This window comes from Streptomyces sp. NPDC034084, from assembly GCF_055575535.1.
This window is the reverse complement of record NZ_JBVISK010000001.1, coordinates 871,726-1,222,859: the sequence shown is the minus strand read 5'-3', so window position 1 is coordinate 1,222,859 and position 351,134 is coordinate 871,726. Positions and strand designations below refer to the sequence as shown.

Below are 351,134 nucleotides of genomic sequence, written 5' to 3'. Positions count from 1 at the left end.
AGGGCGATTCAGTAGCACGCTCAAGACCCGAAGCGGAGTGATCTAGCCATGGGCAGGTTGAAGCGGAGGTAAGACTTCGTGGAGGACCGAACCCACCAGGGTTGAAAACCTGGGGGATGACCTGTGGTTAGGGGTGAAAGGCCAATCAAACTCCGTGATAGCTGGTTCTCCCCGAAATGCATTTAGGTGCAGCGTCGCGTGTTTCTTGCCGGAGGTAGAGCACTGGATAGGCGATGGGCCCTACCGGGTTACTGACCTTAGCCAAACTCCGAATGCCGGTAAGTGAGAGCGCGGCAGTGAGACTGTGGGGGATAAGCTCCATGGTCGAGAGGGAAACAGCCCAGAGCATCGACTAAGGCCCCTAAGCGTACGCTAAGTGGGAAAGGATGTGGAGTCGCAGAGACAACCAGGAGGTTGGCTTAGAAGCAGCCACCCTTGAAAGAGTGCGTAATAGCTCACTGGTCAAGTGATTCCGCGCCGACAATGTAGCGGGGCTCAAGCGTACCGCCGAAGTCGTGTCATTGCAGCATGTACTCCCAACGGAGGCTGTGATGGGTAGGGGAGCGTCGTGTGCCGGGTGAAGCAGCCGCGGAAGCGAGTTGTGGACGGTTCACGAGTGAGAATGCAGGCATGAGTAGCGATACACACGTGAGAAACGTGTGCGCCGATTGACTAAGGGTTCCTGGGTCAAGCTGATCTGCCCAGGGTAAGTCGGGACCTAAGGCGAGGCCGACAGGCGTAGTCGATGGACAACCGGTTGATATTCCGGTACCCGCTTTGAAACGCCCAGTATCGAGCCCATTAATGCTAAGGCCGTGAAGCCGTTCCGGACCCTTCGGGGAAAGGAAAGTGGTGGAGCCGTCGACCCAAGGTGGTAGTAGGTAAGCGATGGGGTGACGCAGGAAGGTAGTCCAGCCCGGGCGGTGGTTGTCCCGGGGTAAGGGTGTAGGGCGTGTGATAGGCAAATCCGTCACACATATAGCCTGAGACCTGATGCCGAGCCGATTGTGGTGAAGTGGATGATCCTATGCTGTCGAGAAAAGCCTCTAGCGAGTTTCATGGCGGCCCGTACCCTAAACCGACTCAGGTGGTCAGGTAGAGAATACCGAGGCGTTCGGGTGAACTATGGTTAAGGAACTCGGCAAAATGCCCCCGTAACTTCGGGAGAAGGGGGGCCACGCTTGGTGAGGAGTCTTGCACTCTGAGCTGGGGGTGGCCGCAGAGACCAGCGAGAAGCGACTGTTTACTAAAAACACAGGTCCGTGCGAAGCCGTAAGGCGATGTATACGGACTGACGCCTGCCCGGTGCTGGAACGTTAAGGGGACCGGTTAGCTCTGTTTCGACAGGGCGAAGCTGAGAACTTAAGCGCCAGTAAACGGCGGTGGTAACTATAACCATCCTAAGGTAGCGAAATTCCTTGTCGGGTAAGTTCCGACCTGCACGAATGGCGTAACGACTTCTCGACTGTCTCAACCATAGGCCCGGTGAAATTGCACTACGAGTAAAGATGCTCGTTTCGCGCAGCAGGACGGAAAGACCCCGGGACCTTTACTACAGTTTGATATTGGTGTTCGGTTCGGCTTGTGTAGGATAGGTGGGAGACTTTGAAGCCGTGACGCCAGTCATGGTGGAGTCGCCGTTGAAATACCACTCTGGTCGTGCTGGATGTCTAACCTCGGTCCGTGATCCGGATCAGGGACAGTGTCTGATGGGTAGTTTAACTGGGGCGGTTGCCTCCCAAAGGGTAACGGAGGCGCCCAAAGGTTCCCTCAGCCTGGTTGGCAATCAGGTGTTGAGTGTAAGTGCACAAGGGAGCTTGACTGTGAGACCGACGGGTCGAGCAGGGACGAAAGTCGGGACTAGTGATCCGGCGGTGGCTTGTGGAAGCGCCGTCGCTCAACGGATAAAAGGTACCCCGGGGATAACAGGCTGATCTTCCCCAAGAGTCCATATCGACGGGATGGTTTGGCACCTCGATGTCGGCTCGTCGCATCCTGGGGCTGGAGTCGGTCCCAAGGGTTGGGCTGTTCGCCCATTAAAGCGGTACGCGAGCTGGGTTTAGAACGTCGTGAGACAGTTCGGTCCCTATCCGCTGCGCGCGTAGGAATATTGAGAAGGGCTGTCCCTAGTACGAGAGGACCGGGACGGACGAACCTCTGGTGTGCCAGTTGTCCTGCCAAGGGCATGGCTGGTTGGCTACGTTCGGGAGGGATAACCGCTGAAAGCATCTAAGCGGGAAGCCTGCTTCGAGATGAGTATTCCCACCTCCTTGAGAGGGTAAGGCTCCCAGTAGACGACTGGGTTGATAGGCCGGATGTGGAAGCCCAGTAATGGGTGGAGCTGACCGGTACTAATAGGCCGAGGGCTTGTCCTCAGTTGCTCGCGTCCACTGTGTTAGTTCTGAAGCAATGAACTCCCTTTGCCGGTCGAGTTCAACTTCATAGAGTTTCGGTGGTCATAGCGTTAGGGAAACGCCCGGTTACATTCCGAACCCGGAAGCTAAGCCTTTCAGCGCCGATGGTACTGCAGGGGGGACCCTGTGGGAGAGTAGGACACCGCCGAACAATCATTGTGGGAAAGCCCCGCACCTCATGGTGCGGGGCTTTTCTGCGTTCTGAGCCCTTATCCCCTTTTGGCGGGGTCTTGCGCCGGGGCTCAAAGGCGGCCGGCTGCTTTCAGGGCCAGGTAGGCGTCTGCCAGGGCGGGGGCCAAGGTGTCGGGGGTGGCGTCGACGACCGTGACGCCATGGCGCTGGAGTTGATCGGCAGTACGGGCGCGCTGTGCCTGGGCCTGAGTGGCGGCAGCGGCCTCGTAGACGGCTTCGATCGTGCCGCGGGCTGTGGCCATGCGCGTGACATGGGGATCGGCGACCGAGGCGACCAGCACCGTGTGGCGCTGGGCGAGCTGCGGGAGGACCGGGAGGAGGCCCTCCTCGATGGGGGCTGCGTCGAGACTGGTCAGGAGGACGATCAGTGAACGGCGGGGAGCGCGGGCCAGAGCCGTGGCGGCCAGTCCGCGAGCGTCGGTCTCCACCAGTTCGGGTTCCAGCGGCGCGAGGGCGTTGACCACGGCCGGCAGGATGTCACCGGCGGAGCGGCCCTGGACCTGGGCGCGGAGGCGGCGGTCGTAGGCCAGGAGGTCCACGCGGTCGCCGGCGCGGGAGGCGAGTGCGGTGAGGAGGAGAGCCGCGTCCATGGAGGCGTCCAGGCGGGGCACGTCGCCGACGCGGCCCGCGGACGTGCGGCCGGTGTCCAGGACGATCAGGATGTGCCGGTCGCGCTCGGGGCGCCAGGTGCGGACCGCGACGGCCGTCTGGCGGGCAGTGGCCCTCCAGTCGATCGAGCGGGTGTCGTCACCGGGGACGTACTCGCGGAGGCTGTCGAACTCCGTGCCCTCGCCGCGGGTGAGCACGCTGGTGCGGCCGTCGAGCTCGCGGAGCCGGGCCAGGCGCGACGGCAGGTGCTTGCGGCTGGTGAAGGGCGGCAGGACGCGCACGGTCCACGGCACCTCGTGGTGGCCCTGGCGGGCCGCGAGGCCGAGGGGGCCGAACGAGCGGACCGTGAGCCGCTCCGCGTGGCGGTCGCCGCGTCGCGTCGGGCGCAGGCTCGTGGTGAGGCGACGGCGCTCGCCGGCGGGGACGGTCAGGCGGTGGCGGGAGGAGGCCTGTTCGGCGCCCGGGGGCCGACTGCTGGGCGGCCAGGCGTCGCGGAGCTGGGCGCGGAGGCGGCGGCGGGACGGGTTGGTGACGGTGAGCTGGACCTCTGCCCCGTCACCGAGTCGAACGGATGTATCACCACTTCGGGTGAATTGGAGCGTTCGTACTGGCGCTGCCAGGGCGTAGTCGCACAGAATTGCGAGCGAGAGGGGCGCGTTCACCGCGAGCATCCCCGCCCAGCTGGGGGCGAGGATGCCCACGGGGAGCGATCCGAGAGCGGCGAGCAGCGCGGTTCGTCCGGTGAGGGCCATGGGGGCGCCGTTCTCAGCGGGGTACGGGGACGTGGGCGAGGATCGCGTTGATGACGGAGTCGGGGGTGACCCCCTCCATCTCGGCCTCGGGCCGCAGGTGGATGCGATGACGCAGGGTGGGGAGAGCGAGGGCCTTCACATCGTCCGGGGTGACGTAGTCCCGGCCGGTGAGCCAGGCCCAGGCGCGGGCGGTGGAGAGCAGGGCGGTGGCGCCTCGGGGAGAGACCCCGAGCGTGAGTGAGGGGGATTCACGCGTGGCACGACAGATATCGACGACATAGCCGGCGATCTCGGCGGAGACCGAGACCTTGGCGACGGCGGCCCGGGCCGCCTCGAGTTCGGCGGGACCCGCTACGGGGCGGACGCCGGCGGCCTTCAGGTCGCGGGGGTCGAAGCCCTCGGCGTGACGGGTGAGGACACGGATCTCGTCCGCGCGTGAGGGCAGAGGGACCGTCAGCTTGAGCAGGAACCGGTCCAGTTGGGCCTCGGGCAGCGGGTAGGTGCCCTCGTACTCGACGGGGTTCTGGGTCGCGGCGACCAGGAACGGCTCCGGGAGGGGGCGTGGGGTGCCGTCGACCGTGACCTGGCGCTCCTCCATCGCCTCCAGGAGGGAGGACTGGGTCTTCGGGGGCGTGCGGTTGATCTCGTCGGCGAGCAGCAGGTGGGTGAAGACCGGGCCGGGCTGGAAGGAGAACTCGGCGGTGCGGGCGTCGTAGACCAGGGAGCCCGTGACGTCACTCGGCATGAGATCGGGGGTGAACTGGACGCGTTTGGTGTCGAGTTCGAGGGCGGCGGCCAGCGAGCGGACCAGGAGGGTCTTGGCGACGCCGGGGACGCCTTCGAGGAGGACGTGCCCCCGGCAGAGCAGGGCGACGACGAGACCGGTGACGGCGGGGTCCTGGCCGACCACTGCCTTCGCGATCTCGGTGCGCAGGGCCTCCAGGGAGGCGCGGGCGCTGTCCGATTCCGTGGCGGTCTCGGGGGTCGGGGCGCTCATGAGGTGCGTACCTCTCTTTCGAGGGCGTCGAGTTGGTCCGCCAGGCGGATGAGGGTGGCGTCGTCGGCGGGAGCCGGGCCGAAGAGGAGGCCCCTGGGGTCCGCGGTGGTCTCGGGGAGACGGGCGGAGAGTGCGGGGAGGAGGTGGTCGGGAGAGTGGGCGTCCCGTGCGGGGACGCCGAGCAGCGGGGCGAGCCGGGTGCGGGTCGCGGCGCGCAGGACGGAGGCGGCGCGGTCGCGGGCGTTCGCCTTGCGGTAGAGGCGGGCGCGGCCCTCGGTGGCCTCGGAGGCACGGAGGGCGACGGGAAGGCGCTCGGTGACCAGCGGGCCGAGGCGGCGGCCGCGCCAGAGCGCGGCGAGCAGAGCGGCGAGGGCGAGTTGGAGGGCGCCCCACAGCCATCCGGAGGGGATGAGGGCGAGGAAGTTGCCCGTGGTGTCGTCGGCGGGTGCGCCGTCGGAGGCCGAGGCATCGGAGAGGGAGGGGAGGTACCAGACGAGATGGGGCTCGGAGCCGAGGAGTTGCAGGGCCAGGGAGGCGTTGCCCCGCTGGTCGAGGCGGGAGTTGTAGAGGATGTCGGGCGAGCCGAGGAGGACGGTGTCCGTGGTGGCGGTGCCTGTGCCGCTGCTTGTGGTGGGGAGGAGGAGCAGGGTCGGCAGGCCGTCGGAGTGGTAGCAGGCGTCGGCGGCGGTGCCGGGGGAGGTCTCGTAGCGTTCGCCGCCGAGGTCGACGCTGCCGGCGCGGGCGGCGGCCTCCAGGGTGCAGACGGGGGCGCGTTCCTTCACCGGGGTGCTCGGGGCGCTGGTGACGCCTGGGGCCAGAGTGGCGAGGGAGGCGCGGCCGGCGCCGACGAGGACCACGCGGGCGGTGGTGTCCTCCATGGCCGCGCGGAGGGTGGTCTGTTGAGTGACCGTCAGGAGGTCGGGCGTGGTGACCAGGAGGGTGGTGCCGGTGCCGGTGCCCGTGGCTGCGGTCGCCGCCGTGGCCTCCGCCAGGGTGGTGGCGAGGGTGACGGTGACGCCGCGGGCCTTGAGGAGTTCGGCCACGGCGCGGCTGCCCTGGGGGTCCGAGGAGCGTGGGTCGAGGGCGCCGTGGGCGTCGGTGGACCGGACCGTCGCGAGGGCGAGGCCGCCGGTCAGGATCAGGGCGAGGACGAGGACCGCGCCGCGGACGCGGGTCCAGACCTGGCGGGCGGAGGGGGCGGTCGACGTGGTGCCGGTGGCCGGGCGGCTCATGCGTGGGTCCCCGTGGAGGCGGACTCGAGGACCGGGCGGGTCCGCTCCAGGGCGGTGTCCAGCGCCTCGACGCGGCGGTACGCGGGCTCGTCGGCGGTACGGCCGCCGTATGTGACGTCGTCGAAAGTGCGGGCGGCGAGGCGCAGGTCGTCCGCGTGGGAGGGGAGGGAGCGGCCGGCTTCGGCGGCGGCCTCGTCGGCGGTGCGGCCGGGGCGGGGTTCGAGGAGGGTGCGCTCTTCGAGGGCGCGGACGATGGCACGCATCCGTTCCTGGACGGCCTCGTTCCAGCGGCCGGCGGAGGCGTGGCGGGCGGCGGCCGCCCGGTGGTCCCCCGCGGTGCGGGGGCCGTCGGCGAAGAGGGAGTCGCCGGTGGCGCCGGGTGCCCGGTGGGGGGTGCCGAGGCGCCACCAGAGGGCGGCGGCGAGGGCAGCCGCGACCAGGACGATGACGACGAGTCCGAGGACGCCGCCCGGGGTGGCCCTCGAGGCGGCGCCGAACAGGTCGTCGAGCCACTCCCAGAAGCGGTCGAGGCCGCGCTGGAGGAGGCTCGGGTCGTTCTCGTGGTACCTCGGGTCGGACAGCTCCCGCTCCGCCGCCTCGCGGGCGGGGACGCGGGAGATGTCCACCGGTACGTCGCCGTCGGCGTGCAGCCGTGCCAGTGCCCTGGCCGTTCCCCCCGTGACCGTCACCGCATCAGCCCCCGACGGTGCCCGGGGTGGGGCCGTAGCCGGGGAGGCCCGCGGCACGGGCCAGTTCGAGGTCCAGGGCTTCGCGGCGGATGCGCTGGTCCACGTAGAGGAGGACGGTCACGCCGGCCGAGATCGGGTAGGTGATCGCGCTGGTGATCACGCCGCCGATGCCCGTGACGATCAGGAACGGCCAACCGAAGGTGGTGGAGGTCCCGGAGAGCAGGCCGGAGAAGCCCTCGCCGTCGATCGCGATGCCGACGATGGTGAACGGGATCGCGATGATCATGGCGAAGAGGGAGATCAGCAGCTGCGTCAGCAGGGTGATGCCGAAGATCCGCCACCAGGAGCCCTGTACCAGCTTCGCCGAGCGCTTCAGCGACCGGACGACGCCCTGGCGCTCCAGCATCAGGGCGGGGGACGAGAGGTTGAAGCGGATCATCAGCCAGACGACCGCCGTGATGGCGCCGAGGCCTCCGAGGAAGGTCAGGGCCACGCCCGGGGCGCCGCCGATCAGGTAGCCGGGGAGCAGGCCGGCGGTGACGATGGCGACGGCCATGGCCGCGATCAGCAAGGTCAGGCCGAGCAGCTGGAGCAGGCGCGGGCGGGCCTCCTGCCAGGCGGAGCCCAGCGAGACGGGGCGGCCGAGGACGGCACGGCTGATGACGACGGTCAGCAGGGCGGCGCTCACGAGCGAGGCCATCATCGTCACGAGGAGGGCCGGGCTGAGGCCGATCAGGGAGGCCTGGGCCGAGTCGAGGGACTGCTCGAGGCGTTCGGCGGGCGTGGCGTGCGGGTTGACCTGAGGGGCCGTCGGCACGAGGTATCGCTGGGCCAGGATGTTGGCGGCCTGGGAGATCACCGCGATCGTGACGCTGATGGTGAGGACCGTGCGCCAGTAGGTACGGAGGGTCTTCACGGCGCCGTCGAGGATCTCGCCCATGCCCAGCGGGCGCAACGGGATGACTCCGGGCTTCGCGGCCGGAGGCCTGCCCCAGTGGACGTTCGGCGGCGGGGTTCCCCAGTTCTGGGCGGGGCCGGGGGACGGAGACGGCGTCCGGTCGGTCGGCGGGGACCACTGGCCGGCGGGCGGCTGGTCCTTGGACCACTGGGTGGCGGAGCCGTTCGCGTCGGCGGGCGGGGCGGGGGACGCGGGGACCCCCGAGCCGTCCTGGCCGTCGGAGGGGGCGGATCCGGGCGAGGTCCAGCCCGGAGTGTCGTTCACGGTCGTCCACCTCGGAGGATTGGTCGCGGTGCCGGATCGGCGAACCGGCTCGGTCACGGCGGCCGACACCTGACACGGCGGCGGGCCGGGTGCCATCGTGCCACGCGGGGCCCGCCCGTGGGCCGGAGCGGTGATCTCCTTCGTACCTTCGTCCGGACCCCCGCTGTGCGAGCGGCATACGACGGACCGTGCCGATGCCCGATCAGGGCGCGCGAACCGTGCGTCGGCGGGCCGAGTGGGCCGTCTTCCACGGGATCGCGGCGCGAGCTGGGGGAGGGAGGGGACCTGGTGGGCCCGGACTGTGACGGCCCGAGCACTCCGCTTCCGCGAAGTGGCCTGACCCGCCCCATGGGCCGTGGAAGGCCGCGCGGGGTACGGTTCTGCGCGACCAGGGGGACACGGGGGTGACATCCGTGACTGACATCGACACCCATGAACACGGACGGTCATCAGCGGCCGATCTTGGACGTCGCCACAGGTCAGTGAGGTATCTCACCAGTCGCCTTAGGACTGATACGGAAATGGGATGATGTCGATATGAAGGGACGCGTTCTTGTCGTCGACGACGACACCGCACTGGCCGAGATGCTCGGCATCGTGCTGCGGGGTGAAGGGTTCGAGCCGTCGTTCGTCGCGGACGGTGACAAGGCGCTTGCCGCTTTCAGGGAGGCCAAGCCCGATCTGGTGCTGCTGGACCTGATGCTGCCCGGAAGGGACGGTATCGAGGTGTGCCGGCTCATCAGGGCGGAGTCCGGTGTGCCGATCGTGATGCTCACGGCCAAGAGCGACACCGTCGACGTGGTCGTGGGCTTGGAGTCCGGCGCCGACGACTACATCGTGAAGCCGTTCAAGCCGAAGGAGCTCGTCGCCCGTATCCGGGCGCGGCTGCGGAGGTCCGAGGAGCCGGCGCCCGAGCAGCTCACGATCGGTGACCTGGTCATCGACGTGGCCGGGCACTCCGTGAAGCGGGACGGGCAGTCCATCGCGCTGACCCCGCTGGAGTTCGACCTGCTGGTCGCCCTGGCGCGCAAGCCGTGGCAGGTCTTCACCCGTGAGGTCCTGCTCGAGCAGGTCTGGGGCTACCGCCACGCCGCCGACACGCGGCTGGTGAACGTGCACGTCCAGCGGCTGCGCTCGAAGGTCGAGAAGGATCCGGAGCGCCCGGAGATCGTGGTGACCGTCCGTGGTGTCGGCTACAAGGCGGGGCCGAGCTGACGTGAACACGGGCAGTGCTGCTCCGAAGCCCGGGGATCCGGGAGTCCGTACGGGGCGGGCTGCCGGACCGGGGCGGGGGGGCTCGCGATTCGGCCGTCTGCTGAACCACGGACGGCTTCTCCGGGACGGGACGCGGAGCGGGCCGGTCCTGCGGCTCTTCGCGCGCTGGGTCCGCCGACCGCTGCTGCCCGCCGTGCGGCTGTGGCGGCGGAACATCCAGTTGAGGATCGTCGCGGGCACCCTGTTGATGTCCCTCGGAGTGGTGCTGCTGCTCGGCCTCGTCGTCATCGGGCAGGTCCGCAACGGCCTGCTCGACGCCAAGGAGAGGGCAGCCCAGAGCCAGGCCGCCGGGGGGTTCTCCGCCGCCCAGGACCGGGCGGCGACGACCCCCTCGGCGCCCGGACAGCAGGACGGCGGACGGACCGGTGCCTCCGTGAACTGGCGTTCCACGCTGGTCGAGCAGCTCGCCAGCGGTGGCCAGAGCGCCTTCAACGTGGTCGCGCTCTCCCTCGACACCGGAGACACCGCGAGCCGTGGCGCCCGCGCCTCCGGCGAGGTCGACCCGCCCACGAGCATCCCGGCCGATCTGCGGCAATGGGTCGCCCAGGGCACCGGGACCTTCCAGAAGTTCACGCGCATCCACTACACCAGCGGCAAGGCCTCCGAGCCGGGCCTGGTGATCGGCAAGCGGCTCAACGACGCAGACGGCGACCAGTACGAGCTGTACTACCTCTTCCCGCTGACCCAGGAGGAGGACTCCCTCACCCTGGTCAAGGGCACCCTGGCGACCGCCGGGCTCTTCGTCGTCGTCCTGCTCGGGGCCATCGCCTGGCTCATGGTGCGCCAGGTCGTCACGCCCGTACGGATGGCCGCCGGGATCGCCGAACGGCTCTCGGCGGGACGCCTCCAGGAGCGCATGAAGGTCACCGGCGAGGACGACATCGCGCGTCTCGGCGAGGCCTTCAACAAGATGGCCTCCAACCTCCAGCTCAAGATCCAGCAGCTGGAGGAGTTGTCGCGGATGCAGCGGCGCTTCGTCTCCGACGTCTCGCACGAGCTGCGCACCCCGCTGACCACGGTCCGGATGGCCGCCGACGTCATCCACGAGGCCCGCGTCGACTTCGACCCCATCACCGCACGCTCCGCCGAGCTCCTCGGCGACCAGCTCGACCGCTTCGAGTCGCTGCTCTCCGACCTCCTGGAGATCAGCCGCTTCGACGCGGGCGCCGCCGCCCTGGAGGCCGAGCCCATAGACCTGCGCCAGGTCGTCCACCGGGTCATCGGCGGCGCCGAACCCCTCGCCGAGCGCAAGGGCACCCGGATCGTGGTCCTCGGCGATCAGCAGCCCGTCGTGGCCGAGGCGGACGCCCGCCGTGTCGAGCGGGTGCTGCGCAACCTCGTCGTCAACGCCGTCGAGCACGGCGAGGGCCGTGACGTGGTCGTGAAGCTCGCCGCCGCCGGCGGAGCCGTCGCCGTCGCCGTCCGCGACTACGGCGTCGGACTCAAGCCGGGCGAGGCCACCCGGGTCTTCAACCGTTTCTGGCGCGCCGACCCGGCACGCGCGCGTACCACCGGCGGTACGGGCCTCGGCCTGTCGATCGCCGTCGAGGACGCGCGGCTGCACGGCGGCTGGCTCCAGGCCTGGGGCGAGCCGGGGGGCGGTTCGCAGTTCCGGCTCACCCTGCCGCGTACCGCGGACGAGCCGCTGCGGGGCTCCCCGATCCCGCTGGAGCCGGAGGACTCACGGCGCAACCGCGAGCAGGCGGCCGCCGGACGAGACCAGGAGAGTGGCCGGCTCACCTCGGTGCCGGCGCAGCCCGCCGGGGACCGCACGGCACTCGCCGTACCGCCGAGGCTGCCCGCGCCGCCGCGGGCGACCGTCGATCCGACGGCGCTGCCCGGCAGCGGCGCACGGGTCGTGGCGCGCGCGGCGACGGAGGGCGACGGCGGCGGGACGGGTACGACGACGGCCGGCGGGAACGGGCCACTGGAGCGGGAGGACGGGACACGTGGGCGCTGACTCCCGAGCGGAGCAGGCGGGGCGGGGACGGAGTACACGCGCGGTGGTCCTCGCAGCGTGCGGCGGACTCCTGGTGACCGGGTGCGCGACGATGCCCGACAGCGGGGACGTACAGGGGGTCAAGGGCTCCAACACGGGCGACTCGCAGGTGCGGGTCTACGCCGTCGCCCCCCGGGAGAACGCGGACCCGGACGAGATCGTCGACGGCTTCCTCGAAGCCATGACCAGTGACGACCCCGGCTTCGCCACCGCCCGCAAGTACCTCACGAAGAAGGCCGCGCAGAGCTGGAAGCCGGAGCAGAGCATCACCGTGCTCACCACCGCGCCCGACCGCGAGCAGGCCGACCGCAACGCCGACCCCGAGAACCAGGGGCGTGCCTTCCCGCTCTCCGGCCGCAAGATCGCGACCGTGGACGCCCGTCACGCCTACCAGCCGAACAGCCCCGCCGCGTACCTGCAGTCGATCCACGTCGTGCAGCAGCCGTCGGCGAACGGCAAGGGCAAGGAGTGGCGCATCGACAGCCTTCCGCCCGGCCTGGTCCTCGGTGAGGCCGACTTCCTCCGCAACTACCGTTCGGTCAACAAGTACTACTTCGCCTCGGGGGAGGACTGGGTCGTCGCCGACCCCGTCTACATCCGTCAGCGGCAGGACCCCGTCACCCGGATGGACCCGGTCACGCAGACGGTCAAGGCGCTGCTCGAAGGCCCGACGAACTGGCTGAAGCCGGCCGTCGACTCGCAGTTCCCCTCCGGTACGGAGCTCAAGAGCGGCGTCACCACCCTGGCCACGGACGACCAGTCCACGCTGCGGGTGCCGCTCAACCGCAAGGCGGACCGGGCCGGCGGCGAGGCGTGCCGGCGGATGGCGGCGCAGCTGCTGTTCACGCTGCGCGACCTGACCTCCGTCAACGTCGAGCAGGTCGAACTCCTGGGTTCGTCCGGCCAGTCGCTGTGCCGGCTGGGCCGGGGACAGGCGGTCGAGTTCGCGGCGGTGCGGAACACCGACCGCGAGGAGCACCCGTACTTCCTCGACGACCACGGAAAGCTGACGATGCTCCTGGTCGGAGGCAAGCAGGCGGACGCGCCGGTCGAGGTGCCGGGGCCGTTCGGCAAGGGCACGATGCCGCTCCGCTCCGTCGCCGTCGACCGGGGAGAGACCCGCGCCGCCGGGGTCGGGAACACCGGGCGCGAACTGCTCGTCTCCTCCATCAGCGCGGAGCAGGACCCGCTGCCGCCGGTCCTGACCAGCAAGGCGGCCCGGCCGGACGACCGGCTGTCCGCGCCCAGCTGGGACGGCAGGGGTGATCTGTGGGTCGCCGACCGGGACCCCGCCGCGCCCCGGCTGTGGATGATCCCGGGCGGCACCGGGCACCCTGTCGAGGTCCACACGCCGTGGCTTGGCGACGACACCCGTATCGAGTCCCTGCGGGTCTCCGCCGACGGTGTACGGATCGCGCTCGTCGTCACGCGAGGCGAGGACACGACCCTGCAGATCGGCCGGATCGAGCGGCAGACGACGGGCGACGAGCCGGTCGTCTCGGTCGTCGGTCTGCAGTCCGCCGCCCCCCGGATGGAGTCGGTCACGGCCGTCTCCTGGGCGGGGCCGAGCCGGCTCGTCGTGGTCGGCAAGGAGGCGGGCGGCGTGCAGCAGATCCGCTACCTGCAGACCGACGGCTCGACGTCGGCGACCTCGGTGCTCCCCGGTCTGAACGGGGTGACCTCGGTGGCCGCGCCGCACCTGGGCACGGCGCCGGTGGTGGCCGATTCCGTCGACGACGGCATCGTCCGGCTGGCGCCGGGGACGAACTGGCAGCCGGTGGTGAAGAAGGGGTTCTCGCCGGTCTACCCCGGCTAGGACGGGTCCCGCAGGGCTCGGCCGAGCTCCTCACGGGGTCGTACCTGACGTACTTCGGGGGCTTTGGGCGGGGTTTTCCACAGGGGTGGCCGGGAGGCGTTCCGAGGCGCACAGTGGAGCCATGCGGGGGTGGTGGCGCGAGATCGCCGGACTGGTGCTGCCGGTCGCCTGCGGAGGCTGCGGCAGACCGCGGACGGAGTTGTGCCCGGACTGCGCGGAGGCGCTCGCGGGGGCGGCGCCGCGCCGGGTGCGACCCTCGCCCGAGCCGGCCGGGCTGCCCGTGGTCCACGCCGCCGCGCCGTACGCCGACGCCGTGCGGCAGCTGCTCCTCGCCCACAAGGAACGCGGGGCGCTCCCGCTGGCCGGGCCTCTGGGCGGCGCCCTCGCCGGGGCCGTGGAGGCCGCTGCCGGGCCCGAGGACGGACCTGCGGACAGGCCGCTGCTCCTGGTGCCCGTGCCCTCGTCACGGCGTTCCGTACGGGCCCGTGGCCACGATCCGACGCGGCGTATCGCGCTGGCCGCGGCGGCCCGGTTGCGGCGGAACGGGCGGCCGGCGAGGGTCGTGCCCGTGCTGCGGCAGCGGCGGTACGTGGCGGACCAGGCGGGACTCGGGGCGCGCGGACGCCTCGCGAACCTAGCCGGGGCGCTGGAGCTCGTGCCGGGCGGCGCGCGGCTTCTGACGGCGGGGCGGGTGATCCTCGTGGACGATCTGATGACCACGGGGGCCTCGCTCGCGGAGGCGGCGCGCGCCCTCGGAGCCGCACATCGTCCGTTCATTCCTGGAATACCGCACGGATTACCGGCCGATTCCGCGCAGCGCGATTTCGAACAGCGGGCGGCGGCTGTGATCGCATCCTCTCCCGCCTCGTTCGAAATAAACCGGAACTCGCCGGAAACTTGGATCGTTGCAGGTGGTGAGAGGTGAAAGCACCCGTCCGGAGGTATGTCGCGGTACCGGGTGCCGACACCCGTCCGAAGGGGCTATGTTCGGTTGTGAGGAATGGAGAATGCCATCGCCTCACCGCATACATGGTTGCGCTTCAGGACAGGAGTTCAGGGCGAATCGATCTCTTGTCGATGGGGTGGGAATCCTGTCGACCGGGGAAGAAGGAGGTCGAAGTCGCCAAGTCCGAGACTCCGGTGACCTCCGGAGTCTGGTGCAAAGGGAGATGCCCGGCGGCCAAGGAGCCGACCAGGGCGATCCGGGAACGGAGTTCTGCGTGGACATCGTCGTCAAGGGCCGCAAGACCGAGGTGCCCGAGCGGTTCCGCAAGCACGTGGCCGAGAAGCTGAAGCTGGAGAAGATCCAGAAGCTCGACGGCAAGGTGATCAGCCTCGACGTCGAGGTGTCCAAGGAACACAACCCGCGGCAGGCCGACAGGTCCGACCGCGTGGAGATCACCCTCCACTCCCGAGGCCCGGTGATCCGGGCGGAAGCGGCGGCAGGCGACCCGTACGCAGCGCTCGACCTCGCCAGCGACAAGCTCGAGGCACGACTGCGCAAGCAGCATGACAAGCGGTACACCCGCCGCGGAAACGGCAGGCTTTCGGCGGCGGAGGTCGGGGACGTGGTGCCCGGCGTCGCCCAGCTCAACGACGACGGCCAGCTCGTCTCCGACGAGTCCGAGAAGGTGCCCACCACGATGATGGGCTCGATCGAAGTGCAGGGCGAAGGCCCGCTCGTGGTCCGTGAGAAGACCCACCGGGCCGCACCGATGACGCTCGACCAGGCGCTCTACGAGATGGAGCTGGTCGGTCACGACTTCTACCTCTTCGTCGACTCCGACACCAAGCAGCCGAGTGTCGTCTACCGGCGACACGCGTACGACTACGGCGTCATCCACCTGGAGAGCGACCCGCTCGCCGAGGGTGGCGGCGTCGGCGGTGCGCTCGGCGGCTGATCCGCCGCCCCGCCCCCGCCTCCGAACAGGTGTCCCTCTCGGTGCCCCTGGAGCGCAATGTGCGCCCCCAGGGGCACCCCCTGTGCGCCCCCGGGGTCACCCCCGCGCGTCCGCGGATCACCCCGTCGTCGCCCGGGCATGAAATCATGGCGCGCACGCCAACCGGTGCCGATCGTGTACCGGTTGGAGGACCGGAAACGAATTCAGGCCACGGCCTTCAGGGGGAGGAACGATGGCGGACAGCTTCGGGCCGGTGCTCAGCGGGCGCGAGCACGGTGGTGCGGTCCCGGAGGGATCGAACGCGGACGGCGAAGCGTGCCGCAAGGAGCCGATCCGGGTTCTCGTCGTGGACGACCATGCCCTCTTCCGCCGCGGACTCGAGATCGTCCTCGCCCAGGAAGAGGACATCCAGGTCGTCGGCGAGGCCGGTGACGGCGCCGAGGCCGTCGACAAGGCCGCCGATCTGCTGCCCGACATCGTTCTGATGGACGTACGGATGCCCCGGCGCGGCGGCATCGAGGCGTGCACCTCCATCAAGGAGGTGGCCCCCAGCGCGAAGATCATCATGCTGACGATCAGCGACGAGGAGGCCGACCTCTACGAGGCGATCAAGGCCGGGGCCACCGGTTACCTCCTCAAGGAGATCTCCACCGACGAGGTCGCCACCGCGATCCGCGCGGTGGCCGACGGGCAGTCGCAGATCAGCCCGTCGATGGCGTCCAAGCTCCTCACCGAGTTCAAGTCGATGATCCAGCGCACCGACGAGCGCCGGCTCGTCCCCGCGCCCCGGCTGACCGACCGTGAGCTGGAGGTCCTCAAGCTCGTCGCGACCGGGATGAACAACCGGGACATCGCCAAGGAGCTGTTCATCTCGGAGAACACGGTGAAGAACCACGTGCGGAACATCCTGGAGAAGTTGCAGCTGCACTCCCGGATGGAGGCCGTGGTGTACGCGATGCGGGAGAAGATCCTCGAGATCCGATAGCGCCCTGGGCTAACCCAGCGCCGCCACCAAGTGCTGCGTCAGCTCCGGGTGGTTCACCCGCTCCACCGCCACCGTGTCGCAGCCCACCCACTCGGCCGCCTCGCGCAGCGCCCCCGCCACCGCCGGGACGGCCTTGGGGCCGTCGAGCGTCACCTGGCGGGCGACGAGCGTCCGGCCCTCCCGCGCCGGGTCCACCCGGCCGACCAGCCGGCCCCCGGAGAGCACCGGCATCGCGAAGTAGCCGTGGATCCGCTTCTGCTTCGGCACGTACGCCTCCAGGCGGTGCGTGAAGCCGAAGATCCGCTCCGTACGAGCCCGCTCCCAGATCAGCGAGTCGAAGGGCGACAGCAGCGTCGTGCGGTGCCGACCGCGCGGCTCGGTGGCGAGCGCCGCCGGATCCGCCCAGGCGGGCTTTCCCCAGCCCGCGACCGTCACCGGCACCAGACCCGCCGCCTCGACCACCGCGTCGAACTGCTCGCCCTTGATGCGGTGGTAGTCCGTGATGTCCGCGCGCGTGCCCACGCCGAGCGCCTCGCCCGCCTGCCGCACAAGGCGGCGCACGCACTCGGTGTCGTCCAGGTCGTCGTGGAGCAGCGCCTGCGGGATCGCCCGCTCGGCCAGGTCGTACACCCGCTTCCAGCCGCGCCGCTCGGTGACGACCACCTCGCCGTACATCAGCGCCCGTTCCACGGCGATCTTGGCGTCGGACCAGTCCCACCACTCGCCCTTGTTCTTCGCGCCGCCCAGCTCCGTCGCCGTCCGGGGGCCCTCGGCCCGCAGCTGGTCGATCACCTTGTCGTACGCCCCGGCCGACAGCTCGTGCCCCCAGTGCGGGCGGTCGCGGTAGGCGCGCCGCCGGAACGCGAAGTGCGGCCACTCCTCGACGGGCAGGACGCAGGCGGCGTGCGACCAGTACTCGAAGGCGTGCGCGCCCGTCCAGTACGCCTCCTCCACCGTCGGGCGGCCCACGGCGCCCAGCCGTGCGTACGGGATGAGCTCGTGCGAGCGGGCGAGGACCGAGATGGTGTCGAGCTGGACCTGGCCGAGCGACCGCAGGACCCCGCGCACGCCCGCCCTGCGGTCGGGCGCTCCCAGGAAGCCCTGGGCGCGCAGGGCGATCCTGCGGGCTTCGTCGGCGGACAGTTCGGCGGCGGGGCGCGGCGCAGTCGTCATGGACCGCACCCTAGGCCTCGGCACTGACAGTCACACGGCCTCGGCCGGACGCTCGGGGGCCGGGAGGTAGGGCAGGGGGCTCGGCAGGCCGAAGTCGGAGGGGAGCAGGGCGCCGACCCAGGCGTCCCGGAGGGTGCCCTTGTTGGCGAGCCCGGCGCGCTGGACGCCCTCCAGGGCGAAGCCGACCCGCTCGGCCACCGCGCGCGAGCCGGCGTTGCCGACCTCCGCGCGCCAGACCAGGCGGACGCAGCCGAGCGCGGTGAAGGCCCAGTGGGCGAGCGCCCGGACGATCTCCGTCATGTGGCCGGCGCCGCGGTGCTCCTTCGCCAGCCAGTAGCCGATCTCCCAGACGCCCTGGCCGCGACTGCTCAGGGTGGCCGCGGCGAGCAGCGGGCCGCCCTCCACGGGTTCGGCGGCGAAGGCGTACTCGGTGTCCTCGCGCCAGCCGTCCGGGACCAGCCGGTGCACGAAGAGCTCGGCGTCCTCGCGCTTGTACGGGGAGGGGACGACGGTCCAGCGCTGGATGGCGGGGTCCTGGCACACGGCGTACACCGCGTCGACGTCCTCGGGGACGAAGTTCCGCAGGCGCAGCCGGTCGGTGGTGAGGGTGATGGGATCCATGCCGGGATTGTGGTGACCGCGCGGGCCGGAAGCGAACACTTTTCGGATGGGGCGGCACCTTCCGCCCGCCTCGTGCGTTCTCCATACGGGCGGACGTACGGCTCCGGCACTGTGGGCCTCCCTGTGCGAGGGCGGTCTCGCTTACGATGGCCGTTGCGGTGGGGACCACCTGCCGTGCCCGCGCTCGCGTCCATCACAAGACCCAGTGCCAGGCCCGACCGGCAAGGAGACCAGCCTCAGTGTCCGTCTTCAACAAGCTCATGCGTGCAGGCGAAGGCAAGATCCTGCGCAAACTGCACCGCATCGCGGACCAGGTCAACTCCATCGAAGAGGACTTCGTCAACCTCTCCGACGCCGACCTGCGGGCGCTCACCGAGGAGTACAAGCAGCGGTACGCCGACGGCGAGAGCCTCGACGACCTGATGCCCGAGGCCTTCGCGACCGTCCGCGAGGCCGCCAAGCGCGTCCTCGGCCAGCGCCACTACGACGTCCAGCTGATGGGCGGCGCCGCCCTGCACCTGGGCTACGTCGCCGAGATGAAGACCGGTGAGGGCAAGACCCTCGTCGGCACCCTCCCGGCGTACCTCAACGCGCTCTCCGGCAAGGGCGTGCACCTCATCACGGTCAACGACTACCTGGCCGAGCGCGACTCCGAGCTCATGGGCCGGGTGCACAAGTTCCTCGGTCTGACCGTCGGCTGCATCCTGGCCAACATGACGCCGGCGCAGCGCCGCGAGCAGTACAACTGCGACATCACGTACGGCACGAACAACGAGTTCGGCTTCGACTACCTCCGCGACAACATGGCGTGGTCCAAGGACGAGCTGGTCCAGCGCGGCCACAACTTCGCCTGTGTCGACGAGGTCGACTCCATCCTCGTCGACGAGGCCCGTACGCCGCTGATCATCTCCGGCCCGGCCGACCAGGCGACCAAGTGGTACGGCGACTTCGCCAAGCTCGTCACCCGGCTGAGCAAGGGCGAGCCCGGCAACCCGCTCAAGGGCATCGAGGAGACCGGCGACTACGAGGTCGACGAGAAGAAGCGCACCGTCGCCATCCACGAGGCGGGCGTCGCCAAGGTCGAGGACTGGCTGGGCATCGACAACCTCTACGAGTCGGTGAACACCCCGCTCGTCGGTTACCTGAACAACGCCATCAAGGCGAAGGAACTGTTCAAGAAGGACAAGGACTACGTCGTCATGGACGGCGAAGTCATGATCGTCGACGAGCACACCGGCCGTATCCTCGCCGGCCGCCGCTACAACGAGGGCATGCACCAGGCGATCGAGGCGAAGGAGGGGGTGCAGATCAAGGACGAGAACCAGACGCTCGCCACGATCACCCTCCAGAACTTCTTCCGGCTGTACTCGAAGCTCTCGGGCATGACCGGTACGGCCATGACCGAGGCGGCCGAGTTCCACCAGATCTACAAGCTCGGCGTCGTCCCGATCCCCACGAACAGGCCGATGGTCCGCAAGGACCAGTCCGACCTGATCTACCGGACCGAGGTGGCCAAGTTCGCCGCCGTCGTCGACGACATCGCGGAGAAGCACGAGAAGGGCCAGCCGATCCTCGTCGGCACGACCTCCGTCGAGAAGTCCGAGTACCTCTCGCAGCAGCTCTCCAAGCGCGGCATCCCGCACGAGGTGCTCAACGCCAAGCACCACGAGCGCGAGGCCAGCATCGTCGCCCAGGCCGGCCGCCGCGGCGCCGTCACCGTCGCCACCAACATGGCCGGCCGCGGTACGGACATCAAGCTCGGCGGCAACCCGGACGACCTCGCCGAGGCCGAGCTGCGCCAGGCGGGTCTGGACCCGGTCGAGCACGTGGAGGAGTGGGCCGCGGCCCTGCCCGCCGCCCTGGAGCGCGCCGAGAAGGCCGTGAAGGCGGAGTTCGAGGAGGTCAAGGAGCTCGGCGGGCTGTACGTCCTCGGTACCGAGCGCCACGAGTCGCGCCGTATCGACAACCAGCTGCGCGGCCGCTCCGGCCGTCAGGGCGACCCCGGCGAGTCCCGCTTCTACCTCTCCCTCGGCGACGACCTGATGCGCCTGTTCAAGGCGCAGATGGTCGAGCGCGTGATGGCCATGGCCAACGTGCCGGACGACGTGCCGATCGAGAACAAGATGGTCACCCGCGCCATCGCCTCCGCCCAGTCGCAGGTCGAGACCCAGAACTTCGAGACCCGTAAGAACGTCCTGAAGTACGACGAGGTCCTCAACCGGCAGCGCGAGGTCATCTACGGCGAGCGCCGCCGCGTCCTGGAGGGCGAGGACCTGCACGAGCAGATCCGCCACTTCATGGACGACACGATCGACGACTACATCCGCCAGGAGACCGCCGAGGGCTTCGCGGAGGAGTGGGACCTCGACCGTCTGTGGAACGCCTTCAAGCAGCTCTACCCGGTGAAGGTCACCGTGGAGGAGCTGGAGGACGCGGCCGGGGACCGGGCGGGCATCACCGCCGAGTTCATCGCCGAGTCCATCAAGGACGACATCCACGAGCAGTACGACGCGCGGGAGAAGCAGCTCGGCTCGGACATCATGCGTGAGCTTGAGCGGCGCGTGGTCCTCTCCGTCCTCGACCGCAAGTGGCGCGAGCACCTCTACGAGATGGACTACCTCCAGGAGGGCATCGGCCTGCGCGCCATGGCGCAGAAGGACCCGCTGGTCGAGTACCAGCGCGAGGGCTTCGACATGTTCACCGCCATGATGGAGGGCATCAAGGAGGAGTCCGTCGGCTACCTGTTCAACCTGGAGGTCCAGGTCGAGCAGCAGGTCGAGGAGGTCCCGGTGCAGGCGAGCGCGCCCTCGCTCGACAAGGAGGCCGCCGTTCCGGCCGCGGCCGGGCGTCCGGAGATCCGCGCCAAGGGGCTCGACGCCCCGCAGCGGCCGGACCGGCTGCACTTCTCCGCGCCGACCGTGGACGGGGACGGCGGTGTCGTCGAGGGCGACTTCGCCTCCGACGACGCGGACTCCGGCGACGGCCTGACCCGCGCGGAGCGGCGCAAGGCCCAGAAGAACGCGGGCGGCGGGCGTCGCCGCAAGAAGTGACGTCCTGAGGGACGTGAAGGGGTCGGTCGCCCGGTGGCGGCCGGCCCCTTCGTCATGGGCGGGCGGCCACGCCGAGCCCGTCCAGCTCCACGGCGGCGCAACGCCAGCGCTGGTCCTCGCCGCGCTCCAGGCGGAAGGCCATGGCCCGCACGCGGGGGCCGGTGGCGATGGTCGCGAAGGCCTCGACGGCCGAGTGCGGGCAGTGCACCTGGACCGAGCAGCGGCGCAGGACCGGGCGGTGGCCGAGCGAGCGCAGGGGCGTCTCCGGGGCGAGCCGGACGAGCTGCTCGTACGCGTCGCCGACGGTGTGACCGAGCATCCAGTGGACGGGCCGCTCCCCGCTGAGCACGGCGAGCAGGCGCTCGGCGAAGACGGTGTGCGGGGGGAGCGTGCGGGGCGCGGGGCGGACGGTGGTGCCGGAGGCGGTGCGGGGCGGGCCGCCTTGGGCGGGCGTGTGGGGCCGGGTTCCGGCGGCGCCGCGGGGGCGGGCTCCGGCGGCACCACGCGGGCGCGTGCCGGCCGGGCCGCCGGGGGTCGCGCGGGGGCGGGGGGTCGGTGAGGGCGTGGTGGTGAGCGTGGCGTTCATGGCGGGCCCCGTTTCGTTGCGTAACCGAGTGATACCGCTCGGTAACTTCCGTTGGGGCTCTTGTACGGGGGGACCCCGGGGCACCGCAAGAAGTCCGCGACCGCGGGGCAGGCCCGAAACCGGATCACCTATCCGGGTGACGCGGTGGAAAATCGGCTCTCCGGCGCCTCGGCGGGCGGTCTTCCGCGGTGGACGTACGGCGAGTCCGGCCCGCCGCACCGAAGGGGGACTCCGCACGTATCCTGAGGGCCTCTCCGTCTACGAAAGCGGCCTGTTATGCGCGTCTACGTCCCCCTGACCCTCCCCGGTCTCGCACAGGCGCACAAGGCGGGCGAGCTGGGCCCCGGTCCGCTGACCGCCTATGCCGTCACCCCCGCGCTGCGCGAGTGGTACGTCTCCGACGACATCGAGGAGCTGGAGTACGCGGCGCTCAACCGGGCCGCGGCCGCCTCCCTGCGGCTCCTCGCGGGCGACCCCCAGGCGCCCCGGCGCCGGATCGTCGTCGCCGTCGACGTGGCCGACAAGGACGCGACCGTCGACCCCGACCGCGGCCTCGACGCCACTTCCCTCGGCGAGGTCCGCGTCGCCGGAGCCGTGCCGCTGGCCAAGGCGGCGGCCGTGCACGCCGACGCGGACGACGCCGAGGCGGACGTCACGGCGGCGGCGGACGCGCTGGGGGCGGCGGACCAGGGCGACGAGGACGCGCGGTTCGTCGTCGACGGGGCCGAGGACCACGAGCTGCTGTGGTTCGGGGTGCAGGAGATTCCCGGGCTGCTCGGCTGACCCTCCCGGGTCCTCGCCCTCCGGGGCGACGGGTACCGTCCCTGTCCATGGGGAAGCACGGGAAACACCTGGTCTGGGACTGGAACGGCACGCTGCTCGACGACACCCACGCGGTGATCGGCGCGACGAACGCGGCCTTCGCCGAGCTCGGGCTCGCCACGATCACCCTTGAGCGGTACCGCGAGCTGTACACGGTGCCGGTGCCGAAGTTCTACGAGCGGCTCATGGGGCGGCTGCCTACGGACGAGGAGTGGCTCGTCATGGACGGCACCTTCCACCGGCACTACTGGGCGCGCGCCGAGTCGTGCGGGCTCACCACCGGGGCGGCGGAGCTGCTTGCGGCGCGGCAGGAGTCCGGGCTCACCCAGTCGCTGCTGTCCCTCGCGCCGCACACGCATCTCGTGCCCCTCGTGCAGAGGTACGGGATCGCCGAGCGGTTCGTCCGGGTGGACGGGCGCGCCGACGCGTCGACGGCCGGGAAGTCCGGGCACATGGTGCGCCACCTCGCCGCGCTGGGAGTCCCCGCGGAGCGGGTGGTCGTCATCGGCGACGCGGCGGACGACGCGGTGGCGGCGGCGCACGTGGGGGCGAGGGCGGTGCTGTACACCGGGGGGTCGCACAGCCGGGCGTCGCTGTCGCGGGTGGGGGTGCCGGTGGTGGACTCCTTGGAGGAGGCGGTGGCCGTGGCGGAGGAGCTGGTCTAGGGGGCCCGGCCTGAGGCGCATGACCCCCTAGGGGGCGTCTTGCCGATCAGGCCGGGCTCGCGGCGGGATCGACAACACACCCCCTAGGGGGCGTCTTGTCAGCCCTTCGCCCGCAGGACCTTGAGGAATTCACGCATCCACGTGGGGTGGTCCGGCCACGCCCGGGACGAGACCATGAGGCCGTCGACCACGGCCGCGCTGTCCTGGAAGGTCGCCCCCGCCGCCTGCATGTCGAGTTCCAGGGCCGGGTAGGCCGTGACGCGGCGGCCCTCCAGGCCGCCGACCGCCGCCGTCAGGAGCGGGCCGTGGCAGATCTGGGCCACCGGCTTGTCGGCGTCGAAGAACGACTTGAGGATCTTGCGGAGCTCCGGGTCGTTGCGCAGGTACTCCGGCGCCCGGCCGCCCGGGATCACCACCGCCACGTACGCGCCCGGGTCCACCTCCGAGAAGGCCAGGTCGGCGGGCCAGGTGTACCCCGGCTTCTCCGTGTACGTGTCGAAGCCCGGCTCGAAGTCGTGGACCACGAAGCGGAGCGTCTTGCGCGCCGGGGCCGCGATGTCGACCTCGTACCCTTCCTCCAGAAGGCGCTGGTACGGGTACATCACCTCCAGCGACTCCGCCGCGTCACCGGTCACGATCAGGATCTTCGCCATGGCTCTCCCAGATCAACAGAGGGTCGGTCCGCCGTGCTGTGCCCATGCTTGTCTACACGCTGCCCCCGGCGAGGTGCTTTGCCAAGAGGACACGTGTCGCTGTCCATACCGTCGAACTTCGCCCGCTCTTTTGTACGCATACGGCTCATGACGGTTCGGGGGTCAGGAGCGATAGGCTTTTCCCGTGATCAGCGCGATACGCCATGGGGGCAGTGAAGCCCCCGGCTTCCGCCCGGTCCGCGACAGCGGCCGGGCCGACCGTGCGTTCGCCGATCCTCTCCGCCCGGGCGCGCCGCTCTTCGTGGCCGATAACGACCCGGGCATCTCTCATCCGGGCATAACGTCGGGTTCGACCGGAACACCGCGTCGAGGCGTTGTGCCCTTCCTTCCACCGACGTCACGCAACGGCGCGCGACCAGGAGTCAGAGGACATGCAGACCAAGCTGGACGAAGCAAAGGCCGAGCTGCTCGAGAGGGCCGCTCGGGTAGCTGAGCACAGCCCGGTCGGGGGGCGACTTCCGACGGGCCCGGAGGGTGCGGAGGAGCGCCCGGACCGGGACACCGTGCTCGACTACCTCCAGCGCTATTACCTGCACACCGCGCCCGAGGACCTCGCCGACCGCGACCCGGTCGACGTGTTCGGCGCCGCGCTCTCTCACTACCGGCTCGCGGAGAACCGTCCGCAGGGCACCGCGAACGTGCGCGTGCACACCCCGACGGTCGAAGAGAACGGCTGGACCAGCAGCCACTCCGTCGTCGAGGTCGTCACCGACGACATGCCGTTCCTCGTCGACTCGGTCACCAACGAGCTGTCCCGCCAGGGCCGCGGCATCCACGTCGTGATCCACCCGCAGGTCCTCGTCCGCCGTGACGTCGCCGGGAAGCTCATCGAGGTCCTGTCGACCCAGATCCAGGGCGAGCTGCCGCACGACGCGCTCGCCGAATCCTGGATCCACGTCGAGATCGACCGCGAGACCGACCGCGCCGACCTCAAGCAGATCACCAGCGACCTGCTGCGCGTCCTGTCCGACGTCCGCGAGACGGTCGAGGACTGGGAGAAGATGCGCGATGCCGCCCTGCGCATCGCCGACGGTCTCGCCGACGAGCCCACCGCCTCCGACCTGCGGCCGACCGAGGTGGAGGAGGCCCGCGAGCTGCTCCGCTGGCTCGCCGACGACCACTTCACCTTCCTCGGCTACCGCGAGTACGAGCTGGTCAACGGTGACGCGCTGTCCGCCGTCCCCGGCACCGGCCTCGGCATCCTGCGCTCCGACCCGCAGCACGGCGCCGACGACCAGGGCCACCACGCCCACCCCGTCTCGCCGTCCTTCAGCCGGCTGCCCGCCGACGCCCGCGCCAAGGCGCGCGAGCACAAGCTGCTGATCCTGACGAAGGCCAACAGCCGCGCGACCGTGCACCGCCCCTCGTACCTCGACTACGTCGGCGTGAAGAAGTTCGACGCCGACGGCAACGTCGTCGGCGAGCGCCGCTTCCTCGGGCTCTTCTCGTCCGCCGCCTACACCGAGTCCGTCCGCCGGGTCCCCGTCGTCAAGCGCAAGGTCCAGGAGGTCCTCGCGGGCGCCGGCTTCTCGCCGAACAGCCACGACGGCCGCGACCTGCTCCAGATCCTGGAGACCTACCCGCGCGACGAGCTCTTCCAGACCCCGGTCGACCAGCTGCGGTCCATCGTCACCAGCGTCCTGTACCTCCAGGAGCGGCGGCGGCTGCGGCTCTACCTGCGCCAGGACGAGTACGGCCGCTACTACTCGGCCCTCGTCTACCTGCCGCGCGACCGCTACACGACCCGCGTCCGGCTGCGGATCATCGAGATCCTGAAGGAGGAGCTCGACGGCACCAGCGTCGACTTCACCGCCTGGAACACCGAGTCGATCCTCTCCCGGCTGCACTTCGTCGTCCGCGTCAAGCCCGGCACCGAGCTGGCGAAGCTCACCGACGCCGACGTCGACCGCATCGAGGCCCGGCTCGTCGAGGCCGCCCGCTCCTGGTCCGACGGCTTCGGCGAGGCGCTGAACGCCGAGTTCGGCGAGGAGCGCGCCGCCGAGCTGCTCCGCCGCTACGGCTCCGCCTTCTCCGAGGGCTACAAGGCCGACCACTCGCCGCGCGCCGCCGTCGCCGACCTGGTCCGCATGGAGGCCCTCGCCGCCGGCGCCAAGGACTTCGCGCTCTCCCTGTACGAGCCGGTCGTCGCCGGCCCCGGCGAGCGCCGCTTCAAGATCTACAAGACGGGCGACCCGATCTCCCTCTCCGCCGTCCTGCCGGTCCTCAACCGGCTCGGCGTCGAGGTGACCGACGAGCGTCCGTACGAGCTGCGCTGCGCCGACCGCACCCACGCCTGGATCTACGACTTCGGTCTGCGGATGCCGGCCACCTCCGGCGGCGGCGACTACCTCGGCGACGACGCCCGCGAGCGTTTCCAGGAGGCCTTCGCCGCCACCTGGACCGGCGAGGCCGAGAACGACAACTTCAACTCGCTCGTCCTCTCCGCCGGGCTCACCTGGCGCGAGGCGATGGTCCTGCGCGCCTACGCCAAGTACCTGCGCCAGGCCGGGGCGACCTTCAGCCAGGACTACATGGAGGACACCCTCCGCAACAACGTCCACACCACCCGGCTGCTCGTCTCCCTCTTCGAGGCCCGGATGGCGCCCGAGCGCCAGCGCGCCGGCACCGAGCTGATCGACGGCATCCTGGAGGAGCTGGACGGCGCCCTCGACCAGGTCGCGAGCCTGGACGAGGACCGGATCCTGCGGTCCTTCCTCACCGTCATCAAGGCGACGCTGCGGACGAACTTCTTCCAGGCGGCGGCGGACGGCAAGCCCCACTCGTACGTGTCGATGAAGTTCGACCCGCAGGCCATCCCCGACCTGCCCGCCCCGCGCCCGGCCTTCGAGATCTGGGTGTACTCCCCGCGCGTCGAGGGCGTCCACCTGCGCTTCGGCAAGGTCGCCCGAGGCGGTCTGCGCTGGTCCGACCGGCGTGAGGACTTCCGTACGGAGATCCTCGGCCTGGTCAAGGCGCAGATGGTGAAGAACACCGTGATCGTGCCGGTCGGCGCCAAGGGCGGCTTCGTCGCCAAGCAGCTCCCGGACCCGTCCGTGGACCGGGACGCCTGGCTGGCCGAGGGCATCGCCTCGTACAAGACCTTCATCTCGGCGCTCCTCGACATCACCGACAACCTGGTCGCCGGCGAGGTCGTGCCCCCGGTCGACGTGGTCCGCCACGACGAGGACGACACGTACCTCGTGGTCGCCGCCGACAAGGGCACCGCGACCTTCTCCGACATCGCCAACGGGGTCGCGGAGTCGTACGGCTTCTGGCTCGGCGACGCCTTCGCCTCCGGCGGCTCCGCCGGCTACGACCACAAGGGCATGGGCATCACCGCCCGCGGCGCCTGGGAGTCCGTCAAGCGGCACTTCCGCGAGCTGGGCCACGACACCCAGACCGAGGACTTCACCGTCGTCGGCGTCGGCGACATGTCCGGCGACGTCTTCGGCAACGGCATGCTGCTCTCGGAGCACATCAGGCTCGTGGCCGCCTTCGACCACCGGCACATCTTCATCGACCCGAACCCGGACGCGGCCGTCTCGTACGCCGAGCGCCGCCGCCTCTTCGACCTGCCGCGCTCCTCGTGGGCGGACTACGACACCTCGCTGCTCTCGGCGGGCGGCGGCATCCACCCCCGTACCGCCAAGTCCATCCCGGTCAACGCGCACATGCGGGCCGCCCTCGGCATCGAGGACGGCGTCACCAAGATGACCCCGGCCGAGCTGATGAAGGCGATCCTCCAGTCGCCCGTCGACCTGCTGTGGAACGGCGGCATCGGCACGTACGTGAAGTCCTCGGCCGAGTCCAACGCCGACGTCGGCGACAAGGCCAACGACGCCATCCGCGTCGACGGCCAGGACGTCCGCGCGAAGGTCGTCGGCGAGGGCGGCAACCTCGGCGCGACCCAGCTGGGCCGCATCGAGTTCGCCCGCACCGGCGGCCCCGAGGGCCAGGGCGGCAAGGTCAACACCGACGCCATCGACAACAGCGCCGGCGTCGACACCTCCGACCACGAGGTCAACATCAAGATCCTGCTCAACGGACTCGTCGCCGAGGGCGACATGACCGTCAAGCAGCGCAACAAGATCCTTGCCGAGATGACGGACGAGGTCGGCCGGCTCGTGCTGCGCAACAACTACGCGCAGAACACCGCCCTGGCCAACGCCGTCGCCCAGTCGCCGTCCCTGCTCCACGCCCACCAGCGGTTCATGCGCCGCCTGGGCCGCGACGGGGCCCTCGACCGCTCCCTGGAGTTCCTGCCCAACGACCGGCAGATCCGCGAGCTCCTGAACAACGGCCGGGGGCTGAGCCAGCCCGAGCTCGCCGTCCTCCTCGCGTACACCAAGATCACGGTGGCCGACGAGCTGATCGGTACGGACCTGCCGGACGACCCGTACCTGCGCGGGCTGCTCCACGCGTACTTCCCGACGCTGCTGCGCGAGAAGTTCCCCGAGGCCGTCGACAACCACGCGCTGCGCCGCGAGATCATCACGACGGTCCTGGTCAACGACACCGTCAACACCGGTGGCTCGACCTTCCTGCACCGCCTCCGCGAGGAGACCGGCGCGTCGATCGAGGAGATCGTCCGGGCGCAGACCGCCGCCCGCGTCGTCTTCCGGCTCAGCCAGGTCTGGGACGCCGTCGAGGCCCTCGACAACGTGGTGCCTGCCGACGTCCAGACCCGGATGCGGCTGCACTCCCGCCGGCTCGTCGAGCGCGGCACCCGCTGGCTGCTCAACAACCGGCCGCAGCCGCTCCAGCTCACCGAGACCATCGAGTTCTTCGGTGACCGGGTCGAGGAGGTCTGGGCGAAGCTGCCGCAGCTGCTGCGCGGCGCGGACCTGGAGTGGTACCAGTCGATCCTGGAGGAGCTGACCGAGGTCGGCGTGCCGGAGGAGCTCGCCCTGCGGGTCGCCGGCTTCTCCTCCGCCTTCCCGATCCTCGACATCGTCGCGATCGCGGACCGGACCGGCAAGGAGCCGCTGGCGGTCGCCGAGGTCTACTACGACCTGGCCGACCGGCTGCGGATCACCGACCTGATGGACCGGATCATCGAGCTGCCGCGCAGCGACCGGTGGCAGTCGATGGCCCGCGCCTCGATCCGCGAGGACCTCTTCGCGGCGCACGCGGCGCTGACCGCCGACGTCCTGTCGGCCGGCAACGGCACGACGAGCCCCGAGGAGCGGTTCAAGGCCTGGGAGGAGAAGAACGCGGCGCTGCTGGGCCGCGCGCGGACGACCCTGGAGGAGATCCAGAGCTCGGACACCTTCGACCTGGCGAACCTGTCGGTGGCGATGCGGACGATGCGGACGCTGCTCCGCTCGCACAGCTAGTCGCGCAGGCACGATGAGGAAGGGCCCCGCCGGTGTTCCGGTCGGGGCCCTTCCTCATTCCGCGTCGGGTGTCGCCGTGGAGGTCCACAGGCGGCGGGCGGCGAGCAGGGCCGCCGCGAGCAGCAGGCCGTTGCGGAGCACCATGACGCCCAGGCCGAGGGCGGTGCCGCCGACGACGTCGTCGTAGAGGACGGGGTACGCGAGGGAGCTGAGGGCGGCCGCCGGGAGGAGCAGCAGGGCGACCGGGCGCATGACCGTGCGGCGGGAGGTCAGGCAGACGGCGGCGAGGCCGAGCAGCCAGATCATGTACTGGGGGCTGATCACCCTGCTGGTGACGGTGAAGAGCAGGACGGCGGCGAGGGCCGCGTCGAGCGGGGTGGCGGGGGTCCAGCGGCGGGCCTGGAGACGCCAGAGGAGCAGCCAGCTGAACGCGAGCACGGTGAGCAGCAGGGCGAGGTGCCCGAGGGTGGAGACGTACGGGCCGACGTACTCGAAGGCGCCGTAACGGAACTCGACCCCGCCCGGCCAGGCGCCGGTGGCGCGGGCGAGGGCGAGGGCCGTGCCGCCCAGGGACTCGATCTGGATGCCGCGGCTGCCCTGCTGGCGCAGGAAGCCGAGGGAGTCGGAGAAGAAGAGCGCGAGGGTGGCGAGGAGCGCCAGGGCGGTGCCGGCGGCGGCGGTCCAGGCCTCTCGGCTGGTACGGCCCCGGGGCGTGCCGATCAGGGCGAGTGCCGGCCACACCTTGACCATGGCGCCGATGCCGGCGAGCGCACCGCCGAGCCGGTGGGCGGCGGGGGAGCGGGCGCCCAGGGCGAGGAGGGCGAGCACGGCGAGGGCGGTGGTCTGGACGTCGTACCGGGCGAGCGGCAGATGGAGGAGGAGCGGGAGGCCGCCGGCCCAGATCCAGGCGCCGTGGGTGAGGCGGGCGCTGTCGGCGAGGGCGAGGGCGAGCGTGACGAGGGCGTCGGCGAGCAGGGTGAGGGCGACGAAGGCCTGGAAGTAGGTGAGCCAGGGGAGGATGCCCGGCGACATGATCACGAGTCCCGCGCCGGGCGGGTACTGCCAGGTGACGTCGCCGGGCGGGAAGGTGCCGTCGGCGAACTTCCCGTACCAGTGCTGGTAGAGCCCCACCTCGCGGGCCACCCCGCCGATGCCGAGGTCGTCGCGGGCGAGGAGCAGGAGCATGCCGGCGCGGGTGAGGAGCCAGACGGCGGCGAGGGCGAGGGCGGGGCCGCGGCTGACGGTGACGAAGGTGGCGTAGGTGAAGGTGTCCGACGTGAAGGGGGAGCCGGTGAGGGAGGGGAGTTCGCTTCCGGGGCGGGGCGGGGCCCCGTTTCCGGAGGGGGCGGGGGGCTCGTCTCCGGAGCGGGGCGGCGGCTGCGGGGGACCGGGCTGCGGGTGAGGGTGCGTCACCCCACCGCACTTTAGCCCTCAATGTCTCATTTGTACGTTTCCTTCGTTCCCGGCCTAGCCGTGAACTCCTCGTACGCCGCCACCACCTCCTTCGCCGGGCCGTCCATCCGCAGCGTTCCCGCCTCCAGCCACAGGGCCCGCTCGCAGGTCTCCGTGATCGTGGAGTTCGAGTGGCTGACCAGGAAGACCGTCCCCGCCTCCGCCCGCAGTTCGTCGATCCGCCGCCGGCTGCGGCGGCGGAAGCGAGCGTCGCCGGTCGACAGGGCCTCGTCGATCAGGAGCACGTCGTGGCTCTTCGCGGCGGCGATGGAGAAGCGCAGCCGGGCGCCCATCCCGGAGGAGTACGTCCGCATCGGGCGGGAGATCGCGTCGTCCTTCTCGTTGATGCCGGAGAAGTCGACGATCTCGTCGTAGCGCTCCCGGACCTCCGCGCGGCTCATGCCCATCGCGAGGCCGCCCAGGATCACGTTCCGCTCGCCGGTCAGATCGTCCATCAGCGCCGCGTTGACGCCGAGGAGTGAGGGCTGTCCATGGGTGTAGAGCGACCCCCGGTCGACGGGCTGGAGGCCTGCGACGGCCTTCAGCAGGGTCGATTTCCCCGATCCGTTCGAACCGATCAGGCCGATCGCCTCGCCCCGGTACGCGACGAAGCTGACGCCCTTCACGGCGTGGACCCGGCGGCCGTCCGGGGCCGTCCGGCGGTTCAGCATCCGGCCCAGCGCGGCGGTGGCGCCGCCCCGGCCGCCGGGGTGCCCGCCGTGGACGGTGTACGTGATGTGGACGCCGTCGGCCACGACGGTGGGTGTCCTCGGTGATTCAGCCACGGCCGTACGTCTCCTCCGCCTTCCAGAACCACACGAAACCGCCTCCGAAGGCCAGCAGGGCCCAGCCGGCGGCGAGCGCCCACACGTGCGGCGGCAGCTGCGACGCCGTGAAGCTCTCGATCAGCGCGAAGCGCATGAGGTCGATGTAGACCGCCGCCGGGTTGCAATGGAGCGCGAGGACCACGGCCTCCGGGAAGCGCCCGCTGCTCGCCAGGTTCTGGATGGACCACATCGCGCCGGAGGCGTACATCCAGGTGCGGAGGACGAACGGCATCAGCTGGCTGATGTCCGGGGTGCGGGCCGCGAACCGGGCCAGGACGAGGGCCACGCCCGTGTTGAACAGTGCCTGGAGGAACAGTGCCGGGACGGCGAGCAGCCAGCTCCACGCGGGGAACTCGCCGAAGCAGGCCAGGATCACGACCAGCGCGGCGAGCGAGAACAGCAGCTGCTGGAGCTGCTGGACCGCGAGCGAGATCGGCAGACTCGCGCGCGGGAAGTGCAGGGCGCGGACCAGGCCCAGATTGCCGCTGATCGCCCGGGTGCCGGCCAGCGCCGTGTTGGACGTGAACGTCCACACGAAGATGCCGGTCATCAGGAAGGGGACGTAGTCGGGCACGCCGCTCTTCGCGTCCATCAGGACGCCGAAGATCAGGTAGTACACGGCCGCGTTGAGCAGCGGGGTCATCACCTGCCAGACCTGGCCGAGCCGCGCCTGGCTGAACTGGGCGGTGAGGCGGGCGGTCGCGAAGGCGGCGATGAAGTCGCGGCGGGACCAGAGCTGCCGCACATAGGCGGGGAGTGAGGGGCGGGCCCCGCTGACGCTGAGGCCGTGGCGGCGGGCGAGGGCGGCGAGGTCCTCCGCAGGGGCGGCGGGGGCCGCCGCCGGGGCGGCCGGTGCCGGTCGCGCGGCTGTCGCGGCGGGGGTCAGGGTCGTGGTCACGGGCGGGCGCTTTCGACGAGGGGTGCGGGGGCGCGTGATGCCGTCGGCGATGGAACGGGTCCGTATCGTCGCTACGGGGAGGTTAGGGTGCCCGCACGTCGGAACGCAACCGTATCGTCGCAACGGAGTCGGGATGTCGCCGTTGGTTAGGATGCCGTCCATGACCGAACCGACCCCCCGCCGCGCCCCCGCCGGAGCCGCCGTACTCCGCGAGGACGTGACCGAGGCCATCCGCGCCGCCGTCTTCGAGGAGCTCGCGGCCGTCGGCTTCGCCCGGATGTCCATCGAGGGCATCGCGCGCCGCGCGGGCGTCGGCAAGACCGCCGTCTACCGGCGCTGGAAGTCCAAGCTGTCCCTCGTCCTCGACCTCGTCGGCGCCTTCGCCGCCCAGGGCCTGCCGGCCCCGGCCAGCGGCTCCCTGTACGGGGACGTGCGCGCCCTCCTCGAAGTCGCCTCGCACGCCCTGCGCCACCCGGTCGCCTCGCAGGTCATCCCGGACCTGCTCGTCGAGGCCGCCCGGCACCCCGAGATCGCCGAGACCGTCAAGGCCGTGCTGCTCGACGGGCAGCAGGGCGTCATGACCCAGATCGTCCGCGAGGCCGTCGCGCGCGGCGAACTCCCCGAGGGCGCCGACCCCGGCAAGGCCCTCGACCTGGTCGTCGGACCGCTCTACTGGCGCCTTGTCGTCGTCCGTACGCCCCTGCCCCAGGGGTACGTGGACGAGCTCGCGCGCGCGGCGGTCGCGGCGCTCACGGCGTGACCGCCGCGGGCTACTTCACCGCGCCCGCCATCACCCCCGACGCGAACTGCCGCTGGAACGCGAAGAACACCACCAGCGGCACCACCATCGACACGAACGCCCCCGGCGCCAGCACGTCCACGTTGTTGCCGAACTGGCGAACCTGCTGCTGGAGCGCCACCGTGATCGGCGGCGACTGCGAGTCCGCGAAGATCAGCGCGATCAGCATGTCGTTCCACACCCACAGGAACTGGAAGATTCCGAGCGAGGCGATCGCCGGGCCGCCGAGCGGCAGCACCACCCGCGTGAAGAGGCGGATCTCGCCCGCCCCGTCGAGCCGCGCCGCCTCCAGGAGCTCACGCGGGATCTCCGCGAAGAAGTTCCGCAGCAGGAAGATCGCGAACGGCAGACCGAAGGCCGTGTGGAAGAGGACCACGCCGAGCGTCGTCTCGAAGAGCCCCACCGCGCCGAACAGCTTCGACACCGGGACCAGAGCCACCTGCACCGGTACCACGAGCAGCGCGACCACGCCCAGGAACCACCAGTCCCGGCCCGGGAACTCCAGCCATGCGAAGGCGTAACCGGCGAGCGAGCCGATGACGAGGACGAGGAGGGTGGCCGGGACGGTGATCAGGACGGTGGAGAGGAGCGAGCCGGTGATCGTGTCGTTCGCGAGGAGATGGGCGTAGTTCTCGGTGGTCAGCTGGGCCGGGGCCGTGAACACCTGCCACCAGCCGCTCGCAGCGATGTCGGACGGCGAGCGGAGCGAGGAGAGCAGCAGCCCGACCGTCGGCAGCAGCCAGAACAGGGCGGCGAGCAGGAGGAAGACCCGGACGGCGCCGGACGCGGCCCTGCCGGCGAGCCGGCCGGCGAGCCGCGTGGCCGCCCCCGGGGTCTTCCGTGCGGCCGTCCGGGTGGCGGTCTCGGTGGCGAGCGACGTCATCGGCGGGACTCCCTTCGGATGCGGCGGATGTTGACCACCATCACCGGCAGCACGAGAAGGAGCAGGACGACGGCGATGGCCGAGCCCACCCCGAGATCCGCGTCCGTGCCGAAGGACGAGCGGTACAGCTGGAGCGCGAGCACGTTCGCGTCGTCCTGTGCGGACCCCGGCGCGATGACGAAGACCAGGTCGAAGACCTTCAGCACGTTGATCATCAGGGTGACGAGGACGACCACGAGGACCGGCGCGAGGAGCGGCACCGTGATCCGCCGGAACACCTGCCACTCGTTCGCCCCGTCCACCCGCGCCGCCTCGAGCAGTTCACGCGGGACGGCAGCGAGCCCGGCGCCGATCAGCACCATCGCGAACCCGGCCCACATCCACACGTACGCCCCGATCACCGCCGGGGTGACGAGCGAGGGGCCCAGCCACTCCACGCCGTTGTACTGTTCCCGGAAATTGCTCGCGGGGAGACGCAGTACGGCTCCGTCGGCGCGGTCGGCGGGCAGGGTGAAGGTGCCGTCGGCGGCCGCCGTGGCCGTGGCGACCACCTTTCCGTCCCGTACCGCCTCGATCCGCAGCCCCTTGAGGCCCAGCTCCTTCGCATCGACCACGTTCGGCTTCCCGCCGCCGCCCCGGGTGAAGTCCAGCCAGGCCGTCCCGGTGATCCCGCTGGACGCGGGCGCCGGCGCCTGCGCCGGGCGGGCGTCCTGGGGCATCTGCGCCGGAGCCACCCCCACCAGGGGAAGCAGCACGGGCACCCCGGCCCGTACCGGCGCCTTCGTCTCGAACGCCCCGCCCCCAGCCGCCTTCAACGGGTGAGCGGGCAGCGGCCGGGCCCGGGGGAAGACGGAGGACTCGGCGAAGGTGTCGTGGACCCCGACCCAGACGGCGTTGGCGACCCCCCGGTCCGGGTCCTGCTCGTAGACGAGCCGGAAGATGATCCCGGCGGCGAGCATCGAGATCGCCATCGGCATGAAGACGACCAGCTTGAACGCCGTCCCCCACCGCACCCGCTCGGTCAGCACGGCGAAGACCAGGCCGAGCGCGGTGGCGACCGCCGGGGCCACCACCAGCCAGATCAGGTTGTTGCGGACGGCGGTGCGCAGCGACTCGTCGGTGACGAGCGCGAGGTAGTTGTCGAGACCGACGAAGGACGAGTCCGAGCGGTCGAAGAGCGAGCGCCGGACGGAGTACCCGATCGGGTAGACCACGAGCGCGCCGAGGAGGAGCAGGGCGGGCAGCAGGAAACCTGCCGCCACCGCCTTGCTCCGGCGGGGGATCCGCGGCATTCCCGGCACCTCAGCCCTTGGCGGCGGCCCGGTACGCCTTCGCCGCGTCCGCCTCCAGGCGCGCCTGGGTCCCGGCGATGTCCTGCGGGTTCTTCAGGAAGTCCTGGAGCGCCTTCCACTCGCCCTTCCCCGGCGTCCCGCCGAAGGACTGCGGCATCTGGTCCGACATGTCGAAGCGGAAGTCGTCACCCGCGCCGATGAGCGCCTTGGCGATCTCACGCTGGACGTCGTTCGGGTACGCCGCCGGGTCCAGGTTCTTGTTGGGCGAGAGGAAGCCGCCCTCGGCCGCCCAGATCTTCGCCGCGTCCGGGGAGGCGAGGAAGGCGAGCAGCGCCTGCGCGCCCTTGGTGTCCTTCAGGGCCACGGCCGCGTCGCCGGCCGTCACCACGGGGGCGGTGCCGCCGTCGCCGACCTTCGGGAACGGAAAGACCTTCGCGTCCTTCCCGACCTCCGCCTTCGTCTGGGCGATGTTGACGGCGGCGAAGTCGCCCTCGAAGACCATCGCCCCCTTCGGCTGGTCCCCGCCCGTGAAGGTCTGGGTGACCGAGGCCGGGTACTCCGTCTGCAGCGCTCCGGTCGGCCCGCCCGCGATCAGGGCCGGCTTGCCGAAGAGCTCGGCGAGGGTCTTCAGGGCGGCGGTGACGGACGGGTCCGTCCACTTGATCTCGTGCTTCGCCAGCTGGTCGTACTTGGCCGGTCCCGCCTGCGAGAGGTAGACGTTCTCGAACCAGTCGGTGAGGGTCCAGCCGTCCGCGCCGCCGACCGAGACCGGCGTCACGCCCGAGGCGGAGATCGTCTCGGCCGTGGACAGGAACTCCTTCCACGTCTTCGGCTCGGAGGCGCCCGCGCCCTCGAAGACGGCGGTGTTGTACCAGACCAGGGACTTGTTCGCGGCCTTGAAGTACACCCCGTACTGGGTGCCGTCCACCGCGCCGAGCTCCTGCCAGCCGCGCGAGTAGTTCGCCGCCAGCTGCGCCTTGGCTTCCGGGCCGACCGGCTTCAGCCACTTCTGGGCGGCGGCCTGCCGGATCGCGCCCACCTGGGGCAGCATCGCCACGTCCGGCGGGGAACCGCCGGCGATCTTCGTGCCCAGGAAGTTCACGATCGGGTCCTGCGCGGGGACGAAGGTGACGGTCGCCCCGGTGCGCTTCTCGAACTCCTTCAGGACCTTGGTGAAGTTCTCCTGCTCGGGGCCCGTCCAGACGGCGGCGACCTCGATCTTCTCGCCCTTCAGGGAGAGTTCGCGGTCGGGCGCGGGATCCCCCTTGTCCTTGGCGGCCTCGCCGCCGCAGCCCGCCAGGGCGAGTGCGGCCAGCGCCGCGAGCGCCGTGAACGTCACCGCGGCCTTGCGTGGACGAAGAGTTGTACGCATCGCTGCCCCGTCTCCCGTGTGCTTCGCTGTCCCGTGCGTTTCACTGTCCGTCCGACAGGTCTACGCCGGGCCGCGGAGCCCCGCAATACCGCCTTCCGTGTCAAGCGGGCGATCGTGACGCCCTCGTGACGTGCTGTCAGCCGTGCGTGGCCGGGGTGAGCGGGGGCACGGGGGTCGCCTCGACCGAGCGCGCCGCCCGGTCGAGCGCGCTCGCCAGGAGGGCCAGGTCCGTCGGTCCGTTGCCCAGCTCGCGGACCGGGCGGCGGGTGGGCGGGTCGCCCATCCGCTCCCACTCCAGCGGGACGACCGTCGGGCGGAGCGTCGCCGTCCGGGGGATCCGGCCCGTCACGCGGCCCGCCTGGAACGGCGTCACCCGGCCGTCCGGATGCCCGAGGCGGCCCCGCCCGGCCACCGGGACGTCCGGGCCCGCCGCCACCGGGGGCGCGTCGAGCACGATCCGCAACCGTGCGCCGTGCGCCAGCTCGGTGTCGGCGGTACGGTCCGGGCGCGCCGAGGTCGCGACGAGGTGCACCCCGAGCCGCTCCCCGTGCCGCGCGACGGCCTCCAGAGCCCGTACGACGGACCCGGCGGCCGGCCGGCCGGGGGCGCCGAGCGCGGGGGCGACCAGGGCGTCGAAGTCGTCGACGAGGACGACGAGCCGCGGCAACTGCCCGCTCCCCGCCCCTCCCGCGGGACCCTGCTCTCCGGATGCGGGCCGCGGGATCCGCCCATGGACGTCGTCCGTGCCGGGGTACGGGGTGCGGGTGCTCGTCCTGCCGGTTCCGTCGCCGGCGCCCGCGCCGACGCGGAGGGTGGGGTGGTCGGTGAGGTCGTCGGCGCCGGTGCGGAGGGTGCGGCTGCTCGGGCGGTCGTCGAGAGGCCCGGAGTCCCGCCGCGGCAGCCGCCCACTGGGCGTATCGGCCAGGAAGGAGTCCCCGCCGGAGCGCACCCGCGCGCTGGGCCGGCCGTCGAGCGAACCGTCCCCGGCCCGGGGGACGCGCCCGCCGGGACGGTCGGCGAGATCACCGGTACCCGGGTGGGGGGTACGGCCGCTCGGGCGGCCGCCCAGGTCACCCCCGCGCTCGGCGCGCCCGCTCGACCCGGACGTCACGTCGCCCGCGCCCGCGCGCGGGACGCGCCCGGCGCTGGGGAGCGAGCCGATCGTGCCGTCGCCCGTGCGGAGCGTGCGGCTGCTCGGGCGGTCCGGGGCGTCGCCGGTGTCCGGGACCCGGACGGTCGCGCGGGCACCCTGGGGCAGGGATTCCGCCGCGCTGGGGGCCCGCTGGCCGATCAGCCGGTCGGCGGCGGGCGGGCGGCTGCCCCGGCGGTCGGCGAAGTGCCCGTCGCCCAGGAGTTCCGCCCGGCGCTTCAGCTCGGCGCCGAGCGCCTGCGCGAACTCCCGCATCCGTACCGGGTCCGAGGCGACCAGGTGCTCGGTGACGTGCGGCAGCTCCGTACAGACCGCGAGACCTTCGCCGCGCTCGCCGCCCGCGCCGTCCACCAGGAGCAGGCCGAGCCGGTCCGGGCGGCCGCCCGCCGCGAGCGAGGCGGCGATGGAGCGGAGCAGCTCCGTGCGCCCGCTGCCCGCCGGGCCCTCGATCAGCAGGTGCGGGCCCTCCTTGGTGAGGTCGACGGCGAGCGGTCCGCGCGGGCCCGCGCCCAGGACGGCCGTGCCGTCCCCGGCGGAGGCCCAGCGGGCCATCAGGGAGGCGGGGGTGGCGCGGGCGAGCCCGAGCTCGTCGAGGAGGCGGGCCGAAGGGGGCAGGGCGGCGGTCCGGCCGTGCGGGGCCGCCGCCGTCTCCGGGCGCAGCGGGGCGAGGGCCCGGCCGAACCGCTCGGCCCAGGCGACGGAGACCGCGTCGACGACGCCGACGGTGCCGTGGCCCGCGAGCCGTCCGCCGGAGGTGCGGAGCAGCCGCAGGGCCGTCGCCACGTCACCGCTCAGGAGCGCGGCGGCCCCGCACTCGCGGAAGGCGAGGGACGCGGCGCACGCGGCCTCGTAGGTGGCGGCCACCGGCGATTCCGGCGTGGCGGAGGGCGCCTCGGCGAGGCAGAGGAGGTGGATGCCGGCCGCCGCGCCCACGCCCGCGAGGCGCGCGACCGTCTCGCGCAGGGCCGCCGATCCCGGGTCTCCGTCGACGATCACGACCGTCGTCGGCCCGTCGTGGCGGGCCGCCGCGTCGGCGACGGCGGCGCGGTCGGCGCTGGGCCAGCCGGGGCCGAGCGGCCCGTCGTCGAGCCGCCGGGTCAGCTCGGCCGTACGGGCCTGCGCCTGCTCGCGGTCGTACGCCAGGAGCAGCCGGCAGTCCTGGCCGTGGGCCGGCCGGGCGTGCGGGAGCCAGCCGAGCCAGCCCCAGGCGCGGCGCCGCTCCTCCAGGGGGCGGTGCCGGTCGGCGCTGATGAGCACGATCTCCAGGTCGGAGGGGGAGTGCAGGGCGGCGAGCTGGGCCACGACCGAGCGCGCGAGGCCGGTGAGCCGGTCGCCGGGGCCCGCCAGGCCGAGCGAACCGGCCTCGCGCAGTCCGACGGTGACCGGGACGCCGGAGAGGTCGGCGCGGTCCGTGGTGCCGAGCCGGACCACCAGGGACTCGGGGTGGTCCTGGGCCCGCTCCCATAGGCGGGGGCCGGGGCCGAGGGCGGTGAGCAGGACGGTGGCCGGGTCGGGCCAGGTGTCGGCGCCAGGTACGGGACCGGGGGCGCCGCCCCGCGCCACGGTGCCGAGCCCCGGGCCGGCGTGGGTGGCGGGGGAGGCGGGGAGGCCGGCGGCGGGGGCCGGGAGCTCCTCGCGGCCGCCCGCCAGACGCCGGGCCCACGCGCCGAGTCCGCGCTTGCCGCCGCCGCGCGCGGGCGCCGTGGGCGTGTCCTCCCGGCCCCGGGAGCGGTCGGCCCGCGGGGTCCTGCCGTGCGGCTCGCCGCCGTCGGCGCCGTCGTGGTCCGCGTACGCGCCGGGACCGCCGCCGTATCCGTCGCGGGGGTCCCCCCCGTGCGCGTGGCCGCCGTCGTGGACCTCGCCGAACGCGATCCCGCGTGCGCCGCCGTGGGTGGTGTCGTCCGCCGGTTTCACCCGGTCGGTCCGGTCCGGCACGTCCGTCGCATGCGCGACGCGCAGGTGGCCCTCCCCGTCCGGGGCCGTCGCCACCGTCTCCGTACCACCGGGGGCGCCGCCGGGGCCCGTCAGACGGAGGGCGGACTCGCCGAGCCGCAGCAGCGCGCCCGGGCGGAGCGGGACGGGGCGGTCTCCGACGGGGACGCCGTCGAGCGTCGTGCCGTTCGTCGAGCCCCGGTCGGCGACCGTGACCCGGCCGTCCTCGCGGACGGTCACCGTGCAGTGGGAGCGGGAGACGTCCGGGTCGTCGAGCGGCACGTCGGCGTCGGCGGAACGGCCGATTCTGATCGCTCCGCCGTGCAGCAGGTGCACGCCGCCCGCGTCCGGGCCCGCCACCACGTGCAGCCGGGCGAAGGCCGTCTCGTCGGCCCGGTCGTCAGGGCCGGGGACCTGGAGGGAGAGGACCGCGCCGTCGACCAGCGGGGGTTCGCCGAGGACGCAGCGCCGGCCGTCGAGCCGCTCCGCGCCCGCGTAGAGCACGGTCGTGCCCGAGGCGGAGGTGTCGGGGCCGGTGACGGCGGCGGCGAGGTTCGAGGCCACGGCGGCGAGGGCCGTCCCGGCCGGGGCCGTGACGAGCACGTCGCAGGCGCGCCCGGCGCCGTGGCCGGCGTACGGCGCGAGGACGGTCAGCCGGATCTGCATCGCCGTCAGCGGTCCCTTCTGCGCGAACCGGCCCGGCAGGGGGAACCGCCCTGTGTCTCCCCCCACCCGGCACGGGCGCGTCGCCCGGTACAGGTCGGCACGGCGCGGGGGCTCCCGACCCCACCGATGCGACGTGCTGCAGGCATCCTCGCACCTGCCACCGACAACACGCCCGCGGGTCGGTCACAAGTGATCTTGAACGGTCGGCGGTGGGCGAGAAATAGCCTGGTTGGGCATGCCTTCGGCGCATGCGTGGCAACCGTCGCACGTCGTGGAGCGTCTTCTTCCGGACAAGTTCCGTTCGCTCCGGACCCCCGACGAGGCCCGGACGCGGCCCGGGAACCGGCCTGTGGACGACCGGCCTGTGACCCGTTCGGCGGCACTAAAGTGGGTCGGACACCCGGACGGGGTCACAACTCAGGACAGGGACTCCGGTCGACTCGGGACGGGGACCCCGGAAGCTCAGGACAGGGACCCCGGGAACATCCCCGGACCACGATCAGCAGGGAGCGCGTGACGTGCGGCCTATCGGCAGCAAGTACCTGCTCGAGGAGCCGCTCGGCCGCGGCGCCACGGGCACCGTCTGGCGAGCCCGCCAGCGGGAGACGGCGGGCGCCGAGGCGGCCGTGCCCGGCCAGCCCGGCGAGACCGTCGCGATCAAGGTCCTCAAGGAGGAGCTGGCCAACGACGCGGACATCGTGATGCGCTTCCTGCGCGAGCGGTCCGTGCTGCTCCGGCTGACCCACCCGAACATCGTGCGCACCCGCGACCTGGTCGTCGAAGGCGATGTCCTCGCCCTCGTCATGGACCTCGTCGAGGGCCCCGACCTGCACCGGTACATCAGGGAGAGCGGCCCGCTCACCCCGGTCGCCGCCGCCCTCCTCACCGCCCAGATCGCCGACGCGCTCGCCGCCAGCCACGCCGACGGCGTCGTCCACCGCGACCTCAAGCCGGCCAACGTCCTGCTCGCCGAGCAGGGCGGCCAGATGCACCCGATGCTCACCGACTTCGGCATCGCGCGCCTCGCCGACTCCCCGGGCCTGACCCGCACCCACGAATTCGTCGGCACGCCCGCGTACGTGGCGCCCGAGTCCGCCGAGGGCCGCCCGCAGACCTCCGCCGTCGACATCTACGGCGCGGGCATCCTCCTCTACGAGCTGGTCACCGGCCGGCCGCCGTTCGCGGGCGGCACCGCCCTCGAGGTCCTCCACCGCCACCTCAGCGAGGAGCCGCGCCGCCCCTCGACCGTGCCCGGACCGCTGTGGACGGTCATAGAGCGCTGCCTCAGCAAGAACCCGGACCGGCGGCCCAGCGCCGTGAACCTCGCCCGGGGCCTGCGCGCGGTCGCCGCCGGCATCGGCGTGCACGCCACGCCCGCCCAGATCGAGGCGGCGGACGGCGTCGGCGCGCTCCTCGCTCCCGACCCGGCGCCCGCGCCGGTCCCGGGCACCCCCGAGGCCCAGACCCCGGGCGCCGCCGACCCGACCCAGGTGCTGCCCACGGGCGCCGCCGGTGCCGGGACGCCCCCGCAGTACGACCCCGCCGCCGCGACCAGCGTCATGCCGACCAGCGGCCCGATGGGCGGCGCCGACCCGACGGCCGTCATGCCCCCCGTACCGCCGCAGCCGCCCCAGTCCGGTCAGCCCGAGGATCCGCACCCCTGGCAGAGCCAGCTGCGCCAGGTCCGCGACCGCAACGAGCAGACGCAGGTGCAGTACCTCGACCCGAGCGAGGACCCCCTGCGCCGCCGCCCGCAGCGCCGGCCGCAGCAGCCCCCGCAGGACCAGCGCCCCGGCCCGTACGGACAGCAGCAGGACCAGCGCCCCGGCCCGTACGGACAGCAGCAGCAGGGACAGCAGCCGCCCCCGCCGTACCAGCAGCAGCGCCCTGCCCCGCAGCGCCCCGCACCCCAGCCGTACCAGCAGCAGCCGCAGCGGTACGCGCCCCCGCCGCCCCCGCAGCAGCAGTACACGCCGCCGCAGCCGCCGCCCCAGGCCCCGGCGCCGCGCGAGCCGCGCCCGCCGCGTCAGCGCAGCGCCAACCCCGTGCGGATCCCCGGCCTCGGCTGCCTCAAGGGCTGCCTGATCATGATCGTCCTCTTCGTGGTCGCCGGCTGGCTCGTCTGGGAGCTCACCCCGCTCCAGGACTGGGTCGCCCAGGGCAAGGGCTACTGGGAGGCCATCGGCGACGGCATCACGAAGCTGTCCGACTGGTTCTCCTCGCTCGGCGAGTCCACCGGTTCCGGGGGTACTACCGGCGGTACGGGGCAGTAACACTGCCGATTTGTCGACTTCCGAGGGGTGATTTCCCCTCGGAAGTCGAGACCGGCGGCCGGGGACGCGTAGCTTTGTCGAGAACCGCAGCCGCTGAGGGAGCAGTCTTGGCACGGAACATCGGCAGCCGCTACACCGCCCACCAGATCCTCGGGCGGGGCAGCGCCGGAACGGTGTGGCTCGGCGAGGGACCCGAAGGGCCCGTCGCCGTCAAACTGCTGCGCGAGGACCTGGCCTCCGACCAGGAGCTCGTCGGCCGCTTCGTCCAGGAGCGGACCGCGCTGCTCGGCCTCGACCACCCCCGGGTGGTCAAGGTCCGCGACCTCGTCGTCGACGGCAACGACCTCGCCCTCGTCATGGACCTCGTCCGCGGCACCGACCTGCGCACCCGGCTCGACCGGGAGCGACGCCTCGCGCCCGAGGCCGCCGTCGCGATCGTCACCGACGTCGCCGAGGCCCTCGCCGCCGCGCACGCCGCCGGGATCGTCCACCGGGACGTCAAGCCCGAGAACATCCTGCTCGACATGGAGGGGCCCCTCGGCCCCGGCGGGGCCCACCCCGCCCTCCTCACCGACTTCGGCGTCGCCAAACTGATCGACACCCCGGGCCGCACCAAGGCCACCCGGATCATCGGCACCCCCGACTACCTCGCCCCCGAGATCGTCGAGGGGCTCCCGCCGCGCGCCGCCGTCGACATCTACGCCCTCGCGACCGTCCTGTACGAGCTGCTCGCCGGCTTCACCCCGTTCGGCGGCGGCCATCCCGGCGCGGTCCTGCGCCGCCACGTCACCGAGACCGTCGTCCCGCTGCCCGGCATCCCCGAGGAGCTGTGGCAGACGATCGTCCAGTGCCTCGCCAAGGCCCCCGCCTCCCGGCTGCGGGCCTCCGAGCTCGCCACCCGCCTGCGGGACGTCCTGCCGCTGCTCAAGGGCATCCCGCCGCTCGACGTCGACGAGCCGGACGCGGAGCCCGCCCCGGAGCCGTACGAGGAGGACACGTACGCCACGGGTACGGGAACGGGCGAGCCCGGTCCGCGCCGCGCCGCCGTCCCGCTCGTCCCCGGCGCCTCCGCCGACTCCAACCGCGACACCCACACCTCCATGCGCGTCCCGGCCCCCGACGAGCTCTCCGGCGGCCCCCTCGGCACCGCCCGCGCCCCGCGCCCGGCCGGCGCCCGCCGCCCCGGCTCGGCCCGCCACAAGGCGGGCGCGGTCCGCAAGAGACGGATCACCCTGGCCGTCGCGGCGGTCGTGGTCGCGGGCGCGCTCGGCGCCGGCGGCTACCTGGCGGCCTCCGGCGACGGGGACGCCCCGCCGCAGGACTCCACGCAGTCCTCCCAGCCGTAGGTTCGGCTCCTTGCCCGGAGCCGTTACGCTGGACGCGTGGCAGTCGTCGATGTATCCGAAGAGCTGAAGTCCCTCTCCTCGACCATGGGGTCGATCGAGGCCGTCCTGGACCTCGAGAAGCTGAGGGCCGACATCGCCGTGCTCGAAGAGCAGGCCGCGGCCCCGTCCCTGTGGGACGACCCGGAGGCGGCGCAGAAGATCACGAGCAAGCTTTCGCACCTCCAGGCCGAGGTCCGCAAGGCCGAGAACCTGCGCAGCCGGATCGACGACCTCGCGGTGCTCTTCGAGCTCGCCGAGGAGATGGACGACCAGGACACCCTCGCCGAGGCCGAGACGGAGCTCGTCTCCGTCCGCAAGGCCCTCGACGAGATGGAGGTCCGCACCCTCCTCTCCGGCGAGTACGACGAGCGCGAGGCCCTGGTCAACATCCGGGCCGAGGCCGGCGGCGTCGACGCCTCCGACTTCGCCGAGCGGCTCCAGCGGATGTACCTGCGCTGGGCGGAGCGGCACGGCTACGCGACAGAGGTCTACGAGACCTCGTACGCGGAGGAGGCGGGCATCAAGTCCACCACCTTCGTGGTGAAGGCCCCGTACGCCTACGGCACGCTCTCCGTCGAGCAGGGCACCCACCGTCTGGTCCGCATCTCGCCCTTCGACAACCAGGGCCGCCGCCAGACCTCGTTCGCCGGCGTCGAGATCCTGCCGGTCGTCGAGTCCTCCGACCACGTCGAGATCGACGAGTCCGAGCTGCGCATCGACGTCTACCGCGCCTCGGGCCCCGGCGGTCAGGGCGTCAACACGACCGACTCGGCCGTGCGCATCACGCACCTCCCGACCGGCATCGTCGTCTCCTGCCAGAACGAGCGCTCGCAGATCCAGAACAAGGCGAGCGCCATGAACGTCCTCCAGGCCAAGCTCCTGGAGCGCCAGCGCCAGGAGGAGCGCGCCAGGATGGACGCCCTCAAGGACAGCGGCAGCTCCTGGGGCAACCAGATGCGTTCGTACGTGCTCCACCCGTACCAGATGGTCAAGGACCTCCGTACGGAGTTCGAGGTCGGCAACCCGCAGGCCGTCCTGGACGGCGAGATCGACGGCTTCCTGGAGGCGGGCATCCGCTGGCGCAAGCAGCAGGACAAGTAGTCCCTCCGTCGTCACGGCCCCGGGCCCCGCACCTCTCGGTGCGGGGCCCGGGGCCGTCCCCGCACCCTCCCGTGTATTCGCTGCCGCAAGCGGAAGCGAGGCCGTCGGGACGCTTTGTCGACAAGGGAACTGGCCTCGGCGGGCCCGGAGTTCAGGGTTTACGTCACAGTTGCATCGTCGCATGTCGGTCACCTGGTGATCTTTCGGGCATCGCACGCGCAACGACCTTGACGCTTCATCGGAAACTCGGGAGGGTGACGTACTGGCATGCGCTTTTCTGGGACGCGTGTGAACGGGGGCCGGTCCAGTCGTGACGTCGCCTCTGCTGCGCGGGGCCATGAGCGCTGCCCCATGACGAGATGAGCTACTGGGGGTAGCAGCTAAATGACCAACAAGACGCGAGTCCGCCTGGTGCGGGTCGCGGCCAGTGCCGTGATCATCGCCGGTGCGTCCCTGACCGCGGCCGGTGCCGCGCAGGCCGTCGGCGGATTCGGAACCGACTCGAACCCGACCCAGGATGCCGGTATCGGGATCCAGGTCGACGGTGAGGAGAACGGCATCATCGGCGGCGGGATCTCCGGCGGCGCCTCGGCCGACGGTGGTGCCGCCGATGGCGGTGCGGCCGCTGACGGTGGCGCTGCCGCCGATGGTGGCGCTGCCGCCGATGGTGGTGCGGCCGCTGACGGTGGTGCCGCTGCTGACGGTGGTGCGGCTGCTGACGGTGGTGCCGCGGCCGACGGTGGCGCGGCCGCCGATGGCGGTGCGGCTGCTGACGGTGGCGCGGCCGCCGACGGTGGTGCCGCTGCCGACGGCGGCGCGGCTGCTGACGGTGGTGCCGCGGCCGACGGTGGTGCGGCTGCTGACGGTGGTGCCGCTGCCGACGGCGGTGCTGCCGCTGACGGTGGTGCCGCTGCCGATGGTGGCGCCGCGGCCGACGGTGGCGCGGCCGCCGATGGTGGTGCTGCCGCAGACGGTGGCGCGGCTGCCGACGGTGGCGCCGCCGCTGACGGCGGTGCGTCCTCGAACGGCAACTCCAACGGCAACTCCAACGGCAACTCCAACGGCTCCGGCAACGGCGGTTCGTCGTCCAACGGTGGTTCCGCCACCAGTGGCGGCAGCTCGTCCGCCGACGGCGGTTCGGCCTCCACCGACGGCGGCTCCACCACCACCGGTGGCGGCTCGTCCACCGACGGTGGCGCCGGGACCTGCACCGTCGACCTCGACGGCGCCGAGTGCGTGGACACCCCGAACAACACCGACACCGACCAGGCCGGCTCGCAGCCCGTCCAGCAGGGTCAGGCCAAGGAAGAGCTCGCCGAGACCGGTGCGGCCGAGACCTCGTTCCTGATCATCGGTGCCGCCACCATGATCGCCGGCGGCATCGGCTTCCGTATGCTGCCGCGTCTCGTCGGCGGCGGTCGCGCCGCTGTCTGACGCGGTCGCGCGGACGCATGACGAAGGGCCGGGGAGCACGCTCCCCGGCCCTTTCGCATGGTTCCGGCTCGTGGGCGCCCCCGCGCCCCCGTGCTCTCCGTTCAGGCCGCCTGGACCACGGCGAGCAGCGCGATCGCCGCGAGCAGGGCGATCGCCAGGGTCAGCAGCATCGCGGGGGACGGCCCCTGAGGGGTCAGTCGCTCCCGGTTGGCGCGGCAGACAGGGCAGCGGCCCTCGGACACCGGGGCCGCGCAGTTGGCGCACACCAGTCGGTCGTAGGTCATGCGCTCTCCTCCTCCCGCACTGGGGTACTCACCAGGACAACGTCCGGAGGGATCCGGACGTTCCCCCTACCACTGTGCCAGCTCCTCGGCGTTTCGGCGCGCCCCGCCGGATCGCCCGCCGCCCCTCCGGAAGGGCGAAAAGGATAAACGGTGCAAGCCGGGACCGCGACTGCGCGGGCCATCCCCGGTCGCGTAAGGTCACGCTCACCTACTCCCGGCCGACCGTGGTGCATCCGTGATCCGATTCGACAACGTCTCCAAGTCCTATCCGAAGCAGAGCCGCCCCGCTCTCCGGGATGTCTCCCTGGAGATCGAGAAGGGGGAGTTCGTCTTCCTCGTCGGTTCCTCCGGCTCCGGAAAGTCGACTTTCCTGCGACTGCTCCTGCGTGAGGAGCGCGCCAGCCAGGGCCAGGTGCACGTCCTCGGCAAGGACCTGGCCCGGCTCTCCAACTGGAAGGTGCCGCAGATGCGGCGTCAGCTGGGCACCGTCTTCCAGGACTTCCGCCTGCTGCCCAACAAGACCGTCGCCGAGAACGTGGCCTTCGCCCAGGAGGTCATCGGCAAGCCGCGCGGCGAGATCCGCAAGGCCGTGCCGCAGGTGCTCGACCTGGTCGGGCTGGGCGGCAAGGAGGACCGGATGCCGGGCGAGCTGTCCGGTGGTGAGCAGCAGCGCGTCGCCATCGCGCGGGCCTTCGTCAACCGGCCGATGCTGCTGATCGCCGACGAGCCCACCGGCAACCTCGACCCGCAGACCTCCGTCGGCATCATGAAGCTGCTCGACCGGATCAACAGGACAGGGACCACCGTCGTCATGGCGACCCACGACCAGAACATCGTCGACCAGATGCGCAAGCGCGTCATCGAGCTCGAAAAGGGCCGCCTCGTCCGTGACCAGGCGCGCGGCGTCTACGGATACCAGCACTGAGCCTGTAGCGAGTAGGAGAAAGCAGACCCATGCGCGCTCAGTTCGTGCTCTCCGAGATCGGTGTCGGTCTCCGGCGCAATCTCACGATGACCTTCGCCGTCATCGTCTCCGTAGCCCTCTCGCTCGCCCTCTTCGGCGGTGCGCTGCTCATGCGCGAGCAGGTCAGCACGATGAAGGACTACTGGTACGACAAGGTCAACGTCTCCATCTTCCTCTGCAACAAGGCGGACGCGGCCACGGCGGCCAAGTGCTCCAAGGGCGCGGTCACCAGCCAGCAGAAGGAGCAGATCGAGGCCGATCTGAAGGAGATGAACATCGTCGAGTCCGTCCAGCACGAGACGGCCGACCAGGCGTTCAAGCACTACAAGGAGCAGTACGGCGACACCGCCATCGCCTCCGTGGTGACGCCGGACCAGATGCAGGAGTCGTTCCGGGTCAAGCTCAAGGACCCGGAGAAGTACAAGGTCGTCGCCACGGCCTTCGCCGGCCGGGACGGCGTCGAGTCGGTCCAGGACCAGCGGAACATCCTGCAGAACCTCTTCGACCTGATGAACGGCATGAACATCGCCGCTCTCGGCGTCATGGGCCTGATGCTGATCATCGCGCTGATGCTGATCGTCAACACCGTCCGTGTCTCGGCCTTCAGCCGCCGCCGCGAGACCGGCATCATGCGGCTCGTCGGCGCGTCCAGCTTCTACATCCAGATGCCGTTCATCATGGAGGCCGCCTTCGCCGGACTCCTCGGCGGCGCCGTCGCCTGTGTGCTGCTGCTCGTCGGCCGGTACTTCCTGATCGACCACGGCATCGCACTCGCCGAGAAGATGCAGCTGGTCAACTTCATCGGCTGGGACGCCGTCCTCGCCAAGCTGCCGCTGGTGATCGCCATCGGGCTCCTCATGCCCGCCGTGGCCGCCTTCATCGCGCTGCGCAAGTACCTGAAAGTGTGACAAGACACAGGTGCCGGTGGGCGGCGTCGTACGGCCAAAGGCCGTGCGGCGCCGTCGCCTTGTCCTAGAGTGGGCGGCATGCCGGCCGGCACCGACGATCTCTGTATCCGGCCCCGCGGAGTGATCCGTGGGGCCGTTCTGACGTTGGTCTTCACCGGCGTCCTCGCCACCGGCGCCGTCACCGGCTCCCTGCCCCGTCAGGAGTCCGCGGGCGCGCACCGGCCGTCCCCGGCCCGTACGCCGGGCGGTTCGACCGTCGACAGCGCCGCGCTCAGCCGGGCCGCGGCCGCGGCCATCGCGGACGGGAAGTCGGGGAAGAAGGCGGCCGAGGAGTTCGTCAGCCGCAGCGGCGACCGCTGGGGCGCGGTGTACGACAAGAAGGAGTACGCCGAGTTCGAGCAGGCCCTCGACGGCGCCTACACGGGGGTCGGGCTCTCCGCCGGGCGGGCCGGCGCGGGCGGGGTCCGGGTGACGCGGGTGCGCGCCGGGGGTCCCGCCGAGCGGGCCGGGCTGCGGACCGGCGACCGGCTCGTCTCCGTCGACGGTCGCCCGGTCGACGGGCTCTCCGTCTCCGAGGTCGTCTCCCTGCTGCGCGGCGACGGCGTCCCCGGCTCGGCCGTCGCCCTCGGGGTCGAGCGCGGCCGCGCCGCCTGGACGCAGACCCTGCGCAGGGCCCGGCTCGCGACGGACCCGGTGACCGTGCGCCGGCTCGACGACGGGGCCGTGCTGATCCGGGTCGCCGCCTTCACCAAGGGCGCGGGCACGCGCGTGCGTGAGGCGGTACGGGCCGCCCCGGCCGGCGCCGGAGTCCTCCTGGACCTGCGGGGCAACGCGGGCGGCCTGGTCTCGGAGGCCGCCGTCGCCGCCTCCGCCTTCCTCGACGGCGGGCTCGTCGCCACGTACGACGTCGAGGGCGAGCAGCGCGCCGTGTACGCGGAGGGCGGCGGCGACACCGGCAGGCCCCTGGTGGCGCTGATCGACGGGGGCACGATGAGCGCGGCCGAGCTGCTCACCGGCGCCCTCCAGGACCGGGGCCGCGCGGTCACCGTCGGCTCGCGGACCTTCGGCAAGGGTTCGGTCCAGATGCCGAGCGCGCTGCCGGACGGCTCGGTCGCCGAGCTGACCGTCGGCCACTACCGCACCCCCGCCGGGCACGCCGTCGACGGCCGCGGCATCACACCGGACCTGGCGGCGGGGGAGCGGGCCGAGGAACGGGCGAGAACGGTATTGAGTGGCCTCGGAGGGGGCTCGTAGTGCGAAAATGGCCGCACTATGGCAAAGGGACTCGTGAACGTGCAGGGCAAGCCTGCCAAGAAGAACCAGGACAAGGCGCCGGAGCGCAAGCTCATCGCGCAGAACAAGAAGGCGCGGCACGACTACCACATCATCGACACCTATGAGTGCGGTGTGGTGCTCATGGGCACCGAGGTGAAGTCGCTGCGCATGGGCCGGGCCTCGCTGGTCGACGGCTTCGTCCAGATCGACGGCCACGAGGCGTGGCTGCACAACATCCACGTGCCCGAGTACATGCAGGGCAGCTGGACCAACCACCACGCGAAGCGGAAGCGGAAGCTGCTGCTGCACCGTGCCGAGATCGACAAGCTGGAGTCGAAGTCGCAGGAGACGGGTCACACGATCGTGCCCCTCGCGCTGTACTTCCTGAACGGCCGGGTCAAGTGCGAGATCGCGCTCGCCAAGGGCAAGAAGGAGTTCGACAAGCGCCAGACCCTGCGGGAGAAGCAGGACACGCGCGAGACGAACCGGGCGATCGCGGCGGCCCGGCGGAAGCAGCGGGCGGCGCAGAGCGCCTAGCTCCGGGTAATACGCTGGCGACCGCACCCGTCGGTCACGTACGATGGGTCACGCACCCCACCGAGGGTGCGCGCCTTGAAAAAACAACATGGGGATGATCGGTTTCGACAGCGGATGTCGAAGCAGTGGGAAGCGTGTCGAGGAAGCGGCAATGATCTCGTAAACCATATGTCGCAACCAATAATCGCCAACACCAAGAGCGATAACTCCCGCTTCGCCCTCGCTGCCTAATTTTAGGTAACGAACAGAAGCCTCTGTGAGGAGCGTCAGCCCGGGGATGGTCCCGACCCGGATCCTGGCGTCATTTAGGGATCTAAACCTCTCGCCCCGGTCACGGGGGTGAGGGGGAAATCAAACAGTGACTGAGCCCGTTCCGGACTTGTCTGGGTGATCCGGAGGGCTGAGAAACTCGCACCAGACTGCACACGGAGAAGCCCTGATTCTGCACCGTTGGACGCGGGTTCGATTCCCGCCATCTCCACTCATCCCATGTGGGCAGAGGCCCGGTGGTCGTTCGCGACCGCCGGGCCTCTGTCATGCCCGGCGTCCTGTGCCCGTCGTCGTGCACAGGGTCAGGGCCAGGGTCGCCGCTGTCGCCGGGATCAGGAAGCCGAACGAGGCGAACGGCGCGTGGTCGGCGGCCCAGCCGCCCGTGGCCGAGCCGGCCGCGATCCCCGCGAGGAGGGCGGTCACGGCGAGGGTCATGCCCTCGTTGAGCCGGCCCGGGGGCGTCAGGCGCTGGACCAGGCCCATGCCGGTCACCATCGTCGGGGCCGTGGCCACGCCCGCCACGAGGAGGCCGGCGGCCAGGGCGAGCAGGGAGCCCGTCGAGGCGGCGAGCAGGGGCATCGTCATCAGGACGGCCATCGCGGCCAGACAGGTGCGCAGGCGGACCGTGCGCCGGGCGCGGCCGTAGAGCAGGCCCGCCGCGCCGGAGCCCGCGGCCTGGAGGGCGAGGACGGGTCCCGCGACGGGACCGTCCACGTACGCGAGGGTGACCACCTCCATGGAGCCGAAGACCGCTCCCGTCGCGAGGAAGACCGCGAGCAGGGGCGCCATGCCGGGGGCGCGCAGCGGGGAGCCCGCCGCGGTGCGCGGGGCGACCGGCGGCTCGGTGGAGCGCTGGGTGGCGAAGATCAGGACGCCGCCGAGGAAGAGGGCGGCGGCGGTGAGCGTGCCCGCCTCCGGGAAGAGCGCTGAGCACAGGACGGCGGCGAGCACCGGGCCGACCATGAAGCAGAGTTCGTCGGTCGCCTGCTCGAAGGCGTTCGCGGTGTGCAGCGCGGCCGGGTCGTCCCGGAAGAGGTGCGCCCAGCGGGCCCGGGACATGCCGCCCGTGTTCGGGGTGGTGGCGGTGGCCGCGGTCGTGAGGAAGAGCGCCCACGCGGGGGCCCGCTCGTGGACGCAGAGCAGCAGGACGAGGTGGCCCAGGACCGCGTAGGCCGTGGCCGGGACCGCGACCCTGGCCTGGCCGTACCGGTCGACGAGCCGGGCGATCAGCGGGCCGGTGACGGCGCCGACGGCGAGGCCGGTGGCGGTGACCGCGCCGGCCAGGGCGTAGGAGCCGTACGCCGCCGCGATCATGATGACGGCGCTGACGCCGAACATGCCCATGGGCAGCCGGGCGATCAGGTTCCCGGCGGTGAAGGCGCGCGTGCCCGGGTGGGAGAAGAGCCGCAGGTACGGCCCCGGGGGCGGCGTGCGGCGGGTTTCGCGGTAGCGGGGGGCGAGGGCCGGGCCCCCGGGGGTGAAGGCGAGGGCGGGGGCCGGGCCCGGCGGGGTGAGGATGAGGTCCGGTTGGGGCATGTCCCAAGGCTCGGTCGGCGTGCCCCCGCCGGTCCAACACCTACTCGGTGGCGATTCACGCACCTGTGTTGTTGAATGCGGCGGTGGTGACCTCCTCGTACGACATCGACCCCCGCCTGCTTCGCGCCTTCACCGCCGTCGCCGAAGAGCTGCACTTCACCCGCGCCGCCGCCCGCCTCTACCTCGCCCAGCAGGGCCTCAGCCGCGACATCCGGCGCCTGGAAAGGGAGTTGGGCGCCGACCTCTTCGTGCGGACCACCCGGCAGGTCGCCCTCACCCCCGACGGCGAGCGCCTCCTCCCGTACGCCCGACGGGTGCTGGCCGCCCACGACGAGCTCAGCGACGCCTTCCGGGCCGCGCCCCGGCCTCTCCTCGTCGACCTCAACAGCCCCGACCTCGTCCAGGAACGCATCCTCCTCCGGGCCCGTGAACTCGCCCCGGAACACGAGCTGATGGCCCGCTACGAGAGCGGACTCACCGGCGCCGTGCAGTCCATCCTCACCGGCCGGATCGACACCTCCTTCGGCCGGTACGGAGGACTCGACGCCCGGCTCAGGGCGCGACTCGACTCCCAGTTCGTCCGGTACGAGCCGATGGCCGTCGTCCTCCCCGAGGACCATCCGCTCGCCGGCCTGCCCGAGGTGCCGCTCGCCCGGCTCGCCGGGGAGCGGATCTACGCCGGGGCCGGGAACGACCGCACCCCCGAGTGGACCGACCTCGCCGCCCGCCTCTTCGCCGGCCGGAACATCGAGATCGCCCCGCCCGCGCCGCTCGCGATCGGCCACGAGGAGTTCCGCCGGCTCATGGCCAAGCACCGCAACCCGGTCCTCGCGGTCGTCGACTTCCCACCCATGCCGAACTGTGTGATCCGGCCCCTCGTCGACCCCGTCCCCCTGTCACCCGTGAGCCTGGTGTGGCGCAAGGGACTCCGCCACCCGGGCCTGGACGCCCTGCGCCGGGCCGCCGCGGAGCTGGGCGCCCGCGAGGGGTGGCTCACCCGGCCGCCGGGCGCCTGGCTGCCGGAGGGGGAGGCGGGACTCCCCGCGCCGGGGGCGCTCACAGACGGGCCGCGCGCCGGGTGAGAGCAAGGTTCCGCCACCGTCACCTCACGGCACCGCCCTGAAACGCGCCCTTCCTAGCGTCGGTCGCATCAGGGATCCGACGTCGTGGAGGTGCGAGATGGCTGGCCGCTGGATCGAACGCTGGGAACCGGAGGACGAGACCTTCTGGCGGGAGAAGGGAGAGCGGATCGCACGACGGAACCTGCTCTTCTCCGTCTTCTCCGAGCACATCGGCTTCTCCGTCTGGAGCCTCTGGTCGGTCATGGTCCTCTTCATGGGCCCCCAGTACGGGGTCGACCCGGCCGGCAAGTTCTTCCTGATCGGCACCGCCACCTTCGTCGGCGCGCTGATCCGCATCCCGTACACCTTCGTCGTCGCCCGCTTCGGCGGCCGCAACTGGACGGTCTTCAGCGCCCTGCTGCTCCTGCTGCCCACCGGCCTCGCCTTCGCGGTGATGGAGCCCGGCACCTCGTACAGCACCTTCGTCCTCGTCGCGGCGCTCACCGGCGTCGGCGGCGGCAACTTCGCCTCCTCGATGACCAACATCAACGCCTTCTTCCCGCTGCGGAAAAAGGGCTGGGCCCTCGGTCTCAACGCGGGCGGCGGCAACATCGGCGTCCCCGTCGTCCAGCTCGTCGGCCTCCTCGTCATCGGCACCGCCGGAGCGATACACCCCAGGATCGTGCTCGGCGTCTACCTGCCGCTGATCGTCGTCGCCGCCGTCTGCTCCGCGCTGTTCATGGACAACCTCGCCCCCGTGAAGAACGACACCGGAGCGTTCAAGGAGGCCGCCACGGCCCGCCACACCTGGATCATGGCCTTCCTCTACATCGGCACCTTCGGCTCCTTCATCGGCTACAGCTTCGCCTTCGGCCTGGTCCTCCAGACCCAGTTCGGCCGCACCCCCCTCCAGGCCGCCTCGCTCACCTTCATCGGCCCGCTGCTCGGCTCGCTCATCCGGCCCGTCGGCGGCTCCCTCGCCGACCGGTACGGCGGCGCCCGCATCACCCTGGGGACCTTCGCCGCGATGGCCGCCGCGACCTCGGTGGTGATCTACGCCTCCGTCATCGAGTCGCTCGCCGTCTTCCTCGTCGGCTTCACCGGCCTCTTCGTCCTCAGCGGCCTGGGCAACGGCTCCACGTTCAAGATGATCCCGGCGATCTTCCTCGCCCAGGGCCACCGCAAGGGCCTCTCCGGCCAGGCCGCCGAGTCCTACGGACGACGGCTCTCCGGCGCCTCCATGGGCGTCATCGGCGCGGTCGGCGGGATCGGCGGCCTCGGCATCAACCTCGCCTTCCGCCAGTCCTTCCAGACCGCCGGCACCGGCACCGCCGCCTTCGTCGCCTTCCTCGTCTTCTACGCGGCCTGCATGGTCGTCACCTGGGCGGTATACCTTCGGAGCACGGCCACCGTCCCCGAGACCGCCGAGGCGGTCACGGAGGCGGAGCCCCGGTCCGGCTACGCCCGGGTGTGATCCCCGATGCCCGGCGCGGACCGTAACGACCAGGAAATACGCGCGAACCCGGACCGTCACGCGTCCCCGTCAGGCTCTGGACCCATGGACGAGCAAGAACACGGCCCCCTCGCCGGCTTCACGATCGGCGTCACCGCGGCACGACGCGCCGACGAGCTGATCGCGCTGCTGCGGCGGCGCGGCGCGGCCGTCGTCCACGGGCCGGCCCTGCGGATCGTGCCGCTCGCCGACGACACCGAACTCCTCGCCGCCACCAAGGAACTCATCGGCCACGCCCCGGACGTCGTCGTCGCCACCACCGCGATCGGCTTCCGGGGCTGGGTCGAGGCCGCCGAGGGCTGGGGGTGCGGGGAGGAACTCCTCCGCGTCCTGCGGGACGTCGAGCTCCTCGCCCGCGGCCCCAAGGTCAAGGGAGCCGTACGGGCCGCCGGGCTCACCGAGTCCTGGTCGCCCTCCTCGGAGTCCATGGCCGAGGTCCTCGACCGGCTCCTCGCGGAGGGCGTCGAGGGCCGGCGGATCGCACTCCAGCTGCACGGGGAGCCGCTGCCGGGCTTCGTGGAGGCGCTCACGGCGGGCGGCGCGGAAGTCGTCGGCGTCCCCGTCTACCGGTGGATGCCCCCCGAGGACCTCGGGCCGCTCGACCGGCTCCTCGACGCGACGCTCTCCCGCGGGCTCGACGCGGTGACCTTCACCAGCGCTCCGGCCGCCGCCTCGCTGTTCTCCCGCGCGGAGGAGAGGGGGGTACGGGACGAACTCGTCGCCGCGCTCCGGCACGACGTGCTCGCGGTCTGCGTGGGGCCCGTGACGGCCCTCCCGCTCCAGGCGGAGGGCATCGACACGTACCAGCCGGAGCGCTTCCGGCTCGGGCCGCTCGTCCAGCTCCTCTGCAAGGAGCTGCCCGCCCGCTCGCGGGTCCTGCCGGTCGCCGGCCACCGCGTGGAGGTGCGCGGGCACGCGGTCCTCGTCGACGGCGGCCTGCGGCCCGTCCCGCCCGCCGGGATGGCCCTCCTCGGCCTCCTCGCCCGCCGGCCCGGCTGGGTCGTCTCCCGCGCCGACCTCCTGCGGGCGCTGCCGGGCGCGGGGCGCGACGAGCACGCCGTGGAGACGGCGATGGCCCGCCTCCGCTCGGCGCTCGGCGCGCCGAAGCTGATCCAGACGGTGGTGAAGCGGGGGTACCGGCTGGCGCTGGACCCGTCGACGGCCGAGAAGTACGACGGCTAGCGCGCGGGCGGCGCGCCTCCTACGCCCCGGTTGCGGGGCACCGTTCCGCCGGGACGGCGCCCACCCGCGCACCCCGTTGCGGGCGGCCGTCAGCCGGGGCGGTGCCCTCGCCCACCCCCGTTGCGGGCAGTCGTTCCGGCGCCCCTTGTCGGGCCTAGGCTCCCGCGCCCTGACCCGCACCGCGTTCGCGCCGCCGCTCGTGGTGCGGGTCCAGGCGCGGAAGGCGGAGGCGCCGCCATGGGCGCCATCCCGTGGGCGTCCACACGGCGCGGGGCGCTGGGTTCGCGGGGCGAACCGGGGCTCGCCTGACACGGTGGCCCCCGGTGGCGTACGCTCGACGGCTGCCCAGTGCACGTGAGAAGGGGGCCTTAGGTGGCCGCGCAGGAAGCCGTGGACACGGTCAGAGACCGTGAGATCGGTGTCGAGCAGGAACATCTGGATCAGGTCTACCGCCGTCTGGAGGAGAAGATCCACGAAGCGGAGTTCCTGATGAACGACGCCGCCCAGCGGGGCCAGGTCGGCACGCCCGGCGCGCTCGCCGAGCGCGACGCCCAGGTCTTCCGGGCCGGCATCCACCTCAATCGGCTCAACAACGAGTTCGAGGACTTCCTCTTCGGCCGGATCGACCTGTTGTACGGGAAGGACGGGAAGAAGGGTCCCGACGGGGCCTACACGTCCGTCGAGCCCGCCGAGGACGCCGTACGCCCCGACAACACCGCCGAGATCGGCGAGACCCTCCACATCGGGCGGATCGGGGTCCTCGACTCCGACTACGCCCCGCTCGTCATCGACTGGCGCGCGCCCGCCGCCGCGCCGTTCTACCGGTCCACCCCCGTCGACCCCGGCCGGGTCGTGCGCCGCCGCGTCATCCGCTCCAAGGGCCGCCAGGTCCTCGGCGTCGAGGACGACCTCATGCGCCCCGAGCTCCGGGCCACCCTCGACGGGTGCGAGCTGCCCGTCATCGGCGACGGCGCCCTGATGGCCGCCCTCGGCCAGGCCCGCAGCCACACCATGCGGGACATCGTCTCCTCCATCCAGGCGGAGCAGGACCTCGTCATCCGCGCGCCCGCCAACTCCGTGACGTACGTCGAGGGCGGGCCGGGGACCGGGAAGACGGCGGTCGCCCTGCACCGGGCCGCCTACCTGCTCTACCAGGACCGGCGGCGGTACGCGGGCGGCATCCTGATCGTCTCCCCGACCCCGCTGCTCGTCTCGTACACCGAGGGCGTCCTGCCCTCCCTCGGCGAGGAGGGCCAGGTCGCGATCCGCGCCGTCGGCTCGCTGGTCGACGGCGCCGAGGCCACCGCCTACGACGAACCGGCCGTCGCCCGGATCAAGGGCTCCTCCCGGATGCTCCACGTGCTCCGCAAGGCCGCCCGCGGCGCCCTGGAGAGCCCGGACGCCCCGCAGCTGCTCCGTGTCGTCGCCTTCGGGCGGCGGCTCGAACTCGAGGCCGACGAGCTCCGCCGCATCCGGCACAACGTCCTCGGCGGCACCGCCCCCGTCAACCTGCTCCGGCCGCGCGCCCGCCGGCTCCTCCTCGACGCGCTGTACGCCAGGTCCGGCGCCGTCGGCCGGCACAGCGACCCGGAACTCGCCGCCGAGCTCCGCTCCTCCTTCGACGAGGACGTGTCGACCGAGGACTCGTTCCTGTCGTTCCTCGACGCCTGGTGGCCCGAGCTCACCCCCCGTCAGGTCCTCGACGCGATGGCCGACGAGCGGCGGCTCGGCCGCTGGGCCCGCCGGATCCTCAACCAGGGCGAGGTGCGGCGGCTCGCCCGCTCCCTGCGCCGCCGGGAGCTCTCCGTCCACGACGTCGCCCTCCTCGACGAGCTGAGCACCCTGATCGGCGCGCCGGCCCGGCCGCGCAAGAAGCGGGAGTACGACCCGCTGGACCAGCTCACGGGCCTCGAGGAGCTGATGCCCGTACGCGAGGAGACCCAGTGGGAGCGGGCCGAGCGGCTCGCCGCGGAGCGCACGGAGTACGCGCACGTGATCGTCGACGAGGCCCAGGACCTGACGCCCATGCAGTGGCGGATGGTCGGGCGGCGCGGCCGGCACGCCACCTGGACGGTCGTGGGCGACCCGGCGCAGTCCTCCTGGTCGGACCCGGACGAGGCCGCGGAGGCCCGTGACGAGGCGCTCGGCTCCCGGCCGCGGCGTCGCTTCGAGCTCACCGTGAACTACCGGAACCCGGCGGAGATCGCCGAGCTCGCCGCCAAGGTCCTCGCCCTCGCCATGCCCGGCAAGGAATCGCCGCGCGCGGTCCGCTCGACGGGTGTCGAGCCCCGCTTCGTATCGGTCCCGGAGAAGGCCGATCTGGCCGGAACCGTACGTTTGGAGGCCGAGCGGCTGCTCCAGGAGGTGGACGGCACCGTCGGTGTCGTCGTCGCCATGAACCGGCGCGCGGAGGCCGCCCGCTGGCTCGCCGGCCTGGGCGACCGGGTCGTGGCGCTCGGCTCCCTGGAGGCGAAGGGCCTGGAGTACGACGCGACGGTGGTCGTCTCGCCCGCGGAGATCGCGGACGAGTCCCCGGCCGGCCTGCGGGTGCTGTACGTGGCCCTGACCCGGTCCACGCAGGCCCTGACCGTGCTCTCGGGCGTCCGGGACATGCCGGACGAGGCGGGGGTGCCGGACCTGCTGCGGGACTGACCGGGCGGGGCGCGACCGCCGATTTCAGGTCAACCTGTGGCGCTGGAATCACCAGCCAGGGTGGTTTGTTAGCCTTGTCGTGGCACCGGCTCGATCCAAGCCCCCGGGCCCAACCTTCGTCCCTCAGAGGGACCACTTGCCGCGAGGCGAGCATGGCGGGTCGGTGCCACTTAGACGTATGTACGAAGTTGAGGCCTCTGTCACCTCCGGTGACGGGGGCCTCTTCTGTTTGCCCAGAGCTTCTCGTATGGTGGAAACTACTTTCCGAAAACAAAATGACCGCATTACCGGCTACCGGCGGGTAGGTGCGACCATCGGAGGGCGCCGCCAGGCAACCAGCCGGGGCGGCGTAGCAACGAAGCTCAGGGAAAGCAGAGGAACTCGGCCATGGCAACGGCGCCCAGCGTCTCGTATTCGATGACGGTCCGGCTGGAGGTTCCCGCCAGCGGAACCGCGGTCTCCCAGCTCACCACGGCGGTGGAGTCCCACGGCGGATCCGTCACCGGCCTCGACGTGACCGCCTCCGGCCACGAGAAGCTCCGCATCGACGTCACCATCGCCGCGACCTCCACCGCGCACGCCGACGAGATCGTCGAGCAGCTGCGCACCATCGAGGGCGTCGTCCTCGGCAAGGTCTCCGACCGTACGTTCCTGATGCACCTCGGCGGCAAGATCGAGATGGCGTCGAAGCACCCCATCCGCAACCGTGACGACCTCTCCATGATCTACACCCCGGGCGTCGCCCGCGTGTGCATGGCGATCGCCGAGAACCCCGAGGACGCCCGCCGCCTCACCATCAAGCGCAACTCCGTCGCGGTGGTCACCGACGGCTCCGCCGTCCTCGGCCTCGGCAACATCGGCCCGATGGCCGCGCTGCCCGTGATGGAGGGCAAGGCCGCCCTCTTCAAGCGCTTCGCCGGCATCGACGCCTGGCCGATCTGCCTCGACACCCAGGACACCGACGAGATCGTCGCGATCGTCAAGGCGATCGCGCCGGGCTTCGCCGGCATCAACCTGGAGGACATCTCCGCGCCCCGCTGCTTCGAGATCGAGGCCCGGCTGCGCGAGGCCCTCGACATCCCCGTCTTCCACGACGACCAGCACGGCACCGCCATCGTCGTCCTCGCCGCCCTCACCAACGCCCTGCGCGTGGTCGGCAAGGGCATCGGCGACGTACGGGTCGTCATGTCCGGTGCGGGGGCCGCCGGTACGGCCATCCTGAAGCTGCTGATCGCGGCGGGCGTGAAGCACGCCGTCGTCGCCGACATCCACGGCGTCGTGCACGCGGGCCGCGAGGACCTCGTGGACGCCCCGGCCGACTCGCCGCTGCGCTGGATCGCCGACAACACCAACCCCGAGGGCGTCACCGGCACCCTCAAGCAGGCCGTCGTCGGCGCGGACGTGTTCATCGGCGTCTCGGCCCCGAACCTGCTCGGCGCCGAGGACGTCGCCGCCATGGCGGAGGACGCCATCGTGTTCGCGCTCGCGAACCCCGACCCGGAGGTCGACCCGGCCGCCGCCCGCCAGACGGCCGCCGTCGTCGCCACCGGCCGCTCGGACTTCCCGAACCAGATCAACAACGTGCTGGTCTTCCCGGGTGTCTTCCGCGGTCTGCTCGACGCCCAGTCCCGTACGGTCAACACGGAGATGATGCTGGCGGCCGCCTCCGCCCTCGCCGGCGTGGTCTCCGAGGACGAGCTGAACCCGAACTACATCATCCCGTCGGTCTTCAACGACAAGGTCGCCGGCGCGGTCGCCGGAGCGGTCCGGAACGCGGCGAAGGCGGCGGGCGCGGCACCGGCCGGGCGCTGACGGCGCGTCGCGATTCGCGGAGCCGTAAACCCGCCTTTAGGGTGGCTTTTCGGCTCCGTGTTGGTTTCGCGGCGTCGACAGAACGTCACCACCACGGGGCTCGGGCGCTTTTCGTGTGACCCGCGGGGGTGCCGGATTGGCGTTCCCGCCGCTGGTGGGGGCAGGATGCGTGTTTGGGCGCGAGGGTCTGTCATTTGACCCGGGTCCGGGGACTGTCCGAGGGCCCTGGCAGCATCGGCTGCGCTGTACCCAATCGCGCGGCTTCCGCCGCGTGGCACGCCTCACAGGCAAGAAGAACACGGGAGTAACAACATGAACCGCAGTGAGCTGGTGGCCGCCCTGGCCGACCGCGCCGAGGTGACCCGCAAGGACGCCGACGCCGTGCTGGCCGCGCTCGCCGAGACCGTCGGTGAGGTCGTCGCCAAGGGTGACGAGAAGGTCACCATCCCCGGCTTCCTGACCTTCGAGCGCACCCACCGTGCCGCTCGCACCGCTCGTAACCCGCAGACCGGCGACCCGATCGACATCCCGGCCGGCTACAGCGTGAAGGTCTCCGCGGGCTCGAAGCTCAAGGAAGCCGCCAAGGGCAAGTAAGGCAGCCTAGAGGCGCAGAAAGGGCGGCCACCCTGTCAGGGGGTGGCCGCCCTTTCGTTCGCGTCCGTACGGGCCCGTGACGCCGTGCGTGGCGCCCGGGCCCGTGTGTCCTAGACCAGCGCGCTGCCCGGCAGCTCGACCTTGGCACCGAGCTCCACGAGCTTCTCCATGAAGTTCTCGTAGCCGCGGTTGATCAGCTCGATGCCGTGGACCCGGGAGGTGCCCTGGGCCGCGAGCGCCGCGATCAGGTACGAGAAGCCGCCCCGCAGGTCGGGGATGACCAGGTCGGCGCCCTGGAGCTTCGTCGGGCCCGACACGACCGCCGAGTGCAGGAAGTTCCGCTGGCCGAAGCGGCAGTCGGAGCCGCCCAGGCACTCGCGGTACAGCTGGATGTGAGCACCCATCTGGTTGAGCGCGGACGTGAAGCCGAGCCGGGACTCGTACACCGTCTCGTGGACGATGGAGAGGCCCGAGGCCTGCGTCAGGGCCACGACCAGCGGCTGCTGCCAGTCTGTCTGGAAGCCGGGGTGCACGTCCGTCTCCAGGTGGATCGCGTCGAGCGAGCCGCCCGGGTGCCAGAAGCGGATGCCCTCGTCGTCGATCTCGAAGGCGCCGCCGACCTTCCGGTACGTGTTGAGGAAGGTCATCATCGAGCGCTGCTGGGCGCCGCGCACGTAGATGTCGCCCTCGGTCGCCAGCGCCGCCGACGCCCAGGAGGCCGCCTCCAGGCGGTCCGGGAGCGCCCGGTGGGTGTAGCCGTCGAGACGGTCGACACCGGTGATCCGGATGGTCCGGTCGGTGTCCATGGAGATGATCGCACCCATCTTCTGCAGGACGCAGATCAGGTCCTCGATCTCGGGCTCCACGGCCGCGTTCGACAGCTCGGTGACGCCCTCCGCGAGGACCGCCGTGAGCAGCACCTGCTCGGTCGAGCCGACCGAGGGGTACGGAAGGCGGATCTTGCAACCGCGAAGGCGCTGCGGGGCCTCCAGGTACTGCCCGTCCGCACGCTTCTCGATGGTCGCGCCGAACTGGCGCAGCACGTCGAAGTGGAAGTCGATGGGCCGGCCGCCGATGTCGCAGCCGCCCAGGCCCGGGATGAAGGCGTGGCCGAGGCGGTGCAGCAGCGGACCGCAGAAGAGGATCGGGATGCGCGACGAACCGGCGTGGGCGTCGATGTCGGCGACGTTCGCGGACTCGACGTGCGTCGGGTCGAGGACGAGCTCGCCGGGCTCCTCGCCCGGGCGGACCGTCACTCCGTGCAGCTGGAGCAGCCCGCGGACCACGCGGACGTCACGGATGTCGGGCACGTTGCGCAGGCGGCTGGGGCCGCTGCCGAGCAGGGCGGCGACCATCGCCTTGGGCACGAGGTTCTTCGCGCCGCGGACGCGGATCTCGCCCTCCAGCGGGGTTCCGCCGTGGACAAGCAGGACATCGTCTGTGCCGGTCATGAATCTCGCGTTCCGAAAGTGGGGTCCGACGGGTGGCCAGAGAAAAGGGTAAGGGGCCATGAGACCCCGATCGGATGCCTTGGGGGGCCTGTCAGATGTAATGAATTCGGCACAACACCCTCTGTTCCCGTGATCTTGCGGAGCGTTACGGTCCGCTTGACTCCGCGATGCGGCCGGGCGCCGCGGCCCGGTCGTGCGTGAACCACGGTGGTGCCCGCGTTCCCCGCTTCCCGTCCGACAACCCTCCGCGAACGCCGAAGATGCGGGATCATGTGTCGCATGACCGAGGTGTCCTCCCTCACAGGACGGCTGCTGGTGGCCACCCCCGCGCTGGCGGATCCGAACTTCGACCGCGCGGTGGTCCTGCTGCTCGACCACGACGACGAGGGCTCGCTCGGCGTCGTCCTCAACCGGCCCACACCCGTGACCGTCGGCGACATCCTCGCCCCGTGGGCCGGACTCGCCGGGGAACCCGGCGTGGTCTTCCAGGGCGGTCCCGTCTCGCTCGACGCGGCGCTCGGCGTGGCCGTGATCCCCGGCGACGAGGGTCCCCTCGGCTGGCGGCGGGTGTACGGCGCGATCGGCCTGGTCGACCTGGAGGCCCCGCCCGAGCTGCTCGGACCGGCCCTCGGCTCGCTGCGGATCTTCGCGGGGTACGCCGGCTGGGGCCCCGGCCAGCTGGAGACCGAGCTCGGCGACGGCGCGTGGTACGTGGTCGAGTCCGAGCCCGGCGACGTCTCCTCTCCCCGGCCGGAGACGCTCTGGCGGCAGGTGCTGCGACGGCAGCGCGGCGAACTCGCGATGATCGCGACGTATCCCGACGACCCGTCGCTCAACTGAGGCCCCCGCCTTTCAGTACCCTTGGCGGTTATGAGCACTCTCGAGCCCGAGCGCGGGGCAGGAACGGGAACCCTCGTCGAGCCGACGCCGCAGGTGTCCCACGGTGACGGCGACCACGAGCGCTACGCCCATTACGTCCAGAAGGACAAGATCATGGCGAGCGCCCTCGACGGCACCCCCGTCGTGGCGCTGTGCGGAAAGGTCTGGGTACCGGGGCGCGACCCCAAGAAGTACCCGGTCTGTCCGATGTGCAAGGAGATCTACGACTCCATGGGCGCCGGCGGCGGCGACAAGGACAAGGGCGGCAAGGACAAGTAAGCGGTCCTGACGTCGGGGGCGGCCCCCGTCGTGCGTACTTCGGTACGCCCGACGGGGGCCGCTTCGCGCTGCGGGGGCTACGGGGCCCGCCCGCCTCCCGGGGGCCGTTGCGCGGAACGCTTTCGCCGGTCACGGAGTGGTCGAGGTGGTCGAGACCTCTTGCCGCCCCGCCCGGAGCGCGCCTAACCTCACGCGTGTTGTGCAGAACGAAACGCTCATTGCGCAGGATGCAACGCCCGCATCCGGAGGGGATCCGCCATGAAGCTTCCTGCCCTCCCCCGAGCACTCGGCCTCGCCCGAGCAGGGGGACCCCCGTCACCGCCGCCGCACTCCTGCTGGCCGCCCTGACCGCCACCGCCTCCACGCCCGACCTCATCGAGTACGGCAACACCGACACCGCCGGATACGTCAAGGACGGCGGACCCGCCGACATCGCCGCCGAGTTCGGCGCCTGGAACGAGGCCAAGGACACCGACCCCACCGCCCGGCGGTCCGTCACCGTCGGCGGCAAGGTCTACGGCGCCCCCCTCTTCGTCGGCGCCCGCGCCCTCTACTACCGCACCGACGTCTTCCGGGACCTCGGCCTCACCGCCCCCAGGAGCCAGGCCGAACTCGTCTCCACGACCAGGAAGATCCGCAAGGCCAGGCCCGAGCTGTACGGCATCGGTGCTCGTCTTCTTCGTACGCGTACAGCGCCGCCTGGTCTCGGGACCGGGCGGGGCGGTGAAGGACTGATGACGTGATGACCCGTCCCCCGGATGACGCGATGACCCGTCCCCCGGACCTGATTCCGGCGCCGCTCTCGGCCGAGCACCACGCCCCCGGGCACGTCACGCTCGACGAGGGGACGACCCTCGACGCCGGGCCCGGCACCGAGTCCACCGCCCGGTGGTTCCGCGCCGCCCTCGGCGCCGCCACCGGGCTGCCGTTCGCCGACGGCGCCGGACCGCGCGCGATCCGGCTGCGGATCAGCCAGGACGTGGCGCACCCCGAGGGCTATCGCCTCGCGGTCGGCGGCCCGGACGCGGGCGTCCTCATCGAGGGCGGTGGGCCCGCCGGGGTGTTCTGGGGCGCCCAGACCCTCCGTCAGCTCCTCGGTCCCGACGCGTACCGCAGGGCGCCCGTGCGGGGCGGCGGCCGGGAACTCCCGTACGTCACCGTCGAGGACGCCCCCCGCTTCAGCTGGCGCGGTCTCCTGCTCGACGTCGCCCGGCACTTCACGCCCAAGGACGGCGTCCTGCGGTACCTCGACCTGCTCGCCGTCCACAAGCTGAACGTCCTCCACCTCCACCTCACCGACGACCAGGGCTGGCGCGTCGAGATCAAGCGCCACCCCCGGCTCACCGAGGTCGGCTCCTGGCGGGCCCGCACCAAGTGGGGACACCGGGCCTCGCCGTTCTGGACGGAGACCCCGCACGGGGGCTTCTACACCCAGGACGACATCCGCGAGATCGTCGCCTACGCCGCCGAGCGGCACATCACCGTCGTCCCCGAGATCGACCTCCCCGGCCACGCGCAGGCCGCCCTCGCCGCCCACCCCGAACTCGGCAACACCGACGTCGTCGACACCACGGCCCTCACCGTCTGGGACACCTGGGGCGTCAACCCGAACGTCCTCGCCCCGACCGAGGCCGTCCTGCGCTTCTGCGAGGGCGTCTTCGAGGAGGTCCTCGACCTCTTCCCGTCCACCTTCGTCCACGTCGGCGGCGACGAGTGCCCCAAGGACCAGTGGAAGGCCTCACCGGCCGCCCAGGCCCGCATCGAGGAGCTGGGCGTGGGCGACGAGGACGGGCTCCAGTCCTGGTTCGTCCGCCACTTCGACCGCTGGCTCGCCGCCCGAGGCCGCCGCCTCATCGGCTGGGACGAGATCCTGGAGGGCGGCCTCGCCGAAGGGGCGGCCGTCTCGTCCTGGCGGGGGTACGCGGGCGGGATCGCCGCCGCCGAGGCCGGCCACGACGTCGTCATGTGCCCCGAACAGCACGTGTACCTGGACCACCGTCAGGCGCCGGGCGAGGACGAGCCGATGCCCATCGGATACGTCCGCACCCTGGAGGACGTCCACCGCTTCGAGCCCGTCCCGCCGGGTCTCCGGCCCGAGGCCGCCGCCCACATCCTGGGAACCCAGGCCAACGTCTGGACCGAGGTCATGGAGAACCGCTCCCGCGTCGACTACCAGGTCTTCCCGCGGCTCGCCGCCTTCGCCGAGGTCGCCTGGTCCGCGCTGCCCGCCCCCGAGGAGCGCGACACCGACGGCTTCCTGCGGCGCATGGAGACCCACTACCGGCGCCTGGACGCCCTAGGCGTCGACTACCGCCCGCCCGCCGGACCCCGCCCGTGGCAGCGGCGCCCAGGGGTCCCCGGCCGCCCGCTGGAGGGCACACCCCCGAGGGTGTGAGGGGCCCGACGTCCCCCCGTCCCCAAGAGCGGCGAAACGGAAGTTACCGTCACACCCGGGGCGTTCCGGATGCAACAGTCCTTCGCGGACCCTCGCGCCGGACACCTCGGAAGATGTGCCAGAGTTGCCACGTCCGGCCTGTGAGCACGTACGGTACGCCCACACGCAGGCGCGACGGCCAGGCACAGTCGGGGACCACCGGGACACCGGGAAGGGGCAGCGGGTTGACCACGCACGCACCACAGACGGCGCAGTCCGTGACGCTGCCCGCCTCGCTCGACGAGGCCGTGGCGGCGCTCACCGCCATGCCGGCCGCCGTGCCCGTCGCCGGTGGCACCGACCTCATGGCCGCCGTCAACAAGGGCCAGCTCCGCCCCGCCGGACTCGTCGGCCTGGGCCGCATCAACGAGATCCGCGGCTGGCAGTACCAGGACGGGCACGCCCTCCTCGGCGCGGGCCTCACCCACGCCCGGATGGGCCGCCCCGACTTCGCCGCCCTCATCCCGGCCCTCGCCGCCGCCTCCCGCGCGGCCGGGCCGCCCCAGATCCGCAACGCCGGCACCCTCGGCGGCAACATCGTCACCGCCGCGCCCACCGGCGACTCGCTGCCCGTCCTCGCCGCCCTGGAGGCCGACCTCGTCGTCCTCGGGCCGCTCGGCAGCCGCGAGATCCCCGTCTCCCACCTCCTCGCGGGCCGCGACCTGCTCGCCCCCGGCGAGCTCGTCGGCTTCGTCCGCGTCCCGCTGCTCCACGCCCCCCAGGTCTTCGTCAAGGCCACCGGCCGCACCGGCCCGGCCCGCGCCACCGCCTCCGTCGCCGTCGTCCTCGACCCGGCCCGGCGCGGCGTCCGCTGCGCGGTCGGCGCCGTCGCGCCGATGCCGCTGCGGCCCCTGGAGGCCGAGCGCTGGATCGCCTCGCTGGTGGACTGGGACAACGACCGGGGGCTGGCCCCCGAGGCGCTCGCGGCGTTCGGCGAGTACGTCGCGGCCGCCTGCATTCCGGACCCGCCGGGCGACGAACAGCTGCCCCCGGCCGTACTGCACCTGCGGCGCACGGTCGCCGCACTCGCCCGACGGGCGCTGGGGAGGGCACTGGCATGAGCGACGCGCACGAGGACCGTACGGGCGGCTGGGAGCCGATCCCGCAGAGCGAGGGCTACGACGGCGACGCGACCGCCTTCGTCCAGCTGCCGCCCGACTTCATGCTGGACGGCGTGCCCCTGGAGGCGCCCGGCCACGGCTACGTACCGCCGATGATCACCCCGCTCCAGCCGCTCACCCCGCCCCCGGCGACCGACCCGGCGGCGACGGGCACCTGGACGACGCACGTCCCGACGGAGGGGCAGTACTTCGAGGGCGGCGAGCACGGCGGCCCGTTCCGGGGCCCCGAGCACTTCCAGCTGCCGGCGTACGTGGAGAACGCCGTCGAGCACCCGGAGTACGCGGAGCAGGACCCGCACGCGACGGCGGAGTGGCGCTTCGAGGCGGCGGCGCCCCCCGCCACCGAACCGGGCTCCACGGGCCAGTGGCACATTCCGGCCGTACCGGAGGAGGCCCCGGCGCCCGCGTCGTACCCCGAGCCACCGGCGACGCTGCCGGGGGGCGCGCAGGCGCCGTGGGCGTTCCAGGAGGACCGGGCGGAGCCGGCGGCGGAGGCCGTGGAGGAACCGGAGGAGGCTCGCGAGGCCGTGGCGGAGCCGGCCCCGGAACCGGCCCCGGAGCCCGCTGCGGAGATGGCCCCGGAACCGGCTCCCGAGCCGGCGCCGGAACCGGCTCCCGAGCCGGTCCCCGTCGAGGAAGCCGCAGCGGCCCCGGCCGCCGTCCCCGCCCCCGCTCTCGCCACCGACGCCTCGACCGACAGCGACGAGCACCCCCACACCTCGTACACCCTGCGGGTCAACGGGACCGACCGGCCCGTCACCGACTCCTGGATCGGCGAGTCGCTGCTCTACGTCCTGCGTGAGCGCCTCGGCCTCGCCGGGGCCAAGGACGGCTGCTCGCAGGGCGAGTGCGGCGCGTGCAACGTGCAGGTCGACGGCCGGCTCGTCGCCTCCTGCCTGGTGCCCGCGGCGACCGCCGCCGGGAGCGAGGTGCGGACGGTCGAGGGCCTCGCGGTCGACGGCGAGCCCTCCGACGTACAGCGGGCGATGGCCAGGTGCGGCACCGTCCAGTGCGGCTTCTGCATCCCCGGCATGTGCATGACCGTGCACGACCTCCTGGAGGGCAACCACGCCCCCACCGAGCTGGAGACCCGCCAGGCCCTCGCCGGAAACCTCTGCCGCTGCTCCGGCTACCGGGGCGTCCTCGACGCCGTCCGGGACGTCGTGGCCGAACGTGAGGCCGGTGCCGCGGCCACCGCGCCCGAGGCCGCCCACGAGGCCCGGGTCCCGCACCAGATTCCCCACCCGCACGACGGAGGCATGGCGTGAGCAGCGACGCGACGACCGCGGCTCTGGACACCCCCGACCAGGAGCAGGCCACGCGCGGAATCGGCGCCTCGCTCCCGCAGGCCGATTCGCGGGCGAAGACCGAGGGCACCTTCCCGTACGCCTCCGACCTGTGGGCCGAGGGGCTGCTCTGGGCCGCGATCCTGCGCTCGCCGCACCCGCACGCCCGGATCGTGTCGATCGACACGACGGCGGCGGCCGCGATGCCGGGCGTACGGGCCGTGGTGACGGCCGCCGACGTGCCGGGCGCGGCGACGTACGGGCGCCGGGTCGCCGACCGGCCGGTCTTCGCCTCCGACCTGGTCCGGCACCACGGCGAGGCCCTCGCGGCCGTCGCCGCCGACCACCCGGACACGGCCCGGCTGGCCGCGGCCGCGATCGACGTCGAGTACGAGCTGCTCGAACCGGTGACGGACCCGGAGAAGGCGTTCGCGGCCGAGGCGCTGCACCCCGACGGGAACCTGATCCGGCACATCCCGCTGCGGTTCGGGGACCCGGAGGCGACGGGCGAGGTCGTCGTCGAAGGCCTGTACCGGATCGGCCGCCAGGACCCGGCGCCGATCGGCGCCGAGGCCGGCCTCGCCGTGCCGCGCCCCGACGGCGGGGTGGAGATCTACACGGCCTCCACCGACCCGCACACCGACCGCGACCTCGCCGCCGCCTGCTTCGGCCTGCCGTCCGAGCAGGTCAAGCTCGTCGTCACCGGGGTCCCCGGGGCCACCGGCGACCGCGAGGACCCGGGCTTCCAGATCCCGCTGGGCCTGCTCGCGCTGCGTACCGGCTGCCCGGTCAAGCTCACCGCCACGCGCGAGGAGTCCTTCCTCGGCCACGCCCACCGCCACCCCACCCTCCTGCGCTACCGCCACCACGCGGACGCGGAAGGGCGCCTGGTGAAGGTGGAGGCGCAGATCCTGCTCGACGCGGGCGCGTACGCGGACTCGTCGTCGGAGTCGCTCGCGGCGGCCGTGGCCTTCGCCTGCGGCCCGTACGTCGTCCCGCACGCCTTCGTGGAGGGCTGGGCGGTCCGTACGAACAACCCCCCGTCCGGCCATGTGCGGGGCGAGGGCGCGATGCAGGTGTGCGCGGCGTACGAGGCCCAGATGGACAAGCTGGCCGCGAAGCTGGGCCTGGACCCGGCCGAGCTGCGCATGCGGAACGCCATGGCGACCGGCGACATCCTGCCGACGGGCCAGACGGTGACGTGCCCGGCCCCGGTGGCTGAACTCCTCGCCGCCGTACGGGACTTCCCGCTGCCCCCGCTCCCCAAGGACATCCCGGAGGGCGACTGGCTGCTGCCGGGCGGCCCCGAGGGCGCGGGCGAACCGGGCGCGGTGCGGCGGGGCGTGGGCTACGCGCTCGGCATGGTGCACATGCTGGGCGCCGAGGGCACCGACGAGGTGTCGACGGCCACCGTCCGGGTCATGGACGGGGTGGCCACGGTGATCTGCTCGGCGGTGGACACGGGCTCCGGCTTCTCCACCCTCGCCCGCCAGATCGTGCAGGAGACCCTCGGCGTCGACGAGGTTCACGTGGCCCCCGTCGACACCGACCAGCCCCCGGCCGGCCCGGCGGCCCACGGCCGCCACACGTGGGTGTCGGGCGGGGCGGTGGAGCGGGCGGCGAAGATGGTCCGTACGCAGCTTCTCCAGCCGCTGGCCCACAAGTTCGGCATGTCGACGGAGCTGCTCCAGATCACCGACGGCAAGATCACCTCGTACGACGGCGTCCTGTCCACGACGGTGACGGAGGCGCTGGACGGCAAGGAACTCTGGGCCACCGCCCAGTGCCGCCCCCACCCCACCGAGCCCCTGGACGAGTCCGGCCAGGGCGACGCCTTCGTGGGCCTCGCCTTCTGCGCGATCCGCGCGGTCGTGGACGTGGACATCGAACTCGGCGCGGTACGCGTGGTCGAGATGGCCGTCGCCCAGGACGTCGGCCGCGTCCTCAACCCCGCCCAGCTGACCGCCCGCATCGAGGCGGGCGTCACCCAGGGCATCGGCGCGGCCCTCACGGAGAACCTCCGCACGGCCCGCGGCCTGGTCCGCCACCCCGACTTCACGGGCTACGCACTCCCGACATCCCTGGATGCCCCGGACATTCGCATCGTGAAACTCGTCGAGGAACGCGATGTGGTGGCCCCCTTCGGCGCCAAGGCGGCGAGCGCGATCCCGGTCGTCACCTCACCCGCCGCAGTGGCCTCAGCCGTGCGAGCGGCAACGGGCCGCCCGGTCAACCGCCTCCCGATCCGCCCCCAGGCGGCGGTCGCCGTGCCCAATTCGTAACCGTGTGATGTCCGTTGCTTGTGCAACCGGGAGGTGCGGACTGTCGTCGTTCTTGACTACAGTGAACTTCTAGACTTGTGCGGTACACGGCATGGTGGTTCACCGGGGGAGGAACGCGGGCATGCGAGCTGAGATGGTGGGAATGGCGTCCGGGATGCGGACGCAGGCCGTGAAGTACAGCGCGGACTCCATGCAGAAGTTCAAGCAGCGTGTCGACGAGCTCATCGAGGAACTCAACGGCTCCCCCGCGAGCGCCGGCAAGCTGAAGTCGGATCCGGTGTCCCGTGCCCAGTTCGGCGGGGGCGGCGCGGCGTGGGCCGAGGCCCAGGACGCCTACGCGGCGTACAACGAGACCCTTCACCAGCTGGTGGAGCTCTCCGGCCTCCTCAAGGACTGCCTGGAAGGGCTCGGGATCGCGGTCGTCGCCTCCAAGAAGGGCATGGAGGAGATGGACGACGACGTCAAGCGCAAGATGATCGCCATCCACCAGCGGACGTACGAGGCCAAGCAGAAGGCCGACAAGGAAGCGGGCCGCACCGCGCCGGAGAGCGAAGGCAGCGGCGCGGCCGAGGGTGACGGCACCTTCAAGTAAGCGGGTGCGGACGGAATTTCGGGGACACGGGGAAGAGGCGGCACATGAGGCCTGCAGAGGGCGGCGGCAGGGGCGGGGCGACCAACTTCGCCGGCATGGATCACGAGCAGATGGTGGCGTGGCTGGACGAGGCGAGCCACGATCAGGTCAACGAGGCGTCAGGGCGACTGAAGAGCGTCTCGGAGCAGATGGCCACGATCGCCGATGACCTGCGCGCGAGCATGAGGAACATGGACTGGGAGGGCGAGGCCGAGAAGGCCTTCGTCGAGTGGGCCACCGATGTGGCGAACTCGACCACGCGGCTCTCGGAGTACAGCGACCGCGGGTCCAAGCGGATGGCGGACAACGCCACGGCCATCGCCTCGGCGCAGAGCGCCATGCCCCGGAGCGTTCCCAAGGCGGGCGCGAAGGAGAAGCTGGACGCCGACGCCGCTGACGCCCTCAAGGCCAAGCAGCAGGAGACCAAGCTGGCTGCGGCAGCCGAGATGTACCGCCTCTCTGACGCGTACGTGTGGTCGAGCGCCCAGATGAGGGGAGACAAGCCGCCGACGTTCCCGCCGCCGCCGGGGGCGTTCGTGCCTGAGCGTGTCGACGGGGTCGAAGGCAACTCGTACATCGGCTCAACCCATCAGAGCGACAGCCGTTCCACCGGCACGGACACGAGTACTAGCACGGGCACACACACCACGCGCTCGCAGTCGGATACACACTCCACGACCGACACGACCACGCTCCCGCCGACAGGCGACACGACCGGGCCGACGCACGTCACCAAGCCCGAAGTCCGGCCTGACGCACCCGTGGACCTCGGCATCGACAGCGTGGAGACCCTGCCGAAGCCGGACACCACCGGGCCGACGACGCTCACTCCGGGCGGTCCGCCGCCGATCACCAAGCCGGACGGCGGTACGCCTCCGTTCGTGACCACCGGCGTGCCTCCGCTGTCCGTCAAGGGCGGTCCGGGGCCCTTCGGCCCCACCTCGCCCGCCACCGGCGGCACCACCAACCCCCGTGGTCCGGCGACCGGCGGCCTCCGTACCACGCCCGGCATGCCCCGCGACGGCATCAGCGGCGGCCGTGCGATCCCCAGCACCACGGGTCGGCCGCAGACCGGCATCCCGCGCAGCACCGTCATCGGCAACGAGCCCGCCGGGCAGAACCGGACGGGCATGGGCCGCGGCATGGGCGGCGCTCACGGCATGGGTGGCCCCATGGGCGGCGCGGCCGGCCAGAACGGCATCACCGGCGGCCGCCGTCTCGCCGGCGAGAGCGGTGGAGTCGTCGGCGGCAAGGCGCAGCGCGCCGGTGGCGCCGGTGCCGGGAAGCCCTTCACGGCCGGTGGCACCGGTCTCGTGCGGGGCGGCGCCGCCGCGAAGCCGGGCGAGCGCGAGGAGCAGAACGGAGAGCGTCCCGACTACCTCGTCGAGGACGAGGAGACCTGGCAGCAGGGCCGCCGCGTGGCGCCGCCCGTCATCGACTGATCAGCGCGAGGAAGCAGATGCGTACCAGCAGTATTCGTCGGAGCCATGCCCGAGTGGCCGCCTCGGCCGCCTTGGGGATGCTGCTGGTGGGCATCGCTTCCGTTCCCGCCCACGCGGAGAACTTCCGGGACCAGCAATGGCACCTGGACGCCATGGGGGCCGAGGAGATCTGGCAGTTCAGCACCGGTAAGGGCGTTACCGTCGCGGTGATCGACGCCGGTGTAGAGAAGGACAATCCGGACCTCCGGGGCCAGGTGCTCGAGGGCAAGGACTTCGCGCCGGAGGAGTCGGGGGACCAGTTCACCGACTACACCGGCCACGGTACGGGGATGGCAGGCCTGATCGCCGGTACCGGAGCGAGGGACGGCGGGAACGGGGCCTTCGGTCTCGCGCCGGGCGCCAAGATCCTGCCGGTGCGTGTTCCTGGGCTCCAGGCGGGTGACCGCAGCATGGACGTCGGCAACGAGGAGTTCAACCGCGTCGTCCCTCCGGCGATCAAGTACGCGGCTGATTCCGGTGCCAAGGTCATCAACATTTCCCTGGCGGTCACCGAGGGGTCGCAGGCACTCACCGATGCGGTGAAGTACGCGCTCGAAAAGGGCTCCCTTGTCTTCGCCGGCGTAGGGAACAGCGGCGACAAGGGCAATCCTGTCGAGTACCCGGCGGCGACCCCCGGAGTGGTGGGTGTCGGTGCTGTCGACAACAAGGCGCAGCACATCCCGCTGTCTCAGCACGGCGACCAGGTCGACATCGTCGCCCCGGGCAAGGACATGGTGCACGCCTGCGGCGGTGGTACAGGTATGTGCAAGGGAAGTGGTACCAGTGACGCCACCGCTCTCGCCTCCGCCGCCGCCGCGCTGCTCTGGTCGAAGCACCCCGACTGGACCAACAACCAGGTCCTGAGGGTCATGCTCAACACGGTCGCCAAGCCCAAGGGGGGCGAGAAGCGCAGCGACTTCATCGGCTACGGCGCCATCCGGCCGCTCCGTACGCTGAAGACGCCCGGCGACCCCGGCCCGGCCGGTGTCCGGCCGATCGACGACCTCGCCGAGGCGCCGACCGCGACGCCCACGTCCTCCGCCGACCTGCCCTCGGCGGCCCCGGCCCCTTCGGAATCCACCGCCGCCCCCGCGCCCGCCCCGGCCCCCGCCCCCCAGGCATCCGCCGACGACGGCGGCAACACCGGTCTCTGGATCGGCCTCGGGATCGGTGCCGCCGTGCTGATCGGTGCCGCCGTCGCCGTACCCGTACTCCGTTCGCGGCGGGGCTGAGCCCGACCCCCTGCCGTCGGCCGTCCGTAAACTCACTCATGGGGAAGTAGATGTCGTTCGACGACGAGTGGAGCCAAGTCCGCAGCCAGAACGCGGCGATGAGGCTCAACAGTGTGCCCGCCGAGGGTGGCGGTGGCGGTGCCAGCGACTACAAGGTGACGTCCGCCGACCTCAAGGCCATCGGCAACGAGGCCCAGGAGCTGTTCCACTGGTTCGAGCGGGACGCCTTCCACGCCGGCGCCCAGACCGACAGCGCGGCCAAGAGCCTCGACGGCGACGGTTTCCTGACCGGATCGGCGATGTGGACGATGTGGGACACCTGGCGCGGCCAGGCCGAGGCGCTCCTCAGCGCCTGCGCGCACATCCACAACCACCTCGAGGACACCGTGGTCAGCCACGCCAACCACGAGGAGACGCTCATCACGAACTTCTCCATGTCCGAGATCGACAAGCACTTCACATAAGCCGGGGACGGCGACGACGACCGCGCACGGCTGACGAGGGAAACAGATGCTGAAGTTCGACCAGGTCCTCCACGCTCACCTCAGCGGCCTCAAAGAGGCCGTGACCGTCTGGTCGGAGGCGGTGTCCAAGCTGGAGAAGACCAAGGAGAAGGCCGACGGCCTCCAGGGCAAGGCAGACAAGGCCGACTGGAAGGGCGAGAACGCCGGTGTGACCCAGGCCTTCGTCCGGAAGACCGCCAAGGAGTTCGGCGACGCCCTCACCGAGGCGAGCAGCATCCGCAACATCCTCCGGGACGCGGAGAGCGAGTTCCAGGCGGCCAAGACCGAGCTGGAGAAGCTGGTGGCGGAGGCCCCGGGCAAGGGCATCCGCATCGACCAGGACGGTGTCGTCAGCTACATGATCCATCCTGACCGCCGCTCCAAGGACTACGACGGGCCCAAGCCCGAGCAGGCCGACTTCGACGCGATGCGTTCGGCGATCAAGGCCGCGGTCGACCGGGCGAACAACGCCGACGACATCGCCTCCCGCGCCCTGCGCGGTCTCGTCGGCAGCGACAAGATGAACTTCTCCGGCACGAGCTACGACTCCCTCAAGGCCGCCTCGAAGGCGCAGGACGCCGAGGACGCGCACGCCGCCTACGAGCTGTACAAGAAGGGCGACGACGCCACCCCGGCGGAGATCGACAAGCTCAACGCGCTCTTCAAGGCCAACCAGAAGGACCCGTACTTCGCAGAGAAGTTCGCCCTGGAGGTAGGGCCGAAGGGCAGCATGGAGTACTGGGCCGACATGGGCGACCCGAGCGACGGCTCGCGGCTCGGCGTCGACCACCGCGACAAGCTCAAGGAACTGCAGACGAACTGGAGTCTGACGCTCGCCACCGCGACCCATTCCACGAGCCCCGAGATGGAGCAGTGGAAGGCCGACGTCATCAAGGCCGGCAGCGAGCCGATCCAGACGCGCGGCACCAGCCCGTACGGCTTCCAGGTCATGAGCAACCTGATGCGGGTCGGCGACTACGACGACAAGTTCCTGAAGGACTACGGCAACGGACTCGTCATCACCGAGCGGAAGATGACGCACGACGGGCGGCTCCCCGCCGACCGGGCCTGGCACCAGATGACCGGCGGCCCGAGCCACCTGAACTGGATGGGCGGCGACCTCGGCAACGACCCCATGATCGGCTTCATGGAGGGCCTCGGGCACAACCCGAAGGCGTCGACGGACTTCTTCAACGGCGACATCGACCTCACGCCGGAGAACAGCAAGGACAACAAGAAGCTCGACCCGTTCGACTACTTCACCAAGGACCGCGAGTGGCCCGAGGAGCTCAACGACAAGGGTGACCGGACCAAGGAGCCCGGTTACAACGCGCTCGGCCACGCCCTGGAGTCCGCGACCACCGGCCACCCGTACGACGCCGAGGCCGAGGGCCTCAAGGACGTACGGACCAAGGACAACGCGGAGGTCATGCAGAAGGTCGTCGAGCGGTACGGCAGCGACCCGAAGTACATGCACCAGCAGCCGGGCATCGACGACAGCCTCGGCAAGATGGGCGCCGCCTACATCGATGAGCTGAACCGCTCCCTGGAGACGGACAGCGACACGACGATGGAGGAGAAGCGGAACTCCCCCTTCGGCTACAACGACGCCCACGGCAAGTCCCGGTTCGGCGACGACTTCGACACCGGGCTGCTCTGGAACCGCGGCGACGCCGTCAACTTCATGGGCATCGTGTCGCAGAGCGAGACCGGCCACTCCACGCTCTCGGCGGCCGAGTCGCTGTACACGACGAGCGTCCTCGACCAGGTGGGCCCCAAGCCCGGCTCCACCTTCGACGACCGGGACCTCACCGACGCGCGGACCACGCTGCGGGTCGGGTCGGAGGCGCAGGGAATCCTGGACGAGTCCCGTATGGCGCAGATCGACAAGGACTACGAGAAGGACTCCGAGGAGCACAAGAAGGCCGTCGGCAGGACGACCGAATGGGTCAAGTTCGGCGTCGGCGCGGCCGCGGCGGGCGGCATCGCGGTCCTGACCGGCGGAGCCGGTGGCGTACTGGTACCGCTGGCCGCCGAGACGGTGGGCGGTGCGGTGACGACCGTGATCGGCATGGAAGCCGACGACATGGCGGAGAAGTACGAGAAGGACGAGCTGCTGAAGAAGAAGTCGGACGACCTGTCGGACGAGGCGCTGGCCATGGGCAAGGAGAATTCGCTCCGCCCCGGCATCGCCTACGCGAACGCCCCCGGCTGGAGCGAGAAGGACCGCAACTACCTCGACGAGGAACTGGTCAAGTACGTCCGGGACTCGCGCATGCACGCCCGCGACAACTCGCTGCCCGACCCGTACGAGAAGAAGTGACGCCCATGCGGTCTGTACTGACCGGGATCGGAACGGCCCTCGCCGTCGCCGCCCTCCTCACAGGATGCGGCGGCGGGGAAGCCACGCAGGAACCCGAGGGCCTGACGGCCGCCGAGGCCTGCGGTGGCTTCGCCAAGGACCCGGCGGCCACGGCGGCGCTCAAGGCCGTCCTCGGCGGCGAGCGCTTCGAGGACAACCTGTCGAAGCCGGAGAAGGCCCTCGCCCGGCTGCGGGAAGACGCCGCCGCGCCGTGGGCCGACTCGTACCGGCCGCAGCCGGTGACGTACTGCGGCCTCCAGGCTGCCGAGGAGGCGTCGCAGGACGTCAAGATCGAGGTGAGGGCGGTGGGCAAGGGCCCGTACCTGGGTCCGGAGCTCGCCGAGTCCGTGACCTCGTACTCCACTGGGGTCGAGGCCTTCTCCTCGTCCACCCTCGGCAAGCTCTACTTCTCCTGCCGCCTCAAGGCGCCCGGCCATCCGATCGTCGTCGAGACGGCCGTCCGGGGCCCGGCGGACGCCGAGGAAACGGACATGGAACAGCGCACACGTCTGATCACCCTCGCCAACGCGGCGGCCCGGCATGTCGCCGCCGAGTTGGGGTGCGGGGGGACGGGGTTGGTGAAGGGAGTACCGGCGAAGGCGCGGTCGTGAGGCGCGCCTACACCCCGAGCACGGGGAACGCTCCGATCCGGCCGGCCCGGGCGATGAAGACGCGGTTGCCGGCGCTCGCCAGCTGGTAGGTGCCCTGGCGCTTCATCTTGATGGTGAAGAGGCGCGTGTGGGTGGCCTTGTGGACGACCTGGACGTAGCTGTTGTCCGGGGAGTGGAGCCAGACCGTCGCGCCTTCCACGGCCGGCGGGTTGACGGTGCCGGGACCCGTTTCGTCCAGGACCTCGTACCAGTCGGACACCGGGAAGTGGATGTCCCGCATGGTGCTGTACCGGTAGGCGTTGTAGCTGTTGACCGCGAAGACGAGGTCACCGGCGGCGGTGGGCGTGCCCCAGTCGCCGCCCAGGCCGGTCTTCTCCTCCCACAGGAAGTCGCCTCGGTCGAGGCGGCGGGCCGTCAGCTTGGGGCCGCCGAAGTAGGCGACGTTGTTGTCGCCGAGCGCCGGGGCCTGGCCGTCGGTGCCCTGACCCTTGATCTCCCAGTCGGTCTCACCCGTCTCCGTGTACAGGGCGGCGCAGTGGCCGTCCCTGCCGTGGATCACCAGCCGCTTCCTGCCCACGGCCGCCTTCGCGGGGCCGTTCTGGGAGCGCGGGGAGGTCATCGGGCGGGACCAGGTGGTGGCCAGGGTCCAGGCGTCGACGGCGCGCAGCTCGTTGTCTTTCGTCACCAGGTAGACGTGGGTGTCGTCCGCGGCCAGGACGTCGTCGACGTCGGACTGCGTCTGCCAGACGGGGGCGCCGGTGGAGGCGACGAAGGCGTTCAGGACGCCGTTCTTGTCGACACCTACGACGAGCCGGTCGGCGACGGAGACGAAACCGGCGTCCGCGTCGATGTCCTTGGCCCGCCACCGCTCCCTGCCGTTCGTGACGGACAGGGCGAGCAGCCCGCCCGTCTTCGCCTGCACGACCACCACATCGCGTACCGGCAGCGGCAGTTCACCCTCGGCGGCCGTCACGTCGAGCGGCCCCCACAGGGCCTTCGGGGACTCGCCCGGCTTCATGTCGATGTCCGAGACGAACGCGGCCTCGGGGGTCGCCACGGCCGGCGGCACATCCGCCGTCGGGGACTTCGGCTCACCGCGGTTCAGCCACCACGCGCCCGCCCCGCCTCCCGCACCCAGGACGGCCACGCCCACCGCGGCACCGGTGAGGAAGCGGCGCCGGGACGGCCCGGAGGAGGGCACGGCGGTGTCCTCGGGTGCCGCCAGGCGCTTCGTGGCCGTCTCGCGCCGCTTGATGTCCTCGGCCAGCGGGCCCTTGCGCCAGGCGCGGTCGGCTCCCTTCGGCGGGGCGAAGGCCTCCGCGATCCGCGGGGGAGCCGGGCGGAACGCGGGATCCTTCGCCAGACAGGGGCCGATCAGCTCCTGGAGCTCCGGCGGCACCAGGCTCAGGTCCGGCGTCCCGTGCACGACCTCGTACTGGACCGCCGCCACGTGCGCGCCGTCGAAGGCGCGCCGTCCGCTCGCCGCGTACGCGAGGACCGCTCCGAGCGAGAACACGTCCGAGGACGGTCCGACGCGCTGCCCGAGGACCTGCTCGGGGGCCCCGTACCCCGGAGTGACAGGAGTCTGGCCTGTCGTCGTGAGCGTCAGGCCGTGCTCGGGGCGCGCGATGCCGAAGTCGATGATCCGGGGGCCGGTCGAGGTGAGCACGATGTTCGCCGGCTTGAGGTCGCGGTGGACCAGACCCGCCACGTGGATGTCGTGCAGGGTGCGCGCCAGCTGGGCCGCGAGGGCGCGGACCGTCGGCACGTCCATCGGGCCGTACGTACGGACGGCCTCGTCGAGCGTCGGCCCGGCGAGGAACTCGGCCGCGATCCACGGGCGCCCGCCCTCGGTCTGCGCGCCGAGGACCCGCGCCACGCCCTTGCTGGTGACGGCCCGCGCCATGTCGGCCTCGCGGACGAACCGCTGCGCTAGGTGCTGGTCGTGAGCGAGCTCGGGGCGGAGGACCTTGACGGCGGCGGGAGCCCCGTCGGAGTCCCGGCCGACGTACACCTTGCCCATGCCGCCCTCGCCGAGGACGCCGAGGAGCCGGTACGGGCCGAGCCGGAGAGGGTCGCCGGTGGTGAGGGGCTGTGTGGTCACGATGCGTCTTCCGGGTCGGGCGGGGTGAGAAGTGGGGCGAGGAGGGTTCAGGCGAGAGGGATGGCCACGACGGACGTCTTGCCGGCGCCGATGATGCGCGTCCGTTCCTTGTCGACGACGAACCGGCTTGCGTCCGTCGGGAACACCCAGACCGAGCGCCCGGAGTTCGGGTCGATGGCGTTCAGACCGCCCCGTACGGGCGCGTACGCGTACCTCTCGCCGACCACGGGAGCGGCGAAGAAATCGGGTGTCAGCGTGCGGCCCGAGGGCTGCTCCGTCCAGCGCCTGGTGCCGAAGTCGGCCGTGACGGCCAGCAGACCCGGGGTGTCCCTCTTCTCGTGCGCGTATACGAGTCCGTTCGCCACGGTCGGGACGCCGTAGGAGGTGCCGGCCGAGCCGGAACCGTATTCCCAGACGATCTTGCCGTCGGTGAGACGCAGCGCCCGGAGACGGTCCCCGCCGAAGTACGCGTGGCGCTCGTCGATCGCGAGCTGACCGGGGATGTACTTGAAGGATTCCTCCAACGGCAGGCGGCGCTGCCACAGCTGGCGTCCGGTCTGCGCCTCGCGCGCCTGGACCAGGAAGGACTCCAGGTCGCCGCTGTTCTTGCCCAGGATCAGCCGGCCGCCGGCCACCTGGGAGAGCCAGGGACGGACGCCGTCCCATTCGTACGGCTGCCGCCACACTTCCTTGCCCGTGCCCAGGTCGACCGCGATCAGGTGCCAGCCCGTCTCGTTCACGTCCGAGTCGTTGCTGTGCGCGCCCCGCCGCGAGGCGGCGAAGAGCAGCCCGCCGCCGGTGGTGAGGAGTTGTGTGCCCGTGCTGGTGCCGTCGAAGCCCTTCAGCACGATGGTCCGGGCCGCCTCCTTGCCGGTGCGGGGGTCGAGCGTGCGGATCTTCAGGGCGCCCGGCCCTGTGTACGCGCCGTCCGAGACGTAGAAGTGCGTGCCGTCGGTGGTGACCTGGTGCGGCTCCATCACCATCCCGTCCGACCAGAGTTCGGTGCCGTCCTTCGTGTCCCGGACCCGGAAGGCGACCGTCTCGGCGAAGCCGACGACGTCGCCGGCGAGGAGCTGGGTGGTCGTCTCCTCGTTGTCCAACGACTCCCTCCGCCACAGCGCCGCCGGCGCCCCGTCCGAGGCGGTCGTCGCCGGGATGGCGGTCGGTCCGGCAGCGGACGGGGTGTTCACGGTGTCGTCCCGCGAGCCCAGCCACGCCCACACCCCCGCCCCCGCTCCCGCGAGGCCCAGCAAGGAGCCGCCGCCCAGGGTGAGGGCGCGGCGGCGGGAGAGCGGGGTGTGCGGGACCGTCGCCGTCGTCGCGGATTCCGCCGGGGCCGGGAGGCGGTGGGGCGCGTGCAGCCAGACGTCCGTGGCCTGGCGGGCGATGTCGGCGAGGAGCAGCGGCGGCAGGTGGTCCGCGAAGTCGCCGTGGCCGTCGTGCAGATGGTCCATCAGGGTGTGCGTCGTGGGGCGGGACGCCGGGTCCTTCGCCAGGCAGGCCGTCAGGAGGGGGAGTAGTCCCTCCGGTACGCCCGTGAGGTCGGGATCGGCGTAGCGGACGCGGTAGAGGAGGTCGGCCGGGGAGCCCGTGCCGAAGGGGCCGTGGCCCGTGGCGGCGAAGACGAGGACGCCGGCCAGCGCGAACACGTCGCCCGCCGAGGTGTGTTCCTCGCCGCTCGCCTGCTCCGGCGACATGAAGGCGGGTGTGCCCGCCGCCGCGCCCGTACGCGTGAGGTGGTCGTCGCCGGCCGCGCGGGCGATGCCGAAGTCGATGATCTTCGGGCCGTACGCGGTGACGAGGACGTTCGAGGGCTTCAGGTCGCGGTGGACCACGTCCGAGGAGTGCAGCTGGGCGAGGGCCCCGGCGAGCGCGGCGCCGAGGGCGCGGACGGTCGGTTCGGGGAGGGGGCCGCCGAGCGCGACGGCGTCGTCGAGGGGCGGCCCGAGGACGTACTCGGTGGCCAGCCACGGCGTCTCGGCCAACGGGTCGGCGTCGACGACGGCCGCGCCGTGCCGCGCGCCGATGATCCGCGCCGCGTCCGTCTCCAGACGGAAGCGCGCCCGGAAGGCAGGGTCGGCCGCGAGCCGGGCGTGCACGGTCTTGAGGGCGACGGTACGGCCGCCGGGCGTCCGCGCCAGGTAGACCGTGCCCATGCCGCCGGAGCCGAGGCGGGCGAGGAGACGGTACGTGGCGATGGCGGCCGGGTCGTCGTGGGTCAGGGGCGACAGCATGAGGTCAGGTCCGGGAAGAGGTGTCGGTGGGGAGTTCGGCCGCCAGGAGTTCGGACGACTGGCGGGCCAGCGCCGCCACCACCCGACCCGGCAGCCAGCCGGGGGTGAGCAGGGCGCCGGCCGAGTTCAGGACCGTCTGGTGCGGGGTGGGCGGTGCGAGGGCCGTCATCAGGTCGGCGGCGGTCGGGCGGTCCGCCGGGTCGCGGGCCAGGCAGGAGGAGATCACCGGCCGCAGGGCGGGCGGGAGTTCGTCACGTTCCGGCACGGTGTGGCCGGTCGCGGCGTACGCGAGAACCGCGCCGAGCGCGAAGACGTCACCCGGCGGGCGCGGGCGGCCGCCGGAGGCCTGCTCGGGGGCGAGCGCGCCCGGGTCGAGACCCGGCAGACCGGTCCGCCGCTCCCCGTCGGCGCCTGCCGCCCGCACCGCGCCGAAGCAGCTCAACCGGGGCCCGTCGGCGGTGAGCAGGACCGCGGCGGGGGAGACCCCGGCGTGCGTGAGGCCCTGCCCGTGCGCGGCGGCGAGCGCCTCGGCGAGGGCGGCGCCCACGGCCCGTACGGTCGCCTCGGGCAGCGGCCCGCCGCGCACGGCGAGGGCCACGGGGAGGGGGAGCAGGGGGAGGTAGGGGGTCGCGTACCAGGCGGGCTCGCCCGGGGCGGCCAGGTCCGTCACCGGCGCGATCCAGGGGCCGAGGAGGCGACGGGCCGCGTCGGCCTCCGTGGCGAAGCGGGCCGGGTCGGCGCCGGGCAGGGGAGCGTTCAGGACGACCGTGCGCTCCCCGTCCCCCGTACGGGCGACGAATCGGCGGTACGGGACGGCGGGGCCGGTGCGGCCCGGTGGGTCGAGGCGGGTGATCAGCCGGTACGGGCCGGTCCGGCGCGCGGAGTCCTCCCGTGTGCGCGACTGTTCCACGTGTACGTCCCCCCGTCGTTCCGGCGCCCCGTGACGACGGGGGCGGGACGAGCCTACCGAGGCGGGAGTGGCAGGCCTTGCCCGGGGAGAGAGGGGGAGCGGGCCTGGACGCGGGGCGGAAGCCGGTCGACCTGCCGGCAGGTCATCGGCGCGCGGAACGTGGACGCGCTGCGGGACGAACCCGGCAACGGCTCACGCCCGCACGCCCGGTCGCTCACGGGCTTGAAGGGCCGGCTGCTCAGGGAGGCGCGGGTGAGGGACGCCGCCACGGGGACGGTCTCCGGCGGGTCGTTTACCAGGCGGCGGAGCCGATCACCCCGCTCCCGGGCGGGCTGACGGTATGGCCCGTCAGTCCTCCGCCGTCTCGGCCGCCGGCCCCAGCTGGGACAGGAGCAGCAGGGTCGTTCGGGTGATCAGCGCCGCGAGGAGGATCGTCGCGAGGCCGTCGACGTGGAGGTGGGCGATCTTCGGGCCCAGCCAGGAGAGCAGCCACCAGATCAGGGCGTCCTGGACGAAGCCGGCGAGGCCGAAGACCAGGAGGGCGGGGAGCGGAACGCGGCCCGACGGGCCGATGAAGATCACCTGGGTGAGGACCGTCATGACGACGGCCGCCATCAGGACGGCGAGGAGCGCGTCGATCGTCTCCGTACCGCCCAGCGTGATGCCCGGCAGCAGGCCGCAGGCGAGGCCCACGCCTATGAGGACGCCCAGTCTGCGTCTGCCCTGATCGTTCATGGGCGGACTGTGGCACACCGTACGGCGCGCTGTGAAGATCCCGTGAGGGAGCTCTCTCGGAGACCGTGATCGGAATCGAACCGACGTAACTCGCTTTGCAGGCGAGCCCCTCAACCACTCGGGCACACGGTCGTGTTGTGCACGAGTACGACCGTAGGGCGGGGGCCGGGAGGGGCTCAAGGGTTCCGGGGGGTGTGCCATACGACTGCCACACCGCCGCAACAATCGGTTCGCGGTCGTAGGTCCAAGGGCCGAGCGGGACCGGGACTCCTGACAGGAGCCAACCCCGGGGTCACCTCTTACCCTGGGGGGATGAGCGCCCTCGAACCCCGCGACGCCGACGTCGCCCCCACCCCCGGACCCCCTGCCGCACACGGCGACACCAAGGGGTCCGTCCTCGACCCGGACCACCGGGCGCTCAGCATCGGCATGGTCTCCGTCGTCCTGCTCATCGCCTTCGAGGCGACCGCCGTCGGCACCGCCATGCCCGTCGCCGCCCGCGAACTGCAGGGCATCCCGCTCTACGCCTTCGCCTTCTCGGCGTACTTCACCACCAGCCTCTTCGGCATGGTCCTGGCCGGCCAGTGGTCCGACCGGAGCGGCCCGCTGGCGCCCCTCACCACCGGCATCAGCGCCTTCGCCGCCGGGCTGTTCCTCTCCGGGACCGCCGGGGCCATGTGGATGTTCATCCTCGGCCGGGCCGTGCAGGGCCTCGGTGGCGGCCTCGTCATCGTCGCCCTGTACGTCGTCGTGGGCCGGGCCTACGCCGAACACCTCAGGCCCGCGATCATGGCCGCCTTCGCCGCGAGCTGGGTCGTGCCCTCCATCGTCGGCCCTCTCGCCGCCGGGACGGTCACCGAGCAGCTCGGCTGGCGCTGGGTCTTCGTCGGCATCCCCGTCCTCGTCGTCTTCCCGCTGGCCCTCGCCCTTCCCGCGATACGCCGCACCGCCTCGGGCCCCGCCGACCCGGAGGCGCCCCCCGCTTCCTGGGACCGGCGCCGGATCGTGCTGGCCCTCGGCATCTCGGCGGGCGCGGCGCTCCTCCAGTACGCGGGCGAGGAACTGCGGCCCCTCGCCCTCCTGCCCGCCGCGGCCGGTCTCGCGCTGCTCGTGCCCGCGGTCCGGGGCCTGCTGCCGCGCGGCACCTGCCGGGCGGCCCGTGGCCTGCCCTCCGTCGTCCTGCTCCGCGGCATCGCCGCCGGGTCCTTCATCGCCGCCGAGTCCTTCATCCCCCTGATGCTGGTCTCCCAGCGCGGTCTCAGCCCCACCCTGGCCGGCTTCTCCCTCGCCCTCGGCGGCCTCACCTGGGCGCTCGGTTCCTGGATCCAGTCCCGGCCGTGGACGGAGCCGTACCGGGAGCGGCTCGTCGTCGTCGGCATGCTCCTCATCGCCCTCGCGATCGCCGGGGCGCCCAGCGTGCTGATCACGTGGGTACCGGCGTGGACGGTCGCGGTCGTCTGGGCCTTCGGCTGTTTCGGCATGGGCTCGGTGATCTCCTCGACCAGCGTGCTCCTGATGCAGCTCTCGGCCCCCGAGGAGGTCGGCGCCAACTCGGCCGCGCTCCAGATCTCCGACGGCCTCTCCAACGTCCTGCTCCTCGCGGCCGGCGGCGCGGCCTTCGCGGCGCTCGGCGGCGGCGCGGTCGGCCACGCGATGGACAGGGGCACGACCGGCGGCTCCCACCCGGCCGCCTTCGCGGCCGTCTTCCTGCCGGTGGCGGGGGTGGCGGCGGTCGGGGTCTGGGTGGCGACGCGGCTGCACGCGGCCGGGTCGGGGACCGGAGCCGGGGCCTGAAGCTTCGGTGCCATTTCGACCCCATCCGGTGGTACCGCTCCGGTATGGCCTTGAACCTACGTCTCCGCGACGACCAGACCGAGGCGCTCAAGCTGCGCACCGAGCAGGAGGGCACCAGCCTCGCCATGGACGGGATCCAGCTGCGCACCGACATCGACACGGCGGAACGCCTGGTCATCGCCGTCGCGACCGGTGAGACCGACGAGGTGAAGGTGCGCGCAGGGACTGCGTGAGCTGATCGACGACCACGCGAGCTGAGTCACAACCGGATCGCGCCCACCCTGTCGCGTACGACGTCCCGGCCGGGTCGCCGGTAAGGTGGCCCGGTTGTCATATCTGGACTGTCCTTTCGTGACGAACGTCGAACCCGGAGATCGTGACTACCACCGCCACCTCCTCCCATCACCTTTCTCCCGCCTTCCCCGGACGGGCCCCGTGGGGTACCGCCGGCAAGCTGCGCGCCTGGCAGCAGGGCGCGATGGAGAAGTACATCCAGGAGCAGCCCCGTGACTTCCTCGCGGTCGCCACGCCCGGCGCCGGCAAGACCACCTTCGCCCTGACCCTCGCCTCCTGGCTGCTGCACCACCACGTCGTGCAGCAGATCACCGTCGTCGCCCCCACCGAGCACCTCAAGAAGCAGTGGGCGGCCGCGGCGGCGCGGATAGGGATCAAGCTGGACCCCGACTACAGCGCCGGACCGCTGAGCAAGGAGTACGACGGGGTCGCCATCACGTACGCCGGTGTCGGCGTGCGGCCCATGCTCCACCGCAACCGTTCCGAGCAGCGCAAGACCCTCGTCATCCTCGACGAGATCCACCACGCCGGAGACTCCAAGTCCTGGGGTGAGGCCTGCCTGGAGGCCTTCGAGCCCGCCACCCGGCGCCTCGCGCTCACCGGCACCCCCTTCCGGTCGGACACCAACCCGATCCCCTTCGTCACGTACGAGGAGGGGAACGACGGCATCCGGCGGTCCTCGGCCGACTACACCTACGGCTACGGCAACGCCCTCGGCGACGGCGTCGTGCGCCCGGTCATCTTCCTCTCCTACAGCGGCAACATGCGCTGGCGGACGAAGGCCGGAGACGAGATCGCCGCCCGCCTCGGCGAGCCGATGACCAAGGACGCGATCTCGCAGGCCTGGCGCACCGCCCTCGACCCCAAGGGCGACTGGATGCCGAACGTGCTGCGCGCCGCCGACCAGCGGCTGACCGAGGTCCGCAAGTCCATCCCGGACGCCGGCGGCCTCGTCATCGCCTCCGACCAGGACTCGGCCCGCTCGTACGCCAAGCTGATCCGCGAGATCACCGGTACGAAGGCCACCGTCGTCCTCTCCGACGACACCGGCGCCTCGAACCGCATCGACGAGTTCAGCGAGAGCACCGACCGCTGGATGGTCGCCGTCCGCATGGTGTCCGAGGGCGTCGACGTCCCCCGCCTCGCCGTCGGCGTGTACGCGACGACCATCTCGACGCCGCTGTTCTTCGCCCAGGCCGTCGGCCGCTTCGTGCGATCCCGCAGGCGCGGCGAGACCGCGTCCGTGTTCCTTCCGACGATCCCCAGCCTCCTCGGTTTCGCCAACGAGATGGAGGTCGAGCGCGACCACGTCCTCGACAGGCCGAAGAAGGCGGGCGAGGACGAGGACCCGTACGCCGAGTCCGAGAAGGAGATGGCCGAGGCCGAGCGCCAGCAGGACGAGGACACCGGCGAGCAGGACATGCTGCCCTTCGAGGCGCTGGAGTCCGACGCCGTCTTCGACCGCGTGCTCTACAACGCCGCCGAGTTCGGCATGCAGGCCCACCCCGGCAGCGCGGAGGAGCAGGACTACCTCGGCATCCCGGGCCTCCTCGAACCCGACCAGGTCCAGCTGCTCCTCCAGAAGCGCCAGGCCCGGCAGATCGCGCACAGCCGCAAGAAGCCGGACACCGAGGCGGACCTCCTGGAGCTCCCGGCGGAGCGGCGGCCCGTCGTTTCCCACAAGGAGCTGCTCGAACTGCGGAAGCAGCTCAACACGATGGTCGGCGCGTACGTCCACCAGAGCGGCAAGCCCCACGGCGTGATCCACACCGAGCTGCGCCGGGTGTGCGGCGGGCCGCCGAGCGCGGAGGCGACGGCGGGGCAGATCCGGGAACGGATCAAGAAGGTGCAGGAGTGGGCCACGCGGATGCGGTGAGCCCCCGCACGTGAGTGACCGAGGCCCGTACGCCGGTGTGCGTACGGGCCTCGCGCGTACCGCGATCCGGCGTCCCCTACCTGCTCGTTACGGGCATGACAAAGCCGATCTTGTCTGCCGAAGGTCCCGAATCGTCTCTATCCGGTCGCCGGCGCCCGGATTCTGGACGAGGTCTTCCGCTGAGCGGACCGCGCCGCTACTGTCCCGGCTCACAAGCAATCGCCCCGTGGCAGCGCCGCCGCGGAGCGCAGCCGGTGTACCCCTTCCTGCCGGCGGCCTCTGACGTGCGTCGCCGCGGGACCGGCGCCGTAACTCCGTGAGAGCCCGCCGCCACTCACCCCGAAGGAGAGGGCGTCGTGACCGCGGAGACCTCCCAGACGCTCGACCGGGGACTCAGAGTCCTCAAACTGCTCGCCGACACCGACCACGGCCTGACGGTCACCGAGTTGTCCAACAAACTCGGCGTCAACCGGACCGTGGTCTACCGGCTCCTCGCCACGCTCGAGCAGCACGCCCTCGTCCGCCGCGACCTCGGCGGACGCGCCCGCGTCGGCCTCGGCGTGCTGCGGCTCGGGCGTCAGGTCCACCCCCTGGTACGGGAGGCCGCGCTGCCGGCGCTCCGTTCACTCGCCGAGGACATCGGGGCGACCGCCCATCTGACCCTCGTCGACGGGGCGGAGGCGCTCGCGGTCGCGGTCGTCGAACCGACCTGGACCGACTACCACGTCGCCTACCGGGCCGGCTTCCGGCACCCGCTCGACCGGGGCGCTGCCGGCCGGGCGATCCTCGCCGCCCGGCACGGCGGACTGACCGAACCCGGCTTCACCCTCACCCACGGCGAACTGGAGGCCGGCGCGAGCGGCGCGGCCGCCCCGCTGGTCGGCGTCACCGGCGTCGAGGGCAGCGTCGGCGTCGTGATGCTCGCGGACGCGGTACCGGAGCGGGTGGGGCCGCGGGTGGTGGACGCGGCGCGAGAGGTCGCCGACGCGTTGCGCTAGAACGCGCGGCGGGGGTGGCCAGGGCCTGCGCAGTGCCCGCCTGTGGGCTGCGCCCGCACCCCATCGCCTTGCGGGACGCCTGCCCACGACCTGGGGGCGCCGTCGTGGGTTGTGCCCACCCGTTCCGCCCCGGCGGAACGCATGCCCACGACCCCGGTGCGGCGCCCTCGGGGGCCGCCCCCGAAGAGGCCCATTCCCCGACGGAACGCCGGCGGCGGGGTCAAGGGGCCAGGAGGTGGGTCAGCGGCGTCGGCGCGTGGTGGACCGATTTGCCCGTGCGGGTGGTCGTGAGCAGGCCCGCCGCCCGCAGGGCCCGCGCGTGCGCCGACGCCGTCGCGTTGCTGACGCCGAGGCGGCGGGCCAGTTCCGTGGTCGTGAGGGGTTCCGTCAGGGCGCGGAGGAGTTCGGCGCGGGTCCGGCCCAGGACCCCGGCGAGGGCGTCCTCGCCGGGGGAGGGGGCGAGCGGCAGGCCCCCGCCCGCCGGGTACGTGAGGACCACCTCGTGCCCCGGCACGTCCTGGACCAGTGGCCCGCCCCGCCAGTGGAACGTGGGCAGCAGGACCAGGCCCCGCCCCGCCAGGCGGACCTCGCGCGAGGGGCCGGGCCAGGACCAGACGCCGTCACGGAGCCCCGGCGCCAGGGCCGTCAGGGCCGCGCCCAGACCCCGCTCGGCGACCGTCAGCGCGTGCCGCGTCAACTCCGCCCGGTGCAGGTCCTGGACCAGCGGCCACACGGGCGCCAGAACCGTCTCGTACGCCGCCCGCTGCGCCCGTTCCAGCACCCGCCACGCCTCCGGGCTCCCGCCGTGCAGGCCCCGGATCCAGCCCGGCACGGCGCCCTGCCCCGCGTACACCCGCTCCAGCTCCGACCGTACGACCTCCGGCCGCACCGCCCGCATCAGCGCGAGGCCCTCCTGCCGCGTCCCGCCGAGGACGTCGAGGAAGTACGGGGCCACCCCGCCCGGCACCAGGTCGGCGAGCGGCTCGGCCGCGGCCGGCAGGGCACGCAGCACTCTGCCCCGCCAGCGCCCGAAGAGCAGCTCCTCGTGCGGGGCGCCCAGCATCATCAGGGCGGCGTGGAGTTCCGGCACGGGGGACGGCCGGGGCGCGAACCGCACCCGGGTGAGGTCCTCCGCCGTGAAGTGGATGCGCAGCAACCCTCGGCCCTCCCCGCGCCAGCTTTTCGGGTACAGGCTGAAGCATCGTGCTCCGCCCCCGTCCCGCCCCAGGATGCCGTGCATGACACCGCACCCCGCACCCAGCCGCCGCACCGTCGCCAAAGGCGCCCTCCTCGGTGCCGCCGCCGTCCTGTTCGGCCCCTCCGTCGCCCGGGCGGCGGACGGGCCCGCCGCGCTCCGGCTGCCCCCGCCGACCGGCCCCCACCCCGTCGGGATCCGCACCTTCGCCCTGACGGACACCTCCCGCGACGACCCCTGGGTGTCCGGCGCGCGGGAGGTGATGATCAGCGTCCTGTACCCGGCCCGTACCGTCCGCGGCTTCCCGCGCGCCCCGCAGCTCACCCCCGCCGAGGCCGAGGTCTTCGCCGACCTGGCGCCCCTGGCGCGGCCCGGCCTGCCCGCCGCCGGTGTCGAGTGGGGCGCGGTCCTCACCCACGGGCACGTGGGCGCGCCCCCGCTCCCCGGGCGCCGCCCGGTGCTGCTGTACACCCCGGGCGGCGGTGACTCCCGCACCTTCGGCACGACCCTCGCCGAGGACCTCGCGAGCCACGGCCGCGTCGTGGTCCTCGTCGACCATCCCGGCGACGCCGGCCAGGTGGAGCTGCCGAGCGGGCTGCGCTGGACCGTCCTGACCGGGCCCCCGGACCCGGCCACCTTCCGCACCATGATCGACACCAGGGTCGCGGACCTCCGCTTCGTCCTCGACCGGCTCGCCGGCCTGCCCCTCGCCCCTCTCATGGACCCGCGCCGGATCGGCGTGTACGGGCACTCGGCGGGCGGCACCGCCGCCGTCCACGCGCTCGCCGGCGACGACCGGATCGCCGCCGGGATCAACCTGGAGGGGTACCTCGACCTCGACCCGGAGCTGGTGGCGGGCCTCGAACGGCCCCTGCTCATGTTCCGCACGGACGGCTTCGAGGGCTCCGCGCGCATCGAACGCTCCTGGGCGGGGATCCCCGCCCGCCGCGTCCTGCTGCCCGACGCGAACCACTGGATCTTCAGCGACTACGCGCACCTCGTCCCGCAGCTCCAGGTCGCGGGGCTCGTCACCGCCGGGGCCAGGGCCGCACTCGTCGGGGCGGGGGACACGGCGGCGGCGACGGCCGTCGTACGGCACGGGGTGCGGGCCTTCTTCGACCGGCGGCTCCGGGCGCCCGCGCCCCCGGCCTGCCCCCGGCGCGCGCCCCAGTAGATTGGGGGCGTGCTCTCCCGCCTCTCCCGCCCCCGCGCCCTCGCGCTCTGCGCCCTGCCCGTCGCCGCGCTCTTCGCCGTCGTCGGGCTCGCGCCCCTGCCGTACGCGATCGCGCAGCCCGGCTCGACCGCCGACGTGCTCGGCGCGGACAAGGGGCGGGAGGTCATCACCATCACCGGCGCCCCGGTCCGGCCCACCGAGGGGGAGCTGCGGATGACGACGATCATCGCGACCGGGCCGTCCACGGACGTGGACCTCGGGGACGTGGCCGACGCCTGGTTCCGGACCGACCGGGCCGTCCTGCCGCACGACTCCGTCTACCCCTCGGGGAAGTCGGACGCGGAGATCGAGAAGCACAACCTCGGGCAGATGAAGCAGTCGCAGGACGCGGCCACCCTCGCCGCGCTCGGGTACCTGAAGAAGGATCCCGGGAAGGTGAAGGTGACCCTGCACCTCGCCGACATCGGCGGGCCCAGCGCCGGACTGCTCTTCTCCCTCGGCATCGTCGACAAGCTCGACGGCGACGGGGCCGGCGGCGACCTCACCGGCGGCCGGACCGTCGCCGGTACGGGCACGATCGAGCCGGACGGCGCGGTCGGCGCGGTCGGCGGGGTGTCCCTCAAGACGCAGGCCGCCGCCCGCGACGGGGCCACCGTCTTCCTCGTACCGAAGGACGAGTGCTCGGAGGCGCTGGCCGAACAGCCGAAGGGCCTGCGGCTCGTGCCCGTCACCGGGCTCAGCGACGCGGTGGCGTCCCTGCGGGCCCTGGAACAGGGACAGGAGTCGAAGGTCCCGAGCTGCTGAGCCCGCCGCCCCTGCCCCCGGCCGGGGTGCCGCGCGGCGCGTCCATCGCCCGCCAGGACGGGAAGACCAGCGGGCAGAGCGTGGCCAGGAAGTACAGCCCGCCCAGGGCGAGCAGTGTCGTGGTGATGCCCGCCCGCTCCACCAGGAGACCGGCGGCGAGCCCGCCGAGCGGGGTCGTCAGGAGCACACTGGCCGTACTGGCGCTGCCCACCCGGCTGCGCAGCTCGACGGGGACGGTCTCGTAGAAGACCGCGCTCAGGATGGGGTTGAGCACCCCGGCTCCGAGACCGCCGAGCGCCATCACCACGAGCAGCGGCGGGGTGGAGTCGGTGAGGGCGGCCGTCACGTACACGGGGGCGCCGCAGAGGAGGAAGCCGACCGCGAGGACCGGGCGGCGGGGGAAGCGGTGGCCGACCGCCGCGTAGAGCAGGGCGCCGACGAGGGCGCAGCCGCCGAAGACGGAGACGAGCAGGCCGAGCGCCGCCGACCCGCCGAGCTCCTGCCGGGCGTGCACCGGCAGCAGGACCGAACTCCAGCTCTGCGAAAGGCCGTTGGTCACCATCACCATGAGGTTGGCGCCGAGGAGCAGCCGGGTGCGCAGCATGAACGAGTAGCCCTCGCGCAGGTCGGCGCGGTACACGCTCAGGGACAACGGCGGTGCCCCGCGCACCGGTTCGGCGGACGGGATCCCGCGCAGGCCCACGAGGACGAGGAGCGCGGAGACGGCGAACGTGGCGGCGTCGACGTACAGGACGGTGTCGGCGCCGAGGACCGCCACGAGCAGGCCGGCGAGCGCGGCGCCGGTCATCCGGGCGCCGCGCGAGACGGCGTCGTAGAAGCTGGTGGCCCGGGAGAGCGGGGTGCCGGCCCGCTCGGCGAGGTCGGGCGTGAGGACGTTGCGGGCGGTCTCGCCGGGGGCGTGGAAGAGGCCGGTGACGGCCATCAGCGCGCACAGCATCCAGAACCGGAGCACTCCGGCGTGGTTGAGCAGCGGGATGGCGGCGAGTGCGAGGGCGCAGACGAGGTCGGAGGCGATGGAGACCCGGCGGCGGCCGATCCGGTCGATGACGGGGCCGCCGACGACGGCGGAGAGGATGACGGGCAGGGCGGCGCAGAAGGCGACGAGGCCCGCCTTGCCGGGGCTGCCGGTGGTCTCCAGGGCGAACCAGGGGACGGCGATGAGCGTGAGTGAATTGCCGCTGATGGAAATGGCGTTGGCGGCCAGGACCGTGGCCAGTGGTGTGCGGTCGCGCCGCGTCGTCCTCATGTGGTCTTTCCCCGGTGTCCCCGTTCCCCCCTGCGCGGTCATGCGGCCGCGGTGGCCGGGCGGCCGGCCGGCGCGACCAAGCGCAGGCCCAGCTCGACCAGCGTCCAGCCCAGTCGGGCGCGGAGCGCGGGGACGCGGGCGGCGGCGCGGGACGGGGCGAGCGGCAGGGCGGCGGCGGCCTCGCGCCGCAGCTCCGCGGCGGCCGGCGCGTGCAGCTGGAGATGGATGTCGGCATGCATGAGGTGGGGTTCCTTCCGCGGGTGCGGGTGCGGGTGCGGGTGCGGGGTGGTCACGGTGCGGCCGTGCGGGAGAGCCGGGTCAGTCCTCGCGCTGCGGGAACGCGTGGAAGTGGATCCGTACGCGCTCGGCGTCCGGCGCGTCCTTCTCGGCGGCGTCCCGGTACGACTCGATGAGCGCGTGGATCCGCTCGTCGAGCTCACGCAGCTTCTCGGGCGGCAGGCGGAGCGTGAAGTCGCTCATGTCGGAGGCGCCGAGCCAGCTCTCGTGCCAGTCGTGGCGGGTGCCGAGGTAGGTGTTGAGCTCCTGGGTGTGGATGTTCGCGATCTCGTGGGTGTAGACCGCGATGGCGCCCCGCACCTCCGGGTCGGGGTTCTTGTAGAGCGACTCGTCGAAGGTCGTGGACTGCAGGGTCGCCCGCCACCACCGCTCGCGGCCCTTGCCGCGCGTCGGGTCGTCCTCGACGAAGCCGTGGGCGGCGAGCTGGCGCAGGTGGTAGCTGGTCGAACCGCTGGACTCGCCGAGGCGCTCGGCCAGTTGGGAGGCGGTGGCGGAGCCGCTGCGGCGCAGGACGCGGAGCAGCTGGATACGGAGCGGGTGGGCGAGTCCGCGCAGGGAGCGGGGGTCCAGGGCGGGGCTCGGCTGTTCCTCGGCTTCGGGCATGCCTGAAGCGTAGAGTTGCAAAGAAGTAGTTGCAAGGGGTTCTTTGCAAGGTTCTTTTTGCATCAACTCCTTTGCATCACCTGCTTGGTGTCACTTGCTTCGTGTCACCCCTTTGCGTCACGTCGTCCGCACGGACGGCGGATGTCGCTACGGCAGCGGCTCCCCGCTCGCCGCCTGCTCCACCAGCGGGATGATCCGCAATGGCACCGGGTTCTCCATCACGATCGCCGTGGACGCCCGTACGATCCCCTCGAAGGCCACCACCTTGTCGATCACCCGCTGGAGGTCCGCGTTCGAGCGGGCGACCAGCCGGCACAGCATGTCGCCGTGGCCCGTCGTCGTGTGCAGCTCCAGGACCTCCGGCACCGTCGCCAGGTGCCCCCGCACGTCCGCGCCCTGGCCCTGCTTGATCTCCAGGGTCGCGAAGGCCGTCACCGGATAGCCGAGCGCCGCCGGGTCCACCTGCGGGCCGAACCCACGGATCACCCCGCTCGCCTGGAGCCGGTCGAGCCGCGCCTGCACCGTGCCGCGCGCCACCCCGAGGCGCCGGGAGGCCTCCAGGACGCCGATGCGCGGCTCGCGCGCGAGCAGCGCGATCAGCCGGCCGTCCAAATGATCGATCGCCACAGCGGCCTCCCCATGGTCAGGATGTACAAGTCGCACGGCCATACTCGCGGGTCGCTGTACAGCTTGACCAGTGGATCAGCAAACTCTTGCGCACCTTGCCGAACGGCGGGACATTGCTGCCATGGCAGATACCTCGATGACTATCGATCCCAACCCTTCCACCGCGCGTGAGGCCGATCCCTTCCCGGTCAAGGGAATGGACGCGGTCGTCTTCGCCGTCGGCAACGCCAAGCAGGCCGCGCACTACTACTCCACGGCCTTCGGCATGAAGCTGGTCGCCTACTCCGGACCGGAGAACGGCAGCCGCGAGACCGCCAGTTACGTCCTCACCAACGGCTCCGCCCGGTTCGTGTTCACCTCCGTCATCAAGGCCGCGACCGACTGGGGCCGCTTCCTCGCCGAGCACGTCGCCGAGCACGGCGACGGCGTCGTCGACCTGGCGATCGAGGTCCCGGACGCCCGCGCCGCGTACGCCTACGCCGTCGAGCACGGCGCGACCGGCATCACCGAGCCGTATGAGCTGAAGGACGAGCACGGCACCGTCGTCCTCGCCGCCATCGCCACGTACGGCAAGACCCGCCACACCCTCGTCGAGCGCTCCGGCTACGACGGCCCGTACCTGCCGGGCTTCGTCTCCGCGAACCCGATCGTCGAGCCCCCGGCCAAGCGCACCTTCCAGGCCATCGACCACTGCGTCGGCAACGTCGAGCTCGGCAAGATGAACGACTGGGTCGGCTTCTACAACAAGGTCATGGGCTTCACGAACATGAAGGAGTTCGTGGGCGACGACATCGCGACCGAGTACTCGGCGCTCATGTCGAAGGTCGTCGCGGACGGCACCCTCAAGGTGAAGTTCCCGATCAACGAGCCGGCGATCGCGAAGAAGAAGTCGCAGATCGACGAGTACCTGGAGTTCTACGGCGGCGCCGGCGTCCAGCACATCGCGCTCGCCACGAACGACATCGTCGCCTCCGTCCGCGCCATGCGGGCCGCGGGCGTGCAGTTCCTCGACACCCCCGACTCGTACTACGACACGCTCGGCGAGTGGGCGGGCGAGACGCGCGTGCCCGTCGAGATCCTGCGCGAGCTGAAGATCCTCGTCGACCGTGACGAGGACGGCTACCTGCTGCAGATCTTCACGAAGCCGGTCCAGGACCGTCCGACCGTCTTCTTCGAGATGATCGAGCGCCATGGGTCGATGGGCTTCGGCAAGGGCAACTTCAAGGCCCTGTTCGAGGCGATCGAGCGCGAGCAGGAGAAGCGCGGCAACCTGTAACGGCCACGGGAGGGGTCCCGGGGGCACCCCCCCGGGACCCCTCCCGCATGCCGCCGGTGGTGGACCCACACGGGAGCGGGCGCGACCCCGGCTCACGCGGGGGACGGGCCGGGGCGTTTGGTGCCGGTCGCACTCGCCGGCTTCGTGGTCGGCTCGGGGCGGAGCTCCGCCGGGAGTTCGTCCGGGAGTTCGCCCAGGGCCGTCAGCGCCTCCTCCGCCTTCCGGGCGTGCAGCGGGGAGAACGCGGGGTTGATCCGCAGCGCCTCCTCCAGGTGGCGGCGGGCCGGGGCCGTCTGGTCCAGGGCCCGTTCGATCTCACCCCGGTGGTACGTGAAGAGCGCGCTCCGCAGGCCCTCCTCGGTGGCCCGTCTCGCGTACCCCAGCGCCTCCTTCGACGCGCCCGAGCGGTGCAGCGCCCACCCCAGAGCGTCCGCCACCCGCACCGAGCGGTGGCCCCGCGCCCACTCCGCCCGCAGCCGGACGGCCGCCGCGGCCGGGTCGCCGTGGTCCGCCTCGAGCAGGCCGAGAGCCACCTCCGCCCCCGACCACGAGCCCGTCCGCAGCCGTTCGTACAGGGCCCGCGCGTCCCCTTCCCGGCCCAGCGACTCGTACAGCTCGCCCGCCTCAAGGAAGTAGTCCGGCAACGGCAGCCGCGCCAGCGCCGCCCGCCAGTCGCGCACCGCCTCGGCCGTGCGCCCGAGGGCCGCCAGCGCCCGCGCCCGGCCCGCGAGCGACGGCCCGTGGTCCCGTACGAGCCGCAGCGCCGCCCCGTACCGCCCGAGGGCCTCCTCCGGCTCGCCCCGCTCCCACGCCAGGTCCCCGAGCCGCGCGAGCGCCGCCGTCTTCTCCGGGTCCGTCTCCGCGAGCGCCGCCGCGTCGAGGGCCGCCGCGTCGGCGTCCTCGCGCCAGCCCCGGTCGCGGTACGTCTGCGCGGCCCTGGCCCGCACCACCGCGCCCGCGTGGAGCTTTTCCAGGCTCTCCATGGCCTTCTGGGCCGCCGTGTACTCCCCGAGTCCGTTGTACGCGTCCATCAGGACCGGGTACACGGGCCACCGGCGCGGGTCGGCCTTCCGCACCCGCTCGCCCCACTCCCTGGCCGCCCGCCAGTCGCCCCGCGCCCCCGCGAGCGCCCCGAGACCCAGCTGCGCTTCCAGATTGCCGCGCGCGGCGGGCCGTTCGGCCAGCGAGCGGCGCAGCGCCCGCTCGGCGCGCGGATAGTCCCGTACGTCTCCGAGCCGGCTGCCCCGCTCCGTGTACGCCGCGCCCAGCTCCGCCCAGGACGCCTCGTCGTCCGGATGGGCCCCCAGCCACGTCTCCCGGTCCGCGATCAGCGCGGCCAGGTCCGGGAGCGCGGCCTGCGCGCCCGCGTGGGCGGCGCTCACCGCCCGCTCCGCCGGACCGGGCGGGGGCGGCGGCCCCTGGCCGGCGAACTGCGGTACGTACAGCAGCGCCGTCGCCGCGAGCACCGCTCCCACCCCGGCGGCCAGGACCGTCCTCGACACGTTCTCGGTCTTCATGGCGCTCACTGTGCTCCCGTCCCCGCCTGTACGAAGAGCACACGAAGCGCTCCCTCCGGGGAGTTCACACCGATGGCCCCGGGTGCCACGCTGGACGCATGGACGATCTCCAGAAGGACGACCTCACGGCGCGGCTGCGCGCCGGGCTCCCCGCCGAGGCGGTCCTCACCGATCCGGACGTGACCGCCTCCTACGCACGCGACATGGCGAGTTTCTGCGCGGCCGGCACCCCCGCGGCCGTCGTGCTCCCGCGCACGGTCGAACAGGTCCAGCACGTCATGCGCACCGCGACCGAACTCCGCGTCCCCGTCGTCCCGCAGGGCGCCCGCACGGGCCTGTCGGGCGCCGCCAACGCATCCGACGGCTGCGTCGTGCTCTCCCTCGTCAGGATGGACCGCATCCTGGAGATCAACCCGGTCGACCGGATCGCCGTCGTCGAACCGGGCGTCGTCAACGCCGTGCTGTCCCGCGCCGTCGCCGAACACGGCCTCTCCTACCCGCCCGACCCCTCCAGCTGGGAGAGCTGCACCATCGGCGGGAACATCGGCACCGCCTCCGGCGGCCTGTGCTGCGTCAAGTACGGGGTCACCGCCGAGTACGTCCTCGGACTCGACGTCGTCCTCGCCGACGGCCGGCTCCTGCGCACCGGCCGGCGCACCGCCAAGGGCGTCGCCGGCTACGACCTGACCCGGCTCTTCGTCGGCTCGGAGGGCAGTCTCGGCATCGTCGTCGGGGCCGTCCTCGCGCTCAAGCCGCAGCCGCCGGCGCAGCTCGCGCTCGCCGCCGAGTTCCCCTCCGCGGCCGCCGCGTGCGAGGCCGTCTGCGCCGTCATGGAGGGCGGCCACACCCCTTCGCTGCTCGAACTCATGGACCGCACCACCGTCCAGGCGGTCAACAAGCTGGCGCGCATGGGTCTGCCCGACACCACGGAGGCGCTGCTCCTGTGCGCCTTCGACACCCCGGACCCGGCCGCCGACCTGGCCGCCGTCGGGGAACTGTGCACGGCGGCGGGCGCCACCGAGGTCGTCCCGGCCGCGGACACCGCCGAGTCCGAACTCCTCCTCCAGGCACGCCGGCTCTCCCTCACCGCCCTGGAGACCATCAAGTCCGCGACGATGATCGACGACGTGTGCGTGCCCCGGACACGGCTCGCCGAGATGCTCGACGGCACGGCGGCGATCGCGGAGAAGTACCACCTGACCGTCGGCGTCTGCGCGCACGCGGGCGACGGCAACACCCATCCCGTCGTCTGCTTCGACCACACCGACGAGGACGAGTCGCGGCGGGCGCGGGAGTCCTTCGACGAGATCATGGCGCTCGGGCTCGCCCTCGGCGGGACGATCACTGGCGAGCACGGCGTGGGCGTCCTCAAGAAGGAGTGGCTGGCACGGGAGCTGGGGCCGGTCGGCCTGGAGCTCCAGCGCGGGATCAAGGCCGCCTTCGACCCGCTGGGGCTGCTCAACCCCGGAAAACTGTTCTGAGTTCCCGTCCAGGGGTACGGGGTCACAGCTCGCCGTCCTGGGACTCGTCCGACGGCCACGGGTCCCGCAGCCACAGCTCGTCGGCGGCCACGGTGGTCGCGAGGATCTCCGCGAGCCCGTCGTCGATGCCGAGCCGCTCTGACTCGGTGCCCGGCGGCACCGCGAGGAGGGTCCGCTCCAGCCAGGCGGACACTTGCCCGGACGGGGCTTCGAGCAGCGCGTCGCCGTCGGGGGAGGAGAGCGCCATCAGGATGACGCCGCGGCCGTCGACCTTCGTGGGCCAGATGCGGACGTCCCCGTGCCCGCAGGCGCGGAAGACGCCCTCGACGAGGAGTTCGCGCGCGAAGGTCCAGTGGACCGGGTGGTCCGTGCCGATGTGGAAGGTGACGTGGACGGCGTACGGGTCTTCGGTCCGGTAGGCGAGCCGGGCGGGGACGGGGATCGAGCGCTCGGGGGAGAGCACCAGCTTCAGTTCCAGCTCGCGCTCGACGGTGGTGTTGTCGGTGTTCTGCATGCTCGTGCTCCTTCTCGTGGGCGGGCCCCGGACGGGCCTTCACCGGGAGAGAGCGGGGTGGCCGCGGTTCATTACGCGACTTCGGGAAAGTTTTTCCCGGGAAGTCTCCGGGCGGGGATGTGTCGGCCCGAACATCACCGGGAGTGATCGATTCCGGTCCGCGTCCCCCCGAAGGCGGGCTTTCTCGCGGGCTCCTTGTCCCCTCGGGGACGTTCTTCGTTACTGTCCTCCTTGGGCGCGGCACGCCCGGCACGCGGCCGTGCGGATCAAAGGCGTTGTGACTGAACGGAGTCGGGGCAGTGGCTACTCCTCCTGGAGGCGGCGAAGAGGTACCGCAGGCGGGGTACTACCCGGACCCGTCCATTCCCGGGTACATCCGGTACTGGAACGGCGGCGCGTGGGTGCCCGGCACCAGCCGGCCCGCCCCCGCGAACGGCGAGGCGCCGCCCCACCCGCCCGCCTCGGCGATCCCGGCCGGCCCGATCCTGGCCTCCGGCCCGGCCCCGACCCCGGTGGCCGCCCCCACCCCACCGACGACCCCCCACACGGCGACCGCCCCGCCCGACGCGCCCGCGCAGTCCGCCGCGCCCGTACAGGCGGCCGCGCACGTGCCCGCCCAGGCGCAGGCCCCCGCGCCGGCGCCCGTACCCACGGTGGAGGAGACCGGGCCCGTCTTCCTCGACGAGGAGCCGCTCGCGGCGGAGCCCGCGTCCGCCTGGCAGGCGGACTCCTCCCGTCAGGCCGGGTTCGGTGGCGAGCTCGACCGGCAGGTCTCCTGGGGTGCGCCCCGTACACCCGACCCGCGCACCCCGGCGGAGTGGCCGGTCGCGGGCGGGAGCGAGCCGGAGGAGCCGGCGCCCGCCGCGGACCCCCGCGCGACCGGGGGAGCGGCCCGCCTCGGAGGCATGCCCGTCACCCCGATCCCGACGCCCGCCCCGGCCCCCCAGCCCCAGCCCCAGCCGCAGCCCCACCCGCAACCGGCCCCGGCACCCGCGGCGGCAGCCCCGGCACCGGCGCCCGTCCAGACCCCCGCTCCCGCCCCCGTACAGGCGGCGCCGTCCGCCCCCTCCTGGGCCCAGCAGGCCCAGCCGCCCGTCCAGGCCCAGGAGCAGCAGCAGCCCGTCGTCCCCTGGAAGCCGCCCGTCGAGGACGTGTTCCAGAAGGCGGCCCGCGCACAGGCCTCCGCGCGCCCGGCGGGGCTCGGCAGGCGGCTGCTCGCCCGGCTGATCGACAGCGTCGTCCTGGGCGCCCTGGTCGGCGCGGCCTCCATGCCCTTCGTGACCGCCGCCCTCGACCACATCGAGGGCAAGATCGAGGCGGCCCGGCAGTCCGGCACCACCGTCCAGGTCTGGCTGCTCGACTCGACGACCTCCGTCCAGTTCGGCATCGCGCTCGCCTCGCTGTTCGTCATCGGCCTCCTGTACGAGGCGCTGCCCACGGCCAAGTGGGGCCGCACCCTGGGCAAGAAGCTGTGCGGGCTCGAGGTGCGGGACATCGAGGCGCACGAGCCGCCGACGTTCGGCAAGTCGATCCGCCGCTGGCTCGTCTACAGCGTGCTGGGGCTCCTGGTCATCGGCGTGTTCAACGTCCTGTGGTGTCTCTTCGACCGCCCCTGGCGCCAGTGCTGGCACGACAAGGCGGCCGGTACCTTCGTGGCGCGCTGAGCGGTCCTCCGGGGGGCCGCCGTCCCCCGAACGGGCGGTGATTCCTTGCGGGCCCGTTCCGCCCGGGATGCACTGCCCCCATGAGCACCGACCAGCCGCCGCCCGGCCAGCCGCCCGACGACGACCCCTTCAGCAAGAGGTCCCCGGAGCCGCCGCCGGGCGGCCCGCCGCCGGGCGGCCCCCCGCCGGGCGGGCCCCCGCCGGGCGGGCCCCCGCCGGGGAGCCCGTACGACTCCCCGTACGGCTCCCCGTACGACAACGCGCCCCCGCCCCCGTACGGCAGTGGCTACGGCGGCGGGTACGGCGGGACCGATCCGCTCTCCGGGATGCCCCCGCTCGCGGACACCGGGCGCCGGGTCCTCGCGCGGCTCGTCGACTGGGTGATCGTCGCGGTGCCGCTCGCGATCATCGGCATCCCCTTCCACGTCTACCAGCGGGCGACCGACGACGACGACTTCGGGGACGCGTTCAACAGCCTCAACGGCGGCAGCCAGCTCGTCTTCCAGCTCATCACGATCGTCGCGTACGTCGCGTACGACACCGTCCTGACGGCCCGGAACGGCCAGACGCTCGGCAAGAAGCTGATGAAGCTTCGGGTCGCGATGCTCAACGACGGATCGACGCCCCCGATGAGCCAGTCGCTGCTGCGCGCCGTCGTGCTCTGGCTGCCCGCGCTGATCTGCTGCGCCTGCCTGTGGCCGCTGCTGATCCTGATCCTGATCATGGTCGACAAGCCGTACAAGCAGGGCCTGCACGACAAGGCGGCGAAGACGGTCGTCGTCAGCGTCCCCCAGTAGGCACCGTCCCCCAGTAGGCGGGGGGGCAGGGACGAAACGTCACGAACCGATCCGGGTATCGGCCCCCGCGCCCACGCGCTCGGCCGGCACCCGGATCTCTTCGTTCACAGGGGTATTGACGGGCCGCTCGCGTACCGGCATCCTCACCGCCACCAGGGCCCCGAGGAGCAGGCCCGCGGCGCAGGCCACCGCGATGCCCAGGGTCGTCGTCGTACCGGAGACCAGCAGCAGGGCGACGGTCGCGAGGACGACGGTGGCCGAACCGTAGGTGAGCTGTGCGGCGTTCGGACGCTGCATGACGGGTACCACCCCTCCAGGCTTCGGTTCGACTCTACGACGGTGGATGCCCGGGCGGTGTGACGGGTAAGCGTGACCTCACCCACGCCGCCGGTGCACGGGGGGCGCACGGGGGTCACGAAACCGTCAAGCTTCCTTCACTGTGCGCCCGCCGAGTGTTCGATTATCGGAAATCCGCTCCCGCATAGTGCAGTTGACCCGTGCAAGTCAAGATCTGTCTTTTCTCGTCCCACTCCGGTCGAATGTCGTCACTTGTGACGCGCGACCCCGCCGGACGGACACCCCACCTTCGGTCCGTGGGCGCGGGCGCCGGGGAGGACAACTTCAAGTGACCAACAGACGACGGGCGATCAGAGCGTCCGCAGTCGTCGTGGCGCTCGCGGCCACCGCCGCCACCGCCTCGACCTTCACCACCGCCTGGGCCGACAACCACGGAAGCGTGCCGCCGGCCGGCATCCAGACCGTCGACAAGACGACGGTCGACCACGACCTCGAAGGCCCCTACAGCGACCAGCAGGAGCAGCAGCGCAAGGCTGCACTCGAGCGGGTCCTGAACGGTGACGCCAAGATCGAGAACCGCGGCGGCTCCCAGGTCGTCAAGCTCGGCGCCAAGAAGTACGTCGAGCTCGGCCGCGAGAAGACCGACAAGATCTTCACCATCCTCGTCGAGTTCGGCGACCAGGTGGACAACACCACCCTGGTCGACCGCAAGGACGACGACACCCCCGAGCTGAAGCCGAAGTACGGCGGCCAGCCCGGTCCGATGCACAACCGCATAGCCGAGCCGGACCGTGCGAACGACAACTCCACGGCCTGGCAGGCGGACTACAACCAGCAGCACTTCCAGGACCTGTACTTCGGTACCGGCAAGGACGCCAAGGGCAAGCCCAAGCAGTCCCTGAAGACCTTCTACGAGCGGACCTCGTCCGGCCGTTACTCGGTCGACGGCACGGTCTCCGACTGGGTCAAGGTCCCGTACAACGAGGCCCGTTACGGCTCGAACTACTGCGGCCAGACCAACTGCTCCAACGTCTGGGACACCGTCCGCGACGGCCTCGTGGCCTGGGTCGCCGACCAGAAGGCCAAGGGCAAGACCGACGCCCAGATCAAGGCCCAGCTGGCCGAGTACGACCAGTGGGACCGCTACGACTTCGACGGCGACGGCAACTTCAACGAGGCCGACGGCTACATCGACCACTTCCAGCTCGTGCACGCGGGCGAGGACGAGTCGGCCGGCGGCGGCGCAGAGGGCAAGAACGCCCTGTGGGCCCACCGCTGGTACGCCTACGGCACCAACGCGGGCAAGACCGGCCCCGAGAACAACAAGGCCGGCGGCACCCCGATCGGTGACACCGGCATCTGGGTCGGCGACTACACGATGCAGCCGGAGAACGGCGGCCTCGGCGTCTTCGCCCACGAGTACGGCCACGACCTCGGTCTGCCGGACCACTACGACACCGCGGGCGGCGAGAACTCCACCGGGTTCTGGACCCTCATGTCCTCGGGTTCCTGGCTCGGCCAGGGCAAGGACGCCATCGGCGACCTGCCCGGCGACATGACCGCCTGGGACAAGCTCCAGCTCGGCTGGCTGAACTACGCCAAGGTCAACGACTGGCAGCGCTCCACCAAGACCACCCACAAGCTGGGCGTCTCGGAGTACAACACCAAGAACCCGCAGGCGCTCGTCGTCGAGCTGCCGAAGAAGCAGGTCACCACCGACATCGTCGCCCCCGCCGAGGGTACTTCGCAGTGGTGGAGCAACATGGGTGACGACCTCAAGAACACCCTGACCCGCTCCGTCGACCTCACGGGCAAGACGTCCGCCTCCCTGGAGCTCCAGGGCTGGTACGACATCGAGGCCGAGTACGACTACCTCTACACCGAGGTGTCGACCGACGGCGGCGCCAACTGGACGGCCCTGGACGGCACCGCCGACGGCGTGGCCCTCCCGCGCGACGCGGCCGGCGCCCCCGGGCTGACCGGCGTCTCCGACACCCGCAAGAAGCTCGTCTACAACCTGGGCGCGTACGCGGGCAAGAAGTTCGACCTCCGCTTCCGCTACCAGACGGACGGCGGCGCGGGCGGCAAGGGCTTCACGGCCGACGCCATCACGCTGACCGCCGACGGCGCCCCCGTCTTCTCCGACGGCGCCGAGAACGGCGACAACGGCTGGGTCGCCAAGGGCTTCTCGCGGGTCGGCAAGGGCTTCACGAAGGAGTACGAGCAGTACTACATCGCGGAGAACCGCCAGTACGTCTCGTACGACTCCACCCTCAAGGTCGGCCCGTACAACTTCGGGTTCACCGGGGCGAAGGAGAGCTGGGTCGAGCACTACCCGTACCAGAACGGGCTGCTCATCTGGAAGTGGGACCTGTCCCAGAAGGACAACAACACCTCCCAGCACCCGGGCGCCGGTCTGGTCCTCCCGATCGACGCGCACCCGAGCCCGCTGAAGTGGTCCAACGGTGAGCTGATGCGCAACCGCGTCCAGGCGTACGACTCGCCGTTCAGCATCTCCCGCACGGACGGCTTCCAGCTGCACAACAAGGGCGTCGCCACCTGGGTCCCGTCGCAGGCGGGCAACCCGACCTTCGACGACCGCAAGGGCGTCTACTGGTTCGCCGAGACCCCGCGCGCCGGTGTCCAGGTAACTGACACCAACACCAAGATCCAGGTCGTCAAGGAGCCGAAGGATGGCCAGACGATCACGGTTCAGGTCGGTCCCTCGACCAAGTAATCGGTAAAACCGCAGGTCACGTCATGATCGGCCGTCGCCCCCTAGCGGGCGGCGGCCGATCGTGTTTAGGTGCGTCTGACCCAAGTCTTATTGACATCTGATCCACGGGGGAGTGGTTCCGCATGCCCAACGGAGGGTTCTGCAAGCTGCCGGGAGGCAGCGTGGTCGTCGCCATAGGGCTACCCAGCCCGGCCGGCGACGGCGCCACCGTCCGCTTCCTGGTCCACGCGGCCAACCGCGCCCGCGCCCTGACCCGGCTGCGGAACCTGGGGCTCCGCGCGGTCTACCTCCGGGGCAACAGCGAGCCGCCCACCCCCGACGAGGTCACCGCGGTCCTGCACCACCCGGAGGGCCTGCTGTGGAGATCCACACCGGGCGCCGCCCAGGAGCTCTGGCACCCGGTCCGCTCCCTCCCGAGGGAGCCCGCCGCGTAGAGCCGGGGGTGCCCGGCCGGGTCCGGCGCGCGTCGCCGGGCCGGCCCTACGCGACGACCGGCTTGCCCGTCAGCGCCACGCCCGCCGTCCGGAGCTCCTCGAGCGCCCTGTCCGTGGTCTCCTTGGCCACCCCTGCCGTCAGGTCGAGCAGGACGTGGGTCCTGAAGCCCTCCCGCGCCGCGTCCAGGGCCGTCGCCCGGACGCAGTGGTCGGTGGCGATGCCGACCACGTCGACCTCGGTGACGTCCCGCTCGCGCAGCCACTCCGCGAGCGTCCGGCCGTTCTCGTCACGCCCCTCGAAGCCGCTGTACGCCGCCGCGTACGCGCCCTTGTCGAAGACGGCGTCGATCGCACCGCTCGCGACGGCGGGCGCGAAGTTCGGGTGGAAGCCGACGCCCTCCGTGCCGGCCACGCAGTGCACCGGCCAGGAGGACACGTAGTCCGGCGCCTCCCCGGACGGGGCGAAGTGACCGCCCGGGTCGACGTGGTGGTCGCGGGTCGCGACGACGTGCCGGTAGGAGCTGCCCGCCGTCTCGCCCACCAGGTCGGTGATGGCGGCGGCGACGTCCGCGCCGCCCGTCACCGCGAGGCTGCCGCCCTCGCAGAAGTCGTTCTGAACGTCCACAACGATCAATGCGCGGTGCATGGCGGGTGTCCTTAGCGCGTGGGGAGGGAGGATTCGAGCCTAGGGGGTGTCTTGCCGATCAGGCCAGGCTCGCGACGCCTGGCACCGAGCCTCGCCGCGTTGTCGTCGGTCGGCATGACTCCGCCATGCCTCCCTCCTCCGCCTTGCGATCCACGGCACCAGACGCCGCTCCCTGATCCGGCCGGACCGACGAGACACCCCCGGGAGACTTCCCCCTCCGTTCGGGAGGGGGCGTCTCCGAGGACTCCTACATGTACTCGGTCGGCAGCACCGGCTCGCCCCGCGACAGCTGCATCGCCGACATCGGCAGCCCCGCGCGCGCCGCGATGTGCCGCGACCTCGCGGCCTCCAGCGGCTCCCGGGCCACCACGTCGCCGCCCTTCACCAGCTCGACGAGCAACTGGTGCTCGGCCAGCTCCGGCGGGACCGGGCCGGTGCCCACGACCTCGGCCTCGGCGACCCCGGCCGCGTCGGGCCGGCGGGCCGCCCACTTGCGCCCCCCGACCGAGGCCTTGCCGCCCAGCGACTTCTTGGCCACGGGCACCAGCGGCGCCTTCGGGTCGGCCGAGGCGGCGCGGGCGACCAGCTTGTAGACCATGGAGCAGGTCGGGTGGCCGCTGCCGGTGACCAGCTGCGTGCCCACCCCGTACGCGTCGACCGGGGCCGCCGCGAGCGAGGCGATGGCGTACTCGTCGAGGTCCGAGGTGACCACGATCTTCGTGTCCCGGGCGCCCAGCTCGTCCAGCTGCGACCGCACCCGGTGGGCGACGAGCAGCAGGTCGCCGGAGTCGATCCGTACGGCCCCCAGCTCGGGCCCGGCGACCTCCACGGCGGTACGGACCGCCTCGGTCACGTCGTACGTGTCGACGAGCAGGGTCGTGCCGCGCCCCAGGGTCTCCACCTGGGCCCGGAAGGCGTCCCGCTCGCTGTCGTGGAGCAGGGTGAAGGCGTGGGCGGAGGTGCCGACGGTCGGGATGCCGTAGCGGAAGCCGGCCGCGAGGTCCGAGGTCGAGTCGAAGCCACCGACGTACGCGGCGCGGGAGGCGGCGACGGCCGCCAGCTCGTGGGTGCGCCGGGCGCCCATCTCGATCAGGCGCCGGCCGCCGGCCGCGGCCGACATGCGGGAGGCGGCGGCCGCGATGGCCGAGTCGTGGTTCAGGATCGAGAGGACCACGGTCTCCAGCAGCACGCACTCCGCGAAGGAGCCCTCGACGCGGAGGACGGGGGAGCCGGGGAAGTACACCTCGCCCTCGGGGTAGCCCCAGATGTCGCCGGAGAAGCGGTAGCGGGCCAGCCACTCCAGGGTCGGCTCGTCGACGATGCCGTGCTCCCGGAGGAAGCCGAGGACGGCGGGGTCGAACCGGAAGTTCTCGACGGCGTCCAGGACCCGGCCGACGCCCGCGAGGACGCCGTAGCGCCGCCCCTCGGGCAGCCGCCGGGTGAAGACCTCGAAGACGGAGCGACGGTCGGCGGTGCCGGCCCGCAGGGCCGCCTGGAGCATGGTCAGCTCGTACTGATCGGTGAAGAGCGCGGTCGACGGCACGTCCACCGGCAGCCCAAGGTCCGCAGCGTTCATGTCAGCGATGCTAGCGCAGAAATCGTCAAAGTGACGAATAGTGGCCCCGGGCGTGCCTCGCCCGTGCCCCGAGGGCGTGGCCGTCCGTGTGCCGCAAGCGCGCCCGCCCGTGTGCCGCGGGCGTGCCCCCGTCCGTGTGCCCGGGGCGTGCCCCGTTTGCGCGACCGGCCCCCAGGGGTGACAACATGGTGTGAGTGAGCGTCGCGCCTATTGAGATCGAACGTACGGAATCGGCCGAGGAGGTCTCCGCGGTCGTCGAACCCGACGTGCCCTGGGTGACCCTTGTGCACAACGATCCGGTCAACCTGATGAGCTATGTGGAGTACGTCTTCCAGTCGTACTTCGGATACTCCAAGGACAAGGCGCACAAGCTGATGCTCGACGTGCACCACAAGGGCCGCGCGGTGGTCTCCAGCGGCACCCGCGAGGAGATGGAACGCGACGTGCAGGCGATGCACGGCTACGGCCTGTGGGCGACCCTCTCCCAGGACCGCTTCTGATGGCCGGCCAGTTCGAGGCGCTCCCCGGGGGTGGCGCGGCCGTCGCGCTCGACGACGTCGAGATCTCCATCCTCCGCTCCCTCGCCGTCCAGCTCATGGAGCTGATCGGACCGGGCGACGAGCCCGCCGCGGACGCGGACCCGCTGGCCGCGCTCTTCGCCGAGGGGCCGAGCGAGCCGCCGTCCGACCCCGCCCTGCGGCGCCTCTTCCCCGACGCGTACGGGGACGACAGCGAGGAGCTGAGGGCGGCCGCCTCCGACTTCCGCCGCTACACCGAGAACGACCTGCGGGCCCGCAAGCGCGAGGACGCCCTCGTGGTCGTGCGCGCCCTGGACTCCCTCTCCGCCGAGGCGGCCGGGGAGGGCGGCGCGGTCCTGAAGCTCACCGCCGAGGAGTCCCGGGCCTGGCTCGGCGCGCTCAACGACCTGCGGCTGACCATCGGCACCCGCCTGGAGGTCACGGACGACGAGGAGAGCGAGCGGCTGTACCGGCTGCCGGACTCCGACCCGCGCAAGCCGATGGTGATGGCGTACCTCTGGCTGGGAGCGCTCCAGGAGTCGCTCGTCGCGACCCTGATGGCCTGACCGAGAGGCGTGTTCGCTCAGCGGACGCTCAAATCCGGATAACGAATTGGTTATCAGACCGTCCGCCCCGACATCTTGCATGCCCTTTGTCCGTATTTTTTTGTGGCGCGCGCCACATGCGACTCCGTCGATCACTCCTCACCGCGTGATAAATCTTCACGACCACTCGGGCACGCCACCCCTGTTCCCGAGGGCGCTTGGGCCGGCTGACCGCCGGTAGCACTCCATCCACATCCGGGGGGATCAGGATCTGATCCGCGGCAGACGCACTCGCAGTCGCGCGGATCGCATGGAGAAAGGCGCACCACCATGACCTCAGTGCAGGTCGACAAGCAGCACGACGGCAATGAGGCCGAGGACTCCGCCTCGGGCGAGGGTTACCACCGGGCACTCGGCGCCCGCCAGATCCAGATGATCGCGATCGGCGGCGCCATCGGCACCGGGCTCTTCCTCGGCGCGGGCAAGGGCATCTCCATCGCGGGACCGAGCCTGATCCTCGCGTACGCCGTCGCGGGCCTCGTCATCTTCTTCATCATGCGGGCGCTCGGCGAGCTCCTCATGTACCGCCCGGTCTCGGGCTCCTTCTCGGAGTACGCCCGCGAGTTCATCGGGCCGTTCGCGGGCTTCGCGACCGGCTGGACGTACTGGCTCTTCTGGGTCGTCACCGGCATCACCGAGGTCACCGCCGCGGCGACCTACATGACGTACTGGTGGGACATCCCGCAGTGGCTCTCCGCCCTCGTCTTCACCGTGATCCTCTACGGTGCCAACCTGATCTCCGTGAAGCTCTTCGGTGAGCTGGAGTTCTGGTTCTCCATGGTCAAGGTCACCGCCATCGTCGGCATGATCCTGATCTGCGCCGGCATCCTCACCCTCGGCTTCTCCGACGCCGGCGACACCGCGTCCGTGACCCACCTGTGGGACCTCGGCGGCTTCTTCGGCGGCGAGGACGGCATCTTCTCGACGCTGATGACCCTCCAGATGGTCATGTTCGCGTTCCTCGCGGTCGAGCTGGTCGGCGTCACCGCGGGCGAGTCGAAGGACCCCAAGACGGTCCTGCCGAAGGCCATCAACACCGTGCCGTGGCGCATCGCCGTCTTCTACGTCGGCGCGCTGATCATGATCCTGTCGGTCGTCCCGTGGACCGCCTTCAAGCCGGGCGTCAGCCCCTTCGTCGAGGCCTTCGAGCGGATGGGGCTCGGCGTCGGCGCCGCCATCGTCAACTTCGTGGTCCTCACGGCGGCCCTGTCCTCCTGCAACTCGGGCATGTACTCCACCGGCCGCATGCTGCGCGACCTCGCGCTCAACGGCCAGGGCCCGAAGGTCTTCACCAAGCTGACCAGGTCCGGCACCCCGCTGGTCGGCACCACGGTCTCGGCCGCGCTGATGATGGTCGGCGTCTGGATCAACTACCAGTGGCCCGGCGAGGCGTTCAACTACGTCGTCTCCTTCGCCACCATCTCCGGCATGTGGGCCTGGATCGTCATCCTGATCTGCCAGATCCGCTACCGCCTCAAGGCCGACCGCGGCGAGCTGCCCCACTCCTCCTTCAAGGCGCCGGGCGGCATCTGGTTCAGCGTCTTCTCGCTCGCCTTCATCGGCATGGTCGTCGTGACCATGGGCATGGACGCGGACAACCGGGTCGCGCTGTACGGCGCGCCGGTCTGGGGCCTGATCCTCGCCGTGTCCTACCTGGTCCTCAAGGCCCGCAACCCCGAGGGCGCCGCCTTCGTCAAGCGCGTCTGACGCTCTGACCTGGCACGTCTCAGCATCCGGGCCGTTCCGTACCACTTCTCGGTACGGGGCGGCCCGTCTGCTTATCCTGTCGGCATGCTGACCATCACCCGGGCCCTGTACGACCAGATCGTGGAGCACTCCCGAGCGGACCACCCAGACGAGGCCTGCGGTGTCGTCGCGGGCCCGGCCGGCAGCGGCCGCCCCGAGCGGTTCATCCCGATGCTGAACGCCGCCCGCTCGCCCACGTTCTACGAGTTCGACTCCGGCGACCTGCTCAAGCTCTACCGCGACATGGACGACCGGGACGAGGAGCCCGTCATCGTCTACCACTCGCACACCGCGACCGAGGCCTACCCGTCCCGCACGGACATCTCGTACGCGAACGAGCCGCACGCCCACTACGTCCTCGTCTCCACCGCCGACACCGACGGCTCCGGACCCTTCCAGTTCCGCTCCTACACGATCGTCGACGGCGTCGTGACGGAGGAAGAGGTCAAGGTCGTGGAGTCGTACCAGTAGGCCGAGGCTCAACGGCGGGACACTCCCCACGACGGGGACGTGGTCCGGAACCTGGCCAGATAGGCGGAGGGCGTCACCCCGAAATGGCGGGCGAACGCCCTCCGCAGGCTCTCGTCACTCCCGAGCCCGCTCCGCGCCGCCGCCCCCGTCACGCTCGCCCCGCCCTCCAGCAGGATCCGCGCCGCCTCCACCCGTACCCGCTCCACGTACCCCGCCGGCGTCGCCCCGACCTGATCCCGGAACAGCCGCGCCAGATGCCGGGCGCTCACCCCCGCCCGCCGCGCCAGCGCCGGCGCGCTGTGGTCCGCCGCCGGATCCGCCGCCACCGCGTCCAGGAGCGGCCGCACCACCGGGTGCCCCGTCGGGGGAGTCCGCGAAGCCGCCGAGAACTGCGACTGCCCGCCCGGCCGCTGGAGGAACACCACCAGATCCCGCGCCACCGACCGGGCCGCCTCCGGCCCCCGGTCCTCCTCCACGAGCGCCAGACACAGGTCGATCCCGGCCGTCACCCCCGCCGACGACCACACCTCCCCGTCCCGCACATGGATCGCGTCGGCGCTCACCTCGACCGCCGGATACCGGCGGGCCAGCTCCGCCGCGTGCTCCCAGTGGGTCGCCGCACGCCGCCCGGCGAGCAGCCCCGCCGCCGCGAGCGCGAACGCCCCCGTGCAGACCGACGCCACCCGCCCCGAGCGCGCCGCGAGCGCAGCCACCGCCGGAGCGACCGCCACACACCGCTCCACGTCCACCGCCCCGGGGACGACCAGCGTGTCCGCGCCGGGCACCTCCCCGGCCGCGCGGTCCGCGCCGATCCGCAGCCCGCACGAGGTCCGTACGCCCCGCCCGTCCGGCGTGCACACCCGTACCTCGTAACCTGCCCCGGCCGTCGTGAAGACCTCCAGCGGGGCGGAGACATCGAGCAGCCGGACCCCGTCGAAGGCGAACACCCACACCGCGTGCGTCGTCGTCATGTGTCCGATTCTGTGGGATGCCTGTCCACAGGGACATGGCGGGGCGTGGTCCCGGCGGCGAGGCTTGCCCCATGAACCCGATGACGCTCATCCCGGACAGCAGGCTCGCCACCGCCGCCACCGAACTCGTCCGCGATACGGCCGGCGAGCTGATCTACGACCACTCCCGCCGCGTCTACCTCTTCGGCGCCCTCCAGGGCCGCGCCCGGGGCCTCGCCTTCGACCCCGAACTCCTCTACGTCGGCGCCATGTTCCACGACCTCGGCCTCGGCGAGGAGCACCGGACCAGTGGCCGCCGCTTCGAGGTCGACGGGGCCGAGGAGGCCGCCGCCTTCCTCCGCTCCCACGGCGCCGACGAGGACGCCGTCCGCCGCGTCTGGACCGCGATCGCCCTCCACACCACCCCCGGCATCCCCTCCTTCATGGAGCCCGAGGTCGCCCTCGTCACCGCCGGCGTCGAGTACGACGTCCTCGGCATCGGCTACGACGACCCCACCGCCGTCACCCCCGAGGACCGCGCCGCGATCGTCGCCGCCCACCCCCGCCCCGACTTCAAGCGCCGCATCCTCGCCGCCTTCACCGACGGCATCGCGCCCAGGCCGGTCACCGCCTTCGGCAACGTCAAGGCGGACGTTCTGCGCCATTTCGTGCCCGGATTCGTCCCCGGCGACTTCGCGACGACGATCCAGAGCTCCGCCTGGCCGGAGTGAACCACCCCCTCTACCTGCGAGGTCCGCCAGTCGGTCACAAATCATCCATCATGTGAGATCACATTCCGGAACCCGGACCGGGAATCGATACGATGAGCCCATGGTTTCCCACGACGTGAGCGAAGAGACTCCGAGCACCACCCTGCTCGCGGCACGCCTGCACGTCGACCTGTGCCGCCTCGCCAGCGCGATCTGTACCTCCCGCGCTGCGCTCTGAGCGACCGGCGAGCGCCCTCACCGTACGACCCCCTCCGCGCGGGGCCACAGAAGCGCGCCCAACACGCCACTTCCGACAGGAGCCCACGCCATGGCCATCGAGGTCCGCATCCCGACCATCCTCCGCACCTACACCGACGGCGCCAAGGCCGTCGAGGGCAGCGGTGACACCCTCGCGCAGCTCTTCGCCGACCTCGAGACCCGCCACAACGGGATCGAGGCCCGCATCGTCGACGGCGGCAAGCTCCGCCGCTTCGTCAACGTCTACCTGAACGACGAGGACGTCCGCTTCCTCGACGGCATCGACACCAAGCTCACCGACGGCGACAACGTCACGATCCTGCCGGCCGTCGCCGGCGGCATGGTCTGATCCACATGCGCTACGACTCCTCGCTGGCCGCGGTCGGCAACACGCCGCTGGTCCGCCTCCCCCGGCTCTCGCCCTCGGACGACGTCCGCATCTGGGCGAAGCTGGAGGACCGCAACCCCACCGGCTCGGTCAAGGACCGCCCCGCGCTCCACATGATCGAGCAGGCGGAGAAGGACGGCCGCCTCACTCCCGGCTGCACCATCCTGGAGCCGACCAGCGGCAACACCGGCATCTCCCTGGCCATGGCGGCGAAGCTCAAGGGCTACCGCATCGTCTGCGTCATGCCCGAGAACACCAGCGAGGAGCGGCGCCAGCTGCTCGCCATGTGGGGCGCCGAGATCATCTCGTCCCCCGCGGCCGGCGGATCGAACACGGCGGTACGCGTCGCCAAGGAGCTCTCCGCCGAGAACCCGTCCTGGGTGATGCTCTACCAGTACGGCAACCCGGACAACGCGGGCGCCCACTACGCCACCACCGGGCCCGAGATCCTCGCCGACCTCCCCTCGATCACCCACTTCGTCGCCGGCCTCGGCACGACGGGCACGCTCATGGGCGTCGGCCGCTACCTCCGCGAGCACAAGCCCGACGTCAAGATCGTCGCCGCCGAGCCGCGCTACGACGACCTGGTCTACGGCCTGCGCAACCTCGACGAGGGCTTCGTGCCCGAGCTGTACGACGCGTCCGTCCTCACCACCCGCTTCTCCGTCGGCTCCGCCGACGCGGTGACCCGCACCCGTGAACTCCTCCAGCAGGAGGGCATCTTCGCGGGCGTCTCCACCGGCGCCGCCCTGCACGCGGCCATCGGCATGGGCAACAAGGCCGTCAAGGCGGGCGAGAGCGCCGACATCGCCTTCGTCGTCGCCGACGGCGGCTGGAAGTACCTGTCGACGGGCCTCTACACGGCCAAGACGACGGAAGAGGCGATCGAAGCGGTCCAGGGCCAGCTCTGGGCATAGCCCGCCCAGCGGCTTCCGGCCTCCCACTACCGCGCGAGATGGCGGACCCGGTCCCACACGACCGGGTCCGCCTCTCCCGCTCTCCGGCGGAAGTCCGCCACCGGCACCTTCCGCAGCTCGTCCGTCTCCAGGAAGCTCGGCCGCCCCCGCGCGTCGCCCACCGCCCCCGGCGGCAGCGCGATCACCCCCGGCCGCTCGTCGTGGTACTTGCTGGTGATCTTGGCGACGAGCGCGCTGTCCCCCCGTACCGCGAGCACCAGACAGGGCCGGTCCTTCGACCCGGGCCCGTCCTCGAAGGGCACGTCCGCCCACCAGATCTCGGCCGCCCTCGGCGCCCGGCCCGGTCGCGCGGGAGCCTTCCGAGGACCCGCGGGCGGCCCCGTGTGCGGCCGGCGCGACGGCGGCCGGGTCCGGCCCGAGGGCCGGCGCGACCGCTTCCACCTGTCGGCGAGCGCCACCACCAGCGCGATCACCACGACCGCGACCAGCGCGGGCCACCACGACGTGTCCATACCTCAAGACGGTACCGGCGCGCGGTTCGCTTCGCCGTGGCGGCCCCGCATCCATCCGAACCGGTGACAGAGCCCGTGAGTTCGCCCACAACGGGCCACCACGGAGGAGCGGGGGGCCCGGGTGCGCCTTACGCTCGACAGATCGCACAGCCTCCCCCTCCCTCAGCGCGCTTCCCGCACCCGTCCACGGAGGTTCACGCTCCATGAAGCTCACCGTCGTCGGCTGCTCCGGGTCGTTCCCCTCCGCGGATTCGGCCTGTTCGAGCTACCTCGTCGAGGCCGACGGCTTCCGGCTGCTCCTCGACATGGGCAACGGCGCCCTGGGCGAGCTGCAGCGACACATCGGTCTGTACGACCTCGACGCGATCTTCCTCAGCCACCTGCACGCGGACCACTGCATCGACATGTGCGGGTACTTCGTCGCCCGCTACTACCGGCACGAGGGCGGGCGCTGCGACGCGCTCCCCGTGTACGCGCCGGAGGGCGCCGAGCAGCGGCTGACCACGGCGTACGCCGACACGCCCTCGGCCACGTCGATGAGCGAGGTGTTCGACTTCCACACGCTGAAGTCCGGCGGCGCCTTCGAGATCGGCCCGTTCTCCGTCCGTACGGAGAAGGTGTGCCACCCGGTCGAGGCGTACGCCATCCGGATCGAGTACGGCGGCCGTTCGCTCACGTACTCCGGGGACACCGGGGTCTGCGAGGCGCTGCACGACCTCGCCGCCGGCACCGACCTCTTCCTCTGCGAGGCGTCCTTCACCCACGGCAAGGAGGCGGTCCCGGACCTCCACCTCAACGGCCGGGAGGCCGGCGCCCACGCGTCCCGCGCCGGGGTGGGCCGGCTCGTGCTCACCCACATCCCGCCGTGGACGGACGGCGAGCGGAACCTCGCCGACGCGCGCGAGGTGTACACGGGCCCGTCGGAGCTGGCGCGGCCGGGCGCGGTGTACGAGATCTGAGTACGCGGGAGGGGCCCCGGAACCATGCGGTTCCGGGGCCCCTCCGTGACGCGGGTGAGGCTCACACCTTGGTGAGGTCCTCGATCTCCTCCTCGGGCTCGCGGCCCGGGGTGGCGAGGTTGAACTTGACGATCGCGAAGCGGAAGACCACGTAGTAGATCGCCGCGAAGACCAGACCGATCGGGATGATCAGCCAGGGCTTGGAGGCGTACGTCCAGTTCAAGAAGTAGTCCAGCGCGCCGGCGGAGAAGGTGAAGCCGTGGTGCACGCCCAGGGCCGAGGTGATGACCATCGAGGCGGCGGTGAGCACGGCGTGGATCACGTACAGCAGGGGCGCCAGGAACATGAACGCGAACTCGATGGGCTCGGTGATGCCCGTGACGAACGAGGTCAGGGCGAGCGAGAACATCATGCCGCCGACGACCTTGCGGCGCTCGGGGCGGGCGGTGTGGGTGATCGCCAGGGCGACGGCCGGCAGCGCGAACATCATGATCGGGAAGAAGCCGGACATGAACTGACCGGCGGTCGGGTCACCGTGGAAGAAGCGGGCCAGGTCGCCGTGCCAGACGGCACCGGTCGAGTCGGTGAAGGAACCGATCTCCTGCCAGGCGACCGTGTTCACGAACTGGTGCATGCCGACCGGGAGCAGTCCGCGGTTGATGGCGCCGAAGATGCCGGAGCCGGCGGCTCCGAGGCCGGTCATCCAGTTGCCGAAGTCGGTGATCACGTTGCCGACGGGCTCCCAGAGGAGACCGAAGAGGACGCCCATGACGGTGCCGACGAAGGCCATGATGATCGGGACGAGCCGGCGGCCGTTGAAGAAGCCGAGCCAGTCGACCAGCTTCTTGCGGTGGTACCGCTGCCAGATGACGGCGGCCAGGAGGCCCATGATGATGCCGCCGAAGACCTTGGGGTCGTTGTACGTCGCCGCGACGTCGACGCCCTTGTTTGCGGTCGTGTTGACGACCGCCTCGGAGGTCGGGAACGCGGTCAGTACGTTCTTGTAGACCAGGAAGCCGACCAGCGCGGCGAGCGCGGTCGAGCCGTCGGCCTTCTTGGCGAAGCCGATCGCGATGCCGACGCAGAACAGCAGCGGCATGTTGACGAAGACCGCGTCACCCGCCGTGGCGAAGACGGAAGCGACCTTGTCCCAGCCGAGACCCTCGGCGCCGAAGACGTCCGGCTGACCGAGACGGAGCAAGATACCCGCGGCCGGCAGCACGGCGATCGGCAGCTGCAGGCTGCGACCGACCTTCTGCAGGCCCTGGAACAGGCCGGATCCGCGCTTCTTCGCGGGAGCGGCGGCCTGGGCGGTGGCCGTACTCATCAACTTCCTCCAGTAAGGCAAGGCGCCGCCAGAGGACAGTGGAAAGGGGGTGACGGCGGCGTCTCGTGGAACGCGGTGGTCTGGACCGCGTGGTCTACACCAATGAGTGGTGTAGACCAGTTGTAGCACGTGAGACTTAGATAAGGAACCTGCTAATTCTGTGGACTCGGCCATAGCCGGAAATGGACGGCGAAAGGCCCCCGGACCGTCGGGTCCAAGGGCCTTTAGGGGGTCAGCGCCGGGTCACTTCACGTTGTCCCGCTCAATCTCCTCCTCGACCTCCTCCGGCTCACGGCCGGGCGTCGGCAGGTTGAACTTGATGATCGCGAACCTGAAGATCGCGTAGTACACGACCGCGAACGCGAGCCCGATCGGAATGATCAGCCAGGGCTTCGTCGCCAGGTTCCAGTTGATCGCGTAGTCGATCAGACCCGCCGAGAAGCTGAAGCCGTCCTTCACGCCGAGCGCCCAGGTCACCGCCATCGAGACACCGGTCAGCACGGCGTGGATCGCGTACAGCAGCGGCGCGATGAAGAGGAACGAGTACTCGATCGGCTCGGTGATGCCCGTGACGAACGAGGTCAGGCCGACCGACAGCATCAGGCCGCCGACCGCCTTGCGGCGATGGGGCCGCGCGCAGTGGGTGATCGCCAGCGCCGCCGCCGGCAGCGCGAACATCATGATCGGGAAGAAGCCCGTCAGGAACTGGCCGGCGTCCGGGTCGCCGGCGAGGAACATGGGGATGTCACCGTGGACCACCGTCTTGTCCGGCCTGGTGTACGAACCGAACTGGAACCAGATCGGCACGTTCAGGAACTGGTGCAGGCCGATGACGAGCAGCGCGCGGTTCGCGACGCCGAAAATGCCCGAACCCCAGGCGTCGAGCCCCACCAGCCAGTCGCTGAAGCTCTCCAGCGCGTCGCCGATCGGCGGCCAGATCAGCAGGCAGAGCGAGGCGAAGGCGATCGCCACGAACGTCATGATGATCGGCACGAGCCGGCGGCCGTTGAAGAAGCCCAGCCAGTCGACGAGCTTCTTCCGGTGGTACCGCTGCCAGAACCAGGCGGCGAGCAGACCCATGACGATGCCGCCGAAGACCCCGGGGTTCTGGTACGTGTAGGCGGCGTAGACGTCCCCGGGCGCCAGACAGGCGCCCGCGATGTCCTTCGTGCCCGGAGGGCAGTCCTTCGGGAACTGACGCAGGATCGTGTAGTAGACGAGGAAGCCCACCACGGCCGCCAGTGCGGTCGAACCGTCCGCCTTCTTGGCCATGCCGATGGCGACACCGATGCAGAACAGCAGGGGCAGACCGAGATTGCCGTCGAGGAGGGCGCCACCCGCGCCCGCCATCACCGCCGCGACCTTGTCCCAGCCGAGACCCTCCGCGCCGAAGACGTCCGGCTGCCCGAGCCGGTTGATGATGCCGGCGGCCGGGAGCACGGCGATGGGCAGCTGGAGGCTGCGGCCCATCTTCTGCAGGCCCTGGAAGAGCCCGCTCCCCAGCGACTTCTTCGGTTTGGGTGCGGCCGCGGCGCTGTCCGTACTCATCGGCGTCCTCCCTGCCCGGAACAAACCGGGTCCGCATCTCGTTGCACACTGGTGTAGACCAGTTGCGATAGGCTCCGGGAACCCGCTGAGGACAGGCCGCCGGTGATCGTCATCATTCGGCAGAACGGCTGCACTCGCTCGCGAAGTTGGGCCAACCGTGGGTTACCGTGACAAAGCGGACCACAGGTGCGCCCGGGATTCGCGTCCACGCGAACGGAACGGACAGGGAGAAACACATGGCCACCAAGGCTGAGAAGATCATCGCCGGGCTCGGCGGCATCGACAACATCGAAGAGGTCGAAGGCTGCATCACCCGCCTGCGCACCGAGGTCGTGGACGCCGCCCTCGTCGACGAAGCCGCCCTGAAGGCCGCCGGCGCCCACGGCGTCGTCAAGATGGGCACCGCCATCCAGGTCGTCATCGGCACCGACGCCGACCCCATCGCCGCGGAGATCGAAGACCTGATGTGACCCGCTGACCCACGTCGGCCGAATCACATCGACAAGGGCCCGTTCCGGCAGGGGAACGGGCCCTCCGTCATGTCCCGCTAGGCTCCACCCATGTCTCGCATCGACGGCCGTACCCCCGAACAGCTCCGCCCCGTCACCATCGAACGCGGCTGGAGCAAGCACGCCGAGGGCTCCGTCCTCATCTCCTTCGGCGACACCAAGGTCTTCTGCACCGCCTCCGTCACCGAAGGCGTCCCGCGCTGGCGCAAGGGCAGCGGCGAAGGCTGGGTCACCGGTGAGTACTCCATGCTCCCCCGCGCCACCAACACCCGCGGCGACCGCGAATCCGTCCGCGGCAAGATCGGCGGCCGCACCCACGAGATCTCCCGCCTCATCGGCCGCTCCCTGCGCGCCGTCATCGACTACAAGGCCCTCGGCGAGAACACCGTCGTCCTCGACTGCGACGTCCTCCAGGCCGACGGCGGCACCCGCACCGCCGCCATCACCGGCGCCTACGTCGCCCTCGCCGACGCCATCGCCTGGGCCCAGGGCAAGAAGCTCGTCAAGGCCGGCCGCAAGCCCCTCACCGGAACCGTCGCCGCCGTCTCCGTCGGCATCGTCGACGGCGTCCCCCTCCTCGACCTCTGCTACGAGGAGGACGTCCGCGCCGACACCGACATGAACGTCGTCTGCACCGGCGACGGCCGCTTCGTCGAGGTCCAGGGCACCGCCGAGGCCGAGCCCTTCGACCGCAAGGAGCTCAACGCCCTCCTCGACCTCGCCTCCGGCGGCTGCGCCGAACTCGCCGAGATCCAGCGCAAGGCCCTCGAAGGAACCCTCTGACGAGCGGCTGCGTCCTGACGGGCGGGCACCCGGATACGATCCGTGCGCCCGCCCGTCCGCATGTACGTACCTGGGGGAGGACCCGCCTTGAAGCGCCGTCTCGCACTCGCCGTGGCCACGGCCGCCGCACTCACCACCGTCCTGAGCGGCTGCGGAGCCCTCGACACCGCCATGGACTGCGTCAACACCGCCGACGCGATAGCCACCTCCGTGAACAACCTCCAGCAGGCCGTCTCCAACGCCTCCAACGACGTCACGCAGATCGAGGAGTCCCTCGACTCCATCTCCACCGAACTCGGCAACCTCAAGAACACGACCGACAACGCCGACCTGTCCAAGGCCGTCGACGACCTCAACAAGGGCGTCGACTCCGTTCGCACCGCCGTCGACAACGGCGACACCACCCCGGACATCACGCCGATCACGGACGCCGCCGGCGAGGTCGCCAAGGTCTGCACCCCCGGATAATCGGAGCATGACCCGACAGCGCCTGATCCTCGCCACCCGCAACGCGGGCAAGATCACCGAACTCCACGCGATCCTCGCCGACGCGGGCCTCGACCTCGAGCTCGTCGGCGCGGACGCGTACCCCGACATCCCCGACGTCAAGGAGACGGGCGTGACCTTCGCGGAGAACGCCCTCCTGAAGGCCCACGCCCTCGCCCGCGCCACCGGCCTCCCGGCCGTCGCCGACGACTCGGGCCTCTGCGTCGACGTCCTGAACGGCGCCCCCGGCATCTTCTCCGCCCGCTGGGCCGGCACCCACGGCGACGACCGTGCCAACCTGAACCTGCTCCTGGCCCAGCTCTCCGACATCGACGACACCCACCGCGCGGCCCACTTCGCCTGCGCGGCGGCCCTGGCCCTCCCGGACGGCACGGAACGAGTCGTCGAGGGCCGCATGGACGGCACCCTCCGCCACACCCCGGTCGGCACGAACGGCTTCGGCTACGACCCGATCCTCCAGCCGGAGGGCCACGAGGTGACCTGCGCGGAACTGACTCCGTCGGAGAAGAACGCGATCAGCCACCGGGGCAAGGCCTTCAGGGCGCTGGTGCCGGTGGTGAAGGAGCTGCTGGGCTGAGGGGCGTATACGCATGGCCTGCGAATCGATCCTTCGATTCGCAGGCCATTCCTGTGCGGCGGAAGGGATTCGAACCCTCAAGCCCGGTCAGGGGCCACAGATCCTAAGTCTGCTGTGTCAGCCATTGCACCACCGCCGCTCGACTGTCTGCCATCGTAGCGGGCGCCGTCACGACGCCAGGTACGGGTGACGGCATGGCAGTTGGGGCACAGCGGCCGAGTACGGAAAAATGAACGGCCCGCGTCGGACGCACTCCGATGCGGGCCGTTCAGCGAGGCCGAGGGGTCAGAACCGCGGCTCGGGGGCCTGGGCCATCACCATCTCCGCCGCCTCCTCCGGCGTCTCCACCGCCGGGGGCGAACCGTCCAGGGGGCGGCGGGCCGTCTCCTTCATGCAGGCCACCGCGACCACGCCGACCAGGGCCGCGCCCATGGCGTAGTACGCCGGCATCAGGTCGTTCCCCGTCGCGCCGATCAGGGCCGTGATCACCAGCGGGGTCGTACCGCCGAACAGGGACGTCGACAGGTTGTAGCCCACCGACAGGGAGCCGTACCGGACCTGGGTCGGGAAGAGCGCCGGAAGGGCCGCCGACATGGTGCCGAGCAGGCAGACCAGCGACAGGCCGAGCATCAGCATGCCGGCGGTGATCGCCGCCACGCCGCCCTGGCCGATCAGCAGGAACGCCGGGAGCGACAGGAGCAGGAAGCCCAGCATGCCCGTCATCAGGACCGGCTTGCGCCCGAAGTGGTCGCTCAGCCGCCCGACCCGCGTGATGACCAGCATCAGGAGCACCATCACGAGCAGCAGGACGAGCAGGCCGTGCGTCTCGCTGTAGCCGAGCTCGTCGGAGAGGTACGTGGGCATGTACGACAGCAGCATGTAGTCGCAGATGTTGTACGCGCCGACCAGCGCGACGCACAGGATCAGCGCCGGCCACTGCTGCCGGAAGATCTTGCCCAGGTCGCCCTTGGCGGAGGTCTCCACGGCGTCCGCGGCCTCCGAGGGGTGCGCCGTGTCGGACTCCAGCCGCTGGAACGCGGGCGTCTCGTCGAGCCGCATCCGCAGGTAGAGGCCGACCAGCCCCAGCGGCCCCGCCACCAGGAACGGCACCCGCCAGCCCCAGGACTCCATCGTGTCGGCGCCCAGCCACGCGGTCAGCGCCGTGACCAGGCCCGCGGCGCCGACGTAACCGGCGAGGGTGCCGAACTCGAGGAAGCTGCCGAAGTACCCGCGCCGGCGGTCGGGCGCGTACTCGGCGATGAAGGTGGAGGCGCCGCCGTACTCGCCGCCCGTCGAGAAGCCCTGGAGCATCCGGAAGAGGATCAGCAGCACCGGCGCCCAGAAGCCGATGGAGGCGTACGACGGGATGAGGCCGATCGCGAAGGTGCCGAGGGCCATGAGGATCATGGTCAGCGCCAGGACCTTCTTGCGGCCGAGGCGGTCGCCCATGGGGCCGAAGACGGCGCCGCCCAGCGGGCGCACCAGGAAGGCGACGGCGAAGGTCGCGAACGAGGAGAGCAGCTGGACCGTGTCGTTGCCGGCGGGGAAGAAGACGTGGCCCAGGGTGACGGCGAGGTAGGCGTAGATGCCGAAGTCGAACCACTCCATGGCGTTGCCCAGGGAGGCGGCCCGTACGGCCCTCTTGACCGCGGCCTCGTCGGTGACCGTGATGTCCGTACGGCGCAACCGGGGCTGCCGGCGTCGGCTGACGACCCGGAAGAGCAGGGGGTGGCGTTTGCGGGCGCCGGGGTCGGCCGGGGTGAGGTCGGGGGCCGGCATGGCCGTACGTCCTTTCTCAGGGGGCACTCCAGGAAGGACGCCTGCGCGCCGGGCCGGACCGCAAACGGAATCCGGCCGGGAGTGCGACCCATGTCACGCCGTCGAGGGCGGACGAGGGGTCGTTCCCGGCCGGTGATGGTGCCGGTGCCGGCACCCAGGGGTCAGGCGGGCTCAGGCCGCGATCTTGAGGTCCTTGAGGATCTTGGCGACGTGGCCCGTGGCCTTGACGTTGTAGAAGGCGTGCTCGACCTTGCCGTCCTCGTCGACCACGACGGTGGAGCGGATCACGCCCGTCACCACCTTGCCGTACAGCTTCTTCTCGCCGAAGGCGCCGTACGCCTCCAGGGTCTCCTTCGACGGGTCGCCGACCAGCGTGACCTTCAGGTTCTCCTGCTCGCGGAACTTCGCGAGCTTCTCCGGCTTGTCGGGGGAGACGCCGATGACGTCGTAGCCCGCGGCCGCGAGGGCGTCCAGGTTGTCGGTGAAGTCGCAGGCCTGCTTGGTGCAGCCGGGGGTGAGGGCCGCGGGGTAGAAGTAGACGATGACCTTGCGGCCCTTGTGGTCCGCGAGGGAGACCTCGTTGCCGTCCGCGTCGGGAAGGGTGAAGGCGGGGGCGGTGTCGCCGGGCTGCAGTCGCTCGCTCATGGCTGGCTCTCCTCGGGAGTGTTCGCGTACGCCTTCAGAGCCTAATGGGGGCTAATGGGGGTCTGAGGCGACCCATCGGCGGCAGAACTGACAGACTGTCCACAAGGACCGATCAACGACCGGATCACGACTACGGAGGCAGCGCGGTGTCGGAGGCCAGGACCCCTGCACAGATCGAGGCGGACATCGTCCGCCGGCGCGAGCAGCTCGCCGTCACCCTCGACGAGATCGGCATTCGGATGCATCCGAAGACGATCATCGGGGATGCCAGGGCGAAGGTCGCCTCGACGGTCGACCAGACGGCCGGACGGGCGTTCGTCGCCGTCAACCGGGTCGTGTCGGACGTGAAGGCGCGTTTCACGCACGAGGACGGCGCGCCCCGCCTGGAGCGGGTCGTTCCGGTGGCGGTCGTCGCCCTCGCCGTCGTCGGGCTGGTCGTGTCCACCGCCCGGCGGAAGAAGGCGTGACCCCTCCCGGCGGCGGGCGACACGCCGGGGCAGGTAGGTTCGGTCCGTGAGCGAGAACACGCACGACAAGCTGCCCATCCGGATGCTCCACGACCGGGTCCTGGTCCGTACCGACTCCCCGGAGGGGGAGCGGCGGTCCGGCGGCGGCATCCTGATTCCGGCGACGGCCGCCGTAGGCCGTCGCCTCGCCTGGGCCGAGGTGGTCGCGGTCGGCCAGAACGTCCGGACCGTCGAGACCGGCGACCGGGTGCTGTACGACCCCGAGGACCGTGCCGAGGTCGAGGTGCGGGGTGTCGCGTACGTCCTGATGCGGGAGCGCGACCTGCACGCGGTGGCCGCGGACCGTTTCCAGGGGACGTCGGACTCGACCGGGCTGTACCTGTAGGACGGGCGAAGGCCCCGGTGACTCCGGTCACCGGGGCCTTCGCGCGTTCCTTGCTAGCCTGGAACACCCCGACGAGACGCGCCGTACCGGGTTCACGACAAGACGACGCACCCCTGTTGATCCGTCTCGCGGAGGTGTCTCGTCATGGCCTGGGTTCTGCTGATCGTCGCCGGTCTGCTGGAGGTCGGCTGGTCCGTCGGTATGAAGTACACCGACGGCTTCACGCGTCTGTGGCCCAGCGTCCTCACCGGCGCGGGGATCGTCGCCTCCATGGTGCTGCTGTCGCAGGCGGCCAAGACGCTGCCGATCGGTACGGCGTACGGCGTGTGGGTCGGCATCGGGGCGGCCGGTGCGGCGGTGCTCGGCATGGTGGTGCTCGGTGAGCCGGCGACCGCCGCCCGCGTCTTCTTCGTCTGTCTGCTGCTCGTCGCCGTGGTGGGGCTCAAGGCGACGAGCGGTCACTGACCGGGTCTCCGGCGGTACGGGCCGGGCCGGGCGCGGGGGAGGCCCCGGGGCCGGGGGCGGGGTCGCGTGAGGCCGCTCCGGGTCCCGCCTCGCCCGTCTCGTACCAGTCCTCCGGCTCGTCGGGCGCCGTTGGCGTCGGCGGCGGAGGCTCGGCGCCCGGCATCAGCTGGAGGTCGAAGTCCTTCGGCGCCGTCCCCGCCAGTGCCTCCCGGGTGAACCGGGCCCAGATCTCGGCGGGCGGGCCGCCTCCGTTGACGCGCGGCTGGCCGAGCGCCCCGTACAGCGGTTCCTGTGCGCCCGACTCGGGGTCCTGGCCCATGAGCGCGACGACCGTCGCGAGTTCCGGGGTGTAGCCGGCGAACCAGGCGGCCTTGTCGTCCTCCGCCGTGCCCGTCTTGCCCGCGGCCGGGCGCCCCGCCGCCTGCGCGGCCGTGCCCGTGCCCGACTCGACGACGCTCCGCAAAACCGAGGTGGTCGTGTCGGCGGCCTCGCGGCTCACCGCCTGCCGGGGCGCCGCGGCGGGAAGCTCCAGCTGTTCGCCGTTCCTGCTGACGTCCTCGACCAGGGTGTACGTGCCGTGCCGGCCGTGGGCGGCGAGCGTCGCGTACGCCGTGGCCATGTCGAGGACGCTGGCGGTGGCGGTGCCCAGGGCGATGGAGGGGGAGGCGGTGAGGTCGGGGGTGGTGCCGGGCAGGCCGAGGGCGACGGCGGTGCGCCGGACGTGCGCGGGGCCGACGTCGACCGCCATCTGGGCGTACACGGCGTTCACCGACAGGTCGGTGGCGGCGCCGACGGCGATCTCGCCGTAGCTGGCGTCGTCCTCGTTGGCGGGGTCGTAGGGGCTGCCGTTCCACCCTTCGACGGGGCGCCGGTTGGTGCCGTCGTAGAGGGTGTACGGGGTGATGGGCCGGCCCTGCTGGGTCTGGGCGCCGTTCTGGACGGCGGCCGTGAAGACGAAGGGCTTGAAGGTGGAGCCGACCTGGTAGTCGCGGCGGGTGGCGTTGTTGACGTACTGCTGCGTGTAGTCGACGCCGCCGTACATGGCGAGGACCTTGCCGCTCGCCGGGTCGACGGCCGCGGCCCCGACCCGTACGTACCGGTCGGCGGGGGCGCGCGCCGGGTCGAGGTGGGAGACGACGCGGTCCTCGACGGCCTGGACGAGGGCCTCCTGTTTGGCGGGTTCGAGGGTGGTGGTGATGCGGAAGCCGCCGCCGGCGAGGGTCTTCTCGTCGATGATCCCGTGGTCGGTGAGGTAGTCCTCGACGGCCTGGACGAGGTAGCCGCGCTGGCCGGAGAGGGCGGTGGCGGCGCGGGCGGTCTGGGGGGCGGGGAAGCGGGCGGCGGCGCGGGCCGCGGGGCTGAGCCAGCCCTTGGTGACCATGCCGTCGAGGACGTAGTGCCAGCGGGCGAGGGCCTTGGCCCGGTTCTCGGGGTGGGTGGTGACGTCGTAGGCGCTGGGGGCCTTGAGGAGGGAGGCGAGGTAGGCGCCCTCGGCGGTGTCGAGGTTCTGGACGTCCTTGCCGTAGTAGGCGCGGGCGGCGGCCTGGATCCCGTACGCGTTCCGGCCGAAGTAACTGGTGTTCAGGTAGCCCTGGAGGATCTCCTCCTTGCTCTTCTCGCGGCCCAGTTTGATCGCGATGAAGAACTCCTTGGCCTTGCGGCTGAGGGTCTGTTCCTGGCCCAGGTAGTAGTTCTTGACGTACTGCTGGGTGATGGTGGAGCCGGACTGGCGGCCCTTGCCGGTGACGGTGTTCCAGGCGGCGCGGACCATGGCCTTGGGGTCGACGGCGCGGGAGGTGTGGAAGTCGCGCTCCTCGGCGGCGAGGACGGCGCGCCGGACGGGGAGCGGGACCTGGTCGAGGCGGACGTTCTCGCGGTTGACCTCGCCGTCGCGGGCGAGGGGGGTGCCGTCCCGGTAGAGGTAGACGTTGGACTGGGCGACGGCGGCGGCGTTGGCGGGCGGGATCTCCACGAGGAGGTAGCCGGCGGCGAAGGCGCCGGCGAGCAGGAGCGTGGTGAGCAGGAGGAGCCCGAAGAGGGTCCGCAGGACGCGCCGGGGGCGCCGGCGGCGTTCCGCCGGGCCGGGAAGCGGGCCGGGAAGGGTGGGGTCCCGTGGCTCCCAGCCGCTCGGGTGGGGGTCGTCGTCGCTCGTACCGGAGCTCACACCGGAGCTCGTGCCGCTCGTACCGGAGGAAGGGGACATGGCATCACATACTGCACGGAACGCTCCGAAACTCCCTCAAGCGACCCGAAGGTGGCGCGAAAACCGCTCGCGGCGCGCCGGGCGAAGCCACTAGGGTCGTGCGCTTCGCCGCCCACCGTGCAGGGAAGGGACACACATGCTCCGGCTGTACGCGACGGTGGCCGCGGGCGGTTTCCGGCGTTTCGCGACCTACCGCGTGGCCACGGCCGCGGGTGTCTTCACCAACAGTGTCTTCGGCTTCGTCCTCTCCTACACGTACATCGCCCTCTGGGACGAACGGCCGCGGCTCGGCGGCTACTCCATGGACGACGCGCTCGCCTACGTGTGGATCGGACAGGCGCTGATCACCGTCTGCGGCCTCATGGGAGGCGGCTTCGAGGACGAGCTGATCGAGCGGATCAGGACGGGTGACATCGCCGTCGACCTCTACCGCCCCGCCGACCTCCAGGCCTGGTGGTTCTCGGCCAACGCCGGCCGTTCCGCCTTCCAGCTCCTCGGCCGCGGGGTCGTCCCGATGACGGTCGGCGCGTTCGTCTTCCACTTCACCCTGCCGTCGGGGCCGTCCGGGTGGCTCGCGTTCCTGCCGGCGGTGGCGCTGGGCTCGGTGGTGGGCTTCGCGATCTGGTACCTGGTGGCGATGAGCGCGTTCTGGCTGATGGACGGCCAGGGGGTGGTGCAGGTGGCCTGGCTCGGCGGCCTGTTCTTCTCGGGGATGCTGCTCCCGCTGAACGTCTTCCCCGGCGCGCTGGGCGAGTTCGCGCGGCTGCTGCCGTGGGCCTCGCTGCTCCAGGTGCCGGCCGACGTGTACCTGGGGAGGTACGAGGGCTGGGAGCTGGCGGGGGCGTACGGCTTCCAGGGCTGCTGGGCGCTGGTCCTCCTCGGGGCGGGCCGGCTGGCGCAGGCGGCGGCGACGCGGAAGGTGGTGGTGCAGGGTGGCTAGGACCCGTCCGGCGGATCAGGGCCGGAGAGGCCCCCGGCCGTGGGCGGGCGACTTCTGGCGCACGTACCGGATGGTGGCGGCGATGTGGATCCGGTCGACGATGACGTACCGCTCCTCCTTCGCCCTGACGGTCGTCACCAGCTTCTGCGTCACCTTCTTCGACTTCGTGGTGATCCTCCTGATGTTCGGTCAGGTGCGGGGCCTCGGCGGCTTCTCGTTCGCCGAGGTCGCCCTGCTGTACGGGACGGCGGGGACGTCCTTCGGGATCGCCGACCTGACGATGGGTTCGCTCCAGCGGATGGGGAAGCGGGTCAGGGACGGGTCGCTCGACACGTTCCTGATGCGTCCGGCGCCGCTGCTCGCGCAGGTCGCGGCGGACAAGTTCGCGCTGCGGCGGTTCGGGAGGGTCGCGCAGGGCCTGCTCGTCCTGGTCTGGGGGCTGCTGCTGCTCGACGTGGAGTGGACGCCGCTGAAGGTGCTGCTGCTGCCGGTGACGGTGGTGTGCGGTGCGGTGATCTTCGGCGCGGTGATGGTGGTGGGCGCGTCGGCCCTGTTCTGGCTCCAGGACGCGGCGGAGGTCACGAACTCGTTCACGTACGGCGGGAACACCCTCCTCCAGTACCCGCCGACGATCTTCACGCAGGAGCTGGTGCGGGGGGTCGTGTACGTCGTCCCGCTGGCGTTCGTGAGCTGGCTGCCCGCCCTGTACGTGCTGGACCGCCCGGCCCCGGCGGGGGTGCCGGACTGGGCGGCGTTCGCGTCGCCGCCGGTGGCGGCAGTCTGCTGCGGGATCGCGGGGCTCGCGTGGCGCGCCGGGATCCGCTCGTACCGATCGACGGGAAGCTGAACGACCATGCCCTTCATCGAAGTGGAAGCACTGGAGAAGGTCTTCACGATCCGCCGCCGGGCGGGCCTGATCCGCCGGGAGAAGCGGGAGGTCCGGGCGGTCGACGGGATCTCGTTCGGCGTGGAGCGCGGCGAGATGGTCGGCTACATCGGGCCCAACGGCGCCGGGAAGTCGACCACGATCAAGATGCTCACCGGCATCCTCACCCCCAGCGGCGGCCGGCTGCGGGTGGCGGGCATCGACCCCTCGCGCGAGCGCACCCGCCTCGCCCAGCGGATGGGGGTCGTCTTCGGACAGCGCACGACGCTCTGGTGGGACCTGCCGCTGAAGGACTCGTACCGGCTGATGCACCGCATGTACCGCATCCCCGACGCCCGCTACCGGGAGAACCTCGACCGTTGCGTGGAGCTCCTGGACCTGGGGGACCTCCTCGACGTGCCCGTACGGCAGCTCTCGCTGGGCCAGCGGATGCGCGGGGACATCGCGGCGGCGCTGCTGCACGACCCGGAGGTGCTGTACCTGGACGAGCCGACGATCGGCCTGGACGTCGTCTCGAAGGCGAAGGTGCGCGACTTCCTCCGCGAACTGAACGCGGGGCGGGGCACCACGGTCCTCCTCACCACCCACGACCTCACCGACATCGAACAGCTCTGCTCGCGGGTGATGGTCATCGACCACGGACGCCTGATGTACGACGGTGAACTGGCCGGCCTGCACGCGGTCGGCGAGAGCGAACGGCTGCTCGTAGTGGACCTGGAGCGGGAGCTGCCCCCGATCACGGAGGTGCCGGGAGCCCGTTTCGTACGGTCCGAGGGCCCCCGCCAGTGGCTCGCGTTCCCTGCCGCTGCCTCGGCGGCGCCCCTGGTCGCGGCGGTGGCGGCCAGATATCCCCTCCTCGACCTCTCGGTGCGGGAGCCGGACATCGAGGCGGTGATCGCGAAGATGTACGGGGGAACTCGGGACGAGCGCCGGGAGTCCCTGATGTAGGAGGTCGAGTCGATGGTGAGTTTCTCGTACACGGCGGCGGACGAGGAGAAGAGCAGAGGCGTCCGCCGCATGAAGACGCTGGCGACGTCACTGCTGCTCGTCGTGGCCGTGATCTACGCCCTGGCGACATGGGCGCACAACGCGGGCGGGGGCGCCTGGGCGGGCTATGTCGCGGCGGCGGCGGAGGCGGGGATGGTCGGCGCGCTGGCGGACTGGTTCGCGGTGACGGCCCTCTTCCGGCGCCCCCTGGGACTCCCCATCCCGCACACGGCGATCATCCCCACGAAGAAGGACCAGCTGGGCGCGTCGCTGGGCACGTTCGTCGGCGAGAACTTCCTGTCGGAGGATGTCGTACGGGGCAGGCTCCACGCCCTGGGCATCGGCGGCCGGCTGGGCACCTGGCTGGCGGACCCGGCGCACGCGGACCGGGTCACGGCGGAGGCGTCGACGGCCCTGCGCGGCGCGCTCACGGTCCTGCGCGACTCCGACGTGCAGGCGGTCGTGGGCGAGGCGATCACCCGGCGCGCCGAGTCGGCGGAGATCGCCCCGGGCCTGGGCAAGACCCTGGAGAGGGTCGTCGCCGACGGGGCGCACCACCGGGCGGTCGACCTGATCTGCACCCGGGCCCACGACTGGCTGGTCACGCACGGGGCCTCGGTGATGGACGCGGTCCAGGGCGGCGCCCCGGGCTGGACCCCGCGCTTCGTGGACCGCAAGGTCGGCGAGCGCGTCTACCGCGAACTCCTCCGCTTCGTCACGGAGATGCGGGACATGCCGGGACACCCGGCGCGCGGCGCGATCGACCGCTTCCTCACGGACTTCGCGGCCGACCTCCAGGCGGACACGGACACCCGCGCGCGCGTGGAACGCCTGAAGGCGGACCTCCTGGCGCGCCCGGAGATCCAGGACATCATCGCCTCGGCCTGGTCGTCCATCCGGTCCCTGATCATCGCGGCGGCCGAGGACGACCACAGCCAGCTCCGCCTCCGCGCCCGCGCCTCCCTGATCTCCCTGGGCACCCGCCTGGCGACGGACACCCGCCTCCAGGCGAAGGTCGAGGGCTGGGCGGAGGACGCGGCGGCGTACGTGGTCACGACGTACCGCCACGAGATCACGTCCCTGATCACGGACACGGTCGCCGGCTGGGACGCCACCCAGACCTCCCGCAAGATCGAGGCGAACATCGGCCGCGACCTCCAGTTCATCCGCATCAACGGCACGGTGGTGGGCGCGCTGGCGGGCCTCGTGATCTACACGGTGAGCCGGGTGGTGGGAGGCTGACCTTCGCTTCGGGCGGGGTCAGCCCTTCCCACGGGTGACGGCCCAGGAGGCGGCGGCGATCCCCCCGGCGACGGAGAAGACGGCGGGCCAGGCCCCGATCTTCTTGGCGAGCGGGTGGGACCCGGCGAACGCGGCGACGTAGGCGGCGGTCAGCCCGACGGAGGCCTTGGCCCCGCCCTTCTGCTGCCACTCCCGAGCGGCCACCCCACCGGCCACGGCGAGCACGGCACCCCCAAGGGGCCGCTTCCTGGTCCACCGGGCAACGGCATAACCACCGACGAGCCCGGCGGCGGCTACGGCGGGGGAGGGGATGCGGGGCATGACGGGGCCTTCCTGATCGGCGGGTCGTCCTTCGAGCGTACGAGGTGCGGTCGCCGCGCCACCGCGGGGGCCGGGCGGCGGTCAGCGATGAGCGGCCGGCGCGCAGGCAGGGCAGTGTGTCTCGTCGCCGATGGGCCGGAACAGCATGGGCTGAACGTGGTCACCGGCGCATTCCCGAGCCCCTTCGAGCCGTGGCGAAAGCCGGTTGCCGTGGGTGGGTGCGGGCTGGGGCGGCAGGGTGTGGAGCGGTACGTCACGCAGCAGGTACCGGACGAGCCCACCGGGCCGGTGTACGGCCGTCCCGGCTCCGGGCAGGCCGCGCAGGATGTGTTCGTGGACGTCGGCGGAGGTGTGCCCGGCGTCGAGCCAGCGGGCGGCGAGGCGGGCGAGTTCGGGGCGCATGCCGGGCGGGATGTGCCGGAGGGCGGGGGAGAGGACAGGGAGCGCGCCGATGAGTGCGCGGGCCTCTTCCAGCCGAGGGGACTCCTCGACGGCGTCCGCCGGTTCGGGTGTCTCCTCGGCCGCGGGGGGACGGTGGGAGGTGTCTTCCCCAGGGTCTTTCTCTGGATGACCGCCGGTCGACGGGGTCACCGGCTCGCCGACGGCCGGTTTCCGGGGACCCGGTGCGACCTGCGGGGGAGCGACGGGTGTGCGGGCGAGGAGCTTGGCGGCCTGGTCGGCGGTCAACGGGGAGCTGGAGACGAGCTGCTGGGTCACCCACCGGCCACCTTCCACCTGCACCCGCCGCTCATGAACGAACCCCTCCTCCTTGAGCTGCCGCTTGGCCCGGGTGAACGCGCATGCCCCGATCCGGGCACGTTCGGCGGTGCGGGAGAGCGACTCGCGGGCGTCCTGGGGAAGGGAAAGCTGCCAGGTCAGAAGCCGAGCGGCGTCGGAGCTGAGCCGAGGATGCCGAATGATGTCGTGCGAGAACTGGGTGAAGCGGCGCGAGGGCGCGTTAAAGTGCCGGTAGATCACGGTGGACGCCTATTCCACTAGTGGTTCAGGCCCTCGCCGACGGCGCCAACCGTCGACGAGGGCTGTTTTGCGTGAACGTAACGCACACGCCGCGTCCGGATGAGCGCGAAGAGTGAAGACCGCCCGTGTGGGTGACGTTCGGGCGCGTGGAGTCAGCCCATTTGCGACGAGGGCCTGTTCGGGGACGCGTGGGCTGGTCTTGTGGCCGGGGTGGGTGGGGACAGGTTCGGAGCGGGCCGGTGGTGCGCGGGAGTTGAACGGGTCGGCCCGGCGGCGCTTGGCGGCTAACTGTGGTCGTGTGGTGGGGTTTCAGGCCTGCTGGTCGCTGCTGGGGGTTGGGTTTCCCGCAGTGACTCGCCCCGGATGGGCAGTTCGTCCTCTATGGGGCCTTATCTGGGGCCAGTTACCCCGAGTAGAGCCGACTTACCTCACGACACGACCCTCCCCACCCACCGGGAGTGATCAGCGGGGCCTGAATCCCAGCCGACACACGGCCCACAGCCGCCAAACCGACCCGGGCCGCCCCATTCCACAACCGCGCCCCACCGACCCACCCGGAACGGGTCCACCCTCCTCGGCCACAAGCCGAGCCCCCACCCACCGCCCCGCCACCCGCACACTCACCCCGGACACTGCCCGGGTCTGGGCGGGGACCCCGACCCCCGGACCGCCCTCCGAGAGGTCTTTCGCGCCTGGAGCCGCCGGGTCAAGGGTGGGCGAAGCCCATCGCGCAGCGACGCCGAAGGCGCCCTTGACGCGGCGGTGGAAGGCGCGACTCTCAGAAAGAGGGCGGTCCCGCCAGAAGCTCACGAAGCAGGCCCACCCCAAGTAACGGACGGCCAGTCCACCGGGACCAGGAACTCGCCCGACCAGGCTCCGCCGTAAACGAGGAAGGCAACAGTCAACGCGGCCTCACCGGCCATGGATCGTTGACACCCCTGTGGAGCTCCCAGGTGAACGCAGGAGGTGTCAGCCGCGCAGGAAGGAATAGATGGCGGACGCTATCGCCTTGCCGAGGGGAATCGGCACTGCGTTTCCGATCTGCATGGCGATCTCTGTCTTGGAGCCGCACCATCGGAATGTAGGAGGGAATCCCTGGATGCGTGCAGCTTCGTAATGAGTGATGGGGCGGTTCTCTTCGGGGTGTAGGTACCGGCCCTTCTCGGGCTTGAAGAACTCGGTCCTGATCGTCACAGACGGCTCTCCGAGACGAAGGCGACCCATGACATCCCCCGTGCCGGTGTTGTGGTTGTCCCAGCTTTCCGTGGACAGGCTCTTCACCGAGGTTTTCACTCCGGGAGGATTCGATTCCGTGAAGTATTCGATAGATCCGGATTCGTTGACGGTGAACCACCAGCCGCGTAGATCCTTCCGGTTCCCGCCGGGTGGAATCTTGCCGTAGCGCGCGAGTGAAAGAATCTCGGGATTGCGACGAATGTGGAGGTCCCTGGTCTCGAAGGCCCCTGGCACGACGGAGTCCACCTCGGCGATGTGGTCCTTGGTGTCGGGAAGCTCCGTTCCCTTGAGGGGAATCTTCTTCGATTCGTCGAATACGCTGTCGACGGCCTTCCAGGGCCGAATCCCTCCGTCGACTCCGTCGAGTGGCTGGGCAGACGTCTTGGCTGCCTTTTTTGGGGGTCGGAAATGCGTCTGAGAAGGATAGGTCATCGAGTGGTCGCCCTCGATGTCTCGGCGCACACCGATGACGATTGCCCGACGCCTTGCCTGAACCGCTCCGTAGTTCGCGGAGTTGAGAAGGTAGCGCCGGGTCCTGTCCTCCTCGGTGTCGGACGGCTGGTGTCCCGGAGGGTCGACAAGTCGATAGTCGGCGAGTAGCCCCTCTGGTCCCACTTCGTTCAGCAGGTTCTGAAACTCATCCGACTTGAGGAAGCGGTCGACGTTTTCAATGACGAAGACCTTCGGACGCACTTCCGCGACGATGCGAACGTATTCCTCCCAGAGGCGATTGCGCTCGCTCCCCTTCTTCTTGCGATTCAAGGCGGAGAACCCCTGGCACGGGGGTCCCCCGACGATTACCTCCGCGTGAAGGGTCTCCTTGGTCGGCCTCCACTTCTCGATGTCGCCGAAGTAGACGCGGGCCTCAGGAATGCTCTTGTCGGGTCGACCGCTTCCGAAGTTCACCGCGTATGTGGCTGCGGCCGCCTTGTTGTGCTCGACCGCCGCGATGCTGTGGAAGACGGGCCCGTCGCCGACCATCCCGTCCGGCCTGAACTCGTGAAACCCCTGGGTGAAGCCGCCGCAACCGGCGAAGAGATCCAGGACGGTGATGGGCTCGGGAGTGGTGGGGCGGGGCGCGCGCATGGTGCGATCTTAGCTTCGCAGAGCAGCTGCGATGGCAAGTCCGACCGCCGTTGCCAGAGGAGGTGGCATGGCGTGACCGATCTGACGGTACCTGGACGTTTTGCCGCCCGAGAAGCTCCATCCTGTGGGAATCGATTGGATCATCGCGGCCTGCTCGACTGTCAGCTTGGGGTGATCGTCGGCCGGGAAGTCGAGACCGGGCGGTTCGTCGCCGAGGCTGTTTCCGTTCACTCCCAGCGTGGCCCATGCCTTCTTGCTGCCGGTGGGACCTAGGTCGGCACCGCCCCTTCGGTCGGACCCTCCAACCAGGGCCGGCGCGATCCGGTCAGCGTTCTTGATCCACTGTTCTGCACCGGGCCAGCCGCCCGAGGCCATCGAGGGACCGAGCGTGTCACCGACTGTCGGTGGTGCGGTTTCGTGCGCCTTTGGCCATTGGAAACGGGAGAAGTAGGGTTCTCGCAGTGCGATCAGGAAGCCGCTGCTGCGGTTCTGTGGAACACCGAAGTCCGAGGCGTTGAGTACTCGCCAGCTCGGGCGGTAACCAGCGCTTATCAGCTCCTTCTCGATCCAGGCGCGATCCGCCTCAAAGGCGGCACTCTCCACCAGGTCCGGCACGTTCTCGAGTAGCACGGCCTTCGGCTTGATCGAGCATGCCAACTCGATCGCAGCTCGAAGGACCCGCCGCTCTTCCGTGTCTTCAGTGCGTCCTACGGTGGCCGACGACTTCACACGGGGCAAGCCGCCGCTGAGTAGATCGACGCCGACGACATCTGGACGCATACCGGCATGGAACTGCACGACATCCATGCAGACGACGTCCCAGTCGGGGCGGTTGAGGTCGATGGTGAAGCACGCATCGGCCTTGCTGTCGATGAGGAGCACCGGATCGAAGCCCGCCAGCTCAAGCCCCAGTGCCTGGGCCCCTGCTCCGGCGCATATCTCCACTGATCGGAACCGCTTCTCCTCCGCGGCAGTGGAGGCAGGTCGTTGCGCGTCGATGGACTCCTGCGCCACGACACGAAGCTCGTCGTCCAGGGCATCGTCTTCGATACCGTCGAAGAGCACGAAGGGGGCAAGCCGGAGCAGACGCTTGAGGAAGTCACGGAATGTGTCGCGCTCGGTCAGTCCCTGCAGGTCGAGGTCGTTCCAGACGCGGAGAATGGCACGCACCATGTGAGGACTTCCGCCCAGAGCGGCGCGTCGTGCATAGATCTGATCGAAGGCGGCCTCGCCGAGGATCTGGAGAGCCCCGTACGGTTCCGAGGTGTCGGACGAGCGCACCAGTTGCCCACGCCACCAGAGCCGGCCGAACACGTGCCGGGTGAGATCCGTCCCCAGCACGCGGTCTTGCGGAGGACGCGGATAACGCCAGTACGCGACATCGGGGAGGACGGCGATCGCGAGGAAGGCCCAAACGTCTCGGGAGGCGGCCTCCGCGGGCACCAAGCCCATCTCGGCGTGCAGGAGTGCGGCCAACCAGCGATCGAACTCGGCGTTGTGGGCACGGTCGGACGAGTGAGGAAAGCCCGCGCGTTCGGCGAGTTCGATGACAGCCCGGCGCAGCTCTTTGAGCTGCTCTGCCGAGACTCGATCGCCGCCAGTGGCGACGTACACCGCCGACGGATGCGCGTAGGACACCCGCTCGGCGAGTTCGGGGATCGAGAGGTCTCGGTACTCCTCGTAGAGCTGTCTGGCCTGCTGAGGAAGTAGACGCGGATACAGAAGGCTCATCACGACACCTCGAAGATCTTGACGGCGGCCTGAAGGTCCGAGGCGAAGACCGCCGGTGACTGCAGACGGCGCAGCCGGACGTCGGTGATGGACTGCCCTGGGAAGAGCTGGTCGAACAGACTCAGAAGGGTGGCGCCGAGGGAGTCCTCGGCGTAGTCGGACTCCTCTGAGAAGTCCTCATGGGAGAGGGCGTATTCGATCATGATGCGAGCCGCATCCGCGTACACCGCAGAGAGTACGACCTGGTCGACTGGACGCGGCTTGTGGGCGTTCTCGAAGGCTGCGGTGGTGATTTTGTTCTGTTCGTTGACCAGGAGCAGGAGGGAACCCATGGTCGCGTTCTCCAGACCGCCGCTGATCTGCAGGTGCCAGGCCGCAGCGTCCGGAAAGGAGGTGTTGGCGAAGTCGATAACGGCCATGGGGAACTGCGGTGCGTCGCCTTGAAGGCGAACCGATTCCCGTTCGCTCCACAGGACGGAGCCGGCGCGTCGCGGTGATGACGGCCGGCCGTCGCTCCGACGTTCGGCCAGAACCAGAGCTGTGTCGAGGACGAGGAGTCCGCCGAGATCTGCTCCGGGTAGACGGACCTCCAGATCGACGACGCGGACGCCCCCGTCGGTGAGACGCGTTCGTTGTCCCGGGCCGCTCAGATTCGAGCCGCTAGCCGTCCACACGGTGGCGAACATCAGCACGGCTTCGTCAGGAAGGCCGCACTGAGCACGAACGCGATCGAGGTCGACGCGCACGGTCCTCCGGAGAGCGAGGTCCATCCGGTAATCCCAGTGCGGTAGGGCCTCGGGCAGAGGCACCTCGCCGTCGTCGACGACGAGTCGCCACGGTTCGGCAGCGACGACGTCTTCGGACGGACTGCGGTACGGAAGAACACGTCGACTCATGGCGTGCTCACCGCCTCCACTCTGATGCCGATCTCGGTCATCGTGTCCGGCGCAGGTCGTACGACGGCGCGCCAGACGGATTCCCCGCCGTCGATCACACACGTCTCCGACGTGTGCAGGCGCCCGTCGTCGTCCTCCCAGCCCACGAGTGTCGGCATCTGCGCCCCGATGGGTGGATCCGTCTCGCGGCCGCCGACTCCGGGCAGCGCCACGGCTAGATCGACGTGCACCCGCTGCGATACGGGTACGGGGAGGCGGAACTCCTGGACGAGCACCGTCAGGTCGCCCCGATCGTCGTAATAGGGGTCCCCGACATACTGGACTCGCGGTCGCCGGCGGCCCCCGGGGACGCCCATCTCCGTCGCGTCGGTGAAGTCGATACCTTCTCCGGTCACATTCCAGGAGTCGCGAGCGGTCTCCGCATCACGCCCCGATGAGGCACTGCGAGAGTCACCATTGGCCGAGGGTGTGCTCCCCTTCCTCCCCGCGGCTCCCCGCGCCCCGGCGCGTGTGGCCGTGCTTCCAGGTTTGGCATAGGCGGTGGCTCCACCGATGCCCCAGGCGCCGCCGACCAGTCCTGAGAAAAGGGTGCTCGCCGCTCCCAGAGCCACGCTGCGTGCACCAGAGCGAGCGACTCCGCCGAGCGAGATCAGTTGATCGAGTGCCTCGTCGATGCGGCGGAACGTCGTGTGGACGAACGTGCTCTCGGGACGCTCCAGCGATTGTGGATTCCAGGCGTCGTGCGTGGGAGGCTCGGCCTTGGCGTACACCTCGTCCATGGACTCGTCAGCCCGGAAGACCCCCGCGTAGGCATGGTTCTCGCTCGGAGGCTTCGGGCCGGGCCGGTAGGTCACCACCAACTCCGCCGGCCGCATCAGACAGACATGATGAACGAGGGTCTCGATGTTCAGCATGCGTCCCGCGCGGCTCGGCTCAAGGGGCGGCCGAATACGCTTCACCGCCCCGAAGCGACCGAGATGGCGCTTGGGCCTGAGGCATTCCAAACTGCGGCCGTCGGGGCCGCTCAACGACTCGTAGGCGGAGACGAACATGTCGAGGGGCGAGGTCTCCCGCGGATCTGGCACCGGGTGGTCGACTCCGTCGCAAGTGACGGAGAACCGCATGGCTGGGTTGCCGCCCTCGGCGCAGATCATCTTCGGCCAGAGATGCCAGGCGATGGACTCGGCCAGATAGTCCGCGGCCTCGGAGGGCTCCAGCTCGTCCAGGCTCGGGTCGATGACGACAACGGTCGTGCCGGTCTCATCGGCGGCGAACGGTCGCAGCCCGAGGCGACGTGCCACCGCGTCCGCCTGCGTTCCCATCAGCGGCTCGATTACGTCGCCGGACGCGTCACCCCACCAGTGTCGCCCCGTGAATCGACGGCTTGCTCCGTTCTGAACGGCCACATGACTCTTCCAGAGCGTGCAGCCGATGAGTCGTGTCTCGAGTTCGCCCTGTGGAGTGCGGCACCGCGTGTGTACGAGAATCGTCCCCGGCTTTGAGAGCAGGTAGAAGATGCCCTTGCCGAAGCCGTAGGTCCCGCCGCCCAGCGCCGTGTCGCGGGGCTCTCCGATGTTGCGGATGAAGGAGACGAAATCTCGATCGCTCCCTACGGCGTCGTTGGCGCGGGTCGGGCCGCCCAGCCCGCGGGTCCCACGATCCGACACGGACAGAAGCCGCACCGGTCCGTGCCTGATCGTGTCGCGCAGCGGGAATTCGTCAGCGTTCGCCGGCGCGCCCGCGAGGAGAAGCTCACGCCATGTGCCCATGTGGGCGGGGCCGACGGTGGACACGTCGATGCGGTAGTCGACGGGATCCGTGGATGTCGTGGAGCGGGCGTCCCAGCTGTTCTGTGCAGACTCACGCACGAGGATGGTGAGCAGGTCGAGCTCGGGGCGACCGAGTTGGTTGCGGATGCCCTCCGCGGCGCTCGCCCCTTCCGGCGGATACGGCTGGGAGAACCAGCGGGGCTCGATCACCGCGCCTCCTGGACGATCTCGTCGATCACTCGTGGCACCTCTTCGTCCGTCAGCGGAACGGGGACGTCGCCAGAGAGATCTATGGTGTAGTCGACGTTTTGGACGGAAACCGACAGACCTGCCGCTACGAGGGTCTTGGTCGTGAGGCCGGGAAACCCAGGCCCCACCTCGTACCACCTCTCCTCTTCGACGAGGAACCGCACGCTGCGGTAGCGGTCAGCGTCCGCTGGACGGTATCCGGCGGTCACGAGCAATTCGAGGAGCGGGCCCTCGTCGTCACAGAGCCTGAGGGCTCGGTCGACGAGCTCGACGACGGACGTGCCGAGAGAGCCACCAGGTGTGGGCTGGAGACGGAACCATACGAGGAAGAGGGACCCGTCGTTCGGCCGATCGAGCTGGTCGAGACCGTGGATGCGAGGCTTTCGCCCGGTGGCGGTGCCGGCCTTCACCTCGATGGCCGTGGATCCGGAAGAGAAGTCGTGCCGATGGCCCTCAGGCCCTAGCCATAGGCGATGCGCACTCGGATTCTTCTCCAACAAGCGGCAGAGAACAGCGAGTTCTCCGAAGAGGCCGGCGAGCTGCTCGCCGGTCAGAGGGCTGCCTTGAGTACGGAAGAGCTCCTTCCAGCGGTCGAGGACATGATGGAGCGCCTTGAGCGGATTCTGCGGATTTCCTTCGGCCATGCCCAAAACGTCGACACAAAGCTCGGTGAAGAGATCGTTGAGATCGCTACGCAGGCACGCCAGATCCGCATACGTCTGGTAGGTCTCGTCGTCCTCCAACGGACGCTTGCGCAGCTGAAGGACAGGACCGTCCAGTCCGGGCCGCACTCGGCGATGTGCCGCTATCGGCACGAGGACGTGGCGGTATCCGCGGTGGTCCACGGCCACCGCCAACGGGTTGTCGTGCTCGACGACGATCGGCAGGTGAGAGACGCGGAGACGGCGCTCACCCGTAGTCTGCTCGGCCTCGAGCGCGGTCCAGCGTTCCTCGACGAGACTCCGCAGTATCTCCTCGCTCATGCGTCGTCGCTGTCGAGGATGCTGTAGTCCTCGTCTTCGAGACGGATCTTCGACAGATCGGCCGAAATGTACTTCTCGACGGTGCTGTCGTACAGGGGAGCCGGGAAGACCAGGCCCACGCCGACGACATGCTCTTCGGCGTTCAACGCTTCACGCTTGAGCTTCGAGGGGTTCGGTGCCGAGACCTTGTCGATCGGGTACAGGACCAGCAGGCCGGTGTCGGGGAGCTCGACACGGCGCCGATCCATGATGCCTTTCTCGTTCAGACTCGACACGTCCCCGTCGAGGTCCACTGCAGCGTCTCGGCGGCTCATCAGGGTCTTGATGTCGGCGAAACCCGGGGTGGGATTCGGCATGGACAGTCGCGCGCGCACGTTGCGTCCCACGGAGACACCAGGAGCGAATTCGAAGCCCTCGCCACGGGGGTTGCCGACGATCGCGATATTCCATCGGCGGAGCGATCCCGCCGCGACCCGCTTCCGAATGTAGCCCGTCAGAAGGTCGGCATCGTTCTCCGGGGACTGCTCGTGGAACCGGTAGGAGGACAGGAAGTCCACGACCAGGTCGTAGGGGACGTCGCGATATACGAACCGGCCCTCGGCGGGCCTCTTATCGGCCGTGACAGCGTTCGCGACCGAGGCACTCACCAGATCGCGGGCGGCGTCGATGTTGCCGCGCAGCCATTCTCGGTCAGTGTGGAAGTAGTGGGTCTGGACGCGCTTGCCGCCGTAGGAGGAAGCCGCGGTCACGGCATCACGCATCTTGGCCGCTGCCGTCACACGGAGAGCGGGGTGCGTCCTCAGACGCACCGCGAACGTGAGAGGAGTTTCATCCTCGGTCATGTAGATGTCGACGTCGCGGCGCATCTCGGTCTCGACCGTGGCAAGGTGCCGGAACCACTCAGCGAGCTCGTCCGTCATCCAGATCCGGGGGAGGTCGGCGTAACCGTTCCGGAAGCCGAACCAGCGTCCCATCTGAAGCAGAGTGTCATACGCCGAAACGGCCCGAACGAAGTAGCTGACCGAGAGACCTTCGAGGGTAAGACCCCGAGACAGGGTGTTGCCGCCCACTGCAATTGCGGTGACTGGGCCGTTCTCGTAGTCCAGGCGATACTCGCTGTTCGAGTTGTCCATGATGATGCGGCAATTCTTGAGCACTTCGGGTAGCTCAGGCAGCAGCGCCTCGAACGGAACCTTGGTCTCTCCGAACTCCTCAGCGGGGACCCTCGCGGTCTCCCGATCCCACAGACCGCGCAGCCGCAGGAGGAGAACACTGTCCGACAGCGACACCACGGTGCGATCCCGCAGGTGCTCCAGCGGTCTGCGGAAACTGTCGTGGACGGTGGTGTTGACGCTGGTATGGATCAACATCGTGTTGTGCTGGTTCCCGGTGCCGCGAACACGCCGTGCGGCGGTGGCCAGCCAGAAGTACTCGATCGCCGTCCGAAGGGTGTCGGTGATGACCGGTTCGAAGCCCTCGGCGTCCGCCTTCGTCGTGGGGCGCACACAGGGCACGTCGTCCTCAGGCACGGATCGGACCATGTCGTGGCCGTCGTCGACCTGCTCAGGGTCCTCGCCGTCGAGGGCGTAGCGGCCGAAGAGGACCTCGGTGCCGAAGTGCCCTTGAGGCTTCGGCAGGTTGACCACAAAGTCCTTGGGATAGAGGTCCTCTGCACCCGGGTCGATCAGCAGGTTCGCGAACGGGGAGGCCGTGTACCCGACGTAGGCGCACCTCGGCAGAGTGCTCATGATGCTCAGAATCAGCGGATTGATGGACTTGGTCGCCACCGTCGCCTGGTCGGCCTCGTCGTCGATGATCAGAGTCGGACAGTCCTTCAGGTAGTCGGACGCCTCCTCAAGCCACCGGTACAGCTTGCGCAGCACCGTCGCGTTCTTCTTCACCACGCACAGCACACGCGTTCCGTTGCTCTTACCGAAGTAAGAGGCAGGGTTCGCCTGGGGAGTGAAGTCCCGGTCGAGCCCCGTCAGCTGTGACCACATCGCGGGGTTCGGCTCCACGAGCTGCTGCACCAGGCGTGCCTGGGTCTGTCGTCGCAGTCCGTTATGGACGCCGGCCAGAACGATGAAGAGTTTGTAGCCTCGGTCGGCTGCTTTGGCAATGACGGAGGTGAAGTTGGTCGTCTTGCCTGACTGCACGTATCCGACCACGAGCCCGCGTGTCGAGAAGGACTTCTCCTTTGGGTGGTTCAGCAAGGAGACGACGCGGGTTGAGGAGTCGTCCAGGGACTTGATGGCAGGGTCCTCCGGCCATCCGTCCTTGCGAAGGATGTCGACGATTGCCGGCCAGCACTTGTCCTTGGCGTGCGGCCCCGTGTACCAGGTGTCGCGGTTGCCGAGGATGACTGCGTGCGGCTCCTCAAGCTCCTTGATACGCACCGTCTGGCGCTCGTGACGCTCGCGGATCTGCTGGATGATCTCCGGGGTGATGCCGAGCTGCTCCAGCCGCTTGACCGCCTCCGCTGGGGGGAACGAGTCCAAGAGGGCCTTGAAGGTGTCGTACATGCCGTCGAATGCCTCGGTCATGGGCGGTGACCGCTCCCCTGTCTCGTGCGCTTGAGGTCGAGTGAACCCAGGGGCGCTCCGACGTCGTGGGGGGCATCTGCTGAGCAGCGTGCCGGCACGTCACCTTTGTTCAAGGTCACACATTATTGGGTGCCCGCGCCCCTGAAAAAGAGCATCGATCGCACAACTGGTACGGAAGCGATCGATCTGTGGCTGAAATGCGATGGATCCGGTGAAGGGTCAGCGCACATCTCTGTCACGTTGAGCGGCGATGCGGCGGTCGTAGAGCTCTCTAAGGCGGGCAGCGGCCTGCTGAGGGTCCTCGTGCTCCCATACCCTCAGAACAGCCCAGCCGGCCTCCTGCAGAAGCCTGTCCGTCTGGCGATCGCGCGCCCGGTTCTTCTCCGCCTTCGCCGCCCAGTACTCCGGGTTGGTCTGTGAGACGGTGAAGTGTTCAGGGCACACGTGCCAGAAGCAACCGTCCAGAAACACCGCGATGCGTGCCCGGGTGAACACAAGGTCGGCGGTTCTCCTGATGGCTGGAATTGGGCGCTCGGAGACGTGGTACCGGAGGCCGAGAGCGTGGGCTGCGCTTCGCAGAGCCCGCTCGGGCTTGGTGTCGCGCCCCTTGTTCGACTGCATGCTCCGGCGGGTTCCCGGGCTCGATGCCCACGAGCCTGCGGGGAGCTCGGGTAGGAAGTCGCCGGTCATCTGATCCCTCTTGGTCGAGTATGCCGTCGCACGATAGCGCGGTGATGGATCCAGCCCCTCCCGGCGGGCATGCCGCTCCACTACCTACTCCTGCACGTCGCCCCCGTGACACTCCCCGTAACTACGAGAAGACCCGCACCAGCACTCCGCCCCCCGTGCCGGCGGCCAGGCCGTTGCGCGGCCTCGGGCCGCCAGGGTGGTGGCGTATTGGGGGAGGAGGTCCGCGTTCGACGGGTGGGTGGATTCCGAGGCGGCGAAGGCTTCGTAGGAGGGGACCGTCGCGCGGACGATGCCCAGGTTCGGGGTGCCGGCCTGGGAGAGTTCGCGGAGGGAGGCTTCGATGTCCGTCAGGTGGGCGCGGTACGTGGGGTACTCCGCCTCCAGTTCCGGGTAGGCCGCCAGGAGCTCGTCCAGTTCCGGTTCCGGCCAGTGGAGGACCGCGACCGGGAAGGGGCGGGAGAGGGCCGTGCGGTAGGTGCCCAGTTCCGAGCGGAGGCGGGTGATCTCCGCCTGGAGTTCCGCCGGGTCCGAGGAGCCGAGGGACCACAGGCGCTTCGGGTCGTGGAGTTCGTCGAGCGGGACCGCGCCCCCGTGCAGCCGGTCCGCCAGGGTGTCCCAGTGGTCGTGGTCCAGCGCCAGCATGCGGCGGACGCGGTGGCGGGTGGTGATCAGGGACTGGGTGGCGTGGGGGAGGTCTTCCGGCGTCGCCAGGAGATTCGCCGCCTCCGTCAGGGTCGACTCCGCCGCCTCCAGCTCGTCGTGCGCCTCCAGCGTCTCCGCCGTGATCTCCCACGCCGTCGCGTCCACCGGCTTCGTCCGCCGGAGGCCGTCGATGATCGCGCGCGCCTCCGCCTCGTGCCCGTACTCCCACAGGTTCGCCGCCTTGAGCGCCCTGATCAGGTGCGGGTTCGCCGGCTCGCCGGAGAGGAGCTCGTCGTAGAGGGCTGTCGCGCCCGGGCGGTCTCCCGCGAGCTCCCGGTGGGCGGCGGCCCGGAGGTACAGGGGCTCCCGGTCTCCCGGGTACTGAGCTGCCGTGCGCAGCAGACGCTCGGCTTCGGTGGTGTGTGCGGCAGGCGTGTCGGGGCGCATGCCCTTCACCGTACTGCTGTACGGACCTGGAGAGTTGGCACCTCAGCCCTTATCGTGCCCCGCGTGCGGGTCACGAAACGGGAGCGGGTGCCGGTCGTCGTCCAGACGCGAGGACGATGCCGTACGAGCGTACGCGCGCTGTGGCTGGCCGCCGAGACCGCCGTCACCTGCGGGATTCTCCTCCTGCTTCTCGTCGCCCATCAGCTCTGGTGGACCAATCGGGAGGCCCGCGCCGAGGCCCGCGAGCAGGTGCGCGTCCTTGAGCGGGAGTGGGGGATCTCTCTCCCTGAGGGAGGGCGAGCGGAGGTCGAGGAGAGCTGGGAGGAGGGCGTGGGCGGGCGGCGGTCCGGCCCTCCGTCCCGTGCTCCTTCCGCCGGGGCGTCGCATGCCGCCGCGCCCTCCTCCGCCGCCTTCGCCGTCCTCCGTATCCCCCGGCTCGGGCTCACCGTCCCCGTCGCCGAAGGCGTCTCCAAGCGGTCCGTCCTCGACAAGGGGTATGTCGGGCACTATCCCGGCACCGGCGGGCCCGGGAGCGTCGGGAACTTCGCGCTCGCCGGGCATCGGAACACCCACGGTGAGCCGTTTCGTCACCTCGACCGGCTCGGGGAGGGGGATCGGATTTCCGTGCGTACGCGGGCGCGTACCTATGTCTATCGCGTCGATCTCGTCCTGCCGGCGACCTCTCCCCGTGACGTCGGGGTCATTCGGGACGTTCCCCGGTCCCTCGTCAAGCCCTCGTACGGGTATGTGAGCCCCGGGGCCTACCTCACCCTCACCACCTGCACCCCCGAGTTCAGCAGCGCCTACCGGCTCGTCGTCTGGGCGAAGCTGGTGTCGGCCCGGTGATCAGGCGCGTGCTCGGCCCAGGGCGAGCGTGAGGGCCCCGCCCGTGAGCGCGAGGCCCGCCGAGACGAGGAGTGCCGTGTCCGGGCCTGTGGTCACCAGGGCCAGCGTCAGGGCCACCCCGGCCGAGGAGCCGATGTAGCGGGCGGTGTTGTTGGCGCCCGAGCCCATCGCCGCCCGTTCGGGCGGTACGGAGTCGACCGCGAGCCGGGGGAGCGCCGCGTTCAGGAGGCCGCTCCCCGCGCCCGCCACCAGGAGGCCCGGCAGGAGGCGCGGCCAGGGGCCTGCGAGCCCGCCGAGCAGGGCGAGGACCCCCGCCGCCGACAGGGCGAAGCCCAGGGCCAGTTGGTACGGGGCGGAGAGCCGGCCCGCGAGGCGGCGGGCCTGGAGCGCCGCCACGAACGCGGTGCCAGACCAGAGGAGGAACAGCCACGCCGCCCCGAGCGGCGACATCCCGGCCCCGCCCTGGAGCAGCGCGGGCACCACGCTGAACAGGCCGATCACCGCCAGGCCCGTGAACAGCGCCCCCAGCGTCGACGCCAGGAACGGCGGCCTCCGCAGCAGCGCCAGGTCGACCATGGGCGTACGGCTCCGGTGCTCGACCGCGACGAACAGCGCCGTCAGGGCGGCGGCCGCGAGCAGCAGGAGGCCCACCGGGGCCCGCAGCCAGCCGTCCCGGCCCAGTGTCAGGGCGGTGAGCAGGGCCGCCAGGGCCAGACCGAGCGTGACCGCGCCGGCGATGTCGGGGCGGGACGCCGCTTCCGGGGGCCGTACCGTCTCCTCCCGCGCCGGTGCTTCCGCGCCCCGCGCCTCCTCCTCCCGCGCCAGTGTCCTGGCTCCCGCCGCCGCCGTCACCAGCGCCGCCGCCCCCAGCGTCCCGTACGCCAGGCGCCAGTCGGCCAGGCTCAGGGCGGCCGCCAGGAGGGGGCCGAGGGCGATGCCGCCGCTGACGGACGCGCCCCAGATCCCCGTCGCCCTGATCCGGTCCCGGCCCGCCGGGTACGCGTGGGCGAGGAGGCCCAGGCTGCCCGCGAGGACGGCCGCGCTCGCCGCCCCCTGGGCGATCCGGGCCACGGTGAAGGTGAGCGTCGAGCCGGCGAGGGCGCCGAGCGCGGTGGTGAGGCCGAGGGCGAGGGTGCCGAGGAGGAAGACCCGGCGCCGGCCGTGCGCGTCGGCGAGGCTGCCGGCCACCAGGAGGAGGACGGCGAGGCCGAGCGGGGTGCCGTTGAGCAGCCAGGCCTGTGCCGAGGCCGGGGTCCCGAAGGCGGCGGCCATGTCGGGGAGGGTCAGCATCGGGGCCGTGTAGTTCATCAGCGCGACCGTGGTGGCGGCGGCCGTGACGGCGAGGGTGGCCCCGGGGCGGGCGGCGCGGGCGGTGGAGCCGGGCCGGGCCGTGGCGGCGAGCTGGGGCATGGCGGGGACCTCCACCTGTCGGTTCGGTGAATGAACTCAGGGTCACGGTAGCAGGTCGGTTCGTTCAATGAACCTGGAATCGGTACGATGGGTCCCATGGCTCTCGGCAAGGACTACGCCCGGCAGCAGTGCTCCATCGCCCGCGCCCTGGAGGTCATCGGCGAACGCTGGACCCTGCTCGTCGTCCGCGACGCCTTCTACGGCGTCCGCCGCTACAACGACTTCCTCGTCCACCTCGGCCTGCCCCGCGCCGTCCTCGCCGCCCGCCTCCAGGCCCTCGTCGACGCCGGGGTCCTCGACCGCCGGCGCTACCAGGAGTCGCCCCCGCGCGACGAGTACGTGCTCACCGAACGCGGCCTCGCCCTCTGGCCCGTCCTGCGCTCGCTCGGCGCCTGGGGCAGGACCGAGGTCCCCGGAGCCGTACCGCTGCGCCACTTCCACCACGCCGACTGCGGCACCGAACTCGGCCCGTACGGCGAATGCCCCTCCTGTCGCGTCCCCGTGCCGGTCGCCGACGTCGAGATGCGGCCCGGCGTCGGGCTCGACCCGGACCCCGCCGATCCCGTCAGCCGCGCCCTCCTCCGCCCGCGCCGCCTTCTGATCCCTCTGGAGCACGGCAACTCCTGATTCCTCCGGAGCGCGGGAACTCCTGAGCCCCGCCCCGCGTCTTCAAGGTGAACACGCTTGAGCACGCGAGACGGAGGGGGTGACGATGGCCAGGGAACTCGTCCTGCGCGTCGTCGCGCCGCTGTTCTTCCTGCTCGCCCTCGCCGACCTGCTCCTCTCCGACGGCGCGAGCCTCTCCGCCGCCGTCGCCCTCGCCGCGACCGGCGTCGTCTGCGCCCTCTTCGGAGCCCGTACGGCACCGGCCGTGCCGCCCACCGCCGTCCGCACCGCCATACGCGACCGCGAGCGGCGCACCGCCTTCCTGCCCCAGCGCGACCCCGACGCCGCCGGGCGCCGCAGACCCCGCGCTCCCGGCCGTCGCCTCCCGACGGCCGCGTAGGGAGCCCGTACCCCGTACAGCGAGCACCTTCCGCGGATCCGTCATGCCGAGTTTTCCCGCTCCCGGCACGACGAGACCCCGCGGAGGGCTCCCTTGAACGTCTTCGCTTCCCTGGTCGAGCGGCTCGCCGACCTGCTCCAGCCGCTCTTCGCCACCACCGCCACGGCCGCCGCGATCGTCCTCTTCACCCTGCTCGTACGGCTCGCCGTCCACCCCCTCTCCCGCTCCGCCGCCCGCGGCCAGAAGGCGCGGACGCGGCTCGCCCCCCAGGTCGCCGCGCTCCGCGCGAAGCACGCCAAGAACCCCGAGCGCATGCAGAAGGCGATCATGGAGCTGCACGCCCGGGAGAAGGTGTCGCCGTTCGCCGGCTGCCTGCCGAGCCTGCTCCAGGCGCCAGCGTTCCTCCTGATGTACCACCTCTTCTCCAGCGGGCGGATGGCCGGGCACAGCCTCTTCGCCGCCCCGCTCGGCGACCACTACACCGACGCCCTCGCCCACGGCGGCGTCCTCGGCCCGGCCGGCCTGGTCTATCTCGTGCTCTTCGCGATCGTCGCCGCCGTCGCCACGTACACCTACCTCCGGGCCAAGCGGCAGCCGGTGGCGGTCACGGGCGACCCCGGCCAGCCGGGCGCCGGGCTGGCCGCGGGCCTCGCCCGGTACCTTCCGCTGCTCTCCTTCGCGACCCTGATCTCGGTCGCGGTCGTGCCGCTCGCCGCCGCGCTCTACATCGTCACCAGCACCACCTGGACCGCCGTCGAGCGGGCCTTCCTCTACCGGGACATGCCGTCGGCGGCTCTGGTTACTCCCGCGTAAGGGTCCAGGGTGTGAACGGGGTCTTGCAGACTGACCTTTTGTCTTGGAGGATCGGCCAATCCTCCGATGGCCGCACTCCATCGGCCGGGGCACCGCAGGGCCCTCTTCCCGGGCCCACCTCGACCACAGGGAGAAGACCATGAAGCTGCTGCGTGTCGGGCCGCCGGGAGCCGAGCGTCCCGCCCTGCTCGACCAGGACGGAACGCTCCGCGACCTGTCCGCCCTCGTCGACGACATCGACGGCAGTCTGCTCGCCGACGCCTCCGCCCTCGACCGCATCCGGGGCGCCGCCGGCGCCGGCGTGCTGCCCGCGCTCGACGCCACCGGGCTGCGCGTCGGACCGCCGGTCGGCCGCATCGGCAAGGTCGTGTGCATCGGGCTGAACTACCACGGGCACGCCGCCGAGACCGGCCAGGCCACCCCCGCCGAGCCCGTCGTCTTCCTCAAAGCCGCCGACACCGTCGTCGGCCCGGACGACACCGTGCTCGTACCGCGCGGCTCGGTGAAGACCGACTGGGAGGTGGAGCTCGCGATCGTCATCGGCCGCACCGCCCGCTACCTGGAGACCGACGAGGAGGCCCTCGCGCATGTCGCCGGGTACGCGGTGGCCCACGACGTCTCCGAACGCGAGTTCCAGATCGAGCGCGGCGGCACCTGGGACAAGGGCAAGAACTGCGAGACCTTCAACCCGCTCGGCCCCTGGCTCGTCACCGCCGACGAGGTGCCCGACCCGCAGGACCTCCGCCTGAAACTGTGGGTCAACGGCGAGCTCAAGCAGGACGGCCACACCTCGGACCAGATCTTCCCGGTCGCGGAGGTCGTCCGGTACGTCAGCCGGTTCATGACCCTGTACCCGGGCGACATCATCAACACCGGCACGCCCGCGGGCGTCGCCATGGGCCGGCCGGAGCCCAAGCCGTACCTGCGCCCCGGCGACGTCGTCGAGCTGGAGGTCGAGGGCCTCGGCCGACAGCGTCAGGAGCTCAAGGGCGCCTGACCGTACGGGTCGGCCGCGCGCCGGCTGTGGTCAGGCCTCGTCGTACCGACCGAGCAGTCGCTCCAGCGCCTCGACGACCAGGGCGTGGTCCTCGGCCTGCGGAAGCCCCGAGACGGTGACCGAGCCGATCACGCCCGCGCCCTCGACCGCGACCGGGAACGAACCGCCGTGAGCGGCGTACCGGTCGGGGTCGAGGCGCGAGGACGCCTCGAACGTCGTCCCCTTCGCCCGGAACCGGGCCCCCACCAGGAACGAGCTCTCGCCGTACCGTTCGACGACCCGCCGCTTGCGGTCGATCCACGCGTCGTTGTCCGCGCTCGACCCCCGCAGCGCGCAGTGGAACAGCTGCTGCGCCCCGCGCCGGATGTCGATCGCGACGGGGGCCTTCCGCTCCCGGGCCAGCTCGACGAGGAGGGTGCCGAGCGTCCACGCGTCCTCGTACGTGAACCGGGGGAGCGTCAGCCGGGCCTCCTGGGCCATGAGGTCGGCGATCTCGGTCACAGCGTCACCACGATCCCCTCGCGGGCCGACCGCCGCGCCGCCTCCAGGACGTCGAGGGCGGCGGCCGCCTCGTGCGCGGTGACCGGGTTCTCGCCGGTGCCGCGCAGCGCGGCGGCGACGGCCGCGTAGTACGCCGGGTAGTCGCCCGGCAGCGATTCCACCGGGGTCCCGCCGCCGGTGAGCGGCGACTCCCCGGCCCCGATCCTGCCCCACAGCTCCTCGGGCTCGGCGCCCCAGACGGTGCCGGGTCCGGGCCGCAGTCCCTCGCGGAGGGCGGCCTCCTGCGGGTCGAGCCCGTACTTCACGAAGCCCGCGCCCTGCCCGAGCACCCGGAAGCGGGGGCCGAGCTGGGCGGTCGTGGCGCTCACGTACAGGTGGGAGCGGACGCCGTTCGCGTGGGTGAGGGCGAGGAAGGTGTCGTCGTCGGCCTCGGCGCCCGGCCGGCGCACGTCCGACTCGGCGTAGACGGAGACGACCGGGCCGAAGAGGACCAGGGCCTGGTCGACGACGTGGCTGCCCAGGTCGTACAGGAGCCCGCCGATCTCCTCCGGCGCGCCCGACTCCCGCCAGCCGCCCTTGGGGGTCGGGCGCCACCGCTCGAAGCGGGACTCGAAGCGCTGGACCTCGCCGAGCGCGCCCTCGTCGAGGAGCCGGCGCAGCGTGCGGAAGTCGCTGTCCCAGCGGCGGTTCTGGAAGACCGAGAGCAGCAGGCCGCGCTCCTCGGCGAGGGCGGCGAGAGCACGGGCCTCGGCGGCGGTCCCGGCGAGCGGCTTGTCGACGACGACCGGGAGGCCGGCCTCCAGGGCGGCGGTGGCGACGGCGACGTGCGTCTTGTTGGGGGAGGCGACGACGACCAGGTCCAGCTCGTCCGCGCCCCGTTCCCACAGCTCCTCGGCGTGGGCGACGACCCGGACGCCCGGGTGGGCGGCGCGGGCCTCGGTGGCCCGCTCGGGGTTGCCGGTGGTGACGGCGACGAGGGTCAGGTCCTCGGAGGCGGCGATCAGGGGGGCGTGGAAGACGGAGCCCGCGAGGCCGTAGCCGACGAGTCCGACGCGGAGCGGGGTGCGGGGGCCGGTGCCACTCGTGGGGGTGCCAGTTCCTGTGCCAGTCATGGCTTCCACTTAAGCAACGCTGTTGCCAAAGTGCAAGCGACCGCGACAATGGGGGAGTGAGGAAAGACCTGGTGGGAGTGAACGTGCCGGCCCTGCGCAGCCACAACGCGGCGCTCGTGCTCGATCTGCTGCGCACGGCGGGGGAGACCGGGATCAGCCGCCTCGAGCTGGCCGAGCGCACCGGGCTCACCCCGCAGGCGGTCAGCAAGATCACCGGGCGGCTGCGCGCCGAGGGCCTCGCGACGGAGGCCGGCCACCGCGCCTCGACCGGCGGCAAGCCCCGTACGGTCCTGCGCCTGGTGCCCTCCGCCGCGTACGCCGTGGGCGTCCACCTCGACCGCGACGAGCTGACGGCCCTCCTGACCGACCTCGCCGGCACGGTCGTCGCCCTGCGCCGCCGCCCCGTGGACCTGGGCGCGGGGGCGGGCCCGGTCCTGGACACAGTGACGGAGGAGGTACGTGCGCTGCTGGGCGAGGCCCTGTCCGGCGGGAGCGCGCCCGGCGCCGGCCCCTCCCGCGCCGACGTCCTCGGTGTCGGGTTCGCCATGCCCGGGCCGCTGGACCACCGGGCCGGGGTGCCGGGCCGGGTGACCGGCTTCCCCGAGTGGGCCGGCCATCCCGTACGGGACGAGCTGGCGGCGCGCCTCGGGCTGCCCGTCGTCCTCGACAAGGACACCAACGCCGCCGCCCTCGGACTCGCCCTGCGCCCCGACGCCCCCGGCTCCTTCGCCTACGTCCACCTCGGTACGGGGCTCGGTGCCGGCCTCGTCCTGGGCGGCGCGCCGCTGCGCGGGGACAGGACCGGGGCGGGCGAGCTCGGCCACCAGACCGTCCAGCTCGACGGGCCGCCCTGCGGCTGCGGCGGCCGCGGCTGTCTGGAGGTGTTGTGCCTGGCGGCCGTCGCGTGCGGCGATCTCTCCGAGGCGGCGCGGATCCTGGGAGTGGGCGCGGCCAACCTCGTCCGGCTCCTCGACATCGACCAGGTCCTCCTGGGCGGCCGGGCGGTCCTCGCCGCGCCCGAGGTCTTCGCCACGGGGGTACGGGAGGTGGTGACCGGCCTCGGTCTGACCGCCCCGGTGGGCCTCGCGACAGGACGGGACGCCGTGGCGGAGGGCGCGGCGTGGCTGGTCCTCGCCCCGGTCTTCGGAAAGTGACGGAGCGCCTGACGGACGCGGTCCGATCACCCCACACTCGCGGTCCGATCATCGGAAAGTAGGCCGATCGGGCGGAAGTTCCGGTCCTCCCGGGCGTACCCCCGGTGTCGCTCCGCCGTCCGCCCCCTCCCGCGTGGCAGCGTCGCCGCCGTCCCCACGCTCGCGAGCAGCAAAGGCACCCGCCCCATGGCACCCGCTCCCCTGCGCCTGTGCGGCGTCCGCGCCGTGACCGTGGCCGCCGCCACGGCCGCCCCCCTCGTGATCGGCGCCCCGGCCCTCGCCATCCCCGCCCCCGACCCGCCCGCCCCCACCTGCGGAACCCCCGCCGACGGCGGCTTCCCGCTGGACACCCGGATCCACGGAGGCCCGGCCGACTACCCGGCGGGCGGCCCCTTCCAGGACCTGAAGCTCGACCTCACCAACACCACCGACGCCCCCTGCTCGGGCGTCCACCCGGTGCTCGTCCTCACCGACCGCGACCGGGTCCTGCGGCCGGAGCAGATCCGGTTCGAGTTCTACGACGCCGGGTCCGCGCGCTGGCGCCCGGTGGCCTTCGAGTCGACCGAGGAGGCGGAGAACGTGGGGGCGTTCACCGGCTTCGGCGGTTTCGCGGTGGCCGCGGGCTGGACCCTCACCGTCCCCGTACGGCTGAGGTTCGAGGCGGAGACGGCGCCCGACGAGGTCGTCGTCAACGCGGCGGTGGTCCAGCGCCGGGGCGAGGACGGCGACTGGGTCGGCGAGTCCGGCGACCACCACCTGACGGTGAGCCCCGCAGAGGCCGGCACCCCCACCGCATCTGACTCGTCCCGGGCGCCCGACCCGTCGGCGCCGCCCGGCAAGGAGACCCGCCCGCCGGCCCCCACCGCGCCCACCACGCCGAGGCCGGTGAGCCCCTCCGTGGTGCCGCAGGACCCGGAACTGGCCAGTACGGGACGGGAGTCGGAGGCGTACGCGCGCGCCCTCGTCCCGGTCGCCGTCGGCCTGGCCCTGCTCGGCGCGGTCCTCTTCGGAGCCGGTCGGCTCCGCGCCGGCCGGCGCTCCCGGCGCCGCTGAGTGAGCGGCGTGGCCGCGGTCGCGCCGGTGTACTGGACGATCGGCGGGGTCAAGATCAGCACATCCTGATTACGCTGGGGGCCGTCGCCACAGCGCTGTCGCGGCGCCCCCAGCACCTCGCACGTCCCGGGCGTGCACTTGTACGGCAGGAGTCCCGCACCCATGGCAGAACGCAAGCCGATCGAATCCTGGCTGACCGACATGGACGGCGTCCTCATCCACGAGGGCGTACCGATCCCCGGCGCCGACGCGTTCATCAAGAAGCTGCGGGAGACCGGGAAGCCCTTCCTGGTCCTCACCAACAACTCGATCTACACGGCCCGCGACCTGCACGCGCGCCTCGCCCGCATGGGGCTCGAGGTCCCCGTCGAGAACATCTGGACCTCGGCCCTCGCCACCGCCAAGTTCCTCGACGACCAGCGCCCCGGCGGCACCGCGTACGTCATCGGCGAGGCCGGTCTGACCACCGCGCTGCACGACATCGGCTACGTCCTCACCGACCACGACCCGGACTACGTGGTGCTCGGGGAGACCCGTACGTACTCCTTCGAGGCGATGACCAAGGCCGTCCGCCTCATCAACGCCGGCGCCCGCTTCATCTGCACCAACCCCGACGAGACCGGCCCCTCCCTGGAGGGCCCCCTCCCCGCCACCGGTTCCGTCGCCGCCCTCATCACGAAGGCCACCGGCAAGGAACCGTACTTCGCGGGCAAGCCGAACCCGCTCATGATGCGCACGGGGCTCAACGCGATCGGCGCCCACTCCGAGTCCAGCGCGATGATCGGCGACCGGATGGACACCGACATCCTGGCCGGTCTGGAGGCGGGCATGCAGACCTTCCTGGTCCTGACCGGTCTGACGACGCAGGCGGAGATCGACCGCTTCCCGTTCCGCCCGTCGAAGATCGTCCCGTCGATCGCGGACATCGTCGACCGCGTGTGAGGACCACCGGCTCGGTCCCCTGCGGATGCGAGAAGAGCGGATTCGGGTGACCCTGCATATCAGGAGGTCACGATGCGTTCAGGTCCCATTCCTCTCCGTGCCGCAGGGGCGGCCCTGGTGCTCGTCCTGGCACCCGCGGCCGGTGGCGCGTACGCCCACGACGGGGTGAAGGCCACCGTCACCCCGTCCACCGCCTCGCCCGGCGCCGACGTCGACGTCCGCGTCCAGGGCTGCAAGGGCACGACCGGCGCCGCCACGTCGCCGGCGTTCGTCACCGACGCGGAGCTCACCGGCCGGGACGGCGGGGGCGGCCCGCTGTTCGGCGACACCACGATCAGGTCCGGCCTCGCCGGCGGTACGTACAAGGTCAGCGTGACCTGCGACGGCCACGCGCACGCGGGCGTCGGCACCGTGAAGGTCGGGCACCACCAGGAGCCCACCCACCGGCCGACGCACGAACCGAGCCACCGGCCGACGCACGAACCGAGCCACCGGCCGACGCACCAGCCGACGCACGAGCCGAGTCACCAGCCGCCGCACCAGCCCACCCATCAGCCGACGCACTGGCCGACCCACTACCCGAGCCCGGTCGCCCCGGTCCGCGCCGGCGGGGGAGGCGCCGCCGCCTTCGCCGCCCCGGTGGCCCCCGGCGTCGCCCAGACCACCTCCGAGAACGGCCTCGGCACCCCGTACACCCTGCTCGGCCTCGGCATGGCCGCGATCGCCGCCGTGTCGGTCGCCTTCCGCAGCTCCCGCGCCGCCCGCCGCCGCGCCCCCGGGCCCGGCACCGGCGGGGAATGACCATGTCGTCCGGAACCCGCCCGGCGGGCACCGGGCGATTCCTCACGGGTGTGACCTGGGCGGTCCTGCTGTCCGGGCTCTGGCTCTGGGGCCGCGAGGCCACCGAGGGCCCCGGCGGCGCCTCCGCGCCGACCACCGGTGACATCGCCGCGGTCGGCCGCCCGCCCGGCGTCGTGCTGCCCCCGGCCCACGGGCCCCTCCCGGCCCTCGAACCCCGGCGGGTCGAGATCCCCTCCCTCGGCATCAGGGCGCCCGTCGTGGCGCGGGGCCTGGACGACACGGGCGCCATCGATCCGCCGCCCTTCGAGATGCCGCACACGGTCGGCTGGTTCGGCGCCGGCACCCGGCCGGGCGCCGCAGGCGCGGCCCTTCTCGTCGGACATGTCGACACCGAGACCCGCCCGGCCGTCTTCTACGGCCTGAGCGCGGCCCGCCCCGGCGCGAAGGTACGCGTCACCCGGACGGACGGATCGGTGGCCGAGTTCACCGTCGACGACGTCCAGGTCTTCCCGCGCGAGGACTTCGACGCGGCCAAGGTCTACGGCGCCCGGGACCCCCACCGCGCCGAGCTCCGCCTGATCACCTGCGGCGGACGCTTCGACCGGGCGGCGGGGGCGTACACGGCGAACGTGGTGGTCTCGGCGTACCTGACGGGCACGGGCGCCTGAGCTGCCCGCTCGCCGGTCCTTCAGCACTCTCGGCTCCCCGCTTCCCGCGGAACCGGGCCGCGGTCGGCGGGGCGCGTCCCGAGCCGCCGCCGACCGGGCCGGTCCTCGACCGCGGGGCTCACGAGCCGCGGGAGGAGCCCGGTGCCGCCGCGGGAGGTCGGGGTTCCGCACACTGTAGAGGCCCGGCCCCCGCCCGGCCCAGGAAGGGAGGGTAACCGGCTGACGACATACGGTAGTTGGCGCGGAACAGTCCCGAGAACGACCAAGACCCCCTCACCATCGGTGAGGGGGTCTTGACTCTGCGTGCGCCGCCAGGGACTCGAACCCCGGACCCGCTGATTAAGAGTCAGCTGCTCTAACCAACTGAGCTAGCGGCGCCTGCTGACAGAGAGAACTCTACCCGACGTGGGGGCGTGCTCCTGACCAATATCGGTCGCCTCCGGCCTGTCGGATGGTCGTATCAAGCCTTCAATCCGTCAAAATGCGATTTGTCCAGACAGTTGAGACACTGACGCCCGAAACGAGGGTCAAAAAGATCTTGACGAGTGTGGAGGGGAATCGCATGAGCGTGCCGGTCTTCGAGGAATTCGAACCAGCGGCCGACTGCGGCTGCCCGGGCTGCGCCCGGCAGCGGCGTGACCTCGCCCTTGGCATGCCCGTCCGGGTCGGCGGCCACCCGGCGGCGCACGGCGCCCGCCGCGCGCTGGTCCTGGTGACGGCGGCGGGCGTGGTCCTGGGCGGCGGCGGGACCGGAGCGGCGACGGCCCTCACCGGCCCGCCGGGCCCCCTGGCTCCGGCTGACGCGCCGGGCCCGGAGACGGAAGCCGGCCGGGCGGATGCGGGCAGGGAGGGAGCCGGCCGCGTCGAGGCGGACCCGGCAGAAGCAGACCCGGCGGAAGCAGACCCGGCGGGAGTGGGGCCGGCGGACGGCGGCCGGATGGAGGGGGACCCGGCGGTCCTCTGGGAGGAGCCGGCGGTGTCCCGGTCAACCGACACCCCCTGGCCCGGCCCCGAGACCCCGCAGGGCGGCCGGGAGCCGCTGCACGGCGCGCCCGGACCCGGCCCGGACCCGGCCTCCGTCCCGACGACCAGTCAGATCGCGCCGGAGACACTGCGGCGGACGACCCGCGCGGAGATCATCAACCGGGCCAAGGCGTGGGTCTCCGCTCAGGTCCCGTACTCCATGGAGAAGTACTGGTCGGACGGGTACCGCCAGGACTGCTCCGGCTACATCTCCATGGCCTGGGACCTCCGCAGCAACGAGTGGACCGGCAGCCTCGACCGCTTCGCCGAGCGGATCGACCGCACCGAGCTCCAGCCCGGCGACATCCTGCTCTTCCACAACCCGGCCAACCCGACCCGCGGCTCGCACGTCACGATCTTCGGCGGCTGGACCGACTACACCCACACCTCCTACGTCGCCTACGAGCAGACGAAGCCGCGCACGCGGAAGCAGCCGACGCCGATGGCGTACTGGGAGAACTCCGACCGGTACGTGGCCTACCGCTACAGGGGCGTGGTGAGCGGCGGCAGCACCGGCGGCGGGGCGCAGCCCACGGCGGCGGCGCCGTACCCGGGGGCGGGGAAGTTCGGTCCGGGTGCGAACAACGCGTACGTCACCCAGCTCGGGAAGCTCCTCGTCGAGCGCGGCGGCAAGAAGTTCTACAGCCGTGGTCCCGGCCCGAAGTGGGGCGAGGCGGACCGCCGGGCGACCCAGGCCTTCCAGCTCGCGCAGGGCTGGAAGGGCACCGAGGCGGACGGCCTGCCAGGACCGCAGACGTGGCAGCTCCTCGTGACCGGCGGAGGCAAGGACATCGGCGGTTCGAGTGGTTCGGGCGGTCCGAGCGCGCATGCGACGGGGTTTCCCGGGCGTGGCTCCTTCCGTCCGGGCCAATACAACGCATATGTGGAGAAGCTGGGCGAACAACTGGTGAAGCGGGGCTTCGGCAAGCACTACCTGTCGGGACCCGGTCCGCGCTGGACGGAGGCGGACCGCCGCAACGTCGAGGCGTTCCAGCGGGCACAGGGCTGGCGCGGCGGAGCGGCCGACGGCTACCCGGGCCCGGAGACCTGGCGGCGCTTGTTCCGATGACCCCGAGAGCATGAGGTGGACCCGAATGACGGCATCGACCCCGAACCCCGCGGACTCCGGAGCGGCGGCCTCGCGTGACGCGGCCCGCACGGCCAGACGCCTGACGGACGGCACCCTTCCCCGCACGTCCCCACCGGGCCCGGACCGGCTCCGCCCCCCGACGCCCCCGGAACCGCCCCGGGACGCAACGCCGCCGCCGGCCCTCGCGTCCGGCCCGCCGCGGATGGACCTGAGTGCCCGGCTGCCGGGTACCGAGCCGGGGAGGGACCTCGCTCCTGTGACGGGGGAGACCCCGGTGTCCGCCCCGGCCGGTACCAGCGGTTCTGCGTTCAGTACGGCGCCGGACGTCCGCGCGGAGGAGCCGGCCAAGGAGAAGGCCGCCGAAGGGGTCGCAGTAGCGGCCACCGAAGAGGCCGTCCACGAGACCGGCGACAAGGCGCTCATGACGGAATCCGCCACGGAGCCCCTGGCGGAATCCGCCACCGAGCCCGTGAAGGAACCCGCCACTGAGCCCCTGGCGGAATCCACCACGGAGCCCGTGAAGGAACCCACCACGGAGCCCCTGGCCGAATCCACCACGGAGCCCGTGAAGGAACCCACCGCGGAGCCCATGGCGGAACCCGCCACCGAGCCCCTGAACGCATCCACCACGGAGCCGGTGACGGAAGCCGTGACGGACTCCGCCCCGTCCCCCGACACCTCTCCTCCCACCCCCACCCCCACCTCCACCCCCGCCGCGCTCGACTTCGCGCGGATCGAGGAGGCGCGGGTCGGTACCGTCGCGGTGCCCGTCGCCGCCACGGTGCGGGTCGCGCGGCGGAAGAACGTGATCGGAACCGAGACCACCGGCTCCATCCCGGTGCACCTGCTCTTCCGGGACGAGCCGGGGACGCCCGCCCCCGTCGCGGAGGGCGACGAGGGGCCCGACACCATCTCCATGGCCGTGCCGACCCCGCCGGCGGTGGGCCGCAAGCCCGCCATCCCGGCCCCGTCGAAGACGCAGGCCGACCCGGCGAAGACCGACCCCGAGGCCCGCACGGCGCTTCAGCCCGAGCCGCAGTCGAAGCCCCGGCCCGCCCATCCCCCCAGGCCGCAGTCCACATCCCCGACGGCCGACCGGCCCCCGTCGAAACGCCGGCCCAAGGTCACTCCCTCCCGCCCCGCGCCCACCGCCGACCCCGCTCTCGTCGAGCGGCCCGGTCCGGTGCTGCCCGGGTGGGTCGGGGTGATCGGCGGGGCGCTGGCCGTCGTCTGGTGCGCGGCCGTCGTGTGGTGGGCCGGGGCGTTGCCCGCCGAGGCGGCGCGGATGCTGCGGCTGCCGGTACGCCCGTACCACGGCATCCCGCTCGGGCAGTGGGCCCTCCTGGCCCTGGGCGTGGTGCTCGCCCTGTTCGCGCTGGGCGGTCTCGGGCGTGGCCGGGTCGGTTACGCGTGGGTGCTGACCCTGTTCGGCGACTACCGCGGCACGGTCCGCCGTACGGGTCTGGTGTGGGTCAGCCCGCTGCTGCTCCGCCGCCGGGTGGACGTCCGGCTGCGGCACTGGCGCAGTGAGCCGCTGTCGGCGGTGGACGCGAAGGGCACGGCGCTGGACGTGACCGTCCTGGTGGTGTGGCGGGTGCGGGACACGGTCCGGGCGTCGCTCGGGGTCGACGGGCACGAGGAGTACCTGCGGGAGCAGGTGGAGGCGGCGATGGCCCGGGTGCTGTCGCAGCTGCCGGCGGACGCGTTCCACGAGGACGCCCCGACGCTGCGGGACGCGGAGGCGGTCGGCGAGGCCCTGACGCGGATGCTGTCGGCGGAGTGCGCCCCGGTCGGCGTGGACGTGTTCTCGGCGCAGCCGACGCGCATCGAGTACGCGCCGGAGGTGGCGGCGGCGATGCGCCGGCGGCGGATCGCGGCGATCGACGCGAAGCACCGGGACAGCGTGCTCACCTCGGTGGTGGACGCGGTGGACGACGTGGTCCACCGGCTGACCAGTCGTGGTCTGGTGGAGCTGGACGACTACGAGCGCAAGGCGCTGGTCAAGGACCTGACGGTGGCGTTCTACACGGGCAGGACGGGGCCGGTAGAGGGGGCGTGACGGGGATGGACATGTTCAACTTCCGTCCATACCTTGGTACTTGGTCCAGACCAAAGTACGAGTGAAGCGCTGAAGCAGTACCCGTACGCGCGCGCACGGCCCGACGGAACTCCCCCACGTTCTCCTGGAGCGACAGCATGCGCAAGAAATCAGTCGGGGCGGCGGTGGTGGCGCTCGGCGTCGCCGGCGTCACCCTCCTGGGCACCGGCACCGCCGGCAGCCACGGCTACACCGACTCGCCGATCAGCCGCCAGAAGCTCTGCGCCAACGGCACCGTGACCAACTGCGGCTCCATCCAGTGGGAGCCGCAGTCCGTCGAGGGCCCGAAGGGCTTCCCCGCCGCCGGTCCCGCCGACGGGAAGATCTGTTCCGCCGGTCTCTCGCAGTTCGCGGAGCTCGACGACCCCCGGGGCGGCGCCTGGCCGGCGACGCGGCTCACGGCGGGGCAGAGCTACAGCTTCCGCTGGCAGTTCACGGCCCGGCACCGCACGACCGACTTCAAGTACTACATCACCAGGAACGGCTGGGACCCGAGTCAGAAGCTGACGCGGGCCGCGCTCGACCCCCAGCCCTTCCTGACCGTCCCCTACAACAACCAGCAGCCGCCGGCGACGCTCTCGCACTCGGGGACGATCCCGGCGGGCAAGACGGGTCGGCACCTGATCCTGGCGGTGTGGACGATCGCGGACACCGCGAACGCCTTCTACGCCTGCTCGGACGTCACGTTCTGACCCATTCGGCTCCGGCTCGGCACGGCGGCCCTCGCGGGGGCCGCCGTGGCATGACAAGAAGGCCCCCTCGCCGAAGCGAGGGGGCCTTCTCTGTCTGTGCGCCGCCAGGGACTCGAACCCCGGACCCGCTGATTAAGAGTCAGCTGCTCTAACCAACTGAGCTAGCGGCGCCTGCTGACAGAGAAAATACTACCTGGTCCCGAGGGGTGCTCCTGACCACCCCGCGGGACCGTCCCGGCCACGGCTCAGATGGCCAGCGAGAGCACCACCGGAGCGGCTCGCCGGTTCAGCGTGTCCGCCGCCGCGCGCAGCCGGTGGGCGTGCTCGATCGGCAGGGAGAGCGCCAGGCAGCCCACCGCCGAGCCCGCCGTGAGCGGGACGGCCGCGCAGACCGTGCCCACCGCGTACTCCTGGAGGTCGAGCACGGGGACGGTCGCCGGCTGGCTGTCGAGCTTCGAGAAGAGGATCCGCTCACTGGTGATCGTCCGGGAGGTCAGCCGGGCGATCTTGTGCCGGGAGAGATGGTCCCGGCGGCCGTTCTGGTCGAGCTGGGTGAGCAGGCACTTGCCGACGGCGCTGGCGTGCGCCGCCGAGCGGAAGTCCACCCACTCGTTGACCTTGGGCGTGCGCGGACCGTCGGCGAACTGGGTGATCTTCACCTCGCCGTCGATGTACCGGCTGATGTAGACCGCCGCCCCGACGGAGTCGCGGAGTTCGGTCAGGGTCTCCTGGAGCTTGGCCTCCAGGGCTTCCCGGCGGGTCAGGCCGGAGCCGAGGAGGACGAGGGAGTCCCCGATCACGTACGCCCCGTCGGCGACCTGCTCCACGTACCCCTCGCGGCGGAGCATGAGGAGCAGCGAGGACAGGTGGGCGACGGGCAGGCCCGTCTCGCGCGCGATCTGGACGTCTGTCACTCCGCCGCCGTGCCGGGAGACCGTCTCGAGGACGCGCAGGGCGTATTGCACCGAGTGGAACGGCGCGGTGGGCTCGGGCTTCAGCGCCACGGTTTCCCCCTACCAGGTTGTGACCGCAAGCTTTCGTACCACGATAGCCGCCAAGCACCTTCTACGGGGCGGGTGTTGGCGAGAATGATGCGGAGGATCCGGCCTCTGGGCTGGGGCGCACCACTCTGGCATATGCCCATGTCATGAGTGGTGCGCAGAGTCGGAGGTCAGGGGCGTGCGCCGGGGCGCCGGGCGGCGGTGTTCGGCCACGGGCGCTCCGGATAAATTTCCGCCGCGTGACCGGAGTGGAACAGGCCGCGGGGCGGAAGCGGAGGCAGCGGCGGGACTCGGCGGAATAAGCGGAGACACCCTCCTGTTGTGGGTCTGATGTATCTGGCTGCATCCGCACGCGTGCCGAGGAGGGTCCCCACGGTGACCGACGCTATTCGAGGAGAGGCGCGGGGGACCGCGCCCGTACCGCTGTCCGTACTGGACCTGGTGACCGTCGGCAGCGGGCGCACCGCGACCCAGGCGCTCGCCACCAGCGTCGAGCTGAGCCGGCTCGCCGAGCGGCGCGGCTTCCACCGGCACTGGGTGGCCGAGCACCACTCCATGCCCGGGGTGGCCTCCTCCTCGCCGGCCGTCATCCTCGCCCACCTCGCGGCGCACACCCGGCGCATCCGGCTCGGCTCGGGGGGCGTGATGTTGCCCAACCACGCCCCGCTCGTCGTCGCCGAGCAGTTCGGCACCCTGGAGGCCTTCGCCCCGGGCCGGATCGACCTCGGACTCGGCCGCGCGCCCGGCACGGACGGGGCCACCGCCGCCGCGCTGCGGCGCACCGACCACCTCGACGAGGGGGCCGACGACTTCCCCGAGCGGCTCGCCGAGTTGACCCGGTTCCTGGACGACGACTTCCCGGACGGCCACCCGTACGCCCGGATCCACGCCGTGCCGGGCCCGGTCCAGGGGCCGAAGGGGCGCCCGCCGGTCTGGCTGCTCGGCTCCTCCGGCTTCAGCGCCCGCCTCGCCGGGCTGCTCGGGCTGCCCTTCGCCTTCGCCCATCACTTCTCGGCCAGGAACACGATCCCGGCGCTCGACCTCTACCGGGACTCCTTCCGGCCCTCGGGCGTCCTCGACGCCCCCTACGCGATGATCGGCGTCTCGGCGTTCGCCGCCGACGAGGCGGCGCAGGCCCGTCGGCAGGTCCTCGCCGGCGCGCTCGCGATGCTGCGGCTGCGCACCGGCCGGCCAGGTCTCGTACCCACGCCGGACGAGGCGGAGGCGTACGGGTTCAGCCCCGCCGAGCGGGAGTTCGTGGACGGCTGGCTCGCGAACGTCGTGTACGGGACCCCGGACGAGGTCCGCACCGGCCTGGACGACCTCCGGAAGCGGACGGGCGCGGACGAGCTGATGATTACGGCCAACGGGCACGGCGGTGAGGAGCGGGTGCGGAGCTACGAGCTGATCGCCGACGCGTACGACCTCCCGGAGCTGCCGGAGGTTCCCGAGGCGTGAAACCCTGATGTCCGAGGGCGGCTGGTTCACTTGCGAACGATCCGGCCGACCTCCCCTAAGTGAACCTTAAACCGCTCGTCACCGATGGTGGCGGGCGGTTCTCTTCTGTGCCGTACGGCTCTGACAAGGGCTTTCTCCATCAAATTGGTCTAGTCCTGAATCTGGTTCAGACCATTGACGTGCTGTTCATGCGGCGGATATCACTGCTCCAACTTCCGTACCGCCACCCCCTCCCGGAGGCAGCACGTGCACCCCCGTAAGCCCTTGATCGCCGCGCTCCTCAGCTCGGCCCTCGCCGCCGGCGCCCTCGCCGCCACCGCCGGCATCGGTTCCGCCCAGGCGGCCGAGACCGCCGCCACCTCCTCCACGGGCGGCGTGAAGATCGCCTACTACGACCAGTGGAGCGTCTACGGGAACGCCTTCTACCCGAAGCACCTCGACGAGCGGGGCATCGCGGCGGGCCTGGACGTCATCAACTACTCGTTCGGGAACATCCACCCGACCGACCTCACCTGTTTCGAGGCGAACAAGGCCGCGGGCGACGACAACAACCCCAACGCGGGTGACGGCGCCGGCGACTCGTACGCCGACTACCAGAAGTCCTTCTCGGCGGCGGACAGCGTCGACGGCGTCGCCGACAAGTGGGACCAGCCGATCGTGGGCGTCTTCAACCAGTTCAAGGAGCTGAAGGCGAAGCACCCCAAGCTGAAGATCAACATCTCGATCGGCGGCTGGAGCTACTCCAAGTGGTTCTCGGACGCGGCCAAGACGGACGCGAGCCGCAAGAAGCTCGTCGCCTCCTGCATCAAGCAGTACATCCAGGGTGACCTGCCCGTCGAGGGCGGCTACGGCGGCCCCGGCACCGCGGCCGGCGTCTTCGACGGCATCGACATCGACTGGGAGTACCCCGGCTCGCCCGACGGCCACCTGGGCAACCACTACGCACCCGAGGACAAGCAGAACTTCACGCTCCTCCTCGCCGAGTTCCGCAAGCAGCTCGACGCGTACGGCGCGGCCCACGGCGGCAAGAAGTACCTCCTGACGGCCGCGCTCCCGGCCGGCCAGGACAAGATCAAGAACATCGAGACGGACAAGATCGGCGCGTACCTCGACTACGCGAACATCATGACGTACGACATGCACGGCGCCTGGGACGGCGACGGGCCGACGTACCACCAGTCCCCGCTGCGCTCGGGTGCCAACGACCCGACCGACCCGATCAAGCCGGGCACCGAGAAGTACTCGATCGAGAACGCGATCGACTCCTGGATCGACGGCAAGCCCGCCTACGGCATCACCGGCGGCTTCCCGGCGAACAAGCTGACCCTCGGCTACGAGTTCTACTACCGCGGCTGGAAGGGCGTCCCGGCCGGGACCACCCACGGCCTCGCGCAGACCGCGACCGGCGGCTCCAACGCCCGCCCGCTCAGCCAGGCGGCCGGCATCGCGTACTACAAGGAGCTCGGCGGCATCGTCGACAACCCGTCGACCACCTTCTGGGACGACCAGGCCCAGTCCGCATACTTCTACAAGGACGGCGAGTTCTTCACCGGCCTGGACAAGCGCACCATCCAGGCGCGCGCCGACTACGCCCACAACCGCGGTCTCGCCGGCGCGATGATGTACTCGCTCCTCGGCCTCGACGCCAACGCGACCCTCTTCAAGGACATCGTGACGGCGGTCGGCTCGTCCCCGACGAACCCGACCACCCCGCCCACGACGCCGCCGACGACGCCGCCCACCACCCCGCCGACCACGACGCCCCCCACCACCCCGCCGACGACCCAGCCGCCGGCCGGCTGCACCGCCCCGGCGTACGTCGCGGGCACCGTCTACACCGGCGGCAGCCTCGTCTCCCACAAGGGCCACACCTGGAAGGCCCAGTGGTGGACCCAGAACGAGGAGCCGGGCACGACCGGCGAGTGGGGCGTCTGGAAGGACCAGGGCGCCTGTTGAGGCCCTGACCCGCTGAACCCCTCATGACCACTGCCCCCGCCCGGAATGTCCCTCCGGCCGGGGGCGGTTCCATGCCCGGACTCCCTGGTCAGACCGGCAGCGGCTCCGTGCCGATCAGTTCGGCGATACGGTCCGGGGTCACCGCCCGCGAGTACAGCCAGCCCTGCCCGGTGTCGCAGCCGATCCGGCGCAGCCGGCTGGCCTGGCCGGCCGTCTCGACGCACTCGGCGGTCACGGTCAGCCCGAGCCGGTGCGCGAGGTGCACGAGCGCCTCGACGATCAGCTCGTCCGCCGGGTTGGCGTGCTCCTCGTCCTGGAAGCCGCGGACGAAGGAGCCGTCCAGCTTGAGCACCGAGACCGGCAGCCGGCTCAGATAGGCGAGGTTCGAATAGCCGGTGCCGAAGTCGTCGATCGCGATCCGCACCCCCATGTCGCTCAGCGCCTGGAGCGCCTGGAGCGGCCGGCCGTTCGAGCCCATCACGGCGGACTCGGTCAGTTCCAGCTGGAGCAGGTGCGGCGCGAGCCCGGTCTCCGCGAGGATGCCGGCCACGTCCGCGACCAGGTCGGAGTCCCAGACCTGACGCACCGCCACGTTGACGCTGACGAAGATCGGGCGCTCGCGCGGATGGTCCTTCTGCCACTGCCGGGCCTGGCGGCAGGCGGTGTGGAGCACCCACCGCCCCAGCTCCACGATGGAGCCGTCCTCCTCGGCGATCCCGATGAACCGATTCGGCGCGAGCATGCCGAACTGCGGATGGTTCCAGCGCACCAGGGCCTCCACCCCGCGCACCGCCCCGTCGACGAGGTCCACGAGCGGCTGGTACTCCAGGGCGAACTCCCCGCGCTCCACGGCCGGCCGCAGGGTGGAGGAGAGCGACTGCCGGGTCATCCGGTGGGCGTTGCGCTCCGGGTCGAACAGCGTCCAGCGGGCCTTGCCGTCCGCCTTCGCCCAGTACAGCGTGGTGTCCGCGGCCTGCATCAGGGCGGTCGCCGTCGTCCCGTGCCCGGCGCGCTCGACCACGCCGATCGAGGCGGAGACCGAGAGCCGCTGGCCGCCCAGGTCGAAGGGCTGCTGGAGCGCGTCGAGCAGCGACCGTGCCAGGTCCGCCAGTTGCTCCGTGCCGGTGGAGTCCTCGACCAGGACGGCGAACTCGTCGCCGCCGAGCCGCGCCACGAGGTGGCCGCCGTTGCGGGTGTAGCCGTCGCTGTCCGCGCACTCCGTCAGCCGGGTGGCCACCGCGGCCAGGAGCCGGTCGCCGACCCGGTGCCCGAGGGTGTCGTTGACCGCCTTGAAGCCGTCGAGGTCCAGGTAGCAGAGACCGATCCGCCCTGTTCTGCCATAGCCGTACGACTCGTACGACTCGTGCGAACCCTGTGACGGGTCTCCGGCGTCCCCGTCGTCGGCGTCCTGGGCCGCCGCCTCCAGGGCCGCCGAGAGGCGCTCGAAGAACAGCGCCCGGTTGGGCAGCCGGGTCACCGGGTCGTGCATCTGGAGGTGGCGCAGCCGCGCGTGGAGCTCGCGCCGGTCGCTGATGTCCGCGATCGACAGCAGGACGCACCGGCTGTCGGGCACGGGGGCGACGGTGACCTCGGCCCACAGCGAGCGCCCGTCGGTGTGTTTGAGGCGGCGGGTGCAGCGGAAGCGGGAGCGGCGGCCGCCGAGCACCTCGCGGTAGGCGTGCCAGGTGCGCCCGTCGGAGGCGAGGTCGACGAGGTCGGCCGCGGCCTGCTCCCGGAGCGCCGCGGGCTCGGCGCCGAGGAGGGTGCCGAAGGAGTCGTTGGCGTGGACGACGACGCCGTGCTCGTCGACGACGGCCATGGCGAGCTGGGCGACCCGGAAGGCGGCGCGGTAGTCGCGGAGTTCGGCAGCCCGGCGCGCGCGGTGACGCTCCGTGAGCGCGGGCTCGGCCGCGTCCGTCTCCGGCGGCTCTGGGTGCACCGGTCCTTCGGGGGTTCCGCTCACCGCTCGCTCCCGTGTGCAGTCGGGCCGGTCACATGTGGTCGGGATGGTCGGCCAAGGAAGAGTGAGCCGATCATAGAGCCAGCCGGGGGACCGTTCCAGCTCCGAGGCGTCCCCGAGGGGGCTCAGGGGCTGTGAGGCTGCCCACCGGACCGACCCGCCAGATCGTTTCTGCGCGGGTCTGACAAGGGTCGTCGGGGGATGACCGAATGTGACTTTCCGTGAACTGAAGCGCGCCCGTGTCGCGTCGACCCCGTGGACCGCACTCACCCGACCGGGGCAGCGGAAACATGCGAAACCTCGCAAACCATCACAAGGTGGGTGGCGTGTCCCGCATTCCCGATCCGGAGGTCCACGTGAGGGCTCAGCAGCCACCCGGGGGAGTGGAACGGCGACGGCTGCGTGCCGGCGCGGCGGCCTTCACCGCGCTCGCCGCCCTGGCCGCCACCGGGCTCGTCGCGGGCCCCGCCTCCGGCGCGCCCTCGGCGGGTCCCTGCGCCCTGCCCCGTACCGTCGCCCATCACTCGCTCGGCCTCGACACCTGGAACAGCGCCTACACGCGCCCGAACCAGGACCTCGACGCGGTCATGATCTTCCTGTCCTTCCCGGACTCCGCGCCGCTCACCGGACCGGCCGAACTCGCCGCCGACCACTTCCCCGCCACCAGCGAGTACTTCGCGCGTGCCTCCTACGGGCGCTTCCACCTGCGCCCGCACCCCAGGCCCGCGTGGACCCCGATGCCGCACGAGTCGGGGGCGTACGGCATACAGCGCGACTGGGACACCGGGAAACGCGGCGCCTACCTGCGCGACGCGATCGCCGCCGCCGACGAGGACGTCGACTTCTCGCGGTACGACATCGTCTACCTGGTCGCCGACCCGGACGCGCCCGGCGTGGACTCCGACGCCACCAAGGTCGTCAACCTCGACCACCCGCTGGAGGCCGACGGCACCGAGATCAAGCGCGTCGTCACCGTATTCGAGCGGCACCCGCCCGACCGCAACGTCCTCGCCCACGAGACCGGCCACGTCTTCGACCTGCCCGACCTCTACCGCCGCCCGGTGGACGGCAAGGGCGACTGGGACACCCACGTGGGGGACTGGGACGTCATGGGCAGCCAGTTCGGGCTCTCCCCGGACCTCTTCGGCTGGCACAAGTGGAAGCTCGGCTGGCTGTCCCGCGCCCAGGTGACCTGCGTGCAGGGCACCGGCTCCCGACTGGTCAGCCTGGAGCCGACCGACGCCCCGCCCATGCCCGGCACCACCCTGGGCACCCGGCTCGCCGTCGTCCGCACCGGACCCGACAGCGTCCTCGCGATCGAGGCCCGAAGCAGTGCCGGGAACGACGCCGACACCTGCACCGAGGGCGTCCTCGTCTACCAGGTCCGCAGCGGCGCGTCCTCCGGCGAGGGCCCCGTCCAGGTCGTGGACGCGCACCCGGGCACCGCGGCCTGCGCGGAACGCTCCGTCTACCCGCCGCTCGCGGACGCCCCGGTCGAGGAGGGCGAGACCCTGACCGTGCCCGGGACCGGCGTCCGGGTCGAGGTCATGGACCGCTCCGGGGCGGGCGTCTGGACGGTGAAGATCACCCCTCCCGGCATGCCCTGACGGAGAACACGAAGAAGCCCCCCGCTTGCGCGAGGGGCTTCTTCCGTCTGTGCGCCGCCAGGGACTCGAACCCCGGACCCGCTGATTAAGAGTCAGCTGCTCTAACCAACTGAGCTAGCGGCGCCTGCTGACGTCGTAGACATTAGCACCCGGATCGGCGGGAGGAAAAATCGATACCCGCACGTCGGCGGCGGAGGCCGCCCGTACGGCCCGCACGCAGGCCCAGAGCACGACCTCGGGCCCGGGCAGCCACGGATGCCGGGTGTCCGGGGCCACCAGCCAGCGGGGCCCGGAGGAGCCGGACGGCGCGAGCGGCGGCACGGTCACCGCGTCCCCGAGGCCGTGGCAGAGCGGCCTCGGGACCGCCTCGCCCCATTCCTCCCAGTCGAGCAGCGCCGGCAGCCGCTGGGCCGTCCCCGGCGCGGCGAACAGCATCATCCGGCCCCGGTGCACGGCGACGGGTCCCGAACCCGGGCCCTCCTCCCACAGCCGGTCCAGCATCCGGCGGCCGAAGACCGGGTCCACGTTGACGACGTCGAAGACCGTCCCGCAGGGCAGCGCCGCCGGCGAGGCCGGCCGGGACTCCCAGCGGGTGAGCGCGGCGCCCGCGCGGCCCCCGGCGGCCGAGGCGAGCCAGGCGGCCCCGTCCGAGGTCACCCGGGCCGTCTGATGCCGTCCCTCGTCGCCTTCCCGGAGGAACCGGAAGATGTCGTGCGGAGTCTCGTCGCGCAGCCAGGTCGTCATGCATCCAGGTCTACCGCGCGTGACGACGTGATTGCCGAGGGTTCCCGGAATCCCGGACAAGAGGGGTGGGCGAGGAGTATCGTGCCCCCTCGGCATATGCCAGGGGTGCTTTTTCGGTCAGACGTACGCCTCTGAGCCACGCCTTCCGCCGGTGAGCCGCCCGGCCCCCGGCTCAGTCCTCTGCCGGCCGGCCGTTCGTCCGGATCAGGTCGCGCCCGAACTCGATCATCTTCCGGGCGTAGTCCTCGGTCCACTCCGCCCGCTCGGCGACGTCCGCCGCCGTCAGCCGGTCGAAGCGGCGGGGATCCGCCAGCTGCGCCGCCGCGATCGCCTGGAACTCGGTCGCCCGGTCCGTCGCCGCCCGGAACGCGAGCGTCAGCTCCGTCGCCCGGGACAGCAGCTCACGGGGGTCTTCTATCGACTCCAGGTCGAAGAAGTGCTCCGGATCGGCGGTCGCCTCGGCAGGCTCGAAGATCAGCGGTGCCGGCCGAAGCCGCCGCTGTGCGCTCCGCTCCGCGGGTTCCGCCATCGTCCTTCTCCTCCTCGCACAGGCACGGCCCGGAAACCCGGGCCGTCTTCCATTGTCCCGCGCCCCGCAAGAGCGCGAACCTTCTCCCGTACGCCCTGGTGCGCGCGGCACGGCGCGCACGGCGCTCACGGTGTCCAGGACACCCGGTGTTCCTCCAGGTGGGAGAGGACGGCGTGGTTCGCCTCCCAGCCGTCGGGGAACGAGACCGCGACCCCCAGCCGCACCGGATCCGTCGACGGATGCTCGTCGAGGAGCTCCGCCACACCCGCGCGGCACACCACGACGCACGCGTGCCGGTGCCGGGAGGCCAGCACGCACAGCCGGCCCGTCTCCAGGTGGAAGGCGGTCGCGTCCGGACGCCCCGAGAGCGGGTGGAGGACGACCGTCACGTCGTACTCGCGGCCCTGGAGCCGGTTCGCGGTGTCCACCGTCACGCCCGCCACGCCGAGGTCCGCGAGCGCCGCCCGTACCGCCGCCGCCTGGTCGCGGTGGGCGGTGCCGACGGCGATCCGGTCCGGGGTGAGCGGAGCCGGGTGCTCCGAGCGCTCCGAGACGGTGACGCCGCCCCGGTCCAGGAGCCGGCGGACGACCACGGCGATCGCACCGACCGCCTCGGGGTCGGTGCGGGGGGTGTGCCGGGCGGGCAGTTCGAGCAGGCCCCAGCCGGACTCGGCCGCCTCGTCCAGGACCCGGTCGGGGCCGGAACCGTCCGACGGCACCCCGAAGGACAGTCTCCGGTCCCCGTGGCCGGTGCCGCTGCGGAACGGCGTGTACGGGTAGAAGGCGTCCGACACCAGCGGCGCGGCGGAGGCGGGCAGCCGCCAGGAGACCGGCAGCCGGTGCTGCGGCAGCTCCGGGTTGTGCGCGAGCAGCGTGGAGACGGCGCTCGACGAGGGGTCGTACGTGAGCCCCGCCCACTGCTCCGCGCCCACCACCGAGAACGGGTCGAGCTGCCCGGGGTCGCCCACGAACAGCGCCCGCTCGAAGAGGCCCGCCACGGCGAGCAGCGCGTCCGAGCGCATCTGGTACGCCTCGTCGACGATCGCGTGCGCCCACGGCTCGACGTTCTTCACGTGCCCCCACTTGGCGGCCGTGGACAGGACGACCGGCAGCCCGGTCAGCTCACCGGCCTTCGCCGACTTCCGTACGTTCGCCAGGTCGTCGAGCACCTTGTCGTACGGGTCGGAGTCGTTCGAGTGCAGCCGGCCGATCTCCAGGTCCGGCTCCTTCTCGGCGAGCCGCAGCACCAGGTCGTCCACCTGCGCGTTCGTCTGCGCGACCACCATCAGGGGGCGGCCGGCGGCGGCCAGTTCGAGGGCGGCCCGCACCACGAGCGTCGACTTCCCGGCGCCCGGCGGTGAGTCCACGACGACGCCCCGGGCGGTGCCGTGCAGGGTGTCCGCCAGGATGGCGTCCGTCGCGCGGGCGGCCTCGGCGGACGGGTCGAACACGGTCACAGCAGGTCCTCGGTGGTCACGGCGTCGAACACGGTCACAGCACGTCCTCCGGCGTCACGGCGTCGGGCAGTTCCACGGCGTCCGTCCGGGGCGGCCCGCCGTGCGTCCAGGGTGTCTCCTCCGGGTCGGGCAGCTTCGGCCCGACCCGCTGGTCGTGCTCGAAGAGCGTCCAGGCGATCCGCTCGCCCTTCTCCGGCACCGAGCCCTCCGCGGGCTCCTTGGACCGTCCCATCCGGTCCAGGATCCGCAGGAGCAGCGAGCCGTCCTCCTCGTACCGCACGAACTCCGCCGCCTGCGGCTTGCCGTCCAGCGAGCGGTACACCTTCACCTTCTCGCCCAGGTGCGGCCGGTCGTCCGTGCGGACCGTGACGAGCGGACGCGGCGCGGGCCGCTTCGACTCCGTCCAGGCCATCGTCACCTCGACCACCTCCGCCGTGAACGCCTCGCCCGCCAGCCGCCGCCCCGCCAGGACCAGCGGGTCGTCCAGGGCCTCCTGCGCCTCCAGCTGGCCCTGCGCCTGCTCGCGGGCGGCGAGTTTCGAGGCCGCCGTCACGGCGTCGTCCCGGCGCGGCTGGGGCGGCTCACCGGCCGCGACCCGGTCCCGGTGGGCGGTGAAGGACCAGCGGTCGCGGGTCCAGCGGTCCTCGACCCTGGCGCCCTCCGGTAGCTCCCGCAGCAGGCCGATCGCCCGCCAGACCGCGTCCCAGGTCGGCTTCAGCTGGGAGCCGACGAGCCGGCGCAGCTCCCGCTCGGCCGCGTGCAGCTCGGCGAGGCCCGTGTCGGCGCTCTCGCCGTCCTCGGCCGCGCCGAGCGCCTGCCGGGCCTTGTCGTACCGCTCGATCGCCGGTGCCAGGAGCTTGTTGTCGAAGGCCGGGTCCGTCGCGGGCCCGGCGGGCGGGCACAGCAGCTGCCCCTGGGCGTCCCGGCCGACCTCGGCCCGCAGCGCCCCCTCCGGGCCCGGCTCGCCGTCGGCCGGGTCGATCCAGGCGAGCAGCGCGCCCAGGTGCTGGTCCTCCAGGGAGGACTGGCCGGTCGCCCAGTGCCGGTTGAGCAGGTCCGTCGCCGCGAGGAGCAGCGAGGAGCCGGGGACCCGGGCACGCTCGCCGAAGTGCGTCAGCCAGCGCCCGAGCAGCGGGACGCGCGGCGGCGCGGGGAACGGCGTCTCCGGGTCCTGCTCGACCGTCCGCCGGAACCGCGTGGACCGCCCCAGCAGCCGCACGTACTCGATGCCCGCCCGGCTCGGCACGATCAGCTGCGGCGCGTCGGCGCACAGCTCGACCTCGACCTTCACCTTCTTGCCCGTCTCCGGGTCCACCTCGTTCTTCTCCGCCGCCTCGACGACGTCGGTGTACGAGTCGATGTACGGCAGGACCTCCTCGGCCAGGTCGGCGAGGAACGCGAACCGCAGGTCACGGTCCCGGGGCTGCGGCACCACCAGGAGCCGGGGCTCCTCGGGGCCGGTGCCGACGAGCGCGCCCAGCGGGGCGCCCGCCTCACCCGCGGTCGTCAGCGGCACGAGGACCAGCGGCCGCGCGGACAGCCGCCGGTGCCGGACGGTGGCGAGCGGCTGCGCCCGGCCCGACTCGACGGCCTCCATCCGGGCCAGCGTGGAGATCAGCGACATGCCGTCACCCCCGCCAGGGCCTCGTCGCGCAGCGCCCGCGCGCGGCGCAGCGCCGCCACGGCCGGGTCGTCCGGGTCGCCCTCCTCACCGCGCGCCGCCGCCAGGACAGCGGCGACCGTCGTCAGGCCGCCCAGCTCACCCCGTACCGAACGGCCCAGGGTCTCCACCGCGCCCGCCTCACGGGAGCGCGACCGGCAGTGGAAGGCCAGCTCGCAGGCGGCCAGGCACTCCGGCGCGTACTGGTGGGGGACGCACTCCACGGCGGCCGTCAGCTCCTGCGGCGTGCGCTCCACCACGTCGAAGCTGACGCCCTCCGGCAGGGCCCGCGCGATCTCGTCGATCCGGGTCAGCCGGGCCAGCTGCCGCCGGGTCACCGACCGCTGCTTGCGCACGTCGACCACCGAGGCCGCCGGCACGTTCGAGAAGTCCTTCGGGCAGACGAGGAGCACCGACTGCGCGACCCGCGCGCCCTCCGTACGGGCCGCCACCCGCTCCAGGGCGAGCACGTACACCGCGGCCTGGCGGGCCGCCGCGCCCACCTTCGCCGCGTCGGCCGCGCCGTCGATCATCGGGAACGACTTGATCTCCACCACCGTCCACCCGCCGTCGGGGTGCACGACCACCGCGTCCGGCTCCAGGTAGACGGGGGAACCGGCGACCTCCAGGGCGAGCAGCGGATGGTCGAGCAGCGCCCACGCCCCGGCGCCGGTCGCCTCCCGCAGCGCGAGCGCCGTCCGCGCCACCCGTCCGTCGGGCCCGGCCGCCGCCAGGTCCGGCACGGACACGTCGCCCGGCTCCTCGACGCCGATCAGGCGCAGCAGCTCGCGGCCGCCGTCCGCCTTGACCTTCGCCTCGAAGGAGTTGCCCCGCACGATCGCGAACTGCGACTGCCCGAACGGGGCCGGAGAGCCGAGCTTCGCCGCCAGCGCCGCCTTGTCGACGCCGGCACCGTCGAGGATGGCCCGCCGCTTGCAGCCGGGGTTGGCCGCGAGCGCCGCGAGGGCACGCGCGTCCAGCGGACGCGGCACGACGGCCGGTCCGCGCAGCTCAGCCAGCAGCCGGCGACGTGTCGTCTGCGGTGCTCGGGACGGACCGCTGTCCAGGGATGCGCTCACCCGTGGAAGTCTCGCATCCGCCACTGACAACCGGGGGTGCTTCCGCCCTTCCGGGGATCCGTTCGGCGAGCCGCAGCACGTACGGGGTCAGCAGCAGCCCGAGCCCCATCACCGCCACCCCGGCCACCGCGTCCAACAGGTAGTGGTTGGCCGTGCCCATCACGACAAGCGCCGTGACCAGCGGATACGCCACTCCGATGGCCTTCGTGAGCGGGGTGCGCCCGTTCCCCCACAGCATCACCCCGCACCACAGCGCCCAGCCGACGTGCAGGCTCGGCATCGCCGCGTACTGGTTGGTCATCCCGCCGAGGCCCCGCGGCGCGCTGGCCTCGCCACCCCACCAGCCGTACGCGCTGAAGTGCGCCATCGTGTCCGTGAAGCCGTGGGCCGCGTCCAGGAGCCGGGGCGGGCAGGTCGGAAGGAGCGTGAAGCCGACGAGTCCGAGCAGGGTGGCGGCCGTCAGCCAGGTCCGGGCGGCCCGGTAGTGCGCGGGACGGCGGCGGAAGAGCCACACCAGGACCGCCGGGGTCACCAGATAGTGCAGCGAGGCGTACGCGAAGTCCGCCGGGACCCCGAGCGCGGGGACGCCCGTGAACAGCCGGTTCAGCGGGTGCTCGGCGTCGATCCCGAGACTCTCCTCGAGACGCAGGATCGCGAGCCCGTGCCGTACGGCCGAGGCCTCGTCGCCCTCCACCAGGAGCCGCCCGCACGAATAGGCCGCGTACACGACGGCGATCAGGGACAGCTCCGCCCACCAGCGTGGCTTGCGCATGAACGAGTCCCCCCGGTCGGTGATCGGCCCGGGGGAGGGGACGCCGGACGGCCCCCGCGGGTTGCCCGGACGCCATCCCCGATCCACGTCGGCGATGATGGAGAGGCACGTCCGCACCGTGAACCCCTGGAGCGTCCTTCCCATGGCACCGCGCATCCTGCTCGCCCGGCACGGCCAGACCGAGTGGTCACTTCTCGGCCGGCACACCGGCAGGACCGACATACCCCTGCTCGACGAGGGGCGGCGCGGCGCGAAGCTGCTCGGCGAGCGCCTCCACCGGAGCCCCTGGCAGGGGCTGCCCGGCGTGGAGGTCCGCACCAGCCCCCTGGTCCGGGCGAGCGAGACCTGCGAGCTCGCCGGCTTCGGCGACCGGGCCGAGCCCTGGGACGCGCTGATGGAGTGGGACTACGGGGCGTACGAGGGGCTCACCCCGGCCGAGATCCGGAAGATCCAGCCCGACTGGTTCATCTGGCGCGACGGCGTTCCCGAGGGGGAGACGCTCGCCCAGCTGTCGGACCGCGCCGACGGGATCGTGGAGTGGGCCAGGTCCGCCGACCGTGACGTCCTCGTCTTCGCCCACGGGCACATCCTGCGCTCGATCGCCGCGCGCTGGCTCGGCGAGGACGTCTCCTTCGCCGCCCGCATCCGCCTCGACCCGACGAGCCTCTCGGTCCTCGGCTGGGCGTACGACGCGCCGGCGATCGAGCGCTGGAACGACACGGGCCACCTGGAGAGGTAGCGCCCCGGCGTCAGCGCGCCCCGGCCAGGACCCGGCGCGTCTCCGCGAGCAGACCGCGGATCCGGGCCGAGGCGATGCCGTCGAGGGAGTCCACGACGCGCCGCGCCTCCGCCGCCGCCTCGTCCGGGCGGCCCGCGTGCGCCAGGTCCTTGGCCAGGTGGGCCCGGTAGAGCGCGAGGTTCCGGGCGAAGTGCGGGTTCTGCAGGGCCACCGCCCGGTGGGCGTGGCGCGCAGCGCGGCCCCAGTCGCCGAGGGCCGACCAGCACCCGGCCTCCAGGTCTTCCCGCTCGGGCTCGCCGAAGAAGGACATCCACTCGGGGTCGTTCTCGGCCGGGCCCCGCTCGAAATAGCCGTGCGCGCGGCCCAGGGCCTGCTCGCAGGCGGAACGGTCGCCGAGCCCCGCCCACGCGCCCGCCTCCCGCAGCGAGAGCAGGGACAGCAGCCGGGCCGAGTCCAGCGGCTGCGCGGCCCGCAGCCCCGCCTGCGCCGCCCGCACCGCCTCGCGGAAGCGGCCGGTGTCCCGGGCGAGGAACGAGGTGTTGCAGAAGGCGTGCGCCTCCAGGGCCGCGTTCCCCGCCACGCGCGCGGTGGCGAGGGCCTCGGCGTAGTGCGAGCGGGCGTCCTCGTGCCGGCCCGAGTCGTGGGCGAGCCAGCCGACGGAGAGGGAGAGCTCGCCCGCGCCCGCGTGCAGCCGGTCCTCGGTGGAGCGGCGGGACATGGTGCCGGTGTCGAGGAGCGCGTACGCGGTACGGAGCGGCTGGGCGGCCACCTTGTACAGCCCGTCGGCGCCGTGCCGGTCGTCCAGCAGCCGGATCTGCCGTACGGCGTCCTCGACGGCCCGCACCTCGGCCTCGCCGATCCGGTGGGTGCCGCGGGGGGAGGGGATCGCGACGGCGGGGCCGGCGAGTCCCAGCGAGGCGGCCGCCAGGGTGGCGGAGCCGCTCGTCATGAATGCGCGACGCAGCACGTCGCTCTCCTCATCGTTCCGGGTGGTGATGGCGGCGGGAGGCGCTGCCCCGGCCGGGACGGTCTGCCGCCGGCCGCGCACCGTCTCCCGCGCGGAGAACCCCAGGTCGGAGAGGCCCAGACCGGGGAACATGTGGAGGAAGACCCGCTCGTACGCGTAGTTGGGGCAGCGGATCTCGCCCGCCTCCACCCGCCCGATGTAGCGGGCGTCGCACGCGACCTGTTCGCCGATCTCCCGCGCCGCCCGGCGGACCGCCGCGGCGAACTCCGCCGGCGACTGCTGTCCGCGGAGCCGGCGGAAGGCGGGATTGGGAACTGCCCGTGACGTCGCCATGGCCGAGCCCTCCTGGTGCTGCCGGGTGTCCCGGCGGCAAGAACGTACCCGCTGTGACCGGCTGCGTACGCAGAGTTTGGCTACAAATCGGATATCTCGCCTGCGATCTGCCATGAACTGCCATCCTTTGGCGCGGCATGCCGCCGTAGCCGTTGACGCGTACGGGCGTTGAACCGTAAGGGAGAGACGGAACGTGTCTCCTCTGGAGCGAGGAGGGATCCCCATGACGGAGATCGGTTCACAGTCGGCCACGCGCCACGTACCCGCCCCGGACGCCACGCGGTACGGGCCCGCCCCCGAGACCACGCGGTACGCGCCCGCCCCGGACGCCGACGGGGCCAGGCCCGCCGCCGGCCCCTGGGACCTGGTGACCGTCCCGGTCCGCCAGGGCCTGGAGGCCGTGGACATCCTGCGCCGCGGCGCCGCTCCCGCCGTCGGCCCCGTCGTCCACGACGGCACCTGCGACACCCTCGGCTTCCTGGTGCCGCCCGGCACCGCCGCCGCCTGGGACCTGCCGGGCAGCGCCTGTACGCGGACCTCCGGGCGCGGTCTGCGCCTCCCCGAGCTGCCCGAGCTCCCCGAACCCGCGGGCGACGGCCCCCGCCCCGCGGGCTGGCTGCTGCCCCCGGGCGACACCGACCCCGTCACCGACCCCGCCGTCCTGCGCGAGGCGCTCGGCGAGGCGGCCCGGCTCATCGAGGCGGCCGACGGCTGCCATTGAGCCGCACCCCCGCGCGTGCCCCGATAATGGGTCCGTGGCCAGGAACAGACAGCGGGACCGGGCGGCGGCTGCCGTCTCCGTCGTCGAGACCGTCGACGGCGGACTCGCCGAACTCATACCCGACCGGGAGCGCCCGCGCGGCTGGACGCTGCTCATCGACGGCGCCCCGCAGTCGCACGTCGACCTCGACGACCCGGCCTGCCTCACCTTCGAGTACCAGCGGCGCCTCGGCCACATCGCCGACCTCGCCGCCCCGCCGAACCGGCCGCTCCAGGCCGTGCACCTCGGCGGCGGCGCCTTCACCCTCGCCCGGTACGTCGCCGCGACCCGGCCCCGCTCCACCCAGCAGATCGTGGAACTCGACGGACGCCTGGTCCAGCTCGTCCGCCGGGAACTGCCGCTCGACGCGGGAGCCCGCATCCGCGTCCGCTCCACCGACGCCCGCGCCGGGCTCGCCAAGGTCCAGGACGGCTGGGCCGACCTCGTCATCGCCGACGTGTTCAGCGGGGCCCGCACCCCCGCCCACCTGACCAGCACCGAGTTCCTCACCGAGGTGCGGCGCGTGCTGCGGCCCGGCGGCTTCTACGCGGCGAACCTCGCCGACGGCCCGCCCCTGACCCATCTGCGCGGCCAGATCGCCACCGCCGCCGCCGTCTTCCCCGAACTGGCGCTCACCGCCGACCCGACGGTCCTGCGCGGCCGCCGCTTCGGCAACGCGGTGCTGCTCGCCTCCGACCGTGAGCTCCCGGTGGCCGAACTGACCCGCCGGGTCGCCACCGACCCGCACCCGGGGCGCGTGGAGCACGGCCGGGCCCTCGCCGACTTCGCCGGTGGAGCGGCGCCCGTCACCGACGCGAGCGCCAAGCCCTCGCCCGTACCGCCGGCGTCCGCCTTCCGCTGACCGCTCAGGTGGCGCGGTCGTCGATCTCCACGCGCGGCGCGGTGTCGTGCCAGACGCAGAAGACCGACAGCTCGCGGCCGTCCCGCGTGAAGGTGACCCGGATCCAGGTCGGCTGCTTCCACACCTGCATCCGCCAGCCCGACGCGGGCGTCGCCGAGACCAGTTCGGCCGAGGTCTCCCCGAGGTCGAAGGTGACCCGGCCGCCGTCCACCGTGTACGTCTTCACGTCCGAGTCGGACGCAGACGGCGGGGGCGTCTCCGCCGTGGGGCGCGGACGGTGCGAGGGGGTCGCGGACGGGGTGGCCGGGGGCGTGCGGGCCTCGCTCGGCGTGGGCTCCGGGGTGGCGGGCGTCGAGGGCGTGGCGCTCCCGGGCCGCCCGTTGGAGGAGGCCGACGGGCCGTCGGCGGTGACCGGCGTCCCGGCCGGGCCGGCCGGGAGGGGCAGCGCGCGCGGCGGGTCGTACACCGTGCCGGACAGCACCGTGTGCACCCCCCACCAGGACAGCGTGACCGCCGCGCCGGTGGCGAGCGACCAGGCCAGGGCGTGAACGAGTCCTCTTCGCACCGGGACATAGTGCACCACCGGCGAAAGGTCCGTACCGGAGGGTGGACATTGCTCGCGGCCTCACCCGAATGGCGTACGGTGCCGCCCATGGCAAGTGTGCTCGTGGTCGAGGACGACCAGTTCGTGCGCTCCGCCCTCATCCGGCAGCTGACCGAGGCCTCCCACACCGTACGGAGCGTCGGCACGGCTCTGGAGGCGCTGCGCGAGGTCGCCCATATCCGTTTCGACGTCGTGATCCTGGACCTCGGTCTGCCCGATCTCGACGGGTCCGAGGCGCTCAAGATGCTGCGCGGGATCACCGACGTCCCGGTGATCATCGCGACCGCCCGGGACGACGAGGCCGAGATCGTACGGCTCCTCCACGCCGGGGCCGACGACTACCTCGTCAAGCCCTTCTCCGTCGAGCACCTCTCGGCCCGGATGGCCGCCGTCCTGCGCCGCTCCCGGGCCGGCGCGGGCGAGCCGCCGCCCTCCCGGGCCCTGCGGGTCGGCGGGCTCACCGTCGACCCGCTGCGCCGTCAGGCCGAGCTCGACGGGACCCCGTTGGACCTGACCCGGCGCGAGTTCGACCTGCTCGCCTTCCTCGCCGGCCGGCCCGGCGTCGTCGTCCCGCGCAAGGAGCTGCTCGCCGAGGTCTGGCAGCAGTCGTACGGGGACGACCAGACCATCGACGTACACCTGTCATGGCTGCGGCGAAAGCTGGGCGAAACCGCTGCCCGGCCCCGCTATCTGCACACCCTGCGCGGGGTGGGCGTGAAGCTGGAGCCGCCCCGGGAGCCGCAGCCGTGAGATGGGCGCTCGTCAAGGTGGCCCTGGCCGTCACCGCCATGGTCGTCGTCGCCTTCGCCGTCCCCCTCGGCCTCGTCGTCAAGGAGATGGCCCGCGACCGGGCCTTCTCCAACGCCGAACGGCGGGCCGCCGGCCTCGCCCCCGTCCTCGCGATCACCACCGACCGCGACGAACTCGACAAGGCCGTCGCCACCACCGAGGACGGGGCCGCCAGCCGGCTCGCCGTCCACGTGCCCGCCGCCGAACCCGGCGGCACGGCCCTGGAGATCGGCACCCGGCGGGCCGACCCGGCGGAGCTCGCCGCCACCCGCGCCCTCGGCCGCGCCTCCATCGCCGAGGTCCCCGGCGGCTTCGCGCTGCTCCAGCCCACCGCGCTCTCCAGCGGCCAGGTCGCCGTCGTCGAACTCTTCGTCCCCGAGGGCGAGGTCAGCAACGGCGTCGCCACCGCCTGGCTCGTCCTCGCCGGCGTCGGCATCGCCCTGATCGTCGGCTCCGTCGCCGTCGCCGACCGCCTCGGCGTCCGCATGGTCCGGCCCGCCCAGCGCCTCGCGGGCGCCGCCCACGACCTCGGCGAGGGCAGGCTCGGCGCGCGCGTCCCCGAGGAAGGGCCGCCCGAACTCAAGTCGGCCGCCGTCGCCTTCAACTCGATGGCTGACCAGGTCGTCCAGCTCCTCGCCAACGAACGCGAGCTCGCCGCCGACCTCTCCCACCGGCTCCGCACCCCGCTCACCGTGCTCCGGCTCAACGCCGCCTCGCTCGGCTCCTCCCCGGCCGCCGAGCAGACCCGCGCGGCCGTCGAACAGCTGGAGCGCGAGGTCGACACCATCATCCGCACGGCCCGCGACGCGAAGCCACAGACCCAGGCCACCGGGCCCGGCGCCGGCTGCGACGCCGCCGAAGTGGTCCGCGAGCGGATGGAGTTCTGGTCGGCGCTCGCCGAGGACGAGGGCCGCCGGGTGCGGGTCGCGGGCGTCGAGCGCCCGGTCCGCATCCCCGTCGCGCGCCCCGAGCTCGTCGCCGCCCTCGACGCCCTCCTCGGCAACGTCTTCCGCCACACCCCCGAGGGCACCGCCTTCTCCCTCGACGTCCACAACGGCGAGGACGCCGTCATCGTGCTCGTCTCCGACGCGGGTCCCGGCATCGCCGATCCCGCCGCCGCCCTCGCCCGGGGCAACAGCGGCGGCCGGGACGGCTCCACGGGCCTCGGCCTCGACATCGTGCGGCGGATGGCGGAGGCCACCGGCGGCGACGTCCGCATCGGCCACTCCGTCCTCGGCGGTACGGAGGTACGGATCTGGATCGGCCTCGACGGACGCGGAGCCGGTACGGGCGGGGGCGGAGGCCGTCGCGGGCGCCGCCGCAGGGCGTGACGCCAGCCGGTCCTTCGCGGCTGCCGCCGCACGGCGTGACGACAGCCGTCCACTGCACCCGCCACCGCACGGCGTGACGACAGCCGTCCTCCGCGCCCGCCGCCGCAGGGCGTGACGACAGCCGTCCTCCGCGCCCGCCGCCGCAGGGCGTGACGACAGCCGTCCTCCGCGGCCGCCTCCGCAGGACGTGACGCCACCCGTCCACCGCACCCGCCACCGCAGGGCGTGACGCCACCCGTCCGCCGCGCCCGCCACCGCAAGGTGCGACGCCAGCCGTCCTCCGTGCCCGCCTCCGCAAGGGGTGGCGCCCCCGGTCCTCCGCCCCAACCTTTTGTCGTTCCGATGCCTTCCTTAAGCGGAGCCTAAGAATCCCAACCCCCGCCCCCGGGCGCCCTTTTGTCCGTTTCCCAGTCGCTAGCGTGCTGCCGCACCCCACCCCCACCCCCGGCACGCAGAGGCAGGCACGCGATGGGCAGCAGTTCGCACCGGCGCAGGACGAGCACCCGTACCAAGATCGTCGGAGCGGTCGTCGCGGCGGCCGTCGTCGGCGGCGGAGCGTTCGCGCTCACCGGCACCGCCCAGGCCGCCGCCATCGGCGCCGCCTACACCCGGACCAGCTCCTGGACCGGCGGCTACACCGGCCAGTACGTCGTCACCAACGAGACGTCCGCCGCCCAGTCCGACTGGACCCTGGAGTTCGACCTCCCGGCCGGCACCACCATCGGCTCCCTCTGGAACGGCGAGTACACCGTCTCCGGACACCACGTCACCGTGAAGCCCGCGAGCTGGAACAGGCAGCTGGCCCCCGGCCAGTCGGTCACCGTCGGCTTCGTCACCTCCGCCGCCGGCCAGGCCGGCGACCCCGCCGGCTGCCTCATCGACAAGGTCGCCTGCTCCGCCGGAGGCGCCACCCCCACCCCCAGCGGCCGCCCCACCGAGCAGCCCACCGCGACAGCGACCCCCTCGGCGACCACGAAGCCCACGCCGACCGCCACGGCGACGACCGCGAAGCCCACACCCACCGCGACCGCCACCGTGAAGCCCACGCCCACGCCCACCGCGACGGCGACCGGCGCCCCGGCCACGGCCGCCCGGTACGCCCCGTACGTCGACACCTCGCTCTACCCGGCGTACGACCTGCTCGCCACCGCCGACGCCACGGGTGTGCAGGAGTTCAACCTCGCCTTCATCACCTCCGGCGGCTCCTGCGCCCCCCTGTGGGGCGGCGTCACCGGCCTGGCGGACGACAAGGTCGCGGCCCAGATCGGCGCCCTGCGCGCCAAGGGCGGTGACGTCCGCGTCTCCTTCGGCGGCGCCGCCGGCCACGAGCTGGCCCTGAACTGCTCGACCTCCTCGGCGCTCGCCGCCGCGTACGGCAAGGTCGTCGACCAGTACAAGCTGGCCAAGGTCGACTTCGACATCGAGGGCGCGGCCCTCCCGGACACCGCCGCCAACACCCGCCGCTCGCAGGCGATCGCCCAGCTCCAGAGGTCCCACCCCGGCCTGAACGTCTCCTTCACCCTGCCGGTCATGCCCGAGGGCCTCACCCAGCCGGGCGTGGACCTGCTGGCCGACGCGAAGAGGAACGGGGTCCGCGTCGACGCCGTCAACATCATGGCGATGGACTACGGCCCCGCGTACAGCGCCGACATGGGCACGTACGCCATCCAGGCCGCGACCGCCACGCAGGCCCAGATCAAGGGTGTCCTCGGCCTCTCCGACGCGGCGGCCTGGAAGGCCGTCGCCGTCACCCCCATGATCGGCGTCAACGACGTCGCGAGCGAGGTCTTCACAGTCGAAGACGCCACCCAGCTCGTCGACTTCGCGCGGTCCAAGGGCATCGGCTGGCTGTCGATGTGGTCCTCGACCCGCGACAAGCAGTGCGCGTCCGGCGCCGTGCATTACGCGGACCCCACCTGCTCCTCGATCCTCCAGCAGCCGCTGGCCTTCACGAAGGCCTTCGGCGCCTACAGGTAGCGGACCCGCGAGTCCCCCCACACCGCGCGCCCCGGCCGGAGCCACCCCACCCCCGACCGGGGCGCGCACCCCTTCCCGGCCGGGCGGAGCCGTCGAACGTCTTCGACGGCTCCCGGACCTTGACCGTGTTATGCCAGGACCCAATAGTGGGAGCGCTCCCATTCCCTTCCGCGACGGGATACCCATGCGCAGAACACGACACCTCCTCGCGGGGCTCGCCCTGACCGCGGGCCTCCTCGCCGGCGCGGCGCCCGCCGAAGCCGCCCCGGCACCCTCCGAAGCCCCCGCCCCCGCCCCCTCGTACACCTGGAAGAACGTCCGCGTCGACGGCGGCGGCTTCGTCCCCGGCATCGTCTTCAACCGGAGCGAGAAGGACCTCGTCTACGCCCGGACCGACATCGGCGGTGCCTACCGGTGGGCGCCGGGCACGCAGACCTGGATCCCGCTCCTCGACTCCGTCGACTGGGACCACTGGGGCCACACCGGTGTTGTCGGCCTCGCCACCGACTCCGTCGACCCGAACCGGGTGTACGCCGCCGTCGGCACGTACACCAACGACTGGGACCCCGGCACCGGCGCCGTCCTCCGCTCCGCCGACCGCGGCGCCACCTGGCGGCGCGCCGACCTCCCCTTCAAACTCGGCGGGAACATGCCGGGCCGCGGCATGGGCGAACGCCTCGCGATCGACCCGCACCGGAACAGCGTCCTCTACCTCGGCGCCCCCAGCGGCAACGGCCTCTGGCGTTCCACGGACTCCGGCGCCACCTGGTCGAAGGTCACCTCCTTCCCCAACCCCGGGAACTACCAGGACGATCCGGCCGACACCAGCGGCTACAACTCCGACGAGCAGGGCATCGTCTGGGTCACCTTCGACGAGTCCACCGGTACGGCGGGCGGCGCGACCCGCACGATCTACGTCGGCGTCGGCGACAAGGAGAACGCCGTCTACCGCTCCACCGACGCCGGGGCGACCTGGGCCCGACTGCCCGGCCAGCCCACCGGCTACCTCGCCCACAAGGGCGTCCTCGACGCGGCGAACGGCTACCTGTACCTCGCGTACAGCGACAAGGCCGGACCGTACGACGGAGGCAAGGGCCAGGTCTGGCGGTACGCGACCGCCACCGGCGCCTGGCAGAACATCAGCCCCGTCGCCGAGGCCGACACGTACTACGGCTTCAGCGGCCTCACCGTCGACCGGCAGCACCCCGGCACCGTCATGGTCTCCGGCTACAGCTCCTGGTATCCCGACACCCAGATCTTCCGCTCCACCGACAGCGGGACCACGTGGACCAGGGCCTGGGACTACACCTCGTACCCGGACCGCGCCGACCGCTACACGATGGACGTCTCCTCGGTGCCCTGGCTGACCTGGGGTGCGAGTCCCGCTCCGCCCGAGCAGAGCCCGAAGCTGGGCTGGATGACCGAGGCCCTGGAGATCGACCCCTTCGACTCGAACCGGATGATGTACGGCACGGGCGCCACCCTCTACGGCACCACCGAGCTCGGGAAGTGGGACACCGGGGCGAAGTTCACCATCAGGCCCATGGCGCGGGGTCTCGAGGAGACGGCCGTCCTCGACCTGGCCTCCCCGCCCTCGGGCGCCCCGCTGATCAGCGCCCTCGGCGACATCGGCGGCTTCCGCCACACGGACCTCACCAAGGTCCCGTCCATGATGTTCACCGGCCCGAACTTCACCTCCACCACCAGCGTCGACTTCGCCGAGACCAAGCCGGACACGGTCGTGCGCGCCGGGCACCTCGACGGCGGGCCCCGCGTCGCCTTCTCCACCGACAACGGCGCCAACTGGCGCGCGGGACAGGAGCCTTCGGGCGTCACCGGCGGCGGCACGGTCGCCGTGTCGGCCGACGGCGGCCGGTACGTGTGGAGCCCGGACGGCACCGGTGTCCACACCGGCACCGGAGCCGCCTGGACCGCCTCCACCGGCATCCCCGCGGGAGCGACCGTCGAGTCCGACCGCGTCGACCCGCTCACCTTCTACGGCTTCAAGGACGGCACCTTCTACGCCAGCACCGACGGCGGTCTCGCCTTCACCGCCAGGGCCACCGGCCTCCCCGCCGAGGGGCCGGTCCGTTTCAAGGCGGTCCCCGGCAGGAAGGGCGACATCTGGCTCGCGGGCGGGGCCACCGACTCCACGTACGGCCTCTGGCACTCGACCGACGGCGGCGCCGCGTTCGCCCGGGTCGCCGGCGTCGAACAGGCCGACACCATCGGCTTCGGCAAGGCCGCGCCGGGAGCCACGTACCCCGCTCTCTACAGCAGCGCGAAGGTCGGCGGCGTCCGCGGCATCTTCCGCTCCACCGACGCGGGCGCGAGCTGGGTCCGGATCAACGACGACGCCCACCAGTGGGGCTGGACCGGCGGCGCCATCACCGGGGACCCCCGGGTCTACGGCCGCGTGTACGTCTCCACCAACGGCCGCGGCATCATCTACGGCGACACGGCCGAGACCCCGGGAGGCACGGACCCGGGAACGCCCCCCGGCGCCGCCTGCAAGGTCACGTACAAGGTCACCAACCAGTGGCAGGGCGGCTTCCAGGCCGACGTCACCCTCACCAACACGTCCACCACCGCCTGGACCGGCTGGGTCCTCGGCTGGGACTACCCGGCCGGCCAGCGGATCGGCCAGATGTGGAACGCCGCCCCTGCCCAGACCGGCACGTCCGTCACCGCCCGGAACGCCGGCTGGAACGGCGCCGTCGCCGCCGGGGCCTCCGTCTCCTTCGGCTTCACCGGCACCTGGACCGGGAGCAATCCCGCGCCCAGTGCCTTCACCTGCCCCTGAGAACGACTCAGGCCCCGGTTCTCACGAACCGGGGCCTGAACCATCAGGGTGAGTAACGGGACTCGAACCCGCGACATCCTGGACCACAACCAGGTGCTCTACCAGCTGAGCTATACCCACCACGACCGGCGGTTCTCCCGAAGGTTTCCCTGACCGGCCGAGAAGAAGTCTACAGGGTGCCGAGGGGTGCTCGCGCACGCATTCCGCGCCGGGCGCGAGCGGGCCCGTTCGAGCGGCTATTCGGTGGGCAGCACGTGGCGGGCCGCGATCTGCTTGGCGGTCTCGGAGTCGGGGCCGGGCTGCGGGACGAAGATCGCCTCGCGGTAGTAGCGCAGCTCGGCGATGGACTCGCGGATGTCGGCGAGGGCCCGGTGGTTGCCGTTCTTCTCCGGACTGTTGAAGTACGCCCTCGGGTACCAGCGGCGGGCCAGCTCCTTGACCGAGGAGACATCGACGATCCGGTAGTGCAGGTGGCCCTCCAGGGCGGGCATGTCGCGGGCGAGGAAGCCGCGGTCCGTGGAGACCGAGTTCCCGCACAGCGGAGCCTTGCCCGGCTCCTTGACGTGCTCGCGGATGTACGCGAGGACCTGGGCCTCCGCGTCGGCGAGCGTGGTGCCGCCGGCGAGCGCGTCGAGCAGCCCCGAGGCCGTGTGCATCTGGCGCACGATCTCGGGCATGGTCTCCAGGGCCGTGTCCGGCGGGCGGATCACGATGTCCACCCCGTCGCCGAGCACGTTCAGTTCCGAGTCGGTGACCAGTGCGGCCACCTCGATGAGTGCGTCGTCCGTCAGCGAGAGCCCGGTCATCTCGCAGTCGATCCACACCATGCGATCGTTCATGCGTCCTACCCTAAGACGTGATCAGTGTCCCGCCCCAGAGGGCGGGCCGCGGCAGGGGTGCCGCCCTCAGCCGCCCAGGACCTCGGACGCGGTCCTCAGCTGCCCCTGGATGGTCTTCCGCACCTGGTCGAGCTCTTCCGCGTGGTCCTCGATCGCCTGCTTCTGGTAGGCGACGTCGACGGCGTACCAGATGCCCGCGACGTTGTGCTTGATCTTGCACCGGGCATCCGCGGTGGCGACGGTCCGCTCCTCCGCAGACGCCGTCTCGCCGAGCCACTTCTTGTCGTCGGAGGCCTCGATCGGATTCTTGTAGGGGTAGCCGCTCTCCGCCATGCAGCGCGACCACGTGGCGAACGCGGCCAGCACCCGCCCGTCCTGGAGTGATTTCCCGAAACTGTCGAGATTCACGTCATTGGCGACCTGCGCGTCCCCGTAATCGCCCAGTTTCCGCCGCGCCTCGCCGATGCACCCGCCCTCCGGAACCTTCTGGCCCTTGACGTCCTGGCCGCCCTTTCCGCTTTTCTCCGAGGGATCGGCGGTGCCGCTGAGGATCATCCGCTCATTCGCGGTGAGTTTCTTCCGCCGCTCCTTGGCGTCCGGCATTCCGGCGTCCGGGCCGGCACCGGAGGACGGGGGCGTGGGCATCCGGTAGCCGTAGACGGCGGTTTTCGCGGGATCCAGCTTGCCGTAGCGGTACTGGGAGATGGTCTGGCCGTTCGGATCCGCGGCGAGCATGGGTTCGTCGTACGTGAAGCCGAAGCGCTGCATGCAGCGCACGCGCAGCGCGTATTCGGCTCTCCCCAGCCTGTTCCACTGCTCTTCGGTGAGCAGATAGGCCTCGACGGGGACGGGGTCGGTCACCGCCGTGGTGATTTTCGGTATCTCGATCCCGGCGGGGATTCCGTCGTGCGTTCCGCCCGGACCGGCGGACGGGCTGCCGCAGCCGGCGAGGAGGGCGGCCGCGACCGAGACGGGAAGGGCGGCCGAGAGGGCGCGGGGGAGGGACGTTCCCATGGGCTGTGGTTCCTTCAGGGCGTTGATCGGGGCGGGGATGCGGGAGGGGCACCCCGCCGGTATCCCGCCGGACGGAGTGCCCCTCTGGTGTCACGGTGCCGCTCAGCCCGTTCCGTAGTCGATGAACTTGCCGGAGGCGTTGTTGTTCTTCATCGTGGCGTTGAGGTTCGCCTTTCCGTCAGCGGGGACGGTCTGGTAGGCATAAGAACCGTTGTAGTTCGAGTTGTAATAGATCCGAACACGGCTCAGTCTGTCCCAGTTGTCCAGGGAGGCGGCGTTGTTCTTGACGACGACGCCCGCGCCGCTGCTGCCGGCGAGGCTGGCTTCGAAGTAGCGACCGGAGTAGTCCGGGGTGTCGTACTCCTGCTTGTACATCGCTCCCTTGTAGTCGGAGTTGTAGTACAGGCAGGCGTGGAAGTCTTCACACCCGATGACGGCGTTGGCCGGGCCCGCGAGGGCGAGGGACGATCCGGCGAGGGCCAGAGCGAGGCTCCCGGATACGAAGAGGCGCCTGACGTTCATCAGTTTTTCCTTCCGTCGGAAAGCCCGAAAGTATCAGGGGCCATGTGGGGGGAAATGACACAACGTCACTGCTTTCGGACGCCCCGGAAGGTGATCATTTCAATAGGGCGCCGAGGATTGCCTTCCTGCGGGAAGGGTAGGAACGGGGGTTACGGAGGAAGGGACGCACCGACGCCGACGGGCCCCCGGGGGAGGTGTCCCCAGGGGGCCCGTCGGTCCTGCGTCGCGCCGCTTGTGGCGGCGGCGGTCTGTTACGGCGCGCTGCGCTGCCCCGGCAGGGCCGGCCGGCCGGGCGCGTACGCGTCCGACTGCGGCTTGCCCGGCTCCAGGGGCCTGCGGAGCCCCGCCGAGCCCTGGGCCGGCACCGCCGCCTCGAGGACCGCCGTGCCGGTCTCGCCGTGCGGCCGCCGGGCGCGGTACGCCGCACGGTAGGCGGCCGGCGAGGAGCCGAGCTGGCGCCGGAAGTGACCACGCAGCGCCACCGGGGAGCGGAAGCCGCACCGGCCCGCGACCTCGTCGACGGAGTAGTCGGAGGTCTCCAGGAGCCGCTGTGCCTGCAGCACCCGCTGGGTGATCAGCCACTGGAGCGGGGCGGAACCCGTCAGCGAGCGGAACCGGCGGTCGAAGGTCCGCCGTGACATGTAGGCGCGCGCGGCGAGCGTCTCCACGTCGAACTGCTCGTGGAGGTGCTCCAGCGCCCAGGCGACGACCTCGGCCAGCGGGTCGGCGCCGATCTCCTCGGGTAAAGACCTGTCGAGGTAGCGCTCCTGGCCGCCGCTGCGCCGCGGCGGGACGACCAGCCGGCGCGCGAGGGCGCCCGCGGCCTCGGTGCCGTGGTCGGTCCGCACGATGTGCAGACACAGATCGATTCCGGCCGCGGTGCCGGCGGAGGTCAGGACGTCCCCGTCGTCGACGAAGAGCTCCCGCGGGTCCACATGGACCGACGGGTAGCGCTTGGCGAGCGTCGGCGCGTACATCCAGTGCGTGGTCGCCGGCCGGCCGTCGAGCAGTCCGGCCGCGGCCAGGACGAACGCCCCGGTGCACAGCCCGACGATCCTGGCCCCCTCCTCGTGCGCCCGGCGCAGCGCGTCGAGCGCCTCCGGCGGCGGCGGCGAGGTGATCGACCGCCAGGCCGGGACGACGACGGTGCCGGCGCGGCTGATCGCCTCCAGGCCGTACGGCGCGGTGAGTTCCAGCCCGCCGGTGGTCCGCAGCGGCCCCTCCTCGCCGGCGCAGACGAGCAGCCGGTAACGAGGCACGCCGGCGTCCTGCCGGTCGATGCCGAAAACGGAGAGCGGGATGGAGCTCTCGAAGATGGGGCCGCCGCTGAACAGCAGCACCGCGACGACTTCGCGACGGCGGCGCCCGGACAGCTTCCGTGCGACCTCCGGTGCGGCGGAGTCCTGGCTCATGACGCTAAGCCCCCCTCGGTGTTCGCGTCTCCCTGGTCGTGTCGCTCCTGCACGTTTCCCCTCGGTTTTGCACGAGACCCCAGTCTTCGGTACCCATGATCGAATCTACTGGCTCCCGTGGCGCCGTCGTGACAAGTTCTCCATCCGGTGGATTGTCGACATGGCAACTTGGCGTGAAGCGATCGATCGCGGAGTCTTGCGGCCGACGCCCCCGAGAGGAAGGGGCGGGGCGGGGAACGCCCCGTACGCGGGGGGTGAAGGCCCTTGGAACCGGGCTTCCGGGGCCATCGGCGGCGGCGTTGGCCAACCGTTCCGCCAAGGACACGCCGACGGCGAGAAGTTGGCTGAAAACATATGGGGTCGGGTGTACGAACCTGTCAACTCGAAGGGGTCCGGGTCCTAGTTCCGGCGCCTCGGGTGGACCGGCTCGGCGCGCAGCCCGCGCTCCGAGCGGCGCAGCAGCAGCCGGCAGGCCGCCGTCACCGACACGAGTCCGAGCGCGGCCCCGGCGGCCCCGCCGAGCGAGGTGCCGTAGACGAGGAGCACTACGGGGACCAGCACACAGCAGAAGACCGCCCAGTGGACGACGTCACCGACCTGGTCCGCCGCTCCCTGGGCCCCCGCCGCCCCCGGGTCCGCTCCGGCGGCCGGGGGGACGGCGGGCACGCGGCGGCGGCCGCGAGGCGCGCCGGGTGCGGGTGCGGGTGCGGGTGCGGGTGCGGGAGCGGCGGAGGTCTGGCCGACGGCGGTCGATGGTGCGGGCACGGGCGGTCTCCCTGCGACGGTGGGGCGGGTCCGGGGGCGATGGCGGGGCAGGTCCGCGGCGGGGGCCGCGGGGCCTGCGGCGACGGTGGTGCGGGGTCTGTGGCGGCGGTGGGCTGGACCTGTGGCAACGAGGAACGGAACGTTCCGGTCACTCTCGGCGACGTCCGTTTGGCCCCCGTACGGACGCCTGTAGGGCACATCCGGCATTGCCAGATCCCGAACCCCTCGTGCATGCTCCCTGGAACGCCGCGCGCGAGCGGCGGGCACGCCGGAAGTGGCACGGCGGGCTCTGGGCAGGAGAGGAGTGCCGCCGTACCCTTGGGGGTATGGGCTTGGGAAGATGATTCCCGGACACAGCTCCGCCGCCACCCGTCGTTCGTCCCCTCCTTTCCCCGTCCCTTCCCACGAGGACCCTCTTCGCCGAGACATCGATGGCCGGTCACGAATTCTCCGAACCCGCGGACCGCAAGCGCGTCGCCGATTCCACGGTCGACCCCCTCGCGGTAGAACAGCCACGCCATGCCTGCGACCCGGCCTTCCGGCACGGGGTGGTCGTCGGCTTCGACGGCTCCACCTCCAGTGAGCGCGCCCTCGCGTACGCCATCGGCATGGCCCGCCGCTCCGGATCGGGCCTGATCATCGTGCACGTGGCCAACCGGCTGCCCACCACGGTGTGGGCCGGCTGCGAGCCGCCGGTCTTCGTCGACGTACCGGACCACCGCACCGAGGTCCTCGGCCTGGAGCTGGCCTGCGCCGATCACCTCTCCGAGGTGCCGTGGATCCTGGTGGAGCGCGGCGGGGACATCTGCCACGAGCTGGAGGAGGTCGGCCGGGAGTACTCGGCCGACGCGATCGTGGTCGGCTCCACGCACGGGATCGTCGGCCGGATCTTCGGTTCCGTCGCCGGCCGTCTCGCGCGCCGGGCCCAGCGGCCCGTCATCGTCATCCCGTAACGGCGCCGGGAAGCGCGTACGCACCCGGAATCCTCTGACGCACCCGGAATCCCGTGACGCTCAGGGAATGCCGTAACGCTCCGGGGGTCCCGTAAGGCTTCCAGGGCCCCCTACGGCGCGAACGCCCCTCTTCCGCCCCGTACGACCCGTCAGGTCGCTCCCTCAACTGCCGTCATCCGGCCATAATTTCGGCCTTCCTCAGGTGAATTGTGTGCTTGTGAAGGGTACATAAAGGCCACGGAACACAGCAGCTCACGCAGGACAACTGCACACCTGAAGGGAGCCCGCCGTGAACAACGAAGTCGCCGCGGGAAACACCACCTCCACGCTCGGCCACCTGGCACTCGGACTGACCCTGCTGGCCTTCGGCCTGGGCGGAACCGGTGCCATCGACAACGTCGCGGCAGCGGATGCCGCGGGCCTCGCCACCTGGGTCGGCGGCGTGACCCTCTTCCTCGCCGGACTGCTCGCGCTGCGCGCGGGCGACAAGGGCGAAGGCACGGCGTACGCGGCGCTCGGCGCCTTCTGGTTCACCTGGGGCAGCGGAGCCGGCGGCCACGCCTCGGCCGACGCCATGGGGCTCTTCCTGCTCCTGTGGGCGCTCCTCGCGCTCACGCTGACCATGGCGGCCTCGGGCAGCGGGCTCTTCGGGCAGGGCGTGTACGGACTGCTGTTCGTCGCGCTGCTGCTGCTCGGCGTCGGCGCCCTCGCCGACAACGGCGCCCTCGGGAAGGCGGGCGGCTGGGTCGCCGCCGTCGCCGGACTGGTCGCCTGGTACGGCGCCACGGCCGCGGTCGCCGGCTGGCCGATGGCCATGCGCCGTCGCGCGGCGGGCGGCGCCCCGGCCGCCGGCTGAGGTCCGCGCGTACGACGGGAAAAGCAGCGGTCCCCGTGCACGGGAGGTATGTGCACGGGGACCGCTGGGTGTCCGGCCGAGGCTCCGGGGGACAGGCCCGGAGGGGCGCGGCGTCCGGGGGACAGGCCCGGGCGCCGCGCCTCGGCCGCGACGGCTGGTGCCTACTCGACCGTGACGGACTTCGCCAGGTTGCGCGGCTTGTCGATGTCACGGCCCATGGCGAGCGCCGTGTGGTAGGCGAGGAGCTGGAGCGGGATGCCCATCAGGATCGGGTCCAGCTCGTCCTCGTTCTTCGGGACGACGATGGTGTGGTCGGCCTTCGCCTGCGGCTGGTGCGCGACCGCGAGGATGCGGCCGCTGCGGGCCTTGATCTCCTCCAGGGCGGCGCGGTTCTTCTCCAGCAGGTCGTCGTCGGGGACGATCGCAACGGTCGGCAGGGCCGGCTCGATGAGGGCGAGCGGGCCGTGCTTCAGCTCGGAGGCCGGGTAGGCCTCGGCGTGGATGTAGGAGATCTCCTTCAGCTTGAGGGAGGCCTCCAGGGCGACGGGGTAGCCGCGGACACGGCCGATGAACATCATCGACTGGGCGCCGGCGTACGCCGCGGCGATCTCCTTGATCTGGTCCTCGGTCTTGAGGATCTCCTCGATCTGCGCGGGCAGCTTGCGCAGGCCCTCGATGATCCGCTTGCCGTCGGTGACGGACAGGTCGCGGATGCGGCCCAGGTGCAGGGCGAGCAGGGCGAAGGCGGTGACCGTGTTGGTGAAGCACTTGGTGGAGACGACGCAGACCTCGGGGCCGGCGTGGACGTACACGCCGCCGTCGGCCTCGCGGGCGATGGCGGAGCCGACGACGTTGACGACGCCGAGGACGCGGGCGCCCTTCCGCTTGAGCTCCTGGACGGCGGCGAGCACGTCGTAGGTCTCACCGGACTGGGAGACGGCGATGTAGAGGGTGTCGGGGTCCACGACCGGGTTGCGGTAGCGGAACTCCGAGGCCGGCTCGGCGTCGGCGGGGATGCGGGCCATGGACTCGATGAGCCCGGCGCCGATGAGACCGGCGTGGTACGAGGTGCCGCAGCCGAGGATCTTGATGCGGCGGATGGTGCGGGCCTCGCGCGGGTCCAGGTTCAGGCCGCCCAGGTGCACGGTGGAGAAGCGGTCGTCGATCCGGCCGCGCAGCACGCGGTCGACCGCGTCGGGCTGCTCGGAGATCTCCTTGTGCATGAACGTGTCGTGGCCGCCCATGTCGTAGGAGGCGGCCTCCCACTCGACCGTCTCGGGGGTGGCCGTGGTGGAGGCGCCCGAGGTGGTGTAGGTGCGGAAGTCGTCGGCCTTGAGGGTGGCCATCTCGCCGTCGTCGAGGGTGACGACCTGGCGGGTGTGGGCGATCAGGGCGGCGACGTCGGAGGCGACGAGCATCTCCTTCTCGCCGATGCCGAGGATGACCGGGGAGCCGTTGCGGGCCACCACGATGCGGTCGTTGAAGTCGGCGTGCATCACGGCGATGCCGTAGGTGCCCTCGATGACCTTGAGCGCCTCGCGGACCTTCTCCTCGAGGGTCTCGGCCTGGGAGCGGGCGATGAGGTGGGTGATGACCTCGGTGTCCGTCTCGGAGGCGAAGACGACGCCGTCGGCCTCCAGCTTGGCGCGGAGCTCCTGGGCGTTGTCCACGATGCCGTTGTGGACGACGGCGACCTTGTTCTCGGGGTCGAGGTGCGGGTGCGAGTTGATGTCGCTGGGGGCGCCGTGGGTGGCCCAGCGGGTGTGGGCGATGCCGGTGGTGCCGGTGAAGCGCTTGGGGACCTTGGCCTCCAGGTCGCGGACGCGGCCCTTGGCCTTCACCATCTTCAGGCCGGAGGCCTTCGGGCTGGTGACGACCATGCCGGCCGAGTCGTATCCCCGGTACTCGAGCCGTGCCAGGCCTTCGAGCAGCAGCGGGGCGACATCACGCTTACCGATATAACCGACGATTCCGCACATAAAGGTGAAACCCCTCCAGGTTGGTGATGAGTGCTGCTCAGCCGTAGACGATGCGGCGCAGCTGCCGGAGCGAGAGCTCCGGGGGCGCCACCGCCCGGTGCGGCAGCTCTGCCGCGATCCGTTCGAAGATCTCGGCGTTCACGGCGCCGCCCGACTGCAGTTCGCGGTGGCGGCGGCGGACGAACTCCTCGGTCGTCTCGTCGAAGTACGCCAGCACGTCGAGCACCACCCGGGCGGCCTCACCGCGCTGGAGCGCGGTGCTGCGGACCAGGTGGTCGATGAGGTCGTCGTGCGACGGGCGGCGTTCGAGCACCCGTGCATACTGAGGGGTCATCGGGCCCCTCCGCAAGAATCCTGCCCGAATTCGGGCAGGACGGTCATGATCCACTCGCCCTTCTGGCCTCTTGGTCCAGACCTTGACCCCGAAGAGGGGGCGCGGTACGCATGACGATCGACGGGATATACAGAACGACGGACGTGTCGATCACCCGAAGGGGAGCCCGCCTGTGAGACAGCGCCTGACGATTCCGCGCCTGATCGGATCCCTGCTCCTCTTCGCGACCGCCGGAGTCGGCTGCGGAGAGGCCGCCGCCGAGGGCGACAGCACCGACGCCAAGGCGCCCGGCAGCGCCACCGAACCGGAGGTCCGCCCGCTCGGCCGGATCGTCCCCGCGCCCGCCTCCGTCACCCCCGGGGGCGAGCCCTACACGCTCACCGCCGCCACCCGCATCGGCATCGACGAGACCTCCGGCGAGTCCCGCGCCCTCGGCCGCTACCTCGCCGGACTCCTCCGCCCCGCCACCGGCTTCCCGCTGCCCGTCGTCGACGACCGCGCCGCCGGCCGGGGCATCCGGCTCCGCCTCGCCCCCGGCGAGACCGCCCTCGGCGACGAGGGCTACCGGCTCCGCTCCGCGCCCGACGGCCTCACCCTCACCGCCCGCGAACCCGCCGGCCTCTTCCGCGGCGTCCAGACCCTGCGCCAGCAGCTCCCCTCCGCCGTCGAGCGCAAGAGCGTCCAGCCCGGCCCCTGGAAGATCGCCGGCGGCACCGTCACCGACACCCCGCGCTACAGCTACCGGGGCGTCATGCTCGACGTCGCCCGCCACTTCTTCACGGTCGACGAGGTGAAACGGTTCATCGACCAGGCGGCCCTCTACAAGGTCAACACCCTCCACCTGCACCTCTCCGACGACCAGGGCTGGCGCATCGCCGTCGACTCCTGGCCCCGCCTCACCACCTACGGCGGCTCCACCGAGGTCGGCGCGGGCCCCGGCGGCTTCTACACGAAGGCGCAGTACCGGGAGATCGTGGAGTACGCCGCCTCCCGCTACCAGGAGGTGGTCCCCGAGATCGACATGCCCGGCCACACCAACGCCGCCCTCGCCTCCTACGCCGAGCTCACCTGCGACGGCGTCGCCCCGCCCCTCTACACCGGCACCAAGGTCGGCTTCAGCTCCCTGTGCGTGCCCAAGCCCGTCACGTACGACTTCGTCGACGACGTCGTCCGGGAGGTCGCCGCCCTCACCCCCGGCCGCTACCTCCACATCGGCGGCGACGAGGCCCACTCCACCAGCCACGAGGACTACGTCGCCTTCATGGACAAGGTGCAGCCGGTCGTCGCCAGGTACGGCAAGACCGTCGTCGGCTGGCACCAGCTGACCGGCGCCACCCCCGCCAAGGGCGCCCTCGTCCAGTACTGGGGCCTCGACCGCACCCCCGCCGCGGAGAAGGAGCGCGTCGCGGCCGCCGCCCGCAACGGCACCGGCCTCATCCTGTCGCCCGCCGACCGCACCTACCTCGACATGAAGTACACCAAGGACACCCCGCTCGGCCTCGCCTGGGCGGGATACGTCGAGGTCCGCAGGTCGTACGACTGGAACCCGGCGACCTACCTCCCCGGCGCCCCGGAGAGCGCCGTCCGGGGCGTCGAGGCCCCGCTGTGGACCGAGACCCTCGCCACCACCGGTGACCTCGACGTCATGGCCTTCCCCCGCCTGCCGGGCGTCGCGGAACTGGGCTGGTCCCCGGCGGCCGCCCACGACTGGGACACGTACAAGGTCCGCCTCGCGGAACAGGCACCCCGCTTCGACGCGCTGGGCATCCCCTACTACCGCTCGCCCGAGGTCCCCTGGCCGGGGGAGTAGGGCAGGACGACGGGCCCCGGCGGAGGACCGTACTCCGCCGGGGCCCGTGTCGGTCTCCGGGTGGGTCAGGCGAACCGGGCGAGGGGGTTCACCAGGTCGCCGACCAGCTGGAGGGCCGCCGAGGGGTCCGCCAGGTCGACCATCTGCCGGTTGTTGCGGAGTTGGAGGCGGTTGAGGGCCGACAGGGCGAAGGTCTCCGCGAACATGTCGTACCGCGCGAACCTCTCCGCCAGTTCCGGCTTCGACTCCTGGTAGGCGCGCACGCACTCCGCGACCGTCCGCCAGAAGCCGTCCTCGTCGAGGACGCCCTCCGCCGCCAGGGTCGCGCCCAGGAAGCGGAAGAAGCAGTCGAAGACGTCCGTGAAGACCGAGAGGAGCTTCATGTCCTCCGGGACCTCGGCGCGGACGCGCTCCACCGCCGGCGGGAGGACCGTCGCCGGGTCCATCACGCAGATCTCCTCGGCGATGTCCTTGAAGACCGCCCGCTCGACCGCCCCGCGCTCGTCGAGGACGAGGATCACGTTCTCGCCGTGCGGCATGAAGACCAGGCCGTACGCGTAGAAGCAGTGCAGCACCGGCAGGAGGTACGCGTCCAGGTACCTCCGCAGCCACACGGCCGGCTCCAGGCCCGACTCCTTGATCAGCGCGCCCGCGAAGGACGCGCCCGCGTGGTCCAGGTGGAGGAGGGAGGCCATCGTCGCCGGCCGCTCGCCCTCGGCGAGCGTCGGCACCGGGGACTCGCGCCACAGCGCGGCCAGCATCTTGCGGTAGGGCGAGTAGCGGTCGGTGGCGGCCTCGTACTCCAGGTGCCGGTAGCCGACCGCCGCCCGTTCCCGGATGATCGAGAACCGCGCCGCCTTCAGCGTGGTGTCGGCCTCGATCAGACCGTGCAGCCAGTCGTTGATCGCCGGCGTCGCCTCCATGTACGCGGCCGACAGGCCCCGCATGAAGCCCATGTTGAGGACGGACAGGGCCGTCTTCACATAGTGCTTGGCCGGGTCGGAGGTGTTGAAGAAGGTACGGATCGACTGCTGCGCCAGATAGGAGTCGTCGCCCTCCCCGAGGTACACCAGGCGTTCCTGGGCGACCTCGGCGGCGAAGGTGACGGACAGCTTGTTCCACCACTGCCAGGGGTGGGCCGGCATGAGGAGGTAGTCGGCGAGGTCGAGACCGCGCTCGGCGAGGGTCGCGGCGAAGCGGTCCACCGTCGCGTCGCCCAGCTCGGCGCGGATGAAGGTCTCGTAGTCGACGTCCGCGCCGGCCGTGAAGGTGGCGCGGTCGCGGTGCGCGGCCAGCCAGATCAGGTGGATCGGGGACGCCGCCTCGGGGGCGTACGCCCGGTACTCGTCGACGCCGAAGCCGAGCCGGCCGTTGTTGGCGACGAAGCAGGGGTGGCCCTCGGTCATCCCGGTCTCGATCGCCTGGAAGCCGGCGCGGGCCAGCTCGGCGGAGGTGACGGGCGGCTTGGTCGCCTTGTAGGCCGTACCGGCCAGGGTGGAGGAGATCTCCTCCAGGTAGACCGGCAGGATCTCGTCGCTCAGGCCGAGGGAGCCGCGCAGCTCGGTGATGAACTGGAGCGCGTCGAGCGGGAGCTGCTCGTCGCCGCGGTGGCGGCTGATCGACTCGGGGTAGACCTGCCAGTGGTCGAGCGCGAAGCGGTCGGCGGTGAAGCGGTACTCGGTGGCGCCGTCGTCGCTGAGGACCTGGTAGCGGCTCTCGCCCAGCTCCTTCGGGTTCAGGAGCCGCTCGTGGGCGAACTCGGCGAGGCCCTTGCGGATCAGGGCGCGGTTGGCGTCGGCCCAGCGCTCGGGGGTGAGGTGTGCGACGGGGTTCATATGGAGGCTCCGACGGCGGTCTCGAACTGGGCACGGGTGCAGAAGCTCAGCAGGGCCTTCTTCTCCGGCTTCTGGATCTCGCGCTCGGCTTCAAAACCGACGGCCTCGTTGAGCGCGTGCACGGCCTTGTTGCGGACGTCGGGCTCGACGACCACGCGGGCCGTCGCCGGGTCGGCGAACAGCTCCCTCATCACGGCGGTGATCACGGTCCGGGTGAAGCCGTGCACCGGGGTGTCGGTGGGCGCGACGAGGAAGTGCATGCCGACGTCGCCGGGGAGCGGCTCGTACAGCCCGACCAGCTCGACGTGGGCAGGGTCGTACCGCTCCATCAGGAAGGCGGGCTCGCCGTCGACGAGGCCGATGAAGGCGTCGTGGTGCGGGTTCGCGGTGATCGCCATGTACTCGCGCTCGACGTCCTGGAGCTTCGCGTCCTGCATCATCCAGAAGGCGGCCTTGGGATGCGTGACCCAGGGGTGGATCAGCTCGGCGTCCTCGAGCGGGTCGAGGGGACGGATCTCGACGGTCTGGGCGGTCATACGGCGAACTCCTGGAACGCGATGGTCTTCTCTACGGGGTAGTACGCGGAACCCAGCATCTCCCCGATGATGTACGCGTTGCGGTACGGGCCCATGCCCAGGTCGGGCGAGGTGATCGAGTGGGTGTGCACGCCGGCGTTCTGGAGGAAGACCCCGCGCCCCGTGGTGTCGATCGCGTAGTTGCGGGCGACGTCGAAGCGGCCCTGGCCGTCGTACCGGAGGCGGTCGCGGACCGGCTCCAGGAAGGCGGGGACGGCGTACTTGTATCCGGTGGCGAGGATCAGGCCCTCGGTCTCCAGGGTGAAGTCCTTCTCCTGCTCCTCCTGGCGGAAGCCGAGCGTGTACGTGCCGCTCGTGGTGTCGTACGCGGCGGCGTGCAGGGCCGAGTTGGTGAGCAGCCGGGTGGGGACCGGGCCGCCCAGGTTCTTCTGGTAGAGCAGGTCGAAGATGGCGTCGATCAGCTCGCCGTCGATGCCCTTGAAGAGGCCCTTCTGCTGGGTCTCCAGGCGGTAGCGGGTCTGCTCGGGCAGCGCGTGGAAGTAGTCCACGTACTCCGGGGAGGTCATCTCCAGGGTGAGCTTGGTGTATTCGAGGGGGAAGAAGCGGGGGGAGCGGGTCACCCAGTTCAGCCGGTACCCGTGGACGTCGATCTCGCTCAGCAGGTCGTAGTAGATCTCCGCCGCGCTCTGGCCGCTGCCGACCAGGGTGATCGACTTCTTCTTCTGGAGCGCCTCCTTGTGCGGGAGGTAGCGCGAGTTGTGGATCAGGTCCCCGCCGAGGCCCTCGCAGGTCTCGGGGATGTACGGCGGGGTGCCGGTGCCGAGGACGAGCCTCGGCGAGCGGAACGTTTCTCCGGTGGCCGTGGTCACCGCGTACAGCTCGGCCGTCTCGTCGTACGTCACGGTGGTGACCGTGGTCGAGAAGCGGATCGAGCTGAGTTTCCCGGCGGCCCAGCGGCAGTAGTCGTTGTACTCGGTCCGCAGCGGGTAGAAGTTCTCGCGGATGTAGAACGAGTAGAGCCGGCCCTTTTCCTTCAGGTAGTTGAGGAAGGAGTACGGGGAGGTCGGGTCCGCGAGGGTGACCAGGTCCGACAGGAACGGGGTCTGGAGGTGCGCGCCTTCGAGGAACATGCCCGAGTGCCACTCGAAGTCCGGCTTGGACTCCAGGAAGACGCCGTTCAGCTCGGTGATCGGCTCGGTCAGGCAGGCGAGTCCGAGGTTGAACGGACCGAGCCCGATGCCGATGAAGTCGTGGATCTCAGGCGTGGACAAGGTTCTCTCCCAGGTACTGCTCGGCGTGGCCGGCGATCAGATCGAGGACGGCGGCGATGTCGGCCGCGGTGGTCTCGGGGTTGAGCAAGGTGAACTTGAGGTACTGGCGGCCGTCGACCTTCGTGCCGGCGACGACGGCCTCGCCGGAGGCGAACAGGGCCTTGCGGGCGTGGAGGTTGGCCCGGTCGACCTCGGCGGGGGAGGCGTCGGTCTCCGGGACGTAGCGGTAGACGAGGGTGGAGAGCTGCGGTGCGACCACGACCTCGTAGCGCGGGTCGGCGGCGAGCAGGGCGAAGCCCTCCCGGGCCAGGTCGCAGACCTCGTCGAAGAGCTCTCCGATCCCGTCGGCGCCCATCACGCGCAGGGTCATCCAGAGCTTGAGCGCGTCGAAGCGGCGAGTGGTCTGGAGCGACTTGTCGACCTGGTTGGGAATCTGCTCGACCAGGGTGCGGCGGGGGTTGAGGTAGTCCGCGTGGTAGGTCGCGTGCCGCAGGGTGGCGCCGTCGCGGACCAGAACGGCGGAGGAACTCACGGGCTGGAAGAAGGACTTGTGGAAGTCGACGGTGACCGAGTCGGCCCGCTCGATGCCGTCCAGGAGGTGGCGGCGGGTGCGGGAGGCGAGCAGTCCGCAGCCGTAGGCGGCGTCGACGTGCATCCAGGCGCCGTACTCGGCGGCCAGGGCGGCGATCTCGGGCAGCGGGTCGATGGAGCCGAAGTCGGTGGTGCCGGCGGTGGCGACGATCGCCATCGGGACGAGGCCCTCGGCGCGGCACGCCTCCAGTTCGGCGGCGAGGACGACGGACTGCATCCGCTTGTTCCGGTCGACCGGGACGGAGACGACGGCGTCACGGCCGAGGCCGAGCAGCTGGGCCGACTTCTGGACGCTGAAGTGGCTGCACTCGGAGGAGAAGATCCGCAGCTTCGACAGGTCCGCCGCGCCGGTCTCCTCGCGGGCGAGGAGCAGGGCCTGGAGGTTGGACTGGGTGCCGCCGCTGGTGAAGACGCCGTCGGCGAGCGGGCCGAGGCCGATCCGGCCGGTGGTCCAGTCGATCAGCTTCCGCTCGATGAGGGTGCCGCCGGCGCTCTGGTCCCAGGTGTCGAGCGAGGAGTTGACCGCCGAGAGGACGGCCTCGCCGAGGACGGCGGGGATGACCACCGGGCAGTTGAGGTGCCCGAGGTAGCGGGGGTGGTGGAAGTAGACGGCGTCGCGGAGGTAGACGCGCTCCAGCTCGTCGAGGGCGGCGGAGGAGTCGCCGAGCGGGCGGTCCAGGTCGACGGCGTCGATCACGGGAGCCAGTTCGGCGGGCGTGACACCGGTGAACGGACCTCGGGTCGCGGCGAGTTTGCCCGCCACCCGCTCGACTCCTTCGGTGACGGAACGCCGATAGCTCTCCGCCGTCGCGTCATTGAGCAGGTGCGAGCGCATGTGGGGGGCCTCCGGACAGCAGGAAGGGACGAAGGGGCGATGCGTAAGTGAGGTTAGCCTAACCTAACTTTTCTCCGCAATGGCCCCTCGCCCCTCATGAAATGCGGTGATCGACCGGCAGTTGACGCTCCATCGGCCCTTCCGGCCGGATTACGCCTCTTCCCGCGTCTCGTCCGGAACCTCGCGCAGGGCGTCCTCGGACAGGCCCTTGCGCCAGTAGCCGACGAACGTGACCCGGCGGCGATCGAGCCCCCGCTCCCGTACGAAGTGGCGGCGCAGCGCCTTCACGGCCCCCGACTCGCCCGCGATCCAGACGTACGGAGCCTCTCCGGGCAGCTCGGCGCCGGCCACCGCGTCCACGGCGGACGGCGCGCCCTCCTCCCGTACGAGCCAGGTGACCGTGGCGTCCGCCTCGGTCCCGAGCTCCATCCGGTCGCCGGAGTACGGCACTTCCAGGAACACCTGGGCGCGGGTCTCGGCCGGCAGCCACTCCAGGATCGCGGAGGCGGCGGGAAGGGCGGTCTCGTCGGCCCAGATCAGTACGGAGTCGGCGTCCTCGGGCAGCTGGAAGCGGACGCCCGTGTTCGCGGCGACCGCCGGACCCAGGACCACCACCCGGTCCCCGCGCTCGGCCCGGCCGGCCCAGCGGCAGGCCGGACCCCCGTCCTCGTGGAGGGCGAAGTCGATGTCGATCTCGTGCACGGGCTCGGTGCGCTGCTCGCGGACGGTGTACGAGCGCATCACGGCCCGCTCGTCGTCGGGCATCGCCCGCCAGGCGCCCAGGATCGCGTACATGTCGGGGTTGTCCAGGGGCGGCAGGACCGGGGTCTCCTGGCCGGGGTGCGGCAGGAAGAGGGAGAGCGACTGGTCGCGGCCCCCGGAGGCGAAGTTCTTCAGGTCGTCCCCGGTGAAGGTGATCCGGACCAGGGAGGGGCCGAGTCGCCGTGTCCGGTCGACCTGGAGGGAGAAGAACTGGAAGGGGGCGGTCTCGACGTGCGTCATGGAAAGGTAGGTTAGCCTAACCTCATAAAACTCTGTAGGGGCGGGCGAGAGCCCGCCGCCCCGAGGGGACGACGGGCTCTCCGCGCACGGTGGGCCAGGTCAGGCCGGCAGGCCCAACTCCCGGGCGATCAGCATCCGCTGGACCTCGCTGGTGCCCTCGCCGATCTCCAGGATCTTCGAGTCGCGCCACATCCGCGCCACCGGGTACTCGTTCATGAAGCCGTAGCCGCCGTGGATCTGGGTCGCCTCGCGGGCGTTGTCCACCGCCACCGTGGAGGAGTACAGCTTCGCGATCGCCGCCTCCTTCTTGAACGGCTCACCGAGCACGAGTCGCGAGGCCGCGTCCCGCCAGCCGATCCGGGCCATGTGCGCCCGCGTCTCCATGTCGGCGATCTTGAACTGGACCGCTTGGTACGTGCTGATCGGCGACCCGAAGGCGTGCCTCTCCTTCGCGTACTTCACCGACTCGTCCACACAGCCCTGCGCCAGGCCCGTCGCGAGCGCCGCGATCGCGACCCGGCCCTCGTCCAGGATCCGCAGGAACTGCGCGTACCCCCGGCCCTCCTCGCCGAGCAGGTTCTCCACCGGGACGCGCACGTCGTCGAAGGAGAGCTCACGGGTGTCCGAGGCGTTCCAGCCGACCTTCGAGTACGGCGCCGCGACCGTGAAGCCGGGCGTGCCCGAAGGGACGATGATCGACGAGATCAGCGGACGCCCGTCCGGCTTGCGGCCGGTCACCGCCGTCACCGTCACCAGACCCGTGATGTCCGTACCGGAGTTGGTGATGAAGCACTTCGAACCGTTGACGACCCAGTGGTCACCGTCCCGCACGGCGGTGGTGCGGGTGCCGCCGGCGTCGCTTCCCGCCCCCGGCTCGGTCAGGCCGAACGCCCCGAGGACCTCGCCGGAGCACAGCTTCGGCAGCCACGCGCGCTTCTGCTCCTCCGTGCCGAACCGGTAGACCGGCATGGCGCCGAGCGAGACGCCCGCCTCCAGGGTGATGGCCACGGAGGAGTCGACCCGGGCCAGCTCCTCCAGGGCGATCCCGAGGGCCAGGTAGTCGCCGCCCATGCCGCCGTACTCCTCGGGGAACGGCAGCCCGAACAGGCCCATGCGGCCCATCTCGCGGACGATCTCGTACGGGAACTCGTGCCGCTCGTAGTAGTCGCCGATCTTCGGCGCCACCACGTCGTGGGCGAACTCCTCGACGGTGCGGCGGAGTTCCTCGTGCTCTGCGGAGAGCCGGTGGTCGAGGGTCATGTCTTTCGTCACTCCTTGTGGGAGAGGGCGCGGACGGTACGGGAGGGGCTGGGCCGGCCCAGCTGTTCGGCCATCCACACGCTCGTGGCGGTGAGGGCGGCCAGATCGACCCCGGTCTCGATGCCGAGACCGTCGAGCATCCACACGAGGTCCTCGGTGGCGAGATTGCCGGTCGCGCTCTTCGCGTACGGGCAGCCGCCGAGGCCGCCGGCGGAGGCGTCGACGGTGGTCACCCCGTGCCGCAGGGCGGCCAGGGTGTTGGACAGGGCCTGCCCGTACGTGTCGTGGAAGTGCACGGCGATACGGGAGGTGGGCACGCCCCCCTCGTTCAGGGCCGTCAGGAGCGCCTGGACGTGCCCCGGCGTGGCGACGCCGATGGTGTCCCCGAGACTCAGCTCGTCGCAGCCCATGTCCGCGAGGGCCTTCGTGACCCGGACGACCTGCTCGACCGGGACCGCGCCCTCCCACGGGTCGCCGAAGCACATCGACAGATAGCCGCGCACCTTCAGTCCGGCCTCTATGGCCCGGGTGACGGTCGGCGCGAACATCGCGAGCGCCTCGTCGACCGTCCGGTTCAGGTTGGCCTTCGCGAAGGACTCGGTCGCCGAGGCGAACACGGCGACCTCACGGGCGCCCAGCGCGAGGGCCCGGTCGAGACCGCGCTCGTTCGGCACGAGGACCGGCAGCCGGACCGGCAGGTCGCGGACGCGCGGGAACAGTTCCTCCGCGTCGGCGAGCTGGGGCACCCACTTCGGGTGCACGAAGCTCGTCGCCTCGATCGTCGTCAGACCGGCCGCGGCGAGCCGCCGCACGAACTCGGCCTTCACCTCGGTCGGGACGGCCGTCTTCTCGTTCTGCAGCCCGTCCCGGGCACCGACCTCATGGATCCGCACCCGGCTGGGCAGGGACGGGTCGGGCACGGTCATCGGCAGTCCGGTGCTCATGCGTCCTCCTCCTCGCGGGGCGCCACCACGGCCAGAATCTGGTCCATGGCGACGGTGCTGCCGGGCGTGACGTCCAGCTCGGTGACCGTGCCGGCGTGCGGGGCGGAGATGACGTGCTCCATCTTCATCGCCTCGACCACGAGCAGGCTCTGCCCCGCCTCGACCTCGTCCCCGACCGCCACCTTCACCACGGTCACGGTGCCGGGCATGGGCGCCGCGAGGGTGTCGGCACCGCCGTGCCGGGCGCCACTCAGCGCGGCCTCGACGGGGTCGAGGTCCAGGACGTGCCAGGAGTCGCCGTCGCGGCCGAGCCAGCGCCCCTCCGGGGAGGGGGCGGCGGCGAAGCGGTGCGTGACGCCGTCGACGGCGACGACCAGCTCGGATTCAGTGGCCGCGCCGACGGTGGCGGCGGAGACGGCCTCCGCGCCCTCACCGAGCAGGAGTTCGGCGGACGGCGCCCCGCCGCGCAGGCGGACGGTCACCGGCTCGTGGCCGGGGACACGGAAGTCCAGCGCCGTCCAGGCGGGGGTGCCGCCCAGGCGCCAGCCCGTACGGCCCTCGAAGGGGTCGACCCAGCCGGAAGCGGCGGGGGCCGGCGGGAAGTGGCGCAGCAGCGCCGCCGCCGCGTACACCTCCGCCGGGACCCCGGCGTCGACCAGCGACTCCGCGTCCCGCTCCACCAGACCCGTGTCCAGGTCGCCCGCGACGACGTCCGGGTGCGCGAGGAGGCGCCGCAGGAAGCCCGCGTTCGTGGGCACGCCCAGGGTGACCAGCTCGCCGAGCGCGGCGCGCAGCTTGCGCAGGGCCGTGGGGCGGTCGGCCGCGTGCACGATGACCTTCGACAGCATCGGGTCGTAGAGGGACGAGACCTCCGTGCCCTCGGCGAGGCCCGAGTCGGTCCGTACGCCCGCGCCCCGGGGCTCGTGGAGCGCCAGCACCGTGCCGCCCGACGGCAGGAAGCCGCGCGCGGGATCCTCCGCGCAGATCCGGGCCTCGATCGCCCAGCCGTCCAGGCGGACGTCGTCCTGCGTGAACGGCAGCGGCTCGCCGGCGGCGACCCGCAGCTGCCACTCCACCAGGTCGAGGCCGGTGATGAGTTCGGTCACCGGGTGTTCGACCTGGAGGCGGGTGTTCATCTCCATGAAGTAGTACGAGGCGGGGTCGCCGCCCGGCACGATGAACTCGACCGTGCCCGCGCCCACATAGCCGCAGGAGCGCGCCGCCTCGACCGCCGCCGCGCCCATCGACGCCCGGATCTCCGGGGTGAGGAGCACGGAGGGCGCCTCCTCGATGATCTTCTGGTGGCGGCGCTGGAGCGAGCATTCGCGCTCCCCGAGGTGGAGCACGTTCCCGTGGGTGTCCGCCAGGACCTGGATCTCGATGTGCCGGGGCCGGTCGATCCACCGCTCCACGAGCAGCGTGTCGTCGCCGAAGGAGGAGCGGGCCTCGCGCCGGGCCGCGGCGATCTCGTCCGTCAGCGTCGCCAGGTCCCGCACCAGCCGCATGCCCTTGCCGCCGCCGCCCGCGCTGGGCTTGAGCAGGACGGGGGCGCCCAGCTCGCGGGCCGCCGCCTCCAGTTCGGGGTCGGCCGCGCCCGGCACCACGGGCACGCCCGCGGCCTTCACCGTCTCCTTCGCGCGGATCTTGTCGCCCATGAGGGAGATGGCGGTGGCGGACGGGCCGATGAAGACGAGGCCCGCGTCCGCGCAGGCCTGCGCGAAGCCGGCGTTCTCCGCGAGGAACCCGTAGCCGGGGTGGACGGCCTGCGCTCCGGTCCGCTTGGCCGCGTCGAGCAGCGCCGGGACGGACAGATACGACTCGGCGGCCGACGGCGGACCGATCCGTACCGCCGTGTCCGCCTCACGGACGTGCCGGGCGTCGGCGTCCGCGTCGCTGTAGACGGCCACCGAGCGCACGCCCATCTCCCGCAGGGTGCGGATGACGCGGACGGCGATCTCGCCCCGGTTGGCCACGAGGACGGTGTCGAACATGCTCTGCATCTCCTGGGGGCCCTTCACATCCGGAAGACGCCGAACTGGGGGTCACCCAGGGGCGCGTTGGCACAGGCGGTCAGGGCGAGGCCGAGGACCTGCCGGGTCTCCATCGGGTCGATGACCCCGTCGTCCCACAGCCGGGCGGTCGCGTAGTAGGCGCTGCCCTGGGTCTCGTACTGCTCGCGGATCGGGGCCTTGAAGGCCTCCTCGTCCTCGGCGCTCCACTCGTCGCCGAGCTGGTCGCGCTTGACGGTCGCGAGGACGGACGCGGCCTGCTCGCCGCCCATGACCGAGATCTTGGCGTTGGGCCACATCCACAGGAAGCGGGGGGAGTACGCCCGGCCGCACATCGAGTAGTTGCCCGCGCCGTACGAACCGCCGACGACGACCGTCAGTTTCGGCACCCGGGTGGTCGCCACGGCCGTGACCATCTTGGCGCCGTGCTTGGCGATGCCGCCGTGCTCGTACGCCTTGCCGACCATGAAGCCGGTGATGTTCTGCAGGAAGACCAGGGGGATCCCGCGCTGGTCGCACAGCTCGATGAAGTGCGCGCCCTTCTGGGCGGACTCGGCGAACAGGATGCCGTTGTTGGCGACGATGCCGACCGGGTGGCCGTGGATGCGGGCGAAGCCGGTGACGAGCGTCTGGCCGTACTCGGCCTTGAACTCCTGGAAGCGGGAGCCGTCCACGACCCGGGCGATCACCTCGCGCACGTCGTACGGGGTGCGGGAGTCGACGGGCACGGCGCCGTAGAGGCCGTACGGGTCGACCTTCGGCTCCTCGACGGGCTCGACCGACCAGGGCAGCGGCCCGCGCTCGGGCAGGGTCGCCACGATGTTCCGCACGATCCGCAGCGCGTGGGCGTCGTCCTCGGCGAGGTGGTCGGTGACGCCGGAGATCCGGGAGTGGACCTCGCCGCCGCCGAGCTCCTCGGCCGTGACGACCTCGCCGGTCGCCGCCTTCACCAGCGGCGGACCGCCCAGGAAGATCGTGCCCTGGTTCCGTACGATCACGGCCTCGTCGCTCATCGCGGGCACATAGGCGCCACCGGCGGTGCAGGAACCGAGGACGGCCGCGATCTGCGGGATGCCGGCGCCGGACATCCGGGCCTGGTTGTAGAAGATGCGGCCGAAGTGCTCCCGGTCCGGGAAGACCTCGTCCTGCATCGGCAGGAAGGCGCCGCCGGAGTCGACCAGGTAGAGGCAGGGGAGACGATTCTCCAGTGCCACCTCCTGGGCCCTGAGGTGCTTCTTCACCGTCATCGGGTAGTACGTGCCGCCCTTGACGGTCGCGTCGTTCGCGACGATCACGCACTCGCGTCCGGAGACCCGGCCGATGCCCGCGATGACGCCGGCCGCCGGGGCCTGGTCGCCGTACATGCCGTTCGCCGCGAGCGGGGCCAGCTCCAGGAAGGGCGAGCCCGGGTCGAGCAGCGTGTCCACCCGGTCCCTCGGCAGGAGCTTGCCGCGCGCGGTGTGCCGGGCCCTGGACTTCTCACCGCCACCCAGGGCGGCCGCCGCGAGCTTGGCGCGCAGGGTCGCGGCCAGCTCGTGATGGGCCGCCTCATTGGCCTGCCAGGCCGCGGACGCGGGATCCGCCGCGCTCGTCAGCACAGGTGCCTGCTGCATCCCTCGAGCTCCCTTGCTCGGTTAATGAGCGTTAACGTATGGCGCCCAGGTTAACGACCGCTAACGGGGTTGTCTAGAATCGAATCCATGACCACCAGCCCCACCCGGACGGACGCCCCGACGCGGCGCGAGCAGATCCTCAAGGAGGCTGCCCGTCTCTTCGCCGAGCGCGGCTTCCACGGCGTCGGCGTGGACGAGATAGGGGCGGCCGTCGGCATCAGCGGCCCCGGCCTCTACCGCCACTTCCCGGGGAAGGACGCGATGCTGGCCGAGCTGCTCGTCGGCATCAGCGAGCGGCTCCTGTCCGGCGGACGGCTGCGCGTGGCCGAGTCCGACGGCGACCCGCGTCTCCTGCTCGGCTCCCTCATCGACGGACACATCGACTTCGCCCTGGACGACCGGCCCCTCATCACCCTGCACGACCGGGAGCTCGACCGCCTCAAGGACGAGGACCGCAAGCGGGTCCGGCAGCTCCAGCGGCAGTACGTCGAGGTGTGGGTGACCGTGGTGCGGGAGCTGTACCCGGACGCCGGCGAGCCGGAGACGCGGGCCGCCGTCCACGCGGTCTTCGGCCTCCTGAACTCGACCCCGCACCTGGGCGCGCCGCTGGGACGCGCCGAGATGGAGCGCCTCCTCAGGAACCTGGCCCACGGCGCCCTCGGGGCGCTGGCGGCCTGAACCGCCGATGGCCGGGCCCGCACGGGTGTGCGGGCCCGGCCATCGGGGACTCAGACCGCCGTCAGCGTGCGCGCCGGGGCGGGCGCGGTGACCGGGTTGTGACTGCGGCGGCCCTCGCAGAGGTCGCCGAGGACCGGCCGCAGGTCGGTCACGGCGAAGGAGCGCCGCAGCCAGCGGTCCTCGCCGTCGTACCGCGGGGTGAATCCGGTGCGGCCGTGCACGGTCCGCCGGTTGTCGAGGATGATCAGCTCGCCGGGCCGGAGCACGATCCCGCGCAGCGCGTCGAGCATCGCCGCCTCGAGCGCGGCCAGGGCGTCGCGGGCCGCCCGGGTGACGCCGACCGTGCCGTGGAAGTCGACCCGGAGGTCCGGGTCGTCCACCGGGCCGGAGAGGACCGGCATCGGCGGGGTCAGCACCTCCTCGTCGGTGTCGTGGACGAAGGAGCTGGAGAACCGGGTCCGGAACTCGGGCCGGCGCAACGCCTCGATCACAGCCGGGTCGAGGGTCGGCAGGACGTCCCCGATCCCGCCGGTGACGGTGGCGGCCGTCCCGTCCCGGTCGCCGCGCAGGCAGATCAGGCTCAGGAAGTGCGGGGCGGCCGGGTGGAAGCCGTCCTCGGTGTGCAGCTCCAGGAGGATGGAGCCGCTGTTCTCCTGGCGCGTCTCGGCGCCGCGCTTGGGGCTGACGTCCTGGACGAGGTCGCCGTTCTTCTCGTCGCTGTAGGAGATCGAGCGGCCCAGCACGGACATCACCATGAGCTGCGCGAGCGTCGCCACCGGGACCTCGGTCCACAAGGGTTCTTCCTCCACCCGGCAGGGGGTGGCGGGCAGCTCGCCGACCGGCAGGCCGCGCAGCAGCAGGGTGCCGCTCTCGTTCCCCCGGTCGCGGAAGGAGATGAGGGCGCGGCGGACGTGCGCGGGCAGGGCGGCGGCGGCGAGCTCCACGGCGTGCAGCAGGTCGGTGCCGTGCAGGGAGTGACCGGCGTATTCGGCGGCGATCCTGTGGGCGGACGCCTCGACGATCTCCGCCTCGGTCTCGCTCAGCACGATGCCGGTCGCGCGCGCGTCGGCGTACGCGAATTCTTTACTCATGCGTCCTTTCCTTCTCTGCGTCCTGATCTCGTTTCTGCGTCCTGCCCGGAGTCCCGCTCCTGGCCGGGTGCCCGGTCAGGCGGCCTGACCGGTGCGGCGCGCCGCCCGGTAGACGGCAGCCGGCGCGAAGCCCCGCCATGCCTGCTCGGGCGGCAGCTTCCGCAGGAAGCGGGCCTTCTCCCAGTGGCGGCTCACCCGGTTGACGGCCCGCCGGCCGGGCGTGAGGGCGATGTGGTGGACATCGACGGCGACCGTGCGCGGCACGTCCTCGCCGGCCACCAGCTGATTGACCATGTGCACGGCGAGCGACCCGAACTGGGTGGCCGCCTCGGTCAGCTGCGGCACGCTGTAGTCGGGCCGGCCGAGGCCGCGGCGCAGCTCCCGGTACATCTCGCCGGGGATGTGGCCGCGCGGGGCGATCCGGAAGATGACCTCCCAGGTGCCGAGCCGTTCGGCGTCCTCCGCGAGCAGCTGGCCGTCGAAGATCCGCCGGACCAGCCGGTAGTCGAAGCACTGGGCGGCGAGCATGCCCGCCATGTCCCAGCCGGTGACCAGCGGCTTGCGCTGGCGGCACGCCTCCTGGTGGAGGGCGACCTTGGCGCGCAGCCCCGACTGCGTCGTGACGTCGACGCCGTCGACGATCACCTCGGCCCGGCGGACCAGCTCCCGGACGTTCTCCGGGGTGATGCCCTGGGGCACCACCTCGGCCCGGACGTGCGGGTTGATGGCGCGCAGCGCGTCGGCGCCCACCTCGGCCTTGTTGCGGCCGAGGTCGTCGACGGTGGCGTGCTGCCGGTTGAGGTTGTTCAGCTCGTAGGTGCCGACGTCCGCGAGGACGAAGTCGCGGTAGCCCATGCGGCCGAGCGGCTGGACGGTGGCGCCGCCGATGGAGCCGCAGCCGGCGATGAGCAGCGGCGCGTGGCGGATGCGGTCCTGGAGGTCGGCGGGGACGAGGCCGCGGTTGCGCTGGGTCAGCGAGGCGTAGAACTCCTCCTCGGCCAGTTCGCGGGCCTCGGTGGGGGTGCCGACGTCGGGGGGTGTGGCGTTCATGAGCGGGTCTCCCGGAAGGCGGTGAGCCGGGCGCCGACCGAGCCCGGTTCCCCGGACGCGAGGATCGCGTCGAGGTGGGCGAGGGTGGGGCGCAGCCGGTCCCCGTCGGTGAGGACGAAGGGGTACGAGCGCTGCTGCTGGTTCCACATCGGCGCGAAGAGGTCCTCGGGGTCCGACGGCCTCGCGGGCACGTCGAGCATGCGCGCCTCGAAGCCGAGCAGGCCCAGCTGGTGGATGGCGACCCCGGGCTTGCCGTCGCCGACGATGGCGGCGCCCTCCGCGGCGAGGGCCCGGACGCAGCCCTCCGCCCAGCCCCGGTAGACCCACCAGGGGACGGAGACACCGGCCTGGGAGCGGTCCATGGCGTAGTCGCGGACCAGGCGCTTGCCCTCCCGGACGTGGGCGGCGGGGGTGGCGGCGCCGAGGTGGTCGGCGAGCCGGAGCTCGTAGTCGCGCTCGACGACGAAGGGGCGGTGGGCGGGATCGCCGAGGCGGGTGCCCGCGGGGCCGCGGGAGCCGGCCAGGGTGCCGTACCCGCGCAGCCGGCCGGTCTCCTCCTCGACGACCAGCGTGTGCTGGTCGTCGAGGGCGGACGCGTCGTACGGCTCGGCGTCGAGGCCGCGAGCGGCGGCGGCCTCCTCGTTGACCCAGCCCCGCTGGAGGTACTGGGCGAGGCGGAAGCGGTGGACGTCCGCGAGGTACGGGGCGGGCAGCTGGGCGCCGCGGACGGTGAGCGTGAGGAGGCCCTCAGGGCCGGCGGCGCGGAAGATCGGTTCGCCCTCGACGGACGACTCCAGGTCGGGCAGGACGATCGCCCGGGTCGCGTGCAGCAACCGGACCCGGTATTCGGTCAGTGCGGCGGGTGCGGTCGGGGCGGTGGTCATCGGACCTCCGGGAGGCCGAACAGCTCGCCGGTGACGACCAGCGCGAGGGCCTCGGGGCTGCCCTCGTAGATGCGGGGGCCGTAGGCGTCGCGGAGCACGCGGTCCATGCCGTCCTCGCGCTGGAAGGCGGCGGCGCCGATGAGGGCCATGGCGGCGTCGGCGTTGTCGATGGCGGCGCGGTCGGCGACCATCTTGGCGATGGCCGGCTCGTAGGCCGGGGTGGGGATGACGTTGTCGGCCTTGAGCACCGCGTCCAGGTAGAGGGCGCGGGAGGCGGAGACGCGTGCGGCCATGTCGGCCAGCTTGCGGGCGGACATCTGGTGCTCGAAGAGGAGCTTGCCGCCCTGGCGGCGGGTGCCGGCCCAGGCGACGGCGCGGTCGAGCGCGTGGCGGGCGATGCCGGTGGCGACGGATGCGCAGGTGACGCGGGTGAGGTTGCCGATGGCGACGTTGAGGTCCCAGCCGCCGCGCTCGTCGCCGAGGACGTTCTCCTCGGGTACGCGCGCGTCGTCGAGGATCAGCTCGCCCGCCGGGGCGGTGCGGTAGCCGACCTTGTCGTGGATCTCGCCGCGGGTGACGCCGTCCTGCTCCAGGTCGGTGACGAAGCAGGTGAGGCCGGTGGAGCCGGGGGAGTCCTCCAGGTTCGCCATGACCGTGGCGTAGGTGGCGACCGGGGCGTTGGTGATGTACCGCTTGGTACCGGTGAGGAGGTACTCGCTGCCGGAGCGGCGGGCGACGGTCATGTCCTGGGCGTACGGGGCCTGCTGAGGCAGCACCAGGTCGGTTCCGTTGCGCTCCTCGGCGACGGCGTTGCAGGCGAGGACGGGCTCGGGGCCGAGGAACTTCGGCAGGTACTTCTCCTGGAGCTCCGGCTTCTCGCAGATGAGCAGCGGGGTCTGGAAGAGACCCGTGGCCCCGAAGATCAGCGCCATGCCGGGGTCGGCGGCGGCCAGTTCCTCCAGGGTGAGGGCGATGCCGAGCTGGCTCAGGCCCAGGCCGCCGAAGTCGCGCGGGATGGCCATGCGGAGCAGGCCGATGGCGTGACCCTTGCGGACGGTGTCCCAGTCGACCTGGCCCTTCTCGATCCGGTCGCGCTCGGCGGCGCCGGGGGCGACCTCCTCGCGGGCGAAGGCGGTGACCTCGCGCAGGATGTCGGCCTCGAAGGCGTCGAGCAGCGGGTGGTCTGCGGGGTTGTGCGTGTACGTCATGGTGATTCCTTGTCTGAGGGGTGCGGAGCCCGGGTCGGTGCGGTCGGGGGTGTCCGGAGGACGCGCCCCTGGGGCCTGTCCGGCGGATCAGGGGCCGGACCTGCCCTAGCCCGCGAGGGAGAAGGTCGTCAGGGCCTGGCCGACGGCGAAGGTCTGCATGACGGGGCCGCGGGCGGTGACGCGGCGGGCGGTCACGGTCCGCAGGAAGGTGCGGCGGCCGGCGGCGAGGTCCAGCAGGTCTGCGTGGCTGATGCCGAGGACGTGGGTGGGCTCGGCCTCGGTGACGGCGCCCTGCGGGTCGAGGGTGACCTCGGCGTCCGGTTCGGAGATCACGAAGCGGACGGTGGCGCCGGCGGCCTGCCAGGCGGCGGAGGACCGGGCGGCCTCGGACAGGGTGCGGGAGATCTCTTCGGGCGAGATGGCCATGCGGAATTCCTTCGCTCTTCTGGGGCGGAGTGAGGTGGAGGCTGCGGCGGTCGCCGGGCGTGCGGCGGGGCCGGGGGAATCGGGCCGGATGCGGAGGGAACCCGTGGACGGCGAGCCGTCTCGCATCCGCCGAAGGGAAGGGGCGAGGGCTCCTCCCGGCCGCCCCCTCGGACGACTTCGACGTTACCGATCAGTAGAAGGGTCTGTCCAAGATGTAAAGCGAGGTTCCACGGCACGGGAACCGGCCTTCCAGGCTGCGGTAACCGGCTGTCCATCGGGGCGAGTTGGGCCAGGTCGCGGTACTTGCGGTAACCCCCGGAAATGCCGAGTGGGCTTGCGGCCGGGGGAGCCGCAAGCCCACGTTCGGGGGGTGGAGAAGGGTGGTGTGGTAAGGGGTGGTGGAGGGCGCCGGTGGGCGCCCTGGTGGGGCGGAGCCGCGTCAGGCCTGCGCGGCGGCCGGCTGCTCGTCGCGGGTCAGACGGCGCAGCGCGAACGCGATGACGATCGCGATCGCGGCGCACACGGCGAGGGCGAGGAAGCCGTGGGAGACACCGGAGGTGGTGGCGTCGGCGGCGGAGGCGCCCTCCTTCAGGCGCCCGTCGACGGTGGTCGCGAGGATGGTGCCGATCACGGCGATGCCCAGCGCGGCGCCGCTCTCGTTGAAGGTGTTCAGCAGGCCGGAACCGACACCGGACTCCTCCACCTTGACGTGCGAGGTGCCGATGCCGAACAGCGGCACGAAGCAGGCCGGGAGGCCCGCCCCGATGACCGCCAGGGCCACGATCGTCAGCCAGACCGAGTCGGTGCCGGTGGCGAGGACGCCGGTGCCGACGAGCTGGAGCGCGGCGCCGAGCGCGTACATCCCGCCGAGACCCAGAGCGCCGGCGAGCGCCGGGGCGACCAGGGCGACGACGAGAGCCGCGAGGCCCATGGGCAGCAGCGAGAGGCCGGTGACGAAGGCGCTCATGCCGTGGACCTGCTGGAAGTACATGCTGGCGAGGAAGGAGCTGCTGATCATCACGCTGGCGACCAGGAGCAGGCCGATGCTGGACAGCCAGTACGTCGGCTTGCGCAGCAGGTGCAGCGGCAGCAGCGGGTCGTCCTTGCCCAGCTCCATGAAGGTCACCAGGGTCAGCAGGACCACTGCGGCGCCCAGGCTGATCCAGGCGATGGAGTCGCCGAAGCCCTCGTGGAGGCGGATCAGACCGAAGGAGAGGGCGGCGAGCCCGGCCGTGGAGACGACGGCCGAGGGGAACCGGAGCCGGCGTCCCGAGGCGGTGCGGAGCGAGGGCATGCTGCGCAGAGCGCCGACGAAGGCCGCGACGCTGATGGGGAGATTGATCAGGAAGGCCCAGCGCCAGTCGACCGCCGTGACGATCAGTCCGCCGAGCACCACGCCGATCGTGGCGCCGATCACGCCCAGGCCGCTCCAGGCGGTCAGCGCGATCTTGCGCTGCTCCTCGTCCTGGTAGACCTCCAGGATGATCGAGAGGGCGGCCGCGGAGAGCAGTGCGGCGCCGACACCCTGCGCGGCGCGCCCGGCGACGAGCAGCTCCTGGTTGCCCGCCATGCCGCAGAGCGCGGAGGCCACGGCGAAGAGGGTGAGGCCGGTGAGGAAGGTGCGCCGCCTGCCGAAGACGTCCGACACGCGGCCGCCGAAGAGGAGCAGGCTGCCGAACATCAGGACGTAGGCGCTGATCGTCCACTGGAGTCCGGTCTGGTCGGCGGGCAGGTCCCCTCCGATGGAGGGGAGGGCCACGTTCACGACCGTCGAGTCGAGCATCACCATCAACTGGGCGACGCCGACCACGACGAGAGTGGTCCAGGGGGCCTTGGCCGGCGCGTCCGGGGCGTCCGGCGCGTGCTCGGTCGGGGGTGCCAGCGTCTGCTCGGTCACCGGGTCTCCTTGCTCAGAGGTGCGAGAGGTGTGATCGGAAGTCCGATCCATGCGAATGCATCGAAGTGCTCGGCACACTACATTCATGCGCACGCATAGACAAGGGAGGGAGGGGAACCTAGTATCGGAAAGGTGACGGATACAGCTCTGACCGATCGATGGATGACCGTGATCCGCGCCGGTGCGCAGATCGTCCAGGCGGCGGAACGTCGGCTCTCCGACGAGTACGGACTCTGCACCAGCGCCTTCGAGATCATGGACGTCATGGCGCGGGAAGGCGGCTGGATCCGGGCGGGTGAGCTCAGTGCCCGCGCCGCCCGGAGCCAGCCCCAGGTCTCCCGTCTGCTCGCGCAGATGGTGAACGCGGGGTACGTCGAGCGCCGGCCCTGCGCCAACGACAAGCGCGGCTTCGACGTCCGCCTCACCGCATCCGGCAGAGGCCTCTTCGGCCGGTCCACGGCCACCATGGAGGAGCTGCTGCGCGAGCTCTCCGACGCGAGCCCGGAGGTGCGCGGGGTGCTGGGCCGCGCCTGACGCCTCCCGCCCGCCGCGCCGAAGCCTCGCGGGTGGCCAGTACCCACCGGGGGTGTCCTGTCGGCGGGACACCCCTCGGACCTGCAGGGATCGCGCCGGACCGTCCGGACGTGCGACCTGACAGAGAGCTGTCCGGGGGTACTTTTCGGACACGTACTCGCTGGTAGCCTCCAGGCGTCAACCTGCCCGGAGGCACCGCTCACGATCACGATCGGAGCGCCCGGAAGGGCGACAGTCCGGGGGGACGTCCAGGCCCGTGCGCGCACGGACCCCGACAGGGGCACCGCGCGCCGGGGGCCCGCGACGCCACGACCCCCCGGTGGACCAACAGGCACCGGAACCGCCTCCGGTGCCACACGCTCCCGACCAGGGGAGCGCCTGACACGGGGGAACAACTTGCTGAGCCAGTCCGTCCCACGACCGAATCCCGCCGCCCCGGTCGGCCGGGCCCGGGTCCACGCCACCGCCACCGCCACGCCGCGGGGGCGCGTACCGGCCGCCCCCGCGCGCGGACCCCACCCGCGCCCGACCGTCATGACGGAACGCGGCGTCTTCTTCCGCCTGCTCGGCCCGCTGGAGATCACGACGGCCGACGGCCGGCTGCCGCTCAAGGGCATGAACCAGCGGCTCGTCCTCGCCCTGCTGCTCCTGAACGCCAACCACGTCGTGCCCACCGCCGACCTGATGGACGTGCTCTGGCCGGACGGCCGCCCGCCCGCCACCGCCCGCAAGATCCTCCAGAACGCGATCTCGGCCCTCCGCGGCGTCCTCGCCCGCGGCGGCGTACCCGAGCACATCGCCTCCCTGACCAGCCAGGGCTCCGGCTACATGCTCAAGACCGCCCCCGACAACCTCGACCTGACGCGCTTCCGGCTCCTCGCCGACAAGGGCCGCGACGCACTCGCCGCGGGAGACACCGAGGAAGCCGCCCGGCTCCTGCGCGGAGCACTCGGCCTGTGGCGCGGCCGCGCCCTGGAGGAACTCGCCGACGCCGGCGCCGACTGGCCCCGGACGACCGCCGCCGACGGAGCGTGGCTGCACGCCCTGGAGGAGTACTGCGAGGCCGAACTCGCCAACGGGCGACCGCACGAGGTCATCCAGCGTCTTGAGGGCGTGGCCGCCGCCAACCCCTCACGGGAACGCACCCAGGGGCTGCTGATGACCGCCCTCTACCACTCCAGCCGCCGCGACGAGGCCCTGCGCACCTACGAACGGCTCAACCAGCGGCTGCGGGACGACTTCGGCGCGGCCCCCAGCCGGGAACTCCAGGACCTGCACAACGCCATCGTCCGGCAGGACCCCACCCCCGCCCCGGACGAGACGCCCGACCCGCGCGGCACCGCGCCCCGGCCTTCCACCGCCCCCGAACTCGACGTGCTGCACGCGCTCCTCGACCTGGTCCGACGGCAGAACCGCCCCCACGTCGTCGCCCTCACCGGTGACGAGGAGGACCGGCAGGCCGCCCTCGTCGCCCGGCTCATGGACGGCCTCCAGCAGGACGACCGGGCCACCGTCTGGCACGTGCGCTCCGGCCCCGACGGCGCCGACCTCGCCCAGGACCTGCGGGCCGCGCTGCGCCGCGCGACACCCGAACGCCCCATGGTCGCCGTCGCAGAGAACCTCCACCAGGCCGGACACCTCGTGCCGGAGTGCGTCGGGGACATCGTCGTGGAGGCGGGCCGCACGCCGCTGCTCATCGTCCTCACCGCCCGTACCGGATCCGAGGGGCTCTGGCCCGGCTGGGACAAGACCGTCCCCCGGTTCACCACCATCACCGTCTAGCGGCTCCCGCCGTCCCGGCCCCCGGCGTCCCGCTGTTCGATCACCCGGGACGCCCGGGGCCGCGGCCCGGCAGAATGCGCCCCATGCCGATACTCAGCCGCCCCGCCCTCGTCGAGCACCTCGTCCGCACCCGGATCGCGGGAGACGTCGCCACTCCGCGCGACAACAACCTCTCCCACTACCGCAAGCTCGCCAACGGCGACCGGCACTACTGGTTCGGCCTCGAGCTCGGCAACCGCTGGACCGACGAGCAGGACGTCCTCGCCGTGATGGCCGAGCGGTGCGGCGTCGTCGACGACCCGGCGCACCGGGCCGGCCAGGACACGATCGACCCCGAACTCACCGTCGACGGCCTCGACCGGATGGCCGCCCGGCTGCGCAAGGCCGCCGCGGGTCGCGAGCGGGTCCTCTTCGCGACCGGCCACCCCGGCGCGCTCATCGACGTCCACAGCCGGGTCGCCGCCGCGCTGCGCGCCCAGGGCTGCGACATCGTACGGATCCCCGGCGGGCTCGTCGCCGACGAGGGGTACGTCGTGCAGTTCGCCGACGTCGCCGTCTTCGAGCGCGGCGCGAGCCTGTGGCACACGCACTCCCCGGAGCCGATGAACGCGATCCTCGACGCGCTCGGCGAGGACGGCCGCCCGGACCTGGTGATCGCGGACCACGGCTGGGCGGGCCGCGCGGGCCAGCGGGGCATCGACTCCGTCGGCTACGCGGACTGCAACGACCCCGCCCTCTTCATCGGCGAGGCGGAGGGCACGATGCAGGTCACGATCCCCCTGGACGACCACGTCGTGGACCCGCGCTTCTACGAGCCCCTGACGGCGTACACGCTGAACGCGGCGGGGCTCGCGGGCTGACCCGCCCCGCCCGTCAGTGCGCCTGGCGGGAGGTGGGGTCCAGGTACACCCGGCGGACGGCCGGGATCCGCTCGCGCAGCCGCGTCTCGGCGCGGTCGCAGGCCCGTTCGATCTCCTCGGCCGTCGACCCGTCCCGGAAGTCGATCTTCGCGGCGACCAGGGCCTCGTCCGGACCCTGGATCAGGGTCGTCAGGTCGACCACCGCGATCACGTGCTCGTCCGCGAGCAACACCTCGTGCACGGCCTCCCGCAGGCGCGGCGGGAGCGCCCGGCCGACCAGGAGCTCCGCGTTGGAGCGGCCCAGGACCCAGGCCACGTACACCAGCAGTGCGCCGATGAGGATCGAGGCTACGCCGTCCCAGACGCCCGAACCGGTGAGCTGACCGCCGATCAGGCCGCCGGCCGCGAGCAGCAGGCCGGCCAGCGCCGCGGAGTCCTCCATGACGACGGCCTTCACGGTCGTGTCCGGGGTGTGCCGCAGGTAGCGGGCGAAAGGGGTGCGGGTGCGCCGCGCCTCGGCCCGGACCTGGCGGACCGCCGTCCGCAGCGAGAAGCCCTCCAGGACGAAGGCGACGGCGAGCACCACGTACGAGGCGACCGGATCGCCCAGGTCCTCGCCGCGGGTGAGGGTGTGGACGCCGTCGTACACGGAGAAGACCGCGCCGCCGACGAAGGTGGCGACCGCGGCCAGCAACGCCCACACGTACCGCTCGCCCGCATAGCCCAACGGATGGTCGTCGTCCGCCGGTTTCTCGCTGCGCTTGAGCGCGGCCAGGAGCAGCACCTCGGTGACCGTGTCGGCCACCGAGTGCGCCGCCTCGGAGAGCATCGCGCTGGAGCCGCTGATGAGGCCCGCGACGGCCTTGGCGACGGCGATCCCGAGGTTCGCCGCCGCCGCCACGATCACCGTGAAGGTGCTCTCACCGTTCTTCGGCCTGTCCGCCGTGATTTCTGCCATGGTCGGACTTATGCCCGGTCGTCAGCGCGGGACGCGGACCACACCCTCCTGGATGACGGAGATCGCGAGCCGCCCGTCCTGTGTGTAGATGCGGGCCTGGCCGAGACCGCGCCCGCCGGACGCGGTCGGCGACTCCTGGTCGTACAGGAGCCACTCGTCGGCCCGGAAGGGGCGGTGGAACCACATGGCGTGGTCCAGCGAGGCCCCCACGACGTCACCGACGGCCCAGCCGCCCCGCCCGTGGGCGAGGAGCACCGAGTCGAGCAGCGTCATGTCGGAGACGTACGTGGCGAGGACGACGTGCAGCAGGGGGTCGTCGGCCAGTTTGCCGTTCGTACGGAACCACACCTGCGAGCGCGGTTCGCGCGGCTGCCCGACCGAGCCCCAGGGCGGGACGTCGGCGTAGCGCAGGTCCACGGCGGCGCGGGCCTCGATCAGCCTGTCCGCGACCTCGCGGGGGAGGTGGCGGGGGAGCATCTCGGCCGGCGTGGGGAGCGACTCAGGGTCCGGGGCGGCCGGCATGTCGACCTGGTGGTCGAGCCCCTCCTCGTACGTCTGGAAGGACGCCGAGAGGTGGAAGATCGGCTGCCCGTGCTGGACGGCGACGACCCGGCGGGTGGTGAAGGAGCGGCCGTCGCGGATGCGGTCGACCGTGTAGACGATCGGCGCGCCCGGATCGCCGGGCCGCAGGAAGTACGCGTGGAGGGAGTGCGCGAGGCGGTCCTCGGGCACGGTCCGGCCCGCCGCCACCAGCGCCTGGGCGGCCACCTGGCCGCCGAAGACGCGGGGGACGAGCGCGGACCGGGACTCTCCCCGGAAGATGTCCCGCTCGATCCGCTCCAGGTCGAGCAGATCGAGCAGGCCGTCCAGGGCGCTGTGCGCGTCGGGCACTTACAGGCCCATCGACTTCGCGATGATCGTCTTCATGATCTCGCTGGTGCCGCCGTAGATGCGGTTGACGCGGTTGTCGGCGTACAGGCGGGCGATCGGGTACTCGTTCATGTAGCCGTAGCCGCCGTGCAGCTGGAGGCAGCGGTCGATGACGCGGTGGGCGACCTCGGTGCAGAAGAGCTTGGCGCTCGCGGCCTCGGCGGGGGAGAGCTCGCCCGCGTCCAGGGCCTCCAGGGCGCGGTCGGCGACGGCCTCGGCGGCGTCGACCTCGGCCTGGCAGGCGGCCAGCTCGAACTTGGTGTTCTGGAAGGAGGCGACCGGCTTGCCGAAGACCGTGCGGTCCGTGACGTACTGCTGGGCGAAGCGGATGGCGGCCTTGGCCTGCGCGTAGGCGCCGAAGGCGATGCCCCAGCGCTCGGAGGCCAGGTTGTGACCGAGGTAGGAGAAGCCCTTGCCCTCCTCGCCGAGCAGGTCCTCGGCGGGCACCTTGACGTCGACGAAGGCCAGCTCGGCCGTGTCGGAGGTGCGCAGGCCCAGCTTGTCCAGCTTGCGGCCGATGGAGTAGCCCTCGGACTTGGTGTCCACGGCGAAGAGCGAGATGCCGAAGCGGCGGTCCTCGGCCGAGGGGGCGGAGGTGCGGGCGCAGACGATCACGCGGTCGGCGTGGACGCCACCGGTGATGAAGGTCTTGGCGCCGTTGAGGACGTAGTGGCTGCCGTCCTCGGAGAGCTTGGCCGTGGTCTTCATGCCCGCGACGTCGGAGCCGGTGCCCGGCTCGGTCATGGCGAGCGCCCACATCTCCTCGCCGGTGACGAACTTCGGCAGGAAGCGCTTCTTCTGCTCGTCGGTGGCGAGCATCTTGAGGTACGGCAGGGCGAGCAGCACGTGGACGCCGGAGCCGCCGAACTGGACGCCGGCGCGCGCGGTCTCCTCGTACAGGACGGCCTCGAACTTGTGGGTGTCCAGGCCCGCGCCGCCGAACTCCTCGGGCACGTTGATGCCGAAGATGCCCAGCTCGCCGAGCTTGTCGTAGAACTCGCGCGGCGCCTGGCCCGCGGCGAACCACTCGTCGTAGACGGGGACGACCTCGGCCTCGATGAAGGCCCGGATGGTCTCCCGGAACGCCTCGTGGTCCTCGTTGAATACGGTACGGCGCACGAGCCGCCTCCTTGTCGCTGCCGGTTGTCTAAGCGCTTGCTCAGGGTGTTCTGTTCGAAGTTACCCAGCGGTCACCCGCCCTGTCCAGACTCCGCACCTGTGATCCAGAGCCCCTTCGAGGGGTCGTACGCGTGGACCGGGCTCCCCTTCGCCCGCCCACTGGTACGGAAGGGCCCCCCGCCCGGGGCCGCGATCCTCACCACACCGCTCCGCCCCTCCGAGCTCCATTCCAGCTCCAGGTGCCAGCGGCAGTCGCAGCCGGCCGCGCGGGCGGAGATCAGCAGCTCCTCGGGCTCGGCCGCGGTGACGGCGTAGGGGAACGAGACGGCCGGGATCGTCCGCCCCTCCTCCCCCGAGGCGTCGTACCCGTCGACCGGCCGCGCGAGCGGGCGCGGCCGGTCGAGGTCCACGGCGAACTGGCGGGGGGTGACGGCCCCGCCACACCCCCCGTCCATGCGGTACGCCCCCCAGGACAGCGGCTTCGCCCGTCCCACCACGCGCACGTGCAGCCCCTGGAGGACGACGGTGGAGGTCCCCTTTCCCTGCACCGAGAGCCGTACGAGCGTCTGCCCGCCGTCCACGGCGCCGAGCGCCCCCGCCCACCGGGCGGCGTCGACGGACGCCGGGGGAGCGGCGACCCGCGTCGGGGGCCGGTCGGCGAGATAGGTGTGCCCGCAGCCGCTCTCCCAGAGGGAGGCGACGGTGTACGTGAACGGGGGCGCCGTCACCGTCTCCGCGCGGTGCTGCGGTTCCCGGCCCCACCCGGACAGCAGGACGGCCCCGAGGACGAGCGCCACGACGCCGGCCACGGCACCGACGGCCATCCAGGCCTTCCGGCGGGGCCGGGCGGGGGCGACCACGACGAGCTCGGGGCCGGCCGGTCCGGCCGGACCGGCCTCCTGGGCCGGCGGTCTGCGGACGAGGTCCGCGCGCCGCCAGTGCTCCTCCAGTTCCCGCACCTCGTCTCCGGCGGCCCCGCACATCCGGGCGAGGCGCTCGATGACGGCGAAGGACTCCGGGACGGCGACCCCGGAGCAGTAGCGGTGCAGGGTGGAGGCGCTGACGCCGAGGCGCCGCCCCAGCGCCTCGTAACTCCGCCCGTCACGCGTCTTCAGCGCGCGCACCCGCGCCGCGAACTCCTCGACCTCGCCCATCGGACCGTCCCCCACTCGTTCCACCCCTGTTGTGTTCTCCCACGTCAGAGGGGGTGGAATGGTTCCGGGACGGGTGGAGGGCGCGTCGCCGTTGCCCGGGGGCGGGCGGGGACCCGACGCTGGTGGAAGCACTGACCGAACGACCCGACGGGGGATCCACCACCATGAACAGGCTCCGTACCGCATTCGCCGCCACCGCCGCTGCCGCCCTGGGCCTCGCCGCCCTCGCCACGGCCCCGGCGCAGGCCGCCGCCCAGCCCGCCTTCCTCGCCGCCTCCCAGATGCCGCCGTCGTCGACGCCGTGGACCGCCACCCGGGTCTTCACCGGCGTCCCGGAGAACGGCGGCGCCCTCTGCGCCCCGTACAAGATCCCGGCGCAGAACACCCGCTACCGCGAGTTCAGCACCGAGCTCGACACCAACGGCGTCCAGATCACCACCGTCGCCCGCACCGAGGCCGACGCCGTGAAGCTGGTCGACACCCTCCGCAAGGCGCTCGCCGGCTGCGGCCCCCTGCTGGAGCGGCAGAACCCGGGCCTGCACGCCGTCAGCGCCTCCCACGGCAAGCTCGCCGTGGAGGAGGGCGCCTGGGTCTACAGCCTGGACACCGCCGACCCGCAGATCGGCAGCACCGACATCCACCTGTTCTCCGTCGGCCGAGACGGCCGCACCGTCACCTTCGTCCGCTGGGGCCAGATGGGCGACTTCAAGGACGCCCCGCTGACCGCCTTCCGCGCGACGGCGAAGACGGCGGTGAACAAGCTCTGGTGACGTGACGGGAGACCGGCCGGGTCACGCGGCGCGCAGCGCGAACCACAGCTCCATCCGTACGTCCGGATCGTCCAGGTCCCGGTCGAGGAGCGCCGCGCAGCGGGCGACGCGCTGGCGGACGGTGTTGCGGTGCAGGCCGGTCGCCACCGCCGTCCGGTCCCAGCTGCCGTGGAGGGAGAGCCAGACCCGGAGCGTCTCGGCGAGGGGCTCGGTGAGCGGGGCCAGCAGCCCCCGGGCGTAGGCGGCGGCCTCGTCGCGGTCCACGAGCGCGGCGAAGCCGCTGGCCCGGTGCCGGACGAGCGCCGCCCGGGAGGCCTCCGCCCGCCGCAGCGCCCGCGCCGCCTGCGCCTCCCCGGCCGCGAGCTCGACGGCCGCCACGGGCGCGCTCGCCCCGAGCGTCCACCCCTCCTGGGCGGTCACGGGGGCGGAGGAGGGGAGGAGGAGCCGTACGGTTCCTTCCTCCTGGGCCATCAGCGCCGTCCCCAGCGCCGCCGCCAGGCTCGCCGCCGCGAACGGGGTGCCGTCGCCGCCCCGCGCGTGGACCACCGTCCACGGGCCAGGACCGAGCACGCCCGCGACCTCCGCCGGGTCCGCGCCGAGCAGCAGCCGGACCAGGGCCCCGTCCCGTACCGTCACGTCCGCGCCCCGGTGCGGAGCCGTGAGCAGGGAGAGCAGGACCACCGCCACGCCCGCGATCGTGTGGTCGCCCGGACCGCGCCGCTCCGTCGCCACCCCGAGCGTCAGACCGTCCCCGCCGCCCAGCGCGTACGCGGCGAGCCGCAGCCCGCCACCGTCCCCGCTCGCCGAGGCCGGCCCGCCCGGACGCGGCCCGAGCACCGCCGCGAGCTCCCGCAGCGCCCGCGCCGCCTCCGCCGGGACCTCCCGGCCGGCCGCCGCCGACTCCGTGCCGTCCGTCCCGAACAGCACCGCCCGCCCCCCGAGCCGCGAGGCGAGCGCGCCAAGCACGGCCGGGACCGGCGCCGGCCGGGCGGCGGCCGCCGCCAGGGACTGCTGGGCCTCGGTCACCCGGCGCAGCTCGTGCAGCCGGGCCTCAGCCATCAGCCGCCACAGCGCCCGCGCCACCGTCGTGAACGGGGTCCGGGGCGGGACCTCCACGAGGGGCAGGCCGTGCCGCTCGCACGCCGCGACGAGCTCCGGCGGCACCGTGTCGTACACCGGCGTCACCCCGAAGGCGAGCGCCGCCGCCCCCGCCTCCACGACCCGCTCGACGTAGTGCGCCGGATCGGTGAGCTGCACGCCGGCCGTCATGAGCAACTCGCCGCCGAGCAGGTACGGATAGGGGTCCGCCATCTCCGAGGTGTGCACCCAGTGCAGCGGCACGTCCTCGGGGCCGGTGAGCAGCCGCAGGCCCAGGTCGGGGCGGGCGAGCAGCGCGGTCAGCGGGACCGGGGGTGCCGGGGGAGTGGAGCCGGCCTCGGAGGGAGACGTCGGGGTCATCGGCATGGGCCCTTCGTACATCCCCCGCCCGGACAGTGGAGGAAACGTACACTTCAATGTGGCTTTCGGGCGACTTACCGTCGAGCCGGACCCCGACCACAGCTCCAGGAGGACCCCGACCATGAGCAGCAGCGACCAGAACGCCTTCCGCGGCCCGATCGACTCGTCCCGCGTCCCGCGGTACGCCGGTCCCGCGACGTTCGCCCGTCTGCCGCGCCTCGACGAGGTCGGCACCGCCGACGTCGCCGTGGTCGGCGTCCCCTTCGACAGCGGCGTCTCCTACCGCCCCGGCGCCCGCTTCGGCGGCAACGCCATCCGCGAGGCCTCCCGCCTGCTCCGCCCGTACAACCCGGCGCAGGACGCCTCCCCGTTCGCCCTCGCCCAGGTCGCGGACGCCGGTGACATCGCCGCCAACCCGTTCAACATCCACGAGGCCGTCGAGACCATCGAGGCCGCCGCCGACGACCTCCTCGGCACCGGCGCCCGCATGATGACCCTCGGCGGCGACCACACCATCGCCCTGCCGCTGCTGCGCTCCGTCGCCAAGAAGCACGGCCCCGTCGCCCTGCTCCACTTCGACGCGCACCTCGACACCTGGGACACCTACTTCGGCGCCGAGTACACCCACGGCACCCCGTTCCGCCGGGCCGTCGAGGAGGGCATCCTCGACACCTCCGCCCTCTCCCACGTCGGCACCCGCGGCCCGCTCTACGGCAAGCAGGACCTCACCGACGACGAGAAGATGGGCTTCGGCATCGTGACGTCCTCCGACGTCTACCGCCGCGGCGCCGACGAGGTCGCCGACCAGCTGCGCCAGCGCATCGGCGACCGCCCGCTGTACATCTCCATCGACATCGACTGCCTCGACCCGGCCCACGCCCCCGGCACCGGCACCCCCGAGGCCGGCGGCATGACCTCCCGCGAGCTCCTGGAGATCCTCCGCGGCCTCTCCTCCTGCAACCTGGTCTCCGCCGACGTCGTCGAGGTCGCCCCGGCGTACGACCACGCCGAGATCACCGCGGTCGCCGCCTCGCACACGGCGTACGAACTGACGACGATCATGTCCCGCCAGATCGCCGCGGGCCGGGCCGCCGACGCGAAGTAACCTCGGGCGGCAGCGGGCCGAGGTACGGGGTGGGGCGCGGCCCGGTGGTCGGGTCGTGCCCCACCCGTTCGTCCCCCCGGGACTTCGTCCAGGGGGCACCCCCAGTGGAACGCCTGCCCAGGACCTGACCGCCACCCCGAAGGGACGCCCCCTCATGACCCACGACCACGACCTGGTCCTGCGCCCCACCGCCGCACAGACCGAGGCGGCCCTCAACCCGCCCTCCGGGCGCAACGGCGGCGACCTCGTCGTCGAGACCCTCACCGGCCTCGGCGCCACCACGGTCTTCGGCCTCCCCGGCCAGCACGCCCTCGGCATGTTCGACGCCCTGCGCCGCTCCACGCTGCGGTACGTCGGCCTCCGCGTCGAGAACAACGCCGGCTTCGCCGCCGACGCGTACGGCCGGATCACCGGCGAGGCCGCCCCGCTGCTGCTCTCCACCGGCCCCGGCGCGCTCATGTCGCTCGCCGCGCTCCAGGAGGCGGCCGCCGCCTCCGCCCCGGTCATCGCGATCGGCAGCCAGATCCCGGTGGCCGGGCTCGGCGGCGGCCGCCACGGCTACCTCCACGAGCTCCGCGACCAGCAGGCCTCGTTCCGGGACGTCGTGAAGTCCGTCCACACGGTCCGTACGCAGTCCCAGATCCCGTCCGCGATCGCGGCCGCCTGGGAGTCGGCGCTCACGGCCCCGCACGGCCCCGTCTGGGTGGAGATCCCGCAGGACGTGCTCCTCGCCGAGACGAGCCTGCCCGTGGTCACCGCCATGGACGCGACGCCCGAGGAGGTCGTCCCGCGCCCCGAGCTGACGGCGGTCGCCGCGCACCTCCTGGCGAACGCCGAGCGGCCCGCGATCATCGCGGGCGGCGGGGTCGTCCGCTCCGACGCCTCCGGCAAGCTCCTCGCACTCGCGGAGAAGCTCGACATCCCCGTCGTCACCACCTTCGGCGGCAAGGGCGCCTTCCCCTGGGAGCACCCGCTCTCGCTCCAGTCCTGGCTGGAGGACCGGCACACCACCGACTTCCTGGAGGACGCCGACGTCCTCCTCGTCGTCGGCTCGGGCCTCGGCGAGCTGTCCTCGAACTACCACACCTTCGCCCCGCGCGGCCGGGTGATCCAGATCGAGGCCGACGCGGGCAAGCTGGAGTCCAACCACCCGGCGCTCGGCATCCACGCGGACGCCCGCCTCGCGCTCCAGGCGCTCCTGGAGACGGCCGGGGAGCGCCGGGACCCCGCCGCCCCCGAGCGGGTCGCCGCCGTCCTCGGCAAGGTCCGGGAGCGGATCGCCGCGCAGGACCTCGGCCTGGAGCAGCGGATCGTCGCGGCGGTGCGGGAGGCGCTCCCCGACCGGTCCCCGAGCTTCTGGGACATGACGATCCTGGCGTACTGGGCGTGGTCGGCCTTCGACGCCCGGCACCCGAACACGATGCACTCCGCCCAGGGCGCGGGCGGTCTCGGCTACGGCTTCCCCGCCGCCCTCGGCGCGGCCACCGCCGACCCCTCGCAACCGGTCCTCGCGGTCTCCGGCGACGGCGGCGCGATGTACTCGATCGCGGAGCTGGCGACGGCGAAGCAGTACGGCCTGGACGTGACCTGGCTGATCGTCGACGACGGCGGCTACGGGATCCTGCGGGAGTACATGACGGACGCGTTCGGCGAGGCCACGGCCACCGAACTCACCCGGCCGGACTTCGTCGCCCTGTCCGAGTCGTTCGGCGTCCCGGCCACCCTGACGACCCCGGAGACCCTGACGGCGGACCTCGCGAAGGCCCTCGCCACGCCGGGCCCGTCGGTGGTCGTCCTCCCGGCCCTCCTGAGGATGTTCGAGCCGACGCACCTGTGACGGGTGCCGGTGGCCCGCCCCTTGAGGCGGGGGCGGGTCACCGCTCAGTCGACGAGCCCCTCCCAGGCCTTCCGGTACGCGGCGAGTTGCGCCTCGTACCCCTGGCGGAAGTGCTCCGCCTCCGCCTGGGTGAGGCCGGCACGGACCATGAACCGCGGGGGCGTCAGCCGCGCCACGTCGGCGAAGGCCTCCGCCGCCGCCCCGGCGACGGTCCCGCCCCGCTCGCGGGCGGTCAGCAGCTCCGGGCCCACGGTCCGCAGGAAGCCCTCGAAGACCGTCCGCGGCTTGCCGGCCGTCTCCTTCAGCTCCCGTTCGGTCACCTGCGCCACCCGCCCGGCCGCGGCGAACCCCCGCACCGCGCGCAGCGCCGCGTACAGCCGCCCCCACTGATACGGCCTGCCGTCCTCGACCCGTGCCATGCACTCTCCTTCCGCTCGGCTGCGCCAGGGGCCTCCTACCCAGAACCGGTCGCACCCGCGCGGGCAACCTTCACGGCGCGGGTCCCCCTCGGCCTCCCGCTCCTGGCCGGGGGTCCTAGGACCACGGTCCCGTCTTTGTTGCGGCGGGATGAAATCGCACGTCGGCCGTGTTGGGGCTTCCGGTAGAGCAGGACGGACGGGAGGCCACTCGTGGCGGCGGTCGGGGAAGAACAGCAGGGCTGGGCGCGCAGGCTGGCCGGGTACGCGTGGCGGTACAAGGCGAACACGCTGCTCGCGCTCGGGTCCTCGCTGGCCGGTATGGCCGTGCTCGCGCTCGTGCCGCTCGTCACCAAGGTGATCATCGACGACGTCATCGGGACGAAGACCCGGGACCTCGGCGTCTGGACGGGGCTCCTCATCGGCGCCGCCGTCCTCGTCTACCTCCTCACCTACGTCCGCCGCTACTACGGCGGACGCCTCGCTCTCGACGTCCAGCACGACCTGCGGACCGACATGTACGCCACCGTCATCCGGCTCGACGGGCGCCGGCAGGACGAGCTGTCCACCGGGCAGGTCGTCGGGCGGGCCACCAGCGACCTCCAGCTGATCCAGGGCCTGCTCTTCATGCTCCCGATGACCATCGGGAACGTCCTGCTGTTCCTGATCTCGCTGGCCGTCATGGCCTGGCTGTCGATCCCGCTCACCCTCGTCGCGCTCGCCGTCGCCCCCGCCCTCTGGTGGATCGCCAAGCGCAGCCGTACCCGTCTCCACCCCGCCACCTGGCACGCCCAGCAGCAGGCCGCCGTCGTCGCCGGCGTCGTCGACGGGGCCGTGACCGGCGTCCGGGTCGTCAAGGGCTTCGGCCAGGAGGACCAGGAGACCGGCAAGATCCGCGAGGCCGGGCGGAAGCTCTTCGCCGGCCGGCTGCGGACGATCCGGCTGAACTCGAAGTACACCCCGGCCCTCCAGGCCGTGCCCGCCCTCGGCCAGGTCGCGGTCCTCGCGCTCGGCGGCTGGCTCGCCTACCGGGGCCAGATCACCCTCGGCACCTTCGTCGCCTTCTCCGCCTACCTGGCCTCCCTCGTCGGACCGGTCCGCATGCTCGCCATGGTCCTCACCGTCGGCCAGCAGGCCCGCGCCGGCGTCGAGCGGGTCTACGACCTCATCGACACCGAGCCGGTGATCAAGGACGGGACGAAGGAACTGCCCGCCGACGCGCCCGCCACCGTGGAGTTCGACGACGTGTCGTTCGCGTACGAGGGCGCCTCCGGCAATGTCAGGCCCGTACTGGACGGCTTCTCCCTGGAGATCCGCCCCGGCGAGACCGTCGCCGTCGTCGGCGCCTCCGGCTCCGGCAAGTCCACCGTCTCGCTCCTCCTGCCCCGCTTCTACGACGTCACCCACGGCGCCGTCCTCGTCGGCGGCCACGACGTCCGCGAGCTCACCCTCGACTCCCTGCGCGCCGCCGTCGGCCTCGTCCCCGAGGACTCCTTCCTCTTCTCCGACACCGTCGCCGCGAACATCGCGTACGGCGCCCCCGACGCCACCCGCGAGCAGATCGAGACCGCCGCCCGCGCCGCCCAGGCCGACCGCTTCATCACCGAGCTCCCGGACGGGTACGACACGAAGGTCGGCGAGCACGGCCTCACCCTCTCCGGGGGCCAGCGCCAGCGCGTCGCGCTCGCCCGCGCCATCCTCACCGACCCCCGGCTGCTCCTCCTCGACGACGCCACCTCCGCCGTCGACGCCAAGGTCGAGCACGAGATCCACGAGGCGCTGAAGTCGGTCATGGCGGGCCGTACGACCCTGCTCATCGCCCACCGCCGCTCCACCCTCGGCCTCGCCGACCGCATCGCCGTCCTCGACGACGGCCGCCTCGCCGACATCGGCACCCACGCCGAGCTGGAGGCCCGGTCCCCCCTCTTCCGCCGCCTCCTCACCGACCCCGAGGAGCTCGGCGCCGTCTCGCCCGGTCACGTCACCCCGCCCGAGCTCCCCGAGGACCGCACCCTGCGGGCCGAGCTGGACGCCGAGTTCGACGCCGAGCGGGGCATCACCCCCACCCTGTGGGTACGGGACGAGACCACCGGCCGCGAGAGCGCCGCGCCCGGAGCGACGCCCGAGCTGCTCGCCGCCGTCGAGGCGCTGCCGCCGGCCACCGACACCCCCGACGTCGACGAGGCCCGTGCCGTCGCACCCGAGGACGCGTACGGGCTGCGCCGGCTGCTCCGGGGCTTCGGCGCCCCGCTGCTCATCAGCCTCGGCCTGGTCGCCCTCGACGCGGGCGCGGGCCTGCTCCTTCCGGTCCTGATCCGGCACGGCATCGACGAGGGCGTGAACCGGCTCGCGATCGGCGCCGTCTGGGCGGCCTCCGCGCTCGCCCTGGTCACCGTCCTCGTGCAGTGGGTGGCGCAGACCGCCGAGACCCGGATGACCGGCCGCACCGGCGAGCGGGTCCTCTACGCGCTGCGCCTGAAGATCTTCGCCCAGCTCCAGCGCCTCGGCCTGGACTACTACGAGCGCGAGCTGACCGGCCGGATCATGACCCGGATGACCACGGACGTCGACGCCCTGTCGACGTTCCTCCAGACGGGCCTGGTCACCGCCTTCGTCTCGGTCGTCACCTTCTTCGGGATCATGGTCGCGCTGCTCGTGCTCGACCTCCAGCTCGCCCTGGTCGTCTTCGCGACCCTGCCGGTCCTCGCCGTCGCCACGTACTACTTCCGCCGCTCCAGCGTGAAGGCGTACGAGCTGGCGCGGAAGCGGATCAGCGTCGTCAACGGCGACCTCCAGGAGTCGGTCTCCGGCCTGCGGATCGTGCAGGCCTTCCGCCGCGAGCGCTCGGGCGCGGCCCGCTTCGCGGAGCGCAGCGACGCCTACCGCCAGGCGCGCGTCCGGGGCCAGTGGCTGATCTCCATCTACTTCCCCTTCGTGACCCTGCTGTCCTCGGCCGCCGCGGCCGCCGTCATGATCGTCGGCGCGAACCGGATCGAGGCCGGCACCCTCACCACCGGCGCGCTCGTCGCCTACCTCCTCTACATCGACCTGTTCTTCGCCCCCGTGCAGCAGCTCTCGCAGGTCTTCGACGGCTACCAGCAGGCCGCCGTCTCGCTCAAGCGCATGCAGGAGCTCCTCCAGGAGCCGACGTCGACCGCCGCCGCCGACGCGCCCCTGGACGTGCTGTCGCTGCGCGGCGAGATCGCCTTCGAGAACGTGTCCTTCGCGTACGGGGACGAGGAGGAAGCCCTCACGGGCATCGACCTGCGGATCCCCGCCGGGCAGACCGTCGCCTTCGTCGGCGAGACCGGCGCCGGGAAGTCCACCCTGGTCAAGCTGGTCGCCCGGTTCTACGACCCGACCAGCGGCCGGGTCACGGCCGACGGCACCGACCTGCGGGACCTCGACCTCACCGCGTACCGCCACCGGCTCGGCGTCGTCCCCCAGGAGGCGTACCTCTTCGCCGGGACGATCCGCGACGCCATCGCGTACGGCCGGCCCGAGGCGACCGACGCCGAGGTCGAGGCGGCGGCCCGTGCGGTCGGCGCGCACGACATGATCGCCACGCTCGACGGCGGCTACCTCCACGAGGTCGCCGAGCGCGGCCGGAACCTCTCCGCCGGGCAGCGCCAGCTGATCGCCCTCGCCCGCGCCGAGCTCGTCGACCCGGACGTCCTGCTCCTGGACGAGGCCACGGCGGCCCTGGACCTGGCGACCGAGGCCCAGGTCAACCAGGCCACCGACCGGCTCGCGGGCCGCCGCACGACCCTGGTCGTCGCCCACCGGCTGACCACGGCGGCCCGCGCGGACCGCGTGGTCGTCATGGACCACGGGCGGGTCGCGGAGGACGGCACCCACGAGGAACTCCTCGCCCGGGGCGGCCGGTACGCGTCGCTGTGGAACACCTTCATCGGGGAGACGGGGGCGGAGGCGGAACCCGAGCGGGTCTGAGGACGGGCCGCCGGGCGGGGGCGGGGCGGGACGGGCGGGGCTCCGAGGACGGCCGGGCGGAGGCAACCGTTCGGGCGGAGGCAACCGTTCCGGGGGCGGGCGCGTCGTACGTCCGTACGTCGAGCCACCCGGGAGGGGAACGCATGTCCAAGGACACGAGGAAAGCGCGCCGACCGCACGCGCGCGTGCTCGCCCCGCTCCTCGCCGCCCTCGCGCTGCTCCTCCTCCCGGTACCGGGCCCCGGTGGCGGGACCGCCGACGCCGCCTCCGTCTGCCACGGCCGGCCCACCCGGACGATCACCTTCGCCACCGGGGAACTGCGCCTCTACCGGACCCGCCAGTACGTCTGCGCCGTCACCGTCGCGAAACGGCCCGGCCCCCGCCGTCCGATGGCCGTCTCGCTCCAGGCCCGCGGCGCCCGCCCCGTCACCCGGGCGGGCAGCTTCGACCGTCAGGCGGGCCCCCTGACCGTCCACGCCCTCAACCGGTGCGTCCGAGCGAGCGGTTCGGTGGCGGGCCGGGGGACGGCGACGGGCTGGATCCTGTGCTGATGTGCGGATAAGTCCAAGAGTAAGGATCAACTGGGTCTGGCGGTCCACACGTTGCCCCCGCTAGGTTCGCGACACCGTTGTGAACCAAGGGGAGGGTGAATGCGCAAGTCGCTGAGATGGGCGCTGTCGCTTTCGGTGCTCATAGGCACCGTCGGGTCGACCGGTGTGGCTACCGCCGCGGACACGGAGACCGGCAGCGCGACCGTCGTCGACTCGCAGAGCACGAGCACGACCGCGGACATCAAGGACCGCATCCTGGCGATCCCGGGGATGAGCCTGATCGAGGAGAAGCCGTACGCCGGCTACCGCTACTTCGTCCTGGAGTACGTCCAGCCGGTCGACCACCACCGCCCGTGGGCGGGCACGTTCAAGCAGCGGATCTCGATCCTCCACAAGGACACGAGCCGCCCCACCGTCTTCCGCACCAGCGGCTACGGGCTGAGCACGACTCCGAGCCGGACCGAGCCGACGCGGATCATCGACGGCAACCAGGTTTCCATGGAGTACCGCTTCTTCACGCCGTCCCGCCCGCAGCCCGCCGACTGGTCGAAGCTGGACATCTGGCAGGCGGCCAGCGACCAGCACCGGATCTACACGGCGCTGAAGCGGATCTACGGCCAGAAGTGGCTCTCCACCGGCGCCTCCAAGGGCGGCATGACCGCCACGTACTACGAGCGCTTCTACCCGCGCGACATGGACGGCGTCGTCGCGTACGTCGCTCCCAACGACGTGGTCAACAAGGAGGACTCGGCCTACGACCGGTTCTTCGAGACCGTCGGCACCGAGGACTGCCGCGACCGCCTGAACGCCATGCAGCGCGAGGCCCTCGTCCGCCGCGAGCCGCTGGAGAAGAAGTACCAGGCCTGGGCCGAGTCCGAGGGCGCCACCTTCAACACGGTCGGCTCGCTCGACAAGGCGTACGAGGCCGTCGTCCTCGACTTCGTGTGGGGCTTCTGGCAGTACTACGGCCAGGACGTCTGCGACCAGATCCCGGACGCGGCGACCGCGAGCGACGACACCGTCTACGAGACGATCGACGCCTACTCCGGCTGGTCCGCCTACACCGACCAGGGCCTGGAGTACTACACGCCGTACTACTACCAGGCGGCGACCGAACTCGGCTCGCCCACCATCAAGCAGCCGCACCTCAACGGCCTGAGCCGCTACGGCTACCAGCCGGCCAGCAGCTTCGTGCCGCGCGAGATCCCCATGAAGTTCAGGCCGCAGGCGATGCGGGACGTCGACGACTGGGTCCGCAAGAACGCGAACCGGATGCTCTTCGTCTACGGCGGCAACGACCCGTGGGGCTCCGAGAAGTTCCGCCTCGGCAAGGGCGCGCGCGACAGCTACGTGTACGTGGCGCCGGGCGCCAACCACGGCGCGAACGTCGCGGGTCTCGTCGACGCGGAGCGCGAGAACGCGACGGCCCGCATCCTGGCCTGGGCGGGGGTCCCCGCGCCGGCGGTCCAGGCGGCCCAGCCGCTGGCGGCCTTCGACGCGCGCATCGACGCCCCGGTCGACGAGGACGCCACCCGGGAACACGGCCTGCGCCCGTAACTCACCTCGTCGCCACCAGGATTCCGCGCTCTGAACCCGCACCGCACCGGCGGTGCGGGTTCAGGCACGTGAGGCCGAGGCGCCGCGAAGGGCGCCGCGTCCTCAGCGCGCGTACGACAGCCCGTACCCCACCGGGTACAGCACCTTCGCCGGGTCGTTCGCGTCCGGGACCGGGACGGGGAGCCGGCCCCGGGGCCGGGCTCGGCCCGCCAGGACGCGGACGGCGGCGCGGAGTTCGACGTCGGTCCAGGAGTACGCCGCGAGGGTCGCCCGCTGGCCGCCGAGACGCGCGATGTCGTACGGGTTGCGGATCGCGACCGTCACCACGGGCACGCCGGTCGCGACGAGCCGTGCGACGAGCGTGCGCTGCGGGCTGGTGGCACCGACGTTGTACGTGCCCACGAGCACCACGTCCTTGCCGGCCGCCGCCGCCACCGCCTCCTCGATCTTCGCGGCCGTCGGGGTGATCCCGGTCGAGAGCGCGGTCGCGGTGAAGCCCAGTTCGTTCAGGGCGGTCGCGAGCGTCGTGGTCGGCGGGCCCGTCGTACCGGACGGCGAGGCCGGGTCGGCGCCGACGACGAGGACCGAGCCGTGGGAGGCCGGGCTCAGCGGCAGGAAGCCGTCCTCGTTGAGCAGCAGCGTCGTGGTCGCCTCGGCGATCCGGTCGGCGTGGGCGCGGTGGGCCTCGGTGCCCACCACCCGGTCGACGCCCGCCCGGGTCGCGTACGCCTGCCGGAAGAGGCCCAGCTTCGCCTTGAGCCGCAGGATCCGAAGGATCGATTCGTCGAGCCGGGCCTCCGTCAGCTCGCCGTCCTTGACGGCCTTCAGGACCGCGTTCCAGGCCACGTCCAGCCTGGGCGGGTTGAGCAGCTGGTCCACCCCCGCCTTCAGGGCGAGGACCGGGACGCGCTCGTCCCCGTACTTGGTGCGCACGCCCTCCATCGCCAGGGAGTCCGTGACCACCACCCCGTCGTAGCCGAGCTGTTCGCGCAGGATGCCGGTGAGGATGGGCCGGGAGAGCGTCGCCGGGTCCTCGCTGGGGTCGAGCGCGGGGACCACGATGTGCGCGGTCATGATCGAGTCGATGCCGGCGGCGATCGCCGACCGGAACGGCGGCGCGTCGAGCGCGGCCCACTGCTCCCGGGTGTGGGTGATCGTCGGCAGGCCGTAGTGGCTGTCGACGGCGGTGTCGCCGTGACCCGGGAAGTGCTTGGAGGTGGCCGCGACCCCGGCCCGCTGGTACCCCTCGACCTGGGCGGCGACGAGACCGGCGACGGCCTGCGGGTCGGAGCCGAAGGAACGGACCCCGATGACCGGGTTGGCCGGGTTGACGTTCACGTCGGCGACGGGGGCGTAGTTCTGCCGGATGCCGACGGCGGCGAGCTCCTCGCCCGCGATCTGCGCGGCCTTACGGGCGTCCGCGCGCGAACCGCCCGCGCCGAGTGCCATCGCCCCGGGCAGCAGCGTGGCGGGCTTGCCGACCCGGCAGACGATGCCGTGCTCCTGGTCGGTGGAGATGAGCACCGGGACCGGGGTGGGCTGCGCGAGCGCGGCCTGCTGGATGCCGTTGGAGAGCGCGGCGATCTGCTGCGGGTCGCGGGTGTTGTGGGCCCAGGCGAAGTAGATGATGCCGCCGACGTGGTAGCGCTCGACCAGCTCGGCGGCGGTGCGGACACCGATCTCCGTGAGGTTGGCGTCGATGTCGGCCTGGTCGGGGGCGGTGGCGGAGTGGCCGTAGACCCGCATCACGAAGAGCTGGCCGACCTTCTCCTCGAGCGACATCCGGTCGATGATCCGCCGGAGCCTGCGGTCGGTCGCGTCCGTGGAGGCCGCGTGGACGACGGGGGCGGCGGCACCGGTGACGGCGGCCGCGGCGGCGGCGGCGGTCACCGTGAGAAGGGTGCGTCGGGAGGGGGCGGGGGCGCGGTGGTGCACTGATGCTCCTTCCGGCCGTGCAAGGTTGAAGGAAACTTCCAAGGAGTCACGGATAGCCCGAAAGTAACTGCCAGGTCAAGGACCCGCGCAGGAATCGCCCGCGCCCGCCTCAGGCGGCGGACGCGACCGAGGGCCGGAGCCTTTGGAGCGTACGGACCGTCTCCCGGATCGCCGGGCGCCGCGCCGTCCCCGTCCGCCACATGGCGTGCAGCCGGCGCGTCGGCCCCGGCTCGAGCCGCACCCGCGTCACCTCCGGCGGTAGGGCCCCGCGGCCCAGACACGGGACGATGCCCCGCGCCACCAGGTTCCTGGGGGAGGGCGTGAGCCCCCTCCCCTGGTGCGCAGTAGTGCTGCTCGTCGGGGGAGTGGCCCTGACGCCGGTCCACCGCAAGGCGGTTGGGAAGCCGGAGGCTAGGGTGCTGGTGCCGACGCCGAACGGGGGAGCGACACCATGACCCATCCGCAGCATCCGCAGTCGTACGGGCAACCGCACCCGTACGGCCAGCCCCAGCCCTCCCCGCCCCACGGGTGCGAGGTCTGCGGCGCGCAGCCCGCCGTCGCGGCGACCGTCCGCGCCCACCAGGGCATGGTCGTCATCATGCGCACGCTCACCCGGCGCGGCGTCTTCTGCCGCACCTGCGGCCTCGCCGTCTACCGGACCATGACCTCCGACACGCTCGTGACCGGCTGGTGGGGCGTGTTCTCGCTGTTCGTCACGCCGTTCGTCGTGCTCGGCAACGTCGTCGGCGCCCGCGCCGCGTTCCGCCGTCTGCCCGAGCCGTACGGTGCGTGGCGGCCGCCCCTGGACCCGGGCCGGCGGGTGCTGCGCCGCGCCCCCGCGATGCTGGTCCTCACCCCGTTCGCGCTCGTCGCCGCCGCGATCCCGACGCTCCTGCTCATCGGGTTGATCGCGGGCCCCGGCGGTGAGGGCGAGCGGGTCGGGCTCTCCGTGGGCGACTGTGTCGACAACACCGCCGACTGGCCGGAGCAGGCCCTCCTGAAGGTGGACTGCGGCTCGCCGCAGGCCGAGTACATCGTGACGGACCAGGCGTCCTGCGGGCCGGAGGACTACATCCTGTACGCCGAATACCAGATGAACTCCCCGGGGAGGCCGGGCCACTGTGTCACGCCGCTGTGACCGCACGCCGCTGAGAGGTTCCGCCCCCGTATGACCTTCGAGAACGTCACCGTCGACAGCGCCGAACCCGCTCCCGGCACCCTCCTCCTCGCGGGCATCCCCGGCAGCGGCAAGTCGACGGTCGCGGCTGCCCTCGCGGCCCGTTTCGCCCGCGCCGCGCACATCGAGGTCGACCACCTCCAGGAGCTGATCGTCCAGGGCGGCCACTGGCCGACTCCGGACGGCGACCCGGAGGCGGACCGCCAGATCCTGCTGCGCGCCCGCAACGGCTGCCTGCTCGCGGACAGTTTCGCCGCGGCGGGGTTCCTGCCGGTCCTCGACGACGTGGTCGTACGCCGCTCCCACCTGGACTTCTACCGCGCCCACGCGAAGGCGGCCCCGCTCCACGTGGTGATCCTGGCCCCCGGCCCGGTCAAGGCCTGGGAGCGCAACAACGCCCGTCACAAGAAGCTGACGACGAACTGGGCCTTCCTGGACGACGCCATGCGCGCGGAACTCTCGGGCGAGGGCGTCTGGATCGACAACGCGGACCAGACGGTCGAGGAGACGGTCGACGCGGTCCTCGCGGCGACGGGCCTGACGCCGCGGAAGTAGCTCAGCCCCCGGAGCGCGGGAAGCCGTCGGTCTTCACCACGATCTCGCGCCCTTCGAGGGGCAGGACGAGGTCCTCGCCGAAGGGGATCGTCTCCTGCTCCGTGTAGACGCCGGTGCGGGCGGGCTTGCTGTGCACGGTGCAGACGTTCTCGGACGGGTCGATGATCACATAGAGCGGGAGCGCGCACTCCGCGTACATCCGGAGCTTCTTCTCGAAGTCGTTGTCCCGCGTGCTGAGCGAGATGATCTCCAGCACGGCCTCCAGACTGTGCCACTCGAAGCGGCCGCGCCTGTTCCGCTCGGAGCCGGGGGCGATGATGGCCAGGTCGGGGGCGTAGCCGTAAAGGCTCGACGGGAAGTCGATCATGACGTCCGAGAGGATCTCCCCGTGCCCGGCGAGCTGCTGCTCGATCTGGGGGGCGGCCCGCAGGATCACCTTCCACCGCTGCTCGCCCTGGGGGGTCATGATGATCTTTCCATCCGTGATTTCGACGCGGTAGCCATTGGGCAGGGAGACGCCGTCCAGGACGTCCCAGGCGCTGGAAAGGTCCATCAGTATGGTCGTCATGCGCTCCTCCGTGTGGCGCTCGTCACCACGATGGCGGCCGCCTACCCCCGAGGCGCCCCCGTCGACCCCCGTACCACCAGCTCCCCCGGAACCGTCTCCACGCCTCCCGCCGGAGGCTCCTCCGCGCCCATGGCCAGGCGGCCCGCCCGTACCCCCGCCTCGTGCAGCGGCAGGCGTACGGTCGTGAGGGCCGGGACCGCGTCCACCGAGAACGGCAGGTCGTCGAAGCCCGCGACCGACACGTCCCCGGGGATGGAGAGACCCCGCTCCCGCAGGGCCGCGCAGACGCCCAGCGCGACCGTGTCGTTGGCCGCGACGACCGCCGTGAGGTCCGGGTCGCGGGCGAGGAGCTCGGTCGTCGCCGCGTGGCCGGAACCCCGGTCGTACGGCCCGTGGACCGTCGGGCCCTCGGCCACCCCCGCCGCCGCGAGCGCCTCCCGGTGGCCCTCCAGGCGGTGCCGGGTCGTGGTGCGGTCGGCCGGGCCCGCCACGTAACCGATCCGCCGGTGACCGAGGCCCAGCAGGTGCTCGGTGAGGAGCCGCGCCCCGGTGCGGTTGTCGAAGACGAGGGCCGCCGTGCTCGCGTCGCCCGGGACCGGCGGACGCCCGCACAGCACCACCCGGGTCCCCGCCTCCGCCAGCTTCGTCAGCTTGCCGGCCGTCGCCGCGAGGTGCTCCGGGTCCTCCAGGGAGCCGCCCATGAGGATCACGGCCGCGGCCCGCTGCCGCTGGAGCAGGGTGAGGTAGGTCAGCTCGCGCTCGGGGGAGCCGCCGGTGTTGCAGACGACGGCGAGCTTCTCGCCCCCGCCGCGCCCCGTCGCGTGCTCCCCGATCGCGCTCTGCGCCGCGCTCGCCATGATCCCGAAGAACGGGTCGGCGATGTCGTTGACGAGGACGCCGACCAGGTCGGAGGTGGCGGCGGCGAGGGAGCTCGCGGGGCCGTTGAGGACGTAGTCCAGCTCGTCCACGGCCCGCAGCACCCGCTCCCGGGTCGACGCGGCGACCGGGTAGTTGCCGTTGAGGACGCGGGAGACGGTGGCGGGGGAGACCCGCGCGCGGGCTGCCACGTCCGCCAGGGTGACGGTCATCGCGTACGTACCTCCGGGGCCCTTGTCGACGGCGATGTCGGCAGGCTAGCGTCAACTCTCATAGAAAGCGCTTTCTCACGAGGGCGCCGAGCACCGCGGAGAGGAACCATTCGTGACACGCAGGACAGTCCGCATCGCCATGAACGGCGTCACCGGGCGCATGGGCCACCGCCAGCACCTGGTCCGCTCGATCCTCGCCCTGCGCGAACAGGGCGGCCTCGACCTCGGCAACGGCGAGACCCTCTGGCCCGAGCCCGTCCTCGTCGGCCGCCGCGAACACGCCCTGCGCGCCCTCGCCGAGCGCCACGGCCTCACCGAGTGGTCCACCGACCTCGACGCCGTCCTCGCCGACGACACCGTCGACATCTACTTCGACGCCCAGGTCACCTCCGCCCGCGTCGACGCCCTGACCAGGGCCATCGCCGCCGGCAAGCACATCTACACCGAGAAGCCCACCGCCGCCGACCTCGCCGGCGCCCTCGAACTCGCCCGCCTCGCCACCGCGAAGGGCGTCAAGCACGGCGTCGTCCAGGACAAGCTGTTCCTCCCGGGCCTGCTCAAGCTCAAGCGCCTCATCGACGGCGGCTTCTTCGGCGAGATCCTGTCCGTGCGCGGCGAGTTCGGCTACTGGGTCTTCGAGGGCGACTGGCAGGAGGCCCAGCGCCCCAGCTGGAACTACCGGGCGGAGGACGGCGGCGGCATAGTCGTCGACATGTTCCCGCACTGGGAGTACGTGCTCCACGAACTCTTCGGCCGGGTCACCAGCGTCTCCGCGCACGTCGCCACGCACGTCCCGCGGCGCTGGGACGAGCACGGCAAGCCGTACGAGGCCACCGCCGACGACGCCGCGTACGGCATCTTCCAGCTGGAGGGCGGCGCCGTCGCCCAGATCAACTCCTCCTGGGCGGTCCGCGTCCACCGCGACGAGCTCGTCGAGTTCCAGGTCGACGGCACCCACGGCTCCGCCGTCGCCGGCCTGCGCGGCTGCCGCGTCCAGCACCGCTCGGCCACCCCGAAGCCCGTCTGGAACCCCGACATCCCCGCCACCGAGTCCTTCCGCGATCAGTGGCAGGAGGTCCCGGACAACGCCGAGTTCGACAACGGCTTCAAGGCCCAGTGGGAGCTGTTCCTCCGGCACGTCACGCTCGACGAGCCGTACCACTGGGACCTCCTCGCCGGCGCCCGCGGCGTCCAGCTCGCCGAACTGGGCCTGCGCTCGGCCGCCGAGGGCCGCCGCCTGGACGTCCCGGAGGTGACGCTGTGACGATCCGGCTGCCCTCCCCGGACGGCGCCACGCGCGCGTACACCCCCCGCACCGAACCGCTCGCGCTCTCCGCGGCCGGCCCGCTGACCTCCCGTACGGTCTTCTCCGCCGCGCACGTCGTCGCCGACCCGTACGCCGACACCACCCCCGACTCCCCGGCCGCCGTCGACTGGGACGCGACCCTCGCCTTCCGCCGCCACCTCTGGGCCCACGGGCTCGGCGTCGCCGAGGCCATGGACACCGCCCAGCGCGGGATGGGCCTGGACTGGGCGGGGGCGGCCGAACTGATCCGCCGCTCGGCGGCGGAGGCCCGCGGCGTGGGCGGCCGCATCGCCTGCGGCGTGGGGACGGACCAGCTCACCGGCCCGGCCGGCCTGCCGGAGATCCGCACGGCGTACGAGGAACAGCTCGCGCTCGTCGAGGAGTCGGGCGCGCAGGCCATCCTCATGGCCTCCCGCGCCCTCGCCGCCACCGCCTCCGGCGCCGAGGACTACCTCGACCTCTACGGCCACCTGCTCCGGCAGGCGAGCGAGCCGGTCATCCTGCACTGGCTCGGGCCCATGTTCGACCCGGCGCTCGACGGTTACTGGGGCGCGGCAGACCTCGACGCGGCCACGGAGACGTTCCTGGAGGTGATCAAGGCCCACCCCGACAAGGTCGACGGCATCAAGGTCTCCCTCCTCGACGCCCGGCGCGAGGTCGAGCTGCGCCGCCGCCTCCCGGCGGGCGTCCGCTGCTACACGGGCGACGACTTCCACTACCCCGAGCTGATCGCGGGCGACGACCAGGGCTTCAGCCACGCCCTGCTCGGCGTCTTCGACCCGCTGGCCCCGCTGGCGGCGGAGGCGGTACGGCTCCTCGACACGGGTGACACCGACGGCTTCCGCAAGACGCTCGACCCGACGGTCGCCCTCTCCCGGCACCTCTTCGAGGCCCCCACGCGCTTCTACAAGACGGGCGTGGTGTTCCTCGCCTGGCTGGCCGGCCACCAGGACCACTTCGCGATGGTCGGCGGCATGCAGTCGGCCCGCTCGCTCCCGCACCTCGCCCGCGCCTACGAACTCGCGGACGGCCTCGGCCTGTTCCCGGATCCGGCCCGCGCGGAGTCCCGGATGCGCGCGCTCCTCACCGTGTACGGAGTCCCGCAATGAACGTGGACCGTTTCAGCATCAACCAGATGACGGTGAAGCAGCTGGCCCTGCCCGAACTGGTCGAGCACTGCCTCCGGCTGGGCGTCCCGGGCGTGGGCCTGTGGCGTGAACCGGTCCGGGCGTACGGGGTGGAGGCGGCGGCCGCCCTGGTCAGGGACGCGGGGCTCACCGTCACCACCCTCTGCCGGGGCGGCTTCTTCACCTCGGACGGCTGGGAGGCGGAGAACCGGGCGGCGATCGACGAGGCGGTGACGCTCGGCACCGACACCCTCGTCCTGGTCTCCGGCGGCCTCACCCCGGCCTGCCCCGGCCTGCCCGCCGCCCGGGCCCGCATCACGGAGGCCATCGGCGTCCTGGCCCCGTACGCGGGCGAACGCGGAATCCGCCTGGCCATCGAACCGCTCCACCCCATGTACGCCTCCGACCGGTGCGCGGTCTCCACCCTGGACCAGGCCCTGGAGATCGCCGAGCACTTCCCCGCCTCGCAGGTGGGCGTCACGGTCGACACGTACCACCTGTGGTGGGACGACCGGGCCCCGGCGGCGGTGGAGCGCGCGGGCGCGTCGGGCCGCATCCACTCCTTCCAGCTCGCCGACTGGACCACCCCCCTCCCGGCGGGCGTCCTGACCGGCCGCGGCCAACTGGGCACCGGAGCGATCGACCTCCGCGCCTGGTCGGACCTCGTGGAGAAGGCCGGTTACACGGGCCCGGTGGAGGTGGAACTCTTCAACGACGACCTGTGGTCCAGGAACGGCGTGGAGGTCCTGGAGGAGACACTGGAGGCGTTCCTGACGGTGTGACGACGCCGGAGGCCGTCCGCAGGGGCCGTCCCCCGCACCCCACGGTGTCCGACCCCTTCGCTACGGTCGGTCCATGTCCAACGAGGGTCGCGGTCCCGCAGTGGTCGAAGGGGTTCTGGAGCGGATCACCTATGCCAACGAGGAGAGTGGGTACACCGTCGCGCGGGTCGACACCGGGCGGGGTGCCGGGGACCTGCTGACGGTGGTCGGGGCGCTGCTCGGCGCGCAGCCGGGGGAGTCGCTGCGGATGGAGGGGCGCTGGGGCTCGCATCCGCAGTACGGGAAGCAGTTCACCGTCGACAACTACACGACCGTCCTGCCCGCCACCATCCAGGGCATCCGCCGCTACCTCGGCTCCGGGCTCGTCAAGGGCATCGGGCCCGTCTTCGCCGACCGCATCACGCGGCACTTCGGGCTCGACACCCTCGACATCCTCGAAGACGAGCCCGCGCGCCTGATCGAGGTTCCGGGGCTCGGCCCGAAGCGCACCAGGAACATCACCGCGGCCTGGGAGGAGCAGAAGGCGATCAAGGAGGTGATGGTCTTCCTCCAGGGGGTGGGGGTGTCCACGTCGATCGCCGTGCGGATCTACAAGAAGTACGGGGACGCCTCCATCTCCGTCGTGAGGAACCAGCCGTACCGCCTCGCCGCCGACGTGTGGGGCATCGGCTTCCTCACCGCCGACAAGATCGCCCAGTCCGTCGGCATCCCGCACGACAGCCCCGACCGCGTGAAGGCCGGCCTGCAGTACGCGCTGTCGCAGTCCAGCGACCAGGGGCACTGCTTCCTGCCGGAGGAGCGGCTCATCGCCGACGCCGTGAAGCTGCTCCAGGTGGACACGGGGCTCGTCATCGAGTGTCTCGGCGAGCTGGCCGACGATCCCGAGGGGGTCGTACGGGAGACCGTGCCCGGCCCCGAGGGGGCGCCCGTCACCGCCGTGTACCTGATCCCGTTCCACCGGGCGGAGCTGTCCCTCGCCGGGCAGCTCCGGCGGCTGCTGCGGACCGGGGAGGACCGGATGCCGGCCTTCCGGGACGTGGCCTGGGACAAGGCCCTGGCCTGGCTCGCCGACCGGACGGGGGCGTCGCTCGCGCCCGAGCAGGAGGACGCCGTGCGGCTCGCCCTCACCCGGAAGGTCGCCGTGCTCACCGGCGGCCCCGGCTGCGGCAAGTCCTTCACGGTCCGCTCGATCGTGGAGCTGGCCCGCGCCAAGAAGGCCAAGGTCGTCCTCGCCGCCCCCACCGGGCGTGCCGCCAAGCGGCTGGCCGAGCTGACCGGCGCCGAGGCCTCCACCGTCCACCGGCTCCTGGAGCTGAAGCCGGGCGGGGACGCGGCCTACGACCGGGACCGGCCGCTCGACGCCGACCTGATCGTCGTCGACGAGGCCTCCATGCTCGACCTGCTCCTGGCGAACAAGCTGGTCAAGGCGGTGGCGCCGGGCGCCCATCTGCTGCTCGTGGGAGACGTCGACCAGCTGCCGTCGGTCGGCGCGGGGGAGGTCCTCGGCGATCTGCTGGCCCCCGGCAGCCCCGTACCGTCCGTGCGGCTGACCCGGATCTTCCGGCAGGCCCAGCAGTCCGGGGTGGTCACCAACGCGCACCGGATCAACGCCGGCACGCCACCGCGGACCCAGGGCCTGCCGGACTTCTTCCTCTTCGCCGAGGAGGAGACGGAGGACGCCGCCCGGGTCGCCGTGGACGTCGCCGCCCGGCGGATTCCGGCCAAGTTCGGCCTCGATCCGCGCCGGGACGTCCAGGTGCTCGCCCCCATGCACCGGGGCCCGGCGGGCGCGGGCTCGCTCAACGGCCTGCTCCAGCAGGCGATCACCCCGGCCCGCCCGGACCTGCCGGAGAAGCGGTTCGGCGGCCGGGTCTTCCGGGTGGGCGACAAGGTCACCCAGATCCGGAACAACTACGAGAAGGGGGCGAACGGGGTCTTCAACGGTACGGTCGGCGTCGTCACGGCGCTGGACACCGTCGAGCAGCGGCTGACCGTGCGGACGGACGAGGACGAGGAGGTGCCGTACGACTTCGACGAGCTGGACGAACTCGCCCACGCGTACGCGGTCACCATCCACCGCTCGCAGGGCAGCGAGTATCCGGCGGTGGTGATTCCGGTCACCATGAGTGCCTGGATGATGCTCCAGCGCAACCTGCTCTACACGGCCGTGACCCGGGCCCGGAAGCTGGTCGTGCTGGTCGGCTCCCGCCGGGCGATCGCCCAGGCGGTCCGTACGGTCTCGGCGGGCCGGCGCTTTACCGCACTGGCCCACCGGCTCACAGGGGACGCCCTCGTGTGAAAGATCACGGAGGGCTACCGGAACCGGGGCGAAGGGGGCAGGATATGAAGGTTGGCGGCACTGAGTGCCGCCGATTGGCCCAATGAGCGACCCCGAGTGCACTCTCCTGAGCCAAATGGGGGATGGTAGAGACAGTCAGGGCACCTCGAAGAAGAGGCACTACGTCGGTGAGGGATGACGTGAGCGACAACTCTGTAGTACTGCGGTACGCGGACGGTGAATACACCTACCCGGTGGTCGAGAGCACCGTCGGCGACAAGGGCTTCGACATCGGCAAACTCCGAGCCCAGACCGGTCTGGTCACCCTGGACAGCGGATATGGCAACACCGCCGCCTATAAATCCGCCATCACCTACCTCGACGGTGAGCAGGGCATTCTGCGGTACCGCGGCTACCCCATCGAGCAGCTGGCCGAGCGCTCCACCTTCCTTGAGGTGGCGTACCTGCTGATCAACGGTGAGCTGCCCAAGGTCGACGAGCTGTCGACCTTCCAGAACGAGATCACGCAGCACACGCTGGTCCACGAGGACGTCAAGAACTTCTTCCGCGGCTTCCCGCGGGACGCCCACCCGATGGCGATGCTGTCCTCGGTGGTCTCCGCGCTGTCCACCTTCTACCAGGACAGCCACAACCCGTTCGACGAGCAGCAGCGTCACCTCTCCACGATCCGGCTGCTCGCGAAGCTGCCGACGATCGCGGCGTACGCGTACAAGAAGTCGATCGGTCACCCGTTCGTCTACCCGCGCAACGACCTCGGGTACGTCGAGAACTTCCTGCGCATGACCTTCTCGGTCCCGGCGCAGGAGTACGACCTGGACCCGGTCGTCGTCTCCGCGCTCGACAAGCTGCTGATCCTGCACGCGGACCACGAGCAGAACTGCTCGACCTCCACCGTGCGTCTGGTCGGCTCCTCGCAGGCGAACATGTTCGCCTCGATCTCCGCCGGCATCTCGGCCCTGTGGGGTCCGCTGCACGGTGGCGCCAACCAGTCGGTCCTGGAGATGCTGGAGGGCATCCAGGCCAACGGCGGCGATGTCGACTCCTTCATCCGCAAGGTGAAGAACAAGGAGGACGGCGTCCGCCTGATGGGCTTCGGCCACCGGGTGTACAAGTCCTTCGACCCGCGCGCCAAGATCATCAAGGCGGCGGCGCACGATGTCCTCTCGGCCCTCGGCAAGTCCGACGAGCTGCTCGACATCGCGCTCAAGCTGGAGGAGCACGCGCTCTCCGACGATTACTTCGTCTCGCGCAACCTCTACCCGAACGTGGACTTCTACACGGGCCTGATCTACCGCGCCATGGGCTTCCCGACCGAGATGTTCACGGTCCTCTTCGCCCTCGGCCGCCTCCCGGGCTGGATCGCCCAGTGGCACGAGATGATCAAGGAGCCGGGTTCCCGCATCGGCCGCCCGCGCCAGATCTACACGGGCGAGGTCCTCCGCGACTTCGTCCCGGTCGAGGCCCGCTGACCTCAGGCTCACGCGCCCGGCTCCAGCGCCCCGGAGGCGAACCGGGCCGCTGAAAAGGCGAAAAGCGCCCCGCCCACCGATCCCCCCACGGGTCGGCGAGCGGGGCGCTTTCCATATCCCGGTGCGGATTCCCCCCACGGGATCCGGGCCGGGCGTCCGGTGCGCGGTCTGCCGGGGTACGTACGGGAGGGCCGCTCAAAGCTCCCCGGTGCACGTGCCCCGGCCGCGCTTGCCTGGGACGTCCCCCAAGACATCCCATGAACGTCCCCCAAGACGTTCTTGGCATCGCCCACTTAGACTCGCGAACAGCCCAGATGGTTACCCACCAATATCTGTGATCTAGATCTCCTTGTGAAGGTCCTGTGCGTCACACGTGGGTGAATTCACGTGAAGCGCCGCAGACGAAGGCTGTTGGATACGACGAAGACGGACGAAAAGGCCATGGCCAGGCCCGCGATCATCGGGTTGAGGAGTCCGGCCGCCGCGAGGGGGAGCGCGGCGAGGTTGTAGCCGAAGGCCCAGCCCAGGTTCCCCCGGATCGTCGCCAGGGTCCGCCGGGCCAGCCGGATCGCGTCCGCCGCCACCCGCAGGTCGCCGCGGACCAGGGTCAGGTCGCTCGCCTCGATGGCCGCGTCGGTGCCCGTCCCCATCGCGAGGCCGAGGTCGGCGCCGGCGAGCGCGGCGGCGTCGTTCACCCCGTCGCCGACCATCGCGACCGTACGGCCCTCGGCCCGGAGCCGGCGGACCACCTCCGCCTTCTCCTCGGGCAGCACCTCCGCGATCACCTCGTCGATGCCCACCGCGGCCGCCACGGCCTCCGCCACCGCCCGGTGGTCCCCGGTGAGCAGCACCGGCCGCAGTCCCAGGGCGCGGAGCCGGGCGACGGCCTCGGCGCTGGTGTCCTTGACGGTGTCGGCGACGGTCAGGGTGCCCCGGGCCACCCCGTCCCAGGCGACGTGGACGGCGCCGGGCTCCGTCGTCGCGGGCGCCTCGACGCCCTCGGCCGCGAGGAGGGCGGCGCGCCCGACGAGGACGAGCCGGCCGTCGACGGAGCCGCGCACGCCGAGGCCGGGCACGTTCTCGAAGGTCTTCGGCGTGGGGAGCTCCCCGCAGCGCTCGGCGGCGGCGGCCGCGATCGCGCGGGCGACCGGATGCTCGGAGGAGTGCTCCAGGGCGCCCGCGAGCCGCAGCAGCTCGGTCTCGTCGGTGGAGCCGGTGCCGTACCGCCCGCCGTGCAGGTGCACGCCCGTCAGCCGCATGCGGCCGGTGGTGACGGTCCCGGTCTTGTCGAGGACGACCGTGTCGACGCGGCGGGTGGACTCCAGGACCTCGGGGCCCTTGATGAGGATGCCGAGCTGGGCGCCGCGGCCGGTGCCGACCATGAGGGCGGTCGGGGTCGCGAGGCCCAGGGCGCAGGGGCAGGCGATGATCAGGACGGCGACGGCGGCGGTGAAGGACGCGGTGACGTCGTCGGTCACGAGGAGCCACGTGACGAGGGTGGTGAGGGCGATGAGGAGCACCACGGGGACGAAGACGGCGGAGACCCGGTCGGCGAGCCGCTGGACGTCGGCCTTGCCGCTCTGGGCGTCCTCGACGAGCTTCGCGATCCGGGCCAGCCGGGTGTCGGCGCCGACCCGGCGGGCCTCGACGACGAGGCGGCCCGAGACGTTCACGCAGCCGCCGGTGACCGCTGAGCCGGGCGTCACGTCCAGGGGCATCGACTCGCCGGTGAGCAGGGAGGCGTCGACGGCGGACGCGCCTTCGGCGACGGTGCCGTCGGTGGCGATCTTCTCTCCGGGGCGTACGACGAAGAGGTCGCCGGTCCGCAGGTCGCCGACCGGGATCCGCACCTCCGTGCCTCCGCGCAGGACGGCGACGTCCTTGGCGCCGAGCTCCATCAGGGCCCGCAGCGCGGCTCCCGCCTTCCGCTTGGCACGGGCCTCCAGGTAGCGGCCGAGGAGGATGAAGGTGACGACCCCGGCGGCGACCTCCAGGTAGATCGAGGAGGAGGCGTGGGCGCGGTCGGCGGTGAGGTCGAAGCCGTGGCGCATGCCGGGCATGCCGGCGTCGCCGAGGAAGAGGGCCCAGAGGGACCAGCCGTAGGCGGCGAGGGTGCCGACCGAGACGAGGGTGTCCATGGTGGCGGCGCCGTGCCGGAGGTTGGTCCAGGCGGCCCGGTGGAAGGGCAGCCCGCCCCAGACGACGACGGGGGAGGCGAGGGTGAGCGAGAGCCACTGCCAGTTGTCGAACTGGAGGGAGGGGGCCATGGCGAGCAGGACCACGGGCGCCGCGAGGAGAGCGGAGACGGTGAGGCGCTGCCGGAGGGATACGAGCTCGGGGTCGGCCGGCTGCCCGGATCCGGGGTGGTCCGGCTCCTCGGGCTCCACGACGGGCGGGGCGGGTTCCTCGGCGGTGTAGCCGGTCTTGACGACGGTGGCGATCAGCGCGTCGACGCCGACGTCCGGGGCGTGCTCGACGAGCGCCTTCTCGGTGGCGTAGTTGACGGTGGCGGTGACGCCGTCCATCCGGTTGAGCTTCTTCTCGACGCGGGCGGCGCAGGAGGCGCAGGTCATCCCGCCGATCGTCAGCTCGGTGACGGTGGTGCTGGACATGTGCGGTTCCAAAGGGGAGCGGGGCCGTACCCGTAACGGTACGGCCCTGCGACGCCTGTCCGGCGGGGGGTTCAGACCAGCTCGTAGCCGGCCTCGTCCACGGCGGCGGCGACGGCCTCGCGGTCGAGCGGGGCGGCGGAGACGACGGTGACCTCGCCGGTCTTGGCGACGGCGGTGACGGAGGAGACGCCGGGGATCTCGGAGATCTCACCGGAGACCGCGCCCTCGCAGTGGCCGCAGGTCATGCCCTTGACCTGGTAGACGGTGGTGATCTCGGTCTTCGTCTCTGCGGACATGGGGCTCTCCTCCTGGATGGTTCGGGGCCTTGCGACACCGAGGTTATACCCCCGGGGGGTATGAAGTCCACTCGGGATGAAGCCCCGTGGTGTCCACGGTTCCGGGCGGGCGTGCGACCGGGGTCCATGGTAAACACCCGATATGTCGTATTCGGGGAGGGCGCTCACCGGTGGGCGCTCGCGGTCGAGCGCGATCGCCGGGTCGACGGCGACGTCCAGGAGTTCGGCCAGTGACACGCGCGGAGGGCCGGGCCCGGGGTCGCCGGGACCGGCCCTCCATGGGGGCCTTGCGCGGGTCAGTCGCGGCGGCCCCTGTTGCCGGGGCGGGTGGCGACCCAGGCGCGGATCGTGTCCGCGTACCAATAGGGCCTGCCCGACTCCATGCGGTCGGGATCCGGAAGGAGTCCGTGCTTCCGATAGGAGCGGACCGTGTCGGGCTGCACCCGGATGTGCGCCGCGATGTCCTTGTACGACCAGAGCCTTCTGTCCGTCATGCCCGGTACCTCCCTGCGCGCCGCGCAGCGGAGGCGGGGGTGCCGTTCGGGGGCGCTGCGGGCGGGCGGTTGCGATCAAGCGATCAATCAGCCTGTGCCCGGTGCAACGCCCCGCCCTCCAGGAGGAGAGCGGCTGTCGGACGACTGTGACGGAAGACCCGCGTAACGGAGACAAGCGTGACGGCGGAGCGACCCGCGTGACGGAAGCGGCACACGCGGACACCGGCGTGTCCGCGTGCGTCACCCCTGATCAGAGCGGTATGCGCCGGGCCGCGCGCCGGTCACACTCCGCAGGAGCGGAGAAAGCGCCGGGTCCGCAGCGCGATCGGGTACGGGACGTCCGGGTCGCACGGGTACATGTCCTGCTCGACGATCGCGAACAGGTCCACGTCCAGGGCGGAGGCGGCGGCGAGCACCGGTTCGAGCGCGGGCACCCCGGACGGCGGCTCGCACATCACGCCCCGCGCCACCGCCTGCCCGAACGGCACCTTCTCGGCCACCACCGCTGCCAGCACCTCCGGGTCGACCTGCTTGAGGTGGAGGTAGCCGATCCGCTCCCCGTACGTCCCGATCAGCCGGACGCTGTCCCCGCCGGCGTACGCGTAGTGGCCGGTGTCCAGGCAGAGCGCGACCGCGTCCGGGTCGGTGGCGTCGAGGAAGCGCGTCACGCTCTCCTCGCCGTCGATGTGGGTGTCGGCGTGCGGATGGACCACGATCCGCAGCCCGTACCGCTCGCGCACCTCCCGTCCCAGACGCTCCGTCAGCCGGGTCAGGTCCCGCCACTGCGCGGCGGTGAGCGTCGGCTCCTCCAGGACCTCGCCCGTCCGGTCGTCCCGCCAGAACGACGGGATGACCACCAGATGGCCCGCGCCCATGGCCTGCGCGAGCGCGGCGTTCTCGGCGACGTGCGCCCAGGTCCGGTCCCAGACGTCCGGGCCGTGGTGCAGCCCGGTGAAGACCGTCCCCGCCGAGACCCGCAGGCCGCGCCGCGCGGTCTCCTCCGCGAGGACCGCCGGATCGGTGGGCAGATAGCCGTACGGACCCAGCTCGATCCACGTGTAGCCGGCACCCGACACCTCGTCGAGGAAACGCTGCCACGGCACCTGCCGGGGATCGTCGGGGAACCACACCCCCCACGAGTCGGGAGCCGATCCGATACGGATGCGGGACGGTGGCGACGGCTGCGGCGACGGCTTCGTCATGACCGCCACCTTGGCCGGGGCCCGAGAGCACCGTCAAGCGGGCCTGGCCGGTCGTCCGAATGTCCGGACATATCGTTGACACGCCTCCCGGCGGACGGCTAGACCTGGGTGCGGAGCCCGGAGCGGCCGAACCGAGAGGTGGCGCGTGGAGACGGAGCCGTACGAGCTGATCACCATGGGGCGCCTCGGCGTGGACCTGTACCCGCTCCGGACCGGCGTCGGACTCGACCGGGTCGACACCTTCCGCAAGTTCCTCGGCGGCTCCGCAGCCAACGTGGCCGTCGCCGCCGCCCGCCTCGGCCGCCGCACCGCGCTCGTCTCCCGCACCGGCGCCGACCCCTTCGGAACCTACCTGCGCCGCGAACTCAAGGGCTTCGGCGTGGACGACCGCTGGGTGACCGAGGTCGCCGCGTACCCCACCCCCCTCACCTTCTGCTCCCTCTTCCCGCCCGACGACTTCCCGCTGTACTTCTACCGCCGCCCCCAGGCCCCCGATCTGGAGATCCGGACGCAGGAGCTGGACCTCGACGAGATCCGCGCCGCCCGGGTCTTCTGGGCGACCGGCACCGGCCTGTGCGCCGAACCCAGCCGCACCGCGACCCTGGAGGCGCTGCGGGCCAGGTCCGGCCGGGAGCACACCGTCCTCGACCTGGACTGGCGGCCGATGTTCTGGACGGACCCGGCGGCGGCCCGCCCCTTCTACGCCGAGGCGCTGCGGCACGCGACCGTCGCCGTCGGCAACCTCGACGAGTGCGAGGTCGCGACCGGGGAGCGGGAGCCGGAGGCCGCCGCCCGCGCCCTCCTCGCGACCGGCGCGGTCCGGCTCGCCGTCGTCAAACAGGGGCCCGCCGGCGTCCTCGCGCTCGCCGCCGACGGGACGCGCGCCGAGGTGCCGCCGCTGCCGGTCGAGGTCGTCAACGGGCTCGGGGCGGGCGACGCGTTCGGCGGGGCGCTCGTCCACGGACTGCTCGCCGGCCGGGACCTGGACACGGTCCTGCGCCACGCGAACGCCGCCGGCGCGATCGTCGCGGGCCGTCTCGCCTGCTCCTCCGCCATGCCGGACGCCACGGAGATCGCCGAGGCCCTCGCGGCGGGCACGGGAACGATCCCGGAGAAGGGGTAGGGATCGGCCCATGAACGCCGACCGCCCCGCCCCGAGCCCAGGGCCGCCGCCCGCCGCGTCCGCCGGACCGCCCTCCACGAGCCCGGGGCCGCCCGCCGCGCCCCGCGCACCTGCCCCGAGTTCAGGGCCGCCCGCCCCTGGCGCCGACCGTCCCGCCTCCCTCCACCTCCCCGCCGGGACCGCCGCCCACGGGCCGTACACGGTCGACATCGACCCCGGGCGGGCCGGATGGGCGTACTCCGCGCTCAGGGTCCTCGTCCTCGGACCGGGGGAGATCCACTCCTTCGAGAGCGGGGATTCCGAATGGGTCGTGCTTCCCCTCTCCGGTGCCTGTAGCGTGCGCGTCGACGGCGAGATCATCGAACTCCTGGGCCGCGCGAGCGTGTTCGACGGAGTGACCGACTTCGCCTACGTACCGCGCGACGCCCACGCCCAGATCGCCTCCGGCGCGGGAGGCCGCTTCGCTTTGGCAGGAGCGAAGTGCGAGCGACGACTCCCCGCCCGCTACGGCCCCGCGCCGGAGGTTCCCGTCGAGACCCGGGGCGGCGGCAACCGCGCCCGCCGCGTGCGGAACTTCGCCTCGGCGGACGCCTTCGGCTGCGACCGGCTCATCGCCGTCGAGGTCGTCACGCCCGGCGGGAACTGGTCCTCCTACCCGCCGCACAAGCACGACGAGCACCGCCCGGGCGCCGAGTCCGACCTGGAGGAGATCTACTACTACGAGATCGCCGGCCCCCGAGGCCTCGCCTACCAGCGGATCTCACCCTCCCGGCCCGGCGGCGCCGACCTGCTCGCCGAGGTCCGGGACGGCGACGCGGTCCTCGTCCCCGACGGCTGGCACGGCCCCTCGATCGCCCAACCGGGGCACGACCTCTACTACCTCAACGTCATGGCGGGCCCCGGACCCGAGCGGGAGTGGAAGATCTGCTTCCACCCGGACCACACGGAGGGATACGCATGAGGCTCACCGTCGCGCAGGCCCTCGTCCGCTTCCTCGCCGCCCAGTACACCGAGCGCGACGGCGCCCGGCAGCGGCTCATCACCGCCACCTGGGGCATCTTCGGCCACGGGAACGTCGCCGGGATCGGCCAGGCGCTGACCGAAGAGCAGCACATGCCCTTCCACCAGGGCCGCAACGAGCAGGCCATGGTCCACGCCGCCGTCGGCTACGCCCGCCAGAGCAACCGGCTCTCCGCGCACGCCGTCACCACCTCCATCGGTCCCGGCGCCACCAACCTCGTCACCGGCGCCGCCCTCGCCACGATCAACCACCTCCCCGTCCTGCTGCTGCCCGGCGACACCTTCGCGACCCGCCCCGCCGACCCCGTCCTCCAGCAGCTCCAACTTCCGTACGCGGGCGACGTGTCCGTCAACGACTGCCTCCGCCCGGTCTCGCGGTACTTCGACCGGGTCACCCGGCCCGAGGCCCTGATCCCGGCCGCCCTCGCCGCCGTCCGGGTCCTCGCCGACCCCGCCGAGACCGGCGCCGTGACCCTCGCCCTGCCCCAGGACGTGCAGGCGGAGGCGTACGACTGGCCGGAGGAGTTCTTCGCCGAGCGGATCTGGCGCGTGCGCCGCCCCCGCCCCGACGCGGACGAACTCGCCGCCGCCGTACGGGCCGTGAGAACCGCCCGACGGCCGATGATCATCGCCGGCGGCGGCGTGAAGCACAGCCGCGCCGAGGACGCCCTGCGCACCCTCGCCGAGCGCGCGTACCTCCCCGTCGCCACCACCCAGGCCGGCAAGGGCGTCCTTCCGTACGACCACCCCAGCGACGTCGGCGGCATCGGCCACACCGGCACCGCCACCGCCGACACCCTCGCCCGCACCAGTGACCTGGTCATCGGCGTCGGCACCCGCTACACCGACTTCACCACCGCCTCCGGCACCCTCTTCCCCGAGGGCACCCGCTTCCTCAACCTCAACATCACCGGCTTCGACGCCCACAAGACGGGCGCCCTGCCGCTCGTCGCCGACGCCCGCGAAGGCCTCACGGCCCTCACCGAAGCCCTCGGCGACCACCGGCAGGACAGTGCCCAGTGGATGTCCTCCAAGGTCGACTGGCAGGAACGGACCGATGCCGCCTACGCCGTTCCCGACGAGGACGCCCGCCCCACCCAGACCCAGGTCCTCGGCGTACTCGACACTCTGGTCGACGCGAGCGACATCCTGATCAACGCCGCCGGCTCGCTCCCCGGCGACCTCCACAAGCTGTGGCGGGCCCGCTCGTCCGACCAGTACCACGTCGAGTACGGGTACTCGTGCATGGGCTACGAGATCCCCGCCGCCGTCGGCGTCCTCCTCGCCGCGCCCGGCCGGCCCGTCTGGGCCCTCGTCGGCGACGGTACGTATCTGATGAATCCGACCGAGATCGTCACCGCCGTGCAGGAACGGCTGCCCCTGAAGCTGGTCATCCTCCAGAACCACGGGTACGCCTCCATCGGCGGACTCTCCGAGGCCGTCGGCGCCGAACGGTACGGCACCGACTACCGCCACCGGGCCGACGACGGAAGCTTCACCGGCCCCCCGCTCCCCGTCGACCTCGGCGCCAACGCCGCCTCCCTCGGGATGCGCGTCCTGCGCCCCCGCACCGTGCGTGACCTGCGGGAAGCCCTCGCGGACGCCCGCACGGCCACGGATCCCACATGTGTCTACGTCGAGACCGAAACGGCAGACAGTGTGTCGGGCCCGCCCCCGGCCCAGGCGTGGTGGGATGTGCCCGTGGCCGAGACGTCGACCCGCCCGTCGGCGGTCAAGGCCCGCGAGGAGTACGACCGGCACGTCACCGCCCGACGCCGCCATCTCTGAAGGCCCTGAAGGAGTAACTCGTCATGACGAAGAGCGTCCACCACTGGATCGGTGGCAAGACCGTCGAGGGCACGTCGGGCAACTGGGGCCCGGTCACCGACCCGGCCACCGGTGCCGTCACCACGCGGGTCGCCCTCGCCTCCGTCGAGGAGGTCGACGCGGCCGTCGCGGCCGCCAAGGACGCCTTCGCGGCCTGGGGCACCTCCTCGCTCGCCCAGCGCACCACGATCCTCTTCAAGTTCCGCGCGCTCCTCGACGCCAACCGCGACGCGATCGCCGAGCTGATCGTCGCCGAGCACGGCAAGGTCCACTCGGACGCGCTCGGCGAAGTCGCCCGCGGCCTGGAGATCGTCGACCTGGCCTGCGGCATCACCACCCAGCTCAAGGGCGAGCTGTCCACCCAGGTCTCGAACCGCGTGGACGTGGCCTCGATCCGCCAGCCCGTCGGCGTCGTCGCCGGCATCACGCCCTTCAACTTCCCGGCCATGGTGCCGATGTGGATGTTCCCCATCGCCATCGCGACCGGCAACACCTTCATCCTCAAGCCGAGCGAGAAGGACCCCTCGCCGTCCCTCAAGATCGCCGAGCTGCTCGCCGAGGCGGGCCTCCCGGACGGCGTCTTCAACGTCCTCCACGGCGACAAGGTGGCCGTCGACCGCCTCCTGGAGCACCCGGACGTCTCCGCGATCTCCTTCGTCGGCTCGACCCCGATCGCCCGGTACATCCACACCACCGCCTCCGCCAACGGCAAGCGCGTCCAGGCGCTCGGCGGCGCGAAGAACCACATGCTGGTCCTCCCGGACGCCGACCTCGACGCCGCCGCCGACGCGGCCGTCTCCGCCGCGTACGGCTCGGCCGGCGAGCGCTGCATGGCGATCTCCGCGGTCGTCGCCGTCGGCTCCATCGGCGACGAGCTCGTCCAGAAGATCCGTGAGCGCGCCGAGAAGATCAAGATCGGCCCCGGCACCGACCCCACCTCCGAGATGGGCCCGCTCATCACGGCCGTCCACCGCGACAAGGTCGCCTCGTACGTCCACGGCGCGGCGGACGAGGGCTGCGAGGTCGTCCTCGACGGCACCGGCTACACCGTCGAGGGCCACGAGAACGGCCACTGGATCGGCCTGTCCCTCCTCGACCGCGTGCCGACCTCCGCCAAGGCCTACCAGGACGAGATCTTCGGCCCGGTCCTCTGCGTGCTGCGCGCCGAGACGTACGAGGAGGGCCTCGCCCTCATCAACGCCTCGCCGTTCGGCAACGGCACCGCGATCTTCACCCGTGACGGCGGCGCCGCCCGCCGCTTCCAGCTGGAGGTCGAGGCCGGCATGGTCGGCGTGAACGTGCCGATCCCGGTGCCCGTGGGCTACCACTCCTTCGGTGGCTGGAAGGACTCGCTCTTCGGCGACCACCACATCTACGGCAACGACGGCGTGCACTTCTACACCCGCGGCAAGGTCGTCACCACCCGCTGGCCGGACCCGTCCGAGGCCCCGGCGGGCGTCGACCTCGGCTTCCCGCGCAACCACTGACACGACCGGCAGCCCCACCGCCCCGTACCGCGCCCGCGGTACGGGGCGGAGGCGTCGTACGACCCCAGGAGGTGGGGCGGCTCCGTCCCTGGGCAGCCGCCGCGGACGGGCGGGACCCCTAGGCTCGACATCATGCGACTCCGACTTCCCCGGTGGGCCGCGGTCACCGCAGCGCTCGCCGTCCTCGCGGGCGCCGGCACGTGGACCGCCGTCGCCCAGGACGATCCACCGCCCGTGCACCGCGCGGACCGGACGCTCGACGTCGACGGGGCACGGCTCGACACCTCGTACTTCACGGGCTCCGGCGACGGACGTCGCCCCGCCGTCCTCCTCGGCCACGGCTTCGGCGGCTCCAAGGACGACGTCCGCGCCCAGGCCGAGGACCTCGCCCGCCACGGCTACGCCGTCCTCACCTGGTCCGCCCGCGGCTTCGGCGCCTCCACCGGCGAGATCGGCCTCAACGACCCCGACCACGAGGTCAAGGACGTACGGAAGCTGATCGACTGGCTCGCCGCCCGCCCCGAGGTCCTCCTCGACAAGCCCGGCGACCCGCGCGTCGGCGTCACCGGCGCCTCCTACGGCGGCGCGATCTCCCTGCTCGCCGCAGGCCACGACCCGCGCGTCGACGCGATCGCCCCGCAGATCACCTACTGGAACCTCGCCGACGCCCTCTTCCCGAACGGCGTCTTCAAGAAGCTCTGGGCCGGGATCTTCTTCTCGGCGGGCGAGCCGCCCGCCGCCGGCCAGGCCGCCGGGGGCCGGCCCGCGCAGCGCCCCGGGCCCGCGAAGAACGGTTCCTGCGGACGGTTCACCGCCGAACTCTGCTCCCTCTACCAGCGCGTCGCCGTCTCCGGGAAGCCCGACCCCGCCGCCCGCGCCCTCCTCGAAGCCCGCAGCCCCTCCGCCGTCGGCGCGCGCCTCAAGGTGCCCGCGCTCCTCGTCCAGGGCCAGTCCGACTCGCTCTTCACCCTCGCCCAGTCCGACGCCATGGCCCGCACCCTCCAGGCCAACGGAGCCCCCGTCGCCGTCGACTGGATCTCCGGCGGCCACGACGGCGGCGACCGCGAGACCGAGCGCGTCGAACACCGCGTCACCACCTGGTTCGACCGCTGGCTCAAGCGCGACACCTCCGTCGACACCGGCCCCGCCTTCCGCGTCAGCCGCACCGGAGGCGTCGACTCCACCGACGGGCAGGCCACCCTGCGCGCCGCGACCGCCGACCGCTACCCGGGACTCGCCTCCGGCACCGAGAGCCTTCCCCTCGGCGGAGCCCCGCAGACCTTCACCAACCCGCCGGGCGCCGCACCGCCCGCCGTGACTGCCGTCCCCGGCCTCGGCGCCGGACTCTCCGGACTCTCCTCCCTCGGCCTCGGACTCTCCCTCGACTTCCCCGGCCAGCACGCCCGGTTCGACGCGGAGCCGCGGACCGAGGCCCTGCGGATCAGCGGATCGCCGACCGTCCGCCTCAGGGTCACCTCCACCGCCACCGACGGCTCCGCCGTCCTCTTCGCCAAGGTGTACGACGTGGGGCCCGACGGACGGCGGCAGGTGCTGCCCGCCCAGCTCGTGACCCCCGTCCGCGTCGACGGCGCCAAGGCAGGAAAGAGCGTCACCCTGGCCCTGCCCGCGATCGACCACGAGGTGGAGGCCGGGCACCGGCTGCGGCTCGTCGTCGCCGCCACCGACCTCGGCTACGCCTCCCCGACGGTCCCCGCCGGCTACACCGTCGCCGTCGAGAGCCCGCTCACCGTCCCCACCGCACCCGGCCTCTCCACGCAGGCCGCCGCCCTGCCCTGGTGGGTGTGGGGCCTGCCGCTCCTCGGCCTCGCCGTCGCCGCCGCCCTGCTGCTCACCGCCCGCCGCAGGACGACCGCTCCCGCACCCGACCCCGCACCGGCCTCCGTACCCCTCCGGATCACCGGCCTGTCGAAGAAGTACAGGGGCGGCGACCGATACAGCGTCCAGGACCTCTCCTTCCGCGTCGAACGGGGCCAGGTCCTCGGCCTCCTCGGGCCGAACGGCGCGGGCAAGACCACCACCCTGCGCATGCTGATGGGCCTCATCACCCCCGACGAGGGCGAGATCCGGGTCTTCGGCCAGGCCGTCAGGCCGGGCGCCCCGGTGCTCTCCCGCGTCGGCGCCTTCGTCGAGGGCGCCGGCTTCCTGCCGCACCTGTCCGGGCGGGAGAACCTGGACCTGTACTGGAAGGCCACCGGCCGCCCGGCCGGGGACGCCCACGTCGACGAGGCCCTGCGCATCGCGAACCTGGGCGGCGCCCTCGAACGCGCCGTCCGCACCTACTCGCAGGGCATGCGGCAGCGCCTCGCCCTCGCCCAGGCCATGCTCGGCCTGCCCGACCTGCTGATCCTCGACGAGCCCACCAACGGACTCGACCCGCCGCAGATCCGCGAGATGCGCGAGGTGATGATCCGGTACGCGGCCGGCGGCCGAACCGTCATCGTCTCCAGCCACCTCCTCGCCGAGGTCGAACAGTCCTGCACCCATCTGGTCGTCATGGACCGGGGGCGACTCGTGCAGGCCGGCCCGGTCGCCGAGATCACCGGTTCCGGCGACACCCTGCTCGTCACCCTCGGGGAGAGCGTCCCCGACGCCCTGGTCGAAAAGATCGGCGGCGTGCCGGGCATCGGCTCCGCCGCCCGCGCCGACGGCGGCCTCCTGGTCCGCCTCGACGGCCTCGACCCGACCGCCCTCATCGGCGAACTCGTCCGCCTGGACGTGCCCCTGACCGGCGTCGGCCCTCACCGGCGTCTGGAAGACGCCTTCCTGACCCTGATCGGAGGAGCCGCGTGACCGCCACGGCCACCACGCCCACGAGCGCCCCCGGCTACCGGCCCGGCCGCACCCTGCCCCTGCGCGTCGAAGCCCTCCGCCAGTGGAAGCGCCGACGGACACTGATCATGGGCGGCATCCTCGTCGCCCTCCCCTTCGTCCTCATCGCGGCCTTCGCGATCGGCGGCGCCGGGAACGGTGACCGCAACGGCCGCATCACCCTCATGGACACGGCGACGGCCTCCGGCGCCAACTTCGCGGCGACCTGCCTCTTCGTCTCGGCCGGCTTCCTCCTCGTCATTCCGGTGGCGCTGTTCTGCGGGGACACGGTCGCCTCCGAGGCGAGCTGGTCCTCCCTGCGGTACCTGCTCGCCGCGCCCGTCCCGCGCTCCAGGCTCCTCGCCTCAAAGCTGGCGGTCGCCCTCGCCTACAGCGCGGCCGCGATGGTCCTCCTTCCGCTCGTGGCCCTGGCGGCGGGCACGGTCGCCTACGGCTGGGGGCCACTCCAGCTGCCCACCGGCGGCTCCGTGCCCGCCGGGAACGCCCTGCTCAGGATCGGGATCGCCGTCGCCTTCGTCTTCGCCTCCCAACTGGTCACCGCCGGACTCGCCTTCTGGCTGTCCACCCGCACCGACGCCCCGCTCGGCGCGGTGGGCGGAGCCGTCGGCCTCACCATCGTCGGCAACGTCCTGGACGCCGTCACGGCCCTCGGCGACTGGCGCGACTTCCTGCCCGCGCACTGGCAGTTCGCCTGGATCGACGCGCTCCAGCCCCAGCTGGAGTGGGGCGGCATGGTGAAGGGCACGGCGATCTCCGTCACGTACGCCCTGGTCCTCTTCGCGCTGGCCTTCCGCGGCTTCGCCCGCAAGGACATCGTCTCGTAGCGGTTCCCCCCGTCTCCTCACAGCCACCCCCTCCGAGCCGCTTCCGCGCCCGCGCGGAAGCGGCTCGTCGTACCGAGGGCCGCCATCAGCTCGCCCACCCTGCGGCTGTACGTCCGCGCGGACATCCCGAGCCGGGCGGCCGCCGTCTCATCCGTGACCCCGGAAAGGAGCGCGTCCAGCACCGGGCGCAGTTGAGGCGGCAGGTCCCGGGGCGGCGGCGGGGACGGCGCCTTCGCGTAGGTCAGCTCCTCGGCCGTCACCCAGCAGGCGTGGTGGGCCCGGACGAGGGCCTGCACGACCACCGGGTCGCGGATCAGCAGTAGCCCGTTGTACAGCAGCTCCAGATCGAGCGGCACCGCCGCCACCGTCCGGTCGACGAGGATCATCTTGAAAGGGATGGAGTCCGCGAGCCGGGCCTGGCCGGGCAACCGGAGCCCCTCCACGATCCGGGGCAGCGCATGGCGCGGGACGATCCGTCTGACCTCCTCGGCCCGCTCCGCCGCGGCCCGCATGCACGCTCCCGCCAGCTCCAGGAACGGCTCGGGGATCGCGCAGCCCGCGGACGCGACCGGGTCGTCGAAGGTCAGCAGCTCGTACCGGGTGGAGGCGGCCAGCCCGGCGAGCGCCGCACTGATCCGCCGCGCACCCCGGACCGGCCGCCCGGCGGGCCGCTGTCCCTCGGTCGCGGCCCGGTTCATCGCCGACCGGGCGAGCATCACGGAGCCCGCGCTGTCTGCCACCGCTGACCACCCCCGCCCGATCGATGTCCACTCCATGTACGCACGCGACTGCACACGGTGACAACCCCTGTTGAGAAGGATGGCGAATCCATGCCAGGTCGTTTCACCCGCGTCGCCGTTGCCGCATCGAGATCCATCCGCAACTCCTTCGACGGCTCCCTGCGGGCCTCTCGTTCGTCACATTCACAAGTGACGTACGACGAGGGGGAGATGAGATGGAACGACACGACGAGCCGGTGACCCGGCGCCGCGGGGCCCGGTTCCCCGCCGTGCTCGCGGCGCTGCTCGCGGCCGGACTCGCCGTCACCGGCTGCGGCGCGGGCGGCGACGGGAGCAACGCGGACAGGAGCGGCGTCCGCGCGCCGGAGCGGGGCGGCGCCGTCCCCGACGGCGGGCGCACCGGCACGGCCGCGCCGCAGGAGGGCGAGCAGCGCTCCCCGTCGCCCGCCCCCGACTACCTGTCCACCTTCGCCCTCGACGTGGACACCGCCTCGTACGGTTACGCCCGGCGCGCCCTCGCCGAGGGGCGGCTGCCCGACCCGGCGACCGTCCGTCCCGAGGAGTTCGTCAACAGTTTCCGCCCCGACTACCCGCGCCCGAAGGACAACGGCTTCAGCGTCACCCTCGACGGGGCCCGCACCGGCGCCGACGGCTGGTCTCTGCTCCGGGTCGGGCTCGCCACCCGGGGCGCCGACCGGGGAGCCGAACGCCCGCCCGCCGCCCTCACCTTCGTCGTCGACGTCTCCGGCTCGATGGACGAGCCGGGCCGGCTCGACCTGGTCAAGGAGTCCCTCGGGCTGCTCGCAGGCGAACTCCGCGACGACGACTCGATCGCGCTCGTCACCTTCAGCTCCGAGGCCGAGACCCGGCTGCCCATGACCCGCGTCGGAGAGGCCCGGAGCCGGATCCGCGAGGTCGTGGACGCCCTGGCGACGAGCTCCTCCACGAACGTGGAGGCGGGCGTCCGCACCGGCTACGACGTCGCCGTCGCCGGCCACCGGAAGGGCGCCACCAACCGGGTCGTACTGCTCTCCGACGCGCTCGCCAACACCGGTGACACCGAGGCCGAGTCGATCCTCGCGCGCATCGACGAGGAGCGCAGGGAGTACGGCATCACGCTCTTCGGCGTGGGCGTCGGCAGCGAGTACGGAGACGCGTTCATGGAGCGGCTCGCCGACAAGGGCGACGGGCAGACCGCGTACGTCTCGAACGCGGCGCAGGCCCGCAAGGTCTTCGTCGACCAGCTGCCCGCCCACGTCGAGCTGCGCGCCCGGGACGCCAAGGCGCAGGTCGCCTTCGACCGGGGGAACGTCGAGAAGTTCCGGCTCATCGGCTACGAGAACAGGGCGGTCGCCGACGACGACTTCCGCGACGACCGGGTGGACGGCGGCGAGGTCGGGGCGGGGCACACGGTCACCGCGCTCTACGCGGTCAAGGCCCGTGCCGGGGCGGCCGGTACGCTCGCCACCGCCACGGTCCGCTGGCTCGACCCGGCCACCCGGGCCCCGCGCGAGCGCTCCGGCACGGTCGCGACCGGCTCCCCGGCGCTCGCCGGGGACATCTGGGGCGACGGTCACGACAGTCTGCAACTGACGGCGATCGCCGCCTACTTCGCGGACGCGCTGCGCGGCGGGGACCTGCCGGGCCGCCCGGGGCTGCGGGTGCTCGCGGAGCGCGCCGAAGCGATCACCGGCCGGTCGGGTTCGGCGGTCGTCCGTGAGCTGGCCGAGGCCGTCCGTCAGGCCGAGGAGCTGCGCGGCCCCGAGGAGGGTGAGAACCCTTCCAGGGAGGGCGAGTCGGGGTCGGGTGATCCGTACAGCTGACGCGCGCGGCGGGCGGCGGGTCAGAATGGCCGCATGGCCACCCTGCTGCTCGCCCTCGCCGTCGTGTGCACCGGTCTCTACGCCGGCTTCATGCTGATCTTCCAGGCCGGGATCATGCCCGCGCTCGCCCGTCTGACGGACCCGGAGTTCGTCACGGCGATGCGCCGGATCAACGAGTACGTGCCGAGGGCCGTGTTCCTGACGGTCTTCCTCGGGGTGATCGCCTTCCCCGCCGCCGCGTTCCTCGTCCCCCAGGAGGGGCGGACGGACACGCAGAAGTGGCTGGTCCTCGCGGGACTCGTCTGCGCGGCCCTCAACCACGCGGTGACCATCGGCGGGAACATCCCGCTCAACACGGCCCTCGCGGAGTCGGAGAAGGTGCCGGCGAGCGGTCCGACGGCCGGCCCGGCGGGCGATCCGACGGCTGGCCCGGCGGGCGATCCGTCGGCGGTCCGGGCCGCCTTCGAGAAGCGCTGGAACGGTTTCCACCGCGTCCGTACGGCCCTGATCACCCTCGCGTTCGGTCTGCTCACCGCCGCCGCCGTGCTCGAGTAGACCGTACCGCCGTGCCGGTTTCTGGCGTGAACTCGCGGGTGGAAGCCCTCCTCGCATCCGCTAGGACCCTGCGAAAGCGTACCCCCGAGTCCGGAAACAGTCTCTCGGCATGCACGGGATCTGCGCCACTGACGAAAACCTGACGCCCTGAAATCCCGACAAAGGGGGTGAATCACCACGATATCCGGGGGTGCCATTCCGTACCCTCCGGTTTCTTATTGACATGCCTACGGGGGTCTTTTCTAATCATCGGGAGTCATCCCGCGCGCAGACACCGCACAGGCACTGAGGGGGCAAGGTGGACGTCCGGATTCTGGGGGGACTGTCGGTACGTGAGAACGGGGTGTCGATCACCCCGACGGCGGCCGCGCCCCGGCAGCTGCTCGCCCTGCTCACGGCCAGCGCCGACCAGGTCGTCCCCGTGACGGTCCTGACCGAGGAGCTGTGGCCGTCCGGCGCGCCGCGCGGCGCCCGCGCCGAACTCCAGGCGCACATAGCGGAGCTGCGGACCCTGATCGCCGGCGCCCTGCGCGACAGCGACCCGGCCGAGCCCCGGCACGGCTGGTCGGACCGGCGCAGCGCCGACGCCATCCTCGTATCCCAGCCCGGCGGTTACCGGCTCGACACCGGCGGCGGCGCGCACGACGTCTGGCAGTTCGAGCGCGCGGCAGGCGCGGGCTACCGGGCCATGGAGGCCGGCGACCTGTCCCGGGCCGCGCTCCGCCTCGGCGAGGCGCTCGCCCTGTGGCGCGGCGAACCCTACGCGGGCGTGGCCGCGGGGCCCCGGCTCCGCAGGGAGATCGAGCGCCTCGAGACCTCGCGGCTCAGCGTCCTCGACCAGTGGGTGGAAGCACAGCTGGGCCTCGGCCGGCACGCCGGACTCGTCTCCGAACTCACCGGACTCGTCGCCCGCTACCGCACCAACGAGCCCCTCCACGCCCACCTCATGGTCGCCCTGCTGCGCTGCGGACAGCACGACGAGGCCCTCACCGTGTACGAGCGGCTGCGCGTGAACCTCAGGGGCGAGAGCGGCAGGGAACCCTCGGCGCGGCTCCGCCGGCTCCAGCGCTCGGTCCTGGCCGTACGGGAGACGGCCGGCCGGCCCGCGTACGGCCCACGGATCCCGTCGCAGTACGCCCCCGCGCGGTACGCCCCCGCCTCACACGTCCCGGCCGCGCATGTTCCCGCCCCGTACGTCCCCGCCCAGTACGGCTCGGCGCAGTACGGCCCCGCACGCCCCCGGCTCGTCCCCGCGGGCTCCGTCGGCTGACCGACCGGCGCCCGACCGACACCCGCCCGGGGGGCCGTCCGCCGGACGGAATGCCCGTCAGGGGGAATGAAGTGCGGCAACTCACCGTTGACCGACTCCCGAAGCCGAATTACTTTCGGCGAGCAGTACGGGTTTCCTCCCAGGTGCCCGATTTCGCTCGACCACGGGGGTAGGGGCCATGACGTTGCACGGCGCGGACGGAGCCGGTGGTGCCGACGCGCTGCTCACGGTCCTCGAACTGCTCGCCCGGCAGGCCCCGCCCGCCGACTTCGACGCCCTCCTCGACGACGCCCGGCGGACCGGGACGGCCGGCGAGGAACTCCACCGCCTGGAGCGGGCCGTGGAACTCGCGGCCGAGGTCCGCTCGGGACACGCGCGCGACGCCCGCCGCGAGGCCGGACTCGCCGCCCTCACCGACACCGCCCGCGACCTCACCCTCTCCTACGACCTCGACAGCCTGCTGCGCGTCATCACCCGCCGCGCCCGGCGGCTCCTCGGGCTCGACCTCGCCTATGTGGCCCTGCGCGGCGAACACGGCGCCTGCTACGTCCACACCACCGAGGGCGCCCGCACCGCGACCGGCCCCGGCCCGCGCCTCGCTCCCGGACTGCGGTTCGCCGAGGGGTACGGACTCGGCGGCGCCGTCCAGCTGCACGGCGAACCCGTCTGGACCGCCGACTACCTCGCCGACGAGCGCTTCGCCCCCTCCGGCTCCCTCGACGCCGGCGTCCACGCCCCCGCCTTCGACGAGGCCGCCGAATCCGCCCTGCGCGCCGAGGGACTCCACGCGATCGTCGCCGCCCCGCTGCGCAGCGGAGACACCGTGATCGGCGTCCTCTACGGAGCGGACCGGCGCGTCCGCCACCACACCGGGGAGGAGATCGGGCTCCTCGCGGGGCTCGCCGACCTCGCCGCCCTCGCCGTCGAGAAGGCCGGGCTCCTCGACCGGACCCGGGCCGAGGTCTCCGAACTGGAGCGGGACAGCTCCCGGGTGCGCACCAGCCTCACCCGGATGCGGCACGTCAGCGAGGCCCACGGCCGCATCATGAACCTCGTCCTCGCCGGCGGCGACCTGTGCCACGTCGCCAAGGCGGCCGCCGACGCGCTCGACGCGACCGTCCTGATCCGCGACCCCGGCGGCCGCCCCCTCGCCGCCGCAGGAGACATCCCCGGCCTCGACGAGGAAGCCGTCGCCAAGGCGTCCCTCGACGCCCACGCCCGCCGCCGCCCCGTCCTCGCCGCCGACGACACCTGGGTCGCGCCGGTCATCGCGGGCTCCGAGGACCTCGGAGGCCTCGTCATCCGCGCCGCCGGGGGCCTCACCGGCGAGGACGAACGTCTCCTCGAACTCGCCGCCCAGTCCGTCGCCTTCCTCCTCCTGATGCGCCGCTCCACCGCCGTCGCCGAAGGACCCGTCCGCGACGAACTCCTCGACGACCTCATCGCCGACCCGCCGCACGCCCCGCAGCAGATCGCCCAGCGCGCCCGCCGCCTCGGCGTCGACCTGCGCCGCCCGCACGTCCTCGTGCTCGCCAGGCCCGAGGGCGGCGAGCAGGGCCGGGCGGTGGTGTGGGCGTCCTCGTACGCGTACCGGCTCTCCGGCCTCAAGACCGTGCAGGGCGGCTGCATCGTGCTGCTGCTCCCCGGCATCGACGCCTCGGCCGCCGCCAAGGCCGTCGCCGCCGAGCTGTCCCCGCTGCTCGGGCACCCCGTCTCCGTCGCCGCCGCCGGTCCCGCCCAGAGCCCGGACGGCATCGGACGGATCCACCAGGAGGCCGGCCGCTGCCTGGACGCGATGAGCGCGCTCGGCGGCACCGGCTCGGCCGCCTCCGTGCAGGACCTCGGCTTCCTGGGGCTGCTGCTCTCCGACGACAACGACGTCGACGGCTTCGTCGAGGCCGCGATCGGACCCGTACTGGACTACGACGCCGAGCGGTTCACCGACCTCACCCACACCCTGGAGGCGTACTTCGCGTCGGGCGGCAGCCCCACGAACGCGGCCGAGGCGCTCCACGTCCACCCCAACACGGTCTCCCGGCGTCTGGAGCGGATCGGCGAACTCCTCGGCCCCGAATGGCAGAAGCCCGGCCAGGTCCTGGAGGTCCAGCTGGCGCTGCGCCTCCAGCGCACCCGCGAGGTCCTGGCCCGCGGACGCGGGCAGACGGGACCCGCGGGGCCCGCCGGACCGGCCTGACGCGCCTGGCTCCCCCGACCACGGGGCCGGCCCTCAGCTCGCCGAGCGCCGCGGGCCGTATCCCGTGTCGTACGCCGCGTCCCAGCCGCCGGCCATGACCGTCGCCGCGTGGGCCGCCGAGGCCAGCGTGATGTGACGGTGCCAGCCGCGGAACGAACGGCCCACGAAGTCCCGCAGCCCCGCCCCCTCGCCGACCTCCGCGAAGTCCCGCTCCACCCGGCGGCCGAGCTTCGTGATCCGCACCAGCGAACCGACCGGAGAGCCCGTCAGGTCGCTGATCCACACCCGGGCCGGGGCCCGGCGCGGGTCGTCCCACTCGCCGAGCAGCACGAGCGGACGCATCCGCTCCCCGCCCGGCGTGGGCAGCGCCACCCGGACGGCCGTCGCGAGCGAGGTCCGCGAGGTCCGCGCCCCCGCCACCGTGTCCACCCAGCTCACCGGCCTGCGCAGCCCCTTGAGCGACTCCAGGATCTGCACCGCGGACAGCGGGCCCGCCCCGAAGCCCGGCAGCGAACGATCGGCGATCGCGAGCCGCGAGCCCGGGTTGATCCGGGCCACCACCGGCACCCCCGCCCCGGCGAGCCGCGTCAGGGCCGCCCGCCCCGCACCGCCCCGGATGTCGAGCAGCACCGGCTTGCGGGTGACGTCGGACCAGCGGGCGGTGTCGAGCGCCGCCGCGACCGCGCACTCCTCGAGCGTCTCCTCGCCGGCCTCCTGCGGGACCTCCGCGCGGTCGCGCCGCGTGCGGTCGTTCACCCAGGGATCCGGCAGGAACAGCCGCCAGTTGACCGGCACGCTCAGCTCGTCGCTCGCGAACCACACCCCGAACGCCTGCTGCCCGTGGAAGACCTGCCCGCGCTCCGGGTCGAAACGCCGGTCCACGCCCACCGAGTGCTCCCCGGCCTTCGGGATCGGCATCGGCCGCACCACCCACGCCTGCGGGCAGCTGTTGCGCTCCAGGTACCGGGCGAGCGCGGCCCGCATGGGCTGCCAGTCCCAGGTGGAACTGGACACGAAGTGGTGCAGGCTCTGCTCGGCCGCCGGCCCGCCGATCTGGGCGGCGATGTTACGGATCGACTTGCGGCCCTGCGCGGTGAGCAGGCCGTGCAGGTACTGCTCGGCCTTCAGGCGCTGGTCGCGGCGCGGAAAGCCGGAGAACAGCGCGGCACACAGCTCGGCGTAGACGTCCCCGCGCGAGTCGGCCGCGCCGCCGGAGGACCTGACGACGCCCAGGGGCACGGCCGGGCCGACGGTCCCGGTGGCGGTCCTGCGCTTGGTTGCGACGGATGTACTCACGACACTCCTGCCCGAAGGTTGCGCAGCTCCCTCCCGCTGCTCCACCACCCTCGCCCGGACCCGCGCACGGGCACGAGGTGTACCCGGCACCCGAAATGGATTCAGGATGGTGGCCGGACCACCTCCCCTCGTGTCGCCGCAGGTCAGAGCCCCCACCGCCGACATGCCACGCACCCCTGTCATGGGGCTCCGTCATACCCCGAGGGGGGATCTGACAGACTCGCCGGCCCCGCTTTGACCCGTCGCAGGGCGTGGCCGGACCATCGCAGAGCGAGGCTGCACGGGCCGGACCCCGGTTAATGCCCCAGGCCGGGGACCGCGCCTGTGCGCCTCGCCTTGACGGGGGGCACGGGCGGCTCTCGTACGCTGGGCGCATGGCTCTGCGCGGGGAACTGCCGGCCGTCGCGGTGGTCGCCGCCGGCGGCGCCCTCGGCGCGGCCGCGCGCTACGGCGCCTCGCTCGCCTGGCCCACCCCCGACGGCGCCTTCCCCTGGACGGTCCTCACGGTCAACGCGTCCGGCTGCGCGGTGCTCGGCATCCTCATGGTCCTCCTCACCGAGACCACGACCGCCCCGCATCCGCTGCTCCGGCCCTTCCTCGGCACCGGTGTCTGCGGCGGGTTCACCACCTTCTCGACGTACGGGCTCGACATCCAGCGCCTGTTGAGCGCGGGCGACCCGACGCGGGGACTCCTCTACCTCGGCGGGACCCTGCTCGCCGCCCTCGCCGCCGTCTGGGCGGGCGTCACCGCCGCCCGGACGGTCGTACGCGGCCGGGGGAGGCACGCGTGAACTGGCTGCTCGTCCTGGCGGGGGCCGCCGTCGGCGCGCCCCTGCGCTATCTCACCGACCGCGCGGTCCAGGCTCGCCACGACTCGGTCTTCCCGTGGGGCACGTTCGCCGTGAACGTCGTCGGGTCGCTCGTCCTCGGCCTGCTGACCGGCGTCTCCTCGGCGCAGGCGCACCTGCTGCTCGGCACGGGCCTGTGCGGTGCGCTGACGACGTACTCCACCTTCTCGTACGAGACGTTCCGGCTGTACGAGAACGGGGCGAGGAGCTACGCGGCGCTGAACGTGGCCGGGAGCCTGGCCGCCGGACTCGGAGCCGTATGGCTGGGAGTGGAGACGGCGGCCGGGCTCGGATGACCTAGCGGCTCAGGCGGCTCAGGCGGTGATCCAGTCGCTGGTCGCGATGACCGGCTGGACGCCGTCCCGGTGGATGGTGCCCTCGATCAGGCCGTACATCCGGTCGGCCGCGAAGTACACCTCGTTGTCGTTCTTCAGGCCGAACGGTTCCAGGTCCACCAGGAAGTGGTGCTTGTTCGGCAGGTTGAGCCGCACCTCGTTGACCGTGGAGACGTGGTCGAGGACCCGGTCCGCCATCGCGTGCAGGGTCTGCTGGAGCGAGTGGCTGTACGTCTCCGCGAACGCCTCCAGCATGTGGCGCCGCACCTTCGCGTACGAGGCGTCCCAGTCGTGCCCGGGGTTCGCCGCCGCCGAGGCCGAGTTCGCCCAGCGGGCGGTCACCTTGGTGGCCAGGATCCGGTCGTAGGCCTCCTGGAGCGTCGTGTACCGGTCCTTGATGAAGCCGTGGAACTCGGAGTTGGTCGAGTTCATGACCGTCAGCTCCTTGAGGCCCGACAGGACCTGGAGCCCGGTGTGCTCCGAGTACGTGATCTGCGCGGTGCGGACCTCCTGCCCCTTGCGGGCGAAGGAGTGCTGCTCCTTGCGCGAGGGCACCGGGATCCGCTCCCAGGTGTACTCCTCGATCCGGATCTGCGCCTCGTGGATCACGGTCTGGGAGCTCACGAAGTGCTGCGCGAGGAGGATGCCGAAGGCCTCGGGGGAGTCGACGCCGTGCTCCTTGGCGAAGGCGTAGACCGTGTTCTTGGTGGTGTCGGTCGGCAGGCAGTTGCCGTTGTCGCCGGTCAGGTGGACCTCGCGGAACTCCCCGCGCAGCGCCACCGACACGTTCAGGTCGCGGATCTCGTGCCACGCGCCGTCGCCGCCCTTGCGGGTGACCGTGACGATGCGGTTCTCGGCCTTGCCGTACTGGTTCTGGGCGAGGACGTGCTTGCTCATGGACTGCTCAGCTCCTGCGGGTACGTGGATACGGGTATCCCGTACGCCCGGCGTCCAGCGCCCCTCCGTCGTCCAGGAGGTGCGCTCCCCGCCGTCCGGCCCGTGAACGGCGGACCGCCCCGGGACTGACGAGCATCCCGGTCCGTAGGTGTCGGCTCGAAGATATGTCCGTTCCCGGTGGCTGGCAATGGGGAGGACTTCTCCCGTAGGGGAAGCGTCAGGACGGGCACGCACGGCGTCAGGGGCGTGTCGACGGAGGCGGCGGGCGGCCCGGGTTCGTCGGCGAACCCCGCGTCGACGTCCGCAGCCCCGGCCTCCCGCTAAGAGAACTGACGGAATGTCAGTACGGCAGTGTCCGGGTCTCGGCCGCCGGCAGGCCCTTCGCCCACCAGTGGTCGTACCGCCTGTACACCCACGGATCGCGGCCGGCGAGCAGCGCCCCCAGGGCCGCCGCCTCGGCCGCGAGCCCGTCCCAGTCCCCGGCCGTCAGCGGGTGGAAGGCCGACGCCTCGATCCCGCCGTCGACCGGCCGCCAGACCCCGGCCACGTGCCCGTCGACGAGGAGCGTGGGGAGCGTGTCGCCGTTCACGCGGATGACGTGCCTGCGGTACGCGGGCGGGATGATCCGGCTGCGGTCCGCGTAGGCCAGCAGGACGTTGTCCCACATCGCCATCAGCCGGGGCGGCGCCGGGACGTCCTCGCCGGGCCGCGCCGCCCCCGGCACGTCGTACAGCACCGTGCCGTCGGGCCCCTCCAGGCGGACGAGGCCGTCCGCCAGGGACGTCACCGCCTCCCGCACCAGGCCGCGCGGGGCCGTCGTGAACTGCGCCATGTCCGGTACGGACGCGGGCCCGAAGCCCTCCAGATAGCGCCGGACCAGCACGGCCAGACCGGCGGCGGACGCCTCCGGGTCGCCGAGCGCAGGCAGCTCGCTCGCCGTCACGAAGGACTGCGCGGCCCCGAACGACCACGGCGGCCCCGTCGGCGCGTGCCACAGCGGCGCGTACTGCCGCACCATCCGCCAGACCACGGCCTCCACCGGCCCGCCCCGGCCCTCCTCGATGTGCCCCCGCAGCTCGGCGCCGGTCCGCGCGGTCCCGGCGTACGCCAGGAGGCCGGGCAGCAGCGCGTCGGCGTCGGCGGCCGTGAACCCCGCCGCCTTGAACCGCGGATCGTGCAGCCGCGAACCGCGCAGCGTCGGCTCCATGCCCTCCCGGAACGCCCGGTAGTCCTCGGCGTGCACCAGGTGCAGCGTGAGTCGCATCAGCGTCGACCTGACCAACTCGAAGCCGCTCAGAGCCGCGTCGAGATCCCCCGGGTCGAAGCCGGCGACCCGGTTCCACAGCGCCACGTAGGCCGATCCGGGGTGCTGCGCCTGCACGCCCACCACCTGCCGTACCGCCTCCGGCACCCCGAGCGGCGCCCGCTCCAGGAGCAACTGCCGATGCAGCGTGGAGCGGTTGAGGGCGCGCGCGGTGATCACCATGGCGCGATTCTCCCTCCCCGACCGCCCGCGGACGCAACGTAGTGTCGTGGCCATGGGACCCGCGTCGCCATCCGTCACCACCGACCCGCCGAGCGAGGCCACGGTCCGTGTGCCGCGCCCGCGCCCGTCAGCGGTACGGGACACGGCGACGGCTCCCGCGGGGACCGTGGACGGCGGCGGCCGGGGGCTCGCGCCCGCCGCCCTCTGCTTCCTCGTCTGCGCGGGCCTCGGGCTGCAGTCCTGGACGGCCCTGCGCGCCACGGGCTTCGACCTCGGATCTTCGACCAGGCCGTGCGGGCGTACGCCCACTTCGAGCTGCCGAGGTCGCCGATCAAGAACGTCCACCACGAATTCCCGCCCGGCTTCTCGCTCCTCGGCGACCACTTCACCCCCGCGCTCGCCCTCCTCGCGCCGCTCTACCGGCTGTGGGACGACCCGCGGACCCTGATCCTCGCGCAGGCCGCGCTGTTCGCGGCGGGCGTGCCGGTCGTCCGCCGCATCGCCCGGCATGCCTTCGTGAACGCGGAGTCCCAGGTCGTCCGCAGGGCGGCCGACCTCGCCGCACTCGTGTACGCCCTGGGCTGGCCGCTGCTCAACTCCGCCTACAACGGCTTCCACGAGGTCGCCTTCGCCGTCCCGTTCACCCTCCTCATGCTGGAACGGGGACTGGCCCACCGCTACGGCGCCACCGCCTCCTGGGCGGCCCTGCTGTGCACGGCCAAGGAGGACATGGGCCTGGTCGTCGGCGCGTACGGCCTCGTCCTCGCGGTCCGCGCCCACCGCGCCGTCCACCGCACGGGCCGCGCCACGGGGATCGCGCTCGCCGTGATCGGACCGCTGGTGTCGGCCGTCGTGATCGGATGGTTCATCCCGGCGATGGGCGGCCCCGAGGGCTACTACTGGTCGTACGGGCGCCTCGGCGCCGACCCGGGGGACGCCCTGGCCCACGTCCTCACCGCCCCGTGGGTCCTGCTCCAGGTCGCCGTCACCCCCTTCGTGAAAGTCGCCATGGTGGCCTGGATCCTGGGCTCCCTCGCCCTCCTCCCGCTCGGCTCCCCGACCTTCCTGCTCGCCGTCCCCCTCCTCGCGGAGCGCGTCCTCTCCGACAACCCCAACCACTGGCCGGTGATCAACCACTACGACGCCTTCCTGTGGCCGATCCTCCTGACGGCCGCCCTGGAGACGCTGGCCCGGCTGCACGCGCGTCGCGGAATCCGTTCCTGGGCGGTCACCGCGCTCGTCCTCTCCTCCGCGGCGGCCGTCGTCCTCGGCCTGAACCTCCTCGTCCGCCCGGACTTCTGGCGGCCGTCCCCGGACAAACGCCCCCTCGCCACGGCGGCCGCGCTCATCCCCGACGGCGCGACGGTGGAGGCCGACAACACGATCGCGCCCCGCCTGACCGCCCGTACGGACGTCGTCATCGCCGACGGGACTCCGCGCGGCGCCGACTGGGTCCTCCTCCGGGTGAACGACCGCACCTTCCCCTTCGCCTCCACCGAGGAACAGCGACAGCGGGTCGAACTCCTCCTCGCCCACGGCTACACGACGGTCTGGCACCGGGACGGCACCGTCCTCCTCCACCGCACCACCCCCACCACGCCCGTCCCCGGCATGCGGCGCCCCGGCCCGGACAGCACCCCCGCCCGGGAAGCCGTCCCCGCGGACGTGGGCGCGAACCTGCTGCGGCGGTAGGGCCCGTGCGGTTTCCGACGCCGCCGGTTCACCCGGGCCACGTCCGCGGGTCACGCGGTCCTCACCCGCGCTCGTGACCATCGGCGCATGACCTTCCCGCCCCGGGCCACGCGCCCGGCCGCCGCCGGTTCGGCCGTCGCGCTCGCCGTCGCCGCCGTCCTCCTCGCCCCGACCTCGCCGGCATACGCCGCGGCCGACGCCCTCCCGACGTACGAGGTGAAGATCAACCTCACCGCGGCGGCCCTCGACGCGAGCTACGCGCCCAGCGCGGCGGTCAAGTCGGCCTTCGGCATCACCGGTTCCGCCAAGGCCCGCTCGTACGGCTACTACGACACGGACGCGCTCGCCCTCGACGCCCAGGGCTGGAGCGTGCGCCTCCGTCACAAGAGCGGCTCGTCGTTCGAGGAGACGTACAAGAAGCGGTTCCCCGTCACGAACGGCGACATCGACGCCGCGCTCACCACGGCCGACGCGGCCGGCTTCGACAGCGGCGACACCGACTACGAGGCCGAGGTCGACTGGGGCTACGCCAAGCAGACCCTCGGCTTCTCCCACGAGAAGTCCCACAGCGCGAGCGGCTACTCCGGCACCGCGATGCCGACGAGCACGACCGGCCGCACCTGGCTCGTCAACGACATCCCCGGCGAGCTGGACGACTGGAACAGCACCGACTGGGGGAAGACCACCCTCCAGGCCTCCCGCGCCCACGGACCCGTCACCGCCAAGGTGTACGGCGGAACCTGGGGGCCCTCCGACGACGCGAGCATCGAGGTGCTGCCGGTGGTCGGCGCGAGCGGAACGGGCACGGAGCACGTCGTCGAGCTCTCCTTCAAGACCGACTCGTACACCGCCGCGGCCGACCTGCACGCGGACGCGATCGCCGTCGCCGAGGCCAACGGCTGGCTGTACCACGGGGACATCCTCAAGACGCGGCTCATCCTCGACCGGTACTAGGAAGTGTCTTGAGACATCCCCTTCGACGTACGAGGGCGGACCGGGCGTTCACCCGGGGCTCCCCCCGGCGTCGTGAACACGTCGCCCCGCGTTGCGCGGAGGACTGGACCATGAGGCCGCCCTCACCGGCGCCCTTCCACGTCATCCAGGGAGTACAGATGAATCCGCGCCTCCTGCGCCGGCCCGCCCTCGCCGTCCTGGTCCTGTCCACCGCGCTCGCGCTCTCGGTGGTCGTCGGGACGGCCGACGCCACCCCGGCGCACCACGGCCGGCCCGCCGCCCGGGTCGTCTCCACCTCCGCCCTGCCCGACCTCCCGCTGGCCGCCTTCAGCAACGGCATGCTGCCGGGCAGCGTCGCCGACGACCGGGGCGTGGACCTCGGCGGCATCGGCAGCGACCTGTACCCGGCCGAGCGGCGCGGCGAGTACTGGACCGTCACCGATCGGGGCCCCAACGGCCAGACAGTCGTCGGCAAGGACAAGCGGCGCACCTTCCCCGTGCCCGGCTTCGACCCGGCCATCGTCAAGATCCGCGCCGTCGGCGGCCGGATCCAGGTCCTGAAGTCCATCCCGCTGACCACGGCATCCGGCGCCCCCGTGACCGGTCTGCCGAACCAGCCGGGACGCGACGAGGCCCCGTACTCGTACGACGCCTCCACCCCGCTTGCGTACGACCCGAACGGCCTGGACACCGAGGGCCTCGTCCGCGACCGGGACGGCGGCTTCTGGCTGGCCGACGAGTACGGGCCCTCGCTCGTGCACGTCTCCGCCCGGGGCCGGGTCCTCGCCCGCCACGTGCCCCAGGGGCTCGGCCTGACCGGTGCCGACTACCCGGTCGTCGAGTCGCTGCCGTCGATCTTCCTCCAGCGCAAGGTCAACCGCGGCTTCGAGGGCCTCGCGCTGCTGCCCGACGGCGATCTCGTCCTCGGCCTGCAGAGCCCGCTGCTCAACCCCGACAAGGTCTCCGGGGAGAACTCCCGCACGACCCGGCTGCTGCGCTTCTCGCCCCGCCGGAACCGGGTCACCGCCGAGTACGCCTACCGCTTCGACGCCGTCGGCACCGTCGAGCCCGGCCAGACCAGGACCTCCGAGCTGAAGCTCTCCGCGCTCGTCGCCGTCGGCGGCGACCGCCTCCTCGTGCAGGAGCGCACCGACAAGGCCGCCCGCCTCTACGAGGTCCGCCTCCGCCGCGGCGTCGACCTCCTCGGCACCCCCTGGGACACCGGGGCGGAGCCCACCCTGGAGCAGCTCGACGACTCGGCCGCCGCCGGGGTGCCGGTGCTCGGCAAGCGGCTGGTGATCGACCTCAACACCGTCGAGGGCGTCCCCGGGAAGATCGAGGGCGTCGCCGTCGAGGGCTCCTCGACCCTCGTCCTGCTCAACGACAACGACTTCGGGATGACGGACGGCCCCGAGGCCTTCGACGCGCGGGGGCGCCTCGTCGACAGCGACGTGGAGACCACCCTCGTACGGGTGAGGCTGAACCGCCCGGTCCGCTGACCGGCTCGGTCCGGGGCTGCCGCTGCGGACACCGGCTCGGGCCGCCGGCCTTCTCAGCCCGGCGGCCTTGTCAGCCCGGCGGCCGAAGCGGATTGGCCATCGGTACGTAACGGGCGTCGGCGCCGTCCGCGTCGAGCCAGCGCAGCAGCAGGTTGGTCTTCGCGGGCACGTGCGGCGAGCCGAGCAGCGCGGCGATCTCCGCCGGTCCGCCGTGCTCCGCCGCGTACCCGGCGAACACCGCCCGCGCCCGGGACCACAGCTCACCGGCGAGCTCCGGGTGGCGGTCGGTGAGGGCGCCGGCGATCTCGGAGAGGTTGTTCGTCACCAGGCAGTACGCGAGCCGCTCCCAGCCGTGCGCCGCGCTCACCGCGGGAGCGGGCGCCTGTGGCCCGTGCCTGTCCAGGAGCCCGCGATGCCGCTCGGCGACGATCCGTACCCCCTCGTGGTCGCGGAAGATCACCTGCGCCGGGAGGCCGGTGCCGTCCACGCCGACGAGGACGTTCTGCAGATGGCACTCCAGGACCAGGCCGTGCGCCCGCCAGGCGTGCAGCACCGGCGGCACCAGCAGGTCGAGGTAGCGCTGCCACCAGACGAGCGCCCGTTCCGGGGCGAGCCCGTCGAGCGGGTTCCCGGGGAAGCCCTCGCCGATGCCCGCCGCGAGCAGTGGTGTCACCCCGGGCAGCAGGTGCGGCCGCAGTCCCTCGCGGGCGATCACCGCGAAGCCCTCGTAGGCGTGCTGTCCGCCGAGGTCGGCGGTGCGGTAACCCCGGTCGGCGAGGAACGTCGCCATGGGGAAGGGATCGAGGACGGGCGCGAGGAGGCCGGCGATCGTCCGCAGCCACAGCAGGTCGCGCAGCTCCAGACGGCGGTTCCCGTTGGTGATGCGCACGTCCAGGCTGAACTTGCAGAAGAGGTCGGCCTCCGGCAGGTACACGGTTCGTACGGAGGAGGTCGGCACGGCCGGGCCCGCCGCCGGCGCACTGGCGCCGAGCCGCAGCAGCCGCCCGTCGCGGAACGCGGGCAGCTCACCCAGCAGGTCCAGTTCCCAGGGGTGGATCGGGAGGCCGACGTAGCCCTCGGGCGTCCCCGTCCCCAGTGCGTCCAGGAGCGACAGGTCGCCGTCCTCGGCGACGACGTCGGCCCGGACGCCGAGGAGCTCCAGCGGGAAGCGGGCGTACGCCTCGGGCGCGTACGGCAGCCAGCTCTCCGGTGCGCCCGCCCCGCGTGCCTTGGGCGCCGGGTGGAACCGGTGCCCGGCGAGCAGCGCCTGCTCCGACCGCAGGTACGGATCGTCCGGCGGCGACGCGGACGCGCGCGCGTCCTGCAGCGCCACGACGACGTCCCTGCTGTCGGTCATCTCGCCGACGACCGTCCTGTTGGTGACGCCGGTGCGGCGGCCGAGCTCGTCGGCGGTCAGCGCCACGAGGGCGTCGAAGGTCAGCGGGAGCCAGCCCCCGTCGGTGCGGACGCAGGGCTCGGTGGGCCGGCGGCCGGCCCGGACCCGCAGCAGCCGGCCGGTCGCCGGAAGCCGGTGGACGGCGTGGTCCGCGTCCGGGCACGGCTCGGTCTCGGCCACCTCCCGGACGAGGCAGTTGAGGAGGGCGGTGGCCGACAGGGCGTCGGCCCGGCCCTTGGCTTCACTCACGACAGCGCCTTCCACCCGTTCCCCGGCGGGTCGTCCACCGGTAGGGACATCCTGTGCAGGGTAGTGAGCCTTCATGCACTTCGCTCCGGATCACGATACGAGCGCACGCCGAGACCCGCGCGCCCCTGAGACGACCTTGGGGGCGGCGTCGGGGGGAGACCCTGGGCCGGAGGCGGCCGGTGGCGCGCCCACCGCGGAGGCGGCCGGCGCCGTCGCCCCAGAGGCGGCGCTCACCGTCGAGACCGACTTCGCCGCCGACCTGGCGGACGTCGCTCCCCGGCTCCTCCTCGCCTACCGCCGGGAGCTGCCCGCGGCCCGGGTGGCGGTGCTCGGCCGGCTGTGGCGGGCGCTGCTCCACGAGCCGCTGCCCGGCGTCGCGGCGCGCGACGGTCACACCGGCCGGGTGCGCCTCGCCGACGGCCGGGTCCTCAGCGGGCCGCCCCGGCTCCCGTACGACCTGGTGGTCCCCGGCGAGGACGTGACCGTACGGCTCGACGGCCGCGCCCACGACCACCCGGCCGCCCTCCTCGCCGCGCTCGGCCTGCCCGGCGCCGGCCCCCTGGTCGCCGAGCTCGCCCACAGCGTCGCCTCCCTGGCGCTGTCCCGTGCGGGGGCGGCAGAGGCGGGGACGGGGACCGCGGGGGCGGACGACCTGGCGTACGTCGAGCAGAGCATCGTCGACGGGCATCCGTACCACCCCTGCTGCCGCAGCCGCCCGGGCCTCTCGGTCGCCGAGCAGCTCGCGTACGCACCCGAGCACCGGCCGGTCGTCGGCCTCGACCTGGTGGCGGTCCCGGCCGACCGGTGCCGCGTCGCGGGGGAGTGGCCGGAGCGGCTGCGGGACGGCGACCGGCTGCTGCTGCCCGTGCACCCCTGGCAGAGCGAGCACGTCCTGCCGGGGCTGGGACACCGGCCGTTCGAGACGGGGGCGATCCCCGCCCGTCCGCTGATGAGCGTACGAACCCTCGCCCCGCTCGCCGGGGGCCCGCACCTGAAGACGGCGCTGACCACGCGGATGACCAGCGCGATCCGTGACATCTCGGCGAGCGGTGTCGAGAACAGCGCGCCGCTCTCCGCCCTCCTGGCGCACGTGGTGGCCGACCTGGCCGACACGCTGCGCATCACCCGCAACCTGGGCGGCGCCTCCGCCCTCGTACGCGGGGAGGCCAGTGCCGACCTCGCCGTCCTGCTCCGTGAGTCGCCGACCGCCGCCGCCCGCCCGCGACCGGGGGAGAGGGTCCTGCCGCTGGCGGCGCTCGCCGCCCGCCCCGCCGGCGACGGACCGCCCCTGATCCGGACGCTCCTGGCGTCCGCCGGTGCCCGGGACGCGAGCGCCGACTGGCTGGCCGCCTTCGCCGGCCTCGCGGTCCCGCCGCTCCTCGGCCTCCTGAGCCGGGGCGTCGCGCCCGCCGCGCACGGGCAGAACCTCCTGGTCGTGCTCGACGCGCACGCCCGCCCCCGCCGGCTGGTCTACCGCGACCTCGCCGACGTCCGGCTGAGCCCCGGGCGCCTCGCCCGGCACGGTTTCGACGCCGCTCCCGTCGCCGGGCGGGTGATCGACGACGACCCGGCCGTGCTCCGCACGATGCTCTTCGGCCATCTCTTCGGCACCACCTTCGGGACCCTGGTCGCGGCCCTCGCCGACCGCGACCGGACGGCGGAGGCCCGCCTCTGGTCGGTCGTCGCCGCCGCTGCCCGCCGCGCCTACGACGACCTCCCCGCGACCCCGGAGAACCGGGCCGACCGCGCGGCCCTCTTCGGCCCGGAGCTCCGGGTCAAGGCCCTCACCTTGATGCGGCTGCGCGGCGTGGACCGCGACGAGTGGATCCCCCTGCCCAACCCCCTCGTGACCTGACCGCAGAGACGCCGATACCGACGTGCTTGCATGGGCGGCATGAGTGACGCGTACGAGAACGAGACCGGGTCGCCGGCCCGCTTCAAGGACCTGGCCCTCGACGCCGTCGACCACCAGGCCGTGGCCGACTGGTGGTGCGCGGCCCTGGGTTACGAGCGGAAGCCGCCGGCCGACGGGTCCGAGCGCCCCGGCGCCTGGCCGGTCCCGCTGGTGGATCCGACCGGCGCCGGCCCGCTGATCTGGATCAACCCGGTGTCCGAGCCGAAGAAGACGAAGAACCGTATGCACCTCGACGTGTGGGGCGCTCCCGACCGGCTCGTGGCACTCGGCGCGACCGTGCTCCGCGAGCCGGACGACGAGATCGACTGGCACGTCCTGGCGGACCCGGAGGGCAACGAGTTCTGCGTGTTCACTCCGGCGACCTGACGGCGGGGCAAAAGGAGCGGCGTCCGCCCGCCGCGCAGACGGGACTTTCGAAACTCGCTCTAGCCGGAGCCGGTGGTGCCGGTCGGCGGGGCCTGCTGGTAGAGCGCCACCAACACGCCGTGCAGGGGCTGGTCCTCGGCATCCTCCTCGGCCTCGTCGACCAGCTCGGCGAGGGCATCGCCGAGTTCTCTCGCCTTCGCGGGGCTGAGAGGCAGGTGGCGCAGCGTCAGCCGGGTCTCGGCGGGAGAGCGGTCCAGCTCCTGGGCGACCGCGGCGAGCATCGCGGCCGTGCCTGCCGCCTGGGGTTCGGCGACGACCATGTGGCGGGCCGTGCGCTGGTGGTACTGCTCCGTGCCGCCGCGGACCTGGCGGGTCTCGGCGATGTGGACCAGCCCGGCTTCGCGGAGCACCTTGAGGTGGTGGGCCACGTTGCCCTTCTTCGCGTCGAGCTGCGCCGCGAGCTGGCTGGTGGTGGCAGGCCGGTGACCCAGGGCGAAGAGCAACCGCTGGCGCAACGGATGAGAGAGCGCCGCGAATTGCTCGGGCGCGCCGATCTCCAGAACATCCTCAGGGGGTGGCATATAGGGAGGCTGATCACTCATACCGAAAGTGTCTAAATTCTTTGACGCTTCCGCAAGCGCGGTGCTCTACTCCTGCCATGACGACTTCGACGAAGCTTCTGCCGGCCCCTGTCATCGACGAGACGGTGCGGCTCCTGACCGGGCACTACGTTTTCCCGGAGACAGCCGAACAGCTCGCCGGCCTACTGCGTCGACGCCTCGCCGAGGGTGCCTACGACGTCGACGACGCCGGGGAGCTCGCCCGGCGGGTCACCGCGGACCTGCAGTCCGTCAACGGCGACCGACACCTGAGACTGAAGCACCACGCCGACCCGGTGTCCCCGCAGCAGGGGGCGGCCACCCGGGACGCCATGCGCCGGGACTTCGACACCTCGCTGGGCGGGGCGCCCCGGGTGCAGTTGCTCGACGGAGGGGTCGCCGTGGTGGAGCTGGCACCGATGCTGTTCCCGCTGGAGTGGGCCGCCGAACCGCTGAGCGCCGCGCTCACCCTGGCCTCCCGCGCCCAGGCGCTGATCGTCGACCTGCGCACCAACCGGGGCGGCGACCCGGACACGGTCGCGTTCGTCTGCAGCTACCTCCTCGACGAGCGCACCCACCTCAACACGATGCACTGGCGCGGTGGCGAGCGCGGCGAGCAGTCCTGGAGCCTGCCGCACGTTCCCGGCGCGCGCTTCGGCGGCGGCAAGCCGTTGTACGTGCTGTCCAGCGACAGCACCTTCTCCGCCGCCGAGGAACTGGCGTACGACCTCCAGCAGCTCGGCCGCGCCATAGTCGTCGGCGAGCGCACCCGCGGCGGCGCACACCCGTGCAGGGGCTGGACCGTGCACCCCCATCTGGAAGCCACCGTCCCCGTCGGCCGCGCCGTCAACCCGGTCTCCGGCACGAACTGGGAGGGCGCCGGTGTGCATCCGGACGTCCCTTGCCCTGCTGCCGACTCCCTCGCCCGCGCCCACGCGCTGGCCCTCGCCCGACTGGCAGGCTGACCGGGTCGAGTTCATCGACGGCACTGCGCGACGCACCTCCCCGAGCCACCCCGGCGGCGGCGGAGGCCGGCCAGTGCGCACCCGCTCACGAAGATCGAACCGTCGGGTATCGGCAGACGGGTATTCATTCCACAGTCCGTGCGAAATTCCTGGCCCCGGTACGGCGGGCGGTGGAGGACGCCGGGCTGCGCGCCACCGGTATCGACCTGATCATCTACGTGTCCTGCACCGGGTTCACGAGGCCCCCTCGCTCACCGCCCGGCTCATCGACTCGACGGGGCTTTCCTCCATCACCCGGCAGCTGCCGACAGGCCGGCTGGGCTGCGTGGCCGGCGGAGCGGCGATCAACCGGGCGCACGACTTCTGCACGGCCGGCCCGGAGGCGAACGCGCTGATCGTGGCCTGTGAGTTCCGCTCCGGGAAAAGCGGCCGCCAGAGGCCGGCTCCGAGCGCGTCAAGCCGGACGGATCCAGCCATCCGAGGTTCTCTCCCCGGCACCTTCACCATCGGCTGAATTCAGCCCTGACCAGCAAAAAGACCCTCCCGAAGGAGGGTCTTCCGTCATGCGCCCCCGGCAGGACTCGAACCTGCGGCCAAGTGCTTAGAAGGCACCTGCTCTATCCACTGAGCTACGGGGGCCGGGTGGTGGCCGTGTGGCCAGGAGCCCCTGGTGGGTGGGGTGTGGCCTGCCGGGACAAGGATAGGGCTCCGATCGCCTTGGCCCGGTTGCTTCACCTGCGTGGCACGATGTGGAGGTTCGGTGAAGCGAACCGATAATCGCAGGCAGGTGCGATTCGCGCAGCGCTTTTCGCGCCACTCGGGGCGGGTGTTGTGCACTCGTTATGCCCGGCCTTCCGGTCACCACCTTTCTCTTCGGCGCGCAGGGCCGCCATACGCTTCAAAAACACTCATAAATTGGGCATTCTTCACATGTGGTGACCTTGGACGAACGGCCTCAGCTGATCGACGCACTCTCCGCCCTGCGCGACCGAGTCGCCGCCGTGCGTCTCCCACTGCCCCTCCCCGACACGCCCCGGGCCCGCCAGACCCGGGCCGAACTGCTCGCCCAGCTCGACGACTACCTGGTCCCCCGGCTGAAGGACCCCGACGCCCCGCTCCTCGCCGTCGTCGGCGGATCCACCGGCGCCGGGAAGTCCACCCTGGTCAACTCCCTTGTCGGGCGTCGCGTCAGCGAGTCGGGAGTGCTCAGGCCCACGACCCGGACGCCCGTCCTCGTCTGCCACCCCGAGGACCACCACTGGTTCGCCGGCATGCGGGTCCTCCCGCAGCTCACCCGCGTCTGGCTGCCCCAGGCCGACGAGGACCACGCGGTCGACGAGCCCGCCCCCGAGGAGAACGCGCTGCGCGTCGAGACGGCCGCCTCGCTGCCCCGGGGGCTCGCCCTGCTCGACGCGCCCGACATCGACTCCCTCGTCGTCGAGAACCGGCTCCTCGCCGCCGAGTTGATCTGCGCCGCCGACATCTGGGTCATGGTCACGACCGCCTCGCGGTACGCCGACGCCGTGCCCTGGCACCTGCTCCGTACCGCGAAGGAGTACGACGCCACCCTCGTCACCGTCCTCGACCGCGTCCCCCACCAGGTCATCGGCGAGGTCTCCCGCCAGTACGAGGCGCTGCTCGACAAGGCCGGCCTCGGCGACGTGCCCCGGTTCACCATCCCCGAGCTCCCCGAGTCCGCGGACGGCGGCAGCGGCCTGCTGCCCGACAGCGCCGTCGCCGCACTGCGCGGCTGGCTCGCCCACCGCGCCCTGGACCCGGCGGCCCGCCAGCAGGCCGCCGACCGGACCGCCACCGGCGTCATCGACTCCCTCGACGCCCGGCTGCCCGAACTGGCGGCCGCCGTCGCCACCCAGTACGCCGCCGCCGTCCGCCTCGGCGGCGCCGTCGAGGCCGCGTACGGGGAGCAGGGCAGACGGGTCCGCAAGGAGCTCGGCCGCGGCGCCGTCCTCGCCGGGGACGCCCGCACCCGCTGGCGCGGCTACCCCCGCGACAGCACCGCCGAGGAGCTCCTGGACGCCCTTTCCGAGTCCCTCGCCGCCCTCCTCCACTGCGCGGTCTCCGCGGCCGAGGAACGGGTCCGGGACACCTGGCGCCGCGAACCCGCCTCCGAGGCCCTCGGCCCGCCGCGGACCGGCGGCGACCGGGAGACGGCGGAACGGATCGGCGTGGAGGTACGCCGCTGGCGCCGCGTGCTCGAAGAGCTGGTCGAGGAGGAGGTACGGAGCGTGGACCACCGCGCCCCCGGCTCCAGGTCCTCCGGTTCCGGGGCGTCCGCCCCCCGGCCCTCGGGCTCCCGCGGCGCCGTCGCCGAGCCCGACACCGTCGCCGCACTCCTCGCCGCCTCCCTCCTCGGGGGCCGCCGTGCCCGCGCGGCCGGTGAACGCCTCGCCGAACTGCTCGGCGCCCAGGTCGCGCTGCGGCTGCGCGACAAGGGCGGCGAACTCGTCCTCTCGTACGTCGACCGCGTCCTGCACGCCGAGCGCGACCGCCGCCTCGCCCCCCTCGACGCGCTCGACGTGACCCCCGAGCCGCAGGCGGAGCTGATCGCCGCGCTCTCCGTACTGCAGAAGGAGAAGTGACGTGGAGGAAGACGACCGGGAGCGCGGCCGCGAGCGCTGGGACGACGGGCTGATCGCGCGACGCGCGAGCGAGCGGGCCGCCGTCACGGAGGCGAAGCCGCGCGAGCCCCGGGTGGACGAGGACGCCCTGCCGCCCCTCGGCGGCAGCTACGGCGGGCCCCTCCGCCGCCGCCTCGACGCCCTCCACGAGCTCGTCGGGCTCTCCCGTACGCGGGTCGAGAGCGAGGCCCTCGCCGAGGCGGGACGCGTCCTCGACGAGGCCGCCGCCCGCCAGCGGCTCTCCTCCCGGCACACCGTGATCGCCCTCGCCGGCGCCACCGGCAGCGGGAAGTCCACGCTCTTCAACGCCCTCGCCGGCGTGCCCGTCTCCGAGACCGGACTGCGCCGCCCCACCACCTCCGCGCCCATCGCGCTCAGCTGGTCCGAGGGCGCCGCCGGGCTGCTCGACCGGCTCGCCGTCCCCAGCCGGCTCCGCCGCCGGCCCCTCGCGGGCGGCGCCGCCGACACCGAACTCCAGGGACTCGTCCTGGTCGACCTGCCCGACCACGACTCGGCGGTCACCGCCCACCGCGATCAGGTCGACCGGGTCCTCGGCCTCGTCGACGCCGTGATCTGGGTCGTCGACCCCGAGAAGTACGCGGACGCGGCCCTCCACGAGCGCTACCTGCGGCCGCTCGCCGGGCACGCCGAGGTCACCTTCGTCGTCCTCAACCAGATCGACCGGCTCGGCACCGAGGCCGCCGACCTCGTCCTCGACGACCTGCGCCGCCTGCTCGACGAGGACGGCGTCGCGCTCGGCGAGCACGGCGAGCCCGGCGCGACCGTCCTCGCCGTCTCCGCGCTGACCGGTGAGGGCGTACCCGAACTGCGCGAACTCGTGGCCCGGTTCGTCCAGGAGCGCACCGCTCCCGAGCGCCGTCTCGCCGCCGACGTCGACGCCGCCGCGGCCCGGCTGCGCCAGGCCTACGTCGCCGACGGCCGGCCCGGCCTCGACGAACGGTCCCGGGACGCCTTCGCGGACCGGCTCGCCGTCTCCGTCGGCGCCCAGGCCGCGGGCGAGGCCGCCGAACGGGTCTGGCGCCGGGGCGCCATCCGCGCCTGCGGCACCCCCTGGCTGCGGCTCTACCGGTGGTACGAGCGGATGCGTACGCACGGTTCCACCGACCCGCACCTCGCCTCGCCCGTCGAGGACGAGCTGACGGCTCGCCAGCGTGTCGAGCAGGCCGTACGGATCGTCGCCGACGAGGCCTCGCGCGGGCTCCCCGCGCCCTGGGCGCAGGCGGTGCGCGAGGCGGCGGCGCGCGGGGCCGAGGGGCTGCCGGAGGCGCTCGACGAGCTGACCGTCTCCATGGGCGACCCGGCGGCCCGGCCGCCCCGGCCCGCCTGGTGGCCGGCGGCCGTCCTCGCCCAGGTCCTGATGACGCTCCTTCAGGTCTTCGGCGCACTCTGGCTGGTGGGGCAGATCGTCGGTGTCGTCCAGCCGGGCCTGCTGCCGCCGGTCCTCGTGATGCTCGGCGGCATCATCGGCGGGCCGCTCGTCGAATGGGCCTGCGAGAGCGCGGTGAAGGGGCCGGCCCGACGGTACGGGCAGGAGGCCGAACGCCGGCTGCGGGAGGCGGCCGCCGCATGCGGCCGGGCCCGGGTCCTCGACCCCGTGGCGGCGGAGCTGATGCGGTACCGGGAGGTGCGCGAGCAGTACGCGACGGTGGTGGGCTCACGGCCGTCGGCGGCGGCCGCCCGGGTGGTCGGCACCGGCCGCTCCGGTACGACGCGACTGGGGGCGACGAGGGCAGGCGTACGCGGGAGGTAGGGGGCGTGGAGGGATGCCGGCCGGGTGCTCCCGGTCGGGGTCGCGCGCCCTCGGTTTCACCCTTGCGAGTGAGGGAGTTGTCCCCTGTCGGCCGCCCGTCCACAGGCGCGAGCGGGGTTCGCCCGGCCGCCCCAGCATGGTTCCCACGAGGTGTCCACGCAGCAGGACACCGGAGAGTGGGGGCGAACCATGAACGACACGACCGTGACGCTCGTCGGCAACGTGGCGACGGCGGTGGAGTACCGGGACACCGTGGCCGGCGGGGTGGCCCGCTTCCGGTTCGCGGTGACCGCGCGCCGCTGGGACCGGGAGCGGGGACTCTGGTCCGACGGGAACACCAGCTTCTACACGGTGTCGGCCTGGCGCACGCTCGGGGCAAACCTCGCGGCCTCGGTCTCCGTCGGGGAACCGCTCGTGGTCCACGGCAGGTTGAAGGTACGGGAGGAGGAACGCGACGGGCAGCGCAAGACGTTCGTGGACGTGGACGCGGTGGCCGTGGGGCACGACCTCAGCCGGGGGACGGCGGCCTTCCGGCGGGCCGCGCGGGCGGCGGAGCCCAGGCCGCAGCCGGAGCAGGACCCGTGGGTGGTTGCGGCGGAGGAGGGGACGGAGGCGGTACCTCCGCAGCTGGTAACCGCGCCCTGACCTTGCGTTGTGGGGATTTGTCGACCAACTCGCCCTGCGTGATAACGATTCCGAGTCGGAATGGTTATCTGACCGTATGCCAGGGCACCGGGGGGCTCCGCATCCCTAGGATTCCCGGGTACTCATGTGGCACTTGAGCCCATCGAGTCTGTGAGTCTTGCTGGCGTGCGCTCCCCCCATGCGGATCGACCAAGTTCGCGGAGCGGCTCGCCCGGAGGGGAATCCAATGTTTTCAGTTCGTGGGCGTGGCGTCGCCCGCCTTGCCGCCGCGACCCTTGTCTCCGGACTCGTCGCGGCCGGTGCGATAGCGACCGCCGGTCCGGCCCTGGCCGATGACGGTGCCGCGGGCACCGGCGGCGTCACGGCGAAGCTCGGTCGCATCACCGACGGAGGAGACGTCGAGGTCAAGGAGGAGAACGGCAAGGTCCGGACGGTCGGCGGTGGCCTCTTCACCATGCAGGTCGAGGGCGGGGGCACTCTCTCGGCCTACTGCATCGACTTCCACACCGACGCGCAGCACGACTTCGACTACAAGGAGGTCGGCTGGGACCAGTCGTCCCTCCACAGCAACGAGAACGCCGGCAAGATCCTCTGGATCCTGGAGAACGCCTACCCCAAGCTCTCCACCGAGGCCCTCGGGGCGAAGCTCGGCGTAGACCTTTCCAAGGGCGAGGCCGCCGCGGGCACCCAGGCCGCGATCTGGAAGTTCTCGGACGGGGTCGAGGCCACGCCGAAGGAGCCCGATGCCAAGAAGCTGACGGATTACCTGCTCCAGAACGTCGGCGAACTGCAGGAGCCCAAGGCATCCCTGAGCCTCTCCCCGGCCACCGTGGCGGGCAAGGCCGGCGAGAAGCTCGGCCCGATCACCGTCACCACCAACGCCGAGACCGCCAAGCTCGCGCCCGCCCCGGGTGCCGCCGCCGGTATCCAGGTCGTCGACAAGGACGGCAAGCCGGTCACCGACGCCAAGAACGGCGACCAGGTCTACTTCGACGTTCCGGCCGGCACCGCCGACGGCACCGCCGAGCTGACCGCCGAAGCCACCACCAAGGTCTCGCTCGGCCGAGCCTTCGTCTCCATCGACGGCCCGTCGCAGACCCTGATCCTCGCCGGCTCCAGCGACTCCACCGTGAACGCCAAGGCCTCCGCCACGTGGGCCAAGAAGGGTGCCGTCCCGTCTGTCGCGGTCGCTAAGGACTGCGCCAAGGGCGGCCTGGAGATCATCGCCGGCAACAAGGGCGACGAGCCCTGGACCTTCGACCTGAAGGGCACCTCGTACACGGTCGGCGCCGGTGAGACGAAGACCATCACGGTCCCGCTCGCCGAGGACGAGGCGTACAAGTTCACGATCACCGGCCCGAACGGCTTCGAGGAGACCTTCGAGGGCGTCCTGGACTGCAAGACGGCCACCCCCGGCCCGAAGCCGTCGGAGACCCCCTCCACCACCCCCTCGGCCACGCCGTCCACCCCGTCGACCACCGGCGGTACCACCGGTGACACCACGGGCGGCACGACCGGCACCACCACGACCGGTGGCGGCGACCTCGCCGAGACCGGCAGCTCCAACGCCACCCCGATGATCGCCGGCATCGCCGCCGCGCTCGTCGTGGTCGGTGGCGGCGCGGTGTTCTTCCTCCGCAAGAAGAAGACCGCCGGCCAGTGAGCCAAGCCCCAGGTGCCGGTCTCACCCCGGCACCCGGGCCCACCCCGGCCTCACTCCGTGAGCCCCTGAGGTGACCCCCGACGACCCCGGAGCGCACCCGCGCCCGGGGTCGTCGCACGTCCACCGCCGGGTCCGTCAGCCCGGCGCTGCGGCGCGACGACGAGGAGCGGCCGCGCCGGCGCACGGCTCGCGGGCGGCGACGGCTGGGCTGGGGCGGTGCGACGGGGACCGGGAGGACCGGTTCAGCGGCTGGCAGTGACAGGTCGACTACCGGGAGTGGCCCAGGAGTGCGCAGGTCAGCGGGCCCCCCACCTACTGGTTCGCCCCCAGGGGTGGCGGTCAGGCAAGATGGGGTGTATCTGCCCACTCACTCTTTGCCGGACGGTTTCTCTTGGCTGAGTACATCTACACGATGCGCAAGGCGCGCAAGGCGCACGGCGACAAGGTCATCCTGGATGACGTGACGCTGAGCTTCCTGCCGGGCGCGAAGATCGGTGTGGTCGGCCCGAACGGTGCCGGTAAGTCCACCGTTCTGAAGATCATGGCGGGCCTGGAGCAGCCGTCCAACGGTGACGCCTTCCTGTCGCCCGGCTACACCGTCGGCATGCTCCTCCAGGAGCCGCCGCTCGACGAGTCGAAGACCGTCCTGGAGAACGTGCAGGACGGCGCCGCCGAGATCATGGGGAAGCTGAAGCGCTTCAACGAGGTCGCGGAGCTCATGGCGACCGACTACTCGGACGCGCTGATGGAGGAGATGGGCAAGCTCCAGGAAGACCTGGACCACGCCAACGCCTGGGACCTCGACGCGCAGCTGGAGCAGGCCATGGACGCCCTGGGCTGCCCGCCCGGCGACTGGCCCGTCACCAACCTCTCCGGTGGCGAGAAGCGCCGCGTCGCGCTCTGCAAGCTTCTCCTCGAGGCCCCCGACCTGCTGCTCCTCGACGAGCCCACCAACCACCTGGACGCCGAGTCCGTGCAGTGGCTGGAGCAGCACCTCGCCAAGTACCCCGGCACCGTCGTCGCCGTCACCCACGACCGGTACTTCCTCGACAACGTCGCCGAGTGGATCCTCGAGCTCGACCGCGGCCGCGCCCACCCCTACGAGGGCAACTACTCCACCTACCTCGACACCAAGGCCACCCGCCTCAAGGTCGAGGGCCAGAAGGACGCCAAGCGTGCGAAGCGTCTGAAGGAGGAGCTCGAGTGGGTCCGGTCGAACGCCAAGGGGCGCCAGGCCAAGTCCAAGGCCCGTCTCGCGCGTTACGAGGAGATGGCGGCCGAGGCCGACAAGATGCGGAAGCTGGACTTCGAGGAGATCCAGATCCCGCCGGGCCCGCGTTTGGGCTCGATCGTCGTCGAGGTCGAGAACCTCTCGAAGGCCTTCGGCGACAAGGTCCTCATCGACGACCTCAGCTTCACCCTGCCCCGTAACGGCATCGTCGGTGTCATCGGCCCGAACGGCGCCGGCAAGACCACGCTCTTCAAGATGATCCAGGGTCTGGAGACCCCGGACTCCGGCTCCATCAAGGTCGGCGAGACCGTCAAGATCTCGTACGTCGACCAGAGCCGCTCCAACATCGACCCGAAGAAGACGCTGTGGGCCGTCGTCTCCGACGAGCTCGACTACATCAACGTCGGCCACGTCGAGATGCCCTCCCGCGCCTACGTCTCCGCCTTCGGCTTCAAGGGCCCGGACCAGCAGAAGCCGGCCGGTGTGCTCTCCGGCGGTGAGCGCAACCGTCTGAACCTCGCGCTCACCCTCAAGCAGGGCGGCAACCTGCTGCTCCTCGACGAGCCCACCAACGACCTGGACGTCGAGACGCTGTCCTCCCTGGAGAACGCGCTCCTCGAGTTCCCGGGTGCGGCCGTGGTCGTCTCCCACGACCGGTGGTTCCTGGACCGAGTGGCCACGCACATCCTCGCGTACGAGGGTGACTCGAAGTGGTTCTGGTTCGAGGGCAACTTCGAGTCGTACGAGAAGAACAAGATCGAGCGCCTCGGCGCGGACGCGGCCCGTCCGCACCGCGCCACCTACAAGAAGCTGACCCGAGGCTGAGGTCAGTGGCCAGACACATCTACAGCTGTCCCCTGCGCTGGTCGGACATGGACGCCTTCGGGCACGTCAACAACGTCGTCTTCCTGCGGTACCTGGAAGAGGCGCGGATCGACTTCATGTTCCGGCTGGCGCCGGGGGACGGTTCCCCCTCGTTCTCCGGCGGGTCCGTCGTGGCCCGGCACGAGATCGACTACGTGCGACCGCTGGTCCACCGGCACGAGCCGGTGACCATCGAGTCGTGGGTCACGAAGATAGGCGCGGCGTCCCTGACGATCGCGTACGAGATCAAGGACCCGGACGTGACCTACGTACGGGCGTCCACGGTCGTCGTGCCCTTCGACCTGGAGGCCCAGCGGCCGCGCCGGATCACCTCCGAGGAGCGCGAGTTCCTCCAGGAGTACGTCGACGACGGGATGTCGTCCGCCGCATGACCGTGCTCGCTCCGCTGCACTTCGCCGACGCCCGGGAGGCGGCCGCTCTCGCCGCCTTCCTCACCCGGCTCGTCCACTACGACCGGGCCGCCGCCGTCCGCCTCCAGGCGGGCGGCGGGGCGCTGGCCGTCTTCGGGCGGCCCCCGTCGTTCGAGGTGCTCGCGATCCGCACGGCCCGCCTCGTCGACGCCGTGGACCTGGACGTCACCGTCTCCGCCGGTGAACTCCTCGACGGCATCGAGGAGTCGGCCGGCAAGGCGGTCGTCCCGGACTCCGTGACCGGCCCGCCGTGGGCCGGTGTCCTCCCGCCGCGCCGCGGCTGGGAGCCGGTCTCCGGCCTTCCCGACGCCGCCGGGCTGCGGGGCGCCGTCGCCGCCGCCGTCAGCGAGTTCCGCTCGCGGGACGAGGAGCTGCCGGACGAGCGGCGCAACCGGGCCGAGCGCGACGCCATCGGCCACGACATCTGGTCCCGGACCCTCGGCACCACCGGGCTGCCGCTGCGCGCCGTGCACGCCGCCCAGTCCCTCGGATTCCTCCCGCCCGGCGAGGCGCCGGTGGCGCTGTTCGCGTCCGGGCCGTGGCTGCGGCTCCGTACCCCGTACGGCTCCGTGGCGCTGCGCACCGCGCCTCCGATCTCGCTGGGCGTCTCCCCGCGCTGATCGATGTCGCCGGGCACCGAGGACCGATGATGGGCGGCGTACGCCCCTCACGACCGCCGTCGAGGTCGACGGCCCTACCGGCTGAACCGCCTCGCCCCCGCCGTGGCGGCGGCCAGCAGGATCACGGCGAGGACCGCCTGGCGCCACGGCGAGGTCGAACCGTCGAGCGCCGGGGCCACCCGCCGCCGCGGATCGTAGGCGACCCGGACCTCTCCGCCGTCCGGGGCGACCCGGTGGTCCTCCGTGACGGTCGAGGGGTAGCCGCCCGGGCAGCGCAGGCTGTGGCGGTACCGCACCCTGGTCCCGCCGCCCTCGCCGACCGAGGAGCTCTCCTGCTCCTGGACCTTCAGGACGACACAGTCGGCGACCGCCCCGCGCGAGGCCGCCTGGTCCGCCGCCGCCACGGTCAGCAGCAGCCCGGCGACCAGCGCGAGCGCGCCGAAGAAGCCCATGACCCCGTCGACGAGCAGGAAGTACGCGACCGCCGCGACGAGGACGGCCGCCCCGCCGACCGAGACCGCGACCGTCGTGGACGGCGCCGAGGCGCCCTCGAAGGACCAGGCCGACCAGCCGTAGACCGCGATCGCGCAGACGGCGGGCAGGGCCGTGGTTCCCCACTTCCGCGCGGCCGCCGATGACGTCGTCGACGAATCCGTCGATGACATGGACACCACCCCCGTGGATAGGACGTCCCCCGACCCGGCCCGGTTTCCCCGGAGCCGGACCCGGACGCGGAGACGGAGCCCCCCCCGCCCCGTCAGCCCTCCGCGTCGTCCGGCCACACCCCGATGTGGTCCTGCTCCAGTTCCAGGGCCACCCGGTGCTCCATGCCGAGGGCCTGGGTGTACTCCGCCGGGAGCTGGAGGCGGCCCGCGCGGTCGAGCATCGCGTACTCCCGTGCCACGAGCGACTCCTGGCCCTGCTCGTCGACCTCCGTGCGGCGCAGCACCTCCGAGGAGGTGCGGCCGTCGCGGATGGCGACCGTGCGGCGGACCTCGGAGGCGACCGCCTGGTCGTGGGTGACGATCACGATCGTCGTGCCCAGCTCCTCGTTGGCGCGGCGGAAGGCCGCGAAGACCTGCTCGCCGGTGGCCGAGTCCAGCTCGCCGGTGGGCTCGTCGGCGAGGAGCACGGCCGGGTTGTTGGCCAGCGCCACCGCGATGGCCACCCGCTGCTGCTGTCCGCCGGAGAGCTGGTGCGGGCGCCGGTCCCGGATCTCCGCGATGCCCAGCATGGCGAGCAGTTCCCCGGCCCGCTCCGCCTTCTGCTTCGAGCGGCCCCGCAACTGCATGGGCAGCGCCACGTTCTGGGCGGCCGTCAGGTACGGCAGGAGGTTCCGGGCGGTCTGCTGCCAGACGAAGCCGACGACCTCGCGGCGGTAGCGCAGCCGCGCCTTGCCGTCCATGCCGAGCAGGTCGCAGCCGGCGACCCGGGCCGCGCCGGCGGTCGGCACGTCCAGGCCTGCCAGGATGTTCATGAGAGTCGACTTGCCGGAACCGGAGGCGCCGACCAGGGCCATCAACTCACCCTCCTTCACCAGGAGGTCGAGCCCCTGGAGCGCCTGCACCTCCACCCCGTCCGTGGTGAAGATACGGACGAGCCGGTCGCAGGCGATGAGCGCGTCATGGCCGTACGAGGGCCGGTCGCGCCGCGCCGTCGCCCGCCGCTCCAGCTCCTCCAGGGTCGTGTCGGACGGGGCCGTGCCGGTCTTCGTCATCGTGCGTCTCCTGCCCTGAGTTCCTTGATCGAGCCCCTGCGCCCCGCCCACCACGCCTGTCCGACCGCCGCGAGCCCCGTCAGGACTACGACGGCGAGCGCGGGCAGCACCAGCGACCACGGGTCCGCCCGCAACGGGGCGCTGTCCAGCGGGGCGAAGCCCGGTGCCGTCGCGAGGGCCAGCCGGAGCAGGTCGATGCCCGGGGCGAGCAGCGGCACCGTCGCCCAGCCGACGAGGATGCCGCCGAAAGCCGCGAGGACGGCCTGCGGCAGCGCCTCCAGGGCCAGCAGCCGCCGCCCCTGCTTCCGGGTGAGGCCCATCGTGCGCAGCCGGGCGAGGAGCGTGTTCCGCTCGGGGGCGCTCTGCAGGAGGGAGAGCAGCACGGCCACCACGGCGAAGGCGGCGCCCGCGCCGATCGCGCCCAGGTAGATCCGCTCGGCGCCCGACTGGAGCGGCGAGTCGACGTACGCGGCCCGCGCCTCGGACCGCAGCGCCACGAAGAGGGAGTCCGACTTCGCCTTCACGACCGCGCGGAGCCCGGCGCCGTCCACGGGCCCCGTGACGAGCAGCGCGGTGGGCGCCCGGTGGGTGAGGTCGGCGCCGTTGACGAGGAGGAAGTCGGCGTCGTCGAGGGCCGGAGTGGTGGAGCGGACGGCGACCACCTTCACCTTGAAGACCCCGGACGCCGAGACGATGTCCTGCGGCGCGTCGCCGAGCCGTTCGGCGACCCTCGGCGAGGCGATGGCGGGCAGCACCCGCTCGGTGTCCGCGACGGCGTCCTCGCCGCCCCGCCCCGTCGGGGCGAGCAGCCCGGCGGGGAAGGGCCCGAAGCCGGTGCGGTCGGCGAGCCGGGTGTACGAGGCGGGGTCGACGCCCACGATCGGCGCGCTCATCGGCTGGGCGGAGGTCCCCTGGTAGGACGGCAGGGCGACCCCGTACTCGATCTGCACCGGGGCCACGTCCCGTACCCCCGCGAGACCGCGCACGGACTCGGTGAGTCCGGCGGGTACCGGGGTCCACTCGACCGAGCCGCCGATCCGGGCGTCCGCCCCGGTGGCCAGGAGCGCCGCCCGGTCGCGGGCGTCGGCGACGCCCGCGAGGACGGAGCCGCCGAAGGCCGCCGTGGCCAGCGCGAGTACGAGGGCGAGCAGCGGGAGGGTGCCGGAGGACGAGGCGCGTCCGGCCCGGGCCAGGGCAAGGGGTCCGACGGCGCCGCGCAGCCTGCGGGCCGGGCGGGCCAGCCACCGCAGCGGCAGCGGGTAGATCCGTACGAGGACGGAAGCGGCGATCAGGCCGACCAGCACGGGCGCGGCGCTCACGAGGTGGTCCCCGGAGTCGCCGGTGCCGCGCAGCCGCAGCGAGGCGACGGCGCCCACGGCGAGGACGAGCAGGGTGAGTTCGGCGACGGTGCGGCGCCGGGAGGGGCGGGCGGTGAGCAGGTCGTCGCGGCCGCCGTGCAGACGGGGGCGGCGGTGCCGGACGATCGCGCGTACGGGCAGGACCAGCATCGCGAGCAGGGCGACGAGCGCGGCGGCGAGGACGGAAGGGCCGAGGGGGATCGCGCCGGATCCGCCGTCGGGCGGTCGCACGGTGGCCACGGCGAGGCCGAGGGCGAGCGCGGCGGCGGGTACGGCGACGGCCGAGGTCTCGCCGAGGAGCCGCACGCCGATGCCGGGGAGGGAGGCGCCGCGGGAGCGGAGCAGCGCGAGTTCGCTGTCGCGGCGGGCGACGAACAGGCCGCCGGTCATGGCGAGGACGACGGCGGCGACCGCGCCGATCCCGAAGACGGCGACGGCCACGACGGGGTTGATCGCCTCGCGCATCGAGCGGTACGAGTCGACGATCGCGTCGAGTTCGGTGGTGAGGGCGGCGTTGCCCCCCACGGCCTTGCGCATCCTGACGAGGTCGGGGCCGCCGGCGGCGGCGTCCAGCGCGGCGTCGAGCCGGTCGGTGTCCCGGCCGGTGAGGTGGCCGGCCGTCGGCATGAAGCGGAAGAAGACTTCCGGTTCCCCGGTGGTGGAGAGCACGGCGGGCGCGGAGGCGGGGGAGAGGAGCAGCGCCCCCTGCCAGTAGTACTTCACCTCGTCGCCGGCCAGCGCCGCGAGCGCCGGGGTGCGCAGCAGCGGCTCGACGGCCCAGTACGGCGCTTCGGGGCGGCGCGGCTCCACGATCCCGGTGATCGTCACGGCGAGCGGTTCCGGGCTCGTCCTGCTCGCCACGTGCACGACGGAGCCGGGCTTCAGGTGCAGGGACTCGGCGGTCCTCGCGGTCACGACGGCTTCCGGGGCGTCGCCCGTGCCCGCGGCGAGCCGGCCCTTCGTGAGCGTCGCGTGCTCGGTCAGCCCGGACGGGGCGGAGAGCACGAACTCGGGGGGGATCCCGTCGGGCCGGGGCAGCCACGGGTCGCTTCCCGCGAGGCGCTTGACCGTACGGACACCGTGGACGGTCTGCTCCGGGTCGGTCAGGATCGGTTCGGGCAGCAGGGCGCGCACCTGGTCGCGCTGTCCCTGGAGAACGCCGGGGGCCAGGCCGGGGCCCCGCTCGGACACCGGGATCGGGGAGGTCAGCTCGAGGACGGCGTTCCGCGGCGCGGCGTGCCGGATGTCGTGCCGGAGGCCCTCCGTCTCGTACCGGTCGACCGCGCGCGGCAGCGCGGCCGCGAGGTACGCGGTGACCAGGACGAGCAGGGCGAGGGAGGCGGCGGCCCAGGGCGCGGTCCGCAGCCGGGTCCGCACCCAGGGCGCCACGGCGCGGGCGGGCTTGTCGGACCGGGGCATCTCGGGGGCCTTCCTGCGGTCGGCACGCGTCTCGGTGCCGTCGTCGCTGTCGCGGTACGGGGAGGTCGGCGGCATCAGTTGTCCCCCTGGTGGCGCAGGGTCACGGCCGGGTCGGCGCGGCGCAGGGCGATCGCGGCGACGATGGCCAGCGGCAGGGCGGCGACGCCGGCGAGCAGCAGGGCGACCTGGCCGAGGGGCAGTTCGACGAGGACCGGGGGGACGGGCCGGGCGGCCTGGCCGGTGAGGACGACCAGCGGGACGACGGCCCGGGCCAGGACCGTGCCGAGCCCGATGCCGACGAGCAGGCCGATGCCGATCAGGAGGCCCTGTTCGGCGGCGACGAGCCGGGCGAGCTTGCGGCGCGGAGCGCCGAGCGCCCGCAGCACGCCGAACTCGGCGGCCCGTTCCCGCATCGCGCCGGCCGAGCCGACCGCGAAGCCGACGGCGGCGAGCGCGGCTGCGGCCGCCGCCACCGCCATCAGTGCGGCGTTGGGGCCCGCGCCGAGCGGGTCGCCGAGGAGTTCGGCGGCGATCTCGTCCCGTACGAGGACCCGCGCGGGGTCGGTGTCGGCGCGGGCGCGCAGGGCCGAGGCGACCTCGTCCGCGCGGCCGGGGGCGGTGGTCAGCCACCACTCGGTGGGCGGCACGGTCGCCGTTCCGTCGGAGCCGGCCGCGAGGAACTGGTTGACGGCGGCCAGGTCGAGGAGGATCGCGCCGCCGTCCTCGGGGGTGGCGACGGCGGAGGCGCTCTGGGCGCCCGCGCCGGTGGTCGGCAGCTGCTCGACCACCCGGTCGACGGTGACGTCGACCGTCCGGCCGCCCAGGCCCACCTCGATCTGGTCGCCGGGCTCGGCACCGGTCGCCGTCATGAAGGCCTCGGTGGCCACGGCCGCGAGGTGCTCGGGGGCCTTGGGGGCGGGGGCGCTCATCCGCAGGCTGAACTCGTGGGGCCCCCTGTAGGCGCCGGCCTTCGCGCCGGTGACGGTGTACGTGACGGAGTACGGGGCCGGGCGGCCGCCCGCTCCGGCGGATCCGGCGCGGCCGGTCGCCGTGCCGCTGTCGTCGGTCTGCTCGAAGGAGGAGGCCCAGGGGGCGAGGAGCTGCCCGGGGGCGTGTGTCCGCGCGCCGCCGCCGGCCCCGACCGTGGTGAAGCGCTCGATGTGGAGCGTCTGGGTGTGGTGGACGCCGTCGGGGATCAGGCCGGTGAGTTCCAGGCCGGTGAGGGTGAGCCAGCCGTCGGAGCCGCGGTCGCCCGTGGTGCCGGGCGCGGCGGTCAGGGCGCCGACGTCGAGGGACAGCCGGTGCGTGCGGTCGTCCGAGGGCAGCCGGCCGAGGGCCTGCCGGTACGGGATGCCGTTCGGGTCCTCCAGGACGGCCGTGACCCGCGTCTCGAACGCTCCGGCGGGCGCGGACGTCCGCAGGTCGACGGCGAGCGTGCGGGTCCCCGCGGGCAGCGGGAGACCGGGGTGGCCCGCGGACTTCGGGGTGAGCGGGGCGAGGAGGGACCGGGCCGGGACGCCGGCGAGGTCGGAGCGGAGCAGCAGGCCGTCGGCGGCCTCGCGGGTGTCCACGGCCAGGACGGTGGCGTTCTTCCCGGCCACGTCCAGGGAGGTGCGGTGCACCGGTGCCGCGGCCTTGACGCCCGGGACGGCGGCGAGCCGCTGGGTCTGCGTCGGCTCGCCGGGGCCCGCGCCGAGGACGCGGACGTCCGTGCCGACGCGGAAGTCGGCCTGGTCCCGCTGCGAACGCTCCCACGAGCCGCTCTGCCCGATGGCCAGCATGCCCATCGCCACGGCGAGGACGAGGAGGAGGACGGGCCCGGCGCCGCGCAGCGGGCGGCGGCTGAACTGCCAGCCCGCGAGGGCGGCGGACAGCCCGCGTCCGCCGGCCGCGCGCCGCTCGGCCAGCTTGGCGGCGGGCGGCAGCAGACGCAGCGTCAGGACGGTGCCGGCGAGCAGGGCGAGGGCGGGCGCGGCGACCAGGACCGGGTCGACGGAGCCCCCGCCGGCCTCGTCCGCGCCGAGGGTGCCGCCCGTGGTCACCGGCCGCTGGAGCTGCCAGTACGCGACGGCCGCGACGGCGAGGAGGCCGAGGTCGGCCCCGGCCCGTACGGGAGCGGGCAGCGCCGCCGAACGGGCCTTGCGCAGCGGGACGACGGAGCCGTCCCCGGCGGCGAGCGCGGGGGCGACGACGGCCGCCGCGCAGCAGAGCGCGACGAGCGCGGCGACCAGCCACACCTGTGGCGACGGGCAGGTGTCGAGGCGCACCCCGAGCGAGGAGAGCGCGGACCGCTCGGCGAAGAGCCGGGTCAGCGGGCCGGAGAGGAGCGGGGCGGCGAGCGCGGCGGGCAGGGCGAGCAGCAGCGCCTCGGCGGCGGCGAGCCCGGCGATCCGGCGCCGCGAACCGCCGCGGGCCCGCAGCAGCGCGGTCTCGCCGGAGCGCTCGGTGCTGAGCAGCCGGGCGACGAGCAGCAGCGCGTACGCGGCGAGCAGCACCAGCTGCACGGCGACGATCAGGAGGGTGGAGCGGGAGACGAGCAGGGCCCGCCCGGTCCGGTCCAGGACGGTGGGGAGCGCGGTCGACACGGAGATCGTCGTCCCGAAGCCGTCCGTGGAGTCGGCGAGCTTCTTCGGGCCCTCGGTCGCCGCCGCGCGCAGGGCGTCCATCCGGTCCGTGGTGAAGCCGGTGAAGTCGGCGGAGCCGAGCCAGGAGGTGTCGCCGGAGCTCAGCGCCCCGGAACCGAGGACGGCCGGGTCGACGAGCAGCGGGCCGTACGTGGTGAACGCGACGGTCTGCACGCCGCGGCCGCCCGCCGGGTCCAGCTGCCAGTACAGGTCACTCGTGTCGACGGGCCGGTAGACGCCGGTGATCCGGGCTTTCACGGTGCGGTCCGCGAGCCGGTCGGTGAGGTCGAGCACGGTGCCGGGGCCGACCTTGAGCCGTCGGGCGGCCTCCTCGGGCAGCGCGGTCTCGACCACGCCGCCGGTCCTGCCGGACGCGGGCCAGGCGCCCTTGACGAGCGAGAGCCGCGAGCGGTCGAGCGCCGCGAACTGTGTCAGGTCCGGGTCGCCCTTGCGGGCGGCGGGCGGCTGGAGGGTGCGGGGCAGGGCGTACGACCCCGAGCGTTCGAGCCGCCGCACGGTCACCGGCAGCCCGTCGAAGGTCCTCCGCATCCCGTCCTCGACGGCGGCCTCGGCACTGGCCCGTTTCCCCGCCGGTATCTGTCCGCGAACGAGCAGCGAGGCGGCGGCCGAGGACCGGCCGCGCAGTCCGGCCTGGAGCGCCGCGTCCCCGATCGCCCCGGAGAAGGCGGCGAGGGTGGCGAGCACCGAGGTCGTCAGGAGCACGGCGAGCAGCGCCGCGGCGAGCAGCAGCCGGTGTGCCCTGACACGCAGAAAAACGAACCCCGTCACCCATCCCCCTGGCCCCGCCCACGTTTCCTCGGATGCTTTCAGAGGGCACGCGCCGCTGGTAACCGCTTCCACGCGGACCTTGACTCGATCGTGACCGTTATTCGGCGTTCCGTGTCCGGAACGTTTCAGTCCGTGCCAGCGGGGGGTGGAGCGCTAGTGCGCGCTGTTGACCATCGAGGCCGCCGCGTACGTCAGGTACCGCCACAGCTCGCTCTCGTGCTCCGGGGCGAGGTCGAGGGAGTCGAGGGCGTCGCGCATGTGACGGAGCCAGGCGTCGTGGGCGGCCCGGTCCACGGTGAACGGCGCGTGCCGCATCCGGAGACGGGGGTGGCCCCGGTGGTCGCTGTAGGTGCGGGGGCCGCCCCAGTACTGCATGAGGAAGAGGGCGAGGCGCTCCTCGGCCGGGCCGAGGTCCTCCTCGGGGTACATCGGGCGCAGCAGCGGGTCCGCCGCGACGCCCTCGTAGAAGCGGCGGACCAGGCGGCGGAAGGTCTCCTCGCCGCCGACCTGCTCGTAGAAGGTCTGCTCCTGCGTCGTTTCCCCGGAAATCTCGTTCACCGTTCCATCGTCTCAGATGCCCCGGCCGAGGACCCGGGGCTTAGGACCACCCCCCGTACGGGGGCTCGCCCACCGCCCCGGAGCGCGGGAGAGTGGGGGCATGGGTGCGCTGCGGGACGAGTTCGGCGAGGCCGGGGCGCGGGAGCGGCGCGCGCTCGTGCGGGAGATCGAGGCGGACGGCCTGCTGACCGACCCCGCCTGGCGGAAGGCCTTCGCCGAGGTGCCGCGCCACCTCTTCGTCCCGTACTACTACGTCTCCGCGCCCGGCGGCTACGAGCGGCTCTGGTCCGGCGACCCCGCGCCGGAGCGGCGGGAGCGCTGGCTGCGCGGGGCGTACGCGGACACGGCCGTCGCCACCCGGGTACGGGACGGGGAACTGGTCTCCTCCGCCAGCCAGCCCTCCCTGATGGCGCTGATGCTCGACGCCCTGGACGTACGCGACGGGGACGACGTCCTGGAGATCGGCGCCGGGAGCGGTTACCACGCGGCCCTGCTCTGCCACCGGCTCGGCGACGAGCACGTCACCACCGTCGACCTCGACGAGGAGATCGCCGAGTCCGCCCGCACCCATCTCGCCGCCGCGGGCCACCGGCCCGCCGTCCTCGCCGCCGACGGCGCCCGGGGCTGCCCCGAACACGCCCCGTACGACCGGATCGTGGCGACCTGCGAGGTGCCCGCCGTCCCCCATCCCTGGCTCGCCCAGTGCCGGCCCGGCGCGCTCGTCCTCGCCCCGCTCTCCACCGGGCTGATCCGGCTGCGGGTGCGCGACGCCGCGCACGCGGAAGGGCGGTTCCTCGCGACCTCCGCCTACTTCGTGGCGCTCCGGGGCGCCGCCGCCCAGCTCCCCGGGCGCGACAACCCTCGCCCCGGCCCTGCCGGGGACGAACGCTTCCTCTTCCTGTGGGGTCTCGTCGCCGGCCGGCTCGACAGACGCGAAGCGCTCTCGCTCTGGCTGCGCGAGCGGCGGCCGGGGCGGGAGCGCTTCGGGGTGACGGTCAGCGGCGACCGGCAGTGGGCCTGGCTGGACGACCCCGGAGGGCCGTACGCCTGGCCCCTGCCGGGGAGCGCCTGACCGGTCAGACGAGACGGATCGTGATCGTGGTCCAGGCGCCGACGTGCACCCGGTCGCCGTCCTGGAGCTGGACGGGGACGTAGGGCTGGATCGGCTCCTCGCCGCCGTTGACCGTGGTGCCGTTGGTGGAGTTCTGGTCCACCACCGCCCACGAGCCGTCGGGCTGCTGCACGAGCACGGCGTGCTGGTGCGAGACGCCCGGGTCCTCCGGCGGCACCGACAGGTCGATGTCGGGGGACTCGCCGGTGGAGTGCCGACGGCGGCCGATGGAGACCTGGTTGCCCTGGAGCGGCAGGCGCTTGTCCGGCGAGTACGCGGGCAGGTTCAGGCCCGTGGCCTCCGGGCCGCTGCGCTGCATCATCGCCATGAAGTACTCACGGTCGGGACCGATGACCGCGGTCCAGGTGCGGGGCTGCTGCGGTTGCTGCGGCGGCTGGAACTGCTGGGGCGGCTGCTGGCCCTGCTGCGGCGGAGGTCCCTGGTGCGGCTGCTGACCCTGGTGCCGCGGGGGCCCCTGGTGCTGCGGGGGCTGGTGCTGCTGCGGCGGGGCCTGGTGCGGCGGTGCCTGGTGCTGCGGCGGGGCCTGGTGCTGCGGCGGGGCCTGGGGGGCCTGGTGCTGCGACGGCGGCGGCAGGACCCAGTCGTCGTCCGCGCGCGGCTGCGGCGGCGCGGGCGGCGCGGGAGCCTGGGCCGGGGCCTGGGGGAACGCGGGCGGCGCAGGCTGCTGCTGCGCCGAGGGGCGCTGCGGCGGGGCCTGGTGGTGCGTGGGCTCCGCGCCCAGCGGCTCGGCCGGCCGGTTCACCTGCGAGGGCCGCGAGCCCTGGTAGCCGAACGGGTCCGGCTGCGGGGGCTGCTGCCGCGGCGGCGCGGGCGGCTGGGACTGGAAGCCCGGCGGCAGGCTGAGGCCCGGCGGCGGGCCCGGCTGCTGCGGCGGGGCGCTCGGCGGGGGGTTGTGCGGGGCGCTGTGCGGGGCCAACGGGGTGTACGAGGTCGCCGTGTTCGTGAGGAAGTTCCAGCGGCACTCCTCGCAGAACGGCGCCATGTGCTCGCGGGGCGTACGGCACTGCGGGCACAGCTCCGCCTGGGCCGTCGCGTTCGGGTCCCCACCGGGGCCGAAACCGCCGGGAGCACCCTGAGGGCCACCGGGGGCGCCGGGCGGCGGCCCCATCGGGGGCCTGCCGGGGTCGGCGGGGCCGGGGTGTCCGTACGCGGGGGGCGGCGGCGGGGGAGGCGGCGGCACGGCACCCGTCGGCGCGCCCGCCCCGGCCATGCGATGGCCGCAGACCTCGCACCAGTCGTCGGAGACCGACTGGTGTCCGTTCGGGCAGGTCGGCATGTCGGTGCTTCCCCCTCTCGTCTTCCGGCCCGGCGGCCGGGCTACCTCTTGACGCGAACGGTCTTGGTGGAGCGGGTCTCGAGTGTCATCTCGTCCGCTTCCGCGACCTTCGCCTTCAAACGCACAGTACCGGTCGCCGCGTCGACGACGTCGACCACCTTCGAAAGCAGTTTCGCCGTATCCGCATTGCCGGAGGCCGCCGCGAGCTGCACGGCACGGCCCAGTTTGGCCGTCGCGCCGTCGTGATCGCCCGATTTGCGGGCATCGAGACCCTGCTGGATGACGTCCGCCAGCTCGGCCTGGCCCGTGTAGTGCGCGACCTGCGGATTGATCGACGTCGACATGGCGAGGTCGTCCGTCCACACCGCGCGTACCAGTCCTTGAGACAGCGGGCGCGGATCGCCGCCCGCCGGGTCCGGGGCGATCAGGGAGACCCGCGCGGCGAGCATCTCCTGGCCGACCGCCGCCCGGGGGACCCGCACGCTCACGTGGTAGTCGCGGGACTCGTCGCCCCAGGAGCCCGTCGGGTAGTCCCCGGCGCGCGGCCCGGCCTCGGTACGCCGCCCGGTGAGGTCCTCGACCGCGGGCGCCACCTGCTTCACGAACATGATCTCGACCCCCACGGGGGTCCACAGGCGCAGCGCGACGTCCGCCACGCCCTTGCCCATCGCGTGCTCCATCATCGCCGTGAAGTCCGCGGCGAGCCCGGCCGGGTCGGCGACGATGTCGGCGGTGCCGAGGAGCGCCGAGGCGATCCCGGTGACCTCCTTGACCTCCCAGTCCGTGCCGACCCCGCGCGCGTCACAGGTGAACCGGCCCGCGCAGGCGTCGAGCGCGGCCCGCAGATCCTCCGGCGACTCGTGCTCGTTGCGGCCGTCGGTGAGCAGGATGCCGTGCCGGATGGTGAGTTCGGCGGAGGAGAGCAGCCGGTCCGCGAGCCGCAGCCAGGTGCCGATCGCCGTGCCGCCGCCCGCGGAGAGCCGGCGCAGCGCCTCCTTGGCCTCGGCGCGGGTCCGGGCGTCGGCGACGGCGAGGCCGCCGTTCCCCGGGTACACCTCCTGCGCCATGTGCGTACCGGCGACGAGGGCGAAGTGGGTGCCGTCGCGCAGGGTGTCGACGGCGGCGGCCGTCGCCTCGCGCGCGCCGCGCATCTTGGTGGCGGGGTAGTCCATCGAACCGGAGCAGTCGACCATGATCACGACTCCGGCGGCGCCCGGGCCGGCCGCGAGGCCTCCGGTGGTGCCGCCCCCGGTCGAGGTGACCGTGACGATCGCGCTGACGTCCCGGCCGCCCTCCGGCAGGAACTCGTTCTGGTAGACGTCCACCGAGAACTGGGGCCCGGTCGGCTTGGAGAAGTTCGCCATCTGATTCGGCTCCTACGCGACAGACGCAACAACGATGAAGGGGACGGGGATCGGCGACCGCTCTCAGGCGGATCCTGCCCCTTGGGGTGCGACGGTGAACGGGACGAGCGCGACCGTGATGTTGTCGTGGCCTCCGCCGTCCAGGGCGTGGCCGACGAGGACCTGGGCGCTGTGCAGCGGCCGGTCCGCCGCGTCCGGCGGCACGATCCTGGCCATGTCCTCCGCGCCCTCCGCGTAGTTCCACAGGCCGTCAGTGCAGACCACGACCACGCCGGAACGATCCGGCTTGAACGCCGCCGTGTGCGGGTCCAGTTCGTACGAGTCGGCACCGAGCCAGCCGGTGATCGCGTGGGCCCGCTCGTCCGCGTACGCCTCGGCCTCGTTCATCAGGCCCGCCGCGACCATCTGCGCGGCCCACGAGTCGTCCTCGGTGAGGCGGGCGGGCGGGGTGCTGCGGTCGTCCGGCACCCAGTAGACGCGGCTGTCGCCGACCCAGCCGACGACGAGCAGGCCGGCGGCGACGACGGAGCCGACGATGGTGCAGGCCGGGGCGTTGCGGTGGCGCTGCGGGTCGTGCTCCGCGCCGTCCTCACCGGGCTCCTCCGCCAGGGAGTCGACGGCCTCGGCGGCGGCCACGATCGCCTCGTGCATCGCCTGCTGCGGGTGGGTGCCCCGGGGCAGCGCGGCGAGCAGCGAGGCGCCGGCCGCCTCCGCGGCGGCGGCGGAGGCCTCGTCGGGGCGGGTCGCCGAGGAGACGCCGTCGCAGACGATCGCGACGGTGGCGGGGGAGCCGTCGGGCAGGGTGGTCGACGAGACGGCGAACGCGTCCTCGTTGCGGTGGTGGCGCAGCCCGCGGTCGCTGACGGCGGCGACTCCGGCGATCTCCCGCTCCATGTGATCGCGCTCGCGCGGCTGCGCGTGCCCGCAGTTCTCGCAGTACCCGTCGGTGTCCACCCGCCCGGCCCGGCAGGCCACACAGAGGGCCGCGGCCTCGGACGCGGCGGCGGGGGCGGGGGCCGGGGCGGGGTCCGCGCGCACGGCGGTACGGGGGTCGGGTGCGGCCAGCTCGAAGTCCCCGTCGGCCGACGTGCCCGCCGTGGGGTGCGGGGCGCCACCTCGCGCGGCGGCACCATGGCCCGCCGCGCCTTCCGCCCGTACCGGCCCGTCCGTGCGGACCTCCACCGTCGGCAGGTCGTGGCCGCCGGAGTCGGTGCCCGGGAGGTCGCCCGGGTGCTGGGTCATGGTCGAGAGCGAACCGGGCTCGCGGGGCGGGGCGGCCGGCCAGGCCACCGGGGTGCCGATGGCCACGGTCGGGCGGTCGGGCGCGGCCTCGGCGACCGGGACGGCCGACAGGTCGTAGCCGCACGCCCCGCAGAACCGGTCACCCGGCTCCAGCGGCTCCGCGCAGCCCGGGCAGGCGGCGAGTCCGTGCGACGGCTTCGGCTTCTGGGACATCCTCACACCCACGTCCGGGGGCGGAAGCGGTTGGCCCGCTCCACCAGTTCGATCCTCTCCTCGCCCCGCTGGGCGAGCCGGGCCAGCACCCGGTACGAGCGTTCGAGGCCGAAGCGCAGTCCGCGCTCGTCCAGTTCACTGCCGAGCAGCAGCGCGCCGCCGCCCGGTGCCGCACCGGGACTACCGGAGAGTACCCAGTCGAGGGCCGTACCGAGCACCTCGGTCGACAACCGCTCCCGGCGCACCGCGTCCAGACCGAAGCCCTGGAGCGCGGAGACCTGCGCCGCGGCCGCCGTCAGATCGGCGCCGAGCGGCTCGTGCGCCGGGCGCCGCCGCAGCCGCGCCCGCACGGCCGCGACCCGCGCCGCCGTGTAGTGGATCGACGCCTCCGGTACGGACTCGAGGGCCTGGACGGCCGCCGTGCGGTCGCCCGCCGCGAGCCGCACCCGGGCGAGCCCGAAGGCGGCGCTGACGAAGCTGGGGTCCGTGGCCCACACCAGGCGGTAGTACTCGGCGGCGTTGTCCAGCTGGCCGAGGACCTCGGCGCAGATCCCGAGGGCCAGCTTCGGCGCCGGCTCGCCGGGGAAGGCGTCGTACACCGCGTCGAAGGCCAGCGCCGCGTGCTCGTGGTCCCCGGTCACCAGGGAGGCGACCCCCCTGTACCAGACGACCCGCCAGTCGTCGGGGTCCCGCTCCTCCAGGCCGGCGAGGGTCCGCGCGGCGGAGGGCAGGTCCCCCAGCTCCAGCTGGGCCCGCAGGGTCCGCAGCCGCAGCTCCGTGGAGGGCGCGGGCGCGGCCTGGAGTGCCCCGAGGAGTTCGCCGGGGGCGGCGGCCGCGAGACCGGCGAGGAAACCGGCGTTGGGGTCGCTCGTGTCGACCCGCGGCACGGGCAGCGCCAGCGCCGTGGCGGGCGCGTCGATCGGCGCGAGCAGCCCCCCGAGCCCGGCGCCGGAGAACGCGGGCGCGCCCGAGGGCGGCGCCTGGCCCGGTACCGCCCCGGGCGGCAGCGCGCCCGCGGTGGCCGACCCGCGCCGCCCGCGCCCCCGGCGGGCACCGAGCATCGAGACGTCGTCGGTCAGTTCGGCGAAGAGCGTGGTGTCCGTGACCCGCACCTCCGTGCCGAACAGCGTCGAGAGCGCCGGTCGCGGCCGCCCCGACTGGAGCGCCACCACCTCGCGCAGGACGCCCGTCAGTTGCTCCGCCATCTCCTGAGCGGAGGCGAACCGGCGGGCGGGGTCCGGGTCGGTGGCGCGGACCAGGAAGCGGTAGTACGACTCGTACGTCCGGAAGACCTCGATGTGGTCGGGGTCGGGCAGCGAGTCCACGAAGACGTTCGTGTAGCCCTGGAAGTCGAAGGTCATGACGGCGAGCGTCCGCGCCACCGTGTACAGGTCGCTCGCCACCGACGGGCCGACCTCGGCCACCTCCGGCGCCTGGTAGCCGACCGTGCCGTAGATGGCGGACTCGTCGTCGTCCATCCGCCGGACCGCGCCCATGTCGATGAGCTTCAGCTGGTCCTCGGACTGGATGGCGTTGTCGACCTTGAAGTCGCAGTACAGCAGGTTCCTGCTGTGCAGGTGCCCGAGCGCCTCCAGGGCCTCGATGCCGTACGCGCAGGCCTGCTCCACCGGCAGCGGGTCGCGCCGGCCGTCGGGGGTGCGCCGGTCGTTGGCGATCTCCTTGAGCGACTTCCCGCCCACGTACTCCATGACGATGTAGCCGTCCAGGGAGCCGGTGCGCTGGTCGAGGTGCTCGACGAAGTTGTAGATGCGGACGATGTTGGAGTGCTCGATCTCGGCGAGGAAGCGGCGCTCGGAGATCGCCGCGGCCATGGCGTCCTGGTCGCCGGTGTCGAGCAGGCCCTTGAGCACCACCCACCGGTCGGAGACGGCCCGGTCGACGGCGAGGTAGATCCAGCCGAGCCCGCCGTGCGCGAGGCAGCCCGCGACCTCGTACTGGCCGTGCACGATGTCCCCGGCGCGCAGCTTCGGCACGAAGGAGTACGGATGCCCGCACTTGGTGCAGAAGCCCTCGGTACGGCCCGGCCGGTCACCCCGCGAACGGCCCACCGGAGCCCCGCAGTCCGAGCGGGAGCAGAAACGCTTCCGCTCGGGAACCTCGGCGTTCTCCATCACCGCGCCCCGCGGGTCGGGACGCGGCACCTCGGGAATCGTCACCAGGCCCGCGCCCAGCCGGTTCCGGGCGGACTGCCCGGTCGACGAGCCCGAACTGCGCACCGACACCGAGCGGCCCGTGGAGACGCCGGAGGCCCCGGAGAGCGAGCGCGAGAGCCGCCCGGAGACCGACCGGCGCGAGGTCGAGGAGCGGGACGAGGCGCGCGAGGAAGCACGCGAGGAGGCACGCGAACCGCTCCGCGCGGAACCGGAGTCCCGCCCGCCGACACCGCCCGTGCCCCTGCCCGGCACGGCCATCCCGGTCGGCGTCGACCCGATCAGCCCCCCGGGCGCGACGACCGGGGCGAGCCCGCAGGTGTCGCAGTAGAGCTCGCCGCCTCCCATGTCCTCGTACGAACCCTCGCACGAAGGACGCTGACAGCTCCCCACGCCCGTCTCCCCGCTCACCACTGCCTTCCTCCCGCGTCTCCCGCGTCCCGCGTGTCCCTCGGCCCGGACAGGACGTCCGCCGCCGCCTGCTGGTAGCGCAGCACCGCGTGCTCCGCGACCCGCAGGTCACAGGGCGCGCTCCACAGCATCCGGCGCGCCGCGTCGTACCGCTCGACCAGCAGCGGGTCCTCCGCCGCGCCGAGCCGCGCCACCTTCGCCTTGTACGCGTCGAGCCGGCCGCGCAGCTCGGCCCGGACCGCGAGCGGCGCGGTGACCGCCGTCAACGACTCGCGGGCCCGCAGCAGTTCGTCCTCCGCCTCCCGCTCCAGGGACTCCAGGAGCGGGGAGAGCCGGTGCCACTGGGCGCGCCGGCGGTACTCGGCGGCGGCCGCGAGCCGTTCCTGGAGCACGATCGGCGGCCCGCTGACGGCAGGCACCTCGGAGGCGGCGATCTTCGCGAGGACCTCGCCGCGCGCCGCCCGCGCCTCGGCGAGCGTCCGGTCCGCCCGCGAGAGCACGTCCCGCAGCCGGAGCAGCCGGTCCTCGGAGTCCTGCCGGACCGCGAGGACCGCCTCGATCTCGCGCCGTACGTCCTCCAGGGCCAGGGCGGCCCGGTCGTACCGCTCGGTGTCCGGACGTCCGCCCCCGGGCGCCGAACTCCCGGCCGCCGGGCGCCAGAACGCCAGCGGGTCCGTCACGACCTGGGAGCGCAGCGCGGTCAGCTCGGCCGTGATCGCCTCCAGCTCGTCCCCCGCCGGATGCTCCCCGGGCCGCACGCCGACCGAGTGCGCGAGGGAACGCGTCCGGCCCAGCTCGGCGGCGAGCAGGTCTATCCGGGCCGGCAGCGCCGACCAGACGGCGTCGGCGGTGACGACGAGGTCCAGCGAGGAGGCGTACAGCTCGTTCATCCGCCGGACCAGGCCCTCCAGGCTGAACCGCTCCGTGAGCGGGGCGCCCTCGGCGGCCCCGCCCGGGACCAGCACGGTGTCGCCGCGCAGCCGGTCGGTCAGCTCCACGAGCTCCTCCCGGCCGGGCCAGCGGCGCCGCGCGCGCAGCTCCCGGACGTCCCGCAGGGCGCCGGTGTACACGTCGAAGCAGGTCCAGAGCAGGGTGATGGTCCGCTCGGCGGCCGCCCAACGCTCCCGGGTCGTGCCCGTCAGCTCGGCCCCTTCGAGCAGCCTGCGGCCCGCGTGGTCCTGGAGCGCGAGGAGCGAGTCCTCGATCGCCTTGTGCTCGGCGCCGAGCCGCGCCAGCGCACGGTCCACCTCGTCCCGGTCCATCACCGGCCCGGGGGGTCCCGTGACGCCCATCGGTCACCTCTTCCGCTTCGTGTGCAGGGTTGTTCGTGGGGGCGTGGACAGGACCGCTACTTGTACAGCGGCGCGGGAGGCCCCGATATCCCGGGGAGGTCCTTCGCCAGCCACTCCTCGTACGCCTTCTGCCAGGGGCCCTGCCGGTAGCCCACCAGGACCTGGTTGACCCGGCGCACCAGGTCGTCGTTGCCCAGCTTGGCCGCCACTCCGTAGTACTCCCTGGTGAACGGCCGGCCCTTGAGCTCGACCGCCGGATCCTGCGCCGCCTGGCCGGCCGCGAGGGCGTTGTCGGTGACGACGGCGTCCACCTCGCCCATCTGGAGCCGGGCCAGGCAGTCCAGCTGGTTGGGGACGGTCAGCAGGTCCTTGTCGTCCTTGGTGCCGTCGGCCTCGTCCTTGAAGAGGGCGCCGAAGGAGTTCTCCGCGAGGGCGTCATAGGCCGTGGAGCCCTCGGCGGTGCAGATCCGCTTGCCGCGCAGCGAGGAGTCGTAGCCGGTGATGCTCTTGTCGAGCTTGGGCGCCAGGACCTGCTGTCCGGCCTGGAAGTAGGCGGTGGAGAAGGCGACCTGCTCGATCCGCTTGCAGTTGATCGTCATGGTGCGCACGACGAGGTCGACCTTGCCGCTGTCGAGCGCGGCGATCCGCTGGTTGGTCGGGATCGTCCGGAAGATGATCGCCTCCGGGTCGCCGAGGACGTCCTTGGCGATGGCCCGGGCCAGGTCGATGTCGAAGCCCTCCAGAACGCCCTTCTCGGGGTTCCGGTAACCCCAGCGGTAGCTGGACTGGTCGACGCCGACGATCAGCTTCCCCCGGTCCTTGATCGCCCGGATCGAGGGGCCGTCCGCCGACGAGGGCGTCAGGGAGGCCTCGGGGTGCTCGCAGGTGTCGGCCTTGATCTGCACGCCGGTGCCGACGCCGGGGCCGGGCGACCGGGGCGCGGCCGCCGCGCCGCTGCCTTCCCGGGCGAGCGGCAGCAGGGTGAGCGAGGCGGTGAGCCCGCAGGCCACGGCCATCGCGGCCACCCCGCCCCAGCCCCGCAGCCGATTCGCCGCCCGCCGCACCAGCGGGTCCGCGCCGTTCGGCATCCCGCCCCCTCTCACCGGTACTCCGAAAGTCTGCGGTTGACGCCGAGGACGGCGCCCGCCGCCCCCAGGATCCCGAGGGCCGCCGCGCCCAGCGGGAGCGCGGTCAGCGCGTCCCTGGCGTCCCCGGCGGAGCGGGTGAACTCGCTCTGCTCGTGCGTGAGGGCCCGCTCCAGGGCCGCGTCGACCTGGTCGAAGGACTGGCCGGTGGAGTCCTGCGCCCCGACGACCCGGACGAGGGCGCCCTCGTAGTCGCCGGCCTCGTCCTTCGCACGGGCGTCCTTGTGGCGTTCCCGCCAGTCGGCCGCGCGGGCGGCCGAGTCGTCGACCGGGCCGCGTCCGGCGTCGTCGTCGGCGAGCTCGCGCGCCGCGGCGAGCGCCGTCGTCAGGGCGCTCATGCTCGCCGTGTACTCCGCCTCGTACTTGTCGTTCTTGCCGTCCTCGGTGAGGACGGCGCCCCGGGCGACCAGCGTCAGGTTCTCGTTGGCGCGGGCGGTGAGCGAGCTGATCCGGGCCGTGTTGAGGACCTGGAGGGACTCCTGCCCGTGCGCCCGCGCGTTGTTCAGCTCGGCCCGCGTCACGGTGTGCGCGGCGAGGAGCCAGAGCAGGACGACCACGGTCGCGGCCGTCGCGGCGAGCAGCCCGTGGTTGAAGACCCGGTTCGTCCGGGCGTAGTCGCGGCGCTGGGCCCAGAGGAGGGCGCCGAGGGCGAGGAGCCCGAGCGCCAGCGACAGGAACGGCCAGGCGCGGGCCGAGTCGTCGTCCCCGTGGAGCCGCTCCGTCTCCGCCGCGTACAGCCGCTCGGCGGCCGGGAGCAGCTCGGTGGACATCTGCTGGCTGGCGTAGCGCAGATAGGCGCCGCCGAGCGGCAGGCCCTGCCGGTTGGCGGCGCGGGCGCGCTCCATCAGCCCCGTGTAGCGGGGGAGCTGCTCGTTGAGGGTGGCTATCTCGCGGGCCGACTCGGACGAACCGTCGGTGTTCGCCGCGGCCTTGACGAGGAGACGGGAGGCGGTGGTGATGTCCCGGGTGTACCGCGCGCGGGACTCCGCGGGCTCCAGGGTGCCCGCGAGGAACCCGCCGGCGGCGGTCGTGTCGGCGTCGGCGAGGGAGCGGTAGATGGCGGCCGCGTCGGCGCTCAGGGGCTGACTGCGGCTGACGACGTCGTCGGCGGCGGAGGCTCGGTCGGTGACCTCAAGCGCGGTGACGGCCCCGAACGCGACCACGAGCAGCGCCAGTACGGCCCCCAGGATCTGGAGCCGGCCGGGCTCGGTGGTCGCGGCCTCCCGCAGCCGCTCCCGTCCCACGGCCCAGGCGCCACGTCCCGCGGGCGGGGTGGCGGCGGGCGCGGGCGACGGCTGCGCGGGCACGCCGCCCGGGCGCGCGGGCGCCGGCGCCGTACCCTGCGCGGCCGAGGCGGCGGGCGCGTTCGGCGGGTGTGTCACTTGACCTCCCCCTCGGTCGCTGACGTCGGCCCCTCCGGCCGGCCGGTGAGTCCGGTTCCGATGGTGGACCACCCGGCCAGCAGTATGGCCGCAGGGGGCCGTCCGCACACCGGGATTGACTCGATCTTGTGCCTATCGTGCCCCATGCCTCCCACGCGTCAGCGGGCGAACCCCCACACTCTGAATACGTCGCCCGGCCCGGATCGGTTCCGTATCGGCCATCGCTCGAACAGGTGAACATGCGTGCGGGGCTTCCCCCCGCACCCGACGGGACGCCCCGCACCCACCACGCTCAGCCCTCGTACCGCTCCCGCAACCGGGCCTTCGCCTCCTGGCCCGCCGCCACCTCGTCCAGGGCGAGCAGCGCCGCCCCGAGGACCGGTGGCGCCGTCACGAAGCCGATCACCGCCTTCGGCGCCCGTGCCGCGAGGAGTTCACGGATCCGCTCCTCCAGCTGCGGATGGCGCGCCGCGAGCACGCTGCCGCCCAGCATCACCGGCGCCTCCTCGTGGTCGAGCCCGAGCCGACGGAGCGCGACCGTCGACATGGCGACGACCTCCTCGGCGAGCCGGTGCACGAGCGCCAGCGCCACCGGATCACCCCCGGCCGCCACCGCGAACAGCACCGGCGTCAGCTCGTGCCGCCGCGCCATCGGGACCCTGCCCAGATGCAGCGCCTCGATCAGCGCGTACATCGACTCCAGGCCGAAGTGCGAGGGCAGCGCGTCGGCGAGGGCCGTGGGCAGGCCCCGCCCGTCCTCGGCGCGTGCCGCGCACCACAGCGCCTCGTCGGCGAGTCCGCCGCCCCCGCCCCAGTCCCCGGAGATCTTCCCGATCGCCGGGAAGCGCGCGGTCCGCCCGTCCGGGGTCATCCCGACGCAGTTGATCCCGGCCCCGCACACCACGGCGACCCCGCGCGGCTCGTCGAGCCCGGCCCGCAGGACGGCGAAGGTGTCGTTGTGCACCCGTACGGATCCGCTCAGGCCCCGGCCGAGCAACTCGGCCTGGAGAGCGGCCTCCTCGACGGGCAGGTCGGCGTTGGCGAGACAGGCCGAGACATGCGCGAACGCCGGAGGAAGCCCGCCACCGCCCGCCTCCTCCCACGCCCTCCCGACGATCTCCACCAACCCGTCGACCGCCGCCCCCGCCCCCACCACGGGCGGCTGGAACCCGCCGCCGCGCGCCGACCCCAGGACGGTCCCGTCCCGGGAGACGACCGCGACGTCGGTCTTGCTGTTCCCCGCGTCGATCGCGAGAAGCCCCCCACCCAGCCTCACGCCCACGCCAGGTGCTCCCGGTTGTGCGCGATCAGCCGGTCGGTGAGCCCCTCGGCGTACGCGTAGTGCCCGACCAGCGGGTGCGCCAGCAGCGCCTTGAACACCCGGTCCCGGCCCCCGCGCAGCGCCGCCTCCAGGGCCAGGTCCTCGTAGGCCGTGACGTTCGCGATCAGACCGGCGTACAGCGGGTCCACCGGCGCGACCGGCAGCGGCACGGCGCCATGGGCGCCGACCACCGCCTGCGTCTCGATCACGGCGTCGTCCGGCAGGAACGGCAGCGTGCCGTTGTTGTACGTGTTCACCACCTGGTACGGCGACCCGCCCCCGCCGAGCAGGGACGCCGCCAGGTCCACCGCCGCCTCCGAGTAGAAGGCGCCGCCGCGCTTGGCGAGCAGGGCAGGCTTCTCGTCGAGTGCCGGGTCCCCGTACATCTCCAGGAGCTCCCGCTCCATCGCCGCGACCTCGGCGGCCCGCGAGGGCTTCGTGCCGAGTTCCTTCACCACCTCGTCGTGCGCGTAGAAGTACCGCAGGTAGTACGAGGGGACGACGCCGAGCCGGTCCAGGACCGGGCGCGGCAGGCGGAGGTCGCCGGCGATCGCGTCTCCGTGTCCGGCGAGCAGCCGGGGCAGTACGTCCTCGCCCTCGGGGCCCCCGAGCCGTACCGCCCGCTCCCAGGTGAGGTGGTTGATCCCGACGTGGTCGAGGTGGACCTCGGACGGGGCCACGCCGAGGAGCGCGGCGAACTTCCGCTGGAAGCCGATGGCGACGTTGCACAGTCCGACGGCCTTGTGCCCGGCCTGGAGCAGCGCGCGCGTGACGATGCCGACGGGGTTGGTGAAGTCGATGATCCAGGCGTCCGGGTTGGTGCGCCGGACCCGCTCGGCGATGTCCAGGACGACCGGGACCGTGCGCAGCGCCTTGGCGAGACCGCCCGCGCCGGTGGTCTCCTGGCCGACGCAGCCGCACTCCAGCGGCCAGGTCTCGTCCTGCTCGCGGGCGGCCTGCCCGCCGACCCGCAGCTGGAGCAGGACGGCGTCGGCGCCCTCGACCCCGGCGTCGAGGTCGGTGGTGGTGACGATCTTCCCGCCGTGCTCCTGCCTGGCGAAGATCCGCCGGGCCAGGCCGCCGACGAGTTCCAGGCGGTCGGCGGCCGGGTCGACGAGGACGAGTTCGGTGAGGGGCAGGGTGTCGCGCAGGCGCGCGAATCCGTCGATCAGTTCGGGGGTGTAGGTGGAACCGCCCCCCACGACAGCGAGCTTCATGAGATGACTCAGCCCTTCACTCCGGTCAGTGTGACTCCCTCGACGAACGCCTTCTGCGCGAAGAAGAACACGAGGATCACGGGGGCCATGACCAGGACGGTCGCGGCCATGGTCAGATTCCAGTCGGTGTGGTGCGCGCCCTTGAAGGACTCCAGGCCGTAACTGAGCGTCCAGGCGCCGGGGTTCTCGGAGGCGTAGATCTGCGGCCCGAAGTAGTCGTTCCAGGAGGAGAAGAACTGGAAGAGCGCGACGGCGGCGATGCCGGGTTTCGCCATCGGGAGCACGATCCGGATCAGGGTGCGCAGTTCGCCGCAGCCGTCGATCCGCGCGGCCTCGACGTACTCGTCGGGGATCGTCAGGAGGAACTGGCGCAGCAGGAAGATCGCGAAGGCGTCACCGAAGGCCATGGGGACGATCAGCGGCCACAGTGTTCCGGAGAGGTCCATCTGCTTGGCCCAGAACAGGTACATCGGGATGATCACGACCTGCGGCGGCAGCATCATCGTCGCGATGACGAGCAGCATCGACAGGTGCCGGCCACGGAAGCGGAACTTGGCGAGCGCGTACGCCACGGGGACCGAGGACACCACGACGAGGACGGTGCCGAGTCCCGCGTACAGCAGGGAGTTCCTCCACCAGATGAGGAAGCCCTCGGTCCGGAAGACCTTGACGTAGTTGTCCCAGTGCCAGGAGTCCGGGGTCAGGTCCCGGGTGAGCGCCTGCTGGTCGCTCATCAGGGAGGTGAGGAAGACGAAGACGAACGGGAGGACGAAGAACAGCGCGGCGGCGATGCCGAGCGAGTGCACGGCGATCCAGTGGAGCAGCGCCTTGCGGCGGGCCCGCTTCTCGGCGGGGCTCGCCACGGCGCGGGCGGCGGTCACGGTCGTCATGTGTCAGTCACCCGAACCGATCAGGCCGCCGCGCCGGCGCATGAGGAGCGCGGTGAAGGCCATGGAGAACGCGAAGAGCACCAGGGCCACGACGCTGGCCGCGCCGTAGTTGAACTGGCTGAAGCCGAGGCTGTAGACCAGCTGCGGGAGGGTCAGCGTCGAGTCGTCCGGATAACCGGGCTGGAAGGTGACGCCCGAGCCGCCCAACACGCCCGAGGCGACCTTGGAGGCCACGATCGGCTGCGTGTAGTACTGCATCGCGCCGATGATCCCGGTGACGACCGCGAAGAGCACGATCGGCGAGATGCTGGGCAGCGTGACGTAGCGGAAGCGCTGCCACGCGGAGGCGCCGTCGAGCTCGGCGGCCTCGTACTGCTCCTTCGGCACGTCGAGGAGCGCGGCCATGAAGATGACCATGAGGTCACCGACGCCCCAGACGGCGAGCACGGTCAGCGCGGGCTTGGCCCAGGCCGCGTCGTTGAACCAGGAGGGGGCCGGGACGCCGACCGCCTCCAGGAGTGAGTTGACCGGTCCCGTGCCGGGGTTGAGCAGGAAGACGAACGCGAGCGTGGCCGCCACCGGGGGTGCCAGGTACGGCAGGTAGAAGAGGGTGCGGAAGACTCCTGCCCCTGTCTTGATCTTGGTGATCAGCATGCCGACGCCGAGGCCGAAGACGACCCGGCAGGTGACCATGACGAGGCAGAGCCAGAGGGTGTTCTGCAGGGCCGGCCAGAACTTGGGGAACGCCGTGAGGACGTACGTCCAGTTCTCCAGGCCCCGCCAGGTCGGCGGGTTGAGGCCGTCGTACCGCATGAACGAGAAGTACAGGGTGGAGATCAGCGGGTAGGCGAAGAAGACGCCGAAGCCGATCAGCCAGGGCGACATGAAGGCCAGGGCGCGCAGCGCTTCGCGCCGGCGCCTGGACTTCGGCGTGTGCCGCCCCGGGGCGGTGGCGGCCGGTGTGCCGGCCGCCGCCTTCGCGGGCAGGGTGTCCGTGCTCATGGGTGACCGCCGGCCGTCACTTCGCCGCGGCGATGTCGCGGTCGATCTGGGCCGCGGCGTCCGCGAGGCCCTTCTTCAGGTCCGTGACCCGGCCCTTCTCGTACTGCTGGGCGAGCCGGGAGAGCGTCTCCTGGTAGGCGGGGCCGTTCACGGCGCCGTCCGGGGTGGTGGACTCGGGGTGCCGGGCGATGTCCAGGAAGGTCTTGAAACGCTTGTCGAAGGTCAGCTTCGGCGACTTGAGGGCCTCGAACGTGGAGGGCACGTTCCCGATGGCGTTGGCGAACTGCACCACGGCGTCGGTGTCCGTGGTCAGGTACTTGACCAGCTCCCAGGCCGCGTTCTGCTTCCTGCTCTGCGGCGCGATGCCCATGATCGTGCCGGAGAGGTAGCCCTTGCCGTACTCCGCCACCTCGTCGTCGGCGACCGGCAGCGGCGCGACGCCGACCTCGAAGCCGACGTTCGCCTGCTTGATGAAGTTCAGCCGCCACTCGCCGTCGAGCTGCATGGCGACCTGCCCGGTGTGGAAGGGGTGCTTGGCGCCCATCTCGTCGCCGAAGGTGGTGCGGTACCTGTCGAGCTTCTCGAATCCGCCGAGCGAGTCCACCAGGGACTTCTGGTACGTCATCATCTCGGCGAACGCCGGGTCCTTGGCGACGTTCGACTTGCCGTTCTCGTCGAAGTACGCGTGGTCCCACTGCGACATGTAGTGCTCGACGACGGTCTCGTAGCCGAGGTACGTCGGCATGAAGCCGAGCTGCTCGTAGGAGTCGCCCTTCGGCTTGGTGAGCTTCTTCGCGACCTCGGTGAACTGGGACCAGGTCTTCGGCGGGGCCTCGGGGTCGAGACCGGCGGCCCTGAACGCGTCCTTGTTGTAGTAGAGCCCGTACGCGTCGGAGAGCAGCGGCAGGGAGCAGCGCTTCCCCTCGAACTGGGTGTACCGCTGGAGGACCTTCGGGAAGGTCTTGTCCAGGTCCAGCTTCGACTTCTCCATGAAGGGCTTGAGGTCGGCGAGGGCGCCCGAGGCGCAGAACTTGCCGACGTTGGAGGTGGTGAAGGAGGAGACGACGTCGGGTCCGTTCGAGCCGCCCGCGCGCAGCGCCTGGCCCAGCTTGTCGTCGTTGATGTCGCCGACGAGCTTCACCTTGATGTTCGGGTGGGCCTTCTCGAAGCGGTCGACGCTGTCCTCGATCGCCTTGACCTCGGCGGGCGCCGACCAGCCGTGCCAGAAGGTGATGGTGGTCTCGGCCTTGGGGTCGTCGGTGGCCGCGTTGTCCGGGGAGCCGGTACACGCGGAGGCGAAGAGGGTGATCGATGCGGTGGCGGCGAGCGCGGCGGCGGCTCTGCGCGGGCGGACGGGCATGACGGAATCTCCCTGGGCGGGTTTCGGCGTGGCGGAGGGGCGGGGACGGTCAGCGCGAGGTGTCGAAGACCTCGTCGCGCGTGGTGGCGAGGGCGCTTTCGAGGGCCCCGCGCAGGACGGGGCCGCGGCGCACGGTGGAGAGGACGAGCCGTGGCCGGGAGGGGGCGAGGTCGGCGAGTTCGGCCTGCACGCGCGCGCGCAGGGGTTCGCCGCCGGTGACGAGGGCGTCTCCGGACAGCACGATGAGTTCGGGGTCCAGGACGGCGACGAGGGAGGCGAGTCCGGTGGCGAGGCGTTCGGCGTACCGGTCGAGCAGCTCCGCGTACCGGGGGTCGTCCTCGTGGGTCTCGACGGCCCGGGACAGCAGCCCGGTCACCACCGGTACGTACGGGTGGTCGGGGGTCTCGATCCCGGCGGCGCGGGCGATCCGGGGCACGGCCTGGATGCCCGCGAGCTCCTGGAAGCCGCCGGAGTTGGCCTTGGTGACCTGCCGTACGAGCGGGGTGCCGGGCACGGGCAGGAAGCCGAGCTCGCCGGCGCCCCCGGTGAAACCGCGGTGCAGCCGCCCGCCGAGGACGAGGGCGGCGCCGAGACCCCCCTCGTTCCACAGGAGGGCGAAGTCGTCGTGCCCCCGGGCGGCGCCCAGGCGCTGTTCGGCGACGGCGACGAGGTTGACGTCGTTCTCGTACTCGAACGGCATGGGCAGGGCCGCGGCCAGCTCCTCCAGGAGGGTGGGGGAGTGCCAGCCGGGCAGGTGGGAGGCGTACCGCAGGCGCCCGGTGGCCGGGTCGAAGGCGCCGGGGGTGCCGATGACCAGGCGCCGCACGTCCTCGCGGGTGATCCCGGCCGCCTTGACCGCGCCGTCGAGGGCGTCGGTGACCTGGCGGACGACGCCGGAGGCGGAGCGGCCGGGGGTGCGGAGCTCGAACTCGCCGATGATCGCGCCGGTGATGTCGGCGACGGCGGCGTGGATGCGGTGCTGGTCGACGTCGAGCCCGGCGGCGTACGCGGCCCGCGCGTCGACCGCGTACAGCTGGGCGTTCGGGCCGGGCCGGCCCTCGGTGGTGCCGGTGGCGACGACGAGCCCGGCCGCTTCGAGGCGGGCGAGGAGCTGGGAGGCGGTCGGCTTGGACAGGCCCGTGAGCTTGCCGATCCGGGTTCGCGAGAGGGGGCCGTGCTCCAGGAGCAGGTCCAGCGCGGCACGGTCGTTCATGGCCCGCAGGACGCGTGGCGTGCCGGGGGTTCCCGGGGTCGTACCGGCCATGGGACTCGCACCTGCCCTCGTACGGTGAAGAACACTGTTAGGAAAGTTTCCTATTTGGTTGGGGAGAAGGTAAGGCGGCCGTCACGGAGGCGTCAATAGCCGGGAACGCGACACGCCCCCGAAGGCAACCGAAGCGTTACCGGCGGGGGCGTGAGGGAAGGGAGGGACTACTTGGAGAGGTCCGGCCTCGGCAGCGGGGTGGCCGCCGCCGACTGGGGCGAGGTCGCCGAGGCGAACACCGACGGGGCCGCCATGCCGGCCGTCGGGTCGGCCGCCGCCTCCTCCGCCTGCGCCGCGACGCCGCCCACGATCCGGATCCCGGCCTCGTCCAGGCCCTGCTTGATGCGCCAGCGCAGCTCTCGCTCCACGCCCAGCGCCTTCCCCGGCATCGTCTTCACGGAGACCCGGACCGTCATCGAGTCGAGCAGCACCTCGTTCAGGCCGAGCACCTCCACGGGGCCCCACAGGCGCTCGTTCCACGGCTCCTCCTTCGCCATGGACTCCGCCACGCCCGAGATCACGGACCGGATCCGCTCCAGGTCCTCCGTCGGCCGGACGGTCACGTCCACCCCGGCCGTCGCCCAGCCCTGGCTGAGGTTCCCGATCCGCTTGATCTCGCCGTTGCGCACGTACCAGATCTCGCCGTCCACCCCGCGCAGCTTGGTCACCCGCAGGCCCACCTCGATGACCTCGCCGGAGGCCACGCCCGCGTCGACCGAGTCGCCGACGCCGTACTGGTCCTCCAGGATCATGAAGACGCCCGACAGGAAGTCCGTCACGAGGTTCCGCGCGCCGAAACCGATCGCCACACCGGCCACACCGGCCGAGGCCAGCAGGGGCGCCAGGTCGATCTTGAAGGCGCCGAGGATCATCAGCCCGGCGGTGCCCAGGATCAGGAAGGACGCCACCGAGCGGAGCACCGACCCGATCGCCTCCGAGCGCTGCCGCCGCCGCTCGGTGTTGACCAGGAGCCCGCCGAGCGCCGTCCCCTCCACCGCCTGCGCCGAGCGGTTCATCCGCTCGATCAGCTTCGTCAGGGCACGCCGGACGGCCATCCGGAGCAGCAGCGCGACGACCAGGATCAGCAGGATGCGCAGCCCCGTGTTCAGCCAGGTGGACCAGTTCTCCTCCACCCAGCTCGCCGCGCTCGTGGCCCGGTCCGCGGCCTCGTCCAGGGTCGTCGGCATCGGTTCGGGTTCGGTGGCAGCCGCCAGGGCGGACCAGGACACGGGACAACCTCCAGGCTTTGCGTACGCAGGCCATCCACAGTAACGGCGCGCCGGGCCTGGTCCCGTAGCCCTGTTCGAGGGAGAGACCGACCTCACCTGGGCACATACCGGGGAGAGATGCCGATGTGGTCGAGAACACCCCGGGGCCGTCACCCCGATTCCGGTACGTGGTGGCGCCGCGACCAGGCATGAGGAGAGACTGAGAGCAGTTCGTCCCGGCGCGAGCCACGCGCCGCCGGCGTCATAGGAGGCATCCGTGCCGCATGTCCTGGTCCTCAACGCGTCGTACGAGCCGCTCGGCGTCGTACCGCTCCGCCGCGCACTCGTCCTCGTACTGGAGAACAAGGCTCTCTGCCTCGAGGAGTCCGGCGCCTTCCTGCACAGCGAGACCCAAGTCCTCCCCGCTCCCAGCGTGGTGCGACTGAAGCGCTTCGTGCGGGTCCCCTACCGGGGGCCCGTTCCCTTGACCCGCCGGGCGCTCTTCGCGCGCGACGGCGGGCGCTGCGCGTACTGCGGGGCCGTCGCCACCAGCGTCGACCACGTCATCCCGCGCAGCCGCGGGGGCACGCACGCCTGGGAGAACGTGGTGGCGGCCTGCCGCCGCTGCAACCACGTCAAGGCCGACCGGCACCTGCGCGAGCTGGGCTGGCGGCTGCGGCACCAACCCGCCCCGCCGACCGGCCTGGCCTGGCGGATCATCGGGACCGGACACCGGGACCCGCGCTGGCTGCCGTACCTCGAGCCGTACGGCGCCGAGGACGTGATGGCCCGGATCGACTCCGTCGCGGAGACCCCCGTGAGGGCCCTGACGACGGGTTGAGCCGGGCCTCTCGCGTACGCGGGGGCCGCCGGTACGGAGCGGTGCACCCCTCAGGGGGTGGGCCGCTCCTCGGGCGTGCCGTCAGGCGTGGCCTCGGGCGCCCCCTCGGGCGGGCTCTCGGCCGCCCCCGCGGACGTGTCCTCGGGCGTGCTCTTCGGAGGGTCCTGCGGGGCCACCGCGTAGGTCTCCACCGACCAGAGCGAGTAGCCGAAGCGCGTCGCCCGTGTCTCGCCCTGCACCCGCAGGAAGCGGGTGTCCGCCGCGTCCATCCGGACCGACTCCCGGCCGCCCCTGCCGTCCGCGACGGTCGCCGCCGTCCGCCAGACCCGCCCGTCGGCGGAGACCTGGACCCGGTAGCGGGAGGCGTACGCGTCCTGCCAGTGCAGCACCACCTGCCCTATCCGGGCCGGCTCGGGCAGCTCCAGCTGCCACCAGGCGCCGTCCTCCGCCGGCGAGGACCAGCGGGTCGCCGGGTCGCCGTCCACCGCGGCGACCGCCGGGAAGTCCGGGGTCTCGTCGCCCGAGGAGGAGGCCCTCGCGGCGCGCGCCAGATCCGGGCCCGCCGCCCGGGGGAAGGCCCGCACCGTCAGGACCCGCTCCTCGCCCGCGAAGGACACCGGGACCCGGTAGGACCCGGCCGGCACCCCCGCAGCCACCGACACCTCCAGCGGGACGTTGGTCCGCGCGCCGCGCGCCACCGCGGCCCGCGCCGGCAGTCGGACCGCGATGCCCTTCGGGGCCCTCGCCGTCAGCGGCCCGCGGACCTCGCCCGCCCGCCGGCCCGTCAGCTCCACGTCCACCCGCTGCGCCGGGCCGCCGATCTCCGCGTCCGTCTCGGTCCTGGCGAGGTCGAGTCCGGCGCGCGGCCCGTCCGCGAACCACGGCACGAGCGAGCGCACCACGGGCGCCGGACCGTCGCCGCTCCACACGACCCGCAGCGCGTCCGCCTTCAGCCCCTTCGGCTCGGTCTGCGTCCACCCGGACGCCGACAGCGGGCCGAGCGGCCGCCAGCCCTCCCCGGGGACGTACGCCTCCACGCGCGCGTCGCCCCGCTCAGCGGCGCCGCCCGGCTCCGTCATGACCGTGAGCGCCTCCACGGGCCGGGTCCGGTCGAGCCGCACGGTGTACGAGCCGGGGGCGCGGTCCGCGCGCGCCGCCGGGGTCCGGGCGGCGCCGGTCCAGGCCGCCGACTCCGCCACCGCGCGCGTGAGGAAGGGATCGAGGACGCCCGGGCCGACCGTCACCCGGCTCGTCTCCAGGGCCTTCCGCTGTGCCTCCAGGTCCAGCTGCACCCGCCAGGCCGCCGCGCCGTCGCCGCGTGTCTGGGCGAGGAGCATGTCGACCGCCGTCTCGCCCGCCCGGCCGTACCGCGAGAGCTGCTCCAGCCAGGGCCCGGTCTCGTCGTCGAGGGTGCCGTCGGCCGAGGCCGTGAGCCGCTCGGGGGCCCGGCGCATCACGGTGAACGCGGCCCGCAGCCCGCGCGCCGCCCGCTCCCGCGTCTCCTTCTCCCGCGCCGTCGTGCCGGTGCTCGAGCGGGACGCCCAGAACGCCGCCAGGAGCGGCTTCAGATAGGCGGATTCGCCCGCCGGGTCGAGGATCGACGAGGAGCCGTTCCCGGCGAGCGCGCGCAGCGCCTCGCGGGCGGCGGGGTCGGCACCCGCGAGATCGTCCACCGCCGCCTGCCAGGACTCGCGGGGCCGGTAGCCCCGGGGGTTCCAGGCGTAGTCGGCCGTGGTGAAGAGCGGGATCCGGGAGGCGGCGGGCTGTTCCATCGCGTGCGCGAGGAAGGCGGCGGAACCGGCGGCCACGGCCGGCTCGCGGCCGGTGGCGGGACCGAGGAAGAGCCGGTCCTGCGCGTAGTCGTTGACCGGGTAGTTGTCCATGGTGACCAGCGGGTGGCGGCCCATGGCCTCGCGCGCCCCCGCCAGTTCGCCGCCGGTGATCGTGCGCGGGACGACGCCGACGCCCGTCCACGCCACCCGCACCTCCGGGTCGAGCGCCCGGGCGAGCGTCGTGCGGTACGCGGTCGCGCCGTCCTGGTAGTACTCCGTGGGCATCACCGTCAGCGGCTCGGCGCCCGGGTGCCGGTCGGCGAGGCTCCGGGCGACGGCGTTCGCCACGCGCGCGTGGGCGGTCGCCGCGGCCTCCGGTCCGCGCCCGAAGGCGTCGGCGTCCCGGTCGCAGTGCCACTCGTCGTAGGAGGCGTCCTGGAACTGCAGCTGGAAGGAGCGCACCCCCAGCTCCCACATCGCGTCCAGCTTCCGCGTCAGCGCCGCCACGTCGCCGGCCGAGGCCAGGCACATGGACTGGGCGGGCGCCACGGCCCAGCCGAGCGTCACGTGGTTGGCGCGGGCCCGTTCGGCGAGCTCGCGGAACTCGTCCTGCTGCGCGGCCGGATAGGGCTCGCGCCACTGCGCCTGGCGGTACGGGTCGTCCCCGGGCGCGTACAGATAGCGGTTCTGCTTGGTCCGGCCCAGGAAGTCCAGCTGGGCCAGTCGCTGTTCCCGGGTCCAGGGGCGGCCGTAGAAGCCCTCGGTGATGCCGCGCTCGGCCGTCCCGGGCCAGTCGCGGACGACCACCCCGGGGACCTCCCGGCCGGCGCCGAGGAGCTGACGCAACGTCTGGACGGCGTGGAACAGGCCGTCCTCGCCGACCCCGTCCAGGACGACGGTGTCCCGCCTCTGGAAGCGGCCCGTCGCGAGCCGGTAGCCGCCGCGCGGCAGATCGAGGCGCTCGGGCACGCGCAGGGCGGTCAGCGTCTCCTCCACGCCCTCGCCGGAGGGTCCGGCGGCCCGCAGGACCGGGCCACGGCCGGGCAGGCCGGTGTGGAGGGTCCGTACCCCGGCGGCCCGCAGCAGCTCGCGCAGGGCGGCGAGGGCGTACGGATCGGCGTCGGCGTCCGCCAGCAGCGTCACCTCGTCCCCGAGGCGTACGGAGGGCCCGGCTGCGGTCAGGGACTGCGGGCGGGGCCAGACGGCGGGTACGCGCGCGGCGGAGGCGTTCCCCGGGGCCGCCGCGGTGGCGGCCGGCTTCACGGGAGCCGGGGGAGTCGCGGAAGCGGAAGGGTCCCTCGGCGTCGCGGCTGCCGTCGGGGCGAAGGGGGTCGGGGCGGCCTGCGCCGGGCCCGGCACCGCGCCGCCCAGGAACCCGCCGATGACGGCGGCGGCGACGGCCGTCGCGGTGCGCTTCCTGCGCCCGAGGTGCACGGGGCTCTCCCTTCGGCCGGGGCCGGCCGCTCCGCCGGTTTGGTCACGAGTGGGTCACGAGCCCACCACCCGTCGCACGGACGTGTCAATGCGCGTGGCCGATGTGTCGGCTTTGCCCGGCGAGCCGTCGGCGAGGTGACGTCACTTCACCGCGTTCCGCCGGTAAAACGAGGTGCGCTGGGTAGGTCTCTCTCGTTGCCCAGGTCCCACCTGTCGAGACGAACCGGGAGATCCCCGTGACCACCACCGCCCCCCACCTCGGACGGATACGAGTTCCCCAGCAGTCGGCGCCGGCCGGTGAACCGCTGACCAGCGAGCCGCCCCTGCCCGACGCCTCCCCCCTCACCAGCGAACCGCCCCTGGCCGTGGCGGCCCCCCTGACCAGCGAACCCACCGCCCCCGGCAGCGCGGGCGGCCCGGAGTCCCCCGGAGTGTGAAGTGACCCTGGCCCGTCTCGCCGCCCGTCACGGCGTCGCCACCGCCCACAGCCCGTCGGAAGGCGTCACGGTTCCCGTGCCGGAGGCCACCGTGGTGGCCGTCCTCGCCGCCCTGGGCGTCGACGCCGCCACCCCGGAGGCGGTCGCCGCCGCCCTCGACGCGGCGGAACGCGCCGACCGGGAGCGCCTGCTGCCCCCGGTCCTGATCCACCACCACGGCGACGAACCGGCCAGGCCGCCGGCGGACCTGCCGCCCGGCACCCGTCTGCGCGTCACCACCGAGGACGGCGCGGTCGTCACCGGCCAGGACTGGTCCGGGCTGCCGTTCGGCGTCCACACGGTCGAGGCCCAGGCCCCCGACGGGCGTGCGGCCACCGGCACCCTGATCGTGAGCCCCGCGCGCGTCCCCGGCCCCGGGCGGCGCGCCTACGGGCTGCTCGTCCAGCTGTACTCGCTGCTCTCCATCCGCTCCTGGGGCATGGGCGACCTGGGCGACCTGCGGGAACTCGTCACCTGGGCGGGCCGCACGCACGGAGCCGGGTTCGTCCAGGTCAACCCGCTCCACGCGGCCGTACCCGGGTCGCCGGGCGACCCCTCCCCGTACCGCCCGTCCACGCGCCGTTTCCCGGACCCCGTCCATCTGCGGATCGAGGAGATCCCCGAGTACGCCCTGGTGGGGCCCGAGCGCCGCGAGGAGCTCGACCGGATCCTCGCCGACGCGGCCGAACTGCGCGAACGGGTCCTCGGCAAGGGGGCCCTGATCGACCGGGACGCCGTGTGGGAGGTCAAGCGGCGGGCCCTGGAACTGGTGCTCGGCACCGTGGAGCCCGGTCCCGGCCGCCGCGCCGACTTCCACGACTTCCTCGCCGAGCGGGGCCGCGCCCTGGAGGACCACGCCACCTACCAGGCCCTCGCCGAGCGGCACGGCCCCCACTGGCGGACCTGGCCCGAGGAGCTGCGCACGCCGCGCACCGCAGAGGCCGCCGTCCGCGCCGACCCCGCCCTGGCCGCCCGGGTCGACTTCCACTGCCGACTGGCCTGGCTGACCGACCGGCAGCTCGCCGACGCCGCCGCGGCCGCCCGCGAGGCCGGCATGGAGGCCGGGATCGTCCACGACCTCGCGGTCGGCGTCCACCCCGAGGGCTCGGACACCTGGGCCCAGCAGGAGGCCTTCGCGGCCGGCATGTCGGTCGGCGCCCCGCCCGACGCCTTCAACTCCCGGGGCCAGGACTGGGGCCTGCCGCCCTGGCGGCCCGACGCCCTCGCCGCCGCCGGCTACGCCCCGTACCGGGGACTGCTGCGCGAACTCCTCCGCCACGCGGGCGCACTGCGCATCGACCACGTGATGGGCCTCTTCCGGCTCTGGTGGGTGCCGGAGGGCCGCGAACCCACCGAGGGCACGTACGTCCGGTACGACGCCGAGGCGATGCTCGCCGTCCTCGTCCTGGAGGCGCACCGCGCCGGCGCCCTCGTCATCGGCGAGGACCTCGGCACGGTCGAGCCGGGCGTACGGGAGGAGCTGGCCCGGCGCGGGGTGTTCGGGACCTCCGTGCTCTGGTTCGAGCGGGACTGGGCGGGCACCGGCCGGCCGCTGCCCGCGGGGGAGTGGCGCGCGGAGTGCGTCGCCACCGCCACCACCCACGACCTGCCCCCCACCGCCGCCCGGCTCTCCGGCGAGCACATCGGCCTGCGGCACCGGCTCGGGCTGCTCCCCGGTGACGTGGAGCGGGAGCGCGCGGCGGACGCGGCGGAGACCGCCGAGTGGCTGGGCGTGTTCGCGCGGTCGGGGCTGCTTCCGGAGGGGGCGGGGGACGAGGAGGCCGAGATCAGGGCGGTCCACCGCTTCCTGCTCGCCACCCCCGCCCGGATGGTCGGCGTGTGGCTGCCGGACGCGGTGGGGGACCGCAGGCCCCAGAACCTGCCGGGCACCTGGGACGAGTATCCCAACTGGCGGCTGCCGCTGGCGGGTGCGGACGGCCAGCCGCTCACCCTGGAGCAGCTCGCCGCCTCGCCCCGGGCGCACGCCCTGCTGCGCGAGCTGCACGCCCGGACGGCGGTCGGGAACGCCCGTACGGCACCCCCGGGCGCGCGGCCCGTCTAGGCGTTCGCTACGTTTGCACCGTGGACAAGAAGAACGCTCTGCGCGCCGGCTCGCTCGCGGCCGGTACGACGCTGATGATGCTGCTCATGTCGTCCCCCGCGTTCGCGCTCACCCGCGACGACGGTGACGACCCGGCCCCCAAGCTGAGTGTCGCCGAGACCCTCGGCCTGTACGTGGCGGCGCCGCTGGTGCTGTTCGCGGTGATCGCCGGCCTGGTGATGGTGCTCGACAAGTCCAAGAAGGCCTGACCGCCTCCTCTTTCTCCCGCGAGGGCGCCGCACGGTACGACGTACCGTGCGGCGCCCTCACGCGCGTACGGGCTCCTCACACGGTGGTCGCGAGGAGCTTCCGCAGCAGCCCCGCCAACTGGTCCGCCTCCTCCTGGGTGAGCGCGGCCTCCAGGGCGGCCCGCTGCTCCCCGAGACCGGCTCCGACGGCCTGGTCCACCAGTTCCCTGCCGCGCTCGCTGAGGGTGACTCGCAGCCCGCGCCGGTCGTTCGGGTCGGGGCTGCGGGTCAGCAGCCCGGCCTTCTCCAGCTTGTCCAGCCGGCCGGTCATGCCGCCGGTGGTGATCATCAGCGTGGCGGTCAGCTCGCGCGGCGAGAGCGTGTACGGCGCTCCGGACCTGCGCAGCGTCGCGAGCACGTCGAACTCCCCGAGCGCCATGCCGTAGGGCGCGTACGCCTTGTCCACTTTGGCGCGCATGGCGTTGGCCAGCCGGTAGATGCGGCCGAAGACCGCCATCGGCACCGTGTCCAGGTCGGGGCGGACGGCCGCCCACTGGTCGGTGATGGCGTCGACGGCGTCGTGCTCGGGGGTCTGCTTCGTCATGGGCCTCAGTGTTCCCTTCTTCTCAACTCGATCGCAAGTAAGCCTCTTGCAAGTAAGTAGCTTAGTGGTAAGTTAATTACCGCCAAGCCAGTCCGGCTCTCCGCAGAGTCCGGCACTCCACAGCAGGGGGGAACCGTCATGTCCCGCAAGGCCGCCGTCGTCGCGCTCACCGCCCTCGCCCCGATCTCCTGGGGCTCCACCTACTTCGTCACCACCGAGTTCCTGCCGCCCGACCGGCCGCTCTTCACCGGCCTCATGCGCGCCCTGCCCGCCGGCCTCCTGCTCCTCGCCCTCACCCGGAAGCTCCCGCAGGGCGCCTGGTGGTGGAAGTCCGCGGTCCTCGGGGCCCTCAACATCGGCGCCTTCTTCCCGCTGCTCTTCCTCGCCGCCTACCGGCTGCCCGGCGGAGTCGCCGCGGTCGTCGGCTCCGTCGGCCCCCTCTTCGTCGTCGGCCTCGCCACCCTCTTCCTCGGCGAGAAGCCCCAGGCGAAGACCCTGCTCACCGCCGTCGCCGCCGCCTTCGGCGTCAGCCTCGTGGTCCTCAAGGCCGGGGCCGCCTTCGACCTGATCGGCGTGCTCGCCGGACTCCTCTCCTCGCTCTCCATGTCCGCCGGCATCGTCTTCACCAAGCGCTGGGGCCGCCCCGAGGGCGTGGGCGCCCTCGCGCTCACCGGCTGGCAGCTCACCGCCGGCGGTCTGGTCATCGCGCCCCTCGCCTTCCTGATCGAGGGCGCTCCGCCGGCCCTGACCGGCACCAACCTGGCCGGCTACGCCTACCTCGCCTTCGGCAACACCGCGATCTCCTACTTCCTCTGGTTCCGTGGCATCGAGCGGCTGAGCGCCTCCTCCGCCACCCTCCTCGGGCCGCTCTCCCCGATCACCGCGGCCGTCATCGGCTGGGTGGCGCTCGGCCAGGCCCTCGGCCCGGTGCAGGTGCTCGGCATGGTGATCGCCTTCGCCGCCACCCTGGCCGGCCAGCTGAGCCCCCGTGCACCCAAGGCCCAGGTGGTCGCACCCGAAGCCGAACCGTTCAGCGCAGCTGAAGAGAACAGTCAGGAAGTTTCGATGGACCTGGAGGGTCCGGCGCTGCGACGGTAAGGGCCATGAGCCTGATCACCACCACCCGTCACCCCACCGACCCCACCGACACCGCAGCCACCGAGAGGCCGGCGCCCGCGAGGAAGCTCGCGCGGGGCGCCGGCCTCGGCGTGCTCCTCGCCCTCCTCGCCACCGCCGTCTGGTCCGGCAGCTTCGTCGCCACCCGGGGCATGGCCGACACCGTCCCGCCCGTCCAGGCCGTCTTCTGGCGCTGGATCATCGCGCTGACCGCCGTCGCGCCGTTCGCCGCCCGCCCGTTCCTGCGGCAGTGGAGGACGATCCGCCGCCACCTCGGCTTCGTCGCCCTCGCCGCACTGCTCGGCGTCGCCCTGTACAACACCCTCGTGCACCAGGCCGGCCTGACCACCTCCGCCTCCACGATGGGAATGATCATGGCCGCTTCCCCGGTGATCATGGCGGTCTACGCCCGGCTCGGCGGCGAGCGCCTCGGCACCCGACGCGTCCTCGGGATGCTGATCGCCGCGGCCGGAGTGCTCCTGCTCGTCGGAAAGGGCTCCCTCCGCGTCGACTTCACCGCCGGCGACCTGTGGATGTTCGCCGCCGCCCTCTCCTTCGCCTCGTACAGCGCCCTGCTCAAGCGCAAGCCCGCCGAGATCGACGGACTCGCCTTCCTCTTCACCACGTTCCTGCTCGGCGCCCTGATGCTCGCCCCCGCGTACGCCGTGTCCCTCGCCGTCCAGGGCGGGTTCACCGTCGGCACCGCGACCGTCGGCCCCCTGCTGTACGTCGGGGTCTTCTCCTCCGCCGTCGCCTTCTTCGCCTGGAACAAGGCGATCGCCCTCATCGGGGCCGCCCGGGCCGGGGTCGTGTACTACCTCCAGCCCGTCTGCGTCGCCCTCCTGTCGTACGCGCTGCTCGGCGAACGGCTCGGCGCCCTCGGCGGCGCCTGCATGGCGCTCATCCTCGGTGGCGTCGCCCTCAGTTCGGCCCGATAGGTTGCGCCCCATGACCGAGTGGGACATCAAGAAGCTCCAGATCCTCCGCACCCTCCGCGACCGCGGCACCGTCACCGCGACCGCCCAGGCGCTGCTCATGACCCCCTCGGCCGTCTCGCAGCAGCTGACCAACCTCGCGAAACAGCTCGGGGTGCGGCTTCTCGAGGCCCAGGGGCGCCGGGTCCGCCTCACCGACGCCGCCCATCTCGTCCTGCGCCACGCCGAGGCGGTCTTCGCCCAGCTGGAGCGCGCCGACGCCGAACTCGACGGCTACCTGCGGGGCGAGGCCGGTCAGGTCCGGGTGGCGGCCTTCTCCACCTCCGTGCCCGCGCTCCTCGTGCCCGCCGTACGCCGGCTGCGGACCGCCCACCCCGGGCTCGACGTCCGGATCCGCGAGGCCGAGGCGGCGGAGGCGTACGAGCTCCTCACGGTCGGCGAGGTCGACCTCGCGCTCTCGCTCGCCGCCCACGCGCCCCCCGCGCGCGACCCCAAGTACAGCCGGGTGCCGCTGCTCGCCGACCCCCTCGACGTGGCCCTGCCCGCCGGCCACCCGCTCGCCGACGCGCCCGGCCTGCGGCTCGCCGACCTCGCGGCCGAGCCGTGGATCTTCGGTGGCTCGGGCCCCTGGTCCGAGATCACCACCGCCGCCTGCGAGGCCGCCGGCTTCGTGCCCGAACAGGCCCACAGTGCCTCCGGCTGGACCGCGATCCTCGCCATGGTCGAGGCCGGGATGGGCGTCGCGCTCGTGCCCCGGATGGCCTCCGCGGACCGCCGGAGCGGCACAGGGGTCGTCATGCGGGTGCTCTCCGCCGACCAGCCGCGCCGCCATGTCGTCGCGGCGGTACGGAGCGGGGCGGAGCAGGGCCCGGCGGTGGCCCGGGTGCTGGCAGCCCTCCGGCAGGCGGCGGCGGACCGCGAGACCGTTCAGCGGAACTGAACAGCATCGTCGAAAACATTCGATGGACCGTAGAGTCGCCGTCGGGGGAGAGTCGGGGCCATGAGCAGCCTCGAAGCGCACCAGGACCCGCACGCGAACGACGCCGCCCCCTACTCCGGCGGGGACCCCTACGCCGACTACCGCACCGGTGACTTCACCTTCACCGAGCTCGTCGACCTCGCCGACCGCCGGCTCGGCGCCGGCGTCGTCGCCGCCAACGACGAGTTCTTCGCCGAGCGGGAGAACCTCCTCGTCCGCGAGCGGGCCGTCTTCGACCCGGAGCACTTCGGCCACAAGGGCAAGATCATGGACGGCTGGGAGACCCGCCGCCGCCGAGGCGCCGACGCCGAGAACGTCTTCCCCGCCCCCGAGGACCACGACTGGGCGATCGTCCGCCTCGGCGCCCCCGGCGTGATCCGCGGGATCGTCGTCGACACCGCGCACTTCCGCGGCAACTACCCGCAGAAGGTGAGCATCCAGGCCGCCGCCGTCGAGGGTTCGCCCAGCCCCGCCGAGCTGCTCGACGCGAAGTGGGAGGAGCTCGTCCCGCCCACCCCCGTCCGCGGCCACGCCGCCAACGGCTTCGAGATCACCGCCGAGCGCCGCTTCACCCACGTACGGCTCTGCCAGCACCCCGACGGCGGCGTCGCCCGGCTCCGCGTCCACGGCGAGGTCGTGCCCGACCCCGAATGGCTGGAACTCCTCGGCACGCTCGACCTGATCGCCGTGCTCAACGGCGGCTCGTACGAAGACGCCTCCGACAAGTTCTACTCCTCGCCGACCCAGATCATCCTGCCCGGCACCTCCCGCAAGATGGACGACGGCTGGGAGAACCGCCGCCGCCGGGTCCGCGGCACCAACGACTGGGTCCGCTTCCGGCTCGTCGCCCAGGGCGCCGTCCGCGCCGTCGAGATCGACACCGCCTACCTCAAGGGCAACTCGGCCGGCTGGATCGCCCTCCAGGGCCGCGACGGCGAGTCCGGCGAGTGGTTCGAGATCATCCCGCGCACCCGCCTCCAGCCCGACACCCCGCACCGCTTCAAGCTGCCCGCGCAGACCGTCGTCACCCACGTCCGGCTCGACGCCTTCCCCGACGGCGGCGTCGCCCGGATGCGACTCCACGGCACGCTCACGGACCAGGGCGCGGCCGACCTGCGCGCCCGGTACGCCCGCCTGGGCGGCTGACCCGCTTCCGCCCGGCGGCGCGGCCGCGCGCCGACGCCCGCCCGCCGGGCGGACTCCAAGCACGGCGAAGGGGCGCCTCCGCGGGGGAGGGCGCCCCTTCTCCGTACGACCGGGTGCTACTTGGCGGCGGCCGCGTCCGCGGCCTGTGCCTTCAGCGCGCGCTCGACGCCCGCGCGGCACTCCGTCACCAGACGCCGCAGCGCCGGGGCCGGGTCGTGCTCCGCGATCCACGCGTCCGTCGCGTCCAGGGTCTCCTGCGAGACCTGGAACGTCGGGTAGAGGCCGACCACGATCTGCTGCACGATCTCGTGGCTGCGGGTCTCCGAGACGCCCTTGATCGACGCGAAGTACTTCGCGGTGTACGGGGTGAGCAGCTCGCGCTGGTCGGACTGGACGAAGCCGCCGATGACGGCCTCCTGCACGGCGTTCGCCAGCTTGTCGTCCTCGACGACCGAGGCCCAGGCCTCCGCCTTCGCCGCCTCCGTCGGGCGGGCCGCGCGCGCGGTGGCCGCGTGCCGCTCGCCCGCCGCCGTACGGTCGCGCTCCAGCTCGGCGGCGATCTCCGTCTCGTCGTAGACCCCGGTCGCGGCGAGCCGCTGCACGAACGCCCAGCGCAGCTCGGTGTCCACCGCCAGGCCCTCGATCGTCTCGCGCCCCTCCAGAAGGGCCGCGAGCAGGTCGAGCTGCTGCGGGGTGCGGGCGGCCGTCGCGAAGGCGCGCGCCCACGCCAGCTGGTGGTCGCTCGCCGGCGCCGCGGCGCGCAGGTGCGCGAGCGTCGCCTCCGTCCAGCGGGACAGCCCGGTCTCGCGCCACTCCGGCGCCGCGTACAGGTCGAGGGCCGCCTTCACCTGGCCCTGGAGCGACTGCACCACACCGATGTCGGACTCCTTGGCGATGCCCGAGAGCACCAGGTCCAGGTAGTCCCGGGTGGCCAGCTCGCCGTCGCGGGTCATGTCCCAGGCCGAGGCCCAGCACAGCGCGCGCGGCAGGGACTCGGCGAAGTCGCCGAGGTGCACGGTGACGTTCTTCAGGGACACCTCGTCGAGGCGGACCTTCGCGTACGACAGGTCGTCGTCGTTGAGGAGGACGACCGCCGGGCGCGCCTTGCCGACCAGCTGCTCCACGGGGGTCAGCCCGGCCGCCGCGATGTCCAGCTCCAGACGGTCGGTGCGGACCAGCTTGCCGGTCTCGTCCAGGTCGTAGAAGCCGATCGCGATGCGGTGCGGGCGGAGCACCGCCTCGCCCTTGGCGCCGGCGGGCAGCGCCGGGGCCTCCTGGCGGACGGCGAAGGCGGTGATGACACCGTCCGCGTCGGTCTCGATCTCCGGCCGGAGGATGTTGATGCCGGCCGTCTCCAGCCACGCCTTCGACCAGGTCTTCAGGTCACGGCCGGAGGTCTCCTCCAGGGCGCCGAGGAGGTCGGACAGGCGGGTGTTCCCGAAGGCGTGGGCCTGGAAGTAGGCCTGCACGCCCTTGAAGAACTCGTCCTGGCCGACGTACGCCACGAGCTGCTTCAGGACCGAGGCGCCCTTGGCGTACGTGATCCCGTCGAAGTTGACGAGCACGTCCTCCAGGTCGTTGATCTCGGCCATGATCGGGTGCGTCGACGGCAGCTGGTCCTGCCGGTAGGCCCAGGTCTTCTCCGCGTTGGCGAAGGTGGTCCAGGCGTTCGGCCAGCGGGTGCCCGCCACGGAGGCCTGGCAGGCGACCGAGGTGTAGGTGGCGAACGACTCGTTCAGCCACAGGTCGTTCCACCACTCCATGGTGACGAGGTCGCCGAACCACATGTGGGCGAGCTCGTGGAGGATGGTCTCGGCGCGCCGCTCGTACGCCGCGTCCGTCACCTTCGAGCGGAAGACGTACTGGTCGCGGATGGTGACCGCGCCCGCGTTCTCCATCGCGCCCGCGTTGAACTCCGGCACGAACAGCTGGTCGTACTTGGCGAAGGGGTAGTCGTACGCGAACTTCTCCTGGAACCAGTCGAAGCCCTGGCGGGTCACGTCGAAGATGTGGTCCGCGTCGAGGAACTCGGCCAGCGAGGGGCGGCAGTAGATGCCCAGCGGGACGGTCTGCCCGTCCTTCTCGTACGTCGAGTGGACCGAGTGGTACGGGCCGACGATCAGGGCCGTGATGTACGTGGAGATGCGCGGGGTCGGCTCGAAGACCCACACCCCGTCCTTCGGCTCCGGGGTCGGCGAGTTGGAGATGACGCTCCAGCCCTCCGGCGCCTTCACCGTGAACTGGAAGGTCGCCTTGAGGTCCGGCTGCTCGAAGGAGGCGAAGACCCGGCGCGCGTCCGGCACCTCGAACTGCGTGTACAGATAGGCCTGTCCGTCGACCGGGTCGACGAAGCGGTGCAGACCCTCACCGGTGTTCGTGTACGCGCAGTCCGCGACGACGCGGAGCTCGTTGCGGCCCTGCTTCAGATGGGGCAGCGCGATCCGCGAGTCGCGGAAGACGGCGGCCACGTCCAGCGCGTGCCCGTTCAGCACGGCCTCGTGGACGGCGGGGGCGACGAGGTCGATGAAGGTCTCGGCGCCTCCCTCTGCGGAATCGAAGCGGACGGTGGTGACGGACCGGTAGGTGCCGCCCTCCTGCGCACCGGTGAGGTCGAGGTCGACCTCGTACGCGTCCACGGTCAGCAGCGCCGCCCGCTGCTGAGCCTCTTCACGGGTCAGGTTCGTACCAGGCACCCGGTCAACTCCTCGGTTTCGTGACGTTTGGCCCATCCTTCCACGGGGCCGTCGGCCCGCGCATCGCGCATTTCCCAGGGCGAACACGCGAGGGGCGGCCGTCCCACGGACGGCCGCCCCTCAGGGGTGCGTGCGGGTGTCAGCCCTTGAGCTCGGCCGCCACCAGCTCCGCGATCTGCACCGCGTTGAGCGCGGCGCCCTTGCGGAGGTTGTCGTTGGAGAGGAAGAGCGCGAGACCGTTCTCGACGGTCTCGTCCACGCGGATGCGGCCCACGTAGGAGGCGTCCTTGCCGGCCGCCTGGAGCGGGGTCGGGATCTCGGAGAGCTCGACGCCCTCGGCGTCCTTGAGGAGCTCGTAGGCGCGCTCGACGCTGATCGGGCGCTCGAAGCGGACGTTGACCTGGAGCGAGTGGCCGGAGAAGACCGGGACGCGGACGCAGGTGCCGGAGACCTTGAGCTCGGGGATCTCCAGGATCTTGCGGGACTCGTTGCGGAGCTTCTGCTCCTCGTCGGTCTCGAAGCTGCCGTCGTCGACGATCGAGCCGGCCAGCGGGACCACGTTGAAGGCGATCGGCCGCTTGTAGACGGCGGGCTCGGGGAACTCGACGGCCTCGCCGTCGAAGGCCAGCTGGTCGGCGGTCTCGGCCACGGCGCACGCCTGCGTGCGCAGCTCGGCGACGCCGGCCACGCCCGAGCCGGAGACGGCCTGGTAGGTGGTGGCGATCAGCGCGGTGAGGCCGGCCTCCTGGTGGAGCGGCTTGAGGACCGGCATGGCGGCCATCGTGGTGCAGTTCGGGTTGGCGATGATGCCCTTGGGGCGGTCCTTGATCGCGTGCGGGTTGACCTCGGAGACCACCAGCGGGACCTCGGGGTCGCGGCGCCAGGCGGAGGAGTTGTCGATCACGACGGCGCCCTGCGAGGCGACCTTCTCGGCGAGGGCCTTGGAGGTGGCGCCACCGGCGGAGAAGAGCACGATGTCGAGGCCGGTGTAGTCGGCGGTGGAGGCGTCCTCGACCGTGATGCCGTCGACGACGGTGCCGGCGGAGCGCGCGGAGGCGAAGAGCCGCAGCTCGTCCACCGGGAACTTCCGCTCGGCCAGGATCTTCCGCATGACTGTGCCGACCTGACCGGTGGCTCCGACGATTCCGACCTTCACGGGGGACTCCTCCGTACGTATGTGCAGGGTGCTGCCGGTCCATGATGCGTATGTCCCCGGGCACCTTGTCCAATCCATTGTCCACAGGTCGGGACGCGTCGCGACGACGATCTTCCGGACGCGAAAGGGGCGGGCGCCGGTTCCGGCACCCGCCCCCTCACGCACCCGGTGTCACGGGGTGACGGTGCCGATCAGGACGCTGCCGGTGCCCGCGACGGTGCCGCGCGCGTTGAGCAGCTGGACCTCGCCGAAGAACTGGCGTCCCTCGGGGGCCGCGCCGGCGACGACGACCTCGGCCGCCACCGGGGCGGAGGCGCCGTTGGCCAGGGTGACCGGCTTCGAGCCGTCCACCTTCACGGTGCCGAGGGAGGACGAGTAGTAAACGTCCTTGTAGTCGTACGTGGTGCCGCCCGCGGCCTGGACCGAGTAACCGTCGACGACGACGGTGTACGTGCCCGGGGCCGGCTTCAGCAGGGAGACGGACTCCTCCGAGTCGCCGTCCGCCGACTGGCCCACGGTCTTGCCGTTCAGCGTGACCGTGAGGTCGAGGTCGGCGGCCTTGTCGGAGGTGTTGCCGATGGCGATGTCGAGCCGCTCCACGCCCTCACCGATGGTGACGGTCTTGGTGTGCTGCTCGTGGTGCTGGATGGTCGGCGTCTCGCTCTTCTGCGAGCCGAGGGAGCCGCCCTTGAGGGTGCCCGCGATGTCCGCGAAGCGGTTGGTGACCGTCCACTGGACGGCGGCCGGGGTGCCGATCTTCGCCTCGGCGACCGTCTGGACGGCCGGGTCGAAGTCGGCGCCGAGGGCCGTGACGTTCAGCGTGTACGGGTTGTCCAGGTCCGGCGACGTGCGACGGGCCTCGACCTCGACCTCCCAGACGCCGGGCGTCGGGTCCGCGTAGGACCGCAGGTCCGGGCGGCAGGTGTTGGCCGGGTTGTAGTGCGGGTAGCACTGGGTGGTGGCGCTGTCCTCGACGCCCACGCCGACCGGGTGGATCGAGATGAACCGGGTCTGGCTCTTCTCCTTCAGACCGCCGAGCGCGACCTCCAGCGTCTTGGCGCCCTCCGGCACGGTGACGAAGTAGGACTTGCTGCTGTTGCGCTGCACCGAGCCGGCGGCGGAGAAGCCGTAGCCCGGGGCGGCCAGGTCGTTCGCGACGATCGAGGTGGCGAGGATCTGCTTGTCGACGCCCTCGGTGCGCTCGTCGTCGGCCTCCAGGATGACGCTGTGCGCACCGGCGGTGGCGGCGCGGGCCTGGAGCTTGACGGTGACCGGCTTGTTCAGCGGCAGGTCGATCTCGTCGTCGCCGAGGATGCGGAAGGTGCCGTCGTTGTACTTGAGGTCCAGCTCGTGCTCGATCGGCCGGTTCGGGCCGCTCGTGCGCGTGAGGGTGACGTCGTAGACGCGCTTCTGGCCGACCTTGAGGCCGCCCTCGCGGTCGTACACACCGGTGCCGGTGTGCGGGGCCGGGAAGATCACGGTGTCGACCGGGGCCTCGACCTTGTAGTCGTGGGCGGTGGCGCCGTCCTTGATCGACTCCCAGGCCTCCTCGATGTCGATGAGGCCCGAGCCCTGCTCGTGCGCGGCGACACCGGGGATGCGCTGCGCGGTGGAGGTCAGCGCGGTCCGCAGGGTGAGCGGGGAGAGCGCGATGCCCTTCTGCTTCGCGGCCGAGATCAGCAGCGCGCTCGCGCCCGCCGCCTGCGGCGAGGACATCGAGGTGCCGTTGAGCATGCCGTAGCCGGCGGGCAGGGTGTAGCCCGACTCGGCGACGCCGGCGCCCGGCAGCCAGGTCGGGATGGTGTTCACGGCCGAGCCGGGGGCGGTGATGGTCGGGGTGAAGCCGCCGTCCTCACGCGGGCCGCGCGAGGAGAAGGGGAACATGGCGTACTTCTTCTCGACGGCCGAGCCGTAGTTGGCGGCCCAGGTCTCCTTGGAGACGGCCGCGCCGACCGACAGGACCTTGTCGGCCAGGCCGGGGTCGCCGATCGTGTTGATGCCGGGGCCCTCGTTGCCGGCCGAGATGACCAGCTGGACGCCGTACTGGTCGACCAGGCGGGTGTAGAGGCGCGAGCGGACGTTGTCGCCGTCGTTCTGCTGCGGCAGGCCGCCGATCGACATGTTGACGATGTCGACGCCGCGGTTGACGACGAGGTCCGTCATGCCCTCGGTCAGGGCCGTGTTGGTGCAGCCGCCGGACCAGGTGCACGCGCGCGAGGAGACGATCTTCGCGCCGGGCGCGGCGCCGTTCATCCGGCCGCCGAAGAGGCTGTGGGCGGCGGTGATGCCGGCGACGTGGGTGCCGTGCGAGGACTCGACGAGACCGATGTTGACGAAGTCGCGCTTCTGGCCGACCCAGGTCCCGCCCAGCGGGTCCATGGGGACGTCCTTGCGGATCTCCACGACGAACGGGGTGCGCTCGGCGACCTCGGTGGCCGGGTTGTCGGTACCGAAGTACCCGACCTGGTACCCGTCCTTGTACGGCTTCATCGGCGCGTTGTCCGTGAAGTCGTTGTTCTGGTCGGTGTCCACGCGGACGGTTCCGGCGGCCGGGTCGTACAGCAAGCCGAAGACGTCGGTGGTGTCGCCGTCCCGGTTGATGTCGCCCTTCGGGTCGCCGCCCGCGGTGGCCGCCTCGGAGAAGCGGCTGAACTGGTACGAGCCCGCCGGGGCCGTCCAGCTCTGTGCGGAGGCGGTGAAGACCGGGCCGGTGACCGGGGTGATCTGGGCGCGCCAGGTGGCGTCGCCCTCGGTCAGCGGGTCGGTGGCGGTGACCCAGTCGACGATCTTGCGCTCGCCGGTGCTGGTCTTCTGCAGCGCCGGGTGGCCGAGGTCCACACCGGAGTCCAGGATGCCGATGGTCACGCCGCGGCCGTCGGCCTTCGGGTGCTCCTGGACGAAGTCGACCGCCCCCGTCTCGTGCGACGGGTTGTACGGGTTCTTCGCCGGGGTGGCCTTGCTCGGCGCCGGGTACGTCGTCGTGACGGTGGTGCCGGCGACGGCACCCGTCGCGGCGCCCGCGTCCGGCGTCGGGTCGTCCAGCGGGATCTCGGCCTGGAGGTCGACGGACTGGACGGAGGAGAGGCGGGTGGCGGCCTTGATGGCGGCCGCGGCCTTGGCGGTCGGCAGGGTCGCGCGGACGTAGCCGAGCGCGTCCTGCCGCTTGCCGACGGAGCCGCCGGCGACGGCGTCGAGCTGCTCGGCGACCTGCTCGGTGGCGCCGGGGACGGTGGCGACGAGGACGGTGACGTTCTTCTCGCCGCTCGCCTGGGCCTCGGTGAGCCGCTGGGCGTCGATGGCGCCCAGCTTGTCGGCGGGGTCCGAGGCCTTGACCGGGGGAGTGGTGGCCGGGTCGTCGGCGGCGAGCACGGGCGCGGCACCGGTCGCGACCAGCGCGGCGACGAGTCCGGCGGCGGCCGCGATACGGGCCGCGCGTCTGGGCCCGTGCGTCGAGCTGCCGGGTATGGAGCTCCGAGTTTCGGGGGTGGTCATCTACATCCCTGTGGGTGAAAGGAGAGTGTCCGGATTCTGAAGCCGGATGACCGCTCAGCCTTTCGTAAGACACAGGGTTTTGTGGAGAGTTGCCCAGGGTCGGAATGCCGCCGCGGCGTATACCCGCCAGCGCGGGGAAGGCGCCACGAGGAACGAAACGGTCCGGACCGGGGCGAGTTGCCCGTCGACCGGGGTCAACTCTCCTTGGTACGGGCGTGATGGCGGGAGGCCTTGGCGCGGTTTCCGCAGACCGCCATCCGGCACCAGCGGCGGGTGCCGTTCCGCGAGGTGTCGAAGAAGTGCAGGATGCAGGCCTCGTGGGCGCAGGCCCGGATCCGGTCCGGCGCCGTGCGCAGCAGGTCGAGGTAGTCGCGGGCGGCGGTCCAGCCGGGGCCCCAGGCGGGATCGGCGAACTCGGCCTCCTCGCCGGGGCCCTCGGCGGTGAGCGTGGCGCGGATGCGGCCGTGGCCGAGGACGGCGTCGACGCGCGCGGTGGCGGCGGGGTCGCCGGGGTGGTCGACGAGCGCGGCGAGCGCGTCCCGGGCGGTGAGGGTGTGCCGCAAGGTGGTCGCGTCGGCGGCGAACCGCTCCTCCAGGCCGTTGGTGGTGAGCCAGACGGCGAGCCCCTCGACCTCCGCCAGCAGGTCCTGGCGGACGCCTTCCTTGTTCCAGTGGGTGTTGAGCAGGTCCAGGGAGACGGGCTCGCCGGTGAGCGGCCGGGGGTCGATGGCGGTCATGGCGGACACCCTCCTCGGTGAACTAACCACTCAAGCGTACGGGAGTGGTTGACTCTCTCCGCGACTAACCTCTAAAGTCGAATTAAGAGGTTAGCCCCCAGGGGGTGGCCACGTCAGGGGAGGGAACCCTCATGTCCGCGATCGGCACGCTCGCCACCCACCACGTCGGCCTCAACGTCACCGACCTGGACCGCTCGCTCGCCTTCTACGGCGACGTCCTCGGCTTCGAGGTCCTCGGCGAGGGCGCGGAGAAGGACAGCCGCTACGCCTTCCTCGGCCAGGACGGCCGCCTGGTCCTCACCCTCTGGCAGCAGTCCGAGGGCGCCTACGACTCCGGCCGGCCCGGCCTCCACCACCTCGCCTTCGAGGCCGAGTCCATCGAGCACGTCCGCGCCGCCGAGGCCGCGCTCACCGCGCGCGGCGCCTCCTTCGCGTACGAGGGTGTCGTCGCCCACCGCGAGGGGGCGGCCTCCGGCGGCATCTTCTTCCACGACCCCGACGGCACCCGCCTGGAAATCTCGGTCCCGAAGGGCGCGGAAGAGGCAGAAGCCCCGTCGGAAACGGCTCCGACCTGCGGTTTCTTCTAGTCGCACCTCGTTGTGGGCAATCGTTCCGCCGGGGCGGAACGGGTGGGCACAACGCCGAACGCGCGCCCGCGCCCAGGGCCGCACCCGCACCCACCGACCCGGCACCGAACGGAGGCCCCGTGAACAACGCGTACCACCCCGGCTCCCTGGCCGTGCAGGAGCGCGTCGGCGTCCGCGACCGCGCGGACCACGCCGGCCGCTCCCTCACCGACGGCATCCGGCCCATCGCCGCCGCCTTCCTCGCGGCCCAGCCGATGCTGGTGATCGGCGCGGCGGACCGCGAGGGCCGCGTCTGGTCGAGCCTGCTCACCGGCGCACCCGGCTTCGTCCGCGCCACCGGCCCGCACACGGTCTCCGTGGCCGCCGCCCTCCCCGAGGGCACCCCCGACGGCGCCCCCGTCGGCACGCTCGCCCTCGACCCCCGCACCCGCCGCCGCATGCGCCTCAACGGCATCGCCCGGACGAGCGCACGCGGCTTCACCGTCGAGGCCGAGCAGGTCTTCTCCAACTGCCCCAAGTACCTTCAGAAGCGGGAGTGGTACGGCTCCCAGCCCGCCGGCCCCGAGGCCGGTGCCGCGCGGCACGGCGAGGCGCTCACCCCCGACCAGGTGCGCCGGATCCGCGCCGCCGACACCTTCTTCGTCTCCACCGCCGCCCCCGACGGCGTCGACGCGAGCCACCGCGGCGGCAACCCCGGCTTCGTCCGGGTCGACACGCCCCGGGAGCTCAGCTGGCGCGACTACCCGGGCAACGCGATGTTCCTGACCCTCGGCAACCTGGAGTCGGACGGCCGCGCGGGACTGCTCTTCCTCGACTGGGAGACGGGACTCACCCTCCAGCTGAGCGGCCGCGCGCACGCCGAGTACGGCCCCGGGGGCCGCGTCGTCCGCTTCCGCGTCGACCGCACGGTCGAGACCCCGGCCGGCAGCCCCCTGCGCTGGTCACCCCCGGAGTACTCCCCGTCCAACCCGACCACGCCCTGACCGTGCCTCCCCCGAGAACGCCGACTCCCGAGGACCGCCCGTGACCACCGCTCCGGCCCCCGTGGCCATGCCGCCCTTCCCCACGCGCCGGCGGCCTCCCGCCCGCCCCCACCCCCGCGTCGTGCTCGCCTCCACGGCCGCCGCCGTCACCGCGCTCCTCCTCCTGGTCGGCGTCGGCGCCCTCCTCCACCAGCCCCTGCTCATCCCGCCCCTCGCCGCCAGCATGGCCCTCGTGGCCGGCGCCCCCGACCTGCCGCTCTCCCAGCCGCGCTCGGTCGTCGGCGGCCAGCTGCTCTCCGCCCTCACCGGCTTCGCGGTCCTCGCCCTGGCCGGCCCCGGCCCGTGGGGCGCCGCCGTCGCGGGCGGCCTCGCTCTCGGGGTGATGACGCTCGCCCGTACCCCGCACTCGCCCGCCGCCGCCACGGCCGTCATCGTCGCCCTCCAGTCCGCGCCCTTCTGGTCGTTTCTCGGCCTTCTCGCCCTCGCCACCCTCCTCCTGGTCGCCGTCGGGCTCGGCGCGGCCCGGGTGACGGGGCGGACGTACCCCGCGTACTGGTTCTAACCTCGTTCCATGCAGCAGGAGTTGAGGGTGGCGGCCTATGCCGTGTGCGTCCGGGACGGCGGGGTGCTCCTCGCCCGCTGGGTCGCGAAGGACGGCACCAAGCGGTGGACCCTGCCGGGCGGTGGCATGGACCACGGCGAGGATCCCGTCCGTACCGTCGTCCGTGAGGTCGAGGTGGGGGTCCCCCCAGGCCGTCAGGCCTAGGGGGAGAGACGGGTTATCCGACCGAGCCCACCGCCCTCCTCGGCATCGACTCCATCCGGCACCCCTGGCTCCGCCGGCTCGGCCGGCCCGGCGACTTCCAGGGCCTGCGGATCATCTACGAAGCCCAGGTCACCGGCGGTCTCCTGCGCCACGAGACCGGCGGCTCCACGGACCTCGCCGCCTGGCACCCCCTCGACGCCGTTCCCGCGCTGCCCCGCGTCCAACTCGTCGACATCGGCCTCGACCTGTGGCGCGAGCGACCCCCGGTCGGCCGCTCCCGGCTGACCGATCCGTCGAACGGCTGAAACACGCTCAACCGCCCCGAGCCCGAGCAACCCCGGCCCGTCCTCCCGCGGTCCCCTCACCCGACCGCAGCAGAACGATCAGGGGAGCCCGCATGTCAGCCATACGCACCGCCCGCCGTGCCCGTACCGTCCTCGCCGCCACCCTCGTCGCGGGCCTCACCGCCACCGCTCTCGCCACTCCCGCCCTCGCGGCCTCCACGGAGCGGGCCCCCGCGAAGACCGCCTCCGCGAAGCCGGACCACGCGGCCACCCAGCGGGCCCTGGACGCCGCCGCCGCCGAGGGCGTGCCCGGCGCCGTCGCCCAGGCCCGTGACGGACACGACCGCTGGACCGGCACCGCCGGCGAGCGCGCGGGCGACGACCGCTACCGGGTCGGCTCCATCACCAAGACCTTCACCGCCACCGTCCTCCTCCAGCTCCAGGCCGAGGGCCGTATCGACCTCGACGACCGGGTCGAGAAGTGGCTCCCCGGCGTCGTCCGCGGCCACGGCCACGACGGCCGGAAGATCACCGTCCGTCAGCTGCTCAACCACACCAGCGGTATCTACAGCTACACGGAGGACCCCGCCTTCCAGGAGCGGGTCTTCGGCCCCGGCTTCCTGGAGCACCGCTACGACACCTGGACCTCGCGGCAGCTCGTCGGCGTCGCCATGGCCCACCGGCCCGACTTCGCCCCGGGCGCCGGCTGGAACTACTCCAACACCAACTTCGTCCTCGCCGGCATGGTGATCGAGAAGGTCACCGGCCGCCCCTACGGCAAGGCCGTCGAGAACCGCGTCATCAAGCCGCTCAAGCTCCGCGCCACCACCGTCCCCGGGACCCGCTCGGCCATGCCGGAGCCCAGCAGCCCGGCGTACTCGAAGCTCTCCCGGGACGTGAACGCCCCCGTCCACGACGTCTCCGCGCTCAACCCGAGCCTCGCGGGCGCGGCGGGCGAGATCATCTCCGACTCCCGCGACCTGCAGACCTTCTACCGCGCACTGCTCAAGGGCCGGCTCCTCACGAAGGGCGGTCTGAAGGAGATGACCACCACGGTCGCGATCCCCGAGCACCCGAACGTCGGCTACGGCCTCGGGATCATGAAGGAGAAGCTCAGCTGCGGAGAGGAGATCTGGGGCCACGGCGGCGGCATCCACGGCTCCACCTCTTTCGCCCAGGTGACCCGCGACGGCGAGCACTCCCTCGCCGGCAACTTCAACGCCGACTGGACGGGCGGCACCCAGAACGTCATCGAGGCCGAGTTCTGCGGCACCGACCCGAAGAAGTAGCGCTCACCGCGGCAGGACGACGACATACGTGGCGGGCTGCCGGTCCGGCGCGGCCATCAGGGCCGTACGGACCACGGTGGCCTGCTGGTCCATCGCCTCGCGCAGCTTGCGCGGGGTGAGGTGGACGACCGTGATGCCGAGCCGCTCCAGGTGCTCCCGCTTGCGGGTGTACTCGGTCCACAGCTCGTCGTCGTCCTGCCGGGGCGCCCGGGTGTCCAGCTCCACGGCGACCGCCTGGTCCGGCCAGTAGGCGTCCACCCCGCCCAGGTGCGGGCCGCCCGGCATCCGCAGGTCCACGTTCCACAGCGGGTCCGGGAGCGCGAACTCCCGCACCATCTCGTAGAGCCGCTGCTCGGAGAGCGAGCGCCCCTCGGCGAGCAGCGAGTCCACCGCGTCCACCACGTGCGGCCGGGAGAGCAGCCGTGCCCGGCTCAACTCCCTTACCACCACGCCCGGTTCGCAGTGACCGCCGCGCACGGCCTCGGTGAGCAGCCGGCGTACCGTCTCCGTGTCCGAGAGGCCCGACACCGCGTCGGCGACGGCGCGGGCGACCGGGGCGACGGGCACGCCCGTGAGCTCCACCGGCTCGGGGACCTCGGGGGCGCGCACCACCCGCACCCAGCCCGTCGAGCGCAGCCGCCGGGTGCGCGACACGAGCACGTCGATCCGGTCCAGGGCGGTCAGCGGGGGAGCGGAGGGGAAGCGGTGCAGGGTGAGCGCCGCGAGCCCGGTGATCATCGCGTCGGGTCCCTGCGGGGGCACGGCCCCGGCCCTGCGGGCGTACAGCAGCGCCGCGTGCAGCCGGTCCTCGCTGGTGGGCGGTCCGGGCTGGAGCAGGAAGACACCGGGCAGCAGCTGCTGCCAGCCGCCGGGCCGGCAGTGGGCGGCGACCTCGGCGGCGGGGACGCCCTGCGCCCTCAACTGGTCGGCGGAGGCGAGGCGTTGCGTCCGGCCGGTGCGGGAGGAGAGGGGGAGGGGGCGGGGAGGGATGGGGGTGTTGTGGTTCATGCCGGGGGTCTTCCGCTTCCGCATGCTCCCCTAACCCCTGTTACACGCTCGTCGACATTCCGGGACAAGCTCGCCCTAAAGTACGCACGTTCGAGTGCCGATGGGGGCGGCCCCGGGCAGGCGCCGCCCCCGTGGGCATACCGGTCAGACCGCCGCCGCGCGGCCGTCGCAGGCCTGCGCCCGCAGCGCCCGCGCCAGGTCGTCCCGCGCCTCCAGGACGAGGCGGCGCAGCGCCGGCGCGACCGCCGCGTGCTCCGACAGCCAGGCGTCGGTCGAGGCCAGCGTCGCCTCGTCGTCCTGGAGCGCCGGGAACAGGCCCCGGACCACGTCGATGCCGATCTGGATCGACCGCTCGCCCCACAGCCGCTCGATCGCCGCGAAGTACTTCTCCGCGTACGGAGCGATCAGCTCGCGCTGCGAGGGCTGCACGAAGCCCGCGATCGTCGCCTCCACCAGCGCGTTCGACAGGGTGTCCGACTCGACGACCCGCGCCCAGGCCTGCGCCTTGACGGCCGCCGAGGGCCGCGAGGCGAGCAGGCGGGTCTGGTGGCGCTTCCCCGTGGCCGTGTCGTCCCGGGCCAGTTCCTCGTCGATCCGGGTCTCGTCCGCCCGGCCGTGCACGGCGAGCGGGGAGAGCAGCGCCCAGCGCAGCTCCTGGTCGACGTCGAGGCCGTCGATCTTCGCCGTACCGTCGAGCAGCCCCTCCAGGAGCTGGAAGTCGGCCTCGGTGGAGGCGGTCGCCGCGAAGAACCGCGCCCAGGTCAGCTGGTGTTCGCTGCCCGGCGCGGCCAGGCGCAGCTCGCGCAGACCGCCCTCGGCGAGCAGCCGCCCGCCCTCCTCGCGCCACGCGGGCACCGCGTAGTGGGTGACGGCCGACTTCGTCCAGGCGTGCACCATCTGGAGGACGCCGATCTCGGTCTCGCGGCCCGCGAAGGCGAGCGCGACGGCGACGAAGTCCCGGGCGGGCATCAGTCCGTCGCGCGTCAGGTTCCACAGCGCCGACCAGCACAGGGCGCGGGCCAGGGGGTCGGTGATGTCGCCGAGGTGTGCCCGGAGGGTCGCGAGCGAGCGCTCGTCGAAGCGGATCTTGCAGTACGTCAGGTCGTCGTCGTTGACGAGGACCAGGTCGGGCCGCTCCTCGCCCGCGAGCTCGGCGACGACCGTCCGGGCGCCGGTGAGGTCGGCCTCGGCCCGCGCGTACCGCACGAGCTCCCCGCCGGAGAGCCGGTAGAGGCCCACGGCGGCCCGGTGCGGACGCAGCTCGTCGCCTTCCTGGAGGACGGCGAGTTCGGTGATCCGGCCCTCCGCGTCGTAGGTGACGGCCGGGGTCAGGCTGTTGACGCCGGAGGTCTGCAGCCAGGACTTCGCCCAGGTCCTCATGTCCCGCCCGGAGGTCTCCTCCAGGATCGACAGGAGGTCGGCCAGGCGCGTGTTCCCGTAGGCGTGGCGCTTGAAGTAGCGGCGCGCGCCCTCCAGGAACGCGTCCCGCCCGGCGTACGCGACGAGCTGCTTGAGCACCGAGGCGCCCTTGGCGTACGTGATGCCGTCGAAGTTGAGCTTGGCGTCCTCCAGGTCACGGATGTCGGCCGTGATCGGGTGCGTGGAGGGCAGCTGGTCGGCGCGGTACGCCCAGGACTTGCGGTTGTTCGCGAAGGTCACCCAGCTGTTGGTGAAGCGGGTGGCCTCGGCGTTCACGAACGAGCCCATGAAGTCCGCGAAGGACTCCTTCAGCCACAGGTCGTCCCACCACACCATGGTGACCAGGTCGCCGAACCACATGTGCGCCATCTCGTGCAGGATGACGTTGGCCCGGCTCTCGTACGCGGCCTGGGTGACCTTGCCCCGGTAGATGTACTCCTCGCGGAAGGTCACCAGGCCCGGGTTCTCCATCGCGCCGAGGTTGTACTCGGGGACGAAGGCCTGGTCGTACTTCCCGAAGGGGTACGGGTAGTCGAAGTTGTCGTGGAAGAAGTCGAAACCCTGCTTGGTGATCAGGAAGACGTCGTCCGCGTCGAAGTGCTTCGCCAGCGACTTGCGGCACATGGCGCCGAGCGGGATCTCCAGCTCGCCGCGCGTGTAGCTGTCGGTCACGTAGTGGTAGGGGCCCGCCACGACACACGTGATGTACGTGGAGATCGGCGCCGTCTCCGCGAACCGCCAGATGCCCTCGGCGTCCCGCTCGCCCGCGCCGTTCGACCAGACCGTCCACCCCTCCGGCGCCGTCACCGAGAAGCGGTACGGGGCCTTGAGGTCGGGCTGCTCGAAGTTGGCGTGCACCCGGCGGGCGTCGGCCGGCTCGTACTGCGTGTAGAGGTAGACCTCGCCGTCCTCCGGGTCGACGAAGCGGTGCATGCCCTCGCCGGTCCGGCTGTAGGCGCACTGCGCGTCCACCACGAGCGTGTTCTCGTCGGCGAGGCCGTCGAGCGCGATCCGCGCGCCGTCGAAGACCACCGCGGGGTCGAGCGAGCGGCCGTTGAGCGTGACCGCGTTCACCGAGGGGGCGACCAGGTCGGCGAACGTGCTCGTGCCCTCGCCGGTGCGGCGGAACCGGATGGTCGTCACCGAGCGGAAGGTGCGCACCGCCTCGGCGCAGTCGCCGACCGCCGACCGCAGGTCGAGGGCGACCTCGTACCCGTCGACGGACAGCAGCGCGGCCCGCTCGTGGGCTTCCTCGCGGGACAGGTTCTCACCGGGCACGGTCACTCCTTCGTGGCGCGTTCGAAACAGCAGTGATCCTCCCATGTGCCGCTGTCACGCGGGACACGGGAATGCGTCGGCGCCTCCGCCGGTTGCCTCCTTTCGGCGCACCACCCTTCTTCTTCCCGAGGCCCCACCGAGGAGTGACATGTCCGAGAGCAGGACCACCGCCGACTTCTACTTCGACCCGCTGTGCCCGTGGGCCTGGATGACCTCCCGCTGGATGCTGGAGGTGGAGCAGGTCCGCCCGGTCGACGTGCGCTGGAAGGTCATGAGCCTGGCCGTGCTCAACGAGAACCGGCTCGACGAGGTGCCCGCCGAGTACCGCGAGATGCTGGAGACCCAGGCCTGGGGCCCGGTCCGCGTGGTGACAGCCGCCCAGCAGCTGCACGGCGACGAGGTCGTCGGCAAGCTGTACACGGCCCTCGGCACCCGCTTCCACAACAACGGCGAGGGCCCGACCCGCGAGGCGATCGCCGGCGCCCTGAAGGACGTCGGCCTGCCGGAGGACCTGGCGGACTTCGCCGACAAGGACACGTACGACACCGAGCTGCGCGCCTCCCACGCGGAGGGCATCGAGAAGGTCGGCCAGGACGTCGGCACCCCGGTCATCGCGGTGCCGGGCCCGACGGGCGACGAGGTCGCCTTCTTCGGCCCCGTCGTCACCCCGACCCCGCGTGGCGAGGCGGCGGCCCGGCTGTGGGACGGCACGCTGCTCGTGGCGTCGACGCCTGGCTTCTACGAGATCAAGCGCACCCGGACGGCGGCGCCCAGCTTCGAGTAGACGGCGCGCCCCCGGCACGGAAGAACCCCCGCGATTCACGTCATCGCGGGGGTTCTTCGTTCATCCGCCTGCCCGGTGAAGGTTGAGAAGACGATCACGAGCAGGAGTGCGGGGTCAGAACGAGATCAGCGGCACCGACGCCCTCGCCGACTGGAGGCGCCTGTTCACGTCCTGCCAGTTGACGACCTGCCACATGGCCTCGATGAAGTCGACCTTCTGGTTCTTGTACTGCAGGTAGAAGGCGTGCTCCCAGGCGTCGAAGACCAGGATCGGGACCGAGCCCTGGCCGACGTTGCCCTGGTGGTCGTAGACCTGCTCGACGATGAGCCGGCCGCTGATCGGCTCGTACGCGAGGACGCCCCAGCCGGAGCCCTGGGTGGTCGCGGCGGCCTTGGTCAGCTGGGCCTTGAACCTGGCGAAGGAGCCGAAGGACTCGGTGATCGCGTCCGCGAGCTCACCGACGCCGTCCGCGGCCAGCGGTTCACCGCCGCCGCCGTTCTTCGGGCTGTCCATGTTGTTCCAGTAGATGGAGTGGAGGATGTGGCCCGAGAGGTGGAACGCGAGGTTCTTCTCCAGGCCGTTGATCGCACCCCACTGGTCCTTGTCGCGCGCCTCCTCCAGCTGCTCCAGGGTGTCGTTCGCGCCCTTGACGTACGCGGCGTGGTGCTTGTCGTGGTGCAGCTCGATGATCTGCGGATTGATCACCGGCTCCAGCGCCGCGTAGTCGTACGGCAGCTCCGGAAGTGTGTAGATCGCCATGTGCCCGAGCCCTTCGACGGCTTATTGCAACCCTTATGCAAGTGCAGGCTAGCAGCAGGTACACCGGGAAGTTGATCAGCCCTTCGTCCTAGGTCCCGTCCCCGGGTACGAGGAAACCCCCGGACCGAGCGGCGGTCCGGGGGTCGCGTCGTGCGGGGAGGAACGGGGCTCAGGAGGCCCGGCCGGCCGCCGCCCGCTGGCGGACGAAGCCGACGGCGGCGAGCAGCAGGGTCAGGCCGCCCGTCCAGTACAGCTGCACGCGGGTGCCCTCCTCGCGTGCCATCAGGACGAAGATCGCCGCCATGCCCGCCAGCGCCACCCAGGTCAGCACCGGGAAGGCCCACATGCGCACGACCAGCGTCTCGGGGGCCTCGCGCTCGGTGCGGCGGCGCAGCACCAGCTGGGACGCGGCGATGAAGAACCAGACGACCAGGATGATCGCGCCGATGGTGTTGAGCAGCCAGATGAAGATGTCGTCCGGCCGCCAGTAGCTCAGCAGCACACAGGCGAAGCCGAAGACGGAGGAGACGAGCACGGCCGGGCGCGGGACCCCGCCGAACAGCCTGCCCAGCGCCTTCGGTCCCTGGCCGCGCGCGACGAGCGAGCCGGCCATCCGGGAGGCGCCGTAGATGTTGGCGTTCATCGCCGAGAGCAGGGCGACGAGCACGACCACGTTCATGATCTGGCCGGCGGCCGGGATGCCCAGGTGGTCGAGGGTGGCGACGTACGGACCCTTCTCGACGACCGCCTTGTCGTCCCACGGGACGAGGGTGACGATGACCGCCATGGAGCCGACGTAGAAGAGCGCGATCCGCCACATCGCCGTACGGACGGCCTTGGCGACGCCCTGCACCGGGTGCTCGGACTCGGCCGCAGCGATGGTGACCGTCTCCAGGCCGCCGTACGCGAAGACGGAGGCCAGCAGGCCCACGATGAGGCCCTCGGAGCCGTGCGGGAAGAAGCCGCCGGCGCCGCTGAGGTTCGCGCCGCCGGGGGCGTCCGTGCCGGGCAGGACGCCGACGATCGCGAGCACGCCGATGCCGAGGAAGAGGACGATCGCGCCGACCTTCAGCGCCGCGAACCAGAACTCGAACTCGCCGAAGTTCTTCACGGCCGCCAGGTTGGTGACGGTGAAGACCACCATGAAGAGCGCGACCCAGGCCCACTCGGGGCTGCCGGGGAACCAGCCGGTCATGATCTTCGCGGCGCCGATGCCCTCCAGGCCGACCGCCACGCAGAGCAGGAACCAGAAGGCCCAGCCCGAGGTGAACCCCGCCCACGAGCCGAAGGCGCGCTCGGCGTGGACGGAGAAGGAGCCGGAGGCCGGGTTCGCGGCCGACATCTCGCCGAGCATCCGCATCACGAGCATCACGAGGACGCCCGATATCGCGTAGGCGATCACGATCGAGGGCCCGGCGGCGGCGATGCCCGCGCCGGAGCCGACGAAGAGCCCGGCGCCGATGACGCCGCCGAGGGCGATCATCGAGAGATGGCGCTGCTTGAGGCCGTGCGTGAGGCCCTCGGCAGGTGCGGTCGCGCCGTCCTTGCGGTCGGCCGGCGCGGGCACGGTGGTCCGAGACATGGGCGAGCCCTGTTCACTAGCTGAGACGGGAGCCCACAGTCTGAGTGGACGCACCGATCAGAGGGAACCGGAGTCCGCTATACGGGCACGACCTTCACACAAGGTGAAGAATCAGTTCCGGTTCGTGCGCAGCTCCCGCACCCACGCCACGAGGAGCACGGCCCCGGTCGCCCCGGCCGACCACAGCACCTGCGGCCGCGCCCCGTCGTCGTACAGCATCAGGACGAGCACCGCACCCATCGCGGCGAGCGCCACCCAGGTGAGCCAGGGGAAGCCCCACATCCGCAGCGTCAGCGTCTCCGGCGCCTCCCGCTCGATCCGGCGCCGCAGCCGCAGCTCCGAGACCGCGATCAGCGCCCAGACGAAGAGGAGCACCGCCCCCACGGCGTTCAGCATGTAGAGGAAGACGGAATCGGGCCATTTCAGATTGAGCAGGACGGAGACGAAGCCGAAGGCCACCGAAGCGAGCACCGCACGGCGCGGCACCCCGCCGCCGGAGACCCTGAGCAGCCCCTTCGGCGCCTCCCCGCGCTCCGCGAGCGAGAACACCATCCGGGACGAGCCGTACAGGTTCGCGTTGAGCGCCGAGAGCAGCGCCACGAACACCACCACGTTCATGATCTGCCCCGCCGCCGGCACCCCGATCGCGTCCAGGACCGCCACGTACGGCGACTCGCCCGGCCTCATCGAGGTCCACGGCAGCAGCGCCACGATGACCAGCATCGAGCCCACGTAGAAGAGCAGGATCCGCCAGACCGCGCTGCGCACCGCCCGCGCCACGTTCCGCGCCGGGTCGTCGGACTCCGCCGCCGCGATCGTGACGACCTCCAGACCGCC

The 351,134-nt window shown here is 72.4% G+C and carries 285 protein-coding genes, 7 tRNA genes, 2 rRNA genes, 1 other RNA gene, 4 pseudogenes and 1 riboswitch (1 of these 300 running past the window's edge); of the genes and pseudogenes, 157 read left to right on the top strand and 142 right to left on the bottom strand.

Annotated elements, in window-relative coordinates:
• A 23S ribosomal RNA gene (locus tag ACZ51I_RS05510) occupies positions 1-2,375 on the top strand; the annotation flags it as partial.
• A gap of 73 nt (positions 2,376-2,448) precedes the next feature.
• A 5S ribosomal RNA gene (rrf, locus tag ACZ51I_RS05505) occupies positions 2,449-2,565 on the top strand.
• 91 nt (positions 2,566-2,656) lie between these two features.
• On the opposite strand, the gene ACZ51I_RS05500 is transcribed toward rrf, so the two are convergent.
• The 5 genes from ACZ51I_RS05500 to ACZ51I_RS05480 are packed head-to-tail and all read right to left on the bottom strand — an operon-like array spanning position 2,657 to position 8,107.
• Positions 2,657-3,967 (bottom strand): DUF58 domain-containing protein, encoded by a 1,311-nt coding sequence (locus ACZ51I_RS05500; protein WP_468871652.1) that lies wholly within the window; start codon positions 3,965-3,967, stop codon positions 2,657-2,659.
• Between the two features lie 13 nt (positions 3,968-3,980).
• The gene (locus ACZ51I_RS05495) at positions 3,981-4,964 is read right to left on the bottom strand and encodes an AAA family ATPase (protein WP_468871651.1); all 984 of its coding nucleotides are present in this window, start codon (positions 4,962-4,964) and stop codon (positions 3,981-3,983) included.
• Positions 4,961-6,196, bottom strand: a complete 1,236-nt coding sequence (locus ACZ51I_RS05490) for a DUF4350 domain-containing protein (RefSeq protein WP_468871650.1) — start codon at positions 6,194-6,196, stop codon at positions 4,961-4,963. The genes ACZ51I_RS05495 and ACZ51I_RS05490 overlap by 4 nt, the downstream gene beginning before the upstream one ends.
• Positions 6,193-6,885, bottom strand: a complete 693-nt coding sequence (locus ACZ51I_RS05485) for a DUF4129 domain-containing protein (protein ID WP_468871649.1) — start codon at positions 6,883-6,885, stop codon at positions 6,193-6,195. The genes ACZ51I_RS05490 and ACZ51I_RS05485 overlap by 4 nt, the downstream gene beginning before the upstream one ends.
• Positions 6,886-6,889: 4 nt before the next feature.
• A complete protein-coding gene (locus ACZ51I_RS05480) occupies positions 6,890-8,107 on the bottom strand; it encodes a DUF7847 domain-containing protein (RefSeq protein ID WP_468871648.1) in 1,218 nt (405 codons plus the stop codon).
• 537 nt (positions 8,108-8,644) lie between these two features.
• Between ACZ51I_RS05480 and mtrA the strand changes: the two genes are divergently transcribed.
• The 6 genes from mtrA to ACZ51I_RS05450 all read left to right on the top strand — a co-directional run bounded on the left by mtrA (position 8,645) and on the right by ACZ51I_RS05450 (position 16,083).
• Positions 8,645-9,322: a two-component system response regulator MtrA gene (gene mtrA / locus ACZ51I_RS05475; RefSeq protein ID WP_010356958.1), complete on the top strand. Its 678-nt coding sequence runs from the start codon at positions 8,645-8,647 to the stop codon at positions 9,320-9,322.
• Between the two features lies 1 nt (position 9,323).
• The gene (gene mtrB, locus ACZ51I_RS05470; RefSeq protein WP_468871647.1) at positions 9,324-11,342 is read left to right on the top strand and encodes an MtrAB system histidine kinase MtrB; all 2,019 of its coding nucleotides are present in this window, start codon (positions 9,324-9,326) and stop codon (positions 11,340-11,342) included.
• Positions 11,332-13,197: an LpqB family beta-propeller domain-containing protein gene (locus ACZ51I_RS05465; protein WP_468871646.1), complete on the top strand. Its 1,866-nt coding sequence runs from the start codon at positions 11,332-11,334 to the stop codon at positions 13,195-13,197. The genes mtrB and ACZ51I_RS05465 overlap by 11 nt, the downstream gene beginning before the upstream one ends.
• A gap of 121 nt (positions 13,198-13,318) precedes the next feature.
• Complete coding sequence (locus tag ACZ51I_RS05460) at positions 13,319-14,122, top strand: ComF family protein (protein WP_468871644.1); 804 nt, start codon at positions 13,319-13,321, stop codon at positions 14,120-14,122.
• Positions 14,123-14,417: 295 nt separating this feature from the next.
• Complete coding sequence (gene hpf / locus ACZ51I_RS05455) at positions 14,418-15,098, top strand: ribosome hibernation-promoting factor, HPF/YfiA family (protein WP_468871643.1); 681 nt, start codon at positions 14,418-14,420, stop codon at positions 15,096-15,098.
• Positions 15,099-15,330: 232 nt separating this feature from the next.
• Positions 15,331-16,083, top strand: a complete 753-nt coding sequence (locus ACZ51I_RS05450) for a response regulator (RefSeq protein ID WP_468871641.1) — start codon at positions 15,331-15,333, stop codon at positions 16,081-16,083.
• Between the two features lie 9 nt (positions 16,084-16,092).
• Here ACZ51I_RS05450 and ACZ51I_RS05445 read toward each other — a convergent pair whose 3' ends face one another.
• Both ACZ51I_RS05445 and ACZ51I_RS05440 read right to left on the bottom strand, forming a co-directional pair.
• The gene (locus ACZ51I_RS05445) at positions 16,093-17,256 is read right to left on the bottom strand and encodes a winged helix-turn-helix domain-containing protein (protein WP_468871639.1); all 1,164 of its coding nucleotides are present in this window, start codon (positions 17,254-17,256) and stop codon (positions 16,093-16,095) included.
• A gap of 30 nt (positions 17,257-17,286) precedes the next feature.
• A complete protein-coding gene (locus tag ACZ51I_RS05440) occupies positions 17,287-17,877 on the bottom strand; it encodes a GNAT family N-acetyltransferase (RefSeq protein WP_468871638.1) in 591 nt (196 codons plus the stop codon).
• 239 nt (positions 17,878-18,116) lie between these two features.
• Here ACZ51I_RS05440 and secA point away from each other — a divergent pair, with 239 nt between their 5' ends.
• Positions 18,117-20,927, top strand: coding sequence for a preprotein translocase subunit SecA (gene secA / locus ACZ51I_RS05435; RefSeq protein WP_468871637.1), 2,811 nt, complete (start codon positions 18,117-18,119; stop codon positions 20,925-20,927).
• Positions 20,928-20,979: 52 nt separating this feature from the next.
• Here secA and ACZ51I_RS05430 read toward each other — a convergent pair whose 3' ends face one another.
• Positions 20,980-21,513 carry an Rv3235 family protein gene (locus ACZ51I_RS05430; protein WP_468871636.1) on the bottom strand — a complete coding sequence of 178 codons (534 nt, stop codon included), beginning with the start codon at positions 21,511-21,513 and terminating at the stop codon, positions 20,980-20,982.
• Positions 21,514-21,789: 276 nt separating this feature from the next.
• Between ACZ51I_RS05430 and ACZ51I_RS05425 the strand changes: the two genes are divergently transcribed.
• Positions 21,790-22,296 (top strand): DUF6912 family protein, encoded by a 507-nt coding sequence (locus tag ACZ51I_RS05425; RefSeq protein ID WP_468871635.1) that lies wholly within the window; start codon positions 21,790-21,792, stop codon positions 22,294-22,296.
• Positions 22,297-22,343: 47 nt separating this feature from the next.
• The gene (locus ACZ51I_RS05420; protein ID WP_468871634.1) at positions 22,344-23,000 is read left to right on the top strand and encodes an HAD family hydrolase; all 657 of its coding nucleotides are present in this window, start codon (positions 22,344-22,346) and stop codon (positions 22,998-23,000) included.
• A 98-nt stretch (positions 23,001-23,098) separates the two neighbouring features.
• Here the strand turns inward: ACZ51I_RS05420 and ACZ51I_RS05415 are convergent, their stop codons facing one another.
• Positions 23,099-23,653 (bottom strand): DJ-1/PfpI family protein, encoded by a 555-nt coding sequence (locus ACZ51I_RS05415; RefSeq protein WP_468871632.1) that lies wholly within the window; start codon positions 23,651-23,653, stop codon positions 23,099-23,101.
• Between the two features lie 431 nt (positions 23,654-24,084).
• On the opposite strand from ACZ51I_RS05415, the gene ACZ51I_RS05410 reads away from it, so the two are divergent.
• Positions 24,085-29,049 carry an NAD-glutamate dehydrogenase gene (locus tag ACZ51I_RS05410; RefSeq protein WP_468871631.1) on the top strand — a complete coding sequence of 1,655 codons (4,965 nt, stop codon included), beginning with the start codon at positions 24,085-24,087 and terminating at the stop codon, positions 29,047-29,049.
• A 54-nt stretch (positions 29,050-29,103) separates the two neighbouring features.
• Here the strand turns inward: ACZ51I_RS05410 and ACZ51I_RS05405 are convergent, their stop codons facing one another.
• Genes ACZ51I_RS05405 through ACZ51I_RS05395 form a run of 3 tightly spaced genes read right to left on the bottom strand, consistent with a single transcriptional unit; the run spans position 29,104 to position 32,226 of the window.
• A complete protein-coding gene (locus ACZ51I_RS05405) occupies positions 29,104-30,462 on the bottom strand; it encodes a glycosyltransferase 87 family protein (RefSeq protein WP_468871630.1) in 1,359 nt (452 codons plus the stop codon).
• 26 nt (positions 30,463-30,488) lie between these two features.
• The gene (locus ACZ51I_RS05400) at positions 30,489-31,286 is read right to left on the bottom strand and encodes an ABC transporter ATP-binding protein (RefSeq protein ID WP_468871628.1); all 798 of its coding nucleotides are present in this window, start codon (positions 31,284-31,286) and stop codon (positions 30,489-30,491) included.
• Positions 31,279-32,226, bottom strand: a complete 948-nt coding sequence (locus ACZ51I_RS05395; RefSeq protein WP_468871626.1) for an ABC transporter permease — start codon at positions 32,224-32,226, stop codon at positions 31,279-31,281. The genes ACZ51I_RS05400 and ACZ51I_RS05395 overlap by 8 nt, the downstream gene beginning before the upstream one ends.
• Positions 32,227-32,386: 160 nt before the next feature.
• Between ACZ51I_RS05395 and ACZ51I_RS05390 the strand changes: the two genes are divergently transcribed.
• Positions 32,387-32,986, top strand: a complete 600-nt coding sequence (locus tag ACZ51I_RS05390) for a TetR/AcrR family transcriptional regulator (RefSeq protein WP_468871624.1) — start codon at positions 32,387-32,389, stop codon at positions 32,984-32,986.
• A gap of 10 nt (positions 32,987-32,996) precedes the next feature.
• Here ACZ51I_RS05390 and ACZ51I_RS05385 read toward each other — a convergent pair whose 3' ends face one another.
• From ACZ51I_RS05385 to ACZ51I_RS05370, 4 genes are all read right to left on the bottom strand, one after another.
• Positions 32,997-33,908 carry a carbohydrate ABC transporter permease gene (locus ACZ51I_RS05385; protein WP_468871623.1) on the bottom strand — a complete coding sequence of 304 codons (912 nt, stop codon included), beginning with the start codon at positions 33,906-33,908 and terminating at the stop codon, positions 32,997-32,999.
• Positions 33,905-35,200, bottom strand: a complete 1,296-nt coding sequence (locus ACZ51I_RS05380; RefSeq protein ID WP_468871622.1) for a carbohydrate ABC transporter permease — start codon at positions 35,198-35,200, stop codon at positions 33,905-33,907. Before ACZ51I_RS05380 ends, ACZ51I_RS05385 begins: the two co-directional genes overlap by 4 nt.
• 10 nt (positions 35,201-35,210) lie before the next feature.
• Positions 35,211-36,572, bottom strand: coding sequence for an ABC transporter substrate-binding protein (locus ACZ51I_RS05375; RefSeq protein WP_468871621.1), 1,362 nt, complete (start codon positions 36,570-36,572; stop codon positions 35,211-35,213).
• A gap of 136 nt (positions 36,573-36,708) precedes the next feature.
• A complete protein-coding gene (locus tag ACZ51I_RS05370; RefSeq protein ID WP_468871620.1) occupies positions 36,709-40,320 on the bottom strand; it encodes an FHA domain-containing protein in 3,612 nt (1,203 codons plus the stop codon).
• Positions 40,321-40,838: 518 nt separating this feature from the next.
• On the opposite strand from ACZ51I_RS05370, the gene ACZ51I_RS05365 reads away from it, so the two are divergent.
• The 4 genes from ACZ51I_RS05365 to ACZ51I_RS05350 all read left to right on the top strand — a co-directional run bounded on the left by ACZ51I_RS05365 (position 40,839) and on the right by ACZ51I_RS05350 (position 46,513).
• Complete coding sequence (locus ACZ51I_RS05365; protein ID WP_468871619.1) at positions 40,839-42,593, top strand: serine/threonine-protein kinase; 1,755 nt, start codon at positions 40,839-40,841, stop codon at positions 42,591-42,593.
• A gap of 107 nt (positions 42,594-42,700) precedes the next feature.
• A complete protein-coding gene (locus ACZ51I_RS05360) occupies positions 42,701-43,939 on the top strand; it encodes a serine/threonine-protein kinase (protein WP_468871618.1) in 1,239 nt (412 codons plus the stop codon).
• A 36-nt stretch (positions 43,940-43,975) separates the two neighbouring features.
• Complete coding sequence (prfB, locus tag ACZ51I_RS05355) at positions 43,976-45,079, top strand: peptide chain release factor 2 (RefSeq protein WP_468871616.1); 1,104 nt, start codon at positions 43,976-43,978, stop codon at positions 45,077-45,079.
• A gap of 384 nt (positions 45,080-45,463) precedes the next feature.
• The gene (locus tag ACZ51I_RS05350; RefSeq protein WP_468871615.1) at positions 45,464-46,513 is read left to right on the top strand and encodes a hypothetical protein; all 1,050 of its coding nucleotides are present in this window, start codon (positions 45,464-45,466) and stop codon (positions 46,511-46,513) included.
• 101 nt (positions 46,514-46,614) lie between these two features.
• On the opposite strand, the gene ACZ51I_RS05345 is transcribed toward ACZ51I_RS05350, so the two are convergent.
• Complete coding sequence (locus tag ACZ51I_RS05345) at positions 46,615-46,797, bottom strand: hypothetical protein (RefSeq protein ID WP_468871614.1); 183 nt, start codon at positions 46,795-46,797, stop codon at positions 46,615-46,617.
• A 235-nt stretch (positions 46,798-47,032) separates the two neighbouring features.
• Here ACZ51I_RS05345 and ftsE point away from each other — a divergent pair, with 235 nt between their 5' ends.
• From ftsE to ssrA, 5 genes are all read left to right on the top strand, one after another.
• Positions 47,033-47,722: a cell division ATP-binding protein FtsE gene (ftsE, locus tag ACZ51I_RS05340; RefSeq protein ID WP_030692056.1), complete on the top strand. Its 690-nt coding sequence runs from the start codon at positions 47,033-47,035 to the stop codon at positions 47,720-47,722.
• A gap of 29 nt (positions 47,723-47,751) precedes the next feature.
• The gene (gene ftsX / locus ACZ51I_RS05335) at positions 47,752-48,669 is read left to right on the top strand and encodes a permease-like cell division protein FtsX (protein ID WP_468871613.1); all 918 of its coding nucleotides are present in this window, start codon (positions 47,752-47,754) and stop codon (positions 48,667-48,669) included.
• A gap of 78 nt (positions 48,670-48,747) precedes the next feature.
• On the top strand, positions 48,748-49,923 hold the full coding sequence (locus tag ACZ51I_RS05330; protein WP_468871612.1) for a S41 family peptidase: 1,176 nt from the start codon (positions 48,748-48,750) through the stop codon (positions 49,921-49,923).
• An 18-nt stretch (positions 49,924-49,941) separates the two neighbouring features.
• A complete protein-coding gene (smpB, locus tag ACZ51I_RS05325; protein ID WP_468871611.1) occupies positions 49,942-50,481 on the top strand; it encodes an SsrA-binding protein SmpB in 540 nt (179 codons plus the stop codon).
• Between the two features lie 90 nt (positions 50,482-50,571).
• Positions 50,572-50,965, top strand: a transfer-messenger RNA (tmRNA) gene (gene ssrA, locus ACZ51I_RS05320).
• Between the two features lie 50 nt (positions 50,966-51,015).
• Here ssrA and ACZ51I_RS05315 read toward each other — a convergent pair.
• Positions 51,016-52,287: an MFS transporter gene (locus ACZ51I_RS05315; RefSeq protein WP_468871610.1), complete on the bottom strand. Its 1,272-nt coding sequence runs from the start codon at positions 52,285-52,287 to the stop codon at positions 51,016-51,018.
• Positions 52,288-52,373: 86 nt separating this feature from the next.
• On the opposite strand from ACZ51I_RS05315, the gene ACZ51I_RS05310 reads away from it, so the two are divergent.
• The 6 genes from ACZ51I_RS05310 to ACZ51I_RS05285 all read left to right on the top strand — a co-directional run bounded on the left by ACZ51I_RS05310 (position 52,374) and on the right by ACZ51I_RS05285 (position 61,101).
• Positions 52,374-53,369 carry a LysR family transcriptional regulator gene (locus ACZ51I_RS05310; RefSeq protein WP_468871704.1) on the top strand — a complete coding sequence of 332 codons (996 nt, stop codon included), beginning with the start codon at positions 52,374-52,376 and terminating at the stop codon, positions 53,367-53,369.
• A 97-nt stretch (positions 53,370-53,466) separates the two neighbouring features.
• On the top strand, positions 53,467-54,822 hold the full coding sequence (locus ACZ51I_RS05305) for a nitrate/nitrite transporter (RefSeq protein ID WP_468871609.1): 1,356 nt from the start codon (positions 53,467-53,469) through the stop codon (positions 54,820-54,822).
• Between the two features lie 84 nt (positions 54,823-54,906).
• Entirely contained in the window at positions 54,907-56,043 is a 1,137-nt protein-coding gene (locus ACZ51I_RS05300) for a uroporphyrinogen-III synthase (RefSeq protein WP_468871608.1), read from the top strand.
• Between the two features lie 372 nt (positions 56,044-56,415).
• The gene (locus ACZ51I_RS05295; protein ID WP_468871607.1) at positions 56,416-58,695 is read left to right on the top strand and encodes a HelD family protein; all 2,280 of its coding nucleotides are present in this window, start codon (positions 56,416-56,418) and stop codon (positions 58,693-58,695) included.
• 387 nt (positions 58,696-59,082) lie between these two features.
• Complete coding sequence (locus tag ACZ51I_RS05290) at positions 59,083-60,507, top strand: NAD-dependent malic enzyme (RefSeq protein ID WP_468871606.1); 1,425 nt, start codon at positions 59,083-59,085, stop codon at positions 60,505-60,507.
• A gap of 312 nt (positions 60,508-60,819) precedes the next feature.
• Positions 60,820-61,101: an HU family DNA-binding protein gene (locus ACZ51I_RS05285; protein WP_015033921.1), complete on the top strand. Its 282-nt coding sequence runs from the start codon at positions 60,820-60,822 to the stop codon at positions 61,099-61,101.
• Between the two features lie 110 nt (positions 61,102-61,211).
• Here the strand turns inward: ACZ51I_RS05285 and murA are convergent, their stop codons facing one another.
• On the bottom strand, positions 61,212-62,552 hold the full coding sequence (gene murA / locus ACZ51I_RS05280) for a UDP-N-acetylglucosamine 1-carboxyvinyltransferase (protein ID WP_468871605.1): 1,341 nt from the start codon (positions 62,550-62,552) through the stop codon (positions 61,212-61,214).
• A 279-nt stretch (positions 62,553-62,831) separates the two neighbouring features.
• On the opposite strand from murA, the gene ACZ51I_RS05275 reads away from it, so the two are divergent.
• The 13 genes and pseudogenes from ACZ51I_RS05275 (at position 62,832) to ACZ51I_RS05215 (ending at position 77,653) form a co-directional block, all read left to right on the top strand.
• On the top strand, positions 62,832-63,392 hold the full coding sequence (locus ACZ51I_RS05275) for a YqgE/AlgH family protein (RefSeq protein ID WP_468871603.1): 561 nt from the start codon (positions 62,832-62,834) through the stop codon (positions 63,390-63,392).
• A 30-nt stretch (positions 63,393-63,422) separates the two neighbouring features.
• A complete protein-coding gene (locus tag ACZ51I_RS05270; protein WP_015033918.1) occupies positions 63,423-63,710 on the top strand; it encodes a DUF3039 domain-containing protein in 288 nt (95 codons plus the stop codon).
• Positions 63,711-64,027: 317 nt separating this feature from the next.
• A pseudogene (locus ACZ51I_RS05265) lies at positions 64,028-64,438 on the top strand (extracellular solute-binding protein); the annotation flags it as partial.
• A 38-nt stretch (positions 64,439-64,476) separates the two neighbouring features.
• Positions 64,477-66,105: a beta-N-acetylhexosaminidase gene (locus ACZ51I_RS05260; protein ID WP_468871601.1), complete on the top strand. Its 1,629-nt coding sequence runs from the start codon at positions 64,477-64,479 to the stop codon at positions 66,103-66,105.
• A 224-nt stretch (positions 66,106-66,329) separates the two neighbouring features.
• Positions 66,330-67,205 (top strand): FAD binding domain-containing protein, encoded by an 876-nt coding sequence (locus ACZ51I_RS05255; RefSeq protein WP_468871600.1) that lies wholly within the window; start codon positions 66,330-66,332, stop codon positions 67,203-67,205.
• Positions 67,202-68,533 (top strand): (2Fe-2S)-binding protein, encoded by a 1,332-nt coding sequence (locus ACZ51I_RS05250; protein WP_468871598.1) that lies wholly within the window; start codon positions 67,202-67,204, stop codon positions 68,531-68,533. Before ACZ51I_RS05255 ends, ACZ51I_RS05250 begins: the two co-directional genes overlap by 4 nt.
• Complete coding sequence (locus ACZ51I_RS05245) at positions 68,530-70,833, top strand: xanthine dehydrogenase family protein molybdopterin-binding subunit (protein WP_468871597.1); 2,304 nt, start codon at positions 68,530-68,532, stop codon at positions 70,831-70,833. The genes ACZ51I_RS05250 and ACZ51I_RS05245 overlap by 4 nt, the downstream gene beginning before the upstream one ends.
• 121 nt (positions 70,834-70,954) lie before the next feature.
• Positions 70,955-71,425, top strand: a complete 471-nt coding sequence (locus ACZ51I_RS05240; protein ID WP_468871595.1) for a hypothetical protein — start codon at positions 70,955-70,957, stop codon at positions 71,423-71,425.
• Positions 71,426-71,469: 44 nt separating this feature from the next.
• The gene (locus tag ACZ51I_RS05235; protein WP_468871594.1) at positions 71,470-72,906 is read left to right on the top strand and encodes a WXG100 family type VII secretion target; all 1,437 of its coding nucleotides are present in this window, start codon (positions 71,470-71,472) and stop codon (positions 72,904-72,906) included.
• Positions 72,907-72,983: 77 nt separating this feature from the next.
• Complete coding sequence (gene mycP / locus ACZ51I_RS05230; protein WP_468871703.1) at positions 72,984-74,177, top strand: type VII secretion-associated serine protease mycosin; 1,194 nt, start codon at positions 72,984-72,986, stop codon at positions 74,175-74,177.
• A gap of 50 nt (positions 74,178-74,227) precedes the next feature.
• Complete coding sequence (locus tag ACZ51I_RS05225) at positions 74,228-74,641, top strand: hypothetical protein (protein WP_468871593.1); 414 nt, start codon at positions 74,228-74,230, stop codon at positions 74,639-74,641.
• A 46-nt stretch (positions 74,642-74,687) separates the two neighbouring features.
• Positions 74,688-77,003, top strand: coding sequence for a hypothetical protein (locus ACZ51I_RS05220; protein WP_468871592.1), 2,316 nt, complete (start codon positions 74,688-74,690; stop codon positions 77,001-77,003).
• A gap of 5 nt (positions 77,004-77,008) precedes the next feature.
• Positions 77,009-77,653: a hypothetical protein gene (locus ACZ51I_RS05215; protein ID WP_468871591.1), complete on the top strand. Its 645-nt coding sequence runs from the start codon at positions 77,009-77,011 to the stop codon at positions 77,651-77,653.
• Positions 77,654-77,660: 7 nt separating this feature from the next.
• On the opposite strand, the gene ACZ51I_RS05210 is transcribed toward ACZ51I_RS05215, so the two are convergent.
• From ACZ51I_RS05210 to ACZ51I_RS05190, 5 genes are all read right to left on the bottom strand, one after another.
• Positions 77,661-79,757: a protein kinase domain-containing protein gene (locus tag ACZ51I_RS05210; RefSeq protein ID WP_468871590.1), complete on the bottom strand. Its 2,097-nt coding sequence runs from the start codon at positions 79,755-79,757 to the stop codon at positions 77,661-77,663.
• A 47-nt stretch (positions 79,758-79,804) separates the two neighbouring features.
• Positions 79,805-81,991 (bottom strand): protein kinase domain-containing protein, encoded by a 2,187-nt coding sequence (locus tag ACZ51I_RS05205; protein ID WP_468871589.1) that lies wholly within the window; start codon positions 81,989-81,991, stop codon positions 79,805-79,807.
• 4 nt (positions 81,992-81,995) lie between these two features.
• The gene (locus tag ACZ51I_RS05200) at positions 81,996-82,901 is read right to left on the bottom strand and encodes a protein kinase family protein (protein ID WP_468871588.1); all 906 of its coding nucleotides are present in this window, start codon (positions 82,899-82,901) and stop codon (positions 81,996-81,998) included.
• A 348-nt stretch (positions 82,902-83,249) separates the two neighbouring features.
• On the bottom strand, positions 83,250-83,636 hold the full coding sequence (locus tag ACZ51I_RS05195) for a hypothetical protein (protein ID WP_468871587.1): 387 nt from the start codon (positions 83,634-83,636) through the stop codon (positions 83,250-83,252).
• A gap of 60 nt (positions 83,637-83,696) precedes the next feature.
• Positions 83,697-83,768: transfer RNA gene (locus ACZ51I_RS05190), tRNA-Cys, on the bottom strand.
• Between the two features lie 180 nt (positions 83,769-83,948).
• Here ACZ51I_RS05190 and ACZ51I_RS05185 point away from each other — a divergent pair.
• The 4 genes from ACZ51I_RS05185 (at position 83,949) to ACZ51I_RS05170 (ending at position 88,598) form a co-directional block, all read left to right on the top strand.
• Positions 83,949-85,430 carry an MFS transporter gene (locus tag ACZ51I_RS05185; RefSeq protein ID WP_468871586.1) on the top strand — a complete coding sequence of 494 codons (1,482 nt, stop codon included), beginning with the start codon at positions 83,949-83,951 and terminating at the stop codon, positions 85,428-85,430.
• Between the two features lie 44 nt (positions 85,431-85,474).
• Complete coding sequence (locus tag ACZ51I_RS05180; RefSeq protein ID WP_468871584.1) at positions 85,475-85,663, top strand: hypothetical protein; 189 nt, start codon at positions 85,475-85,477, stop codon at positions 85,661-85,663.
• A gap of 140 nt (positions 85,664-85,803) precedes the next feature.
• Positions 85,804-87,600: a DEAD/DEAH box helicase gene (locus ACZ51I_RS05175; RefSeq protein ID WP_468871702.1), complete on the top strand. Its 1,797-nt coding sequence runs from the start codon at positions 85,804-85,806 to the stop codon at positions 87,598-87,600.
• A gap of 356 nt (positions 87,601-87,956) precedes the next feature.
• Positions 87,957-88,598: an IclR family transcriptional regulator gene (locus tag ACZ51I_RS05170; protein ID WP_468871582.1), complete on the top strand. Its 642-nt coding sequence runs from the start codon at positions 87,957-87,959 to the stop codon at positions 88,596-88,598.
• A 220-nt stretch (positions 88,599-88,818) separates the two neighbouring features.
• Here ACZ51I_RS05170 and ACZ51I_RS05165 read toward each other — a convergent pair whose 3' ends face one another.
• A complete protein-coding gene (locus ACZ51I_RS05165; protein ID WP_468871581.1) occupies positions 88,819-89,754 on the bottom strand; it encodes an ArsR/SmtB family transcription factor in 936 nt (311 codons plus the stop codon).
• Positions 89,755-89,836: 82 nt separating this feature from the next.
• Here ACZ51I_RS05165 and ACZ51I_RS05160 point away from each other — a divergent pair, with 82 nt between their 5' ends.
• The gene (locus ACZ51I_RS05160; RefSeq protein WP_468871579.1) at positions 89,837-90,967 is read left to right on the top strand and encodes an alpha/beta hydrolase family protein; all 1,131 of its coding nucleotides are present in this window, start codon (positions 89,837-89,839) and stop codon (positions 90,965-90,967) included.
• A gap of 9 nt (positions 90,968-90,976) precedes the next feature.
• On the top strand, positions 90,977-91,771 hold the full coding sequence (locus ACZ51I_RS05155; protein WP_468871578.1) for a S16 family serine protease: 795 nt from the start codon (positions 90,977-90,979) through the stop codon (positions 91,769-91,771).
• Here the strand turns inward: ACZ51I_RS05155 and ACZ51I_RS05150 are convergent.
• The 4 genes from ACZ51I_RS05150 to ACZ51I_RS05135 all read right to left on the bottom strand — a co-directional run bounded on the left by ACZ51I_RS05150 (position 91,704) and on the right by ACZ51I_RS05135 (position 94,565).
• The gene (locus ACZ51I_RS05150) at positions 91,704-93,038 is read right to left on the bottom strand and encodes an MFS transporter (protein WP_468871577.1); all 1,335 of its coding nucleotides are present in this window, start codon (positions 93,036-93,038) and stop codon (positions 91,704-91,706) included. The genes ACZ51I_RS05155 and ACZ51I_RS05150 overlap by 68 nt on opposite strands.
• A gap of 38 nt (positions 93,039-93,076) precedes the next feature.
• The gene (locus ACZ51I_RS05145; protein WP_468871576.1) at positions 93,077-93,277 is read right to left on the bottom strand and encodes a hypothetical protein; all 201 of its coding nucleotides are present in this window, start codon (positions 93,275-93,277) and stop codon (positions 93,077-93,079) included.
• 79 nt (positions 93,278-93,356) lie between these two features.
• The gene (locus ACZ51I_RS05140; protein ID WP_468871575.1) at positions 93,357-93,938 is read right to left on the bottom strand and encodes an ArsR/SmtB family transcription factor; all 582 of its coding nucleotides are present in this window, start codon (positions 93,936-93,938) and stop codon (positions 93,357-93,359) included.
• 147 nt (positions 93,939-94,085) lie between these two features.
• Complete coding sequence (locus ACZ51I_RS05135; RefSeq protein WP_468871574.1) at positions 94,086-94,565, bottom strand: Lrp/AsnC family transcriptional regulator; 480 nt, start codon at positions 94,563-94,565, stop codon at positions 94,086-94,088.
• 136 nt (positions 94,566-94,701) lie between these two features.
• On the opposite strand from ACZ51I_RS05135, the gene hppD reads away from it, so the two are divergent.
• The gene (hppD, locus tag ACZ51I_RS05130; RefSeq protein ID WP_468871701.1) at positions 94,702-95,841 is read left to right on the top strand and encodes a 4-hydroxyphenylpyruvate dioxygenase; all 1,140 of its coding nucleotides are present in this window, start codon (positions 94,702-94,704) and stop codon (positions 95,839-95,841) included.
• Between the two features lie 92 nt (positions 95,842-95,933).
• Here the strand turns inward: hppD and ACZ51I_RS05125 are convergent, their stop codons facing one another.
• On the bottom strand, positions 95,934-97,358 hold the full coding sequence (locus tag ACZ51I_RS05125; protein WP_468871573.1) for a tetratricopeptide repeat protein: 1,425 nt from the start codon (positions 97,356-97,358) through the stop codon (positions 95,934-95,936).
• 98 nt (positions 97,359-97,456) lie between these two features.
• On the opposite strand from ACZ51I_RS05125, the gene ACZ51I_RS05120 reads away from it, so the two are divergent.
• Entirely contained in the window at positions 97,457-98,839 is a 1,383-nt protein-coding gene (locus tag ACZ51I_RS05120) for an FAD-binding oxidoreductase (RefSeq protein ID WP_468871572.1), read from the top strand.
• Positions 98,840-98,861: 22 nt separating this feature from the next.
• On the opposite strand, the gene ACZ51I_RS05115 is transcribed toward ACZ51I_RS05120, so the two are convergent.
• A complete protein-coding gene (locus ACZ51I_RS05115; RefSeq protein ID WP_468871571.1) occupies positions 98,862-99,353 on the bottom strand; it encodes an SsgA family sporulation/cell division regulator in 492 nt (163 codons plus the stop codon).
• A 299-nt stretch (positions 99,354-99,652) separates the two neighbouring features.
• Between ACZ51I_RS05115 and ACZ51I_RS05110 the strand changes: the two genes are divergently transcribed.
• Positions 99,653-101,017 (top strand): RDD family protein, encoded by a 1,365-nt coding sequence (locus tag ACZ51I_RS05110; RefSeq protein ID WP_468871570.1) that lies wholly within the window; start codon positions 99,653-99,655, stop codon positions 101,015-101,017.
• Between the two features lie 80 nt (positions 101,018-101,097).
• Positions 101,098-101,814 carry an RDD family protein gene (locus ACZ51I_RS05105; protein ID WP_468871569.1) on the top strand — a complete coding sequence of 239 codons (717 nt, stop codon included), beginning with the start codon at positions 101,098-101,100 and terminating at the stop codon, positions 101,812-101,814.
• Positions 101,815-101,853: 39 nt separating this feature from the next.
• Here ACZ51I_RS05105 and ACZ51I_RS05100 read toward each other — a convergent pair whose 3' ends face one another.
• Complete coding sequence (locus ACZ51I_RS05100) at positions 101,854-102,111, bottom strand: hypothetical protein (protein ID WP_468871568.1); 258 nt, start codon at positions 102,109-102,111, stop codon at positions 101,854-101,856.
• 328 nt (positions 102,112-102,439) lie between these two features.
• On the opposite strand from ACZ51I_RS05100, the gene ACZ51I_RS05095 reads away from it, so the two are divergent.
• Both ACZ51I_RS05095 and ACZ51I_RS05090 read left to right on the top strand, forming a co-directional pair.
• Positions 102,440-104,848: an immune inhibitor A domain-containing protein gene (locus ACZ51I_RS05095; RefSeq protein WP_468871567.1), complete on the top strand. Its 2,409-nt coding sequence runs from the start codon at positions 102,440-102,442 to the stop codon at positions 104,846-104,848.
• 122 nt (positions 104,849-104,970) lie between these two features.
• Positions 104,971-105,282: a hypothetical protein gene (locus ACZ51I_RS05090; protein ID WP_468871566.1), complete on the top strand. Its 312-nt coding sequence runs from the start codon at positions 104,971-104,973 to the stop codon at positions 105,280-105,282.
• 46 nt (positions 105,283-105,328) lie between these two features.
• Here ACZ51I_RS05090 and ACZ51I_RS05085 read toward each other — a convergent pair whose 3' ends face one another.
• Entirely contained in the window at positions 105,329-105,928 is a 600-nt protein-coding gene (locus ACZ51I_RS05085; protein ID WP_468871565.1) for a nicotinamidase, read from the bottom strand.
• A 247-nt stretch (positions 105,929-106,175) separates the two neighbouring features.
• Positions 106,176-107,504 (bottom strand): nicotinate phosphoribosyltransferase, encoded by a 1,329-nt coding sequence (locus tag ACZ51I_RS05080; protein WP_468871564.1) that lies wholly within the window; start codon positions 107,502-107,504, stop codon positions 106,176-106,178.
• A gap of 194 nt (positions 107,505-107,698) precedes the next feature.
• On the opposite strand from ACZ51I_RS05080, the gene clpS reads away from it, so the two are divergent.
• The 4 genes from clpS (at position 107,699) to ACZ51I_RS05060 (ending at position 110,844) form a co-directional block, all read left to right on the top strand.
• Positions 107,699-108,004 (top strand): ATP-dependent Clp protease adapter ClpS, encoded by a 306-nt coding sequence (gene clpS / locus ACZ51I_RS05075; protein ID WP_030691594.1) that lies wholly within the window; start codon positions 107,699-107,701, stop codon positions 108,002-108,004.
• Complete coding sequence (locus tag ACZ51I_RS05070; RefSeq protein WP_468871563.1) at positions 108,004-108,588, top strand: DUF2017 domain-containing protein; 585 nt, start codon at positions 108,004-108,006, stop codon at positions 108,586-108,588. Before clpS ends, ACZ51I_RS05070 begins: the two co-directional genes overlap by 1 nt.
• A gap of 309 nt (positions 108,589-108,897) precedes the next feature.
• Positions 108,898-110,334: an amino acid permease gene (locus tag ACZ51I_RS05065; protein WP_468871562.1), complete on the top strand. Its 1,437-nt coding sequence runs from the start codon at positions 108,898-108,900 to the stop codon at positions 110,332-110,334.
• Positions 110,335-110,418: 84 nt separating this feature from the next.
• Positions 110,419-110,844, top strand: a complete 426-nt coding sequence (locus ACZ51I_RS05060) for a M67 family metallopeptidase (protein WP_468871561.1) — start codon at positions 110,419-110,421, stop codon at positions 110,842-110,844.
• An 8-nt stretch (positions 110,845-110,852) separates the two neighbouring features.
• Here the strand turns inward: ACZ51I_RS05060 and ACZ51I_RS05055 are convergent, their stop codons facing one another.
• The gene (locus tag ACZ51I_RS05055) at positions 110,853-111,815 is read right to left on the bottom strand and encodes a GlxA family transcriptional regulator (RefSeq protein WP_468871560.1); all 963 of its coding nucleotides are present in this window, start codon (positions 111,813-111,815) and stop codon (positions 110,853-110,855) included.
• Between the two features lie 71 nt (positions 111,816-111,886).
• Here ACZ51I_RS05055 and ACZ51I_RS05050 point away from each other — a divergent pair, with 71 nt between their 5' ends.
• The 4 genes from ACZ51I_RS05050 to ACZ51I_RS05035 all read left to right on the top strand — a co-directional run bounded on the left by ACZ51I_RS05050 (position 111,887) and on the right by ACZ51I_RS05035 (position 114,067).
• Positions 111,887-112,525, top strand: a complete 639-nt coding sequence (locus tag ACZ51I_RS05050; protein ID WP_468871558.1) for an HD domain-containing protein — start codon at positions 111,887-111,889, stop codon at positions 112,523-112,525.
• Between the two features lie 100 nt (positions 112,526-112,625).
• Positions 112,626-112,742: a putative leader peptide gene (locus ACZ51I_RS05045; protein WP_468871557.1), complete on the top strand. Its 117-nt coding sequence runs from the start codon at positions 112,626-112,628 to the stop codon at positions 112,740-112,742.
• Positions 112,743-112,832: 90 nt separating this feature from the next.
• Positions 112,833-113,111 (top strand): MoaD/ThiS family protein, encoded by a 279-nt coding sequence (locus tag ACZ51I_RS05040; protein ID WP_468871555.1) that lies wholly within the window; start codon positions 112,833-112,835, stop codon positions 113,109-113,111.
• A 5-nt stretch (positions 113,112-113,116) separates the two neighbouring features.
• Positions 113,117-114,067, top strand: coding sequence for a PLP-dependent cysteine synthase family protein (locus tag ACZ51I_RS05035; RefSeq protein ID WP_468871554.1), 951 nt, complete (start codon positions 113,117-113,119; stop codon positions 114,065-114,067).
• A 26-nt stretch (positions 114,068-114,093) separates the two neighbouring features.
• On the opposite strand, the gene ACZ51I_RS05030 is transcribed toward ACZ51I_RS05035, so the two are convergent.
• Positions 114,094-114,579, bottom strand: a complete 486-nt coding sequence (locus ACZ51I_RS05030; RefSeq protein ID WP_468871553.1) for a type II toxin-antitoxin system PemK/MazF family toxin — start codon at positions 114,577-114,579, stop codon at positions 114,094-114,096.
• 203 nt (positions 114,580-114,782) lie between these two features.
• Between ACZ51I_RS05030 and ACZ51I_RS05025 the strand changes: the two genes are divergently transcribed.
• Positions 114,783-115,538, top strand: coding sequence for an MBL fold metallo-hydrolase (locus ACZ51I_RS05025; protein WP_468871552.1), 756 nt, complete (start codon positions 114,783-114,785; stop codon positions 115,536-115,538).
• 61 nt (positions 115,539-115,599) lie between these two features.
• Here ACZ51I_RS05025 and ACZ51I_RS05020 read toward each other — a convergent pair whose 3' ends face one another.
• Both ACZ51I_RS05020 and ACZ51I_RS05015 read right to left on the bottom strand, forming a co-directional pair.
• The gene (locus ACZ51I_RS05020; protein ID WP_468871551.1) at positions 115,600-116,865 is read right to left on the bottom strand and encodes a PTS transporter subunit EIIC; all 1,266 of its coding nucleotides are present in this window, start codon (positions 116,863-116,865) and stop codon (positions 115,600-115,602) included.
• 243 nt (positions 116,866-117,108) lie between these two features.
• On the bottom strand, positions 117,109-118,413 hold the full coding sequence (locus ACZ51I_RS05015; protein ID WP_468871550.1) for a PTS transporter subunit EIIC: 1,305 nt from the start codon (positions 118,411-118,413) through the stop codon (positions 117,109-117,111).
• A gap of 197 nt (positions 118,414-118,610) precedes the next feature.
• On the opposite strand from ACZ51I_RS05015, the gene ACZ51I_RS05010 reads away from it, so the two are divergent.
• The 4 genes from ACZ51I_RS05010 to rdgB all read left to right on the top strand — a co-directional run bounded on the left by ACZ51I_RS05010 (position 118,611) and on the right by rdgB (position 120,789).
• Positions 118,611-118,883, top strand: a complete 273-nt coding sequence (locus ACZ51I_RS05010) for a PTS sugar transporter subunit IIB (protein WP_468871700.1) — start codon at positions 118,611-118,613, stop codon at positions 118,881-118,883.
• A gap of 90 nt (positions 118,884-118,973) precedes the next feature.
• Entirely contained in the window at positions 118,974-119,705 is a 732-nt protein-coding gene (gene rph, locus ACZ51I_RS05005; RefSeq protein ID WP_468871549.1) for a ribonuclease PH, read from the top strand.
• 60 nt (positions 119,706-119,765) lie between these two features.
• Positions 119,766-120,173, top strand: a complete 408-nt coding sequence (locus ACZ51I_RS05000) for a hypothetical protein (RefSeq protein WP_468871699.1) — start codon at positions 119,766-119,768, stop codon at positions 120,171-120,173.
• Between the two features lie 7 nt (positions 120,174-120,180).
• Positions 120,181-120,789 (top strand): RdgB/HAM1 family non-canonical purine NTP pyrophosphatase, encoded by a 609-nt coding sequence (gene rdgB, locus ACZ51I_RS04995; protein ID WP_468871548.1) that lies wholly within the window; start codon positions 120,181-120,183, stop codon positions 120,787-120,789.
• A 54-nt stretch (positions 120,790-120,843) separates the two neighbouring features.
• Here rdgB and ACZ51I_RS04990 read toward each other — a convergent pair.
• The 3 genes from ACZ51I_RS04990 to bcp all read right to left on the bottom strand — a co-directional run bounded on the left by ACZ51I_RS04990 (position 120,844) and on the right by bcp (position 123,213).
• Positions 120,844-120,928, bottom strand: a tRNA-Leu gene (locus ACZ51I_RS04990).
• A 146-nt stretch (positions 120,929-121,074) separates the two neighbouring features.
• On the bottom strand, positions 121,075-122,568 hold the full coding sequence (proP, locus tag ACZ51I_RS04985; protein WP_468871547.1) for a glycine betaine/L-proline transporter ProP: 1,494 nt from the start codon (positions 122,566-122,568) through the stop codon (positions 121,075-121,077).
• 171 nt (positions 122,569-122,739) lie between these two features.
• Positions 122,740-123,213, bottom strand: coding sequence for a thioredoxin-dependent thiol peroxidase (gene bcp, locus ACZ51I_RS04980; RefSeq protein ID WP_468871545.1), 474 nt, complete (start codon positions 123,211-123,213; stop codon positions 122,740-122,742).
• Positions 123,214-123,359: 146 nt separating this feature from the next.
• Between bcp and ACZ51I_RS04975 the strand changes: the two genes are divergently transcribed.
• The 3 genes from ACZ51I_RS04975 to ACZ51I_RS04965 all read left to right on the top strand — a co-directional run bounded on the left by ACZ51I_RS04975 (position 123,360) and on the right by ACZ51I_RS04965 (position 124,530).
• Entirely contained in the window at positions 123,360-123,680 is a 321-nt protein-coding gene (locus tag ACZ51I_RS04975) for a DUF3618 domain-containing protein (RefSeq protein ID WP_468871544.1), read from the top strand.
• 46 nt (positions 123,681-123,726) lie between these two features.
• Entirely contained in the window at positions 123,727-124,065 is a 339-nt protein-coding gene (locus tag ACZ51I_RS04970; protein ID WP_030222196.1) for a GroES family chaperonin, read from the top strand.
• A gap of 41 nt (positions 124,066-124,106) precedes the next feature.
• Positions 124,107-124,177: riboswitch (guanidine-III (ykkC-III) riboswitch) on the top strand.
• A 32-nt stretch (positions 124,178-124,209) separates the two neighbouring features.
• Positions 124,210-124,530, top strand: a complete 321-nt coding sequence (locus ACZ51I_RS04965; RefSeq protein WP_468871542.1) for a DMT family transporter — start codon at positions 124,210-124,212, stop codon at positions 124,528-124,530.
• Here the strand turns inward: ACZ51I_RS04965 and ACZ51I_RS04960 are convergent.
• A complete protein-coding gene (locus ACZ51I_RS04960) occupies positions 124,508-126,733 on the bottom strand; it encodes a transglycosylase domain-containing protein (protein ID WP_468871540.1) in 2,226 nt (741 codons plus the stop codon). The genes ACZ51I_RS04965 and ACZ51I_RS04960 overlap by 23 nt on opposite strands.
• A gap of 136 nt (positions 126,734-126,869) precedes the next feature.
• Between ACZ51I_RS04960 and ACZ51I_RS04955 the strand changes: the two genes are divergently transcribed.
• The 4 genes from ACZ51I_RS04955 to ACZ51I_RS04940 are packed head-to-tail and all read left to right on the top strand — an operon-like array spanning position 126,870 to position 130,788.
• Entirely contained in the window at positions 126,870-127,673 is an 804-nt protein-coding gene (locus tag ACZ51I_RS04955) for an ABC transporter permease (RefSeq protein ID WP_468871539.1), read from the top strand.
• Positions 127,666-128,520: an ABC transporter permease gene (locus tag ACZ51I_RS04950; protein WP_468871538.1), complete on the top strand. Its 855-nt coding sequence runs from the start codon at positions 127,666-127,668 to the stop codon at positions 128,518-128,520. Before ACZ51I_RS04955 ends, ACZ51I_RS04950 begins: the two co-directional genes overlap by 8 nt.
• Positions 128,521-128,526: 6 nt before the next feature.
• Entirely contained in the window at positions 128,527-129,507 is a 981-nt protein-coding gene (locus ACZ51I_RS04945; protein ID WP_468871537.1) for an ABC transporter ATP-binding protein, read from the top strand.
• 12 nt (positions 129,508-129,519) lie between these two features.
• Positions 129,520-130,788: a DUF445 domain-containing protein gene (locus ACZ51I_RS04940; RefSeq protein WP_468871536.1), complete on the top strand. Its 1,269-nt coding sequence runs from the start codon at positions 129,520-129,522 to the stop codon at positions 130,786-130,788.
• Between the two features lie 18 nt (positions 130,789-130,806).
• On the opposite strand, the gene ACZ51I_RS04935 is transcribed toward ACZ51I_RS04940, so the two are convergent.
• The 10 genes from ACZ51I_RS04935 to ACZ51I_RS04890 form a co-directional block, all read right to left on the bottom strand.
• Positions 130,807-131,109, bottom strand: a complete 303-nt coding sequence (locus tag ACZ51I_RS04935; RefSeq protein ID WP_468871535.1) for a hypothetical protein — start codon at positions 131,107-131,109, stop codon at positions 130,807-130,809.
• 81 nt (positions 131,110-131,190) lie between these two features.
• A complete protein-coding gene (locus tag ACZ51I_RS04930; protein WP_468871534.1) occupies positions 131,191-132,087 on the bottom strand; it encodes a hypothetical protein in 897 nt (298 codons plus the stop codon).
• A gap of 969 nt (positions 132,088-133,056) precedes the next feature.
• Complete coding sequence (locus tag ACZ51I_RS04925) at positions 133,057-134,409, bottom strand: DNA cytosine methyltransferase (RefSeq protein WP_468871533.1); 1,353 nt, start codon at positions 134,407-134,409, stop codon at positions 133,057-133,059.
• 9 nt (positions 134,410-134,418) lie between these two features.
• Complete coding sequence (locus ACZ51I_RS04920; RefSeq protein ID WP_468871532.1) at positions 134,419-136,140, bottom strand: DUF6339 family protein; 1,722 nt, start codon at positions 136,138-136,140, stop codon at positions 134,419-134,421.
• A complete protein-coding gene (locus ACZ51I_RS04915) occupies positions 136,140-137,036 on the bottom strand; it encodes a hypothetical protein (protein WP_468871531.1) in 897 nt (298 codons plus the stop codon). The genes ACZ51I_RS04920 and ACZ51I_RS04915 overlap by 1 nt, the downstream gene beginning before the upstream one ends.
• A complete protein-coding gene (locus ACZ51I_RS04910) occupies positions 137,033-139,015 on the bottom strand; it encodes a hypothetical protein (RefSeq protein ID WP_468871530.1) in 1,983 nt (660 codons plus the stop codon). The genes ACZ51I_RS04915 and ACZ51I_RS04910 overlap by 4 nt, the downstream gene beginning before the upstream one ends.
• A complete protein-coding gene (locus ACZ51I_RS04905) occupies positions 139,012-140,037 on the bottom strand; it encodes a PD-(D/E)XK motif protein (protein WP_468871528.1) in 1,026 nt (341 codons plus the stop codon). Before ACZ51I_RS04905 ends, ACZ51I_RS04910 begins: the two co-directional genes overlap by 4 nt.
• A complete protein-coding gene (locus ACZ51I_RS04900; RefSeq protein WP_468871527.1) occupies positions 140,034-142,580 on the bottom strand; it encodes a Z1 domain-containing protein in 2,547 nt (848 codons plus the stop codon). Before ACZ51I_RS04900 ends, ACZ51I_RS04905 begins: the two co-directional genes overlap by 4 nt.
• Before the next feature lie 219 nt (positions 142,581-142,799).
• Positions 142,800-143,270, bottom strand: a complete 471-nt coding sequence (locus ACZ51I_RS04895) for a very short patch repair endonuclease (protein ID WP_468871526.1) — start codon at positions 143,268-143,270, stop codon at positions 142,800-142,802.
• A gap of 84 nt (positions 143,271-143,354) precedes the next feature.
• Positions 143,355-144,359 carry an SEC-C domain-containing protein gene (locus ACZ51I_RS04890; protein WP_468871525.1) on the bottom strand — a complete coding sequence of 335 codons (1,005 nt, stop codon included), beginning with the start codon at positions 144,357-144,359 and terminating at the stop codon, positions 143,355-143,357.
• A gap of 63 nt (positions 144,360-144,422) precedes the next feature.
• Here ACZ51I_RS04890 and ACZ51I_RS04885 point away from each other — a divergent pair, with 63 nt between their 5' ends.
• Positions 144,423-145,205, top strand: a complete 783-nt coding sequence (locus ACZ51I_RS04885) for a class E sortase (protein WP_468871524.1) — start codon at positions 144,423-144,425, stop codon at positions 145,203-145,205.
• On the opposite strand, the gene ACZ51I_RS04880 is transcribed toward ACZ51I_RS04885, so the two are convergent.
• A complete protein-coding gene (locus tag ACZ51I_RS04880; RefSeq protein ID WP_468871523.1) occupies positions 145,206-146,615 on the bottom strand; it encodes an MFS transporter in 1,410 nt (469 codons plus the stop codon).
• A 96-nt stretch (positions 146,616-146,711) separates the two neighbouring features.
• Between ACZ51I_RS04880 and ACZ51I_RS04875 the strand changes: the two genes are divergently transcribed.
• The 4 genes from ACZ51I_RS04875 (at position 146,712) to ACZ51I_RS04860 (ending at position 149,431) form a co-directional block, all read left to right on the top strand.
• The gene (locus tag ACZ51I_RS04875) at positions 146,712-147,242 is read left to right on the top strand and encodes a winged helix-turn-helix transcriptional regulator (RefSeq protein ID WP_468871521.1); all 531 of its coding nucleotides are present in this window, start codon (positions 146,712-146,714) and stop codon (positions 147,240-147,242) included.
• 85 nt (positions 147,243-147,327) lie between these two features.
• A complete protein-coding gene (locus ACZ51I_RS04870) occupies positions 147,328-147,621 on the top strand; it encodes a DUF6412 domain-containing protein (RefSeq protein ID WP_468871520.1) in 294 nt (97 codons plus the stop codon).
• Positions 147,622-147,714: 93 nt separating this feature from the next.
• A complete protein-coding gene (locus ACZ51I_RS04865; RefSeq protein WP_468871519.1) occupies positions 147,715-148,434 on the top strand; it encodes a YidC/Oxa1 family membrane protein insertase in 720 nt (239 codons plus the stop codon).
• 139 nt (positions 148,435-148,573) lie between these two features.
• Positions 148,574-149,431, top strand: a complete 858-nt coding sequence (locus tag ACZ51I_RS04860; RefSeq protein WP_468871517.1) for a fumarylacetoacetate hydrolase family protein — start codon at positions 148,574-148,576, stop codon at positions 149,429-149,431.
• Between the two features lie 30 nt (positions 149,432-149,461).
• Here the strand turns inward: ACZ51I_RS04860 and ACZ51I_RS04855 are convergent, their stop codons facing one another.
• Both ACZ51I_RS04855 and ACZ51I_RS04850 read right to left on the bottom strand, forming a co-directional pair.
• Positions 149,462-149,932: a heme-degrading domain-containing protein gene (locus ACZ51I_RS04855; protein WP_468871516.1), complete on the bottom strand. Its 471-nt coding sequence runs from the start codon at positions 149,930-149,932 to the stop codon at positions 149,462-149,464.
• Positions 149,929-151,044, bottom strand: coding sequence for a Gfo/Idh/MocA family protein (locus ACZ51I_RS04850; protein WP_468871515.1), 1,116 nt, complete (start codon positions 151,042-151,044; stop codon positions 149,929-149,931). Before ACZ51I_RS04850 ends, ACZ51I_RS04855 begins: the two co-directional genes overlap by 4 nt.
• 77 nt (positions 151,045-151,121) lie before the next feature.
• On the opposite strand from ACZ51I_RS04850, the gene ACZ51I_RS04845 reads away from it, so the two are divergent.
• The 5 genes from ACZ51I_RS04845 (at position 151,122) to ACZ51I_RS04825 (ending at position 155,662) form a co-directional block, all read left to right on the top strand.
• Positions 151,122-152,198: an ROK family transcriptional regulator gene (locus tag ACZ51I_RS04845; RefSeq protein WP_468871698.1), complete on the top strand. Its 1,077-nt coding sequence runs from the start codon at positions 151,122-151,124 to the stop codon at positions 152,196-152,198.
• A gap of 186 nt (positions 152,199-152,384) precedes the next feature.
• Complete coding sequence (locus tag ACZ51I_RS04840; RefSeq protein ID WP_468871514.1) at positions 152,385-153,251, top strand: hypothetical protein; 867 nt, start codon at positions 152,385-152,387, stop codon at positions 153,249-153,251.
• A gap of 162 nt (positions 153,252-153,413) precedes the next feature.
• Positions 153,414-154,193, top strand: a complete 780-nt coding sequence (locus tag ACZ51I_RS04835) for an HAD-IIA family hydrolase (RefSeq protein WP_073807786.1) — start codon at positions 153,414-153,416, stop codon at positions 154,191-154,193.
• A 72-nt stretch (positions 154,194-154,265) separates the two neighbouring features.
• Positions 154,266-154,994: a hypothetical protein gene (locus ACZ51I_RS04830; RefSeq protein WP_468871513.1), complete on the top strand. Its 729-nt coding sequence runs from the start codon at positions 154,266-154,268 to the stop codon at positions 154,992-154,994.
• A gap of 2 nt (positions 154,995-154,996) precedes the next feature.
• On the top strand, positions 154,997-155,662 hold the full coding sequence (locus tag ACZ51I_RS04825) for a class F sortase (RefSeq protein ID WP_468871511.1): 666 nt from the start codon (positions 154,997-154,999) through the stop codon (positions 155,660-155,662).
• A gap of 304 nt (positions 155,663-155,966) precedes the next feature.
• Here ACZ51I_RS04825 and ACZ51I_RS04820 read toward each other — a convergent pair.
• Positions 155,967-156,040: transfer RNA gene (locus tag ACZ51I_RS04820), tRNA-Lys, on the bottom strand.
• 184 nt (positions 156,041-156,224) lie between these two features.
• On the opposite strand from ACZ51I_RS04820, the gene ACZ51I_RS04815 reads away from it, so the two are divergent.
• The 3 genes from ACZ51I_RS04815 to ACZ51I_RS04805 all read left to right on the top strand — a co-directional run bounded on the left by ACZ51I_RS04815 (position 156,225) and on the right by ACZ51I_RS04805 (position 160,565).
• Positions 156,225-157,754 carry a peptidoglycan-binding protein gene (locus ACZ51I_RS04815; RefSeq protein WP_468871510.1) on the top strand — a complete coding sequence of 510 codons (1,530 nt, stop codon included), beginning with the start codon at positions 156,225-156,227 and terminating at the stop codon, positions 157,752-157,754.
• A 295-nt stretch (positions 157,755-158,049) separates the two neighbouring features.
• Entirely contained in the window at positions 158,050-159,834 is a 1,785-nt protein-coding gene (locus tag ACZ51I_RS04810; protein ID WP_468871509.1) for an SPFH domain-containing protein, read from the top strand.
• A 137-nt stretch (positions 159,835-159,971) separates the two neighbouring features.
• Positions 159,972-160,565 carry a lytic polysaccharide monooxygenase auxiliary activity family 9 protein gene (locus ACZ51I_RS04805; protein WP_468871508.1) on the top strand — a complete coding sequence of 198 codons (594 nt, stop codon included), beginning with the start codon at positions 159,972-159,974 and terminating at the stop codon, positions 160,563-160,565.
• Positions 160,566-160,662: 97 nt separating this feature from the next.
• Here the strand turns inward: ACZ51I_RS04805 and ACZ51I_RS04800 are convergent.
• A tRNA-Lys gene (locus ACZ51I_RS04800) sits at positions 160,663-160,736 on the bottom strand.
• Between the two features lie 74 nt (positions 160,737-160,810).
• Positions 160,811-161,569 (bottom strand): IclR family transcriptional regulator, encoded by a 759-nt coding sequence (locus tag ACZ51I_RS04795; RefSeq protein ID WP_017237127.1) that lies wholly within the window; start codon positions 161,567-161,569, stop codon positions 160,811-160,813.
• Positions 161,570-161,941: 372 nt separating this feature from the next.
• Between ACZ51I_RS04795 and ACZ51I_RS04790 the strand changes: the two genes are divergently transcribed.
• The gene (locus ACZ51I_RS04790) at positions 161,942-163,024 is read left to right on the top strand and encodes an LLM class flavin-dependent oxidoreductase (RefSeq protein ID WP_468871506.1); all 1,083 of its coding nucleotides are present in this window, start codon (positions 161,942-161,944) and stop codon (positions 163,022-163,024) included.
• 246 nt (positions 163,025-163,270) lie between these two features.
• Positions 163,271-164,980 carry a glycosyl hydrolase family 18 protein gene (locus tag ACZ51I_RS04785; RefSeq protein WP_468871505.1) on the top strand — a complete coding sequence of 570 codons (1,710 nt, stop codon included), beginning with the start codon at positions 163,271-163,273 and terminating at the stop codon, positions 164,978-164,980.
• Positions 164,981-165,068: 88 nt separating this feature from the next.
• Here the strand turns inward: ACZ51I_RS04785 and ACZ51I_RS04780 are convergent, their stop codons facing one another.
• The gene (locus ACZ51I_RS04780; RefSeq protein WP_468871504.1) at positions 165,069-166,943 is read right to left on the bottom strand and encodes a putative bifunctional diguanylate cyclase/phosphodiesterase; all 1,875 of its coding nucleotides are present in this window, start codon (positions 166,941-166,943) and stop codon (positions 165,069-165,071) included.
• 323 nt (positions 166,944-167,266) lie between these two features.
• On the opposite strand from ACZ51I_RS04780, the gene ACZ51I_RS04775 reads away from it, so the two are divergent.
• Positions 167,267-168,547 carry a M6 family metalloprotease domain-containing protein gene (locus tag ACZ51I_RS04775; RefSeq protein ID WP_468871502.1) on the top strand — a complete coding sequence of 427 codons (1,281 nt, stop codon included), beginning with the start codon at positions 167,267-167,269 and terminating at the stop codon, positions 168,545-168,547.
• 50 nt (positions 168,548-168,597) lie between these two features.
• Here ACZ51I_RS04775 and ACZ51I_RS04770 read toward each other — a convergent pair.
• From ACZ51I_RS04770 to ACZ51I_RS04740, 7 genes are all read right to left on the bottom strand, one after another.
• Positions 168,598-168,671: transfer RNA gene (locus tag ACZ51I_RS04770), tRNA-Lys, on the bottom strand.
• Positions 168,662-169,291, bottom strand: a complete 630-nt coding sequence (locus ACZ51I_RS04765; RefSeq protein WP_468871501.1) for a hypothetical protein — start codon at positions 169,289-169,291, stop codon at positions 168,662-168,664. The genes ACZ51I_RS04770 and ACZ51I_RS04765 overlap by 10 nt, the downstream gene beginning before the upstream one ends.
• A 172-nt stretch (positions 169,292-169,463) precedes the next feature.
• Positions 169,464-169,820 (bottom strand): hypothetical protein, encoded by a 357-nt coding sequence (locus ACZ51I_RS04760; RefSeq protein ID WP_468871500.1) that lies wholly within the window; start codon positions 169,818-169,820, stop codon positions 169,464-169,466.
• A gap of 125 nt (positions 169,821-169,945) precedes the next feature.
• Positions 169,946-171,277, bottom strand: a complete 1,332-nt coding sequence (locus ACZ51I_RS04755) for an AAA domain-containing protein (RefSeq protein ID WP_468871499.1) — start codon at positions 171,275-171,277, stop codon at positions 169,946-169,948.
• Between the two features lie 34 nt (positions 171,278-171,311).
• On the bottom strand, positions 171,312-172,901 hold the full coding sequence (locus tag ACZ51I_RS04750) for a hypothetical protein (RefSeq protein ID WP_468871497.1): 1,590 nt from the start codon (positions 172,899-172,901) through the stop codon (positions 171,312-171,314).
• A complete protein-coding gene (locus ACZ51I_RS04745) occupies positions 172,892-174,016 on the bottom strand; it encodes a hypothetical protein (protein WP_468871496.1) in 1,125 nt (374 codons plus the stop codon). Before ACZ51I_RS04745 ends, ACZ51I_RS04750 begins: the two co-directional genes overlap by 10 nt.
• A complete protein-coding gene (locus ACZ51I_RS04740) occupies positions 173,949-174,788 on the bottom strand; it encodes a phosphatase PAP2 family protein (RefSeq protein WP_468871495.1) in 840 nt (279 codons plus the stop codon). Before ACZ51I_RS04740 ends, ACZ51I_RS04745 begins: the two co-directional genes overlap by 68 nt.
• Before the next feature lie 142 nt (positions 174,789-174,930).
• On the opposite strand from ACZ51I_RS04740, the gene ACZ51I_RS04735 reads away from it, so the two are divergent.
• A complete protein-coding gene (locus tag ACZ51I_RS04735; protein ID WP_468871493.1) occupies positions 174,931-175,527 on the top strand; it encodes a histidine phosphatase family protein in 597 nt (198 codons plus the stop codon).
• A gap of 10 nt (positions 175,528-175,537) precedes the next feature.
• Here the strand turns inward: ACZ51I_RS04735 and ACZ51I_RS04730 are convergent, their stop codons facing one another.
• Positions 175,538-176,827 carry a tetratricopeptide repeat protein gene (locus ACZ51I_RS04730; protein WP_468871492.1) on the bottom strand — a complete coding sequence of 430 codons (1,290 nt, stop codon included), beginning with the start codon at positions 176,825-176,827 and terminating at the stop codon, positions 175,538-175,540.
• Positions 176,828-177,050: 223 nt separating this feature from the next.
• Here ACZ51I_RS04730 and ACZ51I_RS04725 point away from each other — a divergent pair, with 223 nt between their 5' ends.
• Together ACZ51I_RS04725 and ACZ51I_RS04720 are read left to right on the top strand one after the other, a co-directional pair.
• Positions 177,051-177,548: a hypothetical protein gene (locus ACZ51I_RS04725; RefSeq protein ID WP_468871491.1), complete on the top strand. Its 498-nt coding sequence runs from the start codon at positions 177,051-177,053 to the stop codon at positions 177,546-177,548.
• Between the two features lie 34 nt (positions 177,549-177,582).
• Positions 177,583-178,449, top strand: a complete 867-nt coding sequence (locus ACZ51I_RS04720; RefSeq protein WP_468871490.1) for a spermidine synthase — start codon at positions 177,583-177,585, stop codon at positions 178,447-178,449.
• Between the two features lie 4 nt (positions 178,450-178,453).
• Here ACZ51I_RS04720 and ACZ51I_RS04715 read toward each other — a convergent pair whose 3' ends face one another.
• Positions 178,454-179,014: a hypothetical protein gene (locus tag ACZ51I_RS04715; RefSeq protein WP_468871488.1), complete on the bottom strand. Its 561-nt coding sequence runs from the start codon at positions 179,012-179,014 to the stop codon at positions 178,454-178,456.
• Positions 179,015-179,101: 87 nt separating this feature from the next.
• On the opposite strand from ACZ51I_RS04715, the gene ACZ51I_RS04710 reads away from it, so the two are divergent.
• From ACZ51I_RS04710 to ACZ51I_RS04695, 4 genes are all read left to right on the top strand, one after another.
• Positions 179,102-179,803, top strand: a complete 702-nt coding sequence (locus ACZ51I_RS04710; protein WP_468871487.1) for a response regulator transcription factor — start codon at positions 179,102-179,104, stop codon at positions 179,801-179,803.
• Positions 179,800-181,173: a HAMP domain-containing sensor histidine kinase gene (locus tag ACZ51I_RS04705; RefSeq protein ID WP_468871485.1), complete on the top strand. Its 1,374-nt coding sequence runs from the start codon at positions 179,800-179,802 to the stop codon at positions 181,171-181,173. The genes ACZ51I_RS04710 and ACZ51I_RS04705 overlap by 4 nt, the downstream gene beginning before the upstream one ends.
• Before the next feature lie 468 nt (positions 181,174-181,641).
• Positions 181,642-183,150: a cellulose binding domain-containing protein gene (locus ACZ51I_RS04700; protein WP_468871484.1), complete on the top strand. Its 1,509-nt coding sequence runs from the start codon at positions 181,642-181,644 to the stop codon at positions 183,148-183,150.
• Between the two features lie 184 nt (positions 183,151-183,334).
• Positions 183,335-185,953 (top strand): cellulose binding domain-containing protein, encoded by a 2,619-nt coding sequence (locus tag ACZ51I_RS04695; RefSeq protein WP_468871483.1) that lies wholly within the window; start codon positions 183,335-183,337, stop codon positions 185,951-185,953.
• Positions 185,954-186,000: 47 nt separating this feature from the next.
• Here ACZ51I_RS04695 and ACZ51I_RS04690 read toward each other — a convergent pair.
• The 6 genes from ACZ51I_RS04690 to ACZ51I_RS04665 form a co-directional block, all read right to left on the bottom strand.
• A tRNA-His gene (locus ACZ51I_RS04690) sits at positions 186,001-186,073 on the bottom strand.
• A 116-nt stretch (positions 186,074-186,189) separates the two neighbouring features.
• The gene (orn, locus tag ACZ51I_RS04685; RefSeq protein ID WP_468871482.1) at positions 186,190-186,792 is read right to left on the bottom strand and encodes an oligoribonuclease; all 603 of its coding nucleotides are present in this window, start codon (positions 186,790-186,792) and stop codon (positions 186,190-186,192) included.
• A gap of 66 nt (positions 186,793-186,858) precedes the next feature.
• Positions 186,859-187,806 carry a hypothetical protein gene (locus tag ACZ51I_RS04680; RefSeq protein WP_468871481.1) on the bottom strand — a complete coding sequence of 316 codons (948 nt, stop codon included), beginning with the start codon at positions 187,804-187,806 and terminating at the stop codon, positions 186,859-186,861.
• A 102-nt stretch (positions 187,807-187,908) separates the two neighbouring features.
• Complete coding sequence (locus tag ACZ51I_RS04675) at positions 187,909-188,328, bottom strand: peptidase inhibitor family I36 protein (RefSeq protein WP_468871480.1); 420 nt, start codon at positions 188,326-188,328, stop codon at positions 187,909-187,911.
• Positions 188,329-188,579: 251 nt separating this feature from the next.
• Positions 188,580-189,740 (bottom strand): helix-turn-helix domain-containing protein, encoded by a 1,161-nt coding sequence (locus tag ACZ51I_RS04670; protein ID WP_468871479.1) that lies wholly within the window; start codon positions 189,738-189,740, stop codon positions 188,580-188,582.
• Positions 189,741-190,139: 399 nt separating this feature from the next.
• Positions 190,140-190,505 (bottom strand): hypothetical protein, encoded by a 366-nt coding sequence (locus ACZ51I_RS04665; RefSeq protein ID WP_468871478.1) that lies wholly within the window; start codon positions 190,503-190,505, stop codon positions 190,140-190,142.
• Between the two features lie 431 nt (positions 190,506-190,936).
• Between ACZ51I_RS04665 and ACZ51I_RS04660 the strand changes: the two genes are divergently transcribed.
• Together ACZ51I_RS04660 and ACZ51I_RS04655 are read left to right on the top strand one after the other, a co-directional pair.
• Positions 190,937-191,458, top strand: coding sequence for a universal stress protein (locus ACZ51I_RS04660; RefSeq protein ID WP_360801053.1), 522 nt, complete (start codon positions 190,937-190,939; stop codon positions 191,456-191,458).
• Positions 191,459-191,747: 289 nt separating this feature from the next.
• Complete coding sequence (locus tag ACZ51I_RS04655; RefSeq protein ID WP_468871476.1) at positions 191,748-192,314, top strand: GPR1/FUN34/YaaH family transporter; 567 nt, start codon at positions 191,748-191,750, stop codon at positions 192,312-192,314.
• 161 nt (positions 192,315-192,475) lie between these two features.
• Here ACZ51I_RS04655 and glmS read toward each other — a convergent pair whose 3' ends face one another.
• Positions 192,476-194,293 carry a glutamine--fructose-6-phosphate transaminase (isomerizing) gene (glmS, locus tag ACZ51I_RS04650; protein ID WP_468871474.1) on the bottom strand — a complete coding sequence of 606 codons (1,818 nt, stop codon included), beginning with the start codon at positions 194,291-194,293 and terminating at the stop codon, positions 192,476-192,478.
• A gap of 37 nt (positions 194,294-194,330) precedes the next feature.
• Positions 194,331-194,606 carry a hypothetical protein gene (locus ACZ51I_RS04645; RefSeq protein WP_030210307.1) on the bottom strand — a complete coding sequence of 92 codons (276 nt, stop codon included), beginning with the start codon at positions 194,604-194,606 and terminating at the stop codon, positions 194,331-194,333.
• Positions 194,607-194,799: 193 nt separating this feature from the next.
• Between ACZ51I_RS04645 and ACZ51I_RS04640 the strand changes: the two genes are divergently transcribed.
• Positions 194,800-196,437 (top strand): beta-N-acetylhexosaminidase, encoded by a 1,638-nt coding sequence (locus tag ACZ51I_RS04640; protein WP_468871473.1) that lies wholly within the window; start codon positions 194,800-194,802, stop codon positions 196,435-196,437.
• 65 nt (positions 196,438-196,502) lie between these two features.
• Here the strand turns inward: ACZ51I_RS04640 and ACZ51I_RS04635 are convergent, their stop codons facing one another.
• The 9 genes from ACZ51I_RS04635 to ACZ51I_RS04595 form a co-directional block, all read right to left on the bottom strand.
• Entirely contained in the window at positions 196,503-198,272 is a 1,770-nt protein-coding gene (locus ACZ51I_RS04635) for an IucA/IucC family protein (RefSeq protein WP_468871472.1), read from the bottom strand.
• Entirely contained in the window at positions 198,269-198,808 is a 540-nt protein-coding gene (locus ACZ51I_RS04630) for a GNAT family N-acetyltransferase (RefSeq protein ID WP_468871470.1), read from the bottom strand. The genes ACZ51I_RS04635 and ACZ51I_RS04630 overlap by 4 nt, the downstream gene beginning before the upstream one ends.
• The gene (locus ACZ51I_RS04625) at positions 198,805-200,079 is read right to left on the bottom strand and encodes a lysine N(6)-hydroxylase/L-ornithine N(5)-oxygenase family protein (protein WP_468871469.1); all 1,275 of its coding nucleotides are present in this window, start codon (positions 200,077-200,079) and stop codon (positions 198,805-198,807) included. The genes ACZ51I_RS04630 and ACZ51I_RS04625 overlap by 4 nt, the downstream gene beginning before the upstream one ends.
• Complete coding sequence (locus ACZ51I_RS04620; protein WP_468871467.1) at positions 200,066-201,505, bottom strand: pyridoxal phosphate-dependent decarboxylase family protein; 1,440 nt, start codon at positions 201,503-201,505, stop codon at positions 200,066-200,068. Before ACZ51I_RS04620 ends, ACZ51I_RS04625 begins: the two co-directional genes overlap by 14 nt.
• Positions 201,506-201,655: 150 nt before the next feature.
• Positions 201,656-202,507, bottom strand: a complete 852-nt coding sequence (locus ACZ51I_RS04615; protein ID WP_468871466.1) for a siderophore-interacting protein — start codon at positions 202,505-202,507, stop codon at positions 201,656-201,658.
• Positions 202,508-202,606: 99 nt separating this feature from the next.
• Positions 202,607-203,767: an acyl-CoA dehydrogenase family protein gene (locus ACZ51I_RS04610; protein WP_468871465.1), complete on the bottom strand. Its 1,161-nt coding sequence runs from the start codon at positions 203,765-203,767 to the stop codon at positions 202,607-202,609.
• Between the two features lie 8 nt (positions 203,768-203,775).
• The gene (locus tag ACZ51I_RS04605; protein WP_468871464.1) at positions 203,776-204,711 is read right to left on the bottom strand and encodes a hydroxymethylglutaryl-CoA lyase; all 936 of its coding nucleotides are present in this window, start codon (positions 204,709-204,711) and stop codon (positions 203,776-203,778) included.
• The gene (locus ACZ51I_RS04600; RefSeq protein ID WP_468871463.1) at positions 204,708-206,702 is read right to left on the bottom strand and encodes an acetyl/propionyl/methylcrotonyl-CoA carboxylase subunit alpha; all 1,995 of its coding nucleotides are present in this window, start codon (positions 206,700-206,702) and stop codon (positions 204,708-204,710) included. Before ACZ51I_RS04600 ends, ACZ51I_RS04605 begins: the two co-directional genes overlap by 4 nt.
• A gap of 23 nt (positions 206,703-206,725) precedes the next feature.
• Positions 206,726-208,333, bottom strand: a complete 1,608-nt coding sequence (locus ACZ51I_RS04595; RefSeq protein ID WP_468871462.1) for a carboxyl transferase domain-containing protein — start codon at positions 208,331-208,333, stop codon at positions 206,726-206,728.
• 87 nt (positions 208,334-208,420) lie between these two features.
• Between ACZ51I_RS04595 and ACZ51I_RS04590 the strand changes: the two genes are divergently transcribed.
• Positions 208,421-209,011, top strand: coding sequence for an SACE_7040 family transcriptional regulator (locus ACZ51I_RS04590; protein ID WP_468871461.1), 591 nt, complete (start codon positions 208,421-208,423; stop codon positions 209,009-209,011).
• Between the two features lie 50 nt (positions 209,012-209,061).
• Here the strand turns inward: ACZ51I_RS04590 and ACZ51I_RS04585 are convergent, their stop codons facing one another.
• The 6 genes from ACZ51I_RS04585 to ACZ51I_RS04560 form a co-directional block, all read right to left on the bottom strand.
• Complete coding sequence (locus ACZ51I_RS04585; protein ID WP_468871460.1) at positions 209,062-210,102, bottom strand: TauD/TfdA family dioxygenase; 1,041 nt, start codon at positions 210,100-210,102, stop codon at positions 209,062-209,064.
• A 75-nt stretch (positions 210,103-210,177) separates the two neighbouring features.
• The gene (locus ACZ51I_RS04580; protein ID WP_468871459.1) at positions 210,178-211,152 is read right to left on the bottom strand and encodes a HesA/MoeB/ThiF family protein; all 975 of its coding nucleotides are present in this window, start codon (positions 211,150-211,152) and stop codon (positions 210,178-210,180) included.
• Positions 211,149-212,036 carry a hypothetical protein gene (locus ACZ51I_RS04575; protein WP_468871458.1) on the bottom strand — a complete coding sequence of 296 codons (888 nt, stop codon included), beginning with the start codon at positions 212,034-212,036 and terminating at the stop codon, positions 211,149-211,151. Before ACZ51I_RS04575 ends, ACZ51I_RS04580 begins: the two co-directional genes overlap by 4 nt.
• Positions 212,033-213,244, bottom strand: a complete 1,212-nt coding sequence (locus ACZ51I_RS04570) for an acyl-CoA dehydrogenase family protein (protein ID WP_468871457.1) — start codon at positions 213,242-213,244, stop codon at positions 212,033-212,035. Before ACZ51I_RS04570 ends, ACZ51I_RS04575 begins: the two co-directional genes overlap by 4 nt.
• A 105-nt stretch (positions 213,245-213,349) precedes the next feature.
• Positions 213,350-213,670: a hypothetical protein gene (locus tag ACZ51I_RS04565; protein ID WP_468871456.1), complete on the bottom strand. Its 321-nt coding sequence runs from the start codon at positions 213,668-213,670 to the stop codon at positions 213,350-213,352.
• Positions 213,671-214,109: 439 nt separating this feature from the next.
• A complete protein-coding gene (locus ACZ51I_RS04560) occupies positions 214,110-215,567 on the bottom strand; it encodes an MFS transporter (protein WP_468871455.1) in 1,458 nt (485 codons plus the stop codon).
• A gap of 132 nt (positions 215,568-215,699) precedes the next feature.
• On the opposite strand from ACZ51I_RS04560, the gene ACZ51I_RS04555 reads away from it, so the two are divergent.
• The 3 genes from ACZ51I_RS04555 (at position 215,700) to ACZ51I_RS04545 (ending at position 218,743) form a co-directional block, all read left to right on the top strand.
• Entirely contained in the window at positions 215,700-216,101 is a 402-nt protein-coding gene (locus ACZ51I_RS04555; RefSeq protein WP_468871454.1) for a MarR family winged helix-turn-helix transcriptional regulator, read from the top strand.
• Between the two features lie 534 nt (positions 216,102-216,635).
• Positions 216,636-217,883, top strand: coding sequence for an AfsR/SARP family transcriptional regulator (locus ACZ51I_RS04550; RefSeq protein WP_468871453.1), 1,248 nt, complete (start codon positions 216,636-216,638; stop codon positions 217,881-217,883).
• Between the two features lie 83 nt (positions 217,884-217,966).
• Entirely contained in the window at positions 217,967-218,743 is a 777-nt protein-coding gene (locus ACZ51I_RS04545; RefSeq protein WP_468871452.1) for a phosphatase, read from the top strand.
• A 13-nt stretch (positions 218,744-218,756) separates the two neighbouring features.
• Here ACZ51I_RS04545 and ACZ51I_RS04540 read toward each other — a convergent pair whose 3' ends face one another.
• From ACZ51I_RS04540 to ACZ51I_RS04525, 4 genes are all read right to left on the bottom strand, one after another.
• Positions 218,757-219,701, bottom strand: coding sequence for a cation diffusion facilitator family transporter (locus ACZ51I_RS04540; protein WP_468871451.1), 945 nt, complete (start codon positions 219,699-219,701; stop codon positions 218,757-218,759).
• Positions 219,702-219,722: 21 nt separating this feature from the next.
• Positions 219,723-220,592 (bottom strand): acyl-CoA thioesterase, encoded by an 870-nt coding sequence (locus tag ACZ51I_RS04535; protein ID WP_468871449.1) that lies wholly within the window; start codon positions 220,590-220,592, stop codon positions 219,723-219,725.
• Complete coding sequence (locus ACZ51I_RS04530) at positions 220,593-221,750, bottom strand: acyl-CoA dehydrogenase family protein (protein ID WP_468871447.1); 1,158 nt, start codon at positions 221,748-221,750, stop codon at positions 220,593-220,595. It abuts the gene before it with no gap.
• Between the two features lie 71 nt (positions 221,751-221,821).
• The gene (locus ACZ51I_RS04525; protein ID WP_468871445.1) at positions 221,822-222,904 is read right to left on the bottom strand and encodes a helix-turn-helix domain-containing protein; all 1,083 of its coding nucleotides are present in this window, start codon (positions 222,902-222,904) and stop codon (positions 221,822-221,824) included.
• A gap of 164 nt (positions 222,905-223,068) precedes the next feature.
• Between ACZ51I_RS04525 and ACZ51I_RS04520 the strand changes: the two genes are divergently transcribed.
• Positions 223,069-223,674 (top strand): hypothetical protein, encoded by a 606-nt coding sequence (locus tag ACZ51I_RS04520; protein WP_468871444.1) that lies wholly within the window; start codon positions 223,069-223,071, stop codon positions 223,672-223,674.
• Between the two features lie 21 nt (positions 223,675-223,695).
• On the opposite strand, the gene ACZ51I_RS04515 is transcribed toward ACZ51I_RS04520, so the two are convergent.
• Positions 223,696-225,138 carry a PucR family transcriptional regulator gene (locus ACZ51I_RS04515; protein ID WP_468871443.1) on the bottom strand — a complete coding sequence of 481 codons (1,443 nt, stop codon included), beginning with the start codon at positions 225,136-225,138 and terminating at the stop codon, positions 223,696-223,698.
• A 115-nt stretch (positions 225,139-225,253) separates the two neighbouring features.
• On the opposite strand from ACZ51I_RS04515, the gene speB reads away from it, so the two are divergent.
• Complete coding sequence (speB, locus tag ACZ51I_RS04510; RefSeq protein ID WP_468871442.1) at positions 225,254-226,237, top strand: agmatinase; 984 nt, start codon at positions 225,254-225,256, stop codon at positions 226,235-226,237.
• 154 nt (positions 226,238-226,391) lie between these two features.
• Positions 226,392-228,074 (top strand): thiamine pyrophosphate-binding protein, encoded by a 1,683-nt coding sequence (locus ACZ51I_RS04505; RefSeq protein WP_468871441.1) that lies wholly within the window; start codon positions 226,392-226,394, stop codon positions 228,072-228,074.
• Between the two features lie 44 nt (positions 228,075-228,118).
• Here ACZ51I_RS04505 and ACZ51I_RS04500 read toward each other — a convergent pair whose 3' ends face one another.
• A complete protein-coding gene (locus tag ACZ51I_RS04500; RefSeq protein ID WP_468871440.1) occupies positions 228,119-228,493 on the bottom strand; it encodes a hypothetical protein in 375 nt (124 codons plus the stop codon).
• Positions 228,494-228,703: 210 nt separating this feature from the next.
• On the opposite strand from ACZ51I_RS04500, the gene ACZ51I_RS04495 reads away from it, so the two are divergent.
• The 3 genes from ACZ51I_RS04495 to ACZ51I_RS04485 all read left to right on the top strand — a co-directional run bounded on the left by ACZ51I_RS04495 (position 228,704) and on the right by ACZ51I_RS04485 (position 234,549).
• Positions 228,704-232,441, top strand: a complete 3,738-nt coding sequence (locus ACZ51I_RS04495; RefSeq protein ID WP_468871438.1) for an ABC transporter ATP-binding protein — start codon at positions 228,704-228,706, stop codon at positions 232,439-232,441.
• A 143-nt stretch (positions 232,442-232,584) separates the two neighbouring features.
• Entirely contained in the window at positions 232,585-232,992 is a 408-nt protein-coding gene (locus ACZ51I_RS04490) for a hypothetical protein (RefSeq protein WP_468871437.1), read from the top strand.
• 99 nt (positions 232,993-233,091) lie between these two features.
• On the top strand, positions 233,092-234,549 hold the full coding sequence (locus ACZ51I_RS04485) for an aminopeptidase (protein ID WP_468871435.1): 1,458 nt from the start codon (positions 233,092-233,094) through the stop codon (positions 234,547-234,549).
• Positions 234,550-234,651: 102 nt separating this feature from the next.
• On the opposite strand, the gene ACZ51I_RS04480 is transcribed toward ACZ51I_RS04485, so the two are convergent.
• Positions 234,652-236,484, bottom strand: coding sequence for a glycoside hydrolase family 3 protein (locus ACZ51I_RS04480; RefSeq protein WP_468871434.1), 1,833 nt, complete (start codon positions 236,482-236,484; stop codon positions 234,652-234,654).
• A 109-nt stretch (positions 236,485-236,593) separates the two neighbouring features.
• A pseudogene (locus ACZ51I_RS04475) lies at positions 236,594-236,788 on the bottom strand (LysR family transcriptional regulator); the annotation flags it as partial.
• A 147-nt stretch (positions 236,789-236,935) separates the two neighbouring features.
• On the opposite strand from ACZ51I_RS04475, the gene ACZ51I_RS04470 reads away from it, so the two are divergent.
• Both ACZ51I_RS04470 and ACZ51I_RS04465 read left to right on the top strand, forming a co-directional pair.
• Positions 236,936-237,622, top strand: a complete 687-nt coding sequence (locus ACZ51I_RS04470; RefSeq protein ID WP_468871432.1) for an LppU/SCO3897 family protein — start codon at positions 236,936-236,938, stop codon at positions 237,620-237,622.
• A gap of 30 nt (positions 237,623-237,652) precedes the next feature.
• A complete protein-coding gene (locus tag ACZ51I_RS04465; protein WP_468871431.1) occupies positions 237,653-238,216 on the top strand; it encodes an AAA family ATPase in 564 nt (187 codons plus the stop codon).
• A gap of 1 nt (position 238,217) precedes the next feature.
• Here the strand turns inward: ACZ51I_RS04465 and ACZ51I_RS04460 are convergent, their stop codons facing one another.
• Both ACZ51I_RS04460 and ACZ51I_RS04455 read right to left on the bottom strand, forming a co-directional pair.
• The gene (locus tag ACZ51I_RS04460) at positions 238,218-238,784 is read right to left on the bottom strand and encodes a Uma2 family endonuclease (protein ID WP_468871429.1); all 567 of its coding nucleotides are present in this window, start codon (positions 238,782-238,784) and stop codon (positions 238,218-238,220) included.
• 41 nt (positions 238,785-238,825) lie between these two features.
• Positions 238,826-239,872, bottom strand: coding sequence for a LacI family DNA-binding transcriptional regulator (locus ACZ51I_RS04455; protein ID WP_468871428.1), 1,047 nt, complete (start codon positions 239,870-239,872; stop codon positions 238,826-238,828).
• Positions 239,873-239,984: 112 nt separating this feature from the next.
• Between ACZ51I_RS04455 and ACZ51I_RS04450 the strand changes: the two genes are divergently transcribed.
• The 5 genes from ACZ51I_RS04450 to ACZ51I_RS04430 all read left to right on the top strand — a co-directional run bounded on the left by ACZ51I_RS04450 (position 239,985) and on the right by ACZ51I_RS04430 (position 246,855).
• Complete coding sequence (locus tag ACZ51I_RS04450) at positions 239,985-241,136, top strand: Gfo/Idh/MocA family protein (protein WP_468871427.1); 1,152 nt, start codon at positions 239,985-239,987, stop codon at positions 241,134-241,136.
• Positions 241,133-242,287 (top strand): dihydrodipicolinate synthase family protein, encoded by a 1,155-nt coding sequence (locus ACZ51I_RS04445; protein WP_468871425.1) that lies wholly within the window; start codon positions 241,133-241,135, stop codon positions 242,285-242,287. Before ACZ51I_RS04450 ends, ACZ51I_RS04445 begins: the two co-directional genes overlap by 4 nt.
• On the top strand, positions 242,284-243,087 hold the full coding sequence (locus tag ACZ51I_RS04440; RefSeq protein WP_468871424.1) for a sugar phosphate isomerase/epimerase family protein: 804 nt from the start codon (positions 242,284-242,286) through the stop codon (positions 243,085-243,087). Before ACZ51I_RS04445 ends, ACZ51I_RS04440 begins: the two co-directional genes overlap by 4 nt.
• A gap of 73 nt (positions 243,088-243,160) precedes the next feature.
• On the top strand, positions 243,161-245,386 hold the full coding sequence (gene recD2 / locus ACZ51I_RS04435; RefSeq protein WP_468871422.1) for an SF1B family DNA helicase RecD2: 2,226 nt from the start codon (positions 243,161-243,163) through the stop codon (positions 245,384-245,386).
• Between the two features lie 179 nt (positions 245,387-245,565).
• Complete coding sequence (locus tag ACZ51I_RS04430) at positions 245,566-246,855, top strand: citrate synthase (protein WP_468871421.1); 1,290 nt, start codon at positions 245,566-245,568, stop codon at positions 246,853-246,855.
• A 383-nt stretch (positions 246,856-247,238) separates the two neighbouring features.
• Here ACZ51I_RS04430 and ACZ51I_RS04425 read toward each other — a convergent pair whose 3' ends face one another.
• From ACZ51I_RS04425 to ACZ51I_RS04410, 4 genes are all read right to left on the bottom strand, one after another.
• Complete coding sequence (locus ACZ51I_RS04425) at positions 247,239-249,467, bottom strand: heavy metal translocating P-type ATPase (RefSeq protein WP_468871420.1); 2,229 nt, start codon at positions 249,465-249,467, stop codon at positions 247,239-247,241.
• A 71-nt stretch (positions 249,468-249,538) separates the two neighbouring features.
• The gene (locus ACZ51I_RS04420; protein WP_468871419.1) at positions 249,539-249,763 is read right to left on the bottom strand and encodes a heavy-metal-associated domain-containing protein; all 225 of its coding nucleotides are present in this window, start codon (positions 249,761-249,763) and stop codon (positions 249,539-249,541) included.
• 296 nt (positions 249,764-250,059) lie between these two features.
• On the bottom strand, positions 250,060-250,257 hold the full coding sequence (locus tag ACZ51I_RS04415; protein ID WP_468871418.1) for a MarR family transcriptional regulator: 198 nt from the start codon (positions 250,255-250,257) through the stop codon (positions 250,060-250,062).
• 281 nt (positions 250,258-250,538) lie between these two features.
• Positions 250,539-251,459 carry a sugar phosphate isomerase/epimerase family protein gene (locus ACZ51I_RS04410; protein WP_468871416.1) on the bottom strand — a complete coding sequence of 307 codons (921 nt, stop codon included), beginning with the start codon at positions 251,457-251,459 and terminating at the stop codon, positions 250,539-250,541.
• Positions 251,460-251,634: 175 nt separating this feature from the next.
• On the opposite strand from ACZ51I_RS04410, the gene iolC reads away from it, so the two are divergent.
• The 6 genes from iolC (at position 251,635) to ACZ51I_RS04380 (ending at position 260,590) form a co-directional block, all read left to right on the top strand.
• Positions 251,635-252,582 (top strand): 5-dehydro-2-deoxygluconokinase, encoded by a 948-nt coding sequence (gene iolC / locus ACZ51I_RS04405; protein WP_468871696.1) that lies wholly within the window; start codon positions 251,635-251,637, stop codon positions 252,580-252,582.
• A 10-nt stretch (positions 252,583-252,592) separates the two neighbouring features.
• Positions 252,593-253,543 (top strand): 5-deoxy-glucuronate isomerase, encoded by a 951-nt coding sequence (gene iolB / locus ACZ51I_RS04400; RefSeq protein WP_468871415.1) that lies wholly within the window; start codon positions 252,593-252,595, stop codon positions 253,541-253,543.
• Complete coding sequence (gene iolD / locus ACZ51I_RS04395; protein WP_468871413.1) at positions 253,540-255,390, top strand: 3D-(3,5/4)-trihydroxycyclohexane-1,2-dione acylhydrolase (decyclizing); 1,851 nt, start codon at positions 253,540-253,542, stop codon at positions 255,388-255,390. The genes iolB and iolD overlap by 4 nt, the downstream gene beginning before the upstream one ends.
• A gap of 23 nt (positions 255,391-255,413) precedes the next feature.
• Complete coding sequence (gene mmsA, locus ACZ51I_RS04390) at positions 255,414-256,916, top strand: CoA-acylating methylmalonate-semialdehyde dehydrogenase (RefSeq protein WP_468871412.1); 1,503 nt, start codon at positions 255,414-255,416, stop codon at positions 256,914-256,916.
• Positions 256,917-257,048: 132 nt separating this feature from the next.
• Positions 257,049-259,727 (top strand): alpha/beta fold hydrolase, encoded by a 2,679-nt coding sequence (locus ACZ51I_RS04385; protein ID WP_468871411.1) that lies wholly within the window; start codon positions 257,049-257,051, stop codon positions 259,725-259,727.
• On the top strand, positions 259,724-260,590 hold the full coding sequence (locus ACZ51I_RS04380) for an ABC transporter permease (RefSeq protein ID WP_468871409.1): 867 nt from the start codon (positions 259,724-259,726) through the stop codon (positions 260,588-260,590). The genes ACZ51I_RS04385 and ACZ51I_RS04380 overlap by 4 nt, the downstream gene beginning before the upstream one ends.
• A gap of 17 nt (positions 260,591-260,607) precedes the next feature.
• Here the strand turns inward: ACZ51I_RS04380 and ACZ51I_RS04375 are convergent, their stop codons facing one another.
• Complete coding sequence (locus ACZ51I_RS04375; RefSeq protein WP_468871408.1) at positions 260,608-261,330, bottom strand: helix-turn-helix domain-containing protein; 723 nt, start codon at positions 261,328-261,330, stop codon at positions 260,608-260,610.
• A gap of 215 nt (positions 261,331-261,545) precedes the next feature.
• Here ACZ51I_RS04375 and ACZ51I_RS04370 point away from each other — a divergent pair, with 215 nt between their 5' ends.
• The 4 genes from ACZ51I_RS04370 (at position 261,546) to ACZ51I_RS04355 (ending at position 267,172) form a co-directional block, all read left to right on the top strand.
• Positions 261,546-263,153 (top strand): vWA domain-containing protein, encoded by a 1,608-nt coding sequence (locus ACZ51I_RS04370; RefSeq protein WP_468871407.1) that lies wholly within the window; start codon positions 261,546-261,548, stop codon positions 263,151-263,153.
• A 33-nt stretch (positions 263,154-263,186) separates the two neighbouring features.
• A complete protein-coding gene (locus tag ACZ51I_RS04365; RefSeq protein WP_468871406.1) occupies positions 263,187-263,708 on the top strand; it encodes an anthrone oxygenase family protein in 522 nt (173 codons plus the stop codon).
• 298 nt (positions 263,709-264,006) lie between these two features.
• Positions 264,007-264,978 carry an AfsR/SARP family transcriptional regulator gene (locus ACZ51I_RS04360; RefSeq protein ID WP_468871405.1) on the top strand — a complete coding sequence of 324 codons (972 nt, stop codon included), beginning with the start codon at positions 264,007-264,009 and terminating at the stop codon, positions 264,976-264,978.
• A gap of 178 nt (positions 264,979-265,156) precedes the next feature.
• Positions 265,157-267,172, top strand: a complete 2,016-nt coding sequence (locus ACZ51I_RS04355; RefSeq protein ID WP_468871404.1) for a helix-turn-helix domain-containing protein — start codon at positions 265,157-265,159, stop codon at positions 267,170-267,172.
• Between the two features lie 33 nt (positions 267,173-267,205).
• Here ACZ51I_RS04355 and ACZ51I_RS04350 read toward each other — a convergent pair whose 3' ends face one another.
• Positions 267,206-268,468, bottom strand: coding sequence for an IS701 family transposase (locus ACZ51I_RS04350; protein WP_468871403.1), 1,263 nt, complete (start codon positions 268,466-268,468; stop codon positions 267,206-267,208).
• A gap of 374 nt (positions 268,469-268,842) precedes the next feature.
• On the opposite strand from ACZ51I_RS04350, the gene crcB (ACZ51I_RS04345) reads away from it, so the two are divergent.
• Positions 268,843-269,259 (top strand): fluoride efflux transporter CrcB, encoded by a 417-nt coding sequence (crcB, locus tag ACZ51I_RS04345; protein ID WP_468871402.1) that lies wholly within the window; start codon positions 268,843-268,845, stop codon positions 269,257-269,259.
• Complete coding sequence (gene crcB, locus ACZ51I_RS04340; RefSeq protein ID WP_468871400.1) at positions 269,256-269,612, top strand: fluoride efflux transporter CrcB; 357 nt, start codon at positions 269,256-269,258, stop codon at positions 269,610-269,612. The genes crcB (ACZ51I_RS04345) and crcB (ACZ51I_RS04340) overlap by 4 nt, the downstream gene beginning before the upstream one ends.
• 18 nt (positions 269,613-269,630) lie before the next feature.
• Here the strand turns inward: crcB (ACZ51I_RS04340) and pucL are convergent, their stop codons facing one another.
• Entirely contained in the window at positions 269,631-270,548 is a 918-nt protein-coding gene (gene pucL / locus ACZ51I_RS04335) for a factor-independent urate hydroxylase (RefSeq protein WP_468871399.1), read from the bottom strand.
• 340 nt (positions 270,549-270,888) lie between these two features.
• Entirely contained in the window at positions 270,889-272,034 is a 1,146-nt protein-coding gene (locus ACZ51I_RS04330; protein WP_468871398.1) for a winged helix DNA-binding domain-containing protein, read from the bottom strand.
• A gap of 291 nt (positions 272,035-272,325) precedes the next feature.
• On the opposite strand from ACZ51I_RS04330, the gene ACZ51I_RS04325 reads away from it, so the two are divergent.
• The 3 genes from ACZ51I_RS04325 (at position 272,326) to ACZ51I_RS04315 (ending at position 276,179) form a co-directional block, all read left to right on the top strand.
• Positions 272,326-273,726, top strand: coding sequence for a DUF2079 domain-containing protein (locus ACZ51I_RS04325; protein WP_468871397.1), 1,401 nt, complete (start codon positions 272,326-272,328; stop codon positions 273,724-273,726).
• Positions 273,727-273,813: 87 nt separating this feature from the next.
• Positions 273,814-274,680, top strand: coding sequence for a hypothetical protein (locus tag ACZ51I_RS04320; RefSeq protein ID WP_468871396.1), 867 nt, complete (start codon positions 273,814-273,816; stop codon positions 274,678-274,680).
• Between the two features lie 158 nt (positions 274,681-274,838).
• Positions 274,839-276,179 (top strand): esterase-like activity of phytase family protein, encoded by a 1,341-nt coding sequence (locus ACZ51I_RS04315; RefSeq protein WP_468871395.1) that lies wholly within the window; start codon positions 274,839-274,841, stop codon positions 276,177-276,179.
• 70 nt (positions 276,180-276,249) lie between these two features.
• Here the strand turns inward: ACZ51I_RS04315 and ACZ51I_RS04310 are convergent, their stop codons facing one another.
• Positions 276,250-277,824: an IucA/IucC family protein gene (locus ACZ51I_RS04310; RefSeq protein WP_468871393.1), complete on the bottom strand. Its 1,575-nt coding sequence runs from the start codon at positions 277,822-277,824 to the stop codon at positions 276,250-276,252.
• A gap of 136 nt (positions 277,825-277,960) precedes the next feature.
• Here ACZ51I_RS04310 and ACZ51I_RS04305 point away from each other — a divergent pair, with 136 nt between their 5' ends.
• Together ACZ51I_RS04305 and ACZ51I_RS04300 are read left to right on the top strand one after the other, a co-directional pair.
• Entirely contained in the window at positions 277,961-279,679 is a 1,719-nt protein-coding gene (locus tag ACZ51I_RS04305; RefSeq protein ID WP_468871392.1) for an IucA/IucC family protein, read from the top strand.
• Between the two features lie 39 nt (positions 279,680-279,718).
• Positions 279,719-280,105: a VOC family protein gene (locus ACZ51I_RS04300; protein ID WP_468871391.1), complete on the top strand. Its 387-nt coding sequence runs from the start codon at positions 279,719-279,721 to the stop codon at positions 280,103-280,105.
• A gap of 59 nt (positions 280,106-280,164) precedes the next feature.
• Here ACZ51I_RS04300 and ACZ51I_RS04295 read toward each other — a convergent pair whose 3' ends face one another.
• Complete coding sequence (locus ACZ51I_RS04295) at positions 280,165-280,686, bottom strand: ArsR/SmtB family transcription factor (protein WP_468871390.1); 522 nt, start codon at positions 280,684-280,686, stop codon at positions 280,165-280,167.
• 77 nt (positions 280,687-280,763) lie between these two features.
• Between ACZ51I_RS04295 and ACZ51I_RS04290 the strand changes: the two genes are divergently transcribed.
• The gene (locus tag ACZ51I_RS04290; protein WP_468871389.1) at positions 280,764-281,669 is read left to right on the top strand and encodes a S41 family peptidase; all 906 of its coding nucleotides are present in this window, start codon (positions 280,764-280,766) and stop codon (positions 281,667-281,669) included.
• Positions 281,670-281,749: 80 nt separating this feature from the next.
• Positions 281,750-282,087: pseudogene (locus ACZ51I_RS04285) on the top strand (type III polyketide synthase); the annotation flags it as partial.
• 148 nt (positions 282,088-282,235) lie between these two features.
• Here ACZ51I_RS04285 and ACZ51I_RS04280 read toward each other — a convergent pair.
• A tRNA-Arg gene (locus ACZ51I_RS04280) sits at positions 282,236-282,308 on the bottom strand.
• 293 nt (positions 282,309-282,601) lie between these two features.
• Between ACZ51I_RS04280 and ACZ51I_RS04275 the strand changes: the two genes are divergently transcribed.
• From ACZ51I_RS04275 to ACZ51I_RS04245, 7 genes are all read left to right on the top strand, one after another.
• The gene (locus ACZ51I_RS04275) at positions 282,602-284,269 is read left to right on the top strand and encodes a dynamin family protein (RefSeq protein WP_468871388.1); all 1,668 of its coding nucleotides are present in this window, start codon (positions 282,602-282,604) and stop codon (positions 284,267-284,269) included.
• Between the two features lies 1 nt (position 284,270).
• Positions 284,271-286,079, top strand: coding sequence for a YfjP family GTPase (locus ACZ51I_RS04270; protein WP_468871386.1), 1,809 nt, complete (start codon positions 284,271-284,273; stop codon positions 286,077-286,079).
• A gap of 189 nt (positions 286,080-286,268) precedes the next feature.
• Positions 286,269-286,724, top strand: coding sequence for a single-stranded DNA-binding protein (locus ACZ51I_RS04265; protein WP_468871385.1), 456 nt, complete (start codon positions 286,269-286,271; stop codon positions 286,722-286,724).
• 226 nt (positions 286,725-286,950) lie between these two features.
• Positions 286,951-288,387 (top strand): Cys-Gln thioester bond-forming surface protein, encoded by a 1,437-nt coding sequence (locus ACZ51I_RS04260; RefSeq protein WP_468871383.1) that lies wholly within the window; start codon positions 286,951-286,953, stop codon positions 288,385-288,387.
• A 391-nt stretch (positions 288,388-288,778) separates the two neighbouring features.
• Positions 288,779-290,443: an energy-dependent translational throttle protein EttA gene (gene ettA / locus ACZ51I_RS04255; protein WP_468871381.1), complete on the top strand. Its 1,665-nt coding sequence runs from the start codon at positions 288,779-288,781 to the stop codon at positions 290,441-290,443.
• A gap of 5 nt (positions 290,444-290,448) precedes the next feature.
• Complete coding sequence (locus ACZ51I_RS04250; RefSeq protein ID WP_030685121.1) at positions 290,449-290,874, top strand: acyl-CoA thioesterase; 426 nt, start codon at positions 290,449-290,451, stop codon at positions 290,872-290,874.
• Positions 290,871-291,533 (top strand): DUF8010 domain-containing protein, encoded by a 663-nt coding sequence (locus ACZ51I_RS04245; RefSeq protein WP_468871380.1) that lies wholly within the window; start codon positions 290,871-290,873, stop codon positions 291,531-291,533. The genes ACZ51I_RS04250 and ACZ51I_RS04245 overlap by 4 nt, the downstream gene beginning before the upstream one ends.
• 74 nt (positions 291,534-291,607) lie before the next feature.
• Here ACZ51I_RS04245 and ACZ51I_RS04240 read toward each other — a convergent pair whose 3' ends face one another.
• From ACZ51I_RS04240 to ACZ51I_RS04220, 5 genes are all read right to left on the bottom strand, one after another.
• Positions 291,608-292,198, bottom strand: a complete 591-nt coding sequence (locus ACZ51I_RS04240) for a hypothetical protein (RefSeq protein ID WP_468871379.1) — start codon at positions 292,196-292,198, stop codon at positions 291,608-291,610.
• Between the two features lie 92 nt (positions 292,199-292,290).
• Complete coding sequence (locus ACZ51I_RS04235) at positions 292,291-293,250, bottom strand: ABC transporter ATP-binding protein (RefSeq protein ID WP_468871377.1); 960 nt, start codon at positions 293,248-293,250, stop codon at positions 292,291-292,293.
• Positions 293,247-296,027, bottom strand: a complete 2,781-nt coding sequence (locus ACZ51I_RS04230; protein WP_468871695.1) for an FtsX-like permease family protein — start codon at positions 296,025-296,027, stop codon at positions 293,247-293,249. Before ACZ51I_RS04230 ends, ACZ51I_RS04235 begins: the two co-directional genes overlap by 4 nt.
• Before the next feature lie 74 nt (positions 296,028-296,101).
• Positions 296,102-299,440: an FtsX-like permease family protein gene (locus ACZ51I_RS04225; RefSeq protein ID WP_468871376.1), complete on the bottom strand. Its 3,339-nt coding sequence runs from the start codon at positions 299,438-299,440 to the stop codon at positions 296,102-296,104.
• A 153-nt stretch (positions 299,441-299,593) separates the two neighbouring features.
• Positions 299,594-299,998: a globin gene (locus ACZ51I_RS04220; RefSeq protein ID WP_468871375.1), complete on the bottom strand. Its 405-nt coding sequence runs from the start codon at positions 299,996-299,998 to the stop codon at positions 299,594-299,596.
• Positions 299,999-300,098: 100 nt separating this feature from the next.
• On the opposite strand from ACZ51I_RS04220, the gene ACZ51I_RS04215 reads away from it, so the two are divergent.
• Positions 300,099-301,070 (top strand): methyltransferase domain-containing protein, encoded by a 972-nt coding sequence (locus tag ACZ51I_RS04215; RefSeq protein WP_468871373.1) that lies wholly within the window; start codon positions 300,099-300,101, stop codon positions 301,068-301,070.
• A 4-nt stretch (positions 301,071-301,074) separates the two neighbouring features.
• Here ACZ51I_RS04215 and ACZ51I_RS04210 read toward each other — a convergent pair whose 3' ends face one another.
• The 14 genes from ACZ51I_RS04210 to ACZ51I_RS04145 all read right to left on the bottom strand — a co-directional run bounded on the left by ACZ51I_RS04210 (position 301,075) and on the right by ACZ51I_RS04145 (position 319,867).
• Complete coding sequence (locus ACZ51I_RS04210; protein WP_468871372.1) at positions 301,075-302,406, bottom strand: FHA domain-containing protein; 1,332 nt, start codon at positions 302,404-302,406, stop codon at positions 301,075-301,077.
• A 41-nt stretch (positions 302,407-302,447) separates the two neighbouring features.
• Positions 302,448-303,770, bottom strand: coding sequence for a vWA domain-containing protein (locus ACZ51I_RS04205; RefSeq protein ID WP_468871370.1), 1,323 nt, complete (start codon positions 303,768-303,770; stop codon positions 302,448-302,450).
• A gap of 63 nt (positions 303,771-303,833) precedes the next feature.
• Complete coding sequence (locus ACZ51I_RS04200; protein WP_468871369.1) at positions 303,834-305,225, bottom strand: PP2C family serine/threonine-protein phosphatase; 1,392 nt, start codon at positions 305,223-305,225, stop codon at positions 303,834-303,836.
• Positions 305,226-305,227: 2 nt separating this feature from the next.
• Positions 305,228-307,744: a serine/threonine-protein kinase gene (locus ACZ51I_RS04195; RefSeq protein ID WP_468871367.1), complete on the bottom strand. Its 2,517-nt coding sequence runs from the start codon at positions 307,742-307,744 to the stop codon at positions 305,228-305,230.
• 59 nt (positions 307,745-307,803) lie between these two features.
• Positions 307,804-309,099, bottom strand: coding sequence for a hypothetical protein (locus tag ACZ51I_RS04190; RefSeq protein WP_468871365.1), 1,296 nt, complete (start codon positions 309,097-309,099; stop codon positions 307,804-307,806).
• Positions 309,100-309,155: 56 nt separating this feature from the next.
• Positions 309,156-310,187 (bottom strand): glutamate ABC transporter substrate-binding protein, encoded by a 1,032-nt coding sequence (locus ACZ51I_RS04185; RefSeq protein ID WP_468871363.1) that lies wholly within the window; start codon positions 310,185-310,187, stop codon positions 309,156-309,158.
• A gap of 11 nt (positions 310,188-310,198) precedes the next feature.
• The gene (locus ACZ51I_RS04180) at positions 310,199-311,626 is read right to left on the bottom strand and encodes a hypothetical protein (protein ID WP_468871362.1); all 1,428 of its coding nucleotides are present in this window, start codon (positions 311,624-311,626) and stop codon (positions 310,199-310,201) included.
• Between the two features lie 292 nt (positions 311,627-311,918).
• On the bottom strand, positions 311,919-312,908 hold the full coding sequence (locus ACZ51I_RS04175; protein WP_468871360.1) for an N-acetylglucosamine kinase: 990 nt from the start codon (positions 312,906-312,908) through the stop codon (positions 311,919-311,921).
• Positions 312,899-314,164, bottom strand: a complete 1,266-nt coding sequence (locus ACZ51I_RS04170; RefSeq protein WP_468871359.1) for a 6-phospho-beta-glucosidase — start codon at positions 314,162-314,164, stop codon at positions 312,899-312,901. Before ACZ51I_RS04170 ends, ACZ51I_RS04175 begins: the two co-directional genes overlap by 10 nt.
• An 8-nt stretch (positions 314,165-314,172) precedes the next feature.
• On the bottom strand, positions 314,173-315,054 hold the full coding sequence (locus ACZ51I_RS04165) for a carbohydrate ABC transporter permease (protein WP_468871357.1): 882 nt from the start codon (positions 315,052-315,054) through the stop codon (positions 314,173-314,175).
• Between the two features lie 3 nt (positions 315,055-315,057).
• Entirely contained in the window at positions 315,058-315,939 is an 882-nt protein-coding gene (locus tag ACZ51I_RS04160; protein WP_468871694.1) for a carbohydrate ABC transporter permease, read from the bottom strand.
• A gap of 133 nt (positions 315,940-316,072) precedes the next feature.
• Positions 316,073-317,416, bottom strand: coding sequence for an ABC transporter substrate-binding protein (locus tag ACZ51I_RS04155; RefSeq protein WP_468871356.1), 1,344 nt, complete (start codon positions 317,414-317,416; stop codon positions 316,073-316,075).
• A gap of 49 nt (positions 317,417-317,465) precedes the next feature.
• The gene (locus ACZ51I_RS04150) at positions 317,466-318,680 is read right to left on the bottom strand and encodes an ROK family transcriptional regulator (RefSeq protein ID WP_468871355.1); all 1,215 of its coding nucleotides are present in this window, start codon (positions 318,678-318,680) and stop codon (positions 317,466-317,468) included.
• A 167-nt stretch (positions 318,681-318,847) separates the two neighbouring features.
• Complete coding sequence (locus ACZ51I_RS04145) at positions 318,848-319,867, bottom strand: mechanosensitive ion channel family protein (protein ID WP_468871693.1); 1,020 nt, start codon at positions 319,865-319,867, stop codon at positions 318,848-318,850.
• 298 nt (positions 319,868-320,165) lie between these two features.
• Here ACZ51I_RS04145 and ACZ51I_RS04140 point away from each other — a divergent pair, with 298 nt between their 5' ends.
• Positions 320,166-320,729, top strand: a complete 564-nt coding sequence (locus ACZ51I_RS04140; protein WP_468871353.1) for an HNH endonuclease — start codon at positions 320,166-320,168, stop codon at positions 320,727-320,729.
• 50 nt (positions 320,730-320,779) lie between these two features.
• Here the strand turns inward: ACZ51I_RS04140 and ACZ51I_RS04135 are convergent, their stop codons facing one another.
• Positions 320,780-323,935, bottom strand: a complete 3,156-nt coding sequence (locus ACZ51I_RS04135; protein ID WP_468871352.1) for a beta-N-acetylglucosaminidase domain-containing protein — start codon at positions 323,933-323,935, stop codon at positions 320,780-320,782.
• Between the two features lie 236 nt (positions 323,936-324,171).
• Between ACZ51I_RS04135 and ACZ51I_RS04130 the strand changes: the two genes are divergently transcribed.
• From ACZ51I_RS04130 to ACZ51I_RS04120, 3 genes are read left to right on the top strand one after another with little or no spacing between them, the layout of a single operon-like run.
• Positions 324,172-324,372 (top strand): hypothetical protein, encoded by a 201-nt coding sequence (locus ACZ51I_RS04130; protein WP_403533646.1) that lies wholly within the window; start codon positions 324,172-324,174, stop codon positions 324,370-324,372.
• Between the two features lies 1 nt (position 324,373).
• The gene (malQ, locus tag ACZ51I_RS04125) at positions 324,374-326,473 is read left to right on the top strand and encodes a 4-alpha-glucanotransferase (RefSeq protein WP_468871351.1); all 2,100 of its coding nucleotides are present in this window, start codon (positions 324,374-324,376) and stop codon (positions 326,471-326,473) included.
• Positions 326,474-326,493: 20 nt separating this feature from the next.
• Complete coding sequence (locus tag ACZ51I_RS04120; RefSeq protein ID WP_468871349.1) at positions 326,494-326,721, top strand: hypothetical protein; 228 nt, start codon at positions 326,494-326,496, stop codon at positions 326,719-326,721.
• A gap of 76 nt (positions 326,722-326,797) precedes the next feature.
• Here the strand turns inward: ACZ51I_RS04120 and ACZ51I_RS04115 are convergent, their stop codons facing one another.
• Positions 326,798-327,304, bottom strand: a complete 507-nt coding sequence (locus tag ACZ51I_RS04115) for a MarR family winged helix-turn-helix transcriptional regulator (protein WP_468871348.1) — start codon at positions 327,302-327,304, stop codon at positions 326,798-326,800.
• A gap of 138 nt (positions 327,305-327,442) precedes the next feature.
• Between ACZ51I_RS04115 and ACZ51I_RS04110 the strand changes: the two genes are divergently transcribed.
• Genes ACZ51I_RS04110 through alc form a run of 4 tightly spaced genes read left to right on the top strand, consistent with a single transcriptional unit; the run spans position 327,443 to position 331,480 of the window.
• On the top strand, positions 327,443-328,402 hold the full coding sequence (locus tag ACZ51I_RS04110) for an EamA family transporter (protein ID WP_468871347.1): 960 nt from the start codon (positions 327,443-327,445) through the stop codon (positions 328,400-328,402).
• Between the two features lie 5 nt (positions 328,403-328,407).
• On the top strand, positions 328,408-329,358 hold the full coding sequence (locus tag ACZ51I_RS04105) for a DMT family transporter (protein ID WP_468871345.1): 951 nt from the start codon (positions 328,408-328,410) through the stop codon (positions 329,356-329,358).
• 10 nt (positions 329,359-329,368) lie between these two features.
• Positions 329,369-330,295, top strand: a complete 927-nt coding sequence (locus ACZ51I_RS04100) for a LysR family transcriptional regulator (protein WP_468871344.1) — start codon at positions 329,369-329,371, stop codon at positions 330,293-330,295.
• A 60-nt stretch (positions 330,296-330,355) separates the two neighbouring features.
• Positions 330,356-331,480 (top strand): allantoicase, encoded by a 1,125-nt coding sequence (alc, locus tag ACZ51I_RS04095; RefSeq protein ID WP_468871343.1) that lies wholly within the window; start codon positions 330,356-330,358, stop codon positions 331,478-331,480.
• Positions 331,481-331,596: 116 nt separating this feature from the next.
• Here the strand turns inward: alc and pepN (ACZ51I_RS04090) are convergent, their stop codons facing one another.
• The 4 genes from pepN (ACZ51I_RS04090) to ACZ51I_RS04075 form a co-directional block, all read right to left on the bottom strand.
• A complete protein-coding gene (pepN, locus tag ACZ51I_RS04090; protein WP_468871341.1) occupies positions 331,597-334,173 on the bottom strand; it encodes an aminopeptidase N in 2,577 nt (858 codons plus the stop codon).
• A gap of 139 nt (positions 334,174-334,312) precedes the next feature.
• Entirely contained in the window at positions 334,313-335,329 is a 1,017-nt protein-coding gene (locus ACZ51I_RS04085; protein ID WP_468871340.1) for an aspartate-semialdehyde dehydrogenase, read from the bottom strand.
• Between the two features lie 171 nt (positions 335,330-335,500).
• Positions 335,501-338,821 (bottom strand): S8 family serine peptidase, encoded by a 3,321-nt coding sequence (locus tag ACZ51I_RS04080; protein WP_468871338.1) that lies wholly within the window; start codon positions 338,819-338,821, stop codon positions 335,501-335,503.
• A 194-nt stretch (positions 338,822-339,015) separates the two neighbouring features.
• Positions 339,016-339,558 carry a CGNR zinc finger domain-containing protein gene (locus ACZ51I_RS04075; protein WP_468871336.1) on the bottom strand — a complete coding sequence of 181 codons (543 nt, stop codon included), beginning with the start codon at positions 339,556-339,558 and terminating at the stop codon, positions 339,016-339,018.
• Positions 339,559-339,689: 131 nt separating this feature from the next.
• On the opposite strand from ACZ51I_RS04075, the gene ACZ51I_RS04070 reads away from it, so the two are divergent.
• From ACZ51I_RS04070 to ACZ51I_RS04050, 5 genes and pseudogenes are all read left to right on the top strand, one after another.
• On the top strand, positions 339,690-340,145 hold the full coding sequence (locus ACZ51I_RS04070; RefSeq protein ID WP_468871334.1) for a VOC family protein: 456 nt from the start codon (positions 339,690-339,692) through the stop codon (positions 340,143-340,145).
• Between the two features lie 119 nt (positions 340,146-340,264).
• Complete coding sequence (locus tag ACZ51I_RS04065; protein WP_468871332.1) at positions 340,265-341,128, top strand: pyridoxamine 5'-phosphate oxidase family protein; 864 nt, start codon at positions 340,265-340,267, stop codon at positions 341,126-341,128.
• Between the two features lie 67 nt (positions 341,129-341,195).
• Positions 341,196-341,690 carry an HPP family protein gene (locus ACZ51I_RS04060; RefSeq protein ID WP_468871692.1) on the top strand — a complete coding sequence of 165 codons (495 nt, stop codon included), beginning with the start codon at positions 341,196-341,198 and terminating at the stop codon, positions 341,688-341,690.
• A 9-nt stretch (positions 341,691-341,699) separates the two neighbouring features.
• Positions 341,700-342,199 (top strand): annotated as a pseudogene (locus tag ACZ51I_RS04055) (NUDIX hydrolase).
• A gap of 92 nt (positions 342,200-342,291) precedes the next feature.
• Positions 342,292-343,467 carry a serine hydrolase domain-containing protein gene (locus ACZ51I_RS04050; protein ID WP_468871331.1) on the top strand — a complete coding sequence of 392 codons (1,176 nt, stop codon included), beginning with the start codon at positions 342,292-342,294 and terminating at the stop codon, positions 343,465-343,467.
• A 3-nt stretch (positions 343,468-343,470) separates the two neighbouring features.
• Here the strand turns inward: ACZ51I_RS04050 and ACZ51I_RS04045 are convergent, their stop codons facing one another.
• Both ACZ51I_RS04045 and pepN (ACZ51I_RS04040) read right to left on the bottom strand, forming a co-directional pair.
• A complete protein-coding gene (locus ACZ51I_RS04045) occupies positions 343,471-344,475 on the bottom strand; it encodes a hypothetical protein (protein ID WP_468871691.1) in 1,005 nt (334 codons plus the stop codon).
• A gap of 144 nt (positions 344,476-344,619) precedes the next feature.
• Positions 344,620-347,172, bottom strand: a complete 2,553-nt coding sequence (gene pepN, locus ACZ51I_RS04040) for an aminopeptidase N (RefSeq protein ID WP_468871330.1) — start codon at positions 347,170-347,172, stop codon at positions 344,620-344,622.
• A 148-nt stretch (positions 347,173-347,320) separates the two neighbouring features.
• Here pepN (ACZ51I_RS04040) and ACZ51I_RS04035 point away from each other — a divergent pair, with 148 nt between their 5' ends.
• The gene (locus ACZ51I_RS04035; protein ID WP_468871328.1) at positions 347,321-347,956 is read left to right on the top strand and encodes a mycothiol-dependent nitroreductase Rv2466c family protein; all 636 of its coding nucleotides are present in this window, start codon (positions 347,321-347,323) and stop codon (positions 347,954-347,956) included.
• A 114-nt stretch (positions 347,957-348,070) separates the two neighbouring features.
• On the opposite strand, the gene ACZ51I_RS04030 is transcribed toward ACZ51I_RS04035, so the two are convergent.
• The 3 genes from ACZ51I_RS04030 to ACZ51I_RS04020 all read right to left on the bottom strand — a co-directional run.
• Positions 348,071-348,715: a superoxide dismutase gene (locus ACZ51I_RS04030; RefSeq protein ID WP_468871327.1), complete on the bottom strand. Its 645-nt coding sequence runs from the start codon at positions 348,713-348,715 to the stop codon at positions 348,071-348,073.
• 169 nt (positions 348,716-348,884) lie between these two features.
• Positions 348,885-350,297 (bottom strand): amino acid permease, encoded by a 1,413-nt coding sequence (locus ACZ51I_RS04025; RefSeq protein WP_468871325.1) that lies wholly within the window; start codon positions 350,295-350,297, stop codon positions 348,885-348,887.
• A gap of 111 nt (positions 350,298-350,408) precedes the next feature.
• Positions 350,409-351,134, bottom strand: partial view of an amino acid permease gene (locus tag ACZ51I_RS04020; protein WP_468871324.1) — the 3' portion only. It continues 648 nt past the right edge of the window; 726 of the gene's 1,374 nt are visible here — the last part of the coding sequence; its start codon lies off the right edge, out of view; it ends in the stop codon at positions 350,409-350,411.

Bases quoted from the DNA above. Each gene is read 5' to 3' on its own strand.
- ACZ51I_RS04965 (WP_468871542.1), top strand. From the start codon at position 124,210: ATGGCCTGGGTTCTGCTGATCGTCGCCGGTCTGCTGGAGGTCGGCTGG.
- ACZ51I_RS04825 (WP_468871511.1), top strand. From the start codon at position 154,997: ATGTCGTCCGGAACCCGCCCGGCGGGCACCGGGCGATTCCTCACGGGT.
- ACZ51I_RS05105 (WP_468871569.1), top strand. From the start codon at position 101,098: ATGAGCACCGACCAGCCGCCGCCCGGCCAGCCGCCCGACGACGACCCC.
- orn (WP_468871482.1), bottom strand. From the start codon at position 186,792: ATGAACGATCGCATGGTGTGGATCGACTGCGAGATGACCGGGCTCTCG.
- ACZ51I_RS04630 (WP_468871470.1), bottom strand. From the start codon at position 198,808: ATGACCGCCCAGACCGTCGAGATCCGTCCCCTCGACCCGCTCGAGGAC.
- ACZ51I_RS04230 (WP_468871695.1), bottom strand. From the start codon at position 296,027: ATGCCCCGGTCCGACAAGCCCGCCCGCGCCGTGGCGCCCTGGGTGCGG.
- ACZ51I_RS04465 (WP_468871431.1), top strand. From the start codon at position 237,653: ATGACCTTCGAGAACGTCACCGTCGACAGCGCCGAACCCGCTCCCGGC.
- crcB (WP_468871402.1), top strand. From the start codon at position 268,843: ATGGCTCTGCGCGGGGAACTGCCGGCCGTCGCGGTGGTCGCCGCCGGC.
- ACZ51I_RS05370 (WP_468871620.1), bottom strand. From the start codon at position 40,320: ATGCAGATCCGGCTGACCGTCCTCGCGCCGTACGCCGGCCACGGCGCC.
- ACZ51I_RS05215 (WP_468871591.1), top strand. From the start codon at position 77,009: ATGCGGTCTGTACTGACCGGGATCGGAACGGCCCTCGCCGTCGCCGCC.
- ACZ51I_RS04545 (WP_468871452.1), top strand. From the start codon at position 217,967: ATGCCGATACTCAGCCGCCCCGCCCTCGTCGAGCACCTCGTCCGCACC.
- ACZ51I_RS05080 (WP_468871564.1), bottom strand. From the start codon at position 107,504: ATGAACGCTGCGGACCTTGGGCTGCCGGTGGACGTGCCGTCGACCGCG.
- ACZ51I_RS05040 (WP_468871555.1), top strand. From the start codon at position 112,833: ATGGCCATCGAGGTCCGCATCCCGACCATCCTCCGCACCTACACCGAC.
- ACZ51I_RS04725 (WP_468871491.1), top strand. From the start codon at position 177,051: ATGACGGAGATCGGTTCACAGTCGGCCACGCGCCACGTACCCGCCCCG.
- ACZ51I_RS04235 (WP_468871377.1), bottom strand. From the start codon at position 293,250: ATGACGAAGACCGGCACGGCCCCGTCCGACACGACCCTGGAGGAGCTG.
- ACZ51I_RS05025 (WP_468871552.1), top strand. From the start codon at position 114,783: ATGAAGCTCACCGTCGTCGGCTGCTCCGGGTCGTTCCCCTCCGCGGAT.
- ACZ51I_RS04210 (WP_468871372.1), bottom strand. From the start codon at position 302,406: ATGCCGACCTGCCCGAACGGACACCAGTCGGTCTCCGACGACTGGTGC.
- ACZ51I_RS04735 (WP_468871493.1), top strand. From the start codon at position 174,931: ATGGCACCGCGCATCCTGCTCGCCCGGCACGGCCAGACCGAGTGGTCA.
- ACZ51I_RS04315 (WP_468871395.1), top strand. From the start codon at position 274,839: ATGAATCCGCGCCTCCTGCGCCGGCCCGCCCTCGCCGTCCTGGTCCTG.
- ACZ51I_RS05045 (WP_468871557.1), top strand. From the start codon at position 112,626: ATGGTTTCCCACGACGTGAGCGAAGAGACTCCGAGCACCACCCTGCTC.
- ACZ51I_RS05060 (WP_468871561.1), top strand. From the start codon at position 110,419: ATGCTGACCATCACCCGGGCCCTGTACGACCAGATCGTGGAGCACTCC.
- pucL (WP_468871399.1), bottom strand. From the start codon at position 270,548: ATGAGCAAGCACGTCCTCGCCCAGAACCAGTACGGCAAGGCCGAGAAC.
- rph (WP_468871549.1), top strand. From the start codon at position 118,974: ATGTCTCGCATCGACGGCCGTACCCCCGAACAGCTCCGCCCCGTCACC.
- ACZ51I_RS04860 (WP_468871517.1), top strand. From the start codon at position 148,574: ATGAAGCTGCTGCGTGTCGGGCCGCCGGGAGCCGAGCGTCCCGCCCTG.
- ACZ51I_RS04765 (WP_468871501.1), bottom strand. From the start codon at position 169,291: ATGACGACCTGGCTGCGCGACGAGACTCCGCACGACATCTTCCGGTTC.
- ACZ51I_RS05220 (WP_468871592.1), top strand. From the start codon at position 74,688: ATGCTGAAGTTCGACCAGGTCCTCCACGCTCACCTCAGCGGCCTCAAA.
- ACZ51I_RS04420 (WP_468871419.1), bottom strand. From the start codon at position 249,763: ATGTCCGCAGAGACGAAGACCGAGATCACCACCGTCTACCAGGTCAAG.
- ACZ51I_RS04890 (WP_468871525.1), bottom strand. From the start codon at position 144,359: ATGCGCCCCGACACGCCTGCCGCACACACCACCGAAGCCGAGCGTCTG.
- ACZ51I_RS04525 (WP_468871445.1), bottom strand. From the start codon at position 222,904: ATGGGCGAGGTCGAGGAGTTCGCGGCGCGGGTGCGCGCGCTGAAGACG.
- ACZ51I_RS04300 (WP_468871391.1), top strand. From the start codon at position 279,719: ATGAGTGACGCGTACGAGAACGAGACCGGGTCGCCGGCCCGCTTCAAG.
- ACZ51I_RS04915 (WP_468871531.1), bottom strand. From the start codon at position 137,036: ATGAGTCGACGTGTTCTTCCGTACCGCAGTCCGTCCGAAGACGTCGTC.
- ACZ51I_RS04710 (WP_468871487.1), top strand. From the start codon at position 179,102: ATGGCAAGTGTGCTCGTGGTCGAGGACGACCAGTTCGTGCGCTCCGCC.
- ACZ51I_RS05115 (WP_468871571.1), bottom strand. From the start codon at position 99,353: ATGCAGAACACCGACAACACCACCGTCGAGCGCGAGCTGGAACTGAAG.
- ACZ51I_RS04370 (WP_468871407.1), top strand. From the start codon at position 261,546: ATGGAACGACACGACGAGCCGGTGACCCGGCGCCGCGGGGCCCGGTTC.
- ACZ51I_RS04150 (WP_468871355.1), bottom strand. From the start codon at position 318,680: ATGGCCGGTACGACCCCGGGAACCCCCGGCACGCCACGCGTCCTGCGG.
- ACZ51I_RS05450 (WP_468871641.1), top strand. From the start codon at position 15,331: ATGGCGGACAGCTTCGGGCCGGTGCTCAGCGGGCGCGAGCACGGTGGT.
- ACZ51I_RS04170 (WP_468871359.1), bottom strand. From the start codon at position 314,164: ATGAAGCTCGCTGTCGTGGGGGGCGGTTCCACCTACACCCCCGAACTG.
- ACZ51I_RS04660 (WP_360801053.1), top strand. From the start codon at position 190,937: ATGGCCGGTCACGAATTCTCCGAACCCGCGGACCGCAAGCGCGTCGCC.
- ACZ51I_RS05275 (WP_468871603.1), top strand. From the start codon at position 62,832: ATGACCGAGGTGTCCTCCCTCACAGGACGGCTGCTGGTGGCCACCCCC.
- ACZ51I_RS04695 (WP_468871483.1), top strand. From the start codon at position 183,335: ATGCGCAGAACACGACACCTCCTCGCGGGGCTCGCCCTGACCGCGGGC.
- ACZ51I_RS04680 (WP_468871481.1), bottom strand. From the start codon at position 187,806: ATGGGAACGTCCCTCCCCCGCGCCCTCTCGGCCGCCCTTCCCGTCTCG.
- ACZ51I_RS04570 (WP_468871457.1), bottom strand. From the start codon at position 213,244: ATGACGTACACGCACAACCCCGCAGACCACCCGCTGCTCGACGCCTTC.
- smpB (WP_468871611.1), top strand. From the start codon at position 49,942: ATGGCAAAGGGACTCGTGAACGTGCAGGGCAAGCCTGCCAAGAAGAAC.
- ACZ51I_RS04320 (WP_468871396.1), top strand. From the start codon at position 273,814: ATGACCTTCCCGCCCCGGGCCACGCGCCCGGCCGCCGCCGGTTCGGCC.
- ACZ51I_RS04485 (WP_468871435.1), top strand. From the start codon at position 233,092: ATGCGCAAGTCGCTGAGATGGGCGCTGTCGCTTTCGGTGCTCATAGGC.
- ACZ51I_RS04260 (WP_468871383.1), top strand. From the start codon at position 286,951: ATGTTTTCAGTTCGTGGGCGTGGCGTCGCCCGCCTTGCCGCCGCGACC.
- ACZ51I_RS04470 (WP_468871432.1), top strand. From the start codon at position 236,936: ATGACCCATCCGCAGCATCCGCAGTCGTACGGGCAACCGCACCCGTAC.
- ACZ51I_RS04635 (WP_468871472.1), bottom strand. From the start codon at position 198,272: ATGAACCCCGTCGCACACCTCACCCCCGAGCGCTGGGCCGACGCCAAC.
- ACZ51I_RS05120 (WP_468871572.1), top strand. From the start codon at position 97,457: ATGGACGATCTCCAGAAGGACGACCTCACGGCGCGGCTGCGCGCCGGG.
- iolC (WP_468871696.1), top strand. From the start codon at position 251,635: ATGGGGCGCCTCGGCGTGGACCTGTACCCGCTCCGGACCGGCGTCGGA.
- ACZ51I_RS04870 (WP_468871520.1), top strand. From the start codon at position 147,328: ATGGCCAGGGAACTCGTCCTGCGCGTCGTCGCGCCGCTGTTCTTCCTG.
- ACZ51I_RS05240 (WP_468871595.1), top strand. From the start codon at position 70,955: ATGCGAGCTGAGATGGTGGGAATGGCGTCCGGGATGCGGACGCAGGCC.
- ACZ51I_RS04215 (WP_468871373.1), top strand. From the start codon at position 300,099: ATGGGTGCGCTGCGGGACGAGTTCGGCGAGGCCGGGGCGCGGGAGCGG.
- ACZ51I_RS05490 (WP_468871650.1), bottom strand. From the start codon at position 6,196: ATGAGCCGCCCGGCCACCGGCACCACGTCGACCGCCCCCTCCGCCCGC.
- ACZ51I_RS04895 (WP_468871526.1), bottom strand. From the start codon at position 143,270: ATGACCGGCGACTTCCTACCCGAGCTCCCCGCAGGCTCGTGGGCATCG.
- ACZ51I_RS04410 (WP_468871416.1), bottom strand. From the start codon at position 251,459: ATGACGAAGCCGTCGCCGCAGCCGTCGCCACCGTCCCGCATCCGTATC.
- ACZ51I_RS04035 (WP_468871328.1), top strand. From the start codon at position 347,321: ATGTCCGAGAGCAGGACCACCGCCGACTTCTACTTCGACCCGCTGTGC.
- ACZ51I_RS05305 (WP_468871609.1), top strand. From the start codon at position 53,467: ATGGCTGGCCGCTGGATCGAACGCTGGGAACCGGAGGACGAGACCTTC.
- ACZ51I_RS04185 (WP_468871363.1), bottom strand. From the start codon at position 310,187: ATGCCGAACGGCGCGGACCCGCTGGTGCGGCGGGCGGCGAATCGGCTG.
- ACZ51I_RS04460 (WP_468871429.1), bottom strand. From the start codon at position 238,784: ATGACGACCATACTGATGGACCTTTCCAGCGCCTGGGACGTCCTGGAC.
- ACZ51I_RS05085 (WP_468871565.1), bottom strand. From the start codon at position 105,928: ATGCACCGCGCATTGATCGTTGTGGACGTTCAGAACGACTTCTGCGAG.
- rdgB (WP_468871548.1), top strand. From the start codon at position 120,181: ATGACCCGACAGCGCCTGATCCTCGCCACCCGCAACGCGGGCAAGATC.
- ACZ51I_RS04295 (WP_468871390.1), bottom strand. From the start codon at position 280,686: ATGCCACCCCCTGAGGATGTTCTGGAGATCGGCGCGCCCGAGCAATTC.
- ACZ51I_RS04610 (WP_468871465.1), bottom strand. From the start codon at position 203,767: ATGACCCTCGACCACCGGCTCTCCGCAGAGCACGAGGAACTCCGCCGC.
- proP (WP_468871547.1), bottom strand. From the start codon at position 122,568: ATGCCGGCCCCCGACCTCACCCCGGCCGACCCCGGCGCCCGCAAACGC.
- ACZ51I_RS05150 (WP_468871577.1), bottom strand. From the start codon at position 93,038: ATGAGGACGACGCGGCGCGACCGCACACCACTGGCCACGGTCCTGGCC.
- ACZ51I_RS04060 (WP_468871692.1), top strand. From the start codon at position 341,196: ATGCCGCCCTTCCCCACGCGCCGGCGGCCTCCCGCCCGCCCCCACCCC.
- ACZ51I_RS05270 (WP_015033918.1), top strand. From the start codon at position 63,423: ATGAGCACTCTCGAGCCCGAGCGCGGGGCAGGAACGGGAACCCTCGTC.
- ACZ51I_RS04105 (WP_468871345.1), top strand. From the start codon at position 328,408: ATGAGCCTGATCACCACCACCCGTCACCCCACCGACCCCACCGACACC.
- murA (WP_468871605.1), bottom strand. From the start codon at position 62,552: ATGACCGGCACAGACGATGTCCTGCTTGTCCACGGCGGAACCCCGCTG.
- ACZ51I_RS04330 (WP_468871398.1), bottom strand. From the start codon at position 272,034: ATGGTGATCACCGCGCGCGCCCTCAACCGCTCCACGCTGCATCGGCAG.
- ACZ51I_RS04355 (WP_468871404.1), top strand. From the start codon at position 265,157: ATGACGTTGCACGGCGCGGACGGAGCCGGTGGTGCCGACGCGCTGCTC.
- ACZ51I_RS05290 (WP_468871606.1), top strand. From the start codon at position 59,083: ATGGCAACGGCGCCCAGCGTCTCGTATTCGATGACGGTCCGGCTGGAG.
- ACZ51I_RS05300 (WP_468871608.1), top strand. From the start codon at position 54,907: ATGGACGAGCAAGAACACGGCCCCCTCGCCGGCTTCACGATCGGCGTC.
- ACZ51I_RS04565 (WP_468871456.1), bottom strand. From the start codon at position 213,670: ATGGCCATCTCGCCCGAAGAGATCTCCCGCACCCTGTCCGAGGCCGCC.
- ACZ51I_RS05000 (WP_468871699.1), top strand. From the start codon at position 119,766: ATGTACGTACCTGGGGGAGGACCCGCCTTGAAGCGCCGTCTCGCACTC.
- ACZ51I_RS04595 (WP_468871462.1), bottom strand. From the start codon at position 208,333: ATGCAGCAGGCACCTGTGCTGACGAGCGCGGCGGATCCCGCGTCCGCG.
- ACZ51I_RS04960 (WP_468871540.1), bottom strand. From the start codon at position 126,733: ATGTCCCCTTCCTCCGGTACGAGCGGCACGAGCTCCGGTGTGAGCTCC.
- ACZ51I_RS05015 (WP_468871550.1), bottom strand. From the start codon at position 118,413: ATGAGTACGGACAGCGCCGCGGCCGCACCCAAACCGAAGAAGTCGCTG.
- ACZ51I_RS04840 (WP_468871514.1), top strand. From the start codon at position 152,385: ATGGCACCCGCTCCCCTGCGCCTGTGCGGCGTCCGCGCCGTGACCGTG.
- alc (WP_468871343.1), top strand. From the start codon at position 330,356: ATGAGCAGCCTCGAAGCGCACCAGGACCCGCACGCGAACGACGCCGCC.
- ACZ51I_RS05185 (WP_468871586.1), top strand. From the start codon at position 83,949: ATGAGCGCCCTCGAACCCCGCGACGCCGACGTCGCCCCCACCCCCGGA.
- ACZ51I_RS05285 (WP_015033921.1), top strand. From the start codon at position 60,820: ATGAACCGCAGTGAGCTGGTGGCCGCCCTGGCCGACCGCGCCGAGGTG.
- ACZ51I_RS04425 (WP_468871420.1), bottom strand. From the start codon at position 249,467: ATGTCCAGCACCACCGTCACCGAGCTGACGATCGGCGGGATGACCTGC.
- ACZ51I_RS05415 (WP_468871632.1), bottom strand. From the start codon at position 23,653: ATGGCGAAGATCCTGATCGTGACCGGTGACGCGGCGGAGTCGCTGGAG.
- ACZ51I_RS05440 (WP_468871638.1), bottom strand. From the start codon at position 17,877: ATGGATCCCATCACCCTCACCACCGACCGGCTGCGCCTGCGGAACTTC.
- mycP (WP_468871703.1), top strand. From the start codon at position 72,984: ATGCTGCTGGTGGGCATCGCTTCCGTTCCCGCCCACGCGGAGAACTTC.
- mtrA (WP_010356958.1), top strand. From the start codon at position 8,645: ATGAAGGGACGCGTTCTTGTCGTCGACGACGACACCGCACTGGCCGAG.
- ACZ51I_RS04030 (WP_468871327.1), bottom strand. From the start codon at position 348,715: ATGGCGATCTACACACTTCCGGAGCTGCCGTACGACTACGCGGCGCTG.
- ACZ51I_RS04115 (WP_468871348.1), bottom strand. From the start codon at position 327,304: ATGACGAAGCAGACCCCCGAGCACGACGCCGTCGACGCCATCACCGAC.
- ACZ51I_RS04290 (WP_468871389.1), top strand. From the start codon at position 280,764: ATGACGACTTCGACGAAGCTTCTGCCGGCCCCTGTCATCGACGAGACG.
- ACZ51I_RS05035 (WP_468871554.1), top strand. From the start codon at position 113,117: ATGCGCTACGACTCCTCGCTGGCCGCGGTCGGCAACACGCCGCTGGTC.
- ACZ51I_RS04935 (WP_468871535.1), bottom strand. From the start codon at position 131,109: ATGCCCCGCATCCCCTCCCCCGCCGTAGCCGCCGCCGGGCTCGTCGGT.
- ACZ51I_RS04155 (WP_468871356.1), bottom strand. From the start codon at position 317,416: ATGCCCGTCCGCCCGCGCAGAGCCGCCGCCGCGCTCGCCGCCACCGCA.
- ACZ51I_RS04585 (WP_468871460.1), bottom strand. From the start codon at position 210,102: ATGAGTAAAGAATTCGCGTACGCCGACGCGCGCGCGACCGGCATCGTG.
- ACZ51I_RS05500 (WP_468871652.1), bottom strand. From the start codon at position 3,967: ATGGCCCTCACCGGACGAACCGCGCTGCTCGCCGCTCTCGGATCGCTC.
- ACZ51I_RS04830 (WP_468871513.1), top strand. From the start codon at position 154,266: ATGCGTTCAGGTCCCATTCCTCTCCGTGCCGCAGGGGCGGCCCTGGTG.
- ACZ51I_RS05180 (WP_468871584.1), top strand. From the start codon at position 85,475: ATGGCCTTGAACCTACGTCTCCGCGACGACCAGACCGAGGCGCTCAAG.
- ACZ51I_RS05195 (WP_468871587.1), bottom strand. From the start codon at position 83,636: ATGAACGATCAGGGCAGACGCAGACTGGGCGTCCTCATAGGCGTGGGC.
- ACZ51I_RS04145 (WP_468871693.1), bottom strand. From the start codon at position 319,867: ATGCCGACGACCCTGGACGAGGCCGCGGACCGGGCCACGAGCGCGGCG.
- ACZ51I_RS05390 (WP_468871624.1), top strand. From the start codon at position 32,387: ATGACCGAACCGACCCCCCGCCGCGCCCCCGCCGGAGCCGCCGTACTC.
- ACZ51I_RS04850 (WP_468871515.1), bottom strand. From the start codon at position 151,044: ATGACTGGCACAGGAACTGGCACCCCCACGAGTGGCACCGGCCCCCGC.
- ACZ51I_RS04200 (WP_468871369.1), bottom strand. From the start codon at position 305,225: ATGTCCCAGAAGCCGAAGCCGTCGCACGGACTCGCCGCCTGCCCGGGC.
- ACZ51I_RS04920 (WP_468871532.1), bottom strand. From the start codon at position 136,140: ATGAGCCTTCTGTATCCGCGTCTACTTCCTCAGCAGGCCAGACAGCTC.
- ACZ51I_RS04490 (WP_468871437.1), top strand. From the start codon at position 232,585: ATGTCCAAGGACACGAGGAAAGCGCGCCGACCGCACGCGCGCGTGCTC.
- ACZ51I_RS05100 (WP_468871568.1), bottom strand. From the start codon at position 102,111: ATGCAGCGTCCGAACGCCGCACAGCTCACCTACGGTTCGGCCACCGTC.
- ACZ51I_RS05495 (WP_468871651.1), bottom strand. From the start codon at position 4,964: ATGAGCGCCCCGACCCCCGAGACCGCCACGGAATCGGACAGCGCCCGC.
- ACZ51I_RS04515 (WP_468871443.1), bottom strand. From the start codon at position 225,138: ATGCCGATGACCCCGACGTCTCCCTCCGAGGCCGGCTCCACTCCCCCG.
- ACZ51I_RS04620 (WP_468871467.1), bottom strand. From the start codon at position 201,505: ATGCGCTCGCACCTGCTCAATGACGCGACGGCGGAGAGCTATCGGCGT.
- iolD (WP_468871413.1), top strand. From the start codon at position 253,540: ATGAGGCTCACCGTCGCGCAGGCCCTCGTCCGCTTCCTCGCCGCCCAG.
- ACZ51I_RS05350 (WP_468871615.1), top strand. From the start codon at position 45,464: ATGACCAACAAGACGCGAGTCCGCCTGGTGCGGGTCGCGGCCAGTGCC.
- ACZ51I_RS04955 (WP_468871539.1), top strand. From the start codon at position 126,870: ATGCTCCGGCTGTACGCGACGGTGGCCGCGGGCGGTTTCCGGCGTTTC.
- ACZ51I_RS04205 (WP_468871370.1), bottom strand. From the start codon at position 303,770: ATGGCGAACTTCTCCAAGCCGACCGGGCCCCAGTTCTCGGTGGACGTC.
- ACZ51I_RS04365 (WP_468871406.1), top strand. From the start codon at position 263,187: ATGGCCACCCTGCTGCTCGCCCTCGCCGTCGTGTGCACCGGTCTCTAC.
- ACZ51I_RS05065 (WP_468871562.1), top strand. From the start codon at position 108,898: ATGACCTCAGTGCAGGTCGACAAGCAGCACGACGGCAATGAGGCCGAG.
- ACZ51I_RS04670 (WP_468871479.1), bottom strand. From the start codon at position 189,740: ATGAGCCAGGACTCCGCCGCACCGGAGGTCGCACGGAAGCTGTCCGGG.
- ACZ51I_RS05375 (WP_468871621.1), bottom strand. From the start codon at position 36,572: ATGCGTACAACTCTTCGTCCACGCAAGGCCGCGGTGACGTTCACGGCG.
- ACZ51I_RS04110 (WP_468871347.1), top strand. From the start codon at position 327,443: ATGTCCCGCAAGGCCGCCGTCGTCGCGCTCACCGCCCTCGCCCCGATC.
- ACZ51I_RS04080 (WP_468871338.1), bottom strand. From the start codon at position 338,821: ATGACCACCCCCGAAACTCGGAGCTCCATACCCGGCAGCTCGACGCAC.
- ACZ51I_RS04835 (WP_073807786.1), top strand. From the start codon at position 153,414: ATGGCAGAACGCAAGCCGATCGAATCCTGGCTGACCGACATGGACGGC.
- ACZ51I_RS05235 (WP_468871594.1), top strand. From the start codon at position 71,470: ATGAGGCCTGCAGAGGGCGGCGGCAGGGGCGGGGCGACCAACTTCGCC.
- ACZ51I_RS05055 (WP_468871560.1), bottom strand. From the start codon at position 111,815: ATGACGACGACGCACGCGGTGTGGGTGTTCGCCTTCGACGGGGTCCGG.
- ACZ51I_RS05160 (WP_468871579.1), top strand. From the start codon at position 89,837: ATGACACCGCACCCCGCACCCAGCCGCCGCACCGTCGCCAAAGGCGCC.
- ACZ51I_RS04075 (WP_468871336.1), bottom strand. From the start codon at position 339,558: ATGACCGCCATCGACCCCCGGCCGCTCACCGGCGAGCCCGTCTCCCTG.
- ACZ51I_RS04600 (WP_468871463.1), bottom strand. From the start codon at position 206,702: ATGTTCGACACCGTCCTCGTGGCCAACCGGGGCGAGATCGCCGTCCGC.
- ACZ51I_RS04165 (WP_468871357.1), bottom strand. From the start codon at position 315,054: ATGACGACCGTGACCGCCGCCCGCGCCGTGGCGAGCCCCGCCGAGAAG.
- ACZ51I_RS05205 (WP_468871589.1), bottom strand. From the start codon at position 81,991: ATGCTGTCGCCCCTGACCCACGACGACCCGGCCGCCATCGCCACGTAC.
- ACZ51I_RS04805 (WP_468871508.1), top strand. From the start codon at position 159,972: ATGCGCAAGAAATCAGTCGGGGCGGCGGTGGTGGCGCTCGGCGTCGCC.
- ACZ51I_RS05425 (WP_468871635.1), top strand. From the start codon at position 21,790: ATGCGCGTCTACGTCCCCCTGACCCTCCCCGGTCTCGCACAGGCGCAC.
- ACZ51I_RS04580 (WP_468871459.1), bottom strand. From the start codon at position 211,152: ATGAACGCCACACCCCCCGACGTCGGCACCCCCACCGAGGCCCGCGAA.
- ACZ51I_RS04905 (WP_468871528.1), bottom strand. From the start codon at position 140,037: ATGAGCGAGGAGATACTGCGGAGTCTCGTCGAGGAACGCTGGACCGCG.
- hppD (WP_468871701.1), top strand. From the start codon at position 94,702: ATGACTATCGATCCCAACCCTTCCACCGCGCGTGAGGCCGATCCCTTC.
- ACZ51I_RS04045 (WP_468871691.1), bottom strand. From the start codon at position 344,475: ATGAACCACAACACCCCCATCCCTCCCCGCCCCCTCCCCCTCTCCTCC.
- ACZ51I_RS05140 (WP_468871575.1), bottom strand. From the start codon at position 93,938: ATGCCCGAAGCCGAGGAACAGCCGAGCCCCGCCCTGGACCCCCGCTCC.
- ACZ51I_RS04925 (WP_468871533.1), bottom strand. From the start codon at position 134,409: ATGCGCGCGCCCCGCCCCACCACTCCCGAGCCCATCACCGTCCTGGAT.
- ACZ51I_RS04100 (WP_468871344.1), top strand. From the start codon at position 329,369: ATGACCGAGTGGGACATCAAGAAGCTCCAGATCCTCCGCACCCTCCGC.
- ACZ51I_RS05420 (WP_468871634.1), top strand. From the start codon at position 22,344: ATGGGGAAGCACGGGAAACACCTGGTCTGGGACTGGAACGGCACGCTG.
- ACZ51I_RS05380 (WP_468871622.1), bottom strand. From the start codon at position 35,200: ATGCCGCGGATCCCCCGCCGGAGCAAGGCGGTGGCGGCAGGTTTCCTG.
- ACZ51I_RS05445 (WP_468871639.1), bottom strand. From the start codon at position 17,256: ATGACGACTGCGCCGCGCCCCGCCGCCGAACTGTCCGCCGACGAAGCC.
- ACZ51I_RS04500 (WP_468871440.1), bottom strand. From the start codon at position 228,493: ATGGCACGGGTCGAGGACGGCAGGCCGTATCAGTGGGGGCGGCTGTAC.
- ACZ51I_RS04615 (WP_468871466.1), bottom strand. From the start codon at position 202,507: ATGACGCACGTCGAGACCGCCCCCTTCCAGTTCTTCTCCCTCCAGGTC.
- ACZ51I_RS04750 (WP_468871497.1), bottom strand. From the start codon at position 172,901: ATGTCGCTGATCTCCACGCTGGCCCGGATGGAGGCCGTCGAGTCGGGC.
- ACZ51I_RS05315 (WP_468871610.1), bottom strand. From the start codon at position 52,287: ATGCCCCAACCGGACCTCATCCTCACCCCGCCGGGCCCGGCCCCCGCC.
- ACZ51I_RS04455 (WP_468871428.1), bottom strand. From the start codon at position 239,872: ATGACCGTCACCCTGGCGGACGTGGCAGCCCGCGCGCGGGTCTCCCCC.
- ACZ51I_RS04050 (WP_468871331.1), top strand. From the start codon at position 342,292: ATGTCAGCCATACGCACCGCCCGCCGTGCCCGTACCGTCCTCGCCGCC.
- ACZ51I_RS05410 (WP_468871631.1), top strand. From the start codon at position 24,085: ATGCAGACCAAGCTGGACGAAGCAAAGGCCGAGCTGCTCGAGAGGGCC.
- ACZ51I_RS04900 (WP_468871527.1), bottom strand. From the start codon at position 142,580: ATGACCGAGGCATTCGACGGCATGTACGACACCTTCAAGGCCCTCTTG.
- bcp (WP_468871545.1), bottom strand. From the start codon at position 123,213: ATGAGCGAGCGACTGCAGCCCGGCGACACCGCCCCCGCCTTCACCCTT.
- ACZ51I_RS04070 (WP_468871334.1), top strand. From the start codon at position 339,690: ATGTCCGCGATCGGCACGCTCGCCACCCACCACGTCGGCCTCAACGTC.
- ACZ51I_RS05020 (WP_468871551.1), bottom strand. From the start codon at position 116,865: ATGAGTACGGCCACCGCCCAGGCCGCCGCTCCCGCGAAGAAGCGCGGA.
- mmsA (WP_468871412.1), top strand. From the start codon at position 255,414: ATGACGAAGAGCGTCCACCACTGGATCGGTGGCAAGACCGTCGAGGGC.
- ACZ51I_RS04265 (WP_468871385.1), top strand. From the start codon at position 286,269: ATGAACGACACGACCGTGACGCTCGTCGGCAACGTGGCGACGGCGGTG.
- ACZ51I_RS04740 (WP_468871495.1), bottom strand. From the start codon at position 174,788: ATGCGCAAGCCACGCTGGTGGGCGGAGCTGTCCCTGATCGCCGTCGTG.
- ACZ51I_RS04025 (WP_468871325.1), bottom strand. From the start codon at position 350,297: ATGTCTCGGACCACCGTGCCCGCGCCGGCCGACCGCAAGGACGGCGCG.
- ACZ51I_RS05225 (WP_468871593.1), top strand. From the start codon at position 74,228: ATGTCGTTCGACGACGAGTGGAGCCAAGTCCGCAGCCAGAACGCGGCG.
- ACZ51I_RS04190 (WP_468871365.1), bottom strand. From the start codon at position 309,099: ATGGGCGTCACGGGACCCCCCGGGCCGGTGATGGACCGGGACGAGGTG.
- ACZ51I_RS04245 (WP_468871380.1), top strand. From the start codon at position 290,871: ATGACCGTGCTCGCTCCGCTGCACTTCGCCGACGCCCGGGAGGCGGCC.
- speB (WP_468871442.1), top strand. From the start codon at position 225,254: ATGAGCAGCAGCGACCAGAACGCCTTCCGCGGCCCGATCGACTCGTCC.
- ACZ51I_RS05345 (WP_468871614.1), bottom strand. From the start codon at position 46,797: ATGACCTACGACCGACTGGTGTGCGCCAACTGCGCGGCCCCGGTGTCC.
- ACZ51I_RS05145 (WP_468871576.1), bottom strand. From the start codon at position 93,277: ATGCATGCCGACATCCATCTCCAGCTGCACGCGCCGGCCGCCGCGGAG.
- ACZ51I_RS05460 (WP_468871644.1), top strand. From the start codon at position 13,319: ATGCGGGGGTGGTGGCGCGAGATCGCCGGACTGGTGCTGCCGGTCGCC.
- ACZ51I_RS04815 (WP_468871510.1), top strand. From the start codon at position 156,225: ATGAGCGTGCCGGTCTTCGAGGAATTCGAACCAGCGGCCGACTGCGGC.
- ACZ51I_RS04385 (WP_468871411.1), top strand. From the start codon at position 257,049: ATGCGACTCCGACTTCCCCGGTGGGCCGCGGTCACCGCAGCGCTCGCC.
- ACZ51I_RS04590 (WP_468871461.1), top strand. From the start codon at position 208,421: ATGACCACCAGCCCCACCCGGACGGACGCCCCGACGCGGCGCGAGCAG.
- ACZ51I_RS04550 (WP_468871453.1), top strand. From the start codon at position 216,636: ATGACGGAACGCGGCGTCTTCTTCCGCCTGCTCGGCCCGCTGGAGATC.
- ACZ51I_RS05090 (WP_468871566.1), top strand. From the start codon at position 104,971: ATGCCCAACGGAGGGTTCTGCAAGCTGCCGGGAGGCAGCGTGGTCGTC.
- ACZ51I_RS05250 (WP_468871598.1), top strand. From the start codon at position 67,202: ATGAGCGACGCGCACGAGGACCGTACGGGCGGCTGGGAGCCGATCCCG.
- ACZ51I_RS04605 (WP_468871464.1), bottom strand. From the start codon at position 204,711: ATGAGCACCGGACTGCCGATGACCGTGCCCGACCCGTCCCTGCCCAGC.
- ACZ51I_RS04415 (WP_468871418.1), bottom strand. From the start codon at position 250,257: ATGACGGACAGAAGGCTCTGGTCGTACAAGGACATCGCGGCGCACATC.
- ACZ51I_RS05330 (WP_468871612.1), top strand. From the start codon at position 48,748: ATGCCGGCCGGCACCGACGATCTCTGTATCCGGCCCCGCGGAGTGATC.
- ACZ51I_RS05385 (WP_468871623.1), bottom strand. From the start codon at position 33,908: ATGACGTCGCTCGCCACCGAGACCGCCACCCGGACGGCCGCACGGAAG.
- ACZ51I_RS04945 (WP_468871537.1), top strand. From the start codon at position 128,527: ATGCCCTTCATCGAAGTGGAAGCACTGGAGAAGGTCTTCACGATCCGC.
- ACZ51I_RS04240 (WP_468871379.1), bottom strand. From the start codon at position 292,198: ATGTCATCGACGGATTCGTCGACGACGTCATCGGCGGCCGCGCGGAAG.
- ACZ51I_RS04160 (WP_468871694.1), bottom strand. From the start codon at position 315,939: ATGTCGCCCTGGCTGATCGGCTTCGGCGTCTTCTTCGCCTACCCGCTG.
- ACZ51I_RS04675 (WP_468871480.1), bottom strand. From the start codon at position 188,328: ATGAACGTCAGGCGCCTCTTCGTATCCGGGAGCCTCGCTCTGGCCCTC.
- ftsX (WP_468871613.1), top strand. From the start codon at position 47,752: ATGCGCGCTCAGTTCGTGCTCTCCGAGATCGGTGTCGGTCTCCGGCGC.
- iolB (WP_468871415.1), top strand. From the start codon at position 252,593: ATGAACGCCGACCGCCCCGCCCCGAGCCCAGGGCCGCCGCCCGCCGCG.
- ACZ51I_RS04195 (WP_468871367.1), bottom strand. From the start codon at position 307,744: ATGGGAGGCGGCGAGCTCTACTGCGACACCTGCGGGCTCGCCCCGGTC.
- ACZ51I_RS04575 (WP_468871458.1), bottom strand. From the start codon at position 212,036: ATGACCACCGCCCCGACCGCACCCGCCGCACTGACCGAATACCGGGTC.
- glmS (WP_468871474.1), bottom strand. From the start codon at position 194,293: ATGTGCGGAATCGTCGGTTATATCGGTAAGCGTGATGTCGCCCCGCTG.
- ACZ51I_RS05125 (WP_468871573.1), bottom strand. From the start codon at position 97,358: ATGAAGACCGAGAACGTGTCGAGGACGGTCCTGGCCGCCGGGGTGGGA.
- ACZ51I_RS04940 (WP_468871536.1), top strand. From the start codon at position 129,520: ATGGTGAGTTTCTCGTACACGGCGGCGGACGAGGAGAAGAGCAGAGGC.
- ACZ51I_RS05260 (WP_468871601.1), top strand. From the start codon at position 64,477: ATGACCCGTCCCCCGGACCTGATTCCGGCGCCGCTCTCGGCCGAGCAC.
- ACZ51I_RS04440 (WP_468871424.1), top strand. From the start codon at position 242,284: ATGAACGTGGACCGTTTCAGCATCAACCAGATGACGGTGAAGCAGCTG.
- ACZ51I_RS05430 (WP_468871636.1), bottom strand. From the start codon at position 21,513: ATGAACGCCACGCTCACCACCACGCCCTCACCGACCCCCCGCCCCCGC.
- ACZ51I_RS04540 (WP_468871451.1), bottom strand. From the start codon at position 219,701: ATGGCAGAAATCACGGCGGACAGGCCGAAGAACGGTGAGAGCACCTTC.
- ACZ51I_RS04520 (WP_468871444.1), top strand. From the start codon at position 223,069: ATGAACAGGCTCCGTACCGCATTCGCCGCCACCGCCGCTGCCGCCCTG.
- ACZ51I_RS04505 (WP_468871441.1), top strand. From the start codon at position 226,392: ATGACCCACGACCACGACCTGGTCCTGCGCCCCACCGCCGCACAGACC.
- recD2 (WP_468871422.1), top strand. From the start codon at position 243,161: ATGTCCAACGAGGGTCGCGGTCCCGCAGTGGTCGAAGGGGTTCTGGAG.
- ACZ51I_RS05070 (WP_468871563.1), top strand. From the start codon at position 108,004: ATGGCCGGCCAGTTCGAGGCGCTCCCCGGGGGTGGCGCGGCCGTCGCG.
- ACZ51I_RS04700 (WP_468871484.1), top strand. From the start codon at position 181,642: ATGGGCAGCAGTTCGCACCGGCGCAGGACGAGCACCCGTACCAAGATC.
- ACZ51I_RS04875 (WP_468871521.1), top strand. From the start codon at position 146,712: ATGGCTCTCGGCAAGGACTACGCCCGGCAGCAGTGCTCCATCGCCCGC.
- ACZ51I_RS04730 (WP_468871492.1), bottom strand. From the start codon at position 176,827: ATGGCGACGTCACGGGCAGTTCCCAATCCCGCCTTCCGCCGGCTCCGC.
- ACZ51I_RS04760 (WP_468871500.1), bottom strand. From the start codon at position 169,820: ATGGCGGAACCCGCGGAGCGGAGCGCACAGCGGCGGCTTCGGCCGGCA.
- ACZ51I_RS05030 (WP_468871553.1), bottom strand. From the start codon at position 114,579: ATGGACACGTCGTGGTGGCCCGCGCTGGTCGCGGTCGTGGTGATCGCG.
- ACZ51I_RS05050 (WP_468871558.1), top strand. From the start codon at position 111,887: ATGAACCCGATGACGCTCATCCCGGACAGCAGGCTCGCCACCGCCGCC.
- ACZ51I_RS04880 (WP_468871523.1), bottom strand. From the start codon at position 146,615: ATGCCCCAGCTCGCCGCCACGGCCCGGCCCGGCTCCACCGCCCGCGCC.